The organism is Blattabacterium cuenoti BPAA (assembly GCF_000348805.1).
GTDB classification, from domain to species: domain Bacteria; phylum Bacteroidota; class Bacteroidia; order Flavobacteriales; family Blattabacteriaceae; genus Blattabacterium; species Blattabacterium cuenoti_B.
This window is the reverse complement of the sequence record NC_020510.1, coordinates 115,343-576,715: the sequence shown is the minus strand read 5'-3', so window position 1 is coordinate 576,715 and position 461,373 is coordinate 115,343. Positions and strand designations below refer to the sequence as shown.

General features: G+C 26.8%; 437 protein-coding genes, 25 tRNA genes, 3 rRNA genes, 2 other RNA genes and 4 pseudogenes (2 of these 471 only partly in view). 267 read left to right on the top strand and 204 right to left on the bottom strand.

Annotation, left to right across the window (positions count from 1 at the left end; all coding sequences use genetic code 11):
* Nucleotides 1-1,720, bottom strand: the 5' portion of a protein-coding gene (locus BPAA_RS02800) for a PD-(D/E)XK nuclease family protein (protein ID WP_015430148.1). 938 nt of this gene lie to the left of the window's left edge; only the first 1,720 of its 2,658 coding nucleotides appear in the window; its start codon is at nucleotides 1,718-1,720; the stop codon falls past the left edge of the window.
* The gene (locus BPAA_RS02795; protein ID WP_015430147.1) at nucleotides 1,701-2,642 is read right to left on the bottom strand and encodes a bifunctional riboflavin kinase/FAD synthetase; all 942 of its coding nucleotides are present in this window, start codon (nucleotides 2,640-2,642) and stop codon (nucleotides 1,701-1,703) included. The genes BPAA_RS02800 and BPAA_RS02795 overlap by 20 nt, the downstream gene beginning before the upstream one ends.
* A gap of 76 nt (nucleotides 2,643-2,718) precedes the next feature.
* Between BPAA_RS02795 and atpD the strand changes: the two genes are divergently transcribed.
* Entirely contained in the window at nucleotides 2,719-4,236 is a 1,518-nt protein-coding gene (atpD, locus tag BPAA_RS02790; RefSeq protein ID WP_023469967.1) for a F0F1 ATP synthase subunit beta, read from the top strand.
* The gene (locus BPAA_RS02785; protein WP_015430145.1) at nucleotides 4,233-4,463 is read left to right on the top strand and encodes a F0F1 ATP synthase subunit delta/epsilon; all 231 of its coding nucleotides are present in this window, start codon (nucleotides 4,233-4,235) and stop codon (nucleotides 4,461-4,463) included. The genes atpD and BPAA_RS02785 overlap by 4 nt, the downstream gene beginning before the upstream one ends.
* On the opposite strand, the gene pdxA is transcribed toward BPAA_RS02785, so the two are convergent.
* Nucleotides 4,458-5,498 (bottom strand): 4-hydroxythreonine-4-phosphate dehydrogenase PdxA, encoded by a 1,041-nt coding sequence (gene pdxA, locus BPAA_RS02780; RefSeq protein WP_015430144.1) that lies wholly within the window; start codon nucleotides 5,496-5,498, stop codon nucleotides 4,458-4,460. The two genes, BPAA_RS02785 and pdxA, sit on opposite strands and share 6 nt — an antisense overlap.
* Nucleotides 5,499-5,546: 48 nt before the next feature.
* Here pdxA and BPAA_RS02775 point away from each other — a divergent pair, with 48 nt between their 5' ends.
* Nucleotides 5,547-6,161 (top strand): riboflavin synthase, encoded by a 615-nt coding sequence (locus tag BPAA_RS02775; RefSeq protein ID WP_015430143.1) that lies wholly within the window; start codon nucleotides 5,547-5,549, stop codon nucleotides 6,159-6,161.
* Between the two features lie 15 nt (nucleotides 6,162-6,176).
* Here the strand turns inward: BPAA_RS02775 and BPAA_RS02770 are convergent, their stop codons facing one another.
* Nucleotides 6,177-7,766, bottom strand: a complete 1,590-nt coding sequence (locus BPAA_RS02770) for a phosphoenolpyruvate carboxykinase (ATP) (RefSeq protein WP_015430142.1) — start codon at nucleotides 7,764-7,766, stop codon at nucleotides 6,177-6,179.
* An 87-nt stretch (nucleotides 7,767-7,853) separates the two neighbouring features.
* On the opposite strand from BPAA_RS02770, the gene BPAA_RS02765 reads away from it, so the two are divergent.
* Genes BPAA_RS02765 through BPAA_RS02750 form a run of 4 tightly spaced genes read left to right on the top strand, consistent with a single transcriptional unit; the run spans nucleotide 7,854 to nucleotide 10,982 of the window.
* Nucleotides 7,854-8,117, top strand: a complete 264-nt coding sequence (locus tag BPAA_RS02765; protein WP_015430141.1) for an acyl carrier protein — start codon at nucleotides 7,854-7,856, stop codon at nucleotides 8,115-8,117.
* Between the two features lie 34 nt (nucleotides 8,118-8,151).
* Nucleotides 8,152-9,405, top strand: coding sequence for a beta-ketoacyl-ACP synthase II (gene fabF / locus BPAA_RS02760; RefSeq protein ID WP_015430140.1), 1,254 nt, complete (start codon nucleotides 8,152-8,154; stop codon nucleotides 9,403-9,405).
* Nucleotides 9,406-10,134, top strand: coding sequence for a ribonuclease III family protein (locus tag BPAA_RS02755; RefSeq protein WP_015430139.1), 729 nt, complete (start codon nucleotides 9,406-9,408; stop codon nucleotides 10,132-10,134).
* Nucleotides 10,135-10,187: 53 nt separating this feature from the next.
* Nucleotides 10,188-10,982, top strand: a complete 795-nt coding sequence (locus tag BPAA_RS02750) for an alpha/beta fold hydrolase (protein WP_015430138.1) — start codon at nucleotides 10,188-10,190, stop codon at nucleotides 10,980-10,982.
* 75 nt (nucleotides 10,983-11,057) lie between these two features.
* Here BPAA_RS02750 and aroQ read toward each other — a convergent pair whose 3' ends face one another.
* The 3 genes and pseudogenes from aroQ to BPAA_RS02735 all read right to left on the bottom strand — a co-directional run bounded on the left by aroQ (nucleotide 11,058) and on the right by BPAA_RS02735 (nucleotide 13,142).
* A complete protein-coding gene (gene aroQ / locus BPAA_RS02745) occupies nucleotides 11,058-11,480 on the bottom strand; it encodes a type II 3-dehydroquinate dehydratase (RefSeq protein WP_015430137.1) in 423 nt (140 codons plus the stop codon).
* Nucleotides 11,481-11,487: 7 nt separating this feature from the next.
* Nucleotides 11,488-12,204, bottom strand: coding sequence for a pseudouridine synthase (locus BPAA_RS02740; RefSeq protein ID WP_015430136.1), 717 nt, complete (start codon nucleotides 12,202-12,204; stop codon nucleotides 11,488-11,490).
* Nucleotides 12,205-12,216: 12 nt separating this feature from the next.
* A pseudogene (locus tag BPAA_RS02735) lies at nucleotides 12,217-13,142 on the bottom strand (mevalonate kinase family protein).
* Between the two features lie 136 nt (nucleotides 13,143-13,278).
* On the opposite strand from BPAA_RS02735, the gene BPAA_RS02730 reads away from it, so the two are divergent.
* From BPAA_RS02730 to BPAA_RS02715, 4 genes are all read left to right on the top strand, one after another.
* Entirely contained in the window at nucleotides 13,279-14,169 is an 891-nt protein-coding gene (locus BPAA_RS02730; RefSeq protein WP_015430135.1) for an NAD kinase, read from the top strand.
* A 49-nt stretch (nucleotides 14,170-14,218) separates the two neighbouring features.
* A complete protein-coding gene (uppS, locus tag BPAA_RS02725) occupies nucleotides 14,219-14,950 on the top strand; it encodes an undecaprenyl pyrophosphate synthase (protein WP_041178678.1) in 732 nt (243 codons plus the stop codon).
* Between the two features lie 78 nt (nucleotides 14,951-15,028).
* Nucleotides 15,029-17,470, top strand: coding sequence for an outer membrane protein assembly factor BamA (gene bamA, locus BPAA_RS02720; RefSeq protein ID WP_023469965.1), 2,442 nt, complete (start codon nucleotides 15,029-15,031; stop codon nucleotides 17,468-17,470).
* A gap of 30 nt (nucleotides 17,471-17,500) precedes the next feature.
* Nucleotides 17,501-18,022 (top strand): OmpH/Skp family outer membrane protein, encoded by a 522-nt coding sequence (locus tag BPAA_RS02715; RefSeq protein ID WP_023469964.1) that lies wholly within the window; start codon nucleotides 17,501-17,503, stop codon nucleotides 18,020-18,022.
* A 22-nt stretch (nucleotides 18,023-18,044) separates the two neighbouring features.
* Here BPAA_RS02715 and BPAA_RS02710 read toward each other — a convergent pair.
* Nucleotides 18,045-18,117: transfer RNA gene (locus tag BPAA_RS02710), tRNA-Phe, on the bottom strand.
* Nucleotides 18,118-18,210: 93 nt separating this feature from the next.
* On the opposite strand from BPAA_RS02710, the gene BPAA_RS02705 reads away from it, so the two are divergent.
* From BPAA_RS02705 to BPAA_RS02695, 3 genes are read left to right on the top strand one after another with little or no spacing between them, the layout of a single operon-like run.
* The gene (locus BPAA_RS02705) at nucleotides 18,211-18,684 is read left to right on the top strand and encodes a hypothetical protein (RefSeq protein WP_015430131.1); all 474 of its coding nucleotides are present in this window, start codon (nucleotides 18,211-18,213) and stop codon (nucleotides 18,682-18,684) included.
* Between the two features lies 1 nt (nucleotide 18,685).
* Complete coding sequence (locus tag BPAA_RS02700) at nucleotides 18,686-19,957, top strand: hemolysin family protein (RefSeq protein ID WP_041178724.1); 1,272 nt, start codon at nucleotides 18,686-18,688, stop codon at nucleotides 19,955-19,957.
* A 1-nt stretch (nucleotide 19,958) separates the two neighbouring features.
* Nucleotides 19,959-22,085 (top strand): peptidylprolyl isomerase, encoded by a 2,127-nt coding sequence (locus BPAA_RS02695; RefSeq protein ID WP_015430129.1) that lies wholly within the window; start codon nucleotides 19,959-19,961, stop codon nucleotides 22,083-22,085.
* Here the strand turns inward: BPAA_RS02695 and BPAA_RS02690 are convergent.
* Complete coding sequence (locus BPAA_RS02690) at nucleotides 22,082-22,348, bottom strand: Sec-independent protein translocase subunit TatA/TatB (protein WP_015430128.1); 267 nt, start codon at nucleotides 22,346-22,348, stop codon at nucleotides 22,082-22,084. The genes BPAA_RS02695 and BPAA_RS02690 overlap by 4 nt on opposite strands.
* Nucleotides 22,345-24,972: a protein translocase subunit SecD gene (secD, locus tag BPAA_RS02685; RefSeq protein ID WP_231840106.1), complete on the bottom strand. Its 2,628-nt coding sequence runs from the start codon at nucleotides 24,970-24,972 to the stop codon at nucleotides 22,345-22,347. Before secD ends, BPAA_RS02690 begins: the two co-directional genes overlap by 4 nt.
* Before the next feature lie 239 nt (nucleotides 24,973-25,211).
* Between secD and BPAA_RS02680 the strand changes: the two genes are divergently transcribed.
* Nucleotides 25,212-27,047 carry an ABC transporter ATP-binding protein gene (locus BPAA_RS02680; protein ID WP_015430126.1) on the top strand — a complete coding sequence of 612 codons (1,836 nt, stop codon included), beginning with the start codon at nucleotides 25,212-25,214 and terminating at the stop codon, nucleotides 27,045-27,047.
* A gap of 6 nt (nucleotides 27,048-27,053) precedes the next feature.
* Nucleotides 27,054-27,764 (top strand): DUF475 domain-containing protein, encoded by a 711-nt coding sequence (locus tag BPAA_RS02675; protein ID WP_015430125.1) that lies wholly within the window; start codon nucleotides 27,054-27,056, stop codon nucleotides 27,762-27,764.
* Here the strand turns inward: BPAA_RS02675 and BPAA_RS02670 are convergent.
* From BPAA_RS02670 to folP, 5 genes are all read right to left on the bottom strand, one after another.
* Nucleotides 27,756-28,925: a dihydrolipoamide acetyltransferase family protein gene (locus tag BPAA_RS02670; protein ID WP_015430124.1), complete on the bottom strand. Its 1,170-nt coding sequence runs from the start codon at nucleotides 28,923-28,925 to the stop codon at nucleotides 27,756-27,758. The genes BPAA_RS02675 and BPAA_RS02670 overlap by 9 nt on opposite strands.
* 15 nt (nucleotides 28,926-28,940) lie before the next feature.
* On the bottom strand, nucleotides 28,941-29,945 hold the full coding sequence (gene pdhA / locus BPAA_RS02665) for a pyruvate dehydrogenase (acetyl-transferring) E1 component subunit alpha (protein WP_015430123.1): 1,005 nt from the start codon (nucleotides 29,943-29,945) through the stop codon (nucleotides 28,941-28,943).
* A gap of 74 nt (nucleotides 29,946-30,019) precedes the next feature.
* On the bottom strand, nucleotides 30,020-31,321 hold the full coding sequence (locus BPAA_RS02660; RefSeq protein ID WP_015430122.1) for a UDP-N-acetylmuramoyl-tripeptide--D-alanyl-D-alanine ligase: 1,302 nt from the start codon (nucleotides 31,319-31,321) through the stop codon (nucleotides 30,020-30,022).
* Between the two features lie 32 nt (nucleotides 31,322-31,353).
* Nucleotides 31,354-32,112 (bottom strand): diadenylate cyclase, encoded by a 759-nt coding sequence (locus tag BPAA_RS02655; protein ID WP_015430121.1) that lies wholly within the window; start codon nucleotides 32,110-32,112, stop codon nucleotides 31,354-31,356.
* Nucleotides 32,113-32,174: 62 nt separating this feature from the next.
* On the bottom strand, nucleotides 32,175-33,008 hold the full coding sequence (gene folP / locus BPAA_RS02650; protein WP_015430120.1) for a dihydropteroate synthase: 834 nt from the start codon (nucleotides 33,006-33,008) through the stop codon (nucleotides 32,175-32,177).
* Nucleotides 33,009-33,052: 44 nt separating this feature from the next.
* Between folP and BPAA_RS02645 the strand changes: the two genes are divergently transcribed.
* The 3 genes from BPAA_RS02645 (at nucleotide 33,053) to BPAA_RS02635 (ending at nucleotide 34,465) form a co-directional block, all read left to right on the top strand.
* Nucleotides 33,053-33,556 (top strand): DUF1599 domain-containing protein, encoded by a 504-nt coding sequence (locus tag BPAA_RS02645; RefSeq protein ID WP_015430119.1) that lies wholly within the window; start codon nucleotides 33,053-33,055, stop codon nucleotides 33,554-33,556.
* 50 nt (nucleotides 33,557-33,606) lie between these two features.
* Nucleotides 33,607-34,365, top strand: a complete 759-nt coding sequence (gene tpiA / locus BPAA_RS02640) for a triose-phosphate isomerase (protein ID WP_015430118.1) — start codon at nucleotides 33,607-33,609, stop codon at nucleotides 34,363-34,365.
* A gap of 25 nt (nucleotides 34,366-34,390) precedes the next feature.
* Nucleotides 34,391-34,465: transfer RNA gene (locus tag BPAA_RS02635), tRNA-Arg, on the top strand.
* 9 nt (nucleotides 34,466-34,474) lie between these two features.
* Here the strand turns inward: BPAA_RS02635 and BPAA_RS02630 are convergent.
* The 5 genes from BPAA_RS02630 to ubiE are packed head-to-tail and all read right to left on the bottom strand — an operon-like array spanning nucleotide 34,475 to nucleotide 40,138.
* Nucleotides 34,475-35,338, bottom strand: a complete 864-nt coding sequence (locus BPAA_RS02630) for a sigma-70 family RNA polymerase sigma factor (protein WP_041178723.1) — start codon at nucleotides 35,336-35,338, stop codon at nucleotides 34,475-34,477.
* 13 nt (nucleotides 35,339-35,351) lie between these two features.
* Nucleotides 35,352-37,496: a polyribonucleotide nucleotidyltransferase gene (locus BPAA_RS02625; RefSeq protein ID WP_015430116.1), complete on the bottom strand. Its 2,145-nt coding sequence runs from the start codon at nucleotides 37,494-37,496 to the stop codon at nucleotides 35,352-35,354.
* Between the two features lie 46 nt (nucleotides 37,497-37,542).
* Nucleotides 37,543-37,806, bottom strand: coding sequence for a 30S ribosomal protein S15 (gene rpsO, locus BPAA_RS02620; protein WP_015430115.1), 264 nt, complete (start codon nucleotides 37,804-37,806; stop codon nucleotides 37,543-37,545).
* Between the two features lie 35 nt (nucleotides 37,807-37,841).
* Complete coding sequence (locus BPAA_RS02615; RefSeq protein WP_015430114.1) at nucleotides 37,842-39,362, bottom strand: GH3 auxin-responsive promoter family protein; 1,521 nt, start codon at nucleotides 39,360-39,362, stop codon at nucleotides 37,842-37,844.
* A 50-nt stretch (nucleotides 39,363-39,412) separates the two neighbouring features.
* The gene (gene ubiE, locus BPAA_RS02610; RefSeq protein ID WP_015430113.1) at nucleotides 39,413-40,138 is read right to left on the bottom strand and encodes a bifunctional demethylmenaquinone methyltransferase/2-methoxy-6-polyprenyl-1,4-benzoquinol methylase UbiE; all 726 of its coding nucleotides are present in this window, start codon (nucleotides 40,136-40,138) and stop codon (nucleotides 39,413-39,415) included.
* A 106-nt stretch (nucleotides 40,139-40,244) separates the two neighbouring features.
* Here ubiE and BPAA_RS02605 point away from each other — a divergent pair, with 106 nt between their 5' ends.
* The 6 genes from BPAA_RS02605 (at nucleotide 40,245) to BPAA_RS02580 (ending at nucleotide 47,058) form a co-directional block, all read left to right on the top strand.
* Nucleotides 40,245-41,351, top strand: coding sequence for a 3-oxoacyl-ACP synthase III family protein (locus tag BPAA_RS02605; protein WP_015430112.1), 1,107 nt, complete (start codon nucleotides 40,245-40,247; stop codon nucleotides 41,349-41,351).
* Nucleotides 41,352-41,353: 2 nt separating this feature from the next.
* On the top strand, nucleotides 41,354-41,608 hold the full coding sequence (locus BPAA_RS02600) for a type B 50S ribosomal protein L31 (protein ID WP_015430111.1): 255 nt from the start codon (nucleotides 41,354-41,356) through the stop codon (nucleotides 41,606-41,608).
* Nucleotides 41,609-41,620: 12 nt separating this feature from the next.
* Complete coding sequence (locus BPAA_RS02595; protein ID WP_015430110.1) at nucleotides 41,621-42,805, top strand: putative sugar nucleotidyl transferase; 1,185 nt, start codon at nucleotides 41,621-41,623, stop codon at nucleotides 42,803-42,805.
* Between the two features lie 94 nt (nucleotides 42,806-42,899).
* Nucleotides 42,900-45,194, top strand: a complete 2,295-nt coding sequence (gene metE, locus BPAA_RS02590) for a 5-methyltetrahydropteroyltriglutamate--homocysteine S-methyltransferase (protein ID WP_015430109.1) — start codon at nucleotides 42,900-42,902, stop codon at nucleotides 45,192-45,194.
* Between the two features lie 52 nt (nucleotides 45,195-45,246).
* Nucleotides 45,247-45,687, top strand: a complete 441-nt coding sequence (locus BPAA_RS02585; protein ID WP_015430108.1) for a SufE family protein — start codon at nucleotides 45,247-45,249, stop codon at nucleotides 45,685-45,687.
* Nucleotides 45,688-45,699: 12 nt separating this feature from the next.
* On the top strand, nucleotides 45,700-47,058 hold the full coding sequence (locus tag BPAA_RS02580; protein WP_015430107.1) for an aldehyde dehydrogenase family protein: 1,359 nt from the start codon (nucleotides 45,700-45,702) through the stop codon (nucleotides 47,056-47,058).
* On the opposite strand, the gene rpoN is transcribed toward BPAA_RS02580, so the two are convergent.
* The 6 genes from rpoN to leuS form a co-directional block, all read right to left on the bottom strand.
* The gene (gene rpoN / locus BPAA_RS02575; protein ID WP_015430106.1) at nucleotides 47,053-48,513 is read right to left on the bottom strand and encodes an RNA polymerase factor sigma-54; all 1,461 of its coding nucleotides are present in this window, start codon (nucleotides 48,511-48,513) and stop codon (nucleotides 47,053-47,055) included. The genes BPAA_RS02580 and rpoN overlap by 6 nt on opposite strands.
* A gap of 7 nt (nucleotides 48,514-48,520) precedes the next feature.
* Complete coding sequence (asnS, locus tag BPAA_RS02570) at nucleotides 48,521-49,939, bottom strand: asparagine--tRNA ligase (RefSeq protein WP_015430105.1); 1,419 nt, start codon at nucleotides 49,937-49,939, stop codon at nucleotides 48,521-48,523.
* A gap of 1 nt (nucleotide 49,940) precedes the next feature.
* The gene (locus BPAA_RS02565; RefSeq protein WP_015430104.1) at nucleotides 49,941-50,495 is read right to left on the bottom strand and encodes a ribosome-recycling factor; all 555 of its coding nucleotides are present in this window, start codon (nucleotides 50,493-50,495) and stop codon (nucleotides 49,941-49,943) included.
* Between the two features lie 4 nt (nucleotides 50,496-50,499).
* Nucleotides 50,500-51,216: a UMP kinase gene (pyrH, locus tag BPAA_RS02560; RefSeq protein WP_015430103.1), complete on the bottom strand. Its 717-nt coding sequence runs from the start codon at nucleotides 51,214-51,216 to the stop codon at nucleotides 50,500-50,502.
* A gap of 40 nt (nucleotides 51,217-51,256) precedes the next feature.
* Nucleotides 51,257-52,684 carry a Glu/Leu/Phe/Val family dehydrogenase gene (locus BPAA_RS02555; RefSeq protein ID WP_015430102.1) on the bottom strand — a complete coding sequence of 476 codons (1,428 nt, stop codon included), beginning with the start codon at nucleotides 52,682-52,684 and terminating at the stop codon, nucleotides 51,257-51,259.
* A gap of 147 nt (nucleotides 52,685-52,831) precedes the next feature.
* Complete coding sequence (gene leuS, locus BPAA_RS02550) at nucleotides 52,832-55,606, bottom strand: leucine--tRNA ligase (RefSeq protein ID WP_015430101.1); 2,775 nt, start codon at nucleotides 55,604-55,606, stop codon at nucleotides 52,832-52,834.
* An 89-nt stretch (nucleotides 55,607-55,695) separates the two neighbouring features.
* Here leuS and mgtE point away from each other — a divergent pair, with 89 nt between their 5' ends.
* Nucleotides 55,696-57,135, top strand: coding sequence for a magnesium transporter (mgtE, locus tag BPAA_RS02545; RefSeq protein WP_015430100.1), 1,440 nt, complete (start codon nucleotides 55,696-55,698; stop codon nucleotides 57,133-57,135).
* Here the strand turns inward: mgtE and BPAA_RS02540 are convergent.
* Together BPAA_RS02540 and BPAA_RS02535 are read right to left on the bottom strand one after the other, a co-directional pair.
* Nucleotides 57,130-58,137, bottom strand: a complete 1,008-nt coding sequence (locus tag BPAA_RS02540; protein ID WP_015430099.1) for an RluA family pseudouridine synthase — start codon at nucleotides 58,135-58,137, stop codon at nucleotides 57,130-57,132. The genes mgtE and BPAA_RS02540 overlap by 6 nt on opposite strands.
* Nucleotides 58,085-59,206 carry a PASTA domain-containing protein gene (locus BPAA_RS02535; RefSeq protein ID WP_023469961.1) on the bottom strand — a complete coding sequence of 374 codons (1,122 nt, stop codon included), beginning with the start codon at nucleotides 59,204-59,206 and terminating at the stop codon, nucleotides 58,085-58,087. Before BPAA_RS02535 ends, BPAA_RS02540 begins: the two co-directional genes overlap by 53 nt.
* A 61-nt stretch (nucleotides 59,207-59,267) precedes the next feature.
* On the opposite strand from BPAA_RS02535, the gene BPAA_RS02530 reads away from it, so the two are divergent.
* Nucleotides 59,268-60,251: a D-alanine--D-alanine ligase gene (locus tag BPAA_RS02530; protein WP_015430097.1), complete on the top strand. Its 984-nt coding sequence runs from the start codon at nucleotides 59,268-59,270 to the stop codon at nucleotides 60,249-60,251.
* 120 nt (nucleotides 60,252-60,371) lie between these two features.
* Here BPAA_RS02530 and feoB read toward each other — a convergent pair whose 3' ends face one another.
* Together feoB and BPAA_RS02520 are read right to left on the bottom strand one after the other, a co-directional pair.
* Entirely contained in the window at nucleotides 60,372-62,423 is a 2,052-nt protein-coding gene (gene feoB / locus BPAA_RS02525) for a ferrous iron transport protein B (protein WP_015430096.1), read from the bottom strand.
* A gap of 16 nt (nucleotides 62,424-62,439) precedes the next feature.
* Complete coding sequence (locus BPAA_RS02520; protein WP_015430095.1) at nucleotides 62,440-62,664, bottom strand: FeoA family protein; 225 nt, start codon at nucleotides 62,662-62,664, stop codon at nucleotides 62,440-62,442.
* 61 nt (nucleotides 62,665-62,725) lie between these two features.
* On the opposite strand from BPAA_RS02520, the gene rseP reads away from it, so the two are divergent.
* Nucleotides 62,726-64,063: an RIP metalloprotease RseP gene (gene rseP / locus BPAA_RS02515; RefSeq protein ID WP_015430094.1), complete on the top strand. Its 1,338-nt coding sequence runs from the start codon at nucleotides 62,726-62,728 to the stop codon at nucleotides 64,061-64,063.
* On the opposite strand, the gene BPAA_RS02510 is transcribed toward rseP, so the two are convergent.
* On the bottom strand, nucleotides 64,044-64,631 hold the full coding sequence (locus BPAA_RS02510; protein ID WP_041178717.1) for a 5-formyltetrahydrofolate cyclo-ligase: 588 nt from the start codon (nucleotides 64,629-64,631) through the stop codon (nucleotides 64,044-64,046). The two genes, rseP and BPAA_RS02510, sit on opposite strands and share 20 nt — an antisense overlap.
* A gap of 5 nt (nucleotides 64,632-64,636) precedes the next feature.
* Nucleotides 64,637-65,440: an alpha/beta fold hydrolase gene (locus BPAA_RS02505; RefSeq protein ID WP_015430092.1), complete on the bottom strand. Its 804-nt coding sequence runs from the start codon at nucleotides 65,438-65,440 to the stop codon at nucleotides 64,637-64,639.
* A gap of 126 nt (nucleotides 65,441-65,566) precedes the next feature.
* On the opposite strand from BPAA_RS02505, the gene BPAA_RS02500 reads away from it, so the two are divergent.
* Nucleotides 65,567-66,346 (top strand): type III pantothenate kinase, encoded by a 780-nt coding sequence (locus BPAA_RS02500; RefSeq protein ID WP_015430091.1) that lies wholly within the window; start codon nucleotides 65,567-65,569, stop codon nucleotides 66,344-66,346.
* Between the two features lie 39 nt (nucleotides 66,347-66,385).
* Here BPAA_RS02500 and BPAA_RS02495 read toward each other — a convergent pair whose 3' ends face one another.
* The 7 genes from BPAA_RS02495 to recG form a co-directional block, all read right to left on the bottom strand.
* On the bottom strand, nucleotides 66,386-66,787 hold the full coding sequence (locus BPAA_RS02495; protein ID WP_015430090.1) for an HIT family protein: 402 nt from the start codon (nucleotides 66,785-66,787) through the stop codon (nucleotides 66,386-66,388).
* Complete coding sequence (greA, locus tag BPAA_RS02490; protein WP_015430089.1) at nucleotides 66,780-67,262, bottom strand: transcription elongation factor GreA; 483 nt, start codon at nucleotides 67,260-67,262, stop codon at nucleotides 66,780-66,782. The genes BPAA_RS02495 and greA overlap by 8 nt, the downstream gene beginning before the upstream one ends.
* 337 nt (nucleotides 67,263-67,599) lie before the next feature.
* Nucleotides 67,600-68,916 (bottom strand): UDP-N-acetylglucosamine 1-carboxyvinyltransferase, encoded by a 1,317-nt coding sequence (gene murA / locus BPAA_RS02485; RefSeq protein ID WP_015430088.1) that lies wholly within the window; start codon nucleotides 68,914-68,916, stop codon nucleotides 67,600-67,602.
* A 35-nt stretch (nucleotides 68,917-68,951) separates the two neighbouring features.
* Complete coding sequence (locus BPAA_RS02480; RefSeq protein ID WP_015430087.1) at nucleotides 68,952-69,545, bottom strand: DUF4290 domain-containing protein; 594 nt, start codon at nucleotides 69,543-69,545, stop codon at nucleotides 68,952-68,954.
* A 21-nt stretch (nucleotides 69,546-69,566) separates the two neighbouring features.
* Entirely contained in the window at nucleotides 69,567-70,565 is a 999-nt protein-coding gene (locus BPAA_RS02475) for a cation diffusion facilitator family transporter (protein ID WP_015430086.1), read from the bottom strand.
* A gap of 9 nt (nucleotides 70,566-70,574) precedes the next feature.
* On the bottom strand, nucleotides 70,575-72,734 hold the full coding sequence (locus tag BPAA_RS02470) for an ATP-dependent helicase (protein ID WP_015430085.1): 2,160 nt from the start codon (nucleotides 72,732-72,734) through the stop codon (nucleotides 70,575-70,577).
* A 7-nt stretch (nucleotides 72,735-72,741) separates the two neighbouring features.
* Nucleotides 72,742-74,811 carry an ATP-dependent DNA helicase RecG gene (gene recG / locus BPAA_RS02465; protein WP_015430084.1) on the bottom strand — a complete coding sequence of 690 codons (2,070 nt, stop codon included), beginning with the start codon at nucleotides 74,809-74,811 and terminating at the stop codon, nucleotides 72,742-72,744.
* Between the two features lie 61 nt (nucleotides 74,812-74,872).
* On the opposite strand from recG, the gene BPAA_RS02460 reads away from it, so the two are divergent.
* The 4 genes from BPAA_RS02460 to ribD all read left to right on the top strand — a co-directional run bounded on the left by BPAA_RS02460 (nucleotide 74,873) and on the right by ribD (nucleotide 76,982).
* Nucleotides 74,873-74,947, top strand: a tRNA-Val gene (locus BPAA_RS02460).
* Between the two features lie 23 nt (nucleotides 74,948-74,970).
* Nucleotides 74,971-75,168 (top strand): 30S ribosomal protein S21, encoded by a 198-nt coding sequence (rpsU, locus tag BPAA_RS02455; protein ID WP_015430083.1) that lies wholly within the window; start codon nucleotides 74,971-74,973, stop codon nucleotides 75,166-75,168.
* A gap of 18 nt (nucleotides 75,169-75,186) precedes the next feature.
* Nucleotides 75,187-75,945, top strand: a complete 759-nt coding sequence (locus BPAA_RS02450) for a shikimate dehydrogenase family protein (protein WP_015430082.1) — start codon at nucleotides 75,187-75,189, stop codon at nucleotides 75,943-75,945.
* 5 nt (nucleotides 75,946-75,950) lie between these two features.
* Entirely contained in the window at nucleotides 75,951-76,982 is a 1,032-nt protein-coding gene (gene ribD, locus BPAA_RS02445; RefSeq protein WP_015430081.1) for a bifunctional diaminohydroxyphosphoribosylaminopyrimidine deaminase/5-amino-6-(5-phosphoribosylamino)uracil reductase RibD, read from the top strand.
* Here the strand turns inward: ribD and BPAA_RS02440 are convergent.
* Entirely contained in the window at nucleotides 76,971-78,014 is a 1,044-nt protein-coding gene (locus BPAA_RS02440; RefSeq protein ID WP_015430080.1) for an acyl-CoA reductase, read from the bottom strand. The two genes, ribD and BPAA_RS02440, sit on opposite strands and share 12 nt — an antisense overlap.
* 27 nt (nucleotides 78,015-78,041) lie before the next feature.
* On the opposite strand from BPAA_RS02440, the gene BPAA_RS02435 reads away from it, so the two are divergent.
* Together BPAA_RS02435 and BPAA_RS02430 are read left to right on the top strand one after the other, a co-directional pair.
* Nucleotides 78,042-78,377 carry a 4Fe-4S binding protein gene (locus BPAA_RS02435; RefSeq protein ID WP_015430079.1) on the top strand — a complete coding sequence of 112 codons (336 nt, stop codon included), beginning with the start codon at nucleotides 78,042-78,044 and terminating at the stop codon, nucleotides 78,375-78,377.
* A gap of 9 nt (nucleotides 78,378-78,386) precedes the next feature.
* The gene (locus tag BPAA_RS02430; RefSeq protein WP_015430078.1) at nucleotides 78,387-79,088 is read left to right on the top strand and encodes a uracil-DNA glycosylase; all 702 of its coding nucleotides are present in this window, start codon (nucleotides 78,387-78,389) and stop codon (nucleotides 79,086-79,088) included.
* Between the two features lie 6 nt (nucleotides 79,089-79,094).
* Here the strand turns inward: BPAA_RS02430 and lpdA (BPAA_RS02425) are convergent, their stop codons facing one another.
* From lpdA (BPAA_RS02425) to rny, 3 genes are read right to left on the bottom strand one after another with little or no spacing between them, the layout of a single operon-like run.
* On the bottom strand, nucleotides 79,095-80,519 hold the full coding sequence (gene lpdA, locus BPAA_RS02425; protein WP_015430077.1) for a dihydrolipoyl dehydrogenase: 1,425 nt from the start codon (nucleotides 80,517-80,519) through the stop codon (nucleotides 79,095-79,097).
* A 27-nt stretch (nucleotides 80,520-80,546) separates the two neighbouring features.
* On the bottom strand, nucleotides 80,547-81,521 hold the full coding sequence (locus BPAA_RS02420; RefSeq protein WP_015430076.1) for a deoxyhypusine synthase family protein: 975 nt from the start codon (nucleotides 81,519-81,521) through the stop codon (nucleotides 80,547-80,549).
* Between the two features lie 14 nt (nucleotides 81,522-81,535).
* Nucleotides 81,536-83,107: a ribonuclease Y gene (rny, locus tag BPAA_RS02415; protein ID WP_023469958.1), complete on the bottom strand. Its 1,572-nt coding sequence runs from the start codon at nucleotides 83,105-83,107 to the stop codon at nucleotides 81,536-81,538.
* Nucleotides 83,108-83,349: 242 nt separating this feature from the next.
* On the opposite strand from rny, the gene BPAA_RS02410 reads away from it, so the two are divergent.
* The 9 genes from BPAA_RS02410 (at nucleotide 83,350) to rplS (ending at nucleotide 93,736) form a co-directional block, all read left to right on the top strand.
* On the top strand, nucleotides 83,350-84,504 hold the full coding sequence (locus tag BPAA_RS02410) for a cysteine desulfurase family protein (RefSeq protein WP_015430074.1): 1,155 nt from the start codon (nucleotides 83,350-83,352) through the stop codon (nucleotides 84,502-84,504).
* A 74-nt stretch (nucleotides 84,505-84,578) separates the two neighbouring features.
* On the top strand, nucleotides 84,579-85,232 hold the full coding sequence (locus tag BPAA_RS02405) for a succinate dehydrogenase cytochrome b subunit (protein WP_015430073.1): 654 nt from the start codon (nucleotides 84,579-84,581) through the stop codon (nucleotides 85,230-85,232).
* An 11-nt stretch (nucleotides 85,233-85,243) separates the two neighbouring features.
* Entirely contained in the window at nucleotides 85,244-87,268 is a 2,025-nt protein-coding gene (locus BPAA_RS02400; RefSeq protein ID WP_015430072.1) for a fumarate reductase/succinate dehydrogenase flavoprotein subunit, read from the top strand.
* Between the two features lie 27 nt (nucleotides 87,269-87,295).
* The gene (locus BPAA_RS02395; RefSeq protein ID WP_015430071.1) at nucleotides 87,296-88,048 is read left to right on the top strand and encodes a succinate dehydrogenase/fumarate reductase iron-sulfur subunit; all 753 of its coding nucleotides are present in this window, start codon (nucleotides 87,296-87,298) and stop codon (nucleotides 88,046-88,048) included.
* A 6-nt stretch (nucleotides 88,049-88,054) separates the two neighbouring features.
* On the top strand, nucleotides 88,055-89,011 hold the full coding sequence (locus BPAA_RS02390) for an acetyl-CoA carboxylase carboxyltransferase subunit alpha (protein ID WP_015430070.1): 957 nt from the start codon (nucleotides 88,055-88,057) through the stop codon (nucleotides 89,009-89,011).
* A gap of 93 nt (nucleotides 89,012-89,104) precedes the next feature.
* On the top strand, nucleotides 89,105-90,676 hold the full coding sequence (dnaB, locus tag BPAA_RS02385) for a replicative DNA helicase (RefSeq protein WP_015430069.1): 1,572 nt from the start codon (nucleotides 89,105-89,107) through the stop codon (nucleotides 90,674-90,676).
* Nucleotides 90,677-90,692: 16 nt separating this feature from the next.
* On the top strand, nucleotides 90,693-91,919 hold the full coding sequence (locus tag BPAA_RS02380; RefSeq protein ID WP_015430068.1) for an ABC transporter permease: 1,227 nt from the start codon (nucleotides 90,693-90,695) through the stop codon (nucleotides 91,917-91,919).
* Between the two features lie 54 nt (nucleotides 91,920-91,973).
* Entirely contained in the window at nucleotides 91,974-93,377 is a 1,404-nt protein-coding gene (gene glmM, locus BPAA_RS02375) for a phosphoglucosamine mutase (protein WP_015430067.1), read from the top strand.
* Between the two features lie 14 nt (nucleotides 93,378-93,391).
* Nucleotides 93,392-93,736, top strand: a complete 345-nt coding sequence (gene rplS / locus BPAA_RS02370; RefSeq protein WP_015430066.1) for a 50S ribosomal protein L19 — start codon at nucleotides 93,392-93,394, stop codon at nucleotides 93,734-93,736.
* 66 nt (nucleotides 93,737-93,802) lie between these two features.
* Here the strand turns inward: rplS and BPAA_RS02365 are convergent, their stop codons facing one another.
* Nucleotides 93,803-94,078, bottom strand: a complete 276-nt coding sequence (locus tag BPAA_RS02365) for a hypothetical protein (RefSeq protein WP_015430065.1) — start codon at nucleotides 94,076-94,078, stop codon at nucleotides 93,803-93,805.
* A 191-nt stretch (nucleotides 94,079-94,269) separates the two neighbouring features.
* Between BPAA_RS02365 and guaB the strand changes: the two genes are divergently transcribed.
* Nucleotides 94,270-95,736 carry an IMP dehydrogenase gene (guaB, locus tag BPAA_RS02360; RefSeq protein ID WP_015430064.1) on the top strand — a complete coding sequence of 489 codons (1,467 nt, stop codon included), beginning with the start codon at nucleotides 94,270-94,272 and terminating at the stop codon, nucleotides 95,734-95,736.
* Nucleotides 95,737-95,740: 4 nt separating this feature from the next.
* Here the strand turns inward: guaB and BPAA_RS02355 are convergent.
* The 3 genes from BPAA_RS02355 to mutS form a co-directional block, all read right to left on the bottom strand.
* Nucleotides 95,741-95,825, bottom strand: a tRNA-Leu gene (locus BPAA_RS02355).
* Between the two features lie 14 nt (nucleotides 95,826-95,839).
* Nucleotides 95,840-95,912 (bottom strand) — tRNA-Gly (locus BPAA_RS02350).
* 50 nt (nucleotides 95,913-95,962) lie between these two features.
* Nucleotides 95,963-98,536: a DNA mismatch repair protein MutS gene (gene mutS / locus BPAA_RS02345; RefSeq protein ID WP_015430063.1), complete on the bottom strand. Its 2,574-nt coding sequence runs from the start codon at nucleotides 98,534-98,536 to the stop codon at nucleotides 95,963-95,965.
* 52 nt (nucleotides 98,537-98,588) lie between these two features.
* Between mutS and ileS the strand changes: the two genes are divergently transcribed.
* The 17 genes from ileS to rpoC all read left to right on the top strand — a co-directional run bounded on the left by ileS (nucleotide 98,589) and on the right by rpoC (nucleotide 115,918).
* The gene (gene ileS, locus BPAA_RS02340) at nucleotides 98,589-102,047 is read left to right on the top strand and encodes an isoleucine--tRNA ligase (protein WP_015430062.1); all 3,459 of its coding nucleotides are present in this window, start codon (nucleotides 98,589-98,591) and stop codon (nucleotides 102,045-102,047) included.
* Nucleotides 102,044-102,439 carry a TraR/DksA family transcriptional regulator gene (locus BPAA_RS02335; protein ID WP_015430061.1) on the top strand — a complete coding sequence of 132 codons (396 nt, stop codon included), beginning with the start codon at nucleotides 102,044-102,046 and terminating at the stop codon, nucleotides 102,437-102,439. Before ileS ends, BPAA_RS02335 begins: the two co-directional genes overlap by 4 nt.
* Before the next feature lie 11 nt (nucleotides 102,440-102,450).
* On the top strand, nucleotides 102,451-103,107 hold the full coding sequence (locus BPAA_RS02330; RefSeq protein WP_023469957.1) for a lipoprotein signal peptidase: 657 nt from the start codon (nucleotides 102,451-102,453) through the stop codon (nucleotides 103,105-103,107).
* An 84-nt stretch (nucleotides 103,108-103,191) separates the two neighbouring features.
* Nucleotides 103,192-103,265, top strand: a tRNA-Thr gene (locus tag BPAA_RS02325).
* Between the two features lie 8 nt (nucleotides 103,266-103,273).
* A tRNA-Tyr gene (locus BPAA_RS02320) sits at nucleotides 103,274-103,357 on the top strand.
* A gap of 16 nt (nucleotides 103,358-103,373) precedes the next feature.
* Nucleotides 103,374-103,446, top strand: a tRNA-Gly gene (locus tag BPAA_RS02315).
* Between the two features lie 39 nt (nucleotides 103,447-103,485).
* Nucleotides 103,486-103,557 (top strand) — tRNA-Thr (locus BPAA_RS02310).
* A gap of 38 nt (nucleotides 103,558-103,595) precedes the next feature.
* Nucleotides 103,596-104,783 (top strand): elongation factor Tu, encoded by a 1,188-nt coding sequence (gene tuf / locus BPAA_RS02305; protein ID WP_015430059.1) that lies wholly within the window; start codon nucleotides 103,596-103,598, stop codon nucleotides 104,781-104,783.
* A 14-nt stretch (nucleotides 104,784-104,797) separates the two neighbouring features.
* Nucleotides 104,798-104,870: transfer RNA gene (locus BPAA_RS02300), tRNA-Trp, on the top strand.
* Between the two features lie 24 nt (nucleotides 104,871-104,894).
* Nucleotides 104,895-105,080, top strand: a complete 186-nt coding sequence (gene secE / locus BPAA_RS02295) for a preprotein translocase subunit SecE (protein ID WP_015430058.1) — start codon at nucleotides 104,895-104,897, stop codon at nucleotides 105,078-105,080.
* Between the two features lie 12 nt (nucleotides 105,081-105,092).
* Nucleotides 105,093-105,647 (top strand): transcription termination/antitermination protein NusG, encoded by a 555-nt coding sequence (nusG, locus tag BPAA_RS02290; RefSeq protein WP_015430057.1) that lies wholly within the window; start codon nucleotides 105,093-105,095, stop codon nucleotides 105,645-105,647.
* 3 nt (nucleotides 105,648-105,650) lie between these two features.
* A complete protein-coding gene (gene rplK, locus BPAA_RS02285; protein ID WP_015430056.1) occupies nucleotides 105,651-106,088 on the top strand; it encodes a 50S ribosomal protein L11 in 438 nt (145 codons plus the stop codon).
* A gap of 25 nt (nucleotides 106,089-106,113) precedes the next feature.
* Entirely contained in the window at nucleotides 106,114-106,812 is a 699-nt protein-coding gene (rplA, locus tag BPAA_RS02280) for a 50S ribosomal protein L1 (protein WP_023469956.1), read from the top strand.
* Nucleotides 106,809-107,357 carry a 50S ribosomal protein L10 gene (gene rplJ, locus BPAA_RS02275; RefSeq protein ID WP_015430054.1) on the top strand — a complete coding sequence of 183 codons (549 nt, stop codon included), beginning with the start codon at nucleotides 106,809-106,811 and terminating at the stop codon, nucleotides 107,355-107,357. The genes rplA and rplJ overlap by 4 nt, the downstream gene beginning before the upstream one ends.
* 75 nt (nucleotides 107,358-107,432) lie before the next feature.
* The gene (gene rplL / locus BPAA_RS02270) at nucleotides 107,433-107,807 is read left to right on the top strand and encodes a 50S ribosomal protein L7/L12 (RefSeq protein ID WP_015430053.1); all 375 of its coding nucleotides are present in this window, start codon (nucleotides 107,433-107,435) and stop codon (nucleotides 107,805-107,807) included.
* A 29-nt stretch (nucleotides 107,808-107,836) separates the two neighbouring features.
* Nucleotides 107,837-111,646, top strand: coding sequence for a DNA-directed RNA polymerase subunit beta (gene rpoB / locus BPAA_RS02265; protein WP_015430052.1), 3,810 nt, complete (start codon nucleotides 107,837-107,839; stop codon nucleotides 111,644-111,646).
* A gap of 42 nt (nucleotides 111,647-111,688) precedes the next feature.
* Nucleotides 111,689-115,918 (top strand): DNA-directed RNA polymerase subunit beta', encoded by a 4,230-nt coding sequence (gene rpoC / locus BPAA_RS02260; RefSeq protein WP_015430051.1) that lies wholly within the window; start codon nucleotides 111,689-111,691, stop codon nucleotides 115,916-115,918.
* A gap of 17 nt (nucleotides 115,919-115,935) precedes the next feature.
* On the opposite strand, the gene glnS is transcribed toward rpoC, so the two are convergent.
* Nucleotides 115,936-117,639 carry a glutamine--tRNA ligase gene (glnS, locus tag BPAA_RS02255; protein WP_432762339.1) on the bottom strand — a complete coding sequence of 568 codons (1,704 nt, stop codon included), beginning with the start codon at nucleotides 117,637-117,639 and terminating at the stop codon, nucleotides 115,936-115,938.
* 75 nt (nucleotides 117,640-117,714) lie between these two features.
* Between glnS and BPAA_RS02250 the strand changes: the two genes are divergently transcribed.
* Nucleotides 117,715-118,989: a bifunctional folylpolyglutamate synthase/dihydrofolate synthase gene (locus tag BPAA_RS02250; RefSeq protein WP_015430049.1), complete on the top strand. Its 1,275-nt coding sequence runs from the start codon at nucleotides 117,715-117,717 to the stop codon at nucleotides 118,987-118,989.
* Nucleotides 118,989-119,064 (top strand) — tRNA-Val (locus BPAA_RS02245). Before BPAA_RS02250 ends, BPAA_RS02245 begins: the two co-directional genes overlap by 1 nt.
* On the opposite strand, the gene BPAA_RS03195 is transcribed toward BPAA_RS02245, so the two are convergent.
* The 8 genes from BPAA_RS03195 to BPAA_RS02210 form a co-directional block, all read right to left on the bottom strand.
* Complete coding sequence (locus tag BPAA_RS03195; RefSeq protein WP_490393079.1) at nucleotides 119,038-119,397, bottom strand: hypothetical protein; 360 nt, start codon at nucleotides 119,395-119,397, stop codon at nucleotides 119,038-119,040. The genes BPAA_RS02245 and BPAA_RS03195 overlap by 27 nt on opposite strands.
* Nucleotides 119,397-119,960, bottom strand: coding sequence for a tRNA (adenosine(37)-N6)-dimethylallyltransferase (locus BPAA_RS03190; protein ID WP_490393078.1), 564 nt, complete (start codon nucleotides 119,958-119,960; stop codon nucleotides 119,397-119,399). The genes BPAA_RS03195 and BPAA_RS03190 overlap by 1 nt, the downstream gene beginning before the upstream one ends.
* On the bottom strand, nucleotides 119,957-121,045 hold the full coding sequence (gene aroC, locus BPAA_RS02235) for a chorismate synthase (protein WP_015430048.1): 1,089 nt from the start codon (nucleotides 121,043-121,045) through the stop codon (nucleotides 119,957-119,959). Before aroC ends, BPAA_RS03190 begins: the two co-directional genes overlap by 4 nt.
* Nucleotides 121,046-121,052: 7 nt before the next feature.
* Nucleotides 121,053-122,660: a DEAD/DEAH box helicase gene (locus tag BPAA_RS02230; protein WP_015430047.1), complete on the bottom strand. Its 1,608-nt coding sequence runs from the start codon at nucleotides 122,658-122,660 to the stop codon at nucleotides 121,053-121,055.
* Nucleotides 122,661-122,783: 123 nt separating this feature from the next.
* On the bottom strand, nucleotides 122,784-124,019 hold the full coding sequence (locus BPAA_RS02225; protein WP_041178715.1) for an MATE family efflux transporter: 1,236 nt from the start codon (nucleotides 124,017-124,019) through the stop codon (nucleotides 122,784-122,786).
* A gap of 160 nt (nucleotides 124,020-124,179) precedes the next feature.
* Complete coding sequence (gene gcvT / locus BPAA_RS02220) at nucleotides 124,180-125,301, bottom strand: glycine cleavage system aminomethyltransferase GcvT (RefSeq protein ID WP_015430045.1); 1,122 nt, start codon at nucleotides 125,299-125,301, stop codon at nucleotides 124,180-124,182.
* Nucleotides 125,288-125,713 carry a 6-pyruvoyl trahydropterin synthase family protein gene (locus tag BPAA_RS02215; RefSeq protein ID WP_015430044.1) on the bottom strand — a complete coding sequence of 142 codons (426 nt, stop codon included), beginning with the start codon at nucleotides 125,711-125,713 and terminating at the stop codon, nucleotides 125,288-125,290. The genes gcvT and BPAA_RS02215 overlap by 14 nt, the downstream gene beginning before the upstream one ends.
* On the bottom strand, nucleotides 125,692-126,240 hold the full coding sequence (locus BPAA_RS02210; protein WP_023469953.1) for an isopentenyl-diphosphate Delta-isomerase: 549 nt from the start codon (nucleotides 126,238-126,240) through the stop codon (nucleotides 125,692-125,694). Before BPAA_RS02210 ends, BPAA_RS02215 begins: the two co-directional genes overlap by 22 nt.
* A 137-nt stretch (nucleotides 126,241-126,377) precedes the next feature.
* Between BPAA_RS02210 and BPAA_RS02205 the strand changes: the two genes are divergently transcribed.
* Nucleotides 126,378-126,821, top strand: coding sequence for a hotdog fold thioesterase (locus tag BPAA_RS02205; RefSeq protein ID WP_015430042.1), 444 nt, complete (start codon nucleotides 126,378-126,380; stop codon nucleotides 126,819-126,821).
* Between the two features lie 2 nt (nucleotides 126,822-126,823).
* Nucleotides 126,824-127,873, top strand: a complete 1,050-nt coding sequence (locus BPAA_RS02200) for a chorismate-binding protein (RefSeq protein WP_015430041.1) — start codon at nucleotides 126,824-126,826, stop codon at nucleotides 127,871-127,873.
* On the opposite strand, the gene BPAA_RS02195 is transcribed toward BPAA_RS02200, so the two are convergent.
* On the bottom strand, nucleotides 127,866-129,155 hold the full coding sequence (locus tag BPAA_RS02195; protein WP_015430040.1) for an NAD(P)/FAD-dependent oxidoreductase: 1,290 nt from the start codon (nucleotides 129,153-129,155) through the stop codon (nucleotides 127,866-127,868). The genes BPAA_RS02200 and BPAA_RS02195 overlap by 8 nt on opposite strands.
* An 85-nt stretch (nucleotides 129,156-129,240) precedes the next feature.
* On the opposite strand from BPAA_RS02195, the gene BPAA_RS02190 reads away from it, so the two are divergent.
* Nucleotides 129,241-129,954, top strand: coding sequence for a zinc metallopeptidase (locus tag BPAA_RS02190; protein WP_023469951.1), 714 nt, complete (start codon nucleotides 129,241-129,243; stop codon nucleotides 129,952-129,954).
* On the opposite strand, the gene BPAA_RS03120 is transcribed toward BPAA_RS02190, so the two are convergent.
* Genes BPAA_RS03120 through nusB form a run of 4 tightly spaced genes read right to left on the bottom strand, consistent with a single transcriptional unit; the run spans nucleotide 129,901 to nucleotide 131,990 of the window.
* Nucleotides 129,901-130,053 carry a 30S ribosomal protein THX gene (locus BPAA_RS03120; RefSeq protein ID WP_015430038.1) on the bottom strand — a complete coding sequence of 51 codons (153 nt, stop codon included), beginning with the start codon at nucleotides 130,051-130,053 and terminating at the stop codon, nucleotides 129,901-129,903. The two genes, BPAA_RS02190 and BPAA_RS03120, sit on opposite strands and share 54 nt — an antisense overlap.
* Nucleotides 130,054-130,055: 2 nt before the next feature.
* Entirely contained in the window at nucleotides 130,056-130,697 is a 642-nt protein-coding gene (gene coaE / locus BPAA_RS02185; RefSeq protein ID WP_015430037.1) for a dephospho-CoA kinase, read from the bottom strand.
* A 29-nt stretch (nucleotides 130,698-130,726) separates the two neighbouring features.
* Nucleotides 130,727-131,026 carry a preprotein translocase subunit YajC gene (yajC, locus tag BPAA_RS02180; protein ID WP_015430036.1) on the bottom strand — a complete coding sequence of 100 codons (300 nt, stop codon included), beginning with the start codon at nucleotides 131,024-131,026 and terminating at the stop codon, nucleotides 130,727-130,729.
* Between the two features lie 28 nt (nucleotides 131,027-131,054).
* Nucleotides 131,055-131,990 (bottom strand): transcription antitermination factor NusB, encoded by a 936-nt coding sequence (gene nusB, locus BPAA_RS02175; protein ID WP_015430035.1) that lies wholly within the window; start codon nucleotides 131,988-131,990, stop codon nucleotides 131,055-131,057.
* Between the two features lie 108 nt (nucleotides 131,991-132,098).
* Between nusB and BPAA_RS02170 the strand changes: the two genes are divergently transcribed.
* The 3 genes from BPAA_RS02170 to BPAA_RS02160 all read left to right on the top strand — a co-directional run bounded on the left by BPAA_RS02170 (nucleotide 132,099) and on the right by BPAA_RS02160 (nucleotide 134,970).
* On the top strand, nucleotides 132,099-133,847 hold the full coding sequence (locus BPAA_RS02170) for an ABC transporter ATP-binding protein (RefSeq protein ID WP_015430034.1): 1,749 nt from the start codon (nucleotides 132,099-132,101) through the stop codon (nucleotides 133,845-133,847).
* Nucleotides 133,848-133,942: 95 nt separating this feature from the next.
* Nucleotides 133,943-134,335: a DUF3276 family protein gene (locus BPAA_RS02165; RefSeq protein ID WP_015430033.1), complete on the top strand. Its 393-nt coding sequence runs from the start codon at nucleotides 133,943-133,945 to the stop codon at nucleotides 134,333-134,335.
* A gap of 155 nt (nucleotides 134,336-134,490) precedes the next feature.
* Nucleotides 134,491-134,970, top strand: a complete 480-nt coding sequence (locus BPAA_RS02160) for a KdsC family phosphatase (protein ID WP_432762338.1) — start codon at nucleotides 134,491-134,493, stop codon at nucleotides 134,968-134,970.
* A gap of 84 nt (nucleotides 134,971-135,054) precedes the next feature.
* Here BPAA_RS02160 and groL read toward each other — a convergent pair whose 3' ends face one another.
* From groL to pncB, 7 genes are all read right to left on the bottom strand, one after another.
* Nucleotides 135,055-136,698 carry a chaperonin GroEL gene (gene groL, locus BPAA_RS02155; RefSeq protein ID WP_015430031.1) on the bottom strand — a complete coding sequence of 548 codons (1,644 nt, stop codon included), beginning with the start codon at nucleotides 136,696-136,698 and terminating at the stop codon, nucleotides 135,055-135,057.
* Between the two features lie 56 nt (nucleotides 136,699-136,754).
* Complete coding sequence (locus tag BPAA_RS02150; protein ID WP_041178713.1) at nucleotides 136,755-137,033, bottom strand: co-chaperone GroES; 279 nt, start codon at nucleotides 137,031-137,033, stop codon at nucleotides 136,755-136,757.
* Between the two features lie 121 nt (nucleotides 137,034-137,154).
* On the bottom strand, nucleotides 137,155-137,340 hold the full coding sequence (gene secG / locus BPAA_RS02145) for a preprotein translocase subunit SecG (RefSeq protein ID WP_231840105.1): 186 nt from the start codon (nucleotides 137,338-137,340) through the stop codon (nucleotides 137,155-137,157).
* A gap of 70 nt (nucleotides 137,341-137,410) precedes the next feature.
* Entirely contained in the window at nucleotides 137,411-137,905 is a 495-nt protein-coding gene (locus BPAA_RS02140; protein ID WP_015430028.1) for a hypothetical protein, read from the bottom strand.
* Complete coding sequence (locus tag BPAA_RS02135; RefSeq protein WP_015430027.1) at nucleotides 137,895-139,148, bottom strand: sigma 54-interacting transcriptional regulator; 1,254 nt, start codon at nucleotides 139,146-139,148, stop codon at nucleotides 137,895-137,897. Before BPAA_RS02135 ends, BPAA_RS02140 begins: the two co-directional genes overlap by 11 nt.
* Nucleotides 139,149-139,166: 18 nt before the next feature.
* Nucleotides 139,167-140,495: a tRNA (N6-isopentenyl adenosine(37)-C2)-methylthiotransferase MiaB gene (gene miaB, locus BPAA_RS02130; protein WP_015430026.1), complete on the bottom strand. Its 1,329-nt coding sequence runs from the start codon at nucleotides 140,493-140,495 to the stop codon at nucleotides 139,167-139,169.
* 67 nt (nucleotides 140,496-140,562) lie between these two features.
* Entirely contained in the window at nucleotides 140,563-141,735 is a 1,173-nt protein-coding gene (gene pncB / locus BPAA_RS02125) for a nicotinate phosphoribosyltransferase (protein ID WP_015430025.1), read from the bottom strand.
* A 164-nt stretch (nucleotides 141,736-141,899) separates the two neighbouring features.
* Between pncB and rbp the strand changes: the two genes are divergently transcribed.
* The 4 genes from rbp (at nucleotide 141,900) to BPAA_RS02100 (ending at nucleotide 144,149) form a co-directional block, all read left to right on the top strand.
* Complete coding sequence (gene rbp / locus BPAA_RS02115; RefSeq protein ID WP_015430024.1) at nucleotides 141,900-142,172, top strand: RNA-binding regulator; 273 nt, start codon at nucleotides 141,900-141,902, stop codon at nucleotides 142,170-142,172.
* Nucleotides 142,173-142,269: 97 nt separating this feature from the next.
* Nucleotides 142,270-143,154, top strand: a complete 885-nt coding sequence (gene dapA, locus BPAA_RS02110; protein ID WP_015430023.1) for a 4-hydroxy-tetrahydrodipicolinate synthase — start codon at nucleotides 142,270-142,272, stop codon at nucleotides 143,152-143,154.
* A 13-nt stretch (nucleotides 143,155-143,167) separates the two neighbouring features.
* A complete protein-coding gene (locus tag BPAA_RS02105; protein WP_015430022.1) occupies nucleotides 143,168-143,677 on the top strand; it encodes a ferritin in 510 nt (169 codons plus the stop codon).
* Between the two features lie 157 nt (nucleotides 143,678-143,834).
* Nucleotides 143,835-144,149 (top strand): hypothetical protein, encoded by a 315-nt coding sequence (locus tag BPAA_RS02100; RefSeq protein WP_015430021.1) that lies wholly within the window; start codon nucleotides 143,835-143,837, stop codon nucleotides 144,147-144,149.
* Nucleotides 144,150-144,152: 3 nt separating this feature from the next.
* On the opposite strand, the gene fsa is transcribed toward BPAA_RS02100, so the two are convergent.
* The gene (gene fsa / locus BPAA_RS02095) at nucleotides 144,153-144,815 is read right to left on the bottom strand and encodes a fructose-6-phosphate aldolase (RefSeq protein WP_015430020.1); all 663 of its coding nucleotides are present in this window, start codon (nucleotides 144,813-144,815) and stop codon (nucleotides 144,153-144,155) included.
* A 156-nt stretch (nucleotides 144,816-144,971) separates the two neighbouring features.
* On the opposite strand from fsa, the gene lpdA (BPAA_RS02090) reads away from it, so the two are divergent.
* The 3 genes from lpdA (BPAA_RS02090) to obgE all read left to right on the top strand — a co-directional run bounded on the left by lpdA (BPAA_RS02090) (nucleotide 144,972) and on the right by obgE (nucleotide 148,090).
* Nucleotides 144,972-146,369, top strand: a complete 1,398-nt coding sequence (gene lpdA, locus BPAA_RS02090; protein ID WP_015430019.1) for a dihydrolipoyl dehydrogenase — start codon at nucleotides 144,972-144,974, stop codon at nucleotides 146,367-146,369.
* A 145-nt stretch (nucleotides 146,370-146,514) separates the two neighbouring features.
* Nucleotides 146,515-147,099, top strand: coding sequence for an adenylate kinase family protein (locus BPAA_RS02085; RefSeq protein ID WP_015430018.1), 585 nt, complete (start codon nucleotides 146,515-146,517; stop codon nucleotides 147,097-147,099).
* A 4-nt stretch (nucleotides 147,100-147,103) separates the two neighbouring features.
* On the top strand, nucleotides 147,104-148,090 hold the full coding sequence (gene obgE / locus BPAA_RS02080) for a GTPase ObgE (protein WP_015430017.1): 987 nt from the start codon (nucleotides 147,104-147,106) through the stop codon (nucleotides 148,088-148,090).
* A gap of 9 nt (nucleotides 148,091-148,099) precedes the next feature.
* Here the strand turns inward: obgE and clpX are convergent, their stop codons facing one another.
* On the bottom strand, nucleotides 148,100-149,311 hold the full coding sequence (clpX, locus tag BPAA_RS02075; RefSeq protein WP_015430016.1) for an ATP-dependent Clp protease ATP-binding subunit ClpX: 1,212 nt from the start codon (nucleotides 149,309-149,311) through the stop codon (nucleotides 148,100-148,102).
* Nucleotides 149,312-149,339: 28 nt separating this feature from the next.
* Nucleotides 149,340-149,440, bottom strand: an RNA gene (gene ffs / locus BPAA_RS03115) — signal recognition particle sRNA small type.
* 84 nt (nucleotides 149,441-149,524) lie between these two features.
* On the opposite strand from ffs, the gene pyrG reads away from it, so the two are divergent.
* Together pyrG and yidC are read left to right on the top strand one after the other, a co-directional pair.
* Nucleotides 149,525-151,153, top strand: a complete 1,629-nt coding sequence (pyrG, locus tag BPAA_RS02070; RefSeq protein WP_015430015.1) for a CTP synthase — start codon at nucleotides 149,525-149,527, stop codon at nucleotides 151,151-151,153.
* On the top strand, nucleotides 151,150-152,946 hold the full coding sequence (gene yidC / locus BPAA_RS02065) for a membrane protein insertase YidC (protein ID WP_015430014.1): 1,797 nt from the start codon (nucleotides 151,150-151,152) through the stop codon (nucleotides 152,944-152,946). The genes pyrG and yidC overlap by 4 nt, the downstream gene beginning before the upstream one ends.
* On the opposite strand, the gene BPAA_RS02060 is transcribed toward yidC, so the two are convergent.
* Nucleotides 152,933-153,706 (bottom strand): biotin--[acetyl-CoA-carboxylase] ligase, encoded by a 774-nt coding sequence (locus BPAA_RS02060; protein ID WP_015430013.1) that lies wholly within the window; start codon nucleotides 153,704-153,706, stop codon nucleotides 152,933-152,935. The two genes, yidC and BPAA_RS02060, sit on opposite strands and share 14 nt — an antisense overlap.
* 124 nt (nucleotides 153,707-153,830) lie before the next feature.
* Between BPAA_RS02060 and rsfS the strand changes: the two genes are divergently transcribed.
* Genes rsfS through BPAA_RS02040 form a run of 4 tightly spaced genes read left to right on the top strand, consistent with a single transcriptional unit; the run spans nucleotide 153,831 to nucleotide 157,715 of the window.
* Complete coding sequence (gene rsfS / locus BPAA_RS02055; RefSeq protein WP_015430012.1) at nucleotides 153,831-154,151, top strand: ribosome silencing factor; 321 nt, start codon at nucleotides 153,831-153,833, stop codon at nucleotides 154,149-154,151.
* 52 nt (nucleotides 154,152-154,203) lie between these two features.
* On the top strand, nucleotides 154,204-156,153 hold the full coding sequence (gene ftsH / locus BPAA_RS02050) for an ATP-dependent zinc metalloprotease FtsH (protein WP_015430011.1): 1,950 nt from the start codon (nucleotides 154,204-154,206) through the stop codon (nucleotides 156,151-156,153).
* Between the two features lie 20 nt (nucleotides 156,154-156,173).
* A complete protein-coding gene (locus tag BPAA_RS02045) occupies nucleotides 156,174-157,007 on the top strand; it encodes a phosphatidate cytidylyltransferase (protein ID WP_015430010.1) in 834 nt (277 codons plus the stop codon).
* 30 nt (nucleotides 157,008-157,037) lie between these two features.
* Nucleotides 157,038-157,715 carry a phosphatidylserine decarboxylase family protein gene (locus tag BPAA_RS02040; RefSeq protein WP_015430009.1) on the top strand — a complete coding sequence of 226 codons (678 nt, stop codon included), beginning with the start codon at nucleotides 157,038-157,040 and terminating at the stop codon, nucleotides 157,713-157,715.
* Between the two features lie 30 nt (nucleotides 157,716-157,745).
* Here the strand turns inward: BPAA_RS02040 and dnaK are convergent, their stop codons facing one another.
* Entirely contained in the window at nucleotides 157,746-159,656 is a 1,911-nt protein-coding gene (dnaK, locus tag BPAA_RS02035) for a molecular chaperone DnaK (RefSeq protein ID WP_023469944.1), read from the bottom strand.
* A gap of 191 nt (nucleotides 159,657-159,847) precedes the next feature.
* On the opposite strand from dnaK, the gene rplM reads away from it, so the two are divergent.
* From rplM to BPAA_RS01840, 39 genes are all read left to right on the top strand, one after another.
* Nucleotides 159,848-160,300 carry a 50S ribosomal protein L13 gene (gene rplM / locus BPAA_RS02030; RefSeq protein WP_015430007.1) on the top strand — a complete coding sequence of 151 codons (453 nt, stop codon included), beginning with the start codon at nucleotides 159,848-159,850 and terminating at the stop codon, nucleotides 160,298-160,300.
* The gene (gene rpsI / locus BPAA_RS02025; RefSeq protein ID WP_015430006.1) at nucleotides 160,297-160,674 is read left to right on the top strand and encodes a 30S ribosomal protein S9; all 378 of its coding nucleotides are present in this window, start codon (nucleotides 160,297-160,299) and stop codon (nucleotides 160,672-160,674) included. Before rplM ends, rpsI begins: the two co-directional genes overlap by 4 nt.
* 12 nt (nucleotides 160,675-160,686) lie before the next feature.
* Entirely contained in the window at nucleotides 160,687-161,412 is a 726-nt protein-coding gene (rpsB, locus tag BPAA_RS02020; RefSeq protein ID WP_015430005.1) for a 30S ribosomal protein S2, read from the top strand.
* Complete coding sequence (tsf, locus tag BPAA_RS02015; protein WP_015430004.1) at nucleotides 161,409-162,230, top strand: translation elongation factor Ts; 822 nt, start codon at nucleotides 161,409-161,411, stop codon at nucleotides 162,228-162,230. The genes rpsB and tsf overlap by 4 nt, the downstream gene beginning before the upstream one ends.
* Nucleotides 162,231-162,241: 11 nt before the next feature.
* The gene (gene gpmI, locus BPAA_RS02010; RefSeq protein ID WP_015430003.1) at nucleotides 162,242-163,792 is read left to right on the top strand and encodes a 2,3-bisphosphoglycerate-independent phosphoglycerate mutase; all 1,551 of its coding nucleotides are present in this window, start codon (nucleotides 162,242-162,244) and stop codon (nucleotides 163,790-163,792) included.
* A 7-nt stretch (nucleotides 163,793-163,799) separates the two neighbouring features.
* On the top strand, nucleotides 163,800-164,615 hold the full coding sequence (gene map, locus BPAA_RS02005) for a type I methionyl aminopeptidase (RefSeq protein ID WP_015430002.1): 816 nt from the start codon (nucleotides 163,800-163,802) through the stop codon (nucleotides 164,613-164,615).
* A gap of 81 nt (nucleotides 164,616-164,696) precedes the next feature.
* On the top strand, nucleotides 164,697-165,074 hold the full coding sequence (gene rpsL, locus BPAA_RS02000) for a 30S ribosomal protein S12 (RefSeq protein ID WP_015430001.1): 378 nt from the start codon (nucleotides 164,697-164,699) through the stop codon (nucleotides 165,072-165,074).
* Between the two features lie 7 nt (nucleotides 165,075-165,081).
* The gene (gene rpsG, locus BPAA_RS01995; RefSeq protein WP_015430000.1) at nucleotides 165,082-165,558 is read left to right on the top strand and encodes a 30S ribosomal protein S7; all 477 of its coding nucleotides are present in this window, start codon (nucleotides 165,082-165,084) and stop codon (nucleotides 165,556-165,558) included.
* Between the two features lie 6 nt (nucleotides 165,559-165,564).
* Nucleotides 165,565-167,691: an elongation factor G gene (fusA, locus tag BPAA_RS01990; protein WP_015429999.1), complete on the top strand. Its 2,127-nt coding sequence runs from the start codon at nucleotides 165,565-165,567 to the stop codon at nucleotides 167,689-167,691.
* 6 nt (nucleotides 167,692-167,697) lie between these two features.
* The gene (gene rpsJ, locus BPAA_RS03150) at nucleotides 167,698-168,003 is read left to right on the top strand and encodes a 30S ribosomal protein S10 (RefSeq protein WP_015429998.1); all 306 of its coding nucleotides are present in this window, start codon (nucleotides 167,698-167,700) and stop codon (nucleotides 168,001-168,003) included.
* Nucleotides 168,004-168,007: 4 nt separating this feature from the next.
* A complete protein-coding gene (gene rplC, locus BPAA_RS01980; RefSeq protein ID WP_015429997.1) occupies nucleotides 168,008-168,634 on the top strand; it encodes a 50S ribosomal protein L3 in 627 nt (208 codons plus the stop codon).
* Complete coding sequence (gene rplD / locus BPAA_RS01975) at nucleotides 168,631-169,263, top strand: 50S ribosomal protein L4 (RefSeq protein ID WP_015429996.1); 633 nt, start codon at nucleotides 168,631-168,633, stop codon at nucleotides 169,261-169,263. The genes rplC and rplD overlap by 4 nt, the downstream gene beginning before the upstream one ends.
* An 11-nt stretch (nucleotides 169,264-169,274) precedes the next feature.
* Entirely contained in the window at nucleotides 169,275-169,565 is a 291-nt protein-coding gene (locus tag BPAA_RS01970) for a 50S ribosomal protein L23 (protein ID WP_015429995.1), read from the top strand.
* Complete coding sequence (gene rplB, locus BPAA_RS01965; protein ID WP_015429994.1) at nucleotides 169,565-170,392, top strand: 50S ribosomal protein L2; 828 nt, start codon at nucleotides 169,565-169,567, stop codon at nucleotides 170,390-170,392. The genes BPAA_RS01970 and rplB overlap by 1 nt, the downstream gene beginning before the upstream one ends.
* A 12-nt stretch (nucleotides 170,393-170,404) precedes the next feature.
* Nucleotides 170,405-170,692 (top strand): 30S ribosomal protein S19, encoded by a 288-nt coding sequence (gene rpsS / locus BPAA_RS01960; RefSeq protein ID WP_015429993.1) that lies wholly within the window; start codon nucleotides 170,405-170,407, stop codon nucleotides 170,690-170,692.
* Between the two features lie 6 nt (nucleotides 170,693-170,698).
* Nucleotides 170,699-171,070: a large ribosomal subunit protein uL22 gene (locus BPAA_RS01955; RefSeq protein WP_015429992.1), complete on the top strand. Its 372-nt coding sequence runs from the start codon at nucleotides 170,699-170,701 to the stop codon at nucleotides 171,068-171,070.
* Nucleotides 171,071-171,076: 6 nt separating this feature from the next.
* On the top strand, nucleotides 171,077-171,781 hold the full coding sequence (gene rpsC / locus BPAA_RS01950) for a 30S ribosomal protein S3 (RefSeq protein WP_015429991.1): 705 nt from the start codon (nucleotides 171,077-171,079) through the stop codon (nucleotides 171,779-171,781).
* Nucleotides 171,782-171,823: 42 nt separating this feature from the next.
* Nucleotides 171,824-172,243 (top strand): 50S ribosomal protein L16, encoded by a 420-nt coding sequence (gene rplP, locus BPAA_RS01945; RefSeq protein ID WP_015429990.1) that lies wholly within the window; start codon nucleotides 171,824-171,826, stop codon nucleotides 172,241-172,243.
* Nucleotides 172,240-172,428: a 50S ribosomal protein L29 gene (gene rpmC, locus BPAA_RS01940; protein WP_015429989.1), complete on the top strand. Its 189-nt coding sequence runs from the start codon at nucleotides 172,240-172,242 to the stop codon at nucleotides 172,426-172,428. Before rplP ends, rpmC begins: the two co-directional genes overlap by 4 nt.
* On the top strand, nucleotides 172,425-172,700 hold the full coding sequence (rpsQ, locus tag BPAA_RS01935; RefSeq protein WP_015429988.1) for a 30S ribosomal protein S17: 276 nt from the start codon (nucleotides 172,425-172,427) through the stop codon (nucleotides 172,698-172,700). The genes rpmC and rpsQ overlap by 4 nt, the downstream gene beginning before the upstream one ends.
* A gap of 2 nt (nucleotides 172,701-172,702) precedes the next feature.
* A complete protein-coding gene (gene rplN / locus BPAA_RS01930; RefSeq protein ID WP_041178712.1) occupies nucleotides 172,703-173,074 on the top strand; it encodes a 50S ribosomal protein L14 in 372 nt (123 codons plus the stop codon).
* Nucleotides 173,075-173,086: 12 nt separating this feature from the next.
* Nucleotides 173,087-173,311, top strand: a complete 225-nt coding sequence (rplX, locus tag BPAA_RS01925; RefSeq protein ID WP_015429986.1) for a 50S ribosomal protein L24 — start codon at nucleotides 173,087-173,089, stop codon at nucleotides 173,309-173,311.
* Between the two features lie 8 nt (nucleotides 173,312-173,319).
* The gene (gene rplE, locus BPAA_RS01920) at nucleotides 173,320-173,880 is read left to right on the top strand and encodes a 50S ribosomal protein L5 (RefSeq protein ID WP_015429985.1); all 561 of its coding nucleotides are present in this window, start codon (nucleotides 173,320-173,322) and stop codon (nucleotides 173,878-173,880) included.
* A complete protein-coding gene (rpsN, locus tag BPAA_RS01915; RefSeq protein WP_015429984.1) occupies nucleotides 173,873-174,142 on the top strand; it encodes a 30S ribosomal protein S14 in 270 nt (89 codons plus the stop codon). Before rplE ends, rpsN begins: the two co-directional genes overlap by 8 nt.
* Nucleotides 174,143-174,157: 15 nt before the next feature.
* Entirely contained in the window at nucleotides 174,158-174,541 is a 384-nt protein-coding gene (gene rpsH, locus BPAA_RS01910) for a 30S ribosomal protein S8 (protein WP_015429983.1), read from the top strand.
* Nucleotides 174,542-174,561: 20 nt separating this feature from the next.
* Entirely contained in the window at nucleotides 174,562-175,107 is a 546-nt protein-coding gene (rplF, locus tag BPAA_RS01905; RefSeq protein ID WP_015429982.1) for a 50S ribosomal protein L6, read from the top strand.
* A 36-nt stretch (nucleotides 175,108-175,143) separates the two neighbouring features.
* On the top strand, nucleotides 175,144-175,443 hold the full coding sequence (rplR, locus tag BPAA_RS01900) for a 50S ribosomal protein L18 (RefSeq protein ID WP_041178673.1): 300 nt from the start codon (nucleotides 175,144-175,146) through the stop codon (nucleotides 175,441-175,443).
* A gap of 4 nt (nucleotides 175,444-175,447) precedes the next feature.
* Nucleotides 175,448-175,957, top strand: coding sequence for a 30S ribosomal protein S5 (gene rpsE / locus BPAA_RS01895; protein WP_015429981.1), 510 nt, complete (start codon nucleotides 175,448-175,450; stop codon nucleotides 175,955-175,957).
* Nucleotides 175,947-176,426 (top strand): 50S ribosomal protein L15, encoded by a 480-nt coding sequence (gene rplO, locus BPAA_RS01890; RefSeq protein ID WP_015429980.1) that lies wholly within the window; start codon nucleotides 175,947-175,949, stop codon nucleotides 176,424-176,426. Before rpsE ends, rplO begins: the two co-directional genes overlap by 11 nt.
* 5 nt (nucleotides 176,427-176,431) lie before the next feature.
* A complete protein-coding gene (secY, locus tag BPAA_RS01885; protein WP_015429979.1) occupies nucleotides 176,432-177,820 on the top strand; it encodes a preprotein translocase subunit SecY in 1,389 nt (462 codons plus the stop codon).
* Between the two features lie 42 nt (nucleotides 177,821-177,862).
* Nucleotides 177,863-178,078 carry a translation initiation factor IF-1 gene (gene infA, locus BPAA_RS01880; protein ID WP_015429978.1) on the top strand — a complete coding sequence of 72 codons (216 nt, stop codon included), beginning with the start codon at nucleotides 177,863-177,865 and terminating at the stop codon, nucleotides 178,076-178,078.
* Between the two features lie 24 nt (nucleotides 178,079-178,102).
* On the top strand, nucleotides 178,103-178,219 hold the full coding sequence (gene rpmJ / locus BPAA_RS01875) for a 50S ribosomal protein L36 (protein WP_015429977.1): 117 nt from the start codon (nucleotides 178,103-178,105) through the stop codon (nucleotides 178,217-178,219).
* A gap of 26 nt (nucleotides 178,220-178,245) precedes the next feature.
* Entirely contained in the window at nucleotides 178,246-178,626 is a 381-nt protein-coding gene (gene rpsM, locus BPAA_RS01870; RefSeq protein ID WP_015429976.1) for a 30S ribosomal protein S13, read from the top strand.
* A 2-nt stretch (nucleotides 178,627-178,628) separates the two neighbouring features.
* Complete coding sequence (gene rpsK / locus BPAA_RS01865; protein ID WP_015429975.1) at nucleotides 178,629-179,021, top strand: 30S ribosomal protein S11; 393 nt, start codon at nucleotides 178,629-178,631, stop codon at nucleotides 179,019-179,021.
* 29 nt (nucleotides 179,022-179,050) lie between these two features.
* Entirely contained in the window at nucleotides 179,051-179,662 is a 612-nt protein-coding gene (rpsD, locus tag BPAA_RS01860; RefSeq protein ID WP_015429974.1) for a 30S ribosomal protein S4, read from the top strand.
* Nucleotides 179,663-179,688: 26 nt separating this feature from the next.
* Complete coding sequence (locus BPAA_RS01855) at nucleotides 179,689-180,693, top strand: DNA-directed RNA polymerase subunit alpha (protein ID WP_015429973.1); 1,005 nt, start codon at nucleotides 179,689-179,691, stop codon at nucleotides 180,691-180,693.
* 20 nt (nucleotides 180,694-180,713) lie between these two features.
* A complete protein-coding gene (rplQ, locus tag BPAA_RS01850; RefSeq protein WP_015429972.1) occupies nucleotides 180,714-181,148 on the top strand; it encodes a 50S ribosomal protein L17 in 435 nt (144 codons plus the stop codon).
* Entirely contained in the window at nucleotides 181,141-182,442 is a 1,302-nt protein-coding gene (eno, locus tag BPAA_RS01845) for a phosphopyruvate hydratase (RefSeq protein ID WP_015429971.1), read from the top strand. Before rplQ ends, eno begins: the two co-directional genes overlap by 8 nt.
* Nucleotides 182,443-182,495: 53 nt before the next feature.
* On the top strand, nucleotides 182,496-183,773 hold the full coding sequence (locus BPAA_RS01840; RefSeq protein ID WP_015429970.1) for an SLC13 family permease: 1,278 nt from the start codon (nucleotides 182,496-182,498) through the stop codon (nucleotides 183,771-183,773).
* Here the strand turns inward: BPAA_RS01840 and BPAA_RS01835 are convergent.
* Nucleotides 183,747-184,157 carry a hypothetical protein gene (locus tag BPAA_RS01835; protein ID WP_015429969.1) on the bottom strand — a complete coding sequence of 137 codons (411 nt, stop codon included), beginning with the start codon at nucleotides 184,155-184,157 and terminating at the stop codon, nucleotides 183,747-183,749. The genes BPAA_RS01840 and BPAA_RS01835 overlap by 27 nt on opposite strands.
* Before the next feature lie 58 nt (nucleotides 184,158-184,215).
* Between BPAA_RS01835 and menB the strand changes: the two genes are divergently transcribed.
* From menB to BPAA_RS01810, 6 genes are read left to right on the top strand one after another with little or no spacing between them, the layout of a single operon-like run.
* The gene (menB, locus tag BPAA_RS01830; RefSeq protein WP_015429968.1) at nucleotides 184,216-185,040 is read left to right on the top strand and encodes a 1,4-dihydroxy-2-naphthoyl-CoA synthase; all 825 of its coding nucleotides are present in this window, start codon (nucleotides 184,216-184,218) and stop codon (nucleotides 185,038-185,040) included.
* The gene (gene menA / locus BPAA_RS01825; RefSeq protein WP_015429967.1) at nucleotides 185,037-185,942 is read left to right on the top strand and encodes a 1,4-dihydroxy-2-naphthoate octaprenyltransferase; all 906 of its coding nucleotides are present in this window, start codon (nucleotides 185,037-185,039) and stop codon (nucleotides 185,940-185,942) included. The genes menB and menA overlap by 4 nt, the downstream gene beginning before the upstream one ends.
* Nucleotides 185,943-185,954: 12 nt before the next feature.
* Nucleotides 185,955-186,644, top strand: coding sequence for a metal-dependent hydrolase (locus BPAA_RS01820; RefSeq protein WP_015429966.1), 690 nt, complete (start codon nucleotides 185,955-185,957; stop codon nucleotides 186,642-186,644).
* Nucleotides 186,645-186,665: 21 nt separating this feature from the next.
* Nucleotides 186,666-187,454 carry an enolase C-terminal domain-like protein gene (locus BPAA_RS01815; RefSeq protein WP_231840104.1) on the top strand — a complete coding sequence of 263 codons (789 nt, stop codon included), beginning with the start codon at nucleotides 186,666-186,668 and terminating at the stop codon, nucleotides 187,452-187,454.
* Nucleotides 187,421-187,744, top strand: a complete 324-nt coding sequence (locus BPAA_RS03170) for a hypothetical protein (RefSeq protein ID WP_231840103.1) — start codon at nucleotides 187,421-187,423, stop codon at nucleotides 187,742-187,744. The genes BPAA_RS01815 and BPAA_RS03170 overlap by 34 nt, the downstream gene beginning before the upstream one ends.
* A 5-nt stretch (nucleotides 187,745-187,749) precedes the next feature.
* The gene (locus tag BPAA_RS01810; RefSeq protein ID WP_015429965.1) at nucleotides 187,750-188,790 is read left to right on the top strand and encodes an AMP-binding protein; all 1,041 of its coding nucleotides are present in this window, start codon (nucleotides 187,750-187,752) and stop codon (nucleotides 188,788-188,790) included.
* Nucleotides 188,791-188,796: 6 nt separating this feature from the next.
* Here BPAA_RS01810 and BPAA_RS01805 read toward each other — a convergent pair whose 3' ends face one another.
* Nucleotides 188,797-190,032, bottom strand: a complete 1,236-nt coding sequence (locus BPAA_RS01805) for an NADP-dependent isocitrate dehydrogenase (protein ID WP_015429964.1) — start codon at nucleotides 190,030-190,032, stop codon at nucleotides 188,797-188,799.
* A 279-nt stretch (nucleotides 190,033-190,311) separates the two neighbouring features.
* Here BPAA_RS01805 and BPAA_RS01800 point away from each other — a divergent pair, with 279 nt between their 5' ends.
* From BPAA_RS01800 to BPAA_RS01790, 3 genes are all read left to right on the top strand, one after another.
* The gene (locus BPAA_RS01800; protein ID WP_015429963.1) at nucleotides 190,312-191,136 is read left to right on the top strand and encodes a serine O-acetyltransferase; all 825 of its coding nucleotides are present in this window, start codon (nucleotides 190,312-190,314) and stop codon (nucleotides 191,134-191,136) included.
* Between the two features lie 14 nt (nucleotides 191,137-191,150).
* On the top strand, nucleotides 191,151-192,074 hold the full coding sequence (gene cysK, locus BPAA_RS01795) for a cysteine synthase A (RefSeq protein ID WP_015429962.1): 924 nt from the start codon (nucleotides 191,151-191,153) through the stop codon (nucleotides 192,072-192,074).
* A 105-nt stretch (nucleotides 192,075-192,179) separates the two neighbouring features.
* On the top strand, nucleotides 192,180-193,853 hold the full coding sequence (locus BPAA_RS01790) for a diflavin oxidoreductase (protein WP_015429961.1): 1,674 nt from the start codon (nucleotides 192,180-192,182) through the stop codon (nucleotides 193,851-193,853).
* A gap of 57 nt (nucleotides 193,854-193,910) precedes the next feature.
* On the opposite strand, the gene BPAA_RS01785 is transcribed toward BPAA_RS01790, so the two are convergent.
* Genes BPAA_RS01785 through BPAA_RS01775 form a run of 3 tightly spaced genes read right to left on the bottom strand, consistent with a single transcriptional unit; the run spans nucleotide 193,911 to nucleotide 198,268 of the window.
* A complete protein-coding gene (locus tag BPAA_RS01785; protein WP_015429960.1) occupies nucleotides 193,911-194,864 on the bottom strand; it encodes a 2-hydroxyacid dehydrogenase in 954 nt (317 codons plus the stop codon).
* 25 nt (nucleotides 194,865-194,889) lie between these two features.
* Nucleotides 194,890-197,190, bottom strand: a complete 2,301-nt coding sequence (locus BPAA_RS01780) for a transglycosylase domain-containing protein (RefSeq protein WP_015429959.1) — start codon at nucleotides 197,188-197,190, stop codon at nucleotides 194,890-194,892.
* A 34-nt stretch (nucleotides 197,191-197,224) separates the two neighbouring features.
* A complete protein-coding gene (locus BPAA_RS01775) occupies nucleotides 197,225-198,268 on the bottom strand; it encodes a PSP1 domain-containing protein (RefSeq protein WP_015429958.1) in 1,044 nt (347 codons plus the stop codon).
* A gap of 88 nt (nucleotides 198,269-198,356) precedes the next feature.
* Between BPAA_RS01775 and coaD the strand changes: the two genes are divergently transcribed.
* Nucleotides 198,357-198,827, top strand: coding sequence for a pantetheine-phosphate adenylyltransferase (gene coaD, locus BPAA_RS01770; RefSeq protein WP_015429957.1), 471 nt, complete (start codon nucleotides 198,357-198,359; stop codon nucleotides 198,825-198,827).
* Between the two features lie 2 nt (nucleotides 198,828-198,829).
* Here the strand turns inward: coaD and rnr are convergent, their stop codons facing one another.
* Complete coding sequence (rnr, locus tag BPAA_RS01765; RefSeq protein WP_015429956.1) at nucleotides 198,830-200,779, bottom strand: ribonuclease R; 1,950 nt, start codon at nucleotides 200,777-200,779, stop codon at nucleotides 198,830-198,832.
* 165 nt (nucleotides 200,780-200,944) lie between these two features.
* On the opposite strand from rnr, the gene BPAA_RS01760 reads away from it, so the two are divergent.
* Complete coding sequence (locus tag BPAA_RS01760; protein ID WP_023469938.1) at nucleotides 200,945-201,763, top strand: glycogen/starch synthase; 819 nt, start codon at nucleotides 200,945-200,947, stop codon at nucleotides 201,761-201,763.
* 22 nt (nucleotides 201,764-201,785) lie between these two features.
* Nucleotides 201,786-203,636, top strand: a complete 1,851-nt coding sequence (gene glmS, locus BPAA_RS01755) for a glutamine--fructose-6-phosphate transaminase (isomerizing) (RefSeq protein WP_015429954.1) — start codon at nucleotides 201,786-201,788, stop codon at nucleotides 203,634-203,636.
* Between the two features lie 132 nt (nucleotides 203,637-203,768).
* Here glmS and BPAA_RS01750 read toward each other — a convergent pair whose 3' ends face one another.
* From BPAA_RS01750 to BPAA_RS01730, 5 genes are all read right to left on the bottom strand, one after another.
* Nucleotides 203,769-204,506, bottom strand: coding sequence for a uroporphyrinogen-III synthase (locus tag BPAA_RS01750; RefSeq protein WP_015429953.1), 738 nt, complete (start codon nucleotides 204,504-204,506; stop codon nucleotides 203,769-203,771).
* A gap of 71 nt (nucleotides 204,507-204,577) precedes the next feature.
* Nucleotides 204,578-204,648, bottom strand: a tRNA-Cys gene (locus BPAA_RS01745).
* 15 nt (nucleotides 204,649-204,663) lie between these two features.
* Nucleotides 204,664-205,017, bottom strand: a complete 354-nt coding sequence (gene folB / locus BPAA_RS01740) for a dihydroneopterin aldolase (protein WP_015429952.1) — start codon at nucleotides 205,015-205,017, stop codon at nucleotides 204,664-204,666.
* A gap of 64 nt (nucleotides 205,018-205,081) precedes the next feature.
* On the bottom strand, nucleotides 205,082-205,693 hold the full coding sequence (locus BPAA_RS01735) for a superoxide dismutase (protein WP_015429951.1): 612 nt from the start codon (nucleotides 205,691-205,693) through the stop codon (nucleotides 205,082-205,084).
* 59 nt (nucleotides 205,694-205,752) lie between these two features.
* Nucleotides 205,753-206,961 carry a phosphoglycerate kinase gene (locus BPAA_RS01730; RefSeq protein ID WP_081604576.1) on the bottom strand — a complete coding sequence of 403 codons (1,209 nt, stop codon included), beginning with the start codon at nucleotides 206,959-206,961 and terminating at the stop codon, nucleotides 205,753-205,755.
* Between the two features lie 128 nt (nucleotides 206,962-207,089).
* Between BPAA_RS01730 and BPAA_RS03110 the strand changes: the two genes are divergently transcribed.
* From BPAA_RS03110 to BPAA_RS01720, 3 genes are all read left to right on the top strand, one after another.
* On the top strand, nucleotides 207,090-207,530 hold the full coding sequence (locus BPAA_RS03110) for an RpiB/LacA/LacB family sugar-phosphate isomerase (protein ID WP_070097042.1): 441 nt from the start codon (nucleotides 207,090-207,092) through the stop codon (nucleotides 207,528-207,530).
* Nucleotides 207,521-207,594 (top strand) — tRNA-Asn (locus BPAA_RS01725). The genes BPAA_RS03110 and BPAA_RS01725 overlap by 10 nt, the downstream gene beginning before the upstream one ends.
* A 4-nt stretch (nucleotides 207,595-207,598) precedes the next feature.
* Nucleotides 207,599-207,672, top strand: a tRNA-Pro gene (locus BPAA_RS01720).
* 9 nt (nucleotides 207,673-207,681) lie between these two features.
* On the opposite strand, the gene gmk is transcribed toward BPAA_RS01720, so the two are convergent.
* Nucleotides 207,682-208,257: a guanylate kinase gene (gene gmk / locus BPAA_RS01715; protein WP_015429948.1), complete on the bottom strand. Its 576-nt coding sequence runs from the start codon at nucleotides 208,255-208,257 to the stop codon at nucleotides 207,682-207,684.
* A gap of 64 nt (nucleotides 208,258-208,321) precedes the next feature.
* Here gmk and BPAA_RS01710 point away from each other — a divergent pair, with 64 nt between their 5' ends.
* Complete coding sequence (locus BPAA_RS01710; protein WP_015429947.1) at nucleotides 208,322-209,311, top strand: aspartate-semialdehyde dehydrogenase; 990 nt, start codon at nucleotides 208,322-208,324, stop codon at nucleotides 209,309-209,311.
* Here BPAA_RS01710 and rsmI read toward each other — a convergent pair.
* Nucleotides 209,308-209,982 carry a 16S rRNA (cytidine(1402)-2'-O)-methyltransferase gene (gene rsmI, locus BPAA_RS01705; protein WP_023469936.1) on the bottom strand — a complete coding sequence of 225 codons (675 nt, stop codon included), beginning with the start codon at nucleotides 209,980-209,982 and terminating at the stop codon, nucleotides 209,308-209,310. The two genes, BPAA_RS01710 and rsmI, sit on opposite strands and share 4 nt — an antisense overlap.
* A 246-nt stretch (nucleotides 209,983-210,228) precedes the next feature.
* On the opposite strand from rsmI, the gene BPAA_RS01700 reads away from it, so the two are divergent.
* Nucleotides 210,229-210,666: an LvrA C-terminal domain-related protein gene (locus BPAA_RS01700; protein ID WP_231840102.1), complete on the top strand. Its 438-nt coding sequence runs from the start codon at nucleotides 210,229-210,231 to the stop codon at nucleotides 210,664-210,666.
* A 13-nt stretch (nucleotides 210,667-210,679) separates the two neighbouring features.
* Here BPAA_RS01700 and BPAA_RS03180 read toward each other — a convergent pair whose 3' ends face one another.
* Genes BPAA_RS03180 through queA form a run of 4 tightly spaced genes read right to left on the bottom strand, consistent with a single transcriptional unit; the run spans nucleotide 210,680 to nucleotide 214,856 of the window.
* Entirely contained in the window at nucleotides 210,680-211,771 is a 1,092-nt protein-coding gene (locus BPAA_RS03180; RefSeq protein ID WP_262483647.1) for a DNA topoisomerase, read from the bottom strand.
* The gene (locus BPAA_RS01695; protein WP_262483646.1) at nucleotides 211,747-212,784 is read right to left on the bottom strand and encodes a type IA DNA topoisomerase; all 1,038 of its coding nucleotides are present in this window, start codon (nucleotides 212,782-212,784) and stop codon (nucleotides 211,747-211,749) included. Before BPAA_RS01695 ends, BPAA_RS03180 begins: the two co-directional genes overlap by 25 nt.
* A gap of 21 nt (nucleotides 212,785-212,805) precedes the next feature.
* Entirely contained in the window at nucleotides 212,806-213,786 is a 981-nt protein-coding gene (locus tag BPAA_RS01690; protein WP_015429944.1) for a polyprenyl synthetase family protein, read from the bottom strand.
* A 26-nt stretch (nucleotides 213,787-213,812) separates the two neighbouring features.
* Entirely contained in the window at nucleotides 213,813-214,856 is a 1,044-nt protein-coding gene (queA, locus tag BPAA_RS01685) for a tRNA preQ1(34) S-adenosylmethionine ribosyltransferase-isomerase QueA (RefSeq protein ID WP_015429943.1), read from the bottom strand.
* A 244-nt stretch (nucleotides 214,857-215,100) separates the two neighbouring features.
* Here queA and BPAA_RS01680 point away from each other — a divergent pair.
* The 5 genes from BPAA_RS01680 (at nucleotide 215,101) to rrf (ending at nucleotide 220,024) form a co-directional block, all read left to right on the top strand.
* Nucleotides 215,101-216,639: ribosomal RNA gene (locus BPAA_RS01680) — 16S ribosomal RNA — on the top strand.
* A 97-nt stretch (nucleotides 216,640-216,736) separates the two neighbouring features.
* Nucleotides 216,737-216,810, top strand: a tRNA-Ile gene (locus tag BPAA_RS01675).
* A 15-nt stretch (nucleotides 216,811-216,825) separates the two neighbouring features.
* Nucleotides 216,826-216,899: transfer RNA gene (locus BPAA_RS01670), tRNA-Ala, on the top strand.
* 57 nt (nucleotides 216,900-216,956) lie between these two features.
* A 23S ribosomal RNA gene (locus tag BPAA_RS01665) occupies nucleotides 216,957-219,859 on the top strand.
* 54 nt (nucleotides 219,860-219,913) lie between these two features.
* Nucleotides 219,914-220,024: ribosomal RNA gene (rrf, locus tag BPAA_RS01660) — 5S ribosomal RNA — on the top strand.
* The 16S, 23S and 5S rRNA genes sit together here with 2 tRNA genes alongside, the layout of an rRNA operon.
* Before the next feature lie 6 nt (nucleotides 220,025-220,030).
* Here rrf and BPAA_RS01655 read toward each other — a convergent pair.
* Both BPAA_RS01655 and rpsA read right to left on the bottom strand, forming a co-directional pair.
* Nucleotides 220,031-221,740 (bottom strand): ribonucleoside-diphosphate reductase subunit alpha, encoded by a 1,710-nt coding sequence (locus tag BPAA_RS01655; RefSeq protein WP_015429942.1) that lies wholly within the window; start codon nucleotides 221,738-221,740, stop codon nucleotides 220,031-220,033.
* A 10-nt stretch (nucleotides 221,741-221,750) separates the two neighbouring features.
* Nucleotides 221,751-223,562 (bottom strand): 30S ribosomal protein S1, encoded by a 1,812-nt coding sequence (gene rpsA / locus BPAA_RS01650; protein WP_015429941.1) that lies wholly within the window; start codon nucleotides 223,560-223,562, stop codon nucleotides 221,751-221,753.
* Between the two features lie 178 nt (nucleotides 223,563-223,740).
* Here rpsA and dnaE point away from each other — a divergent pair, with 178 nt between their 5' ends.
* The 11 genes from dnaE (at nucleotide 223,741) to BPAA_RS01590 (ending at nucleotide 239,724) form a co-directional block, all read left to right on the top strand.
* Nucleotides 223,741-228,042 (top strand): DNA polymerase III subunit alpha, encoded by a 4,302-nt coding sequence (dnaE, locus tag BPAA_RS01645; protein ID WP_015429940.1) that lies wholly within the window; start codon nucleotides 223,741-223,743, stop codon nucleotides 228,040-228,042.
* Nucleotides 228,043-228,228: 186 nt separating this feature from the next.
* Entirely contained in the window at nucleotides 228,229-229,992 is a 1,764-nt protein-coding gene (locus tag BPAA_RS01635) for an argininosuccinate synthase domain-containing protein (RefSeq protein WP_015429939.1), read from the top strand.
* Nucleotides 229,985-230,965, top strand: a complete 981-nt coding sequence (gene argC, locus BPAA_RS01630) for an N-acetyl-gamma-glutamyl-phosphate reductase (protein ID WP_015429938.1) — start codon at nucleotides 229,985-229,987, stop codon at nucleotides 230,963-230,965. Before BPAA_RS01635 ends, argC begins: the two co-directional genes overlap by 8 nt.
* Nucleotides 230,966-230,967: 2 nt before the next feature.
* Nucleotides 230,968-232,110, top strand: a complete 1,143-nt coding sequence (locus BPAA_RS01625) for an aspartate aminotransferase family protein (RefSeq protein WP_015429937.1) — start codon at nucleotides 230,968-230,970, stop codon at nucleotides 232,108-232,110.
* Nucleotides 232,100-233,200: a glutamine-hydrolyzing carbamoyl-phosphate synthase small subunit gene (gene carA, locus BPAA_RS01620; protein ID WP_015429936.1), complete on the top strand. Its 1,101-nt coding sequence runs from the start codon at nucleotides 232,100-232,102 to the stop codon at nucleotides 233,198-233,200. Before BPAA_RS01625 ends, carA begins: the two co-directional genes overlap by 11 nt.
* Nucleotides 233,201-233,219: 19 nt before the next feature.
* Nucleotides 233,220-236,447, top strand: coding sequence for a carbamoyl-phosphate synthase (glutamine-hydrolyzing) large subunit (carB, locus tag BPAA_RS01615; protein ID WP_015429935.1), 3,228 nt, complete (start codon nucleotides 233,220-233,222; stop codon nucleotides 236,445-236,447).
* 14 nt (nucleotides 236,448-236,461) lie between these two features.
* On the top strand, nucleotides 236,462-237,421 hold the full coding sequence (locus BPAA_RS01610) for an N-acetylornithine carbamoyltransferase (protein WP_015429934.1): 960 nt from the start codon (nucleotides 236,462-236,464) through the stop codon (nucleotides 237,419-237,421).
* Nucleotides 237,418-238,194, top strand: a complete 777-nt coding sequence (gene argB, locus BPAA_RS01605) for an acetylglutamate kinase (protein WP_015429933.1) — start codon at nucleotides 237,418-237,420, stop codon at nucleotides 238,192-238,194. Before BPAA_RS01610 ends, argB begins: the two co-directional genes overlap by 4 nt.
* Nucleotides 238,185-239,264 (top strand): M20 family metallo-hydrolase, encoded by a 1,080-nt coding sequence (locus BPAA_RS01600; protein ID WP_015429932.1) that lies wholly within the window; start codon nucleotides 238,185-238,187, stop codon nucleotides 239,262-239,264. Before argB ends, BPAA_RS01600 begins: the two co-directional genes overlap by 10 nt.
* 57 nt (nucleotides 239,265-239,321) lie before the next feature.
* On the top strand, nucleotides 239,322-239,645 hold the full coding sequence (trxA, locus tag BPAA_RS01595; RefSeq protein ID WP_015429931.1) for a thioredoxin: 324 nt from the start codon (nucleotides 239,322-239,324) through the stop codon (nucleotides 239,643-239,645).
* A 5-nt stretch (nucleotides 239,646-239,650) separates the two neighbouring features.
* Nucleotides 239,651-239,724 (top strand) — tRNA-Asp (locus BPAA_RS01590).
* A 3-nt stretch (nucleotides 239,725-239,727) separates the two neighbouring features.
* Here BPAA_RS01590 and ribB read toward each other — a convergent pair.
* The 3 genes from ribB to BPAA_RS01575 are packed head-to-tail and all read right to left on the bottom strand — an operon-like array spanning nucleotide 239,728 to nucleotide 243,446.
* Nucleotides 239,728-240,351, bottom strand: coding sequence for a 3,4-dihydroxy-2-butanone-4-phosphate synthase (gene ribB / locus BPAA_RS01585; protein ID WP_015429930.1), 624 nt, complete (start codon nucleotides 240,349-240,351; stop codon nucleotides 239,728-239,730).
* A gap of 20 nt (nucleotides 240,352-240,371) precedes the next feature.
* Complete coding sequence (locus BPAA_RS01580; RefSeq protein WP_015429929.1) at nucleotides 240,372-241,547, bottom strand: LptF/LptG family permease; 1,176 nt, start codon at nucleotides 241,545-241,547, stop codon at nucleotides 240,372-240,374.
* Between the two features lie 18 nt (nucleotides 241,548-241,565).
* A complete protein-coding gene (locus BPAA_RS01575; protein ID WP_015429928.1) occupies nucleotides 241,566-243,446 on the bottom strand; it encodes a DNA translocase FtsK 4TM domain-containing protein in 1,881 nt (626 codons plus the stop codon).
* A 110-nt stretch (nucleotides 243,447-243,556) separates the two neighbouring features.
* Here BPAA_RS01575 and BPAA_RS01570 point away from each other — a divergent pair, with 110 nt between their 5' ends.
* Together BPAA_RS01570 and nadD are read left to right on the top strand one after the other, a co-directional pair.
* Nucleotides 243,557-244,687, top strand: coding sequence for a porin (locus BPAA_RS01570; RefSeq protein WP_015429927.1), 1,131 nt, complete (start codon nucleotides 243,557-243,559; stop codon nucleotides 244,685-244,687).
* 90 nt (nucleotides 244,688-244,777) lie between these two features.
* Nucleotides 244,778-245,354, top strand: a pseudogene (nadD, locus tag BPAA_RS01565) (nicotinate (nicotinamide) nucleotide adenylyltransferase).
* A gap of 2 nt (nucleotides 245,355-245,356) precedes the next feature.
* Here the strand turns inward: nadD and BPAA_RS01560 are convergent.
* Nucleotides 245,357-246,265: a 5'-3' exonuclease gene (locus BPAA_RS01560; RefSeq protein ID WP_015429926.1), complete on the bottom strand. Its 909-nt coding sequence runs from the start codon at nucleotides 246,263-246,265 to the stop codon at nucleotides 245,357-245,359.
* Between the two features lie 20 nt (nucleotides 246,266-246,285).
* Here BPAA_RS01560 and metG point away from each other — a divergent pair, with 20 nt between their 5' ends.
* On the top strand, nucleotides 246,286-247,965 hold the full coding sequence (gene metG, locus BPAA_RS01555; protein ID WP_041178711.1) for a methionine--tRNA ligase: 1,680 nt from the start codon (nucleotides 246,286-246,288) through the stop codon (nucleotides 247,963-247,965).
* An 11-nt stretch (nucleotides 247,966-247,976) separates the two neighbouring features.
* On the opposite strand, the gene BPAA_RS01550 is transcribed toward metG, so the two are convergent.
* From BPAA_RS01550 to BPAA_RS01530, 5 genes are all read right to left on the bottom strand, one after another.
* Nucleotides 247,977-248,062: transfer RNA gene (locus BPAA_RS01550), tRNA-Ser, on the bottom strand.
* A 7-nt stretch (nucleotides 248,063-248,069) separates the two neighbouring features.
* Entirely contained in the window at nucleotides 248,070-249,323 is a 1,254-nt protein-coding gene (lysA, locus tag BPAA_RS01545; RefSeq protein WP_015429924.1) for a diaminopimelate decarboxylase, read from the bottom strand.
* A 3-nt stretch (nucleotides 249,324-249,326) separates the two neighbouring features.
* Nucleotides 249,327-251,729, bottom strand: coding sequence for an endopeptidase La (lon, locus tag BPAA_RS01540; protein ID WP_015429923.1), 2,403 nt, complete (start codon nucleotides 251,727-251,729; stop codon nucleotides 249,327-249,329).
* A gap of 131 nt (nucleotides 251,730-251,860) precedes the next feature.
* The gene (gene ligA / locus BPAA_RS01535; RefSeq protein WP_015429922.1) at nucleotides 251,861-253,891 is read right to left on the bottom strand and encodes an NAD-dependent DNA ligase LigA; all 2,031 of its coding nucleotides are present in this window, start codon (nucleotides 253,889-253,891) and stop codon (nucleotides 251,861-251,863) included.
* Nucleotides 253,892-253,900: 9 nt separating this feature from the next.
* Nucleotides 253,901-254,812, bottom strand: coding sequence for a N5-glutamine methyltransferase family protein (locus BPAA_RS01530; protein WP_015429921.1), 912 nt, complete (start codon nucleotides 254,810-254,812; stop codon nucleotides 253,901-253,903).
* A gap of 76 nt (nucleotides 254,813-254,888) precedes the next feature.
* Here BPAA_RS01530 and mnmE point away from each other — a divergent pair, with 76 nt between their 5' ends.
* From mnmE to rplI, 5 genes are read left to right on the top strand one after another with little or no spacing between them, the layout of a single operon-like run.
* Complete coding sequence (gene mnmE, locus BPAA_RS01525; RefSeq protein ID WP_015429920.1) at nucleotides 254,889-256,286, top strand: tRNA uridine-5-carboxymethylaminomethyl(34) synthesis GTPase MnmE; 1,398 nt, start codon at nucleotides 254,889-254,891, stop codon at nucleotides 256,284-256,286.
* 12 nt (nucleotides 256,287-256,298) lie between these two features.
* Entirely contained in the window at nucleotides 256,299-257,807 is a 1,509-nt protein-coding gene (gltX, locus tag BPAA_RS01520) for a glutamate--tRNA ligase (RefSeq protein WP_015429919.1), read from the top strand.
* 59 nt (nucleotides 257,808-257,866) lie between these two features.
* Complete coding sequence (gene rpsF / locus BPAA_RS01515) at nucleotides 257,867-258,217, top strand: 30S ribosomal protein S6 (RefSeq protein ID WP_015429918.1); 351 nt, start codon at nucleotides 257,867-257,869, stop codon at nucleotides 258,215-258,217.
* Nucleotides 258,214-258,516, top strand: coding sequence for a 30S ribosomal protein S18 (rpsR, locus tag BPAA_RS01510; protein ID WP_015429917.1), 303 nt, complete (start codon nucleotides 258,214-258,216; stop codon nucleotides 258,514-258,516). Before rpsF ends, rpsR begins: the two co-directional genes overlap by 4 nt.
* Before the next feature lie 2 nt (nucleotides 258,517-258,518).
* The gene (rplI, locus tag BPAA_RS01505) at nucleotides 258,519-258,977 is read left to right on the top strand and encodes a 50S ribosomal protein L9 (RefSeq protein ID WP_015429916.1); all 459 of its coding nucleotides are present in this window, start codon (nucleotides 258,519-258,521) and stop codon (nucleotides 258,975-258,977) included.
* On the opposite strand, the gene BPAA_RS01500 is transcribed toward rplI, so the two are convergent.
* Nucleotides 258,957-260,300, bottom strand: coding sequence for an Nramp family divalent metal transporter (locus BPAA_RS01500; protein ID WP_015429915.1), 1,344 nt, complete (start codon nucleotides 260,298-260,300; stop codon nucleotides 258,957-258,959). The two genes, rplI and BPAA_RS01500, sit on opposite strands and share 21 nt — an antisense overlap.
* A gap of 166 nt (nucleotides 260,301-260,466) precedes the next feature.
* Here BPAA_RS01500 and BPAA_RS01495 point away from each other — a divergent pair, with 166 nt between their 5' ends.
* From BPAA_RS01495 to mtaB, 10 genes are all read left to right on the top strand, one after another.
* Nucleotides 260,467-261,303, top strand: coding sequence for a prephenate dehydratase (locus BPAA_RS01495; RefSeq protein ID WP_015429914.1), 837 nt, complete (start codon nucleotides 260,467-260,469; stop codon nucleotides 261,301-261,303).
* Nucleotides 261,303-262,442 carry a pyridoxal phosphate-dependent aminotransferase gene (locus tag BPAA_RS01490; protein ID WP_015429913.1) on the top strand — a complete coding sequence of 380 codons (1,140 nt, stop codon included), beginning with the start codon at nucleotides 261,303-261,305 and terminating at the stop codon, nucleotides 262,440-262,442. Before BPAA_RS01495 ends, BPAA_RS01490 begins: the two co-directional genes overlap by 1 nt.
* Complete coding sequence (locus BPAA_RS01485) at nucleotides 262,439-263,287, top strand: prephenate dehydrogenase (protein ID WP_015429912.1); 849 nt, start codon at nucleotides 262,439-262,441, stop codon at nucleotides 263,285-263,287. Before BPAA_RS01490 ends, BPAA_RS01485 begins: the two co-directional genes overlap by 4 nt.
* A gap of 15 nt (nucleotides 263,288-263,302) precedes the next feature.
* Entirely contained in the window at nucleotides 263,303-264,376 is a 1,074-nt protein-coding gene (locus BPAA_RS01480; RefSeq protein ID WP_015429911.1) for a bifunctional 3-deoxy-7-phosphoheptulonate synthase/chorismate mutase type II, read from the top strand.
* Between the two features lie 26 nt (nucleotides 264,377-264,402).
* Nucleotides 264,403-265,665 (top strand): methionine adenosyltransferase, encoded by a 1,263-nt coding sequence (gene metK / locus BPAA_RS01475; RefSeq protein ID WP_015429910.1) that lies wholly within the window; start codon nucleotides 264,403-264,405, stop codon nucleotides 265,663-265,665.
* Between the two features lie 15 nt (nucleotides 265,666-265,680).
* A complete protein-coding gene (locus BPAA_RS01470; protein WP_015429909.1) occupies nucleotides 265,681-266,481 on the top strand; it encodes an enoyl-ACP reductase FabI in 801 nt (266 codons plus the stop codon).
* Between the two features lie 51 nt (nucleotides 266,482-266,532).
* The gene (rpe, locus tag BPAA_RS01465) at nucleotides 266,533-267,186 is read left to right on the top strand and encodes a ribulose-phosphate 3-epimerase (protein WP_015429908.1); all 654 of its coding nucleotides are present in this window, start codon (nucleotides 266,533-266,535) and stop codon (nucleotides 267,184-267,186) included.
* A gap of 8 nt (nucleotides 267,187-267,194) precedes the next feature.
* On the top strand, nucleotides 267,195-269,039 hold the full coding sequence (gene dnaG / locus BPAA_RS01460) for a DNA primase (RefSeq protein WP_015429907.1): 1,845 nt from the start codon (nucleotides 267,195-267,197) through the stop codon (nucleotides 269,037-269,039).
* A gap of 83 nt (nucleotides 269,040-269,122) precedes the next feature.
* Nucleotides 269,123-269,761 (top strand): peroxiredoxin, encoded by a 639-nt coding sequence (locus BPAA_RS01455; protein WP_015429906.1) that lies wholly within the window; start codon nucleotides 269,123-269,125, stop codon nucleotides 269,759-269,761.
* Nucleotides 269,762-269,801: 40 nt separating this feature from the next.
* Nucleotides 269,802-271,124 carry a tRNA (N(6)-L-threonylcarbamoyladenosine(37)-C(2))-methylthiotransferase MtaB gene (gene mtaB / locus BPAA_RS01450; protein ID WP_015429905.1) on the top strand — a complete coding sequence of 441 codons (1,323 nt, stop codon included), beginning with the start codon at nucleotides 269,802-269,804 and terminating at the stop codon, nucleotides 271,122-271,124.
* A gap of 4 nt (nucleotides 271,125-271,128) precedes the next feature.
* Here mtaB and lipB read toward each other — a convergent pair whose 3' ends face one another.
* A complete protein-coding gene (gene lipB, locus BPAA_RS01445; protein ID WP_015429904.1) occupies nucleotides 271,129-271,851 on the bottom strand; it encodes a lipoyl(octanoyl) transferase LipB in 723 nt (240 codons plus the stop codon).
* A gap of 96 nt (nucleotides 271,852-271,947) precedes the next feature.
* Between lipB and lysS the strand changes: the two genes are divergently transcribed.
* Nucleotides 271,948-273,459, top strand: a complete 1,512-nt coding sequence (gene lysS, locus BPAA_RS01440) for a lysine--tRNA ligase (RefSeq protein WP_015429903.1) — start codon at nucleotides 271,948-271,950, stop codon at nucleotides 273,457-273,459.
* Nucleotide 273,460: 1 nt separating this feature from the next.
* Here lysS and BPAA_RS01435 read toward each other — a convergent pair whose 3' ends face one another.
* Nucleotides 273,461-274,426: an amidohydrolase family protein gene (locus BPAA_RS01435; RefSeq protein WP_015429902.1), complete on the bottom strand. Its 966-nt coding sequence runs from the start codon at nucleotides 274,424-274,426 to the stop codon at nucleotides 273,461-273,463.
* A 26-nt stretch (nucleotides 274,427-274,452) separates the two neighbouring features.
* Nucleotides 274,453-275,073, bottom strand: a complete 621-nt coding sequence (gene rsmG, locus BPAA_RS01430) for a 16S rRNA (guanine(527)-N(7))-methyltransferase RsmG (protein WP_015429901.1) — start codon at nucleotides 275,071-275,073, stop codon at nucleotides 274,453-274,455.
* Between the two features lie 76 nt (nucleotides 275,074-275,149).
* Between rsmG and BPAA_RS01425 the strand changes: the two genes are divergently transcribed.
* Nucleotides 275,150-276,337, top strand: coding sequence for a pyridoxal phosphate-dependent aminotransferase (locus BPAA_RS01425; RefSeq protein ID WP_015429900.1), 1,188 nt, complete (start codon nucleotides 275,150-275,152; stop codon nucleotides 276,335-276,337).
* Between the two features lie 19 nt (nucleotides 276,338-276,356).
* Here BPAA_RS01425 and BPAA_RS01420 read toward each other — a convergent pair.
* The 4 genes from BPAA_RS01420 to BPAA_RS01405 all read right to left on the bottom strand — a co-directional run bounded on the left by BPAA_RS01420 (nucleotide 276,357) and on the right by BPAA_RS01405 (nucleotide 279,067).
* Nucleotides 276,357-276,431: transfer RNA gene (locus BPAA_RS01420), tRNA-His, on the bottom strand.
* Between the two features lie 24 nt (nucleotides 276,432-276,455).
* A complete protein-coding gene (locus tag BPAA_RS01415) occupies nucleotides 276,456-277,538 on the bottom strand; it encodes a diphosphomevalonate decarboxylase (RefSeq protein WP_015429899.1) in 1,083 nt (360 codons plus the stop codon).
* Entirely contained in the window at nucleotides 277,539-278,948 is a 1,410-nt protein-coding gene (locus tag BPAA_RS01410; RefSeq protein WP_015429898.1) for a dicarboxylate/amino acid:cation symporter, read from the bottom strand.
* Nucleotides 278,949-278,996: 48 nt separating this feature from the next.
* A tRNA-Gln gene (locus BPAA_RS01405) sits at nucleotides 278,997-279,067 on the bottom strand.
* A 119-nt stretch (nucleotides 279,068-279,186) separates the two neighbouring features.
* Between BPAA_RS01405 and rpsP the strand changes: the two genes are divergently transcribed.
* A complete protein-coding gene (gene rpsP, locus BPAA_RS01400) occupies nucleotides 279,187-279,531 on the top strand; it encodes a 30S ribosomal protein S16 (protein ID WP_015429897.1) in 345 nt (114 codons plus the stop codon).
* Here rpsP and truB read toward each other — a convergent pair.
* From truB to gyrB, 3 genes are read right to left on the bottom strand one after another with little or no spacing between them, the layout of a single operon-like run.
* Nucleotides 279,528-280,247: a tRNA pseudouridine(55) synthase TruB gene (truB, locus tag BPAA_RS01395; RefSeq protein ID WP_015429896.1), complete on the bottom strand. Its 720-nt coding sequence runs from the start codon at nucleotides 280,245-280,247 to the stop codon at nucleotides 279,528-279,530. The two genes, rpsP and truB, sit on opposite strands and share 4 nt — an antisense overlap.
* Nucleotides 280,244-281,035 carry an undecaprenyl-diphosphate phosphatase gene (locus BPAA_RS01390; RefSeq protein WP_015429895.1) on the bottom strand — a complete coding sequence of 264 codons (792 nt, stop codon included), beginning with the start codon at nucleotides 281,033-281,035 and terminating at the stop codon, nucleotides 280,244-280,246. The genes truB and BPAA_RS01390 overlap by 4 nt, the downstream gene beginning before the upstream one ends.
* 54 nt (nucleotides 281,036-281,089) lie before the next feature.
* Nucleotides 281,090-283,006 carry a DNA topoisomerase (ATP-hydrolyzing) subunit B gene (gyrB, locus tag BPAA_RS01385; protein ID WP_015429894.1) on the bottom strand — a complete coding sequence of 639 codons (1,917 nt, stop codon included), beginning with the start codon at nucleotides 283,004-283,006 and terminating at the stop codon, nucleotides 281,090-281,092.
* 79 nt (nucleotides 283,007-283,085) lie between these two features.
* Between gyrB and argH the strand changes: the two genes are divergently transcribed.
* Nucleotides 283,086-284,474 carry an argininosuccinate lyase gene (gene argH, locus BPAA_RS01380; RefSeq protein WP_015429893.1) on the top strand — a complete coding sequence of 463 codons (1,389 nt, stop codon included), beginning with the start codon at nucleotides 283,086-283,088 and terminating at the stop codon, nucleotides 284,472-284,474.
* On the opposite strand, the gene trmD is transcribed toward argH, so the two are convergent.
* Nucleotides 284,452-285,120: a tRNA (guanosine(37)-N1)-methyltransferase TrmD gene (trmD, locus tag BPAA_RS01375; RefSeq protein ID WP_015429892.1), complete on the bottom strand. Its 669-nt coding sequence runs from the start codon at nucleotides 285,118-285,120 to the stop codon at nucleotides 284,452-284,454. The two genes, argH and trmD, sit on opposite strands and share 23 nt — an antisense overlap.
* Nucleotides 285,121-285,213: 93 nt before the next feature.
* On the opposite strand from trmD, the gene der reads away from it, so the two are divergent.
* From der to BPAA_RS01360, 3 genes are all read left to right on the top strand, one after another.
* Nucleotides 285,214-286,539: a ribosome biogenesis GTPase Der gene (der, locus tag BPAA_RS01370; RefSeq protein WP_041178669.1), complete on the top strand. Its 1,326-nt coding sequence runs from the start codon at nucleotides 285,214-285,216 to the stop codon at nucleotides 286,537-286,539.
* A 43-nt stretch (nucleotides 286,540-286,582) separates the two neighbouring features.
* Nucleotides 286,583-287,197 carry a Holliday junction branch migration protein RuvA gene (gene ruvA / locus BPAA_RS01365; RefSeq protein ID WP_015429890.1) on the top strand — a complete coding sequence of 205 codons (615 nt, stop codon included), beginning with the start codon at nucleotides 286,583-286,585 and terminating at the stop codon, nucleotides 287,195-287,197.
* Nucleotides 287,198-287,276: 79 nt separating this feature from the next.
* On the top strand, nucleotides 287,277-289,592 hold the full coding sequence (locus tag BPAA_RS01360) for an inorganic phosphate transporter (protein WP_015429889.1): 2,316 nt from the start codon (nucleotides 287,277-287,279) through the stop codon (nucleotides 289,590-289,592).
* On the opposite strand, the gene BPAA_RS01355 is transcribed toward BPAA_RS01360, so the two are convergent.
* Together BPAA_RS01355 and BPAA_RS01350 are read right to left on the bottom strand one after the other, a co-directional pair.
* A complete protein-coding gene (locus tag BPAA_RS01355; RefSeq protein WP_015429888.1) occupies nucleotides 289,589-290,581 on the bottom strand; it encodes a LuxE/PaaK family acyltransferase in 993 nt (330 codons plus the stop codon). The genes BPAA_RS01360 and BPAA_RS01355 overlap by 4 nt on opposite strands.
* Complete coding sequence (locus tag BPAA_RS01350; RefSeq protein WP_023469931.1) at nucleotides 290,571-291,080, bottom strand: CvpA family protein; 510 nt, start codon at nucleotides 291,078-291,080, stop codon at nucleotides 290,571-290,573. Before BPAA_RS01350 ends, BPAA_RS01355 begins: the two co-directional genes overlap by 11 nt.
* A gap of 31 nt (nucleotides 291,081-291,111) precedes the next feature.
* Here BPAA_RS01350 and BPAA_RS01345 point away from each other — a divergent pair, with 31 nt between their 5' ends.
* A complete protein-coding gene (locus tag BPAA_RS01345) occupies nucleotides 291,112-291,474 on the top strand; it encodes a hypothetical protein (RefSeq protein WP_023469930.1) in 363 nt (120 codons plus the stop codon).
* 6 nt (nucleotides 291,475-291,480) lie between these two features.
* Entirely contained in the window at nucleotides 291,481-292,470 is a 990-nt protein-coding gene (gene pheS / locus BPAA_RS01340) for a phenylalanine--tRNA ligase subunit alpha (RefSeq protein WP_015429885.1), read from the top strand.
* Here pheS and rlmB read toward each other — a convergent pair.
* The gene (rlmB, locus tag BPAA_RS01335) at nucleotides 292,454-293,215 is read right to left on the bottom strand and encodes a 23S rRNA (guanosine(2251)-2'-O)-methyltransferase RlmB (RefSeq protein WP_015429884.1); all 762 of its coding nucleotides are present in this window, start codon (nucleotides 293,213-293,215) and stop codon (nucleotides 292,454-292,456) included. The genes pheS and rlmB overlap by 17 nt on opposite strands.
* Before the next feature lie 364 nt (nucleotides 293,216-293,579).
* Entirely contained in the window at nucleotides 293,580-293,843 is a 264-nt protein-coding gene (locus BPAA_RS01325; RefSeq protein ID WP_015429882.1) for a YtxH domain-containing protein, read from the bottom strand.
* Nucleotides 293,844-293,946: 103 nt separating this feature from the next.
* Between BPAA_RS01325 and murB the strand changes: the two genes are divergently transcribed.
* Complete coding sequence (murB, locus tag BPAA_RS01320; protein ID WP_015429881.1) at nucleotides 293,947-294,969, top strand: UDP-N-acetylmuramate dehydrogenase; 1,023 nt, start codon at nucleotides 293,947-293,949, stop codon at nucleotides 294,967-294,969.
* Between the two features lie 107 nt (nucleotides 294,970-295,076).
* The gene (locus BPAA_RS01315; RefSeq protein ID WP_432762341.1) at nucleotides 295,077-295,889 is read left to right on the top strand and encodes a purine-nucleoside phosphorylase; all 813 of its coding nucleotides are present in this window, start codon (nucleotides 295,077-295,079) and stop codon (nucleotides 295,887-295,889) included.
* Here BPAA_RS01315 and BPAA_RS01310 read toward each other — a convergent pair.
* On the bottom strand, nucleotides 295,884-296,906 hold the full coding sequence (locus BPAA_RS01310) for an Mrp/NBP35 family ATP-binding protein (RefSeq protein WP_041178708.1): 1,023 nt from the start codon (nucleotides 296,904-296,906) through the stop codon (nucleotides 295,884-295,886). The genes BPAA_RS01315 and BPAA_RS01310 overlap by 6 nt on opposite strands.
* A 67-nt stretch (nucleotides 296,907-296,973) precedes the next feature.
* On the opposite strand from BPAA_RS01310, the gene BPAA_RS01305 reads away from it, so the two are divergent.
* Both BPAA_RS01305 and pnuC read left to right on the top strand, forming a co-directional pair.
* The gene (locus tag BPAA_RS01305; protein ID WP_015429878.1) at nucleotides 296,974-297,609 is read left to right on the top strand and encodes a 4'-phosphopantetheinyl transferase family protein; all 636 of its coding nucleotides are present in this window, start codon (nucleotides 296,974-296,976) and stop codon (nucleotides 297,607-297,609) included.
* Nucleotides 297,610-297,627: 18 nt separating this feature from the next.
* On the top strand, nucleotides 297,628-298,260 hold the full coding sequence (pnuC, locus tag BPAA_RS01300) for a nicotinamide riboside transporter PnuC (RefSeq protein WP_015429877.1): 633 nt from the start codon (nucleotides 297,628-297,630) through the stop codon (nucleotides 298,258-298,260).
* Here pnuC and hisS read toward each other — a convergent pair.
* The 13 genes and pseudogenes from hisS to rsmH all read right to left on the bottom strand — a co-directional run bounded on the left by hisS (nucleotide 298,255) and on the right by rsmH (nucleotide 314,061).
* Nucleotides 298,255-299,619 (bottom strand): histidine--tRNA ligase, encoded by a 1,365-nt coding sequence (gene hisS / locus BPAA_RS01295; RefSeq protein ID WP_051048856.1) that lies wholly within the window; start codon nucleotides 299,617-299,619, stop codon nucleotides 298,255-298,257. The two genes, pnuC and hisS, sit on opposite strands and share 6 nt — an antisense overlap.
* A gap of 41 nt (nucleotides 299,620-299,660) precedes the next feature.
* Nucleotides 299,661-301,019 (bottom strand): cell division protein FtsZ, encoded by a 1,359-nt coding sequence (gene ftsZ, locus BPAA_RS01290; protein WP_015429875.1) that lies wholly within the window; start codon nucleotides 301,017-301,019, stop codon nucleotides 299,661-299,663.
* A gap of 11 nt (nucleotides 301,020-301,030) precedes the next feature.
* A complete protein-coding gene (gene ftsA / locus BPAA_RS01285) occupies nucleotides 301,031-302,401 on the bottom strand; it encodes a cell division protein FtsA (RefSeq protein ID WP_015429874.1) in 1,371 nt (456 codons plus the stop codon).
* 4 nt (nucleotides 302,402-302,405) lie between these two features.
* Nucleotides 302,406-303,125, bottom strand: coding sequence for a cell division protein FtsQ/DivIB (locus BPAA_RS01280; RefSeq protein ID WP_041178707.1), 720 nt, complete (start codon nucleotides 303,123-303,125; stop codon nucleotides 302,406-302,408).
* Nucleotides 303,126-303,129: 4 nt separating this feature from the next.
* Entirely contained in the window at nucleotides 303,130-304,506 is a 1,377-nt protein-coding gene (gene murC, locus BPAA_RS01275; RefSeq protein WP_015429872.1) for a UDP-N-acetylmuramate--L-alanine ligase, read from the bottom strand.
* Nucleotides 304,503-305,612, bottom strand: a complete 1,110-nt coding sequence (gene murG, locus BPAA_RS01270; RefSeq protein ID WP_015429871.1) for an undecaprenyldiphospho-muramoylpentapeptide beta-N-acetylglucosaminyltransferase — start codon at nucleotides 305,610-305,612, stop codon at nucleotides 304,503-304,505. The genes murC and murG overlap by 4 nt, the downstream gene beginning before the upstream one ends.
* Entirely contained in the window at nucleotides 305,602-306,792 is a 1,191-nt protein-coding gene (locus tag BPAA_RS01265; RefSeq protein WP_015429870.1) for an FtsW/RodA/SpoVE family cell cycle protein, read from the bottom strand. Before BPAA_RS01265 ends, murG begins: the two co-directional genes overlap by 11 nt.
* A pseudogene (gene murD / locus BPAA_RS01260) lies at nucleotides 306,779-308,142 on the bottom strand (UDP-N-acetylmuramoyl-L-alanine--D-glutamate ligase). Before murD ends, BPAA_RS01265 begins: the two are co-directional and overlap by 14 nt.
* A 12-nt stretch (nucleotides 308,143-308,154) precedes the next feature.
* Complete coding sequence (gene mraY, locus BPAA_RS01255; RefSeq protein ID WP_015429869.1) at nucleotides 308,155-309,339, bottom strand: phospho-N-acetylmuramoyl-pentapeptide-transferase; 1,185 nt, start codon at nucleotides 309,337-309,339, stop codon at nucleotides 308,155-308,157.
* A 1-nt stretch (nucleotide 309,340) separates the two neighbouring features.
* Nucleotides 309,341-310,819, bottom strand: a complete 1,479-nt coding sequence (locus BPAA_RS01250) for a UDP-N-acetylmuramoyl-L-alanyl-D-glutamate--2,6-diaminopimelate ligase (RefSeq protein ID WP_015429868.1) — start codon at nucleotides 310,817-310,819, stop codon at nucleotides 309,341-309,343.
* The gene (locus tag BPAA_RS01245; protein WP_015429867.1) at nucleotides 310,816-312,789 is read right to left on the bottom strand and encodes a penicillin-binding protein; all 1,974 of its coding nucleotides are present in this window, start codon (nucleotides 312,787-312,789) and stop codon (nucleotides 310,816-310,818) included. The genes BPAA_RS01250 and BPAA_RS01245 overlap by 4 nt, the downstream gene beginning before the upstream one ends.
* Nucleotides 312,789-313,136 carry an FtsL-like putative cell division protein gene (locus tag BPAA_RS01240; RefSeq protein WP_015429866.1) on the bottom strand — a complete coding sequence of 116 codons (348 nt, stop codon included), beginning with the start codon at nucleotides 313,134-313,136 and terminating at the stop codon, nucleotides 312,789-312,791. Before BPAA_RS01240 ends, BPAA_RS01245 begins: the two co-directional genes overlap by 1 nt.
* A 25-nt stretch (nucleotides 313,137-313,161) precedes the next feature.
* A complete protein-coding gene (gene rsmH / locus BPAA_RS01235; protein ID WP_015429865.1) occupies nucleotides 313,162-314,061 on the bottom strand; it encodes a 16S rRNA (cytosine(1402)-N(4))-methyltransferase RsmH in 900 nt (299 codons plus the stop codon).
* 84 nt (nucleotides 314,062-314,145) lie between these two features.
* Between rsmH and tgt the strand changes: the two genes are divergently transcribed.
* The gene (gene tgt, locus BPAA_RS01230; protein ID WP_015429864.1) at nucleotides 314,146-315,270 is read left to right on the top strand and encodes a tRNA guanosine(34) transglycosylase Tgt; all 1,125 of its coding nucleotides are present in this window, start codon (nucleotides 314,146-314,148) and stop codon (nucleotides 315,268-315,270) included.
* A 7-nt stretch (nucleotides 315,271-315,277) separates the two neighbouring features.
* Nucleotides 315,278-316,366, top strand: a complete 1,089-nt coding sequence (locus tag BPAA_RS01225; RefSeq protein WP_015429863.1) for an LptF/LptG family permease — start codon at nucleotides 315,278-315,280, stop codon at nucleotides 316,364-316,366.
* Here the strand turns inward: BPAA_RS01225 and BPAA_RS01220 are convergent.
* Nucleotides 316,363-317,871, bottom strand: coding sequence for a trypsin-like peptidase domain-containing protein (locus tag BPAA_RS01220; protein ID WP_023469929.1), 1,509 nt, complete (start codon nucleotides 317,869-317,871; stop codon nucleotides 316,363-316,365). The two genes, BPAA_RS01225 and BPAA_RS01220, sit on opposite strands and share 4 nt — an antisense overlap.
* 63 nt (nucleotides 317,872-317,934) lie before the next feature.
* Between BPAA_RS01220 and dapF the strand changes: the two genes are divergently transcribed.
* Nucleotides 317,935-318,729 carry a diaminopimelate epimerase gene (dapF, locus tag BPAA_RS01215; RefSeq protein ID WP_015429861.1) on the top strand — a complete coding sequence of 265 codons (795 nt, stop codon included), beginning with the start codon at nucleotides 317,935-317,937 and terminating at the stop codon, nucleotides 318,727-318,729.
* A gap of 18 nt (nucleotides 318,730-318,747) precedes the next feature.
* Nucleotides 318,748-319,833, top strand: a complete 1,086-nt coding sequence (locus BPAA_RS01210; RefSeq protein WP_015429860.1) for a zinc-binding metallopeptidase family protein — start codon at nucleotides 318,748-318,750, stop codon at nucleotides 319,831-319,833.
* Here BPAA_RS01210 and BPAA_RS01205 read toward each other — a convergent pair.
* Complete coding sequence (locus tag BPAA_RS01205; RefSeq protein WP_015429859.1) at nucleotides 319,830-320,849, bottom strand: redox-regulated ATPase YchF; 1,020 nt, start codon at nucleotides 320,847-320,849, stop codon at nucleotides 319,830-319,832. The genes BPAA_RS01210 and BPAA_RS01205 overlap by 4 nt on opposite strands.
* An 81-nt stretch (nucleotides 320,850-320,930) precedes the next feature.
* On the opposite strand from BPAA_RS01205, the gene tatC reads away from it, so the two are divergent.
* Nucleotides 320,931-321,734, top strand: a complete 804-nt coding sequence (tatC, locus tag BPAA_RS01200) for a twin-arginine translocase subunit TatC (RefSeq protein ID WP_041178666.1) — start codon at nucleotides 320,931-320,933, stop codon at nucleotides 321,732-321,734.
* Between the two features lie 25 nt (nucleotides 321,735-321,759).
* Here tatC and BPAA_RS01195 read toward each other — a convergent pair whose 3' ends face one another.
* Nucleotides 321,760-322,977 (bottom strand): OmpA family protein, encoded by a 1,218-nt coding sequence (locus BPAA_RS01195; protein ID WP_015429857.1) that lies wholly within the window; start codon nucleotides 322,975-322,977, stop codon nucleotides 321,760-321,762.
* A gap of 62 nt (nucleotides 322,978-323,039) precedes the next feature.
* Nucleotides 323,040-323,489 (bottom strand): SsrA-binding protein SmpB, encoded by a 450-nt coding sequence (smpB, locus tag BPAA_RS01190; RefSeq protein WP_015429856.1) that lies wholly within the window; start codon nucleotides 323,487-323,489, stop codon nucleotides 323,040-323,042.
* A 62-nt stretch (nucleotides 323,490-323,551) separates the two neighbouring features.
* Between smpB and BPAA_RS01185 the strand changes: the two genes are divergently transcribed.
* The 4 genes from BPAA_RS01185 to BPAA_RS01170 are packed head-to-tail and all read left to right on the top strand — an operon-like array spanning nucleotide 323,552 to nucleotide 327,008.
* Nucleotides 323,552-324,409 (top strand): transketolase, encoded by an 858-nt coding sequence (locus tag BPAA_RS01185; RefSeq protein WP_015429855.1) that lies wholly within the window; start codon nucleotides 323,552-323,554, stop codon nucleotides 324,407-324,409.
* Nucleotides 324,410-324,431: 22 nt separating this feature from the next.
* Complete coding sequence (locus BPAA_RS01180; protein WP_041178706.1) at nucleotides 324,432-325,418, top strand: transketolase family protein; 987 nt, start codon at nucleotides 324,432-324,434, stop codon at nucleotides 325,416-325,418.
* Between the two features lie 3 nt (nucleotides 325,419-325,421).
* On the top strand, nucleotides 325,422-325,751 hold the full coding sequence (locus BPAA_RS01175) for a nucleotide pyrophosphohydrolase (RefSeq protein ID WP_015429853.1): 330 nt from the start codon (nucleotides 325,422-325,424) through the stop codon (nucleotides 325,749-325,751).
* 6 nt (nucleotides 325,752-325,757) lie between these two features.
* Nucleotides 325,758-327,008, top strand: a complete 1,251-nt coding sequence (locus tag BPAA_RS01170; RefSeq protein ID WP_015429852.1) for a 3-phosphoshikimate 1-carboxyvinyltransferase — start codon at nucleotides 325,758-325,760, stop codon at nucleotides 327,006-327,008.
* Here BPAA_RS01170 and BPAA_RS01165 read toward each other — a convergent pair.
* Complete coding sequence (locus tag BPAA_RS01165; protein WP_015429851.1) at nucleotides 326,996-327,448, bottom strand: C40 family peptidase; 453 nt, start codon at nucleotides 327,446-327,448, stop codon at nucleotides 326,996-326,998. The two genes, BPAA_RS01170 and BPAA_RS01165, sit on opposite strands and share 13 nt — an antisense overlap.
* Nucleotides 327,449-327,709: 261 nt before the next feature.
* Here BPAA_RS01165 and BPAA_RS01160 point away from each other — a divergent pair.
* The 3 genes from BPAA_RS01160 to murI all read left to right on the top strand — a co-directional run bounded on the left by BPAA_RS01160 (nucleotide 327,710) and on the right by murI (nucleotide 329,148).
* Nucleotides 327,710-327,781: transfer RNA gene (locus tag BPAA_RS01160), tRNA-Glu, on the top strand.
* A 12-nt stretch (nucleotides 327,782-327,793) separates the two neighbouring features.
* Nucleotides 327,794-328,033: a 30S ribosomal protein S20 gene (gene rpsT, locus BPAA_RS01155; RefSeq protein WP_015429850.1), complete on the top strand. Its 240-nt coding sequence runs from the start codon at nucleotides 327,794-327,796 to the stop codon at nucleotides 328,031-328,033.
* A 308-nt stretch (nucleotides 328,034-328,341) separates the two neighbouring features.
* Nucleotides 328,342-329,148 carry a glutamate racemase gene (gene murI, locus BPAA_RS01150; RefSeq protein WP_023469927.1) on the top strand — a complete coding sequence of 269 codons (807 nt, stop codon included), beginning with the start codon at nucleotides 328,342-328,344 and terminating at the stop codon, nucleotides 329,146-329,148.
* Here the strand turns inward: murI and BPAA_RS01145 are convergent.
* The 10 genes from BPAA_RS01145 to BPAA_RS01105 form a co-directional block, all read right to left on the bottom strand.
* A complete protein-coding gene (locus BPAA_RS01145) occupies nucleotides 329,140-331,419 on the bottom strand; it encodes an NADP-dependent malic enzyme (protein ID WP_015429848.1) in 2,280 nt (759 codons plus the stop codon). The two genes, murI and BPAA_RS01145, sit on opposite strands and share 9 nt — an antisense overlap.
* 129 nt (nucleotides 331,420-331,548) lie before the next feature.
* Nucleotides 331,549-331,995: a FixH family protein gene (locus BPAA_RS01140; protein WP_015429847.1), complete on the bottom strand. Its 447-nt coding sequence runs from the start codon at nucleotides 331,993-331,995 to the stop codon at nucleotides 331,549-331,551.
* A 66-nt stretch (nucleotides 331,996-332,061) separates the two neighbouring features.
* Nucleotides 332,062-332,949: a cbb3-type cytochrome c oxidase N-terminal domain-containing protein gene (locus BPAA_RS01135; protein ID WP_015429846.1), complete on the bottom strand. Its 888-nt coding sequence runs from the start codon at nucleotides 332,947-332,949 to the stop codon at nucleotides 332,062-332,064.
* Entirely contained in the window at nucleotides 332,939-333,139 is a 201-nt protein-coding gene (locus tag BPAA_RS01130) for a hypothetical protein (RefSeq protein WP_015429845.1), read from the bottom strand. The genes BPAA_RS01135 and BPAA_RS01130 overlap by 11 nt, the downstream gene beginning before the upstream one ends.
* A gap of 21 nt (nucleotides 333,140-333,160) precedes the next feature.
* Nucleotides 333,161-335,356, bottom strand: a complete 2,196-nt coding sequence (gene ccoN, locus BPAA_RS01125) for a cytochrome-c oxidase, cbb3-type subunit I (protein WP_015429844.1) — start codon at nucleotides 335,354-335,356, stop codon at nucleotides 333,161-333,163.
* A gap of 8 nt (nucleotides 335,357-335,364) precedes the next feature.
* Nucleotides 335,365-335,514 carry a cbb3-type cytochrome oxidase assembly protein CcoS gene (ccoS, locus tag BPAA_RS03140; RefSeq protein ID WP_015429843.1) on the bottom strand — a complete coding sequence of 50 codons (150 nt, stop codon included), beginning with the start codon at nucleotides 335,512-335,514 and terminating at the stop codon, nucleotides 335,365-335,367.
* 6 nt (nucleotides 335,515-335,520) lie between these two features.
* The gene (locus BPAA_RS01120) at nucleotides 335,521-337,758 is read right to left on the bottom strand and encodes a heavy metal translocating P-type ATPase (protein WP_015429842.1); all 2,238 of its coding nucleotides are present in this window, start codon (nucleotides 337,756-337,758) and stop codon (nucleotides 335,521-335,523) included.
* Between the two features lie 23 nt (nucleotides 337,759-337,781).
* On the bottom strand, nucleotides 337,782-338,177 hold the full coding sequence (gene gcvH / locus BPAA_RS01115) for a glycine cleavage system protein GcvH (protein WP_015429841.1): 396 nt from the start codon (nucleotides 338,175-338,177) through the stop codon (nucleotides 337,782-337,784).
* A gap of 63 nt (nucleotides 338,178-338,240) precedes the next feature.
* Nucleotides 338,241-338,903, bottom strand: a complete 663-nt coding sequence (locus tag BPAA_RS01110) for a glycoside hydrolase family 73 protein (RefSeq protein WP_023469925.1) — start codon at nucleotides 338,901-338,903, stop codon at nucleotides 338,241-338,243.
* Nucleotides 338,904-338,958: 55 nt separating this feature from the next.
* On the bottom strand, nucleotides 338,959-340,707 hold the full coding sequence (locus BPAA_RS01105) for a putative porin (protein ID WP_231840113.1): 1,749 nt from the start codon (nucleotides 340,705-340,707) through the stop codon (nucleotides 338,959-338,961).
* A gap of 246 nt (nucleotides 340,708-340,953) precedes the next feature.
* On the opposite strand from BPAA_RS01105, the gene BPAA_RS01100 reads away from it, so the two are divergent.
* The 7 genes from BPAA_RS01100 to trpA are packed head-to-tail and all read left to right on the top strand — an operon-like array spanning nucleotide 340,954 to nucleotide 347,365.
* Nucleotides 340,954-342,363 (top strand): anthranilate synthase component I family protein, encoded by a 1,410-nt coding sequence (locus tag BPAA_RS01100; protein WP_015429838.1) that lies wholly within the window; start codon nucleotides 340,954-340,956, stop codon nucleotides 342,361-342,363.
* A gap of 13 nt (nucleotides 342,364-342,376) precedes the next feature.
* Complete coding sequence (locus tag BPAA_RS01095) at nucleotides 342,377-342,961, top strand: anthranilate synthase component II (protein WP_015429837.1); 585 nt, start codon at nucleotides 342,377-342,379, stop codon at nucleotides 342,959-342,961.
* Complete coding sequence (trpD, locus tag BPAA_RS01090) at nucleotides 342,958-343,956, top strand: anthranilate phosphoribosyltransferase (RefSeq protein ID WP_041178705.1); 999 nt, start codon at nucleotides 342,958-342,960, stop codon at nucleotides 343,954-343,956. Before BPAA_RS01095 ends, trpD begins: the two co-directional genes overlap by 4 nt.
* The gene (gene trpC / locus BPAA_RS01085; RefSeq protein ID WP_041178704.1) at nucleotides 343,956-344,753 is read left to right on the top strand and encodes an indole-3-glycerol phosphate synthase TrpC; all 798 of its coding nucleotides are present in this window, start codon (nucleotides 343,956-343,958) and stop codon (nucleotides 344,751-344,753) included. The genes trpD and trpC overlap by 1 nt, the downstream gene beginning before the upstream one ends.
* 5 nt (nucleotides 344,754-344,758) lie before the next feature.
* A complete protein-coding gene (gene trpF / locus BPAA_RS01080; RefSeq protein ID WP_051048860.1) occupies nucleotides 344,759-345,409 on the top strand; it encodes a phosphoribosylanthranilate isomerase in 651 nt (216 codons plus the stop codon).
* Entirely contained in the window at nucleotides 345,406-346,608 is a 1,203-nt protein-coding gene (gene trpB / locus BPAA_RS01075; protein ID WP_015429833.1) for a tryptophan synthase subunit beta, read from the top strand. Before trpF ends, trpB begins: the two co-directional genes overlap by 4 nt.
* Nucleotides 346,592-347,365, top strand: a complete 774-nt coding sequence (trpA, locus tag BPAA_RS01070; protein WP_015429832.1) for a tryptophan synthase subunit alpha — start codon at nucleotides 346,592-346,594, stop codon at nucleotides 347,363-347,365. The genes trpB and trpA overlap by 17 nt, the downstream gene beginning before the upstream one ends.
* Here trpA and BPAA_RS01065 read toward each other — a convergent pair.
* The 4 genes from BPAA_RS01065 to BPAA_RS01050 form a co-directional block, all read right to left on the bottom strand.
* Nucleotides 347,358-348,020: a YggS family pyridoxal phosphate-dependent enzyme gene (locus tag BPAA_RS01065; RefSeq protein ID WP_015429831.1), complete on the bottom strand. Its 663-nt coding sequence runs from the start codon at nucleotides 348,018-348,020 to the stop codon at nucleotides 347,358-347,360. The two genes, trpA and BPAA_RS01065, sit on opposite strands and share 8 nt — an antisense overlap.
* The gene (gene serC / locus BPAA_RS01060; RefSeq protein ID WP_015429830.1) at nucleotides 348,020-349,084 is read right to left on the bottom strand and encodes a 3-phosphoserine/phosphohydroxythreonine transaminase; all 1,065 of its coding nucleotides are present in this window, start codon (nucleotides 349,082-349,084) and stop codon (nucleotides 348,020-348,022) included. The genes BPAA_RS01065 and serC overlap by 1 nt, the downstream gene beginning before the upstream one ends.
* 80 nt (nucleotides 349,085-349,164) lie before the next feature.
* Nucleotides 349,165-350,514 (bottom strand): tRNA lysidine(34) synthetase TilS, encoded by a 1,350-nt coding sequence (gene tilS, locus BPAA_RS01055; RefSeq protein WP_041178663.1) that lies wholly within the window; start codon nucleotides 350,512-350,514, stop codon nucleotides 349,165-349,167.
* A gap of 7 nt (nucleotides 350,515-350,521) precedes the next feature.
* Nucleotides 350,522-351,037, bottom strand: a complete 516-nt coding sequence (locus BPAA_RS01050; RefSeq protein ID WP_015429828.1) for a shikimate kinase — start codon at nucleotides 351,035-351,037, stop codon at nucleotides 350,522-350,524.
* A gap of 61 nt (nucleotides 351,038-351,098) precedes the next feature.
* On the opposite strand from BPAA_RS01050, the gene BPAA_RS01045 reads away from it, so the two are divergent.
* Nucleotides 351,099-351,171: transfer RNA gene (locus BPAA_RS01045), tRNA-Lys, on the top strand.
* 15 nt (nucleotides 351,172-351,186) lie between these two features.
* Here the strand turns inward: BPAA_RS01045 and BPAA_RS01040 are convergent.
* The gene (locus BPAA_RS01040; protein ID WP_015429827.1) at nucleotides 351,187-351,951 is read right to left on the bottom strand and encodes an exodeoxyribonuclease III; all 765 of its coding nucleotides are present in this window, start codon (nucleotides 351,949-351,951) and stop codon (nucleotides 351,187-351,189) included.
* Between the two features lie 180 nt (nucleotides 351,952-352,131).
* Here BPAA_RS01040 and hisG point away from each other — a divergent pair, with 180 nt between their 5' ends.
* The 8 genes from hisG to hisIE are packed head-to-tail and all read left to right on the top strand — an operon-like array spanning nucleotide 352,132 to nucleotide 359,304.
* A complete protein-coding gene (gene hisG / locus BPAA_RS01035) occupies nucleotides 352,132-352,989 on the top strand; it encodes an ATP phosphoribosyltransferase (RefSeq protein ID WP_015429826.1) in 858 nt (285 codons plus the stop codon).
* A gap of 23 nt (nucleotides 352,990-353,012) precedes the next feature.
* Nucleotides 353,013-354,314 carry a histidinol dehydrogenase gene (hisD, locus tag BPAA_RS01030; protein ID WP_015429825.1) on the top strand — a complete coding sequence of 434 codons (1,302 nt, stop codon included), beginning with the start codon at nucleotides 353,013-353,015 and terminating at the stop codon, nucleotides 354,312-354,314.
* Nucleotides 354,304-355,410 carry a histidinol-phosphate transaminase gene (gene hisC, locus BPAA_RS01025; protein WP_023469922.1) on the top strand — a complete coding sequence of 369 codons (1,107 nt, stop codon included), beginning with the start codon at nucleotides 354,304-354,306 and terminating at the stop codon, nucleotides 355,408-355,410. Before hisD ends, hisC begins: the two co-directional genes overlap by 11 nt.
* Entirely contained in the window at nucleotides 355,410-356,573 is a 1,164-nt protein-coding gene (gene hisB / locus BPAA_RS01020) for a bifunctional histidinol-phosphatase/imidazoleglycerol-phosphate dehydratase HisB (RefSeq protein ID WP_023469921.1), read from the top strand. The genes hisC and hisB overlap by 1 nt, the downstream gene beginning before the upstream one ends.
* Nucleotides 356,574-356,588: 15 nt before the next feature.
* Nucleotides 356,589-357,179, top strand: coding sequence for an imidazole glycerol phosphate synthase subunit HisH (gene hisH, locus BPAA_RS01015; protein ID WP_015429822.1), 591 nt, complete (start codon nucleotides 356,589-356,591; stop codon nucleotides 357,177-357,179).
* 15 nt (nucleotides 357,180-357,194) lie between these two features.
* The gene (hisA, locus tag BPAA_RS01010; RefSeq protein ID WP_041178662.1) at nucleotides 357,195-357,932 is read left to right on the top strand and encodes a 1-(5-phosphoribosyl)-5-[(5-phosphoribosylamino)methylideneamino]imidazole-4-carboxamide isomerase; all 738 of its coding nucleotides are present in this window, start codon (nucleotides 357,195-357,197) and stop codon (nucleotides 357,930-357,932) included.
* Nucleotides 357,933-357,935: 3 nt separating this feature from the next.
* Nucleotides 357,936-358,712, top strand: coding sequence for an imidazole glycerol phosphate synthase subunit HisF (gene hisF, locus BPAA_RS01005; protein WP_015429820.1), 777 nt, complete (start codon nucleotides 357,936-357,938; stop codon nucleotides 358,710-358,712).
* Nucleotides 358,713-358,719: 7 nt separating this feature from the next.
* Complete coding sequence (hisIE, locus tag BPAA_RS01000) at nucleotides 358,720-359,304, top strand: bifunctional phosphoribosyl-AMP cyclohydrolase/phosphoribosyl-ATP diphosphatase HisIE (protein ID WP_015429819.1); 585 nt, start codon at nucleotides 358,720-358,722, stop codon at nucleotides 359,302-359,304.
* Here hisIE and BPAA_RS00995 read toward each other — a convergent pair.
* Genes BPAA_RS00995 through rsmA form a run of 3 tightly spaced genes read right to left on the bottom strand, consistent with a single transcriptional unit; the run spans nucleotide 359,301 to nucleotide 361,574 of the window.
* On the bottom strand, nucleotides 359,301-359,921 hold the full coding sequence (locus BPAA_RS00995) for a 7-carboxy-7-deazaguanine synthase QueE (RefSeq protein ID WP_015429818.1): 621 nt from the start codon (nucleotides 359,919-359,921) through the stop codon (nucleotides 359,301-359,303). The genes hisIE and BPAA_RS00995 overlap by 4 nt on opposite strands.
* A 4-nt stretch (nucleotides 359,922-359,925) precedes the next feature.
* Nucleotides 359,926-360,786, bottom strand: coding sequence for a bifunctional 5,10-methylenetetrahydrofolate dehydrogenase/5,10-methenyltetrahydrofolate cyclohydrolase (locus BPAA_RS00990; RefSeq protein ID WP_041178700.1), 861 nt, complete (start codon nucleotides 360,784-360,786; stop codon nucleotides 359,926-359,928).
* Nucleotides 360,786-361,574 (bottom strand): 16S rRNA (adenine(1518)-N(6)/adenine(1519)-N(6))-dimethyltransferase RsmA, encoded by a 789-nt coding sequence (rsmA, locus tag BPAA_RS00985; RefSeq protein WP_015429816.1) that lies wholly within the window; start codon nucleotides 361,572-361,574, stop codon nucleotides 360,786-360,788. Before rsmA ends, BPAA_RS00990 begins: the two co-directional genes overlap by 1 nt.
* Before the next feature lie 73 nt (nucleotides 361,575-361,647).
* On the opposite strand from rsmA, the gene serS reads away from it, so the two are divergent.
* On the top strand, nucleotides 361,648-362,916 hold the full coding sequence (gene serS / locus BPAA_RS00980) for a serine--tRNA ligase (protein WP_015429815.1): 1,269 nt from the start codon (nucleotides 361,648-361,650) through the stop codon (nucleotides 362,914-362,916).
* A gap of 14 nt (nucleotides 362,917-362,930) precedes the next feature.
* On the top strand, nucleotides 362,931-363,893 hold the full coding sequence (metF, locus tag BPAA_RS00975) for a methylenetetrahydrofolate reductase [NAD(P)H] (protein WP_015429814.1): 963 nt from the start codon (nucleotides 362,931-362,933) through the stop codon (nucleotides 363,891-363,893).
* A 7-nt stretch (nucleotides 363,894-363,900) separates the two neighbouring features.
* Here the strand turns inward: metF and BPAA_RS00970 are convergent, their stop codons facing one another.
* The gene (locus BPAA_RS00970; protein ID WP_015429813.1) at nucleotides 363,901-364,884 is read right to left on the bottom strand and encodes a pyruvate dehydrogenase complex E1 component subunit beta; all 984 of its coding nucleotides are present in this window, start codon (nucleotides 364,882-364,884) and stop codon (nucleotides 363,901-363,903) included.
* A gap of 101 nt (nucleotides 364,885-364,985) precedes the next feature.
* Nucleotides 364,986-365,573 carry a hypothetical protein gene (locus BPAA_RS00965; RefSeq protein ID WP_015429812.1) on the bottom strand — a complete coding sequence of 196 codons (588 nt, stop codon included), beginning with the start codon at nucleotides 365,571-365,573 and terminating at the stop codon, nucleotides 364,986-364,988.
* Between the two features lie 162 nt (nucleotides 365,574-365,735).
* Between BPAA_RS00965 and BPAA_RS00960 the strand changes: the two genes are divergently transcribed.
* A complete protein-coding gene (locus BPAA_RS00960) occupies nucleotides 365,736-366,383 on the top strand; it encodes a bifunctional nuclease family protein (protein ID WP_015429811.1) in 648 nt (215 codons plus the stop codon).
* A 1-nt stretch (nucleotide 366,384) separates the two neighbouring features.
* Here BPAA_RS00960 and BPAA_RS00955 read toward each other — a convergent pair whose 3' ends face one another.
* Entirely contained in the window at nucleotides 366,385-366,882 is a 498-nt protein-coding gene (locus BPAA_RS00955; protein ID WP_015429810.1) for a dihydrofolate reductase, read from the bottom strand.
* Between the two features lie 33 nt (nucleotides 366,883-366,915).
* Between BPAA_RS00955 and BPAA_RS00950 the strand changes: the two genes are divergently transcribed.
* Complete coding sequence (locus BPAA_RS00950) at nucleotides 366,916-369,567, top strand: valine--tRNA ligase (protein WP_015429809.1); 2,652 nt, start codon at nucleotides 366,916-366,918, stop codon at nucleotides 369,565-369,567.
* Here BPAA_RS00950 and BPAA_RS00945 read toward each other — a convergent pair whose 3' ends face one another.
* The 3 genes from BPAA_RS00945 to ndk form a co-directional block, all read right to left on the bottom strand.
* Complete coding sequence (locus BPAA_RS00945; RefSeq protein WP_015429808.1) at nucleotides 369,568-370,311, bottom strand: TPM domain-containing protein; 744 nt, start codon at nucleotides 370,309-370,311, stop codon at nucleotides 369,568-369,570.
* Nucleotides 370,312-370,375: 64 nt separating this feature from the next.
* Nucleotides 370,376-370,978, bottom strand: a complete 603-nt coding sequence (locus tag BPAA_RS00940) for a LemA family protein (protein WP_015429807.1) — start codon at nucleotides 370,976-370,978, stop codon at nucleotides 370,376-370,378.
* A 10-nt stretch (nucleotides 370,979-370,988) separates the two neighbouring features.
* Nucleotides 370,989-371,423, bottom strand: a complete 435-nt coding sequence (gene ndk / locus BPAA_RS00935; protein WP_015429806.1) for a nucleoside-diphosphate kinase — start codon at nucleotides 371,421-371,423, stop codon at nucleotides 370,989-370,991.
* Between the two features lie 95 nt (nucleotides 371,424-371,518).
* Here ndk and BPAA_RS00930 point away from each other — a divergent pair, with 95 nt between their 5' ends.
* From BPAA_RS00930 to rplT, 11 genes are all read left to right on the top strand, one after another.
* Complete coding sequence (locus BPAA_RS00930) at nucleotides 371,519-373,978, top strand: alpha-ketoacid dehydrogenase subunit alpha/beta (protein WP_015429805.1); 2,460 nt, start codon at nucleotides 371,519-371,521, stop codon at nucleotides 373,976-373,978.
* An 87-nt stretch (nucleotides 373,979-374,065) separates the two neighbouring features.
* Nucleotides 374,066-375,127, top strand: coding sequence for a branched-chain amino acid aminotransferase (locus tag BPAA_RS00925; protein ID WP_015429804.1), 1,062 nt, complete (start codon nucleotides 374,066-374,068; stop codon nucleotides 375,125-375,127).
* 24 nt (nucleotides 375,128-375,151) lie between these two features.
* The gene (gene argS / locus BPAA_RS00920) at nucleotides 375,152-376,897 is read left to right on the top strand and encodes an arginine--tRNA ligase (RefSeq protein WP_041178698.1); all 1,746 of its coding nucleotides are present in this window, start codon (nucleotides 375,152-375,154) and stop codon (nucleotides 376,895-376,897) included.
* A gap of 20 nt (nucleotides 376,898-376,917) precedes the next feature.
* Complete coding sequence (gene ffh / locus BPAA_RS00915; RefSeq protein WP_015429802.1) at nucleotides 376,918-378,267, top strand: signal recognition particle protein; 1,350 nt, start codon at nucleotides 376,918-376,920, stop codon at nucleotides 378,265-378,267.
* A 111-nt stretch (nucleotides 378,268-378,378) separates the two neighbouring features.
* Nucleotides 378,379-379,977 carry a glycerol-3-phosphate dehydrogenase/oxidase gene (locus tag BPAA_RS00910; protein WP_015429801.1) on the top strand — a complete coding sequence of 533 codons (1,599 nt, stop codon included), beginning with the start codon at nucleotides 378,379-378,381 and terminating at the stop codon, nucleotides 379,975-379,977.
* 18 nt (nucleotides 379,978-379,995) lie between these two features.
* A complete protein-coding gene (gene glpK, locus BPAA_RS00905) occupies nucleotides 379,996-381,504 on the top strand; it encodes a glycerol kinase GlpK (protein ID WP_015429800.1) in 1,509 nt (502 codons plus the stop codon).
* A 1-nt stretch (nucleotide 381,505) separates the two neighbouring features.
* The gene (locus tag BPAA_RS00900; protein ID WP_015429799.1) at nucleotides 381,506-382,252 is read left to right on the top strand and encodes an MIP/aquaporin family protein; all 747 of its coding nucleotides are present in this window, start codon (nucleotides 381,506-381,508) and stop codon (nucleotides 382,250-382,252) included.
* Nucleotides 382,253-382,279: 27 nt separating this feature from the next.
* The gene (thrS, locus tag BPAA_RS00895) at nucleotides 382,280-383,554 is read left to right on the top strand and encodes a threonine--tRNA ligase (RefSeq protein ID WP_015429798.1); all 1,275 of its coding nucleotides are present in this window, start codon (nucleotides 382,280-382,282) and stop codon (nucleotides 383,552-383,554) included.
* A gap of 35 nt (nucleotides 383,555-383,589) precedes the next feature.
* On the top strand, nucleotides 383,590-384,123 hold the full coding sequence (infC, locus tag BPAA_RS00890) for a translation initiation factor IF-3 (RefSeq protein ID WP_015429797.1): 534 nt from the start codon (nucleotides 383,590-383,592) through the stop codon (nucleotides 384,121-384,123).
* A gap of 13 nt (nucleotides 384,124-384,136) precedes the next feature.
* Nucleotides 384,137-384,325, top strand: coding sequence for a 50S ribosomal protein L35 (rpmI, locus tag BPAA_RS00885; protein ID WP_015429796.1), 189 nt, complete (start codon nucleotides 384,137-384,139; stop codon nucleotides 384,323-384,325).
* Nucleotides 384,326-384,331: 6 nt separating this feature from the next.
* Complete coding sequence (gene rplT / locus BPAA_RS00880) at nucleotides 384,332-384,682, top strand: 50S ribosomal protein L20 (RefSeq protein ID WP_015429795.1); 351 nt, start codon at nucleotides 384,332-384,334, stop codon at nucleotides 384,680-384,682.
* On the opposite strand, the gene def is transcribed toward rplT, so the two are convergent.
* Both def and ruvX read right to left on the bottom strand, forming a co-directional pair.
* Nucleotides 384,674-385,207: a peptide deformylase gene (gene def / locus BPAA_RS00875; RefSeq protein ID WP_015429794.1), complete on the bottom strand. Its 534-nt coding sequence runs from the start codon at nucleotides 385,205-385,207 to the stop codon at nucleotides 384,674-384,676. The two genes, rplT and def, sit on opposite strands and share 9 nt — an antisense overlap.
* Nucleotides 385,208-385,212: 5 nt before the next feature.
* Nucleotides 385,213-385,644 (bottom strand): Holliday junction resolvase RuvX, encoded by a 432-nt coding sequence (gene ruvX / locus BPAA_RS00870; RefSeq protein WP_015429793.1) that lies wholly within the window; start codon nucleotides 385,642-385,644, stop codon nucleotides 385,213-385,215.
* A gap of 81 nt (nucleotides 385,645-385,725) precedes the next feature.
* Between ruvX and BPAA_RS00865 the strand changes: the two genes are divergently transcribed.
* From BPAA_RS00865 to BPAA_RS00850, 4 genes are read left to right on the top strand one after another with little or no spacing between them, the layout of a single operon-like run.
* The gene (locus tag BPAA_RS00865; RefSeq protein WP_015429792.1) at nucleotides 385,726-386,547 is read left to right on the top strand and encodes a 2,3,4,5-tetrahydropyridine-2,6-dicarboxylate N-succinyltransferase; all 822 of its coding nucleotides are present in this window, start codon (nucleotides 385,726-385,728) and stop codon (nucleotides 386,545-386,547) included.
* Complete coding sequence (locus BPAA_RS00860; protein WP_015429791.1) at nucleotides 386,548-387,129, top strand: L-threonylcarbamoyladenylate synthase; 582 nt, start codon at nucleotides 386,548-386,550, stop codon at nucleotides 387,127-387,129.
* 1 nt (nucleotide 387,130) lies between these two features.
* Nucleotides 387,131-388,549 (top strand): CCA tRNA nucleotidyltransferase, encoded by a 1,419-nt coding sequence (locus tag BPAA_RS00855; RefSeq protein WP_015429790.1) that lies wholly within the window; start codon nucleotides 387,131-387,133, stop codon nucleotides 388,547-388,549.
* A 1-nt stretch (nucleotide 388,550) separates the two neighbouring features.
* Entirely contained in the window at nucleotides 388,551-389,558 is a 1,008-nt protein-coding gene (locus BPAA_RS00850; protein WP_015429789.1) for a DHH family phosphoesterase, read from the top strand.
* Here the strand turns inward: BPAA_RS00850 and BPAA_RS00845 are convergent.
* From BPAA_RS00845 to BPAA_RS00835, 3 genes are read right to left on the bottom strand one after another with little or no spacing between them, the layout of a single operon-like run.
* Nucleotides 389,542-390,099 (bottom strand): thioredoxin family protein, encoded by a 558-nt coding sequence (locus BPAA_RS00845; RefSeq protein ID WP_015429788.1) that lies wholly within the window; start codon nucleotides 390,097-390,099, stop codon nucleotides 389,542-389,544. The two genes, BPAA_RS00850 and BPAA_RS00845, sit on opposite strands and share 17 nt — an antisense overlap.
* A gap of 3 nt (nucleotides 390,100-390,102) precedes the next feature.
* Nucleotides 390,103-390,900, bottom strand: a complete 798-nt coding sequence (locus BPAA_RS00840; RefSeq protein WP_015429787.1) for a zinc ribbon domain-containing protein — start codon at nucleotides 390,898-390,900, stop codon at nucleotides 390,103-390,105.
* Nucleotides 390,901-390,902: 2 nt separating this feature from the next.
* Nucleotides 390,903-392,006, bottom strand: a complete 1,104-nt coding sequence (locus BPAA_RS00835) for a Nif3-like dinuclear metal center hexameric protein (RefSeq protein WP_015429786.1) — start codon at nucleotides 392,004-392,006, stop codon at nucleotides 390,903-390,905.
* A gap of 100 nt (nucleotides 392,007-392,106) precedes the next feature.
* Between BPAA_RS00835 and lipA the strand changes: the two genes are divergently transcribed.
* Nucleotides 392,107-392,961, top strand: a complete 855-nt coding sequence (gene lipA, locus BPAA_RS00830; protein ID WP_015429785.1) for a lipoyl synthase — start codon at nucleotides 392,107-392,109, stop codon at nucleotides 392,959-392,961.
* 1 nt (nucleotide 392,962) lies between these two features.
* Here the strand turns inward: lipA and BPAA_RS00825 are convergent, their stop codons facing one another.
* On the bottom strand, nucleotides 392,963-395,548 hold the full coding sequence (locus BPAA_RS00825) for a UvrD-helicase domain-containing protein (protein WP_015429784.1): 2,586 nt from the start codon (nucleotides 395,546-395,548) through the stop codon (nucleotides 392,963-392,965).
* Nucleotides 395,549-395,666: 118 nt separating this feature from the next.
* On the opposite strand from BPAA_RS00825, the gene fbaA reads away from it, so the two are divergent.
* Together fbaA and accD are read left to right on the top strand one after the other, a co-directional pair.
* Nucleotides 395,667-396,737: a class II fructose-bisphosphate aldolase gene (fbaA, locus tag BPAA_RS00820; RefSeq protein ID WP_015429783.1), complete on the top strand. Its 1,071-nt coding sequence runs from the start codon at nucleotides 395,667-395,669 to the stop codon at nucleotides 396,735-396,737.
* A gap of 7 nt (nucleotides 396,738-396,744) precedes the next feature.
* On the top strand, nucleotides 396,745-397,584 hold the full coding sequence (gene accD / locus BPAA_RS00815; protein ID WP_015429782.1) for an acetyl-CoA carboxylase, carboxyltransferase subunit beta: 840 nt from the start codon (nucleotides 396,745-396,747) through the stop codon (nucleotides 397,582-397,584).
* A gap of 5 nt (nucleotides 397,585-397,589) precedes the next feature.
* On the opposite strand, the gene guaA is transcribed toward accD, so the two are convergent.
* The 13 genes from guaA to surE form a co-directional block, all read right to left on the bottom strand.
* The gene (guaA, locus tag BPAA_RS00810) at nucleotides 397,590-399,143 is read right to left on the bottom strand and encodes a glutamine-hydrolyzing GMP synthase (RefSeq protein WP_015429781.1); all 1,554 of its coding nucleotides are present in this window, start codon (nucleotides 399,141-399,143) and stop codon (nucleotides 397,590-397,592) included.
* Between the two features lie 10 nt (nucleotides 399,144-399,153).
* The gene (gene purD, locus BPAA_RS00805) at nucleotides 399,154-400,389 is read right to left on the bottom strand and encodes a phosphoribosylamine--glycine ligase (protein WP_015429780.1); all 1,236 of its coding nucleotides are present in this window, start codon (nucleotides 400,387-400,389) and stop codon (nucleotides 399,154-399,156) included.
* 5 nt (nucleotides 400,390-400,394) lie between these two features.
* Nucleotides 400,395-401,924 carry a bifunctional phosphoribosylaminoimidazolecarboxamide formyltransferase/IMP cyclohydrolase gene (purH, locus tag BPAA_RS00800; protein ID WP_015429779.1) on the bottom strand — a complete coding sequence of 510 codons (1,530 nt, stop codon included), beginning with the start codon at nucleotides 401,922-401,924 and terminating at the stop codon, nucleotides 400,395-400,397.
* A gap of 36 nt (nucleotides 401,925-401,960) precedes the next feature.
* Complete coding sequence (locus tag BPAA_RS00795) at nucleotides 401,961-402,527, bottom strand: formyltransferase family protein (RefSeq protein ID WP_015429778.1); 567 nt, start codon at nucleotides 402,525-402,527, stop codon at nucleotides 401,961-401,963.
* Nucleotides 402,528-402,537: 10 nt separating this feature from the next.
* On the bottom strand, nucleotides 402,538-403,524 hold the full coding sequence (gene purM / locus BPAA_RS00790; protein WP_015429777.1) for a phosphoribosylformylglycinamidine cyclo-ligase: 987 nt from the start codon (nucleotides 403,522-403,524) through the stop codon (nucleotides 402,538-402,540).
* Nucleotides 403,525-403,536: 12 nt separating this feature from the next.
* Nucleotides 403,537-404,973 (bottom strand): amidophosphoribosyltransferase, encoded by a 1,437-nt coding sequence (purF, locus tag BPAA_RS00785; RefSeq protein ID WP_015429776.1) that lies wholly within the window; start codon nucleotides 404,971-404,973, stop codon nucleotides 403,537-403,539.
* Between the two features lie 38 nt (nucleotides 404,974-405,011).
* The gene (gene purC / locus BPAA_RS00780; RefSeq protein WP_015429775.1) at nucleotides 405,012-405,743 is read right to left on the bottom strand and encodes a phosphoribosylaminoimidazolesuccinocarboxamide synthase; all 732 of its coding nucleotides are present in this window, start codon (nucleotides 405,741-405,743) and stop codon (nucleotides 405,012-405,014) included.
* Nucleotides 405,740-406,234: a 5-(carboxyamino)imidazole ribonucleotide mutase gene (gene purE, locus BPAA_RS00775; RefSeq protein ID WP_015429774.1), complete on the bottom strand. Its 495-nt coding sequence runs from the start codon at nucleotides 406,232-406,234 to the stop codon at nucleotides 405,740-405,742. The genes purC and purE overlap by 4 nt, the downstream gene beginning before the upstream one ends.
* 18 nt (nucleotides 406,235-406,252) lie before the next feature.
* Entirely contained in the window at nucleotides 406,253-409,936 is a 3,684-nt protein-coding gene (locus BPAA_RS00770) for a phosphoribosylformylglycinamidine synthase (RefSeq protein ID WP_015429773.1), read from the bottom strand.
* Between the two features lie 21 nt (nucleotides 409,937-409,957).
* The gene (purB, locus tag BPAA_RS00765; RefSeq protein ID WP_015429772.1) at nucleotides 409,958-411,397 is read right to left on the bottom strand and encodes an adenylosuccinate lyase; all 1,440 of its coding nucleotides are present in this window, start codon (nucleotides 411,395-411,397) and stop codon (nucleotides 409,958-409,960) included.
* A 27-nt stretch (nucleotides 411,398-411,424) separates the two neighbouring features.
* On the bottom strand, nucleotides 411,425-412,708 hold the full coding sequence (locus tag BPAA_RS00760; RefSeq protein WP_015429771.1) for an adenylosuccinate synthase: 1,284 nt from the start codon (nucleotides 412,706-412,708) through the stop codon (nucleotides 411,425-411,427).
* An 81-nt stretch (nucleotides 412,709-412,789) separates the two neighbouring features.
* On the bottom strand, nucleotides 412,790-413,752 hold the full coding sequence (gene ruvB, locus BPAA_RS00755; RefSeq protein WP_015429770.1) for a Holliday junction branch migration DNA helicase RuvB: 963 nt from the start codon (nucleotides 413,750-413,752) through the stop codon (nucleotides 412,790-412,792).
* 13 nt (nucleotides 413,753-413,765) lie between these two features.
* Complete coding sequence (gene surE / locus BPAA_RS00750) at nucleotides 413,766-414,602, bottom strand: 5'/3'-nucleotidase SurE (RefSeq protein ID WP_015429769.1); 837 nt, start codon at nucleotides 414,600-414,602, stop codon at nucleotides 413,766-413,768.
* A gap of 64 nt (nucleotides 414,603-414,666) precedes the next feature.
* Here surE and BPAA_RS00745 point away from each other — a divergent pair, with 64 nt between their 5' ends.
* A complete protein-coding gene (locus BPAA_RS00745) occupies nucleotides 414,667-416,766 on the top strand; it encodes a carboxy terminal-processing peptidase (protein WP_015429768.1) in 2,100 nt (699 codons plus the stop codon).
* Here BPAA_RS00745 and gyrA read toward each other — a convergent pair.
* Together gyrA and aroB are read right to left on the bottom strand one after the other, a co-directional pair.
* Nucleotides 416,747-419,206 carry a DNA gyrase subunit A gene (gyrA, locus tag BPAA_RS00740; RefSeq protein ID WP_015429767.1) on the bottom strand — a complete coding sequence of 820 codons (2,460 nt, stop codon included), beginning with the start codon at nucleotides 419,204-419,206 and terminating at the stop codon, nucleotides 416,747-416,749. The two genes, BPAA_RS00745 and gyrA, sit on opposite strands and share 20 nt — an antisense overlap.
* A gap of 43 nt (nucleotides 419,207-419,249) precedes the next feature.
* On the bottom strand, nucleotides 419,250-420,314 hold the full coding sequence (gene aroB, locus BPAA_RS00735; protein ID WP_041178660.1) for a 3-dehydroquinate synthase: 1,065 nt from the start codon (nucleotides 420,312-420,314) through the stop codon (nucleotides 419,250-419,252).
* A gap of 79 nt (nucleotides 420,315-420,393) precedes the next feature.
* On the opposite strand from aroB, the gene BPAA_RS03145 reads away from it, so the two are divergent.
* Nucleotides 420,394-420,567 carry a hypothetical protein gene (locus tag BPAA_RS03145; RefSeq protein ID WP_015429765.1) on the top strand — a complete coding sequence of 58 codons (174 nt, stop codon included), beginning with the start codon at nucleotides 420,394-420,396 and terminating at the stop codon, nucleotides 420,565-420,567.
* A 54-nt stretch (nucleotides 420,568-420,621) separates the two neighbouring features.
* Nucleotides 420,622-421,281 (top strand): DedA family protein, encoded by a 660-nt coding sequence (locus BPAA_RS00730; protein WP_041178695.1) that lies wholly within the window; start codon nucleotides 420,622-420,624, stop codon nucleotides 421,279-421,281.
* Here BPAA_RS00730 and BPAA_RS00725 read toward each other — a convergent pair.
* Genes BPAA_RS00725 through BPAA_RS00715 form a run of 3 tightly spaced genes read right to left on the bottom strand, consistent with a single transcriptional unit; the run spans nucleotide 421,274 to nucleotide 423,281 of the window.
* Complete coding sequence (locus BPAA_RS00725; protein WP_041178659.1) at nucleotides 421,274-421,714, bottom strand: nucleoside deaminase; 441 nt, start codon at nucleotides 421,712-421,714, stop codon at nucleotides 421,274-421,276. The genes BPAA_RS00730 and BPAA_RS00725 overlap by 8 nt on opposite strands.
* Nucleotides 421,715-421,743: 29 nt before the next feature.
* On the bottom strand, nucleotides 421,744-422,346 hold the full coding sequence (locus tag BPAA_RS00720; RefSeq protein WP_015429762.1) for a 50S ribosomal protein L25: 603 nt from the start codon (nucleotides 422,344-422,346) through the stop codon (nucleotides 421,744-421,746).
* A complete protein-coding gene (locus BPAA_RS00715) occupies nucleotides 422,343-423,281 on the bottom strand; it encodes a ribose-phosphate diphosphokinase (protein WP_015429761.1) in 939 nt (312 codons plus the stop codon). The genes BPAA_RS00720 and BPAA_RS00715 overlap by 4 nt, the downstream gene beginning before the upstream one ends.
* A 66-nt stretch (nucleotides 423,282-423,347) precedes the next feature.
* On the opposite strand from BPAA_RS00715, the gene BPAA_RS00710 reads away from it, so the two are divergent.
* Nucleotides 423,348-424,142: a thymidylate synthase gene (locus tag BPAA_RS00710; RefSeq protein WP_015429760.1), complete on the top strand. Its 795-nt coding sequence runs from the start codon at nucleotides 423,348-423,350 to the stop codon at nucleotides 424,140-424,142.
* 11 nt (nucleotides 424,143-424,153) lie between these two features.
* Here BPAA_RS00710 and thrC read toward each other — a convergent pair whose 3' ends face one another.
* The 3 genes from thrC to thrA are packed head-to-tail and all read right to left on the bottom strand — an operon-like array spanning nucleotide 424,154 to nucleotide 428,913.
* Complete coding sequence (thrC, locus tag BPAA_RS00705) at nucleotides 424,154-425,482, bottom strand: threonine synthase (RefSeq protein ID WP_015429759.1); 1,329 nt, start codon at nucleotides 425,480-425,482, stop codon at nucleotides 424,154-424,156.
* 21 nt (nucleotides 425,483-425,503) lie between these two features.
* Nucleotides 425,504-426,460 (bottom strand): homoserine kinase, encoded by a 957-nt coding sequence (locus tag BPAA_RS00700; RefSeq protein WP_015429758.1) that lies wholly within the window; start codon nucleotides 426,458-426,460, stop codon nucleotides 425,504-425,506.
* Nucleotides 426,461-426,465: 5 nt separating this feature from the next.
* Nucleotides 426,466-428,913 (bottom strand): bifunctional aspartate kinase/homoserine dehydrogenase I, encoded by a 2,448-nt coding sequence (gene thrA, locus BPAA_RS00695; protein WP_015429757.1) that lies wholly within the window; start codon nucleotides 428,911-428,913, stop codon nucleotides 426,466-426,468.
* Nucleotides 428,914-429,206: 293 nt separating this feature from the next.
* On the opposite strand from thrA, the gene BPAA_RS00690 reads away from it, so the two are divergent.
* The gene (locus tag BPAA_RS00690) at nucleotides 429,207-429,836 is read left to right on the top strand and encodes an urease subunit gamma (RefSeq protein ID WP_015429756.1); all 630 of its coding nucleotides are present in this window, start codon (nucleotides 429,207-429,209) and stop codon (nucleotides 429,834-429,836) included.
* A gap of 4 nt (nucleotides 429,837-429,840) precedes the next feature.
* Nucleotides 429,841-431,547, top strand: a complete 1,707-nt coding sequence (ureC, locus tag BPAA_RS00685) for an urease subunit alpha (RefSeq protein ID WP_015429755.1) — start codon at nucleotides 429,841-429,843, stop codon at nucleotides 431,545-431,547.
* Between the two features lie 5 nt (nucleotides 431,548-431,552).
* On the opposite strand, the gene BPAA_RS00680 is transcribed toward ureC, so the two are convergent.
* Nucleotides 431,553-431,635, bottom strand: a tRNA-Leu gene (locus tag BPAA_RS00680).
* A gap of 4 nt (nucleotides 431,636-431,639) precedes the next feature.
* Nucleotides 431,640-432,064 (bottom strand): annotated as a pseudogene (locus BPAA_RS00675) (deoxycytidylate deaminase).
* A 7-nt stretch (nucleotides 432,065-432,071) separates the two neighbouring features.
* Here BPAA_RS00675 and BPAA_RS00670 point away from each other — a divergent pair.
* A complete protein-coding gene (locus tag BPAA_RS00670; RefSeq protein WP_015429754.1) occupies nucleotides 432,072-432,875 on the top strand; it encodes a TrmH family RNA methyltransferase in 804 nt (267 codons plus the stop codon).
* 4 nt (nucleotides 432,876-432,879) lie between these two features.
* On the opposite strand, the gene BPAA_RS00665 is transcribed toward BPAA_RS00670, so the two are convergent.
* Together BPAA_RS00665 and BPAA_RS00660 are read right to left on the bottom strand one after the other, a co-directional pair.
* Nucleotides 432,880-433,356 carry a ribonuclease HI gene (locus BPAA_RS00665; protein WP_015429753.1) on the bottom strand — a complete coding sequence of 159 codons (477 nt, stop codon included), beginning with the start codon at nucleotides 433,354-433,356 and terminating at the stop codon, nucleotides 432,880-432,882.
* A gap of 12 nt (nucleotides 433,357-433,368) precedes the next feature.
* Nucleotides 433,369-434,130, bottom strand: a complete 762-nt coding sequence (locus BPAA_RS00660; protein WP_015429752.1) for a lysophospholipid acyltransferase family protein — start codon at nucleotides 434,128-434,130, stop codon at nucleotides 433,369-433,371.
* Between the two features lie 220 nt (nucleotides 434,131-434,350).
* Between BPAA_RS00660 and BPAA_RS00655 the strand changes: the two genes are divergently transcribed.
* From BPAA_RS00655 to BPAA_RS00645, 3 genes are read left to right on the top strand one after another with little or no spacing between them, the layout of a single operon-like run.
* On the top strand, nucleotides 434,351-435,439 hold the full coding sequence (locus BPAA_RS00655) for a ribonucleotide-diphosphate reductase subunit beta (RefSeq protein ID WP_015429751.1): 1,089 nt from the start codon (nucleotides 434,351-434,353) through the stop codon (nucleotides 435,437-435,439).
* Nucleotide 435,440: 1 nt separating this feature from the next.
* The gene (locus BPAA_RS00650) at nucleotides 435,441-435,806 is read left to right on the top strand and encodes a VRR-NUC domain-containing protein (protein WP_015429750.1); all 366 of its coding nucleotides are present in this window, start codon (nucleotides 435,441-435,443) and stop codon (nucleotides 435,804-435,806) included.
* On the top strand, nucleotides 435,806-436,321 hold the full coding sequence (locus BPAA_RS00645; protein WP_015429749.1) for a DUF1599 domain-containing protein: 516 nt from the start codon (nucleotides 435,806-435,808) through the stop codon (nucleotides 436,319-436,321). Before BPAA_RS00650 ends, BPAA_RS00645 begins: the two co-directional genes overlap by 1 nt.
* Nucleotides 436,322-436,335: 14 nt before the next feature.
* On the opposite strand, the gene dut is transcribed toward BPAA_RS00645, so the two are convergent.
* A complete protein-coding gene (gene dut, locus BPAA_RS00640; protein ID WP_015429748.1) occupies nucleotides 436,336-436,722 on the bottom strand; it encodes a dUTP diphosphatase in 387 nt (128 codons plus the stop codon).
* A gap of 56 nt (nucleotides 436,723-436,778) precedes the next feature.
* On the opposite strand from dut, the gene BPAA_RS00635 reads away from it, so the two are divergent.
* The 4 genes from BPAA_RS00635 (at nucleotide 436,779) to BPAA_RS03185 (ending at nucleotide 438,619) form a co-directional block, all read left to right on the top strand.
* Nucleotides 436,779-437,060, top strand: a complete 282-nt coding sequence (locus BPAA_RS00635) for a hypothetical protein (protein ID WP_015429747.1) — start codon at nucleotides 436,779-436,781, stop codon at nucleotides 437,058-437,060.
* Between the two features lie 185 nt (nucleotides 437,061-437,245).
* Nucleotides 437,246-438,256, top strand: a complete 1,011-nt coding sequence (fbp, locus tag BPAA_RS00630) for a class 1 fructose-bisphosphatase (RefSeq protein WP_041178693.1) — start codon at nucleotides 437,246-437,248, stop codon at nucleotides 438,254-438,256.
* A complete protein-coding gene (locus BPAA_RS00625) occupies nucleotides 438,249-438,443 on the top strand; it encodes a hypothetical protein (RefSeq protein WP_023469913.1) in 195 nt (64 codons plus the stop codon). Before fbp ends, BPAA_RS00625 begins: the two co-directional genes overlap by 8 nt.
* An 8-nt stretch (nucleotides 438,444-438,451) precedes the next feature.
* Entirely contained in the window at nucleotides 438,452-438,619 is a 168-nt protein-coding gene (locus BPAA_RS03185; RefSeq protein WP_023469912.1) for a hypothetical protein, read from the top strand.
* On the opposite strand, the gene BPAA_RS00620 is transcribed toward BPAA_RS03185, so the two are convergent.
* Entirely contained in the window at nucleotides 438,610-439,185 is a 576-nt protein-coding gene (locus tag BPAA_RS00620; protein WP_015429745.1) for a MarC family protein, read from the bottom strand. The two genes, BPAA_RS03185 and BPAA_RS00620, sit on opposite strands and share 10 nt — an antisense overlap.
* A gap of 170 nt (nucleotides 439,186-439,355) precedes the next feature.
* Nucleotides 439,356-440,720 carry an orotidine-5'-phosphate decarboxylase gene (pyrF, locus tag BPAA_RS00615; protein ID WP_015429744.1) on the bottom strand — a complete coding sequence of 455 codons (1,365 nt, stop codon included), beginning with the start codon at nucleotides 440,718-440,720 and terminating at the stop codon, nucleotides 439,356-439,358.
* A 62-nt stretch (nucleotides 440,721-440,782) separates the two neighbouring features.
* On the opposite strand from pyrF, the gene BPAA_RS00610 reads away from it, so the two are divergent.
* Nucleotides 440,783-441,727 (top strand): dihydroorotate oxidase, encoded by a 945-nt coding sequence (locus BPAA_RS00610; protein ID WP_015429743.1) that lies wholly within the window; start codon nucleotides 440,783-440,785, stop codon nucleotides 441,725-441,727.
* On the opposite strand, the gene proS is transcribed toward BPAA_RS00610, so the two are convergent.
* Complete coding sequence (gene proS / locus BPAA_RS00605; protein WP_015429742.1) at nucleotides 441,724-443,196, bottom strand: proline--tRNA ligase; 1,473 nt, start codon at nucleotides 443,194-443,196, stop codon at nucleotides 441,724-441,726. The genes BPAA_RS00610 and proS overlap by 4 nt on opposite strands.
* A gap of 98 nt (nucleotides 443,197-443,294) precedes the next feature.
* Between proS and rpmF the strand changes: the two genes are divergently transcribed.
* The 3 genes from rpmF to accC are packed head-to-tail and all read left to right on the top strand — an operon-like array spanning nucleotide 443,295 to nucleotide 445,353.
* Nucleotides 443,295-443,501 carry a 50S ribosomal protein L32 gene (gene rpmF, locus BPAA_RS00600; protein ID WP_015429741.1) on the top strand — a complete coding sequence of 69 codons (207 nt, stop codon included), beginning with the start codon at nucleotides 443,295-443,297 and terminating at the stop codon, nucleotides 443,499-443,501.
* Nucleotides 443,502-443,512: 11 nt separating this feature from the next.
* Nucleotides 443,513-443,998, top strand: coding sequence for an acetyl-CoA carboxylase biotin carboxyl carrier protein (accB, locus tag BPAA_RS00595; protein ID WP_015429740.1), 486 nt, complete (start codon nucleotides 443,513-443,515; stop codon nucleotides 443,996-443,998).
* A gap of 5 nt (nucleotides 443,999-444,003) precedes the next feature.
* On the top strand, nucleotides 444,004-445,353 hold the full coding sequence (accC, locus tag BPAA_RS00590) for an acetyl-CoA carboxylase biotin carboxylase subunit (protein ID WP_015429739.1): 1,350 nt from the start codon (nucleotides 444,004-444,006) through the stop codon (nucleotides 445,351-445,353).
* Nucleotides 445,354-445,375: 22 nt separating this feature from the next.
* On the opposite strand, the gene prfA is transcribed toward accC, so the two are convergent.
* Together prfA and BPAA_RS00580 are read right to left on the bottom strand one after the other, a co-directional pair.
* Complete coding sequence (prfA, locus tag BPAA_RS00585; protein ID WP_041178692.1) at nucleotides 445,376-446,458, bottom strand: peptide chain release factor 1; 1,083 nt, start codon at nucleotides 446,456-446,458, stop codon at nucleotides 445,376-445,378.
* A gap of 46 nt (nucleotides 446,459-446,504) precedes the next feature.
* The gene (locus BPAA_RS00580; protein WP_015429737.1) at nucleotides 446,505-446,906 is read right to left on the bottom strand and encodes a DUF4293 family protein; all 402 of its coding nucleotides are present in this window, start codon (nucleotides 446,904-446,906) and stop codon (nucleotides 446,505-446,507) included.
* Between the two features lie 148 nt (nucleotides 446,907-447,054).
* Between BPAA_RS00580 and rho the strand changes: the two genes are divergently transcribed.
* The 3 genes from rho to BPAA_RS00565 all read left to right on the top strand — a co-directional run bounded on the left by rho (nucleotide 447,055) and on the right by BPAA_RS00565 (nucleotide 449,929).
* A complete protein-coding gene (gene rho, locus BPAA_RS00575; protein WP_015429736.1) occupies nucleotides 447,055-448,614 on the top strand; it encodes a transcription termination factor Rho in 1,560 nt (519 codons plus the stop codon).
* Nucleotides 448,615-448,670: 56 nt separating this feature from the next.
* A tRNA-Met gene (locus BPAA_RS00570) sits at nucleotides 448,671-448,743 on the top strand.
* Between the two features lie 88 nt (nucleotides 448,744-448,831).
* Nucleotides 448,832-449,929 carry a DNA recombination protein RmuC gene (locus BPAA_RS00565; RefSeq protein ID WP_015429735.1) on the top strand — a complete coding sequence of 366 codons (1,098 nt, stop codon included), beginning with the start codon at nucleotides 448,832-448,834 and terminating at the stop codon, nucleotides 449,927-449,929.
* Between the two features lie 17 nt (nucleotides 449,930-449,946).
* On the opposite strand, the gene BPAA_RS00560 is transcribed toward BPAA_RS00565, so the two are convergent.
* The 3 genes from BPAA_RS00560 to BPAA_RS00555 form a co-directional block, all read right to left on the bottom strand.
* Nucleotides 449,947-450,032: transfer RNA gene (locus BPAA_RS00560), tRNA-Ser, on the bottom strand.
* A 6-nt stretch (nucleotides 450,033-450,038) separates the two neighbouring features.
* An RNA gene (gene rnpB / locus BPAA_RS03100) (RNase P RNA component class A) lies at nucleotides 450,039-450,342 on the bottom strand.
* Nucleotides 450,343-450,355: 13 nt separating this feature from the next.
* Nucleotides 450,356-451,060: a YebC/PmpR family DNA-binding transcriptional regulator gene (locus tag BPAA_RS00555; RefSeq protein WP_015429734.1), complete on the bottom strand. Its 705-nt coding sequence runs from the start codon at nucleotides 451,058-451,060 to the stop codon at nucleotides 450,356-450,358.
* Between the two features lie 88 nt (nucleotides 451,061-451,148).
* On the opposite strand from BPAA_RS00555, the gene rpmB reads away from it, so the two are divergent.
* From rpmB to htpG, 5 genes are all read left to right on the top strand, one after another.
* Nucleotides 451,149-451,376: a 50S ribosomal protein L28 gene (gene rpmB / locus BPAA_RS00550; protein WP_023469910.1), complete on the top strand. Its 228-nt coding sequence runs from the start codon at nucleotides 451,149-451,151 to the stop codon at nucleotides 451,374-451,376.
* Between the two features lie 2 nt (nucleotides 451,377-451,378).
* On the top strand, nucleotides 451,379-451,561 hold the full coding sequence (gene rpmG, locus BPAA_RS00545) for a 50S ribosomal protein L33 (protein WP_015429732.1): 183 nt from the start codon (nucleotides 451,379-451,381) through the stop codon (nucleotides 451,559-451,561).
* A 15-nt stretch (nucleotides 451,562-451,576) separates the two neighbouring features.
* Nucleotides 451,577-451,744 carry a DUF4295 family protein gene (locus tag BPAA_RS03130; RefSeq protein ID WP_015429731.1) on the top strand — a complete coding sequence of 56 codons (168 nt, stop codon included), beginning with the start codon at nucleotides 451,577-451,579 and terminating at the stop codon, nucleotides 451,742-451,744.
* Nucleotides 451,744-452,679 (top strand): signal recognition particle-docking protein FtsY, encoded by a 936-nt coding sequence (gene ftsY, locus BPAA_RS00540; protein WP_015429730.1) that lies wholly within the window; start codon nucleotides 451,744-451,746, stop codon nucleotides 452,677-452,679. The genes BPAA_RS03130 and ftsY overlap by 1 nt, the downstream gene beginning before the upstream one ends.
* Nucleotides 452,680-452,750: 71 nt before the next feature.
* Nucleotides 452,751-454,601 carry a molecular chaperone HtpG gene (gene htpG / locus BPAA_RS00535; RefSeq protein ID WP_041178658.1) on the top strand — a complete coding sequence of 617 codons (1,851 nt, stop codon included), beginning with the start codon at nucleotides 452,751-452,753 and terminating at the stop codon, nucleotides 454,599-454,601.
* 4 nt (nucleotides 454,602-454,605) lie between these two features.
* Here the strand turns inward: htpG and BPAA_RS00530 are convergent, their stop codons facing one another.
* Nucleotides 454,606-455,373 carry a 3'-5' exonuclease gene (locus BPAA_RS00530; RefSeq protein ID WP_015429728.1) on the bottom strand — a complete coding sequence of 256 codons (768 nt, stop codon included), beginning with the start codon at nucleotides 455,371-455,373 and terminating at the stop codon, nucleotides 454,606-454,608.
* Nucleotides 455,370-456,005 carry a CDP-alcohol phosphatidyltransferase family protein gene (locus tag BPAA_RS00525; RefSeq protein ID WP_231840114.1) on the bottom strand — a complete coding sequence of 212 codons (636 nt, stop codon included), beginning with the start codon at nucleotides 456,003-456,005 and terminating at the stop codon, nucleotides 455,370-455,372. The genes BPAA_RS00530 and BPAA_RS00525 overlap by 4 nt, the downstream gene beginning before the upstream one ends.
* A 126-nt stretch (nucleotides 456,006-456,131) precedes the next feature.
* Between BPAA_RS00525 and ybeY the strand changes: the two genes are divergently transcribed.
* Together ybeY and mnmG are read left to right on the top strand one after the other, a co-directional pair.
* Nucleotides 456,132-456,551: an rRNA maturation RNase YbeY gene (gene ybeY / locus BPAA_RS00520; RefSeq protein WP_015429726.1), complete on the top strand. Its 420-nt coding sequence runs from the start codon at nucleotides 456,132-456,134 to the stop codon at nucleotides 456,549-456,551.
* 6 nt (nucleotides 456,552-456,557) lie between these two features.
* Nucleotides 456,558-458,432, top strand: coding sequence for a tRNA uridine-5-carboxymethylaminomethyl(34) synthesis enzyme MnmG (gene mnmG / locus BPAA_RS00515; RefSeq protein WP_015429725.1), 1,875 nt, complete (start codon nucleotides 456,558-456,560; stop codon nucleotides 458,430-458,432).
* On the opposite strand, the gene BPAA_RS00510 is transcribed toward mnmG, so the two are convergent.
* Nucleotides 458,409-458,738: an FtsB family cell division protein gene (locus tag BPAA_RS00510; protein WP_023469908.1), complete on the bottom strand. Its 330-nt coding sequence runs from the start codon at nucleotides 458,736-458,738 to the stop codon at nucleotides 458,409-458,411. The two genes, mnmG and BPAA_RS00510, sit on opposite strands and share 24 nt — an antisense overlap.
* A 53-nt stretch (nucleotides 458,739-458,791) precedes the next feature.
* Here BPAA_RS00510 and BPAA_RS03175 point away from each other — a divergent pair, with 53 nt between their 5' ends.
* Nucleotides 458,792-458,917: a hypothetical protein gene (locus BPAA_RS03175; protein ID WP_023469907.1), complete on the top strand. Its 126-nt coding sequence runs from the start codon at nucleotides 458,792-458,794 to the stop codon at nucleotides 458,915-458,917.
* 20 nt (nucleotides 458,918-458,937) lie between these two features.
* Nucleotides 458,938-460,323, top strand: a complete 1,386-nt coding sequence (gene fumC / locus BPAA_RS00505) for a class II fumarate hydratase (protein WP_015429723.1) — start codon at nucleotides 458,938-458,940, stop codon at nucleotides 460,321-460,323.
* Here the strand turns inward: fumC and BPAA_RS00500 are convergent.
* Nucleotides 460,310-461,083: a TatD family hydrolase gene (locus BPAA_RS00500; RefSeq protein WP_015429722.1), complete on the bottom strand. Its 774-nt coding sequence runs from the start codon at nucleotides 461,081-461,083 to the stop codon at nucleotides 460,310-460,312. The two genes, fumC and BPAA_RS00500, sit on opposite strands and share 14 nt — an antisense overlap.
* 39 nt (nucleotides 461,084-461,122) lie before the next feature.
* Between BPAA_RS00500 and fabD the strand changes: the two genes are divergently transcribed.
* On the top strand, nucleotides 461,123-461,373 hold the start of the coding sequence (fabD, locus tag BPAA_RS00495) for an ACP S-malonyltransferase (RefSeq protein ID WP_041178691.1). It continues 610 nt past the right edge of the window; only the first 251 of its 861 coding nucleotides appear in the window; it begins with the start codon at nucleotides 461,123-461,125; its stop codon lies off the right edge, out of view.

The window sequence follows — 461,373 nt, the reverse complement described above, 5'->3', positions numbered from 1 at the left end:
TTTCTATTCTATGAATAAAACGACTTTTTTCTCCAGAATTAATTTCATCTGGTTGATCTTTATATATTAAATATGTTTGTTTTGAAAATTGAATAATTCTTGTTAAATGATGAAAATAAAAAATTTCATGAGTATTATTGATCTGTAATTTTTTTTCCATATCAAATGGAATAAAAGAACTGTTTTTATTATTATAATTCGGGGGAATCACTCCTTCATTAAAGGATGTAATGATCACAACATCAAAATTTTCTAAAAAAACATCTATAAAACCTGTTACATATAATCCTCTTCTTCTATGTTTACGTATATATCGTATATTTTCTGTATGAGCAAACTCTTCATATATGTTAAATACATCATTAATTTCTAAAGATAAATTTTTAGTTTTTCTAACTATGATTCTGAATTTTTGTATATAAATTTCTAGTTTAGAAATAAAAATCAATTCCAAAAAATGTTTTCTTCTATTCGTTAATAGCAATTTTTTTAATTTTCTAATAAAACTAATAAGACTTATAAGAATCATTTTGATATCATTAGTTTGAATTTTAAAAATAATCCACAAGTCATTTCTGTATAAATATTTTTTTATTTCGTCTTCGAAAAGAAAATCAGAATCATTTTCGATACTTAATTTTTTTAAGATTGAATTTTTTTTTAAAAAAAATTTTTGTATATATCCGTCGGATAATACTTTGATCACATCTTTTCTAGGAAATTTTTTGAATTTCTTTTTTTTTAACAGTAATTGGAATATGAAATAAAAAGTATAATAAATAGGAATATTATTTAATGAACAATCTATATTAAAAAATATATTAATTCCTAATTTTTTTATAGAATATGCTAATGGAATCGTCAAATTTTGATCTCCTGGAATTAGAAGTATTTTATTAGGTTTTTGATTTTTTTTGATCAATTTGCATATGATATTTTTTACAGTTTTCACTTGTTCTATTTCTTTTGAAACACCAATAATTTTTAAATTCTCATATTGTGAACATGTTCTTGAATTTAAAAGCCTTCTTTGATTCAAAGATTCTAAAGTGAAAATTGAAATATTTTTTCCACATAAATCATAAACTAATCCTTGTTGAATAATTTTTTTAGTAAAAATTTTTTCACATTGATTCAAAAATGCAATATTCTGAACGAGAAATAATACAATTTTTGTATCTAAATTTTTAGACAAGAAAGAATCTAAACAAGAGATTGCTGTTTTGAAAAGCATTCCATGATAAGCAATTCCTTTTTTGAAGAGTTGAGATTGTAAAATATAATAATACTCATGAATTTTTTCCCAAAAAAAAAATTTTTCTTGTTTCAAAAAATCAAGATTCCATTTATTTATTTTTTCTGTAGAAATAATAGAAGAAAAAAAATGTTCAACATTAACCATATTAAAATCTATATTCTGAAAATCATTTAATATTTTAGGTCCCCAATTAAAAAAATCGTGAAATTTTTTTTCTATAAAATCATCTTTTTTTAAAAAAGAAAAAAAGTAAAGCAGTATTGAATGATGATCTAAAATTTTTAGTCCAGAAATAGTTTCAAAAAATTTTTCTATCGTAAAAAATTTAGTTTCAGAACTAAATTTTGAACTGTATTTATTTTGAATATATTCTATAACAGTAGAAGTTTTTGAGATGAAAATAATCTTATGATTTAAGTTTTTAAATATATCCTTAATAATTCTATCTATTTTTTTTTTCATGATAAAAAAATTTCTGTACATTCATTTTATCTATATATATTTGTTTTTTCAATTCTTGGATAGAATTAAATTTTTTTTCTTCACGGATTATACGAATCATTAAAATATCTATTTTTTTTCCATATAGATTTTCAAAAAAATCGAATATATGCACTTCTATCTTTATTTTTCTATTTTTTTTCTCTAGAGTGGGATTTATTCCTATATTTAACATTCCTGAATACATGTTATTTAAGTAATTAATTTTTACAGCATAAACACCCTTTTTGGGAATCAATTTTTTGGAGTCTACTTGTAGATTTGCAGTGGGAAAATTAATCATTCTTCCTATACCTTTTCCTTCTATGACATTTCCAGACAATGTATAAAAATATCCCAAAGCTTGATTTGCCCATTGTATATTTCCTAATAAAAGAGATTTACGTATGTGAGTGGAACTCACTATTTTTTTTTTTAGTTTGTAAGGGCTTACTTTATAAACTTTTATTCCATAACTATGAGATAGTTTTTTTAATTCTTCGTAAGAATTATCTCTATTTGTTCCGATACGAGAATCGTATCCAGTAATGATTTTTCTAATTTTATATTTAGGATGTAATATTTTTTTTAAAAAATCTTTTGTTCTTAATCTTGAAAAATTGATAGTAAAAGGATGAATAATCAAGTGTTCTATTCCTGTTTTTTTTAAATTATATATTTTTTCAGAAAGAGTATTTAAATAAAAAAATTTTTTATCAGAATTTAATATTTCTTTTGGATGTGGATGAAAAGTGAGCAGAACGGAACAATATTTTTTTCTAGATCTAAAAATTAAATTTTTAATAATTTCTTGATGTCCTATATGAACGCCATCAAAAACTCCAAGTGTAAATACACATGGATCGAAAGAAGAAAATTCATCAATCAATGAATAAATTTTCAAAATTTTGTCTTTTTTTCTCTTACATTTACAATTGCAAATATAATTCTATCAATGTTTAAAAAAAAGGAATTTTATGATGCATAAAAAAAAATTTAGGGGAATAATTACTCAAATTATAGGACCAGTAATTGATGTTTCTTTTAGAGAAGAATCTTATCTTCCTAAAATTTATGATGCTTTGGAAGTCCACTCCTCTTCTAAAGAAAATAAAATTGTATTGGAAGTTCAACAACATATAGGAGACCGTCATGTTCGTTGTATATCTATGGAAATAACGGATGGATTGAAAAGAGGTCAAGAAGTTTATGCATTAGATCAACCGATTTGTGTTCCTGTAGGGGAATCTATTAATGGTAGGATATTCAATGTTATAGGAGATTGTATAGACGGATTAGAAGACTTAGATAGATCTAAAACTAAACCGATTCACAGTGAATCTCCTGCATTTGTAGATTTGTCTACTAATACAGAGATTTTGTATACAGGAATTAAAGTGATAGATTTAATAGGACCTTATCCTAAAGGAGGAAAAATTGGATTATTTGGTGGGGCAGGAGTTGGAAAAACTGTATTAATTCAAGAGTTGATTAACAATATAGCAAAAGAACATGGAGGAAAATCTGTTTTTGCAGGAGTTGGAGAACGATCTAGAGAAGGGAATGATTTGTTAAGAGAAATGTTAGAATCTGGAATTATAAAATATGGAAAGTCTTTCATGGAATCAATGAAAAGAGGGTATTGGGATCTTTCTAAAGTAGACAAAGAATCTTTAAAGGAATCTAAAGCTGTTTTTGTTTTTGGTCAAATGAACGAACCTCCTGGAGCCAGAGCAAGAGTAGCTTTATCCGGATTAACATTGGCTGAATATTATAGAGATCAATATGTAGAAGGAAAAAAAGGACAAGATGTCTTATTTTTTATAGATAATATATTTCGTTTTACTCAAGCTGGATCAGAAGTTTCAGCGTTATTAGGTCGAATTCCATCATCAGTAGGATATCAACCTACTTTATCATCTGAGATGGGTTCTATGCAGGAAAGAATAACTTCTACAAAAACAGGATCTATCACTTCAGTACAAGCCGTTTATGTTCCTGCAGATGATTTAACCGATCCGGCCCCTGCTATCACATTTTCGCATTTGGATGCAACTACCGTTCTTTCCAGAAAAATAGCATCTTTAGGAATTTATCCTTCAGTAGATCCTTTAGATTCCACTTCACGTATTTTATCTCCAGATATAATAAATGAAAATCATTATAATTGTGCAGAAAGAGTAAAGAAAATTTTGCAGAAATATAATTCTTTACAAGACATTATAGCTATTCTCGGAATAGAAGAATTAAGTGAAGAAGATCAATTAATAGTTTCTAGAGCTAGACGCGTTCAACGTTTTTTATCTCAACCGTTTCATGTGGCAAAACAATTTACGGGAATAGAAGGAGAATTTGTAAAAATTGAAGATACTATAAGAGGATTTAATATGATCATAGATGGAGAGTTAGATGATATTCCAGAGTCTGCTTTTAATTTAAAAGGAACCATTGAACAAGTTATAGAAAGTGGAAAAAAAATGTTGTCTATATATTCATGAAAATCAGAATTATTAGCTTTCATAAAATTTTGTATCAAGGAAATATAATTTCTATTATAGCTCCTGGAATCCAGGGATATTTTCAAATATTAAAAAATCATGCTCCATTTATTTCTATATTAAAAAATGGTTTTTTAAAATTGGAATCGAAAGATATAAAAAAAGAAATTAAAATAGAAGGAGGTATTTTACAAGTGAATAAAAATATGATTCTTGTAATTTTATGATAATCTTGATAAACTGAATTTCATATATTCTTTTCTATTTTTGAATATTTTTATAGCATTAAAAATCGCTTCTTCAAAGGAATTTTCATTGGCAATTCCTTTTTTAGCTATATCATAGGCTACTCCATGATCAGGAGATGTTCGTATATGGGAAAGTCCAGCTGTAAAATTGACTCCTTGATTAAAAGTTAGGGTTTTAAAAGGAATTAAACCTTGATCGTGATACATAGCTAGAACAGCATCAAAATTTCTATAGTTTTGATTTCCAAAAAAACTATCTGAAGGATAAGGTCCAAAAATTAACCATCCTTGTTTTTGAAATAAGTTATCAATAGCTGGTTTAATTTTTGTGTTTTCTTCATTCCCTATTAATCCATTATCACTTGAATGAGGATTACATCCCAAAACCGCAATTTTGGGTTTTTCTATAGAAAAATCAATGATAAGAGATTGATGTAAAATTTTAATTGATTTTATTATTTTTTTTATATTCAATTCTGAACTTACCTTTTTTAAAGGTAAATGATTGGTTACTAAGGCGATTTTTAAAATGTCATGAATCATAAACATTAAGGATTCTCCTTCTAGAACATTTTGTAGATATTCAGTATGACCGAAAAATGAAAAATTTTTGGAATTCATAGATTTTTTATTAACTGGAGCTGTTACAAGTACATCTATTTTCCCTTCTTTTAAAGCTTTTACAGCTTTTTTTAAAGATAAAATGGGATATTTTCCCGATTCAGGATGATTGATTTTTATAGATTCGAATTTAATGTCTTCTTTCCATATGTTAAATACATTGATTTTATAATCAACAACCTCTTTAAAATTTTTAATTTCTCGTATATTATTGATTTCCATATTTAAAATTTTTTTATAATAAAAACATAATTTTTGTGATCCAAATAATATTGGAGTGAAAAAATCTAAAATTTTTTTTTTGCAACATACTTTCAAAAAAATTTCGATTCCTATTCCGTTAATATCGCCCGTGGTAAAACCAACTTTAATTTTTTTTTTTCTATAATTCATACAAAATAGAATATTTAATTAATTTGATAACAATTATTATAAATTATTATGTTTACTGGAATTGTAGAATGTACTGCAAAAGTACATCAATTAAATCGTGAGAAAAACAATCTTTGTATCACTTTCAATAATCCATTTTTAAATAAAAAAATTCAAATCAATCAAAGTATTTGTCATAATGGAATATGCTTAAGTATTATGAATATTAATAAAAAAACTTATTCAGTCATAGCTTCTGAAGAAACTTTATTATGTACTAATTTAAATTTTTTAAAAATTCAAGATGAAGTCAATTTAGAAAGAGGGATGATGTTGCATGAAAGGTTAAATGGACATATAGTTCAAGGACATGTAGATACAATTGCTAGGATTATTAAAATAGAAAATAGAAATGGAAGCTGGCTCTTTTTTTTTAAATCTAAAATAAAATTGAATCATAGAATTGTAAAAAAAGGTTCTATTGCCATTAATGGAGTAAGTCTTACTATAATAACATGCAATCAATATATTTTTAACGTATCTATTCTTCCTTATACTTATGAAACCACCAATTTTCATCAAATGAAAATTGGTGATATGGTAAATGTAGAATTTGATATTTTAGGAAAATACATTCACCAATCTATCCAACGATATTGGAAAAATAATAGAAAAACATTCTAAATAAATAGACTTATTTTATTCTAAAACAGGTTCTCCATATGAGATAATACTTTTATCTATATCTTGTCTGTATCTATCAAAATGTTGAATAAATTTTTTTGCGAGTGTTCTGACTTGATTTTGATACATTTTTTCATTTTCCCATGAATTTTTTGGATTCAAAATAGTAGAAGAGACTCCTGGACAATATTTCGGAATTTGAAAATTAAAAATAGGATATTTTTCGTAAGGAACTTCTAATAAAAAACCATTTAAAACATTTTGAACGATTTTACGTGTATCATTTAATTTAATTCTAGATGATCCATATGACTCCCCTCCCGATATTAATCCGGTGTTGATCATCCAAACATTTATTTTAGTATTCTCTAATTTTTTCATGAACATTTTTGTATACTGAACGGGATGTAAAGGCATAAATGGTGCTCCAAAACAAAAAGAAAAAGTAGATTTTGGTTCTTGAATATTTAATTCAGTACCAGCTACTTTAGATGTATATCCTAATAAAAAATAATAAGAAGATTGAGCTCTATTCAGTTTAGCTATAGGTGGTAATACTCCAAAAGCATCATATGTTAGAAAAAAAATATTCTTTATATTAGAAGATAATAGTTTTTTTTCAATATTTTCTATAAAATAAATGGGATAGCTTATTCTTATATTTTGAGTAATGGAATCATTTAAAAAATCTACTTCTCTAGTTTTTGTTTTGAGAAAGACATTTTCCAACATGGCTCCTTTTTTTATAGCATGATAAATCATTGGTTCATTTTTTCTAGAAATACCCAATATTTTAGCATAACATCCTCCTTCAAAATTGAAGATAATATTATCATAAGTCCATCCATGTTCATCATCTCCAATCAAATTTCTATTAATATCATTAGAAATAGTAGTTTTTCCTGTTCCAGATAATCCAAAAAAAAGAGCTGTATCTTTTTTTTGCTTTCCTATATTTGCGGCACAATGCATAGGAAAAACATTTTTATACATAGGAAGTATAAAATTTAGAACAGAAAATATAGATTTTTTAATTTCTCCTGTATATCCGGATCCTCCAATCAGAATGATTTTTTTAGAAAAATTTAAAATAGAAAAATTTTTATTTCGTGTTCCATCTTTTATGGGGTTAGCCTGAAATCCTGGAGCACAGAATAATAACCAATCTGGTAAAATTCTTTTCAATTCTTGAAATCTTAAAAATAAATTATGAATAAATAAATCAGACCATGGATATTCACTAATAGAACGAACATTTAATTGATAACGTTTATCGGAACAAAGATATCCATCTCGGATATATAAAGTTTTTCCCGATAAGTATCGGGTTATTTTTTGATATAAACAATCAAATTTTTCTGAATCAAAAGATTGATTAAATTTTTCATCCCACCAAACTTTTTGTTCTGTTATTTTATCTTTTACAATAAATCTATCTTCGGGAGATCTTCCAGTGAAAGAACCTGTATTTATAGCTAAAACTCCTGATTTTGTTTCAACTCCCATTTTTTTTCGGATAATGATTTTTTGTAATTCATCAGGCGTCAATTGCCAATTGTATGAAGAATTCAAAATTCCATAATTTTCTATAGAAAAAGAGATCATATGTCATGTACTATTTATGCATAAAGCAAATTTATGCATGATTTACAAAAGTTTACTAATTTTGTACCATAAAAAAATTATGAATCTATGTCTGATATCGCATCTAAAGTCAATGCTCTTATTGTAGAAAAATTAAACGTAGAAGAAAGTGAAATCACTCCTACGGCAAGTTTTACCAATGATTTAGGAGCAGATTCCTTAGATATAGTAGAACTCATTATGGAGTTTGAAAAAGAGTTTAATATTAGTATTTCAGATGAAAAAGCTGAAAAAATCACAACAGTAGGGGAAGCCGTACAGGCTATAGAAAATATTTTGATAGAAAAAAAAATGCAGAATAAAAAAAACTGATTATACAGATATTTTATGTATGAATGGATAAAATATGGAGGAATTAATTAAAAAAAAAGTAGTGGTAACTGGTATCGGATCTATTACTCCTATAGGAAATACTGTAGAGGAATATTGGAAATCTCTTGTTCTCGGAAAAAATGGGTGTGCCCCCATTACTTATTTCGATACTAAGAAATATAAAACTAAATTTGCTTGTGAATTAAAAAATTATGATTCAAGTGTTTTTTTTAATAAAAAAGAAAGACGGAAATTAGATCCTTGTGCACAATATGGGATAGTCGCTTCTGAAGAAGCGATCAAAAATAGTGGAATCAATTTTTCAAAAGAAAAAAGAGAAAGAATAGGAGTGATTTGGGGATCTGGAATTGGAGGGCTTTTAAATTTAGAAGAATCTATTTCTGATTATGTATATGGAGGAAAATATCCTAAATTCAGTCCATTTTTCATACCAAAAATGCTTATAGATATTACTGCTGGGTTAATTTCTATGAATTATGGTCTTCATGGTCCAAATTATGCAACGGTATCTTCTTGTGCTTCATCCTCTAATGCAATTGTAGATGCTTATCATCTTATTTGTTTAGGAAAAGCGGATATCATCGTTACTGGAGGATCTGAAGCTGCAATTACACAAAGTGGAATAGGAGGTTTTAATGCATTACATGCATTATCTACCAGAAATGAAGATTATAAAACAGCATCACGTCCTTTTGATGAAAACAGAGATGGTTTTGTATTAGGAGAAGGAGCAGGATGTCTTATTCTTGAAGAATATCAACATGCTCAAGAAAGAGGAGCCAATATATATGCGGAAATAGGAGGAGTAGGTCTATCTGGAGATGCTTATCACATGACAGCTCCTCATCCAGAAGGAATAGGTATTATTTTTGCTATGAAATCAGCTATTCAAGATGCAGGTATTCAATGTAAAGAAGTTGATCATATTAATTCTCATGGGACATCTACTAGATTAGGAGATATTGCAGAAATAAAAGCGATTCAAGAAGTATTTCATGAAAATATACATAATATCAATATTAATTCTACAAAATCTATGACAGGACATTTATTAGGTGCAGCTGGAGCAATAGAAGCAATAGCTTCTATTCTTCCTTTAACAAAAGGAATTATTCCTCCAACTATCAATTTATTTCATATAGATAAAAATATAGATCCGAAAATTAATTTAACTCCAAATCAAGCAATAAAAAAAGAGGTAAAAATTAGTATATGCAATACGTTTGGCTTTGGAGGACATAATGTTTGTATTTTATTTAAAAAATAAATGTTATCTGAAAATAGGACTTTTTTTGAACAAAATGACTCTTCTATCTTAGTTGGTATTTTAATAAAAATATTAGGATTTTGTCCAAAAAATACAAAATTTTTAAAAGAAGTATTCATATATAGTTTTTATACAAAAAAAAAGAATTTCAATCAAAATTATTCTCTTAATTTTCAAAGATTAGAATTTTTAGGAGATGCTGTATTAAATTCTATAATATCACATTTTTTGTGTAAAAAATTTCCTGAAAAAAAAGAAGGAGAGTTAACTCAAATACGATCCAAAATCGTATGTAGAAGAAATTTAAATGAAATTTCTAAAAAATTAACTATTTCAGATATTTTTTTCGATAAATCTATTATGATATCTGAAAATATACTTGGAAATACACTTGAAGCTTTAATAGGCTTTATTTATTTGGAAGGAGGATATCAAGAATGTGAAAATTTTGTACATAAAAAAATATTACATCCTCATGTGAATATTGAAAAGTTACAAAATGAAATTTTCAGTTATAAAGTATGGATTCTAGAATGGTCTCAAAAAAATAAATTTTTTATAAATTTTAAAACTTTTAGAGAAGATCAAAATCAAAATAAAATTATTTATTTATCTGAATTTACAATATCAGAATGTGGAATTCAAACTAAAGGAATAGGTTCTTCAAAAAAAAAATCAGAAGAAATGGCAGCTAAAGAAGCTTACTTTATTGTTCAAAAACGAATGTAAAAAAAGACTTTAAAACAGACACAAAATAAAAAAAATAAAATCGTTATGATATTATGTTTCATATTATTGATAATAATAAAAACAAATTTCCTCATATAAAAAAAGGGGAAGGTCATCCTTTGATTTTGCTTCATGGATTAATGGGAGGATTAAGTAATTTCAAAGCTATTTTGGATTTTTTTCCAAAAAAAGGTTATCAAGTTATCATTCCTTCATTACCTTTTTATAATATGCCATTGTTTTTGACTAATATTTTTAACATTTCTCAGCATGTAATCCAATTTTTAATAGAAATAGGAGTTAAAAAAGCTACTTTAATAGGAAATTCTATTGGAGGACACATTGCTTTAATCATAGCAAAAAAAAAAATAGATTTAGTTCATTCTTTGGTTTTAACAGGAAGTTCTGGATTATTTGAAAAAGCTTTTGGAGATGCTTTTCCTAAAAGAGAAAATTATGAATATATCAGAAAAAAATCACAAGAAGTATTTTATAATCCTAATATAGCGACTAAAGAATTAGTAGATGAAGTTTTTCATATTGTAAATGATAAAAAAAAAGGAATTAAAACTTTATATATTGCAAAAAGCGCTATGAAATATAATATGTCCAAAGATTTATCTATGATTCATCAACCTATTTGTTTAATTTGGGGTAAACAAGATAATGTAACCCCCCCAGAAGTAGCAAAAGAATTTCACAGATTATTACCTCATTCAGAATTACATTGGATAGATAAATGTGGACATGTTCCTATGATGGAACATCCAAAAATATTTATAGAAATATTAGGAAAGTGGCTTTCTAAATTTGATTTTAATCATGAAAATTTTTTATGTAAAATTTAAAAGTAGTTTATCAATTAGTTTTTGATTGATTCTTTTCCTGAATAATAAATATGTTTTTTTTATTAGTGGCCTTCTTTATAAAAAAAAACTCATTATTCCTAATTCATAAGATTTTAATCCAAAACCAAAAATTGTTCCGTGACAAACAGGAGAAAGAAACGATTTTTTTCTAAAAGATTCTCTGGAATAAATATTAGAGATATGAACTTCTATAACAGGAGAAGAAATAGATTTGATGGCATCAGCAATGCCTATAGAAGTGTGAGTATAAGCTCCTGCGTTTAGAACAATTCCATCCGATTTGAATCCTACAGAATGTAGGATATCTATAATTTTTCCCTCACTATTATTTTGATAATAAATTATTTCTATATTAGAAGACAGTTTTTTTCTTAATTTTTTGATATAATCTAAAAAATTTTCATTTCCGTATAATTCAGGTTCCCTAGTTCCTAAAAGATTTAAATTAGGACCATTAATAATAATTATTTTTTTCATGAAAAAATTATGATTTAGTAACAATATTTTCTATTTCTTCTTTATTTAAAAAACACCAATTTCCTATTTTAAGATTTTTTTTGGAAAGTCCACCAAAATTAATTCGATCTAATCGAATAACTTTATAATTTAGTTTTTTAAATATTCGTTTAATGACTCGATTCCATCCTATGGATAATCCGATTTCTATTTGATTTTTAGCGTTTTTTTTGTTTTTTACAAAACAAACTTTTACTTTTCCTTCTTTTAGATAAATTTTCTCTTTTCTTATTTGATCTAAATCTTCACTTTTAATTTTTTTATTTAATGATACATGATATATTTTTTTTATATGATATTTAGGATGAGTCAATTTTTCAGCTATATACCCGTCATTTGTTAGAAGTAAAACTCCTGTAGTATAAAAATCTAATCTTCCTACAGGAAAAATTCTATATTCAGATAGACAGGGAATTAAATTCATGACTGTTTTTCTGTTAAATTGATCTTTTGTAGTAGTAATAAAACCTTTAGGTTTATTGAGTAGTATATAAATTTTATTTTTAGATTTAATTTTTGATCCATGAAATTTAACAATATCATCTGTATGAATTACAGTTCCTAATTTGAAAACCGGTTTTCCATTGACTTCTATTGCTCCAGATTGAATAAGTTTATCCGCTTTTCTTCTGGAAGAAATTCCTGCATTGGACAAGTAATGATTTAATCTAATTTTATGATGCATAAAAAAAATGAATTAAAAACGAAAAAGGACTTCCATGGTGTATTTTTTCAATTCTTTTCTGGATAAGTCATAATTTGGTGTAAAACCTAAAAGGAAACCTCCTCCTCCAGAACCACATAATTTTAAATAATAAATATTATTAAATATTCCATCCTCCCATATTTTCAAAAAGTTTTTAGAAATCATGGGACGAAAATGATTCAAAACCCAAATAGATAAAAATTTAACATTTTCTAACAAAATTTTAAAATCTTCTTTTAAAAAAGATTCAATACATTTTTCATTATATTTTATAAATTCTAAAAATAAAATTTTTTTGAAATTATCCTGTTTCAATTTTCTAAAAAAAAATTGAATCATAGAATCAGTTTTACTAGGAATTCCAGAATTTAATAAAAAAACAGCTCCTTTTCCTTGATGTTTTTTTGGTATACCGATTATAGAAATATCGGTTTCGGATCGAATGAGTAAAGGTTGGTTTAAATAACAAATCAAAGGATCTATTCCAGAACTTTTACCATGAAAAAAAGATTCCATTTGGCTGAATATTTTTTTTAATATTATAAGATTTGTTTTCAAACATCCTTTTAATTTATTTTTTGTGTATTTATCATAAATAGCAGCGACTAATGCTCCAGAGCTTCCCACTCCATATCCTTGAGGAATATTTGAATGAAAAAATATTCCATTTTGGATATCTTGATTTAATTTCTTTAAATTTAGTTTTGTTGAAATTTGTTTTTTTTTTCCAAAATAGATAAAAAATTATAAAATTTCTTAATTTCATAATTGGAACGTAAAATATTTTTATTGAAATTAGAATAAATTTTTAAAGTACCTTTGTAAATCTCATGAGGAATAGAAAGTCCACTTGAATTTTTCAAAATTCCATATTCTCCAAATAACAATACTTTTGCGGGAAACAAAGATTCTTTCATTTTATGTTTTTTTTTATTTTCTCAGAAACACAAATTTATAATAAAAACTATTTATTTTACTTGATTAAACATAATCATCATAATAAAACAACTAATTTCGTAAATCTTTCAATTTGTTGTTAAGAAAATATTTCAAATGAAAATAGCCGTATATGGACAAAAACTTTGCAAAAAAAATATACCATATTTTAATCAGTTCATGGGCTATGCATCTAGTCATTCCATAGAAATCCATATTGAAAAATCATTTTTTCATATATTGTCTTCCTTTGAAGAATTCAAAAATTTAGATTTTCCTGTTTTTTCTCATTATAAAGAATTAATAACTCAAGATTTTAGTTTAATGTTTACTTTTGGAGGAGATGGAACCATTTTATCCGCTATTACATTAATTAGGGATTCTGGGATTCCTATAGTTGGGGTTAATACGGGTAATTTAGGTTTTTTAGCGACTTTTAATAAAGAGGTTTTTGTCAAAAAAATAGATCAAATTTTTAATAAAAAACTTCATATAATGCCAAGAAGTTTATTATCGTTAGAAACCTCTATAATGGGTCATCATAATAAATTTTTTAATTTCGCATTAAACGAAATCGTTATTCTTAGAAAAGAAATGGTATCTATGATCACTATAGATGCTTATATAGATAATGAATTTTTAACTTCTTATTGGGCAGATGGATTGATTATTTCTACTCCAACTGGATCTACTGGATATTCTCTAAGTTGTGGAGGTCCTATTATTGGTCCTGAAAATAAAAATTTTGTTTTGACACCTATATCTCCACATAATTTGTTTTCACGTCCATTAATCATATCGGATCATCAAAAAGTTTATTTAAAAATACATAGTCGTGTAAAATCTTATTCTTTATCTATGGATACAAGACTAACTTCTTTAAATCAAGAAAATGAATTATACATACAAAAAGCTCCTTTTTATATATATCTCCTTCAAGAAGGAAAGAATACATATTATAAAACATTGAGAGAAAAACTTTTATGGGGAATAGACCAACGAAATTGAATGTGAAAAATCTATTCTATCTTTGTAAAAGATGTTTTCTTATTTTTGTATGAAAAAATTATTAGAGAAAATAAATTATAATAATATACCTAATCATGTAGCTATTATTATGGATGGAAATGGTCGTTGGGCTGAAAAGAGAGGAAAATTAAGAACATTTGGTCATGAAAAAGCAATACAATCTGTAAAAGATGTAATAAATGGATGTAAGGAATTAGGAATTCCTTATATAACTTTATATGTCTTTTCTTTAGAAAATTGGAATAGACCTAAACAGGAAATAGATAATTTAATGCGTTTGTTTCATACTAATTTGAAAATTTCTTTAGAAGAGATTCATGAAAAAAATGTGAAAATTATGACGATAGGAAAAATCGAAAGATTTTCTGAAAAAATTCAAAAAGAATTACTTTTTTTCATGAAAAAAACAAAACATAATACATCTGTTACGCTAATTTTAGCGTTAAGTTATAGTTCGAGAGAAGAGATTGTAAGAGCAACAAAAAATATTGCTGAAAAAGTATGCAATGGTTTGTTTTCATTACAAGATATAGATTGTTCTTTTTTTCAAAATCATTTGTATACTAAAGATTTTCCAGATGTAGATTTAATTATCAGAACAAGTGGAGAACAACGTATTAGTAATTTTTTACTTTGGCAATCTGCTTATGCAGAGTTATATTTTACAAATATTTTATGGCCTGATTTTAGAAAATCAGATTTTTTCGAAGCTATAATAAATTATCAAAAAAGAAAACGTCGTTTTGGAAACGTAAAATAATTTTTTGCATTCATGAAAAAAAACATCTTTATAAGCATCATTTTTTATTTATTGATAATAATAATGCAACTACAAAAAGTGTACTCATTTCCTGTTAACAATGAAATTTCTTCTATTACAAAGGATAAAAATATTTTTTTTATTGTAAAAAAAATACATGTTATAGGAAAAACAAAATATGATAGTCGTTTTATTTCTGAATTATCAGGAATTTCTCCTGGAGAATCAGTTGATAATTATGGAATCAAAACGGATCATGCTATAAGAAAATTGTGGAAGAGTAATCTTTTTAGAAAAATATCCATTTATAAAAAAAATCTGTATAAAAATGAAATTGATTTATTTTTTGAATTGGAAGATTTAGAAGAAATTCATGAAATAAAAGTAAAAGGAATTCAAAAAAATCAATTTTCTACTATAAAAAAAATAAAAATTGGAGATAAAATTTCTGGTGATCTGATTCAGACTGTCAAGAATGAGATCCAAGATCATTATATAAAAAAAGGATATCATGAAATTGATATAAAAAGTAAAATCAACAAGAATCATAACAATAAAAACGTACTCTGTTTAGATATAGATAAAGGAAAAAAAATTGAAATAGAAGAAATATTATTTGATGGAAATCAAACCATTCAAGATAAAGAATTACTTAACATAATGAGTAGTAAAACTCAAAAAGAATGGATTTCTATAATCAAAAAACCTCTTTTTGTTCAAGAAAATGTAAGAAACGATCTAAAAAATATTATGAATCAATATAAATCCATGGGTTTTATTGATGTTCAAGTCTATTTGGATTCTGTATGGAAAAAAAAATCCGGAAATTATGGAATAAAAATAAAAATCATAGAAGGAAAAAAGTATTATTTAGAAAACGTTCATATATTAGGAAATAAAAAGTTAAAAACAGATTTATTAAATCAAATTTTTTTTTATAAAAGGGGGGAGGTTTATAATCAAATTGGGATTAAAAGAAATATTTTAAATCCTTCTTTTCCTGATAGTATTCTATATGCTTATTTAAATTTAGGCTATTTATTTGTGGATATTACTTTTATAGAAAAAAAAATTTTTGATAATAAAATAGATTTGGAAATTCAAATAAAAGAAAATCAACCTGTATACATAAACAAAGTTGTCATATTAGGGAATTCGATAACTAAAGATCATGTTATTAGAAGAGAATTAAAAACATATCCGGGAGATCTTTTTTCTATTGATAAAATTAAATATAGTTTATTACATTTAGAGAATTTAAATCTTTTTGAAAAAATATATTATGAAATCAAACCAAACAAAAAAAATGGATTAATAGACATAGAATGGCATGTTTTAGAAAAAAATACTAATGAATTTCAGTTTCATGGAGGATTTGGAGGAAAAGATTTTAGAAAAATTATTGGAAATTTTAAGTTAAATTTTGGAAATTTTTCTATTCGAAATATTCTTAAGTGTAATTTAAGGAATCCTATTCCTCAAGGAGAGGGACAAAAATTAATTATTCAAAGTCAATTAGGAAAAGATTTTACATCTTATGGATTTTCTTTGACAGAACCTTGGATAGAAAAAAACCATCCTACTTCTCTTACTTTGAAAAGCAAATATTCTACAAAAAAAATAGAAAACAAAGAGGATTTAGATTTCTTATATCAAGTATTACATAATGATACTAAAATATCACATGAAGAAAAGTCATTTTTAAAAAAAATAGGTATTTCTGTTGATTTAAATAAGTCTTTAGTTTTTTTAGATCCGTATTCTAAAATTTTAACATCTATAGATTATGAAACATTTATTTATAAAAAGGAAAATTCTTCTGAATTAGATCAAAAACGGAAAATCAATAACCTCAGTTATTTAATTTCATTACAAAGATTTTCAACGAAGCCGGACATGATTTTTCCATTTCAAGGATCAAATATGGAATTGAATAGTGTATTTACTCTTCCATATTCCGTAATGATTAAAAATCATAAGGAATGGATAGAATATTTTAAATTAAAAATTATTTTCTTTTGGTATCGGAAAATTATGAATAATATGATATTGAAAACAGGAGGAGAATTAGGTTATTTAGGACAATATAATGATTCAAAAGAATTATTTTCGTTTCAAAAATTTTATATGGGTGGAGGATATAGTAATTTATTAGAATCAAAATTCTATGATCTTGATCATATTCCATTAAAAGGATACTCTTCAAAAGATTTCCTTTTTAACAATGGAGGTAAAATTTATAATAAACTTATTTTAGAGATTCGTTATTTAATTAAGAATTTATCAACTTTAAAAGTTTGGACAACTTGTTTTATGGAAGGAGGAAATATTAGTGATTCTTATCAAAAATTTAATCCATTAATTCTAAATAAATCTTTTGGATTTGGATTTCGTTTGTTTTTTCCTCCAATCGGTTTTTTAGGGATAGATTTTGGATATCCTATAGATCATGATATTGTTCATCATGGGTTAAGGACATCAAAATGGAAAACACATTTTATAATAGGAAAAGATTTGTAATTTAATACGAATAAAAACATAAAAAAACATATGAAAAAAAATACTATTTTTTATTTTCTATTATTTCTATTCTTATTCGGGGATCATTTTTTATATTCTAAGGAATGTTATAATCATAATAAAATAGTTTGTCTTAATAGCATGGCTTTGATAGAAAAAATGCCAGAATTTTCTACGGCTCAAAAAGAATTGAATAGAATTAGTAAAATTCATGAAAATATTTTAGATAAATTAGCAAAAGAATTTCATCTAAAAGTAGAAAAATTTCAAAAAAATAGAAATCCAATTCTTAAAAAAGAACTAGTAATTTTACAGGCAAGAGCTCATGCCTATCAAAAAACAGCGGCAGATGATTTAACGAAAATGCAAAATAAACTATTAAATCCTATATACGCAAAAATAGAGAAAGCCATTCATAAAGTAATAGATAAAGATAAAAATATTATGAGAGTTGATGATTGCAGTCCTGGAAAAGGAGTTCTAGTAAATAAAGGAGAGGATATTACTGAAGCCGTGAAAAGAGAATTAGGAATACTAATAACTAAGAAGTAAGTAACAAGTATGCGATGATAAGTGGTATCTCCCGGAATCGAACCGGGGACACAAGGATTTTCAGTCCTTTGCTCTACCTACTGAGCTAAGATACCCAAAAAATATAAAAACAAAAGTACAATAAAATAATCAGTAATAAATTTCATTATTATATTTTTTTATCATGTTTTGTTCTATTTTCTTGTGTTGTGAATAGAAAACCTATTATAATAAAAAAAAATAGAAAAGAGGTGCCTAAAAACATATTTTTTAAAACAAATCTTTTCTATAAAGAAAAAGGTTTCTTAAAATTTTTCATTTATTCTCCCGTTATTAAAGAATATGCTTTTTATACTTTATTTCCGAATGGGTTGAATTTATTTATTTATGATCAAAATACGAACCAATATACTTATATTAGTGCGGATTGGGTAAAATCAATCTATAAAATATTTTACCATATTAAAGGAAATATAAAAATTATGAATTATAAAGGAGATCTTTTGAAAACTGAGGAAATATTTTGGGATAGGAGAAAAAAAAAAATTTTTAATAAAAAATATACAACAATCATATCTCACTCAAATGAAATTATACTGCATGCAACGAATGGAATAGAAGCTTCTGAAGATTTAAAAAAAATTAGATTAAAAAACATTAGTGGGACTTTTCCTATTAAATAATATAATTTTTCATATTAGTATAGTTTTTATCACTATACTTTTGTCTGCTTTTTTTTCTGGAATGGAAATGGCTCTGATTTCTTCTAGTTTATTTCAAATAGAATTAGAAAAAGAAAATAGAAAAGGATCTTTTCATTCAAAACTTCTTGCAAAAAGTATTAATAATTCTAAAAAATTCATCACTACAATGCTAATTGGCAATACCATATCTTTAGTGATATATGGTATTTATATGGGAAAATTATTTTTGTATCTTTTTCCAAAAGAATTTTTTGACAATTCTTTATGGATGATTTTGTTAGAAACAGTTTTTTCTGCTACTATTATTTTGATTATTGGAGAATTTATTCCAAAAATAATATTTAGTATGTATTCAAATGAATTGTTGAGTTTATTGATCATCCCTGCATATGTAATATATAAAATATTTTCTCCTATTACAAACTTTATTATTTGTATTTCTAATGTTTTTTTAAAAATTTTAGGAGAAGAAGAAAATGATAAAAAAAAAATTTTTGATAAAGAAGATTTGATTTGTTTTTTGTCAGAAAATATAGAAAGAAATGTAAAAGAGAAAGAGATTGTAGAATCTGAAATAGAAATTTTTCATAAAGCTCTGGATTTTTATGAAAAAAAAGCACGAGAATGTATGGTTCCTAGAAAAGAAATAGTTTCTTATAATTTAGTGTTTTCTTCTATAGATAGTATTCGAAATATTTTTACTGAAAGTGGGTTATCTAAAATAGTAATTTATAAAAATAATATAGATAACATTATAGGGTATATTCATTATTTAGAATTATTGAAAAAACCAAAAAATATTGAATCTATAATTAGATCAGTAGAATTGGTTTATGTAACAACTCCCGTTAAAGAAATTATGGATCTTTTAATTAAAAAAAAAAGAAGTATTGCTATTGTTTTAGATGAGTATGGAGGAACTGCAGGAATGATAACTATAGAAGATATTTTAGAAGAATTTATTGGAGATATAAAGGATGAACATGATGAAAATTTATTACTGGATAATAAATTAAATGATCATGAATTTTTATTTTCTGCACGTTTAGAAATTGATTTTATTAATGCTAAATATAACTTAAATCTTCCTAAATCTGATAAATATGAAACTTTAGGCGGGTTGATTGTAACTTATACAGGAGATATTCCAAAAAATGGAGATAAAATTGTCATCAATAAAAATTTTTATATTGAAATTAAAAAAGTATCCAAAAATAAAATAGAAGAAATCTTTCTTAAAAGAAATTTTTAAAATGAGTTTTTTAGAAAAAATAAGGAAAAATACATGGTTAGTTTTATTTTTTATAAGCATATCTTTGTTGTTTTTTGTATTAGATCCCAATATTTTGATAAAATTTTTTACTGAAAATTCCACTATTATTGGAAAAGTAAATGAAGAAAACATTTTTTTAAAAGAATATTTTGACCATTTTCAATTTTTAAAACGATTTCGTGAAGACGATCCTGATCATTTTTTGAAAAATGATGCTTGGAAATTATTAGTTCATGAAAAAGTATTGAATCAACAAGCTAAAAAATTAGGAATACAAAGTACAAAAGAAGACTTTTGGAAAGCAATAGAAAAGCAATCAATATATAGTAAAATTATTGATTTTCAAAATGAAAAAGGAAAAATGAATATCAATAAATTTAGATTATATTTAAAAAATTTAGAAAAAATTCCTTCAAATTTAACTCCTCAAATAGAAGCAGAAAAAAATATTTGGGATTATGAAAAAAAGAGCATTCCAAAAAAAATTCTTTCCAAAAAATATGTGGAAATGTTGATGTATGGATTAAATACTTCTTTTATAGAAGCTCTATTAAATTATAGAGATAAAAATTCATTTTCTATAATTGATTATGTATTTATTCCTTATTCAGAAATAAAAAAAGAATATAATATTATAAAAAGTCATGAGATTTATGATTTTATTAAAAAAAATAAATTTCTTTATAAAAAAGAAAATTTAAGAAATCTGAGTTTTGTATTTTTCCGTTCTCATCCATCATTGGATGATGAGAAAAATATGAATTTTAAAATAAACAAATTATTTAATCAGTTTAAATTTTCCAATCATAATTCTATAATCGTTTCTAATCAATCTGAAAAACCTTTTGATTCAAATTTTTATTTGAAAAAAAATCTTCCTATTGTTTTGCAACATTTTGTAGAAAACAACAATCAAGTTGGAAGTATGTTTGGTCCTGTTAAAGAGAACAATACATACATTATGGCTAAACTAAGTGGAAAAAAAATGGTATATAATTCCGTTTTATGCAGTCATATATTGATTTCTCATAAGGAGTCTATCCGTTTCTTCAATAATAGAACTAAAAAGAAAGCTGAAAAAATAGCAAAAATGATATATGATCTTCTTGTAAAGAATCCTAAACAGTTCAATTCTTTGGTAATGGAAAAATCTGATGATGTCATCAATACAAAAAAAAATAAAGGAAATTTAGGATGGATTCAATATGAAGAACAAAGTGAAATCTTTAAGGGAAAAAAATCATTTGATTTTTTTTCTTTAAAAAATAAAAAAGGAACAATAGGTTTAACTGAAACTAAATTTGGATACCATATTATTAGAATTGACGATATAAAAGATATTAAACCTGCTTATCAGTTTTCTATAATAATCAAAAACCTGACTCCATCAAAAAAAACGGAAGATCTCCTTTATCAAAAAATTGTTCAATTTATGAAAGAAAATCAAAACTCAAGTCTGAATACGTTTATTAATAATGCAAGAAAAAAAAGATATGAAACTCTCTTTTTAAGAGAAATAAAAAATCATCAACGGAATATTCACGATTTGAATACCGAATTGGATAAAGAAATCATAAATTGGTCTTATGAAAAAAATAGAAAAGAAGGAGATATAAAAATTTTTCAAACTTTCAATAAAGATTATATCATGGTTTTTTTATCTAAAATTCAAAAAAAAGGATATCCCATTGAAAAAATAAAAAATCATATTATTCCTTTCCTCATTAATAAAAAAATAAATCGTTATTTATCGAATGTAATAAAAAATAAACACATGAATTTAGAAAAAATAGCGTATTTTTTCAGAAAAAAAATCAATAAATCTTATAAAATCAATTTTTATCAGTCTATGGTAGATAATTACGAAGAACCTAAAGTAGTAGGATATGCTTTTTCCTCAAAATTATATGAAACTTCTAAACCAATATTAGGAGAAAGGGGTATTTTTTTTATAAGACCATTAAAACGTTTTAATACATATAAAAAGCTTTCTTATTTTTCTTCCGAAATAGAATCTTTAAATGCTAACTTAAGAAAAAATATTTTAGAAAAAATAGGAGATGTGTTAGTTGAAAAATCTAACATCAAAGATTATAGAAAAAATTAATTATTTCGTTTGATAGAATAAGGAGGTATGTCTTTTTTTCCTTTTTTTTCATGATCAAAAATTTTTTTCTTTTTTAGAAAAGATTGATCAATATTATGTTGAATAATTTCATTTTTAATTTTTGTTTTTGCATTTTTTAAGTATCGGATTCCTTCTCCTAATCCACGAGCTATTTCTGGGATTTTTTTAGGACCGAAAACTAATATGGCTATAAAAATGATAAAAAAACTTTCTTCTATACTAATAAATAAAAAATTTTTCATTTTTTTATATTTTGTTTAAAACAATCATATATTATGGATGGGGCTATAAATATGGAGGAATAAGTTCCAACACTGATTCCAATAAATAAAGCTAACATGAAACTATGAAGAATTTTTCCTCCAAATAAAAAAATAATAGAAATTACTAATAAAGTGATCAAAGAAGTATTGATAGTTCTAGTAAGAGAATCGCAAATTCCTTGATTAATGGTTTCTTTCATTAGAAACGATGTTTTTTTTGAAATTTTTCGAATTTTATCATAAACTATTACGGTATCATTAATAGAATAACCTATAATTGTTAATAAAGCAGCTATAAAAGTTTGGTCTATTTCTAAAACAGGAAATTTTCCGTGAAAAAAAGAAAATATTCCAAGTACGATAATTGAATCATGAATTAAAGAGATTATTGCACCTAATCCAAATTGCCATTTTTTGAATCTTATAAAAATGTATGTAAAAATACCTATTAAAGAAACTATAATAGAAATAAAAGCTTTATGAATCATATCTTTAGCTACTATAGGTCCTACTTTTTCCATAGATAAAATACCTAATGATTTATTTTTTTTTATATTTTTAAAGTCCTCGAATTTTATAGGAAAATAAGTTTTTAAAGCAAAAAACATTTTTTTTAAAATTATTTCGTCTATTTGGTTATTTTCTTCCCATATTTTATATTTTGTGACAATTTTGAGTTGATTTTCATCTCCGAATGTTTGTATCCTAGGAAAGGAAGGTTTTCCATTTTCTATAAATGTTTTTGATAAAATTTCAGAAATTTTTTCAGGAATTATTTTACGATCAAAAAGAATGACATAAGAACGACCTCCAACAAAGTCTAATCCCATATTGAATCCTTTTAAGAAAAAAGAAAGTATACTAGCAATTATAAGAATACAAGAAATGATATAACTCCATTTTCTTTTGGATAAAAAATCATATTTTACATTTTGAATATTATCCAAAACAAAAATGAATATTTTCCTTCGAAAAGAAATTTTTTTATATTTCTTTAAATGCCATTCCAAAAATAATCTTCCTAAACAAATAGAGGTAAACATAGATACCATAATTCCAATAATTAAGGTTGTAGCAAATCCTCGTATTGGTCCTATTCCGAAATAAAATAAAATGATTCCACATAATAAAGTCGTGATTTGTCCATCTATAATAGAAGATAAAGCACCTTGTAATGTGTAACTATTATTAATAGATGTTGTTAATCTGTTCACTTTATTTTTGATATTTTCTTTTATTTGTTCATAAATAAGAATATTCGCATCCATGGACATTGCTAATGTTAGTATAATTCCTGCAATACCAGGAAAAGTCAGTACTGTATTCATAGAAATGAGAATACCAAAAATGAATATTATATTAAAAAATAAGACGACATCAGCATATAATCCCGGAATTGAATAATAAAAGAACATCCAAATAAATATAAAAAATAAAGCTATAAAAAAAGATAGAATTCCTCTTTGAATAGATTTATTTCCTAAATAAGGACCTATTATGTTAGTTTGAATAATTCTTACAGAGGTAGGCAATTTTCCTGTATTTAATACATTAATTAAATCATTAGATTCTTGTACTGAAAAATGTCCATATATTTGAGATATCCCATTTGGGATGACTGATTGTACTACAGGAACTGTATAAACCAAATTATCAAGTACGATTGCAATACTTTTTCCCATATTTTTTTCTGTAAATATTTTCCATTTTTTAGTTCCTTCTTGATTCATTTTTATATTTATAGACATTTCATTTAAAGGACCAAAAGATTTGTAAGCATGGGTTACCATATCTCCATTCAAAGAAGAAGATATTCCTTCATCATTTATTTTTATAGCGAATAATTGAAAAAAATTATCTAAATTTTTTGTACCCCACAAAAATTTTACATTATGTAAATGATACGGTAAAAAATTTATAGCTTCTGAAGAATTTAAAAAATCGGAAATGATTTTTTTATATTTGATATGAACTAATCCGACTGAATTTGAAGACTGAATAAGAGGAATATTCAACAAATCTATAAAAGATTTTTTTATTTCATAATGTTTCTTTTCATATAACTTATTTATTGCATTAAAATATGAAATAATTTCTTGAAAACTATAAGTTTCCAAAAAATGTAATTCCGCTTTTTTTTCTAAAATGTTTTTGATTCTATCTATATTTTTTATACCAGACAATTCTATTAAAATTCGATTAGAATTTTTTATTCGTTGAATATTGGGTTGTATGATTCCAAATCTATCTATTCTGGATCTTAAAATATTTTGAATAGAAATTATAGATGATTCTATTTTTTTTCTTAAAAACCTTTCTATTTCAGAATCAGAACTATTAGAATCAATATTTTCAATATTCGATTGGTTTCCAAATAAAATTGGAGAAGATAAACTGAGATTTAATTTTTGATTTTTGGTTTCTTGATTAAAGGAATGGATGAAAAAGGATAAATAATCTACATTTGGATCTTCTTTTTTTTTCTTATCTGCATTTTCTAATGCTTTTAAAAAAATAAAATTTTTTGAGTTTTCAGTAAATTTTTTTAATAAATCTTTTTCAGAAATATCTAAAATCATACTAATTCCTCCTTTCAAATCCAATCCTAGATTTAAAGTCTTTTTCTTATTTTTATATATATCATATGATATGTAATATAAACAAATTGTAGTTAGTATTATGGTTATAAAAATTATAAAAAAGTTTCTTACACGCATTTTATTTTCCTATCGATTTGCATAAAATAACATAAAAATTTATATGTGAAATTATTCTTTTCTTAACAGATTAAAAAATTTTTATAACTATCTTTATTGTATTAGATTGGGATTAAGAAAATTAGATGAATGCACTTGAAAAAATTTTAGCTTATTCAAAGCCATATAAATATCATTATATCATTAACATATCATGTAATTTTTTATATTCTTTATTTTCAGTTATATCCATAATATCTATTTCACCTGTATTAAGTATTTTATTTGAATCTTCTCAAGATAAAAATAAAACAACATTTTTTAATTCTTTTAATGTATCTTTTAATTTTATTTTCAAATATTTTCATGATTATATCAAAATATTATCATATAAGTATGGAAAAATCAATACTTTAGCTATATTTTGCATATTTATTATTTTCATTTTTTTAATTCGAAACATTTTTCGATATTTAGCAGAATATTTTTTAATAGGAATAAAAACTTCTATAGTTCGAAATATTCGAAACGATTTTCACAAAAAAATACTTTCATTACCTATAGTTTTCTTTTCAAATACAAGAAATGGAGATTTAATGTCTAGATTATCTAATGATGTGAATGAAATCGAGGTCTCTATTGTGAGTTCTTTGGCTAATTTGATTAGTTCTCCCATTATGGTTTTCTTTCATTTATTGACTTTATTTTTAATGAGTTATCAGTTGACTTTATTTGCTTTTCTATTACTTCCTTTAATGGGTATTTTTTTATCTATTATAGGAAATAGTTTAAAAAAAGATGCAAAAGGAGCTCAAAATCAATTAGGAAAATTATTTTCTGTTATAGAAGAAACTTTAAATTCTACTAAGATTATAAATATTTTCAATGCTGAAAATCAAATGCAAAAAAATTTTGAACGAATATCTGAATATCAAAAAATCCTTTCTGCTCGTGTTAATAGAAAAAAAGAATTAGCTTCTCCTATGAGCGAATTTTTCGGTTCTATTACCATGATTTTAATTATTTGGTACGGAGGAAAACTGTTTTTGGAAAACAAAGAAATGAAACCAGAAATACTTTTTTCTTTTATAGGACTATTTTTTCAAATTATTAATCCAGCGAAAAGTTTAGTTAATTCTATCTCCAATATTCAAAAAGGAAGAGCAGCTGCAGAACGTATTGTAGAAATATTAAATACAAAATGTGTTTCAAATGAAACAATGAGATATAAATCTATTTTTCATTTTGAAAATGAAATTTTATTTCGGGATGTATCATTTACTTACAACAAATTTATATTGATTCAAAATTTAAATTTTTCTTTAAAAAAAGGAAAAACTGTAGTTTTAGTGGGTAGATCTGGTAGTGGAAAATCTACCATAGCCAATTTATTGGCTAATTTTTATGATGTAACATCTGGAAAGATTACTGTAGATGGAACTAATATTAAATATTTAAAAATTCAAGATTATAGAAAGCTATTGGGAATTGTTACTCAAGAACCGGTTCTTTTTAATGATTCTGTTTTTAACAATATAACATTAGGAGTAGAAAAAAAAATATCTATAAATTCTGTCATAAAAGCGGCTAAAATTGCTAATGCACATTGTTTTATAGAAAACCTTCCAAAAGGATATGATACAATTATAGGGTATAACGGAAATAAATTATCTTTAGGTCAGAAACAAAGAATAAATATAGCTCGAGCTGTATTTAAAGATCCTCCAATTATGATTTTAGATGAAGCAACTTCTTCCTTAGATACCGAATCAGAAATTTTGGTTCAAAAAGCTTTAAATAAAATAATGAAAAATAGAACAACTCTTGTAATAGTACATAAATTATCTTCTTCCATTATACAAAATGCAGATCATATTATTGTGTTAGAAAAAGGAAAAATTATAGAACAAGGAAAACACGATACTTTAATTTCAAAAAAAGGAACTTATAGTAAGTTCATATCTCTGCAACAAAGCTTTTAAAAAAAAATGAATATAGAGAAAAGCATTGCAGAAATCATTCATCATCCTCTTTTATCTCTTTCTATTATAGGAAACTTGTTTTTAATAGAAAGTATTTTATCTATAGATAATGCAGCTATATTAGCTTCTATAATTCTAAATCTTAAAAAAAAAGATAGAAAAAGAGCTATAAAATATGGAATTATTGGTGCTTATTTTTTTAGAGGTTTGTGTCTATTATTTGCTTCCATATTAATAAAAATATGGTGGTTAAAACCATTAGGAGGAATATACTTGATTGTTGTAGGATTGAAACATTTTTTTATGAAAAAAAATTCTTTTCATTTAAAAAATGAAAAAAAACAAGACTCTTTTTGGAAAATCATTTTCATTATAGAAATAATGGATTTAGCTTTTTCCATTGATAATATTTTTGCTTCTGTTGCTTTATCAGAAAACTTGATATTAATTTTTTTAGGTGTATGTATAGGAATTCTTTCCATGAGATTGATTGCACAATTTTTTGTTCAATTAATGGATAAAATTCCAGAATTAAAACATTCTGCTTTTCTTGTAATCATTATTCTCGGAATCAAGCTTATTTTTTTTTCAAAAAAATATGTTCCTGATTTATTTTTATTTTTTTTTTCAGAAAAAATATTTTCTTTATTAACTTTTTCAATATTTATATTTCCCATTTTTTTATCATGGATAAAAAAAATAAATAAATTAAAATAAAATGGTAATAGGATCTTCTAAAAAATTTCTAAGGGAATAAATATATTCACTTCCTTTAGCTCCGTCTATAATTCTATGATCACAAGATAATGTAATTTTCATGACATTTCCTATTTCAATTTTATAATTTTTAACGATTGGACGTATCGTAATAGATCCTACAGATAATATGGATGTATTAGGAGTGTTAATAATAGAAGTAAAAGATTCGATTCCATACATTCCTAAATTTGAAACTGTGAAAGTACTATTTTCTATTTCTTCTGGTTGTATTTTTTTTGATTTTGAACGTGAAGCTTTATCTTTCATTTCTTTGGAAATTTCTAATAATGATTTTTGATCTGCATTTTTAATAACAGGAACTATCAATCCGTCTTTAATAGATACAGCTACTCCAATATGAATTCTGGAATGCATTATGACTTTTTCATCGTCCCATGATACATTCATATCAGGATGTTTTTTCAAAGATTGAGCCACTGCTTTTATAATAATATCATTAAATGATATTTTTTCTTCTGAAGAAAGTTTATTATTTAAATTTTTTCTAAATTCAATTAATTTATCCACATTAATTTCACTAAATAAATAATAATGTGGAGCAGAGAACTTGGAATAAGTTAAATGTTCCGCTATTTTTTTTCTTATAGAAGAATGAATAATTTTAACGGTTTTTTCATTTTTCCTTTCCTTTATTAGATTTAAATTGGTTTTTTTGTAAAATTCTATATCTCTTTTAATGATTCTTCCATTATCTCCACTCCCCTTGATCCCCTCTATAGGAATTCCTATTTTTTTAGCCATTTTTTTTGCTATAGGAGAAATAAAGATTTTTTCGTTTTTCTTTTTTACTTCTTGATTTTTTTGTTCTTGTTTTTTAGTTTTAGATTGTATTTCCGAGATAATATGACTGATATTTTCCCCTTCATTTCCTATAATAGCTAATACGTCATTGACACGTGCAGTTTCCCCTTCCGGGACTCCAATAAAAAGTAAGACACCATTAACATCTGTTTCAAAATCTTGAGTAGCTTTATCGGTTTCTATTTCAGCTAAAATATCACCTTCTGAAACTTTATCTCCTATTTTTTTATTCCATTTGATTACAGTCCCCTCTTTCATGGTATCACTTAACTGAGGCATGGATATTATTTCTGCCATTATTTTTATTTTATTTTATGAAGGTAAAACTTTATCTAGAAAAGGATAATTTTTTTCATGATAAACAACATTATACATTTCTTCTAAAGAAGGTAAACCTGATTTTTCTGCAAATTCAACACAGGATTCTACCTTTTTTTTTACTTCATTTTCTATTGTATTTAAATTTTCTATAGTTTCCCATTTATTCTGTATGATCGTATTTCTTAATTTTAAAATAGGATCTTTTTTTTTATACAAATTCACTTCCTCTTTATTACGATATAACTCAGAATCAGACATAGAATGTCCTCTATATCTATATGTTTTCATATCTAAAAAAGTTGACCCTTCTCCTTTTCTAGCTCTTTCTATAGCAGAATAAGCCGCTTTTGCTATTTTTTCTGGATCCATTCCATCCACAGGATAAGAAGGCATACCATATGCCTTTCCTATTTTATAAATTTCTTTTATAGAACTGCTTCTTTTTACAGAAGTTCCCATAGCATATTTATTATTCTCACATATAAAGACAACAGGAAGTTTCCATATCATAGACATATTAAATGTTTCATGCAAAGATCCTTGCCTTACAGCGCCATCTCCCATAATAGTTAAAGTAACCGCATCTCTATTAAAATACTTATCAGCAAAAGCAATTCCAGCCCCTAATGGAATTTGTCCCCCTACAATTCCATGTCCCCCATAAAAACGATATTTTCTGCTAAAAATATGCATAGACCCCCCCATTCCATGAGAAGTCCCTGTTTTTTTTCCTAAAAGTTCTGCCATTACTTTTTTTGGATCTACTCCCATAGAAATAGGAAAAATATGGCATCTGTAAGCGGTTATAATTTTGTCTTTAGACAAATCCATTGCATGGGTTAATCCAGCAGGAACCGCTTCTTGTCCATTATACAAATGCAAAAATCCTCTAATTTTTTGTTTTAAGTATAGGGAACGACATTTGTCCTCAAATTTTCTCCAAAAAGACATGTCTTTGAACCACTTGATATAGGTTTTTGTGGTAATTTCTTTCATTAATAAGAATTTTATGAAATCATCACATACAAATTTAATCTTTAAGATTCAATAAACAAAGAAAGAAAAAGAATTTAAATTAAATCAATAATGCTTTCTAATGCAATCCTTCTAGATCCTTTAATCAGAATATAATCCGTTTTTTGAATAGAGTATTTTTTAATCCATTCAACAAAAAATTCTTTTTCCATAAATTTTTTTATTTTATATGAAGTTTCTTGGGTATTAAAAAAAATATTTCCAATTAGAAAAGCAATGTGAATGCTGCTTTTTTTTATAAAATAAATAATTTTTTCATGTTCATTATGAGAAAATAATCCTAATTCTAACATATCTCCTAATATCACGATTTTTTTTCCTTGTATTTTGTTAAAAAAGGTAAGAGCTTCTATCATGCTAGTCGGATTTGCGTTATAACAATCTATAATAATTTTGACATTATTTTTCGTCAAAATTTGAGAACGATAATTATTAGGAACATATTCTTCTACTGCTTCTTTTATTTTTTTTAAAGAAATTTTGAAATATGTTCCAATAGAGATAGCAGAAGCGATATTATATAAATTGTAATCTCCTATTAAAGAAGAAACAATTTCTATATTTTGAATGGATAAAGAAGATTTTATACTATTTTTTTTCCATAAATATTGAACATTGATATCCGAATTTTTTTTTTTTATTCCTGAAAATATATATCGATTCATTTCCGTACTATTAGACAATTGAATAGGATCATCTCCATTAATAAATACTACTTTTTTATTTTTTTTTAAAAAATCATATAACTCTAATTTGCTTCGTATGATTCCTTCTATACTTTTAAATCCTTCTAAATGAGCTTTTCCAAAATTGGTTATATATCCATAATCTGGATTAATAATAGAACACATTTTTTCTATTTCTTTTTCATGATTTGCCCCAATTTCCATTACAGATATTTGTGTATCCATAGGCATGGAAAGTATAGTTAATGGAATTCCTATATGATTATTAAAATTATTTTTTGTGTAATGAACTTTTTTATATTTCTTAGAAAGAATAGCTACAGTAAGTTCTTTTGTCGTTGTTTTTCCATTACTTCCAGTGATAACTATAATAGGAATGTGATGTAATTCATATCTATGATACATTGCTAGTTCATGTAGAAAATATAATGTATTTTTCACAGAAATAATTTTTTTTTTGGAAAAAACAGATCTTTTGTTATCTACTATAGCTAGGATCGCTCCATTTGAAATGGCTTCATCTGCAAATTGATTTCCATCAAAATTTTTTCCTTTTAAAGCTATAAAAATAGATCCTTTTTTCACTTTTTTACTGTTTATTTCTATACCAGAAGAAATAGAATATAATTGATATAAATTTTGAATATTCATAAAAAATCATATTAATATATTTTAATAAATAATTAAAGTAAATCTTCTTCAAGTTTCATTTTTAAATTATTAATATTAGTGATGACAGTTCTTTTTTGATCTTTTATGTAAGAAATATAACCTGTTTCTTCGGATATTACAAGGCATATAGCATCCGTCTTTTCAGATAAACCAATGGCAGCTCTATGTCTTAATCCTAAACGAGATGGAATTTCTTTATTGTAGGAAACAGGAAGAATGGCTCTTGTTTTTATGATTTTATTTTCTATAATAACTACAGCTCCATCATGTAATGGACTATTTTTGTAGAAAATGCTTTCTAAGATAGAAATATTCACTTTCGCATCCATTTCGTCTCCATTTTGGATGAATTCTTTTAAATCTTGATGTAATTGAATAACAATTAGAACACCTGTTTTGTCTCCTGAAAAAATAGCACAAGCATTTACAATGCTATCTATTGTTTCAGTTTTAATTGATACTCCTGATTTTTTAAAGATAGAAAATATAAATTTTTTAAAAAAAATTTTACTTCCGACTATAAGTAGAAATTTTCTAATTTCTGGTTGAAATACAATGATTAAAGCTAAAAAACCTCCTTTAAAAAAAGCACTTATAACTATGCTAAGAAGTTTCATTTTATAAATTTCTACTACTTTCCAGAAAATAAAAGTAGCAATGATACCGTAAAAAATATTTAAAGCAGCAGTTTTGTAAACCAATCTATATACTTGAAATAGAATAATGGTTACTAAAAAAATATCTAAAATATCAACAAAAGAAATTTTCAATAAATGAAATAATGAAAAAAAAACCTAACAACAAACACAAAAATAATACAAGTATTAGTGAATTATAAAATTTTTCTATAATATTGTATTAATTTAATGCATTCTACAGCTTCTTTTACATCATGCACACGTAAAAATTTAGATCCATTTAAAAGTGCTATAGTATGAATAATAGAAGTTGCATTTAGTGATTCTTTATAAGAAGTTTTTAAAATAAATTTGATCATAGATTTTCTAGAAACGCCAACTAAAATTGGATAATCTTGAAACCCTAATAAAAATAAGTGTTTTAACAATTGAAAATTTTGTTCTAGTGTTTTTCCAAAACCAAATCCAGGATCTAAAATAATGTCATGAATTCTATGTTGTTTTAAATAGTAAATTTTTTCAGAAAAAAAATTATTTATTTCTGTTATTATATTTTCATGATAGTATGGATTTTTCTGCATATTTTCAGGGATTCCTTTCATATGATTTAGTATATATGGAATTTTAAGTTTTCCTAACAAAGGAAACATATTTTTATCCAATTTTCCTCCTGATATATCATTTATCATTACAGCCCCTTCTTCCACTGCTATTCTAGCTACTTCGCTTCGAAAAGTATCTATAGATATTCTAATATTTTTAAAATTTTTTATGATGGTACGAATAGGTTTTATGACTCTTTTTATTTCTTCTTTTTCCGTTATCAATTTTGATCCTGGTCGTGTGGAACAACCTCCAATATCTATAAAATCAGAACCTTCATTTAATAAAGTTTCTATATGTTGTAATATACTATATTCAGAACAAAATTTCCCTCCATCATAAAAAGAGTCAGGAGTTAAATTTACAATACCCATTATTTTTGGTTCTTTTAAATGTAATAAAGTGCCTGCACAATTAATTATCATTGAAAAAACTATTTATTTAGTAATTTGTTATAAAATTAAATAACATGAATTTTTCATCTACTGATGACTTGATTATTCATAAATGTAGAAAACTTTTTTTAGAAAAATTAAAAGATTATGGAATTTCATGGGTTTTTTTTCATAATTATTCTATAATAGATCAAATTTTGATGAAAATAGTCCGTATAAAAAATATTCAATCAAAAGGATATCAAAAAATTAAAGAGGAAAAAATAACAGATACATATATAGATATTGTAAATTATTTAATAATCATATTAATAAAATTGGAAATTTATTCTACATCGCATTTTCATAAAAAAGTATCAAACAATGATGTGATTTTGATTTATAATAAAAAATTGAAGAAAATAAAAAATTATATAGATTGTATGGATAAAACTTTTATCCAATTTTCTATAAAGAATGTTTTGGAAAATATTTTATTCTTAAAAAAAAAGAAAGAAAAAATTTTATTCAAAGAATTAGAAAAATTCTGTTTTAAAATACTAGTCCAAATCATTTTTTTATTAAGACAAAATTTTTAATTTAGAAAATACAATTTTTTATATTTACATTTAAAAATATTTTCAAAAAAATGAGAAAAAAGGTTGTTATTGCAAACTGGAAAATGAATTATGACTTTCACGAAACGACTTCTTTTATTAGAAATTTTTTAAAAATTGTTTTTGAGAAAAAAATCAATCATAATAAAGAAATTATTATAGCTCCCTCTTTTCCTTTTTTACATATTTCAAATCAAATTTCACAAGGAACAACTTTAAATATTGCAGCTCAAAATATTCATCAAAAGGAGAAAGGGCCTTATACAGGAGAAGTATCAGCTTCTATGTTAAAATCGATAGGAGTCCAAAAAGTGATACTAGGACATAGTGAACGTAGAGAATTTTTCTTTGAAAAGAATAATGTTTTATTAAAAAAGATAAAAATAGCATTAAAATATGGTTTAAATATTATTTTTTGTGTGGGAGAATCCTATTTGGAAAGATCCAATGATCAACAATTTGAAATTATTAAAGATCAATTAAAAAAAACTGTTTTTGATTGTTCATCAGATGAAATAAAATCTTTTTATATAGCATATGAACCAATATGGGCTATTGGAACAGGAAAAACAGCTACATTTGAACAAGCTCAGACAATGCATGAATTTATTCGTTCTTTACTTTTAGAAAAATATGGAGAAAGGATCTCTAATCGAATACCTATTTTATATGGAGGAAGTATCAATGATTTTAACGCAAAAGATCTTTTTTATCAAAAGGATATAGATGGAGGACTTGTAGGTTCTTCATCTATGGAACTGAAAAAATTCTTGAAAATTGTTCAATCATGATTTAGTTAGTATATTTAGTTATATTGGCCTCGTAGCTTAATTTGGATAGAGCATCTGACTACGGATCAGAAGGTTATGGGTTCGAATCCCTTCGAGGTCGCATTTTTTTTTATCCTAAATAAGGTTTTAATATTTTACTTCTAGAAGAATGTTTGAGTCTTTTTAAAGCTATACTTTCAATTTGTCTGACTCGTTCTCTTGTTAAATCACAAGATTGACCTACTTCTTCTAAAGTCATGGGAGGGGATCCATTTAATCCAAAATGTAAAATAATTACACGACGTTCTCTTTCACTTAAAGTTTCTAAAATTCTTTTTATATCTTTACGTAAAGATTCTTTTTCCAAATGTTCATCTGGACGAGGAGATTCATCAGATCGAACTAAGTCATATAAATTTGAATCTTCTCCTTCTACCAATGGAGCATCCATTGAAACATGTCTTCCTGAGTTTTTTATAGACTCTTCAACATCTTTTTCATTCATATTTAAATATTCTGCTATTTCTCTCGCAGAAGGAGTTCTTTGCAATTCTTGTTCTAATTGAGCAAGAGTTTTTAGTATTTTGTTTAAAAGAGCTAATTTATTTGTAGGTTGTCTAATAGAACGTGATTGTTCAGCAATAGCTTGTAAAATTGCTTGTCTAATCCACCATACAACATAAGAAATACATTTAAAACCTCTTGTTTCATCAAAACGTAATATTCCTTTTATTAAACCTAAATTTCCTTCATTAATTAAATCACATAAACTTAATCCTTGATTTTGATATTGTTTAGCAACAGAAACAACAAAACGTAAATTTGCATTGATAAGTTTATCTATAGCAGTAGCATCCCCTTTTCTTGCTCTACGAGCGTATTCTACTTCTTCTTCTGGAGTTAATAATGGAATTTTCCCTATTTCATGAAGATATTTATCCAACGATTCAGATTCACGATTTGTGACTTGTTTAGTAATTTTAAGTTGTCTCATATTTTTTTTCTTTTTATTCATTTTTTTTTCCAGGACGGGGTAAAAGGACTTTTCTAGAGAGTTTCATTTTTTTATTTTTTTCATCTATTCCCATAAATTTAACGTCAATAATATCTCCCACATGAAACTCTTCTTCTATCTTATTCAATCTTTTCCATCCGATTTCCGAAATATGCAGCAACCCTTCAACTCCTTTAGATATTTCAACAAAAGCCCCAAAATCTTTTATAGATTTAACTTTTGCTTGATAAACTTTTCCTAATTCAGGAACAAAAGCAATTTGTTGAATCCTATTGATTGCTTTTTTTATTTTTTCATCATCTTTTCCTAAAATTTCAATGTATCCCAAATTTCCTTTTTCTTCAATTAAAATATTTGTATTGGTACATGATTGGATTTCTTGAATAACTTTTCCACCTGGACCTATAACTGAACCTATAAAATCTTTTGGAATATTAAGAGTATATATTTTGGGAGCATGAGGTTTCATTTTTTTCCTATATCTAGGCAAAGTTTCCAACATTTTTTTTAAAATAAAAATACGCCCTTCTAGAGCTTGTATTAAAATTTGATTCAAAAGATCGTATGTGACTCCTATCATGGTTTTTACATCCATTTGACAAGCTGTCATTCCACATTTAGTTCCTGTTATTTTGAAATCTAAATCTCCAAAATGATCTTCTTCTCCTATTATATCTGATATAATAACTTTTTTTTCATTTTCCATAAATAATCCCATAGCAATTCCGGAAACAGGATTTTCTATAGGAATTCCTGCATCCATTAATGCTAAACTAGCAGCACAAACTGTAGCCATAGAAGACGAACCATTTGATTCCAGGATATCCGAAACAACACGAATTGTATATGGATTATTGGGTATAATATTTTTTAATGCACGTTGAGCTAAATTTCCATGACCTACTTCACGTCGAGAAACTCCTCTTATAGAACGTATTTCTCCTGTAGAAAAAGGGGGAAAATTGTAATGTAAATAGAATTTTTCTTGATTTTCCATAATAACATTATCAATTTTGTTAGCATCTAAGGATGAACCTAATGTAACTGTAGTTAAAGATTGAGTTTCTCCTCTTGAAAATAAAGCAGAACCGTGTACTCCAGGTAAATAATTTACAAAACTAGATATTGAACGGATTTGTTTATTCGTTCTACCATCCAATCGGACTCCTTTTTTTAGAACTAAATTTCTAGTTATTTTTTTTTTAATTTCTTCAAAGAACTGATCAATAATCGCTTCTTTTTTCTCTATTTTTTCTTCTGTTAAAAAATTTTTTTTAAACTCGTTTAGTACAATTTTTTCTTGAATAGATCTAGTTTTTTTATTTATAAAGTTTTGATAAATTTTTTCAATTTTTTCATATGAAAATAAAAAAAGTTCTTTTTTTAATATTTTATTTTCTTGATACGAATTTATAGATCCTTGATCATCAAAGAAAAAAATCCGTTGTTTATTTGACAATTTATCGATTAAACGGATTTGAGCTTCTATTTGTGTTTTTATAGCTTTATGAGCTGTAATCACAGTTTCCAAAAATTCATTTTCTTTGATTTCCTTCATTTCTCCTTCTATCATAATAATAGAATGATTTGAAGCTCCGACTATTAAATCTATATCCGATTTTTTTAACTGATCTAAACTAGGATTAATAATGAATTTTCCATTTAAACGGATAATACGTATTTCTGATATAGGACCATTAAAAGGAATTCCTGCTACTGATAAAGCTGTTGAAGCCGCTAATCCAGCTAACCCATCTGGCAATACCGTTTTATCATATGAAAGTAACGAAATCATAACTTGTATTTCTTTTTTAAAAGAATCTGGAAATGTTGGTCTTAAAACACGATCAACTAATCTCATTGTTAAAATTTCTTCATCAGAAGGTCTTCCTTCTCTTTTTATAAACCCTCCAGGAATTTTTCCTCCAGCAGAATATTTTTCTCTATAATCTACTGTTAAAGGTAAAAAAGGGGACTCATTTTTTGTTTCTTTGGAAACGACTACAGTTGCCAAAAGCATCGTATTTTTTTCACGTACTATAACGGCTCCATCTGCTTGTTTTGCCAATCTTCCTGTTTCTATAATGATAGTACGCCCGTCTTTCATAGATATGGTTTCTTTTACTATATCTGGCATATTTTTATCTTTTCTAGATCTAGAACTATAGATAGAAATAGTTTATTTATTTTCTTAACCCTAAATGTTTAATGATATTTTTGTAATTATTGAGATCACGTTTTTCTATATATTTCAACAATTTTTTTCTTTTTCCCACCATTTTTACTAAAGCTCTTTCTGTGTTAAAATCCTTTTTATTATTTTTGAGATGATTGTTTAAATGATTGATACGATAAGTAAATAAAGCAACCTGAGCATTGGAAGAACCTGTATCGTAAACAGATGTTCCATAATTTTGAAATATTTCTTTTTTTTTTTCTACTGTCATAATAAAACTATAAAGTTAAAAATATTTTTTTGAAACTATTCTCTTTTTTTTTCCATTTTAAGAATGGAATCAATATATCTTCTATCATTGGATAAACGAGGGACTTTGTTTTGTCCCCCTAATTTTTTATGTTTTTTTAGCCAATCATAGAATAAACCATTTCTGGCTATAGATATAATAGGAGGGCCTAGAACGATATTTTTGTATCGTTTAATCTCGTAATCTGAATTCAGAGATTTTAATTCATCATCCAAAATATTTCTAAATTTACATAAGTTTATCGGTTGTTTTTCAAATTCTATAATCCATTCATGAGCTCCAGAATGTTTTTGATTCATATAGACGGGCCCTGCCGTATATTCATGAATAACGGAATTTGTTTTTATACAAGCATTATGTAATGCTTTTTCTGCATTTTCAACAATTAATTCTTCCCCAAAAGAATTTATATAATGAGTTGTTCTTCCTGAAATGGAAATTCTATAAGGAGATAAACTAGTAAACCTAACAGTATCTCCAACTATATATCTCCATAATCCTGCATTAGTAGAAATAACAAGCGCATAATTTTTGTTTAATTCTACTTTATCAATAGAAAATATTTTAGGATTTTCATTATTTATTTCTTCTGTGGGAATAAATTCGTAAAATATACCATGATTTAATAATAATAAAAGATCTTCAACATTTTTTTGATCTTGTATCGCAAAAAAACCTTCTGATGCACTGTATATATTATAAAAATTTATAGATTTATCAAATAATTTTTGATATTGATGAATATAAGGTTTTAAATTGACCCCTCCATGAAATATAACTTCTATATCAGGCCATATTTCGTTTATTTTTTTTTTGTCAAATTCTTTTAATAACTTTTTCAAAAAAATCAACAGCCAAGAACAAACACCTAATAAAATTCTAACGTCTTTATTTCCCGTTTCTTTGACTATGTTTTCTAATTTTTTTTCCCATTCACTCATTAAGGCTATTTTTTTTCTAGGAACACAAATATTTTCAACCCAAAAAGGCATATTTTTGATTAAGATAGAAGATAAATCACCATAAAATGTGTTATATTTTTTATGTAATTCATAACTTCCACCCAAACGAACAGCTTTTCCAAAAAAAATTTTTGTTTTGGGATGATTATGAATATATATGGATAACATATCTTTTCCTGCTTTATAATGACATGTATTCATAGACGATTTTGTAACAGGAATGTATTTGCTTTTTGTATTAGTAGTTCCAGAAGATCTGGCAAACCATTTTACTTCTCCTGGCCATAATATGTTTTTTTCTCCTTTACGAATCCTTCGAATAGAAGATTGTAAATCAGAATATTTACATATAGGAATTCTTTCAGAAAATTGATGATATTTTTTGATGTCACGAAATCCATATTTTTTTCCAAATTCTGTATTTTTTGCATATGAAACCATATGATTGATTAATCCATTTTGTATTTCTATTGGATAACGTATAAAAAATTCTATACTCTTAATTCTTTTTTTAAGAAAAGCAGATGTAAAATATCCAGATAAATACTTTATCATTATGAAAAAATATTTTAATTAATAATTAAAGGGTTTCAAATTTTTTTTATTTATTTTTTCTTGACTAAGTAAATGGAAACGATTCCAAAAGTTAGTGTTTGTATATGAATTGGATCAAATTTATGATATTTTAATAATTTATTCATTTTTTGGTTGTAATAGGGAAAAGAGAATATAGATTCTTTTAAATAATTATAAGCAAAATGATTTTTTGAAATAAAATTTCCGATTTTTTTTACAAGATGTAAATAAAAATAATAAATTTTTTTTATCCAATAATTGGAAGGGGTGGAAAATTCTAAAATCATTAAAATTCCTGAGGTTTTTAAAATTCTATATATTTCTTTCATAGAGGAATGAATGTATTGAAAGTTTCTTATTCCGAAAGCAATAGTTACTATATCAAAAGTATCATTTTGAAACGGAATATATTGCGAATATCCTTGAATAGTTTTAATTTTCTCTTCTAAAAAAATCTTTTTTATTTTTTTTTCTGCTATTTTCAGCATTTTCTCAGATGGATCTACCCCCGTAATAGAAGCATGTTTGAATTTATGAGCTAGTAATATAGCTAAATCTCCAGTACCAGTAGCTAAATCTAATATTTTAAGATTTTTTTTTTCACTAAATTTGTATACTAAATGAGTAGCTTTTCTTCTCCATATAAAATCTATTCCAAAAGATAGTATATGATTGATTAAATCGTATTTTTGAGCAATATGATCAAACATGTTGTTCAATTTTTTTTCTTTTAAAGAAGGATAAACTTTGTTCATTTCTTGGAATTTATTAAAAAATATGAAGACCAAATAATGGTTTTTGAATTTGTTTCAAGAATTTTATTTTTTTACTTTATTACTAAATTTTGATTTATTCTTTAAAATGATTCGATCAATCATTACAGGAACGGGGCATTATTTACCAAATAAGATTATAAAAAGAGATCATTTTATGAAACATAAATTTTATGATCAAAAAGGATTCAAAATTAAAAAATCTAATGAAGAAATCATTAATAAATTTCAAAAAATTACAGAAATAGAGGAAAGAAGATATATAAATGAAGGATTATTTAATTCTGATATTGCGACTATTGCGGCCGAAAAAGCCTTAAAAAATTCTAAAATTTGTAAAGAAAAAATAGATTATATCATATCGGCTCATAACTATGGAGATATTCATCCTATTTCTTATCAATCTGATTTTGTCCCTTCTATCTCTGCTAAAATCAAAAATAAACTTCAAATAAAAAACAAAAGATGTAGACCATATGATATGATTTTTGGTTGCACAGGTTGGATAGAAGGAATGATTTTAGCAGATCAACTTTTACGATCTAAATATGCTAAAAACATATTAATTACTAGTTCTGAAACCTTATCTCAAGTCATAGATCCACATGATAGAAATGCAATGATTTTTTCCGATGGTGCAGGAGCGGCTGTTTTATCTGCTATGGAATATTTAGAAGAAAACGAAAGATATGGAATTATCCATTATGATACTCAATGTGACAATAATGAAAAATTATATTATTTAACGAATGGGCCTTCTTTAAATCCTAATTATAAGAAATCTTTAGTTAATATTAGAATGAATGGAAGAAGAATTTATGAATATGCATTAACAGAAGTCCCAAACATGTTAAAAAATATGCTTGATCATGCTAATTTACATCTTCATGATATTCAGAAAATTCTTCTTCATCAAGCTAATGCTAAAATGGATTATGAAATTTTAAAAAGATTATTGAAATTGTATGATTATACATCCTTAAAAAAGGATTGTTTATCGAAAATGATGCCTATGACAATCCAAAAATTTGGAAATTCTTCTGTATCTACTGTTCCCACTTTATTGGATTTGATTCTTAAAGGAAAAATGCCTCCTCATGAAATAAAACCTGGAGATACAATTCTTATGGCTTCCTTAGGTGCTGGAATGAATATTAATGGAATGATTTACCGTTTTCCAAACAAAAAAAAATAAATATGAATAAAAAAATACATCCCAAAAACTATAGACCTGTTGTTTTTAAAGATATTAATAATGAAAAAATAATTATTTGTAAATCTACAGTAACAACAAAAGATTCTATCCACATAAATGGAAGTGATTATCCATTATATAAAATGGAAATATCCAGTTATTCACATCCATTTTTTACTGGAGAAAAAAGATTTTTAGGAAAAACAGGTCCAGCCGAAAAATTTAAGAAAAAGTATGAAAAATATAAAAAATTCTAGAAATAGATTCATATGAATTTTATATTATATGATGGTATAGAATGGGAAACATTATTTCCTATAACATTGACTAGACCTGTATCAGAAATTCGATTGGGTTTCTTTACGATAAAAGAAAGATGGGAAAAGTACATTGGAAAAGCAGCGTATGATATTATTACACAACCATTTCTTTCAAAAAAATATTCCAAAAAAGAATATTCATATTTTGAAAATATGTTGTTCATTAATTCTTCATTCCTTCCTAATGAAGAATTAATTCAAATTCTTTTTTCTTTAAAAGAAAACGAAACCATTTTTTTTAAAGAAAAAATGATTGCTATCAAAAAAAAATTTTTAGTCAAAAAAGACATTTTTTCTTTGTACAAAAAGTGTACAAAAACATTTTATGTAAAACAAATTATTCATATTCAGTATCCATGGGAGATATTTACAAATAATGAAACTATACTAAAAAAAGATTTTATATTTTTTACAAAAGGAAAACAATCATATTCTTTGTTGGGAAAGAATCATGTTCTTTGTAAGAATAAAATTTTTTTAGAAGAAGATATCAAAGCAAATAATGTTGTATTAAATGCTCAATTTGGTCCTATATATATTGAAAAAGGAGTTGAAATTATGGAAGGATCTGTCATCAGAGGTCCAGTATCAATTGGAAAAAACACTATATTGAATATAGGATCAAAAATATATGGAGGGACAACTATTTCCCCTTTTTGTAAAGTAGGAGGAGAAATTTTTAATTCTGTAATTTTTTCTTATTCTAATAAAGTTCATGATGGTTTTTTAGGAAATTCTATTTTGGGAGAGTGGTGTAATTTAGGAGCAGGGACCAATATTTCTAATTTAAGAAATGATTATAAAAAGGTGACAGTTTGGAATTATGAAAAAAAAGATTTTTTTCCTACCAATTTGCAATTTTTTGGTGTAATAATGGGGGATCATTCTAAATCAGCAATAAATACTCAATTTAATACAGCGACAATTGTAGGTGTTAGTGATAGTATTTTTGGATATGGATTTCCTCCTAGATATATTCCTTCTTTTTATTTGGGAGGAATTCAAAGTAAGAAAAGAATATCTTTCCATCAAGTTTGTGAAACTGCTGAAATTATGATGAACAGAAGAAATAGAAATTTTTCTGTTTTAGACAAAAAAATATTAAAATATTTATATCAATTATTGGATATTTAATTTAGTTGATTTTTTATTTATATCTATGTGTATATGGATATATATTACCAATATGAATGAAAGTAAAATTTAAATAATAAAAGTAAGTTATTTTATGCTGAAACATAATTTGGGTTATCCTCGTATAGGGATACAAAGAGAGTTAAAAAAAGCTTGTGAAGCTTATTGGTCAAAAAAAATTGATTCTAGTGCGTTGTTTGAAGTAGGAAAAAGGATAAGAGAAGAAAATTGGAAAATTCAAGAAGAATCTGATTTAGATTTGATTCCATGCAATGATTTCAGTTTTTATGATCATGTTCTAGATATGTCCTTATTATTAGGAGTGATTTCGGAATCTTATTTTTCTATTCCAATGATTCATAATAATATTGATCTATATTTTTCTATGGCTAGAGGTTTTCAAAAAAATGGATGGGATATCAAAGCGATGGAAATGACAAAATGGTTTAATACTAATTATCATTATATTGTTCCAGAATTTGATAAGAATCAAAAATTTTCTATTTTTTCGAATAAAATTTTTGATGAATTAGAGGAATCTAAAAATATATTAAAATCGATCAAAAAAATTAAACCAGTATTAATTGGACCTATATCTTATTTATTTTTAGGAAAAGAAAAAGAAAAATCCTTTCATAGAATGGATTTAGTCGAAAACCTTGTTCCCGTTTATATAAACATTATACAAAAATTAAAAGATGAAGGGGTTCATTGGATTCAATTAGATGAACCTATTTTAGTTTTAGATATGTCTGAAAAAGAAAAAAAAGTTTTTAAATATGCTTATGGGGAAATATCTAAATTTTGTTATGGAATCAATATTCTGTTAACTTCTTATTTTGATGGCATGTCAGAAAATATATCTCTTTTTCAAGAGATATCTGTTCAAGCTTTACATATAGATCTCGTGGAAGATCCAAGTCAGTTGGAAAAAATACTTTCTTTTTTTTCAAAAGAGTCCAAAATGATTTTATCTCTGGGACTGATTAATGGAAGGAATATATGGAAAAACAATTATGAAAATTCTATTCAAAAAATAGAAAAATCGATTAAATTGATAGGAGAAGATAGAATAATGATTGCTCCTAATTGTTCTCTTTTACATGTTCCTCTAGATATAGAATCTGAGAATTCCATTCATATAGATATCAAAAATAGAATGGCTTTTGCCAAACAAAAAATTGATGAATTAAATGATTTAGAAAAAATTATAAAAGGAAATAAAAATATTTTACTCAATAATTCTTCTTTATTAAAAAAGTCATCCTCTATTTTTTATGATAAAAAAATTCAAGAAAAAGCAACAAAGATAACAGAACAAGATATACAAAGAAATAATCATTTTCATATTAGACAAAAAAAGCAGAATAGAAAATTTCATCTTCCTTTGTTTCCTACTACTACTATAGGATCTTTTCCTCAGACGAAAGAAATACGTAGTTTTCGAAATAAATTTCGAAATAAAGAATTGAGTCAAGAAAAATATGATGAAAAAATTAAACATTTTATTGTAGATGTTATTAAAAAACAAGAAGAAATAGATTTAGATGTACTAGTTCATGGAGAATTTGAAAGAACTGATATGGTGGAATATTTTTCTGATAAATTAAAAGGAATACTTTCTACCGAAAATGGATGGGTTCAAAGTTATGGAAGCCGATGTGTTAAACCTCCTATTATTTATGGAGATGTTAGTCGTATTGGAGATATGACCGTTGAATGGATATGTTTTGCCCAATCTCAAACAAAAAAATTAATGAAAGGGATGCTGACTGGACCTGTGACAATTTTACAATGGTCTTTTGTAAGAGATGACCAACCTATTTCTCATACTGCTTATCAAATAGCTTGGGCTATACGAGAAGAAGTTTTGTCCTTAGAAAAATCTGGAATTCAAATTATTCAAATTGATGAACCTGCTCTTAGAGAAGGATTACCTTTGAAAAAAAAATATTGGAAGTCTTATTTTGATTGGTCTATTAAGGCTTTTCGTCTTTCTTCAAGTGGAGTCAAAGATGAAACCCAAATTCATACACATATGTGTTACAGTGAATTTAATGATATATTTGAACATATAGCAGATATGGATGCAGATGTCATTACGATGGAAAGTTCTAGATCTAAAATGGAATTGTTGGAAGCCTTTTCTGTTTTTTCTTATCCTAATGAAATAGGTCCAGGAGTATATGATATTCATTCTCCAAGAATTCCTACCGTAGAAGAAATATTAGACTTAATAGAAAAAGCTTCAAAAAAAATATCTATAAAAAATATTTGGGTAAATCCAGATTGTGGATTAAAAACAAGAAAATGGAAGGAAGTATTGATATCGCTTCATAATATGACAAAAGCAGCGAAAATGGCTAGATTAAAATTAATCAATCCATAATATTAAAAAAAAGAAAAGTGTATATTTTCATGGTTGATCTAAAAATTGAGGAATGACTTTGCGTCAAAAAGAAGAAATCATAAAAAAGGAATTTCAAATTCTTAAAGATTGGGAGGAAAAATATGAATATTTGATAGATTTAGGAAAAAAATTGTCTACAAAATCAACCAATTTTAGGTCTGAAGATAAATTAATTCATGGTTGTCAATCTAAAGTTTGGTTAAAGGCAAAATTGAATGGAACACGAATTTTTTTTGAAGCGGATAGTGATGCTTTATTACCTAGAGGAATGGCTGCTCTTATGATTCAAGTATATTCCGGTCTCTTTCCTTTTGAAATTATTTATTCTAATGCTAATTTTATTTATGAAATAGGATTTCAAACTTTTTTATCTCCTATTAGAGCTAATGGAATGCTTTTATTTTTGAAAAAAATAAAATTTTATGCCATAGCTTTGAATTCCAAAATTTCTGTTAGCTTGGGACGAAATTAAAAAAACAATGAAATGTTTCAAACCATTAATCCTGTAGATAATAATGTATTAAATACTTATTATTATTTATCTAATAAAAATATTAATCTTAAATTATCTGAAGCTAATAAGGCATATCAAAAATGGAAAAATTATTCCTTTGAATCTAAAATTCAATGTTTAATGAAATTTTGTTCTTGCATACAAAAAGCTAAAGATATTATAGCCTACTCCATTACTCAAGAAATGGGAAAACCTATTACTCAATCTTATACTGAAGTAAACAAAAGCATTAATTTATGTAAACATTATTGTGAATTAAAAGAATCTATTTTTTTAGAAAAAATTGATACTGAATATCATAATTCTTATGTAAAATTTGAATCTATCGGTTCTATATTAGGAATTATGCCATGGAATTATCCCATATGGCAAACGATTAGATCTACTATTCCCAATTTATTATTAGGAAATGTTATCCTTATCAAACCAGCTATTAATACAACAGGATGTTCTCTTATTTTAGAAAAGATATTTTTAGAATCCGATTTTCCTAAAGGAATTTTTCAGGTTTTATTAATAGATCTGAATCAAATAGAATCGGTGATAGCTCATCCTACAATACAAGGAGTCACTTTTACAGGAAGTACTTTAGCGGGTAGTGTAATAGGATCATTATCGGGAAAATATATTAAAAAATCTATTTTAGAATTAGGAGGAAATGATGCTTTTGTAGTTTTAAAAGATGTAAAAAATATAGAAAAAATAGCAAAAATAGCTACAGAATCTAGATTAAATAACACAGGACAAACATGTATTTCTGCAAAAAGATTTATTGTAGATAAAATTATCATGAATGATTTTATAGATGCAGTAATACAAGAAATGAAAACATATCGTAGAGGAAATTTATACGATGAGTCCACTAAAATAGGTTATATTTCTCGTCATGATTTATCTGAAAAATTATATCAACAATATAAGAATATTATTCTAAATGGAGGAGAAATCTGTTTAGAAATTACTAAAGATGGTAATTTTTGTTCTCCTTCTCTATTAAAGGTAGAAAATGAAAACTGTGTAGTAAAGAAAGAAGAAATATTTGGTCCAATAGGAATTATTTCTTCTTTTTATAAAGAAGAAATAATTCCTGACATTGTCAATAATACACCATATGGACTTGGAGCCTCTATTTGGACAAAAGATTTAGAAAAAGCGGAAAAAATATCAAGAAAAATAGATACGGGGATGATTTTCATTAATGAAGTAGTAAAATCAGATCCACGTTTTCCTTTTGGAGGAGTGAAACAATCCGGATATGGTAGAGAATTATCACCATTATCTATAAAAGAATTTTCTAATTGGAAAACTGTAATGATAAAAGAATTATAAATCTTTTCGCATTCTTGCAACAGGAAAATGCATTTGATCTCTATATTTTGCGATAGTTCTTCTGGCTACCAAATAACCTTTTTTTCTAAGTATTTTGGATAATTTTTCATCAGTGAAAGGTTTTTTTTTATTTTCTTTATCTATGAATTCTTTTAAAAGTTTTTTGATTTCAATAGAGGAAATTTCTTTTCCTTCTTGATTCATCATTTTTTCAGAAAAAAAACTTTTGATTAAAAAAGTTCCATATGGGGTATTAACATATTTACTATTAGCTACACGAGAAACAGTAGAAATTCCTACTCCAATTTTTTGAGAAATATTTTTTAAAATCATAGGTTTTATTTTAACGGGATCTCCCGTTAAAAAATATTCTTTTTGATAATCCATAATAGCATTCATTGTTAGCATAAGTGTATTTTTACGTTGTTTAATTGCATCTACAAACCATTTTGCTGAATTTATTTTTTTTTTTAAAAATACAATGGTTCCTTCATTTTCCTTTATATTTTTTTCTGATTGATAAGATTTCAACATATCTAAATATAAAGAGGATATTTTCAATTTTGGTATGTTTTTTTGATTTAAAGTCAGTTCTAATTTTTCATCTGAAACAGAAATATTAAAATCCGGAATAATATGATTCAAATTTTTAGTATTATCAGAATAAATTTTTCCTGGTTTAGGATTTAATTTTCTTATTTGATCAAGAATTTTTCGTAAACTTTTTTTTGTTATTCCCAACTTGTTTTGCAATTTTTGATAATGTTTTTTTATAAAAAATTCAAAATGATCTTGTATAATTTTTTTTGATAAAATAACTTCTTGATTAATTTTTTTTTTCTCTAATTGAATGAGTAAACATTCTTGTAGATTTCTGGATCCTACACCTATAGGATCTAATTTTTGAATGTAATTTACAAGCAATTTTTCTACTTTTTCTGTAGATACAGATTTTCCAAGTATTAAAAAAATGTCATCCGCTATAGATGTAATTTTTCTTCTAATATAACCATCATCATCTATGTTTCCTAATATAAAATCAGCAATTAATAAATCTTTTTCATTTAAACGAAATGTATGTAATTGATTTTTTAAATATTCTTGAAAAGAAATTCCAGATATAATTGGAATGTGTTTTTTCATACTATAATTTTTTTGGTTATTGATTTGGAAATCTTCTATTTCGTCATCACTGAAATATTCATCTATGATATTATCTAAAGATTGATTTTTTTGATCTTCTGTTACATCTATCTTGTTTTCTTCTTCTAATACCTCTGAATATTCTTCTAAATCTGAACAATTTTCCTCTTCCAAAGCTGGATTTTCTTCTAATTCTTGTTGAACTCTTTGTTCAAAATCTAAAGTAGATAATTGAACTAATTTCATTAACCTAATTTGTTGTGGAGAAAGTTTATGTTGCCCTTTTTGCAATAACTGTTGTTTTATTAACATGTTTTATTTAAAATTCTGCATTGTTTGGAGTTCTTGGAAATGGGATTACATCACGAATGTTATTCATTCCTGTGATAAATTGAACCAAACGATCAAAACCTAAACCAAATCCACTATGAGGAACAGAACCAAAACGACGTGTATCTAAATACCACCAAAGTTTATTGATATCAATATTTGTATCTTTCATCCGTTGTAATAACATATCATAACGTTCTTCTCTTTGAGAGCCTCCAATAATTTCTCCTATTTCAGGAAATAAGACATCCATAGCTCTAACAGTTTTACCATCATTATTCATACGCATATAAAAGGCTTTAATACTACAAGGATAATCAAATATAATAACAGGAATTTTTTTAAAATATTTATCAACTAAATATTGTTCATGTTCAGATTGTAAATCCATTCCCCACATGATCGGATGTGAAAATTTTATATTTTTTTTCTTTTCTTCTTGATCAAGAATTTTGATAGTTTCTGTATAACTAATTTTCTTAAATGGAAATTTTAAGATCAGTTCTAATTTTTCTAAAAGGTAGTTCTTTTTCTTTTTTTTCCATTTTTCCAAACATTGATTTAAAAAGATTAAATCTTCCATATTATTCTCAACAATATATTTAATAATAAACTTGAGAAATTTTTCTGCTAGATTTATGTTCTCTTCAAGATGATAAAAGGCAATTTCCGGTTCAATCATCCAAAATTCAGATAAATGTCGTGAAGTATTGGAATTTTCAGCCCGAAATACAGGACCAAAAGTGTACACTTTTCCTAATCCTAAAGAAGCGGTTTCCGCTTCTAATTGTCCGGATACACTGAGATAAGTTTTACATTTAAAAAAATCTTTTGCATAATCTATTAGTTGATTTTTTTTGAAATCCATAGTTGTAATTTGAAACATCTTTCCGGTTCCTTCACAATTTGAAGTCGTAATAATTGGAGTATGAAGATAGAAAAACCCATGTTCATGAAAATACTTGTGTATACAAAAAGCTATATGATGACGAATTCGCATAATGCAACTAAAAATATTTGTTTGAAAACGTAAATGAGCTTGTTCACGAAGTTTTTCAAAACTATGCCTTTTAGGTTGTAAAATAGATTTTTGAAGAATTTTTGGATTTACTAATTCATATATGGTTATATCCAAAGATTGGAGTTCGATATATTGTTTTTTTCCAATACTTTTTTTTACTATACCTATAACTCTAATTGAACTTCCAATTGTTATTTTTTTCATGATTATTTTATCCAATTTATTGGTGGATAAAATAATTTGTAGATTTTGAATGGTCGATCCATCATTCAAAGTGATAAAAATAGAATAACGAAAAGAACGGATCCATCCTTCAACTAATACTTTTTTATTTAGTAAAAATTTTCCTTGATTTAATAATTCTTTAACTGAATATTTTTTTATCATTTTATATTCTCAATATTTCTTTTTCTTTATGAAGAAAGAAATTTTCTATTTTTTGTATATATTCATTTGTCATTTTCTGTATACGAATTTCCCCTGTTTTAGAAACATCTTCTGATATTTTTAATTTTCTTATATATTGGTTATTTTTACTTCGAATTTTTCTCACAAGAACTTTTGCATGTTCTGTTTGTATTTTTATTTTTTTCATCAAATTTTTTCTACTTTCTTCTGTAATGATAGGTAAATGTATATGAATCGAATCTCCTTTATTAGTTGGCATAAAACCTAAATTAGCATTAATAATCGCCTTATCTATATCTGAAATAATAGAGCGATCCCAAGGATGAATAGAAATATTCATATTATCTATAATAGAAATGTTGGCGACTTCTATAAGTGGAAAAAAGGTTCCATAACATTTTATTTTTATTTTACCTAAAAAAGAAGAGACAGATTTACTGCCTAATCGAACACGATGAATTTCTTTTTTCAGTTTTTCCAGAATTTCTTCCATATCTCTTTTACAAGAGGAAAAAATGTCGTTTAACTCATCCATAATTTTATTTTTTTTTAGAAACCATAGTTCCTATTTTTTCTCCTGAAATTACTTTTTTAAAATTTCCTCTTTTATTGATATCAAAAATAATAATTGGTAGATCATTTTCATTTCCTAAAATAAAGGCAGTTTGATCCATGACTTTGATTCCCATTTGATATGCCATATCAAAAGATATATTTTTAAGTTTTTTAGCATATTTATTTTTTTCTGGATCTGTTGTGTAAATTCCATCCACTTTAGTTCCTTTTAATAATACATCAGCTTTGATTTCAATAGCACGCAAAACAGCGGCTGTATCTGTAGTGAAATAAGGATTTCCTAACCCTGCGACAAATATGACAACTTTTCCTCTTTCAAGATGATGTATGGCTCTATCTATACCAAAAGGTTCTGCAATTTCATCCATTCTGATAGCTGTTTGAATACAAGTACATATTCCTACATTTTCTAAATATGATTGAAAGGCTATACCGTTAATAACGGTAGCTAACATTCCCATATAATCTCCTTCTATACGATTTATAGTTTTTTCCTTTATTCTAGGAAATCCTCTAAATATATTCCCACCTCCAATAACTATAGCCACTTGGGCCCCCATATCTACTACTTTTTTTACTTCTTCAGCATATTGTTGAAAACGAGTAGAATGAAGTCCAAATTTGTTCTCTCCCATAAGAGCTTCTCCACTTAATTTCAATAATGATCTTTTGTATTTCATGAAAAATGTATTTTTTCTGTTTTTTTCAGAATCAAAGATATTATGGAAAAATACCTAGTTTTTCATAAGAATCTATAATTTTATTGATAGATAGGACAAATGCTGCAGTACGCATGTTTTCTATTTTTAATGATTTTTTTAGATCACAAATTTTGTGAAAACCATTGATCATGGTATCTTCTAATCCGCTACGGACCAAATCTATTTCTCTTGGTCCTCTTAAAATCATTTTTTTTTCTTCTATTGAAATTTTTTTTTTGCAAACTGTTTCTATAACTTGTAAAAATTCTGCATTTACATTTTCTCTAAATTTTTTTTCCATACGTCCATAACGTACATGACTTAAATTTTTTAGCCATTCAAAATAAGAAACAGTAACACCACCTGCATTTAAATAAATATCAGGAACAATAATCACTCCTTTTTTATCCAATATTTCATCAGCTTCAGGAGTAATCGGTCCATTTGCCGCTTCTCCAATTATTTTAGCCTTAATACGATTTGCATTATTTTTATGGATCACATTTTCTAATGCTGCTGGAATTAAAATATCGCATTCTAATTCTAAAGCCTTTTCCGTTTTTTCTATATTTTTTGCTTCTGGAAAATTTAATATGGATCCATTGTTTTTTAAATGTAAAAAAACTTTGGAAACATTTAATCCTTTTTCGTTATAAATCGCTCCCTCTCTTTCTGCCAAAGCGATTATAATAGCCCCAGACTCATGAAAAAAACTGGCAGCATGATATCCAACATTTCCTAATCCTTGTATAATAATTCTTTTTCCAACTAATCCTACATCAAGACCAACAGAATCCATATCTTCTTTTACATGGCACAACTCTCTTACCCCATAAAAAACGCCCAACCCTGTTGCTTCTTTTCTTCCTCTGACTCCTCCTTGAGAAACGGGTTTTCCTGTAACACAAGCTAATGCATCTACGTCTCCAGAACGAAGAGATAGAAAAGTATCAAAAATCCAACTCATCTCTCTTTCTCCAGTTCCATAATCAGGAGCGGGGACATCTATTCCTGGACCGATGAAATTTTTTTTAATCAATTCAGAGGTATAACGGCGTGTTATTTTTTCTATGTTTTCTGATGATATAGTTTGTGGGTCTATTTTTATACCACCTTTAGCTCCTCCAAAAGGGACATCAACTATGGCACATTTGTAGGTCATTAAAGCGGCTAAAGTCATAATTTCATCTTGATTAACTTTCATACTATATCGAATCCCTCCTTTACAAGGAAGTTTATGATGGGAGTGTTGAACTCTATATGCTTCTACCACTTTGATTTCTTTTCCTATTTTAACGGGAAAATGCATCCGATATACAGAATTACAAGCTTTAATTTGTTCTAAAAGACCTTTTTCAATAGAAATAAATCGTGCAGCTTTATCAAAATTTTTTTCTATACAATTAAAAAAACTATATGAACCAGTTTTATTTTGGTTTTTTGACATAAAACAAAGTTTTTATCTATAGAATGAAAAAAAATATAAAAGTGAATGCTACATTATAGAGTACAAATCTACGTTTTATAGACAAATTTCAATTTGTGTTAAAATGGATTGAAATATTAGAATATCAAGAAAGTCATTTTAAAAAATTTATTTAATTAAAATATTTATTATTTTTTTAGGAATTAAAATTAACTTTTGTAAAGTTTTTTCTTTCAAAAAAAATTTTGTTTTAGGATGATTTAAGATTTTATTTTTTATTTTTTCTATGGGAGTGTTAGAATCAAACTTTTCTAAAAATTTTAATTTTCCATTAAACATAATCGGATATGTTATTTCCTTTTTTACTATATATTTTGGATTAAAAACTGGAAAATCGTAAAATAAAACAGATTTTTTTTTCCCCAGTTTATACCATAATTCTTCGGATATATGAGGAGCAAATGGAGCAATCAATTGAACTAAAGGCTCTAGTATTTTTCTTTTATTACATTTTAATAGAGTCAATTGATTCGTCATAATCATTAACAAACTAATAGAAGTATTCCAAGAAAAAGATTTTATTTTATTTTGTATTTTTTTTATGGAACTATGCAAAAATTCCAATTCTTGGAATGTTGGATTTGTTTCACTGACTTGAAAAGTTTTATTTTTATGAAATAAACACCAAAATTTAATTAAAAAATTTTTTATTCCATTTATTTTTTTTTCATCCCAAGGTTTAGATTGATTAATAGGACCCAAAAACATTTCATACAAACGAAATGTATCTGATCCATATTTATCATAAATATCATCAGGATTTATTACATTATATTTTGATTTTGACATTTTTTCCAATTTTCTTTTACAAAAAAAGGCCCCTCTTTCTAAAATAAAAACAGATGAATAAAATTCAGGTCTACATTTTTTAAACTTATGAATATTTAATTCATTGTTTTCTTTAATTAAAGAAAGATCCACATATATTTCTTGAAAAGAAAAATATGCGTGTTTTTTATTTTTTAATCCATAAGATAAAAAAATGTTTTCTCCTATCACTTTGATTATGATTGCAGAATAACTCAAGATCATTCCTTGATTCAATATTTTTTTGAAAGGTTCTTCAGTTGTTATCCATCCTCTATCTAACAAAAATTTATGCCAAAATCTAGCATAAATCAAATGACCTGTACTATGTTCAGATCCACCAATATATAAGTCTACATTTTTCCAATAATTTTCTTTTTTTTTATCTATAAAAAATTGATTGTTATGTACATCCATATATCTAAGAAAATACCAACTTGAACCGGCCCAACTCGGCATAGTACTAGTTTCTATTGGAAATACATTTTTATGATCAATCAAAATATTAGGAACAATCTTCATATCTTTTTCATCCCAAGCCCAGTTTTTGGCTCTAACTAATGGAGGTTTTCCATCTTTAGGATGAAAATTGTCTATTTCTGGAAGAATGAGAGGCAATTTATCGACTGGAATTGTTTTTGGAATTTTATTTTTAAAATAAATAGGAATGGGTTCGCCCCAATATCTTTGTCTGGAAAAAATAGCATCACGAATTTTATAACTTGTTTTAAGTGAACCTATTTTATTCTTGACTAAAATTTTAATGATTTTTTCTTTTGCTTGTTTACGGGTTAATCCATTTAAAAAATTAGAATTAATACACTTTTTATTAAAATCTAAAATTTTAATGATTTCTATACCAAATTTTTTGGCAAATTTTTTACTTTTTTCTTCATGTCCAGGTATTCCGATAACAGATTGGGTTTTTTGATTTACAGAAATAAAATTACTGATATAAATGGGAATCCTTTTTTTAGGAAAAAAAGGATGAAAAACATAATTTCCTGTAAAAATTCCATATATATTTTTTGTATTTTCATTTATAGAAAATTCTTTGGAAAAAGATGTTAATCCATTTTTATGGGGTAATGATATTTTAACTGAAAGTGGATGATTTGGAGATAATATGATGAAAGTCATTCCAAATATCATTTCTGGATGAGAAGTAAACAATTCAATTTGATGAATCTCCTCAACAGGAGTAATTACTTTTAATAAAACAGAAATCCCTGTTGATTTTCCTATCCAATTATATTGTAATTTTTTTAAAGATTGAGAACACTTAATAAAGTTTAATCCTTTAATGAGTCTTTCTGCATATGCACTAATTCTTATATGCCATTGTAACATTTTTTTTTGGTAAACTGGATATCCTCCTCTTTCACTTTTTCCATTTTTTATTTCATCATTAGCTAACACTGTTCCTAAATCTGGACACCAATTTACTGTATTTTTACATAAAAAAGCTAATCTATAATCTAAAAGAACAGATTCTTTTTTGTAGAAACTAAATTGTTTCCATGTTTTTGAATCAAATTTATAATTTGATGTAGTGTTTGCGTTAACGAATTTATTTCCATTTTTATTAAATTCTTTAATTAAAATACTTATAGGTTTAGCTTTTTCACTGTTTTTATCGTACCAAGAATTAAAAATTTGAATAAACATCCATTGAGTCCAACGATAATAATTAGGATTGCTAGTATATAGTTCTCTATCCCAATCAAAAGAAAGTCCTATTTTATTTATTTGTTTTTTATATATACGTGAATTTTCGAGAGTTGTATCGTAAGGATGTTTTCCAGTTTGAATCGCATATTGTTCTGCAGGAAGTCCAAAAGAATCAAATCCTATGGGATTTAAAACATTGTATTTTTTTGCTCGTTTGTACCTTGCATAAACATCTGATGCTATATAACCTAAACAATGTCCTACATGAAGACCTGTTCCAGAAGGATAAGGAAACATATTTAAGATGTAGTATTTTCTTTTTTTGTTTTCTTTTGTATGAAAAATGTTATGTTTTTTCCAGTATATTTGCCAACGTTTTTCTATTTCACGAAAATTATATTCCATTTTTCTTTTTTTTTAGACTATGTATGATGATATTACAATAATTATTTTATTACGTAATTTTAATTTATTTCTGCAGAACAATATAGAAATTGTTTTTCTTTCCTGTAAGAGAAAATCCAATCACTATAATTATTAATAATACTAAAAAAATTTTCACAAAAAAGAAAGAAGAAATGTTTAATGAAGATCAAGATTATTTAAATAACGATAAATTTATAAATAATCAAACTATAAGTAGATTAATAGAAATTCTTAATCAGAATCCTAATGATGTTGTAAAAATATTTAGTTTGTTAAAATTATGTAAAGCAATTTCTATTTTTAAAATATTGGATTCTTCTACAAAAAAAAAAATTATAAAAGACTTGTCTTCTATTAAGAAAATGGAATTATTAAATAATTTATCTGTAGATGATCGTATTTCTTTTTTAGAAAGTCTTCCAAAAAATATTTTAAAAGACTTAATAAAATATTTAAATAAAGAAGAAAAATGTAAAATTTTAGTATCTCTAGGATATCCTAAAAACAGTATAGGTTGTTTAATCATTCCATATTATCTTGCAATTCAAGAAACGTGGAGTGTACAAGAAGTTTTGGATTATATTCGTAAGGAAGTTAAAAATAGTGATGTTATAGAAATTGTCTATATAATCAACGAAAAAGGAAAATTAATAGATGATATAAAAATACGAGAATTTTTACTGGTAGATCCTAATACAAAAGTATATGATTTAATAAATGGTAAATATACTACTACTGAAATTTTAAATATTACGGATACCGAGAAAGAAGCTACTAAAATGTTTACTATGAGTAATAGAATTTCGCTTCCAGTTATAGACGATCATAATTTTTTATTGGGAATTGTAACTTTAGATGATATTTTATGGGTCTTAAATGAAAATTATAGAGGGGATTTTCAAAAAATAGGAGGAATGGAAGCTTTAAATCAATCTTATTTAAACGTTCCTTTATATAAACTTATTAAAAAAAGAGCTGGATGGCTAATTTTATTATTCATAGGAGAAATGTTAACAACAACAGTTATGCAAAAATTTTCAAGTGTCATAGAAAGAGCTGTAGTTCTTGCTTTATTCATTCCTTTAGTTATTTCAAGTGGTGGAAATAGTGGTTCTCAAGCTGCAAGTTTAATTATACAAGCAATGGCTTTAGGAGAGGTTAAGATAAAAGATTGGTGGATTGTGATGCAAAGAGAAATTATTTGCGGTTTTTTTTTAGGGAGTATCTTAGGATTAACAGGTTTTATACGTGTAATAGCTTGGCATAAAATCCATTTATTTAATTATGGTTCTCATTGGATATTAGTAGGACTTACGGTGTTTTTATCCTTAATTGGAGTTGTATTATGGGGAACATTAAGTGGTTCAATGTTGCCTTTTATAATTAAAAAATTAAGAGGAAATCCAGCCAGTTCTTCAGCTCCTTTTGTTGCTACATTAGTGGATGTTGTTGGATTAATGATATATTTTTCTATCTCTTATTTTCTTTTGAATGGTACTTTATTATAAGAATATCTTTCTACATTGTTGTAGAACAATTTTAAAATCTTCAGGAATTGGACAATAAAAATAACATTTTTCATGTTTTGGATGAATAAAAGAAAGAGATATAGCATGTAAAGCTTGTCTCGGTAAGATCTTGAAACAAGTTTTCAAAAATTCTATATTTCGATTCGAACATTTTTTTTTCATAAAAATTTTATGTCCTCCATAAATAGAATCGTGAAACAATGGATGTCCCAAATATTTGAAATGAGCTCTGATTTGATGTGTTTTTCCTGTTTCTATATTGCAAGAAATATATGTCAAATATTTAAATCGTTCTAACACTTGATAATGTGTTACAGAATACTTTCCTTTGTGAGATTCATTTGTTCTAAAAACGGTCATTCTTTTTCTATTTTTAGGATCTCTTCCAATAAACCCAGTTATAATTCCTTTTTGTTCAAGCAAATCCCCCCATATCAAAGCCCTATATTCTCTTTGAATTGTTTTAGAAGAGTGAAATTGTTGAAATAAATATTTTTTAGAATACTCATTTTTAGCTACAACTAATAAACCTGATGTATCTTTATCTAATCTATGAACTAATCCACTTCTATATAAATTAAAATTCTTCAAATTTGAGTTTTGAAAATGATATTTGATTCCATGAATTAATGTCCCTTTATTATGACCAAATCCAGGATGTACTACCATTCCTGCAGGTTTGTTAACTACAATGATATCTTCATCTTCATGAAGAATATCAAGGGTTATTTTTTCTGCAACAATATTTTTATACTCTAAATGATCTAATATAGGAGGAATATTAGAAAATTGAATTTCTATCAAATCCAAAGGTTGGATTCTATAATTTTTTTTTACAATATGTTGATTCACGATAATTTTTTCTGAAAACATCAATTTTTGAATTTGATTTCTGCTAATATTTTCTATATTCTTTTTCAAGAACTTATCAATGCGAATTTCTTTTTGATTTTTTTTTACAACAATTTGTATTTTTTTCATTTTTCAAATCTTTTTTTTCATTTTTCAAATCTTTTTTTTCATTTTTCAAATCTTTTTTTTCATTTTTCAAATCTTTTTTTTCATTTTTCAAATCTTTTTTTTCATTTTTCAAATCTTTTTTTTCATTTTTCAAATCTTTTTTTTCATTTTTCAAATCTTTTTTTTCATTTTTCAAATCTTTTTTTTCATTTTTCAAATCTTTTTTTTCATTTTTCAAATCTTTTTTTTCATTTTTCAAATCTTTTTTTTCATTTTTCAAATCTTTTTCTTCATTTTTTAAATCTTTTTCTTTTATTTGAATGAATTGATCTAACAATTCTTTGGAAGTTAACCAAAGTTCAACAGGTTTATTTTTATCATAAATTATTCCAGGATCAGGTTTTTGACGATATACTTTTGCATTTTTATCAGGATTTGTTATTGCATGATCATAGTAAAAATTAATCACATGAAATAATTGATTTTTTAACGTATAAATAGCTGAATATAAACTCATTCCAATGACATTGGGAACTAAAAAATTATCTTTTTTATATCCTTTTCCAAGGATTAAAATAATTCCATCTTGATTAAAGGGAAATCTATATCCAAATTGGATAGATTTATTTTGATATAAAGCTTTTAAAACGAGATCTTTTCTCCTATCATTAATATATCTGATTTCTTTAACGGATATATGGTTAGCATGAAGCAATTTTATTGCTATTCTTTTTTCTTTATTGAAAATATCAGGTAAAATAGATTGGGATGATTTAGAGTTAACTTGTATATATACATGTCTTCCTTCTTTAACATAATCTCCAGCTTCTGGAGAAGAGGAAATGATTTGATTAATTTTAAAATTAGGATCATAACGTGATGTGTCTATATCGTATTTTAGACCTAATTTTTTCAAAATAGATATAGATTTAGGTAAATTGAATCCTATCAAATCAGGAACAACAACATAAGACCCATGTTTTGTATAAACATCTACCCATTTTAATGTCAATTGAGTAATTTTATATAAAATCAATATAGAGACTAAAAAATTTATGATGAATATTACAAAATATTTTGAATAATTCATGAAAAAAATAAATTAGAAATATTCTTAATAAAGAAAAAACCAATAAAATTAAAAATAATTCATGAAAAAAATAGCTGTTGTCATGGGAGGATTTTCAAAAGAATCTATGATTTCACTAAAAAGTGGAAAAGTTGTTTATGAAAATTTATGTAGAAAAAAATTTGATCCTTATCGAATCTATCTTTTCAAAGATAAATGGTTCATGAAAGATGAAAAAAATCAAGAATATTTTATCAATAAACAAGATTTTACTGTTTCCGGAATGAATCACCTCAAGTTTGATTGTGTATTTAATGCCATACATGGAACTCCAGGAGAAGACGGAATATTACAAGCTTATTTTGAATTATTAAAAATTCCTTATACAGGATGTAATTTTCATCATGCAAATGTTACTTTTAATAAAAAGTATTGTTTAACTTTATTGAAATATTTTGGAATTAATACAGCAAAATCTTATTTCCTAAATAAGAATCAAGTTTTTTGTAAAAAAAAAATTTTAAACAAAGTAGGACTTCCTTGTTTTGTGAAACCTAATAGATCTGGATCTAGTTTAGGAATAAGTAAAGTTTATGAAGAAAAAGATTTGTTTAACGCAGTACAAAAAGCTTTTTTAGAAGATGAAGAAATTCTTATCGAATCTTTTCTTGAAGGAAAGGAGGTATCAGTAGGTGTTTTTTCATTTAAAAATGAAATTATTGTTTTACCAATAACAGAAATAATTAGTCAAAATGATTTTTTTGATTTTGAATCAAAATATTCTGGTAAATCTCAAGAAATCACTCCGGCAAAATTGTTTCCGAGTATTGAAAATAAAATACGGGAAACAGCAAAAAAAGTATATAATTTTCTAAATTTATCTGGAATCACGAGAGCGGAATATATTATTGTAAATGAAAAACCTTTTTTTTTGGAAATAAATACAATTCCAGGTCTTTCAGAAGAAAGCATTTTTCCAAAACAATTGAAAATAGCTGGAATATCTTTATCCGATGTATTGACAAATTCCATATATACTTCTATTGATAAAATAAAAATTTTATAGTTTACAATTGCATTTTTTTCTACAAAAAAATTTTTTTGTAGAAAAAAAATTCAATAGTTTTATCAATAAACAAAAAATTGAATATAAAAAAAACAAACCTATTATGATGTATTGACACATTTATTTTTTTAATATTTGATATGTTAATAATGAAACTATATAAGCTAACAAAGTCATAAAAACAAATTGTAGAATTGGCCATTTCCAAGATTTCGTTTCTTTTCTTATTATGGATAAAGTACTCATACATTGCATAGAAAATGCATAAAAAAATAATAAAGAAAATCCTGTTGCTAAATTATAAATAGGTTTTTTAGTTTCAGGATATATTTCTCCTTTCATTTTTTCCTTTAAAAGATTTTCCTTTTCTTCTATGCTATATACAGAAGCCATAGTGCTAACAAAAACTTCTCTTGCTACAAAAGATGATAGAAGCCCTATCCCGATTTTCCAATCGTATCCTAATGGATGAATTATAGGTTCCATTTTCTTCCCTAATAAGCCTAAATAAGAATGAGGCAATTCTTTTTTTTGTATTATAAAGATTGAATTTTTATTTGATGAATTTTCTGAAGGACCAAAAGAACCCAAAACCCAAATCAGTATATTAATTAATAAAATTATTTTTCCTGCATTAATAATAAATGATTTAAGATTGATCCATAGAGTAATTAATACATTTTTCAATATAGGGATTTTATAAGTAGGCATTTCCATTATAAGATGACTTTGATAATTTTTTTTTAGTAATTGATGTAAAATGATGGATACACTAAAAGCAAATATAATTCCTAAAATATACATAGATAATAGCACTATTCCTCTTAATTGAATGAAATGCCATTTTTTGTCCGGTATAATTATAGATATAATTAAAGTATAAACAGGTAATCTTGCAGAACAGGTTATAAAAGGAGTTGCTAAAATAGTAATTAATCGATCTCTTGGATTCTCTATATGTCTAGCTGATATGATTGCGGGAATAGCGCAAGCTATGCTAGAAATAAGAGGAACAACACTTTTTCCATTTAATCCAAAAGGTCGCATGATTCGATCCATTAAAAATATAACTCTGCTTATGTATCCACTTTCTTCCATAAGAAGAAGAAAAAATATCAAAATCGAAATTTGCGGAATAAAAGAGAGAATAGTACTGATTGCAGGTAATATTCCTTGCAAAAAAAAATTACTTAAGGGACCAGGATAAACGTGGTCTAATTTATTTTGAAGAAAAGAAAAAAAAAATTCTACAAATTGTTTAGGAATTTCTGCCCAAAAAAAAATACATTGAAAAATGGAAAACAAAATAAATAAAAAAAAAAAATAACCCCAAAAAGGATGTAAAACTAAATAATTATCTATTTTTTTTGAAAATTCTAAACAGTTTTTTTCCTTATCCAAAATTAATTCGGAAACTGTTATTGAAAATATTTTTCCTATTTCTTCATATCTATCCAATGTTTCCTTGATTTGTAATCTTTTTGGGATAATGTTATATTTCTTTTTGATTTTATTCAATAAACAGTCTTTTTTTAAAAATTTTGCGTTATAAGCTAGATAGTACCAAGCTTGATAAGTACTTACTTTGTAATTGTTTTTGACGTCATTAATAGCAAGAGAATAATATATACCTGGATTGAAAAAAAAATAGTTTTTTTTTGTTTTTTGATTTAATTTTTTTATTTTTCTTTTCATTTCATTCAGTCCTATTCCTTTTCTTGCGTTAATCAATACAATATCTGTGATAAGAAATTTTTTTAATTTTTCTATGTTAATGGATATGCCTTTTTTTTTTGCTTCATCAAGCATATTTAATGCAAAAAGGACTGGAAATCCTAAATCTTGCACTTGTCTGAGTAATAGAATGCTTTTTTTTAGATTCGAGGAATTTGCTACTACTATAATTTTATCTGGATAATCTAAATCATTTAGATTACTTAGCAATAATCTGCAAACTACTTCTTCATCTTCAGATGAAGGATATATGCTATAAGTTCCAGGAAGATCTACAATTTGATAATACGTGTTCTCATAATGAAAATATCCTATTTTTTTGTCTACTGTAACTCCTATATAATTTCCAACTTTTTGATTAAGTCCAGTCAATTGATTGAACAAAGAAGTTTTACCTACATTTGGGTTTCCAACTAACGCTAGTTTAATTTTTTTCATTATTTATTTTCAAATTCTAAATAAGAGGTTCTATGATGATGTTTTCAGCTTCTTTTTTTCGTAAAGTTAAACAAGATTGATCATAACTTATACATAATGGATCGCAAAAAATAGAAACAAAAAGTATTTCGAATTTTACACCAGGTAAAATTCCTAATTCTAGTAATTTTATGGGAAAGTTATCATTTTTATATCCTTTAATAATTCCTTTTTCTCCTTTTTTAAGATTAGATAAATTCAAAATGTATTTTATTTTGGAATAAAGGTTTAAATTTATCTTTTTTATTTTTTAAATCTGAAAAATGTCATCAATTTTAATTAGATCTATACAATTACTACTTAGCATTTCTATATTGGTTGTTGTTCATGAACTAGGTCATTTTATTGTAGCTCAAGTATTTAAAGTCAGAGTTGAAAGATTTTTTTTATTTTTTGATCCTTGGTTTTCTCTATTAAAAAAAAAGATAGGGAATACTATTTATGGAATAGGTTGGTTACCTTTAGGAGGATATGTTAAGATATCTGGAATGATGATGGATGATAAAGAGAATAATAATCAACTAGAGAATCAACCTAAAGATTGGGAATTTCGTTCTAAATCAGCAATAAAAAGATTATTGATTATTTCTGGAGGAATTTTTTTCAATATATTGTTATCCTTTTTAATTTTTACTCTTTTATTGTTTAAGTATGGAGAAACTTATCTTCCTACAAAAAATGTGAAATACGGAATAGAAGTTGATTCTTTGGGAGAGAAAATAGGATTGAAAAATGGAGACAAAATTTTATTTGTAAATGAAAAATATGTTCCCTACTTCAATGATATTCCTAAAGCCATTATTTTGGGAAATTCTATCACTATAGATCGAATGGGGAACATTGTAAAATTATCATTAAATAATAACAAAAAAAAATTTCTTTTTGATAGAAAAGAATTAAATTTTTTTATTCAACCTCGTGTACCTCCTATAATTAATTATGTGGTAAAAAACTCTGAAGCTGAAAAATATGGATTAAGAAATAATGATGAAATCTTAGCTATTAATTCTGAATTTGTTCTTTTTTCTGATCAGTTGAAAGATTTATTGTCAAAACATAAAAATGAAAATATATTAATGTCCATCAACAGAAATGGAAAACTTATTCAAAAAGAAATTTTTTTAGATCCAAAAGGAATTTTGGGAATTTATTTAAAAAAATTTATGGATTTAGATCAAATTTTTTTATTTGAAAAAAAGAGTTATTCTTTTTTTGAGAGTATCCCTCATGGAATAGAAAAAGCTTGGGATGTTTTAAAAAATCAAATCTTTTTTTTGAAGAATGTTTTTCATATAGAAACCAAAGCTTATAAACAGATAGGTAGTTTTTTTTCTATAGCTAGAGAATTTCCATCTAAATGGAATTGGGATATTTTTTGGACTTTAACTGCTACTTTATCCATTTGGTTAGCTTTTTTAAATTTATTTCCTATTCCATCATTAGATGGTGGATATCTATTATTTATCATGATAGAAATGATAACAAGAAAAAAAATAAATGAGGAAATTGTTGAGCGTTGTACTGTTTACGGTTTTTTCGTAATGAGTTTTATTATGATGTTGATCATTATTTGGGATATACTCAAAGTTTTTTTTTATTAAATAAAAAAATCTGGTTAGGAGTTATTCCTATATCGATTGACAAATCGTTTTTATGTATGTTTTGAATTTTTTTTATGGGATAAAAAAAACTTAACCCTATTTTAATAATATTTTTTTTGCATAAAGGAATAAATCTATCATAAAAACCTTTTCCATAACCAATTCGATAGCCTTTAAAATCAAATATTAATAAAGGAATAAATATTACTTCAATAAGAGAAATTGAAACAATAAATTTATGCCTAGGAATAGGTTCTAAAATTCCATATTTTTTTTTTGTTAATATAGTATTTTCATGAAATAAACAATTTTCTATAGATAATTTCTGAAAATTAGAACAGGGCACCGTGACATATTTCCCTATTCTTAGTAAAAAATTGATTATGATAAATGTATCTATTTCTTTATGTTTCCGTATGGGCAAAAAAATGTGATAATAAGTTTTTTTCCATAAAAAAAACATTTTTTTTAGCTGAAAAAAAATTTCATAACTCATTTTTCTAATTTCCTTTCTAGAAATAGACTTTCTCATATGTAAATATTTTTTACGTAATTTTTTTTTATTCATTCCACTCATGTTTCATGAATAGAAAAATCTATAAAATTCTCTAATATATTTATTATTTCTTTAGGTTTTTCTATGTGGCCCATATGACCCGTAGGAATTGCAAAAAAATATATTTGATTTCCATTTTTAGTTTCTTCATAAATTCTTTTTATATCAAGAATTCGATCGTATAAACCAGCTATATATAGTTTTGGAAACTTAGTTTTTTTTAGTAAAAATGTTCTATTTTTTCGAATTGACATTCCTTTTAAAAAAGAAATAATACTATGAATATGAGTATTTGAAGCGATGTTCTTTACAAAACCAATTTGGTTTTGTAAAGAACATAATTTTTCATAATGAAATAATTTTTTTATACTTGTGGTTATAAATAATGGATGATGATGGATTGCTAATTGAATAGACTGAATGCGATTTTTCTTTTTTTCAAGTGTATCTGATTCCGTTGTAGAATGAAGTAAACACAATCCTAAAAACATTTCTGGATATTTTTCTGCCATAGCTAAAGCCACATATCCACCCATAGAATGTCCTACAAAAACAGCTTTTTGTATATTTTCTTTTTTTACAATTTTTTTTACAATTTCTGCAGCTTCTTCCATCGTAAAAACTGTATTTTTTTTTTCTAATGTGAAAACACTTTTTCCATGACCTGGAAAGTCTATTGAAAGAACTTTATATTTTTTAGTAGAAATATTACTGTATATATCATTCCATATTTCTAAATTTTCCATAAATCCATGCAATAATACTATAGGTATTCCTTGTCCTTTTATTTTTGAATTTATTTTTTTACAAATATTAGTCATTACTTATGAAATAAAATATATTTTTATGAGATTATATAAAAACATGTCATGAATATGTTCTGAAATAAAACAATTGTCTGACTTAAAAGACGTTTTTATTTAAAAATTATGAAAATATTGTGAATCATGTTATTAATAATAAATATTGGAAATTCCAGTCTTCGTTTTGGAATATTTGATAATAATTATAATTTAAAATGTAATTATTCTTGGATCATAAGTAGTACCCCACATAGATCACTAGATGAATATATTTTTATATTTAGAAAAACATATCACCAATATGGTATTTTTTCCAAATTTATACAAAATATTGTCATTGGATCAGTAGTTCCTTCTCTCACAAATGTTGTGAAACAATCTTTATATGAAATACATAAAATAAAACCTATCATCGTAGATAGAAATTCCGATTCTCCTATAAAACATGATTCTCATCAATTAGGTACCGATTTATATGCTAATGCTATAGCCGCATATACATTGTACAAAAATCAAAACACCACTTATTTTCTAGTAGTAGATTTTGGAACGGCATTAAGTTTTACCTGTATAGATAAATGTGGTCGCCTTCAAGGTGTTATTATAGCCCCTGGAGTCAATAGTTCTTTAAATGCATTGATTGGAAATACAGCTCAATTATCAAAAGACATAAAATTAAAAAAACCTTCTAGTATATTAGGACAGTACACAGAAACATGTATTCAAAGTGGAATCATATATGGATATTTAAGCATGGTGGAAGGATTGATACATAGGGTTAATCAAGAATTGAAAACAAATTGTTTTGTTATTGCTACCGGAGGTTTTGCTCATATATATACCCCTTTAACAAAGAAAATTCATATAACAGATAAACTTCATACTATGAAAGGATTAAAAATTCTATTTCATTGGAATCATTAAATTGAATATCAGTATAATGTAAACGAAGATTTATATATTTTAAATAGATCTTTTTATTTTTTCTGATAAGATTTGAAAATTTTTTGAAGACAAATCCATTCTTTTTCTGTAAAAATTTCCATCACTTTCTTTGTCCATAGGAATTAAATGAATATGAACATGAGGAATTTCAAAACCCATAACAAATATACCTACACGATTGCAAGGAATGATTTTTTCTATACCTATAGCTACTTTTCTTGTAAAAGACATAATAGAGATAAATTCTTTTTCCGATAGAGAAAAAATTTTATCTCTATTACTTTTTTTTGGTATAACCAAAGTATGTCCTATTTTTATAGGATAAATATCTAAAAAAGCTAAATGATCAGAATCTTCTGCTACTTTATAAGCTAAAACTTCATTATGAATTATTTTTTGAAATATATTCTTATTATTCATTAAATGCTATTTCTAAAATTTCATAATCGAGTATCATTTTATTAGGTAACTTAATATGGGCTATTTCTCCCACTTGTTTTCCAAGTAATCCTGTTGATATAGGAGTATTTATAGATATTTTTCCTGATTTCAAATCTGCTTCTCCCTCTGGGACTAAGGTATAAATTTGTTCTCCTCCGTAGGTTAAATTCTTGACTCTTACTGTGGAAAGAATAGAAACTCTAGTTCTATTAATTTGTGATCCATCTATGATCCGTGAGTTGGATAGTTTTTTTTTTAACTTAGCTATATTCATTTCTAAAAAACCTTGAGCTTCTTTTATTGCATCATATTCTGCATTTTCTGATAAATCCCCTTTATCTCTAGCTTCCGCTATTTGCATGGAAATTTTCGGCCTTTCTATGTTTTCCAATCTTTCGATTTCTTTTTGTAATTTTTCTAATCCTTCTTTAGTTATATATTCAAATTTTTCCATAGTTCTTCAATTTTTTTTCTGATCTTTTTCATTCAATTTATCTATTTAGATGAGATCATAAAGTTATATGATTTTGAAATAAACACAACATATGTTTCATACATGACAAAAAATGAGATATTTTTTGTTTGCAAACATTCAATAAAAGATATTACATTTTGATTTAATTAAAATTACGAATTTTTGTGTTGATTTGATAAATAGAATATACTTAAAAAATGGTAGGTTTTTTTTATAAAAAATGTAAAAAAAATAAAGTAAAAATTGTGTATATACTTTTTTTTGAATAGAAGTAAAGTATATATCCTTATGATTATTGTGATTAATTAAAAAATTATCATGTTATTCTTAGAATATCCGCCCCTAAAATCCGTAATCTTTCGTCTATATTTTCATATCCTCTATCTATTTGTTCTATATTTTTAATAATACTGGTTCCTTTAGCAGAAAGAGCTGCTATAAGAAGAGATATACCTGCTCTTATATCTGGAGAATTTAATATAGATCCTCTAAGAGGAGATTTATGATTTAATCCTATAACAGTAGCTCTATGAGGATCACATAATATGATTTGAGCTCCCATTTCAATAAGTTTATCTACAAAAAATAGTCTACTTTCAAACATTTTCTGATGAATTAAAACACTACCTTTAGCTTGAGTAGCTACTACAGTTAAAATACTTAATAGATCTGGAGTTAATCCAGGCCATGGAGCATCAGATATTGTTAATATTGCATTATTTAATGATTTTTTAATTTGATAAGATTTTTGGGATGGAATATAAATGTTATCTTTGTCCTTTTCTAACTTTATACCCATTTTCTGAAATGTGTAAGGAACAATTCCTAAATTTTTCCAACTAACATTTTTAATTTTTATTTCAGAACAAGTAATAGCAGCCAACCCTATCCAACTACCTATTTCTACCATATCAGGTAATATGGTATGATGTTCACATCCTCCTAATTCTTTGACTCCAATTATATTAATTAAATTAGATCCTATTCCTTTAATCTTGGCTCCCATTTTATTTAATAATTTGCATAACTGTTGAATATAAGGTTCACAAGCGGCATTAAAAATTGTAGTTTTTCCTTTAGCTAAAGTGGCAGCCATAATGATATTAGCCGTTCCTGTAATAGAAGCTTCTTCCATTAAAATATATTCTCCAGTCAAACTGTTTTTATGAATTTGTAAGTCAAAATATTTATATTCATTATGATAATGGATCCTACTTCCTAACAATTTTAATCCTGTTAAATGAGCATCTAAACGTCGTCTACCTATCCTATCTCCTCCAGGTATTGGAATACAAACTTTTCCAAATCTGGAAAGTAAAGGGCCTGCAATCATAATTGATCCTCTGATAGATTTTCCATACTCCCGGAATTTTTTTGTATTTAAATATTCAGTATTTATATTTTTTGCTTGAAAAGTATAATCTCCAATTCCATTTTTTGTTATTAAAACTCCTAAATCTTTAAGAATTTGCATTAAACATTTAACATCTCCTATTTCTGGAATATTTTTAATTCTCAATTTTTCTGAAGTTAATAATACGGCACATAATACCTGTAGAGATTCATTTTTAGCACCTTGTGGTTGAATTTCTCCTTTTAAAGGAAATCCTCCTTTTATTTGAAAAATACTCATTCCATTATAATGATTGAAAAATTATGTTTTATTATTTAGTATTTTTCTTTTTTTTTATATTTCAAAATATGAGAACATTGTAATAATGAATCTGTATTTTTCATTAAACATATTTTTCCTTTTGAAAGTTTTTTTAAATCTTTAAATATGACGTCATCTTCCACCATACTCTTATTCCATCTTAGATAGTTTTTTTTCATTGTATTAGCAATAGCATAAAATAATCCTTCTTTCTTTTGCGTATCTTTACAACGTATTGCTGCATGAATCATATTTCTTATGATTTTACCATAATATCTAAAATTAGTTAAATATTTAGGATATACTACTTTTTTATTACAAGAACTCATTTTATAGGTTTCTTTCGTATTTGGTTTAGGAAAAGGAGTATCAATATCTAATTGATATTTAGACATGATAAATAGTTGATTCCATAATTTATGTTGAAAATAAGAAATAGACTTTTGAAATTTAGGATGAATATATCCCGTCATTAATTTAATAATCCCCCATGCACAACGATTTCTTTTTTTTCTGTTTTTTATTTGTATGGCGTAGTCTATCATTTTATGAATATTTCTACCATATTCTGGTATCACCAATTTGAAACGATTAGTGTTGTATTCCATAATATCTATCTATTTTAAAGTTTAAGTATTGTTATTATAATAAGATGTTTTATCTAAAGTCCAAAGAATTTTTTTTTGAAAAAGGTTTTTTCTTACTTTACAAGAATGATTAAAACAAAATATACAATGATTATTAGAACAAGCTTCAACGTGAACCGATAATTCTACTTTAAATCCAAATTTATTTTTAGTTAGTTGAGTTAATTTTTTCACTTCTTGATTTGCTTCTTTTATATTAAAAAACCATGGAACAGTTAAATGACAATCGATATGCAATGCACTCCCATATTTAATAATTTTTAAATGATGAAGATCAATCCAATGATCATCTCTATTTTTATTGAGATAAAAAGACAATTTTCTTAAAAGTTTTTTATCAGATTCATCCATAATTCCAGCTGTAGCATTTCTTAATAATTTAAATCCTGTATATAAGATTAAAGATGAAAAAATAATAGAAATAATAGGATCAATCCATATACATTTAGTAATATTCAATAAAATAAGCCCTACAACTATACCAAAAGTAGAATAAGTATCGATTTGAAGATGTTTTCCACTAGCTATTAATGTTAAAGCTCCATTTTTATGCCCTATTTTGCAGGCTAAAAATCCTAAAAAATAATTAATAATTCCAGTAAAGGACATTAAAAAAATTCCATAATCTAATCTTGATAAAAGAATTCCATGCATATTATATTTAATACGTATAAAAGTATTTATAAAAACAGTAGCTCCTACTATAGAAATTAAAACACCTTCTATGGCTGTTGAAATAAATTCTATTTTACCGTGTCCATATGGATGATTTTGATCTTTAGGCAAAGATGATATATAAAGGCTACATAAACCGATAAAACCACTAATGATATTAATCAAACTTTCCATAGCATCACTAAATATAGAAAGTGAAGAAGTAATATGCCAAGTAATTAATTTTATGAAAAATAAAATAATCGCTACAAAACAAATTATTTTCTGAAAATAGAAATTTAATTTAATTTTTTTTGAATCATTCATAAATTGTTGTTATGAGTAAATAACAAGTTTATCCAATTTTAGAAAAATTCTTTTTTCTCCTGATTGTTGAAATTTTATTAAAGCTATTTGATTTTGATTTTGCAATTCTACAATGATTCCTAATCCAAAATTTTTATGAAAAACTTTGATTCCTTTTTTCATTTTTAAATATTTAGAATTTTCATAATTTTTATTATGATTCACATGATGAAAATGATTCAAAGAATGAATTTTTTTTTTTTCTAATATATCTTTATGATGATTTTCTATATCAATGAAATTTCTATTCATTTCGTGAATAAAACGACTAGGGGTATTTTCTTTTTTTTTACCCCATATAAATCTATGTTTTGCATAAGTGAGTACTGCTTTTTTTTGAGCTCGAGTTAAAGCAACATAAAATAAACGACGTTCTTCTTCTATTTTGAACGAGGTTGAAAGACTTGATTTTGATGGAAACAAATTTTCTTCTAATCCTGCAATAAAAACAATGGAAAATTCTAATCCTTTGGATAAATGAATTGTCATCAATGAAACTTTATTTTCTTTATGATGATTAATATCTTCATGTATTTCCAAATAAAAACATTGTAAAAAACCAAATAAACTTGTATCTCCATGATTTTTTAATTCTTTTTGTTTTTTAACATATTGAAATACATAATCAAGTATAGATTGAAAATCTTCATTTTTATAATTATAATAGTTTTTTTTTGTCAAGAAATTTATCACATTTTTTGCTATGACATATGCATTGTCTTGTTCTGCGTTAACACGTAACTTTTCGATTGTAAAAATTAAACTTATAAATTTATTTTTTGTTTTATTATTTATTCTTAATAAAGATTTATAATCTTCTATATTTTGTATTATGTTATAAACTGTAATTCCTTTTTTTTTAGATAAACTTAATATATTTTTTACTGTTTTTTGATTTCTTTTTTTTAGAATACGTAATAAAGACTCTTCATCATCTGGATTTACAATCACTCTAAGATAAGCTAAAAAATCTCGAATTTCTTTTCGATTTTCAAACGAAATAGATCCATATATATGATATGGTATATTTTTTTTTTTGAGTGAGTATTCTATAATATGTGATTGAATCTTTGCTCTGTAAAGAATAGCAAAATTTTCAAATTGTAAATTTGTTTTTCTTTTTATTGAAAGAATCGAACAAGCAATATATTGTGCTTCTTTTTCTTCAGAAGAAGCACAATATATTTTTATTTTTTCTCCTTCTTCATTATTTGTCCATATTTTTTTTAAAATTTGATTTTTATTAAAAGAAATAATATTGTTAGAAGCTTGCACAATATAGTTAGTAGAACGATAGTTTTGTTCAAGACGAAAGATTTTAGCATTCTTATAATCAAGATGAAAATTTAAAATATTTGAAAGATGAGCTCCACGAAATCCATAAATACTTTGAGCGTCATCTCCTACTACAAAAAGATTTTTATGTTGAGAAACTAAATTTTTTATAACAGTATTTTGAGATAAATTAGTATCCTGGTATTCGTCAATTAATATGTATTTAAATTTTTTTTGATATTTTTTCAACACATTTGGAAAATAAAAAAATAAATAATTAGTATGAAGTAATATATCATCAAAATCTAATGCATTTGCTTGAAAACAACGTTTTGTATAAAATTTATAAATTTTAGTAATAGATTCTTCCACTTTCTGATTTATTAATTTTTTTTTATAGAATAAACCATACAAATTATTTTTGTATTCAGAAATTTTTCTTTTGATCTCTTTATAATTCAAAGATCTATCAAGATTTAGATCTTGTAATATTTGTTTGATAACATTTTCTGAATCTTTATGATCATAAATAGTATAATTAGATTTAAATCCCAACCAATGAGATTCTTCTCTTAGAATATTTGAAAATATAGAATGAAAAGTCCCCAGTGTGATTTGATCAAAATCTGTTTGATTCATCATCATGTCAGAAATACGATTTTTCATTTCTTTAGCAGCTTTTTTGGTAAAAGTTAAAGCCAATATATTAGAAGGAGATATTCCTATATTTTGAATCATATGAACAATGCGGTGTGTAATAACACGAGTTTTTCCTGATCCTGCTCCAGCAAGAACTAATATGGGCCCATTAATCGTTTCGATAATTTTTCGTTGAGAGCTATTTAGAGAATTCATTATTTATTTATTTACAAACTTTCCATTTATTTTTTTTATAGTATTCATAAAAAATATTTTTTGTATTATTTAAAAAATTAGGATTTTTTTGAAAAAAAATTTTAGCAATTGGAAAAACTTCTTTTATTAATTTATAATCTTCTATCAGATTTACTATACGAAAATAATTTTTTCCACTTTGTTTAGTTCCTATTAAGTCTCCACCACCACGTAATTTCAGATCTTCTTTAGCTATTTCTAATCCTTTATTTGTTTCACACATTTTTTTGATTCTAAAAAAACCTTCTACACTGATTTTATGATCCGTAATAAGAATGCAATAACTTTGGTGTATCCCTCTTCCTACTCTTCCTCTTAATTGATGCAATTGAGATAATCCAAAAAGATCTGCATTTTCTATTAAAATCACTGAAGCGTTAGGAACGTCTACTCCTACTTCTATAACCGTAGTTGCTATTAGAATTTTGGTTTCTCCACGTAAAAATCGATTCATTTGTATATTTTTTTCTTGAAAATTCATTTCACCATGTAAAATTCCAATTTGATTTTTCAAATTTTGAAATTTTTCTCTAATTTCCTGGTATCCTATCATTAAATTTTTGTATTTCAAAGAAGTATTTATAGTGGGGTATATAATATAAATTTGTCTTCCTATTGAAATTTGATCTTTCACAATTTTAAAAGCTTGATCTCTATTTTTATTCCAAAAATGAATAGTTTTAATAGGTATTCTTCCTAAAGGCAATTGTTTTATGATAGAAATATTTAAATCATGATAAATAATCTTTGCTAATGTCCTAGGAATAGGAGTGGCTGTCATAATTAAAATGTGAGGAGTTTTCTCATTTTTTTTCCAAATTTTTTCCCTCTGTTCTACTCCAAAACGTTGTTCTTCATCTATTATTGCTAATCCCAAATTTTGAAATTGAACTTTATCCTGAATTAAAGAATGTGTTCCTATTAAAATAGAGATTTTTCCTGTTAATATTTCATGATAGAGAGATTTTCGTATAGAATCAGAAATAGAACTTGTTAATAAGGCTATTTTAATTCCAATTTTAGAAAACATTTTTTTTATAGAATAATAATGTTGTATGGCTAGAACTTCAGTAGGGGCCATCAAACATGATTGAAACCCATTATCTAAAGCAACAAGCATTGATAACATAGCTATGATGGTTTTTCCACATCCTACTTCTCCTTGTAATAATCGATTCATTTGAGTGGGTTTTTTCAAATCATTCCATATTTCCTTAAATACTTTTTTTTGTTCTTCTGTTAAAGTAAAAGGTAGAAAATTTTTGTAAAAATTATGAAAATTCTTTCCTAATTTTGTAAAAGGATAACTATGTGCTAATCCTTTTTTAGATAGGAAAAATAGTTTTAATAGGAATAACTCTTCAAATTTTAAAGAATGTTTCGCTTTTAATAAGGAATCTAAAGATTCTGGAAAATGAATTTGAATTAAAGCTTTTTTTCTCGACATTAATTTTTTATTCATCAAATCTTGAAAAAAAAATTCATTTATATCATTTTTTAACTCTTCTATAAGATTTTGTAATAAATTAATCATGAAAAAATTATTCACCCCTTTTTCTTTTAAATTTTTAGGAATAGGATATACAGGAAATATAGAATAATTTTTTACTGAAGAATAGAATTTTTTAATGTTTGGATGAATAATTTGAATTTTATTTTGAAAATATTTAACTTTTCCAAAAACTATGACTGTAATATTTTTTGTTATATTTTTTAATATATTCTTTTTTTGAAACCAAACTAACTCAATAGAACCTGTTTCATCTTCAAGATCTGCTATTAACATTTTTCCTTTTTTATTTTTATAGTTTATTTCTTCAATCTTAGTGATTTTACCTAATATTTTTACAAAATCATTCTCATGATTTGACAATTCTGATATATTTTTTATTGCGGATAAACGCATATATCCTTTAGGATAAAAAAAAAGTAAATCCTCGTATGTATAAAGGTTTAATTCAGTATTGAATAAATAAGCTTTTTTTAAACTCAATCCTTTTAAATACTTTATAGATTTTTTTAGAATATTGCAGGACATAATAAAAGTAAATTATAAATCCATTATATATCAAAAAATACTTAATTTTGTTGATTTTAAAGGACATTTAGCTCAGTAGGTTTAGAGCGCTACTTTGACAGAGTAGAGGTCATCGGTTCAAATCCGATAGTGTCCACAAAAATTATTTATTAAGTTTTTATGATCTTAATTACTACTGTTAGAGAAGGAGAATCTATTGATAAAGCTTTAAAAAAATGTAAAAAAAAATTTGATAAAACTCGTATTTTAAAAGAGTTTAGAGAAAGACAACAATATATAAAACCTTCTGAAGGAAGAAGAAATGAAATATTGAGAGCAAAATATAGAGAACGTATGAAATCGAAAAGAGAAGAATAGACTTCATATTTTTTTATTATGAAACATGAAAAGACAAGAATTTATGGTCTGATAGGAAAGGATATTAAATATTCTTTTTCTAGAAAATTTTTTATTGAAAAATTCAAACAGGAATCTATTTTCAATGTAGATTACGAAATTTTCGATATTCCAAAAATAGAAGATGTCTCGTTTATATTTCAAAATCCTTATTTGAAAGGATGTAATGTGACTATTCCTTATAAAACAAGTATCATTCCTTTTCTTACTCAAATTATGCCTGAAGCAAAATCTATAGGATCTGTGAATGTAGTAAAAATTACGAATAAATGTAGAATTGGGTTTAATACAGATGTTTTAGGTTTTGAGTGTTCTTTTAAAAAACAATTTAAAAGAATTAAAAATAAAAAAGATTTTAAAGCATTAATTTTAGGAACTGGAGGGGTTTCTAAAACCATTTCATTTGTTTTAGACAAATTAAAAATTCCATATCAATATATTTCTAGAAAAAAAAATAGAGGAGTTCTGGTTTATGAAGATATAAATCAAAATTTATTGAAAAAATACAAAATGATCATTAATTGCACTCCTATAGGAACATATCCCAATATAAATTCATGTCCATCTTTACCTTATCAATATGTTTCCTCCGAACATTATTTTTATGACCTAGTTTACAATCCCAATAAAACTTTGTTTCTAAAAAAGGCAGAAGAAAAGGGGGCTTTGATCCAAAATGGGTTAGAAATGTTCTATCTTCAAGCTGAGGAATCCTGGAAAATATGGAAAGAAATATAAAATTCATGAGATATAAAGAAATTTTTATGAAAAGAGCTATACAATTAGCTAAAAACGGATTAGGATTTACATCTCCCAATCCTATGGTTGGATGTGTAATAGAGAGAAATGGAATTGTTTTATCAGAAGGATATCATTATAAAAATGAAATGTATCATGCCGAGTTTATGGCTATTAATAATGTCAAAAATAAATACTTATTTTTTGATTGCACTCTATATGTTACATTGGAACCATGTGTTCATTTTGGAGAAACCCCTCCTTGTGTTGATTTGATAATTAAAAAAAATATTCCAAGAGTAGTAGTGGGAATACAAGATCCTTGTGAAAAAGTGAAAGGATTAGGAATAAAAAAATTAAAAAAATATGGAGTTGAAGTTATAGAAAATGTATTAATAGATCAATGTAGAATTTTAAATAAACGTTTCTTTACTTTTCATGAAAAAAAACGTCCTTATATTATATTAAAATGGGCACAAAGTGATGATGGTTTTATATATTCAGAAAAAAAAAAATACAATTGGATTAGTGGAATACATGCTAAACAACTAAATCATAAATGGAGGTCTGAAGAAGATGGGATTTTGGTAGGAAGAAAAACTGTATTAAATGACAATCCAAAGCTAAATGTTAGAAAATGGTTTGGTAAAAATCCTATTAGGATTTTTGTTGATCAAAAATTGAGTATTTCTGATTCTTATTTTATTTTAGATGGATCTCAACATACTATTGTGTTTACAGATAAAAATAAAGAAAATCAAGAAAATATAGAATATGTTCAAATTTCTTTTAAGAAAAAAATAATATATCAAATATTGGATTGTTTGCATAAAAAAAAATTTTTATCCTTAATAGTGGAAGGAGGAAAAGAAACTTTAGAAAATTTTATCAAAGAAGATCTTTGGGATGAATGCCGGATTTTTATATGTAAAATTATATTAAAAAGTGGATTAGAAGCGCCTAAAATAGGAGGAACGATCTATCAAAAAATGAATCTTGATAACAAAGATCAGCTGATTATTAAATCACCCATTTAAAAATTGAATTGTATCGATTTCATCTGCATAGTTTTCTAATTTTGGATACTGTGTTTTTCCGAAAAGTGTTTCTTTTTCTAAGAAATTTTTAGAAACAATACATTGTATCTCGTTACTGTTTTCTAAAATTACTTTTTTTAACTGATTTAAATTATTATAAAATTCATAATAAACTACAGATATTGGACTATGATAATTCTTTTCTTCTTTCAAAAGAACGAAATGATTTTTTTGAAAAGAAACTTTGTTTATAGTATAAATAGATAGATAATATTTATAATTATCTGTATACTTGTAATTTTTTGTAATATATTCGGATATAAATGATTTTTTTAAAATCCAATGAACATTATAATCATGAGGAATAAATATTTTTCCTACATTTCTACATCCCCTTCCCGAATAAGTTAACATATCTTTATTTAAAAGAATTAATTCCTCTTCTGTTTCCCTTCCTTGTAACACAGCCACAGAAGTTCTACTTTTTCTAAGTAAAACAGGATATTTTCTAAAATAATATTCAAAATAACGGAATGTATTATTATTTCCAGTGGCTATTACATAATCAAATTTTTCATAAAAAATGTTATTTGTAAATTTGATTTTATTTTTTAACATGGGGTTTTCATGTATTATTATTTTACATAAAAATGGAAGTAATAAATTATCTTCTTCAGATAATTTAATTATGATTTTATGTCCTGATAAAATCACACACAAAAAATCATGAAATCCAACCATTGGAACATTTCCAGGCATAATAACAAGAACTTTTTTAGATTTTTTTTTTGTGAAAGAATATTTACTCATCCAAAATTCTAACTTTTCCTTTTTAAGAGTTTTTCCCCATTGATCAAAAGTTATTAATAAATCCTCTATTCTAAACCAATTATTTTCAATAGTTATTCTTTGAATAATTTTTAGAAAAGAAGAAAAAAATTTTTTATAATGTTTGGATAAATACTTGTCATATGAATAAAAATTTTTAACTTCCCTTAAAAAAGATCCTAATTTATCAAAAGTTTTAATCATTATTTATTTTAATTTTTTCAAAATTCAATGTCCATAAAAATTACAGAAAAATGCATAAATTGTGGAGCTTGTGAACCTGAATGTCCTAATCGAGCAATTTATGAAGGAGGAAAAAAATGGAGAATGTCAGATGGAACTTCTTTGAAAAAAAACAAAATACTAGATCCAACTAGATTTCAAGAACCCAAAAAAAAGGATATATATTTTATTGTTCCGGAAAAATGTACAGAATGCGTGGGTTTTTATGATCAACCTCAATGTATTATAATTTGTCCAGTTCAATGTTGTATTCCAGATAAAAAAAATTATGAAAATAAAAAGAAACTTATTCAAAAAAAGAATTTTTTACATGGAAATCTTTAGTTCATTTTTATGATGATACTAAAAGAAAAATCAGAGATTAATTTCGATTGGATTTCCTTATTAAAGGATGAATTTCATAAACCTTATTTTATAAAATTATTGAAGATTCTTAGAATTGAATATAATCGTTTTATTTGTTTTCCTAAACAAAAAAATGTATTTCTTTGTTTAAAATATTGTTCTTTTCAAAGATTAAAAGTAGTTATCCTAGGACAAGATCCTTATCATAAAGATAATCAAGCGGATGGTCTTTGTTTTTCTGTTCCTGATGGAATACCCATTCCCGCTTCATTAAAAAATATATTTACAGAAGTGAATAATTGTTTGAATTTAAAAACAAGTTATTATCCTATTAGTGGATCTTTAATTCATTGGGCAAAGCAAGGAGTGTTATTATTAAATTCAATATTAACAGTCAGAAAAGGTTTTCCTTTGTCTCATAAAAATATAGGATGGGAACTTTTTACTGATCAAATTATACAAACTATTTCCGATCAAAAAAAAAATATTGTTTTTCTTTTATGGGGAAAGTATGCTCAAAGGAAAATACCTTTAATCAATTCTTTTCATGATCATTACGTTTTAAAAACCTCACATCCATCTCCTTTTTCTGCTCATATGGGTTTTTTCGGATCTAAACATTTTGAAAAAACTAATAATTTTCTGAAAAAAATAGGAAGAAAAACCATTTTTTGGAATTTTTGGCACTAAAAGTATTTACATATGTATAGAACGATTTTCAAAGTTTAATAAAGCGGCTTCTTTAAATGATTCACTGAAAGTAGGATGAGGATGACATATTCTATATATATCCTCTGAAGAGGATCGAAATTCCATAGCGACAGATGCTTCCATAATCATATCTGAAGCATGATCTCCAATGATATGGACTCCTAATATTTCATCTGTTTTTTTGTGAGAAATCATTTTTAAAAAACCATCAGTACAGCCACTCGTACGAGCCCTCGCTAATATTTTCATAGGAAAAATCCCTATATTATATTCTATTTTATCTTTCTTAATTTCATTTTCTGAGCGTCCAACACTGGCTACTTCAGGGTAAGTATAAATTATTGATGGAATTAAATTATAATTTAAATTATTTGGTTTTTGTCCCACTATATGTTCCACTACATATAATCCTTCTTCTTCAGCCTTATGTGCTAACATTTTTCCTCCTATAACATCTCCTATTGCATAAATATTCTTTACAGAAGTTTGTAAATCATCATTTACATGTATAAATCCTTTTTTATTTTTTTGAATCTTTATATTTTCTAACCCTAAATTTTTTGTATATGGTTTTCTTCCTATTGATAACAGACAATAATCTCCTATGAATTTCACTTCTTTTCCATTATGATTTTTTTTTGCAAAAACAGATATTTGTTCATGATTTTCTTTAAAAATATTGGAAACAGATAAAGAGGTTTCTATTTGAATAGAAGATTTTTCTAATATTTTTTTCATTTCATGACTTAAAGAATCATCCATATTTGATATGATTTTTTCCATAGGTTCTATGATGATAATTTTACTTCCTAATCTATTAAAAATAGAACCTAATTCTAATCCAATGATTCCTCCTCCAATTATGATTAATTTTTTTGGAATCTCTTTTAAATGAAGAGCTTCTGTAGAAGAAAGAATTCTATTTTCTAGATGAAAATTTAAGTGGGGGAAGCATGAAGGTTTAGATCCTGTAGATATGATGCAATATTGAAATTGTATTTCTTCTTTTTCTTTCAAGGATTTTATATCTTTTAGAAACAGAATATTTTTGGTTTTAAATGAACCTATTCCTTGATATACATCAATTTTATTTTTCTTCATTAGATATTTTACTCCATTATTTATATTTTTTACTACCTCATTTTTTCTATCCATCATTTTTTTGAAATCAAAAAATAATTTTTCAAAAAAAATTCCATGTGAAGAATAATTATTTTTAGCTAATGAAAAATATTTAGAAGAATCTAAAAGAGATTTAGAAGGAATACAACCTACATTTAAACATGTTCCGCCTAATTCCTGATACTTCTCTATAATAGCAGTCCGAAGTCCCAATTGACTTGCTCTGATTGCGGAAACATATCCTCCTGGTCCAGAACCAATAACGACAAGATCATATAAATTTTTCATCAATTTTTATATTTTATAATCAATAAATTACATATTTAATATATATGCAAAAATAAGCGGAGCAACTATAGTAGCATCTGATTCAATGATAAATTTTGGAGTATCTTTATCGAGTTTTCCCCAAGTGATTTTTTCGTTAGGAATAGCTCCAGAATAAGATCCATAACTGGTTGTGGAATCAGAAATTTGACAAAAATAAGACCAAAACGGAGTAGAATGAAATCCTATATCTTGAGATAACATGGGGACCACACAAATAGGAAAATCTCCTGAAATACCTCCTCCAATTTGAAAAAAACCTATTTTGTGTTTTATAGATTCTTTTTGATACCATTTTGCTAAAAATATCATATATTCTATCCCGCTCTTTACAAGAAAAGGATGAAATAGTTTTTTCATACAATATGAGGCAAAAATATTTCCAATTGTGCTATCTTCCCATCCTGGAACTATTAGGGGTATATTTTTTTTTGCTGCAGCTAAGACCCAACTGTTTTCTGAATCTATATCGTAATAGGGTTTTAAAATGTTTTCTAATAATAATTGATAAATGTATTCATGAGGAAAATAACGTTCTGATTTTTCTTTAGCTCTTGTCCATATTTTTAACATATGTTTTTGTAATTTTTTAAAAGCTTGTTCTTCTGGAATACAAGTATCAGTTACTCTGTAATAACCTTTTTTTAAGAAATCTTTTTCTTCATCAGGAGTTAAATCTCTATAGTTGGGTATCTTTTTATAATGAGAATGAGCTATCAAATTCAATAGATCTTCTTCCAAATTAGCCCCCGTACAAGAAATAATATGAATTTGATCTTCTCGTATCATTTCAGATAATATTTTTCCTAATTCGGCAGTACTCATTGCACCGGCTAGTGTTACCATCATTTTTCCATCATTTTGAATATGATATTTATATGCTTTAGCGGCTTCTGATAAAGTTAAAGCATTAAAATGAAGGAAGTATTTTTTAATAAAAGAAGTTATAGGAGAGTCTTTCATAATTTTTATTAATTTTATCTAGCTATTTGTACAGCTCGAGTTTCTCTAATCACTGTCACTTTAATTTGACCAGGATAAGTCATTTCGTTTTTTATTTTTTCTGTTATATCACAAGATAATTGAAAAGCTTTTTTATCATTGATTTTATCACTTTCAACTAATACACGTAATTCTCTTCCTGCTTGTATGGCAAAAGCTTTATTAACTCCATCAAAACTCAACGCTATATCCTCTAAATTCTTTAGCCTTTTTGAATAAGATTCAAAAGAATTTCTTCTTACTCCAGGACGAGCTCCACTAATAGAATCTGAAATTTGTATTATGGGAGAGAGTAGTACTTTCATTTCTATTTCATCATGATGTGAACCGATGGCATTACAAACTTCCATGTTCTCTCCATATTTTTCTGCCCACTGCATTCCTAAAATAGCATGAGAAAGTTCTGATTCGTTTTCAGGAACTTTTCCTATATCATGTAATAATCCAGCACGTTTTGCCAATTTTGAATTTAACCCCAATTCAGAAGCTAATATTCCTGATAAACGAGCCACTTCCCGAGAATGCTGTAAAAGATTTTGTCCATAAGAAGAACGATATTTCATTCTTCCTATCATTCTGATTAATTCTGGATGAATTCTATGAATTCCTAAATCTATAATGTTTTTTTTTCCTACTTCTATAATTTCCTCTTCAATTTGCCTTTCTGTTTTTGCTACTATTTCTTCGATTCTAGCTGGATGTATACGTCCATCTATAACTAATTTATGAAGAGCTAATCGAGCTATTTCTCTTCTTATAGGATTAAAGCAAGATAAAAGAATGGCTTCTGGAGTATCATCTACAATAATTTCTACTCCCGTTGCTTTTTCTAGAGCTCTTATATTTCTTCCTTCTCTTCCGATTATACGACCTTTAACATCATCTGATTCTATGTTAAAAACGGATACAGCATTTTCTACGGCTTGTTCGGTTCCAATTCTTTGAATCGCTTGAATAACAATTTTTTTTGCCTCCATTTTTGCAGTTAATTGTGATTCTTCTATAATGTTTTGTATGTGAGTTTGTGCTTTTGCTTTGGCCTCTTCTTTAAGAATTTCAATTAATTCATTTTTAGCTTCTTCAGAAGAAAAATTAGATATTTTTTCAAGTAATTCTACTTGTTGAATATGCATATTTTTAAATTCTTCTTGTTTTTTTTTAAGAATTTTATATTTTTTCTCGTAATCATGTATTTGTAATTCTAAACGATTATTTTTTTTAAAATAGATTTCTATTTCTTTAGACAATCTATTTTTTTTTTCTTTTGTTTTGTTTTCTATATCAATTATTTTTTTTTCTCTCAAATAAACGTTTTTTTCATGTTTAGATTTAAGTTCTATAAATTTTTCTTTTGCTTGAATCATTTTCTTTTTTTTTATGGATTCTCCTTCTTTTTCTGCATTGTTTATGATTTTTTTTGCTTGAAAATTAGCTTTTTCCAATAATTGAATATATTTTTTTAATATAGTTTTTTTTCCAAAAAAATAACATGTAATAATTCCAATCAAAAACCCCATTAGAACCAAAAATCCAACATTTATTTCCATATTCACTCAATTTAAATAAAAATAAAATAGACATTTTAATCACATTATTAAAACAACAAATATTTATTTAACAAAAGCTATAAAGTTTCTTTTTAATGAAGACTTTAAAATATATTTTCCAATATAATGTATGATAAATATACAAAATTAAAAATGAGATTTTTTATTAAAATATATTTTTAACAAACGGAATTTGAATACATTATATATTTGTATGTATATGTAAAAATTTTTATTTTATAATGAAACGAGTATATTTGGATAACGCAGCTTCCACTCCTATAAGAAATGAAGTTTTGAAAGTAATAATGAACACATTAAAATACTCATTAGGAAATCCTTCTTCTGTACAGCACAGTTATGGAAGAGAAGCTCGTTCAATTTTAGAGGAATCTAGAATTTGTATCGCAAAAAATATTAAAGCATCTCCTTCTGAGATCATTTTTACTTCAGGAGGAACTGAAGCAAATAATCTCGTATTGAGATCTTCAGTATTAGATTTAGGTATCCAACATATTCTAACCTCACAGTTAGAACATACATCCGTATTACAAACAATTTTAGATCTATCTATTAAATATAAAATATCTGTAGATTTTATTTCAATTAATAAAAAAGGAATACTAGATTTCAATAATATGGAAGAAAATTTGAAAAAAAACATATATAAAAAAACACTTGTTAGTTTAATGTATGCTAATAATGAAATTGGAAATTTGTTAGAAGTGGATCAAGTCGTTTTTTTATGTAAAAAATATAATGCTTATTTTCATTCAGATACCATACAAGGTATAGGAAATCTTCCTATTAATATGGAACAATTATCCTGTGATTTTGCTACTGCCAGTGCACACAAATTTTATGGACCAAAAGGAATTGGGTTTGCTTTTATAAGACATCATCTTTTAAAAAAAATGAAACCTTTTATAACTGGTGGAGTTCAGGAATATGGAATCCGTTCAGGTACGGAAAACATACATGGAATTGCTGGATTATCAGAAGCTTTACGATTATTTTATTGTAATTTTACAAATCATATAAAAAAAATACAAGATTTAAAATCTTATTGTATTTTAGAATTAAAAAAAATAATTCCCAATATCATTTTTAATGGATTATCATCTCATCCTGAGAAAAGCACTCCCTCAATATTAAATTTTTTATATCCCATAAAACCGGATCATTTGTTTTATTTTCATTTAGATATAATGGGAGTGGCTGTCTCTAAAGGAAGTTCTTGTAATAGCAAGAATCAGAAAAAATCTCATGTAATTCAATCTATAACAGATGAATATTTATTAAAACGAACAATGCCTATTAGAATTTCTTTTGGAATTTTTAATGAAAAAAAAGATATAGATTTACTTGTGAATATTCTTCAAAAAATTAGAAAATAGTGATGACTTTCATATAAAAAAATATTTCATATATCTTAATTTATATTTACTTTTAAATAAACATGTGAATTACAGTGAATCATTGCAATTTTGTTCAATCTTCTATTGGAAAGAAAGTGGTCATGGCGACTACAGGAGTTTTTTTAATGATTTTTTTGCTATTGCATTTGAGTGTGAATTTATTTCTTTTTTCAGGAGAACAAGCTTTTAACAAAGCTGTTTTTTTTATGAGGAAAAATATATTTATCCGAATAATGGAATATGTTCTTGCCATAGGTTTTATAATTCATATTTTATTAGGAATTAAGCTACATTTAGAAAATAGAAAAAGAAAAGGAGAAGTAGATTATGCTGTGAATTCTTATTCTACTAGTTCATTTAGTAGTCGTACAATGGTATATACAGGAACTTTAATTTTATGTTTTTTAATTTTACATCTTATCAATTTCATGATTCCCATGAAATATTCAAATGATATTCGTTCAATTTCTGATTATAATATAGTTGTTTCTTTATTCAAAAATCCTTTTTATACATTGATATATGTATTTTCGTTTTTTATTTTAGGCATTCATTTAAATCATGGATTTCAATCTTCTTTTCAATCTTTGGGTTTATCCAATGAAAAAAGATGGGCTTGGATTCAAAGATTTGGATTTTTATATTTTTGGTTCATTTGTTCTGGATTTTCTCTTATTGCTATCTGGTTTTTTTTTAATGATAACTAATATTTTTTTTGATGAAAAATTCCTTTAAATTTCATTCTGAAATTCCAGTCACTTCGTTAACTCATAAATGGATCGATCATAAATCGACTTTAAAATTAGTATCTCCTAACAACAGATCTAATATAGAAATTATTGTTGTTGGAACAGGTCTTGCTGGAGGATCAGCTGCCGCTTCTTTATCAGAATTAGGATATAGAGTAAAAGCTTTTTGTTACCAAGATTCTCCAAGAAGAGCGCATTCTGTAGCTGCACAAGGTGGAATTAATGCATCTAAAAATTATAAAGGAGATAACGATTCAATTTATCAACTATTTTATGATACAATTAAAGGTGGAGATTATAGATCTAGGGAGGCTAATGTTTATCGTTTAGCAGAAATCTCTTCTAACATTATAGATCAATGTGTCGCCCAAGGTGTTCCATTTGCTCGTGATTATGCAGGATACTTGGAAACCAGATCTTTTGGAGGAACAAAAGTTTCTAGAACCTTTTATGCAAAGGGTCAAACAGGACAACAGCTTTTATTAGCATGCTATTCTTCTATGGCTAGACAAATAGGAAAAGGAAGAATAAAAATGTATAATCGTCATGAAATGTTAGATTTAGTAACGGTGGATGGGGTAGCTAAAGGAATTATTGCAAGAAATCTGATTTCCGGAAAAATAGAAAAACATGCAGCACATGCTATAGTTATAGCTTCAGGAGGGTACGGAAATATATTTTTTTTATCTACCAATGCAATGGGATCTAACGCAAGTGCTATATGGAAAGTTCATAAAAAAGGAGGATTTTTTGCTAATCCTTGTTACACTCAAATACATCCCACTTGTATTCCTATACATGGAAATTATCAATCTAAATTAACATTAATGTCTGAATCATTAAGAAATGATGGAAGAATATGGGTCCCCAATAAATTAGAAGATGCCGTTTTCTTACGAAATGGTTCTAAAAAACCTGAGGATATAAGTGAAGAAAATAGAGATTATTATCTTGAAAGACGCTATCCTTCGTTTGGAAATCTTGTTCCGAGAGATGTTGCTTCTAGAGCGGCTAAAGAACGTTGTGATAAAGGATTTGGAATAGAAAATAATGAGAACAAAGAAGGCGTATTTTTAGATTTTAGTTTTTCTATAGAAAAATATGGAAAAGAAAAAGCAAATGAACTTGGAATTCAACAACCCAGTTCATTGGATAAAAAAAAATTAGGAAAAAAAATAATGGAATCTAAATATGGAAATTTATTTCATATGTATGAAAAAATAACCAATGAAGATCCTTACAAGACTCCTATGAAAATTTATCCAGCAGTCCATTATACAATGGGAGGATTGTGGGTCGATTATAATTTAATGACATCTATTCCTGGATGTTATGTTATAGGAGAAGCTAATTTTTCTGATCATGGATCAAATCGACTTGGAGCTTCTGCATTAATGCAGGGATTAGCTGATGGTTATTTTATTCTTCCATATACCATAGCGGATTACTTATCTAAATGTATCACAGAAAAGATATCTACCAAACATATAGCTTTTCAACAAGCAGAAAAAAATGTAAAAGATAGAATTCAAAAACTTATTCAAAATAATGGAAATATGCCTGTTGATTTTTTTCATAAAAAACTTGGAAATATTATGTGGAAATATGTAGGAATGAGTAGAAACCATATAGGTTTATGTAAAGCTATAAAAAATATACAAGAACTTCGATATGAATTTTGGAAAAATGTTTTCGTTCCCGGATATGTTGATGATGGATTAAACTCTGAATTAGAAAAAGCTGGACGTGTTGCAGATTTTTTAGAATTAGGAGAATTAATGGCTATGGATGCTTTAAATAGAAAAGAATCTTGTGGAAGTCATTTTCGTGAAGAATACCAAACAAAAGAAGGAGAAGCTCTTCGTGATGATGTTCATTATAAATATGTTTCTGTATGGGAATACAGAAAAAATTATCCTATAAGTGATGAAATTATGCATAAAGAAGATTTAAATTTTACTTTTGCAAAAGTTCAGTCACGTTCTTATAAATAAAAAAAACATAATTAAAGAAAAGAACTTATGAATTTTAAGTTAAAAATATGGAGACAAAAAAATAGTAAGGAAAAGGGATATTTTAAAACTTATCAAATCTATAATATATCTTCTAATAGTTCATTTTTAGAAATGTTAGATATTCTAAACAATCAGATTATCTTATGCAAGAAAAAAGATTCTTCTCCTATATCATTCGATCATGATTGTCGTGAAGGAATTTGTGGAATGTGTTCTCTATATATTAATGGAAGAGCACATGGTCCAGATAGTTTAACTACTACTTGTCAACTTCATATGCGTCATTTTCATGATGGAGAAACTATATATGTAGAGCCTTGGAGGGCTAAACCTTTTCCTATAATTAAAGATCTTATTGTAGATAGATCATCTTTTGATAGGATTATTATATCAGGAGGATATATTTCTGTAAATACATTTGGAAAAACAATAGATGGAAATATGATTCCAATTTCAAAGCATCAAGCAGATAAAGCTTTTGATGCGTCAACGTGTATTGGTTGCGGGGCATGTGTCGCTGTATGTAAAAATAGATCGGCAATGTTATTTGTTTCAGCAAAAGTTTCACAATTTGCTTTATTACCTCAAGGAAAAATAGAGAGAAAAAAAAGAGTTCTGAATATGATAAAAAAAATGGATGAAGAAGGATTTGGAAGTTGTACTAATACCAGAACATGTGAAGTTGAATGTCCAAAAGGAATCTCCACAGAATATATTTCTTTTATGAATCGTGAATATATTCAATCATTTACTATTTAATTTAATATGGAGTATTTAGATTTTGAGAAACCGATCCAAGAAATTCAGGATCAATATGTGAATTGTGTACTAATAGAAAAAAAGAGTGGGATAAATATGAAAGAAATTTGCAATCAATTGCAATTGAAATTGGAAAAAACTATTAAAAAATTACACAGTAATCTTACACCTTGGCAAAGAGTACAATTATCTAGACATCCAAATAGGCCTTATACTTTAGATTATATATATTCCATAACAAAAGAAGATTCTTTTATCGAATTACATGGAGATCGTCATTTTGGTGACGATAAGGCTATAGTAGGAGGGTTTGGAAAAATAGAGGATTATACTTTTATGCTAATTGGAACTCAAAAAGGAAAGAATACTAAGGATAGACAGTATAGAAGATTTGGTATGCCTAATCCAGAAGGATATAGAAAAGCTTTGCGTCTTATGAAATTAGCAGAAAAATTTGAAAAACCTATTATTACTTTCATTGATACACCAGGAGCTTTTCCTGGAATTGAAGCAGAAGAAAGGGGACAAGGAGAAGCCATAGGTAAAAATATTTATGAGATGATGTGTTTAAAAGTTCCCATTATTGTTTTAATTATAGGAGAGGGGGCTAGTGGAGGAGCTTTGGGAATTGGAATAGGAGATAAGGTTTCCATGATGGAGAATTCTTGGTTTTCTGTAATTTCTCCTGAAAGTTGTTCTACCATACTATGGGGAAGTCGCGATCATAAAGAAAAATCAGCAGAAGCATTGAAATTGACAGCAGGAAATATGCATCAATTAAATCTTATAGATGAGGTCATCAAAGAACCTTTAGGAGGAGCTCATTTTTGTCCTAAAAAAGCTTATAAACTTGTCAAAAAACAAATTATTAAACATTATAAGCAATTATCTGAAATTAATATAGAATTTCTTATTAAGAAAAGAAAAAATAAGTATATTTCTATTGGTTTTTTCGATGAATAACTTTCTATATTATGATTTATTATTTATGATACCGATTATCTATCTTTTATTTAGTTCATTCTTTATTTATGTTTATTTTTTTAAAATGATTTTATGAGTAATATTATACAGGAAGAAACCAATCGATTTCGTTTCAAAAACTTAAAAGGGGGAAAAATTCCTCCTCAAGCATTAGATTTAGAAGAAGCCATAATAGGAGCTATTATGATTGATAAAAAAGGATTAGATGAAGTTATTGATATACTTTTTCCTGAAATTTTTTATAAGAAAGAACATCAAGAAATATTTTTTGCGATACAAAAATTATATCATAATTCTAAACCTATAGATATATACACTGTTTTAAATGAACTTCGAAGAATCGGAAAATTGGAATCAATAGGAGGAGAATTATATTTAATTGAATTAACACAAAAAGTTATTTCTTCTGCACATATAGAGTATCATAGCCGTATAGTAGTACAAAAATTTATTCTAAGAAAATTAATCAGTATATCTTCTCATATTATCCAAAAATGTTATGAGGAAAGTACAGATGTTTTTGATCTTTTAGATCATGCAGAATCAAAACTTTTTGAGATTCATCAGAAATATTTAATAGAAAAACAATATGAAACCACTCAATGTCTTATACAAAAAGCTATTGAAAAAATTAAAAAAACAGAAAAAGAAGGATTAAGTGGAATTCCTTCTGGATTTCATAGACTGGATTATATTACTTCTGGATGGCAGAATTCTGACTTAATCATATTAGCTTCCAGACCTGGAATGGGAAAAACCACTTTTATGTTATCTATGGTTAAAAATATAGTTGTAGACCAAAAAATTCCAATTATAATTTTTTCATTAGAAATGTCTTCTATTCAATTAATTACAAGGTTGATTTCTTCAGAAACTGGCATTTCTTCAGAAAAGATTAAAAGAGCAAATTTATCTCAATCAGATTGGAAGCACTTGTTCCATAAAACAGAAAATTTAAAAAATGTTCCTTTATTTATAGATGATACTCCTTCTTTATCTATATTTAGTTTGCGTGCAAAATGCCGTCGTTTGATATCTCAACATGGAATTAAATTAATATTTATAGATTATATGCAATTAATGGGGATTCATGATCATGGTTCTAAATTACAAAATAGAGAGCAAGAAATATCGGTTATTTCTAGGAGTCTAAAATCTATAGCAAAAGAACTAGATATTCCAATAATAGCTTTATCTCAACTCTCTAGAGCTGTAGAAACAAGAGGAGGAAACAAACGTCCTGTATTATCTGATTTACGGGAATCAGGAGCAATCGAACAAGATGCAGATATAGTTTTGTTTATTTACAGACCTGAATATTATGGATTTAAAATTTGGGATTCGGATGAAGATAATGATTCCTGTATAGGTCAAGCAGAAATTATAATTTCTAAACATAGAAATGGAGGATTAGATAAATTTCGTTTAAAATTTATAAGTGATCAAGCTAAATTTGTAAACTTAGAAGAAAAAAAACATGTTTCATTAGTTTGGGAAGAAGATTACAAAAAAAATGTTCTTGATCAAGAAGATCTTTTTATATCTTCTCCTTATGAGGATTTTGAAGATCATACGTTATCAGAATCTAATTCTAATAATGAAATAGACTTCAATGATGAAAATTCTTTGAAAAAAGAAATTTAGAATTAAAAAAATAAAATTGAATTTTGAATGGTTTTTTTCCAAAAAGACAGTTTGGGAGGATTGTAGAAAAAATCAAACTCTTAAAACAATAGTTATCATAACACAAACAACAATAATTTTTGGTTTGATTATAGCCTTTTTAACTTTTTCTATAGGATTTGGATTTAAAGAAATTATAAAAGATAAACTATTAAATGTTAGAGGACAGATTCTAATTCAGAAAGAAAATTCAAAAACAATTTCTCCTTTTTTTTCTAGAATAAAAAAGAAATTTTTATTGAAAAAGTTTTTAAAATCTGATTTAGTTAAACAAATTCATGGAATTTCTGAAAACAATGTGATTATTTCTACAAATAAAAAAATAGACAGATATATATTTAAAGGATTATATGAAGATTATAATCCCGCTTTTTTTCAATATTTTTTAATAACGAAAAATGTTTCTCCAAAAAAATTCTTATGTAATCAAAATGTTCTTTTATCTAAAAAAATATCCTTATCATTAGGATTAAATGTTGGATCAAACATAAGAATAGATTTTTTATCTTTTGATAAAAAAGGAAATCCTATCTTTTTTTCAAAAAAATTTATAATTTCTGGTTTATATGAAACTGGAATACCGGAATTTGATGATGTATATATTATTGGAAATATAAAATCTATTCAAAAAATTTACGGACAGAAAAAAGATTTAGTAGAAAAATTTGAGATTTTTGTTTCTTATGAAAATATAAAAAAAGAAATTTTTAAGAAAAACCCTAAAGAATTTTTAGTTCAAAATATTAAAAGTAATCATGATCTCATAAAATGGATAAATATTTTTGATATAAATATTATTGTTATTAGTCTGATTATATTTGCATCTGTGACCATTAACATGGTAGTATTTATTCTGATTCTTCTTTTAGAAAGAATTAGAACTATAGGTATTTTAAAAACTTTAGGAGCTAAAAATAAAGTTATACATAAAATATTTTTGTTTTATATTGTGCAAATATTGACCCCTTCATTAATTATAGGAAATAGCATTGGAATCACTTTATTAGTACTGCAAAAAAAATTTCATTTAATCTCATTAAACAAAACACAATATTTTGTTGATTTTGTTCCTATTCGCATCAATATTTTCCATTTTATCATTATCAATTTATCTATTGTTTTTATTTGTTTTATAACAATATTTTTTCCTTCTTCATTTTTTATTAAAAAAACCCATCCCATAAAAGTGATAGAATTTGAATAAATTAAACAATTTAATTTTTGTATTTTTGTTTGTAATAAAAAAATTCAATCATTTTTGACACTTGTAAAATCTTCATCTGGAATAAGAGGAACATTGGGAGGAAAAATTGGAAAAAGTTTTTCTCCCATAGATATTATTCAATTTGCTGCAGGATATGTTTTTTGGATGAAAAAAAAACATAAAAATAAAAAAAAATTTGTTTTAATATTGGGTAGGGATGGAAGAGTTTCTTCTGTTTTATTTCAAAAATTTTTAATAATTACTTTTCAAAGTCTTGGAGTAGATGTTATAAACATAGGTTTATCTACAACTCCTACTGTTGGTATTGCTGTGATGAATGAAAAAGCTGATGGAGGAGTCATGTTAACGGCAAGTCATAATCCTAAAAATTGGAATGGATTAAAAATGTTTAATTCTTATGGAGAATTTTTATCTGAAAAAGATTTTGAAAAATTGTTATATATAGCAGAAAAAAAATATTTTAATTTTTCTTCATATAAAAAATTAGGTCATCTTTTTTATAAAGAAAATTATATTCAAAAACATATAGAAAAGATTCTTTCATTATCTATTATAGATAAAAATATTATTCAAAAAGCTAAATTAAAAATTGTGATAGATGGAATTAATTCTACAGGAGGGATAGCCGTCCCTATTTTGTTAAAATATTTAGGGGTACATGTTGTTAAAATGTATTGTGATCCTCATGGAGATTTTGTTCATAATCCTGAGCCTATTGAAAAAAACTTAAGAGAAATCTGTAAAAAAGTACCGGATTTAAAAGCAAATCTAGGAATATCTGTAGATCCTGATGTAGACCGTGTCGTGTTTATTTGCGAAAACGGAGATTTCTTTGGAGAAGAATATACTTTAGTATCCATAGCAGATTATATATTGGAAAATCAATTAGGACCTATCGTTTCTACTTTATCATCTTCTCATGCATTGAAAGATCTTTCTATCAAAAAAGGAGTTCCTTATTATTCAACTCCTGTTGGAGAAATCCATGTTGTAAAAAAAATGAAAGAAGTTCATGCTGTTGTTGGAGGGGAAGGAAATGGGGGTGTTATTTATCCTAAATTTCGTTATGGAAGAGATGCATTGATTGGAATAGCGTTATTTTTAACTCAAATATCTAAATTAGATAATATTCCGTTATCTAAATTAAAAAAAAGATATTCCAATTATTTTATGTCTAAAAAAAAAATTCGATTTTTTTCTCATTCTCATGAACGACATCAACGGATGAAAATATTATTAAAAACAATAAAAAAAAGATATAAAGGAAAAAAAATGGATTTTAGTGATGGAATTAAAATTTATTTTAAATCCGATGAATGGATACATATCAGGAAATCAAATACTGAAAATATTATTAGAATACATACAGAAAGTCCTTCAAAAAAAAGAGCTGATTTTCTATCTGAAAAAATTAGATATGAAATAAAAGAATTATAATAAATAATCAAATCATGTTTCGAAATATTATAAAATACACGGAAGATCAATTTTTATCTAAAAATCATTTCCCATTATTTCATTCAGGAGATACAATTACTGTTTTTTTCGAAATTAAAGAAGGAGAAAAAAACAGAATTCAATCTTTTAAAGGAGTGGTGATAAAAAAACAAGGAAAAGGATTAACAAAATCATTCACCATTCGTAAAATAAGTGCAGGAATAGGAATAGAACGCATATTTATTTTTCATCAACCTAATATACGGAAAATAGAGGTGAACAAGAAAGGAAAAGTGAGAAGATCAAAGATTTATTATTTTAGGACTCTAAAAGGAAAAAAGGCAAGAGTTAAAAGCTGAGAAGAGAAAAAAGTGTGGATCCACACTTTTTTCTCTTTATCACTTCTACTTTTTTAATTCTACTTATTATTTTTTATCGTTTTCCTCAGGTGTCACTTTCTCTTTTTCAGATGTATTGTTATTATTTTCCTCATTAGTATTAGTATTTTTTGAGGAATCCTCACTAGTTGTAGGAGGTGTATTGGTGTTAGTGTTATCTGTTTGATTTTCATTATTATTAGCTGTCTTTTCCTCTTCTGTTGTAGGGGAGGTACTTTCATTTTTTTTGTTGTTACAACTAATAGTAAACAAAAATATTGCTAACAAGATTGTGGTGACTGTAATTCTTAATTTTTTCATCATAATCGATAGTATTTCAGTTATTACATATTCTGGACAAATTTATATAAAAATTTGGAATGAAAAAATAGATCATTATCTGTATTTTTTTTAAAAAAGAAAATATAACTAGATTTTATTTTTTTTTAGTTTGAAAATAAGAATATTATGTATTCGTAAAAAAAAATAACAAATAAAATTATATATTTTTAATTATGTCTTTAAATAAAAAGATTTTAAAAGAGGCTCTTACTTTTGATGATGTTTTACTTGTCCCTTCTTATTCTTCAATTCTTCCATCAGAAGTTTCTCTTAAAACATCTCTGACACTTGATATTACTATGAACATTCCTATATTAAGTGCGGCTATGGATACAGTAACAGAATCTTCTTTAGCTATATCCATAGCTAGAGAAGGAGGAATAGGAATTATTCATAAAAATATGAATATAAAAAACCAATCAGAAGAGGTTTACAGAGTCAAAAGAAGTGAAAGTGGAATGATAGATGATCCTATTACTCTTTCTAGAAATTCAACATTAAGGTATGCACAATATCTTATGAAAAAATTTAAAATTTCTGGATTACCTGTTATAGAAAAAGATTATTCATTAGTAGGAATTATTACTAGGAGAGATATAAAATATCGTACAGATTTAGATTCTTTAGTTGAAGAAGTAATGACAAAAGAAAAGTTAATTACATCCAAGAAAGATATAACTTTAGAAAAAGCTAAAGATATTTTATTGAAAGAAAGAATAGAAAAATTACCTATAGTAGATGATTTTCATAAATTAGTAGGATTAATCACGATTAGAGATATTGATAATTTAATTGAATATCCTAATGCTTGCAAAGATTCTAGAGGTCGTTTACGTGTAGGGGCTGCTGTTGGAATAGATAACAAAACTATAGAAAGAGTAGAATCATTGGTGAAAATAGGAGTAGATATAATAGCTATAGATTCAGCACATGGTCATTCATCTAGAGTATTAAAAATCATAAAATTAATCAGAAATTCTTTTCCAAAAATAACATTATTAACAGGAAATGTAGTGACTATGGAAGGGGCTAAAGATTTGATAAATGCTGGTTCTTCCGTTTTAAAAGTAGGAATTGGATCTGGATCGATCTGTACAACAAGAGTCATAGCTGGAGTAGGAATGCCACAAATTACAGCTATTAATGATGTATATGAATATGCTAAAAAAAGAAATATTAGCGTTATTTCTGATGGAGGAATCAGATATTCAGGAGATGTGGTTAAAGCTCTCGCTTCTGGAGCTAGTTCTGTTATGATTGGAAGTTTATTTGCTGGAACAGATGAAGCTCCAGGAGAAGAAGTAATTTTTCAAGGGAGAAAGTTTAAAACTTATGTAGGAATGGGGTCATTAATAGCTATGAAAAGAGGAAGTAAAGATCGCTATTTTCAATTTAATGAAAAATCTGTTCCAGAAGGAATAGAAGCTATAGTTCCCTACAAAGGGAAAATAAAAGATGTAATTTATCAAATTTGTGGAGGGGTTCGTTCTGGTATGGGTTATTGTGGGGTTTCCACTATTCCAGAGCTAATGAAAACAAGTAAATTTGTAAGAATTACCAATTCAGGATTAAAAGAGAACCATCCACACAGTGTAAATATTACTAAAGAATCACCTAATTATTTTAATTATAATCAATAAAAAATACCCGGAACGGGATTTGAACCCGTACGATCACAATGATCACAGGATTTTAAGTCCTGTGTGTCTACCTATTCCACCATCCGGGCGTTTAAAAATGAAAAGCGAGAAACGGGATTTGAACCCGCGGCCTCAACCTTGGCAAGGTCGCGCTCTCCCAACTGAGCTATTCTCGCGTTGATTTTGAATGACTAATTTAAATACACTTTTGTATATGTAGCAAATTTTAATATTCTAATAAATTTTTAATTTCGTGAATTTTAAGAAATATATCCTTCAAAGATAAAGAATCAACATTTTTGATTCTTTTTAAAGAACAAATTATTTTTTTTAATAAATAAAAAACTTTTTTTTTATTTATTTTTGTTTGATTTTCTTTTGATTTTAATGTGTTTAATGTTTTTTTTGCTCTTTCAATGATTTCTATGGGCATTCCCGAGATTTTAGCTACATAAATTCCAAAACTATGTTTACTTCCTCCAGATATTAGTTTCCGCATAAAAATGATATTATCATTTGTTTTTTTTACAGATACGTGATAGTTTTTTATTCTTTGAAAAAGAAAACTCATTTCATTTAATTCATGATAATGTGTGGCAAATAAGGTTAGAGGACGTAAGTTTTTTTCATGTAAAAATTCTATGATAGATTTTGCTATTGAAATTCCATCATAAGTACTTGTTCCTCTTCCTATTTCGTCTAAAATGAGAAAACTTCTTTTGGAAAGATTATTTAGTATATTTGCTGTTTCATTCATTTCTACCATAAAGGTAGATTCTCCTAAAGAAATGTTATCGGAAGCTCCAACTCTACTAAATATTTTGTCTATTAATCCTATTTCCGCATATTTAGCAGGAACGAAACTTCCAATATGAGCCATCAATATAATAATAGCTGTTTGACGCAAAATGGCAGATTTTCCTGACATGTTGGGTCCTGTTATGATTAATATTTGTTGATTCAGTTTATTTAAAATAATATCATTAGGAATGTATGAAGTTTTATCAATGAATTGTCTTTCAATAACTGGATGTCTTCCTTTTATTATTGATATTTTTAAGGAATCATTGACTTTCGGTTTTACGTAATTATTTTCTAATGCTAAATTAGAAAAAGAGCATAGAACATCTAATTTAGCAATTATTTTTGCATTTTTTTGTAAGGGTTTTATTTTTTCTAATATTTGATTGGTAAGATTACTAAATATCTCTTTTTCAATAAGAAATATTTTTTGTTCTGCATTAAAAATCTTTAATTCATAATTTTTTAACTCATCAGTAATATATCGAATAGAATTTTTTAATGTTTGTTTTTGTATCCAATGGGATGGTACCTTTTTTTTTTTAGAAATTTTAACTTCAAAAAAATATCCAAACATGTTATTATGTCCAATTTTTAAATTATTAATTCCTGTTTTTGACTGCTCTATGGAACATAGTTTTTCTAAATATTCTTTTTGAGAAAAATACATTATACGAATTTCATCTAACGTTTTAGAAAAACCTTTAATTATAACATTTCCTTTTCCTTTTTCAATTTGATGTGGAGGATTTTTTTGTATTGTACTAGCAATTTTTTTACATATAAAATTACAATTTTGAAAAGAGTTTCCAATATTTATAAAAATTTTAGATTTTTGAGATAAAAAATTTTTTTGTATTTCTTCTATGGAAATTAATGATTTATATAACGTATCCATTTCACGTGGAGTAATCTTTCCAATGGCTATTTTAGATATTATTCTTTCTATATCATAAACATTTTTTAGTTTTGTTTTTATAAAAGTACGCATTACATTATGATTACATAATTCTTGTACTATTTGATGACGTGTTTTTATATGAAATAAATTTTTTAAAGGAAAAAGAATCCAATTTTTTAATAACCTTCCCCCCATGGGGGTCATGGTATAATCTAGTATGTTTATTAAAGAAACTCCTTCTTTATTCAAAGGATGAAATATTTCTAAATTACGAAAAGTAAAATCGTCTATCCACATAGATTCTTCCTTTTTGATTCTTCGTATGTTAGAAATATGTTTTATGTTAAAATGTAATGTATTGTGTAAATAAGATAAAACAACCCCACAAGAAATAATTCCTAATTTTAAATCATTAATTCCAAATCCTTTTAAAGAATTAATTTTAAAATGAGATGTTAATTTTTCATATGCAAATGAATAATCAAACATCCAATCTTCCATCAAAAAAGTATAGTATTTTCCTTTTAACAATTGATCAAAGAATTTTTTTTCCTTTTTTTGAAAAAGAATTTCGCTAGGATGAAAATATTTTATATATTGAAAAATATAATCTTTTGTTCCTTCTGTTACAAAAAATTCACCAGTAGAAATATCTAAAAAACTTAACCCAAAATTTTTATTTTTTCCTATATGAATAGAAGCTAAAAAATTATTGGATTTTGGTGTGATGATATTTTCATCTATGGCTATTCCTGGAGTTACAAGTTCTGTGACACCTCTTTTGACTATACTTTTTCCTTTTTTTGGTTCTTCTAATTGATTACAAATCGCAACACGAAATCCTGAACGTATCAATTTTGGCAAATATGTATTCAAAGAATGGTAAGGAAAACCTGCTAAATGTATATGAGATCGTTTGGTTAAGACTATATTTAATGTTTTAGAACATTTAATGGCATCTTCTCCAAAAGTTTCATAAAAATCTCCAACTTGAAATAATAAAATTGTATCTGGATATTTAGTTTTTATATCATTATATTGCTTAATTAGTGGGGTTTCTTCTTTTTTTTTGCAATCAAAGGTTTCATTTTTATTCATATCAAAATATAATTATTAAAATAGAAGATTATTAATTTATTATAGCCTTATTATGTCAAGAATATTCAGAGAATATAAAAAATTGAATCTTAATCAGATAACTATGGAAATATCTCAATATTGGAAAAAACATAAGATTTTTCAAAATAGTTTTTCTTTTTCTAATAAGAAAAAAACAATTTCATATATTTTATACGAAGGGCCTCCATCTTTAAATGGAAACCCTGGAATTCATCATATTTTAACTAGAACCATAAAGGATATTTTTTGTAGGTATCACGCTCTTAAAGGAAAAAAAATATTTAGAAAGGCAGGTTGGGATGCCCATGGCCTTCCAGTAGAATTAAATGTTGAAAAAGAAATGGGTATTACTAAAAATGATATAGGAAAAAAAATTAGTATAGAAAAATATAATAATTTTTGTAAAAATTTTGTCAGTGAATCATTGAAAAAATGGAAATTATTTACAAAAAAAATAGGATATTTCATAGATTTAGATAATTCGTTTATTACCTATAATGCAAAGTATATAGAAAGTGTTTGGTGGTTAATCAAAAAATTATATAATCAGAATTTGATTTATAAAGGTTTTACAATTCAACCTTATTCTCCTGCTGCAGGAACAGGACTAAGTTATCATGAATTGAATATGCCGGGGACTTATAAGAAAGTGAAACAATTATCTCCATTTTTAAAATTTAAAGCCATTAAAAGTACTTTACCTGAAAAATTTAAAAATATTTTAGGTGATATATATTTCATATCATGGACGACTTCTCCTTGGACAATCCCTTCAAATACTGCATTAGCTTTTGGTTATAATATAGATTATATATTAGTTAAAACTTATAATCCGTATACTTTTTTAAAAGAAAATATTGTTTTTTCTGAAAAATCAATTCATAAAGTATTATTATATCATCAGTTTTATCCTGTTTCAAGTTCTATTGAGTTTGATATTTATGATAAAAAAAATCATAAAATTCCTTATGTAATAATAGAAAAATTTAAAGGAAAAGAATTGATATTCAGTAAATATGAACAATTATTACCTTGGTTTAAACCTTACTATAACGAAAAAAATGCATTTCAAATTATAGAAGGAGAATTTGTTAATATTAATGAAGGAACAGGAATTGTTCATATTTCTCCTACATTTGGAATGGATGATTTTATAATAGCTAAAAAATATAATATCCCTCCAATGTTAGTTTTAAATAAAGAAAATAGACCTGTTCCTTTAGTTGATTTCCAAGGAAAATTTTTAGAAAATTTTCCTCACGGGTTTTCTGGAAAATATGTGAAAGATGAATTTAATACAAATCAAGAAAATTTTTTTTCAGTAGATCAAGAGATCATTCTTTTTTTAGAAAAAGAACAAAAAATATTTAGAACAGAAAAACATATTCATTTTTATCCACATTGTTGGAGAACAGAAAAACCAATACTTTATTATCTATTAAATTCATGGTTTATAAAAACTACAGAGATGAAGGATAAAATGATTAGTTTGAATCAAAAAATTCAATGGTATCCTGGTTTTACAGGTAAGAAACGTTTTGATTCTTGGTTAAGAAATACAAAAGATTGGAATTTTTCACGTTCTAGATATTGGGGGACCCCTCTTCCTATTTGGAGAACGGAAACAGGAGATGAGGAAATTGTGGTAGGATCAATGAAAGAATTGTTTTTAGAAATTCAAAAATCTATAAAATATGGTTTTATGTCTCAAAATGTATTTAAAGATTTTATATTAGATGATATGAGTGATAATAATTATGATAAAATAGATTTACATAAACATATTTTGGATAAAATCATATTGGTATCTCCAAAAGGATCTCCTATGAAAAGAGAATCTGATTTAATTGATGTATGGTTCGATTCTGGAGCAATGCCATATGCTCAATTTCATTATCCATTTGAAAATAAAGAATATATAGATCAAGATCTATTATTTCCCGCTGACTTTATTTCGGAAGGAATAGATCAAACAAGAGGATGGTTTTTTACTTTACATACTATTAGTAGTTTGTTGTTTAATTCAATAGCATATAAGAATGTTGTATCAACAGGATTAATTTTGGATCAAAATGGTCGTAAGATGTCGAAAAGTAAAGGAAATACTATTAATCCTTTTGATTTAATAGATAATTATGGACCTGATGCTATTCGTTGGTATATTATATTCAATTCTGAACCTTGGGATAATTTAAAATTTAATATTAATGAGGTTCATACTGTGATGAAAAAATTTTTTGGAACATTATATAATGTTTATTCTTTTTTTGTTTTATATGCTAATATTGATGGATTTTCTTATAAAGAAGAAGAATATTTTGATTATTATACAGGATTAGACTTTTGGATTCTTTCTGAATTAAATACTCTTATTCAAAAAACAGATGATTATTATTCTAATTATAATCCAACTAAAGCAGCACGTTTGATTTCTTCTTTTGTTTTAGATAAATTAAGCAATTGGTATATCAGATTATGTAGAAGAAGGTTTTGGAAAGAAAAATATACAAAAAACAAAATATCTGCATATCAAATTCTTTATAAATGTTTAATTGTCGTATCCAAGTTAATTTCTCCTATAACTCCATTTTTTTCTGAAAAATTATATGTGGATTTAAATTCTGTTACTGAAAAAGAAGATTCCAAAAGTATTCATTTTACAAGTTTTCCTAGTTGTGATTCTAATTTAATTAATAAAAAATTAGAAAGTAGGATGCTTTGGATTCAGAAAATCATTACAATGGTTTTTTCTATAAGAAAGAAAAATAAAATTAAAATTCGTCAACCTTTGCAAAAATTACTTATTCTTGTTTCTAATAAAAATATGCGTTTTCAATTGGAACAATCATCTGAAATTCTGTTTCAAGAAGCTAATGTTAAGGAAATAGAATTTCCTTCCTCTTATAAAAACCTTGAATTTATTAAACATATCAAACCTAATTATAAATCTTTAGGACCTAAATTTGGAAATAAAATTCATCGAATTTCTGAAGCTATAAAAAAATTTAGTCAAGAAAAAATTAAAGAAATAGAAAAAAACAAAACATGTGTTCTTTTTATGGAAAAAGAAAAAATTCTTCTTTCTTTAGAAGATGTTCAAATTAGTACTGAATATATAAAAGGATGGTCTGTTTTGTTTGATCCAAAATTTACAATTGCATTAGATTTACGAATCACAGATTTTCTTTGGGAGGAGGGTTTTATCAGAGAATTAATTAGACATATACAAAAATTCAGAAAACATCGTAAATATGATGTAACTGAAAAAATACTTGTATACATAAGTTTCAAAGGAAACTACGATTTCAAAAATAAAGTACAAGTTATTTTACAGAAAAAAAAAGATTTTCTTTGTAAAGAAACTCTTGCTTTAGATGTTTTCTTACAAGAAAATGTAACAAAATATGAAGGAGAGATAGAAAAAATCTATTTTGAAGAAAAATTCATATTATATATGCAGATACGAAAAGTAGAAAATATAAAAATATGAAAGGAGAAGTAAAAAAGAGATATTCTATGGAAGAGAGAAAAGAGTTTCGTAGACTTATACTTGAGAAATTGAAAAAAGCGAAAAAAGATTTATCAATTTTTAAGGATTTTTTTTATAATGATCAAAATAATGGAACAGATGACACTTGTCCTACTTTTAAAGCTTTTGAAGAAGGATCAGAAACTTTGAGTAAAGAACAAAATACTCAAATTGTAGAACAATTACAAAAATTTATAAAAAGTTTAAATTCTGCTTTAATTAGGGTAGAAAATAAAGATTATGGAATTTGTCGTATAACTAAAAAATTAATTCCAAAAGAACGTCTCATGGCAGTTCCTCACACGACTTTGAGTATTGAAGGAAAAAAATTGATAGAAAAAATAAACAAATAAATTTTATTCTTTTGAAAAAATTTTTTCTGATCATTTTTTCTATTTTATTAATGGATCAAATTTTAAAAATTTATATTAAAACTCATTTTGAATTAGGAGGGGGTTTTTTCATATTTCCTTTTTTTCGGATTTGTTTTGTAGAAAATCCAGGAATGGCTTATGGTGTTAATTTTGGATTAGGATATCATGGAAAAATACTGTTGAGTATTTTCCGGTTTATTTTGGTTTGTTTCATTTTTATTTTTTTTTGCATAAATATAAAAAAAGGAACTTCTAAATATTTGACTATTCCTATCAGTTTAATTTTTTCGGGAGCTATGGGGAATTTTTTGGATAGTGCTCTATATGGATTATTATTTAATACAGGAACAATTTATAGTCAAGAATCTAAAAAATGGATTCCTTATTTTGGAATATCGAAAGCAAATTTCGATTTTTTTCAAAAAAATTATCCAGTAGGATATGCTTCTTTTATGGAAGGGTGTGTTGTAGATATGTTTTATTTTCCTATAATAAATACTTATTTTCCTCATTGGATTCCATTTTTTGGAGGATACAATTTTCAATTTTTTAAACCCGTTTTTAATTTATCTGATGTTGTGATATTTATTGGTGTATTTTCATTATTTGTATTTCATCGTAAAATTAAAAATGTAAAAATTTTATAACATTTATTATTTTTTTGAGAATTATAAAAATCTCTATAGATTTGTATTGAACTGATTTTCATTATTACGAATAAAATTGGAATTGCCGGTGTAGCTCAGTTGGTCAGAGCACGTGATTTGTAATCTCGGGGTCGTGGGTTCGAATCCCTCCATCGGCTTTTTTTTAGGGGAGGTACTCAAGTATGGTTAACGAGGACAGACTGTAAATCTGTTGGCTTTGCCTTCGCAGGTTCGAATCCTGCTCTCCCCACAACAACACACATATAGCGGAAGTAGCTCAGTTGGTAGAGCATCAGCCTTCCAAGTTGAATGTCGCGGGTTCGAATCCCGTCTTCCGCTCTAAGAAATAAACTAAGAATAAATAATATGATAGATATGGCCAATGTAGCTCAGTGGTAGAGCACTTCCTTGGTAAGGAAGAGGGCACGGGTTCAATTCCCGCCGTTGGCTTTTTTTTTGAATCAGTATTTTTTAATAATTTTATCATCATGGCAAAAGAAAAATTTAAACGAGACAAACCACATGTAAATATAGGTACCACAGGTCATGTAGACCATGGAAAAACGACTCTAACTGCTGCGATTACAAAAGTTTTATCAGAAGTTGGATTGGCAGAAGAAAAAAGTTTTGATGCGATAGATAATGCTCCTGAAGAAAAGGAAAGAGGAATTACTATTAATACATCTCATGTAGAATATGAAACAGAGAAAAGACATTATGCACATGTTGATTGTCCTGGACATGCAGATTATGTAAAAAATATGATAACAGGAGCCGCTCAAATGGATGGGGCAATTTTAGTTGTAGCTGCTACAGATGGACCCATGCCTCAAACTAGAGAACATATCTTATTATCTCGTCAAGTAGGAGTTCCAAAAATTGTGGTATTTATGAATAAAGTAGATCAAGTAGATGATCCAGAATTATTAGAGTTAGTAGAAATGGAAATTAGAGAGTTACTTTCTAAGTATGAATATGATGGAGGAAATATTCCTATTATACAAGGATCCGCTTTAGGCGCTTTGAATGGAGAAAAAAAATGGGTAGAAAGAATAAAAGATTTGATGAAAGTGTTGGATGATTATATTCCTGAACCAATTCGTGAAATGGAAAAACCTTTTTTGATGCCTATAGAAGATGTTTTTACTATAACAGGAAGAGGGACCGTAGCCACAGGTCGTATTGAAAGTGGAGTTATTAATACAGGAGATTTAGTAGATATCATTGGAATGGGAGAAAATAAATTATCATCTACCGTTACAGGAGTTGAAATGTTTAGAAAAATTTTAGATAAAGGTCAAGCAGGAGATAATGTAGGGTTATTGTTACGTGGAATAGAAAAAAAAGATATCAAAAGAGGAATGGTAGTTGGAAAACCAGGATCTGTACAACCTCATAAAAAATTTAAGGCAGAAGTGTATATTCTTACAAAAGAAGAAGGGGGAAGACATACTCCTTTTCATAATAAATATCGTCCTCAGTTTTATTTAAGAACGACGGATGTTACAGGAGAAATTCATCTTCCAGATGGAACAGAAATGGTTATGCCTGGAGATAATGTCTCTATGGAGGTTGAATTACATCAACCTATAGCATTAAGTGAAAATTTACGTTTTGCTATTCGTGAAGGAGGAAAAACAGTAGGAGCGGGACAAGTGATTCATATAATGGATTGAATAAAAATTAGAAAACGGATGTAGCTCAATTGGGAGAGCATCGGTCTCCAAAACCGAAGGTCGTAAGTTCGATTCTTACCATCCGTGCATTAATTAATTATTCGTATATACATGAAAAAAAATAATTTTTTTTTAGAAATTTATCACGAATTTTTTCATTGTATTACATGGCCTAAATGGAATGATTTGCAATATAAAACAATGATTGTGTTTTTATTCTCCATATTTTTATCCATATTTTTATATGGAATAGATGGTTTTTTTATCTTTTTAATTAAAAAATTATTTTCTTTATAAAATTATATATTAATGAATGATTTGGAAAGAAAATGGTATGTAATAAAAACCATGAGTGGACAAGAGAACAAGGTAAAATCATATATTGAAAATGAAGTTAGAGATAATGGGTTTCAAGAACATATAGGAAAAGTATTAGTTCCTGTTGAGAAAGTTATACAAATGAGAAAAGGGAAAAAAATTCATAGAGATAAAGTTCATTATCCTGGGTATGTCATGATAGAAGCAAATTTAGAAGGAGAAGCTGTTCATGCGATAAAAAATGTTCCGGGTGTTATCAATTTTTTAAGTGAAGGAAAAGGAGCTTCCGCTGTTCCTATTCCTATGAGAAAAGAAGAAGTAAATAAGATGTTAGGAAAAATAGATCAACTTTCTGAAACTTATGAAAGTATTAGTATTCCTTTTGCAGTAGGAGAAACAATAAAAGTTATAGATGGACCTTTTACAGGATTTAATGGAACAATTGAAAAAATCAATGAAGAAAAAAGGAAATTAGAATTAGCCGTTTTAATTTTTGGAAGAAAAACTCCATTAGAATTGAATTTTACACAGATAGAAAAGATTTAAATCATGGTTGAAATCAGAAAAAAAGCGATAAAAAAAATTAAAATACAGAAAATATATGGAGGAAAAGCAAGTCCAGCTCCTCCTATTGGTCCTATTTTGGGAAGTGCTGGAGTTAATATAATGGAATTTTGTAAACAATACAATTCTATTACTCAAAATAAAATAGGAGAAGTATGTCCAGTCGTAATCACTGTATATGAAGATAAATCATTTTCTTTTTTGATCAAAAGTACTCCGGTTTCTATTCAGTTGTTAAATGTAGTAAAAAAAGAGAAAGGCTCTAAAGAATCTAATCGTTCTAAAATAGGAAAAATAAGTTTCAATGAAATTAAAATCATTGCAAAGAATAAAATGGAAGATTTAAATTGTTTTTCGATTGAATCTGCTATATCTATGGTTTCCGGAACTGCTAGATCTATGGGAATAGAAATTGATAGATAAAAAATTCATTCGTTTCACAATAAATATGTCAAAAAAATTAACTAAAAATAAAAAGAAAATTTTAGAAAAAATTTCTACTGAAAAGAAGTATTCTTTAGAAGAAGCAATAATTCTTGTGAAAGAAATTAATTTTGTAAAATTTGATGCATCTATTGATATTTCTATACATCTTGGTATAGATGTTCGTGTACCTAATCAAATGGTAAGAGGTTCCGTTCTGTTACCTCATGGTACGGGTAAAGATATTTGTATTTTAGCTTTAGTTTCTAAAGATAAAGAAACAGGAGCTAAAAAAGCAGGGGCTAATTATGTTGGATTAAATTATATTGAAAAAATTCAATCTGGTTGGACAGAGTTCGATATTATAGTCGCCACTCCTTCTGTTATGAATCAATTGGGAAGTATAGGTAAAATATTGGGGCCTAAAGGATTAATGCCTAATCCTAAAATGGGAACTGTTTCCGTAAATCCAGAAGAATCTATAAAAGAAATTAAATCTGGGAGAATTACTTTTAAAGCAGATCGTTATGGAATTGTTCATGCTTCGATAGGAAGAGTTTCATTTTTAAATAAATATTTATTAGAAAATATCGTAGAATTTATGAAAATAATTATCCGAAATAAACCTTCTTCATCTAAAGGATCTTATATAAAGAGTATTTATTTATCTAGCACCATGAGTTATGGTCTATCATTAGATTTAAAAAGTTTTGTGAACAAATGAAGAATAAAACAAGCAAAAAAAAAGAACTATCGGAATTAGTTTCTATATTATCTAATAATATCACAATATATTTGATTGATATATCCAATTTAAATTCTAATCAAATATCTATTCTTAGAAAAAACTTTTATGAACATAGTATTAAAATGAGAATGGTGAAAAATACTTTGTTGAAAAAAGCGATAAATAAAATAAATGATCAAAAATGGAATTCTTTTTTTTCTATTTTAAATGGAAATACAACTGTGTTATTTTCAAATTTGAATGTAACAAATATAACTTCAAAAATTATAAAAAATTTTCATGTTCAAGAAAAGACTGATAAACCCTATTTAAAAGGAGCTTATGCTCAAGAATCTTTTTATTTTGATGGGGGAAACAAAGATTTAAATATTTTGCTCCATCTTAAATCTAAGGAAGATCTCATAATTGAAATTTTCAATATACTTCAATTTTCTATGAAAGAGATTATTTTATCTTTTTTAAATTCGACAAAATTTAAAATAGGTGAAATTTTAGAAACCCTATCTAAAAAAGAAGGATGAAAAAATATCAGATTCCTAATTTCTTTAAACAAAGAAAAAGAAAAATACTACTAATAAAAAATATTAATAAATAAAATGATAGAAAAGCTAGCAGAACAATTAGTTAATTTAACCGTAAAACAAGTTAATGAATTAGCTACTCTTTTAAAAAAAAAATATGGAATAGAACCACCATCTACTTCAGTCCAAGTGGAAAATGCTTCACTTCAAAAAGAAAAAACATCTGAAAAAGAGGAAAAAAGTATTTTTAACATAATTTTGAAATCCCCCGGAAATTCTAAGTTATCTGTAGTAAAATTGGTTAAAGAAATTACTGGAAAAGGCCTTAAAGAATCTAAAGATATAGTAGATAATATTCCCAGTATTCTTAAAGAATCTATAAATAAAAAAGAAGCAGAAGGTTTGAAAAATAAGTTTGAAGAAATAGGTGCTGAAGTGGAATTAAAATAAAAATTTTCATTTTTTTAAATTGTCCAAAATTGGTGAATACAGAAAAAAAAAGAATCACTTTTGCCTCAGTAGCAAAACAAGTGAAATATCCGGATTTTTTGGATATTCAGATTAAATCATTTAAAGAATTTTTTCAATTAGATGCAAAACCGGAAAATAGAAAAAACGAAGGATTATTCAAAGCTTTTACAGAAAATTTTCCTATTTCTGATGCTAGAAATTCTTTTGTTTTAGAATTTAAAGGTTATTCTATAGATTCTCCTAGATATCCAATAGAAGAGTGTATAGAAAGAGGGTTGACTTATAGTGTTCCTTTAAAAGCTAAATTAAAATTATATTGCACTGATCCAGATCATGAAGATTTTGAAACGGTGTATCAAGATGTTTATTTAGGAACATATCCTTATATGACTCCATCCGGTTCTTTTATTTTTAATGGATCGGAAAGAGTTATTGTATCTCAATTACATCGTTCTCCCGGTGTTTTTTTTGGTCAGTCTCATCATGCTAATGGAACTAAACTTTATTCCGCTAGAATCATTCCATTTAAAGGATCATGGATTGAGTTTGCTACAGATATTAACAATGTAATGTATGCCTATATTGATAGGAAGAAAAAATTACCTATGACAACTTTATTACGTGCAATAGGATATGAAAGAGATAAAGAAATATTGGAAATATTTGATTTAGCCGAAGAAATGGAAATTAAAGGAAACGAAAAAAATATCTTAAATAGAACTTTAGCAGCTAGAGTATTAAAAATTTGGCATGAGGATTTTGTTGATGAAGATACAGGAGAAGTTTTATCTGTAGAAAAAAATGAGATTCTGATAGATAGAAATATTCTTTTGAAAGAAGAACATATTGATCTTATGATTCATCATGAAATAAAAACTATTTTGTTGCATAAAGAAGGAGAAAGAAAAAAAGATTATTCTATTATTTATAATACTTTACATAAGGATCCAACTAATTCTGAAAAAGAAGCAGTAGAATATATTTACAGACAACTCAGAAATACTGAACCTCCAGATGAAGAAACGGCTAGAGGAGTTATAGATAAACTTTTTTTTTCTGATACTAGATATAGTTTAGGACCTGTAGGAAGATATCGTTTAAATAAACGTCTTGGTTTAAATATAGATTCTAATTATTTAGTTTTAACTAAAAAAGATATTATTGCAATAGTAGAACATTTGAATGCATTATTTAACTCTAAAAGAGAAGTAGATGATATTGATCATTTATCCAATAGACGAGTAAGAACAGTAGGAGAACAACTTTATACCCAATTTAGTATTGGTTTAGCTAGGATGGCTAGAACTATAAGAGAAAGAATGAATGTTCGTGATAATGAAGTTTTTATGCCTGTAGATCTTATTAATGCTAAGACTTTATCTTCCGTTATAAATACTTTCTTTGGAACAAATCAATTATCTCAATTTATGGATCAAACAAATCCTTTGTCTGAAATCACTCATAAAAGAAGACTTTCAGCATTAGGTCCTGGTGGATTATCTAGAGAAAGAGCAGGATTTGAAGTTAGAGATGTAAATTATTCTCATTATGGAAGATTATGTCCAATAGAAACTCCAGAAGGCCCTAATATAGGATTAATATCTTCTCTTTCTGTTTTTGCGAAAATAAATCATATGGGATTTGTTGAAACTCCTTATCGAGTTGTTTCTAATCAAAAAGTAAATTTAAAATATGAAGTCAAATATTTAAGCGCAGAAGAAGAAGAAGGAAAAATTATAGCACAAGCCAATGCTATTGATCAACATGGTAATTTTTTATCTGATAGAATTATATCTCGTGAAGATGGAGATTTTCCTATAGTAAAACCAAATCAAGTAGATTATATAGACGTAGCTCCAAATCAAATAGCTTCTATATCCGCTTCTCTAATTCCTTTTTTAGAACATGATGATGCAAATAGAGCTTTGATGGGGTCTAACATGATGCGTCAAGCGGTTCCATTATTGAAGCCTGACGCTCCTATTGTAGGAACTGGATTAGAGGAACAAGTAGCGATAGATTCTCGTATATTAATTAATGCAAAAAAGAACGGATTTGTAGAATATGTTGATGCAAGAAAAATAGTTATTCGTTATGATCAAACAGAAAAAGAAAATTTAGTGAGTTTTGATTCTGAAATTCAGGTTTATAATTTGATAAAATTTAGAAAGACGAATCAAAATACATGTATAACTTTGAAACCTATTGTAAGAAAAGGAATGAGAGTGGCTCAAGGACAAATTTTATGTGAAGGGTATGCCACAGAATATGGAGAATTGGCTTTAGGAAAAAATTTAAAAGCAGCTTTTATTCCGTGTAATGGGTATAATTTTGAAGATGCTGTTTTAATTTCCGAAAAAGTGGTAAGTGAAGATTGGTTTACTTCTATACATATAGATGAATATTCTTTAGATGTTCGTGATACAAAATTAGGTATGGAAGAATTTACTAATGATATTCCTAACGTAAGTGAAGAGGCAACTAAAGATTTAGATGAAAATGGAATTATAAGAGTAGGAGCTGAAGTAAAACCTGGTGATATTCTTATTGGAAAAATAACTCCGAAAGGAGAATCTGATCCTACACCAGAAGAAAAATTATTAAGAGCTATTTTTGGAGATAAAGCAGGAAATGTTAAAGATGCTTCTTTAAGAGCTGAACCATCATTATTCGGAGTAGTTATAGATACAAAACTATTTACTAGAAGTATAAAAGATAAAACATCTAGAATTCAGGATAAAATTAAAATATCACGTTTAGAAAAAGAATATGAAAAAAAGTTTTTAGCTCTCAGAAATTTATTGATTAAAAAATTGCAATTTATTTTAGATGATAAATTATGTCATAATTCTGTTTTGAATGAAAAGAAACAGGAAATTATCAAGAAAGGGAAAAAGTTCACTATAAAAATATTGAATAATATACAGAATTATATAGAAATTTATTCTAGTAATTGGACTGATGATATTCAAGTTAATAATTTGATATCAGAAATTTTACATAATTATAAAATATCGGTAAATGATTTAAATGGTGTTTTTAAACATCAAAAATTTTCTATTACTGTTGGAGATGAATTACCTTCAGGGATTATTAAAATGGCGAAAGTATATATTGCTAAAAAAAGAAAATTAAAAGTAGGAGATAAAATGGCAGGAAGACATGGAAATAAAGGAGTAGTCGCTAGAATTTTAAGAGAAGAAGATATGCCTTTTTTAGAAGACGGAAGTCCTGTAGATATTGTTCTAAATCCTTTGGGAGTTCCCTCTAGGATGAATATAGGACAAATATATGAAACTGTATTAGGATGGGCAGGACAGAAATTAAAGATGAAATTTTCAACTCCTATATTTGATGGAGCGACTATCAAAGAAATTTGTAAATACACAGATAAAGCGAAAATTCCTCGTTTCGGAACTACTTATTTATTTGATGGAGGTACGGGAGAAAGGTTTGATCAACCTGCTACTGTAGGGATAATATATATGTTAAAGTTAGGTCATATGGTAGATGATAAAATGCATGCCCGTTCTATAGGCCCCTATTCTTTAATAACTCAACAACCTTTAGGAGGGAAAGCTCAATTTGGAGGACAACGTTTTGGAGAAATGGAAGTATGGGCTTTGGAAGCTTTTGGAGCTTCCAATATTTTACGTGAAATTTTAACTGTTAAATCAGATGATGTTTCTGGAAGAGCTAAAACTTATGAATCTATAGTAAAAGGAGAACCAATGCCTGAACCTAACAATCCAGAATCTTTTAATGTTCTTTGTTATGAATTGAAAGGATTAGGATTAGATATCCGTTTAGAAGAATAAATTTTTTCGTTCTATATTTTTATATTATGATAAAATCCAAAAATGAATAGAAAAAAAAGAAATAGATTCAATAAAATCACTATTCGATTAGCTTCTCCAGAAATTATATTGAAGGAATCTCATGGAGAAGTATTAAAGCCAGAAACCATTAATTATAGGACTCATAAACCAGAAAGAGATGGTCTTTTTTGTGAACGAATTTTTGGTCCAGTAAAAGATTATGAATGTGCTTGTGGAAAATATAAAAGAATTCGTTATAAAAGTATTGTTTGTGATCGATGTGGAGTTGAAGTCACTGAAAAAAAAGTAAGAAGAGAACGTATGGGACATATAAGTCTTGTCGTTCCCGTTGTTCATATTTGGTGTTTTAGATCTTCTCCTAATAAAATTGGATATTTACTAGGGTTACCTTCTAAAAAACTTGAAATGATTATTTATTATGAACGATATGTCGTAGTTCAAGGAGGGGATGGGGTCCATTTAGATGGTTCTTCTTTTCAAAAAGGAGATTTTCTGACTGAAGAAGAATATTTACAAGTTTTAAACAAGCTTCCAAAAGGAAATCAACAATTAGAAGATTCTGATCCAAATAAATTTATTGCTAAAATGGGAGCGGAATGTATAGAGGATCTTTTAAATCGAGTAGATTTAAATATTTTGTCTATGGAATTAAGAAATCAAGTATATAATGAAACTTCTAAACAAAGACGAACTGAAGCATTAAAACGTTTACAAGTTGTTGAATCTTTTAGAGAAGGAAATAAAAATGGAGGAAATCCATCTTGGATGATCATTCATGTATTATCTGTTATTCCTCCAGAATTACGCCCTTTAGTCCCTTTGGATGGAGGACGTTATGCTGCTTCTGATATGACTGATTTATATCGTCGTGTACTTATCAGAAATAATCGTTTAAAAAGACTTATAGAAATTAAAGCCCCTGAAGTCATTTTAAGAAATGAAAAGAGAATGCTTCAAGAAGCAGTAGATTCCCTTTTTGATAATTCAAGAAAAGTTTCTGCTGTAAAATCAGAAGCTAATCGTCCTTTAAAATCTTTATCTGATGCATTGAAAGGAAAGCAAGGTCGTTTTAGACAGAATCTTCTTGGAAAAAGAGTAGATTATTCAGCAAGATCTGTTATTGTGGTAGGCCCTCATTTGAAATTGCATGAGTGTGGTTTACCTAAAGATATGGCAGCAGAACTTTATAAACCTTTTGTTATACGAAAATTAATTGAAAGAGGAATAGTAAAAACAGTAAAATCTTCAAAAAGAATTATTGACAAAAGAAATCCCATGATATGGGATATTTTAGAAAATGTTTTAAAAGGACATCCCGTATTGTTAAATCGGGCTCCTACATTACACAGATTAGGAATTCAAGCTTTTCAACCTAAATTGATAGAAGGAAAAGCTATTCAATTACATCCTTTAGTTTGTGCTGCCTTTAATGCAGATTTTGATGGAGATCAAATGGCTGTTCACTTGCCTTTATCTCATGGAGCTATATTGGAAGCTCAACTTTTGATGTTAGCTTCTCAAAATATATTAAACCCAGCTAATGGATCTCCTATTACAGTCCCTTCTCAAGATATGGTGTTAGGTTTATATTATATGACTAAACCTTTAATTTCAGATCTCAAAAAAAAAGTAAAAGGAGAAGGACTCGTCTTTTATTCTCCGGAAGAAGTTGAAATAGCATATAACCAAGGTGTAGTAGATTTACATGCTTTAATTAAAGTGAAAGTTTTTCTTCGTGAAAAAGAAAGATTTGTGAATAAAATCATAGAAACTACTGTAGGTAGAGTGTTATTTAATCAAGTAGTACCTAAAAAAGTAGGATTTATTAATGAATCTCTTACAAAAAAGTCTTTGAGAGAAATTATAGGTAAAATATTACATATTACAGATGTACCTACTACTGCTCATTTTCTAGATGAGATTAAAGAATTAGGTTTTTATAATGCATTTAAAGGGGGGTTATCTTTTGGATTGGGTGATATTATTATTCCTGATAATAAGAAAAAAATGGTACATAATGCTATTAAACAAGTAGATAATGTAAAAATGAATTATAACATGGGATTGATCACAAATAATGAACGTTATAACCAAGTAATTGATATATGGACAAATACTAATGCAATGCTGACGGAAAAAGTCATGAAATATATGCGTGAAGATAGAAAAGGATTTAATCCCGTATACATGATGTTAGATTCTGGAGCAAGAGGTTCTAAAGAGCAAATCCGTCAACTTTCAGGAATGCGTGGGTTAATGGCTAAGCCTCAAAAAGCAGGATCTTCTGGAGGAGAAATTATTGAAAATCCAATTTTATCCAATTTTAGAGAAGGACTTTCTATCTTAGAATATTTTATATCAACTCATGGAGCTAGAAAAGGATTAGCAGATACTGCATTAAAAACAGCAGATGCTGGATATCTTACAAGACGTTTAGTTGATGCAGCTCAAGATGTTATTATCAAAATGGAAGACTGCAAAACTTTACGAGGATTAGAAATTTCTGCATTAAAGAAAAATGAAGAAATCGTAGAAACTTTATTTGACAGAATTTTAGGACGTATCTCTTTAAATGAGATTTATCAAAATAATAGATTGATAATTTCTTCAGGAGAGATGATTGATGAAAAAATAGCAGAAATTATTGATAAATCTGGAATTGAAATCGTAGAAGTTAGATCTCCTTTGACTTGCGAAGCAAAAATGGGGATTTGTTCTAAATGTTATGGTCGTAATCTATCTACAGGAAAAATTGTTCAAAAAGGAGAAGCAGTTGGAGTTATTGCGGCGCAATCTATTGGAGAACCTGGAACTCAGTTGACTTTACGTACTTTTCATGTTGGAGGGACAGCAGGAAATATTACAGAATCTTCACAAATAAAAGCAAAATATAATGGAATTATAGAGTTTGAAGATTTAAAATTCGTAAAAACAAAACAAGATTTTCATAGAATAGGAATTGTAGTTTCTAGAACTACAGAAATGAAACTATTTGATTTAAAAAAATCATCTATTTTAATGGTTAATAATATTCCTTATGGTGCTTCTTTATATGTAAAACATGGAGATATATTAAAATCTGGAGATATGATTTGCAAATGGGATCTTTATAATGCAGTGATTGTTGCAGAATTTTCTGGTATAATATCTTATCAACATCTAGAACAAGGTGTTACTTTCCAAGTAGAAATCGATGAACAAACTGGATTTCAAGAAAAAGTAATAACGGAGGTTAGAAACAAAAATTTTATCCCAACATTAAAAATTCTTAATGAAAAAAATGAAGAATTAAAAATATATAATCTCCCGGTAGGTGCTCATTTAATGGTAGAGGATGAAGAAAAAATAGACATAGGAAAAATATTAGTAAAGGTTCCAAGAAAAACAGCTAAATCAGGAGACATCACAGGAGGGTTACCTCGTTTATCTGAATTGTTTGAAGCACGTAATCCATCTAATCCAGCTGTAGTATCAGAGATGGATGGAATAGTAAGTCATGGAAAAATAAAAAGAGGAAGTAGAGAAATTATAGTGGAATCCAAAACAGGGGAAGTTAGAAAATATCTTGTAAAATTATCCAATCAAATTCTTGTTCAGGAAAATGATTATGTAAAAGCAGGAATGCCTTTATCAGATGGTGCTGTTACTCCTAATGATATTTTAAATATAAGAGGAACTAGAGCTGTACAAGAATATTTAGTAAAAGAAATACAAGAGGTATATCGTTTACAAGGTGTGAAAATTAATGATAAACATTTTGAAGTTATTGTTTTACAAATGATGAGGAAGGTAGAAGTTATAGATATAGGAGATACAAAATTTTTGGAAGGAAATATAGAATATAAAGACGATTTTATAGAGGAAAATGATAGAATCTCTCAAATGAGAGTAGTTGAAGATTCCGGAGATTCTGAAATCATTAAAAATGGAGAGATTATTAGTTATAGGGATTTAAGAAATGAAAACGCAGTTTTGAAATATAAGAATCAAAAATTAATAAAAACAAGAAATGCAATTCCTGCTACAGCAAGACCTATATTACAAGGAATAACAAGAGCAGCGTTACAAACTAAATCTTTTATATCTGCGGCTTCATTTCAAGAAACAACAAAAGTTTTAAGTGAAGCGGCTATAAGTAGTAAAATAGATTATTTACATGGATTAAAGGAAAATGTAATCGTAGGACATAAAATTCCTGCAGGAACTGGATTAAGAGAATATGAAAACATATTTCCAGATATCTTGGAATGAAATGAATTGACGAAAAATTACTTTTCATTTTTTTTCCACTGGTTTTTTATAGATACTGTTTTATTGAAAATGATTTGATCATTTTTAATTTTACTATCCACATAAAAATATCCAATTCTTTGAAATTGAAAATGCTCTCCTTTTTTTGCTTTTTTTAAGGAAGGTTCTGCATAACCTATAATTTTATCTTGTGATTTAGGATTGATATGTTTATAAAAATCTATATCTGGATTTTTCTTTAAAAATAGGGGTTTATATAAATTTATCTTTATAGGAAAAGAATGTTTTATAGAGACCCAGTGCAAAGTGCTTTTTACTCTTCTTTTTTCTTCAATTTTATTTTTTTTTCCAGATTTACTTTTAGGATCATAAGTACAGTGTATTTCTTTTATTTCTCCTTCATCATTTTTTATTACAGAATTTGCTTTGATGATGTAAGCATTTTTAAGTCTTACTTCTTTTCCAATACAAAGACGAAAAAAATTTTCTTTTTCTTTTTCTAAAAAATCATCTTTTTCTATGTATAGGAATTTGGAAAAAGGAATTTTTCTATTTCCAAAATTAGAATTTTCTGGATTATTTTCTCCTTCAACCCATTCAGTAGTATCTGATGCATAATTGTCAATAATTAATTGAATTGGATGTAATACTACCATAGTTCTAAAAGCTATTTTATTTAAATGTTTTCTTACCCAAAATTCAAGAGAAGATATATCTATGATATTATTTCTTTTAGTGATTCCTATTTGATGAATAAAATTTTTTAAAGCAACAGAAGTATATCCTTTTTTTCGTAATCCAGATATTGTTAAAATACGTGGATCATCCCAAGATTGAATAACTTTTTTTTCAATTAAATATTGAATTTTTCTTTTACTGGTTATAGTATGACTTAAATTTAATCTTGAAAATTCTATTTGTTTAGGTCTGATTGTTTCTTTATTATTATCATCAATATAAATTTGATCTAAATACCAGTTATATAATGGGCGTCTATTTTCAAATTCCAAGGAACATAAAGAATGAGATATTTGTTCTATATAATCACATAATCCATGTGTCCAATCATAAGTAGGATAAATACACCATTTATATCTAGTTCTATGATGTTTTTTCCGTAAAATTCTATACATAATTGGATCTCGCATATTCATGTTTGAAGAACTCATATTAATTTTAGCTCTTAAAACACAAGTTCCTTCCCCAAAAAATCCGTTTTTCATTTTTTCGAAAAGAAAGAGATTTTCTTCTATAGATCTACTTCTATAATTGCTATTAATCCCTATTTCAAAAGGATTTTTTCTTTGAACTTGAATTATATTTTGAGATTGATCATCTACATAAGCTTTGTTTTCTTTAATTAATTTTATTGCCCATTTATAAAGTTTAGAAAAATAATCTGAAGCATAACTTTCATGATCCCAATGAAATCCTAAAAAAAGAATATCTTTTTTTATAGAATTTATAAAGTTTTTATTTTCTCCTATAGGATTAGTATCATCAAATCTTAAATTAATTGGAGATTTATATTTTTGACTTAACTCAAAATTTAAACATATGGCTTTTATATGTCCAATATGAAGAAAACCATTAGGTTCAGGAGGGAAACGGAATTTTATTTTCTTTATAGGAAATCCGTTTTTAATATCTTCCTCTATAATTTTTTCAATAAAATGTAGATGTGTCTTTATTTTAAAAAAAGAATTAAAAACCAATTTCAAAACGAATATAATCAATTTTTGTCTTGAAAAAAAATATATTTTTGTACTATGTTATTTTAATAAGGTTGATATTTTTTGAATTATACAGAAACAGTTCAATGGATTTTTAAACGTCTTCCAATCTATCAGAATACAGGATTAAAATCATATAAACCTGGTTTAAAAAGAATACAAAATTTTTGTTCTCATTTAGGAGATCCCCAAAATTACTTTCAAAGTATACATGTGGGAGGAACAAATGGGAAAGGATCTACAGTACATATGTTATCTTCTATTTTACAAGAAGAAAAATATAAAATAGGAATATTTACTTCTCCTCATTTAATAGATTTTAGAGAAAGAATAACCTGTAACGGTGTATTAATAGAAGAAGATTATCTTGTAAATTTTGTAAATGAAAATAAGAAATTTATAGAAAAAGAAAAAGTTTCATTTTTTGAAATGAACACAGCTTTAGCTTTTCAATATTTTAAAGAAAAAAAAGTAGATCTAGCAATTATTGAAGTAGGGATGGGAGGAAGATTAGATTCTACTAATTTGATAATTCCAAAAATATCTATAATTACAAATATTAGTCTAGATCATACAGAGACTCTTGGAAAGAATCAATTAAAAATTGCTTTGGAAAAAGCTGGAATTATAAAAAAAAACGTATCAGTAATAATAGGAAGAAAAATCTCGAAAGAGGTTCGATCTCTTTTTCTTCAAGAAGCTTTCAAAAAAAATGCCCCAATTTATTTTTCCGTAAAAACTAAAGAAGATTCTCAATATAAAATGCCTTTTAAAGCAGATTATCAAAATTTTAATCGAAGTGTTGTATTAAAAACTATAAGTATTTTAAATTACAGAAAAAATATCATAGTATCTAATCAATCAATACAAAAAGGATTAGAAAATGTAATAAAAAATACTAATTTCAAAGGTAGATGGCATATTTTACAAGAAAAAAATCCAAAAATAATTTGTGATATAGCTCATAATGAAGAAGGTATATATATGATTAGTAATCAATTAAAAAAAGAATCATATGAAAAATTACATTTAATTTTGGGTTTTGTAAAAGAAAAAAAAGTAGATCAATTGTTAAAGTATTTTCCTGTTGAATCTTTTTATTATTTTTGCCAACCTTCTATAGATAGAAAATATTCTATACATGATTTGTCAATATTAGTTAGTAAAATATTTAAAAATCATGAAAGAATAAATTTTTTTCCTTCTGTAAAGAAGGCTTTTTTATGTGCTAAAAATCAAGCTAATAAAAATGATTTGATTTTAATAAGTGGAAGTACGTTTGTTGTATCTGAAATCTTGTTATATTATAAAAATTTTTTCTTACATTTGAATAAATAGGGCAATTAGCTCAGTTTGGTTTAGAGCATCTGTTTTACAAGCAGAGGGTCACTGGTTCGAATCCAGTATTGCCCACTGTTTTTTTAGAATATATTCTAAGATTTTGTTTTTTTCCTTCGGATCAAACCATATAATTGATGAGTCTTTTCTATACCAGGTCAATTGTCTTTTTGCATATCTTCTAGTGTTTCTTTTTATTTTTTCTATACTTTGATTCAAATCATTTTTTTTTTCTGAAAAAAATTCAAAAATCTCTTGATAACCTATAGTTTGTAAACTATTTAAATTTTTATAATTATAATAGAGTTTAGCTTCATCTAATAGACCTATTTTCATCATATGATCTACTCTATTATTGATTCTAGAATAAATCTTATCTCTTGGCATTGTTAATCCTAATTTTAAAATTACAAAATTTCTTTTTTTTTTGTATTGTAAAAAAAAGAAGGATTTTTTCCTGTAGACTGAACTATTTCTAAATATCGAATTAAACGTGTAGGGTTATAAATATCTATTGATTCTCCTGGTTTTTTGAATTTAAAAAATTCTTTTTGTAAAAAGGAAATTCCTTTTTTTTTAAAATGATAAATCAAATGATTTCTAATATTCAAATTGACTTTAGGAAATTCTGATAACCCTTCTGTTATTGCTTTTTCATATAAACTAGATCCTCCTACCATAATTAATACAGAATGTTTAGTAAATAATTTTGAAATTTTTTTTAAAAAATCTATTTCAAACAATTTTGCATTGTAGATATGATGAATACTTAAATGTCCAATAAAATGATGAGGAACACGAGATAGTTCTTCTGTAGTAGGCATAGAAGTTCCTATTTTTAATTCCTTATAAAATTGTCTAGAATCACAAGATAAAATTTCAGTCTTTAATTTTTCAGCTAAAAACAAGGAGAGAAAAGTTTTTCCTACACAGGTAGGTCCTAAAATAAAAATGAGAAGTTTTTGATTCAATTTTTTTTTATTGAAGATAATTTAGATAATTTAGTATACATCCAATAATCTGCTAAAACTAAAGCGGTCATAGATTCAACAATAGGAATAGCACGAGGTAAAACACAAGGATCATGTCTTCCTTTTCCTTTCATAAGGACAAAATTACCATGTTTATCTATAGTTTTTTGTTCTTTCATTATCGTAGCTATAGGTTTAAAGGCAATTCTAAAATAAATATCCATTCCATTTGAAATTCCTCCTTGTATTCCTCCGGATAAATTTGTTTTGGTTGTTCCATCTTGTTGAAATAAATCATTATGTTGAGAACCAGTTATTTTAGTTCCATCAAATCCACTTCCATATTCAAATCCTTTTACAGCATTAATTGATAGCATCGCTTTTCCTAGTTCAGCATGTAATTTTTCAAAAACAGGTTCTCCAATTCCTATTGGAATGTTTTTAATCACACAAGTAATAATGCCCCCTATAGTATCTCCTTGATTTTTTATTTCTTGAATTTTGGATATCATTTTTTCCGCAACATCTGGATCTGGACATCTTATAGGATTTTTTTCTATTGATTCTCTAGACAAATCTAGCTCTTGATAAGATTTATTGATAGATATATCACCTACAGAAGAAACATAAGATGTAATTGTAATCTCTTTAATTAATTGTTTAGCAATAGCACCAGCTACAACTCTACATGTTGTCTCTCTTGCAGAAGAACGTCCTCCTCCTCTGTAATCTCTTATTCCATATTTTTTTTCATATGTAAAATCCGAATGTGACGGACGATAAACTTCTCGAATATGATGGTAATCATATGATTTATGATCTTGGTTAAAAATGATAAACCCAATGGGTGTTCCTGTAGTTTTATTATCAAAAATTCCAGATAAAAAATTTACTTCATCGGGTTCATTTCTTTGAGTGACTATAGATGATTGTCCAGGTTTTCTTCTATTTAATTCATATTGAATTTCTTTAAAATTTAATTCTATTCCTGCTGGACATCCATCAATAATTCCACCTAATGCTATTCCATGACTTTCTCCAAAAGTACTAACTCTGAACAAATTTCCAAAAATATTTCCTGCCATTACGAAACTAGTTTTTTATTTCTATTGAAATGGGTCTTCCTAAATGATTAATTCTGCTCATTCCTATTAATATTTTGTTTCTATAACGTTTTTCTACTTCAAATAATGAAAAATTTGATAAAATTCTTATGTGACCAATATTAATATGTGAATTATCAACTGCTTGGTTGATTAAGTTTATCAATCCTAATTTTGTTAGATTATCTTTAGATCCTATATTTAAAAACAGTTTTGAAAAAGTTTTTTTTTTTTTGTACGAGGAACTATAATTTTTTTTATAAAAAACAGGATTTAGATCTTTAGAATTTTCATAATAATTTATGAAATGATTAAATCCAATCCATGAAAAACGTTTTATTAATTCTTCTTTGTCAAGAAATTTTAAATTTTTTTGTATTTCAGGAAGAAATTTTTTCATCAATTTATCGTTTACGACTACTTTTTTAATTTTTTCTATAAAATAGAATAGTTGTTTTTCACATATTTCTTCTCCAGTAGGAACCATAACACGGTAAAAATTTTTTCCAATCTTTTTTTCAAAATCTCTTAAATTTCTAATTTCTTTGGTTTGAATAATACAAGCAGAAATCCCCGTATTTCCAGCTCTTCCAGTCCGTCCACTTCTATGGACATAAGTTTCACTTTCTTTTGGAAGATTGTAATTAATAACATGAGTTATATTATTTACATCTAATCCACGAGCGGCTACATCTGTAGCTACAAGAAATTGTAAGTTTTTATTTCTGAATCTGTTCATAACGGATTCACGTTGTGCTTGTGAAAGATCTCCATATAAAGCATCAGCATTATAACCATCTTTGATTAGGAATTCGGATATTTCTTTAGTTTCTTTTTTAGTTCCACAAAATATAATGCTATAAATATCAGGATTTATATCTAAAATTCTTTTCAAAGCTAAATATTTTTTATTCAATTTTTCTATTATATAATAGACGTGTTTAACATCATCGGAACCTATGTTTTTTTTCCCCATCACAATTTCTACAGGATCTATTAGATATTTGTGAGCTATAACATTCATATATCTAGACATTGTTGCCGAAAACAATAAACTTTGTCTTTTTTTCGGTAATTTTTCTATTATAGAATCTAATTCTTCTTTAAATCCCATATTTAACATTTCATCAGCTTCATCAAGTACTAAATATTGAATTTCACCAAAATATAATTTTTTTCTTTTGATTAAATCAAGAATTCTTCCTGGAGTTCCTACTATAATATGAGTTTTCCTTTTCAAGGATTGAATTTGTGAATTAATGTTTGCTCCTCCATATAAAGAAACAATTTTTATAAATGATGAAAATTTTGAAAATTGACAAAGATCACGTGTTATTTGTATACATAATTCTCTTGTAGGACATAAAATTAAAGCTTGAGGAGAAGTGTTTCTTAAATTCATTTTTTGAATGATTGGAAGTCCAAAAGCCGCTGTTTTTCCTGTTCCTGTTTGAGCTAATGCTATAATATCTTTTTCTGAAGACAACAAAAAAGGAATAACTTTTTCTTGTATTGGTGTTGGATATTTAAATCCAATATTTTCTATGGCTTGAATGATGTTATCGTCAAAAAAATTATATTCTTGAAATGTTTTCATGAAAAAATGATAAAAATGCTATTAAAATTTTAATTTTATACATATGTTTAACAACAAATATATATATTTAACACGAACTATAATATTATATGATGAATTATTTGTTTGAATATGAAATGTTTATTATTTCATTTCTCTTATTTTTTTAAGTATAGTTTTATATCTTATAAAAAGTAACATAGCTGATATTGTTAAACCAAAACCCAATCCAATCCACACTCCTATTCCTCCCATTTTAATAGACAAAAACCATGCTGTAGGTATGGCAATAATCCAATAAGAAAAAAAACTAATCCACATGGGAATATGAACATCTTGTAAACCTCTTAATGCTCCAAGAATAATTCCTTGTAATCCATCAGATAATTGAAAAAAACTAGCAATAACTATCATTTTTTCTGCAATTTTAACAACTTCTTCATCATTTTTGATATAGATATAAGGAATGGTACTTCGAAAGAAAAAAAAGAAAAAACTACAGATTAACATAAAAATAGTTCCCATAAAAAAAATAGATATTCCTGTTCTTTTTAATTCTAAATAATTTTTTAGAGCTAGTTGATTCCCTATTCTTATTGTAGCAGCTACAGAGAATCCTGTGCTAAGAAGAAAAGTGGAAGAAACTAAACTCATAACTATTTGATGAGCTGCTAATACTTTGATTCCACATCTTCCTGATATAAAAGAAGAAATGGCAAAAGCACTCATTTCAAATAACATATGTAATCCAGAAGGAATTCCAATTTTCAATATTTTTTTGATATATTTCTTTTCTAAAAAAAGATATTTTAATTGGTTATAATAATTATGTACTTTTTTGTATTGAGACAACAAAATCAAAATTCCGATCAACATCGTTATTCTAGATATTAGAGTAGCATAAGCAACACCAACAATCCCTAATTTCGGAAAACCATATTTTCCGTGAAGAAATATATAATTTAATATGATATTAATAAAAGCGGAAATCCAAGTTACAATCAAACCAGGAAATACCAAAGATAATCCTTCTGAAAATTTTCTAAAAACTTCAAATATCATCCAAGGGATAAAAGAGATGGATACTACTTTCAAAAAAGAAATAGTTTCATTCAATATTTCTTTAGGTTGTCCTAAATAAGGAAAAATATAGCAAAACACTTGTATTAATCCATATATTAATACAGATAAAAAAAAATTTAAAACTAATCCATGATAGAAAATAATAGCCCCATTTTTATACTCTTGTTTCGCATCTGTAGATGCGATTAAAACAGAAATAGCTGTAGATATTCCAAAACCAAAAATGATCATAATAAAAAAAACAGCATTAGATAATGAAACTGAAGCTAAAGCTTTTTTTCCTAAAAGACCAACCATTATATTATCAGATAACCCTATACATATTATACCTAACTGGGTAAAAAATACAGGAATAGCTAACAAAAAATTTTGTTGAAAATGCTTTAAATATATGATTCTGTTTTCCTTTTTGATAGAACTATGATTTTTTTCTAATTTGATAGAATCAACTATTTATTTAATTTTTAATTTTTATAAAAGGTAATTTAACCATTTTCACGGGTATCTTTTTTTCTTTTATCAGAACAAATACAGAGTTTTCTTTTTTTTGATTTGTTGTTAAATATCCTATTCCAATACCTTTTTTTAGAACTGGAGAGTAAACACCAGAAGTTACATAACCAATAGGTCTTTCATTTTCATCTATTAATAAGTGTCCTTGTCTTGGAATTTTTTTTTCTTCTTTAACAAGAAAAGATATAAACCTTTTGTATTTTCCTTCTTTTTTTTGTTTTTGTAATATTTTTTTGGCTATAAATTTTTTTTCAAATTTAATTATCCAAGACAAATTGGCTTCTATAGGAGTTATTTTTTCAGAAATATCTTGTCCATATAATCGATATCCCATTTCTAATCTCAATGAATTTCTGCTTGCTATTCCACAAGGAATTATTTTGTTTCTTTCTATTTTTAGAATCTCATTCCATATTTTTTGTGCATTTTCATTGGAAACATAAACTTCTATTCCTTTAGATCCTGTATATCCTGTTCTAGAAATTAATACATTTTTTATTCCTGAAAATTCTCCTATTTTAAAATGATAAAAAGAAATTTTATTTAATAAAATATTTGTTAATCTTTGAGTATAAAATAAAGATAATGGACCTTGAATAGCTAAAAGAGAATATTCTAAAGAATTATCTATCAATTCTATATCACTATATTCATATTTTTTGATATAATCATTAATCCATTTTTTATTTTTTTCAATATTAGCAGCATTTACTATAAGTAAAAATTTTTGTTCTGAAATTTTATAAATGACTAAATCATCTATGATTCCTCCTTTATCATTAATTAAACAAGTATATTGAGCTTGTCCAATTTTTATTTTAGAGATATCATTTGTGGTTAAATATTGAATGATATCTTCAGAATGCTTTCCTTTTAAGATAAATTTTCCCATATGACTGACATCAAAAATTCCAGCATAATTTCTTACATGCATATGTTCCGTTAAAGAAGAAGTATATTGAAGTGGCATGTAAAATCCGGAATAATTAACCATTTTAGCTCCTAAACAGATGTGATTATCATATAAAATTGTCTTTTTAATAATATTTTTTTTATTTTCCGTCATATTCAACAAAATTATTTTTTGTTTCGTACAAAGTTATTTTTAATTTTAAATCAGGGGATATTTTTTTATTTATTCTATTCCACATGAAAATGACAATGTTTTCTATAGTGGGATTTATAGATGAAAATTCTATAATATCTAAATTAATATTTTTATGATCAAACAGTTTTTCTATTTCATCAGAAAGAATACTTTTCAATTTTTGTAAATTGAAAACAAAACCCGTTTCAGGATCTATCTTTCCTGTAATGCTTACGATATATTCATAATTATGCCCATGATAGTTGAGATGAGCACATTTTCCAAATATTTCAATATTTTTTTTATAATTCCAATGATTATTATAGAGCCTATGTGCTGCACTAAAATAGCCTTTTCTATTTATAGTAGCTATCGTATTTTTTTTATACATTTTAATTGATTTAAATGATTTTTCATAATAATTTTTAACCAAATGGTATAAGAATCTGGATAAGTATGAATATTTTCAATTAATTCATTTAATGAAATCCATTTCCAATTATCTACTTCTTTAAAATTTATAATTGGGGATTTTTCATAAAATCCGACAAAAACATGATCTAATTCATTTTCTATTAACCCATTACTAAAAAATTCATGATAATTAAAGCTAAATCTTTGTTCCAAAAAACAATCGAAACCCATTTCTTCTATCAAACAACGATGTGCTGCTTTTAAAATAGATTCGTTTTTTTTAGGATGACTGCAACAAGTATTTGTCCAAAGTGAAGAAGAATGATATTTTTTTGAAGATCTTTTTTGCAACATTAAATCGTTTTCTAGATTAAAAATAAAAACAGAAACAGCACTATGTCGTAATCCTTTTATATGAATTTTTTCTTTCTCTTCAAATCCTACAATTTGATTCTCCATTCCTATTAAAGGAATCAGATCTTCTGAATCTTGTTTTTTTTTCATATTCACTAATTTTTTTTTGATTTGATATGTTGTTTTTTTTATAAAATAATATAATGTAAAAATGTAAATTGGTTGGTATATAATTTGTATATAAATAAGAATAATAAATCTTGTTTTGTATTTTTTTTTCTATTGATATGAGAAAAAGAACTCAAGAATTATTAAATCAGTTAAATGATTTGAAAAAAAATACATTGATAAACATAATGCAAATTCAATTTATTTTTTTGTCAAACCAATTAGATACACTGATAGCAAAAATGCCTATAAATTCTAAAATATTTCAACCTTTTGGTTTTTTACATGGAGGAGCAACTATAATTTTAGCTGAAAGTGTTGGAAGTTCTATTTCTTTTATAAATATTATAAATGAAAAAAAAAACAATTTTAATGTTTTTAGCATTGAAATTTCTACAAATCATATTCGATCCATAAAAATAAAAAAAGGAATTCTGTTTGCCAAAGCAAAAATTTTTCATAAGGGAAATATTTTACATTTTATTCAAGTTCATATTTATGATGAAAAAGAAAATATTATTAGTTTTTGTAAATTAACTAATATCATAATTCCGAAAAAATAAACATGTCAACAGAAATTAGTGTTTTCTCTTTATATAAAAAAATTATAAAAAATTATTATAACCATAATAATTTTGTTGTTTTTAAAAAACCTTATGATAAAAAAATATTTTTTTATTCCCACTATGATTATTCTTTGGGCGTAAAATTTTTTTTAATTCAAAATTTTAAACACGATCATACCATAAAAATATATCCAAAAAATATCTACACAGTAGATATCCAAAAATTTTATAAAAAAACAAATATTTTCCCTTCTTTTTGGGAAAAAAATTCTTCTTTTTTAACAGATTCTTGCAAATATAAAAAATTAATAAAAGATGCTATTGAAAATATAAAAAAAGGATTTCTAAAAAAAGTTGTTTTATCCAGATTTATAAAAATTCCTTTTCGAAACTTTTATTTCAAAAATACATTTATAAAATTAATTCATGCTTATCCCAATGCTTTAATTAGTCTTTGGTATAATTTTCATTATGGATTTTGGATGGGATGTTCTCCTGAATTATTAATAGAATGTCATAATAAAAAATTAAAAATTTCAGCTTTAGCAGGTACCATTTGGGGATCTAAAAAATGGACAAAAAAAGAAACAGAAGAACATAAAATTGTAATAAAATATATTCTTCATTTATTAAAATCTTATAAAGGTTCTATTCACATAGAAAATACAAAAATTATAAAAATAGGTCATTTAAAACATTTAGAAACTCTAATTCATTTTTCATTTTATGAAGAACCTAATTACTATGAAATATTAAATTGTTTACATCCTACACCTTCTATATGTGGATATCCCAAAAAAAAATCTTTAGATTTTATTTATAAAAATGAAGGATACGAAAGACAATTTTATACAGGATATATTGGAATAGTCCATCAAAATGACATGGAATTATATCTGAATTTAAGATGTGTAAAAATAAAAGAAGATAAAAAAGAAATGATTTTATATGCCGGTAGCGGAATTACTGTGGATAGCAATATCTATCAAGAATATATGGAAACAGAAAATAAAATAAAAAATATTCTTTCTCAACTTGTTTTTAAATGATTTTTTTTTTTCTATGAAATGGTCTTATAATTAGACGTACGCTTTTATGATAATGAAAATATTGAATAATCCAATTTGTTAGAGCTATTACTCTATTTCTAAAACCTACTAAACTGACTAAATGAACAAACATCCAAACAATCCATGCTAAAAAGCCTTTTAATTTTAAATAGGGAAAATCACATACGGCTTTATTTCTTCCAATAGTAGCCATAGAACCTAAATTTTTGTAAATAAAAGGTTTCATTTTAATATTATCATCTAAAAAACAATTCAAATTTTTAGCTAAACAATTTCCTTGCTGTATAGCAGGTTGAGCTGTCATAGGATGACCATTAGGATAATGTTGATTTGTATTCATAAAAGCAACATCTCCAATAGCAAAAATATTTTTATATCTTATGGTTTTAAGATTATTGTCAACTAAAATTCTATTTCCTTTTATATCTTCTTTTAAAAATCCATTAATAATAGCACCTTTTACTCCTGCAGCCCATATCACGTTAGAAGATTCTATTTTTTGATTTTTTTCCATAAAAACTATTTCTCCGTTATAATCTTTCACTAAAGAATTTAACCAAATAATAACACCTAATTCTTTCAAATTTTTATAAGCTTGTTTAGCTGATTTCTTAGACATTCCATCTAATAATCTAGAAGTAGCTTGTAATAAATGAATATTCATATGTTGAATATCTAAATCAGGATAATCATGTGGTAATACGTATTTTTTCATTTCGGCTAAAGCTCCAGCTAGTTCAACCCCAGTAGGCCCTCCTCCTACAATGACAAAAGTCATAAGTCTCACTTTCTTTTTTTCATCTTTTGTTAATAAAGCTGATTCAAAATCTTGTAAAATAAGACTTCTTAAATTTAAAGCTTCTGGAATAGATTTCATGGGTAAGGCAAAAGATTCTATATTTTTATTTCCAAAATAATTGGTCACAGATCCTGTTGCCATAATTAAATAGTCGTAAGATAAATTTCCTACACTCGTATATATTTTTTGTTTTTTTGTGTTGATATAATGAACAATAGTCAATCTAAAGAAAAAATTTTTTGTTTTTTTTATAATATTTCTAATAGAATGTGCAATAGAATCTGGTTCTAACCCTGCTGTAGCTACTTGATACAATAGGGGTTGAAAAGTATGATAATTGTTCTTATCTATAAGAACCACTTGAAATTTATCTCTTCTTAATTTTTTTGCTACTTGTAACCCTGCAAATCCAGCACCAATAATAACGACTCTTTTTAGGTTGTTGACTCTTGGTATATTCATAGTCAAAAATTTGACATCAAGCTAATTTATATATATTTTTATTTTATTCAATAAATTAATAATTTTGTTCAAAAAAAAGATTTTTATGACTTACTATTTTATTGTAGGGGGTACTGTTTTGTTAAGTATTATTGTCAATTTCATATTGAAAAATAAATTTAGGAATTATTCTAAACTATATTTGCATTCATGTATGAGTGGAAAGGAAATTGCAGAAAAGATGTTAGCAGATCATGGGATCTACGATGTGAATGTTCTTTCTGTAGAAGGGGAATTAACTGATCATTATAATCCCATAAATAAAACAATTAATTTGAGTGAAAAAGTTTATAATGATAGTACTGCAGCTTCAGTGGCAGTGGCAGCTCATGAATGTGGTCATGCTTTGCAACATCGATTAGGTTATAATTTATTAAAATTACGAAATCATTTAATTCCTATTTTGAATTTAAGTTCTAAATTTATTAATATAGCGATAATATCTGGATTAACTATTTTTTATAATTCAGGAGGAAATAATTCTTTGATTTTAAAACTAGGAATAGGATTATTTTTTTTAGTTGTGATTTTTTCTTTTATCACATTACCTATAGAATTTGACGCAAGTAATAGAGCTTTAACATGGTTAAGAAATAAAAATGTGGTGAATTATCAAGAATATCATAAAGCAAAAGAATCGTTAAATTTGGCTGCCATGACTTACGTTATTTCAGCTTTTGGTTGTTTAGCTCAATTGATCTATTTTTTATCGGTTTTCAACGGTAGTAGTAGCAGTACTAGAAAAGATGAGCATTTTTAATTTTTTTTTTCTTGCATTTCTTCTTGGATTTGGACGAAGATTTCCATAGGTTTTATTTCTTATTTTTCCTCTTCTAGTTTTTTTATCTCCTTTTCCCATATTTATTTTTTTTGTGTAATGAATTTTTCTAATAGTTTATGTATTCTATCTGCTTTTTTTTGTAAATGGTATGTAGATAAATAATTTTCAATTACAAAATTGGATTTTTTTTCTCTTTTTTTATTGGATATTTGATTTTTAAATCGATCTATGATTTGGTGTTCATTTAGATTATCTCTTTTTATTATTCTTTCGATCATATTTTTTTTAGGTGAAGTTATAGTTATAATGAAATCACATTCCTTATAACTTTTACTTTCAAATAAAATAGCAGATTCCTTTATAACATATAAAGTTTTTTTTTGTATTCTAATAATAGATGACATCCACTGTTTAAAATCTAATGATATCCATGGATGTACAATCGTACATAGTAATTTTAATGCTATAGGATTTTTGAATACAATTTCAGATAAATAAGTTCTATTTATTTTATCTTTTCTATAAGAATCTGTACCAAAATATTTTATAACATTTTGTTTTATAATTTTGACTTGATTCATTAATATTTTTCCTCTTTGATCTGAAGAATAAACAGGAATTCCTTTTTTTTTCAAAAAGAAAGAAAATAAACTTTTTCCAGATCCCATTTTTCCCGTTATTCCTATCAATTTTATTTTTTGATTCTTTGTATTTTCGATCATTGTTTATTTATTATGATTTCTGGTTGTTGTTATTTATTACTACTATAACGTAATTGGGTTAATTCTTTTGAAATTGTATTTTTTTCAAGTTTTACTTTTCCCATGATAGTTTCTAGTATACAAAAATGATCTGTTATATCTATAATTTTACCATGTATTCCTGAATTTGTCACAATATAATTTCCTATTTTTAAATCTTCCTGAAATTTTTTTTCAATTTTTTGTCTTTTGATTTGAGGACGTATCATAAAAAAGTAAAATATGATAAATATCAATACAAACATCAGAATGGTGTTTGCAATAGAATTTTGTTGTAATGAAAAAAACATAATATAATATTTTAAGTAAACTTACTATTTATATGAGTCCTTTTCCTATTTTAAATATTCTATTTTTTTTATATAAAAATTTGAATATTTGATCTAATATACCATTAATAAAAATTTTGCTTTTTTCCATACAAAATATTTTCGTAATTTCTATATACTCATTCATAGTTGCTTTAGGAGGAATATTTGGAAAATATAAAAATTCGCAAGTAGCCATTTGCAATATAATCAAATCTATAATTGCTATTCTTTTTATATCCCAATTACATGATATATCGTTAATTAAACGATTAAATTCTTCTTTGTGAAAAATTGTGTTCCTATATAAATTAATAACAAATTTCTTATTTTCATTATTTTTGTAAATATTATACAATTTAAAATTTTGAGGAGTGGAATAATTGATAAATTGTAAGGTTTTACACACCATAGTATGAGCAAGGGATAAATCCTCTTTTCCATGAAAATAATATAAATCTTCTATATATTCTATTAATTTTGTATTTGAAATAACAAAGTCTTTATAATATTTTATTAAAAATCTTTTTTCTTCTTCAAAAGAAGAACAGGTTTTTATAGAATATTTTTTGCAAAAATTTGATTCTGGCATTTTTTGCAATAATATAAAAATATATTCGTATTGTTGGTTCCACCAAATTTTTTCGGAATTTTTTGTAGAACGATATTCCTCTATTAAATATTTATTTTTGGATAGTATTTTTATTACTGAATTATATGCAATTTTTTGTATAAAATTTGTTTTATAATTTTTATTACAGAAATTTTTTTTCATAGCATTTTCTCTAATTTTTAAAATTAAATAGAGAAGAAAAATATAAAGATGATGTAATGATTCAATACTTTGAAGCATATTTTCTTCAACTTTTTTGGAATCCATTTTTGATAAATGTTGAGCATATAAAAACTGTAAACTTCTTATTCTAAAGTGTCGTCTTACTGACATTTTTTATTATAATAATGTTGATTTTTTATGCAAAACAAAATTTTTGTACAATAATTTATATAAATATAAAAAATCAAAACTTAAAAAAGTTGTATTTTTGTATGTTATATGAGTGGTTTATTTGCTTTTAGCAAAAGATATTGTCGAAAGTACAAATTTCGTTTGTGTATAGGGTTTTTATTAATTTTAGTATCTAATATTTTAACTTTATTTCCTATTCCTTATATAGGAAAATCTGTTAATACCATCAAAAATCTGTTTATAAATTTTTCAAATTCATCAACCTCTTTCTCTGTTTTTTTGAAAAAAGACATTTGTATTTATGCCAGTATTATATTAATAGTTCCAATTATAGGTGGAGTTGTTAAATATCATATGCGACAATGTATAATTACTACGTCTAGAATGATAGAATTTGATATAAAAAATGAAATTTTTTCACATTATCAAAAATTGAGTTTGTCTTTTTATAAAAAAAATTCTACAGGTGATTTAATGAACCGTCTCACAGAAGACGTTTCTTTTATAAGACAATATATAGGTCCTGGAATAATGTATTTTTTAAATCTTATCATTCTTTTTTTGATGGTTTTTATGCAAATGTTACGGATTAATAAGATACTGACTTTTTATGTTATTTTACCCATTCCTATTCTTTTTATTTTGATCTATTGTATCAGTATTTATATTAACAATAAAAGCGAAGAAGTTCAAAAATTTCAATCTATTATCTGTTCTTTTATACAAGAAACCTTTTCAGGAATTCATATTATAAAATCATTTGTATCAGAATCTTTTTTTCAAGAAAAACATAGAAAAATTATATTAGGATATAAAAAAAAAAATATAGAATTAGCTAAAATTGACACTATATTATCTTCTGTTATTATATTTTTCATAGGAATTTGTCATTTATTAATTCTGTTTTTTGGAGGAAAAAAATATTTCGAAGGAGAAATTAAAGAAATTGGAACTATTGCTGAATTCTTTACATATATAAATGTTTTAATTTTTCCTTTCATTATATTAGGATGGGTTGTTTCTATCTCAGAAAGAGCTAAAGTATCACTAATTCGTATTAGTGAATTTTTGAAAGTAAAACCTGAAATTTTGAATAAAAATTTCATAAAAACAAAAATTTTTGGAAAAATTCAATTTAAAAATGTAAGTTTTTTTTATTGTAATCAAAAAAATCAATATAATTCAATACAATACAGTAAAAATCATACAGTTAGTAAAGTATCCTTTACTTTAATGAAAGGAAAGACGTTAGTTTTAACGGGAGAAACAGGTTCAGGAAAAACAACTATAGGAAGATTAATATCCCGTTTATATGATCCTCATAAAGGAGAAATTTTAATAGATAATTTATCTTTAAAAGATCACAATTTGTATAATTTTAGAAAAAACATTGGTTATGTTCCTCAAGAATCTTTTCTTTTTTCAGATTCTATTTACAATAATATAGCTTTAGGAAGTGTAAAACAAATAACTCCATATAAAGTATATGATGCAGCTAGAATAGCTATGATAGAAAATGATATTTTAAATTTTAAAAAAGGATATGAAACCATCATAGGAGAAAGAGGTATAACTTTATCTGGAGGACAAAAACAAAGAATATGTATAGCTAGAGCTATCATTAGATACCCAAAGATTCTTATATTTGATGATAGTTTTTCTGCTATAGATCAAAAAACCAGAAAACAAATTATTCGTTCTGTTAAAAAAACAATGAAATATAGTACTGTTATTATTATAACTCATGATATTTCTTATATTTCCGATTTTGATTTATTCATTGTTTTAAAAAACGGAAAAATATCAAAAATAGAAAATCATAATATTTTTTTATGAAAAATTCATTTTATTTAAATAATTATAATAAAAAAGTAGGATGGCCCATTTTTTTTGTTTAGATTTGCTGAGTTAGGATTATAATATTTTTTGAAATGGACGAAAAAGAAAATATCAAAGAAAGAAATGAAATTTGTTCACGAACTCTAAAAACTGGTAGTAGAACTTATTTTTTTGATGCAAGAGAAACAAGAGCTGGTGATTATTATTTGACAATAACCGAAAGCAAGAAAAATTTTTCTGAAACAGGAGAAGTAACTTACAAAAAACATAAAATTTATTTGTATAAAGAAGATTTTTCAAAATTTCAAAGTATACTTGATGATATGATTCGATTTATTATTAATGAAAAAGGAAGAGAGGTCATTTCAGAACGTCATCAGAAAGATTTTAAAAATCATACTACATACAATCAAGAAATTAAAGAAGTTCAAAAAAAAACATCAGAAGTAAAAAATTTTACAAATATTAATTTCGAAGATATTTAAAGAAAATATGTATTTATTTTGAATTTTTTTACATTTTCTTTCTTTTTATTCCTTTAGACTGTAGTAAAAAGAAAAGGGGAGGTTTTTTTTTAAAAAAAACAGTCCTAATAAATGATGTTTACATGTTTGAATATATGGAAAATTATATAAGTATAATGAATCATATTAATACTTTCATATTTGATGTAGATGGAGTATTGACGGATTGCACTTTAAATTTATTTCCAGATGGAAATCTTGGAAGAAAAATGTTTGCTAAAGATGGATATGCAATACAATTAGCAAGAAAAAAAGGATATAATTTATGTATTATAACAAGAGGTTCGGATTTAATGGTTTTCAGACGTTTGAGAGAATTGAATATATCTTACATCTATCAAGGAGTAGATAATAAAAAAAAATATTTAGATGAATATTGCAAGATTTTAAATCTTACTAAAAAAGAAATTCTCTATATGGGAGATGATATACCTGATATTGAGATTATGAAATCTGTAGCGTTACCTTGTTCTCCGATAGATGCAGTTCAAGAAGTCAAAGACATATCTAAATATATTTCTCCCAAAAAAGGAGGAAAAGGATGTGTAAGAGATGTGATCGAACGAACTTTAAAAATTCAAAAAAACTGGTTCTAATCATTTATTTTAGTAATGTGTAGTAAGTAACTCAAAAAAAATAGTGCCTTTTTAAAGACACTATTTTTTTTGAGTTACAGACTTTTACATCATTCCTCCCATTCCTCCTCCTCCAGCTCCAGGCATTGGAGGTGTAGCATTTGATTCGTCTTTCTTAATTTCTGTAACAACACATTCAGTAGTTAACAACATTCCTGATACAGAAGAAGCATTTTCTAATGCAACTCTAGCTACTTTAGTAGGATCTATAATTCCTTCTACTATCATATTTTTATATTCTCCAATTTTGGCGTCGTATCCGAAATCTCCTTTTCCTTCTGCTACTTTGGCTACAACAACAGATCCTTCTCCTCCTGCATTAGCTACAATTTGACGTAAAGGTTCTTCAAGAGATCTTCTTACAATTTGTATTCCCGTATCTTGATCCACATTGTCTCCTGTTGTTTTTTCTAAAGACTTAATAGCACGAACTAAAGCCACTCCTCCTCCAGCTACTATTCCTTCTTCTACCGCAGCTCTAGTAGCATTTAAAGCATCATCTACACGATCTTTTTTTTCTTTCATTTCAACTTCAGAAGCCGCTCCAACATAAAGAACAGCAACCCCTCCAGCCAATTTTGCAAGACGTTCTTGCAATTTTTCCTTATCATAATCGGATGTTGTAGATTCTATTTGAGCTTTAATTTGATCTACACGTGCTCTTATATCTTTTTTACTTCCTCCTCCATTGACTATAGTAGTATTATCTTTATCTATGATAACTCTTTCTGCTTTTCCTAACATATGTAATTTCACATCTTCTAATTTACTTCCTGTTTCCTCAGAAATTACAGTTCCCCCTGTTAAAATAGCTATATCTTCCAACATTGCTTTTCTTCTATCTCCAAAACCAGGAGCTTTAATAGCTGCCACTTTCAAAGTTCCTCGTATTTTATTGACCACTAATGTGGCTAATGCTTCTCCTTCTACTTCTTCAGATATAATTAATAAAGGTTTTCCAGATTGAGCTACAGGTTCCAATATAGGCAACAAATCTTTCATTGCTGCTATTTTTTTGTCAGATAATAAAATTTGAGGTTGGTCAAATTCTGTTATCATTTTTTCAGTATTTGTTACAAAGTAAGGAGATTGATATCCTCTATCAAACTGCATTCCTTCAACAACATCTACAGATGTATCTGTCCCCTTTGCTTCTTCAACGGTAATGACTCCTTCTTTTCCTACTTTTTCAAAAGCATCAGCTATCAAAGCTCCAGTTTTTTCATCATTATTTGCAGAAATAGAAGCTACTTGTTTTATTTTTTCTGTATTTCCTCCAACTTCTCTAGATTGTTTTTTTAAGTCTAAAACAACTACTTCTAATGCTTTATCTATTCCTCTTTTTAAATCCATAGGATTAGCTCCAGCTGCTACATTTTTTAATCCTTCTCTAACAATAGCTTGAGCTAATACAGTAGCGGTTGTTGTTCCATCTCCAGCCACATCATTAGTTTTAGATGCTACCTCTTTAACCATTTGAGCACCAAGATTTTCTATAGAATCTTCTAATTCAATTTCTTTAGCCACAGTTACTCCATCTTTAGTTACTTGAGGTCCTCCAAAGGATTTTTGTAATACAACATTTCGTCCTTTTGGTCCTAAAGTAACCTTTACGGCATTTGCTAATGCATCTACCCCTTTTTTTAATTTATCTCTTGCTTCAATATCAAATTTAATATCTTTTGCCATAATTTTTTAAATTTTAATAAATTTTTCTGATTTTATTCTTTCTAATTAGTTATGAATCATATGATAGCTATAACATCAGATTCTCGCATAATGAGATATTCTTCTCCTTCCCATTTCAGTTCCGTACCAGAATATTTACCATACAAAATTCTATCCCCTTTTTTTAGATTCATAGGTTCATCTTTTTTTCCTTTCCCTACGGCAATTATTGTTCCTTTTTGTGGTTTTTCTTTTGCTGTATCAGGAATAATAATACCTGAAGCTGTTTTGTTTTCAGCAGGATCAGGTTGCACAAGAACGCGATCTGCTAAAGGTTTAATCTTTACTTCCACCATATAATAATTAATTTTTAAAGTTAACGGTTCTAATTGTCCAAAAAGCCAAAAACATGCCAAATGAAAAAACTTTCAAGTTTTTTCATTAAATCAGAGTTAAATGTCATTATGACATATTTATTCAATGTTTTGATTTTAGTAAAAAATTGAAGAATAGAATCAAAAAAAATATAATGATGGATAAAATCCAAGTAATATTTTCTAAAAATGTATTGGTTCTTTTAATTCCAAAAAATCTAAAATTTCTTTCCATAAAAGATTGATGAATACTTTCTTTTTTAGGATTTTGTATTAATATAACCAACATAAGTAAAATACATGTTAAAATGATAAAAAAACCAAATATAATTATAAATGACCTGTTTTCCATCTGTCTATTATTGATTTACAAAATCATGATAGGAATCATAAAATATTTTATGATATACTTGAATTGTTAATTTCTCTATAATTTTATCAATAATTTCTTTTGAAAAAAGATTTTTTTTATTTTTGGAAAACACCTCAGATACAACAAAAGTTTTTTCCCAATTGTTTTTTGGTTCAGAATTATCTATACAAGAAATTTTTACTGTCACTTTAATTTTTTTCAAAGGATAATTTTCTAATGGAATAATTGCGTAATTCAGAAATACACCTTCTAAAACAACATCTCCATTTTTTAATACTAAATTGGAAGGATTATGTTTCATTATATAATCTTCAAGACTTTTTTTAAAATCAAAAGAAATAGATCTTCTAGGTATATTAACTTGTTCTGAAATTTTTCCTATCTCTATTGTCTTATTTTCATCAAAAAATGATGAATGATAACAACTAATTATCATGATCAATATAAAAATAAAAACAAAAAAAAATTTTTTATAAGCCATACTGTTTAATTTTTCTGTATAATGTTCTTTCTGAAATTCCTAATTCTTTTGCAGCTTTTTTTCTTTTTCCATTATTTTTTTTTAAAGCTTTTTGAATAAATTCTATTTCTTTTTTTTGTAAAGAAAAAGAAGAAAATTCATTTTTGGTTAAATCTTCTTCTACTTCTTCATAATCTAAATCTGAAGAAGATTTAGATGAATCTTCTAATTGAAAAATAGAATCATCTCTGTTATCAATCATTTTTCCGAAAACTTTTTCCATAAGATGTTGATTTTTTTCAATAAATCTAGTACTGGAATTATTTTTAATCAGTTGAAGAGTAATATCTTTTAAATCATTCAAATTTTTTTTCATATCAAATAAAATTTTGTAAAGAAAATCTTTTTCTCTCTCATGAAAAGACCTTGTTTCTATTACATTATTATTATGATTAGAAAAGGATATCGATGGAATATTTTCTGGTATATATTCTTTTAATTTTTCTATAGAAATTTCACGTTTAGTTTCTACTACAGAAATTTGTTCTATCAAATTTTTTAATTGTCTAATATTACCAGGCCAAGGATAATTTTCCAAATATTTTAAAGATTCTTCAGTCAATGTTATCGAAGGCATATGATATTTTTCTGCAAAATCATTAGAAAATTTTTTGAATAAAAATTTAACATCGTTTTTCCGAAAACGTAAAGGAGGGACATTAATTTGTACTGTATTTAAACGATAATACAAATCTTCTCTAAATTTTCCTTTTTGAATAGACTCTACTATATTCAAATTAGTAGCAGCAACAATACGGATATTAGTCTTTTGAATTTTAGAAGATCCTACTTTAATAAATTCTCCTGATTCTAATATCCTAAGAAGACGAACTTGCGTGGTTAAGGGGAGTTCTCCTACTTCATCTAAAAAAATGGTTCCCCCATTTGCTCCTTCAAAATAACCTTTTCGCATGCTTGTTGCTCCTGTAAAAGACCCCTTTTCATGTCCAAAAAGTTCACTATCAATAGTTCCTTCTGGGATAGCCCCACAATTTACGGCAATATAAGTATAATGTTTTCTAGAAGAATATTGATGAATAATTTTTGGGATAAATTCTTTTCCTACTCCACTTTCTCCAAGAACTAATACTGAAATATCAGTAGGTGCTACTTGTATCGACTTTTCTAAAGCTCTATGTAAAGCATAATCATATCCAATGATTCCAAATTTTTGTTTTATATTTTGGATAGAAATGGATTCCATGTTTTTATTTTTTTTATATCATATGCAAAGTTCCCCTATTAAAGTGGCAGATGTTGTGTCTTTTATTTTTACATGAGCGTAATCTCCTATATTTAGGAATTTTTTAGGAAAAACTACGATCAAATTTTGTGTGTTTCTTCCATACCAATATTGATTATTTTTTTTTGATTCTCCTTCTATTAAAACTTCCTCTACTCTACCTAAATGCTCTTGCATTCTATAAAATGAATGTTTTCTTTGTAAATCGATGATCTCTTGTAATCGTTTTTTTTTTATATGTAGAGGAACATTGTCCTTTAATTTTCTGTAAGCATAAGTTCCAGGTCTAGGAGAATAAGAAAACATGTAACCATAATTATATTTGATTTCATTCATTAAATTTATGGTATCCTGATGATCTTGTTCATTTTCATTACAAAATCCAGTCATAATATCATGAGAAATAGAACATTCAGGGATAATATTTTGAATTTTTTTTACTAAAAAAAGATATTCTTCTCGTGTATATTTTCTATTCATTAACTTTAATATTTTATTACTCCCAGATTGTACAGGTAGATGAATATGTTTACAGATATTTTTATGTTTAGAAATAACTTCTAGTACTTTATTAGACATATCATGAGGATTAGATGTAGAAAATCTAATTCTCATCATCGGGATTTCCTTTGCTAAAAGATCCAAAAGTTTTGAAAAATCTACAATGTTTTTTTCTTCTATCCATAAATAAGAATCTACATTTTGTCCTAAAAGAGTTACTTCTTTATATCCATTTTGATATAAATGTTTACATTCCTTAATAATGGAATCTGGATCACTACTTCTTTCTCTACCTCTGGTAAAAGGAACGATACAAAATGTACACATATTATTGCAACCTCTTGTTATACTTAAAAAGGATGTTATTTTTTTGTTATTTTTTTTTGTTTTTACAAAACTTATATCCGCATAAGTTTCATTTCTTTTCTTAGTATAAGAAAGGTACTGTATTCCCATTATAGAATAATAAATAAAATTAGGAATTTCTCTATAAGAATCTGGGGAAATAAAAAAATCAACCATTTTTTTGGAACAAAAAAATTTTGTAATTTCTTTTGAAAAACATCCTACAACTCCAATCCAGATCTTTTTCTTTTTTTTTAAAAATTTTAATTGTTCTAATCTTTTTTTTAGGGTTAATTCTGCTTTTTCTCGAATAGAACAAGCATTTAATAATATTATATTTGCTTTATCTAAGTTTTCAGATAGAATAAACCCATGATTCATCAAAATAGAAGTGATAATATCACTATCTGAAATGTTCATTTGACAACCATAATTTTCTATATAAAAATTTTTATATTTCATTTTTTAAATATATATAATAAAAATACATAATGTCATTATGTCATACATAATAAAAAAACCATTTTTATTATATATGAAGAATTTTTTTTGCTAAAGAAATCATATTTTTATTTCCTGTAGATTTTTCCTGAACATTGGAAAGTTTTACCACGGATGTCCATTTTTTTTCTGGAATTGCTTTTATCATTTTTATGACGATGTTCATAGAAGGAACTCCTACATCATTAGTAAAATCTGTTCCTATTCCAAAATAAGTATTTATTTGGTTTTTACAAAAAGAAGAAATATAAGCAACTTTACTGGGATCAAGATTATCTGAAAACAGAATTTTTTTTTTGATCGGATTTATTTTAAATTTTTTATAATGTTTGATAGTCTCTTTTGCAAAAGAGAGGGGGTCTCCACTATCATGTCTTACTCCTTGAAAAATACTGGATAGTTTTTTATTAAAGTTTTTGAAAAAAATTGGAGAAGTATATGTATCAGATAAAGCAATTCCTAAATTACTTTGATAAATATTTATCCAATTTTCCATAGCTATGCGGTCTGCTATATTAAATCCATATTTTGCAGCATGAAACATAATCCATTCGTGTCCTTGAGTTCCTATTGGTTTGATTGAAAAAATATGAGAAAGATGAACATTACTACTTCCTATGAAAAAAGGTTCTCCTTCTTCTTTTAATGTTTCTAAAACTAATTTATGCACTTTATAAGAATATCTTCTTCTTGTTCCGAATTCTCCAATTTTAACTTGTAATTTTTTATATTTTTTTAATTTTTCTTTTGTCATATCCGTAATTTTTTTTTCTGATATACTTTGAGATCCTGTTAACTTATAATATAATTCAGATATAATGGACATTATAGGAACTTCCCATAATATAGTTCTACTCCATAATCCTTCTATATGCATTTTTATGTTTTCTCCTTTTTGAAAAATATTTACTTCTTTTGGATTATATTGATATTTGTTTAAAAAATCTAAGTAAGAAGAATCTAGATAAGGACAATATTTTTCTAAATAAACTCTTTCTTCATTCGAAAGTTTTAAATAAGCCATTTTATTTAGATTTTCCCTTAGAATTTTGTCAAAATTTTTAGGAAAAGAGTGTTGTCCTCTATTGATAAATTCATATTTTGCCTTTACTAATGGAAATAGTTTAATTACAGCATTTTGCATTGTAAATTTATAAAAATCATTGTCCAATAATGATGATACAATAGAAAAATTATTCATTAAATATATTCTTTGATTTATGATTTTTGATTAAAATCTTTATATAACTTATTTTGTAAATAAAATCAATCATTATTAAAGTTGCATTTAAGTCAAGTAATATATTTTTCTTTTTTAGAAAAAATATTTCTCTAAATTTGCTTTTAAAACAATTTATTTTTAATATGGACAATACGAAACTATACGTAGGCAATTTATCTTATGACATGACAGAACAAGAATTGAAAAAATATTTTGAATCTGTAGGAGAAGTTACTCATGCTAAGATAATTTTTGATGAGTCTACGTCAAATAAAAGAAGTAAAGGATTTGGATTTATAGAAATGTCCAATGAAGAAGATGCCAAACAAGCTATAGAAAAATTGAATGGGACAGAATTTATGGGTAGAAATATTATTGTATCTGCAGCTAGGCCAAGAGCAAAAAAAGACTATTAGTCTTTAATTTCATATTTATGTTGTACGCTTACATCTGTTTTTATTTTACAATAAATTATAATTACATAAAATAATATAAAATGTAGTAAATTAATCTATGAAAAAATTAAATGGAACAGGTGTAGCGTTAGTTACTCCTTTTAAAAAAAATGGAAAGATTGACTTTAATGGACTTGAAAAGTTGGTCAAATATGTTTTGGATAATTATGTTGATTATCTGGTTGCATTGGGAACTACAGCAGAAACAAGTACCTTAAAACAGGAAGAAAAATGGGATGTCATAAAATGTATTCAAAGTGCTAATTATAAAAAACTTCCTTTAATATTAGGACTAGGAGGAAATAACACGGAAGATCTTGTAAATAAAATTAATAGCATAAAAAACTTATCGGATTTTTATGCTATTCTTTCAGTTTCTCCTTATTATAATAATCCTTCTCAAGAAGGAATATATCAACATTTCAAGTCGATTGTAAATCATACAGGAGCAAATATTATTCTCTATAATGTTCCTAAAAGAACAGGATCTAATATTATACCGGATACTGTTTTACGTTTAGCTTTTGATTTCGATAAGATAATAGGAATAAAAGAAGCATCTGGAAATGTTTTACAGTCTTATAGAATTTTGGATCGTAAACCAGAAAATTTTAGTGTAATATCAGGAGATGATTTTATTACTTTACCTATTATATTAGGTGGAGGAGGTGGAGTTATTTCCGTAATTGCTCAAGGTTTTCCTGATAAAATTTCTAATATGATATCCTTGGCAAAAAAGAATGATGTGAAAAAAGCATTTTCTATTTTTTACAAAATTATGAAAATAATAGATCTTCTTTATGAAGAAGGAAACCCTACAGGGATCAAAACTTTTTTAGATGTTATAGGAATATGTAATCCATATGTAAGATTACCATTATTAGTTGGAACTCCATCTTTGAGAAAAAAAATGTTACATTCATTAAATGAAATAAATCAATAATTGAAAAGTAAGTATGCTTAGTGAAAAAATACAAAAAGGATTAACAAAACAACTAAATAGAGAATCAGAATCCTCTCAATTATATTTATATATGGCTTCTTGGATAGAGAGAAAAGGTTATGAAGGAATATGTGAATTTTTATACGATCATTCAAATGAAGAGAGAAACCATATGTTAAAGTTGATCAGATATATTAATAAAAGAGGAGGAAATGTAATTTTAGTAGATGGAGGGGGGTCTATTCTAAATATTACAAATGTATCTCTAAAAGAATTATTTATGAAATTATTTGAGCATGAACAAAAAATTTCTAGGGAAATCAATTTTTTAGTAGAAATTTCTTTACAAGAAAAAGATTATTTTACATATAATTTTTTGCAATGGTATGTTGAAGAACAAATTGAAGAAGAAGCTTTAATTAAAATGATTTTAGATAAAATAGAATTAATAGGAGCAGATAAAGGGGGGTTGTATTTGTTTGATAAAGACATGAAAAGTTTTCATAAAAATAAAAAATGGTAATTCAAAAATTATTTTTATAATATCTATAGAGTTTTTTTTGAAGGATTTTTTCCGATGATACTTGGAAAATTTTCCATATTAATACTGGAAATAAATTGAAGGTTGGTTATACTTAAATAAAAAAAAATTAAAACGATTATAATTTCACTTATTTATTATGAATTTTTTAAGAAATATTAATAAAACTAAGACAAATACGGAAACTATGGATCGTATTTATCTGGAAAAAAAATCTGGAAAAAATATATATGAAACTATATGTATTTTAGAAAAAATAAGTCAAAAAATAAATAATCAAATTAAAGAAGATTTATATACTAAATTAGAAGAATTTAATTTGGTAAATAAAAATAATCTAGAAGAAATTTTTGAGAATAAAGAACAAATTGAATTATCAAAATTATATGAAAAATTTCCAAAACCTACCTCTATTTCTATTCATTATTTATTAGACGGAAAAATTAAAATCTAATTTTTATTTTATTTTACTTTGAAAATCTTGTATAAATTTATTTAATCCTATATCAGTTAATGGGTGATTGAATAGGGAATAAATAACATTTAAAGGAGAAGTAACAGCATGTATTCCAATCTTAGAACATTCTGTAATATGCAAAGAATGACGTATAGAAGCGGCTAATATTTTAGTTCCGAAATGATAGTTTTCATATACACTTTTTATTTTTCGGATTAAATTTAATCCGTTATAAGATATATCATCTAATCTTCCCAAAAATGGAGAAACATAACTAGCTCCAGCTTTAGCGGCAAGGAGAGCTTGTCCTATAGAAAAAACAAGAGTACAATTAGTTTTAATTTTTTTGTTATAAAAATATTTAATAGTTTTGATTCCATTCTTTGTCATGGGGATTTTTACCACAATTCTAGGATGTAAAGAAGCAAGTTTCTCTCCTTCTTGGATCATATTAGTATAACTCGTACTGATAACTTCCGCACTCAAATTTTCGTCGTTTTTTAAACATTCACATATAGATATATAATGTTTATGAATTTCTTTCTGATTGAATACAGATTCTTTTGATATCAAAGATGGATTTGTTGTTACTCCATCTAAAAAACCTAATTTTCTCGCCTCATTAATTTCTTTTAAATTAGCTGTATCTATAAAAAACTTCATAATTACTTACTCTATTACACTACTATCACATAGTATCAATCCGACAAATTTATAATTATTTCACAAATAAAAAGAACTCTTATCGTTTTTTTTTAAAAAACTTTTATTAAATAGAAAAATCTGTAAATTTATTGATGTTTTATTTATATTTTGATTATGCATTTTGATGTTATTATTTTAGGGAGTGGCCCTGGAGGTTATGTAGCTTCCATACGTGCAGCACAACTTGGAATGAAAACAGCTATAGTGGAAAAAGAATCTATGGGAGGTGTTTGCTTAAATTGGGGATGTATTCCTACAAAATCACTTTTGAATAGTGCTAAATTTTTACAATCCATAAAAAAAAATGGAGAATTATTTGGGATAAATAATGAAAATCTAGAAATAGATTATTCTAAAGTTCTTTCTAAAAGTATAAAAATAGTTGATCAAATTAAAAAAGGAGTCTTATTTTTAATGAAAAAAAATGGAATTCATGTTGTTTATGGAAATGCAAAGTTAAAAAAAAGAAAAAAAATAGAAATTATTCAAAAAGAGAAAAGCATAGGAGAGTATTCTGCTTCACATATCATTATTGCTACTGGTGCAATTCCTAAAATTGATATAAAATTTCAATATGATGGAAAAAAAATTATAACATATAGGGAAGCTCTGTCATTATCTTCACTTCCAAAAAGAATCATTATTGTCGGTTCTGGTTCTATAGGATTAGAATTTGCTTATTTTTATCATTCTATGGGTGCAAAAGTAACTATCATAGAAATATGTTCTAGGTTATTTCCTAATGGAGATGATGATATATCTGATTATTTAAAATCTTCTTTTGATAAAATGGGGATTGAAAACTATGTATCTTCTAACATCAATAAAATCACTTATAATCATAAAAGTAATGAAGTCATCGTTGATGTTAAAACATCATTAAAAAATATTGTATTAAAAGCAGATACAATTTTATACGCTATAGGAGTTGTTCCTAATATTCAATGTATTGGATTAAAAGAAGTAGGAATTCAAACAGAAAAAGGCTTTATCGTTGTAGATGAGAATTATCGTACAAACATAGATGGATATTATGCAATTGGAGACGTAATTCCAACTCCTTCTCTAGCTCATGTTGCTTCGCATGAGGCAATCAATTGCATCGAAAAAATAAAAGCTTTGAGTTGTCAAGAGATAGATTATAATAATGTTCCAAAATGTGTTTATTCACTTCCTGAAATAGCTTCAGTTGGTTATACAGAAAAAGAATCTAAGGAAAAAGGATTTCAAATAAAAGTAGGAAAATTTCCTTTTAGTGCTCTAGGTCGGGCTATTTCTGATGAGAATACTGGTGGGTTTGTAAAAGTTATTTTTGATGATAAATATGACGAATGGTTAGGATGTCATATGATAGGAAATCATGTTACAGATTTAATTTCAGAAGTAGTGGTTGCTAGAAAATTGGAAGCAACTAGTTATGAAATTTTGGGAAGTATACATCCTCATCCTTCATTAAGTGAGTCGATTATAGAATCTATAGCCGATGCTTATGGTAAAGCTATTCATTTATAAGACAAAAAAATAAGGAAAATAACACTTCTTCTATATTTCCATATATATAATACTTTTATTGTGTACTTATATAATAATAGTACCCTCACTTTTTTATTATTTTTTGTGTTTTTCTTCGCATGAAATTCATAATTTTTATTGTTTTATGATACATATTATATTGTTTGGACCACCAGGTTGTGGAAAAGGAACTCAAGCTAAAATTATATCAAATAAATTTGGGTTTATACACCTATCTACTGGAATGATATTTAGAGATCATATAACAAAAAAGACTAATCTAGGAAAACTAGCGAGTTGTTATATAAATAAAGGAATATTAGTTCCTGATGAAATTACCACAAACATGTTAAATATAGAAATTCAAAAACATTTTAAAGCTAAAGGAATTATTTATGATGGATATCCTAGAACTAAAAATCAAATTTATTCTTTAGAAGAAGTATTAAACAAATTTTGTTTGGGAAAAATTAATATAATTTTTTATTTTTTTATTCAAAAAAATTTGATAATAAACAGATTATTAAAAAGAGGAAAAATAAGTCATCGTAATGATGATATAGATATTATTACAGTTCAAAGAAGAATAAAAGAATATCATAAAAAAACTTCTTTAATATGGGAGAATTATAAATTGAAAAATAGCATAATAAAATTAAATGCTTCTTTGTCTATAGACAAAATTTCTATTTTCATAGAAAAAAAGATTCTGAATTTGTTATATTCATAAAAATATGAAAAATTGTTTTGTCGATTTTATAAAAATTTACTGCAAAAGTGGAGATGGAGGAATTGGATGTCTTCATTTTTATAGGGATAGACATATAGCCAAAGGGGGGCCTGATGGAGGAACAGGGGGAAAAGGAGGAGATATTATCCTTAAAGGAAATTCTCATATTCATACTTTTTTACATTTAAGATATCATAAACATTGGATAGCTAAGTCTGGTTTTCCGGGAAAAAAAAATAACATAACTGGAAAAAATGGAAAAGATTTATTAATAGAAGTTCCTGTAGGAACTGTAGTAAAAGATGAAAAAAAAAATATTATAATGGAAATTACCAAAAATTCTCAAAAAAAAATTTTATTTGAAGGAGGAAAAGGAGGGAAAGGAAATGCTTTTTTTAAAAATTCTAGAAATCAATCTCCTCATTATGCACAATCTGGAATTAAAACAAAAGGAAATTGGATCTTTTTAGAATTAAAAATTTTAGCAGATGTAGGATTTATAGGGTTTCCTAATACTGGAAAATCTACTTTACTTTCTACAATTACAAAAGCAAAACCTAAAATAGGAAATTTTGCTTTTACGACCAAAACTCCACATATAGGAGTGGTAAAAGTAGATTTTAATTCTTTTTTAGTAGCTGATATTCCTGGAATTATAGAGAAAGCATCTGAAGGGAAAGGATTGGGGCATCATTTTCTAAGACATGTAGAACGAAATTCCGTTTTATTATTTTTAGTTTCTTCAAATACAAAAAATAAAAAAAAAGAATATTTCATTTTGTTAAATGAATTAACAAAGTTTAATTCAAATCTTTTAAAAAAAGAACGTTTATTAGCGATATCTAAATCGGATTTAATAAATAATGAAGAAAAAAAGAAGATAGAAAAAATTTTTTTCAAACTGAAAGAAAACATTATTTTCATTTCTTCTTTTACAAAAGAAGGTCTATCAGAATTGATAAAAAGATTGTGGAAATTAGTCAGAAAATAATTAAGAAAATTAAGAATAAGATAGTTTTTGTTTTACAACATTTTGATCTATATTTAATGTACGGTTAATATTTTCTATATCGTACATATAATCTAAAAATATTTTTTCGCAAAATGTTCGTAACCCTCTAGCTCCTAATCCCAATTGAAAAGTTTTATCTACTATAATATTCAACGCTTCGTCTGTAACGTTTAAGGAAATATGATCCATATCAAATAATTTTTGATATTGTTTGATTAAAGCATTTTTTGGTTCAACTAAAATTTTTTTCAACGTATTTTTGTTTAATGGATTTAAGTAAGTAACAACAGGAAATCTTCCTATAATTTCTGGAATTAATCCAAATTTATTTAAATCTTCGGCAAGAATGTTTTTTAGATAATTTTTTTTTTCTGTATTTTTTGTTTTTTTAGAAATAAAACCTATGGGGGTTGTTTCTATTCTATCAGAGATAATTTTTTCTATTCCATCAAAAGTTCCTCCAGCTATAAATAATATGTTTTCAGTATTGATTCGTATCATTTTTTGATCTGGATGTTTTCTTCCTCCCTGTGGAGGAACATTGATTACGGATCCTTCCAGTATTTTGAGTAACGCTTGTTGTACACCCTCACCAGATACATCTCTAGTAATAGAAGGATTATTACTTTTTCTAGAAATTTTATCTATTTCATCCAAAAAAATGATTCCTTTTTCAGCAGAATCTATATCATAATTTACAGATTGTAATAGTTTAGTTAAAATAGATTCAACGTCTTCTCCTACATATCCTGCTTCAGTTAGAGTCGTAGCATCGGCTATAGCAAAGGGTATTTTTAAAAGTCTTGATATGCTTTTTGCTAGCAAAGTTTTTCCTGTTCCTGTTTTTCCAATCAATAATACATTGGATTTTTCTATTTCTATATTTGTAGAACTTTTATTATTTTTATGTCGTTTTTGAATGCGTTTATAATGATTATAAACAGCTACGGATATGATTTTTTTTGCTTCATTTTGTCCTACAACATATTTATCTAGAAAAGATTTTATTTCTCTTGGTTTTTTTATATCTATAAATTCATTATGATTTTCAGGAGGATTTTTTACTAGAAATTTTTTTTGAATAATGGAATAAATTTTTTCTATACAAAGATTACAAATCTGTCCATTAATTCCCGATATAAGAAAAGTGATATTATTTTGATTTTTTCCACAAAAATTACATTTTATCGAATCTTCCATAAAAATCCATTCTTTTGTTATGATAAGAAAGGAGCAAGCTTGACTACATCACATCGCTACAAACCTAATACCTTTGCTGTGTTCCCACCCTGGAGGATTTATAGGGAGCTGATTGTGTAGGACTTGCTCCGAATTTGGTAAATATAAAAAAAAAATCATAAATTCTCGTTTTTTGAATGAGAATTTTCTAATTCTATTTGTATTTTTATTTTAATGAAGACAAAATATATTTTCGTTACAGGAGGAGTTACCTCTTCTTTGGGAAAAGGAATTGTTTCGGCTTCGTTGGGAATGTTATTAAAAGCTAGAGGATATAAAGTTTCTATATTAAAATTGGATCCTTATTTTAATATAGATCCGGGAACTTTAAATCCTTATGAACATGGTGAATGTTTTGTAACAAAAGATGGAGCAGAAACAGATTTAGATTTAGGGCATTATGAACGATTCTTAAGTCAATCCACAAGCAAAGAAAATAATGTAACATCGGGATTGATATATAAAACAGTGATAGATAATGAAAGAAAAGGAAACTATTTAGGAAAAACTGTTCAAGTTATTCCTCATATTACTAATGAGATTAAAAGACGAATCAAAATTCTTGGAGAGTCAGAAAAAAATTATGATATTATCATTACGGAGATAGGAGGGACTGTAGGAGATATAGAAAGTTTACCTTATGTTGAATCAGTACGTCAGTTAAAATGGGAATTAGGAAAATTTAATGGATTGGTCATTCATTTGACATTGCTTCCTCATATTACGGTTACTGGAGAAATTAAAACGAAACCAACACAACATTCTGTTCGAAATTTAATGGAAAATGGAATACAAGCAGATATTCTAGTGTGTAGAACAGAAAAACATATATCCGATAATATTAGAAAAAAATTAGCCTTATTTTGTAACGTAAAACCAAAACATGTTATTGAATCAATAGATACTAAAATTATATATGAAATACCTTATTTATTACATTTACAAAATTTTGATGAAGTAGTACTGAATCATTTGAATTTATCTACTCACACTATTCCAGATTTAAAAAAATGGAAAACTTTTATTAAAAAATATAAAAATCCAAAACATGAAACGAAAATTGCATTGGTTGGAAAATATGTTTCATTACATGATTCTTACAAATCAATTACTGAAGCTTTAATTCATGCAGGAACGGAAAATGAAACTTATGTTAATATAAAATGGATTTATTCAGAAATGATCAAAGAAAAAAATATAAAAAAATATTTTAAAGGAATTTCAGGAATTTTAGTAGCTCCAGGATTTGGAAATAGAGGAATAGAAGGTAAAATACTTGCAGCAAAGTATGCAAGAGAAAATAAAATTCCATTTTTTGGAATATGTTTGGGTATGCAAATAGCCGTAATAGAATTTGCTAGAAATGTATTAGGATTAAAAGAAGCAGAAAGTTATGAAACAAACCCAAAAACATCTCATCCTGTAATAAGTTTAATGGAAAAACAAAAAAAACGGACTCATACAGGAGGAACAATGCGTTTAGGAAATTGGAAATGTACTCTTGTTGAAGGATCTAAAATATATTCTATTTATGGAAAAAAAAAAGAAATTTTTGAAAGACATCGTCATAGATATGAATTTAATAATAATTATTTAGAATTTTTTTCTAATGCTGGAATGAAAGCAGTTGGAGTAAATCTAGAAACAGGTTTAGTAGAAGCATTAGAATTAGAAAATCATATTTTTTTCTTGGGAGTTCAATATCATCCAGAATATCAAAGTACAGTAACTCATCCACATCCTTTATTTACTAATTTTATACAGGTTTCTATAATAGTTTCTCAGAATTCTTCTTATATATGAAGGATAAAAATTTAGATTATAGTTCCATAATAGGATTAGTTCTTATATTGTCTGTTTTAATGATTTTTACTTATTTTAACAAAAATCATACTAATACTAATAAACATAATAAGTTTAAAAAACTTGATTTAAATTATCAGGAATTTTCTATTACGGATCAAAGAAAAAAGAATCATTTTTTTTTATTAGAAAATGATGTTTTGAAACTGAAAATATCTAGTTTGGGAGGAGGAATTCATGATGTTCTTTTGAAAAAATATAAGGCATATGATCCTTTGTTATCATATCATGCTAAAAATCTTTATTTAATTAAAAATTCTAATTTTTTATACAAATTATCTTTTTTAAATCAAAAAGGGTTAAATATTGATACAAATACTTTATACTTTCAACCTATTTTACTAGAGAAAAATAAAATATCTGGAATTAGAACTCTTACTATGAGAGCTAAAAATCCTTATGGAAAAGGATTTTTGGATTATATATATACAATAGGAGAAAAAAATCAGTATGATATTGGCTTTTCTATTCGAACTAAAAACTTTTCTTTTTTTCAAAAGAAAGGATTGATCTTAAATTTAGAACATAAAATTTTATCTTTAGAAAAGGATAGAGATTGGGAAAATTCATATACTCAAGTATGTTATTCTGTTTATTCTAATAATGGAAATTCGAATTATTCCGATTCTGTAAAATATTTATCTGAAAAAAAAACGGAAGATAAAAATATATATGGAGTGAAATGGATTGCTCATAAGCAACAATTTTTTTCTTTTATATTCATTCCAGAAAAAATATTAAAAAATGTTTTTGTTCAATCTGAAAATTTGTCTTCAGGATTTTTTCTAAAGAAGATTCAATTGAAAACATTTATAAATCCAGTAAAAAATGAGGATATTTCTTTTCGTTTTTATTTTGGTCCTTTGGATTTAAAAGTATTAAAAAAATATCAAAATGGATTCGAAAATATTATTCCATTTGGTTGGGTTTTTCTCAAGTGGATCAATAAATATTTCTTTTTAATAGTTTTTCAATTTTTGGAAAAAACAAATTTAAATTATGGTGTTATTATTATTTTGATGACTATAGTTGTGAAACTTATATTATATCCAATTACTTATAAACAATATAAATTAAGTGCCATAATGAAATCAATTCGTCCAGAGATAGAAAAATTAAATCACAAATATAGGAAAGATGTTTTTAAAAAACAAAGAGCTATAATGGAGTTATATCATAATGTTGGAATTAATCCAATGTCTGGATGTATTTCTACATTATTTCAGATTCCTATTTTTTATTCTTTATTTAAATTTTTTCCAACTCTTATTAATTTGAGAGGAAAATCTTTTTTATGGGTAGAAGATCTTACTTCATATGATTCAATATTTAAATTACCTTTTTTTATTCCTTTTTATGGAAATCATGTAAGTTTACTCACTTTATTGTATTCTTTAGCTTCATTAGTTTATACAAAACTTAGTAATAATGGAAGAAAGAATGTTTCTAAAAATGGAGATGATTCTTCTATTCCTGATATGAATTTTTTATTATATTTAATGCCCATCGTAATGTTATTATTTATAAATAGTTACGCTTCTGCTTTATCTTTATATTATTTTACATCTAACATAATTAACATTGTATTTTTCTTTTTTATCAAAGAGTTTATGTTAGATGAAAAAAAAATCCTCATAAAAATTCAAGAAAAAAAAGAAATAAAACGCAATTATTGGAATAATATAATCAAAAAAATAAAAAATAAAAGGGATGAGAATCCTACTTCGGAATAAGGAATTCTATTTCTTTATGATAGAAAAAATATAATTTTTTATTGGATTCTATCACTAAAAATCCTTGATCTGTTATAGTTCGTATTGTTCCAGAAATGTAATGATTTGTTTTATAAATATAAAAAATAGAAGTTTTATCTTTTAAATATAGATGATTGATATAGTAATCTCGTATGAATTTTTCTCCATAAATTGTAAAAAAAAGATATTCTTTTTGGAAGGAATATATAATTTTGTGAAATAGAAGATCTAAATCCAAATTTAGATTGAATATTTCTTTCAGAGAAGAAGCATTCCATTTTTTTTTGAATTGTTTTTGAAAAACATTTAAACCTATTCCAACGATAATAGTATGAATTGTTTTTGACAAAATACTATTTTCTATTAAAATACCACCTATTTTTTTATTATTAATAATAATATCATTAGGCCATTTAATCCAAATTCTTTCTTTATTGTTTTGATTATAACATTTCGATAAAGTTTTATGTATTGCATTGCTTATAACAAGATTTATAATATGTATTTTTTTTACATGTAAAGTTTTAATAGGTTTAAAAACAATGCTGAAAGTTAAGTTTTTCCTTTCTTCTGTATGCCATAAGTTTTTATTCATTCCTATTCCTTTGGTTTGATTCATTGTCCAAATGACCATCCAATTATATTTATTGTTATTATAAATATATTTTTTAGCATATTGATTTGTAGAATTAATTTTTTTTAATACAATTAGATTTATAGGCCAAATCAATTTTTTCAAAATGTTTTATATTAAAAAATTTAACTTCTTTAAAACGAAAACCTTATTTTTGTTTTTTTGAAATAAAATTAATATAAAGAAATACTGGATGATTCATTTAACAATATGAAAAATAATTTTTGTTTTGCTATTACACAAAATCATAGAAGGAATTCAAATAGTTAAAGGAGAAGATATATCTATTATAAATTTAAAAAATAGAGAAAATTTTATTTGTGATTATTTTGTTATTTGTAATGGAATTACTCACAATCAAGTGTATGCTATTTCTCAATCTATAGAAAAAATGACGATAGAGAAACTACAGAAAAAACCTTGGCATGTAGAAGGATTAAAAAATAGAGAATGGATTTTGGTTGATTATATTTCTATTGTTGTTCATATTTTTCAAAAACAGTTAAGATTATATTATGATATAGAAAATATTTGGAATAAAAATTCATAAAAAAAACTAAGGTTTTTATTTATTAAAATTATTAAGTAATGAAGAAACCTATATGATAAATAAAAAAATAAAAAGTAAAAACAACTTTTTTTGGGTATATGCAGTCATTTTTGCCATATTTTTGGGGATATTTTTTTTCAAATCTTCATTTTCTAATCCCAGAAAAATAGATCAGGATACTTTCTTTGATATTCTGTCGAAAGGAGAAGTACAGAAAATTATAGTAAAACATAGAGAAATGGTATATGTTTATTTAAAAAAAGAATTTTTATCATTTAATAATTCCACTCAAAGCATTATTAGAAATAATGAAAAAAAGTCCATCACACAACAACCATTGCAATATGAATTTGAAATAGGAGACTTGCAATTTTTTCAAAAAAAATTTGAGGAATATAAAAAAAAATACAATCTAAATACTCTTATTGATTTTAAAAATCAACAAGAATATACTATTACCAAATTTCTTTTCGATTATGGAATATTTTTTATATTATTAATCGTTTTTTGGATTTTTTTATTTAGGAGAATAGGATCTACTAGTGGAGGTCCCGGAAGTCAGATATTTAATATAGGAAAATCCAGAGCTAAACTATTTGATGAACATGATAATGTAAAAATAACGTTTAAAGACGTAGCTGGTTTAGAAGAAGCTAAAGAAGAAGTTCAAGAAATAGTAGAATTTTTAAAAAGTCCTAAAAAATATACTAAACTTGGAGGAAAAATTCCTAAAGGAGCTTTGTTGATAGGACAACCAGGAACAGGAAAAACTTTATTAGCAAAAGCAGTAGCAGGAGAAGCAAAGGTTCCATTTTTTTCTTTATCAGGATCAGATTTTGTGGAAATGTTTGTAGGAGTAGGGGCTTCTAGAGTGAGAGATCTATTTGAAAAAGCTAAGGAAAAGTCACCATGTATCATATTTATTGATGAAATAGATGCTATAGGAAGAGCTCGTGGAAAAAGTAATATAGCTGGATCAAATGATGAAAGAGAAAATACTTTAAATCAACTTTTGACAGAAATGGATGGATTTGGTACTCATACAAATGTTATTGTGTTAGCTGCTACCAATAGATCCGATATTTTGGATAAAGCTTTACTTCGTCCCGGTCGTTTTGACCGTACCATATTAGTAGATCCACCTGAATTAAATGAAAGAAAAGAAATATTTCGTGTACATCTTAAAAGATTAGTATTATCTGATAACGTAGATATCGATTTTTTATCAAGACAAACTCCAGGATTTAGTGGAGCGGATATAGCCAATGTTTGTAACGAATCAGCTCTGATAGCAGCAAGAAGAGATAGATCTCAAATAGAAAATCAAGATTTTCTTGATGCAATAGACCGTATTATTGGAGGGTTAGAAAAAAAGAACAAAATTATAAAACCAAATGAAAAAAAACGGATTGCTTATCATGAGGCTGGACATGCTACAATAAGTTGGTTGCTAGAACATGCCGCACCTTTAGTAAAAGTTACTATAGTTCCAAGAGGAAGATCCTTAGGATCAGCTTGGTATCTTCCAGAAGAAAGACAATTAACGACTCCAGAACAAATGAAAGATGAAATATGTGCATTATTAGCAGGAAGATCTGCAGAAGAAATTGTTTTCAGTAGCATATCTACTGGAGCTTTAAATGATTTAGAAAGAGTAACTAAACAAGCTCAGTCTATGGTGGCTATTTTTGGATTAAATGAAAAAATTGGAAATATTTCTTACTATGATTCAACAGGACAAAATGATTTTTCTTTTTCAAAACCTTATAGTGAAAAAACAGCTCAAATTATAGATGAAGAAATATCTAAAATTATAACAGAACAATATCAAAGAGCTAAAAATATATTGAAAAATAATGAAAAAAAATTATCTATGTTGGCTAATAAACTATTAGAAAAAGAAGTTATTTTTAGAGAAGATTTGAAAACGATTTTTGGAGAAAGGCCTTATCCTGATGATATTGGAGATATGCTAACTATTAGTAATACATCTTCTTATTAAATGTTTTGATTTCTGGATAAGTGTGTAATAAAAAAAAAAAAGATTCAAACTTTCTAATCAGGATTTTTACCGGATTGGTTTATGTTATTTTAATTCTTTTTTCTATTGAAAAAGGAGAACAAACTTTTAGAATAATGATGATGTTGTTGTCTTTTTTTTGTTTATTCGAATTTTTATTGATTTTAAGAACAAACACAACTTTAATTAAAATTACTTCTTTGTTTTTTTTATTTTCCATTTTTATGGATCTTTTTATCAACAAAAAAGAAAAGGGGTTAATATTATATGTAATTTGTTTTATTCCTTATTCCATAATTTTTTTTGTTATTCAATTATTTTCTACAAAATCTTCTTCCAAAGAAAAAATAGTACAAATAAGTCATCTAATTTTTGGATTGGTATATATTATTATGCCATTTTATTTAGCATCTTATATATATGCTATGATCCATCATGGAAAACAATTAATTTTAGGTGTATTTATTTTAATATGGACAAATGATTCTTTATCCTATTTAATAGGAAAAAAATGGGGAAAAAGAAAAATAGCTATATCTATTTCTCCAAAAAAATCAATAGAAGGAGTTATTGGTGGATTATTTTCTTGCCTAATATTAGGTTTTTTTTTGTCCAAAATATGGAAAGAAAAATATTGGTTTATTTTATCTATTACTGTTCCTATTTTTTCTACGATTGGTGATCTTGTAGAATCTACCATTAAAAGATCTTGTAGTGTAAAAGATTCTGGAATTTTATTTCCTGGTCATGGTGGTTTTTTAGATAGATTAGATAGTTTTATTTTTGTTATTCCTATTATAGCTACTGTAGTAGCTAGTATGATTTATATTTTTTGAATAAAATTATGATACAAAATTTTTATAATCATGATTCATAGAGAAGGAATTCCATTTCTAGGATATACATTAGTAGTAATATTATTATTAATTATTTTTTCTTTTTTTCTATTATCTAGATTAATTTTTGTTTTTACCTCAGTTTTTTTTATCATTCTTTATTTCTTTTTTATTTTCTTTTTTAGAAATCCGAAAAGAAATTTTTATGAAGTTCATGAAAAAAATTATTATAACAGCAAAGAAATCATAATATCTCCTGCTGATGGAAAAATTTTGAGTATACAAAAAATTTTTGAAAATGAATTTTTGAAAAAAAATTGTATATGTCTCTCCATTTTTATGTCTCCTTTTAATGTGCACGTTAATAGATTTCCTGTTTCTGGAAAAGTTATTTATGTAAAATACCATCCAGGAAGCTATATGATAGCTTGGACAACTAAATCTTCATCACATAATGAACATACAACAACAGTAGTCGAAACCAATAAAGGCAAAAAAATATTATTCCGACAAATAGCTGGTTTTTTAGCCAGACGTATTAGCATTTATGCAAAAAAAAATTCTATGGTCAAAAAAGGAGATGAATTTGGTTTTATTAAATTTGGATCTAGAGTTGATATTTTTTTACCATTAAACTCTATAATTTTGGTGAAAAAGGGAGAAAAAGTTACTGGAGGAGAAACTAAAATTTCTATAATTCCATTATAATAATAGACTCCCTTTATCAATTTTTATTTATTATTTTACTTCTTCATAATCTACATCTTGTATATTTTCATTTCCTTTGCTATTTCTTTCTTCTTCATCTTCTTTTTTATTATTATTTGATTGATTGCTTTTATTCGTATTTTTTATGTTATAAATTTCTTGAGAAGCATTAGTCCAAGCTTCGTTTAGTTTTTTCATATAATTATCAATAGAAACAAAATCTTTTTTAGAATGAGCTTCTTTCAATTTTTCTAAAGAATCTTCTATATTTTTCTTATTATTTTCAGATAATTTATTTCCATAATCTTTCAATTGTTTTTCAGATTGAAAAATCTGATTATCTGCTGCATTTAATTTTTCGATTTCTCTTTTGATTTTTTCATCTTTTTTAGCATTTTCTTTTGCCTCTCTTTTCATTTTTTCTATTTCTTCTTGATTTAATCCTGATGAGGTTTCAATACGTATTGATTGTTCTTTTCCTGTTCCTTTATTTTTTGCGGAAACATTAAGTATACCATTTGCATCTATATCAAAAGTAACCTCAATTTGAGGAATACCTCTAGGTGCTGGAGGAATATCGACTAAATCAAATCTACCTATTTCTTTATTATCATTGAACATTGGTCTTTCACCTTGTCCTACCCGTATAGTTACTGCTGATTGGTTATCAGATGCTGTAGAAAAAATTTCTGATTTTTTAGTAGGTATTGTTGTATTAGATTCAATAAGTTTTGTAAAAACTCCTCCTAAAGTTTCAATTCCTAAAGATAAAGGAGTTACATCTAATAATAATACATCTTGCACATCTCCCGTTAATACTCCTCCTTGTATAGCCGCTCCAATAGCTACTACTTCATCTGGATTAACCCCTTTAGATGGTTTTTTTCCAAAAAATTTTTCCACTTCCTCTTGTACTTTTGGAATCCGTGTTGATCCTCCAACTAAAATGACTTCGTCTATATTTTGAGTTGTTAAATTAGCATCTTTTAATGCTTTAGAACAAGGATTAATGGAACGCTGTATTAACTTTTCTGATAATTGTTCAAATTTTGAACGAATTAAGGTTAAAACTAAATGTTTAGGTCCTGATTCTGTTGCTGTGATATAAGGAAGATTTATTTCTGTTTGATTTGAAGAAGATAATTCTATTTTAGCTTTTTCAGATGCTTCTTTTAAACGTTGTAAGGCCATAGGATCCTTTCTAAGATCTAATCCTTCTTTAGACTTAAATTCATTTGCCAAATAGTTAATGATAACTTGATCAAAATCATCTCCCCCTAAGTGAGTATCTCCATTAGTAGATAAAACTTCAAAAACTCCATCTCCTAATTCTAGAATAGAGACATCAAAAGTTCCTCCTCCTAAATCGTATACAACTATTTTTTTATTTTGATTGCTTTTATCTAAACCATAAGCTAAAGCAGCTGCAGTTGGTTCATTTATAATTCTTTCTACTTTTAATCCCGCTATCTCTCCAGATTCTTTAGTAGCTTGTCTTTGTGCATCATTGAAATAAGCAGGAACCGTAATTACGGCTCTGTTAACTTCTTCTCCCAAATAATCTTCAGCTGTTTTTTTCATTTTTTGTAAAATCATTGCAGATATTTCTTGGGGAGCGTATAATCTTTTTTCTATATCAACACGTGGAGTATTGTTTCCTCCTTTTATAACTTTATAAGGAATATGTTTCAATTCTTCAGTAACTTCTGAGTACATTCTTCCCATAAATCTTTTGATAGAGAAAATAGTTTTTTGTGGATTAGTGACAGCTTGCCTTTTTGCAGGATCTCCTATTTTCCTTTCACCTCCTTCTACGAAAGCTACTATAGATGGAGTTGTCCTTTTACCTTCTGAATTAGGGATCACAACAGGATCATTAATTTCCATAACAGCGACACAAGAATTTGTTGTTCCTAAATCTATGCCTATAATTTTACTCATTTTATTACGTTTTTTCATATGTTAATTTCATTCAATAGCACTCCAATCATTATGCCATAATGAAAATAAAACCTTTATAAATAAAGGGAATAGAAAGTATGACAATAAAAGGCTTTCATAAAAAAAAATTTTTATGACAAAAAGTCATTTGTTAAAATTTCTTATATTGATATCGATAAAATCAAATAAATATGAATTTTTTGAGTTTTAAAACGATTTCAGCTAAAAAAAGTTCTTTCGTAAAATCTTGGATAATAATAGATGCAGAAAATCAAATTTTAGGAAGATTATCTACTGAAATTTCTCGTATTATAATGGGAAAACATAAACCTTTTTTTTCTCCTAATATAAATTGTGGAGATCATGTTATTGTTATTAATTCTAATAAAATAAAACTTACTGGAAAAAAATGGAATAACAAAAAATATATTCATTATACTGGTTATCCAGGTGGACAAAAAGTGATTTCTATTCAAAATTTATTGAATAAAGATTCAAGATTTATAATATATAAATCAGTAAAAGGAATGTTACCTAAAAATCGTTTAGGACGATTGATTTTCAAAAATTTACATGTGTATCCAACATCAGAACATAAACATAAAGCTCAAAAACCTATTTTATTGAAATTAAAAAAATTATGATACATACCATAGGAAGAAGAAAAAGATCTCTTGCGCGCATTTATTTAAAAATAGGAAACGGATTAATAATTATCAATTCTATAAAATTATCCCAATATTTTCCAAAATACCTTCATTCGAAAATACTATATCCTATTGAAATAGTGAATAAAATAGGAGAATTTGATATCAATGCAAAAGTTTTTGGAGGGGGCTTCAATGGGCAATCAGAAGCAATTCGTCTTGCTATATCTCGTGCACTTTGTCTATTTGATATAAAAAATAGAAAAAAACTAAAATCTGAAGGATTATTGACACGTGATTCTAGGGAAGTAGAAAGGAAAAAGTTTGGACAGAAAAAAGCAAGAAAAAAATATCAATTTTCAAAACGTTAAAATCAAATTAGTATGGAAATAAATACTCAAGATTTATTAAAAGCTGGGGTTCATTTTGGACATATTGCACGAAAATGGAATCCTAACATGCGTCCTTTCATTTTTATGAAAAAAGGAGGAATTCATATTATAGATTTAGCAAAAACAATTTCAAAGTTAGAGGAAGCTTGTCATGAGTTAAAAAAAATAGCAAAAAACGGAAAAAAAATATTATTAGTAGGAACAAAAGCTCAAGCTAGAGAAAAAATTTCTTTTTATGCAAAAAGGATCAATATGCCTTGTATAACAGAAAGATGGTTAGGGGGGTTGCTTACAAATTTTACAACGATTCGTAAATCTGTAAAAAAAATGAATAACATAGAAAAAATGAAAAAAAACGGAACTTTCTATACTTTATCCAAAAAAGAGAGATTATTAATTGACCGATTATATGATAAATTATATAAAAATTTAGGGAGTATTTCGAGTATGACCCATATACCAGGTGGCATTTTTTTGGTAGATCCAAATAAAGAAAAAATAGCTTTAACTGAAGCTAAAAAATTAAGAATACCTGTTTTTGCTATGGTAGATACGAATACAAATCCTCATGATATTCAATTTCCTATTCCTTCTAATGACGATTCTTCTAAATCCATAGATATTATTTTAAAATTTGTGTCAAAAGCTATTCAACATGGAATTTCTATCAATAAGAATGAACGTGAAAATAAAAATCTTGTAAATAAAAAATTATGAAAATTTCCATAAAAGAAATTAATAAACTTAGAAAAATCACAGGAATTGGAATTATGGATTGCAAAAAAGCATTGATTCATTCTAATGGAAATATAGATAAAGCTATCCGTGTTTTACGAAAAAAAGGAGAGAAGATAGCAATTAATCGTTCATTCTCTAAAATGAAAGATGGTGCTATCATTTCTTCTGTAAATTTTAATTATTCTTGTGGAACAATCATAGGAATTAGTTGCGAAACTGATTTTTTATCTAAAAATTCTGAATTTTTGAGTCTTTTGTCCATACTTTCAAAACAATCATTATTATTTAATAATAAAACTGATTTTTTATCTAGTTCGTATAATGAGTACGGAAGTATACAGGAAATGATTGTAAATTACATGGGAGTTGTAGGGGAGAAATTAGAATTAAAAATTTTTGAGAAAATAGATTCTCCATTTGTAATGAACTATACTCATAATACTAATAATAAAATAGCAACATTAGTTGGTTTTTCTAAAAAAGTAAACAATATATCTATGGCTAAGGATATAGCAATGCATATAACTGCTATGAATCCTATAGCTATTCATGAAAAAGAAATCCCACATTCATTAATGAATGAAGAAATTGAAATTATTGAAGATCAAGTTCAAAAAAAAAATAAATCTGATTCTATAAAAAAAAATATAATTCAGGGAAAAATTAAAAAATTTATACTAGAAAATACTCTTCTTAATCAAAAATTTATAAAAGAGGATAAAATAACTGTTCAAGAATATTTAGATAAACATGATAAAAACTTAAAAATAAATCTTTTTAAAAGAATTAGTATTTAAATAAAAATTAAATGAAGAAATTAATATTAATAATTTTGGATGGTTGGGGTTTATCTTCTTATCAAAATCATTATTCTTCTGCAATAGAACAAGCTTTTACTCCATTCATTGATTATTGTTCTAAAAATTTTCCTTGTAGTAAACTAAAAGCATCAGGAAGTGATGTTGGATTACCTGAGGGACAAGTGGGAAATTCAGAGGTGGGACATATAAATTTGGGAGCTGGACGAAAAGTTATTCAAAGTTTGGAGAAAATTAATGCTTCTATTAAAAACGAATCGTTTTTAAAAAAAATAAATATTTTTTTTGATGAGATTGTTACTTCTAAAAAAAGAATTCATTTTATTGGATTATTATCTGATGGAGGGGTTCATTCACATATGAATCATCTTTTTTATTTGCTTAAAATAGCTCATAAAAAAAAAATGAAAGATGTTTTTATACATGTTTTTACAGATGGAAGAGATTCTTCTCCAAAAGGGAGTATTTTTTATATAAGAAAACTTTTGAATATGACTGAACAATATGTTGGAAAATTGTCTTCTGTTATCGGAAGATATTATTCAATGGACCGTAATCATAAGTGGGAAAGAACTAAAAAAGCATATGATGCCATGGTTAATTCAAAAGGAATTTTTACTAAAAATATTATTTCATCGATAGAAAAATTTTATACTAATGGAGTCACAGATGAATTTCTATTTCCTTTAATCATTGTTGATGAAAATGAAATTCCTATTTCCAGAATTGAAAATGGAGATGTTGTTTTTTGTTTCAATTTTCGTCCTGATCGTTCCAGACAAATTACAGAACTTTTGACAAGAAACAATACTTTTTTTCCAAAAATGAAAAAATTAAATTTATCTTATTATATAACTATGACTTGTTTTAATCCTAAATATAAAGGGGTTCATGTTCTTTTTGAGAAAGAATATTTGTCAGAAACTTTGGGAGAAATTTTAGAAAATGAAGGGAAACAACAAATACGTATAGCTGAAACAGAAAAATATCCACATGTTACTTTTTTTTTCTCAGGAGGGAGAGAAATTCCTTTTCATAGAGAAATAAGAATTTTATGTGAATCTCCTAAAGTTTCTACTTATGATTTAAAACCTGAAATGAGTGCAGAAAATATTGTAAAAAAAATTATTCCTGAATTGAAAAGAAAACAGTCAGATTTTATTTGTCTAAATTTTGCAAATCCAGATATGGTGGGACATAGTGGTAAAATGAAAGAAACAATAAAAGCATGTGAATTTGTTGATAAATGTGTAAAAGATTGCTCTGAAGAAGCTATAAAAAATTCATATACAGTTATTATAGTAGGAGATCATGGAAATGCAGATTATATGATTAATTTAGATGGAACACCTCATACAGCTCATACTACATCTCAAGTTCCTTTTATTCTTTTAGATCAAAATATAAAAAAAAAAGATTTTTTTCTAAAAAAGGAAGGAATATTATCAGATGTAGCTCCTACTATTTTACAATTAATGGGTCTTCCTATTCCTAAAATTATGAATGGAACTTCTATGATCATAAAAAATTATAAAAAATAATTTTGTTTTGATACAATTGAAAACTATTGAAGAAATAATTTTAATTAAAAAAAGTGCTTTTTTAGCTTCTAAAACATTAGGAATGTTAGCTAAAGAAGTAAAACCAGGGATTCATACTCTTTATTTAGATAAACTTGCAGAAATTTTTATTCGTGATCATGGTGGAAAACCCGCTTTTTTAGGATTATATAATTTTCCGAATACTTTGTGTGTTTCTCCAAATAATCAAGTAGTACATGGAATTCCTAATCGGACCCCTTTATGTGAAGGAGATATATTATCTATAGATTGTGGAGTTTATATGAATGGATTTTATGGAGAACATGCTTATACTTTTGAAGTTGGAAAAGTATCTTGTGATACAAAAGAATTTTTAGAATGTTCTAAAAAATCTCTTTACATTGGAATATCCAATTGTAAATATGGAAATAGTATTGGAGATATAGGTTATTCAATACAATCTTATGTTGAAAAACATGGTTATAATGTAGTGAAAGATCTTGTAGGTCATGGATTGGGGAAAAATATGCATGAAGATCCAAAAATTCCAAATTTTGGAAAAAAAGGAAAAGGTTTTAAATTAAAAGAAGGATTAGTTCTTTCTATAGAACCAATGGTAACCATTGGTTCATCTGAAATAGTTTTTCATAAGGATGGATGGACAATTACTACTCTAGATAACAAAAATTCAGCTCATTATGAACATAATGTAGCGATTGTAGATGGATTACCTTGTTTACTTTCAACTTTTCGTTATATTTATAAAGAACTTAATATAAAATCATTAGAAGAAGATTCTTTTCAAAATCAAAAAATTCATTAATATTAAATATTATATTAACATGAATTTTGAAGTTTTGTAATTTATTATTAAATAACATAATTTGCATTTTAAATATAGGATATGCCTACTATACAGCAATTAATAAGAAAAGGAAGAAATTCTGTTTCTAAAAAGAGGAAATCTGTAGCTCTAGAATTTTGTCCTCAAAAAAGAGGAGTCTGTACTAGAGTTTATACTACTACACCAAAGAAACCAAACTCCGCTATGCGAAAAGTCGCTCGTGTTCGTTTTACAAACGGAAGAGAAGTCATTAGTTATATTACAGGAGAAGGACATAATCTTCAAGAACATTCTATTGTATTAGTTAAAGGAGGAAGAGTAAAGGATTTACCAGGGGTAAAATATAAAATAGTACGGGGGGCTAGAGATACAGCTGGAGTCAATGGAAGAAAAAAAAGTAGAAGTAAATATGGAGCTAAAATAGCTAAAAAAGATTAAACTATTAATGAGAAAAGTTAAAAAAAAAGAAAAAGTATATTTTCCTGATCCTAAATTTCATGATCCTCTAGTAACACGTTTTGTGAATCATTTAATGAAAAATGGTAAAAAAAATATAGCTTATAATATATTTTACAATGCTATGGAAAAAATAGACATGATCAAGGAAAAAGAAGAAAAGCCTGCGTTGGAAATATGGAAGGAAGGATTAAAAAATGTCATGCCTCATGTAGAAGTGAGAAGTCGTCGTATAGGAGGATCTAATATCCAAGTGCCTGTTCCTATTTCTTCTAATAGTAAAATAACAAAAGCAATGAAATTGTTAATATCTAGTGCTTCTACTAGAAATGAAAAAACAATGGCTAATAAATTGGCATATGAAACATGGGACGCTTTTCATGAACAAGGTGAAGCTGTGAAAAGAAAAGAAAATATTCATAAGATGGCCGAAGCAAATAAAGCCTTTTCGCATTTTAGATTTTAGTTATGTATGGAAAAAGATTTAAAATATACAAGAAATATAGGAATCGCAGCGCATATTGATGCGGGAAAAACTACTACTACAGAAAGAATTTTATTTTATACAGGAATAAATCACAAAATAGGAGAAGTTCATGATGGAGCGGCTACTATGGATTGGATGCAACAAGAGCAAGAACGTGGAATAACGATTACTTCTGCAGCTACATGTTGTGAATGGATGTATAATAGAAAGAAATATCAAATTAATATTATAGATACTCCAGGTCATGTAGATTTTACTGTAGAAGTAGAAAGATCTATGAGAGTTTTAGATGGAATGGTCGTTTTATTTAGTGCAGTAGATGGGGTAGAACCTCAATCTGAAACTATATGGAGACAAGCAGATAAATATGAGATTCCTAGAATAGCTTTTGTAAACAAAATGGATCGTCAAGGTGCTGATTTTTTTAATGTATGTTCTCAAATACGGAAAATTTTAGGAGCAAATTCAATTCCTCTACAAATTCCTATTGGAATTGGAGATAATTTTAAAGGAGTCATAGATTTAATTGAAAATAAATCTATTATATGGGATGAAAAAAATTATGGAATGACATATTATCAGATTCCTATTCCAGAAAATATGAAAAATATGGTTTGTGATTATCAAAATCAACTTCTTGAAACGTTATCTGAACATGATGATGTAATCATGGAAAAGTTTTTATATGGAAAGGAAAATTATTCTTCTATTTCAAAAGAGGAAATTCTTTTTTCTTTACGAGAAAATACCATAAAAATGAATGTTATTCCTATTTTATGTGGTTCTTCTTTCAAAAATAAAGGAGTTCAAGCTATATTGGATGCTATATGTAGATATTTACCTTCTCCTCTTGAAGTAAAAGATATAGTGGGAGTAAATCCTATAAATCAAAAGAAAGAAACAAGAAAACCTAGTGAAAATGAACCTTTTTCTGCCTTGGCTTTTAAAATTGCAAGTGATCCTTTTGTTGGTAGATTAGCCTTCTTTAGAGTTTATTCTGGAAAGATAGGATCAGGTTCTTATAGTTTTAATGCTAGATCAGGAAATAAAGAACGAATATCTAGGATATATCAAATGCATGCAAATAAACAAAATCCAGTAGATAAAATTGGAGCTGGAGATATAGCTGCGGTGGTAGGGTTCAAAGACATAAAAACAGGTGATACTTTGTGTGATGAAAAATATCCAATTTTGTTGGAAACAATATTATTCCCCGAACCAGTAATTGGGTTAGCTATTGAGCCTAAATATAAATCGGATATAGATAAAATGAGTTTTGCTTTATCAAAATTAATGGAAGAAGATCCTACTTTTCAAGTGAGAACAGATAATTATACAGGTCAAACTATTATTTCCGGTATGGGTGAACTTCATTTGGAAATTATTGTGGATAGGATGAAGAGAGAATTTAAAGTAGAAGTTAATCAGGGAAAACCTCAAGTAGAATATAAAGAAGCTCTAACGAATTTAGTAGAACATAGAGAAATTTATAAAAAACAAACAGGAGGTAGAGGAAAATATGCGGATATATTATTTAGATTGGAACCCGGAAATATAGGTCAAACTGGATTAGTTTTTATTAATAAAATAAAAGGAGGAAATATCCCAAAAGAATATGTTCCTTCTATAGAAAAGGGATTTAGAGAAATGATGAAAAATGGTCCTTTATCTGGATATGAAATAGATAGTGCTAAAGTTACTGTTTTAGATGGATCTTATCATTCTGTTGATTCTGATCAACTATCTTTTGAATTAGCAGGAAAATTAGGTTTTAGAAAAGCGGCAAAGAAAGCTAACCCTATTTTATTAGAACCAATTATGAAATTGGAAGTTCTCATTCCAGAAGAAAATATGGGAGATATAATAGGAGATTTAAATCGTAGAAGAGGAATTCTGCAAAATATGAATAGTAAAAATAATATAAAAGCAATTCAAGCTTTAGTTCCATTATCAGAAATGTTTGGATATGTTACTGTATTACGAACACTTTCTTCTGGTAGAGGGACTTCTGTTATGGAGTTTTCCCATTATGATACAGTCCCTGTAACTATAATAGAAAATATAATTATAGAAAATAAAAATCAAAAAAAAAATAATAGAAGAAAAAATTGATATACTATGGGTCATGATATAAAAATTAAATTAAAATCTTATGATTATAATTTATTAGACAAATCAGCCGAGAAAATTGTAAATTCTGTCCTTCCCACAGGAGTTGTACTGAACGGACCAGTTCCTTTGCCTACTGAAAAAAAAATATTTACAGTATTACGTTCTCCTCATGTAAATAAAAAATCAAGAGAACAATTTTTTCTTCCTACTCATAAGAGACTTTTACAAATTCATAACGCTTCGTCTAAAACAGTAGATGCTTTAATGAAATTGGAATTACCCAGTGGAGTAGAAGCAGAAATAAAAGTATAAAAATATGAATGGATTAATAGGAAAAAATATAGGAATGACTAGGATTTTTCTGGAAAATGGAGAACATGTTTCATGTACCCTTATTCAAGTAGGGCCTTGTTATATTGTTCAAATAAAAACAATAAAAAATGATGGTTATTCTTCTATTCAATTGGGAATAGATGATCTAAAAGTTATAAAAACTAATAAACCTTTATTTAGTCATTTTAAAAAAGCAGGATTATCTCCGAAAAAAAAATTGTTTGAATTTAAAATGAATAAAGTATCTAATTTGGTTTTGGGGACTTTGATCAAAGTTGATATTTTCAAAGAAGGGGAATTAGTAAATGTAAAAGGAATTTCTAAAGGAAAAGGGTTTCAAGGTGTAATTAAAAGACATAATTTTTCAGGAGTGGGAGAAAGTACTCATGGACAACATAATCGTTTGAGAGCTCCAGGATCAATAGGAGCTGGCTCTGATCCATCACGTGTTTTTAAAGGAAAAAAAATGGCTGGAAAAATGGGAAAAAAAAACGTAACTATTAAAAATTTAAAAATATTGAAAATAGAAACCAATCACAATCTCATGATTCTAAAAGGATCAGTTCCAGGAAATAAAAATTCATATTTAATGATTCAAAAAAAAGAATGAAATTAAAAATTTTAGATATTCAAGGGAATGATACTGATAAAAGAATAGAGTTTCACGAAACTATTTTTTTTAAAAAATCTTATAATCATTCTCTGTATTTAGAGATCAAAAGATATTTATTAGCTCAACGTCAAGGAACACATAAATCTAAAGAAAGAGGAGAATTATCTGGAAGTACTAAAAAATTACATAGACAGAAAGGAACTGGAGGTTCTAGAAAAGGGAACATAAAAAATCCTATTTTTAGAGGAGGGGGAAGAGTTTTTGGTCCTAAACCAAGAAAGTATTTAATAAAATTAAACAAACGTACTAAAAATATAGTCAGAAAATTTCTTATAGAACAAAAATTAGTACGTAATAAAATTTTAATTATAGAAAACTTAAAATTAAATGCTCCAAAAACTAAATTTTTTTTAAAATTACTAAAATCTTTACAATTAGAAAATAAAAAATCATTAATGATCATTGGAGAAACAAACAAAAACTTATATTTATCTTCTAGAAACTTAACTAATTTTAAATTGTTAAGTGTAAACGAATTAGATTGTTTTTCATTGATAAAATTTCCATATATTATTTTTTCTGAAGATTCCGTAAAAAAAATTTATCAATTTTTATCTATGCATTAATAAAAACAAATATGATTTTAATAAAACCTTTTATCACAGAAAAATCTTATAAAGGAAATAAATATAATTGTTATACTTTTTCTGTAGATATAAATTGTAATAAAATTCAAATTCAAAAAAAAATAAATAAATTGTTTGGTTTTTCTGTAAAAAGTATTAGAACAATGATTTATCCTAGAAAAAACAAATCTAAGTATACTAAAAAAGGGTTTCTTTATGGAAAAACCAATAAAATAAAAAAAGCTATTGTTCAATTTTTTGAAAATCAAAAAATTGATTTTTTAAACAAAGAAGAATTTTAATGTCAATAAAAAAGTTAAAACCTATAACACCTGGTCAACGTTTTAGAATTGTAAATTGTTTTGATCAACTTACTACAAAATTTAATTCCGAAAAAACTTTAGTAAAAGGAAAGTGTAAATCTGGAGGTAGAAACAATGTAGGTCGTATGACCATGCGTTATGTTGGTGGTGGACATAAAAAAAAATATAGAAAAATAGATTTTAAAAGAAAAAAATTTGGGATTTCTGCTATTATAAAATCTATAGAATATGATCCCAATCGGTCTTGTTTTATATCTTTACTTCATTATAAGGATGGAGAAAAAAGGTATATTGTATCAATGGAAGGATTCAAAATAGGAGAAAAAGTAATTTCCGGAAAAAATATATCTTTTAACATAGGAAATTCTACTTTTTTAAGTGAAATCCCTTTAGGGACCAATATATCTTGTATAGAACTTAAACCAGGACAAGGTGCTAAAATAGCAAGAAGTGCTGGATCTTTTGCTCAATTATTTGCAAAAGATGAAAAATATGCGACAATTAAACTTCCTTCTGGAGAAGTTAGAATGATCATGGTTACTTGTATGGCTACAATTGGAATTGTTTCTAATCCTGATCATCAGTTAGAAACATTTGGAAAAGCTGGAAGAAAAAGACACATAGGAAGGAGACCTAGAACAAGGGGTGTTGCTATGAATCCTGTAGATCATCCAATGGGAGGAGGAGAAGGAAAGGCTTCTGGAGGAATACCTAGAAATAGAAAAGGAAAACCCGCTAAAGGATTTAGAACTCGTTCTAAAAAACGATATTCTAATAAATATATTTTACAAAAAAGAAGGAAATAAACATTTACAATCATGGCAAGATCTTTGAAAAAAGGCCCATTTGTTTCTCACAAATTACATAAAAAAGTATTGAACAATCTAAAATTAGATAAAAAAACAATAATAAAAACTTGGTCTAGGCCTTCCACAATTTTACCCGATTTTGTCGGACAAACTTTTTCTGTTCATAATGGAAAACAATTTATCAATGTATATATTACGGAAAATATGATTGGTCATAAGCTTGGAGAATTTGCTCCTACCCGTGTTTTTAGAGGACATGCAGGATCCAAAAATAAGTTGAAAACAACAAAAAATTAGGAAAATATGAAACAGGAAACAAACATAGTTTCAGCTTCTTTGAATGGAATAAGAAACTCTCCTAGGAAAATGAGATTGATAGCAAATTTAATTAAAAATAAAGAAATTTATCTAGCTTTGGATCTTTTAACTTATAGTAAAAAAAGAAAAATTTCTTTAATTTTCAAAAAATTACTTTTTTCTTTGTTATCTAACTGGAAAATAAAGCATCATCAATATAATTCTGATCATAGAGAATTTTTATATATAAAAGAAATTAGAGTAAATCAAGGTAAAACCCTAAAAAGACTACGTCCTATTCCTCAAGGAAGAGGACATAGAATAAGAAAAAGATCAAGTAATATCATAGTTTTTTTAGACAAAAAAAAAGAAATATAATTTTTTATGGGACAAAAAACAAATCCAATTGTTAATCGTTTGGGAATTATAACAGGATGGCAATCTAGTTGGTGTAATAATTACAAAGACAGAATACAGGAAGATTTTAAAGTAAGAAGATATATAGAAGCTAGATTTCCAAAAGGAATAGTATCCCGTATTTTTATAGAAAGAACTTTAAAATTTATAACAATAACGATTAGAACATCAAGACCAGCTCTTGTAATAGGAAAAAGAGGAGATGAAGTAGATACAGTAAGAAAAGAATTAAAAAAACTCACTAAAAAAGAAATACAAATCAATATTTCTGAAGTAAAACGTCCTGAATTAGATGCTCCATTAATTGCGAAAGGTTTGGTTAGACAACTTGAAAATCGTATTTCTTATAAGAAAGCAATTAAATTATTTGTTCTTTCTGCTATAAGAATGAATGCTCAAGGTATAAAAATTCAAATTTCTGGAAGACTTAATGGTTCAGAAATGGCAAGATGTGAAACTTACAAAGAAGGAAGAATTTCTCTTGGAACTTTTCGTGCTGATGTAGATTATCATATGGCAGTAGCTCATACTGTTTATGGAAGTATAGGGATTAAAGTATGGATAATGAAAGGAGAAATATATGGAAAAAGAGAATTGACTCCATTATTAGAAACTCAAAAAAGACAAAGAAGTCATAGATTTTCTTACATGAACAGAAAAAAAAATAAATAAGTCTTCATACCTTAACATATGTAAGTATTAAGTATTTGATATATGTTACAACCAAAAAAAACAAAATATAAAAAGAAACAAAAAGGAAGAATTCGTGGGAATGCTAAAAAAGGTTTTCTTCTTTCTAGAGGTTTATATGGGGTTAAAGCTTTAGAAGGATCTTGGATTACTTCTAGACAATTAGAGGCATCAAGAGTCGCTGCTACAAGATATATGAAAAGAGAAGGAAAATTATGGATTAACATTTTTCCTGATAAACCTGCTACAAAAAAACCACAGGAAGTACGTATGGGAAAAGGAAAAGGGCCTGTTGAATTTTGGGTAGCTGTAGTTAAACCTGGTAGAATATTATTTGAAATAGATGGAGTAGAAATGAATATAGCTAAAGAAGCATTAAGGTTAGCTGCTCAGAAACTTCCTATAAAAGTAAAATTTGTTTTTTCTCATGAAATAAAATTATGAATAATTTAAATACAAATAAAATTCCAATTCATGATTTGATGAAAAAAATTAAACAATATCAAAAAGATTATCAAAATATGAAATTTTACCATCATATCAAAACATTAAAAAATCCTATGAAAATTAGATTTCTTAGAAGAAACATTGCTAAATTAAAAACAGAATATAATAAAATAAACCAATGATATCTCAATCTGAGAAAAAAATTAGAAATACTCGAAAACAAAGACAAGGAATAGTTATAAGTGATAAAATGAATAAAACTGTTGTTGTATATGAAATTAAGAAAGTAAAACATAGATACTATGGAAAAAGTGTTACAAAGAAAAAAAAATATATGGTTCATGATGAAAAAAATATATCTAAAAATGGAGATAAAGTAAATATTATGGAAATACGTCCTGTGAGTAAAAGAAAGTCTTGGAGATTAGTTTCTATATTGAAAAAATCTGATTGATGATGTTGCAACAAGAATCTAGATGTAAAGTATCGGATAATACAGGAGCTAAGGAAGTTTTAATTATTAGGGTGTTAGGTGGAACTAGAAGAAGATATGCTTCATTGGGTGATACTGTTGTAGTTACTGTAAAAGTTGCTGTTTCTGGAGGAAGTATAGTAAAAAAAGGACAAGTTTGTAAAGCTGTATTGATCAGGACAAAAAATAGAACTAGAAGGAAAGATGGATCTTATATAAGTTTTGATGATAATGCTTGTGTGTTAATTAATGCTTCTGGAGAAATAATGGGAACAAGAGTGTTTGGTCCAGTAGCAAGAGAACTTAGAGAAAAAGAATATATGAAAATTGTTTCTTTAGCACAAGAAGTTTTATAAAAATGTTTTTACATGAAAAGAAAAATAAAAAGAGAAGACAAAATATTGGTTCTATCAGGAAATTATAAGGGAACTGAAGGTATAATTGTTAAAATTTTTTCAAAAAAAAACAAGGCTATTATACGTGGAATAAATATGATTAAAAGACATACTAAACCCTCTCCAAAAAAACCTAAAGGTGGAATTATAGAAAAAGAAGCTCCCATACATTTATCTAATTTGAAAAAAATTAATTAGAATCGAAGATGATTTATCAATCTAAATTGCAAAAACTTTACAAAGAAAAAATAGTTCCTATTTTGATAAAGAAGTTTGAATATCGTTCTGTTATGGAAGTTCCTAGATTAGAAAAAATAGTTATTCATCAAGGAGTTGGTTCGTCTGTTTTTGATAAAAAAATTATAGATCATTCTATGAATGAAATAACAAGTATTACAGGACAAAAAGCTATTTTTTGTTATTCTAAACATGATGAATCAGGATTCAAACTTAGAAAAGGGATGCCGATAGGAGTCAAAGTAACTTTGAGAAGAATAAAAATGTATGAATTTTTGGAGAGACTTATTGTTGTTTCTTTACCTAGGGTGAGGGATTTTAATGGAATGAAAAAAAGTAGTTTTGATAATTATGGAAATTATAATATGGGAATTATAGAACAAGTGATTTATCCTGAAATAAATATTGATAAAATTAAAAAAAATATGGGTATGAATATAACATTTGTTACTTCTACAAAAAAAAATGAAGAAGCTAAAAGTCTTTTATCTTTGTTTGGAATTCCTTTTAAAAAAAATAAAAATGGCTAAAGAATCTGTTAAAGCAAGACAAAGGAAAAGAGAAAAAATGGTTTTAAAATATGCAAATAAAAGAAAAGCCTTGAAAAAGGCTGGAAATTATGAATTATTGCAAAAATTGCCTAGAGATGCTTCTCCTGTTCGATTAAGAAACAGATGTTCTATTACTGGTAGATGTAGAGGATATATGCGTCAGTTTGGAATATCTCGTATTGTTTTTAGAAATTTGGTTTCTCAAGGACTTATTCCTGGAGTCAAAAAAGCAAGTTGGTAACGAAAAATATGTATTATGGATGTAATAGCTGATTTTTTAACTAGGGTTCGAAATGCTAGTTTTGTAAAACATAAACTTCTTGAAGTTCCGTTTTCTAACATAAAAAAAGAAATTGTTCGTGTATTATTAGAAAATGGATATATTCTAGATTATAAAATAGAAGAAGATAAAAAAACAATTAAAATAGCTTTAAAATATTATAAAGAAAATGTTTCTGTTATTCAGGAGATTATTAGAATTAGTAAACCAGGATTAAGAAAATATTGTAAATATAAGAATATACCTAGAGTGTTGAATGGGTTAGGGATTGCTATTATTTCCACTTCTAGTGGAATTATTACAGATAAACAAGCAAAAAAGAAAAAAATAGGAGGAGAAATATTATGTTATGTATATTGATTGGTAAACAAAATTAAGAAATGTCTAGAATTGGAAAAAAACCTATTTTTATTCCTAAAAATGTAAATTTAAAAATAATTGATCACGAAATATTCGTAACAGGATTTTTGGGGAAATTAAGTCAGAAAATTTCAAAAGAATTTCAATTGAATTTAGATCAAGATCAATTATTAATTATTAGGAATCAAGAAGATAAAAGATCTAAATCTTTGCATGGATTATACCATGTGTTAATTAAAAATATGATTACAGGAGTTTCAAAAGGGTTTCAAAAAAAACTGGAATTAGTAGGAATTGGATATAGAGCTTATTATAATGGAGGAATTTTAGATTTAAATTTAGGTTTTTCTCATAATATTATGATGCAACTTCCTAAAGAAATAAATGTAGAAATTCAAACTGAAAAAGGAAAAAATTCCATTATTATTTTAAAATCTTATGACAAACAATTGTTAGGTATAATAGCGGCAAAAATTAGATCTTTCAGAGAACCGGAACCCTATAAAGGAAAAGGAATCAGATATTTTGGAGAAGAAGTTAGAAGAAAAACAGGAAAATCCGCTTAAAAATAATTTTAAAATGAAAAAAAAAAATTAAAAAAAATTTTTGGAAATTCGAATAGACCGAGAATTTCCGTTTTTAGAAGTAATAAAGAAATATATGTACAAATTATAGATGATTTATGTGGAACTACTTTAGTTTCATCTTCTTCAAGAGAAGGGATATTTCATAAATATAAAAAAAATAAAACCGAATTAGCTCATGAAGTTGGAAAATTATTGGGAAATAGAGCAAAAAAATTGAAAATCCAAAAATTAGTATTTGACAAAGGAAAGTATTTATATCATGGTCGGATTAAATCTTTAGCTGAGGGAATCAGAGAAATGGGTTTAGAATTTTAAAATTATGTATGAAAAAAGAATAAAATATACGGGATTAGAATTAAAAGAAAAGCTAGTTGGAGTAACAAGGGTTTGTAAAGTTACTAAAGGAAGAAGATATTTTAGTTTTAGTGCTATTGTTATTAAAGGAAATGAAAATGGAATAGTAGGTTATGGTTTTGGAAAATCTAAAGAAGCTCCTGATGCTATTCATAAGGCTGGGGAACAAGCAAAAAGAAATCTTTGTAAGGTATATCTTTCTAATGGAACTGTTCCTCATGAACAGGAGTCTAAATATGGAGGAGCACGTATTCTTATTAAACCAGCTTCTGATGGGACAGGAATAATAGCTGGAGGTCCTATAAGAGCGGTTCTTGAAGCGGCAGGATTAAGAAATGTTTTATCCAAATCTAAAGGGTCTTCTAATCATCATAATGTTATAAAAGCGACAATTAAAGCATTAAGCTATATGAGAGATGTTTATATTATAGCAAAACAAAGAGGAATTACTACAAAACAAGTGTATGATGGATGAATTTTATTTCAAAATCAATCATTTACATCCAAATAAGGGATCTAAAAAAGGAAAATTAAGATTGGGAAGGGGACAAGGTTCAGGAAAGGGAGGTACTTGTGGTAGAGGTCATAAAGGAGCAAAATCTAGATCCGGTTTTTCTAAAAAAAAAGGATTTGAAGGGGGACAGATGCCTATTCAAAGAAGAATACCAAAATTTGGATTTAAAAGAAATATTAAAAAAAAAATTGTTGGAATTAATTTAGATACAATTCAAAATTGTATTAATAAAATTTCTCAAGAACAAGAAAAAAACATTATCAATAAAGAATTTTATTTAAAAAATAATTTAGTTAGAAAAAACGATTTTGTTAAAATTTTAGGAAGAGGGAAACTTCTTACTTCATTAAGTATACATGCAAATCAGTTTAGCAAAAAAGCTTTATTTTCCATAAAAAAAATAGGAGGAAAAGCCATATTTATGAAATAATTACTATGGATAATTTTATTATAGCTTTTTTCAATATTTGGAATGTCAAAGAATTGCGAAAAAAAATAGGAATAACTTTAGGTTTATTACTAGTATATCGTTTTGGAGCCTATATTCCTATTCCAGGAGTTAATCCTTTAGGGATTAGCGATTTCATAGAAAAATTCCATTCAGGTTCTAAAGGATTAATGCAAATTTTGTCCTCTTTTACAGGAGGAGCTTTCAATCGCGCATCTGTTTTTGCTTTAGGTATCATGCCTTATATATCTGCTTCTATTATAATACAATTAATGTGCATAATTATTCCTTATTTACAAAAATTGCAAAGGGATGGAGAAAGCGGAAGAAAACAAATTAGTTTTATTACTAGATGGATAACTGTAGGTATATGCTTCATTCAAGCACCTGTATATCTTATTTCTTTCACTCAGCAATTTATTCCTTTTTCTTCTTCTAGAACTACTTATTTAATCGATTTAAATACTTTTTATGGAAAAAGTATGTTTTGGATTATAGGGGTAATGATTTTAACTTCAGGAACTTTATTTACTATGTGGTTGGGAGATAAAATTACAGACAAAGGAATAGGAAATGGAATATCCTTAATTATTATGTCTGGAATCATAGCACGTTTTCCAGATGCTATAAGTAAAGAAGTTTTTAGAAAATTAGAAATTGGAAATGGAGGATTAATCGTTTTATTTTTTGAATTTCTATTATGGTTATTGGTCATTTTATTTTCTGTCATAATTATTCAAGCAATTAGAAAAATACCAGTACAATACGTTTCTCATTATAAATCTTTGGGATTAGATTTAGATTCTCAGTTTTTTCATAAAAAACATCAATATATACCACTCAAAATGACATCGGCTGGTGTTATGCCTATCATATTTTCTCAAGCTATTATGTTATTTCCATTAACCTTTTCTGACCATGTGAAAAACATAAATATTAAGAATTTTTTTCATCTTTTTCAAGATATTTATGGTTTATGGTATAATTTAACTATTTTCATATTAGTTATAATTTTTACTTTTTTTTATACAGCAATTGCTATTCCAGTAAATCAAATGGCTGATGATTTAAAAAGAAATGGAGGTCATATTCCTAGGATTAAACCTGGAAAAGAAACTGCTGAATATATAGATCGTATTTTATCAATAATAACATTACCTGGTGCTGTTTTATTGGCAATAATCGCGATATTACCATCCATAGTTTTTCGTATAGGATTTACTCAAAGTTTTGCATTATTTTATGGAGGGACATCATTATTAATTGTAGTAGGAGTGATTTTAGATATATCACAACAAGTGAATATATATCTTTTAAATTATCATTATGATGGATTAATGATGATGAAATATCGTAGTAATAAATATACCAAATAATAATTTTTTTGTGTATATTATTATAAACAAATTGTTGGTATTATGGCTAAACAAAAGCATATTGAAGTTGATGGTACTATTATCGATTCATCTCCAAATGCAATGTTTCGTGTGGAATTAGAAAATGGATGTATTGTTAAGGCTCATATTTCAGGAAAAATGAGGATGCATTACATAAAAATCCTACCAGGAGATAAAGTGAGATTAGAAATGTCCTCTTATGATTTAGAGAGAGGAAGAATAACTTATAGATATTGATTGATACAAATTAAATTTTATTTTATGAAAACAAGAGCGTCTTTAAAAAAAAGAACTGATAATTGTAAAATAGTTCGTAGAAAAAGACATTTACGTATTATTAACAAAAAAAATCCTAGATTTAAACAAAGACAAGGGTGAATAAAATTAAGTAAGTAGTACGTTATATGTCTGTAAGAATTTCAGGAGTAGATCTTCCAAGATCTAAAAGAGGAGTTGTTGGTCTTACTTATTTGTATGGAATAGGGAAAAGTCTATCAAAAAAAATACTTTATTCTATTGGAATAGACGAAAATAAAAAAGTGGAAAATTGGTCTGATGATGAAATCAGTAAAATTAGAAAGTATATATCTGATTATATAAAAATTGAAGGAGAATTAAGATCTGAGACACAACTTAACATCAAACGACTTATGGATATAGGATGCTATATAGGAACTAGACACAGAAAGAGTTTGCCATTAAGAGGTCAGAAAACAAAAAATAATTGTAGAACTAGAAAAGGAAAAAAGAAAACTGTAGCGAATAAGAAAAAAGTCACAAAATAAATATGGTAAAATCATCATTGAGAAATAATAAAAAAAGATCAGTAGTGGTAGATCCATTGGGAGAAGCTCATATTCAAGCTACTTTTAATAATATTATTATAACCTTAACAAATAAAAAAGGTGATGTAGTTGCATGGTCTTCTGCTGGAAAAATGAATTTTAGAGGATCTAAGAAAAATACTCCATATGCGGCTCAAATGGTAGCAGAAAATGTAGCAAAAGAAGGATTAAATGCTGGGATCAAAAAAGTGGAAGTAAAAATTAAAGGCCCTGGAGCTGGAAGAGATGCTGCTATACGAGCTTTGAGTAATTCTGGAATTACAGTCACAATAATCAAAGATATAACCCCCTTACCACATAATGGTTGTCGTCCCCCTAAAAGAAGAAGAGTTTAATATTCTTTTTTTTTAAAGATCAAAGAATTATGGCAAAATATATAGGACCTAAAACTAAAATTTCTAGAAGATTTGGAGAATGTATTTATGGGGAAGATAAATATTTTGGAAGAAAAAAAAATACATCTGGTCAACATGGGAATAATCGTCGTAGAGGAAAACGTTCAGAATATTTTATTCAATTAATAGAAAAACAAAAAGCAAGATATACTTATGGAATATTGGAACGACAATTTGAAAGTTTATTTCTTGAGGCTTCAAAAAAAAAAGGAATAACCGGGGAATTATTACTGCAAGCATGTGAAAGTCGTTTAGATAACATAGTTTTTAGATTAAAGTTTGCTCCATCTCGATCTTCTGCCCGTCAGATTGTTTCTCATAGACATGTTCTTGTGAACAAAAAAATAGTTAATATTCCATCTTTTAGATTAAAACCAGGTGATAAAATAGAAATTAAAGAAAAATCTAAAAAACATCCTGTCATATTAAATTCTATGTATAATAAAAAAACAGGACCATTGGTAGAATGGTTAATTTTAGATGAAAAAAATATGTTGGGCATATTCAGAATGATGCCCAAAAGGATCCAAATTCCTGAAAATATTAAAGAACAATTAATTGTTGAATTATATTCAAAATAAACAAAGTAAAATAGTAAGTAAATCAAATGGCTTTTCTAGATTTTGTAAAACCTGATAGAATTACAATATCTGAGTTTTCAGATAATAAAGGTATTTTTCATTTAAACCCTTTAGAACCTGGATATGGAATTACTTTAGGAAATGCGTTAAGAAGAGTTTTATTGGGTTCTTTGAAAGGATTTGCAGTTACTTCTATTAAAATAAAAGGAGTTAAATATGAATTTTCTACTATAGAAGGAGTAATTGAAGATGTTACTGAAATTGTTTTAAATTTCAAAAAAATTCGTTTTAAACAAGAAATACCAGGCACTTGTAAGGAGACTGTAAATGCTTATATAAATCATGGAAAACAAGTAACAGGGAAAATTTTAAATAAGTTTATTTCTGGATTTCAAATTTTAAATGAAGATTTAATCATTTGTAATAAAGACGAATTAGTTCCTTTAGAAATAAGTTTTACGATTGAAGAAGGAAGAGGTTATGTTCCTGCAGAAGAAAATAAAAAAAATAGTGAAGTTTCGATTGAAACTATTCCCATAGATTCTATTTTCACTCCTATAAAAAATGTAAAATATACGATAGAAAATTGTCGTGTAGGACAAAAAACAGACTTTGAAAATCTTTCATTGGAAATTAAAACAGATGGATCTATTTGTCCAAAATTAGCTTTAATGGAAGCTTCAAAAATATTAATTCAGTATTTTTCTATTTTTTCTTATGAAAAAATAGGCGAAAAAAAACAAGAGGAAATTAACAAAGATAAAAAATATGATGAAGAATTTGTTAGAATGAGAACTTTGTTAAAATCCAAATTAAGTGAAATGGATCTATCTGTTCGTACAAAAAACTGTTTAAAGTCAGCATCTATAACAACTATAGAAGATTTAGTCAGTTGCAGTAGAAATAACATATTAAAAATGAGAAATTTTGGTAAAAAGTCTTTAGATGAATTAGAAAGTAAAATGAAGGAAAAAGGTTTATATTTTGGAATGAAAATAGAAGAATATCAATTAAAATTGAAAGAAATATAGAATAGATTATTTATTAATTAATGAATCATAGAAATAAGAATAATCATTTAGGAAGAAAACGTGGACATCGTAAATCTCTTCTTTCTAATATGGCTTCTTCTCTTATCAAAAAGAAAAGAATTTTTACCACTTTAGCTAAAGCTAAAGCTTTAAGAAAATATATAGAACCTATTATCACAAAATCAAAAATTCATACCACTCACTCCAAAAGAAATATTTTTTCATATTTAAAAGATAAAACAGCAGTATCAGAATTATTTAAGGATATTTTTCAAAAAGTACGTGAACGTCCTGGAGGATATACGAGAATAATAAAAACTGGATTTCGTTTTGGAGATCAAGCTTCTTTTTCTCTTATAGAATTAGTAGATTTCAATGAAATTTATACTTCTAAAAAAATAAAAAAATCTATAAGACGAAGCAGAAAAAAAATAAAAAAAGTGAATAATGAGTAAAATTAAAAATATTCAAGCCAGACAAATATTGGATTCTAGAGGTAATCCTACTGTAGAAGTGGATGTTATAACAGAAAACAACATACTAGGACGTGCTTCTGTTCCATCTGGAACATCAAAAGGAAAATATGAAACTTTTGAATTACGTGATAACAAAGAAAATATTTTTTTTGGAAAAGGAGTTTTGAAAGCGGTTCAAAATGTTAATGATATTATTACTCCTGAATTAATTGGAAAACCCGTTTTAGATCAAATTTACATTGATCAATTAATGCTAGAATTAGATGGAACAATTAATAAAAAAAGATTGGGATCTAATGCTATTTTGGCTGTGTCTTTGGCAACAGCAAAAGCTGCATCAAATGAATTGAATCTTCCTCTTTATAAATATATAGGAGGAATTTATACCTGTTTACTTCCTATTCCTTTGATAAATATTGTAAATGGAGGAAAACATTCAAATGCTTCTTCTATAGTTTTTCAAGAATTTATGATAGTTCCTATCAAAGCAAATTCTTTTGTAGAAGCTATTCAAATGGGACATAAAGTATTTTATCATCTAAAAGATATTTTAGATAAAAAAGGTTTTTCTACCAGTGTAGGAGATGAAGGAGGATTTTCTCCAAATTTTAATGGAATTGAAGATGCTTTAGATCATATATTAGAAGCTATACATATGGCAAATTATGAACCTTATGATCAAATAGCAATAGCTATAGATTGTGCTGCTTCTGAATTTTATAAAAATCATAAATATGATTATTCTCATTTTGAAAAATTTGAAAAATCAGAAAATAAAACAAAGAATTTGATAAAATCAAGAGAAGAACATATTCGTTATTTATCTTATTTAGTTAGAAAATATCCAATTATATCTATTGAAGATGGAATGGATCAAAATGATTGGGAAGGATGGAAACTCCTAACTCATGAAATAGGAGATAAAATTCAATTAGTTGGAGATGATCTTTTTGTTACACAAGCAAAAAAACTAAATGAAGGAATAGAAAAAAAAGTAGCAAATTCTATTTTAATTAAAGTCAATCAAGTAGGAACTCTAACAGAAACAATTGAAACAATTAATATCGCTAAAAAAAATAAATATAAAAATATTATTTCCCATCGTTCTGGAGATACTGAAGATTCTTTTATAGCTGATCTTTCTGTGGCATTTAATATTGAACAAATCAAAACAGGTTCATTATGTCGTTCTGAACGAATTTCAAAATATAATCAATTATTACGTATTGAAAATGCACTTGGAAAATATTCATCTTATTCAAAATGGAATTAAACATTCATTCATTAACAGTAATAATAAAAATAGAATAGAGAAATACAAAATCAATGGTAATCTTAATTTTTATCTTTGGATATTTGTTAATTACTCTTGAGAATTTTTTTTCTGTGAATAAAGTTATTCCATCTATTTTGATGGCTGTTATTTGTTGGTCTTTAATTATATTTTTAAATATTCCTGTATATGAATATGAATTAGATCAACATTTTATTCTGAAAAAAAATCCTAAACACCTATTATTATTTCATCTAGGAAAAGCATCTGAAATTGTTTTTTTTATCATTGGAGCCATGTCTATTATCGCTGTTATTGAAAAATATTATGGATTTGAGGCTATCAGAGATTTATTTTGCACAAATAATACAAAACGTAAATTTTTATGGATTATAAGTATAGTTTCTTTCTTTTTATCTGCTATAATAGATAATCTTACAGCTACTATGGTTTTAATTTCTATTTTGAAAAAAACAATTCTCGATTACAAAGATCGTTTATATTATTTAGGATTAGTTATTATATCTGCTAATGCAGGAGGAGTTTGGTCTCCAATTGGAGATATAACTACAACGATGTTATGGATTTCTAATAAAGTCACTACAATTTCTCTTATTAAAAAAATATTTATACCATCTGTATTATGTATGATTATTTCCACTTTAATAGCATCTTATATGCCTATTTTTAATGGATACATTCAAATAAAAAAAAACGATTTATCAAAATGTTGTAGAAATAGAGGTTTTTTTATGTTAAAACTAGGTTTATCTCTCATGTTGCTTGTTCCAGTTTTTAAAACTATAATCGGAATCCCTCCGTATATGGGAATGATGTTTTCTTTAGGAATTATGCTTGTTGTAGCATCCAAAAAATATAAATCTATATCTATTTTAGATGATGCATTTAAAAAAGTAGACATATCTAGCATTTTATTTTTCTTGGGAATTTTACTTTCTGTTTCTTCTTTAGAATCTATAGGAAGTTTATATTATTTATCTCATTGGATAAATGAAACAGTTTCTACATGGAAAATTACAACTTTTTTATTTGGATTCATTTCTTCTGTTATAGATAATGTTCCTTTAGTAGCTGCTACTATAACTATGTTTTCTTATTATCCTTTAAATCATGATTTATGGCATTTTATTGCTTATGTTTCTGGAACAGGAGGTAGTATTTTTCTTATAGGATCTGCTGCAGGCGTATCAGCTATGAGCATGGAAAAAATAGATTTTTTTTGGTATTTAAAAAAGATTAGTTGGATTGCTTTAATAGGATATGTATCTGGATTTATTTATCTATTAATTTATCCATTTTTTTCTTTGTAAAAATTCTATAAAATTTCCTCCTATATATGAAAAAGGAAAAAAAACAGATGGTATTATAATTTTAAACCATAATGGGAATGGATAAAAATACATATAAAATAATGTGATGATAAATAAAATAAAACCTGTTAATATAGCATAAGCTTTTTTTGCATTTCGTGCGAAAAAAGCAGTTATCATACTTCCTAATAATGCGCTAGAAGCATAAAAAAAAATTAAAACTATAAAAAATTCAGTAGGAGCTTCAGTTAAAATATACTTGAATTTTTTCAATGGAATAAATTGTATTTTCGTAAACCATTTTTTTACAATTTTCATGGAAAAAAATATTTCCACAATACTTATTAAAACTCCTATAGATATAGACAACATATTTCGGTACATAACATAAAAAATCTATTTTTTTTGTTATTTTGTAAAAATAAACATCAATTTTCAATTTATGAATTCTACTATAAATTGGGTTTCCATAAAAAAATATGAAGATATCTTGTTTTTTTTTGGAGAAGGTATCTCTAAAATAGAGATTAATAGACCATGGTGTCATAACGCATTTCGTGTAGAAACAGTTAATGAAATGATAGATGCTATAAATATATGTAGTATCAGAAGTGATATAGATGTATTAATTATAACTGGATCTGGAGAAAAATCTTTTTGTTCTGGAGGAGATCAAACTACAAGAGGCATGGGAGGGTATTTAGATAAAGATGGAATTCCAAGATTGAATATTTTAGATTTTTACAAAAAAATAAGAGAAATCCCTAAACCAGTTATAGCCATGGTTAATGGATATGCAGTGGGAGGAGGACATGTTCTGCATGTTGTTTGTGATTTAACTATAGCATCTGAAGATGCTGTTTTTAGTCAAGTAGGTCCAAAAGTAGGTTCTTTTGATGGAGGATTTGGATGTTCATATTTAGCCCGTCATATTGGACAAAAAAAAACACGAGAAATGTGGTTTTTATGTAAAAAATACACAGCTAAAGAAGCTTTAGAAATGGGGTTGATTAATAAAGTTGTAAAGAAAAAAGAATTGGAAAAAAAAACTATAGAATGGTGTAGAATTATACAAAAGAGAAGTCCAATGTCTTTAAGAATGATAAAACGTAGTTTAAATGCTGAATTGGATGGTCAACATGGATTGATGCAATTAACAGGAGATGCTACTTTAATGTTTTATTTGATGGAAGAATCTCAAGAAGGGAAAAAAGCTTTTTTAGAAAAAAGATCTCCAAATTTTAAAAAATTTACGAAATTTTTATGAAATTAAAGTATTGGATTACTGCAGCTCGTATTCATACTTTACCTTTATCTTTTTCTGGAATAACTTTGAGTTTTTTTATATCTCAATCTAGGAAAAATGTAAGTTTAATTTCTTATATTTTATGTGTGATTACCGCTTTATTATTGCAAATCTTAGCCAATTTTTCAAATGATTATGGAGACAGCATAACAGGAGTAGATAATTATAAAAGAATAGGTCCTAAAAGAACAATTCAATGTGGTCTAATTTCTTTATCAGAAATGAAAAAAGCTATTTTTATATTTTCTGTATTATCTTTTTTTTCAGGTTTTTTCTTATTTTGTGAAACTCTTTTATGGAAAAATATTTTTATTTTTTTCATCTATTTCATAGGAATTTTTATATGTATATATAGTTCAATAAGATATTCTATTGGATCTCGTCCATATGGATATATAACAGGGATGGGTGATTTATTGGTTATGATTTTTTTTGGTATTTTTTCAGTAGAAGGAAGTTATTTTTTATATACACATACTTTATGTATGGATATATTTCTTCTTTCTTTGTCTATAGGATTTTTGAATGTAGGAGTTTTGAATATAAATAATATGAGAGATTTGGATAATGATTATGAAAATGGAAAATATACTATGTCTGTATGGTTAGGTATAAAATATGCTAAATTATATCATACATTTGTTATATTAATATCAATATTTTTAGGAGGTTTTTTTATTTTTTTAAACCAAAATTCTGTTTATCAATGGATTTTTTTTATTTTTATTGCTATTTTTTTAATATTGCACATTCAAAAAATAATTCTTATAAAGGAAAAAAAATTATTCAATCTAGAATTGAAAAAATTAGTAATACTTACTTTTTTACATGAATTTAGTATAGGAATTGGTTTTATAAATTAAACTATCATACATATGAAAGTTACTTTTCTTTCTCATAGCACATGTATACTAGAAATACATGAAAAAAATATATTAGTAGATCCTTTTTTTTCTGGAAATCCTTCTTTTGATAAAAAGATCAATTTTTTAAAACTTATTCCAAAAATAGATTATATTCTATTGACTCATGCACATTATGATCATGTTTGTGATGTAGAATTATTATCACGTAATTTTCATAATATTTTAGTTATTTCTAATTATGAAATATCTAATTATTTTTATAAAAAAGGAATAAAAACATATGGAATAAATTATGGTTCTTTTATATCATTTCCTTTTGGAAAATTAAAATATACTTGGGCTGCTCATTCCAGTGTTTTTGACGATGGTACTTATGGAGGGAATCCAGGTGGTTTTCTTTTACAGACAGATGAAGGAAATATATATATATCAGGAGATACATCTTTAATATATGAAATGAATCTTATTCCTAATTTTGGGAATTTAAAACTTTCTATTTTACCAATAGGAGGAAGATATACTATGGATATAGAAGAAGCAATTATTGCTTCAGATTTTTTGAAATCTGAAAAGATATTAGGTGTTCATTATAATACTTTTGAAGATATTCGAATTGATCGAGAACAAGCAAAAAAAAGATTTTTTGAAAAAGGAAAAGAATTAATTTTATTGGAAAAAGGAAAGACTATATATGTTTAATGTATGAATAATTTCAAAAAAATGAATTGTTTTTTGAAAAAAAGAATGTTTTTTTTTCAAAAAAAAGTATTTAATTCTAATAGAACATTTCGAAAAAACATTATATGGTTTATTATTTTAACACAAGATAATAAGATAGGAATAGGAGAATGCAATCCAATATTGGATCAATTTGCTTTAAAAAATTTAAAAAAATTTGAAATAGAACTCAAAAATCTTTCTAAGATGATTCTTTTTTTCAAAAGAACAGAAATATGTTTTTATTATAAATATATTTCCTATTCATCTATTCTATTTGGATTAGAACAAGCTTTTTTAAGCTTAAAAAATAAATTTCCTATATTATATCATTCTAAATTTACTTCTGGTATAGAAGGAATTCCTATAAATAGTTTAATGTGGTTGAATTCTTTTAATAAAGATAAAAAATATGCAATGAAAAAAATGGAAAATCAAATTATTGAAGGGTTTTCATTGATAAAAATGAAGGTAAATATGAAATTTATTAATGATCAATATTTTATTTTAAAAGAAATAAAAAGGAAATATCCATTTTTAAAAATACGTATAGATGCAAATGGGTGCTTTGAAAATATTCAAAAAGCTTTCTATTATTTAAATAAATTTTATGACTTGGGTATAATTGATTCCATGGAGCAACCAATATCATCTGGAAATTGGAAGGATATATCAGAAATATGTAAAAAATCAAAATTACCTATAGCATTAGATGAAGAATTAGCAAATATTCATGAATTAAAAAAAAAACGAAATTATTGGATGTTATTAACCCTCATTCTATTATACTAAAACCCAGTATAAATGGTGGTTTTTTTGGATCTGAAGAATGGATACTGGAAGCGACTAAAAGAAAAATAAAATGGTCTATTAGTTCTTCTTTGGAAAGTAACATTGGAATTAATGCTATTGCTCAATGGGCCTTTATAATGCAGAAAAAATATAAGGAATTTAATGTACATGGATTAAGTACAGGATTTTTATATGTAAACAATTGGATTTCTCCTTTAGAAATTAAAGGAGGTTTTATTTGGTATAATCCATCTATAAAATGGAAAATAAAAATGTTATTCAATAAATAAAAAAAATGTGGATTGATTTTTCTTCAAAAGAAAGATTCATCTCTTCTTTTTCTAAAGAAGAAGAAGAAAAAAAAGAAAATGATTGGAAAAAATCTATTTTTTCTTTTTGGAAAAATTGGCACGATAATAAACCTATTATATTATCTATAACTTCCGGAACAACAGGTTTTTCTAAAGTTATCTCTTTACGTAAAAAACATATGTACGAAAGAGCTATAAAAACTGTAGAATTTTTAAAGCTTGAAAAAAAAGGAATTAAAGGATTATTATGTTTATCTCCAGATTCTATAGCTGCTAAAATGTTTTTAGTACGTGCTATTATTTTTAAATGGAAAATATATTGTGTTCCTCCATCATCTAATCCTTTAAAAAATATTAAAGAATATTATTTTGACATTACATCAATGGTTCCTATACAAGTTTTTTTTAGTTTAGAATACTTGAAAAATATTAAAATAATTTTAATAGGAGGATGTTCTATTTCAAGTTTTTTGGAAAAAAAATTGCAAAATATTTCAACAATTTGTTATTCTACTTATGGAATGACAGAAACTTCAGGTCATATAGCTATAAAAAAAATTAATGGTCCCAATAAATCTATTTTTTATGAATCATTTCAAGATGTTATTTTGAGTGTAGACAATAGAAATTGTTTGAGGGTTTATTATATGGATTCATATTTTCAAACCAATGATATTGTTCATATGATATCTAAAAATACATTTATTTGGATAGGTAGATATGATAATGTCATTAACAGTGGAGGAATTAAAATGAGTCCTGAATTAATAGAAAAAGAAATTGGTTCTTTTATTCCTTATGAAAAGCGATTTTTTATAACCTCAATTCCAGATAAAATTTTGGGAGAAAAAGTAATATTAATTATTGAAGGGCCCCCTTTTTCATTACATATTCCAAATTCTATTTTTAATGGTAAAAGAAAATTTTATAAACCAAAAAGTATTTTTTTCATTTCTCATTTTACGGATAATTTATTAGATAAATTTAGAAGAAAAGAAATTATAAGAAGAATAATAAAAACATAAAATATATTATGTTTTCTTATTAATTCTTTGATCAAAAAATATTTTAAGTTCTTTAAAAAAAGTTTGGGTATTCAAATAGTTATTTTTTTGTTCATTTTTTTTAGATAATTGAAATAAATCTTTAGTCATTTTTCCAGATTCTATAAAATCTATACATGCTTTTTCCATGTTATCTGAAAATTCCTTTAAATCTGCATTTTTATCTAAAATAGCACGGTGTTTAAGAGCACGAGTCCAAGAAAAAATAGAAGCGATAGGATTGGTAGATGTTTCTTTTCCTTTCTGATGCAATCTATAATGTCTAGTAATAGTTCCATGAATGGCTTCAGATTCTAAAGTTTTTCCATCTGGAGTAAGCAAAACAGAAGTCATCATTCCTAGTGAACCAAATCCTTGGGCTACACAATCCGATAATACATCTCCATCATAATTTTTGCAAGCCCATATAAATTTTCCATTTGATTTAATTGTTTTTGCTATCATATCATCAATCAAACGATGTTCATAAGTGATCTGTAAGTTTTCAAATTTTGATTTAAATTCATTTTCATATATTTCTTGAAATATTTTCTTAAATTTTTCATCATATGCTTTTAATATAGTATTTTTGGTAGATAAGAATAAAGGCCATTTTTTATATACAGAATAATTAAAACAAGAACGAGCAAATCCATAAATAGACTGATCTGTGTTATACATACCCATAGCAATACCAGGTCCCATAAAATGATGAATTTCATATTTTACTGATTGGTTTTTTTTATCATCCGGAAGAAAAGAAATGTATAATTTTCCTTTTTCTTTAATCATAAAATCTATAGCTTTATATTGATCCGCATAAGCATGTCTAGCAATACATATAGGATGGATCCAATTTGGAATCAAACGAGGAATATTTTTTACTATGATAGGTTCTCTAAAAACAGTTCCGTTAATAATATTTCTAATAGTTCCATTTGGAGATTTCCACATTTTTTTTAAATGAAATTCTTTCATTCTATCTTTATCTGGTGTAATTGTAGCACATTTAATTCCTACATTATATTTTTTTATAGCATAAGCGGCTTCTATAGTAATTTGATCATCTGTCAAATTTCTATTTTCGATTCCTAAATCGAAATAAATAATATTTATATCTAAGTATGGAAAAATAAAATATGTTTTTATATATTTCCATATAATTTTTGCCATTTCATCTCCGTCTATTTCTACTACAGGATTGTGGACTTTGATTTTTTTCATAATGTTTTGAAAAATTTTTATAATAATATAACATGTTTTTTGAAAAAAAAGAAATTCTTATATTTGCGTAACTATTTGTTGGATTTCATTGATATAATACCATACACATCCCTTTGAATTACTCGAAGGGTTTTTATTTTTTGAAAATGGATATAAAAAAATATAAAATACGAATTTGTAATTCATTGTATATCAAGATATAATTTAATATACAGGAAAATTAATTTTCCTTCTTTTACGGAATCTGCTCGTATGATCCAATAAAATCAAAAAAAATAAATGTTAGATTTTTTAACAACTATACTTGAAAATAATAGAAATAAAGGAATTTATCCTAATAAAAAAAAATCTGAAATTTTTGTAAAAAAATTATTTCATACTTTATTTACTCCTAATCAGGATGTTTTGAATGATGTAATTTTTTTAAAAAAAGAATACGAAAAATTAAAAATACTTTTATATGAAATTTTTATTGAATTGAATATAAACAAAAAAAATTCTGACACTCTTACTCGAGTTTTTTTTCAAGAAGTTCCTAATATTTATCAAACGTTGATAATAGATGCTAATGCAATATTAAAATCTGATCCTGCCGCAACAATTATAGAAGAAATTTTTCTTTCTTACCCCGGTTTTTTTGCGACTGCATTATACAGGATTGCACATCAATTATGGATTCAAAAAATTCCAATTATTCCAAGATTGATTACAGAATATGCACACAGTAAAACGGGTGTAGATATTCATGCATCTGCAACAATAGGGGAGGCTTTTGCTATCGATCATGGAACAGGAATCGTTATAGGTTCTAGTACGGAAATAGGAGATAAAGTTAAAATCTATCAAGGTGTAACTTTAGGAGCTATTTATGTAGATAAAAAATTAGCCAATACGAAACGTCATCCTACAATAGAAGATAAAGTTACAATTTATGCTGGAGCGACTGTTTTAGGAGGAGAAACTATAATAGGTCATGATAGTGTACTTGGAGGTAATGTTTGGGTTACAAAAAGTATACCTCCTTTTTCTATAGTATATCAGAAGAACGAAATCAAAATGAGAAATAACAGTCCTTTTCCTGATCCCATTAATTATATGATATAAAAAAAATAAAAAAAATGAAAGTTGATAGCATATTAAAAACTATCGGAAATACGCCTCATATACGTCTTAAAAGATTATTTCCTAATCATCAGATATGGATAAAATTGGAAAAAAATAATCCTGGAGGAAGCATAAAAGATAGAATAGCTTTATCTATGATAGAAGATGCAGAAAAAAAAGGAAAAATTCACAAAGGTGATATTATTATAGAACCAACTTCTGGAAATACAGGAATAGGATTAGCTATGGTTTGTTCTGTAAAGGATTATCGTCTGATTTTAGTGATGCCAGAATCTATGAGTATTGAAAGGAGAAAATTATTTTCTATTTTTGGAGCAAAATTTGTTCTAACTTCAAAAGAACATGGAATGAAAGGAGCAATTCAGAAAGCGGAAGAATTAATCAACACTATTCCAAATTCCTGGATGCCTAAACAATTTGATAATATCTCAAACCCAAATATACATAAAAATACAACGGCAAAAGAAATAATAAACGCTTTTCCTAAAGGAATAGATTATTTCATTACAGGAGTGGGAACTGGAGGTCATATTACCGGAATAGGAGAAATATTAAAAAATCAGTTTCCGAATATAAAAATCTTTTCTGTGGAACCTATAGAATCACCAGTTATATTTGGAGGAACTCCTAATTCTCATTCTTTACAAGGATTAGGTGCAGGTTTTATTCCGTCTATTTTGAATGTAAAAATATTAGATGGTACTTTTTTAGTCTCTAAAGAAGAAGCCTTTCATTATGTTAGAAAAATGGCAAAAAAAGAAGGAATTCTTGTTGGAATATCTACTGGAGCTTCATTGTCTGCTATAGAAAAACAATTATCTAATTTTTCAAAAAAATCCACGATTTTAACAGTAAATTATGATACTGGAGAAAGATATTTATCAGTAGATGATCTTTTTCTAGAAAAAGAAATATGATCAAAAAGTATGAAAAAAAGGAAATTTTTGCAATTCAAGGCTATTAAAAATTTGAAATAGTGTCAATTATTTTATTACATACAAAACTCTAACAAAAAAATTAAAATGTTATCTGAATCAAATAATAAAACATTTTTTAAATTAATACAAGAATCCTCTCCAGAAGAAATGATATGGATGTGTGGTTATATATCTGGATTGTTATTTTCTAAAAAAAAAGATTATAAAGAAATCAAAAAAGAGGAAAAAAAAATTACGTTGGTTTATGGTACAGAAACAGGTAATGCTAAAAACTTAGCTTTTGACCTTTATGAAAAAGCTAAAAAGGAAAAAATTAAAATACAATTGATTAGTTTAGATCAATATTGTTTAAAAAATTTAGAAAAAGAAGATTATTTTTTTATTGTAATGAGTACCCATGGAGAAGGAGAACCTCCTTTTTCTGCAAAATCTTTTTTTGATTTTATTCATCATAACAAGAATCTGTTTTTAAATAACATGAAATACAGTGTACTAGCATTGGGAGACAAATCCTATACTTATTTTTGTAAAGCAGGAGAAGATGTAGATAAACGTTTGCATAATATAGGAGCGACAAGAATTATTCCATTATATAAATGTGACGTAGATTATGAAAATCAAGCATATAAATGGTTTTCAGAAATTTTAAATTTTTTAAAAAAAAAAAATGAAATTTATACAAAAAAAAAAAATCATAAAATATGTGGAAAGATTTTAAAAAACATAATTTTAAATAATCAAGAAAAAGGTTCGAATAAAGAAATTCATCATATTGAAATTTTCGTTTCGAATCAAATAGAATATTCTCCTGGGGACTCTATAGGCGTTTTTCCTGAAAATCCTTCTAAAGAAAGAGATCATATTATAGAATATGTAAAAAAAAATAGAAAAAAAGAATTTGAAAAATATGAATATGAAGAAAAAAATAAAATATCTTATCTTTTGAAAAAAAAATTCAATATTCTTTTTTTATCGGAAAATTTTTTAAAGAAATATTCTTTTTTATCGGAAAAAAAAAATATTTCTTTAAATAAAGAATGGAAACTTATTGATCTTTTAATAAAATTTCCTATGAAAAATGAATATTCTTTAAAAGATTTAATAAAAATTATAGAGCCTATAAAACCTAGACTATATTCTATTTCTTCATCTCCTAAAGCTCATGGAAATGTAATTCATATTACTGTATCTCGTCATCGTTTTCAATTAAATGGAGAAACAGTATATGGTCATTGTTCTGATTTTTTATCTAAACTTAAAATAGGAGATCAATTATCTTTTTTTATTTATAAAAATAAAATATTTAAATTACCTAGTACTGATAAGAATATAATTCTTATTGGACCTGGAACTGGAATTGCTCCTTTTCGTTCTTTTTTATATGAAAGAGAAGTAACAAAAGCTACGGGTAAAAACTGGTTATTTTTTGGAGATCAACATTTTGATACGGATTTTTTATACAAAACAGAAATTTTAAATTGGAAAAAAAAAGGAATTCTTTATCGTGTCATTTGGTCTTTTTCTAGAGATCAAAAAGAAAAAATTTATGTGCAAGATAAAATATGGAGAAATAGAATAGAATTTTTTTCATGGATAAAAAATGGAGCCTATGTTTATGTTTGTGGAAATAAAATTCCTATGAGTGTAGATGTAGAAAAAATGATATCTCGTGTCATAGAAGAAGTAGGAAAATGTGAATCTAAACTTTTTATAAGAAAAATGAAAAAGGAAGGAAGATACTTAAAAGATGTATATTAATTTTTGAGAGTTAAAGAAACAAAAAAAAATTAACTTTTATTTTTATAATGATTACAATCATGTTTTATGAAATTTTTGGTTTAAAAAAATAATTTTTTCCACAATTTTTTTATCCATTTTAAATTTTGATTCTTTAGTCCATCCTGCAATATGTGGTGTAAATATGACTTTATTAGAATGAATAAGATAGAGAAAACTTTTATGAAATTTTTGATTTAAAAAAATATGATTAAAAGAAAAATTTTCATATTCTAATACATCTAAACATGCTCCATATATTTTTCCATTTTTTAATGCTTTTGCTAAATGACTTGTAATTAAACATCCTCCACGAGAAGTATTTATCAAATAAAAAGGTTTGTAAAATCTTTTTATAAAATCATAGTTGATCATTCCTTTTGTTCTTTTTGTATAAGGAACGTGTAAACTTATTACATCTGATTTTTTAAAAATCGTACTCATGTTGACTTGTTTTGCGTAAATATCTCCCACTTTAGGCAATATGTCATAACATAATATTTTAGCATCAAAACCTGAGAGTTTTTTCGCGAAAGATTTTCCTGTATTTCCATATCCAATGATTCCTATTGTTTTTCCCATAATTTCTATTCCTCTATTGGTCTCTCTACTCCATTTTCCTGTAATGATTTGTTGATGTGAATGAATTATATGATTCATCATGCATAAAAGCATTCCTATAGCATGTTCTGCTACCGCATCTTTATTTCCTTCTGGAGAAGAAATTAAAGTGATTCCTTTTTTGATAGCATGATCTTTATCTATATTTTCTGTTCCAGATCCAATACGAGCTATAAATTTTAAGTTTTTAGCTTTTTCAATAAATTCTTTATCTATTTTTAATCTACTTCTCAAAATGACACCATCATATGTAGATAGATTAATTTGATTTGTTGGATCGTTGTAATTTTCATCGCAAATAAATCCTTTTTTTTTTAATTTATATATAATAAAAGGATGATTTTTATCTAAAATTAATATTTTTTTGATCATATCTTACTTATTTATCATTATCTTTTCAATTTTCTAAATTGAAATTTTCATCAACATCTATAATTTCTTTTAAAGAATTTTTTTCCTCTTCTTTTTTTTCTTCACTAATAACGTTTTCTTTTTCTTCTTTAAGATGATGATGGTTTTCATCATTGCAATGATCCCAATGAGATTGATAATTCTTAGGTTTTTGAAACAATAATTTATCATGATAAATCAAATTCATATCTTTATATAAATTTTTCATATAATAAGCCCATATAGGTAAAGCCATATTTGCTCCTTGTCCTAATTTAATGCTATCAAAATGGGAAAATCGATCTTCCCAACCAACCCAAATTCCGGTAGTTAAATTAGGAATCATCCCTATAAACCATCCATCTGAGTTTTCATTTGTTGTTCCTGTTTTTCCAGCTATATCTCCTGTAAGATTGTAAGATTGTAATCTTTTTGCTGTTCCATATTTAACTACTCCTTGCATTAATTTTAACATAATATATCCTACTTCTTCGCTAAAAACTTGTCTTCTACTAAGATCTACATGCTCTTTAATTAAATTTCCATTTTCATTCTCTATTTTTACTAAAATAGAGGGTTTTACATAAGTTCCATAATTTGTAAATGTATTAAATGCTCCTGTCATTTCATATAAAGTCAAATCAGCAGAACCAAGTGCAATAGATGGATGTTCAGGAATTATAGATTCGATTCCCATTTTTTTTGCTAAGCTAATTACTGGACCTGGAGTAATCTTTGAGATTAAACGAGCTGAAATAGTATTCACAGAAAAAGCTAACCCATCTTTTAAAGTAAGAGTCCCTCCGTATTTTCCATTAGAATTTCTAGGACTCCATTTTCCAAAATGGAATTTCTCATTTGAAATTTTTGTACAAGGATTATAATGTAATTCATTAATAGCTGTAGCATATAAAATAGGTTTAAAAACAGAACCAACTTGACGTTGTGTTTGTGCTACATGATCATATTGAAAATAATTAAAATCTATTCCTCCTACCCATGCTTTAATAAATCCAGTAGATGATTCTACTGATAACATTCCTGCTTGTATAATACTTTTTTGATAACGAATAAAATTCCATGGAGATATAAATACTTTTTTGGATCCTTTCCAAGTAAATAATTTGATTAATTGTGGTTTTTTAAATATTTCTATAATTTCTTCTTCTTTGAATCCTTTTTGTTTTAAATCTTGATAAAGAGAGGTCCTGTGCATGGCAGATATGAGTATTTGTTTTGTTTTTTTTTGAGAAATTTTTAAAAATGGAGCATTTTTATTTTTTTTTTGAAAACGATTAAACAAAACTTGTAATTGACTAAGATGTTTTTTTACGGCTTTTTCTGCATAATTTTGCATTTTAGCATCAATTGATGTATATATTTTTAATCCACTAGAATAAAGATTAAGTTTTTTTCCAGTCTTTTCTTCATATTCATCTAAAGCTTCTTGAATTTCTTTTTTTAAAAATTCTCCATAATAAGTAAGTAATTCGAAATCTTTTTTTTGTATTTTAAAATTTATTTTCACAGGTTTTTCCAATTCTTTTTTATATTTATGTATATTCAAAAAATTGTATTTTTTCATTTGATGTAAAACCAAATTTCTTTGTTTTTTTGTTCTATCAGGATAATTTCTAGGATTGTATAAAGAAGGATTTTCTAGCATACCCACTAGGATAGCACATTCTCCTAAATTGAGTTCAGAAACCTTTTTATTGAAATAAGTATGAGCTGCTGTTTCGATTCCTTTTGCATTATACAAGAAATCAAATTTATTATAATACATAGTAATAATTTCTTCTTTTGTATAACGTTTTTCCAATTCAATAGCCATTACCCATTCTAAAAGTTTTTGATGAATTCTTTGAAATTTATTTTTTGCAGATGGTCCTGTAAAAAGAAGTTTAGCCAATTGTTGTGATATAGTACTTCCTCCTCCTTTTTTTCCTAAAGAAAGAATGGCTCTCAGAAAAGATTTAATATCAATACCAGAATGGTATTTAAAACGAATATCTTCTTTTGCAAGAAGTGCATTTACGAGATCTTTTGGAAGTTGTTTATAAGTAACTAAAGTTCTATTTTCGGAAAAAAATTTTCCTAATAATATTCCATTAGAGTCATATACCTCTGATCCTACTTTCATTGCAGGATTTTCTATATCCTGAGTGCTAGGTAAGTTTCCTAAATAACCTTTAAAAGCTGCATAAAAAATAATAATAATGATACTTATTCCTATAATAAATAAAAACCAAAAATAAAAAATAAGTTTATAAAAGAAAGAATTTATTTTTGTACTTTTTTTATACACGAAAAAATTATTTTATTTATGAAAAATGTTTTTGTTATATAGATAGATCTTTAAATGTTAATTCTGTTTTTTGAATAGTATTGATAGTTGATAATTCTTCTAAAGGAGGTGCTATTTTATTTTTTTCTAAAATTTCTTTAATTTTTTTTACTTCTATTCTAAACCAAGTATTGGGGTTTTTAATATAAGAAAACCACATTTTTCGTTTAAAAACATCAATTTTCATACACTGAGCTGCTCCTTTTTCTGTATAAATTTTTCTATTAAAATCTGGAAAATCTTTTATAGCATCTAAGTAAGCATCTAATTCATAATTCAGACAGCATTTTAATTTACCACATTGTCCGGTTAGTTTTTGAATATTTATAGAGAGTTGTTGATATCTTGCTGAATTGGTTGTTACACTTTTAAATTTTTTTAACCAAGTGGAACAACAAAGCTCACGACCACAAGAACCGATTCCACCAATTTTTGCAGCCTCTTGTCTATATCCTATTTGACGCATTTCTATACGTGTATGAAAATAAAAAGCGAATTCTTTAATTAATTTTCTAAAGTCAATTCTATTTTCAGCTGTATAATAAAAGATAGCTTTTCTTCCATCTCCTTGATATTCTACATCACAAATTTTCATAATAAGATTTAGATTTTTTGCAATTTTTTTAGCTTTGAAAAGAGTTGTATTTTCTTTTTTTTTAAAATATTTCCAAATATTTACTTCTTTATATGTTGATTTTCTGTATACCTTTCTAAAAGTTTTTGAATTAATAGTTTGATTTCTTATTTGTAATCTTGCCAATTCTCCAGTTAAATAAACTACTCCTACATCATGTCCTATACCGGATTTAGTTTCTACAGTTACAATATCTCCCTGATCAAGAAATATTTTTTCTTGATTAAGAAAAAATTCTTTTCTATTATTTTTAAATTGTATTTCTACAATATTATATTTTTGGCCTTCAAAAGGAGATTGAATATTAGATAACCAATCCAATACATTAAGTTCGTAACATTTTTTTTTTAAAATACTTTCTTTTTTTTCACATTTATTTAAACAATCAGAGCATGATTTGTTCATTATTTATTATAATAATATTCTAATTTAGAAGAAAAAATAAATGATATTTTTTCCAAAAAAAATTTATATATAAATATATTTCTAAAAAATGAATAAAAAAATTGCAGTATTTCCTGGATCTTTTGATCCCATTACTTTAGGACATTATGATATTATTATTAGGGCTTTAAATTTATTTGATAAAATTGTTATAGCTATAGGGAAAAATTTTGAAAAGAAAAATATGTTTTCTCTTAAAAAGAGAAAAAAGTGGATACAAAAAACTTTTTTAAGTTTATCACATAAAATAGAAATCGATTCATTCAACGGATTAACAATTTCTTTTTGCATAAAAAGAAAAGCTAAATTCTTATTAAGAGGAGTCCGAAATCAATTGGATTTTGAATTTGAAAAAAATATATTTTTGATAAATAAAGAATTATATAAAAAACATATTATTGAAACAGTTTATCTTTTTTCTTCTTATGATAAATCTCATATAAGTTCTTATATTGTGAGAGATGTGATAAAAAATGGAGGAGATTATACGACATTTGTCCCTTCTTCTGTTAGGATATAAATTCATGTATGATCAACCCAATCAAGAATTATTTGTTTTTTTTCTATATTGACATCCATAAGTTTTACTTTTACTTTATCTCCTAAATAATAAGTCTTTCTTTTTTTTTTTCCAATTATACTATAATTATTTGAATTTAAAATATAAGAATCTTCTTTAATATCACGTAATTTTACCATTCCTTCAGTTTGAAACAATAATAAATCAATATAAACACTCCAATCAGTAAATCCTGTAATAATACCATAAAATTCTTTTCCTATAAATTTTTTTATATATTTTACTTGTATGAATTTTAGAAATTCTCTCTCTATATCTATAGCTAAACGTTCTTTATAACTACAATGTTGGGTTTGTTTTTCATAACATTCTATCGTTTTAAGTTTGTATTTATTCCTTTTTTTATTATTATTTAAATAATAATATAACAAACGATGAGCAATTATATCTGAATATCTTCTTATGGGAGAAGTAAAATGAGTATAGTATATGAAAGACAATCCATAATGTCCTATATTTTTTGTAGAATATTTAGCTTTACTCATGGAACGAAGAATTAAATTCTCAATCATATTTTGTTCTGGTTTTCCTTTGATTTGTTTTAATAAATGATTTATAGAAGTTTTTAAATTTTTTAAATCTAAAAAATAACCTAAAGGTTCTATAATTTTTTTAAGAGATAAAATCTTCTGAAAATCAGGTTTATCATGTATCCTGTAAATATATAGTTTATTAGAAGGTATTCCATTCAAATTTAAGCTAACAAATTCTGAAATTTTTCGATTAGTTAATAACATAAATTCTTCAATTAAACGATGAGCATCATTGTTTTTTTCCAAATGTAAAGATGTTGGATTGTTTTTTTCATCTAGATGAAACTTTACCTCCACTTTTTCCAGATAAATTCCTCCATTTTTTAATCGATTTTGAATTAATATTTTAGAAAATGAAAATAATGTGTAAATATCTTCATAATAATCTCCTTTTTTTTGATCTATAATACACTGAACTTCTTCATACGTAAACTTTCGATCAGATCGTATTATGGTTTTTCCAAACCAACTTTTCAATATTTCTCCTTGACTATTTATATTAAAAATATAGGAAAAACTTAATTTATCTTTTTTTGGTTGTAAAGAACAAAGATTATTAGACAATATTTTTGGAAGCATAGGAATAACTTTTCCTACAAAATAAATTGATGTAGCACGTGAATATGCTTCTTTATCTAATAAACTTCCTTCTTTTATATAATGAGAAACATCAGAGATATGTACCCCTATTTCCCAAATATCAGTATTCAATTTTCTAATAGAAAGGGCGTCATCAAAATCTTTTGCATTTAAAGGATCTATAGTAAAAGTATTTACGTTTCGCATATCTTTTCTAAAGCTTAAATCTATAATTTGTTCGGAAAAAATTTTTTCAGCTTCATTTTCCATTTTTTTGGAAAATTTGTAGGACATTTTATATTCTTCTAATAAAGAATAAATTTCTGTTTTGTATTCTCCAGAAGATCCGAATACTTTTATGATTTTTCCCAAAGGATTTCTCAATTTTTGAGGCCATGATATAATTTGAACCAATACCTTATCATTGTGATGATACTTATCCAATTTTTTCATGGAAACTAAAATATCTACATGAATACTATTATTATGTACGATTCCATATTTATCATTAGATTGGATATTCGATTTTTTTAATATTCCAATAAATTGTTTAGTTTTTCTCTTTATGATTTTTAAAACTTCTCCTTCTATTTTCACTCCTTTATAATAAAATCTAATTTTGACTAAATCTCCTTCTAATGCTTGATGGATTTTATTTTTTGGAATAAAAATATCTTTTTGAAATTCCTTTATATGAACAAATGCATACCCATGATTAGTAATATTAATAAATCCTGTAGATAAATTATTGTAATATTTTTTTTTTCTTTCTTTTTTCATGACAAAAACATATTTATCTATTAAAAAGTTAAAAATCTATAATCTAAAAATTTTTAATAAAAAAATCACTGTTTAATTTTTGTTATTAAACTTAGGATATTATTTATTATATTTGCAATGATCCGTTTTTTTACTATATATAAAAAAATAAAAATAACTCTTAAGATGACAGGTAAACGTATATTATATGTTTCTTCGGATTTATTTCCTTTTTCTTCAGAGAATCCGATATCCTTATCTGTGTTAAAAGCCACTAAGTTTATGCAATCAATAGGAAACGATGTACGTATATTTATGCCTCGTTTTGGAGTCATCAATGAAAGAAGACATCAATTACATGAAGTCATTCGTTTATCAGGCATGAATTTAGTGATCAATGATATTGATCAACCTTTATTAATAAAAGTAGCATCCATTCCTGATGCTAGATTACAAGTCTATTTTATAGACAACGAAGAATATTTCAAAAGAAAAGCAATAGATCAAGATGAAAATGAAGTTTTTTTTCTAGATAATGATGAAAGAGCTTTATTTTTTACAAAAGGAGTTTTAGAAACTGTAAAAAGACTAAATTGGAAACCTGATATTATACACATATATGGATGGATAAGTTCTTTGATTCCTTTATATATTAAGAATTTTTATAAAAATGATCCTGTGTATCAAAATGTAAAGATTGTCGTATCTATTTATAATAAACCTTTTAAGGGTTTTTTGAATAAAGATATTATTCGAAAAATAAAATTTGATGGTATCAAATCTAAACAATTAAAATTGTTAGAAAATCCAAATTATTTTAATTTAATCAAATTATGTATGTATTTCTCAGATGCGATTATAAAAGGAGATCTTTTTTTTCCAGAAGAAATAGAAAATTATATAAAAGTGAATAAACTATTAGTATTAAAATATTATCCTGTAGAAGAAATAGAAACCGTTTATCAACAATTTTATAAAGAAACTATTTTAGAACAAATAAATTAAATAGATATTATTTTTATCTAAAATGTGTGGTATAATTGGTTATTTGGGTTATAGAGAAGCTTATCCTATTCTTATTAGTGGATTAAAAAAATTGGAATATAGAGGATATGATAGTTCTGGAATTGCTGTCTTTTTTAAAAATGGATATAATTTATATAAGACAAAGGGTAGAGTTCATGAATTGGAAAAAAAAATTTCTTCATATAGAATTCAAATAAAAGGAACAATGGGAATTGGTCATACAAGATGGGCTACTCATGGTATTCCAGATAACATTAATGCTCATCCTCATGTTTCTAATTCTAATGAATTGATTATGATTCATAATGGAATTATAGAAAATTACTATGCTATTAAAATTATTCTGTTGAAAAATGGATTTACTTTTAAGAGTAAAACGGACACAGAGGTTCTCGTTAATTTGATTGAGTATCTTAAAAAAGAAAATAAATTATCTTTAAAAGAAGCTGTAAGAATTTCATTAAATGAAATTGTAGGTGCATATTCTATTGCTATAGTAGAAAAATCTCATCCCGAAACAATTATTATTGCAAAATTGGGAAGTCCTTTGTCTTTGGGTATTAATGAAAAAGAATTTTTTGTTTCATCTGATCCCATTTCTTTTATGGATTATACAAAAAATGTTCTTTATTTAAAAGATGGAGAAATGGCAATCCTTAAAAAAGGAAAGGATTTAGACCTTAGAAAGATTGTAGATAACCATCGATTAAATCCAATTATTAAACAACTTAAAATCAATTTAAAAGAAATTGAGAAAGGAAAATATAAATATTTCATGTTGAAAGAAATATATGAACAACCTAAAACAATTTTAGATACTTTACGAGGTCGATTATTAATTCCAGAAAAAATTATTTGTATTGACGGAATTGAATCTAACAAAAATATTTTTATAAATGCTAAATGTATAACTATAGTAGCATGTGGGACCTCGTGGCACGCCAGTTTAATAGGAGAATATTTATTAGAAGAGTTAACACGTATTCGTGTAGAAGTAGAGTACGCTTCTGAATTCAGGTATAGAAATCCTATTATAGGAAAAAAAGATATTGTTATTGTAATTTCTCAATCAGGAGAAACAGCTGATACTTTAGCCGCTTTGAAATTAGCAAAAAAAAAAGGAGCTTTTGTATTTGGAATTTGCAATGTAGTAGGATCATCTATAGCACGAAATGTAGATGCAGGAGCTTATACACATGCCGGTCCTGAAATCAGTGTGGCTTCTACAAAAGCTTTTACGGCACAAATTACAGTTCTTGTTTTATTGGCTTTAATTATAGGAAAATATAGATCTACCATTAATGACCGTTGTTATGAATTTTTATGTAAAGAACTTGGATCTATTCCAGAAAAAGTTGATTATACATTAAAAATGGATGACACTATAAGAAAGATATCTCAAGTATATCATAATGTAAATCATTTTCTTTATTTAGGTAGAGGGATTAATTTTCCGGTAGCTTTAGAAGGGGCTTTAAAATTAAAGGAAATCTCCTATATTCATGCAGAAGGATATCCTGCAGCAGAAATGAAACATGGTCCTATAGCTTTAGTTGATGAAAATATGCCAGTATTTGTTATTGCGACAAAGAAAGGATATTACAACAAAATTATTGGAAATATTCAAGAAATTAAAGCTAGAAAAGGAAAAATTATAGCGATTGTTAACGAAGGGGATATTCAAGTTAATATGTTAGCAGATCATGTGATAAAAATACCGAATATTTCTGAAATACTTAGTCCGTTAATAACTGTTATACCTCTTCAATTATTTGCTTATCAAATAGCCTATATCCGTGGAAAAAATGTGGATAAACCAAGAAATTTAGCAAAATCAGTAACAGTAGAATAGAATAACGATTCTTACATTACGAGTGTAATATTCTTGAATTCAAGTTCTTATTTTAAAATAATTAATTATTTAATTAATTATTAAATTTATTATATAACCGAAACAACGTATAGGTCGTTTTTTATTAAACTTTTAGTTTTTTATAATATATTTTTCTAAAGCCATAGCCATAGAAGGAAATTCCGGTGTGGGGACTTTTATATCAATTTTTAATCCTGCTTTATAAGCAGCATCTAATGTATTTTTACCAAAGGTAGCAATTTTAATATTGTTCTGATCAAAATTAGGAAAATTATCAAATAAAGATTTGATTTCTGCTGGACTAAAAAAAACTAAAATATCATAGTATATATGTTTTAAATCAGATAAATCACTAGAAGTTGTTTTATATAAAATAGCTCTTTTCCAAAAAATGTTTTGTTTATTTAACATATCAGGAATTTCTGGTTTCAGTATATCCGAAGAAGGTAAAAGGAATTTCTCTTGGAAATGTTTTTGAATATAAGGGAGTATATCTTTGAATGATTTATTTCCAATATGAATTTTTCTTTTTCGAAAAACAATATATTTTTGCAAATAGTAAGCTATAGTTTCTGTTTGACAAATATATCTCATAGAAACAGGAACTTTAAAACGCATTGATTCTGCTAGTCTGAAATAGTGATCTACAGATTTTTTACTAATAAAAAGAACCACGGTAAAATCAGAAAAGTTTATTTTCTGTTTTCTTACATCACTGGATGATGCTCCTTTTACTTCTATAAAAGACCTAAAATCAATATTTATATTTTTATTTTTACTAAGTTTTATATATGGGGCATTAGATCCACCACTAAGAGGTTGTGAAATCAGAATATTATTTATCTTCATCCTTTTTTATACAATAGAGTTAATTTTTTGATTTTTAAAAAAATTGCAAATGTGTACGAAAAAGTTTAAAAAGGCACAGAGCGGAATCGAACCGCTATAAAAGGTTTTGCAGACCCATGCCTTTCCATTCGGCCACAGTGCCATAAATAAACGAGAATCAATCATCTAAAATAATGCATACTCTATCTACATTTCCTTGTAACGGAGGATTTTCCTTACAAATTTTTATTTTTGTATTTTTTATTAAAGGTTTTTTATATTCTTTTATCCTTTGAATTATTCTTTGTGCTAAATGTTCAATTAATTTAGAATTAATATTCATTTCTTTTTTGACAATAGAATACAAATCTACATAATTAATAGTTTTGGATAAATCATCATTAGTAGATGCTTGATGAAAATCAAATTCAACTTCTAAATAAATCGTATAATGAGATCCAACATATTCCTCTTCTGGCATGCATCCATGAAATCCAAATAGTTTAATATTTTCTAATACAATTTTTCCCAAAAAAAAATATTATTTATTTAGTTTAATATTTTCTAATACAATTTTTCCCAAAAAAAAATATTATTTATTTTTTTGCTTTTTTGTAATTTTCTTCTACTTTTATCCAATTCACTATTTTCCAAAAAGAAGAAATGTAATCTAAACGACGATTTTGATATTGTAAATAATAAGCATGTTCCCAAATATCCAATCCTAATATTGGAATTCCTTCACAACCCATTCTATACATAAGAGGATTATCTTGATTTTTTGTAGAACAAATTGTTAATTTATCATCTTTTATACATAACCAAGTCCATCCAGAACCAAAATGGTTAGCTGATACCTTAGAAAAATCGTCTTTAAAAGAATCAAAAGAATCAAAGTTTTTTTGAATAATTTCATTGAAATTTCTACTTGGATGAGTATATTTTGTATGAGGAATTAATATTTCCCAAAAAAGATTATGATTATAAAAACCTCCTCCATTATTCCGTATTATTGGAGATTCAATATGAGCTCTTTTTAAGATTTCTATTATGGATAAATTTATCATGCTTGTATTTGAAATAGCCTTATTTAAGTTATTTGTATAAGTAGCATGATGTTTATTGTAATGAATATCCATTGTTTTTCTATCTATATAAGGTTCAAAATCTTTATATGAATAAGGTAATTTTGGAAGTTTAAATGACATAGTTATTTTTTTTAAATATGTTTTATTAAGAAAACAAATATAATCAAAAACCTTGGTTTTTATATTATTATTGCATTTATTCCGGGAAGTGTTTTATTTTTTAAACAATCTAACATTGCTCCTCCTCCAGTAGATAAATAACTTATTTTTTTATCACAATTTTCCATTTTTAGTGAAGCAATAGAATCTCCTCCTCCTACTAAAGAGAACGCACCTTTTTCAGTTGCATTTGCAATTGCTCTTGCTATGGATTTAGTTCCTAAAGAAAAATTTGAAAATTCGAAAACACCTACAGGGCCATTCCATAAAATAGTTTTTGATTTTTCTATAATGTTGCAAAAATTTTTTATAGAAAGAGGGCCTATATCTAATCCCATCCATCCATTTGGAATAGAATGAATAGGTACAATTTTAGTATTGGCTTCATTTTTAAATGAATCAGCTATTACCACATCTTTTGGAAGATGGATGATACTAATTTTATTTTTATATTTTTGAAAAAAATTTTTTAATGTTTTTTCAATCGTTTGATCCTTTTCAATCGTAGAATTTCCTATTCTTCCTCCTTTTATTTTTATAAAAGGATAAGACATTCCACCACCTATTAGAATAGAATCTGCGAAATCAACGAAACTTTCAACAAGTTTTATTTTAGAAGAAATTTTTGCTCCTCCTAATAAAACAGTAATAGGTCTTTTTCCTTTTCCATATAAAAACTGATCTAAATATTGAATTTCTTTTTTCATAAGAAGACCAATACATTTTTTATTTCCAAAAAACCTTGGAAGAATAGTTATGGAAGTATGAAACCGATGAACTACTCCAAAAGCATCGTTAACATAGATATCTCCTAATTTTGATAATTCATAAGCGAAATTTATGTCTTCTTTCTCTTCTTCTTTATAAAAACGTAGATTTTCCAATAACAAAATTTCACCATGTTTTAATTCATGAACTTTATTTATTACAGCTTCTCCTATACAATCTTCGAAAAAAAAAACATTGATTTTTAGTTGTTGATATAAATAATCAGCTAAAAATTTTAAAGAATAAGTTTTAGTAGGGATTCCTTTTGGCCTTCCAAAATGAGAAATAAGAACGATTTTTCCTTTCTCAGAAATAATTTTTTGAATAGTAGGAATACTATATTGAATACGTGTATCATCTATTATTTTTTGAAATTTGTTTACAGGAACATTAAAATCTACCCTTATTAGAGCTGTTTGATTTTCGAAATTGAAATCGTCAACAGTTTTTATTTTTTTCATCATTTAAGAAAGACATTTTTTATAAAGCATTAAATGATATGATCAACATGCCACAATATATTAAAAATAATAAAAATTTTCAAATTTTTGATGTATATTTATTTTTGTTTTTTTTGCGAAAAAATGGAATGTTAATAGCAATAGGATCTGATCATACGGGTGTACATTATAAATATGCAATCAACAATTTTTTGATGAAACAAGGTCACAAAATCAAAGATTTTGGATTTTCCGAATATGGAAAACAAGTTGATTATCCTGACTTTGTTCATCCTACAGCGGAATTTGTCAATCAAGGAAAAGCTAATTTCGGAATCATTATATGTGGAAGCGGAAATGGAGCAGCTATGACGGCTAATAAATATAAAAAAATTCGTGCCGCTTTAGTATGGAAAAAAGAAATAGCTGTTTTAGCAAGAAAACATAATAATGCTAATATCATTAGTTTTCCAGCACGTTTTATAAATCAAAATGAAATTATAGAAATTGTAGAAATATTTTTGAAAACAAATTTTGAAGGTGGAAGGCATAAAATAAGGATAAAAAAAATACCTATAAATCCTCAGTAGCTCAGTTGGTTAGAGCACCTGACTGTTAATCAGGGTGTCGCTGGTTCGAATCCAGCCTGAGGAGTCATCGGGGTGTAGCTCAGTCGGTTAGAGTACACGTCTGGGGGGCGTGTGTTTGCTGGTTCAAATCCAGTCACCCCGATTTTTTTTTTCATAAAATAAAATTGGAAACAATCTGGATTGCTTTTTTTTTTGTTTGATATAAATCAAAATTGAATAAAACAAAATCAAATAATTTTGCATAACTATTTTCTTTTCTTGCCTTATTTAAACGGATATTTATGTTCGTTTTATTGTTTTTTTCATCATAAGATCTTGTAAACAATCTTTTTTTTAAAATTTTTATAGAATTTACCATTATAAATATGGATAAGGAATTGTTGGGATATTGTTTTTTTAAATTTAATCCTCCTTTTACATCTATATCGAATAAAACATGTCGATTTGATTTCAAAATTTTTGAAATTTCGTTTTTTAAAGTTCCATAAAATAATTGAGGATAAACCTCTTCCCATTCTGCGAATTGATGTGTTTTGATTTTGGAAATAAAAGAGTTCACAGATAAAAAATAATAATCTTTTCCATGTTTTTCATTGTTTCGAATAGATCGTGTAGTACATGAAACAGAAAATTTTAATTCCGGAAATCTTGAAAGTAAACAATGCGAAATAGTGGTTTTTCCAGATCCAGAAGGACCTGATAAAATAATCATTTTTCCTTTTTTCATTATATTTTATCTAACTTTGTTCCATTATGGAAAATTAAGCTTTTGTAAAAAAAATTCGTATAAAATGAAATTAGGAATAATTGGAGTAACAGGTATGGTAGGTCGTGTAATGATTCATCTTTTAGAAAAAAGAAATTTTCCATTAAAAAAGCTGTATTTGTCCGCTTCTAATAAATCTGTTGGTAAAGAATTTTTGTTTAAAAAAAAGATATATAAAGTCATTAGTATATATGATTTATTTTTGAAAAGACCTGATATTGTTTTATTTTCAGCAGGATCTGATATATCAAAAAAATGGGCCCCAAAATTTTCAGGTATAGGATCTATTGTTATTGATAATTCTTCTGCATGGAGAATGGATTCAGAAAAAAAGTTAATTGTTCCTGAAATTAATGCTTCTTGTTTGTGTAAAAAAGATAAAATTATTGCAAACCCAAATTGTTCTACAATACAATTAGTTATGGTTTTATTTCCTTTACACATGAAATATGAAATTAGTAGAATTATTATTTCAACTTATCAATCAGTCACAGGAACTGGAAAACAGGCTTTAGATCAGCTATGTAAAGAACAAAAAGGACATTCTTCTCTCAAAGTGTATCCATATCCTATTTATCAAAATGTTTTACCTCATTGTGATCAATTTACAGAAAATAAATACACAATAGAAGAGATGAAACTGATAAATGAAACCAAAAAAATAATGAATGATTATAATATAGGAATAACAGCAACATCCGTTCGTGTTCCTGTTATAGGAGGACATTCAGAGAGTGTTAATATTACATTTAGAAAAAAACCTAATATAGATTGTATCTATAAAATTTTATTAAAAACAAAAGGAATAATAGTTCAGGATAATCCAAAAAAAAATATTTATCCAATGCCATTATATGCTCATAAAAAAGATGAAGTTTTTGTAGGTAGAATTCGAAAAGATTTTTCATTTCAAAATTCTATCAATCTTTGGATAGTGGCAGACAATCTTCATAAAGGAGCAGCTACCAATGCAATTCAAATTGCAGAATTTTTAATAAAAAAAAAACATATTTAATTTTTTTTCAAAACTTTTTCAATAATAATAGTATATTCTCCTAATATTTTTTTTATATTTTTATAATATAGAATCATTTTTTCTATGTTCCCTCTTGAGATATTTTGAAAATATTTGGATATTTCTTTACATATAGCAATATTTCTTTTTGATCCAAAAAAATATTTTATGTCATTTAATGTTTGTAATAATCTATGAGGAGATTCATATAATATAACAGTTCTATTTTCTTTAGATAAATTTTCTAGTTTAATTTTTCTTTTTTTTTTTGGTAAAAATCCTATAAAAGTAAATTCATTAGTAGATATACCTGAACAAACTAATGCTGGAACAAAAGCTGTAGGTCCAGGTAAACATTCTATATAGATAGAAGCTTTAATACAAGATCTAATGAGTAAAAAACCTGGATCAGATATACTTGGAGTTCCTGCATTAGATATTAACGCTAATTTTTTTCCTTCTTTTATTTTTGTTATAAGATAAGGAACTATTTTATGTTCATTGTAAATATGATATTTATTTATATTGTTCTTGATATGATAAAAATCTAATAGTTTTTTGGAAACTTTATAATTTTCTACTAAAATCAAATCTACCTCTTTTAAGATTCGTAAGCTCCTGAAAGTGAAATCCTCTAGATTTCCTATAGGAGTGGGCACAATATATAACATATATAAGATATCAAACATTTTTGATGTAAAAAAAAAGATATAATAAATCTATTATTTTAAAAATAAAAAACCATAACTTCTGTCATGGAGTTTTTGAAATTATGTTGGAATAATTCTTATTAATTTTTGTCAATTTATAAGAATTGTTTGATTTAAAATAATTAAACTAGATTATGTTAAATACTTTTTGAAACTGAAAATTTCTTCATAATAAATAATTTTGAGTTTATGCATTAATTGATGTTGATGAAATCAATAATAATGATAGGAAAACAATATATATTTAAAAGTCGTTTAGTATCTGGAGATATAATATTTAAATATGATTTAAATGGTTTTTTAAGAGAAGTTATTTTTCCTGAAAAACTTTCTTTACCGCATTATGTATGGATAGGAAAGTATTTACCTTATAATGAATCTATTATAACTAAAATGAAAAAATCTAGAGCCGCTTTTTCAATAGAAGAAATTCCTGCTGATTTATCTTTTGATCGTTTTTGGACAGATTACAGATATAAAGTAGGAAAAAAAAAAATGGCTGAAAATATATGGAATCGAATGTCTTTATCTGATAGAGTTAAAGCCTTATCTTATATTCCTAAATATTTAGATCATATCAAGCGTACAGGACATGATCAAGCTTATCCAACAACTTATTTAAATCAAAGGTATTTTGATACTTAGTTTAACTAATTTTTTAGTTTATTTGATCTTCATTTTTCATTATAATGTTAATAGCTTTTTCTAAATTTAATGAATTATTAAAAAAAATTTTTTCATCAATTGGAATTGATTTATTATTATATTTAATATAAATATTAAATTTATTAATCTTTAATAAAACTTCTTTTTTATCAAGTATGCCCAATGATTTGGGTAATTCAATAATTTTCAAAGCTTCTGTTAAAGAAATTTCTTCTATTTTTTGCTTATTTAATAAAGGATAAAATTTTGGTTTATCTTCATTATTAAATTCACCCATTTGAACAACAGGTCCATATTTTGCTATTCTTACAAAAATTTTTTTATTAGATTTCGGATCCTTTCCAAGAAAACGTTTTTTATGAATTTTATTTACATTATTTTTAACAGATTGTATTTCTTTATCAAATTCATTATAAAAATCTTCAAGGATCTTGATCCAAGATTGTTTACCTTTGGCTATATCATCAAAATTTTTTTCTAAACTTGCAGTAAAACTGTAATTTATTATTCTATAAAAATTTTTTTTCAAGAAATCAGTAGTTAAAATTCCTATTTCTGTAGGAAAGAATTTATTTTTTTCTATTTCAGTAAATTCATCATTTTTTTTAGTAATTAAATTTCCTTTTAAAAGAAAGATTTCACGTATTTCTATTTTTTTTGAAATCTTTTGTACACTGACATAATTTCTTTTTTGAATGGTGTAAATTGTGGGAACATAAGTAGAAGGTCTTCCAATACCTAATTGTTCCAGTTTCTTTACTAAACTAGCTTCAGTATATCTACGTAAATGATTTTGAAAAACTTGCTGAGCGGTAATTTCTTTTCTTTCTAGAAAAGAACCTTTTTTGATTGTATCGAAATGAAATTTTTTTTCTTTTTTGAAAATTTTCATAAATCCATCAAATAAAACAGTTTTTTTTGTACAAATAAAAAAACATTCTAAATGAGAAGATTGAATGTAAATATCTTTTTTTTCAAAAATAGCATCTGTCATTTGTCCTATGATCGTTCGTTCCCATATTAGTTTATAAAGACGTTTTTGAAATACATCTAAAGGATTTAGATAATTTTCTTCAAAATTAATAATAGTAGGATGAATCGCACTGTGAGCTTCTTGAGAGAATTTTTTTTTTTTATATATTTTTTTTTTATAGATAAATATTTTGTTCCATATAAAGAAAGTATATAATTTTTAATATCTAATAATATAGTTTTTGATAAACTTGTACTATCTGTTCGAATATATGTAATAAATCCTTTTTCATATAATTTTTGAGCTAATAGCATTGTTTTGGATATAGAATAATTTAGCTTGTGACAAGCTTCCTGTTGTAAAGAAGAAGTAGTAAATGGAAGTGGTGGACTTTTTTTTTCTTGTTTTATAGTAGTTTTTTTTACTGTAAAAGTGCTATTGATACATGATGACAAAATATTTTTCATTTCCTTTTTATTTTCTATCTTTTTTTCCAATTTAGCATTGAGAATAATTTTTTGTTCAGAATTAGTGAAAATTCCATTTATTTGATAAACTGGATAAGGAATAAAATCTTGAATTTTTTTTTCTTGTTCTACTATTAATCTTACAGCAACAGATTGAACTCTACCTGCAGAAAGACCTGTCTTTATTTTTTTCCATAAAATAGGAGATAATTGAAATCCTACTAATCGATCTATAATTCTTCTAGTTTGTTGAGCATAAACTAAGTTATAATCAATTAATCTTGGGTTTTTTATAGCATGTAAAATTGCTTTTTTTGTAATTTCGTGAAAAACTATTCTTCTGTATTTTTTATCAGGAATATTAAAGATTTTATAAATTTGATAGGCAATAGCCTCTCCTTCACGGTCTTCATCAGAAGCCAACCAAATAATTTCGTAATTTTTTATTAATTTTTTAAGATTTTGAACAATTTGTTTTTTTTTAGGTAATATTACATAATTTGGTTTAAAATTTTCTTGAATTTTAACTCCTATTTCTTTTTCTGGTAAATCTATAATATGTCCATAACTAGATACTACACAATAATTTTTTCCTAAAAACGTTTGTATTGTATGAGCTTTAGTTGGAGATTCTACAATCACCAAATTTTTTTTCATATAATTTTTTGAATTTTGAATTTATTGATTTCTTTCTATAATAAAATTTACCATTATTTTTAATGCCTCTTTCATTACTCCTTCTGGATAAAGTTCTAAAATTTTTAATGCATTATCACGAAATTTAATCATTTTTTGAGTGGCATATTCTAATCCTCCATATTTTTTTACATAACTGATAATTTGATGTCTTTTTTTTTCATCATAATGTTTTATGTAATTTAATATATGTTTTTGATCTTTTTTAGAAGCTTTTTGAATAGTATGAATAAGTGGAAGTGTTATTTTTTTTTCTCTTAAATCTATTCCAACAGGTTTCCCCGTAATTTTTACATTTTTTTCTTCGTAATCAAATAAATCATCTTTGATTTGAAAGGCTATACCTGTAAAAATTCCAAATTTTCTCATTTTTAGAGCTGTTTCCTCATCTGTATTAACTGAACGAGCTCCTGCTTCACAAGAAGTAGCAATTAAACTTGCTGTTTTATGATAAATAATTTGATTATAAATTTTTTCAGTAATGTTTAATTTTTTGGATTTCTCTATTTGTAATAACTCTCCTTTACTCATATCTCTTATAGTTTTACATATAATTTTAAGTAAATCATAGTAATTATTATTTGTTGCAATTAAGAGACTTTTAGAAAGTAAGTAATCTCCAATTAAAACAGCTATTTTATTTTTCCATATAGCATTTATGGAAAAAGATCCACGACGTAAAAAACTATTATCAATAACATCATCATGTACAAGCGTAGCTGTATGGATGAGCTCGATTAAACAAGCAGTGTGATATGTTTTTTTTTCTATTTTCCCCAACATTTTAGCTATTAAGAAAACAAATATAGGACGAATTAATTTTCCCTTTCTGTGAAGAATATAATGAGTTATTTTATCTATAACGGAAATATTGTTACTTTGAATGATATTTTGAAATTGTTTTTCAAATTCTTCTATTTCTTTTTTTATAGTAGTTTTTATTTTTTCTAAAATAATATTCATAATATTATTTAGTTAGTATATGATTTTTATAATATTAACATAGCATCTCCATAAGAATAAAATCTGTATTCTTTTTCTATTGCAATTTGATACGCTTTCATTATTAAATCAAAACCAGTAAAAGCTGTTGTCATCATAAGTAAAGTGGATTTTGGCATATGAAAATTTGTAATCATAGAATTGGCTATATTAAAATTATAAGGAGGAAAAATAAATTTATTGGTCCATCCATAAAATGGATTTAATTTTTTGCTGGAAGAAACAGAGCTTTCAATAGCTCTCATAGAAGAGGTACCTACTGCACAAATTCTTTTTTTTCTTTGTATAGCAAAATTTACTATTTTACATGTGTTTTCATTTATAAAACATTTCTCAGAATCCATTTTATGTTTTGATATATCTTCTACATCTACTGGTAAAAAACTTCCTAGTCCCAAGTGTAAAGTAACTTCCACTAAGTGAATTCCTTTTATTTCCAATTTTTTGAGCAAATGTTTTGAAAAATGTAATCCTGCTGTAGGTGCAGCTACAGATCCTTCTTTTTTTGCGTATACAGTTTGATAACGTTTCTCATCATTTTTTTCCGGTTGTCTATTAATATATTTGGGTAAAGGAGTTTTTCCTAATTCTTTTATTTTATTTATAAGTCCCTCATGAGATCCATTAAAATTAAGTTGTAAAATTCTTCCTCTAGAAGTAGTGTTATCTATAACTTCTCCTGTCAATTCAGATCCAAAACTTAATTTATTTCCTACTCTTACTTTTCTTGCAGGATCAACTAATACATCCCATGTTCTATCTTTTGGATCTAACTCTCTAAGTAAAAAAACTTCTATTTTAGCTTCTGTTTTTTCTTTATTGCCAAATAATCTTGCTGGAAAAACTTTAGTATTATTAAGAATTAAAATATCTCCTTCTTCAAAATATTCATGTAAGTTTTTAAAAATTTTGTGTTCTATTTTTTGATTTTTTCTATGAATAACCATTAATTTGGATTCATCTCTTTCTTGTGAAGGAAATTTAGCGAGGAGATTTGTAGGAGATTCAAAATCAAAATCTGAAGTTTTCATGTTAATGGATTGGAAAATTTATACATTTTATTATTATATTATATATAAAATTAGATTATTTTTTTTCTAACAGAAAAATATATATACATTTGTTTTTGTTTAAAACTTTTTTTTTGGTGAAAAAAAATGTATACTTGCTATAATAATGTTTATTGTTCTTTGCATAGCATAACAGCATAAAGAAGCTTCTAGACCTGATATTTCAGGATTTTTTAATAAAACGTATTTGGTATTAATTTTTTTTACAACGGAGAGTTTGATCCTGGCTCAGGATGAACGCTAGCGGCGGGCTTAACACATGCAAGTCGAGGGGCAGCATAAAATCTATATTTATATAGGTTTTGATGGCGACCGGCGTACGGGTGCGTAACACGTACGTAACCTACCTTTTGCTAGAAAATAGCCTGAGGAAACTTAGATTAATATTCTATAGCATAATAAAATCGCATGGTTTTGTTATTAAAGCAGAAATGTGGCAAAAGATGGGCGTGCGTCCGATTAGTTAGTTGGTAAGGTAAAAGCTTACCAAGGCAATGATCGGTAGGGGGCCTGAGAGGGCGATCCCCCACACTGGTACTGAGACACGGACCAGACTCCTACGGGAGGCAGCAGTGAGGAATATTGGTCAATGGAGGAAACTCTGAACCAGCCACGCCGCGTGCAGGAAGAATGCCTTACGGGTTGTAAACTGCTTTTGTTTAGGAATAAAAATTCTTACGTGATAAGAATTGTGAATGTACTATACGAATAAGTGTCGGCAAACTCCGTGCCAGCAGCCGCGGTAATACGGAGGACACAAGCGTTATCCGGATTTATTGGGTTTAAAGGGTGCGTAGGCGGTTTATTAAGTCAGTAGTGAAATATTGCAGCTTAACTGTTAAAATGGCTATTGATACTGATAGACTTGAGTGAGATTGGAGTAGCTGGAATGTGTGGTGTAGCGGTGAAATGCATAGATATCACACAGAACACCGATCGCGAAAGCAGGTTACTAAGTCTATACTGACGCTGAGGCACGAAAGCGTGGGGAGCAAACAGGATTAGATACCCTGGTAGTCCACGCTGTAAACGATGATCACTAGTTGTTGGATTTATTTTTCAGTGACTAAGCGAAAGTGATAAGTGATCCACCTGGGGAGTACGGTCGCAAGGCTGAAACTCAAAGGAATTGACGGGGGCCCGCACAAGCGGTGGAGCATGTGGTTTAATTCGATGATACGCGAGGAACCTTACCAAGGTTTAAATGTACTACGAATAAGCTAGAAATAGTTTAGTCTTCGGACGGAGTACAAGATGCTGCATGGTTGTCGTCAGCTCGTGCCGTGAGGTGTTGGGTTAAGTCCCTCAACGAGCGCAACCCTCATTGTTAGTTGCCAGCGAATAATGTCGGGGACTCTAACAAGACTGCCGACGTAAGTCGAGAGGAAGGTGGGGATGACGTCAAATCATCACGGCTCTTATACCTTGGGCTACACACGTGCTACAATGGTCGGTACAAAGGGTTGCTACTGGGCAATCAGATGCTAATCTCTAAAAGCCGATCTCAGTTCGGATTGGAGTCTGCAACTCGACTCTATGAAGTTGGAATCGCTAGTAATCGCATATCAGCCATGATGCGGTGAATACGTTCCCGGGCCTTGTACACACCGCCCGTCAAGCCATGGAAGTCGGGGGGACCTGAAATCGGTGACCATAAAAGGAGCTGCTTAAGGTAAAATCGATAACTGGGGCTAAGTCGTAACAAGGTAGCCGTACCGGAAGGTGCGGCTGGAACATCTCTTTTTTTAGAGTTTTTTTTATTAAAAGTCTAGAAAAAATTAGGCTAGAAGTTTTCTAATATAAAAACAAGGAGATTGATTATTAATTTTTTTTATATAATCAGTCTCGTAGCTCAGATGGTTAGAGCGCTACACTGATAATGTAGAGGTCCGCGGTTCAATTCCGCGCGAGACTATTTTTGTTTGAGCTTGGGGAATTAGCTCAGTTGGCTAGAGCGCTTGCTTTGCACGCAGGAGGTCATCGGTTCGACCCCGATATTCTCCATTTTTTTTAAGAAAGTTCTTTGACATACATAATATACAATACAATTAATAGAGAAATAAAAAAGCGAATAAAGAGCGTATGGTGGATGCCTTGGCTCTGAGAGGCGAAGAAGGACGTGATAAGCTGCGATAAGCTGCGGGAATTGGCACATACAAATTGATCCGCAGATTTCCGAATGGGGGAACCTATCATATTTAATATGATATTACTTTTATGTAAGGCGAACCTAGAGAACTGAAACATCTAAGTATCTAGAGGAAGAGAAAACAATAGTGATTCTGTTAGTAGTGGCGAGCGAAAGCGGAATAGCCCAAACCATTATGGTCTAGGCTATAGTGGGGTTGTAGGTTCTACAATAAAAAAATTATTTTTTTATAGCAGAATGATTTGGAAAAATCAATCATAGAAGGTGATAATCCTGTATGCAAAATGGAAAAATTTTATAAGTAGGGACCTGAATAGGACGGGACACGGGAAATCTTGTCTGAATCTGCCGGGACCATCCGGTAAGGCTAAATACTACTCAGAGACCGATAGTGAACTAGTACCGTGAGGGAAAGGTGAAAAGTACTTCGAATAGAAGGGTGAAATAGATCCTGAAACCATACGCTTACAAACTGTCGGAGCTTTTTTTATAGAGTGACGACGTGCCTTTTGCATAATGAACCTACGAGTTAATTTTTCCGGCAAGGTTAAGTAGTTTAGCTATGGAGCCGTAGCGAAAGCAAGTCTGAATAGGGCGTATAGTCGGAGGAATTAGACGCGAAACCGAGTGATCTATCCATGGGCAGGTTGAAGCTGTGGTAACACATAGTGGAGGACCGAACCGGTTGACGTTGAAAAGTCTTCGGATGACCTGTGGATAGGGGTGAAAGGCCAATCAAACTCGGAGATAGCTCGTACTCCCCGAAATGCATTTAGGTGCAGCATCGTGTTAAGTAATACAGAGGTAGAGCTACTGATTGGATGAAGGGGTTTCATCACCTACTAATTCCTGACAAACTCCGAATGCTGTTATTATGTTTCACGGTAGTGAGGGCATGGGTGCTAAGGTCCATGTCCAAGAGGGAAACAACCCAGACCATCAGTTAAGGCCCCTAAGTATATATTAAGTTGATAAAACGAGGTTTAGTTACTCAGACAGCTAGGATGTTAGCTTGGAAGCAGCTATTCATTTAAAGAGTGCGTAACAGCTCACTAGTCGAGTGACTGAGCATGGATAATAATCGGGCATAAAATATATCGCCGAAACTATGGGATTGATTCATGAATTTAATCAATCGGTAGGGGAGCATTGTAATAGCACAGAAGCTACATCGTAAGATATAGTGGAGCTTTTACAAAAGAAAATGTAGGTATAAGTAACGATAATGCGGATGAGAAAACCGCACACCGAAAAACTAAGGATTCCTCAGCCATGTTAATCAGCTGAGGGTTAGTCGGTCCCTAAGATGAAATCGAAAGGTGTAGTCGATGGAAAACCGGTTAATATTCCGGTACTTGCTTTTATTGCGATAGGGGGGACGAAGAAATGAAACTGTCGCGTACGGACGGATGTGTACGTTAAAGTAGCTAGGTATAGAATATATTGGAAAATCCGTATGTTTTGCTAATCTACGATAGTACCACAAACCTTCGGGTAAGTGGATAGTGCAGGTAAGAGCTTCCAAGAAAAGCCTCTAAGCTTCAGATAAAAGTAACCCGTACCAAAACCGACACAGGTAGTTGAGGAGAGAATCCTAAGGTGCTCGAGTGATTCACGGCTAAGGAACTAGGCAAAATGAACCTGTAACTTCGGGAGAAAGGTAGCCTTCTTTTGTAAGAAGGTCGCAGCGAAGAGATCCAGGCGACTGTTTATCAAAAACATAGGACTCTGCTAAATTGAAAAATGATGTATAGGGTCTGACACCTGCCCAGTACTGGAAGGTTAAAGAAAAAGGTTAGCTTCGGCAAAGCTTTTGACTGAAGCCCCAGTAAACGGCGGCCGTAACTATAACGGTCCTAAGGTAGCGAAATTCCTTGTCGGGTAAGTTCCGACCTGCACGAATGGTGTAACGATCTGGAAACTGTCTCAGCCGTGAGCTCGGTGAAATTGTAATATCGGTGAAGATGCCGATTACTCGCAATGGGACGAAAAGACCCCGTGAACCTTTACTATAGCTTCGTATTGGTTTCGATTAGAAAATGTGTAGGATAGGTGGGAAACTTTGAAGCGTTGTCGCTAGACAACGTGGAGTTGTCCTTGAAATACCACCCTTTTTTTAGTTGAAATCTAACTCAATTTCAAAAAAAATTTAGGACATTGCGTGGTGGGTAGTTTGACTGGGGTGGTCGCCTCCAAAAAGGTAACGGAGGCTCCCAAAGGTACCCTCAACACGTTTGGTAATCGTGTGTAGAGTGTAATGGCATAAGGGTGCTTGACTGTGAGACTTACAAGTCGATCAGGTACGAAAGTAGGGCATAGTGATCCGGTGGTTCCGTATGGAAGGGCCATCGCTCAAAGGATAAAAGGTACTCCGGGGATAACAGGCTAGTCTCCCCCAAGAGCTCACATCGACGGGGAGGTTCGGCACCTCGATGTCGGCTCGTCACATCCTGGGGCTGTAGAAGGTCCCAAGGGTTGGGCTGTTCGCCCATTAAAGTGGCACGCGAGCTGGGTTCAGAACGTCGTGAGACAGTTCGGTCTCTATCTATTGCGAGCGTTAGAAGCTTGAGTGGACCTGATTCTAGTACGAGAGGACCGAATTGGACGAACCTCTGGTGTATCAGTTGTATCGCCAGGTGCATTGCTGAGTAGCTATGTTCGGAAGAGATAAGCACTGAAAGCATATAAGTGCGAAACTCTCCACAAGATTAGGCTTCTTTTAAGGGTCGTTGAAGATGACAACGTTGATAGGCTACAAGTGTAAAGATAGTAATATCATAGCTGAGTAGTACTAATTACCCGTAAGCTTTTAATTTCTCTTTATGATGGATGTATATTATGTTATGTCTTATATATATATAATTTTTTTTTGGGTGGTTATAGCAATGTGGCTCCACCTCTTCCCATACCGAACAGAGAAGTGAAACACATTAGCGCTGATGGTACTAGTTAATTCTGGGAGAGTAAGTCGCTGCCCTTTTTTAAATTATAACAAACTTTCCAAATATAAATCACGTTTAGTATCTGCACGAAGAATACTTTCACTCCTATAATAATAAAGGCTTTTCAATCCTATTTTCCAAGCTTCAAGATGGACCCTATTTATATATTTTGCTGGAGCATTCTGATGAAAAGAAAGATTAATGCTTTGTCCTTGATCAATATATTTTTGTCGTATGCTAGCTTGTTTAATTAATTCTAATTGATTAATTTCTTTGAAACATCTGAAAACATTTTTTTGTTCTTCACTAAGAGCAGTTAATCCAAGACAGGATCCTTTTTCATTAGCTATTTGTTCCCAAACTTCCGGGAGATTATGTCCATTCTTTATAAGAATTTTTTCCAAATAAGGATTTTTACGAATATGCATTCCTTTTGAATCATCATCTACATATATGTTTGCAGCCAAAGGTTCCACACCTTGAGAAAGACCTCCCGCTAATTTAGCAGAGCTTCTATTAGGGGCCATTGCCATTAAAGTTAAATTTCTTCTCCCAGTTCCTATGTTCCATTCAGATTCTCCGTATTCTTTAGCCAAATATTTAGTAGCTTTTTTAGATTCTAGTTGTATATACCTAAATATATTATGTGTTAATATTTTAGATTTAACAGATATAAAAGGAATCATATTAGATTGTAAATACGAATGCCAGCCTAGAGTTCCCAAACCTAAAGCTCTACTTTTTTCTGCAAAACGAACAGCGTCCTCTATTCCCCGTATATGTTTTCCTTTGTCAATGAATTCTTGCATAACCGCATCAAGAAATAAAATGGCATAAAAAACAACATTTGTATTTTTCCATTCTATATATCTATATAAATTCAGAGAAGATAGACAACATACAAGAGTATGATTTTCATCTGTTGGCAACATAATTTCGGAACAAAGATTACTGTGATGGATTTTTAATCCATGTTTCTTCCAATTTTCTGGTATATTTTTATTAGCATTTTCTTGAAAAAAAAGATATGGTTCTCCAGTTTGAACACGTTCTTTGAGAGTATCAATCCACAAAGCTCGTTCTTTTCCATTTTTTTCTAATACTTTTTTCATAAAAGAATTAGAAATTATTACTCCTTGATGAACATTATGACATTGACGATTAATATCTCCTTTAGGTTCTCTGATTTTTAAGAATTCTGGATATTCTTTATGTTCTATGTCTAAATAAATAGCTACAGCACCTCTACGTGTTTTTCCTTGTTTGCTAGCTACTATAGTACTATCATATGATTTAATAAAAGGAATAATTCCATCGGAAGTTCCTAATGTTCCATTTTTTATGGAATTTCCTATAGGTCTGACTAAACTAAAGTCATATGATGTTCCTCCACCATGTTTGCTTAATATAGACATTTCTAAATTTTTTCTATATATTTCGTACATACTATCCCCAATTCTTCCAGAAAAACAACTAATGGGTAACCCTTTTTTTGTTCCAAGATTTACCATAACTGGAGTAGAAGGAATAAGCCATCCTCTCCAAAAAATATTAAAGAATTCTTCTTCTATTTTCGGTTTTTTTAAAATTCTTGCTGCATTTTGTGACAATCTCTTATATGCCTCAAAAGGAGATTCTCTATCTAACAAATATCCACCTTTAATTGTAGTTAAATATAATTCATTATTAGCCCAAACGGGAAAATCTTTTCCTACTTTCCATCCTTCTTTTTCTGCAATAGGGTGTGTTTCCATTATTTTAGAACTATTTATTTTTTTCTTTTTCTATTTGTTCTTTTAGTTTAGCTAATCCAGCTATATCACCTAGAGTGGATCTTTCAAATTTTCTATTTCTCACACGTTGTTCTTTTTTTTGATCTTTATCACGATAAACAGACGTATGAGAAATCACAATTTTTTTAGTTTCTTTATTAAATTCAATTATTTTAAAATCAGCCTTTTCTCCTTTTTTTAGAGTAGATCTATTTTTTTTCTCTAAAAAACGTAGTGGAGCAAAAGCTTCTATTTTTTGATCTTCTGTAAATTTCACAGAAGCTCCCTTTTCAAATAAGTTTGATATGATTCCATTGTGAATGCTTCCAACAGAATAAATTTTTTCATATTTTTCCCATGGATTTTCTGATAATTGTTTATGTCCTAAATTGAATCGTCTTGCTTGAGTATCTATAGAAAGTACAATAACTTTCAATTTATCACTGATACTGCAAAATTCAGAAGGATGTTTTATTTTTTTAATCCATGAAAGATCATTAGTATAAATAACTCCAGAGATTCCTTGTTCCAATTCAATGAAAACACCAAAATTTGTAAATTTTTTTACAGTTCCAATATGTTCTGATCCTATAAAATATTTCTCTTGGATGTTAATCCAAGGATCTGGTGTTAATTGTTTGACGCTTAAAGACATTTTTCTTTCCTGACGATCTATGGTTAATATTACCGCCTCCAATTCATCCCCTATTTGTACAAAATCTTGAGTAGAAGATAAATCTGTAGACCAAGACATTTCACTAATATGCAATAATGCTTCTACACCTGGAATAATTTCAATAAATGCTCCATAATCAGCTAAAACACTTACTTTTCCTTTTATTTTACTTCCTACTTTTAAATTTTTATCTAAAGAATTCCAAGGATGAGGTTGCAATTGTTTTAATCCCAATTGTACACGATTTTTTTCTTTATCTACACCTAATACAACAAATTTTAATTCTTGTTCTAATTGAACTATCTCTGTAGGATGGTTAATATGTGGCCAACTCATATCGGTAATATGAAGCAAAGCATCTACCCCTCCTAAATCTACAAAGGCTCCATAAGGGAGAATGTTCTTGATTTTTCCTTCTAATACTTGACCTTTATCTAATTTTGAGATCATTTCTTTTCTTTGTTCTTCAATATCTCTTTCTATTAATACTTTATGAGAAACAACAACATTTTTCGTTTTTTGATTGATTTTAACTACTTTTATTTCCATAGTTTTTCCTACATAAGTATCATAATCCCGAACAGGTTTCACATTAATATGTGATCCAGGCAAAAAACATTCTATATCAAATATTTCAACAATTAACCCTCCTTTTGTTCTGGCTGCAACATAACCTAATATTACCTCTGATTTTTCATATGCTTGATTAATACGTTGCCAATTCCTTAACATTTTTGCTTTTTGATACGAAAGGATACATTGTCCTTTATAATCAATCTTTACAACCATAACTTCTATTTCACTGCCAACTTGAATGTTCAAGTTTTCTCTAAATTCACTTATAGGAATGGCTCCTTCTGCTTTAAATCCAATATCTACAATAATCATTGTATCCGAAATATGTGTTACAATTCCTTGATATATTTCTAATTCTTGAATATCTGGTAAAGTTTTTGTATATATTTCTTCCAATTTTTTTCTTTTTTCTTGTATCTCATTACTGAAATGGGTTTCGTATTTCGTCCAATCGAAACTTATTTTTATATTTTTCTGATCGTTCTGTTTTTCATTTTTGATTTCATATGAAGGGGGTGTTTTTCTTTTTATTTCTCCGGTTTGATTAGACATAATTTTTATTATTTTTTCACTTATTTTCTATCCATAATAAAACACAATATATGGACAGAGAAACTAGAGTAGTTTGAGTGTTCTCGTTTATTTATTTTATTTAATTAATAAAAAAACAGGTAATACAAAACTAATAATTTTTCAGTAACTTTTTCTACTATCTACTAATTAAAATAAAATGTACCTTATTGTTGATACTGAAACAACAGGATTGCCTAGATCTTATAATTTTCCAATTACTCATATAGATAATTGGCCAAGAATTGTACAAATCTCATGGCAAAGTCATAATGTTGTAGGAGATTTAATAGAATTTAAAAATTTTATTATAAAGCCAGATAATTATGATATTCCTTTTAATGCTTTTAAGATTCATGGAATAACTAATGAAAAAGCAGAAAAATATGGATTTGATTTAAATTTTGTTTTACATGAATTTCAAAAATCTATTGATCAATCTCAATGTTTAATTGGACACAATTTAAAATTTGATATAAAAGTTATTGAATGTGAATTTTTTCGAAAAAAAATCTCTATTTCTTTTAAAAAGAAAAAAATATTAGATACTAAAGAAATTTCTGTTTCTTATTGCAAATTATTAGGAAGTGGAAAAAAATTTAAATGGCCTACATTATCTGAATTATATCAAAAACTTTTTGGAGAGAAAATCCAAAATTTGCATAATGCAGCCAATGATGTAAAAGCTACAGCACGTTCTTTTTTGGAATTATTACGAATTGGAATAATCTCACATCAAGAGATAGGGGTTAAAGAAGATATTCTATTGAGTTTTAGAAAAAAACATATAAAAAAAATTTCTTCTTCTATGGTTTTTCTTCAAGAAGATTGTTCTCCTTGCTTAGAGAAGAAAGAAAAAAATTTTTTTAAAAATGATAATACATTAGATGATTCATTAAATGAAAAATTGAAAAAAAAAAAATATTCTCACATTCATAATCATACTTATTTTTCTATTCTTCATTCAACTATAGACATTCAATCCTTAGTAAGAAGAGCTTTGCATTTGAATATGCCAGCTGTAGGAATAACAGATTATGGAAATATGATGGGATCTTTTCATTTTTTAAATGCTATTCATTCTATAAATAAAAAATATTATCCAGAAAAATCAATTAAAGGAATCGTAGGTTGTGAAGTGTTTATTTCAGATAATTATTTACAAAAAAAATTTACGAAAGAAGAACCGGATCAACGATATCAACAAGTTCTCTTATCTAAAAATAAAAAAGGTTATCATAATTTAACAAAACTTTGTTCATTGGGTTTTACAGAAGGTTTTTATGCTGGATTTCCTAGAATTGGAAAAAAGTTGATAGAAAAATACAAGGAAAATTTAATTGCTCTTACTGGAGACTTGAATGCAGAAATTCCATATACTATTCTGAATTATGGTGAAAGAAAAGCAGAAAGAGTTTTTTTGTGGTGGAAGGATCTTTTTGGTGATGATTTCTACATAGAATTATTTCGTCATGGATTAGAAGCAGAAGATTATGTCAATAATATTTTACTGAAATTTTCAAAAAAATATCATGTAAAATATATTATACAAAATAATACTTTTTATTTAGATAAAAAAGAAGCAAATGCTCATGATATTTTACTTTGTGTAAAAAACGGAGAAAAACAATTAACTCCTATAGGAAAAGGAAGAGGTTATAGATTTGGTTTTCCAAATCATGAATTTTATTTTAAGAGCACAGAAGAAATGAAAAAAATATTTTTCGATCTTCCAGAATCTTTTGATTTTCTGGAGGAATTGATTAATAAAATTGAATCCTATCATCTTTTTCACAAAACGTTACTCCCAAAATTTCAGATTCCAAAATTTTTTGAAGATCCTATAGACAAAATAGATGGGGGAAATAGAGGGGAGAATCGTTTTTTACGAAAAATAACTTTTGACGGAGCCAAAAATCGTTATAAAAATATTACAAAAAAAATTCAAGAAAGAATTCTTTTTGAATTAAAAACAATAGAAAAAATAGGCTATCCTGGTTATTTTCTCATTGTTCATAATTTCATATCTCAAGCTAGAAAAATGAATATTTCAGTGGGTCCTGGAAGAGGATCTGTCGCAGGATCTATTGTTGCTTATTGCATAGGAATAACCAATATAGATCCCATGATTTATAATCTTCTTTTCGAAAGATTTTTAAATCCAGACAGAATCTCTTTGCCAGATATTGATATTGATTTTGATGACAGAGGACGTGAAAAAATTATTGAATGGGTTGTTCAAAAATATGGAAAAAATCAAGTAGCACAAATTATAACATATGCTACTATGGGGGCTAAATCATCCATAAGAGATACTGGACGTGTATTGAATTTGTCTCTAAAAAAAACAGATTGTATGGCAAAAATGGTTCCTAATATGTTCTCATTAAAAACAATTTTATATGATAATAAAAATATACCAGAAAAAATCATAAATAAAGAAGAAATGAGTAATGTACAAAAATTGAGAAAAATGGCGAAAGATCAATCCACATTGGAGGGAAAAGTTTTGCGACAAGCAGAAATTTTAGAAGGAACTATAAGAAGTACAGGAGTACATGCTTGTGGAATCATAATTAGTCCAGATAAGATTCAGGAACATATTCCAGTATCTGTGTCAAAAGAATCTGATTTATTGCTTACGCAATTTGATAATCATGTGGTAGAACATGCTGGATTATTAAAAATGGATTTTTTGGGATTAAAAACTCTTACTATTATTAAAGATGCTATAAATCTTATTGAGAAAAGAGGTAAAAAAATGAATTTTACAGAAAATTCATTTCCTTTAAAAGATGAGAAAACTTATCATCTTTTTCAAAAAGGAGAAACTGTAGCCGTTTTTCAATATGAATCTCCAGGAATGCAAAAATATTTACGTAGACTAAAACCTGATAAATTCGATGATTTAATCGCAATGACAGCATTGTATAGACCAGGTCCTTTACAATACATTCCTAATTTTATATCAAGAAAACATGGAAAAGAAGCTATCACCTATGATTTACCGGAAATGGAGGAATTTTTAAAAGAAACTTATGGAATAACAATATATCAAGAACAAGTCATGTTGATAGCCCAAAAAATCGCAGATTTTACCAAAGGAGAAGCGGATATATTGAGAATATCTATGGGGAAAAAAAAAAAAGAAAAACTCAATACAATGAGAAATTTGTTTCTTAATCAAGCTATGAAAAAAGGTTATCCTAAAAATATATTAGAAAAAATATGGAAAGATTGGGAATATTTCTCTTGTTATGCTTTTAATAAATCTCATGCTACATGTTATGCCTATATCGCCTTTCAAACTGCTTATTTAAAAGCACATTTTCCGTGTGAATATATGGCTTCTGTATTAAGTAATAATATGCATCATATTAAACAGCTTACTTTTTTGATAGAAGAGTGTAAAAAAATGAATATATCTGTAATTACTCCAGATATAAATGAAAGTAATTCTTCTTTTAAAGTCACTGGTTCTAATTGTATTAGATTTGGTCTTGCAGGAATCAAAGGAGTTGGAAAAAATGCTGTAAAAATTCTTTTTCAAGAAAGAAAAAAAAACGGTCCCTATACTTCTATTTTTAATTTGGTTAAAAGAGTAGATTTACGTGTAGTGAATAAAAAAACTTTAGAAAGTTTAATTTTATCCGGATCTTTAGATAGTTTTCATATTGATAGAGAACAATATTTTCAGATTGAATCTGATGATCAATTAAACACTTTAGAAAAAATTATTAGATTTGGATCCAAACTACGAAAAACAAAGAATAAGATAGAGGAACCTATTATTATGAAATGTGATTTATGGAGTAATACATACAAGTTATCCAAAGAGAAAGAAGTGTTGGGTGTTTATGCTTCTGCACATCCTTTGGATGATTTTTGTTATGAAATGAAATATTTTACGAATATTTCTTTAGAAAAATTAAATAATAATGAATCTTTTTTTATAGGAAAAAAAATGTATGTATGTGGAATTTTATCCCAAATAGAAAAAAAAATATATATAAAAAATGGAATCAAATATGGAATTTTTTTATTAGAAGATTATAATTCTTCTAAAGAATTCAGAATTTACGGACAACAATATTTGAAATATGAACCCCTTTTGATTCAGAATAATCCGTTGCATTTATGTTTTTCTATTGATTCATCAAAATATAAAAAATATAAAATCAATATTTTACATATAGAAAACTTACAAAATGTTTTAAAAAAATTAGTACATAAACTGATTATAAAAATCAATATAAACAATTTAAATAGTGTATTTATAAATAGTATAGAAAAACTTTTTTCTCAACAACAAATAGGAAATAAAAAATTGAATATAATTCTTTATGATAAAGTAGATCAAGTTTTTTTAAATTTCGAATCTATCAAGTATGAAATTAACATTAATTCAAGTTTTTTAAAAAAATTGGAAGAAATAAAAGGGGTAGATTTTTTTTTAAACTAAGACTCAAAAAGATAAATATAAAATAAAGACTAAAATTAATTAAAAAGACTTTCCAAAATTTGTATTTTGGATACAGATAAAGTAAAATATATTTATTATATGAAGCATTATTCATACTACAACCAGTCGGGACAATGCATTTATTTTTTTTCTTAGTTTTTATTTGAGGGCTTCTTATAAACAAAGATGAAAATAAAAGTTAGAGTATCTCATGAAGAGGATACAAAATATGCATTCTTAATTTGTAAAAAAATTGAAGAATCAGCAAAAATTAGGGGGACTGGAATTGCAAAAAAAGATCCAGAGTATATTAAATTAATAATCATTCATGGAAATGCGGTAATTGCTTTTTGTGACGGAAAATTAGCAGGGTTTAGTTACCTTGAAACTTTTCAGAATGAAGAATTTGTTGTAAATTCCGGTTTAATTGTTTTTCCTGAATTTAGAAAACAAGGATTGGCAAAAATTATTAAATTTGAAATTTTTAAACTTTCCAGAAAAAAATTTCCAAATTCTAAAATTTTTAGTATCACAACAAGTAATCCAGTTATTAAAATCAATACAAAATTGGGGTTTAAACCTGTTTCTTTTAGTGAATTAACTCATTCAGAAGAATTTTGGAAAGGATGTCAAAGTTGTGCAAATTTTGATATATTAGCCAGAAATCAAAAAAAAATGTGTTTATGTACAGGTCTTTTATACAATCCGAATACGGATAATAATAAAAAAAAAGATAAAAATTATTTATCTACTGGAGATAAAATTGTTTTAGCTTATAGTGGCGGATTAGACACCTCTTATTGTTTAAAATATTTGATACAGGAAAAATATGAAGTTCATACAGTTATTATTAATACGGGAGGTTTTAAAAAGGATGAATTAGATCAAATTGAAAAAAGAGCTTTAAGCATTGGATCTCAATCTCACAAAACTATTGACGCCATAGAAGAATATTATCAGAATTGTATCAAGTATCTTATATTTGGAAATATTCTTAAGAATAATACTTATCCACTTTCAGCAAGTTCCGAAAGAATTTTTCAGGCTATTAAAATAGCACAATATGCTACTTATATTCAAGCGAAAGCAATTGCACATGGAAGCACAGGAGCAGGAAACGATCAAATCAGATTTGATATAGCTTTTCAAATTATTTGTCCAGAAAAAATAACTCTTTCTCCTATAAGAGAGATGAAAGTCTCTAGAAAAGAAGAAATTGAATATTTGAAAAATAAAGGAGTTTTTATTTGTTGGGATCAAGCTAAATATTCTATCAACAAAGGAATTTGGGGAACTAGTATAGGAGGAAAGGAAACTCTTACTTCTGATCACGACTTCCCGGAAGAGGCTTATCCGACAAAATTAAAAAGAAAAAAAAGTGAAAACTTAGAATTAGAATTTGAAAAGGGGGAATTGGTCAGTGTGAATCAAGAAAAAGGAAAAGCTACAAAAAACATAATAAAAATTGAAGAAATAGCTTCAGAATTTGCTATAGGAAGAGGAATCCATATAGGAGACACTATTTTGGGGATTAAAGGAAGAATAGCATTCGAAGCTCCAGCTGCTATTATTATTATCAAAGCTCATCATTTGTTGGAAAAACATATTCTTACGAAATGGCAACTTTATTGGAAAGAACAATTATCCAATTGGTATGGAATGTTACTTCATGAAGCTCAATATTTAGATCCTGTCATGCGTGATATAGAAAAATTTTTAAAAAGTACACAAGAAAGATTAACCGGAACTGTAGATATCATTCTTTATCCTTATAGATTTCATTTAGTAGGAATCAAATCTAAATTTGATTTAATGACATCTTCTAACATGGCTGCTCAATATGGAGAAATGAATTATGCTTGGACAGCAGAAGATGTGAAGGGTTTTACTAAAATTTTTGGCAATCAAATGAAAATGTATCATAATTTAAAAAAAAAGAAGAATGATTGAAATAGGTATTATAGGAGGAGCTGGATACACTGCTGGAGAATTGATTCGATTGATGATTCATCATCCAAAAATTAGGATTAAGAATATAGTTAGTAAAAGTCATACAGGAGAATTGATTCATTTAATTCATCAAGATTTATTAGGAGAAATAGAAATCAAAAATAGAAGGTTTATCCATGATTTAAGCAAAGAAATAGATATTGTATTTCTTTGTTCTGGACATGGAGAATCTAGAAAAGAATTGCATCATATATCAGAAAATATAAAAGTGATTGATTTGAGTCAAGATTTTAGAATCAAAATTCAATCCATTTTTAACAATAGAAATTTTGTTTATGGATTACCAGAATTACAAAAAGAAACAATCAAAAAATCAAACAATATAGCCAATCCTGGATGTTTTGCCACAGCCATTTTATTAGCTATTTTACCATTAGCTAAAAATCAATTATTAAAAAAAGATATTCATATTAGTGCCATTACAGGTTCTACAGGATCCGGAAGAAAATTAAGTGACACCAATCATTTTAGTTGGAGAACTAATAATATTTCTGCTTATAAAATTTTTAAACATCAACATTTGCAGGAAATTGAACAAACCATTCATCAAGTACAAAACAATTTTGTTTCTAAAATTTATTTTGTTCCTTACAGAGGAAATTTCTCTAGAGGAATTATAACTACTTTATATACTTATTCTATTCTTTCTTTGAAAGAAAATCAAGAAATCTATAAAGAATATTATACAAATCATCCATTTGTAATGATTTCTGATATTAACATTGATATTAAACAAGTGATCAATACCAATAAATGTATTTTATATCTTATTCAGGATAAAAATCAACTGATTGTTATAAGCATCATTGATAATCTCATAAAAGGAGCTTCTGGTCAAGCCATACAAAATATGAATCTTATGTTTGGGTTTGATGAAACTTGTGGTTTAAGATTAAAATCCGTTCGTTTTTAAAAATGAAATTATTTGACGTTTATCCTATTTTAGATATAGAATTGAGTAAGAGTAAAGGATCTTATGTTTTTGATGTACAAGGGAATATGTATTTAGATTTTTATGGAGGACATGCTGTGATTTCCATTGGACATTCGCATCCACATTATGTGGAAGCTTTAATTGAACAAATTCATAAAATATCCTATTATTCTAATAGCGTTTATATTTCTCAAAAAAATAAATTAGCTTCTCTACTTGGAAATATTTCAGGATATAAAGATTATTCATTGTTTATATGTAATTCTGGCACAGAATCTAATGAAAATGCATTGAAAATAGCTTCTTTTTATACAGGAAAAAAAAAAGTGATTGCTTTTAAAGGTTCTTTTCATGGAAGAACAAGTGGAAGTCTATCTGTAACGGATAACTACAAATTGATATCCCCTTTTAATGCTCAACATGAAACGATATTTATCAATTATCAAGATTTTGATTCTTTAGAAGAAAAATTAAGAAATCAAGATATTTGTGCTGTAATTACTGAAGGAATACAAGGTGTATCTGGAATTATAGATCCCGGTTTAGATTTTTTTTATCAAGTAGAAAGTTTTTGCAAAAAATACAATACAATATTGATTCTAGATGAGGTACAAAGTGGATATGGAAGAACAGGTACTTTTTTTTCTCACCAATTGTATCCTATAAAACCAGATTTGATTACTGTAGCTAAAGGAATGGGAAATGGATTTCCTATAGGAGGAGTACTCATACATCCTAAATTTCAACCATATTATGGAATGTTAGGAACAACTTTCGGAGGAAATCATTTAGCTTGTACAGCTGGTATTGCTGTATTGGAAATTCTTAAAAAAGAAAAATTAATTGAAAATGCAAAAAAAATGGGAAAAATATTCTTAAAAGAATTACGGATCATTTCTGAAATTAAAGAAATTAGGGGAAGAGGACTGATGATCGGGTTAGAATTTGATTTTCCCATTCTGGATTTGAAAAATGTTTTAGTTTATAAAGAAAAAGTCTTTGTGGGAACATCTAATAATCCATATGTTTTGCGATTACTTCCTCCATTAAATATTAATGAAAATCATATAAAATTATTCCTGAAAAAGTTAAAGAACGCCTTAGCGTATCTATATGGAAAATAGTAAAAAAAAAATAAAAAAAGCGATACTTGTATTAGAAGACGGAACTCGGTATGAAGCTGATCATTTTGGAGCACCAGTATCTTCTTCTGGAGAAGTTGTATTTAATACGGCTATGACCGGTTATCCAGAAAGTATAACAGATCCCTCTTACAAGGGGCAAATATTGACTTATACTTATCCCATAATAGGAAATTATGGAATTCCATCTTCTTCTAGTAAAGAATCTATTTCTGAATTTTATGAATCTGATAGGATTCAAGTATCCGGACTTATTATTTCTTATTATTCTAATCGTCCGTATCATTGGAATATGAATCAATCTCTATCGAATTGGTTGTATAAAAATGGGATTCCTGGAATCTATGGGATAGATACTAGATTCATTGCAAAAAAACTTAGAAAAAGTGGAGGATCCATGTTAGGTAAAATTTTAATGAAAAATGAAGATCTTCCTTTTTATGATCCGAATCAGGATAATCTTTCTGAAAAAGTATCGATACATGAAAAAATTGTGTATGGAAATGGAAAATACAAAATATTACTTGTAGATTTTGGGTTAAAGAATAATATTTTACGTTGTCTTTTACGAAGAGATTGTTCTATTATCAGAGTTCCATGGGATTATGATTTTACAAAAGAAGAATATGATGGATTGGTTCTTTCTAATGGACCTGGAAATCCTAAAGTTTATAAAAAACCGATACATTATATTCGTAGAGCTTTGAAGAAAGAACAACCTATATTTGGAATATGTTTGGGAAATCAACTTTTAGGGATAGCAGCAGGAGGAGATACTTATAAATTAAAATATGCACATAGAAGTCATAATCAACCAGTTTTTTCATTAAAAACAGGAAAAAGTTTTATTACATCACAAAATCATGGATATGTTTTGGATGCAAGAAATCTTTCTATAGAATGGAAAATATTTTTTAAAAATTTAAATGATGAAACTTGCGAAGGGATCATTCATAATGATAAACCTTTTTTTTCGGTCCAGTTTCATCCAGAAGCTTCAAGTGGGCCTCAAGATACCGAATTTTTATTCGATGTTTTTATAGATTCAATTAAAAAAAGTAAATATAATTAACGAATCTTTCAAAATTAGTATGAAAATAGATAAAGTACTCATCCTGGGATCAGGTGCATTAAAAATAGGAGAAGCTGGTGAATTTGATTATTCTGGAACACAAGCATTAAAAGCCCTTAAAGAGGAGGGTATTTATACTATATTGATGAATCCAAATATTGCCACAGTTCAAACTTCGAAAGAAATTGCTGATAAAGTTTATTTTCTTCCTTTGACTTTATTTTTTATTAAACGTGTAATAGACAAGGAAAGACCACAAGGAATTTTACTATCTTTTGGTGGACAGACTGCATTGAATTGTGGAATTCAGCTTTTTCAAGAAGGGATTATAGAAAAATATAAAATTCAAGTTTTAGGAACATCTATTGAATCTATTATTCACAGTGAAGATAGAAACTTATTTAGAAATAGGTTAACTCATATTAACATCAAGACGGCAAAAAGTTTTGTGGTCTATTCTATGGATGATGCCGTTTCCTATTCTTTAGAAATAGGATTTCCTATTATCATTAGATCCGCTTATACCCTTGGAGGGTTAGGGAGTGGTTTTGCTAAAAATGTTCATGATTTAAAAAAGATAGTAAGTAAGGCTTTTTCTTACTCTTCTCAAATTGTTGTAGAAGAATATTTAGAAGGATGGAAAGAGATTGAATATGAAATAGTTAGAGATCAATATGATAATTGTATTTCTGTATGCAATATGGAAAATTTTGATCCCATAGGAATTCACACAGGAGAAAGTATTGTTGTAGCACCGTCACAAACCTTAACAAATTCTGAATATTATAATTTAAGAAAATTAGCAATACATATAGCTAGAGATTTTCATATAGTAGGAGAATGTAATGTTCAGTTTGCGTTAGATCCTAGTTCAGAAGATTATCGTGTTATTGAAGTGAATGCACGTCTTTCTCGCTCTAGTGCTCTTGCTTCTAAAGCAACAGGTTATCCTTTAGCTTTTATTGCCGCTAAATTATCTTTAGGATACGGATTGCACGAATTAAAAAATTCTGTAACTAAAAATACTTCTGCTTTTTTTGAACCTGCGTTGGATTATGTAGTATGTAAAATTCCTAGATGGGATCTAAAGAAATTTTATGGTGTTTCCAATAGGATTGGAAGTAGTATGAAAAGTGTAGGAGAAGTTATGGCAATTGGTGGTTCTTTTGAAGAAGCCTTACAAAAAGGAATTCGGATGTTAGATATAGAGATGCAAGGTTTCATTAATATTATGAATAAAAAAAAATTGAAATCTGCTAAATTTCTGAAAGAATCTCTAAAAAAACCTACAGATCAAAGAATTTTCTTTTTAGAAGAAGCTTTAGAAGAAGGTCTTTCTATAAAAGAAATACATCATTTGACAAAGATCGACCCATGGTTTTTATACCAACTTGATAATATTTTTCAAACAAAAAAAAATATAGATCGTTTTGAGAATTTTATGGATCTTCCGGAAGAATTGTTACGAAAAGCCAAAAAAGAAGGGTTCTCTGATATACAAATAGCTAGTATTTTTTATAAAAAAAATAGAAATCACAATATTTCTAATTTAGAAAAAAAAATCAGAGAACATAGAAAAGCGAAAAACATAGTTCCACATGTAAGACAAATTGATACTTTAGCTTCTGAATATCCAGCACATACAAATTATTTATATTTAACATATCATGCCATTCAACATGATATTCTTTATGAAAAAGATGAAAAATCTGTTATTACATTAGGATCTGGTGTTTATAGAATTGGAAGTAGTGTAGAATTCGATTGGTGTTGTGTCAATGCATTAAATACGATTCATAAAGAATCTTACAGATCTATAATGATAAATTATAATCCAGAAACTGTCAGCACTGATTTTGATCTATGTGATAGATTATATTTTGAAGAACTGACTTTAGAACGTGTATTAGATATTATTGAATTAGAAAAACCTAAAGGAACAATTGTATCTATGGGAGGACAAATTCCTAATAATTTAGTTTTAAAACTTTATGAAAAAAAGGTGAAAATTTTAGGGACCTCTCCTGTTTCCATAGACAAAGTGGAGAATAGATATAAATTTTCTAATGCGATGGATCATTTAAAAATTAAACAACCAAAATGGAAAGAATTATCCGATTTTGATGCCATTCATCAATTTATAAAAGAAGTAGATTTTCCTATATTGGTTAGACCTTCTTACGTTCTTTCTGGAGCGGATATGAATGTGATTTCTAATCTAGAGGAACTGCAGCATTATCTTCGTGAAAAAGTATCTATATCTTCTGAATATCCATTAATTATTACAGAATTTATTAAAAATGCTAAAGAGATTGAATTAGATGCCGTTTCTCAAAACGGAGAAATTTTGTATTATGCTATATCAGAACACGTAGAATTTGCAGGAGTACATTCAGGAGATGCAACACTGGTATATCCTCCACATAATCTATATTTATCTACATTGAAAGAAATCATTCGTATATCTGAAAAAATATCCAAATATTTTAACATATCTGGTCCTTTCAATATTCAATTTTTATCTAAAGATAATGAAATAAAAGTAATTGAATGCAATTTGAGAGCTTCCAGAAGTTTTCCTTTTGTATCAAAAGTCTCTCATTTTAATATGATTGAATTAGCAACTCAAGTTCTCCTTGGAAAGAAGAGAAAGAAATTAGAACCTAATTTTTTTATTACCAATTACTTGGGTGTAAAAGCTTCTCAATTTTCTTTTTCCCGTTTGCAAGATGCCGATCCTATTTTGGGTGTAGATATGGCTTCCACAGGAGAAGTGGGATGTTTAGGGGATACTTTTGATGAGGCGCTTTTAAAATCTATGCTTTCTGTTGGTTTCACCGTTCCCAAAAAAAATATATTGATATCTGGAGGACCTATTGAATCTAAATTAGATCTTTTAGAAGTAACAAAACTTTTGTATCAAAAAGGATATATATTGTTTGCGACAGAAGGGACTAATAGTTTTTTATCTCATAATGGAATTCCTTCAATCAAAGTTTATTGGCCTAACGTAAAAAAATATTCAAATGTTATTGAGTTAATAAAAAATAGAAAATTGGATCTTATTATTAATATTCCAAAGAATTTAAGTAAATCAGAATTGAATAATGATTACGCTATTAGACGTTATGCCGTAGATTTTAATATTCCTCTACTCACTAATGCGCGTTTAGCAAAAGCTTTTATACAAGCATTTTGTAATTTATCTATAGATCAATTATTAATTAAAGCTTGGGATGAATATTGAATATAAATAAGTTTATGAAAAGATTTTTTAGCGTAGAAGATGTTATAGATGTACATGATCTCATTAAAGATGCTCTACTTTTGAAAAAAAATCCATATGATTTTCATCATATTGGAAGAAATAAAACAATCGGATTGGTTTTTTTTAATCCTAGTTTGCGTACAAGAATTAGTTGTCAAAAAGCGGCTTTTAACTTAGGATGTCATACTTGGGTATTAGATGTTCATAAAGATTCTTGGACAATTGAAATGAATGATGGGAATGTTATGAATTTTACACAAGAACATCTTAAAGAAGCTATTTCTGTAATGAGTATGTATTGTGATATTCTTGCAGTAAGAACTTTTCCGAATCTTTTCGATAGAGATTATGATGATCAAGAAATTATTTTTAATAAAATATTAAATTATTCCAGAGTTCCAGTAGTAAATATGGAAAGTGCAACCTTGCATCCTTTACAATCTTTGGCAGATGTGATGACTATTGCAGAATTTACATCCTTTTTTAGAAAAAGATGTAAAGTAGTATTAAGTTGGGCTCCTCATGTAAAATCATTACCTCATTCCGTTGCGAATTCTTTTTCTCAATGGGTATCAAAAATAAAACAGATAGATTTTACGATTACATGTCCAGAAAGATACAATTTACATAAAAGATTTTCTAATGGAGCTTATACTACACATCATCAAAATGAAGCATTTATAAATGCAGATTTTATTTATGCTAAAAATTGGAGTAGTTATTTAGATTATGGAAAAATTCTTTGTAAAAATTCCGATTGGATGATTACTGAAAAGAAAATGAAACTAACCAATCAAGCTAAATTTATGCACTGTTTACCTGTAAGAAGAAATGTGGTAGTGGAAGATGCGGTTTTAGATAGTAGTAAATATTCTATTGTGTTGCAACAAGCAAAAAATAGAATTTACGCTTCGCAAATAATTTTTTTAAGAATGTTACAATCTTTATCATGAAAATCCATATAGTCAAAATTGGAGGTCATTTGATTAATGATCCTAAATCTCTTCATGATTCTTTGGAAGCTTTTTGTAAACTACAAGGATATAAAGTACTGATTCATGGAGGAGGAAGAAAAGCAGATTTGATTTCAAACAAAATGGGTCTTTTTCCAAAAATGATAAAAGGGAGAAGAGTAACAGATAAAGAAACTTTGGATATAGTCGTTATGACTTATGCAGGAATAATCAATAAAAATATTGTGGCGAGATTACAGTCTTATCATTGTAATGCTTTAGGATTGTGTGGAGCAGATGGGAATTGTATCCAATCATATTTACGTAAAATGGTAAATATTGATTATGGATATGTGGGAGATATAAATGTAAAAAGTGTGAATACACATTTAATAAAATTTTTGTTAAAAAATAATATCACTCCTGTATTATGTTCCATCACACATAATGGAACAGGAAATTTACTCAACACGAATGCAGATACAATAGCTGCCTATATAGCGATGTCCTTAGCTCAAGAATGTGAAGTAGAGTTACATTTTTGTTTTGAAAGAAAAGGAGTTTTACGAAATGTACAGGATTCGGAGTCTTATTTAAAAAAAATAAATTTTCATTTATTTCAAAAAATGAAACAAAGTCATACCATAACAAATGGGATGATTCCTAAATTGGAAAATGCTTTTTTTGCATTCCAAAATGGAGTCTCTAAGGTTAGTATAGGCCTACCGATCCATTTATTAAATGATCTTAATAAGACGATCTTATGTCTGTAGTTGATTTACAAGTTTTAAAGGAAGAAGCCATTCAACTTCTAATTCAGATCATCAATACACCTTCCATATCTGAACAAGAAAATAAGGTCTCTTTTCTGATAGAGGATTATCTTCATAAATATGGATTTCATGTGAAAAGAAAATTTAACAATATATGGACAGAAAATCATAATTTTTATAAAAAAAATATGCAAAAAACCATATTATTAAATTCTCATCATGATACGGTAAACCCAGGAAAAAGTTGGATCACAGATCCTTTTACTGCTATTCAACAAGAAGATAAATTAATCGGATTAGGAAGTAATGATGCTGGAGCTTCTGTTGTTTCATTGATATCTACTTTTATATATTTAAGTACTTTATCAAAGTTGTCTTATAAATTAGTACTTTCTATTACTGCAGAAGAAGAAATATCTGGTTCTTCAGGTATTCGATCAATTTTACCTGAATTGGGATCTATAGATTTAGGAATTGTGGGAGAACCAACACAAATGCAAGTAGCTATTGCTGAAAAAGGGCTTATTGTATTAGATTGTATAGCTGAAGGAAAAACAGGACACTCTGCGAGAAATACGGGAATCAATGCTATTTATGTAGCCACAAAAGATATAGAACACTTGAGAAATTTCTCTTTCGATAGAAAATCGGATTTATTAGGTTTTACTACTTTAAATGTAACTCAAATACAAGGAGGAATACAACATAATGTTATCCCTGATATTTGTTCTTTTGTTATAGATATCAGAACTAATGAATTATATAAAAACGAGGAATTGATTGATATAATACGAAAAAAAATTCATTCTAAAATGAAACCGCGTTCTTCACATTTAAATTCATCTTTCATAAATCCTATGCATCCTATTGTTTTAAAAGCTAAATTAATAGGGAGAAATACTTATGGATCTCCTACTCTTTCAGATCAAAGTATCATGCCTTTTTCTACTATTAAAATGGGAGTAGGAGATAGTGTACGTTCTCATACGCCTAATGAATACGTTTTGATTTCAGAAATCATGGAGGGAATAGATATTTATATCTCTTTGTTGAAAGATTTTGACTTTTGAATTTGAAACAAAAAAGGTAAATTTGTTTGTTATATTTTTTTTTAAAATGGAAAAAGTATGTTACAAGAAATAAACGATGAAAATTTTGAACAGTTGATTTCTGAATCAGAAAAACCTATTCTGGTAGATTTTTGGGCACCATGGTGTTCCCCATGTAGAGCTTTATCTGTTCTATTAGAAGAAATTTTTTCTGAATATCATACCAAAGTATTAGTTTTTAAGTTGAATGTAGATAACAACCCAAAAGCTTCTTCTAAATATGGGATCCGTAGCATTCCTACTATGATTTTTTTTAAAAATGGAGAAAAAAAAGATATTCATATTGGAATTCTTTCTAAAGAAGATATAAGAAAAAAATTAGATGCTTTAATCAATTCATAATTTTTGGTCTGGTAGTTCAGTTGGTTAGAATACATGCCTGTCACGCATGGGGTCGCGGGTTCAAATCCCGTCCAGACCGCATTCATGATTTTTTATGTTTTATTTTATATTTAATAAAATCTTCTATGGATATGATTTTCATATGAAATTTTTTTGCGATCTGAATCAGTTGTGGTAAACGGGCCATAGATCCATCTTTATTCAGAATTTCTACCAATACTCCTCCAGGAATGCATTTTGCTATTCTAGTTATATCGATAGCAGCCTCTGTATGTCCAGGCCTTTCTAAGACTCCTCCTTTTTTTGCGCGTAGAGGAAATATATGTCCTGGTTTGTTGAATGCTTCTGGTTTGATTTCATGAACTAGGGCAAGAATAGTCTTGGCTCTATCTGAAGCAGAAATGCCAGTGCTAACGCCATATCCTCGTAAATCTACGGATACGGTGAAAGCCGTATTTCTAGGATCTGTATTATTTTTTACCATCATTTGAAGTTCTAATTGATCACATTTTTCTTCCGTTAAGGAAACACAAACTAATCCTCTACCATGGGTAATGAGAAAATTTACAATTTCAGGAGTAATTTTTTCAGCAGCTACTATAAAATCTCCTTCATTTTCACGATTTTTATCATCAACCACGATAATAATTTTTCCATTTTGGATATCCTGTATGGCCTCTTCAATTTCATTTAAATCAAAAACCATATCTATTTACTATTTATTTATTATATAATATAAAAATCATCCATTACAGTTTTATAAGTCATCCATATACTTACTGGAAAAAAAATAAAATTTGGGATCCAAGCTCCTATCCATGGACATATTTCAGTTTTTTCTACTTTATTTTGAGTGATGGTTAGTAAAGTATAATAAATGATAAATATAATCAGTGCTATCATAGTTGGATAACCAATCCCTCCTTTTCTAATAAGAGCACCTAATGGTGCTCCAGTAAGAAACATTATAATGCATGTTACTGGAAATGTAAATTTTTTTTGTAATTCTAATTGCAGCTTAGCTAAGTATATTTTCCTTTCGGATGGATTGATTTTTTTATAATTTTTTTTCTTGAAAAAATTAATTTTTTGAATAAGATTTTTTGTATTTAGAGTTTGATAAAAATCATAGTCCTCATCATCTAAGTTTTTTATTTTGGATTCTAAAGGAATTTTAAAATTTTGAATTAAAGTATCAAATTCTACAATTTGATAAGAGGATTGTTCTTTTTTGGATCCATTCAAATTTTCACTATATAAAACTCCATTCATTAATTTCAATTGAATAGATCCATCCTCTTGATTGGGGATTAAAACTCCTCTTTGAGAAAGAATTGTATTGACAAGTGAATTTTTACCATAAAAAAAAATAAATATATTATGTAAATAATTACTATTTATTGATTTTCTATCTATTTTTATGAAAAAATTGGGATATAGATTTACGAAAATTCCTTCCTTTAATTTTAAAGATGGATGAGCTAACGATATTTCATATCCTAATTTTTTTGCTTTCATTTTTGCTTTTGGAATAACAAAATCTGAAAATAAATATAATCCAATGGATAAAACAAAGGTTATTCCTAAAAGAGGAATCATAACACGGAAAAGAGAGATTCCAGAAGATTTGATAGCGATCAATTCTTGATTTTCTGAAAAATCACCAAATATTATAATAGAAGTTAATAATAGGGCAATGGGAGTTACTAATGGTAGAATAGATATGCCAAAATATAATATAAATTTTAATAGTATGAAAATACTAATATTTTTTCCTGTTAGTTCATCTATTTGACTCCAAAAAAACTGAATCATAAAAATGATAAATATTGTAGAATAAATCATTAAAAAAGGAGCCATAAATAAACGAATCATGTATAAATCAAGTTTTTTTATTATCATGATAAATTTGAATTTGATTCATTCATTTTCATTGATTATACCCGGTTCTGGCAAAAAAAAGTACTCATGTTTTTTATTATTATTTCCATAGAAATCAACAATTTTTTGAATGTCTGATAATTCCATAAATGGACATTGTAATCGTATCAATTCATTTCTATTCGAAAAGAGCATATCTCCTTTTCCTATTAATTGTTCAGCACCTGTGCAATCTAATATCGTTCTAGAATCTATTTTAGAACTCACTCTAAATGCTATTCTTGCAGTAAAATTGGATTTTATTAATCCCGTAATTACATCTACTGATGGACGTTGTGTTGCTATAATCAAATGAATTCCTACAGCGCGAGCGAGCTGTGCTAACCGGGTTATGTATATTTCTATTTGTTTTTTTTGATGATTCATATTTAAATCTGCAAATTCATCAACAATTAATATAATATAAGGTAAATGATATTTATTGTATTTTTTTATGACATTATTATATTCTTTAATATTTCTAACCTTATATTTTTCGAAAAGAGCATATCTTTGATCCATTTCTTTACATAAAGAATTTAATATATTCTTTACTTGATGTAAATCTGTAATGATGGGTTCTATAGAATTCGGAAGTGTAGCAAAATAAGATTTTGAAATCTTTTTATATATTGATAATTCTACTTTTTTTGGATCAATCAAAATAAACTTGATATCTTTTGGATGTTTTTGATATAATAGAAAAACAATCATGACATTTAATCCTACGGATTTTCCTTGTCCTGTTGATCCTGCTATAAGTAAATGGGGCATTTTTGCTAAATCTACAATCAAAATCTCATTAAATACTGTTTTTCCTAAAGAAATGGGAAGTTCCATGTTATGACTTTTTTTTTGACTTTCTTCTGAAAACAGAATGTCTTTCATATAAACAGGATAACGCTTATAATTGGGTATTTCTATTCCAATAGATCCTTTTCCAGGTATGGGGGCTATAATTCTGATGGATAAAGCGGATAAATTTAAGGCAATCTCATTTTTTAAGTTCTTGATTTTAGAAATACGTGTTCCCACTTTAGGATAGATTTCATACAAAGTGATCGTAGGTCCTATATTCGCTTTTATTTCACATATTTCTATATGATAATGGTTCAGGATTTGAATTATTTTTTTTTTATTAGATTCCAAATCTATTTTCAAATCAATGGATGAAAAATCTTCCTTTTTTTTATAAAGGATAGAATAAAGCATCTTTTTTCCTTTACGGAAAGAAGAATCCATCTCTGGATTATTATCAAAATAACTACACAATTGTAATGTTGTATCTATTTTTTTGTTAATATTTTGGATTTTTTTTTTCATTCCATTTTTTATGGTTGAAGCATTGATACGAAAAATGATGATCCAGTAAAAAATGATACTCGTCAAAAGAAGCATATATAATCCTACTTTTCCAAATAAATGAATCAAGTAGTTTCCTATTTCAAATCCAAAAATTCCACTGAATATTCCTTGATGAGGAACAATAACAGAAAAAAAAATGGGAAACCAGACAATAAAAAATAGGAATTTATATATTGTGGATTGATAAAAATCATTAAAAAATTCTTTTTTTGAAAAAAGAATTTTTAATCCTTTTAGAAATAATAATATAGGAATAAAAAAAGCGCTAACTCCTATTCCACAGTGAATAAAACAGTGAGAGATGATCGCTCCCATTTTTCCAAGTAAATTTTCTGCTATAATTTCTTTATCGAAAAGTTTTTCGAGTTGACTTTGATCATGTTTCCAATGGAAAAGAAAAGAAAAAAAACTTAAAAACAAAAAAATACTATTTCCTAATAAAAAAAATCCAAAAATAGTTTTAAGAGTTTTTTTTTCTTTTTTTCTTTCTTTTTTTTTTATTTTATTTCTGTACATTTTTTTTATAGTTATGAAAAAAAATTTAATCTTTTTTAAACTATTTGTTTTGGTTTAAAAAAGATTTTATATATTATGTTATATTATGATTGAATAATAAAATTAAAAAAATGAAAAAAACAAAAATTATTTTCCTTATTCTTTTTTTAGGATTTTTTTATCCTTTTCATAGTTTTTCAGAAATAAAAACAACAGATGAAAATCCTCATTTTAACGTATTTTTAGATTATTCTAGTGGTCTTCATTCTGAAATAAAAAAAGAATATTCTGAAGGAACTCGTTTTTATGAAAACGATTTAAATTTGGAAGTGATAGGAAAGGCAAATGATAAAATCAGTTATCGTTTTACAAAACAGTTTCTTAAAAAAACAAATGCAGAAAATTATGACATGCTAGATTTCGCTTATTTAAAATATAAGTGGAACGATAAACTTGATTTTTTGCTTGGAAAACAACCTTTTTCTTTTGGTAGTATGGAATATGCTAGTGGACCCTATGAACACGCATACCGTTATCCACGTATATACAAAAACGAGGAGAATTTTGTTGGATTCAGTTTTATTTATCATCCCATAAAAGATCATGAGTTACAATTTCAAGTTGTCAATAAGATGAAAGAACATCAGGATCTGATTCAAGACATCAATTATCCTATGGGATATTCTGTAAGTTGGAATTGGAGTATGAAACCAGATAAGAATGATAATGATAAAATTATAAAAAATAGATGGTCCTATTCTATTTTTCAAGAACAAGATAAAAAAAAATATTGGCAATTATTAGCTTTAGGTAGTCAATTAAATTGGAAACCTGTCACCATAGAAGCAGACTATATATTGAGCAGTGAAGACATAGAAAAAAATAGGCAAGAAGTAACACAAATTTTACGATCATTGAATGATCATTATTATGATGTTCCCTCTGTAAAATTTGGAACCTATTTAGTAAAATTAAAATATAATTTTATTCCAAAATGGAATTTAATTGCTAAAGGAGTATATGAAATAGGGACCTCTAAAAAAGGAAATAATGATTTTTTGGGAGAAAATAAATTGTTTCAAAAAACATATACTTATTATGGAGGTGTAGAATTTCTTCCTATCATAAAAAATGATGATCTTAGTTTTTTTCTTGCATATCAAAACTATATAAAAGATTACAGTTTAGATCAAATGAAAAAAGAAAATAAGAATGAACATTTGTTTGTTTTAGGATTGAATTATCGTGTGAAAATGATTTAACAAAAAAAAAGAATCATAAAAAAAAAATATCGAGATACGATATGTTGTTGTATGTATGTCTACTCGGTATTTTTGATTTGATGGATCAGTATGAAAATCGGACTTTATTTTGGATCATTTAATCCTATTCATTTAGGACATACAATTATTGCTAATTATATAACAGAATTTATAGATATAGATTCTGTTTGGTTCGTGGTTTCTCCACAAAATCCATTAAAAAAAAAAGAATCTTTTAGATTATGAACATAGAATTGAAATGGTTAGAAGAGCTATTTCTAATTATGAAAAAATGAGTGCTTTAGATATTGAATCTGGATATTTTCCTTCTTATACAATTCATACACTTTCGAAAATAGAAAAAAAATATCCTAGAAATCAATTTTTTCTTATTTTGGGAAAAGATTCATTTTATTTTTTTAGAAAATGGAAAAATTATAAAATCATTTTAAATAAATATAATATTTTGGTTTATCCTAGAATTGGATATTTTTCCCATCCTTTTTTTAAATATTATAAGAACATAATTTTTTTAAAAGCTCCAATTATTGAAATATCTTCTTCTTTTATTCGAAAATCTATTCAAGAAGGAAAAAATATGAAACCTATGCTTCATGCAGAAGTTTGGGATTATATGGAAAAATATAATTTTTATATAAAAAAGTAAAATTATTCTTTTGTTTTAAATTTATAATATTCATGAGCTTTTTTTAACAATTTTATAAACTCGAGTTCACAGAATATTTTTTTTATAGAATGCCAATTTGGTTTTTTTACATAAAATTTTTCTTCATGAAAAGAAAAAAATGGGATATTAGTAACAATAGTAATCAATTTCTTTGATAAAAGACCTAAATTTTTATTTTTTTCAATATTTTTTTGAATTTTTCCGTTAAGATCATGAGTTGAATCCAATAATTTTTCAATACTTCCATATTTTTGAATAAATTTTATGGCATTTATTTTTCCAACTCCTGGTAATCCTGGGATGTTATCAGAAGGATCACCCATCATACTCCATAAATCTATAACTTGTTTTGGATGATTCACCCCATATTTTTTTTGGATTTCTTCTATTCCCAATATTTTTTTTGGATTTCCTTTAAAAGGTGGGATATAAACTTTAATATTTTCTGTTATCAGTTGAAAAAAATCTTTATCCAAAGTAATTATATAAATAACATATCCTTTATTTTCTGCTTTCTTAGCTATCGTTCCGATAAAATCATCTGCCTCATATCCGTTGGTAGCATAAAAAAAAGAAATTTGAAAAGTTTTTAAAATCTTTATAATATAAGGAATCGCCTCAAAAATAGCTTCCGGTGTTTTGTTTCTATGCGCTTTATATTTTTCATATTCTTTTTTCCTAAAAGAAGGACCTTGACTTGTATCAAAAATAGTAGCCATATAGGATGGTTTTTCATTATTTAATGTGTTCATTAAAAAATATGTGAAATTTATGATAGGTGAAGTATTGAGTCCTTTAGAAGTGAAAAGTGGATGATGTTTATAAGCATAATAACTCTGATAAATAAGGGGATATGCGTCAATTAAAAATAATTTTTTATTATTATTCATATATCAATTTTTATACTATTATGAAAAAATCAAATAAATATACAGTCACGGCTGCTTTACCTTATGCAAATGGACCAATTCATATAGGACATTTGGCTGGAGTTTATTTCCCTGCAGATGTTTTCGTTCGTTATCTGAGACGAAAAAAAATAGATGTTATTTTTATATGTGGATCGGATGAACATGGTGTTCCGATTGCTATGCAAGCTAAAAAAGAAAAAAAAACTCCTCAAGAAATCGTAAATAAGTATCATTACATGATTAAAGATTGTTTTAATAATTTTGGAATACAGTTTGATCACTATTCCAGAACCTCTGCAAAAATTCATCACGAAATTTCTACTTCTTTTTTTAAAAAACTTCATGAAAAAAAAAAGATTTTTGAAAAAGTATCTGAACAATATTATGATCAAGAAGCTCAACAATTTTTAGCGGATAGGTATATCTCTGGTACATGTCCCCATTGCAAAAATGAAGAAGCTTATGGAGATCAATGCGAAAATTGTGGAAGTTCGTTAACCCCTGAAGATTTAATGTCTCCAAAATCGACTATAAGTGGAAGTTTTCCCATTTTGAAAAAAACTAAACATTGGTACTTTCCTTTAAATCAATATCAAGAATTTTTGGAGAAATGGATTTTAATGAATCATAAGAAAGATTGGAAAGTGAATGTATATGGACAAGCAAAATCTTGGTTAAATCAAGGATTAAAATCTCGTGCTATTACAAGAGATTTGAATTGGGGAGTTCCTATTCCGCAAAATAAAGGGAAAGTTCTGTATGTATGGTTTGAAGCTCCTATAGGATATATTTCTTCTACCATAGAGTGGGCTAAACAAACAAAAATAGATTGGAAACCTTATTGGAAAGATGAAACAACAAAATTGATTCAATTTATAGGAAAAGATAATATTGTTTTTCACTGCATTATTTTTCCAGTTACACTGAAAGCATATAATAGTGGATATATTCTTCCAGATCAAATATTGGCTAATGAATTTCTTCATCTAGAAAATAAAAAAATATCTACTTCTAAAAATTGGGCAGTATGGGGTCATGAATATTTAAAAGATTTTCCAAATCAACAGGATACACTTCGTTATATTCTCATATCTAATATGCCTGAAAAAAAAGATAATAATTTTAATTGGAAAGATTTTCAAAGAAAAAATAATACGGAATTGGTTGCTATATTAGGAAATTTTGTAAATAGAAGTCTAACTTTAATCCAAAAGTACAATAAAGGAATTGTTCCTAATCCTGAAATGTTATCTATAAAGGATAAATACATTTTAAAAAAAATTAAAAATTATCCAAAACATATAGGAGATTTAATTGAATCCTATCAATTTAGAGAATCCTTAACATGTTTTATGAATTTAGCTAGACTAGGAAACAAATATTTAACAGAGGAAGAACCTTGGAATAAAAAAACAGAAAAACGTGCCAATACCATACTTTATGTATCACTGCAAATTGTTGGAGTATTGGCTCAATTAGCAGAACCTTTTCTTCCATATACGGCAAAAAAATTGTTAGAGATGCTTCGTTTGAAAACTTTTTTTTGGAATCAAATAAAAAACATAGAAGAAATTTTATGTCCAGGACATGTATTAGGGAACACCACATTCTTATTTAAAAAAATAAATAACGAAAGTATTGAAAAACAGATGAAAAAATTAGAAAAAATTCATAAATAGTTATTTATGTGCGGAGAGAGAGGGATTCGAACCCCCGGAGGTGTTTCTCCTCAACGGTTTTCAAGACCGCCGCAATTAACCACTCTGCCATCTCTCCAAACTAACTATATAATGTGTTGTTGTATGTCTACTATGTTTCTCAGAAGATCTTGCATTGTTTCTCTTTTTCTTATAAGAAAATCTTTTTCCTTAAAAATCATCACTTCAGAAGGTCGATAACGAGAATTATAGTTAGAAGACATAGAAAAACAATAAGCTCCCGCATTCTTAATGCATAAAATATCTCCTTCACGAATTTCTTTAACTTTTCTATTAAAACCAAAGGTATCCGATTCGCAAATATATCCAACCACTGTGTAAAAACGAAAACGACCATTAGGATTAGAAAGATTTTCAATACAGTGATAAGCATCGTAAAACATAGGACGAAGAAAATGATTAAATCCTGAATTTACTCCAGCAAATACAGTAGAAGTAGTATGTTTAATGACATTGACACTAACTAAAAAATATCCAGATTCACTAACTATAAATTTACCTGGTTCAAAAATCAAGGTAATTTGACTTCCATAATTTTTACAAAAAATTTCAAATTCTTTTGTAAGATAGAAACTTAAAGAATTAAGATCTGTTTGGATATCATCTTTTTTGTATGGGACTTTAAACCCACTTCCAAAATCAATATAATCAAGATTTGGAAAATCTATAGCTGTTTGAAACAATACTTTTGCTCCTGATAAAAAGGCTTTGATATCGGATATATCAGATCCTGTATGCATATGAAATCCTTCTATTTTAAGTCCGGTATTCTTTAATATTCTTTTCATATGAGGAATTTGATAGTAAGAAATCCCAAATTTAGAATCAATATGTCCTACTGAAATTTTAGAATTTCCTCCTGCCATAATATGCGGATTAATTCTGATACCTATAGCATAATCAGGGTAATATTCTCCAAATTGTTCTAAAATGGACAGATTGTCTAGATTGATTCTAACTCCGAAACCAACAGCTTCTTTTATTTCTTGAATAGAAACACAATTAGGTGTAAATATAATTCTTTTAGGATGAAACCCTGCTTTTAATCCTAGTTCTACTTCCTGAATAGACACGGTATCTAATCCACTTCCCAATTTTTGCAAAAGTTTTAATATATTTAGATTAGTATTAGCTTTACAGGCATAATTAATGATTAAATTTTTGATCCCACTAAAAGCCTTTTTCATTTTGATATATTGTTTCTTTATTTTGTAAGAATCGTATACGTAAAGTGGAGTGCCATATTTTTTTGCGAGTCGAATTAAGGATTCTCTATGAACTTGAACTGGATCACTTTTATTTTCTAATTCATGCATCATAATTTACAATAAAGCTAAATGAATCACATCATTCATATTTTTAACATAATCAAAGGTTAATCCTTTTAAGTGTTCCGTTTTGATTTCTTCTATATCTTTTTTATTCTCCTGTGATAGAATAATTTCTTTAATATTAGCACGTTTAGCCGCTAGAATCTTTTCTTTAATTCCACCAACAGGAAGAACCTTCCCTCTTAGAGTGATTTCTCCTGTCATAGCTAAATGAGGTCTTAACTTTCTTTTCGTAAAACTTGAGACTAGAGATGTTAACATTGTTATTCCTGCAGATGGCCCATCTTTAGGAACGGCTCCTTCAGGAACATGAACATGTACATTTTTTTCTTCAAACATTATAGGATCTATGTGAAATTCTTTATAATGAGCTTTGATATACTGTAAAGCTATTGTAGCAGATTCTTTCATGACCTCTCCTAAATTGCCAGTAAGACTTAAATGACCTTTACCTTTAGATAAACTGGATTCAATATATAAAATATCTCCCCCAAAATGAGTCCAAGCTAACCCAGTTACTACACCTGGAACATTATTGTCTTCATAACGATCTGGATCATTAGGAATACCAAGAATTTTTTCTATTTTTTCAATACTCAAAAGCTTCACATATTTCTTGTTCATTGCAATATGTTTAGCTACATAACGTGCTAATTTAGCAATCTGTTTTTCCAAAGTTCTCAATCCAGATTCTCTTGTATAACTTTCAATGACTTTTTCTATTTCTTTCGTTCCAAGTATTAAATCTGATTTTCTTAATCCATTGTCTTTTAACTGTTTAGGTAAAATATGTTTTTTTACAATTTGTGTTTTTTCTTCTACCGTATATCCATTCATTTCTATGACCTCCATTCTATCTATTAAAGCAGGTTGAATATGGGAAAGTGAATTTGCTGTAGCAATAAATAATACTTTTGATAAATCGTACCCCATTTCTAAAAAATTATCGTAAAACGAAGTATTTTGTTCTGGATCTAAAACTTCCAACATGGCAGAAGAAGGATCCCCATTTGTCCCTATTCCCATTTTATCTATTTCGTCTATCACAAAAACAGGATTCGAAGTTCCTACTTTTCGAATAGATTGTAATAGTCTACCAGGCATAGCTCCTATATAAGTTCTTCTGTGTCCCCGTATTTCTGATTCATCATGCAATCCTCCCAAAGAAATACGAACGTATTTTCTTTTCAGTGCGGTAGCTATAGATCTTCCTAAAGAAGTTTTTCCGACTCCAGGTGGACCGTAAAAGCATAGAATAGGAGAACGCATATCTCCTCTTAATTTTAAGACAGCTAAATATTCTATAATCCGCTCTTTTACTTTTTCCAGTCCATAGTGATCTCTATCTAGTATTTTTTGTGCATATTCTAAATCAAAATTATCTTTTGAATATCTTCCCCAAGGAAGATCAATCATTAATTCCAGATAATTCCTTTGTACCGTATATTCTGGCATTTGAGGATTGGTTCTTTGCATTTTTAGCAATTCCCTATCAAACTGTTTTTTTGCTTCCTTTGGCCATTTTTTTCTGGAAGCTTTAACACGCATTTCATCTATCTCTTTCTCATAAGAAATATCTCCTAGTTCTTCTTGTATGGCTTTAATTTGCTGATGCAAAAAATATTCTCTCTGTTGCTGATCCATATCACTACGAACACGGGATTGAATATCGTTTTTTAATTTAATTTGTTGATGTTCTACGTTTAGAAAACGCAACGTTTCCATTGCTCTTTTTTTCAAATCATCGTATTCTAACAATTTTTGTTTATCTCTAGTAGCTAAATTCATATTAGCTGCTACAAAATTTATTAAAAAAGAAGGACTTTCAATATTACGAATTGCGATGCTTGCTTCTGATGGTAGATTTGGGTTATCTTGAATAATTTTTATAGCTATCTCCTTTATAGATTCTACTAAAGCAAGGTATTCTTTATCCTGGCAGGAAGGTTTATTTTCTTCTAACGCTATAATTTCCGCTTTAAAATATGGATCATTTTGAATAAAACGATTGACTTTAAATCTTCTTTTTCCCTGCAAAATAACGGTAGTATTTCCATCAGGCATTTTTAATAATTTCAATATTTTAGCAACCGTTCCAATAGAATACAAATCTTTTTCACTAAGATTTTCTATCCCAGAATTTTTTTGTGTTAATACTCCAACTGTTTTATCTAATCCATAAGCATCTTGTAACAATTGTATGGATCCACTTTTTCCTGCTATAATTGGAAAAACAATTCCAGAATACAAAACCATATTTCTTACTGTTAAGATACATAATTGTTCGGGAATATCGTCTTTAAGTAACTGATCTTCTTCATCTTGACTCATTAAGGGTATAAACTCAGCTTCAGATTCGAATCCAGATTCTGTAAATATATTTTTTAAGAACATAAAAAAAATAGATTTCTGACTTAATGGATTAACTCATCTAAGAATCAATCCCCACTTGTAAATTAAATATACTGTTTTCTATATGAAAAACAAAACCATATATACGGACTTTAATGAATTACTGCCCATTGTTAAAAAATTGATCTATTTTGATTTTTTTCTTTTTGAAGCAGATCCAAAAAGATCTGTTCTGTCAAAATTTTTACGTGATTTTTTTTCATACTTTTTTTTAATTTGGAACCAAAATTTTTTCCAACTACTATAAAATTAATTTTATTATTGACCGTATTATATACTATTCCACCTAAAAATTCTACTATATTTTTAGCCTCATTCCGGGTCATACAAGATAATTTACCTGTAAATACAAAAGATTTTCCTTGAATCAAAGAATATTTTTTTATCATAGTACATTTCGTAATATGTAATTTTAATCCATATTTTACAAGCATTTTAATTATATGTATATGTTCCGTAATTGAAAAATAAGTAATGATACTTTTTGCAATGTTTTTTCCTATCCCAGAAATAGAAATTAAATGATTATAATTTGCATGCATCAAAGAATTAATATTCAAAAAATTTTCTGTCAATTTTTTGGAAAAATATTCTCCAACATAACGAATCCCTAAGGCAAATAATACTCTACAATAGGGGTTTTTTTTCGATGTTTCTATATTATTCAAAATGCCACATGCCAATTTTTCTTTGACTCCATCTATTTGAAATAGTTCTTTTTTTTTCAATTCATATAAATCATAAAAATTATATAAAAAACCTTTTTTGTATAGTTTATGAATCATTTTCACTCCAATTTTTTTTATATTCATCACATTTACAAAGTGTATTATTTTTCCTATTCTTTTAGAAAAACAGTTTTGATGAGTACAGTAAAATAATTCATTTTTTTTCGTTAAAACGCTATTACATGATGGGCATTTTTTTAAAAAAAAGACAGGAAAAGTTTGATTCGATCTTTTTCCTATGTTGATTTTTGTGACTTTTGGAATGATATTCCCTCCCTTTTCTAATAAAAGGGTATCTTCATAATGAATTCCCATTTTTTGTATGAAACGATCATTATAAAGTGCAACTCTTTTGATTGTGGTTCCAGTAATTAAAATAGGAACAACATTGGCAACAGGAGTAATGATCCCCGTCCGTCCCACTTGATACGTAATACTTAATAATTTGGTTTCATACAATTTTTGTCTAAACTTATAGGCGATAGCCCAACGTGGGTATTTATTGGTAAATCCTAAAAAGGATTGTTTTTGATATTCATTCACTTTAATGACTATTCCGTCTGTATGATACGGAAGTTGGTTTTGACAGATTTTCCAAAAGTCTATAAAATGGAATACTTCTTTCATATTTCTGCAAAAACGTGCTGTAGGAGCTTGAAAACCCCAATTTTTTATGTATTTTATAGCTTCATATTGTGTACTAAAAGGTAAATAATTTCCTACAACATGAAATGCTATACAAAATAAATCTCTTTTACGTACTTCTTGAGGATCATGAATTTTCAGTAGAGTTCCACTCGCCGTATTTCTTGGATTGGTATAAGGGGGTAGTCCATTATTGATCCGTTGTTGATTTATTTCTATAAAGTTCTTTATAGGAAGAAAAATTTCTCCACGTATCTCAAGATACGTAGGATAATAGTTATTTCCTCTTAATTTGAAAGGAATATATTTTATCATTTTTATATTTCTTGTGACATCTTCTCCTTTTTCTCCATCACCACGAGTTACTGCATTGGTTAAAAATCCGTTTTTATAAATCAAATTAATAGAGACTCCATCATATTTGGGTTCACAGACAAAAGATAAAGAATGAACTGATTTACTTATTTTTGTTTTCCAAATCATTAATTCTTTTTTAGAATAGGTATTTTGAATAGAATACATTTTGTATTTATGATGATAAACAGGAGAGATAGAAGAGTCGGTTGGATGAACTTTTGCTCCTACTTTGATTGTAGGAGAAGTAGGATTCTGTAATTCAGGATATAGATTTTCTAAAAAAGATAATTCTTTTAATTTTTTATCAAAATGATAGTCTGATATTTCTGAAATTCCAAAATTATAATATTGATCATTATATTTTAACAACTCTTTTCTGAGTTGAAATATTTTTTTTTCTATTTTTTTATCCATTTTTGATTATTATTTATTTGCGTAATAAATTGCACGAACCATTCTGAAAAAACCTTGAAAGTCTCTTCTGATTTCTATATTTAAAAATCCCATTTTTTTCAAAAGATCAATGATATCCAAATAAATAAATTGGTTGATTTCAAAATAAATATAAACGATTCCAGTCAGTCTTTTTTTGATCCAAAAAGAAATTTTTTGATAAAAAATCAAAGGGGTCTTATCAGGAACAAATAAAGCTTGATAAGGTTCGTATTGAACAATGTTTGGGTGTAAAAGTTTTTTTTCAGATAGTCTGATATAGGGAGGATTACTTACGATAATGTGAACAGAATTTTTGTTTATTTTTGTAGGGATGGCCATTCCCCCTTTCAAAATATCCACATTTTTTAATGAAATTTTTACATTATGTAATTTCGCGTTTTTCTTAGCTATGTCAAGAGCTTCTTGATCAGAGTCCATGGCATAAATATGTAAAAATTCAGGTTTTTTCTTTTTTAAAGTAATACTAATACATCCACTTCCTGTTCCAATATCAAATACTTGAATGGTGGGGGTATTATGATGTCCATCTTTTTTATTATTATGATCTTGTAGTATCCATGATACCAATTCTTCTGTTTCTGGTCTAGGAATGAATACTTTTTCATTAACAATGAATTTCATTCCAAAAAAGTAGGCATGCCCAATTACATATTGTATGGGTCTATTTTTTTTCAATTCCCACAATTTTTTGATTAATTTATCGTAAGTAACAAAATGAATTTTTTCTTTTCTACTTATTCGTAATAAAATAGTTGTTTTATCACATTGAAAAATGTGGGTAGTGAGTAAGAAAAAGATACTTTCTAATTCCTTAGGTTCTGGATATAAGTCTTGAAGAGTGTTTTGAAAAACACGGTAAAATTTGTCAAAAGATCCCATATGATGAAATTAAAATGATGAGAATTTCAAAAAAATACTTATTTTCAATCACAACACATAATTTGTTCGTTTTTTTATGTTAGATTTAGATGATGATACCATTGTTGCTTTAGCAACTCCTATTGGATCTAGTGCGATTTCTGTTATTCGTATTTCTGGAAAAAATTCCATATCTACTGTTGAAAATGTTTTTACTTCTATGAAACCTGGAAAAAAACTGGAAAATCAATCTACACATACGATTCATTTAGGATATATTGTCTCAGAAAATCAGAATTTATTAGATCAAGTCTTAGTTTCTATTTTTAGATCCCCTCTTTCTTATACAGGAGAGAATATGATAGAGATTTCTTGTCATGGATCTTATTATATTCAACAGCAGATTTTGCAATTGCTTATTAGAAAAGGAATCCGTTTGGCTCGTCCTGGAGAATTTACATTTCGTGCTTTTATGAATCAAAAATTGGATTTATCACAAGCTGAAGCAATCGCTGATTTGATTGTATCTGAAAATAAAATCTGTCATGAAATCTCTTTACAACAAATCAAAGGAACATTGTCTAACACTATTAAGAGTTTAAGAAAAAAGTTATTGGATTTTGCCTCTTTACTAGAATTGGAATTGGATTTTGGCGAAGAAAATGTGATTTTTGCTAAAAGATCAGAACTTTTTTCTTTTTTACAAGAATTAGAAGAAATTTTAAAAGATTTAATTGAATCTTTTTCGTTAGGAAATGCTATCAAAAAAGGAATAGATGTGGTCATTATTGGAGAACCCAATGTGGGAAAATCTACTTTTTTTAATCAGGTAATTCAGGAAGACCGTTCCATTATATCCCATATACAAGGAACAACTAGAGATTGTGTGGAAGGAAAAATTATTTTAAATGGAATTCTTTTTCATTTTTGGGATACAGCAGGAATTAGAAAAACCCAAGATTCTATAGAAATTATGGGAGTGGAAAGAACCATGAAAAAAATAGAAGAGTCTCAAGTCATATTCTATATTTTTGATTCTTCAAATAAGGAAAAACAAAAAATGATTAGTAATATTCAAGAAATTCACAAAAAATATCCATTAAAAAATATTTTTGTTATAGCGAATAAATCAGATCTATCTCCTTTTTATTTTCATGATTTTGAAAATTTTAAGTCAAAGATTCCTTATTTTTTTGAAATTTCTTCAAAAAATTATCCTGAAGTCAAAAGGGTGCTCCATGCTTTGAGTTCTTTATTTTTGGATAAATTAAAAGAAAAAAAAATAGTAGTGACACAAAACAGACATTATGAAGCTTTGAAACTATCATTAAAAGAACTCTCATTGGCACATAATACTTTCCATCAAGGATTTTCAATAGATTTAGTTTCAATATATCTTAAAGAAGCATTACGGTATTTAGGAGAGATTACGGGAGAAATCACAAGTGAAGATATACTCAAAAATATTTTTTCAAAATTTTGCATCGGAAAATAAGATTGATAAATTATGTTACAACATTCTGTAAGAGTTCGTTTTGCTCCTAGTCCTACAGGCCCACTTCATTTAGGGGGAATTAGAACCGCATTATATAATTATCTTTTTGCTAAAAAACATGGCGGAAGATTCATCCTTAGAATAGAAGATACTGATCGAAAAAGATTTGTTGAGAATTCTGAATCATATATTTTGGAAACATTGAAATGGTGTCACATAGAACCTGACGAAGGAGTCGGATATGGAGGAGCTTATTATCCTTATTATCAATCTAAAAGGATAAATATTTATCGTATGTATATCAATAAATTGTTAAAGAAAGGGGATGCTTATTATGCTTTTGACACAGATCAAGATCTTGATAAAAAAAGAAAAGAATATCATCATCGTGGGTTAACTTTTTCTTATAATTCTAGAATTAGAATGAAACTGAATAATTCTTTAACTCTGACGAAAGAACAATTACATGATAAATTACGATCTTGTTCTTATGTCGTTCGATTTAAAATAGAACCTGGAGAAACATTGAAAATGCATGATATCATACGTGGAAATATAATAGTTGAGACAGATCACTTAGACGATAAAATTTTGTTAAAATCGGATGGAGGAGCTACTTATCATTTAGCTAATACCATAGACGATTCTTTAATGAAAATTACTCATGTAATCAGAGGAGAAGAATGGCTTCCATCTATGTCTTTACATGTATTGTTATATAGGTCTTTGGGGTGGACCCCTCCTCATTTTGCACATTTGCCTTTAATTTTAAGAAATGATGGAAAAGGGAAAATTAGTAAAAGAAATGCAGATAGTTTCAATTTTCCTATATATCCTATACAATGGAAAATTCCAAAAACAAAAATTATCATACCAGGATATAGGGAATTAGGTTATTTTTCAGAAGCATTTGTGAATATGTTAGCTTTATTAGGATGGAATCCTGGAGTTGAAAGAGAAATCTTCTCTTTACAAGAATTAATCAATTTCTTTTCTTTAGAAAGAATAAAGAAATCTGGTGTTTATTTTGATATCAAAAAAGCAAATTGGTTCAATAAAAAATATTTAAATAAAAAAAAAGAAAAAATATTTGCATTTCTTTTCGAAGAAATCAAAACACGTTCTATTTTATGCAAAAAAGATTATTTATGGAAAGTCATCCATTTAACAATGGATAGGATTCATTTTATTCATGAAATATGGGAACATTCTTTTTATTTTTTTATTTCTCCTAATTCTTATGAAGTTAATTTTTTCAATAAAATTTGTCATGAAAATACTATTTCTCAATTAGAGAATGCTAAAATATTGTTATATAACATCAATCAATTTACGTCTTTCAATTTGAGATGCTTGTTTCAAAAAACAAAAAATAAAAATCAAACGATGCAATTATTTCGTTTAGCTTTAGTGGGTGTTCTAAAAGGAATTGATATTTTCATCATTTTTGAAATGATTGGAAAAAAAGAAAGTATACGACGCATCGAAAAACTAATCAATCAAATTAAAGAAAAAATTTAGAATGTTTTTGAAAAAAGAACATAAAAATATAGATTTATATTTTCGTAAAAAAAAATTCAATGTTTCAACATTATGAAAATATTATAATAATCACTCCTATATTATCTGATGAACAAGCAAAAGAAACAGCAAAAGAATATGAAAATTATATCATACAAAAAAAAGGAAAAATCGTTCATCAGGAACATTGGGGGTTAAAAAAACTAGCTTATTCCATTCAAAAAAAACAAAGCGGTTGTTTTCACTTATTTGAATTTTTGTTAAATTCTGATTTAGTTTCTGATTTAGAATTGAAATTAAGACAAGATGAACGTATTTTACGTTTTTTAACTGTAAAATTAAATAAATATGGAATAGAATATGCTGAAAAAAGAAGAAAAAAATTGTTAAAAAAAAATGAAGAATTATGATATTGGAGGAAAACCATAAACATGAAAAACAAGTAGTAGATAATGAATTAAGATATTTATCTCCTATAAAAATAGAAACCAAAGTAAAAAAAAAATATTGTTTTTTTGAACGAAAAAATATTAAATATATAGATTATAAAGATCCTACATTTTTAATCAAATTTCTGAATGCGCAAGGAAAAATTTTACCACGTCGTATCACAGGGACTTTACAAAAACATCAAAATAAATTAAATTCGGCTATTAAAAGATGTAGGCAAATTGGACTTTTACCTTTTGTTACAGATGATTTAAGATAAACATGAAAATTCTTCTTAAAAAAGATATAGAAAATTTAGGGTTTCAATACGATGAATTAGATGTAAAACCTGGTTATGCTAGAAACTATCTCATTCCCAAAGGATATGCTGTTTTAGCATTGCCTGGTACTATAAAAAATACTCGTGAAATATTGAACCAACGTTCGAAAAAAGAAAGTTTTTTAATTGAACAATCGAAAGAAATAGAAAATAAATTAAGAAAATTAATTATTAAAATACCAGTAAAGGTAGGTAAAGGAGGAAAAATTTTCGGTTCTATTAATAATCAATATCTTATGAAAGTTTTGAATAAAGAAGAAATTTTTATAGATAAAAAATTTATTAGAATACCTGGAAATAAAGTGATTAAAACAATAGGGAAACATCAGGCAAGGATCCGATTACATCGAAACCTCGAAATTACGTTAAATTTTGAAGTATTATCTTCTTCCCAAGAATAAAGTATTATATAATAAAAATAAATTTAGCAATACAATGATGATTGTAATCAACCAAGCTGATATCTTTAAAATCGGTCCATTGACAAAGGGTCCCATTTTTTCAGAATCTCCTGTAAAATTAACTAATGGAACAATAGCAAAACTTAGTTGAATTGATAAAATAATTTGACTGATTATTAATAATTCCGTTGTTCCTTTTTCTCCATAAACAATAGAGGCAATCATAGCAGGAACAATAGCTATAAGTCTTGTGATTAATCTTCGAATCCAAGGTTTAAATTTTATATTAAGGAACCCTTCCATGACTATTTGTCCAGCTAGAGTTCCAGTTAGTGTTGAATTTTGTCCTGATGCTAGTAAAGCTAAGGCAAAAAAAACTCCAGATAGGCTAGATCCTAGTATAGGAGTTAAAAGTTTGTGTGCATCCATAATGTCTGCAACTTCTGTATATCCAGCTTTATGAAAAGTAGCTGCCGATATAATTAATATAGCAGCATTGATGAAAAATGCTAAAGATAAAGATAAGGTACTGTCTATGGTCGCATATTTTATAGCCATTTTTTTACCTTCAGTAGTACGTGGATAATCTCTGGTTTGTATGATACTGGAGTGAAGATAAAGATTGTGAGGCATGACCGTTGCTCCTAATATTCCTATAGATATATAAAAAGAATGCGAATTTTTTATAATTTCAGAGTTCGGAATAATTCCTTTTAATATAGGAAAAATTTCAGGTTTTGAACTAATAATTTCAAAACTAAAACAAACTAAAATTGTAAAAATTAAAGCGGCTACTACACTTTCAATATATCTAAATCCTTTATATTGGAAAAATAAAATAATTAAAACATCTATAGCTGTAATCAATACTCCCCATGTCATAGGAATTCCAAAAAGCAATTTTAAGGCTAAAACAGAACCAATGATTTCAGCTAAATCACAAGCTGCAATAGAAATTTCACATAATATCCATAGGATAAAACTAATCCAGGCTGGATAATGATCTCTACAAGCTTGTGCTAAATCTCTTTCACAAACAATTCCTAATTTTAAAGCTAAATGTTGCAAAATGATGGCAAAAAAATTGGATATAAAAATGACGGATAAAAGCATATAACCAAATTGAGCTCCACCAGCAATATCTGTGGCCCAATTTCCTGGATCCATATATCCTACAGCAATTAATAATCCTGGACCAGTAAAAGCAAAAAGTTTTTTCCATATTCCTTTCTGTTTAGGAACAGAAACGGAAGAAAAAACTTCCGAAAGAGAAGGGTGCTTGTTTTCATTCCTCCATCCTATAAAAGATTTTTTTTTTTGCATAATGAAATAGTAGAATACAAAAATATAAAGTTAACCGTTTTCATTTTTTTGTTGTCCATTTATGGATCATTTTCATTGTAATTGTGAAAAAATTGGATGAAATAGAATAATTTTTTATCTTTGCTTCAAATTTTTTCGCTTGATTGATGATAATTCAATCTGTTTCATGAAAAAAATAGCGATACAAGGGGTTAAGGGGTGTTTTCATCATGCAGCTGTTTCCAAATATTTTGAGGGATGTAATTATAAGTTAATGGAATGTTCTTCTTTTAGGGAATTGGCAATTGCTGTTGCAAAATCTAATGTGGATATTGGGGTTATGGCTATAGAAAATAGCATAGCGGGAACAATTTTGACGAATTACAGTCTTTTATCTGAATATAATTTAAAAATAGTGGGAGAGGTGTATATGCCGATCCAACATTATCTTATGGCTTATCCCGGACAAAATATAGAAGATATTAAAGAGATATATTCTCATCCTATGGCTATTTTACAATGTGAATTATTCATAGATGCACATCCTTATATAAAGATATCCGAATATTCAGATACAGCTGCGGCTGCTAAATACATTTCTGTATGCAAAAAAAAAGGGTTAGCTGCGATTGCGTCTGAAAATGCGGCTCAAGAATATGGTCTGGAAATCATTTTTAAGAATATACAAACTATCACAAATAATTTTACAAGATTTTTCATTATTAAAAATTGTTATAAACAAAAAAATGATTATTTCAATAAAGCTTCATTGATACTCAAAATCTTGCATACTACTGGTAGTTTATCTAAGATCTTGAGTCTGATATCGAGTCTTGGAATTAACATGACGAAAATACAATCCATTCCTATCATACAAAGACCTTGGGAATATTCATTTTATGTGGATATTATATTCAACAATATAAGAGATTATGAAAAAATGAAAAAACGAATACAAAAAATTCCTTGTCTTCATCAATTGTCTATTATGGGAGAATATAAAAATGGTAGAATTAGATCCTGATGATTGTAGCAGCAAAAAGAATGCATCAAATATCGGAATATTTTTTTTCAAAAAAGATGAAGGAAATTCAAAATCTTGAAAAAAACGGGTTGAAAATTATCAATTTAGGAATTGGAAATCCTGATCTTCTTCCTCCATCTGGAGTTATCCAGAAAATGAAACAAGCGTCGGAATTAAAAAATGCTAATACTTATCAAAGCTATATTGGAATAGAAACATTACGAAATGCTATTTCTAATTGGTATAAAAAAATATATCAAGTTGATGTTGATCCTAAAAATGAAATTTTACCATTAATGGGTTCTAAAGAAGGGATTATGCATATAAGTATGTCTTATTTAGATCAAGGGGATGAGGTTTTAATTCCCGATCCTGGATATCCTACTTATTCCTCCATATCAAAACTTTTGAAAGCAAAAATTATTTATTATGATCTTTATGAAGATGAAAATTGGCTTCCTAGATTGAAAAATATACCCAAGGCAAAGATCATGTGGATAAATTATCCTCACATGCCTACGGGGGCAACGATTTCTTTTGAAGAATTAGAAAAAATTGTTCTTTTTGCGAAAAAAAATCATGTATTACTGGTTCATGACAATCCTTATAGTTTGATATTGAATAAAAAACGTTCTTTCAGTATTTTTAATGTGAAAGGAGCTAAAGATATAGCTTTGGAATTAAATTCTTTAAGTAAAAGTTACAATATGCCTGGATGGCGTGTTGGAATGATTATAGGAAAAAAAAAATTCATTCAGAATATATTGAAAATAAAAAGTCAAATGGATTCTGGAATGTATTATCCCATACAAATTGGAGCCATAGAAGCCATGAATCATGATTCAAGATGGGTTGAAAAACTTAATATAGAATATCTTAAACGAAGAAAAATTATATGGGATATATGTGATTTTTTCAATTTAAAATATTCCAGAAATAGTTCTGGAATATTTGTTTGGGCAAAAATCACTGATTCAGAGAACAATGATCGTATATGGTCAGACAAGGTCCTCAAAACTTATCACATCTTTGTGACACCTGGGAGAGTGTTTGGTCATAATGGAAAAGGATATGTGAGGTTTTCTATGTGTTGTCCAGTAAAAATTTTGGAACAGGCAAAAAATAGGATTTTTTCATGAATATTGGAATAATAGGATTAGGATTGATTGGGGGATCCATTGGTTTAGGATTGAGAAAATCAAATTTTGGAGATAAATTTATAGGAACAGATTCTAATCAAAAAAATGCTTTATATGCTGTAAAACTTGGAATTGTAGATGAGATAATTCCTTTACAGGATCTTATCCTGCAATCTTCAGTCATTGTTTTATCTATTCCTGTAGATGGAATAGAAAAAATACTTCCAAGTATTTTAAATCAAATCAGTACGGATACAGTCATTTTAGATACTGGATCTACAAAATATGATATTTGTAATAGGATTTCTTCTCATCCTAAAAGGAATCGCTTTGTAGCTACACATCCGATTGCAGGAATTGAAAATTCTGGACCGATTTCAGCTGATTCTGATTTGTTTTATCAAAAAAAATGCATCATTTGTGATTCTGAACTAAGTGCTCCAGATGCGATATCTGTTGCTACAAAAATATATTCTATGATGAAAATGCGTATGATTTATATGACCTCTCAAGAACATGATTTATATATTGCTTACATCTCTCATTTACCTCATGTGGTTTCCTTTGCTTTAGCTAGTACCGTTTTAAACAAATTTAAAAATAAAGAAAAAATTTTTCATAATCTGATGGGAAGTGGATTAGATTCAACTACACGTTTAGCGAAAAGTAAGCCTGAAACATGGTTACCTATTTTTATTTCGAATAGAGAAAATATGATTCAATCAATAGATTTCTATATTGATCATTTAAATAAATTTCGTAATCATTTAATAGACAAAAAACTTCATAAAATAGAACAATATATGAAAAAAGCAAACGATATAAAAGATAAAAAATATGTGTAAATTAGATGTATTGTGATGGAAAAATTGAATAATAGTATAGACAGATCTTGGATTGATAAGTGGAATCATCCTTTCATTATATCTGGTCCTTGTAGTGCAGAAAGTGAACAACAAATATTAGAAACAGCCAAAAGATTGAATTCTTCCTATGTTCAAGGATTTAGAGCTGGAATATGGAAACCTAGAACAAAACCCAATAATTTTGAGGGAATTGGAAAAAAAGGACTAGAATGGCTTCATAAAGTTAAAAAGAGTACGGGATTAATGGTCGCTACAGAAATAGCGAATGCGGAACATGTGAAATTAGCCATTTCTTTTGGAATAGATATTCTTTGGATAGGAGCTAGAAGCACGGCGAGTCCTTTTGCAATTCAAGAAATAGCGGATGCTCTGGAAAAAGAAAATAATAAAATTATTTTGGTGAAAAATCCGATTCATCCTGATATAGAATTATGGATAGGAGCTTTAGAACGTTTATCGGGGAAGGGAATTAGAAAATTAGGAGTCATACACCGTGGTTTCTATACCTACCAAAACTCAAGATATCGTAATCAACCTAATTGGAATCTTGTGTTAAATTTTAGGACCCTTCTTCCTAGAATTCCTATTCTATGTGATCCTTCACATATTTGTGGAAAAACAGAAGGAATTTTGGATATCGCAAAAAAAGCTTATCATTTTCAATATGAAGGATTAATGATAGAAAGTCATTGTGATCCTGATCAGGCTTGGAGCGATGCTCAACAACAAATTACTCCAGAAAATCTTTTGAAAATGTTAAAAACATTAACACATCTCGAAAAATCTGATCAAAAAAGTCAAAGATCTTTAGATTCTTTCAGAATTTTAATAGATGAACTAGATGAAAATATTATTTCTCTTTTAGCAGAAAGAATGGATATTTCCAAAAAATTAGGAACTTTGAAAAAATCTTCAGATATTGCGATTTTTCAACCCAGTAGATGGAAAGATATTATGAAAAAATCTATAACTTTTGGGAAAAGTTTAGAAATTTCTGAAAAATTTCTTGAAGAAGTTTTTCAACTCTTGCATCAAGAATCTATTAAAGTTCAGAATCAAATCCGATAAATTAAAAATACTTCTTAGTCCTTCCTATGGCTTATTTATTTACCAGCGAATCTGTTTCAGAAGGTCATCCTGATAAGATTTCAGATCAAATATCTGACTCTATATTAGATCATTTTTTAGCGTTTGATCCAGATGCAAAAGTCGCTATAGAAACTTTAGTAACCACGGGACAAATTATATTAGCTGGAGAAGCTAATTCTAAGACTTGGGTAAATGTTCAAAAAATAGCTCGTGCTATCCTTAGAAAAATAGGATACACTAAAAATGAATATAGATTCAATGCAGATTCTTGTGGAGTTCTTTCTTCTATTCAAGGACAATCTTTGGATCTATTAGAGGGAATTCAAAAATCAAAAAAAGAAGAACAAGGTTCTGGAGATCAATGTTCTGTTTTTGGATATGCTGTAAAGGAAACAGAGAATTATATGCCATTGTCATTAAACATTTCACATCATATATTAAGGGAACTTTCATATCTTAGAAATGAAGGAGAAAAAATGACTTATTTACGTCCAGATGCAAAATCTCAAGTAACTTTAGAATATTCTGATGCCAATGTTCCGGTGCATATTCATGCTATTGTCATTTCAACTCAACATGATGAATTTGATACGAAAAAAAGAATGCATCAACGTATAGTTGATGATGTTAAAAAGATTCTTATTCCAAGAGTAATGAATAATATAAAAAATGTAAAAAAATTATTTACGGATAGAACAAAATATTACATTAATTCAACAGGAAAATTCGTTACGGGAGGACCTCATGGGGATACTGGTATTACCGGAAGAAAAATTATAGTAGATACTTATGGAGGAAGGGGATCTCATGGAGGAGGAGCTTTTTCTGGAAAAGATCCATCTAAAATGGATAGATCTGGAGCTTATGCCGCTAGACATATAGCCAAAAACTTGGTGGCAGCAGGGATTTCAGATGAATTGCTGATTCAAATCTCTTATGCGGCAGGGATTGCAGAACCCATAGAAATTTTCGTCAATACCTATGGTAAATCAAAAATAGATAATGAAAACATTGCGTTGAATGTAAAAAAAATTTTTGATTTACGTCCTTATGCTATAGAAAAAAGATTAAAATTGCGTCAACCAATGTATGAAGAAACATCTGTATATGGACATATGGGAAGAACTCCACAAAAAGTAGAGAAGTCTTTTTTAGATATAAAAGGGAATCAAAAAAAACAAGAAGTAGAACTTTTCACATGGGAAAAATTGGACTACTTATCCGTGATAAAGGATATATTTCATATTTCAAAAAATAGGTATTTTTAGTTAAATATTTTAACTATGTCTTACAATCTATTGAAAGGAAAAAAAGGAATTATATTTGGAGCCTTAGATGAAAATTCTATTGCTTGGAAAGTAGCAGAACGTGCTTATGAAGAAAAAGCATCTTTTGTATTAACCAATACCCCAGCCTCTCTAAGAATAGGTAAAATTTATGAATTATCTCATAAAACAAAATCTATGGTGATTCCAGCAGATGCCACTTCCATACAAGATCTCAATATTTTATTTGAAAAAACATTAGATCATTTTGGAGGAAAAATAGATTTTTTATTGCATTCCATAGCTATGTCTATAAATATACGAAAGGGGTTAACTTATCCCTCTTTAAATTATGAATTTTTAAGAAAAGGATGGGAAATATCTGCTGTATCTTATCATAAAATTATGCAGACAGCTTGGAATAAAAAAGCAATGAATAAATGGGGTTCTATTGTAGCTATAACATATATTGCTTCTCAGCGAAGTTTTCCACATTATGGAGATATGTCAGATTATAAATCCTATTTAGAAAGTATCACACGTAATTTTGGTTATCATTGGGGAATCAAAGAAAAAGTCAGGGTCAATACTGTCTCACAATCTCCTAGTATCACACGAGCAGCAAAAGCGGTTAAAGGATTTAATCAACTTTTAATATTATCTGAAAAAATATCTCCGTTAGGAAACGCTTCCGCACAAGATTGCGCTAATTATATAATTACACTATTTTCAGATTTAACAAGAAAAGTTACCATGCAAAACTTATATCATGATGGAGGTTTTTCTCATACTGGAATTAGTGAAGCTTTGATTTCATAAAAAATCAAATAAAATATATATACCTATTAGTTTACTCTTAATTATAAGAATATGAAAAAAATTATAGCTCCATCCTTACTTTCAGCCAATTTAGCTTTTTTATATCGTGATATAGAAATGCTGAATAAAAGTGAGGCCGATTGGTTTCATATTGATATAATGGACTCCTCTTTTGTTTCCAATATTTCTTTTGGATTTTTATTTATTAAATATGTTAAAAAATATGCACATAAGCCTATGGATGTACATTTAATGATATTGCAACCAGAACGCTATATAGAACAGTTGAAAGCTTGTGGAGCCGATCATTTACATATTCATTATGAAGCTTGTATTCATTTAAACAGAACAATTTTTTCTATTAAAGAAAATGGAATGAAGGTAGGTGTAGCTGTGAATCCACATACTCCAGTTTCTCTTTTACAAGACATTATTAATGATATAGATTTTGTTTTATTGATGAGTGTGAATCCTGGTTATAGTGGACAGAAATTCATTCATCAAACATATCAAAAATTAGAGGATATTAAAAATTTAATCTTGAAAAAAGATTCTTCCGCTCTCATAGAAGTAGATGGAGGAATCAATTTAGAAAATTCTTCTTTATTATTTCAAAATGGAGCAGATATATTAGTGGCAGGAACTACTATTTTTTCTGATTCTAACCCAAAAAAAATTATTCATAGAATGAAATTAGGAAATTAAATATTATTATGATATCTAAAGAAACTATAAAAAAAATACTTTCTGCTTCTTGTATAGAAGATGTGATTGGAGATTTTGTAAAATTAAAAAAAAGTGGTTTTAATTATAGAGGACTAAGTCCTTTTTCTAATGAAAAAACACCTTCTCTTATAGTTTCTCCTACAAAAAAAATATGGAAAGATTTTAGTTCTGGAAAAGGAGGAAATATTATCACTTTTCTTATGGAACATGAACATTTTACTTATGAGGAATCATTACGTTTTCTTGCCAAAAAGTATGAGATCAAAATGGATCACATAGACAACAACAATCATCAAGAGAAAGAAGAATATGAAAAATCATACTTAATACAAGATTATGCAAAACGTTTTTTTATTTATCAATTACATTTTACCAAAGAAGGACAGAACAATGGATTAAATTATTTCATTCAAAAAAGGGGATTTGATATAAATATCATTCATAAATTCGAATTAGGCTATGCACCTATTTCTTGGAATTTGCTTACAATCAACGCATTAAAAAAAGGATTTAAAATACGGGATATAAAAGAATCAGGGGTCACGGTTTTCAGAAAATCCAATCATTTTTTTGATTGTTTCCGTAAACGTGTGATGTTTCCAATTCATAGTTTATCAGGAAGAGTTATAGGTTTTGGAGGTAGAAGTCTTGATTCTAGATCTTTCACTACGACTAAGTATATAAATTCATCAGAAAGTAAGATCTTTCAAAAAAGTAAAATTTTATATGGCTTGTTTCAAGCTAAAAAAAACATTCTCAAAGAAAATTTTTGTTATTTGGTGGAAGGATATACAGATGTTATTTCTTTACATCAATCTGGGATAAAAAATGTAGTTTCTTCTTCTGGAATTTCACTCACCGTGGCCCAAATACTATTGATCAAAAAATTTACAAAAAATATTGTTCTTTTTTATGATGGAGATCGTTCTGGAATTAAAGCCTCTTTAAGAGGAATTAATATGATGCTAGAACAGGAAATGAATTTACGCATATTATTTATTTCTAATGGAGAAGATCCAGATTTGATATCCAAAAAATATTCTTTTTCTCAATTCAGAGATTTTGTAGCAAAAAATAGTTACAATTTTGTTTCTTTTAAACAAAAAATATATGAAAAAATCCATAAAGATGATCCCATCAAAAAATCATTTTTAGTAAAAAATATTTTGAATAGCATTTCAAAAATATCTAATGTTATTCAAAAGGAATTATACTTGCAAGAAGCTTCCAAAGTGCTAAATATTCGTCAAAAAGTTCTGATTTCTGAATTGAAAAAAATCAATAAAAAAAATGTACAGAAACCTAGTACAGTTCAGGTTAAGGGAAATTCAAGGTTTTTTTTAAAAAAAAATACTCTTCTTCTTCTTGAAGAAAAATTGATTCAATTGATTTTAAATCATGGAAATCAAATCATAAAAAAAAAAGAACACAACACAACGATTTTAGAAGAAGTATTGCACGTTTTTAAATGCTGGAATCTCCGTTTTTCTTTGAATAAGAACCAAGAGATTTTTGATCAAATTTGTTTACAAAAGAAAAGAATAGACTTATCCCAATTTTTGGATAAAAAAAATCCAAAATTTTATTCATTATCCAAATGGGATAGAAAAGGAATACAAGTTTCCTATCAAAAAGAGAGAATAAATCAATATATTAGTGATATTTTATTGAGATATAAATCTTTATGTATTTCCAAATTGATTCAAAAAGAAATCATACATTATCAGAATGATCTGAAAAAAAATAAGGATAGAAAAGCTTTTCTAAAAAAAATTATGCATTTAACAGATATAAAAAATGAACTTCATAAAAAGTTACATAGATATGTATGACTCCTTTTGTTGCATAAAAAATTATTTTTTTCTTGTTTTAAGTTTTGGTAAATTCGTGCATATAAACACGAAAAACAAAAAAAATGAATACGTTAATATCAAAAAAAGCGCCAAATTTCACGGCTAGTGCGGTATTAAATGGAAAAGAGATTGTCTCCAATTTTACTTTAGAACAATTTAATGGAAAGAAGTATGTTTTACTTTTCTTTTATCCTAAAGATTTTACTTTTGTTTGTCCTACAGAAATATATGCATTTCAAGAAAGAATTCAGGATTTTGAAATGAGAAATGTACAAATTATTGCGGTTTCTACGGATACAGAACAATCTCATTGGGCTTGGCTACAGATGCCAAAAGAAAAAGGAGGCATCCATGGGGTCACTTATCCGATCGTTTCTGATATCAATAAGACCATATCTCATAACTATGGAGTATTATCTGGAAATTGGATTTGCAATAATAATAATAATCATGAAGAATGGAAAGCTACGGGAGAACTGATTGCTTATAGAGGATTATTTTTAATAGATCAAGAAGGGGTTATAAGACATTTTCTAATTAATGATTTTCCTTTAGGTAGAAATGTACATGAAGCGATTCGTATGATAGATGCTCTTCAATATTACGAAAAAAGTGGAGAAGTCTGTCCCGCAAATTGGACAAAAGGAAAAAAAGCGATAAAAGCTAGCCATAGTGGAATTGAAAATTATTTTTCATCTTAGGCAGCTATAAAAACGGAATCTATCAGATAGACGAAAAAAAATGTTGAAAAAAAAAGTAGCATTTTATACCATGGGTTGTAAACTCAATTACGCAGAGACTTCTACCATAGCAAGAAAATTTTCTAATTTATATTATCAACATGTTCCTTTCAAGAGTTATGCGGATATTTATGTGATCAATAGTTGTTTTGTTACAAAAAATGCAGAAATTGAATTTAGGCATATTGTACGTTATGCTATAAAGAACAATTCCAAAGCTTTTATTGTAGCAATAGGATGTTATGCTCAATTCAATCCTAAAGAAGTCTCTTCTATTATTGGAGTAGATCTTGTTTTAGGCTATGAAGAAAAATTTAAAATCATAGATTATGTTCATCGAGAATGGTTTTTGAAAAAAAAATATTATGCAAAAATTATTTCTAGAAAAGCTTATTTTCCATCGTTTTCCGTTGGAGATAGAACTCGTTCCTTTTTAAAAATTCAGGATGGATGTGATTATAAGTGCAGTTATTGCATCATTCCTATGTCAAGAGGCCCCTCTCGTTCTGAGAGTATAGAAAATATATTGAAAAATATTAGATTTCTTTTTAATCAAGGGGTAAAAGAGATTGTGTTAACAGGTGTCAATATAGGCGACTATGGTGGAAAAAATATATACGGAAAAAATCTCCGATTTTTTGATTTAATACAATCCATAGATCAAATAGAAGAAAAAGGAAGAATCCGTTTATCCTCTATAGAGCCTAATTTGCTTCAAAATGAATGTATTGAATTTTTGTCTAAAAGTAAACATTTTGTTCCTCATTTTCATCTTCCTTTACAGTCTGGAAGCAATGATATTTTGTTAAAAATGCATCGACGTTACAGACGAGAACTTTATCAAGAAAAAGTAAATAAAATTCGATCTTTAATGCCATATGCTTATATCGGTTCAGATCTTATTGTTGGTTTTCCTGGAGAAACACACAAACATTTTTTGGAAACTTATCATTTTTTGAATAAATTAGAAATTTCATCTCTACATATATTTCCCTATTCTACTAGACCCAATACAAAATCCAGTACGATACAGGAAAATGTATCTAAAAAAATACAATGGAAACGGAATCAAGTTTTGAGACTTCTTTCAAAGAAAAAATATCGTTTTTTTTGTAAAAAGCAAATGAACACTAAAAAAACCGTTTTATTCGAAAGAAATTCGAACCATCAAGAATATTTGTATGGATATACAGAAAATTATATTCGAACTAAGATGCCATTACATTCATACAATTCTTCTTCTAGATATGAAAACACATTACAAAATGTATTAATCACAAAAGTAGATAAGGATGGAATTATGATCGCAGAACCAATTAATTAATTCATTACAAAAATGAAATCTTTTTCGGCATGTTTACAAATTCTACATCAAAAATTTCTTGAAAGGATTTTTTCACCATACGTTTTACCTCTTGAAAAGAGATATCATTCTTTTTCAATTCTTTTTTTAAAGAAGTCACTTCTTGATTATAAATTCCACAAGGAATAATATGATTGAAATACTGTAAATCTGTATTTACATTTAAAGCAAATCCATGCATGGTTACCCAACGACTCATTCTAATTCCTATTGCACATATTTTTCTTGATTTTCCGTTTTTTACATTAAACCAAATTCCTGTTTTTCCTTTTTTTCGTTCTCCTTTTATTTCATAATTTTTCCATAAAAAATGGATAATCACTTCTTCTAAAAGACGAAGATATTTATGAATATCCGTAAAAAAATAATCCATATTTAAAATGGGATATCCTATCAACTGTCCAGGACCATGGTAAGTGATCTTCCCTCCTCTATCTGTTTGATAAAAAGAAACATCTATTTTTTTTAAAAAATCTAATGAAACCAACAAATGGTTGTCTTTTTTTACATTTTTCCCTATAGTATATACATGAGGGTGTTCTACAAAGAGAAAATATCCTGCTTTTTGATCAGGTATATTCTTGATTTTTTTTCGTATGATGTCATCAAATAATCTTTTCTGATATTTCCAAGTTTCTTGATATTCTTTTTTTCCTAAATCTTCGAAAAAAAGTATTTTTTTTTTCATAGGTTTTGAAAAATTTATATAATAAAAAAAACAAATGTACCTTCGTTTTATTCAATTCGTTCGTTTTGTATGGAGGACATCCACAAAAATCACTCTATGATCTATTTATCAGAACAACAAATTCTACGAAGAAAAAAATTAGATCAACTAAAATTATTGGGAATCAATCCTTATCCATCAGAAGAATATGTTGTAACAAATACTATTTGTAATATACAAAAAAATTTTACGGAAAAAGAAACTATAAGCATAGCTGGACGGTTAATGCGTTTGCGGATTTTAGGCAAAGCTTCTTTTGGAGAAATAAAAGATCATACGGGTAGAATGCAAATATACTTTACTCAGGATCATTTGTTTTCATCTTCGGATCAAATGAAACAAGAGGAGGTTTACAATATTTTTTTAAAAAAACTTATAGATATAGGAGATATTATTGGAGTAAAAGGGTTTTTATTTAAGACAAAAATGAATGAAATGACCATACATGTTCATCAATTCACTCTATTATCCAAATCTATCCGACCTTTACCACAAGTAAAAATGGATAGAAAAAATCAAAAAATATATGATGCTTTTTCCAATACGGAACAACGTTATCGTATGCGTTATGTAGATCTCATTGTTAATGATCATGTAAAAGAAATTTTTTTAAAACGGACTCTTCTCATCCAAAAAATAAGGTGTTTTTTGAATAAAAAAGGTTACATAGAAGTCGATACTCCTATTCTACACCCCATCCCTGGAGGGGCTATAGCTCGTCCTTTTGAAACGTATCATAATACACTGGGAATTCCATTGTATTTACGGATAGCTAATGAACTTTACTTGAAAAAATTGATTGTTGGTGGATTTCACGGGGTATATGAATTTTCTAGAAATTTCAGAAATGAGGGAATGGATCGTTTTCATAATCCAGAATTTACTGTATTAGAACTTTATGTCGCTTATAAAGATTATTACTGGATGATGAATTTTACAGAAAAATTGATGAAATACATCTTTAATAAATTTCAAAAAAAAGAAAATCATCATATTAGTTTTAAAACTCCTTTTCCTCGTATCCCCATATTGGATTCTATTAAAAAATATACCGGATTTGATCTTAAAGAAATGAAAAAGGAAGAATTAAGAAAAGTTTGTCAAAAATTGCATATAGAAGAAAATATAAAAATGAGTAAAGCTAAACTGATTGAGAACATTTTTGAAGACAGATGCGAAAAAAATTACATCGATCCTACTTTTATTATTGATTATCCTATAGAAATGAGTCCTTTAACCAAAAGACACCGTTATCAAGAAAATCTATCAGAACGTTTTGAGCTCATTATAAATGGGAAAGAAATTGCTAATGCTTATTCAGAGCTTAATGATCCCATCGATCAACTTGATCGTTTACGAGAACAAATGAAGTTATCCGAAAAAAACACAAAAAACGAATCTATATCTCTTGATCTAGATTTTATACGTGCTTTAGAATTCGGGATGCCTCCTACTGCAGGAATTGGAATTGGAATAGATCGTTTAGTAATGTTACTGACTCAAAAAAAATCGATTCAAGAAGTTTTACTTTTTCCACAAATGCGTCCAGAAAAAAAAGGAAAAAAATAAATTATTTCTCTGACAATCCTAATACTTTTAATCCATTTATTGTAGCAATTTTTACCAAATGATCTATATCATAATAATGACATGCTTCCAACATCACTCGTAGTTCTATCCATAGATTTCCATCAGAAAAAGGTTTATATATGTCACAGATGTTATCTGTACCAAAAGCCACTGTGATTCCTTCAGGAACCATCTCATCTACTGGAGTGATGGAATTATGACTAGGAGTTAAACGTTCACTTCTAGTATGATCAATCCAAGCAATGGGACAAGATATGACCATTATATCCGCTTTTTTCATCAATTGATATATTTTATAGCGATAATCTCTAGCATGTGCGGCTAAAGAAATACTATGTATAGCGACGACCTGTCCTTGCATTCCATGTTCAATTGTTTTTTTTGCTAGTTTTTCAGTTTCTTTTTCTTCGCTTGTATTCAATTGATCTACATGTACATGCATAATTTTTCCTTTTTTTTTAGCTGTTTGGAATAAAATATCTAAATGTTCATCTTCTTTTTCATAATCTGTAGCGGGTAATCCACCAATAATATCCACAAATTCTATGGATTGATCAAACCAATATTTTGACTTTTTATCCAATACGCCTTTAAGAACTTGATTAGCAAAACAAATACGAATAGAATTTCCATAATTATTTTTCAATTTTTTAGCGGCTTTCAAGGCACGATCTTCAATAATTTCATCCACATCAATAAAAGAACACAAAGCTTGTGTCCCTTGCATTAAAAAATATTCTAAAGCTTTTTCCATACGGATATAAATTTCCTCTTCTGTAGCTAAACGTTTCATTTCATCAACCAGATACCATTTTTTTTGAAGGGGAAAATAAGAATATTTGAAATTTTTTTTTGTGAGAGTATAAGCCCTATCTAAATGAGAATGAGCATTGACCCATCCTCCTTTTTGTTTCACTTTTTCTAAAAAAATTTTTTTGGGATTCATTTTTTAATTTTAATCAGTTTTTATTATTAAATGTTGGAAATCCAAATAACTTTTTTTTTTCTAAAAAATGGTTCTTCAAAATAATGATTTAAAGGATATTCTATTGCATGAGGAAATTTTTTTAATTCATCATAAAGATTACCTCCTTTTAGATATAAAGCTCCATTTTGGATTCTAGAATTGGATTTATATTTAAATTTATCTTTTATCCAATTATGGATGATATTTATTTTGTTTACAGCTCTAGTAACTACAAAATCAAATTTATTTTCTAATTTTTCTGCACGTATCCAAATAGGATACGCATTTTTTAAATGAAGATGATCTATGATTTTTTCTATAATTTTAATTTTTTTTCTAATAGAATCCACTAATATAAATTTTGTATGAGGAAAAACTATGGATAAAGGAATTCCAGGAAATCCTCCTCCTGTACCTAAATCCATAACACATGATCCAGGATAAAAATAAAATACTTTAGCGATTCCTAAACAAAACAGGACGTGTTGTTGATAAAAATCGTGAAATGTTTTTCTAGAAACTAAATTCACGTATACATTCCAATACGCATATAAATTTTTTAAAGAAGACAATCTATAGATTTGTTGATTCAATAGATTTGGAAAATATTTTTTAATTAATTCCATATTAATGGATCCATAAACTTATAACCAAATTTATTTAGATTTGTAATCATTTCAAATAATTCCAATAAAAATTTCTATGAAAAATAGATTATCCCATCGTTTACAGAATATATCTTATTCACAAACCATAGCTATGTCATCTAAAGCCAGAAAATTAAAAAATGAAGGTTATGACGTTATCAACTTGAGTTTAGGAGAACCCGATTTTTCCCCTCCTAATTTTGTTTTATCCGCTGCAAAAAAAGCTATAGATGAAGGATATCATTATTATACTCCCGTATCCGGATATTTCGAACTTAAAAAAGTAATATGCGAAAAATTCTACCGTGATAATCTATTACAATACACTCCTTCTCAAATTGTAGTTTCTACCGGAGCCAAACAAGCTATTATGAATGTTCTGTTATCTTTGTTGAATAAAGATGATGAAGTTATTATTCCCGCTCCTTATTGGGTTAGTTATTTACAGATGGTAAAGTTTTGTGAATCTGATCCTGTTATAATTCCAACAGTTATGGAGAAAAATTTTAAGATTGATCCAGATCAATTAGAAAAAGCGATTACATCTAAAACAAAATTATTTCTTTTCAGTAGTCCTTGTAATCCTACCGGAAGCGTTTATTCTTATAAAGAATTAAAAGATTTATCAGAAGTTTTTAAAAAATATCCACAAATTATGATTCTTTCTGATGAAATCTATGAACATATTTGTTACTCAGAAAAACATGCCAGTATTGCTATATTTCCTGATATTTATCATCAAGTTATCACAGTAAATGGATTATCTAAGGCTTTTTCCATGACAGGTTGGAGAATTGGATATCTTGGAGCTCCAGAATGGATTGCTCAATCTTGCGATAAAATACAGGGACAGATGACATCTTGTGCTAATTCTATTGCACAGAGAGCTGCTATTACTGCATTGTCAGCTCATCCCAATAAAATAGAATATATGATCAAAGAGTTTGAAAAAAGAAAAAATTTAGTTTTGGATATGATAAAAGAAATTGATGGATTTCAATTTTATCAACCGAATGGAGCTTTTTATATTTTTCCAAAAGTTTCAAGTTTTTTTGGAAAAAAATTACATGGAAAAATGATTCAAAATTCATATGAATTTTCTGAATTTTTACTTGAAAAAGCTCAAGTAGCTACCGTTAGTGGCAGTGCTTTTGGGGATAATGAATGTTTACGAATTTCTTATGCTTCATCAGAAGATAAAATCATAGAAGCCTTTACAAGAATCAAAAAGGTATTAAATTAATTATTAAAAAAATTTTTTGGGTGGGCGACCGGATTCGAACCGGCGACCCTCAGAACCACAATCTGATGCTCTAAACCAACTGAGCTACGTCCACCAAAATACGAAAAAACAAAGATAACTAATAATTATACAAACAAAAACTTTCTATAATTTTCTTACAATAAGAAAATAAATCACTATATATCCATTTTAAGATAAATGTTTTTTCTTGAATAGGATATAAAAGATGAACATTGGCACCTGCATCTAGTGTAAAATAAATATTTTTATTGTTCTGTTTTCTAAAATCCCATACCGTCTGAATGACGTTCAGAGTATTTGGTCTCATCCATAAAAAATAGGGACGAGAAGTCATGATCATGGCATGAAGAGTCAAGGCTTCATGTTCTATTAATTCTCCAAATTCTTGAAAATCTCCTATTTTTAATATAGATATCAGTCGATTCATATTTGAATTAGCACATTTCAATCTATCTCTAGCATAAGGATGCTTATTCATTAATTGATGACCTTTTGAACTCAATATTTTTTTAGGTTGATCATCTACGATTAAAATCGTATTTTCTATTTTTGTAAAAATGGAATGGACTTCATATGGATATGGTATAGCATAAAGATTATTACTTCCTTTTATGGATTTATGACATCCCCAAACAACAAGTCCAGGATAAATAGATCTGCAAGCACTTCCAGAACCTAATCTGGCTAAAAAAGAAGCTTTTTTGAAAAAAAAATCTTCTTTTAAAGAGGAAACTAATTTCTTTTCTATTTTCATGATACATAATGCTAAAGCACTCATGGAAGAAGCAGAAGAAGCTATTCCACTACTATGTGGAAAAGTATTATAGGTTTCTATAATAAAATTCAAATCTCGTAAATAGGAACAATAAAGTGAAATCCTATGAAAAAATTCTAAAATTTTTGGAAGAAAATTAGTTTTTTCTTTTCCTGAAAAAAATATTCTTATAGAGAAATTCTTCTTTTTTTTCTCTTGATAAATTAATCGTGTAACTGTGTATACTTTTCCTAAAGAATAACTAATAGACGAATTCAACGGAATTTGAATTTTATTATTCTGTTTTCCCCAGTATTTAATTAAAGCAAGATTGGAATGACTCTTGCTTGTGACTACTCCATTTGGAGGGGGTACTATAGTATATTTTTTTTTTCTATAAAAAAACAATTTTTTTTCAAAATTCAATTACGAATCATTTTTACTTTTTTTTTTAATATAATCTAACATTTTTTTTTCATCAAATTCTCCTTCAGAACGAGCTATGACACAACTTGCTAAGCCATTTCCTATGACATTTACGGTAGTTCTAGCCATATCCATTAATTCATCTATTCCTATAATCGCTAATATAGGCCAAGTTGGTAATCCAAAAGAAGACACAGTAGCTAAAAGAATGACTAAAGATGCTCTAGGAACTCCAGCAACTCCTTTACTAGTTAAAATTAACGTTAGTCCTATCAATATTTGTTGACTAAAACTCAAAGGAATCCCAGAAGCTTGTGCTACAAAAACAGTTGCTAAAGATAAATAAAGAGTGGTTCCATCTAAGTTAAAGCTATAACCTGTAGGAATCACAAAAGCTATGATTTTTCTGGGAACACCTAATTTTTCTAAATTTTCCATAAGTAAAGGTAAGGCGGATTCGGAACTCGTAGTCGCAAACGCGAGTGATACAGGTTCAGTTAATGCTTTTACAAAACCTTTTAAAGGAACTTTAATCCACAAAAGAATAGGAAGCAAAACAACTATCAAAAAAATCAGTAAAGCAATATAAAGGGTCAATAACAATTGAAATAAATTATATAAAATATCCAAACCCATATGTCCTACTGTATAAGCAATAGCGGACCCTACTCCTATAGGAGCAAAATACATAATAATTTTAGTAAATTTGAACATGATTTCTGAAAGACTTTCTGCAAACAATAATATCGGACTTCTTTTTTTATCTTCTAAAAAAACCATGGATATCCCAAATATAACGGAAAATACCACTATTGGCAATACATCTCCATGATAGATGGATTTTATAAAATTTTCCGGAAAAACATGAATAATTGTGTCTTGCCAAGTTTTACTTTCTACTTTTGGTAATTGTTGTTCCGTCATTCCTGAAGGCATAACAATGCCTACTCCAGCCTGAGATATATTAATTGCAATAAGACCAATAAACAAAGCTAAAGTTGTCACCACTTCAAAATATAGTAAGGATTTCCATCCCATGCTCCCTAATTGTTTAATATTAGAATGACTTGCTATTCCAACTACCAAAGTGGAAAACAATATTGGAGCAATGATAGTCTTAATCAATCTCAGAAATATTTGAGATAAAAATCTGAGTTCCACAGCAATTCTTGGCAAATCTAATCCCATTTCTATTCCTATGATAATGGATAATAAAATCCAAGTAGTTAAGTCTTTTTTCATAAAAGAATACAATATGAAAATAGATATCACGAAACATCTTAATATACAAAGATTAAATTTATCTAATCCTAATAAGGATTTTGATAAATGAATAAAGACATATGCTAAAACACTTAAAAAAGCTATTAATAAAACTTTTTCTTTTTTTATTTTCATTCCAATACTCATTTTTTTCTCTGACAAGAAACCAATCAATCCAATAATAATGGGAACAGACAGACCCGTAGGGACTCGAACCCCAACTAACAGAACCAAAATCTGCTGTGCTACCGTTACACAACGGGTCTATGGAAAAATGTAAATATATACCATTTTTTTTCAAAAACATGATAATTATATCTAAATTTGGGCTACTTTTCTATAAAAATCTTAAAAGGTTTTATATATAATATAAATTAATAAAATTATGTCCGTAAAAATTCGTTTAAAAAGAATTGGAAAAAAACATAAACCTATTTATCATATAGTTGTAGCTGATTCTCGTGCTCCAAGAGATGGAAAATTTATTGAAAAATTAGGAACTTACAATCCTCATACGGATCCTCCTTCAACTGTATTAAAAATGCAACATGCTCTATCCTGGCTAATGAAAGGAGCACAACCTACCAATACGGTAAAATCCATTTTTTATAAAACTGGTGTTTTATTGAAAAAACATTTATTAGAAGGAGTCAAAAAGGGCGGATTAACTAATGAAGAACACCAAAAAAAATTTCATGCATGGTACAACCAAAAATATAAAAAAATTTAATCCAATAAGTAACATGGAAATTTTTTTGAAATTTTTAATTCTATAGAAGAACAACTCATAGAAAAATTTCCTATCCGTTCTCTTCTTAAAGAGAGGATATAAGCTCCGCTTCGAAGCGCTTTACCAAAATCTTGAGCTATAGATCGAATATAAGTTCCTTTTCCACATTCTATAAAAAATTTGATGTAAGGAATTCCTATTTTTAGGATATGAAATTTATAAATTTTTACACGTCTAGATTGTCGAACTATTTTTATCCCTTTTCTAGCATATTCATAGAATCTTTTTCCTTTTGTTTTTAAGGCAGAAAAATATGGGGGATATTGATCTATTTCTCCCAAAAATTTTTTAGATATTTTTTTAATCAATTGAGGAGTAATATGCGAAATGGCAGAAAAATTATACTCTTCTGTTTCTGAATCAAAAGATAAGGTTTCGCAGCCTAATTTTATAATACCTGTATAAACTTTTTTATAATTTTGAATTTCATTTACTTTTTTCGTATATTTTCCTGTTAGGACAATTAATAAACCTGTAGCAAAAGGATCTAAAGTTCCTGCATGTCCGATTTTTAATTTTTCTTTTTTTATATTTATAGTGGTAGCATTAAGAATAAAACTTCTGATTTTTTTAACAATGTTGAAAGAAGTCCACCCCCATGGTTTATCTACTAACAATATTTTTCCATTTTTAAATTCTGATAAATTTGGAATCAAAATTTTCCAATCGGTTTGATGAAATAATGTACAATAAGAAAACAAATTCCTAAAACAATTCTATAGTATCCGAATAATTTAAAATTCTTTAAATATTTTATGAAACATTTGATAGCTATTATTCCAGTAACAAAAGATACTATATTTCCTAATAACAATAATTCTAAATCTTTCAATGTGAAAGAATTTAATTGAAAATAATAGTCGAATAATTTTTTACATGTAGCAATTCCAATAACAGGTACAGATAAAAAAAAAGAAAATTCAATAGCTTTTATTTTATTCACATTTTGTAGCATACAGGCAACAATGGTTGTTGCACTTCTAGACACTCCTGGAATTAAAGCCATACATTGAAATAATCCAATAATAAAAGCTTTTGAGTAAGTAATATGATTTTTTCTATTATAAAAATTTTTTTCATAAAACATTTCTACTTTCACAATCACTAATCCTCCTATCAAAAGAGATAAAGCGACTATTAGTGGTTGATCTAAAAAAAAATTGATAATTTTGTTCAATAACAAACCAAAAATCCCTACAGGAAAACTAGCTAAAAAAATTTTGAGATAAAAATCCAATTTTTGAAAAAAGAACTTGTTTCTATACAAAAAAATTACAGATAAAATGGCTCCAAACTGAACAGAAATAAGAAATAAATTCGTTATTTTATTTTCGAGTATTCCCATTATAGAAGCGGCAAGAATCATGTGTCCTGTAGAAGAAATCGGAAAAAATTCTGTCATTCCCTCAATGATTCCTAATAGGATTGATTGAATATAATTCATAACAACGATATGATCGATTATATTTTACTCACTTAATTCAACAAAACAAACAAACTAAACATCAATTTTTGCATGTATCGCATTTTTTTCTATAAAATTTCTTCGTGGGGGGACTTCGTCTCCCATAAGAATAGAGAAAATGTTGTTTGCTTCCGAATCATCATCTATATTTACTTTACGTAAAGTTCTTTTTTTTGGATTCATAGTGGTTTCCCAAAGTTGTTCTGCATTCATTTCTCCTAATCCTTTATATCGTTGTATATTGACAGATTTTCTTCCTCCTAATTGATGAATAATGTTTTCTCTTTCTTGATCATTCCAAGCATATTGATAATGATTTCCTTTTCGAATAAAATAAAGTGGAGGTGTAGCAATATAAACGTATCCTTTTTCTATTAAGGGTTTCATATAACGAAAAAATAATGTTAAAATTAAAGTAGAAATATGACTTCCATCTATATCTGCATCTGTCATAATAATAATTTTATTATATCTAAGTTTTTGTATATTTAATATTTTTTGGTCTTCTTCTGGTCCAATAGAAACTCCTAAAGAAGTAAATATATTTTTTATTTCCTCATTTTCAAATATTTTGTACTGCATAGCTTTTTCCACATTTAGAATTTTCCCTCGCAAAGGTAAAATAGCTTGAAATTTTCTATCTCTTCCTTGTTTAGCTGTCCCTCCGGCAGAATCTCCTTCTACTAAATAAATTTCACAGTTTTCTGGATTATTGAAAGAACAATCTGCAAGTTTTCCAGGTAAAATACTACTTATAGGAGTTTTTTTCTGTATTAACTCACGAGCCTTTTTAGCTGCTTGACGCGCTTTAGCTGCTAATATAATTTTATCAAAAATTTTTTTTCTATCACTAGGGTGTTCTTCTAGATAACTATATAATGCATCTCCCACAATTTTGTCCACAATGCCTCCTACTTCGTGATTACTTAATTTTGTTTTAGTTTGTCCTTCAAATTGAGGGTCCATTATTCTCACAGATATAATAGCTGTAATCCCTTCTCTAAAATCATCTCCAGTGAATTCTATTTTATGAGATAAAAAACCTTCTGCATATTTTTTAAACGTTCTTGTTAATGCTCTTCGAAAACCAGAAAGATGAGTTCCTCCTTCATTAGTATTTATGTTGTTAACATAAGAATAAATTTTTTCTTTAAAAGAAGTATTGTATTGCATTGCGACTTCTACAATTGTATTATCTTTCTCTCCTTCAATAAAAAGAATATTTTTGGTTAAAGACTCCTGATTTTTATCTAAAATTGGTAGGTATTCTCTTAATCCATTTTTAGAAAAAAAATGTTCTTTTATATTTTTTCTTTCATCTTTTAAAAATAAATACAAACCTTTATTTAAAAAAGACAACTCGTTTAATCGATTAGCTAAAATTTCATAATGATATATAATGGAACTAAAAATAGAATGATCAGCAAGATAATCAATTTTTGTTCCTTGCATATGAGTTTTTCCTAAACATTTGACAGGATATAGGGCTTTTCCTTTAAAATACTCTTGTTGATAAATTTTTTCGTTACGATAAATTGTAACTATAAGTTTTTCAGACAGAGCATTGACACAAGAAATTCCTACTCCGTGTAATCCTCCAGAAACTTTATAAGAATTTTTATCAAATTTACCACCTGCTCCAATTTTAGTCATAACGACTTCTAGAGCCGATTTTCCTTCTTTTTTATGAACGTCTATTGGAATTCCGCGTCCATTGTCAAGTACAGTGATAAATCCATTTTTATGAATTGTTACCCATATTTTATTGCAAAAACCTGCTAAGGCTTCATCTACAGAATTATCTATAACTTCGTAAACTAAATGGTGTAAACCTCTAATTCCCACGTCTCCAATATACATAGAGGGTCTGAGTCTAATATGTTCGATTCCTTCAAGAGATTGAATACTATCTGCTGTATAATCTTTGATTGTATTATGTTTTTTATTCATATATCCATGAATTTTATTTTTTACATAAAATTTATAGTTTTATCTTATAATTTATCAAAGATAGAAAAAATATTATTTCGTGAAAATTTGGGAAAAAAAAACGAATTTTCGTTTCAATAAAGAAATCGAAAGTTTTACTTCAAGTCAGGATTCAAAAATAGATTTATTTTTAGCCCCACATGATGTTATGGGGACCATAGCTCATGTTATTATGTTGAAGAGTATAGGATTATTAAATCAAAAAGATTTCAGAATTTTAATTCAGGAATTGCGTAACATTTATGTTTACGAAATTTTAAAAAATAATTTTAAGATAGATGAAGGAATAGAAGATATTCATTCTCAGATCGAATTTTTGTTAAGCAATCGTTTAGGAGAAGTCGGAAAAAAAATCCATAGTGGAAGATCCAGAAATGATCAAATTTTGGTGGATTTAAAACTTTTTGTTCGTACAGAAATCAAGGAAATCGTAGACATGACTTATTCTTTTTTCGATTTATTATTAAAATTAAGTGAAAAACATAAAAACATATTAATGCCTGGTTATACTCATTATCAAATAGCGATGCCTTCTTCTTTTGGTCTTTGGTTTGCCGCATATGCAGAAAGTTTAATCGATGATTTACTATTAATGCAAACCGCATATTGTATCGTAAACAAAAATCCTTTAGGGTCCGCAGCAGGTTATGGATCTTCTTTGCCTTTAAATCGAAAAATGACTACCGATTTACTGGGTTTCGAAAATTTAAATTATAATGTAATATATGCTCAAATGGGACGTGGAAAAATGGAAAGAATTGTTTCAGAATCTATTTCTTCTTTGGCAAGAACTTTAAGTAAAATGTCACAAGATATTTGTTTATATTTAAGCCAAAATTTTAATTTCATTAGTTTTCCTGATCATCTTACTACCGGATCTAGCATTATGCCTCATAAGAAAAATCCAGATGTTTTTGAGATTATACGAGCTAAATGTAATAGAATTACATCGTTACCTAACGAAATCTCTTTGATTTCTTCTAATTTATGTTCCGGATATCATAGAGATTTTCAAATCATTAAAGAAAGGTTTCTTCCTATTTTTGAAGAAATAAAAAAATGTTTTTTCATGTTTCAATATATGTTGAATCATATCACAGTAAAAAAGGATATTATTCAGGATGAAAAGTATCAATACTTGTTTAGTGTAGAAGTCGTAAACAAGCTGGTTGTTGAAAAAGGATATTCTTTTAGGGAAGCTTATCAAAAAGTAGGTTTAGATATTCAAAATGGATGTTTCAAGCCCTTTACTAATAGTTGTTATTCTCATGAAGGAAGTATAGGAAATTTATGTAACACACAAATTAGAAATTTGATGCAAGATGTTCTCAAAAAATTTAATTTTGATCAAATCGATCAAGTTATAAAACGATTAATCTATAGCAAAATCTATTTTGACGAATCCTCTAAAAATCCGATTTTTGTTTAATTTTCATGGATTTTTGATCCAACCAATCTTTTATTTTCTTATGATGTCCAGATAAAAGTATTTTTGGAACAGACCATCCTTTATAAATCACTGGACGAGTATAAATGGGAGGAGCTATGAAAGATTCTCTTTGATGAAAAGAATCTGTAAGAATGGAATCTTGATTTTGGATTACTCCAGGTAATAATCTAACTATAGATTCTACAACAACAGCAGCAGCAAGTTCTCCTCCAGATAAAATATAATTTCCAATAGATATTTCTTTAGATATTAAGTGATCTCTAATTCTTTGATCAATTCCTTTATAACGACCACAAAGAATCAGAATATTTTTCTTATCAATTAAATATTGAGCATATTTTTGTGAAAATAATTTTCCATCAGGAGTCATAAAAATTTTTTCGTCATAATTTCTTTCTGATAAAAGTGTTGAAAAACATTGATATACAGGCTCTATTCTAATGACCATTCCTGATCCACCTCCATAAGGATAATCATCTACATTTTTTCGTTTTCCTAAACCATATTTACGTAAATCATGAACGTGAAGATCAATTACCCCTTTATGAATTGCCCTTTTAATAATAGAATTAGAAAAAGGACTATGAAGAATTTCAGGCACTATACTAACAATATCTATACGCAACGCATTATTTTTTTTTGTGAATATACACTTTGACTAATAATCTAAGAATGAAACTAATGAAAAAATTCTACCTTTGTGAATAATTTATTAAAAATGAATTATATCGTATCTATAGTAGGACGTCCTAATGTCGGAAAATCAACTTTGTTTAATCGTCTTGTAGGAAGACGAAAAGCAATTGTTCATGTTACAAGTGGAGTGACAAGAGATCGTATTTATGGAAGTTCAGAATGGAATGGAGTACAATTTTCTATCATAGACACAGGAGGTTTTTCTGTTTTAACAAATGATGTACTTGAAAAAGAAATCAAAAACCAAATTTTCATAGCTATCAAAGAATCTGATGTTATTTTATTTTTAATAGATATCAAAATAGGAATCTTAGATGCAGATATAGAAATTTCTAAAATATTAAGAAAATGTAAAAAAATCATTTTATTAGTTGTGAATAAAGTAGATAATGGAAAATCTATATATTCCGATACAGATTTTTTCCGTTTAGGATTTGAAAGATATTACTATATATCAGCTATAAATGGAAGTGGTACGGGAGAATTACTAGATAAATTAATAGAAATATTCAAACAGGAATTATTGAAAAAAAAAGAAAACATATTATTGGAAAACAAATCGTTTCCTCGTTTTTCAATAATAGGACGTCCTAATGTCGGAAAATCAACTTTGATTAACTCTTTTCTAAATAAAAACCATCACATTGTGACAAATATTTCGGGGACAACCAGAGATAGTCTAGATGTATTTTACAAAAAATATGAGTGTATTTTAGTAGATACACCTGGCGTCAGAAAAAAATCAAAAATCAGAGATAACATTGAATTTTATTCTACTATGAGAACGTTTAAAACAATAGAATATGCGGATGTTTGTTTTTTAATGATAGATGCAGATCGTGGATGGGAAAAACAGGATATGAATATTTTTAGATTAGTGAAAAAAAATCATAAAGGAATTATAATTCTTGTTAACAAATGGGATTTATTTCATAAAAAAAATGTTTATACACAAAAAGATTACGAATGTTTGATCCGAAAAAAAATTTATCCATTTTACAATGTTCCCATTTTTTTTATATCCGCCAAAAATAAAGATGGAATACACAAGATTCTTCCCATGGCTTATCATGTTTTAAAATCCCGTAATCACAGATTAAAAACAAATATTTTAAATAAAATTATGTTACCAATTTTGAAAAAAAAACCTCCTACTCCTAAGAAAAAAAATAAATTCATAACTATAAAATATTGTACTCAGTTGCCTTCATGCACGCCAAAATTTATTTTTTTTTCTAATTTTCCTCAATACATAAAAGAATCTTATAAAAGATTTGTTGAAAATAAAATTCGTTCTCACTTTGATTTTATAGGAGTTCCCATACAAATTTTTTTTAGAAAAAAATAACTTGTTTAGGGTTTATTATCTATTGAATTGATCAGATAATATTGTGATAACACACTTAAGAGGAAAGTTAGTAGAAAAAGAGAAATCTTATTTAATCATAGATTGTCATGGAGTCGGATATCATATTCATATATCCTCATATACCTATTCTTCTTTATTAGTAGAAAAAGAAGGAAAAGATATTTGTATACATACTTATCTGTTTATCAAAGAAAATCAACATGTTTTGTACGGTTTTTTTGATAAAAAAGAAAGAAAAATATTTTCTTATTTGATCTCCGTGAATGGAATAGGCCCCAGTTCTGCTATCATGTTATTATCTTCTATGACTCCATATGAAATAGAAAAATCTATATCTAAAGAAGATATAAAAGTCCTAAACAAAGTTAAAGGAATTGGAACAAAAACAGCTCAAAAAATTATTATCGAACTAAAAGATAAAATTATTAAAGGAATTATTCCTAAAAAAGAAAAAAACGTGAAACTATTGGAAAATACTCCTTATTTAATAAAAAAAGAAGCTTTAAGTGCTTTGAGTATACTTGGATTTTCTCCTCAAAAGTCTAAAAAAGTTTTGGATGATATTTTGGATAAAAATCCAGAATTTTCTGTAGAAAATCTCATTAAAGAATCTTTAAAAAAAATTGTAAAATCATAAAAATGATTTCCTTTTTTTTTATAAAAAACCTGAAAAATATACTTTTGTTTTTTGTGTGAATTCAATAATACCTCTGATTATGAAACTTTTTTATTCCTCAATTATAGTGGTTCTTTTTTTCTTATCTATATTTGATCTTATTGTTGGTTTAATTAATGATGCCGTTAATTTTCTCAATTCTGCTATTGGATCTCAAGTTGCTTCTCGTAGAACAATTATGGTTTTTGCTAGTTTAGGTATTTTGTTAGGGGCTTTTTTGTCTAGCGGAATGATGGAAGTAGCAAGAAAAGGGGTTTTTGATCCTTCTTATTTTTATTTTTCAGATATTATTTTTATTTTTTTAGCGGTTATGATCTCAGATATTATTTTACTGGATGTTTTTAACACTTTAGGATTTCCCACTTCTACTACAGTATCTATGGTTTTTTGTTTATTAGGCGCTGCTTTCAGCATAGCCATGATAAAAATCACTTCTCCATTTAATAATGAACCCTTTCATCATTTAACTCTATATATTAAGGCGGAAAAAACATTCACCATTAGTATAGGAATTTTTTTATCTATTCTCATTTCTTTTACTTCTGGTGCTTTTATTCACTATTTTATTCGTTTTTTATTTAGTTTTGAATATGAAAGTAGATTAAAATATATAGGGGTCATATGGAGTGCCATTTCATTGAGCAGTATGACTTATTTTCTCATAGTAAGAGGATTGCATAGTACTTTACAGGGTTTTATGGTTGAAGATTTAACAGGATTTTCCTTATTTATTCAACATTTCATAAAATGGATTCACCATAATTTTTTGATCTTTTTGCTGATATTATTTTCAACTTGGACTGTTATCGCAAAAATATTTGTTTCTTTAGGATATAACATATTAAAATTTGTCGTATTATATGGCACTTTTTCTTTAGCTATGGCTTTTGCAGGAAATGATTTAGTCAATTTTATCGGGATTCCTATAGCTGGAATACAATCTTATAATATATGGAAAGAATCGGGAAGTCCTCCTGCTGAAAAATTCAATATGAAAGGTTTATCTGGAAATGTACAAGTCCCATCTTCTGGGTTAATTTTTGCAGGAATGATTATGATTCTCACTCTTTGGTTTTCAAAAAAAACCAAAAATATCACAAGTACAGAAATTAATTTAAGTAGACAAAATGAAGGACCAGAAAAATTTTTATCCAATTCTTTTTCTAGAGGAATTGTTCGATTTTTTTTATATTTAGGAAATCATTTCTTTAGATTGTTTCCTAAAAGACTTCTAGTTAAAATAGAAAAAAACTTTAAGCAAAAAAAAATACAAAAAGAAGAAAACGTCGCTTTTGACCTGGTTAGGGCTTCTGCTAATTTAACTATATCCAGTATATTGATATCTATAGCCACAGTTCAAAAACTTCCATTATCTACTACTTTTGTTACTTTTATGGTATCTATGGGTACTTCTCTTTCAGATAGAGCATGGGACAGAGAAAGTGCTGTTTATAGAGTTTCAGGCGTATTAAAAGTCATAAGAGGATGGTTTTTAACAGGGGTAATGGCCTTTACTATGGCAGGGATAACGGCTACTTTTCTATACTTTTTGAAAGCATGGGCTCTATTCTTTCTTATTTGTTTGATTTTGTTTGTGTTTTACCGAATTTATAAAACTTATTATTATAATAATAAGATGAAAGATCAAAAAATAAAAGAAAAACCGTTTTTTGTTGGAATAGTGAATCTAACTTTAGAGGGCACTTTAAGTAAAACCTTCGAGATTCTAAAACCGATTCTTGAATATGTTGAAAATATTTACAAAAATAGTATAGAAGGAATTACTCAAGAAAATTTAAAAACTCTTCAAAAAAGTCGAAATCATTTTTTAAAAGTAAAAGAAAATTTTACGAATATACATAACTCTTTAATTAAAGTGATTAGGAAAACAGAGAATCGAGAACCGGTTGCTGGAATCCTTTATCTACATATATATAACAAAACTAAAGAAATCATTGAATCTTCAGATATTATTACGAATCATACATTGTTTCATGTAATCAATAGCCATAAACCTTTAAAATATCAACAAAAGAAGAATTTGCGAATACTTGAACATCTTATGATTGAACATTTTAACATCATAAAAAGAATAACAACAGATAGAAATTGTAAAGAAATTCAATTTCCTTGTACAATACAAAATCAAATTTTGAAAAAAATAGAGGAGCAAATGAATCAACAAGTTATGGGTATTATCCATAATAAATATGGAACAAAAAACACTTTCTTGATGTTGGATCTTCTTTTACAATCAAAAAAAATAACGGAAAGCATAGAAGATATCATTCTATTGTATCACAATGCATTATCCAATATTTCATCCAAAAAAGACGCATCCTTTTTAGCTTTCTAACAAAAGGGGTTCATTAAATTACATCCTCGCATGTCTGAAAAATCCATCCTTCCTAATACTTCGAATTCACGATCATTAATTTTTTTTCCCAAATCTTCGGTAGAAAGAAAAGGACAAGATAAATAATTCGATAAATCAATAATATCAATTCCTCCTATTTTATTGTTATCTACATGTATCAAAGGATCTTCAGGATCTCTTATGTAGATTCTCATCCAAGGAGGACATTGAAATATACCGTTTTTTTTTGCATATGCTTGAGAAAGCATTTCTGTCATTCCATATTCCGAATGAATTTCCTTTACAAAAAAGGAATTTTTTAAAATATCGTGCAATTCTTCTCTAATGATTTCTTTTCTTTTTCCTTTCATCCCTCCTGTTTCCATAATGATGACTTTTTTTTGATTTTTATTTTGTTTCAAATGATTATTTTCTTCTATAAAATCCAATAAAGAAGAACTTAGTCCAAAAATGAAAATATTTTTATCATTTTGATTGGAAATTAGGTGTATATCTTTATAAGAAGTATAAGGAACAAAATGACTTCCATTTTGATGGGTTTTTTGTATCAAATATTTGACCATGTAAATTAAAGAAGAATCTTTTCGAAAAAGAGGAAAAAATCCTAAAAACTTAAATTTTTCTATTGGCCCATAAAATAATTCAAAACCATTTTTAATACTATCAATATAAACACTCAATTTTTTTACATAATGTTTACTTTTGATCCCAGTAGTTCCACTGCTGGTAAAAACACTATCGTAACAATCCGTTCTCCTACCACTCAAAATACGATGCGTTTTAAAAAAAGAAATAGGTAAAAAAGGAATTTCAGAAATATTTTTGATTTTCAATGGGTTTATCTCTAAGGATTGAAGATAAATTTTATAAATTTTGTTATATTTTATTTGATAATGGAATATATTCCATGTCAAATTCTCGAATTCTTTTTCTTCTAATATAGAAAAAATATTTTTTTTAAAGTTCATAAAATTTAAAATATAATTCTTTCAATTTTTTAAAAAAAGATTCTTTTTGATAGAAAAGGAATTGAAATTCTTTTTCAAAGGAATTTTGTAAAAAATGATAAGGAAAAAGATCTATTCTTTTATTTGCTTCTTTTAAAAAAAGAATACATATTGAAAGAAAAAAAAAATATTTAATCATGCCTAATATTCCACCCCCCAATCTATCGATAGGTTTCATCCATGTGATAATCATTATGAATTCTATAATTTTTTTAGTTATAAAAGCTACAAAAATAATAGAAAAAAAAGAAATTATGATAGAATCAATTATAAAAATATAGGATTTTTTGCTTACTATATTGACTTCTGTTAAGATTTTTTTTACAACATCAAAGACATAAAAACCTTTGAAAATCAACATAAAAAATATCATAAACATGAAAAATTGAGAAATTAATCCTTTTTGATATCCATGATATCCACCATATAAAATTATAATTATAATAATTATATCTAACATCACTATTTTTTTAATATACTAACTAAATAAAATGAAAAGAAAATGTATGCAACAATTTCATATCAATTGGAATAAAGTCATGTCATATATACAAAATAATTTTTCTATAGAAGGAAAAATTGATATAATTGGAATTATTTATATAATAGGAATTCAAGAATTAGGAAAAGGAAAGAATAGATTTTTCAATCAAGAAGATAAAATCAATATTCTACATATTGCAATATGTAGAATATTAGAACCTTTTGGATATTATTTTTTTCTTGGAAAAGATAAGGAAGGATGGCCTCATTATATGTTGAAAAATAAGATTCCTTTTAATCCAGAAGAACAATTATTTGTAATAAAAAAAGCTATTATTCGTTATATGAATGACGAAAATATTCTTGAATAAAAAAATATGGATCAAAAAAAAATAGAAAAAGTTAAAGAAGAGATCCAATGTTTTCATATGAAAACATCTAATGATTTAGAAATATTTAGAATTAAATTTTTAGGTAAAAAAAAGGGAATTATAACAATTCTATTTAAAGAATTAAAAAAAATTTCTATTCAGAAAAGAAAGATTTATGGAAAAATTATTAATGAGTTAAAAAAAGAAGCTCAAAATAAAATAAAGATTTTTCACTCTAAAAATGAGATCCAAAAAAATGAGAAAGGACTCAAATTCGATCCTACTATACCTGGAACATCGATTGAAATAGGATCTAGACATCCCCTATCTATTTTAAAAAATAAAATAATAGATTTATTGACAAAAATTGGATTTACTTATGTAGATGGTCCTGAAATAGAAGATGATTGGCATAATTTTACAGCTTTAAATATTCCTATTTTTCATCCATCCAGAGAAATGCAAGATACATTTTTTTTGTGCAAAAATCCAGATTTTTTGTTGCGTACACACACTTCTTCTGTACAAATACGGTATATGAAGAAACATAGCCCGCCTTTTCGTGTGTTGTCTATCGGAAAAGTATATAGAAATGAAACCATTTCATCACGTTCCAATTTCATGTTTCATCAAGCGGAAGGATTTTATATAGATAAAAAAGTTTCTTTTTCTGATTTAAAACAAACGATTCATTATTTAATCACTTCTCTTTTTGGAGAAGCAAAAATGAGATTTCGTCCTTCTTATTTTCCATTTACAGAGCCTAGTGCTGAAGTAGATCTCTATTGCAATAATGAATGGATAGAAATTATGGGTTGTGGAATGATAGACCCCCAAGTTTTGAAAAACGTAAATATTGATTCAGAAATTTATTCTGGATTTGCTTTTGGATTGGGAATTGAACGTTTAGCTCTAATAATTTATAAAATAAAAGATATTAGAATTTATTTTGATAATGATATTCGTTTTTTAAACCAATTTAAAAGTGAGTTTTAGATTTATATTTTCTTTGTCTGAAAATTTCATATAAAATAACACCACAAGCTACAGATACGTTTAAAGATGAAATTCCTTTTATAGCTGGAATTTTTGCTTTTTCGTAGGAAATTTTTAAATATTGGGAAGAAATTCCTTTTTCTTCATTTCCTAGTATTAAAGCTGTTGGCCCTGAAAAATCAATATTATACCAATATATATTGGATTTTTCTGTAGCAGAGACAATTTTCAATCCAGAGTTCTTCAAAAATTCTATTGTGTTCAATAGATTTTTTTCTTGACATATTGGAACTTTAAATAAAGCACCTGAAGAAGTTTTAATAGCATCAGATCCAATCATGGCTGTATCTTTTTTTGGAATAATGATAGCATCTGCTCCTGCGCATGCAGCAGTTCGTATGATAGCCCCGAAATTTCTTACATCTGTAATTCGATCTAGAATAATCAAAAGGGGATTTTTTCCTTTTTCATAAAATATCGGAAGTAAATCCTCTATGTGATAAGTTTCTATAGGAGAAAGAATAGCAAAAACTCCTTGATGATTTTTATTTTTCAATTGATAAAATTTTTGTTTTGAAACGGATTGAATTGGAATATGTTCTTTTTTGGAAAGATTTATTAATTTTTTGTAAGCATTTGATGCTTGTTTCAATCCTCTTTGAAAGAAGAGCTTTCTAATATTTTTTTTAGCTATAATCGCTTCTATCAATGGATGTATTCCATAAACGATTTCTAATTTTTTCATAAAATATTATTTTTTATTATCAAAAAGTTTAATAAAAAATTTATTAAATAAATTTTTTATTAAAAATCGTGTAATATTTTTACCAAAAAAAAATGTAACAATAAAAATTAAAAAATATGAAAAAGTTAGAATTCCAAATCCGATAACATAATTTCCAACATAAAAAGAAAGAAAAAAACATAAAGAAAGACTTACTAAAAAAAAAATAAGAATGCAAAGGATCAATAATAAAAAATTTAAAAAAATTTCTGTCATGATGGAAATCAATATTTGAATGACTTCATTTCTAAAAATACACCATTTTTTATGGATAAAATTTTTAATAAAAATGAACATTTTAAAACAATAAAAAACTTATTCAGTTTTAAGTTCCTAATTCATCTTCTACTTGATCCATTTTTTCTATTTTATTTTTTTTCCACTTAGATTCAAAGTCTGATTTGATTTTATGTACTTTTTTTCCAATTCTATTCCCAATTTCCTGTAAGTTATCTCTTAATTCTTCTGTTTTTTTTTCTAATATATTTTTGATTTTTTCCTCTTTTTTTGTAGAGAATATCATTCCCACTATTAACCCGGCTATAGTTCCTAAAAAAACTCCCCAAAAAAAACTTCCTCCTTTTTTCATAAAAAAACAATTTTATATTTTACTTTTATTTACTACGGATAAATTTAATCATACAATATTTACGTACAAAATTGTATTTATGTATTTATGAAATATTTTTCACATGTTCATTAAAAAAAACTTTTCTCTAAAAAAATTTAATACATTTGGAATAAATGTTTATGCTCGTTATTTTGTAGAAGTAAGAAGTATAGAAGAAATTCTAAAAATTTTTGATATATATCCATCCATTTCAAAACTTTTTTTAGGAAATGGAAGTAATATTCTTTTTTTAAAAAATTATTATCCGGGATTAGTCATGAAAATGGGAATCAAAGGAAAGAAAGTGATCAAAGAAAATCATTCTCAAGTCATTGTTCAAGCTTTTGCTGGAGAAAATTGGAATGAATTTGTAAACTGGACGATCAAAAAAGGATTTAGTGGTTTAGAAAACTTATCATTTATTCCTGGTACAGTTGGAGCTGCTCCCATTCAAAACATTGGAGCATATGGATCAGAAGTAAAAGATACTTTAATAAAAGTACAAGCATATGAAATCTATCATAGAAAAATAAGAGAATTTACACGTGAAGAATGTCAATTAAAATATCGTTATTCTTTCTTTAAACATCCTCATTATAGAAATAAATTTCTGATTTTATCTGTTTTTTTTCTTTTAAGAAAGAAATATAAACAATTAAATACATCTTATGTGGAAATTCAAAAAGAATTAGAAAATATGAATATTAAAATGCCTACTCTCAACGATTTAAGTCAGGCCATTTTTAATGTTAGACAGAAAAAACTTCCAAATCCAAAAAAAATTGGAAATGCGGGAAGTTTTTTTATCAATCCTACAGTAGAGGTTTTGATTTTTAAAAAACTACAACATCAACATCCTACTATTACAGGTTATAATATTTCTAATCATAAAGTCAAACTATCTGCTAATTCATTAATTGAAAATATAGGATGGAAAGAAAAAAAAATTGGAAATGTAGGAATATATGAAAAAAAACCTATTATTTTAGTAAACTATGGAAAAGCTACTGGAATGGAGATATATTCTTTTTCAGAAAAAATAACAAAAAACATAAAAAAAAAGTTTGGGATTCCTTTATCCAGGGAAGTAAATATCATACAATAAGTAAGTCAAAATTCATCAAATGATTAAATCAATCAAACAATTTACCTTTGTTTTATTTTTCCCTTTTTCGGGGGATTCTATTCGTAGAATATAATTTGATAAAAACTTTGAATTTTATTATGTTAATGACTATGACTTTAGAAAAATCAAAACAATACATCCAAAACAAAATCAAAGAAAAACCTGATTTTGGAATTTTATTATTAGGAAATCAATTTGATCGATTGATAGAAGAGATCAAAAATCCTATATGCATTTCTTATGAAGAAATACCCCTTTTCTCAAAAAAAAATTTATATGGAAAATTTATTTTCGGAAAAATAGAAGATAAAAATGTGGTTCTTTTAATAGAACCTTTTTCTGAAGAAAATAGAACAAACAATTTCTCAATTGTATTGTGTAAAAATATAGGAATAGACAAATTCATATTGATTAATATTTCTGGTGGGGTCAATCCCAATTACAAAATGGGAGATGTGATGTTGGTTAAGGATCATATTAATTTTTTTCCGGAAAGTTCTAATATAAAAGAATTTATAAAAAATAGATTTTTCGAAATTACAGAACCATATGATAAAAAAATGATAGAAATTGCAGAAAATATTGCAATGAATCATAATATCATTATTCAGAAAGGAGTATATGTCGCTTATCCTTATTCTAATTATAAAACCTATGCAGAATATGCAATGATACGATCTATGGGGGGAGATAGTGTAGGCATAGATATAGTATCAGATGTCATAAAAGCTAGATGTATGAATTTACGAGTATTTGCTATATCCATTATAATGGGATTATATAAAAAATCTGATGAACATCGAAATTCCAATTTTAAGCCATTTTTTTATAAAGAAATAGAAAAATCTATATCTCTTCTAATATTAATAGTAAAAGAATTTATCAAACTTTGTTTATAATTTTATTTGTTTTATAATATTTTTCGTTATGTTGATAAATAGATTTCTAATCTCCTTGTTTTCTAAGACAATAGGAATTCCCAAATCTGAATATTCTCGTATTGTTTGTAACATAGGAATTTCTCCAAGAAAAAAAAGATTCATTTCTTTTGAAAAATCTTTTACTCCATTTTTTCCAAAAAAATAGTATTTTTCTTTAGTTTTTTTTGAAAGAACATAAGACATATTTTCTATAATTCCAAGTATGGGAACATAAATAGATTGAATACGAAACATTCCTACAGACCGATTAACGTCCGACAAGGCTATTTTTTGAGATGTACTTACTATAACAATTCCTTTTAATTTAAATAATGAAATCTCCTGCAAAAGAGATAAATGAATATCTCCTGTTCCTGGAGGTAAATCTACAATTAAAAAATCTAATTCCCCCCAATTGGTTTCATACATAAATTGTCTCAAAACTTTAGTTACCATGGGGCCCCTCCAAACAATAGCCTGTCCATATTTTGAAAAAAAACCTATAGATATAATTTTAACTCCATAACTAGTAATAGGATTCAGAATTCCATTTTTATGTTGTTGTAAATTCACCGATTCTTCTTTAAGATTAAACATTAATGGAATAGATGGACCATAAATATCCGCATCTAATAATCCAACATAAAAACCCATTTTAACTAAAGAAACTGCTATATTTGTTGCTACTGTGGATTTTCCGACCCCTCCTTTTCCAGAAGCTACAGCTATTATATTTTTTATTCCAGGTTTTATTTTCGTCTCTGATTTTATTTCTATTTTGATGCGGATTGTATCTAAAATATTTTGATTTTTTATAGAACGGTTTATCTCTTTGATGAGTTTGTTTTTTATATGCATAGTAGGATTGGATAAACTTAAATAGATTCTGATTTCATTATTTAATAAATCTATTTTTTTTACCCAACCAGATTCTACAATATTTTTATTATCAATAATAATAACATTTTTTAACGCTTTTTCAATTTCTTTATACAACATAATTAAATAATATTCACAATAGTACAAAAAAAATGGCTAGATTTAAAGAATTTCTAAAATAGCAATGAATTTTTATACCTATAAATTTCATACTCTTCATACTATGATCATAGTTTTTAAATGGAAACATTTTTTAGAAACTATGTTTTTAAGAAAACTTTATCTTTCAGATAAAGAAAAAATGTTTTTTTTATCATTATCAGAAAAACGAAAAAGAGAATTTTTAGGAATACGTTCTGCTTTGAGATATATAGGTATAAAAATGAATATTTTTTATAATGAAAAAAGAAAACCTTTTCTTTTTTCTGAAGGAAAACATATTTCTTTGAGTCATTCTTTTGAAAAAATAGCCATAGCTATAAGTTCTTATCATATAGGAATAGACATAGAAAAATTACGAAAAGATAAAAAGATAGTAAGAATAAAGAAAAAATTTATTAGGGATGATGAATCTATCTTTATTCATCCAAATTATGAAGAAGATTATTTACATATTATATGGGGAATTAAAGAAAGTTTATATAAACTAGAAGGAGGTATTTTTTATAGTTTTTTAGATCATTATAAAGTTTCTCCTTTTTGCCTTCAAAAAAATTCTCGTGTATCATGCTGGATTATAAAAAATTCCTATAGTCAACGATTTTCTGCTTTCTATCGAAAAATAGAAGAACATTACTTAGTTTACATTATAGACAAATAAATATTATAATATTATTATATGAATAATGATTGGATAGATATCCTTTTATCCCCCTATTATCATAATAGTTTTTTTCACATAATTTTAGAATTAACAGCTGTAGCATTTACAATATTTAGTGTATTCTATGCTCAAAAAAATAATGTATGGGTATATCCAATAGGAATAGTTAGTACGATTATATATAGTTATTTAACTTTTGATACCTCTCTTTATGGAAATTTTATTATTAACTTGTATTACACGTTGATGAGTTTTTATGGATGGTATGCATGGATGTATAAGAAGGATAAAAATAAAAAAATTCCTATTACTTTTTGCAATAAAAAAGATTATTTTTATACCTTTATTTTGTTTTTATCCACTTGTATTTTCAGTATGATAGTTTATGTTTTTTATGGAAAACTTCAGTCTCATTTTGATTGGATGGATATTCTGACAACAGGTATTTATTTTTCTGGTATGTATCAAATGTCCATGAAAAAAGTAGAAAATTGGATATTTTGGATGGTGGGAAACGGAATTTCCGTTCCTATTTATTTTTTGAAAGGTTTTATATTAACAGGAATTTTATTTATTATTCTTCTTCTATTGGCTATAGTCGGTTTTTTTCTTTGGAAGAAAAAAGCACTCAATCCAATTTTATCATAATTTTTTCGTTAATTGATTCACAACATTGTTAATGTTATCGTATTCTTTTTCTGTTCTTTTTTGAAGATCTTTCATTCTGATTTTATTTTTATTAATTTCGTTTTTTCCGATACTAATAACAAATGGAATATTGTTATCATTAGCATATCTAAATTGTTTTCCTATTTTCTCCGCATTAGGATATAATTGAGTAGAAATTCCTTTTTTTCTCAAAAATTTGATTATTTTGTATGCATATAAAACCTCTTCATTTCCGAAATTAATAAATAAAACTTTTGAAGGATAATTAGAAACAGTTTGAAATAGATTTTCATGCTCCATGGCTAAATAAATTCGATCCAAACCTAAAGAAATTCCTACTCCATAAATATTGTTTAACCCAAATGAATGAGCTAATTGATCATATCTCCCTCCTCCTCCAATAGAAATAAAACTCTTATTGTAGAATGGAACAATTTCTAATATTGTCCCTGTATAATAATTCATTCCTCTAGCTAAAGAAATATTCCATTCCAATTTTGTATTTTGTAAAGAAATATTATTTATATTTCTATAAATAAAACTCAGATCTCGTAATCCTTTTTTTCCTATTTCAGAATTTTGTAAAGCTATAGTTAAATGTTTTTCTTTATGATAGAAATTTTCTTTCATATCAAAAAAAAATGCCACTTTATCAAAAGATAAAGATGTAATTCCTTTGGAAAGCATTTCTTTTTTTACTAAATCTCGTCCAATTTTATTCCATTTATCTAAAGATGTAGTAAAATCTTTCCATAAATTATTTTTTATGCCAGCTATTTCAACTAGTCCTCTTAATATATCTCTATGATTAATATAGATAATGATAGGAAAATTTAATTTAGTAAAAATTTCGTCACAAAGTTGAATTAATTCTATTTCTTCCCATAAAGACCAAGAATATGATATCATATCTGCATCACATTGGTAAAATTCTCTCAATCTTCCTTTTTGAGGTTTATCTGCACGCCAGACAGGTTGTATTTGGTATCTTTTAAAAGGAAAAATGATTTCATTTTTATGCATAACTACATAACGAACAAAAGGAACCGTTAAATCATATCTAAGAGCTTTATTCGACATATGTTCAATGAAACACTTTTCCACAACATTATTAACAACTATTTCTCGATTATTTTTGATTTTTTTTAAAAAATCTAAAATTCTTTTTTTTAAAAAATTACCTGAATGGAGCAATTTAAACATTAAGGAATCTCCTTCTTCTCCATATTTACCAACAAGAGTAGAAATATTTTCTATGGAAGGAGTTTCTATAGAATCAAAACCAAAAAGTTCAAATTGTGTTCGAATCGTTTGAATTAAATAATTTCGTTTACTCATATCAATAGATGAGTAATCTCTGGTTCCTTTGGGAAGATTGATCAATTTAACTCTTGATTTGGTTTATTTTCTTTTTTACGTTTTAAGATTTTTTTTTCATTTTCATTGTATGAAATCGGAAGATCAAAACTATCTTCTAACATGTATTTTTTATGTTTCTTTTCTTTATAAAAATTTGAATTTATAGACAGATCAAAAATGTTTTGTTTTTGATTCGATAAAAAATCATCTTTTTTATTTTTATAATAAAATTTTTCTAAATGACTGGATTTTGAATAAGTTTTTGAAAAATTAGGATCAATCCGTTTAGAATAAGAATGGATTTCTTCTATTTTGTTTAATCTTTGTTCATAAGGTTCTTCTAATCTATGAAATATTTTTTTTTCTTCATGATTAATAGCTCTCTGTATTTCCGTAGGAAATCCCGTGGCCACTATAGTAACTGAAATACTTTCTTCCAAACCTTCGTCTTCCCCTAGACCCATTATAATATTAGCATTATTTCCTGCTTCAGCTTGTATATAATCACTGATAATTCCTATTTCATCTATAGTAATTTCTATTTTTCCTGAAACAATAAGAAGAAGGACATTTTTGGCTCCCGTAATTTTATTATCATTCAATAATGGGGAATCTAAAGCTTGTACAACAGCTTCTTTTGCTCTATTTTCTCCAACAGCAATAGAAGAACCCATAACAGCCGTACCACTTTCTTTGAGAACGGTTCTTGTATCTCTTAAATCTATATTTTGTTTATAATGATGAGTGATGACTTCTGCAATCCCCTTAGCTGCCGTCGTTAAAACTTCATCAGCTTTTGAAAAACCCGCTTTAAATCCTAGATTTCCATATAATTCTCTCAATTTATCATTATTAATCACAATGAGAGAATCCACATTTTTTCTTAATGCTTCTATTCCTTTTTGAGCTTGTTGTAATCTCATTTTTCCTTCAAAATGAAATGGAATTGTAACGATCCCTACAGTTAGAATTCCTTTTTCTTTAGAAATTCCTGCAATAATTGGAGCAGCACCAGTTCCCGTTCCTCCACCCATTCCTGCTGTAATGAAGGTCATTTTAGTATTAGAATCTAAAATACTTTTTATTTCCTCCAAACTTTCTAATGCAGCCTTTTCTCCTACTTCTGGATCTGCTCCAGCACCAAGTCCTTCTGTAATAGAAGCCCCTAATTGAATTTTTATAGGAACTGGATTATTATTTAACGCTTGTGCATCTGTATTACACGCAATAAAATCTACCCCAGTTATTCCTTGTTCAAACATATGACTTAAAGCATTACTTCCTCCTCCTCCTACTCCAATTACTTTGATGGAAGCTGAACGATTTTTTGGAAATTCCAATTGATCGTTTTCTTTCTTTATAAAATCTTCTTTTTTCATTTCATAGTTTATTATTCTGTATCATTCAATATTTGACGGAACTTATCTGCCCAAATTTCAAGAAAAGATTTTGTTTTATTTTTTTTCTTTTTATGATTCTGATCCTCTTCAAAATTTAATCTACGATTTTTATTATAAAACTTCGTAGAAATCAACTCAGGATTTCCATCATATCTATTATATCTATGTTCCATCTCTGCGTTTGTACAAAGATATTTTTTTTTATCATCAAGTCCTTTAATTACTAACCCTATAGATGTTGCATATTCTGGATTACTTATAATCCCGTTTTCCCCTCCTGCTATATGTTCGTTAGAATAACCTATACGAACGTCCATTCCAGTAATATATTCTGTTAATGGACGAATATGTTTAAGTTGAGAACCTCCACCTGTCATAACTAATCCTGCAATCAGTCTTTTCTTTTGTTCTTCATTTCCATAATTTTTTATTTCTACATTTACTTGTTCCAAAATTTCACATACTCGTATATGAATAATTTGGGAAAGGTATTTTAAAGAAATTTCTTTAGGATCACGACCTCTTAATCCAGGAATACAAACAATTTCTGTTTCCTTATTTTCTCCTGGCCATGCAGATCCAAATTTTATTTTTAGTAATTCGGCTTGTCGTTCAATAACCAAACAATCTGTTTTTATATTTTCAGTAATGACATTTCCTCCAAAAGGGATCACGGCAGTATGACGGATAATGTTATCTTTAAATATAGCAATATCCGTAGTCCCTCCTCCTATATCCACTAAAGCAACACCTGCTTCTCTTTCTTCTGTACTTAATACAGCTTCAGCAGAAGCTAAAGGTTCTAAGGTCATTCCAGATAAATTCAAGCCTGCAGCTTTTACACATCTTCCAATATTTCGTATCGAAGAAATTTGTCCTACAACTACATGAAAATTTGCTTCTAAACGACTTCCATACATTCCTATTGGTTCTCCTATTTCTGCTTGACTGTCGACTTTATATTCTTGTGGAAGAACATGAATAATTTCTTCTCCCGGTTGCATAATCAGTTTATGAACTTGATCTATTAATTTTTGTATATCTTTTTGACTGATAACATTTTCAAAATCTAATCTAGTAATATAATCATTATGTTGTAGACTTCTAATATGTTGTCCTGCTATTCCAACAATAACTTCTTTTATTTTTAAACCCGAACTATGCTCTGCTTCAGATACCGCTTCACGAATAGCTTCAATTGTTTGAGTTATATTATTTACGACCCCTCTATGTACACCTACACTTTTAGATTTTCCTATGCCTAAGATCTCAATCTTATTATATTCATTTCTCCTTCCTACCATAGCTACAATCTTTGTGGTTCCCACATCAAGACCTATAGCTATATCTTGATATTCCATAGACTTATCTTTTTTTTGCGACTACTTGGTCTTTATACTGTAAATCAATACTTTTGTATTGATTAATATCTATTTTATTTAGGTACTGATTATAAAATGCTTTTAATTTATTCAATTTATTTTTAAAATCCTTTATATTTCCTAATATAATATGATGATTCCCTATTTTTGGAATTAAAACAAATGAATTTTTATTTTTTTTTATACTAATAATTTGGTTTTTTAATAATTCATCGGAGTTTATGAATTTTATTAAATTCGTTAAATATTTTTTTTCTTCTTTTGAAAAATGTCCTTTTGCTAAGACAACTTTTGATGAAAAAAAAGAGGAAAGTTCTAAATTTTCCGCATCTTTAGTAAGATAAGATTCTTTATTTCCATTTTTGATTCTTAATATAGGTTCTTTTTGCAAAATTTTAATATTTAAAGTTCCATCTACACTAAGAAACACTTCAGATTTTTTGATAAAAGGGTAATGATTTAATTTTTTTTCCATTTTTAATATACATAATTGACCGATTTTTTTTTCAATTTTTTTTGTTTTATAAAATAGAATATTTTTAATAATTTCTTCATTTACAAAATGATTTTGAGATAAGGGATCAATGACAATATTAAATTTTTTTAAAGTTCTGTTTTGATGTGTTTTTTTAGAAAAATAAAAAAGCGAGATCATACAAATCATATATAAAATAATGATAAAGGATGTTTTACTATTTTTCATTGATTTATCCATATCGTTTATACAACCATTCTTTGATAGGAAGAATTAAGGCCTCTATATTTCCAGCTCCCATTGTTAGAATAATATCAAAATGTTTCTTTTCAATTTTTTCTAAGACTTTGGAAAGAGTAGATATTTCTTTAGAACTCATTTTGATTTTTTCTAATAAACTATTAGAATTCGTTCCATTTGTGGGAAATTCTCTAGCTGGATAAATATCTAGTAAAATTAGAATATCAAGATGTTCTAAACTTTTAGCAAAATATGTTTCAAAAAATTTAGTTCTACTAAATAAATGAGGTTGAAAAATTCCCAATATCTTTTTATTTGGAAAACATTCTCTTACAGTAGAGATCAAAGCATTGATTTCTGTAGGATGATGTGCGTAATCATCTATATATATTTTATTTGAAGATTGATAATGAATGGAATATCTTCTTTTGATCCCTTTAAATAAAAATAAAGCTTTCCTGATTTCTTTTTTAGAAATTTTTAGATAATCAGAAATAGCTAATGCTGCAGTAACGTTTTTTAAATTATGTTGACCTGGAATAGGTAAAGGTAAAGATTTCCATGTTTCTGTAGGAGTATGAAAATCAAAATACCATTTATTTTCTTTTATATAAAGATGATCGGAATAATAATTTTCTCCTTGTAGGACAGAATAATATATTGCGTTCTTGAATCGACAAGATTCTTCTCGGCAAAGAAATATTTTTTTATATGGTTTTTTGATTCTATTTGAAAAAGCTATATAAGCCTTTTTCAGAGTTTCTTTTCTTGGATAAGTATCTACATGATCTTGGTCAAAAGACGTTATACATGCTATATTAGGAGATAAATATAAAAAAGAATGGTCAAATTCGTCTGCTTCTACCAAAAAAATTTTTCTTCCATTCAATACATGATTCAATATTAAATTTGATTTATAATTTTCAGATATTCCTCCTAAAAAAGCAGTGACATTCATTCCAGAACTATATAAAATATGTCCTAATAAGGTACAAGTAGTTGTTTTTCCATGTGTTCCTCCTATGGCTATACAAATCTCATTTTCTGTAATGAAAGCTAATACTTGAGAACGTTTTTTTACATTTTTACCATATTTTTTTAAATACATCCATTGTTTATGATGACTAGGAATGGCTGGGGTATACACAATCAAACATTGTTTGGATAATACCCATTTTGGTAATATTTCTATACTATCATGATAGTTGATAGATATTCCTTCTTTTTCTAATTCTTTTGTCAAAAAGGTTTTATTTTGATCATGTCCACAAACAGTTTTACCCATAGTATGAAAATATCTAGCTAGGGAACTCATCCCCATTCCTCCTATTCCTATAAAATAAAAAAAATCAATTTTTTTGAAGTTCATAAAATAATTTGTAAAATCTCGTTTACAATATCGTTTGTTGCTTTAGGTTTTCCTAATTTTAATATGTTGCTACTCATTTTTTTTTTCATGCTGGAATCATTCACTAATTTTATAACAGAATTCACTAATTTTTTCTCTATTTCCTCATTTTTTATAATTAAAGCCGCTTTTTTTTCTTCTAATATTTTAGCATTTTGATTTTGATGATCATTGGAAGACCAAGGAAAAGGAATCAATATATATGGTTTTCCTATTAAACATATTTCTGATATAGTCAAAGCTCCAGCTCTAGATACAATGATGTCTGCTGCAGCATAACATGCCGGTATATTTTCAATAAATTCCATGAAAAGAATATTCGAATGATGAGACATTTTATTTTTTTTAATTTTATAAAGATCAAGTTTTCCTACTTGCCAAATCAGTTGCATATCCAATTCTATTATCCGTTTTAATCCTTTTATCCAAGCATTATTCATACTATTGGATCCTTGACTCCCTCCTATAGATAAAATAATAGGTTTTGTTATGTTTAATCCTAAATGAATACAAGCTTTTTCTTTACTAGGCAAGTGTAAAATTTCAGATCTGACTGGATTTCCAGTTATAATCGTTTTTTTTTGGGGAAAAAATTTTTTTGCTTGCTCATAAGCAATACATATTTTATTCGCATAACGAGAAAATATTCTATTAGTCAGTCCAGGAAAAGAATTCTGTTCTTGAATCAAAATAGGTATTTTATTTTTTTTTGCAGCATATAAGGTAGGAAAACTGACAAAACCACCTGTTCCGATAACTATATCTGGAGAAAATTTTTTCATAATTTTATTTGCCAAAAACAAGCTATATATTAGTTGGATAGATAAAATAAAACCTGATAAAGAAAAAAATTTCTCTTTTCCACCTGAAATCCAAATTTTTTCAATGGAATATCCCCATTTTGGGATTTCTCGCATTTCCATATGATTTTTAGATCCAATAAACAAAATCTCAATTTTTGGAATTTTTTTTTTAAGTTCGTTAGCAATAGCTATTCCAGGATAGATGTGCCCTCCTGTTCCTCCACTTCCAATAATTATTTTAGGTGGTGAAATATTATGATTCATGATGAATTATAATTTTTGAGTGAGAATATATCAGTCGACTTACGCTTAATATGATCCCAAAACTTAAAAAAGTAACCCATATAGAAGTCCCTCCAGCACTAATCAGAGGCAAAGTTTGTCCTGTGACTGGAAATAAACCAACAGCAATTCCCATATTAATAAGTGCTTGATTAATAATAGGAAACCCTACAGAAAGGACCAATAAAGAACAAGAATAATTTTGGACTTTCGTCGCTATTATCATAATTCTTATGAGAATTAGTATATAAATGAATAAAAGAATTACGCCTCCAACAGATCCATATTCTTCTATGATAATAGCATAGATAAAATCTGAAGAAGATTGTGGAAGAAAGGCTTTTAAAACACTTTTTCCAGGACCACGACCAAATTTATTTCCTAAAACAATAGCCGTTTTAGATTGTTTCATTTGATAACTTTCTTCAGATTCATGATCCAAAAATTTTTCTATACGACTTTTCCATGTATAAACCCTATTCATAGGTTTTTTATCTCCCCATTTTATAACAGAATAAATATATATTCCTGAAAATAAAAAACCCATGAAAAGAAACCCTATAACACTTGTTAATGGGATTCCTCCTATAAAAAGTAAAATTAAAACGGATATAAAAATCATAGCAGCAGTAGATCCATCCGATGGAAAAATAAGTCCAATGATCAAAAATATTGGAAACCACAAGGGAAAAAAAGAATTTTTCAAGTTGATTCGTTCTTTCTTTTTTTGAGACAAATATCTAGCACAATAAATGAAAAGAACCAATCCAGCGATACTGGAAGTTTGAAAAGATATATTGAGAATAGGAAGATGTAACCAACGAGAAGCATTTACTCCATCTAATTCTTTTCTTTGACTCATTGTAAAAATTAATAAAATGAATATGATAGGCATGAAAAGGATAGACATTTTATAAAAATATTTATAGTCTATAAATTGAGTGAAAAAAAGGAGAAAAAACCCAACTAACAAAAAAATAGCATGTTTAAATAAATAACGAAATACTGTATTCGTCCCTCCATATGTAGTCACTAAGTTTGTGCTAGCAGAATAAACTGGTAAAAATGAAAATATAGCCAGTAAAGAGATAAAAGCCCATAAATATCTATCTCCTTTTATATATTTTTTTAAAAAAAGATTTATTTTTTCATAAACTTTCATAAATTAGTTTTCTTACTTCTTGCTTAAATTTATTTCCTCTTTCTTTATAATCTTTAAAAAGATCAAAGCTAGAACAAGCAGGAGAGAATAAAACATGATCTCCATGAGAAGATAATATATAAGCCATATAAACAGCTTTTTTAATGGATTTTGTTTCCAAAATGATATCAATGATATTTTTAAAAAAATTTATAATTTTTTTATTATTTTTTCCTAAACAAATTATGGCTTTTACTTTTTTTTTAACCAAAGGAATTAATTCTACATAATTATTTCCTTTATCTTCTCCTCCTACTATCCATATAATAGGCGCATTCATACTTTTTAATGCATAAAAAACGGCATTTACATTAGTGGCTTTAGAATCATTAATAAATTGTACTCCATTTATATTTGATATTTTTTCCATACGATGTTCTATGGATTTCAATTTTAATAGTATGGAAATTATTAATTCTTTTTTTACGTTTAATATTTCGGATATAATTAATGAAGCCATAATATTATAGAGATTATGATCTCCTATTAAAGGAATATCTTTTACATTTAAAAAATATATTTCTTTATTTTTTTGATTTCGAATAAATATTTTGTTAGATTTTATATAAGCGCCTACATGTAATTCTTCCTTTATAGAAAAAGGAATACAATGAGATACAATGGGATATTTTTTTATCCCCTCTCTTATAATAGGGTCATCATAATTATAAATGAAAATATCTTCTTTTTTTTGAAAAGTGGCTATTCTAAATTTGGAATCAATATAATTCTCAATATTATTATCATATCTATTTAAATGATCTCTTGTTATGTTTAATAATACGGCAATATTTGAACGAAAATTCAAACAATCATCTAATTGAAAACTACTCATTTCTAATATATAAATATCTTTTTTTTTATGATTTTTTTAGAAAAACTATGTCCAATATTTCCTGCTATTTCTACATTCATTCCTTCTTTTTTAAGAATTTTATAAATAATGGAACAAGTCGTTGTTTTTCCATTACTTCCTGTAATCCCGATAACATAAGAATTTTCGATATAACTTTTTCCGAATTCTAATTCGGATTGTATAGGAATCCCCAAATAATTGATTTTTTTTATCAAAGGATTATTTCTAGAAATTCCAGGACTTTTTATCACTTTAATAGCATTTTGAATGATAATATTCTCTGTATGTCCTTTTTCTTCAAAAGGAATTTTATTCTTTGTTAAAATTTTTTTGTATTTATTTAGAATAATTCCAGAATCCGATAAAAATGTTTTTAATCCATTTTTTTTAGCTAATAAAGCTGCTCCTACTCCACTTTCTCCTCCACCCAATACAACTATAAATTTGTTTTTCATTGCTATATTTTTTTATATAATTAATAAAAGAAATACTAACATAGAAAGCATCATTTGTATGATAATAAAACGATTGGAAATCTTATTTTCATGATATCCTAATTTTTGAAAATGATGATGTAAAGGAGCCATTAGAAAAACTCTTTTTCCTATACCATATTTTTTTTTAGAATATCTAAAATACAATACTTGCATGATTACAGAAATATTTTCTATAAAAAAAATTCCACACAAGATAGGCAATATTAATTCTTTTCTATTGATAATAGCTAGTGTTGCGATGACTCCTCCTATAGTTAGGCTTCCTGTATCTCCCATGAAAATTTGAGCTGGATAAGTATTATACCAAAGAAAACTTATTAAAGATCCTAAAAAAGAAAAAGAAAATATAATGATTTCTTCTAAATGAGGAATATATATAAAATGAAAATAGAAGGAATATATTTTATTACTGGAAATTATAGATAATAAAGAAAAGAGAGCAAAAATAATAGAAGAAATTCCAGCTGTTAATCCATCTATTCCATCCGTTAAATTAGCTCCATTGGATAAAAACGTAATAATTCCAACAACAATAGGAATATAAACAATCCATGCATATTTTTTCCATTTTTGATTATACCAACTCAAAAGATAAGCATAGTTAAATTCATGATTATGATATATAGAAGAAAAAATGGGAATAGTGGTATTGAACCCATATTCTTTTTTTTTAAAAAAGTGTGAATCTTTTGATTCTATTTTTTGTTTTTGAATAGAAATGTTTGTGTTAAAGTACATAGTGATTCCAATAAAAATTCCTAATAAAATTTGACTAAATATTTTTCCCATTACACTAAGTCCTTTTTTATTATGTTTTATTTTAATATAATCATCTATTAATCCAATACAACCCATATACAATGTGGTCATTATCAACATTAATACATACACATTATTTAAAGTAGAAAACAATACTGTAGAAATTAACGTGGAAAATATCATAACAACCCCTCCCATAGTTGGGGTTCCTTCTTTTTCTTTTTGACCAAAAAGTCCAAGATCTCGTATTTTTTCTCCTATCACACTATTTTTTTGATTCCAACATATAATTTTTTGATACAAAATCAAAGCTATACAAAATGATAAAAAAAAAGCTATAATAGCTCTATAAAAAACAGAATTTATAATTAAGTATTTATTAAAAAAATAAATCATCTTACTTATTGTAAGTTTTTAACAAATTTTTAGCAATTTTCATATCATTAAAAAAATAACGTATTCCTTTGATTTCTTGAAAAGTTTCATGTCCTTTTCCAGCTATTAGAATAATATCTTTTTTTTTTGCAATTTGAATTGCAGTTTGAATAGCTTCTTCTCGTCTTACAAAAGTTAAAATAGATTTTTTGTTTAGATATGACTTAAAATTTTTCATATCATTGAATATCTTATTGATATCTTCCTCTCTAGGATTATCGGATGTAAAAATAGATATATCACATGTTTCATAGACAATTTTCCCCATTAAAGAACGTTTTTTTATATCTCTATTTCCCCCACAACCTATGACACAAATTAATTTTTCATTATTTTTTTTTATGATTTTAAGAGTATTTAAAATAGATTTTAATCCATCTGGATTGTGGGCATAATCCACAATAATATGAATACCTGAGTTGGATAAAAATTGCTCACAACGTCCTTTGATGGGTTTTACATATTTAATTTTTTTCAGGATGTTCTCTTTTTTTTTTCCTAATAAAATAGCTGTTGCATAACTAGCTAATAGATTATAAATATTAAATCTTCCTATCAAATAGGTAAGAATTTGATGACCATCAATTAGTAATTGATTTCCATTCATGTTTTCTTTCAAAATTGAAATTTTGAAATTAGAATTTTTTTTTATACCATAAAAATAGGTTTTAGCTAAAGTTTTTTTTATGATTTGATGCGAATTTTCATCATCGGAATTGATTAATGCAAAAGCTTTTTTAGATAAATTTTCAAAAAAAAGCCTTTTAGTAGATAAATAATGATCAAAAGACTTATGATAATCTAAGTGATCATGTGTAATATTCGTAAAAACTCCTCCTTGAAATAATAATCCTGAAATTCTTTTTTGATGGATTCCATGTGAACTTACTTCCATAAAAGCGTATTTGCACCCTTTTTGGATTGAAATATTTAAATATTTATTAATTTCAATAATATTCGGAGTTGTATGTGTAGTAGGATATTTTATAGATAATATTTTTATTCCCATAGTAGAAATAAGAATATTTTTTTCTCCCATTTTAGAAAATAACTGATGAAGGATCGTAGCTACAGAGGTTTTTCCATTTGTTCCGGTTATTCCTATTAATTTTATTTTTTTTGTAGGATGATCATAAAAATTAGATGATATAACTCCTAAAGCTTCCATAGAATCTGAAACAAATACATAAGTGATATGTTTATGAATAGGGATGAAGGAAAAATAACTTTTTTCACAAATTATAGTATTAGCACCTTTTTGGATTGCATCTATAATAAATTTGTGTCCATCTGTTCTTTTTCCTTTTATAGCTACAAAAATCATATTGTCTTTCACTATTTTAGAACTCATAGAAATTCCTTCTATAAATTTAAAAGGATTTTTTCCTATTATTTTTAACACATAGACTTTTTTTAAAACATCTTTTAATAGTTTTTTCATTCTTCTAGTTTTAAAAATATAATCTGATTTTTTTTCAATTTTGTTCCTGGTTGAATAGATTGAGTCAATACTTTTCCTATTCCTTCATATTGAATGTGAAAACCCCTGTTTTCTAATATAGGTATAATTTCTTTTCCAGGAACAGAGACTACATTAGGCATTATCCATTTATCAATAAAAAAATTTTTTGATTCTATAATTTGATTGAATAAATTCTTTTGATTTTCTTTCTTTTTAAAAAGTACTTTTCTTTCTATTATAGGATAAATAGATTTAGCAATTTTGTCAAATACAGGAACGGCTACCTCTATCCCGTAGTACCCTTTTTCTGGTTTTGAAATGACTACAATACAAGAATATTTTGGATTTTTAGCAGGAAAGTATCCTACAAAAGAACTGTTGTAAGATAAGGGTTTTCCTTTCATCCAATAATTTAACTGTGTTGTTCCTGTTTTTCCCGCATAAGGATATTCTGGATTATAATATTTTTTAGCGGTCCCATTTTTGACTACTCCTTCTAACATATTTTGAATTTTAATTAAAGAAGATTTTCTAGCTATAGAAGGATTCATAATGATAGGTTTTGTATATTCCTTGATACTTTTTCCATGATATTTGATTTCTCTAATAAATAGAGGTTTAATCATTTTTCCATGGTTTGCAATAGCATTGTAAAAAGTGAGTATTTGTAAAGGAGTTAGTTTAATATTATATCCAAAAGTCATCCATGGCAAGGTAATGCTACTCCAATTTTTTTTTCCAGGTTTTGGAATAAAAGGCATGCTTTCTCCAGGGATGTCAATCCCTATTTTTCTATCCAATTTCCATTTACGGAAATGTTCTATGAATTTTTCCGGATTTTCTTTATAATTTTCATAAATAATTTTTGCTATTCCTACGTTTGAAGATAATTCTAAAATTTGTTTTGGATTCATTTCAACATTTCCATTATAATGACTATCTCGTATTTCTTCTCCTCTCAATTTCATGACTCCGCCTTTGGTATTGACAATCATATCTACATCTATTTTTTTATCTTCTAAAGCGGCAAGAATAGCCATTGTTTTAAAAGTAGATCCAGGTTCGCTTCCTTCCCATACTGAAAAATTTCTTAAATCTTCGTAAGTCCTTTTTTTTGTTTTTTCCAGGTTGATCATAGCAGGAATTTCTCCACTTTTTACATCCATCAAAATAACACATCCATGATCTGCCTGAGAAATGGATAATTCTTGAAGTAATGCATGATAGGCTATATCTTGTAAATATATATCTATAGTGGAATAAACGTCTTTTCCATCTTCTGGATGAATTTCGTTTCCTGATTTCAATGGTTTCCATATTTTAAAGCTAATACGTTGTTCTAATCTTTTTCCATCTTTTCCTTTCAAATATTTGCTAAAAGCCCCTTCTAATCCTACCTTTCCTCTATGATCATCATATCCTAATGTTCTTTTTCCAATATTTTCTAATGTGTGAATTCTACATATTTTTTTTTCTACAATGAACCCCCCTCGTATTTGTCCTTTATTGAAAATGGGAAAATTTCGTAATATTTTAAAATGTGGATAATCTAAATTCTTTGCTAATAAAAAATATCTATTTCCTTTTTTTTTTTCGTATTGAAATTTTTTATAGAAAAAAAATTTTGGTTTTTTAAATAAAAATTCCAAAGAATTACATAAAGAATAAATATTTTCTTGAAATAATTTTTCAGATATGGATCTAAAATCGATGTGAATTTCATATCTTATAACAGACATTGCTAAAATACTATTATCTGACGCATAAATATTTCCACGTTTTGCTTTAATTAAATTGGTTCTAATCGTTTTTCTTATAACAGATTTTTTGTATCCTTCTGAATAATTTTGAATATAGAATAAATTGAAAATAATTAATGCGGCAATAAATATGAATAAAAAACCAACTAAATAAGATTTATATAATAAAATATATCTTTTCCGTTTCATTATTGATTTGATTGTGGTTCATCCATATTTTTATGATTTTTTTCTATTATGACTAATTCGTATGGAGGAGATTCTAAATGTTTTAATCCATTAACTAATTTTTTTCTTATAAAAGAGGCTAATTGCATTTTCATACATTTACTATGTAAATCTGCATATTCAGATTTTAATTCCTTGATTTCTTCACTAATTTTAGTGATTTTTCGAATTTTTCGGTCCATCATATGTGAACTGGTTATGCTAATTAAAGATAGTACAGTAATAAAAACAATAAAATTCCAACTACGATAAGCATCTTTTTTTACTAAAAATTTTCCTTTCAGGATATCTGGTATATTCGTTTTCATTTTATGATATTATTTTTGTTATGATTTAAATCTTTTCTGCAATTCTTAATCTTGCACTTCTAGATCGTGGATTATTTATGATTTCCTGAAAACTCGGTCTAATTACTTTTTTATGGATCATTCTGAATGGAAGAGTTTTAAAATTGATTTTATCTATTATAATTCCTTTTTTAAAAAAATATTTAATGATTCTATCTTCTATAGAATGATATGAAATCACGACGATTCTACCTCCTGTTAAGAGGATTTTAGAAGATTCTAATAAAAAATCCTTTAAAACATTTATTTCATTATTAACTTCTATTCGTATAGACTGAAAAAGTCTAGCGAAAAATCTTTTTCTTTTTTTAAAAGATCCTTTGATAAAAAAAATATGAACTAAATCCAAAGCCGTTTTTATATTTTTTTTTAAACGTGTTTTCAATATTTTTTCTGCAATTTTTCTTGCATTTTTAAATTCTCCATATTCATAAAATATATGAAATAATTCTTGTTTTGAACATTCATTTAGAACATGCTGAGCAGAATACAAAGATTTCTGATTCATTCTCATATCTAAAATACAATTGGATTGATTCGAAAAACCTCTTGTAGGATTGTCTATTTGTAAAGATGAAATTCCTAAATCCACTAATATTCCTGATACTTTATCAATTCGGTTTTGATTCAAAATATCACGGATATGAATAAAATTATTGTGAAATAGATGAAAACGTTTATCTATAATCCAATTTCTTTTAATAGATTCCTGATCCTGATCCAAAGCTATTAGAGTTCCTTTTTGATTTAATTTTTTTAGAATTGCATCAGAATGGCCTCCTCCACCAAATGTAGTGTCTACATAAATCCCGTTTGGATTTGTAATCAAATTTTCTATACTCTCTTCGAGAAGAACTGGTTCATGGTGATTATATTTAAAATTCATTTTTTATCAATAAATAGTACGAAATTATGTTTTATAACTACTATATGTTACATATATCGTTTAATTTTTTAAAATCTTTTTCAAATGAAATTTAACTTAATTAAAACAGATAATTATTCCAAAGCAAGAATAGGAATTTTAGAAACAGATCATGGTAAAATAGAAACTCCGATTTTTATGCCAGTCGCTTCAAAAGGTTATGTAAAGTCTGTTCCAACACATGAACTTTATAAAATGTATAAAATAATTCTTGGAAATACTTATCATTTACATTTTCAACCCGGTGTTGAAGTATTACATAAAGCCGGAGGAATTCATTCTTTTCTAAATTGGAAGGGTTCTATATTAACAGATAGTGGAGGATTTCAAATTTTTTCATTGAAAAAATCAAATAAAATTACTGAAGACGGAGTTCTATTTAAGTCTATGATAAATGGATCTTTTCATTTTTTTTCTCCTGAAAAATCTATGAAAATTCAACGTTTTATAGGTGGAGATATTATTATGGCTTTCGATGATTGCCCCCCTTTTCCCTGTAGTCATACAGAAGCTAAAAAATCCTTAAAAAAAACACATCGTTGGTTAAAAAAATGTTCTTCTTATTTAGAAAAGAATCCAGAAATATATAATTATAAGCAAAGTTTTTTTCCAATTATACAAGGAAGTATTTATCCGGATTTAAGGAAATCTTTTACAGAAAAAATTGCATTGTTAGAAGCGGAAGGGTATGCAATAGGTGGATTAAGTTTAGGAGAAGAAAAAGAACAAACACATAGCATTACTGATTTATTAACAGATATTTTACCTAAAAAAAAACCTAGATATTTAATGGGAGTAGGGAGTCCTATAGATATTTTAGAAGGAATTTCTCTTGGAATAGATATGTTCGATTGTGTTCTTCCTACAAGAAATGGACGTCATGGAATGTTATTTACATGGAAAGGAATTATGAATATCAAAAACAAAAAATGGGAAAAAGACTACTCCTGCTTAGATGAATTTGGGAATTCTTTTGTAGATCAATTGTATAGTAAGTCTTATGTTAGACATCTTTTTTTATCTAGAGATCATTTAGCAAAAGAAATTGCTTCTATCCATAATCTTTCTTTTTATTTTCATCTTATTCAAGAAGCGAAAATTCGTATCATGCACAATGAATTTTTTTATTGGAAAAAATCTATGATTCCTTTGTTACAAGAACGTTTATAATAATATTATGAAAATTATTGATCGTTATATAATTCGTAATTTCATTATGACTTTCATATTTATTACCCTCTCTCTACAATTGTTATCTCTGGTTATAGATATATCTCAACGGATGCATCGTTTAGAAAATAATCAAGGATCTATTAAAGAGGCTTTAATTTTTTATTATCCTTTTTGGTCCATATGGTTAATGAATACGTTTTCTCCTATTTCTGTTTTTTTATCTGTTATTTTTTTCACATCTAAATTAACCCATCATTCAGAAATTACAGCGATTCTATCAAACGGAATTAGTTTTAGAAGATTGACACTTCCTTACTTGGGTACAGCTATTGTGATAGGAATTATAGCTTTAATAATCAATTATTATTTTTTACCTATAGCTAACAAAAAAAAAAATCAATTTTATTATAAATATCTTTTAAGTCCAAGACATAAAAATAAATATGAAAAAAATCAAACGATCAGTACTCAAATTTCAAAAAATGAATATATTTTTATTCAAAATTTTTCAAAAAAAAAATATATAGGAAAAAAATGTGTATATCAAAAATTTAATGGAAAAAAACTAACATATATTTTAAAATCTAGAACCATTTTTTGGGATAAAAAATATAAAATATATATTTTATTTGATTACAGAGAAACTACAATCAATAAAAATCGTGATTTTTTTGTTATAGGGAATTATAAAATTATAAAATTACCCATTACCCCAGAACAATTTTTACCGGATGAATATATAGCAGAAACTATGAATATTCATGAGTTAAAAAAATTTATTAATATGGAAGGAGACAAAAAAAATATGAATATGCATTTAAATGAATATTATCAAAGAACAAGTTCCCCCTTTTCTACTTTAATCTTCACAATTTTGGGGTTATCTATATCTACGAAAAAAAAAAAAGGAGAAATTGCTTATAACATGATTATAGGAATTACATTAGCTTTTTTTTATATTTTTTTTATAGAAATCACAAAAATATATTCGAACAAAGATTATATTCCTTCTTATTTATCTGTTTGGCTACCCAATGTTATTTATGGAATCATTACATTGTTTTTTTATTGGAATAGAAATATGAATAATTAATTCATTTCAAATCCTGCTATATATACTTGTCCATTTTGTTTAATCGATTTTATGGTCACATCTCCTGAGTATTTTTTTAAAACACTATCTACATCATTAGGTTTTTTCATCCTGACTCCATTAATAGATAAAATAATATCTCCTTCTTCCAAACCGATAGCACTTAAACGACCTGTTCTGATCTCTTTGATTTTAATTCCATAACCAATTCCAAAATCTTTTTTAGACTCTTGACTAAGTGGCTCAAATACTGCTCCTAATAATTCAGATGGAGTCATTTCCTCCTTGGTTCTTATTTTTGTTCTTCCTTGTAAATCTTTTAAAATAACATGAAAAATTTTTTTTTGTTTGCTACGTATAATATTTACTTTTACTTCATCTCCTGGATGTTTTGTTCCTACGATAAATGAAAGATCTGCAACATTTTGTATAGGTTTTCCATCTATGCTTTTTATGATATCTCCTTTTTTAAGTCCTGCATCTGACGCTCCACTTTTTTCAAAAACTTCTCCTATTAAAAAACCTTGTTGTGATTTTATATTTTGATGTGTTTCTTTATTATAAGCTTTTAAATATTCTGTTTTAGAAAGATCTATTCCTCTCACTCCTAAATATGCACGTTGTACGATTCCGTATTTTTTTATGTCTTGGATCACTTTTGCTACCAAATTAGAAGGAGCCGCAAAACTATATCCTATAAAATTTCCTGAAGCTGAAGAAATAGCTGTGTTAATTCCAATTAATTCTCCATTCGTGTTAATTAAAGCCCCTCCACTATTTCCAGGATTGACCGCTGCATCTGTTTGGAAAAAAGATTCAATAGAAGAGGTTTGTGTTTCTCCTCTTAATATCCCCAAACTTCTATTTTTTGCACTTATGATCCCGGCTGTAACAGTAGAGTTTAAATCAAAAGGATTTCCTATCGCTAGAACCCATTCTCCTACTTGTACTTTATTAGAATCCGAAAAATAAATAAAGGGTAAATTTGTTTCATTGATTTTTAATAAAGCGATATCGGTACTAGGATCTGTTCCTATTAATTTAGCTTTATAAGTTCTTTGATCACTAAGAGTAATTTCTATTTTTTCTGCATCTTTTATGACATGATTATTAGTCACAATATATCCATCAGGAGATAGAATGACTCCAGATCCATGAAGTCCAGGAAGATCATTTCTTTGAGGTTTTCTTTCTCTATTGTTTCCACCAAAATCATCAGGAAAACCAAAAAAGAAATCAAATGGATCAAATTGATTGTTATATTTTTTTGAATAATTTTTGACATTGACTACTGCATGTATGGTTTTTGATACGACTCTAGTAAAATCAGGAAATCCAGCAGAACTAACTAATGAGGAAGAATCTGATGAGGTAAACCTTGTTTTTGAGGATGATGTATATGGAAAGAGTAAAGGTTTTTCTTTAGAGTATTGTTTATATGCAGCAATTGTGATTATTGAACTCATAATACTGCTCAGTACAATATAAAAAACTATTTTCTTCATCTATATTTTATTAGTGATTACACACAAACAAATATATCAAAAAATAATATTAAATTCGTTGTGATGAAATTGAATTTTTATAAATATCAAGGAACTGGAAATGATTTCATACTCCTAGATTCTAGACAAAAAAAAATAGAAAATCCTTTTTTATTCAAAAAATTGTGTGATAGACATTTTGGAGTTGGAGCCGATGGAATTATTTTGATTCAAAATGATGATGAATATAAAAGTGATTTTTATATGAAATATTGTAATTCTGATGGAAAAGAAAGCACAATGTGTGGAAATGGGGGAAGATGTGCAATTTATTTTGCTAATCAATTAGGAATTCCAAAAAAAAATAAAATTCATTTTCGAGCTATAGATGGATATCATGATGGATTCATAAGGGATAATTTGGTTTCTATAAATCTTATTAATATAGATAAAAATACAATAGAAATTCATAAGAAATACGTTTTTCTAAATACAGGATCTCCACATCATATTTTATTTGTAGAAAATATCAAGGAAAAAAACGTATTCCAAGAAGGAAAAAAAATTAGATTTCAAAGTCCTTATTTGGAAAAAGGAGTCAATGTGAATTTTGTAAAAATACTTAAAAATAATATGCTACAAGTCCGTACTTATGAAAGAGGAGTAGAAAACGAAACTTTATCTTGTGGAACAGGAGTTGTGGCTTCTGTCATCGCCGCATGTGAAACAAATAAAATAAAAAATGATGTGGAAAAAATTTTAGTCCAAACTCTTGGAGGAAAATTATGGGTTTCATTAAAAAAAACAAAAAATGAATATTTTGATATTCATTTAACCGGAAATGTTAAATTTATATTTAAAGGTTCCATCCTTATTTAGAAAAATCGAAAAAAAACAATGAGTAATTATTCATATTCAATTAATAGTGATTCTATTCAATTTCTTGAAAAATATTTGAATAAATTTTCCCCAACAGGAAATGAAAATGAAGGACAAAAAATATGGATGAACCATATTAGTTCTTATATAGAAAAAATCCAAACTGATTTATATGGTACAGCAGTAGGAATTATTAATCCTAATTCTCCATACAAATTGATTCTTGAAGCTCATGTTGATGAAATATCATGGTACGTTAATTATATCACAGAAGAAGGAATAATATATGTATCTCGTAATGGAGGGGCCGATCCCCAAATTTCTCCATCTAAAAGAGTAATCATTCATACGGAAAAAGGATTGGTACATGGAGTATTTGGATGGCCTGCCATTCATACAAGAAAACCTTCATCAGAAAAATATCCTAATGTAGAGAATCTATTTGTAGATATTGGTGTTTCCAGTAAGACTGAAGTAATTAATATGGGGGTTCATGTAGGTTGTATGATTACTTATCCTGATAAGTTTTTTATTATGAATCAAAATTATTTTGTATCTAGAGCATTAGATAACAAAATAGGAGGGTTTATTATAGCAGAAGTAGCAAAAATTATAATTGAAAGTGGGATAAATCTAAAATTTGGATTATATATAGTAAATTCAGTTCAAGAAGAAGTGGGATTAAAAGGTGCAAAAATGATTTCTCAAACTATACAACCCAATGTGTCAATTGTTACCGATGTAACACATGATACTTATAGTCCTATGATTGATAAAAAAATACAAGGGGATATTAAATGTGGATTAGGCCCTGTCATTGGATATGCTCCTTCAATCCATAAAAGTATTAGAGAGTTGATGATTCATACTGCTAATAGGAAAAAAATACATTTTCAACGTTTGGTCTCATCTAGCACAGGAACAGATGCAGATGCTTTCGCTTATTCCAATAAGGGAGTATTGTCTGCTTTAATTTCCATTCCTCTTAAATATATGCATACCACAGTAGAAATGGTTCATAAAAAAGATGTAGAACTAACTGTATTACTCATTTTTGAAACCTTACAAGAAATTAATAATAATATAAATCAGTTCTTTTATTAATGGAATCGAAAGTGAATAATATCTCCATCTTGAATGAGATAATTTTTTCCTGCTAAAAATATTTTTCCTGCTTTTTTCACATTTTCTTCAGATCTATATTTGATAAAATCATTATAATGAATAACTTTTGCCCGAATAAATCCTTTTTTAAAATCTGTATGAATCACTGAAGATGCTTCATAAGCTGTACATGGATTAGGAATAGACCAAGATCGAATTTCTTTTTTTCCTATTGTAAAAAAACTTTGTAGATTTAGTAACTTATAGGTTTTTTTCAACACTTGATCAAGTTCTATACAATTTTTTTTTAATGATAAAATTACTAAAGTAGAATTTTCCATTTCTACCATTTTTTTCATATTTTCTATATGTAAATTAGTTTTTTGATCTAATTCATCATCTATATCTAGATTACAGATATAAAGAACAGGTTTAACAGTGAGTAATTGTAAATCTTTTATAGATTCTTTTTCAGATTCTTGAAATGGATACATTCTAATATTTTTTCCTTCTTTTAAGAAAGAAGAAATTTTTTTCAGTATATGTGTAGATTTGTTGATTTGATTTTTTTTAGTAGTTTTTTCTAATTTTTTTTCTATCGTTTCTAGATCTTTAAACTGTAATTCCATATCAATAATTTCTTTATCTCTAATAGGATTGACAGATCCTTCCACATGAAGGATACTTTTATCACGAAAGAAACGAATCATGTGTATCATGACATTTGTCTCACGAACATGAGATAAAAATTTATTTCCTAGCCCTTCTCCTTTATGCGATCCTTTAATTAATCCAGCTATATCTACTATTTTTATTTCAGATGGAGTTATTTTTGTAGTAGTAGAATTAATGATTTTTTTTAGTTCGTATAATCTTTCATCTGGGACTTTTGTGATTCCATAATTAGGTTCTATGGTACAAAAAGGAAAATTTCCTGATAAAGCTTTTGAGTTGGAAATCAGATTAAAAAATGTTGATTTTCCTGTATTTGGAAGTCCTATAATTCCACATTTCATTTATATGAAATTTAACATAAAAATTACAATTTTTATTGAAAAAAAATGTATTATTTTTTTTATATATAATAAAATTTCATTTTGATGAATGAAAATAAAATGCCGTTTTGGAAACATATAGAGGAATTAAGAAAACATATAATTCATTGTCTTTGTGCAATAATCATTGCAATGATTATTTTAATGAACAATAAAAATATTATATTTGATTACATTATTTTTGGTCCAGCAAAAACAGATTTCATTACTTACCGTGTATTTTATAAACTAGCGAATTCCTTTCTAGGTGTACATTTAAACTCCATTTCTTTTTTATATAAAAATTTAGAAATACAAAATAGACAAATATTTGGTCAGTTCAATATTTATGTATGGACTTGCTTCATAGGAGGAGTCATTTTATCATTTCCTTATGTTGTTTATGAATTTTGGAAATTCATAAAACCGGCTCTTTCGGATGAAGAAAAGAAATATTCTCTATGGATACTGATCATGGTTACTTTTCTGTTTTTGTTAGGAATTTTTTTCGGTTATTTTATATTATGTCCATTTTTAATTCATTTTGGATATTCTTTTAGAATAAGTTATATTCCGAAAAATATATTTGATTTATCAGATTATATTTCTTTAATCGTCCATTCCGTGTTTTCTATGGGGATTATTTTTTTATTTCCATTTCTTATATTTTTTCTAACTAAAATGGAATTAATATCTTATTCATTTTTAAAAAAATACAGAAAACATGCTTTTCTGATTCTATTAGTTATAGCTTCTGCTATAACACCTGGAGATATTTTAAGTACAATCATCGTATTAATTCCTCTTCTAATACTTTATCAAGTCAGTGTATATATTTCTTTTCAGACAAATAAAAAAGCCTCTTGAAAATCAAGAGACTTTTTTTATGATTTTATGACTTTCGGATTATGATTTCAACACGTCTTCCTTTTTTCTTTTCGATTCCTAATCCTCTAACTTCTATTCTAGAAGCATCTACCCCTTTAGATACTAAAGCTTCAAATACGGAATGAGCTCTTTTTACAGATAAAGTTTGATTCAAATATAAATTTCCATTCGAATCTGTATATCCATTGATGTAAAATTTAGAATTAGGAAGAGTATTAATCATGATCTCAGAAATTTTATTAATTCTTGTTAAAGAATGAGGAGATAATGAAGATTTACCAGAACTGAATAAAATAGGACTAAAAACGATATTAGGACATCCTTGATTTTCTTTTTTTCCAAATTTGTTTGGGCATTTATCTTCATGATCCGGGATATTATCTAAATCTGTATCCGGACAACCCTGAAATTTTTTTAATCCAAATTGATTTGGACAGAAATCTTCTTGATCTAAAACACCATCATGATCTGAGTCTTCTTGATTATTACAACAAATTTTTTTTTCTTCTTCTTCTTTTTCTTTAATAACGGGAACAACGGAAGAAGAATAATTATCTTGATTTGTTTCTCCAACAGTTTTATTATGATCATGTTTATGATCTTGATGAATTTGGAGATTTCCAAAACGGAAAATCAATCCTACATTATGTTTCCAAAAATTCAAATAATCATCTGATTGTTTTGCAAATACTTGATTATAAGTGCTTTGAATATTAAATCCAAAGTTAGAAACCAGCCATAAATTTAACCCTAATCCACTATCTAATAGAAGAAAATTTTTTTTATTTGTTTTAAAATATTTTGTTTCGGAAATTCTCAACTCTCTATTGAGATAATTATTGAACTTATGATAACCTACTCCAAATCTTAAATAAGGATCAAACTTCTTATGAGGTAAAATATATAAATTCACTCCAGGACTTAACTTCATAAAAAAGTTATTTTCTATTTTCCATCTCGGATTATCTACCATTCCTAATGAAGCATCTAGATACAAACCTATATGTTTCTTTATATTATGTTCTAATTCTATGCTAGAAATAATGGGAATGAAACTATTATTTTTTTTTAGAAAAAAACCTTTAAAAGGAGACGTTATAGGATAATAATTTATGTCATGTGCTCCTACTCGGATAAACCATTTTTCTTTCGAATCTTCTTGGGAAAAAACAGACGAAAAAAAAGTAAATAAAGCAATAATAAAAAAATTGACGTTTTTCATAAAACTATAATTTCTTTTTCTTTAAATCTAAACAAATATAAAGATTTGATTTCAAAAATAAATTAAATACGATTTTTTAATTTAAAAGATTGCTGGATTTCCCTACAAAAATCTCTTTTACGCAAAGATTCACGTTTATCATATGTTTTTTTTCCTTTAGCTAAAACGATTTTCATTTTTATATATCCTTTATCATTAAAAAATAATTCTATGGGAATTAAAGTTAAACCTGGATTTTTTAATTTTTTATTGATTTTTATTAATTCTTGTTTTTTCAATAATAATTTTCTTTCTCTTCTACTTGAATGATTCCAGTTTGTTCCAAATTTATATTCAGCTATATACATGTTTATAGAATACAACTCTCCATGTCTCATTTGACAGAAACTTTCCATTATATTGGCCTTATTTTGTCTTATTGATTTTACTTCTGTACCAAATAATTGTATTCCAGATACGTAATGTTCCAGAAAATGATATTTAAATCTTGCTTTTCTATTGAGAATACTCATAATGAAATTAATTGTTACTTTTGTGAAATAGTCAAAAAAATATACAAACAAAAATTGAAAAAATGAATGTACGTTATTTAAAAGATTTGTGTATTCAAGTGAGGAGAGATGTTTTACGTATGGTAAATGACGCAAAATCTGGACATCCTGGTGGATCTTTAGGGTGTACAGAGTATTTTGTTTCTTTATATCAAAAGATTATGCATTATAATTCAAATAAATTTTCTATAGATGGAAAAGGAGAAGACCTTTTTTTCTTATCCAATGGACATATATCTCCTGTTTATTATAGCATATTAGCTCGTTCTGGTTTTTTTTCGATTAAAGAATTATCTACTTTTAGAAAGTTAAATTCTCGTTTGCAAGGACATCCATCTGTACATGGAGGACTCCCTGGAATACGAATTTCTTCTGGTTCTTTAGGGCAAGGAATGTCTATATCTATTGGTGCTGCTTTATCAAAAAAACTCAATAAAGAATTGAGTAGTATAATTTATAGTTTGCATGGAGATGGAGAATTAAATGAAGGACAAATTTGGGAAGCAGTTTTATATGCAGGTTCTAGAAAAATAGATAATTATATAGCCACTGTAGATTATAATGGTCAACAAATAGATGGAACGACAGATGAAGTATTACCTTTAGGGGATTTAAAAAAAAAATTTGAATCCTTTGATTGGAAAGTTCTAGAAGAATTAGAAGGGAACAATATTGAAAAAGTAATTAACATTTTAAAAAAAGGAAAAAATGAAACTGGAAGAGGAAAACCTATTTTAATCATATTATATACCCAAATGGGATATGGTGTAGATTTTATGGTGGGAGATAATGCATGGCATGGAAAAGCCCCCAATAAAGAAGAATTGAGGAAAGCTTTATATCAACTTCCTGAAACTTCTTTAGGAGACTATCCATTATAAAAATATATTTTGTATGAATTTTATGAGACAATATGAAAATCAAGGACTAAAAGAAACAAGAGCCGGTTTTGGAAAAGCTTTAACTTTTTTGGGGAGAACAAATCATAAAGTGGTCGCATTATGTGCAGATCTTACGACTTCTTTATTTATGGATCAGTTTTCCAAAGAATTTCCTGAAAGATTTTTTCAAATAGGAATAGCAGAAGCTAATATGATAGGAATTGCAGCTGGACTTAGTATTGGGGAATATATTCCATTTGCTGGAACATTTGCTAATTTTGCTACGTCTCGTGTTTATGATCAAATACGACAATCCATCGCTTATTCTTACAAAAATGTAAAAATATGTGCTTCTCATTCTGGATTAACTCTAGGAGAAGATGGAGCTACACATCAAAGTTTAGAAGATATAGGGATGATGAAAATGCTACCTGGTATGACCGTGATTAATACTTGTGATTATAATCAGACTTATGCCGCAACGATATCCATATCAAATTATTTTGGTCCAGTATATTTACGTTTCGGTCGTCCTGCTGTAGCTAATTTTACAGATGAAGATCAAATATTTGAAATCGGAAAAGCGGTAGTATTAACAGAGGGAAAAGATATTACTATTGTTAGTACAGGACATTTAGTTTGGGAATCTTTAGAAGCATCTAAGATTTTATACGAAAAAAAAGGGATAGAATGTGAAGTTATTAATGTTCATACAATTAAACCATTAGATGAAAATACAATTTTGAAATCGATTAATAAAACAAAATGTATTGTTACTGCAGAAGAACACAATTATTGGGGTGGATTAGGAGAAAGTATTGCCAGAGTATTGACCACTGTTCATAATAAAAAAAATAAAAAATGGTCTGTTATTCAAAGTTTAGTAGCTGTTAACGATACTTTTGGAGAAAGTGGAAAGCCTATGGAACTTTTAAAAAAATATGATATTGATCGTGAATCTATTATAAATCATGTGGAATTTGTTTTAAAAAATAAAAACAAACAATAAGTTTTGGAAATTAAAAGTTTACAAAAATTAGTTCATAATTGGATCTTAAATCATGGAATTCGTTATTTTGATATATTAACGAACACAATTCTTTTATCTGAAGAAGTGGGTGAAGTTTCTAGAATTATTGCTAGAAATTATGGAGAACAATCAAAAAAACAAAACTGCCAAAAAAATGAAGATCTTGGAGAAGAATTATCAGATGTCTTATTTATTATAATTTGTTTAGCAAATCAGACTGGAATAAATTTGGAAAAATCATTTCATAGAAAATTAGAAAAAAAGAAAATTAGAGATCATACCAGACATCATAAAAATCAAAAATTGAAATAAAAAAATATGTCTTCTTATATTAAGATTTACAAAAATAGGAGGGGCTTATATGGTTCTATATCTATAACGGGATCTAAAAGTATATCTAATCGTCTTTTAATTTTAAAAGCTATTTATAAAGATGACATTCATATTGAAAATCTTTCTAACTGTGAAGATACAAAAATATTAAAAAAAAGTTTAATTAGTTCTTCTAATATATTAGATATTCATCATGCGGGAACTGCTATGCGTTTTTTAACTTCTTATTTCTCCATACAAGAAGGAAAAACAGTAATATTAACAGGATCAGATAGAATGAAAGAGAGGCCTATTTTTGTACTCGTAGAAGCTTTAAAAAAGCTAGGATCCGAAATTCATTATTTGGAAAAAGAAGGCTTTCCTCCAATACAAATTTTTGGAAAAAAAATTTTAGGAGGAGAAATAGATATGAATGCAAAAATTAGTAGTCAGTATATAAGTTCTTTGATGTTAATAGCTAGTCAATTTCAAATGGGATTAAAAATTTATTTAAAAGGAAATATTACATCTATTCCCTACATAAAAATGACTTTTAATTTACTGACTCTAGCCGGAATAAAAGCGGATTGGAAAGAAAAAATGATCCATATTTATCCAGTAAAAAATCAGGGAAAAAAATGTTTTTCTGTAGAATCCGATTGGAGTTCTGCTTCTTACTATTATTCTATGTCTGCTATTGCAAAAAAAAGCCATATTATTTTACGTTCATATAGCAATAAGAGTTTGCAAGGAGATAAAAAAGTTTGTGATATATATAATCAATATTTTGGGATTTCTACTGTTTTTGATCAAAATGTAATAACATTAAAGAAAAAATTGAATTTTTTATTACCAAGATTTATCGAATTAGATTTGAATAATACACCAGATCTTGCTCAAACTATTGTTGTTACTTGTGCGGCAATTGGCATAAAATGCAGTTTAAAAGGATTAGAAACATTGAAAATTAAAGAAACAGATAGATTAAAAGCATTGAAAGAAGAGCTTTTAAAATTTGGAGTGATAACAAAAATTACGAAATCTTGTTTAAAAATAACAGATTTTTATAGAAAAAAAATTGATTCTTTTATCAGAATTCGAACTTATCAGGATCACAGAATGGCAATGTCTTTTTCCACATTTGGATTATGCTCTGATTTTATCAAGATAGAAAACCCAAATGTTGTAGAAAAATCATATCCTAATTTTTGGAAAGACTTAGAATCTTTAGGTTTTTTAATTGATTATGAAGAATAAAGAATTCTTCTTGCCATAATGAATTTATGATTCCAGTATTCTTGATATAATTGAGAAATTATTACTCCATTGGATGTGGATGCATGAATAAAAGATATATTTTTATTGCTCGTATGGATCACCATTCCTACATGATTGATTTTTTTAGATATTCCTGTTGAAAAAAATAATAAGTCTCCTTTTTTTATTTCCTTTCTTGGAACAAAGGAACCTTTTTTGGCTTGATTGTAAGAAATACGTGGTAAGAATATATGATAAGAGGCAAAAACATTTTTGATTAAAGCGGAACAATCTATTCCCGTTTTTGTATTATTTCCTCCATATCTATATGGAGTATACATGTAATTTTTAGCTTTTTCTATAATGCATTCTATCTCTTCTTTAAAAAACAGTTTGTGATTCAAAAATTGAAAATAATTTTTTGAATTATTTCTATACATGTTTTGCTTTTTTTTCCTGAAAGAAATTCTTTCAGATTTTTTAGATTTTTTATTGTATTCCACATTTCCATATAATGAAATAGAAATAAGATGATAATAAAAAATTATAAGTAGAAGAATTTTAGAATTTATAATAAACTTTTTTTATTGTTTAAAACAAAAACCGATCAAGAAAAGAGATTACCAAATATAAACAAAATACTTGTATTAAAGATAAAAAAAATTTAATTTGTATCATTAATTATTATTTGATCAATCAAAGGCCCATTCGTCTATTGGTTAGGACGTCAGGTTTTCATCCTGGAAAGAGGGGTTCAATTCCCCTATGGGCTATAATTATTTTTTATGGCAAATCATTTATCTTCTTTAAAAAGAATTAGACAGAATCATACTAGACGCTTACGTAATAAATATGCATATAAAAGTACTAAGACGGCTATTAAAAAATTGTTAATAGATAAAAACAAAAAACAATATTCTATTGTCATTTCCATGATAGATAAATTAGCCAAGAAAAATATTATACATGTGAATAAAGCTGCTAGATTGAAAAAAAAATTGAGTAAAAAAATTTTAATTAGTTAATAAATAATGAGTTTTTATAATAAAATATCATCATTTTTTTTTGTATGATTGTTTTCATCAGGAAAATGATATTTATCAGGATTCATTATCCTTGTTCAAAATTTTTTAGATTGTTAATCTTTTCAAACAAAAAAAAATTCGTTTCAAGCTGATTGAACATCCAATCACGATGATTCTGTTTTTTTATATTTCTTCTTTTTTATAAAAAAATTATATCAAAATCAATATAAAAGAAAATTACTCATCCGGTTTTATTTTTTTTCTGTATTAGATTTTATAATTCGTTTTCCATTAAATTTAATGTGAATATGAAAATCACTCCATTATCTCCAATAGGAATATTTGATTCTGGAATTGGCGGACTTTTGATAGCTAAAGAAATGAAAATTCAAATGCCTAATGAAGATTTTATTTATTTTGGAGACACAAAAAATATGCCTTATGGAGAAAAATCTAAAGAATTTATTAGAAAAAATTCTATGAAAATCGCTTCTTTTCTTTATGAAAAAAAATGTAAAGCTTTAGTTATCGCATGCAATTCCATTGCATCTAATGCTTTAGATCTGATTCAAAAACAATTTCATAAAAAAATATTAATATTTAATGTTATAGATCCCGTTGTAAAAAATACAATTTTTCTTTCCTATAAAAAAATAGGGATCATTGCTACGCCTGCTACTATACATTCAAATTTTTATACAAAAAAAATCAAAAGGTACTATCATCATTTAGATGTCGTTCAAATGTCTACTCCTTTATTAGCCCCTATTATAGAAAATGGTTGGGAAATGACAAAAATAAATCCTATTATAAAAAATTATTTAAATCACTTAAAATCAATAGATGCAATATTATTGGCTTGTACTCATTATTTATTTTTGAAACAAGAAATAGAAAATTTTTATCATGGAAAAGTTCATTTAATTGATATCCAAAAAATAGTAGTACAAGAAATAAAAAAAAAATTAAGTGAAAAAAAATTATTATGTTTTCATCCTATCTATAATAGATTTCCTATTTTTTATACGTCCAGCTCTATTCCCATTTTTTTTGAAAAAAAAGTAAGAATTCTTTTTGGAAAAAATGTGTTTTTAAAACACATTTTTTTAATTTGATCTCATTTGTGCATCTATTACAGCCAAAGTAGCTAGATTAACTATTTCTTCTATGCTAGATTGCATTTGCATAATATGTGCAGGCTTCCGCATTCCTAACATGACAGGACCAATAGTTTGAACATCTCCTAATCCTCTAATAAATTTATAAGTCAAATTTCCTGATTCTAAATTTGGAAAAATAAAAATATTTGCTCTTTTTTTAACAAGTTTAGAAAAAGGGAATTTTCTAGATAATAAAAATTCATTCAAGGCAAAATCAGGTTGAACTTCTCCATCTACTATCAAATCTGGATATTTTTTATGTAAAAAGGCAACTGTTTGAGAAACTTTAGAAGATATTTTAGAATTAGATGAAAAATTTTGAAAAGATAACATAGCTATACGTGGTTCTATATCAAAACCTTTAACCACATTAGAAGCCATGAGAGCTATTCTAGCTAATTCTTCAGATGTTGGATCTGGAATCACAGCTGTATCTGCTAAAAATAGAGGGCCACGTTTTGTTAATAAAATCATCATTCCTGCAGTTTTGTGTACGAAATCAGCTTTTCCTATCACTTCTAACAGAGGATGTAAACTTAATGAAAAACTTCTAGAATACCCTGTAAGAACAGCATCTGCCTTTTCTTGATCGACCATCATAGCTCCAAAATGATCATTCGTACGCATACGAATTTTTGAATCATATAAAGTTAATCCTTTTCTATTTCTTCTTTTCCAAAGGATTTTGGCAAATTTTTCTACTTTTTTTATATTTTCTTCTTTTTCTGGATCTATAATTTTTAATTCAACATCTAAATTATTTTCATGAATTAAACGTTTGATACGATTTTCATTTCCTAAAACTATGGGAATAGAAACAATCCCTTCTTCGTGAAGAATTTGAACAGATTTAAGAATATCATATTCTTCTCCATTACAAAAAACAACTTTTTTAGGATTTGTCCGGGCTCGATTTTGAATCATTCGAAGTATTTTACTTTCATAACCCATTCTGTCAAGCAATTTTTCTTGATAAATTTTCCAATCTGAAATAGGATTTCTTGCGACTCCAGAATCCATAGCGGCTTTTGCAACAGCAGGAGCAACACGAGTTATTAACCGATTATCAAAAGGTTTTGGAATGATATATTCTTTTCCAAAAGAAATATTTTTTTTATTATAAACAATATTGACCTGTTCTGGAACTGGTTCTTTTGCTAAAGAAGCTATCGCATGTACTGCCGCAAGTTTCATTTCATCATTAATTACATTAGCATGAACATCTAATGCTCCTCTGAATATATAAGGAAATCCTAAAACGTTATTCACCTGATTGGGATAATCACTTCTCCCTGTAGCCATAATAACATCTGGACGGACTTTAATAGCTAAGTTATAATCTATTTCTGGATCAGGATTAGCCATAGCAAATACAATGGGGTCTTTAGCCATACTTTTTAACATATGAGGTGTTAAGATCCCTCCTATAGATAACCCTATGAAAACGTCTGTATTGTGAATAGCCTGTTCTAATTTTTTAATGGAAGAAGTATTTACGGAAAATTCTTTTTTTTCTTTATTTAAATCTTTTCTGGAAACATGTAATAACCCTTTACTATCAAACATTAAAATATTTTCAGGTTTCACTCCAAGTTGTTTATATGTTCTTGCACAAGAAATAGCTGCCGCACCGGCTCCATTGACTACCATTTTAATTTCATGAATTTTTTTACCTACATAAGTAATAGCATTCAGTAATGCTGCTCCTGAAATAATAGCTGTTCCATGTTGATCATCATGCATGACAGGAATATTAAGTTCTTTTTTCAGTCTTCTTTCTATTTCAAAAGCTTCTGGAGCTTTGATGTCTTCTAAATTAATTCCTCCAAAAGTAGGAGCAATAGCTTTTACTGTTTCTATAAATTTTTCTGGATCAGATTCATCTATTTCTATATCAAAAACATCAATTCCGGAAAATATTTTAAATAAAAGAGCTTTTCCTTCCATAACTGGTTTAGAGGCTAATGCTCCAATATTCCCCAGCCCTAATACAGCAGACCCATTAGTAATCACTGCTACAAGATTTCCTTTAGATGTGTATTTATATACTTCTATAGAAGAACGAGCAATTTCCTTGCAAGGTTCAGCAACTCCTGGAGAATAAGCAAGAGATAAATCTCTTTGACTGCTATATTTTTTTGTAGGGGTTATTTGTATTTTTCCAGAAGGAAACTGGCTATGGTAATTTAAAGATTCTTCACGAAGATTACTTATCTTTTTTCTCATTATGTTTTTAAAATATTAAAATGTTAAAACAGATAAAAATATCTTTTTCAAAAAAGAATTTTTTATCTGTTTCCCATCTAATTATTAGTTTATAATATCCTTTTTTCAAAAATCTTTTAGGAATCAATGTTAATTCCAAAAAATATCTTTTTCAAAAAAGAATTTTTTATCCGTTTCCCATCTAATTATCAGTTTATAATATCCTTTTTTCAAAAATCTTTTAGGAATCAATAATATTTTTTTGGAATCTTTCAAAAGATTGAAAGATTGCGTAAAATCTAAATCTTTAGAAGAAGATCTAAATAAAGTAAAAAAACCATGAATATCATTCTTAACAGGAGGAAATATTATTTTAATTCCAGAATATAAAATGGAAACCTTGATTTTTATAGGAAGTTTTGACACATTTTTTTTTTCATTTATAATTTCTTGATATTTTATTTCTTCTTCATAATATTTATCTGATACAAGTTGACTTCCTACATGTGGAAAAAAGAAAGCAATGTAAGTGATAAAGATTATAAAAAAAACTAAAGATAACACGATTCCAGTATCCCAATTGAATTTTATTTTCATAATTCAAACTTTTAGTTTTTTATCAAAAAAAAAGAAAATTTACTGATGTTAAAATCAAAACTTGACTTATATCTTATTCCATTCTTTTATTTTTATTCCTTGAGGAACTTTTCCTGTTAAAGGTTTTTTATATTTTTTATTTATAAAATAAACATAACTGGATATTTTTTCAATATCATTTCCTTTAATTTCTCCTAATTGACCAAAAGCACGCATAGTCGGATTATTCTCGCTACCATTCCATATAACATAAAATATGTTTTTAAATAAATCTTTTTCTTTTACATTGATCCAATAATCATCTGTTAAATTAGGACCTATATTTCCACTTCCATCCGATTGATGACAAGTTGCACAATTTTCCTCGAAAAGAATTTTACCATTATTGATTAATTTTTCCTGAAAACATGCATTTTCTATAGTTACTTGTGGGGTGTTTTTTTCAAAAATTTCAATTTCTTTTAATTGATTTTTATAAGCTATATCATATTCCTTATAAGGGTTAGAAAAATCTATTAATAGATAAGAAAAAAAATAAATTGCGGAAAAAACAATTGTTAGATAAAAAAGATGAACCCACCACATAGGTAATTTGTTATCTAATTCTATAATTCCGTCAAATCCATGATCTATTTTTTTTACTCCATCAGGAGTTATTTTTTTAGAATCGTAAAATATAAATCTGTAAAGTCTATAAAAATAATTTCCTTCATTTTCTTCAAAAATCTTTTTTCTTTTTTCTTTTGAAAGAGATTGCAATTTTATTCTAAAAATCAAATGATTAATAGATTCCAAAATATACAATAATACCGTAATTATAATAAAACAAAATATAGTAATAGGATGTACTAAATAAGATATATGATTATAGCTTATAAAAAACACATAAAACATGAATATGATAACAGATAAAAGAGAAGGAATTAGAATAAAAGAAGGAATTTTAGATCTCATAATCTTTCCTTTTTTTTTCTTTTTCTAATTCTAAAGGAATTAAACTGATTTGATGATAATATTTTTTAGATTTTGAAAACACAAAAAATATTAAAAAAACAAATGACAATAAAAACAAAATTAACATAACAGATTGAAAGATCCCTATATTTTTTTCTCCTGTAAAATATTGCTTAAAAAAACTTATCATGAACTTTTTGTTTATTTCCGTCTAGGATTTTATATCTTTACCTAATCGTTGTAAATAAGCAATAAGAGCTATAATTTCTCTTTTTTCCAATGGAATAAATTTTTCTTTTTCTCTTTTTTTTTGTTGATCTATTTTCGTTCTCAAACTTGGATGTTCTTGATAAATTTCATACACAATTTGACTCGCTTGATGATTCATATCTTGATTGACATTTTTTATGTATTCTAAAGTATATGGAACTCCTAATTTTACCATGGCTTGCATTTTTTTTTCCGTATTGGATCTATCCAATTCATTATAAATTAACCAAGGATATCTTGGCATGATAGATCCAGGAGAAGTAGAACGAGGGTTATACATGTGATTAAAATGCCAAGAATTAGGATTTTTTCCTCCTTCTCTAGCTAAATCAGGTCCTGTTCGTTTAGACCCCCATAGAAATGGATGATCGTATACAAATTCTCCAGCTTTAGAATATTCTCCATAACGAACGACTTCATCTCTAAATGGACGAACTTGTGCACTGTGACAAGCATTACATCCTTCTCTCACAAACAAATCTCTTCCTTCTAATTCTAAAGCTTTATAAGGTTTAACATTATGAATTGTAGGAACATTCGATTTAATCACTAAAGTAGGTATAATTTCTATAAAACCTCCAATAGCTACTGCTATAAAAGAAAGAATAGTCAATTGTATTGGTTTCTTTTCTAACCATCCGTGAAATGTTTCTCCTGGATCTTCTTTTACAGAACTTCCATAAAAAGGATCGCATTGAAATTCTTCATTAGATAATAAAGAACCTTGTCTTATTGTTTTAAAAATATTATAAATCATTAAAACAAAACCTAAAAAATAAATCATTCCACCTACAAATCTCATTTTATAAAATGGAATAATAGCTAAAACAGAATCTAAGAAATTTTTATAAGCTAAAGTTCCATCAGGATTAAATTTTTTCCACATGATAGATTGTAAAATAGATCCAAAATACATGGGAAAAATGTATAAAATAAGACCAGAAACCCCTAGCCAAAAATGAATATTAGCCAATAAAATAGAATACAATTTTGTATTCCACATTTTTTGTGTTAACCAATATATAATTCCAAAAGCCATAAAGCCATTCCATCCCAAAGTTCCTAAATGAACATGAGCAATCACCCAATCTGTAAAATGTCCTATGGAATTCAGAGTTTTAGTAGCTAACATTGGCCCCTCAAAAGTTGCCATTCCATAACATGTAATTCCAACTACAAAAAACTTCAAAATAGGATTTTTTTTCACTTGATTCCAAGCTCCTCTTAAAGTAAGTAATCCATTCAACATACCTCCCCAAGAAGGAGCGATTAACATAATTGAAAAAATAGTCCCCAACATTTGAGCCCAATTAGGAAGAGATGTATACATTAAATGATGAGGGCCTGCCCAAATATATATAAATATTAATGACCAAAAATGTATAATAGAAAGTTTATAAGAAAAAATTGGTTGATTGGACGCTTTTGGAACAAAATAATACATCAACCCCAGTATAGGAGTAGTTAAAATAAATGCCACAGCATTGTGCCCATACCACCATTGCATTAAAGCATCTTGTACTCCAGCATATATAGAATAACTTTTAAAAGATAAAAGAGATATAGGTAATTCAAGATTGTTAAAAACATGTAACATTCCCACCGCTACCCATGTTCCTAACAAAAACCAAATGCTAACATATAAATGTTTAATTTTTCTTTTCAGAATACTTCCAATCATATTGATTCCATAAATGATCCAAATAAAAAATACTCCTATATCTATAGGCCATTCATGTTCAGCGTATTCTTTACTTGTATTAATTCCTAATAAAAAAGTAATCCAAGTAGAAATAATAAATATTTGCCATCCCCAAAAATGAATCCAACTCAGGATATCACTGTAAATTCTCGTTTTTAATAAACGTTGTAAAGCATAATAATAACCGGTAAAAATTACATTTCCTACAAAAGCAAAAACAGCAGTACTTGTATGTAACATTCTCCATCTACCAAAACCCATAATACCTTTAGAATCTTTCAGATTTTTACCAAAAATAAGTTCAGGAATTTCAGGATAAAATAATAATAGGGCGACAAATAATCCAGCTAAAAATCCAATTGTTGCCCAAAACATCGTAGCATATAAAAAAGCTTTTACAATACTGTTATTATAATAATATGTTTTTAATTTCATCAGAAAATTTAATTTTTTTCAAAATCATCAATGAAAATTCTAATGCTATGAGATTCATAATCATCAAATTGTCCAGAATAAAGACCAATTAAAAAAAATATGAGAAAGAATGCTCCTAAAGAAATACTAGATAATATCATAATAATTATTATATCCATAATAAACTAAAATATTAATTTTCGTGAAACGATCCAAGTCGATGTAATCGAAAAGAAAATAACAGAAAAAGAACTTAAAGGCATTAAAATAGCGGCTATAAAAGGATTTAAATTCCCGGTGACTGCAAAAAAAATTCCTATACTATTATAAAGTAAACTAATCATCAAATTGATGAATACTAATTTTGTAGATACTTTGGATATTTTCAAAAATAAAAAAATATGATTCATACAATTGGATTGCATAAAAGCATCACAACTTGGAAAAAAGCTCGTTGGATTTTCGGATACAGAAATTCCTACTTCACTTTGATTTAAAGCAGCACAATCATTAATTCCATCTCCAAACATTATAATTTTTTCTCCTTTCTCTTGTAATTTTTTCACATAATTTAGTTTATCTTCTGGACTTTGACTAAAAAAAATCTGACTTGATTTTGGTAAAATAGATTTTAAATATTTCTTTTCTAAATCATTATGATCTCCAGAAAGAATAACTATTTTATATTTTTTTAAATCTTGAAACATTTTTTCTATTCCCTCACGATAATAATTTCTAAATAGAAAATAACCTACAAATTTATGATTTATCGAAATAAAAACTGTAGTTTGATTAATTTCATTTTCATTAATGATTTTATTTGTAATCCCTAAATATTTTGAAGATCCGATTTTAACCGGTACATCTTTTATGATTCCTTCTAATCCTTTCCCTATAATTTCTCTAAAATTTTTTATAAAATAAAAATCTTTTATAGATAATTCTGATAATATTTTTTGACTTAAAGGATGACTTGAATTTTTTAATAAAGAAGCTATCATTTTTTTTTCTTCCCCTTTCATATTTCCTACAAAATATATCTTTTCTTTATTGGGATCAGTTATCGTTCCAGTTTTATCAAAAATTAAAGTTTTAGATGACGAAATTCTTTCCATTGTGAAAATATCTTTTACATAAAACCCATTTTTAGAAAAAACACGGATCATATTTCCAAAAATTAATGGACTAGAAAGAACCAAAGCACAAGGACAAGTAATAATCAAAACGGAAAAAACTGTATGAAAAATTTTTGAAACATCATGACTAAAAGACCAGTATATTCCAGTTAAAATCGTAATTATCAAAATAATAGGAGTAAAATATTGACTGAATTTAGTAGAGATTGAATTTAAATCAAATAACTTTTTATGACGAATATGATTCGATTTATTCTTATTCCATAATAAACTCAAATAACTATGATCTATATTTTTGATCACTTTTATCAAAATTGCTTCTCCTTTCTGTTTAGAACCAGCATAAATTCGTTCTCCCATTTTTTTACTGATCAAATCAGATTCTCCTGTAATGAAACTATTATCTAATATAGCATTCCCTTTCATTAATATAGAATCAGCAGGAACAATTTCTTCATTTCTGATTAAAATCAAATCTCCTTTTTTCAAAGAAGAAAGCAAAATTTTTTCTTCTTTTTTATGACTATGTATTTTTGTTATTAAAGCGGGATAAAAAGATTTATAATTTTTATCAAAAGATAGAATTTTATTATGAGTATGTATTTGAAATATTTTACTTATAAGTAGAAATAAGGAAAAACTAGAAAGGCTATCAAAGTAACCAGAACCTAAATCAAAAAACACCTCATAACAACTCCATAAAAAAAGAACTAATATTCCAATAGAAATTGGAACATTCATATTCAAAACATGTTTTTTTAATCCCAATACAGCATATTTGATATGATCAGTAAAAGAAAACACAACGACAGGTAAAGATAAAATAACCATGAGATAGCGAAAAAAATTACGATGGGTCATAAACCATATATCTTCTTTAAGAGCTCCGACATATTCTGGAATAGCTAAAAGCATAATATTTCCAAAACAAAAAAAAGAAATAGCTAGTTTTCCTATTAATTCTCTATCCAATGATTTTTTGTTTTCTATAGATTCAAAATTAATAGAGGGTTTATATCCCATATTATCAAGTAATTGAGCTATATCACTCAATTTAAATTCAATATTATTATATGTAATCCAAATTTTTTTACTTGAAAAATCAACAGTAGAATTCAAAATATTTTGATATAGTTTCGGTAAACTTTCCAAAATAAAAACACAAGAACCACAGTGAATAGAAGGAATGAAAAAACGAACTGTAGTAATGTTTTTATGATTAAAATCAATGATTTTTTCTGAAATTTTTTCATCATCAAGAAAATCAAAAATGTTCTGTTTTTTCATATTTTATTTCCTGATTTAGTTAATTAATTGGATCCCTGTATGTAGTTTTGATATTCTTTCGAAGACATTAATTGATCATATTCTTTGAATTCTAGAATTTTTATTTGAATAATCCATCCTTCGTTATAAGAACTTTTATTAATGAGTTCTGGTTTTGAGAATAATTTATTATTAATTTTAAGAATACAACCCGAAACAGGCATAAACAAATCTGAAACAGTTTTTACCGCTTCTATTGTTCCAAATGAATTCTCTACTTTTATTGTTTTTCCTATTATAGAATTTTCTACATCTAAATAAACAATATCTCCTAACTCATTTTGAGCGAAATGAGTTATGCCTACATAAGCTTGATTTTTTTCATTTGGTATACCTATCCATTCATGATTTTTACTATACCTTAAATTATTAGGGTTCATAATAATATATATTCAATAAATTTTAATTCTATTCTCAACAAAAATGATTGTTTTTCACACAATTCAATTTTTTTTGGATTGAAAAAAAAATTCTATAAAAAAACGTAATTTTTTACTAAATCTTCTGAAAAAAGAATCTTTATTTTTTTTTATTATATAATTTTTTAAATATTGATTGATTCTTTTTTCTATCTTGCAAGAAGTACTTTGATCAAATTTCCATAAATCATATTTTTTTATTTGATCAATTAACAAATTTTCATAATTTAAGGATGTAGCATAACCTGCTTTCTTAAGTTCCGAAGCCCAAGCTTGATAATCATCTTTTTTCAGAAGAAACAATTTAGAATAACGTGGTTGTTGTAAAAATTTGGAATGATCATGAAAAGATTCTTTCACAGAATTATATTTTCGAAAACATTCTTTTGGAAGATCGTCATCATGGTAATAAACATCTCCCATCCAATTTTTTCCACATTTAATTCCAAAATGGTTATTCGTTGCTTTGGATAAAGAACTTTTTCCAATAGAAGATTCTAAAATTCCTTGACCCAACTTAATACTAGCTGGAATCCCAAATTTTTCCATTTCTTCAATAGCAAAAACAGCATATTTTTTAACATATTCAATTACATTTTCTATTTCTTTCTTTTTTTCTTGTGAATTTTGTGAAAAAGAAAACAATGACATCAAAAAGAATAATACAAAATAAAAAAACTTTTCCATTTTTATTAACTTTTGACAAATAAAATTACATTTTTTTACAAAAAAATTTTTTTCATCAAGTAAAAAGATTCCACAATAAACCAGTTTTAATAACTAATTTATTATCATGAGGATTATAAATATCATAAAATCCTATATTTTGGATTTTGAAATAAAACATAGTTCTATAGATTTTAAAATTGAAAAAATAATCCACAAAAGGAATTCCTCCAATTTGATTGGGAGAAATACACTCCTTTTCAAAAAAAAAGGACTTAGAATCAAAAGGATAATTTTCTTCTTGATAAAAAAATTTGCTGAAATAATGAAAAGAAAAACCTGTTTGTATAAATAAAGCTTTATGAAAGTAACTGTTTTGATAAAGAATTGTACTTCTCGATAAAAAATTGGGAATAGAAAAAATTAATGAATCAGAATTATATTTTTGATATAATAAAATATTATTTAATTGAAATTTCCATATATCATGTGTTGTTTTCATATTAAATCCATATAAAAAAAACTTTTCCATTTTTTTTTCTTGATGTTTAAAAAAATGATTTAATCTAGAAACATAAAAGGAAATATAATATTTTTCTTCGTCAAAATTTAAAGAAAAATTTATTGTTTTTTTTCGTTCATAATTATAATAATTATTATAACAATCTTTATTTTCTTTTAAAACATAAATAGGAATAAAATTATTGTAAATTCCATTATCATTTTCATCAATACTCAATTGAGTGAGCATTTCAAATTTTGGAAATAAAAATGCATGTAACATAACATTAGTCTGAAAATATGACTCTTTAAAATTATTATTTTTTACAATCCATTTTCCGTTTGAATAAAATTCGAAAATATTATTAATAGGATAATGAATTTTAGTTTGTATTGACAAACCATTGATATCTTTATTTTTACTATAGTTTTTATTATTAAATAATTGATAATGGATTCTATCAAAAATAGATCCGATTTCTATATGGGTTTTTTTTTGATTGAATATTAAAAATAAACCATTTCTTAAGTAAAAATGATTTATTTTTTTTTGAAAATTTTGAAATGAATGATTTTTGAAATATTTTTCGTATTCCATATAAGTTTTCAAAAAGAATGATCTGTTTTTTTCTTTGAAATCAAAAATTTTTTGAATAAAACTTATATAAAATCGACTATGAATTAATTTCTTATGAGATAAAAAATCGTTTTTATAATTTCTAATATTCCATTTTGGAATTTCTTCTTTTTCTTCTGTATCAAATGTTTGAAAAAGATAATGTCCCCAAGATTTATAATTATAATCACTATGATTATCTTGAAAATTGAAAGTAGTTAGGATTAAATCTTTATTTTCTTTTAAGTCAGGTTCATTGTGTAAATGAAAATTTCTATAATCTATAGAATAATTAATTTTATCATTAAAACTTTGAGAAAAAAAAACACCTAATGTTTTTTCTTTTTTCAAAAAGTCATTTATATAAAGAATTTCCGAAGTAGGAGTTTTAACATCAAAATATTGAATTTTTTCACGGTAGAAAAAAGGATCCTTAAAAAAAAACATTTTTTTAGGCATTTTTTCGTTAAAATTTTCTATAATGAGTTTTTCATTATTAGGAATAAAAAAATCTTTTCCATTATTATGGAATAATCCGATTTCATCAGATTTCAAAAAATTATGAGAATGATATTTTTTTATGGAAAAAGATTTTTCTAAAAAACATTTTTTTAGGTCTTTTTCTTCCGTCCAAAATTTATAATCTTGATAAGTAGGATGATAAAACTCCATATTTTCTGTTTTTTTTTCATCAATATGGATTTTCATCATTTTTTCTTCCATGTTATTATAAGATATAAAAAGAAAAACAAAAAAAATGAATATTTTCATGTAGATTGAATTATAAATTGAACGATTGATAATTAAAATCAAAAAAAAATAGGAAAAATTTATTTATATTTGCATAATGTAAATGTCATTTAAATGGTGTATTCTTTCAGTATTGTTTATGCAATATTTTTGTTAGGATTGTTTTTATGACGATTTTTTTATCATATCAAAATCCCATAAGCCATGTTAAAATTTAATTTTAGAACTATTCATAAAAAAATTTTGGCTGATCGTACTACACCAATAGAATTATATTTCAAATTAAGAGATATTTTTCCTAATACATTATTATTAGAATCTTCTGATTATCAGATTACAAAAAATAATTCTTCTATTCTTTGTATTAACCCTATTTCTGAACTGATTTTAGATCAAGATGTATTACGAATATCATATCCTAATTGTGTTCAGAAACATATTTTTATAAACGAAAAATTAGACATACAAATTTTCATTGAGGATTTTTTTCAAAAGTTTGAAAATGAAAATACAACTTTTTCTTATTCCGGTTTATATGGATATCTATCTTATGATAGTATTCAATATTTTGAAAATATTCAATTTCATGCTCCAATTCAAGAAATATACAATCTTCCAAAAATACGATTGGGTTTTTATAAAAACTTGATAGTGTTCCATCATTTTCATCATGAAATATATGTTATTGAACATCAATTTTCTGATTTTAAAAAAAAAACTTACATAAATCAATTGATAGAATTGATCCAAAAAAAAAATTTTCTATCTTTTCCATTTAAATCTGTTGGAAATCGTCATTCAAATGTAACAGATGTAGAATACAAAAAAATGGTGTCTCTAGGAATCAAAGCTTGTTTACGTGGAGATGTTTTCCAAATAGTATTATCTCGTCAATTTCAACAGAAATTTAAAGGAGATGAGTTTAATGTGTATCGCGCTTTGCGTTTTATAAATCCTTCTCCATATCTTTTTTATTTCGATTATGGAAATTATAAATTATTTGGATCTTCTCCAGAATCACAACTCATCATTAATAAACAAATAGCCTATATCAATCCAATTGCAGGAACAATCAAAAGATCAGGAAATGAAGAAATGGATAAACAACTTTCAGAAAATCTTGCAAATAATCCAAAAGAAAATGCAGAACATATCATGTTAGTAGATTTAGCGAGAAACGATCTGAGTAAAAATTCTTCTAACGTAAAAGTCGAAGAATTTAAAGACATTCAAGTTTTTTCTCATGTATTTCATATGGTATCTAAAGTATCCGGAAAATTAGAAAAAAATCTATCAATTATAAAAGTATTTGGAGACACTTTTCCTGCAGGAACTCTATCTGGAGCTCCTAAATATAAAGCGATGGAATTGATTGATAAAATTGAAAATCAACATAGAGGTGTATATGGTGGAGCAATTGGTTTTTTTGGATTAAATAATTCTTGTATTAACACGGCTATAGTCATTCGTTCTTTTGTGAGTAAAAATAATACTTTATTTTTTCAAGCTGGTGCAGGGATTGTTTCTGATTCTAAAGAAGAAAAAGAATTGGAAGAAGTGAATAATAAACTGATGGCCTTATTTAAAGCTATAGAACTAGCTAAAAATATATGAAGTATTATTTATTATGATGAATAAAATACTAATTTTGGATAATTATGATTCTTTTACTTATAATCTTGTACATACTGTAAAAAAATTAACAAAAAATCCTGTACAAGTATCTAGAAATAATGAAATTAAACTTTCTGATATAGAAAAATATCATAAAATTATTCTTTCCCCAGGACCTGGAGTCCCTGATGAAGCGCATATTTTAAAACCTTTAGTGAAAACTTTTTCTTCTACTAAAAGTATTTTTGGAGTTTGTTTAGGTCAACAAGCGATAGGAGAAGTATTTGGAGCTTGTCTTCTAAATACAAAAAAGGTTTGTCATGGAATATCTAGTTTAATCAAAATTGTAGATCCACAAGAAATTTTGTTTCAACAATTACCTAGAGAGATTAAAGTTGGCCGTTATCATTCTTGGATTATATCTCCACATAACTTTCCTGAAGAACTCAAAATTACAGCTATTGGAAATAAGGGAGAAATTATGGCTTTACGTCATAAATTTTATGATGTATGTGGAGTCCAATTTCATCCAGAATCTATTTTAACTCCATATGGAGAAAAAATTATAGATAATTGGTTGAATTTAAAGATATTATGAATAAAATATTAGAAAGTCTTTTTTTAGAAAAAACATTGACAAAACAGGAAGCTAAGAATCTTTTGATAGAATTATCAAATGGAAAAATTAATCAAACGCAAGCTGTAGCTATAGCTACTATATATAATATGAGATCTCCTACTCTAGAAGAAATACTAGGATTTAAACAAGCCATGATGGAACTATCTATAAAAATTAATCTTACAGAGTTTAATGCTATTGACATTGTAGGAACGGGTGGGGATGGAAAAAATACTTTTAATATTTCAACGTTAGCATGTTTTATAGTAGCAGGAACAGGAGAAAAAGTGATTAAACATGGAAGTTTTAATTCTACCTCTATCACTGGATCTTCAAATATATTAAAAGGATTAGGATATCATTTTACTAATAAAGAAGAAAATCTGAAAAATCAATTAGACAAAGTAGGAATTTGTTATTTACATGCTCCTATATTTCATCCCGTATTAAACATTATATCTGGAATAAGAAAAGAATTAGGAGTAAAAACAATTTTTAACACACTTGGTCCATTATTAAATCCAGGAAAACCAAAAAATCAACTGTTAGGAGTCAATAATTTAGAATTGGCAAGAATATATTATTATATGTATCAAAATACGAAAAATAATTATGCGATTATTCACAGTTTAGATGGGTACGATGAAATCACGCTTACTAGTGATATAAAATGTTATTCAACAAAAGGTGAACGATTTTATTCTATAGAAGAATTAAAAATAGGAAAAAAAAAGGTTAAAGTAAATCCAGATGAATTAAAAGGAGGAAAAAATACAGAAGAAAATATTCGTATATTTATTAGCGTTTTGTCTGGAGAAGGAACTTTAGCTCAAAATGAAGTAGTTTTAACAAATGCCACATTTGCATTATGTTTATTAAATCAAGATAGTCTTGAAAATAATTATGATAAAGCAAGACGTTCGTTAAAAAGTGGAAAAGCAAAGAATATTCTAAAAAAATTATTAAGCTTATGATGAATATTCTTGAAAAAATTGTATCTGTAAAACAAAAAGAGGTATCCAATAAAAAAATTATACACCCTATAAAAAAATTGGAAAAAAGCTTTCTTTTTCAAAGAAAAACCTTTTCTCTTGTAAAAAATATAAGAAGTAGCCATACGGGTATCATTGCAGAATTTAAGTGCAAATCTCCATCTAAAGGTATTATTAATAATACAGCATTCATAGAAAAAGTAGTTAAAGATTATGAATCTGCAGGAGTAAGTGGGATATCTATTCTTACAGATCAACATTTTTTTTCTGGAAAAAATGAAAATTTAAAGAAATCACGCTCTATAGTTTCTATTCCTATATTAAGAAAAGATTTTATTATTGATGAATATCAAATCATAGAATCTAAATCAATAGGAGCTGATGTGATTTTGTTAATTGCCGGAATTCTTTCTAAAAACCAAATAACAAATTTCTCCAAATTATCAAAAAGTATTGATTTAGAAGTTATTATTGAAATTCATAATGAATTTGAAATAGATAAAATAACAGATAATTTGGATATTGATATTGTAGGAATTAATAATAGAAATTTACAAACTTTTATTGTAGATTATAATCGGTGTTTGAGTTTATCTTCAAAAATTTCTAATAGTTATGTAAAAATTGCAGAAAGTGGAATTCATGATATTAATCACATATTGAAATTAAAAAAACAAGGATTTGAAGGTTTTTTAATTGGAGAATATTTTATGAAAAAAAAAGATCCAGGAAAAATTTGTAAGTATTTTATAGAATCTTTATCAAAAAAATTGAATTGAATGAAATGAAATCGGTTGATCAAATCAATATAAAATCCCAGTTATTAAAAGTAAAAATATGCGGAATGAAATTTAACATACAAAAAATATCTGATTTATTTCCTGATTTTATGGGTTTTATATTTTATCCTAATTCTCCTAGATTTGTAGGTTTTGATTTTGTGATTCCAAAACTCAAAAAAGAAATTTTGAAAATAGGTGTTTTTGTAAACGAATCAGAAGAAAACATATTGAAAATAAAAAAAAAAAATCAACTAGATTTTATTCAGTTACATGGAACAGAAAGTCCTTTTTATTGTGAAAGCCTATTCAAAAAAGGATTGAAATTAATTAAAGTTTTTAGAGTAAATGATTTTTTTTATTTTAAAAAAGTTGTGAATTATATTCCTTTCTGTGCATATTTCTTATTTGATAGTAATACAATTTATTATGGAGGAAGTGGAAAAAAATTCTGTTGGAAAAAACTTCATGAATATACTTTTCAAGTTCCATTTTTCTTAAGTGGAGGAATTGGAATGCAAGATTTTGATACAATCAAAAACTTTTCTCATCCAAAAATATTTGGAATCGATGTTAATAGTAAATTTGAAATTTTTCCAGGAAAAAAAGATGATATTAAGTTAAATGTCTTTATAAAAAAAATAAGAAATTTATGAAATATTTTGTTGATAAAAATGGATATTACGGAGAGTTTGGGGGAGCTTTTATCCCTGAAATGTTACATGATAATATAACAGAACTACAGTGTAAATATAAAAAACTTATTACAAGTTATACATATCAAAAATTATATAGAGAATTGCTAACAAACTATGTTGGAAGACCGACTCCTTTATTTTTTTGCAAAAAATATTCCAATCAATATAATGCTAAAATTTATCTTAAACGAGAAGATCTCAATCATACAGGATCCCATAAAATCAATAATGCGATCGGTCAAACTTTACTGGCAAAAGAGTTAGGAAAAAGAAAAATTGTTGCAGAAACAGGTGCTGGACAACATGGAGTAGCAACAGCTACGATTTGTGCATTAATGCATTTAGAATGTATAATTTTTATGGGAGAAACAGATATGAAACGTCAATATAGTAATGTCATTCGAATGAAATCTCTTGGTGCTGAAGTAGTTCCAGTTTTGAGTGGAGATAAAACACTCAAAGATGCTGTTAATGAATCCATTCGTTATTGGATTAATCATCCTGAAAGTTATTATTTAATAGGTTCTACAGTGGGACCCCATCCTTATCCTCAAATGGTTGCAGATATTCAATCCATTATCAGTGAAGAAATTAAAATGCAATTAGAAAAAATAGAAGGATTTTCTTCTCCTAATTATGTAGTAGCTTGCATAGGAGGAGGAAGCAATGCTGCAGGATCTTTTTATCATTTTTTGGATAATGATTCTGTTAAGCTGATAGCTGTAGAAGCTTCAGGTTTAGGTATTAAGACAAAAAAAACAGCTTCGGCTATTCAATGTGGATCAAAAGGGGTATTACATGGTAGTATGACATTGATTTTACAAGATCAAGATGGACAAATTCTTCCCGCTTATTCTATATCTCCGGGATTAGACTATCCAGGTATTGGCCCTATGTTTGCTCATCTTTTTGTAAAAAAACGTGTTAATTTTTTACATTCCACAGATGAAGAAGCTTTACAAGCAGGATATGAATTAACTCGATCAGAAGGAATAATTCCTGCTCTAGAAAGTGCCCATGCATTAGCTGCATTAAAAAAAATACCACTTCATAAAAAGGATATAGTAATTGTGACTTTATCTGGAAGAGGGGATAAAGATATTAATGTTTACGATAAATTTTTTTTTAATTTTTCAAATAATGAATCAAATACATAATTTATTTAGAAATAAAAATAAAAACATATTATGTATTTATTTTACAGCAGGATTTCCTTGTATAAATAGTACAGAAAAAATAATAAAAATTTTGCAAAATCTTTCTGTAGATTTAATTGAAATAGGAATTCCCTATTCTGATCCTTTGGCAGATGGAATAATTATTCAAAAAAGTAATCAAATTTCGTTGAGTAATGGAATGAATCTCTATTTATTATTTAATCAAATTGAAAAAATTAAGGAAAAAATAAAAGTTCCTATTATTCTTATGGGGTATTATAATCAATTTTATAAGTTTGGAGAAGATAAATTTTTAAAAAGATGCAAAGAATCAGGTATTTCCGGGTTAATTTTACCGGATCTTCCGGTTGATGTTTTTTTACATAAGTATCAAAATATATTTGAAAAATATTTGTTATCTATGATATTTTTAATTACTCCGAAAACCAATTCAGACAGAATATTCATGTTAAGTCAAATCAGTGATGGATTTTTATATATAGCCTCTTCTAGTTCTACTACAGGTACAGTAAATATAAATCCTTTTGGAAAAGAACAAATATCGTTTTTCAAACGTATCAAAAAATTGTATTTCAATATTCCAAAATTGATAGGGTTTGGGATAAAAGATAAAAAGACTTTTGATTTATCATGTCAATACGCTAATGGAGGAATCATTGGTAGTTCTTTTATTCAATCATTGGATAAAAATAAATTGGAAGAAAGTATTAAAAAATATATAAAATCTATTAGATAATTTTTTTTCGATTACCAAAAATTAAAGTACCTAGCCGAACAATTGTACTTCCATATTTTATAGCTATATTATAATCTCTGCTCATTCCCATAGAAAGAATGTTATGTCCGTATTGATTTTGATATTCATGATATAATTTACGTAAATATGAAAATTCATTATGTACTTTTTTTAATTCTTGAAAAGAAGCCATCCCCATTATTCCTATTATTTTTATATTTTTCATCTCTTTAAAAGTTTTGTCTTCCAATATTTTGGAAGCTTCTTTAGAAGTGATTCCTGATTTATTTTTTTCATTACAAATTTTAATTTGTAAAAGACAATTGATAATTTTTTTATGTTTGAACGCTATTTTATTTATTATATTAATTTGTTTTATATTTTGTACGCTATGAATTAAATGAATAAAAGGTATTATATATTTTAATTTATTACTTTGTATTCTTCCAATCATATGCCATCGAATATCTTTGGGTAATTTTTTATATTTTTTCACTATTTCTTGAATATAATTTTCTCCAAAATCTCTATGTCCTATTCTGTATAATTTTTCTATGGAAGAGATTTCTTGATTTTTAGAAACGGCTAAAATTTTCACATTTTTTGGAATCATTTTTTTTATGCTAAAAAATCTATTTTCTATTATGTGATTCATTATGAAAATTTTCTTTCAAATTCTTTCATGATTTCAATGAGAAATTGAACACTTTCTAATGGAAGTGCATTATATATACTAGCACGATATCCACCTAAATATCTATGACCATCTAATCCTACAATATTTTCTTTTTTCCACATTTTATTGAATTCTTTTTCTAAATTTTTTTCTTTTAAAAAAAAGGTAACATTCATATTAGAACGATTTTCTTGATGTATTTTATTTTCAAATAAATTATTTTGATCTATTTCATCATATAATAATTTAGCTTTTTTCTGATTGTTTTTTTCCAAAAAAGAAAGACCACCTTGATTTTCTATCCATTTCAAAGTCAACATAGAAGTATAAATAGAAAAAACATTTGGAGTATTTAAAATGCTATTATTTTGTATATGAATTTTATAATCCATATAAGAAGGAATGTTTTTTCTGATTGTTCCTAAAATATTTTTTTTCACAATTACAATAGTCATTCCTGCAGAACTTACATTTTTTTGTGCCGAAGCATAGATTAAACCGAATTGACAAAAATCTAATTTTCTACTAAAAATATCAGAAGACATATCACAAACTATTGGAATAGATGTTCTAGGAAAGATTTTCATTTGTGTTCCAACTATTGTATTATTAGATGTACAATGAAAATAATCCATATCACATGGAATATGATAATTTGTTGATATATATGTATAGTTTTTATTTTTACCGGAAAATAAAACTCTTACTTTTCCAAATTTTTTAGCTTCTTTAATAGCGTTATGAGCCCAAAATCCTGTATCTAAATAAGAAGCTTCTTGATTCATTAAATTGTATGGGACCATTGAAAATTGTAATGTAGCTCCTCCTTGAAGAAATAAAATAGCATAATCGTCATTTAAATTCATAATACGTTTTATTAAAAAAGTAGCTTTTTCGATGATTTCTAAAAAATCCATACTTCTATGAGAAATTTCAAGTAAAGATAATCCAGAACCATTAAAATTAATTATAGATTGAGCTGATTTTTTTACAACTTCTTTCGGTAGAACAGAAGGGCCTGCATTGAAATTGTGTATTTTCATAAATAAATAGAACAACTAATTCTTTTCAAAATTAAAAAAAATACTAATTGAAATTGTAAAATGGACAGACAATAACTCAATTATATTTTTGTTATACCTAATATTTTTTTTGTGTTTTCTGTAACCTTAAATCTATCATCTAAACGATTTCCTAGAATTAAAATTATAGATCCATTTCCGTTAATTAATAACCATGTGTGTTCTTTTTTCAAAAGAGAAAATTTTTTTTCTTTATAATATTTACTTAATTTTTTTTTTCCTTTCATTTTTAAAGGATAAAAGAAATCTCCTGTTCTCCATGTTCTTAATAATAATGGAAATTGAATTTTATCAAAATCTATCAAACACATGTTTTGTTTACTTTCTTTTTTTGGATTCAAAAAAAATTTGATATTAACAGGTAAAAACATTTTTTTAACAATTTTTAGATTCTGGATTATATAAATCTTATTTAGATTTTCTAATAAGAATTTATGAGAAACTAAAACCCAATGATTTCTGCTTTTAATAATTCTATAGATTTTGGATATAAGTTGTTTTCCAGATTGTGCATCAATAAGATGTTTCATACTATGAATATCATTAAATCCATATGGAGAAAATAATTTAAATAAATAAAAAGACAAAGGATTCAATTTTTTTATCTTTTTACATTCTATTTTCCAAAAAAATGGATCATTTTTTTTTTCTATTGTAATTTCTTTACGAACTTCTTCTATTTTGTTTTCGATTAAAAAGTTTTCATCATAAAGATGATTTATAGTTCTTTTTAATCCATTCTGAAAAGAAAAAGAATAAAATCTAGATAAAACCAAACGAATTTTATTTCTTAAATATTTAATATTTTGATTACTACGATCTAATCTCCATTTTATATTTTTTATTTTTGCATAATGTAAAATTTCTTTTTTATTGAAATTAGAAAGAGGACGAATAAATTTTTTATTTTTTTCAGGAATACCCAATAACCCTTTAATTCCAGTTCCCCTAAAAGCATTTATAAAAAAAGTTTCTATAGAATCATCAAAATGATGTCCTAATACCATGTATTCATATGAATTTGTTTTTAACAGTTTTGAAAACCAATCATATCTAAGTTTTCTCGCGGCCATTTGTATAGATAACTTATATTTTTTAGAAAAATTTAAAGTATCAAATTTTTTTACATGACATATTATATTTTGTTTATCACAAAAATTTCTTATGAAAAATTCATCTTCATTAGATTCTTGATTTCTTAATGAAAAATTACAATGTGCTACTTCTGATTCGATTTCAGGAATATCAAGTAACAAATTGATAAGGACCATGCTGTCTAATCCTCCACTCACAGCCACACAGACTTTTTTTTTCATTTTATTCAAAGAATTCAAAAAAAAATATTTTTTAATTTTATCTATAAAAAAATGATTATATGATATTTTTTCCATGACTATTTCAACTAACAGATTTAACAATTTCTTGAACTATATCGTATTTAGATTTTCCGTATACATTTATCTTTTCCAAAGATTTTTCATAAAAATATGATCTTTTCGATAAATGTTTGATAATAAATATAAATAATTCATTTTTAGATAAATGAGAAATTAAAGGTCTTGTATCCTTTTCTAGGAATAATCTTTTAAATAAAGTATAACTATCCGTTTTCAAATAAAATGTATTTGAATATTTGTTTAACAAATAGATATTGTTATAAAAACAAGGAGTTCCTCCTCCAACCGATAAAACGTATTTATTTTTTTGTTTCAAAATTGTTTTTAATAGAGAATGTTCTCTATTTCTAAAAAAAAGTTCTCCTTTCTTCTTAAAAAGATTAAGAATAGAATCATTTTTATTTTCTTCAACAAGAAGAGCATCCAAATCATAAAAATTCAAATTTAACTTTTGAGATAACATTTTTCCTATAGTAGTTTTTCCACTTCCCATATATCCAATTAAAGTGATTTTCATAAAAACATAAAAATTATAGTATATTTGCTTTTAATTAATCACTATTTAAGAAAATATTAAAGACCTGATAGCTCAGCTGGTAGAGCATTACACTTTTAATGTAAGGGTCCTGGGTTCGAATCCCAGTCAGGTCATTCATTCTTTTATTATTAAAAAATATCTAGCACAACAGGACAATGGTCTGAAAATTTAACCTCCGGCAGGAGATAAGCATTTTTCATTTCTTTTTTTAAGGAATTACTAACCATAGCATAATCAATTCTCCACCCTTTATTATTTCTTCTAGCGTCATAACGATAACTCCACCAACTGTAATGATGCGCTTGTTGAACAAAACTTCTAAAACTATCTATAAATCCTAAATTCATAAAATGAGTCATCCACTTTCTTTCTTTCGGTAAAAAACCGGAAATTTTTTGATTCCGAATAGGATCATAAATATCAATTTCATGATGACAAATATTATAATCTCCACAAATAATAAGATTATTCAATTTATTTTTTATTTTTTTTATATGTAAAAAAAAATTTTTCATAAAAAAAAATTTAAAATTCAATCTTTTCATCATATCATTTCCTGAAGGAAGATAAAGACTAATTATTGATATATTTTTTAGATCTATACGCAATACTCTTCCTTCTTCATCTATAGAATTCAATCCTATTCCGTATTCTACATGAATAGGTTTTTTTTTACATAAAATTCCTACTCCACTATATCCTTTCCTTTTTTTTGAAGGAGCCCAATAATGATTATAACCTAATTTTTTAAAAATATTTGTATCAATTTGTTCTGGAGAAGCTTTTATTTCCTGTAAACATAAAACATCTGGTTGATTCGTTTCAATCCAATTCAATAATCCTTTATTAATTCCAGATCGAATTCCATTTATATTATAACTGATAATTTTCATTTTTTTTTAATTTGTATTGAAAAAAAATAGACTAAGTAATTCCAAAGGTTAATTATATTAATTATAAAATATTCAAAATAGTTTTTATATTTGTTGTGATGCATTAAAAAAAATGCATGAATCTACTAAAATCAAAAGCTTACTCTTGTAAGCTTTTATTATTTTTTCCTGTATTGGATTATGAATAAACTTAAAATAGCAATTCAAAAATCAGGCCGTCTTTATGAAGATTCTATCAAATTACTGAAAGATTGCAGTATTGAAATTAATATTGGGATAGATAAGTTAAAAACAACGGCTCTTAATTTTCCACTAGAAATCCTTTTTCTTAGAGATGATGATATCCCTCAATATTTAGAAGATGGAGTAGCTGATATAGGAATTGTGGGAAAAAATCTTCTTTTAGAAAAAAGAAAAAGGATCAAAATAAAAGAAACTTTGGGATTTGGAAAATGCAGACTTTCTATAGCTGTTCCTAAATCTTTATCTTACAATAAAATCCAAGATTTGGATGGAAAACGAATTGCTACAAGTTATCCTTTTTTGGTTAGGGAATTTTTTAAAAAAAGATATATAAATGCAGAGATTCACGAAATCTCTGGAGCAGTAGAAATTGCTCCTGGAATAGGTTTAGCAGATTGTATTTGTGATTTAGTAAGTAGCGGATCTACACTTTTTATGAACGGATTAAAAGAAGTAGAAACGGTTCTTCAATCTGAAGCGGTATTAGCTTCACATCTCCATTTAGATTCTACACAAAACATCATAATGGAAAAATTTTTATTCCGAATTAGAGCTGTAAAAAAAGCTAAAAATAATAAATATATTCTATTAAACGTTTCTAATGAAAAATTAGAAAAAATAATATCTTATCTTCCAGGAATTAAAAGTCCCGTTATTCTACCTTTAGCAAATTCAGAATGTAGTTCTGTGCATTCTGTCGTAAATGAAAATGATTTTTGGGGAATAATAGAAAACTTAAAAGCACTTGGAGCTCAAGATATATTAGTACTCCCTATAGAAAAAATTATACTATAATAAAAAAATAATAAAATAGAAATATGGATATGATTCAAGTATATATTCATCCCACATGCGAAATATGGAATTCTATTTCAAATAGAACTTTACAAAATATTTCCCATTTAAAGAATTTAGTTACTCCTATCATTGATAATGTTAAAAATTACGGAGATGTCGCTTTAAAAACTTATACAAGAAAATATGATCATACAGATATAAAACATATTCAAGTAACAGAAGAAGAATTCAATAAAGCGGATATGCAAATCTCAAATTGTTTCAAAAAATCTATTGAAATTGCCTATCAAAATATAAAATATTTTCATGAAAAACAAATACATGAAGAGACTCCCATAGAGATTTCAAAAGGAGTTTTTTGTTGGAGAAAAATTATTCCCATAGAAAAAGTCGGTTTTTATATCCCAGGAGGCTCTTCTCCTTTGTTTTCCACTGTGTTAATGTTAGGAATTCCTGGAAATTTATCAGGATGTAAAAACATTATATTATGTACCCCCCCAAATAAAAATGGGGAAATTCATCCATCTATTCTCTATACAGCTAGATATGTAGGAATTACACGTATATACAAGGTAGGAGGAGCTCAAGCTATTGCAGCTATGGCCTATGGTACAGAAAGCATTTCTTCTGTATATAAAATATTTGGTCCAGGAAATTCTTATGTGACAATAGCTAAACAAATTGTATCCCAAAGAGGGATTGTCTCTATAGATATACCTGCTGGACCTTCAGAAATAGCAATTATGGCTGATGAAACAGCAAATCCAGAATTTGTTGCGTCTGATTTATTGTCTCAATCAGAACATGATCCAGATAGTTATATTCTATTAGTCACTCCAAACAATCAATTTTGGATCGAAAAAGTGAAAAAAGAATTAAAAAAACAATTTTTAGATATTGATAAAAAACAAGATATTGTTGAAAAATCTTTGAAAAAAAGCAAAATAATTGTTCTTACTTCTTTAGATGAATGCTTGACTCTAATCAATCAAATTGCTCCAGAACATTTAATCATAAATTGTAAAAATGCTTCTTATTGGGGGGAAAAAGTTACTAACGCTGGATCTGTTTTTTTAGGAAATTATTCTCCAGTTAGTGCAGGAGATTATGCTTCTGGAACCAATCATGTGCTTCCTACCTATGGTTATGCTAAATTTTATAGTGGAGTATCTATAGATAGTTTTATAAAAAAAATCACTTTTCAAAAAATATCTAAGAAAGGATTGAAAAATTTATCAGAATGTATCAATATTTTATCTTCTGAAGAAGGATTACTAGCACATAAAAAATCTATTAATATTCGATTAAAAAATGAGTTTTAAATGTCAATGCATGAATAAATTTAATTTGAATTCTCTAATCAGAGAAAATATTTTAAGTCTGGATCCTTATGTGTCTGCTAGAACAGAACACCATAAAGAAAAAAATTCTATTTTTTTGGATGCTAATGAAAATTCTTTTGGTTCTCCTTTATCTTTTTTAAATTCTTATAACAGATATCCGGATCCTTTACAAAAAGAATTGAAAGAAAAAATATCAGATTTTAAAAATGTTTCTCCATCTCAGATATTTTTGGGAAACGGAAGTGACGAAATTATTGATTTGGTGTATCGTATTTTTTCTCGTCCAAAAGTAGATCATGCCATTATATTTCCTCCTACTTACGGCATGTATGAAGTCACTGGAAAGATTCATGAAGTGGATGTTATAAAAATTTTTCTTACAGAAGAATATTATCAATTAAATTTAGATAAAATAGAAAAAGTTTTGAATCCAAATAGCAAAATTATTTTTATTTGTTCTCCCAATAATCCTACTGGAAATGATATAAAAAGAGAAGATATAGAAGAAATAACAAAAAAATTTACAGGAATTGTTGTTTTAGATGAAGCATACATAGATTTTTCAAATCAAAAATCTTTATCAATGGAAATTGATAAATATCCAAATTTAATCATTTTACAAACGCTTTCTAAATCTTGGGGTTTAGCAGGATTACGAATAGGAATAGCTATTGCTTCTGAATCCATCATTCGGTGGATGAATAAAGTAAAATATCCATACAATATCAGTTTTCTTTCTCAAGAAATAGCTCTAAAAGCATTAGAAAATAAAGATTTATTTTTTTTTCATTTAAAAAACATTCTTTCAGAAAGAGAATATATGCAAAAATCCTTAATAAAAATTCCTATCATACAAAAAGTATATCCTAGTTCTGCTAATTTTTTATTAGCAAAAATAAATTTTTCTTCAAAAAATCTTTATCAATATCTCATGAGAAAAAAAATTTTTGTTAGAGATCGTTCAAAAATCATTTTATGTAAAAATTGTTTAAGAATTACAGTAGGAACTCATGAAGAAAATGAGTATTTAATAGATCAGATTCGAAAATATTCGATTCAAAAAAGAGAAATATGATGAAAAAAATATTGTTTATTGATAGAGATGGAACTCTAATACAAGAAAATCCTCCTACTTATCAAATTGATTCTATTGATAAAATTCGTTTTTATCCCAAAGTAATATTTTTTTTGTCAAAAATCGTGCAAGAATTGAATTACGATTTAGTTATGATAACTAATCAAGATGGTTTAGGAACAGATCAATTTCCTGATAAAATTTTTTGGCCTATACATAATCATATATTAAATATTTTAAAAACTGAAGGTATTCATTTTACTTCTGTTCATATAGATAGAACTTTTCCAGAAGAAAAATCACCAAACAGAAAACCTGGTATCGGAATGCTTACAAATTATTTAAAATCTGATTGTTACAATATTCCCAAATCTTTTGTAATTGGAGATAGATTAACAGATGTTTTGTTAGCTAAAAATTTAGGATGTCAGTCTATATGGATTAAAAATAATCATCATTATCAGAATTTAACAAAAGAAGAAAAAGATTACTATTCTAGTATAGAAGAAAGAGATCTTAAAAAAACAATATTGTTAAAAACGGACAGTTGGAAAGAAATTTATGAATATTTATCATCTATCACAACTAAAAAATTTATTCATCAACGAACAACATTAGAAACAAATGTTAAAATTACTATTTCTATTTATGGAAAGGGAAAATCTCATATTCAAACAGGACTGGGTTTTTTTGATCATCTTCTACAACAAATAGCATTTCATAGTTCTATAGATTTGAATATTCAAACAAAAGGAGACCTTCATGTAGATGATCATCATACTATAGAGGACATCGGAATTACTTTAGGAGAAAGTTTTTATCAAGCTTTGGAAAATAAAATAGGAATAGAACGTTATGGATTTTATTCTCTTCCTATGGACGAAAGTTTATCTACCATTGCATTAGATCTTGGAGGGAGAAGTCAGTTGATCTGGAAGGTCAATTTTTTCAGAGAAAAAATAGGAAACATTTCCACTGAAATGTTTTTTCATTTTTTTCAATCCTTTTCTTTATCGGCCAAATGTAATTTACATATTCATGCTATAGGAAAAAATGATCATCATAAAATAGAATCTATTTTTAAATGTTTTGGAAGAGCTATGAAAATGGCAATACAAAAAAACTTTTCTACTGAAATACCTAGTACGAAAGGAATATTGTAAAAATTTTAAAATATTATGAAAACGATTATCATAAAATATCCTGCAGGAAATGTACAATCGGTTCTTTTTTCTCTAGAGAGAATAGGAATACAAGCTAAGGTAACAGATTCTAAAGAATCGATTCAAAATGCAGAAAAAATTATTTTGCCTGGTGTTGGAGAAGCAAATTGTGCTATGAAATATTTAAAAGAAAAAAAATTGGATTTACTTTTATCTGAATTAAAACAACCTGTGTTAGGGATATGTTTAGGCATGCAATTACTTTGTAAGTTTTCAGAAGAAAGCAGTACTCCATGCATAGGAATCTTTGATTTGTTTGTCAAAAAATTTCAATCTATCGATAGAAATGAAAAAATTCCTCAAATAGGTTGGAACACAATACAAAAACTGAAAGGACCTTTATTTGAAAATATACCAAATGGGAGTTATCAATATTTTGTTCATAGTTATTATGTTCCTTTAGGAAAATACACAACAGCAAAAACGGAATATATAGTTCCTTACAGTGCTGCACTACAAAAAAATAATTTTTATGCTGTACAATTTCATCCCGAAAAATCTTCTTATGTAGGACATAAAATATTAGAAAATTTCATTCGATTATAATAAAATTTTATGACAATGGATATTATAGTAGCTATAGATTTAATTGACGGTAAATGTGTCCGATTAATACAAGGTGATTTTAAAAGAAAAAAAATTTATAATAAAGACCCATTAGAAGTCGCTCTTTTATTGGAAAATCATGGAATATCTAGACTTCATTTAGTAGATCTAGATGGAGCAAAAAAAAGAAAAGTAGTTCATTGGAAAATTTTAGAAAAAATAGCGAGAAATACACGTTTAATTATAGATTTTGGAGGAGGTATTCATTCTGAAGAAGATATTCATACTGTGTTTGAAAACGGGGGTCATATGGTTACTGTGGGAAGTATTGCTGTTCAAAAGCCTTTTCTTTTCAAAAAATGGATTGATACTTATGGGGGTGATAAGATCTTATTAGGAGTAGACGTTAAAAACAATAAAATAGCATCCCATGGATGGACTAAATTTAGTGATTATCCATTTTTTGATTTTTTACAAGAAAAAAGTAATCATGGAGTTAAAAAAATTTTTTGTACAGATATATCTAAAGATGGAGTTTTATCAGGCCCTTCTTTTCTTTTGTATGAAAAAATTCTTGAAAAGTTTCCAAATATTGAATTCATAGCAAGTGGAGGAATTAGGAATATGGATGATGTATACAAATTATTTAATTTAGGTTGTAGTGGAGTCATTATTGGAAAAGCTATATATGAAAATAAAATATCATTATCCAATCTTAAAAATTGGAAAAAAAAAAGGAATAATAACAATTAAAATATGTTAGCTAAACGTATCATACCTTGTTTAGATATTAAAAATGGAAGAACAGTAAAAGGAATAAATTTTAAACATTTAAAAGATGCTGGAGATCCAATACAATTAGTTTGTTGGTATACAAAACAAGGAGCAGATGAATTAGTATTTTTGGATATTACAGCGACAAATGAAAAACGTAAAACATTAATTAGCTTAGTTAAAGAAATTTCCCGTCATATTAATATCCCTTTTACGGTTGGTGGAGGAATTAGGGAGGAAAGAGATGTTGACCTATTGTTAAATGCAGGAGCAGATAAAATATCGATCAACACGGCTGCTTTTAAAAATCCGAATCTTTTAGAAAATTTTTCTAAACGATTTGGAAGTCAATGTATTGTTTTAGCTATTGATACTAAATATGAATTGAATGAATGGTGGGTATATTTAAATGGAGGAAGAATTTCAACTCAAACTAAAACCCTAGATTGGGCTAAGGAAGGAACTAATAGAGGAGCAGGAGAGATATTATTAACTTCAATGAATCATGATGGAACAAAAAATGGATTTGCATTAGATATCACTAGAAAAATATCCCAAAATATTTCTACACCGGTTATTGCTTCAGGTGGAGCTGGAAAATTAGAAGATTTTTATAAAATTTTTGAAAAAGGAAAAGCTGACGCCGCTTTAGCCGCAAGTATATTCCATTATAAAGAAATAGAGATTCCAAAATTAAAATATTATTTAAATCAACTTCACATACCTGTAAGAATTACAGTAAAAAATACAAACGGATAAAAAAAACATGATAAATTTTAAAAAAGGGTTGATTCCCGTGATTGTTCAAGATTCAAAAACAGATAAGGTATTAATGCTGGGTTATATGAATCAAGAAGCTTATAAAAAGAGCATTGATGAAAAAAAAGTTACTTTTTATAGCAGATCTAAAAAAAGATTATGGACTAAAGGAGAAATTAGTAAAAATTATCTTTTTATCAAAGATATATTAGTAGATTGTGACGAAGATACATTATTAATTAAAGCAGAACCAGCAGGGCCTACTTGTCATAAAGGATCGGATACGTGTTGGAAAGAAATAAACAATAAAAATTTTCTATTTCATTTGGAAAATATAATATCGGATAAAATTAAAAAAAAACAAGAAAATTCTTATATATATCAATTATTAAAAAAAGGAGTCAATAGAATCTCACAAAAATTAGGAGAAGAAGCAGTGGAACTAATCATTGAATCTAAAGATAATAATAAAAATTTATTTTTAAATGAATCTGCAGATTTACTTTTTCATTATCTTATTCTTTTGAAAGAAAAAGGATTCAAAATACAAGACGTTATTAATATTCTGGAGAATAGACATTCAAAATCTTAAGGGATATTTAACATTTTATGAATTTGAAGAGAAATTCTCCATTTAGGATTTTTTTTAATGTAAGAAATTATTTTTGGAAGAATATTGAAAGTGTTATTCCATTCTGGTTGCAGAAACAAAAAACAATTAGTAGTTTCAATATAAGCAGCTTGTTCTTCCGCAAAGGAAAAGTCATTTTCATCCGAAATCACAATTTTTAATTCATTAATTTTTTTATAATTTTCTCGTATAGGAAGTTTTATTTTTTTAGGAGAAATTGTAATCCAATCCACATATTTTTCTTTTATAGGATAAGATCCCGAAGTTTCAATATGAATCCGATATCCTTTCTTTTTAAGTTTTTTAATTAAAGGAGATAAATTCCACATTGTAGGTTCCCCTCCAGTAATTACAACAGTTTTGATTTGATGATTGTTGTTAACAACATTAGCAATAATTTTATGAATTGGAAGGAAATCTTTTTGTTTTATATTCCAACTTTCTTTTGTATCACACCAATCACATTTTATATTACATCCCCCGAAACGAATGAAATATGCAGCTATTCCATAATAATGACCTTCTCCTTGAATAGAATAAAATGATTCTTTTATAGGATAACTGATTTTTTCATTCATTTATTTATCTGTTATTTAATGCTGCTATTAAAGTATTTTTGAGTAACATAACACGAGTCATAGGGCCTATGCCTCCTGGAACAGGGGTCAGATAAGAAGCCTTTCCATAAACACTATAGAAATCAACATCTCCTAGTATTTTTTTTTCATGATTATGGATTCCTACATCTATAACTATGGATCCTTTTTTAATCATTTTTCCTTTAAGAAATCCTGGAATTCCTACTGCGACTATAATAATATCAGCTTGTTTAGTATAAAATTCTATATTTGGAGTTTTACTATGAGTAAGTGTTACCGTACTATTTCCAGGATTATTTTTTCTACTCATGAGTATGCTAATTGGTCTTCCTACTATTCTACTTCTTCCAATTATCACAGTATATTTTCCAGATATCTGAATTTTATATTTTTCCAAAAGAGTTAATATTCCTAATGCAGTAGCAGGAAAAAAAGCTTTTATATCTAAAGCCATTTTTCCAAAATTTTCAGGATGAAATCCATCCACATCTTTTTTAGGGTTGATAGATAAAATTATTTTATCTTGATCCAAGTGTTTTTCTAGAGGTAATTGCACAATAAAACCATCAATATATGGATTTTGATTCATTCCTTTTATTTTTTCTAATAATTCTTTTTCTGAAGTATTTATAGGTAAATGAATCAAAGAAGATTTGATTCCAATATTTTTGCACTCTTTAATTTTGTTATTAACATATGTTATGCTAGAACTATTATTTCCTGTTAAAATAATACCAAGATGAGGAACACGTTTGTTTTTGTTTAATATTTTTTTCTCTATAATCTTGCATATTTCATTCTTTATTTCTTTAGCCAATAAATTTCCATCTAATAATTGAGTAATCATTTCCTAATTTCTATTTCTTTTGTTAATTGAAGAAACTCTTTTACAGATAATTCTTCTGCTCTTTTGTTTAAAAATGGGATTTTTTGAAAATTTGGAATATGTTTAAATAACTGTAAAGAATTTTTTAATTTTTTTCTTCTTTGATTAAAAGCAATTTTAACGCATTGAAACAACATACTTTTATTGAAGTTGGTGTTTTCATTTTTTCTTTTTAAAGAAATTACTGCAGATTGTACATTGGGAATAGGAAAAAATACCTTTTCTCTTACAGTAAAAAGGTATTTTACATCATAAAATGTTTGAACTAAAACGGATAAAATTCCATAAGTTCTTTTACCCTGATGCGATGTGATCCGTTTTGCTACTTCTTTTTGAAACATTCCAATACATTCTGGAATGTATTGATTATATCTCAATATATGAAATAAGATTTGAGAAGAAATATTATAAGGAAAATTACCAATAATTGCAAAATTTTGTAAATTGATTTCCTCAGGGTTCCATTTTAAAAAATCTCTGTGAATAATTTGATTTTTAGAAATTGGAAAATTTTTTTTTAAAAAAGAAATTAATTCTTCATCAATTTCTATTAAAAAAATATGATGATATGGATTATGAGTCAATAAATATTGAGTCAGAATCCCCAAACCTGGACCAATTTCTACAACTGTATTGTAACTTTCAAAAGAAAGAGAATTTACAATTTTTTTGGCTATATTATGGTCTTTTAAAAAATATTGATCAAATTTTTTTTTCAAAAAAAGTTTATGATTTGCATCATGCAAATATAGAAAATATTATTTGTATCTTGTGTGCATAGTCAGTAGTAAATTATACGATTTTAGTTTTTCATATAATATGCTTCAAATTTCTTTTATACGAAAAAATCAAGAAAAAGTTTTATTGGGATTAAAAAAACGGAATTTTAAAAAATTACATCTTATAAATGAAATATTAATTTTAGACGAAAAAAAAAAAACAGCTCAGAACATTCTCAATAAAATATTGGAAAAAGAAAATTTGATATCCAAAAAAATAGGTAAAATTTTCAATTCATATAATGATGATTCTCAAATCAAATCTTTGAGAGAAAAATCTCTTCTTCTCAAAAAAGAAAGAAAAAGTATCAATATTCAATTAGAAAAAATTTCTAAAATTTTAGAAAAAAAATTAAATCAGATACCTAATATTCCTGATGAAAAAATAAATAAAAATTATGAAAAAAATGAGATTCTTTTTCAGGAAGGAGAAATTCATTGTCCCATCATAAATCCTTTACCTCATTGGGAATTATCCAAAAAATTTTGTTTATTTGATTCAAATTTAGGTACAAAAATATGTGGTTCTGGTTTTACCGTTTATATGGGAAAAGGAGCAAAATTACAAAGAAGTTTAATTCAATATTTTTTAGATCAAAATATACAAGCTTCATACAAAGAATATAGTTTACCTTATCTTATTAATGAAAAATCTGGATATGCTACAGGACAAATTCCGGATAAAGAAAATCAAATGTATTTCATAGAAAAAAATAACTTCTATTTGATTCCAACTGGAGAAATTCCTATAATGAATTGTTATAGAGATAGAATCCTTACAGATTTAGATCTTCCTATTAAAGCCACAACTTATACTTCTTGTTTTAGAAGAGAAGCAGGTTCTTATGGATCAAAAGTTAGAGGATTGAATAGATTGCATCAATTTGAAAAAGTGGAAATTATTCAAATTACTACACCAGATTCTTCTTCTTATTTCTTGAAAGAAATGATTTTACATGTAAAAAATATTTTAAAATCTTTAAACTTACCCTTTCGTCTTGTTCGTTTAAGTGCTCCAGATCTTGGATTTTCTTCTTCTATAACTTATGATTTTGAAGTTTATTCTATAGCACAAAAAAAATGGTTAGAAGTCAGTTCTATATCAAATTGTACTAATTTTCAATCTCATAGATTACATCTTAGATATAAAACTATTACAGGAAACATAGAATTTTGTCATACTCTAAATGGTAGTGCTTTAGCTTTACCAAGAATTATGGCTGCTTTACTAGAAAATAATCAAACTGAAAATAAAATTACTATTCCCAAAGTTTTGGTTCCTTATACAGAATTTGATCATATTAAGTAAAAATTTTTTATGTTATGAAAGTGATAGAGCATATAGCTAAAGCAAAAAAAAGTTTATTTTCTTTTGAAATACTTCCTCCTTTGAGAGGACGTGATATTCAAGATATTTTTTCTACTTTAGATCCATTAATGGAATTTTGTCCTCCTTTTATTGATGTGACTTACCATCGTGAAGAATTTTTTTATGTAAAAAAAGAAAATGGACTCTTACAGAGAAAAAAAATTTCAAGACGTCCAGGAACCGTAGGTATTTGTGCTGCTATTATGAATAAATATGGAGTTGATGCAGTTCCTCATCTCATTTGTGGAGGGTTTAGTAAACAAATGACGGAAAATGCTTTGATAGATCTCAATTTTTTGGGAATAGATAACGTTTTAGTTTTGAGAGGAGATCCTCTAAAATCTGAAAAAAGTTTTATTGCGCCAGAAAATGGACATAAATATGCCGTAGAACTCGTAAAACAAGTTAAAAATTTAAACCTAGGAAAATATCTTGATACAACTTTTGTGGAAAAAAAAGAATTTCCATTATTTGATTTTTGTATTGGAGTCGCAGGATATCCAGAAAAGCATTTAGAAGCTCCAAATATGGAAAGTGATTTATTTTTTTTGAAAAAAAAAGTAGAAGCAGGAGCGAATTATATTGTCACTCAAATGTTTTTTGATAATAAAAAATTTTTTTCCTTTGTAGAAAAATGTAGATCAGAAGGAATTTCTGTTCCTATCATACCTGGAATAAAACCTATTTCTTCTCAAAAGCAATTAAACAGTCTTCCATCTCGTTTTTATTTAAATATTCCAAATGAATTAGTAAAAGAAGTAGAAAAAGCAAAAAATAAAAAAAATGTATCTCATATTGGAATTGAATGGGCGATTCATCAATCGAAAGAATTAAAAAATTCTGGAGCAGAAGTAATTCATTATTATACCATGGATAGACCAGAAAATATTTACAAAATTGTTCAAGCTATTTATTGATATTTTTTTAAATTTTTAAATAAAGAGTTTTTTTTATAGCATTGATTATTTTATTTTCATCAGGAAACCAAGTTTTTACTAAATTAGAAGCATAAGGAGCAGGTGTATCTAATAAAGTGATTCTATTAATAGGAGCATCAAGATAATCAAATGCTTTTTTTTGTATAAAAAAAGAAACTTCAGAAGCGATAGATGAAAAAGGCCATGATTCTTCTAAAATTACTAAACGATTAGTTTTTTTTACAGAAAATAGGATAGATTCATAATCTAATGGACGTATAGTCCGAATATCTATGACCTCTACACTAATATTTTCTTTATCTAGTTTAAAAGCCACATTTAAAGCTGTTTTCATGATTTTTCCAAAAGAGACTAAACTAATGTCAGTTCCTTCTTTTTTTATATCTGCTTTTCCAATAGGTAGAATATATTCTTCATCTGGAATCATCATTGTATCTCCATACATTTGTTCAGATTCCATAAAAATTACGGGATTGTTATCTCTAATCGCAGATTTTAAGAGACCTTTTGCATCGTAAGGATTACATGGAATAACGACTTTTAATCCAGGACAACTTGCGTACCAACTTTCGAAAGATTGAGAATGTGTAGCTCCTAATTGTCCAGCAGAACCAGTGGGCCCTCTGAAAACAATAGGGATATTCCATTGTCCTCCACTCATATAACATATTTTTGCTGCATTATTAATAATTTGATCCATGGCAACTAAAGAAAAATTAAAAGTCATGAACTCAATAATAGGTCTACATCCATTCATGGCAGACCCGACTCCGATTCCAGAAAATCCTAATTCTGATATAGGAGTATCAATAACTCTTTTTGGACCAAATTCCTTTAGCATCCCTTTAGAAGCTTTGTAAGCTCCATCATATTGAGCAACTTCTTCGCCCATAAGATAAACAGTCTCATCTTTTCTCATTTCTTCACTCATAGCTTCTGTTATAACTTCACGAAAACTCTTTTCTTTCATAAGAATAGGATGTATCAGTTTTTCATAAAATATAAAAAAAAACAACGGAAAAGAAAGACTCCTTTCTTTTCCGTTAGAATAAAAGTATTGAATCAGTTAATTTAATTTTTTTTTGTCTTTTTGTTTTCTTTCTCTTGTTTTTCTTGTTTTTCTTTTTGTCTTTTCAAGAAGTAATCTTGTTTTTTTTGTAACTCCATTTGTTCCTTTTTTGCTTCTGTTATTGATCTTGTTAATTTATGCAAAAGGATATTTTTTTCTTTGAGTATTTGTAATTTTTCTTTTCCATATTTCTTTTCATCTTCAAAATCTTTTTGAGCTTTTTTTTGCTCTTCTGAACCTACAGGTTTAGATCTCATAATCATTTTTTTTCTTCTAATCTCTCCCAAAATTTTCTTTTGGAACTCTGCCATTTGAGTATATTCATCAAATTGTCTCGTACTTTCTTTTTCTAATTTTTCTATTTTTTCTCCTATTTCTTTGATTTGTCTAGATAATTCTTCGGGATTTATCTTATCAATTTCATCATCATCATAAGGAGGAGGTTCCGTCGGGGTTGAAGTAACGTTGATGGTGTCATTCACGCTAGATTTTTCTTCCTCTGCAGGAGTTATCTCATCATCATTACAAGAAGTAATAAATCCTAACGATATGAAAATTGTTAAAATCAAAAATCTAAAAGAAGTATTCATAATAAAAATTTTTAATATTATTATTAAATATATAAAAAAAATTATTACATATAACTAAGAATTTTATTATATTATTGGTAGAACAATAAATCAAAAAAATATCCTCCCGAATTTAGTATATTTGGAGATAGTGGTTAGATTGATTATAATAAATATATTCCTATGGATCAACTCATTAGATTAACTATACGGGGAATATCCTTAAGTCAAATACAATCTGGTATATATGTTTTATTGCTTGAAGAAGAATCTGGAAGAATAAAACTTCCGATTATTATAGAGAGTTTGCAAGCCCAGTCTATTGCTTCTGCTTTAGGAAAAAAAGATCCATCCAGATCCTTTACACATGATTTATTTCTTTCTTTTGCAAAAAAATTTCATATTAGATTAAAAGCGGTCGTTATATATAAATTGGTAAATGGAATATTTTTTTCTTATCTTTTGTTAGAAGAAGGAAGCGATGATATAAAAGAAGGAAAAAAAAAAGAGAAAATAGAACAAAAAATAGATTCTAAAACATCGGATGCTGTTGCTTTGGCTGTCCGTTTTCAGGCTCCCATTTATACAACAAAAGAAATTTTTGATAAGGCTGGAATTTATTTTGAAAATGGATTTCCTCTTAATAAAGAAAATGAAACTTCTGAGACAGGAATAGAAAAGAATAATCTTATTTTTTTTAAAGGTAAAAGTCAACAAGATTTAGAAAAAATGACAGAAAAGGATTTGAATGCTTTATTAAATCATGCGGTTGTTAATGAATGTTATGAGCTGGCGGCACAAATAAAGAAGGAATTGGATAGAAGAGAATAGATTATTTTTTTCTTTCAAATCTAACAAAACTGTAGTCGAATAAATGATTATTATCTTTTTCACAAAAAAATTCATATATTTTTTTCCACTTTTTTGGATCTATTTTTGGGAATTTAGCATCTCCATGAAATTTTTTATGAACTAGTGTTAATTCTATAATATTTGCTTTTTCAATTGTGTATGCATATGTTTTTTCTCCTCCTATGACAAATATTTTTTTGTATATTTTTTCTATTTCTTTGATAGAAGAAATAATTCTAATATTTTTCTGATTTTTTTTTAAGTATAAAAAGTTTTCTTTATTTTTTGTAAGGATAATATTTCTTCTTTCTGGAAGGATTTTTCCAATAGATTCGAAAGTTTTTCTTCCCATTAAAACTGTTTTTCCTATAGTTAAATTTTTAAAACGTTTTAAATCATTAGGTAAATGCCACATTAACTGGTTATTTTTTCCTATAAATCCATTTTTTGAAACAGCAGCAATCAAAATAATTTTCATGATTATTTCAATTTTTTTTATATTTTTAAATTTATGAAAATTCCAATTAAATATGATCCCAAACATGCGGAAAAAAAAAGATATCATTATTGGATGAAAGGAAATTACTTTTCTTCATATCCAGATGATAGAATACCTTATGCTATAGTGATGCCTCCTCCAAATGTGACTGGTGTTCTTCATATAGGACATATGCTTAATAATACTATACAGGATGTTTTGATTAGATATGCAAGAATGAAAGGATATAATACTTGTTGGATTCCGGGAACAGATCATGCATCTATTGCTACAGAAGCTAAAGTAGTTCATCAGTTAAAACAGAAAGGATTATCTAAGATTTTTTTAGGAAGAAAAAAATTTTTGTATCATGTAACAAAATGGGCAAAAAAGCATAAAAATATTATTTTTGATCAACTTAAAAAATTGGGATGTTCATGTGATTGGAATCGTACTCAATTTACGATGAGTCCTAAATTATCTCAATCTGTAACGAAAGTTTTTATTGATTTGTATGATAAGGGATACATCTATAGAGGACATCATGTTGTTAATTGGGATCCGGAAGCTCAAACTACTCTTTCTGATGAGGAAGTTCTTTATAAGGAACATATTGGAAAACTATATTATTTGAAATATAAAATCAAAGGAGAAGAAAATTATGTAACTGTAGCTACAACTCGTCCTGAAACGATATTTGGTGATACAGCAATTTGTTTTCATCCAGACGATAGTCGTTATTATCATTTGAAAGGAAAATATGCTAAAATTCCAATTCTCAATAGAGATATTCCAATTATACAAGATTCATATGTAGATCCAAAATTCGGAACTGGATGTTTAAAGATTACTCCGGCTCATGATATACATGATAAAAATATAGCAGATAAACATAAATTAGATATAATCAATATTTTCAATAAAAATGCCACTCTCAATGAAAAAGGAATTCATTATAAAGGAATGGATCGGTTTCAAGTAAGAGAAAAAATAATAGAAGAACTCCATAAATTAAAAATGGTAAAAAATATAGAAAAGTTCAATCATAAAATAGGTTTTTCGGAACGAACTTTATCAGTCGTTGAACAACGACTATCTCTTCAATGGTTTGTAAGGATGAAAAACATGTCGATTCCTGCTATAGAAGCGGTAAAAAATGGAGATATTCAATTTTATCCCAAAAAATTTCATAAAATTTATTTTAAATGGATGAATCAAATTCGTGATTGGAATATATCTAGACAATTATGGTGGGGACATCGTATTCCTGTCTATTATTATGGTAAGGAACTTAATGATTTTGTAGTTGCAGAAAATTTAGAACAAGCATTAGAAAAAGCAAAATGTAAAAGTAAAAATCCATTTTTAAATTATAATGAAATATGGCAGGATCCGGATGTTTTAGATACCTGGTTTTCTTCTTGGTTATTACCTATATCTGTGTTTAATGGAATTTCTCATCCTGAGAATCATGAAATTTTTTATTATTATCCTACTGAGGAGATTGTGACAGGTTCAGATATCTTATTTTTTTGGGTTGCACGTATGATTATGTCTGGTTTTTTATTCCAAAATCATAAACCCTTCAAAAGGGTTTATTTTACTGGAATTATTAGAGATTATAAAAATAAAAAAATATCAAAATCATTAAGTAATTCTCCAAATCCTATAGATTTAATTAATAAATATGGAGCGGATGCTGTTCGTATGGGGCTTATGCTTAAAAATAGTGCAGGAAAAGATTTTCATTTTGAAGAAAAAATATGTTTCCAAGGAAGGAATTTTTCTCATAAAATATGGAATGCTTTTCGTTTGATTCAAAGTTGGGAAGTCACCAAAAATAAATCTATTCCTGATTCTTCTTTACTTGCTATTAAGTGGTTAAGAAATCGTTTTTATTATGTTTTGGATATTTTTGAAAAATATTTTAGAGAATATAGATTGGATGAATCATTAATGATTTTATATAAATTTATTTGGAATGATTTTTGCTCATATTTTTTAGAAATTATTAAACCTATTTATGGAAGTAAATGTGTACCAGAAATGGTATACTTCAATACTGTGAAGTTGTTTGAAAATATATTGAAATTATTACATCCATATATGCCTTTCATTTCAGAAGAGATTTGGAATCTTCTTAGAAAAAGAGAGCCTAAGGATGCTTTAATTATTTCTTCTTGGCCTAAAAAAAAATTTTATGACTATGAGGTTTTAGTCTATTTCGAAAAAGCGACCAAAATTATATCTAAAATACGCTATATTCGAAATCAGAATCATATTTCTCATCAAAAAAGTCTTGTTTTATTTTCTATCAGAAAAAAAGAAAAAATAGAAAAGAAATATGATTCCATTATATTAAAACTTGCTAAGTTAGATAAAATCATTCCTGTTTCAAAAAAACCAGAAAATATACCGTTTTTTTCTTTTTTTTTAGAAACAGATCAATTTTTTTTATCCTTAGACCAAAAGGAATTTTTTCATATGGAAATTGTTAAAATTGAAAATAAGATTCAATATTTTTATAATTTATTGTCTATGATTAGAAAAAACTTATATAACAATAAATATGTGACTTCTGTTTCAAGAAATATACTTTTGAAAGAAAGAAAAAAAGAGAATGATACATTAAATAAAATTACTAGACTCAAGGAATATTTAGATCATTTAAAAAAAAATAATTAATTACCAATTTCCACTTCCTCCTCCTCCTCCAAAATTTCCTCCACCTCCAAATCCATCAAAATTTTCATCATGATCATGATCATATTTTTTATTTCTAAATAAAAAATTGGTGATAAATAATGTATCAAACAACGAAGCGTATGTTGTTTTTTTCATAAAAAAAAGATAAAATAATAAAAAAATCAAAAAAATACTACTAATATGAGTGAATAAATTCCATATGGAAAAAATTTTATTACTCTGTTTTTTTTTATATTTATTTTTTAAAATTTGAAATATTTCTTGAGTCCCAGAATCTATAGCTTTATAATAAAGATGATTTTTTAATATAGGTTTTATTTTTTTTATAATTTTCATAGTTAAAAAATCGGTAATATAAGGTTCTATCCCATACCCGTTTTGAATAGATATTTTTTTATCATGAATGGATAATAATATAACTATACCATTATTTTTATGAATTCTTCCAATTTTCCATTTTTCTCCCCATTTAGAAGCTAATAAATTCGGATCTTCTCCCTGAAGATCCTGAATAATGGGAACTAAAATCTCTGTTGATGTAATTTTAGAATACGAAATCAGTTTTTGGTTTAACTTTTCTATTTGTTTTTTGGATAAAACTCCTGCATAATCCTGTACAGGATATATTTTTTTTGGAGCTTCAGGGATATAAAATTGTCCTTTTAATAAATTTGAACAAAAAAAAATTAAAATAATTAAAATAGATCGAATAACTTTTCTCATATTCGTAATTTTTTGAATTGATTCTCTTTCAATTCCATATTGTAATCTAACATGAATGACATTCTTATTTTGAGAAATCTATAATTGGAGACTTTTTGGATCCTATTTGAGATTGAAAATATCCTTTTTCTTGAAATTGAGAAAACAAATTTGCAATTATAATTTTTGGAAATTGGTTTCTATAAATATTGAAATTATTTACTTTTTCATTGAAACGATTTCTTTCTACATTAATCCTATTTTCTGTTCCTTCTAATTGATTTTGTAATTCATAAAAATTTTGCGTAGACCTAAGATTAGGATAATTTTCTACAATTAATAGTAATCGACTGACAGAATGATTGAGGTGATCTTGTACTTTTTGATATTTATTGATTTGGTTTTGATTTAAATCATTTGTATTTATAGAAAGTGAAGTAGCTTTTGCTCTAGCTTCTATGATTTGATTTAATGTATCTTTTTCAAAATTGGCAGATCCTTTTACTGTATTTACCAAATTTGGAATTAAATCAGCTCTACGTTGATAAACATTTTCTACTTGACCCCATTGTGTTTTAATATTTTCGTTCAGTTTGATTAGATGATTATATGTGTTAGCTATCCACAATATTATTACAAACATCAAAATAAAAATGATAGAAAAACCCATCAAAAAACTTTTTTTCATATTTTCATATTTAAAAAAAAATTTCTCTATTAGAAAAATAAAACAAACACTCTTTTATAGCATTTTGATTACTATCAGATCCATGTATCGCGTTTTTTTCTAAAGAAGTTGCATATAAATTTCGTATAGTACCTGTTTTTGCGTGCACTGGATTCGTCTCTCCTATTAAAATTCTAAAATCTTTTACGGCATTTTCTTTTTCTAATATTACAGATACAATTGGACCAGAAGACATAAATTTTACTAAAGATTCGAAAAATAATTTTTTTTTATGTTCTGCATAAAATTTTGTAGCTGATTTTTTGGAAAGTTCCGTTATTTTTAGCGCTATAATGTGAAATCCTGCGTGTACTATTTTATATAAAATAGGAAAAACATATCCTTTTTGTACCGCGTCTGGCTTTATAATAGAAAGAGTGATTTTTCCGAACATATGATCAATCATAGTTTCTATTTTTCATTGAAATATATTTATTAAAATTAAATAAAGAAATTCAGAAATGAAAATTCCTGTATTTTCATAAAAAAAAATGATAGTTTATGAATTACAACAATAAAAAATTTATTGATGATGAGGAACCTTATTTTGATTTTGATTCATTTAAAAAAATAGTTATAAATGATTATAAATTAGCAAGAATTAGTCGTGAAACTAGCATTTTAGGTCGTAAAGAAGTTTTAAATGGAAGAGCTAAATTTGGAATATTTGGAGATGGAAAAGAAATTCCTCAACTAGCCATGGCAAAAGTTTTTAAGAATGGAGATTATAGATCTGGATATTATCGGGATCAAACGTTTATGATGGCTATTGGAGTTTTAACGGTAAAAAGTTTTTTTTCGCAATTATACGCTCATTCAGATCTAGAAGAAGAGCCTGTTTCGTCTGGTAGAATGATGACGTCTCATTTTGGAACACGTTTTTTGAATAAAGATGGAAATTGGAAAAATCTTATTAAACAAAAAAATTCTAGTGCAGACATATCTTCTACTGCTGCTCAAATGCCTAGATTATTAGGATTAGCTCAGGCTTCTAAAATTTATAAAAAATTAAAAAATTTAAAGGAAACACATAAAATGTTTTCTCATAATGGAAATGAAGTGGCATTCGGAACAATAGGAAATGCTAGTATTTCTGAAGGATTATTTTGGGAAACATTGAATGCCGCTTCAGTATTACAGATTCCGATTATACTTTCCATTTGGGATGATGAATATGGAATATCTGTCCCAAATAAATACCAATTTTCAAAACAAAATATTAGCGATCTTTTATATGGGTTTCATAGAAGTAAAAAAGAAAAAGGAATAGAAATTATTCGTGTCCATGGATATAATTACATAGATCTCACAAAAACATATCTTAAAGCAGATCAAATTGCTCGTAAGGAACATGTTCCCGTAATCATACATGTTACAAATTTAACCCAACCTCAAGGACATTCTACTTCTTCTTCACATGAAAGATACAAATCAAAAGAACGTTTAGAATGGGAAATGAATAATGACGGAATCAAAAAATTTAGAGATTGGATTTTGAATTTTAGGTTTGAAATTAATCAAAAAAATTATTGTAAAATAGCTAATGTTGATTTTTTAGATCAAATAGATATAGAAGCTAAAGAATATGTTAAAAATGAAAAAGAAAAAGCTTGGAAAGCATTTCAAAGACCTATTTATAAAATTAAAAATGAAGTTCTAAGCATTTTAGATCAAATTCAAAATAATCATTCAGAAGAAAAATGGATCAAAAAATATGTCAAAAAATATATAAAAGAATTACAACATAATACGACTAAAAATTCTCCTACAAAAAAATCAGTATTTCGCATTGCAAGAAAAGTATTGTATCTTTTATCAGAAGGGAAATCTGATCCAAAAAATTGTTTGATAGAATGGGTGAGAAAAAAATATCATGAAGAACAAGAAAATTATTCTTCACATTTGTATAGTATTTCTGAAAAAGCTTCTGCAAAAATAACAGAAGTTTTTCCTGTATATAATAATAATGACTCTAATAAAGTAGATGGTAGAATTGTCCTAAGAGAAAATTTTGATAAACTATTGGAGTTACATCCTGATCTTTTAATTTTTGGAGAAGATGTAGGAAAGATAGGGGATGTAAATCAAGGATTAGAAGGATTACAAAAAAAATATGGGAAAATTCGTGTTTTTGATACAGGAATACGTGAATCCACGATTCTTGGTCAAGGAATCGGTCTTGCAATGCGAGGTCTTCGTCCTATAGTTGAAATTCAATACATTGATTATATTCTTTATGCTTTACAAATCATGAGTGATGATCTAGCTTCTTTACAATATAGAACAAAAGGAGGACAAAAAGCTCCTGTTATTATTAGAACGAGAGGACATCGTTTAGAAGGAATATGGCATTCTGGTTCTCCAATGGGAGGAATTATTAATTATTTAAGAGGAATTTTAGTGCTTGTTCCAAGAAATATGGTAAAAGCTGCTGGATTTTATAATACTTTATTATCTGGAGATGATCCTGCTTTGGTTGTAGAATGTCTTAATGGATACAGAATTAAAGAAAAATTACCTAAAAATTTAGGGTTATTCAGAACTCCTATTGGAATAGTAGAAAAAACAAGAACAGGAGAAGATATCACTATGATTACTTACGGATCTACATGGAGAATTGTCAGTGAGGCAGCAGAAGAATTATCTAAGATTAATATAGATTCTGAAATCATTGATATTCAATCTTTACTACCTTTTGATTTACAAAAAGATATTGTTAAAAGTTTACAAAAAACCAATAGATTATTGATTATAGATGAAGATGTTCCAGGAGGAGCTTCTGCTTATATTCTACAAAAAATATTAGAAGAACAAAATGGATATTATTATTTAGATAGTCCACCTGTTACGATTACAGCTCAAGAACATCGTCCTCCTTATGGATCTGATGGAGATTATTTTTCAAAACCTTCAGTTGAAAATATTGTAGAAAAAGTATTAAGAATTATGAATGATAGTTAGAAAATAAAGGATTTTATTAAATTTTTTCAAAATAAAAAAAATATTTATTATTACATTTGTTTCAATGTACTAATATTTTTTCATTTTATGAAAATAGAAAAAACCTTACATTCTAGAATTAAAAAAATGGATTTTAACAATATTGACTTTGGAAATCAATATTCGGATCATATGTTTTGTTCTGAATTCAAGAATGGAAAATGGAAAAATTCTATCATTAAACCTTTTGGAAATATAATGTTTTCTCCTACATCTCTTGTTTTTCATTATGGTCAAGCTGTTTTTGAAGGGATGAAAGCTTACAAAGACCAAAACGAAGAAGTTTTTTTATTTCGTCCAGAAGAAAACTTCAAGAGAATAAATAGATCTGCGGTACGTTTGGAAATGCCGTCTATACCAGAAAATATTTTTATGAATGGATTAAAACAATTAATAAATATAGATAGAGATTGGATTCCGAAAAATTATGGACAATCTTTGTATATTCGTCCTTTTCTAATTGCAACTAATGGAGTTTTGTCAGCAAACCCTTCTAAAGATTATATGTTTATGATTATATCTACTCCTACAGATACCTATTATAAATATCCATTAAAAATTAAAATAGAAGAAAAATATAGCCGTTCTGCACCAGGAGGAGTTGGATTTACTAAAGCTGCTGGAAATTATGCCTCTTCTTTTTATCCTACTCGATTAGCTAATGAAAAAGGATTTGATCAAATATTGTGGACAGATTCTTCTACTCATACCATGATAGAAGAATCTGGGACTATGAATGTATTTTTCTATTTAAAAAATAAACTTATCACTCCAAAATTTAATGATAATATATTAAGTGGAATTACCTGCAAAAGTATCCTTTCTTTAGCTGAAAAAGAAGGTTTTTTTGTAGAAAGACGAAATGTAAGCGTTTCGGAAATTATAGAAGGATTACAAACCGGAAAATTGAAAGAAGCTTTTGGTTGTGGTACGGCAGCCGTTATAAATTATTTTAAAACAATTAGCTATAAAGGAAACGATTTTGATTTACCGAATCTTGCAGAAAAAAAAAGAATATCTCTTTATTTCAAAAAAAGATTATTAGATATACAACACAATCGATCCGAAGATCCTTTTGGATGGAGAGTTCCATTAAAAAGATATTTTTAAAAAATTATTCTATGTATGTTATCTATGAATGATCATTTTCAATCTATAGAAGAAATAGTAAGAAAATCCATATCTGTTTTATATAAACTAGAATCTTGTCCTGAATTGGATTTTCAATATACTAAAAAGGAATATCCAGGGGATATGACTTTAATTTTATTTCCTTTATCTAAAAAATTCAAAAAACCTGTAGAAAAAATAGGAAAAGACATAGGAGATTATGTGCAATATCAATTAAAAGGACTAATTCAGTTTTCTATTATTAAAGGTTTTTTAAACTTTATTTTTAAAGATGATTATTATATTCATCTTCTGAAAAAAATGTTAAATACGAGTTTTTATGATTTGAAATATCCTTCTAAAAAAATCATGATCGAATATTCCTCTCCTAACACCAATAAACCCCTCCATTTAGGACATATTAGAAATAGTCTCATTGGAGCATCTATAGCTGAAATATTAAAAATGATTGGTCATGAAATAATAAGAATTCAAATGATTAATGATAGAGGAATACATATATGTAAATCTATGATAGCTTGGAAAAGGTTTGGAAAAGGAGAAACTCCTGATAGGGTTAAAATCAAAGGAGATCATTTTGTAGGAAAATATTATAGTTTATTTGATAAGATTTATAGAAAAGAAACTCAAGAATTATCTGAAAAAAATGATAGATCTATTAGAGATTCAATTCTGAATCAAGCTAGAGTATTATTGAAAAAATGGGAATTAGGAGATCCTGTTATTCGAAATACTTGGAAAAAAATGAATCAATGGGTTTATAATGGATTTGAAGAAACTTATAAAAAATTGGGAATTAGTTTCGATAAAATAGAGTATGAGAGTGATATTTATGAAATTGGAAAAAAAATTGTAAAAAAAGGTCTTAAAAAAGGTATTTTTTTTCAAAAAAAAGATGGATCCATTTGGATTGATTTAATCAAAGAAGGTTTTGATCAAAAACTTTTATTACGATCGGATCAAACTTCTGTATACATTACTCAGGATATTGGAACAGCCGTAAAACGTTTTAAAAAATATAATGTTGATCAAATCATATACATTGTAGGAAAAGAACAAGATTATCATTTTCAAGTTCTTTTTAATGTATTAAAACGGTTAGGATATATATGGGTAAATAAATTATCCCATTTATCTTATGAAATGGTATATTTACCAAGTGGAAGGATGAAATCTAGAGAGGGAAATGTTATAGACGCTGATAGCATTATCTTAAAAATGTCATCTCTTGCAAAGAAAAAATTAAAAAAAAAAAAAGAAAGAAAACAATCTTCTGAAATAATAGGATTAGGAGCTTTGAAATATTATTTTCTTAAAATAGATCCAAGAAAAAAAATAATTTTTCATCCTGAAAAATCTATAGATTTTAAAGGAAAAACAGGAACATATATTCAATATACTTATTCTAGAATTCGTTCTTTGGAACAAAATTTTTTTAATTTATGTTCATTACTTAATTATTATTGGTCAAATATAAAATTTGATACACATGAAAAAAATATGATCAAAATTCTTCAAAAATATCCATTGATTTTAAAGAAATCAGCAAAACATTTAAATCCTTCTTTAATAGCTAATTATATGTACGAAGTATCTAAAACTTTTAATCACCTTTATCAAAATAAAAAATTAATAGATCCTATAAACATAATTCACAGTAATATTTGCATGAATATTATTCATGTCACAGGAAATGTTTTAAAATCTGGTATGAATTTATTGGGCATTAAGATGCTTGATCGTATGTAAAAAAAATGTATACTTAACTTATGTTTGAACATTTACAAAATAAAATTTCTAAAGCTCTTCATATTTTGAAGGGACACAATACAATTACAGAAATTAATATAGCATCTTCTCTAAAAGAAATTGGACGAGCATTAATTGATGCAGATGTGAATCATAAAATAGTTAGGAACTTTATTCAAAAAGTTCAAGAAACATCTATTGGAAAAAAAGTATTGACTTCTTTAAATCCAAAGCAATTAATTACAAAAATAGTATATGATGAATTAGTTTTTCTTATGGGAGAAAAAAATATAGAAATAAATCTTTCTAAAAATCCTTCTATTATTTTAATCTGTGGATTACAGGGAAGTGGAAAAACTTCTTTTTCCTCTAAACTTGCTTTTTTTTTGATGAAAAAAAATAAATCTCCTTTACTGGTTTCTGTAGACATTCATCGTCCTGCAGCTGTAGATCAACTGAAATTGATTGCAAAAAAAGTAAATATTCCTGTTTTTTCTTTAGAAAAAAGTAAAAATGTTATAGAAATTGTAGATCAATCCATTCTTTATGCTTTCAAAAAAAAGAAAAATGTAATCATTATTGATACAGCTGGTAGATTAGCTATCGATCGAATCATGATGAAAGAAATTCAAAAAATAAATCAATATTCTAATCCAGATGAAGTTTTATTCGTTGTTGATGCCATGACAGGACAAGATGCTATAAATACGGCTCAATCTTTTTCAAAAGTATTGAATTTTGATGGTATTGTGATAACAAAATTAGATGGAGATTGTCGAGGTGGGGTTGCAATAACCATATCTAGTGTAATCAAAAAACCCATAAAATTTATTAGTAATGGAGAAAAAATAGAAGATTTGGAAGTTTTTTATCCAGAAAGAATAGCTAATAGAATATTAGGTATGGGTGATATAGTTTCCTTAGTTGAAAAAGTACAAGAACAATTTGATGAAACAAAAACTAAAAAAATTTATCAAAAAATTTCAAAAAATCGTTTTAATTTTAATGATTTATTAGATCAAATTCAACAAATAAAAAAAATAGGAAATATCAAAAATATTATTTCAATGATTCCTGGAATCAATAAGTATTTTTCTTTTGATGGAAATCAAAAAAATTCTTTTAAAAAAATAGAAGCCATTATTCATTCTATGACTCCTTATGAAAGAAATAATCCTAAAATACTTCTTGATGTGAGAAGAAAGAAAAGAATCTCTAAAGGATCAGGTATCACATTGAGTCATATAGATCTTTTTATGAAACAATTTTATGATATGAATCAAATTATGAAAAAAATTCATGCTCATTCAGGAAAAGAGACTATAAAAAATTTTATCTATCAAATGATTAAAAAAGAAAATAATGCATAATTCTAATTATCATTTTCTGTTATTGAAAATATTTTTAATTTTGTTCATTTAATATTTAAAAAAAACCCAATAATGTAGGATTTTTCGTTGAAAATTTTATATGAGTAAAAAATGATGAAAAATTTTTTAAATAGAGATAGGTTTTTGACTATTTTAGAAAATGTAAATATTTGGGATGTTATCATAATTGGAGGAGGAGCTACAGGATTAGGAATCGCTTTAGATTCTTCTTCCAGAGGATATAAGACTCTTCTATTAGAACAATCTGATTTTTCTAAAGCCACTTCTAGTCGAAGTACGAAATTAGTTCATGGAGGAGTACGATATTTAGCTCAAGGAAATATAAGATTAGTTTATGAGGCATTGCAAGAAAGAGGTTTTTTATTAAAAAATGCTCCTCATTTAGTAAAAAAACAAAAATTTATCATTCCAGTTTTCAATTGGAAAATGGGGATTTTGTACTGGACTGGATTAAAATTGTACGAATGGCTTTCTGGTTCTTTAAGTTTTGGAAAATCCAGATTTTTATCCAAGGATGAAATTGTTAGAAATTTTCCAGAAATTAAAAGTAAAGAGTTAAAAGGAGGTATTTTATATTATGATGGGCAGTTTGATGACGCACGTTTAGCTATAAATTTAGCACAAACTTGTGTTCAAAAGGGTGGAATATTATTAAATTATTTTCAAGTCGAAAATTTACTAAAAAAAGTAGGGAATAAAATTTCTGGAGTTGTAGCCTGTGATCTTGAAACTCAAAAAAAATATTCTATTTCTTCAAAAATAGTTATCAACGCTACTGGAGTATTTTCTGATTCTATTTCAAAAATGGATGAATCTGCATGTCCAATTTTTATCAAACCAAGTCAAGGTACACATATTGTATTAGATAAATCTTTTTTCAGTAGTTCAAATGCTATAGTTATTCCAAAAACTCAGGATGGAAGAATTTTATTTTGTGTTCCATGGCACGATCATGTTTTAGTAGGAACTACAGATACTTTTTTAGAAAAAAGTGTTCTTGAACCGATTCCTTTAGAGGAAGAGATTGATTTTATATTACAAACTTTTAACAAATATTTTGTATTTCATACAAAAAAAAGTGATATATTAAGTGCATTCTCTGGATTACGTCCTCTTTTTGTTTCTAATAATTCTTATTTTTCTACTAAAACTAAGGATATTTCTAGATCTCATAAACTTATGATAAGCTCTTCTGGACTAATTAGTATTATAGGAGGAAAATGGACTACATATAGAAAAATGGCAGAAGATACTGTTAATAAAGCTATTGAAATAGGTAAATTTAATAAAATACCTTCTGTAACAAAAAATCTTAAAATTTATGGATCTGATTTTTCATATAAAAGTCAGAATTCTCATTGGAATAAATATGGAGAAGATGAATATCATATAAAAAAATTAATTGATAAAGATCCATTATTGGGGGCATCCTTAGTTTCCAAAAATTCTTCTTCTTATACCGAAGCAGAAGTCATTTGGATGGTTCGTTATGAAATGGCGAGAACCATTGAAGATGTTTTAGCAAGAAGGTTCCGTTTATTATTTTTAAATGCTAAAAAAGCAATAGATATAGCACCTAAAGTAGCATCATTAATGGCTCAAGAACTTTCTAGAGATGAAAAATGGGAAAAATCACAAGTAGAGTCTTTCAAGGAGCTAGCTATGCGATACTATTATCCATCAGTTTGATAGTAGAAAAGTTATTATATGTTTATGAAAAAATATGTACTATCATTAGATCAGGGAACAACGAGTTCTAGAGCTATTATTTTTGATCAAGTTGGAAATATTATTTCTGTAGCTCAAAGAGAATTTACACAAATATATCCTCATCCTGGATGGGTGGAACACAATGCAGAAGAAATATGGTCAACACAAGCTTCAGTAGCTTTAGAAGCTATTTTAAAGGCAAATTTAGAAGGAGAAAATATAATATCAATTGGAATTACTAATCAAAGAGAAACCACTGTAGTATGGGATAAAAAGACGGGCGAACCTATTTTTAATGCTATAGTATGGCAAGATAGACGAACATTTAAATATTGTGATCAAATTAAAAAAGAAGGATTAACTGAAATGATTCGAAAAAAAACAGGATTGATTATTGATCCTTATTTTTCTGCTACGAAAATTAAGTGGATATTGGAAAATGTTCCTGGAGCGAAAAAGAAAGCTCATTCTGGATCTTTAGCATTTGGAACTATAGATTCATGGTTAATATGGAACTTAACCGGAAAAAGAATTCATGTCACAGATGTCACTAATGCTTCTCGTACCATGTTATTTAATATTCATACCCTAAATTGGGATCAAGAATTAGTAGATTTATTTAATATTCCAAACACCATGCTTCCAGAAGTAAAATCATCTAGTGAAATTTTTGGTTATACAACAGGACATATTCTATCACATAAGATTCCTATATCTGGAATTGCAGGAGATCAACAAGCCGCTCTTTTTGGTCAAATGTGTACAAAAATTGGTATGGTAAAAAATACTTATGGAACGGGATGTTTTATGTTAATGAATGTAGGAGATAATCCGGTTTTTTCTCAAAACAATTTAATTACTACTGTAGCTTGGAAAATCCAAAATCAAGTTCAATATGCATTGGAAGGAAGTGTTTTTATTGCAGGAGCTGTGGTTCAATGGCTTAGAGATGGGTTAGGTCTACTGATGTCTTCCAGTGAAGCGGAAATATTAGCTTCTTCTGTGGAAAATACAGAAGGTTTGTATATGGTTCCAGCTTTTTCTGGTTTAGGGGCTCCTTATTGGGATCAAAAAGCAAGAGGAACCATTGTGGGAATCACAAGAGGAACTTCTTCCGCCCATTTTGTTCGAGCTGCATTAGAAAGTATTGCTTTTCAGAATATGGACGTATTGAAAGCTATGGAAGCGGATTCTGGTATTTCTATAAAAGAACTTCGTGTAGATGGAGGTGCTACAGTAAATAAATTATTAATGCAATTTCAATCTGATATTTTAAATGTAAAAGTTGTTAAATCTAAAATTTCTGAGCTTACAGCAGCTGGAGCTGCTTATTTAGCGGGATTAGCTGTAAATTATTGGAGTAGTCTTGAAGAGATTCAAGATAAATGGAAATTGGAACAAATTTTTGAACCAAAAGGAATGTCTAGTAGATTGGAAAGAATTCAAGGTTGGAAAAGAGCGATCAAAACAACTCGTTCTTGGTCCAGTCAAATAAAATATAAATAAAATGACAAAAATATATGCAGAAATCATAGGAACAATGATTTTAATATTTTTAGGAAATGGGGTAGTGGCAAATGTTATTTTATCAAAAACTAAAGGTCATAGCAAAAATGGAGAATGGTTAACTATTACTATAGGATGGGCATTGGCTGTTTTTATGGGAATAATAGTTTCTGCACCTTATAGTGGAGCCCATTTAAATCCATGTGTGACAATAAGTTTTGCCATTATTGGAAAATTTAGTTGGAAAATGGTTCCCTTTTATATCTTTTCTCAATTCATTGGAGCTATGTTAGGATCTCTATTTGTATGGTTTTTATACAAAGATCATTTTTTTGAAACTCAAGAAAAACAAGAAAAATTATCTGTTTTTGTGACTTTTCCTGCTATAAAAAATTTATTTTCAAATTTTTTAAGTGAAGTATTAGCTACTTTTGTTTTCATATTTATTTCTTTATATCTTTCTACAGAAGGAACTCTTTTTTTTAAAGAAAATAAATATCCTATAGGTTTGGGATCGTTAGGGGCTCTTCCTTCTGCTTTAATTGTCTTAGGAATTGTTTTATCCTTAGGAGGAGCTACAGGTGCGGCTTTAAATCCTGCTCGTGACTTAGGACCAAGAATCATATATTCTATCATTCCTATTCCGGGAAAGGAGAAAAATCATTGGAATTATGCTTTGATTCCAATACTTGGACCTATAGTTGGATGTATCATGGCATCAGTCTTTTACTTATTTTTATCATCATAAAAATAAAAAAACTTGTAACTTATTTTTATGAATAAAAATAAGTCAGTTTCTTTTTCAAAAAAAGATTTTAATAGAGATCATAGAAAGATAGGAAAAAAACTAAAATTTTTTGTTTTTTCTGATCGAGTAGGAACGGGATTACCTTTATGGTTACCTAGAGGAACAATTTTTAGAAAAAATTTAGAAAATTTTTTAACTGAAGTTCAAGAGAAATCTGGATATGAAATGGTTATAACACCACATATTGGACATAAAAAATTGTATGTTAGAAGTGGGCATTGGGATAAATATGGAAAAAATCATTTTAATCCCATTTACACACCTCGTAAAGAAGAGGAGTTTCTTTTAAAACCTATGAATTGTCCTCATCATTGTGAAATTTATCGTTCTCAAGAATGGTCCTACCGTGATCTTCCTAAACGATTTGCGGAGTTTGGAACAGTATATCGTTATGAACAAAGCGGAGAACTTCATGGATTAACTAGAGTTAGATGTTTTACTCAAGATGATGCGCATATTTTTTGTACTTACGATCAATTGTTAGAAGAATTGAAAAAAGTCATTAACTTAGTTTTTTATGTTTTTCGTACTTTAGGTTTTCTGACGTATACAGTTAGAATCTCTCTGAGAGACCCTAAAAAAATAGATGATTATATAGGATCAAAAACAAATTGGGAAAAAGCTGAAAGAGATATATTAAAAGTGGTACAAGAGGAAAAGATAGAAGCATCTATTAATTATGGAGATGCAGCTTTTTATGGACCGAAATTAGATTTTCTTATTCAAGATTCTTTAGGAAGAAATTGGCAACTTGGAACGATTCAAGTAGATTATAATTTACCCGAAAGATTCAATTTATATTATAAAGGAAAAAATAACGAAAAATGTCGTCCAGTAATGATACATAGAGCACCTTTCGGTTCATTAGAACGGATTATTGCTATTATGATAGAACATACAGAAGGAAATCTCCCATTGTGGTTAGTCCCGAATCAAGTCGTTATACTTCCTATAAGTGATAAATATGTAGTTTATGCAAAAAAAATTTTAAATTTAATGTCAAGTTACAATATTCGTGTATTTCTTGATAACAGAAATGAAAAAATTAATAAAAAAATTAGGGATTCTGAAGAAAAAAAGATTCCTTATATGATAATTTTGGGAAATAAAGAGGAAAAAAATGAAATGATGTCATTACGACGTCATGGGGTAGGACATATAGGAATATTTTCTATATCTAATGGAATAGAATCTATTTTGAATGAAATAAATTTAAAAACTAAAACTATAAAACTATTATAAAAAAAAAATTTTCAAGAGGGCATAAAAGAAATAGAATGTACCGACCATTACCGCAAAAAAAAGAGAAACATCGAGTTAATGAAAAGATTGATGCACAAAAAGTTCGTTTAGTCGGGGATTCTTCCATAGAAAATGGGATTTATTCTATACAAGAAGCTCTTCAATTTTCTAGAAATAGAGAGTTAGATTTGGTTGAAATTAATCCTAAATTAAATCCTCCCGTATGTAAAATATTGGATTACAAGAAATTTCTATATGAACAAAAAAAAAGAAAAAAACAATTTAAGGCGAAACAAATTAAAGTAAATACTAAAGAAATTAGATTTGGCCCCCAGATTGGAGATCATGATGGAAAAGTTAAGATTAAAAGTGCAGAGAAATTTTTAATGCGCGGAGATAAAGTGAAAGTATTTGTTTTTTTTAAAGGACGTTCTATAGTATACAAAGATCAAGGTAAAATCAAATTATTAAAATTTGCGGAAGAAATTGAGGAATATGGAAAAGTAGAGCAAATGCCGGTAATGGAAGGAAAAAGAATGTATATGATATTAGCTCCCAAAAAATTTTAACGTTTTATTTATTATGCCTAAACTAAAAACAAAATCAGGATCGAAAAAAAGATTTAAAAAAACAGCTAATGGATATTTTAAAAGAAAACGTGCATTCAAGAATCATTTATTAACTAAAAAATCTAAAAAAAGGAAACGTTATCTTTCTTTATTTACTTTGTTGAATAGATCCGATCAAAAAAACATAAAAACACAAATTTAGAAAATTATGCCTAGATCTACAAATGCGGTTTCTTCTAGAAGAAAACGTAAAAAAATACTGAAATCATCCAGAGGTTTTTATGGTTCCAGAAGTAAAGTTTATACAGTTGCTAAAAATGCTGTAGAAAAGTCCTTTGTTTATGCTTTTTCAGGAAGAAAAATAAAAAAAAGAAATTTTAGATCTCTTTGGATTCAACGTATCAATGCGGGTATACGTCAGTATGGAAAATCTTATTCTGAATTTTTGAATCAATTATCCGAAAAAAAAATTAAAATCAATAGAAAAATTCTTTCACATATATCGATGAATGACCCTGATCTTTTCAAAAAAATGGTAGAGAATGTTTATTCAAAATAAATTTTTTTCGGATAATTGACTCAATTTTTCTTTTATTGTTTTCTTTTTTTTATAAGAGAAATAGTCTATGAAAAGTTTTCCTTCAATGTGATCATATTCGTGCAAAATAACCCTTGCACATATGCCTGTTAATGTTTTTTTTTGTTTTTTCCAATTTTGATCATAATATTCAATTTTAACATGAGTTTTTCTTTTAATGTATCCCATAATTCCAGGAATACTCAGGCACCCTTCATTAAATTTACATTCTTTTCCATGAATTTTTAATATTTTCGCATTAATAAAAACTTCCTTATAATTTCTTATATTTTCTCCCTTTAAGTAAGGAGTCTTGACTATAAAAAGTCTAATATTTTTTCCAACCTGGGGTGCAGCCAATCCTATCCCTTTTGCTTTGTGTATTGTTTCAAACATATTTTGAATCAATTGATTGATTTCTTCTTTTCTATCACAAGAAGATAAATCTATGTTCAAACATTTTTTTCTTAAAATAGGATTTCCATAAAAAATTATAGGTAATACCATATAAATTAATTAATGAATTTTTTTTCTTTTTTTGTAAGATAAGACTGTAAAATTATAGTGGCACTAATTTGATTTAAAATTACTTTTTTTTTCCTTTTTTTCCTTTTTAAACCCAATTTTATCATAGTATCAAAAGCCATTTTAGATGTAAAACGTTCATCTAATCTTTTTATCCTGATCTCAGGATATTTTATGTGAAATTTTTTTAGAAATTTCTGAATTTCTGTTTCTATTAAAACTTCTTTTTGATTATTCAATTTTTTTGGCAATCCTACAACAATTTTTTCTATTTTTTCATAAACTAAAAAAGATTCTAAAAAATTCATTAGATTTTTAGTAGGAACAGAATTTAGTCCAAACGCAAATATTTTTTTATCATCTGTTATAGATAATCCAGTCATAATTTTTCCATAATCTATCCCTAATATTTTTGACATTATCAAATATAAAATATATACTTGTGATCTTATTTTATTTTTGCTACTTTTGTTTTATTTTTTTATCAACCAATATAAAAAATGAATAGACTAAAATTAGAAATAGAAAAAGCTTGGAATAATAAAAATGGAGAATGGGCTACTGATAAACACATAAAAAATGTAGTTTTTCAGGTTATTGAACATTTAGAAACAGGTTCAATTAGAGTATCGAATTATTTAAATGGAAAATGGATAGTTAATGAATGGATTAAAAAAGCTATTATTATGTATTTTTCTGTTCAAAAAATGAATACAATAAAATTAGGCCCATTAGAGTTTTATGATAAAATTCCTATTAAGAATAAATTTAAGGAAAAAGGAGTTCGTGTCGTTCCTCATGCTATAACACGTTATGGTTCATATATATCTCCGGGAGTCATTCTTATGCCTTCTTATGTAAATATAGGGGCATATATAGGAAGAGATACGATGATAGATACATGGGCAACAGTGGGAAGTTGCGCTCAAATAGGAGAACGTGTTCATGTAAGTGGAGGAGTAGGAATAGGAGGAGTTTTAGAACCTTTACAGTCCCATCCAGTTATTATTGAGGATAATGTTTTTATTGGATCTAGATGTATTTTAGTAGAAGGAGTTTTAATAAAAGAAGGGGCTGTTTTAGGAGCAAATGTAGTTTTGACAGCCTCTACTAAAATATTTGATGTAACTAATGAAACCCCTATTGAAATTAAGGGTATAGTTCCGAAATATTCTGTTGTCATACCAGGAACTTATCCAAAAGAATTCCCTTCAGGAAGATATCATGTTCCATGTGCTATGATTATAGGAAAAAGAAAAGAAAGCACAGACAAAAAAATCTCTTTAAATGATGCATTGAGAACCCATAATTTATCAATTTAAATGTCTTTTTACGTAGAAGAAATAGAAAGAAGTGTAAATATATTAAGAAAAGGAAAAAATCTATTGTATCCTACAGATACTGTATGGGGATTGGGATGTGATGCTTTTAACTTACAAGCTATAAAAAGAATATGTGAAATCAAGAATAGAAATTTTTATAAGTCTATGATTGTTTTAGTAGAAAGTATGGATCGTTTGCATCAATTAGTAGGAAAAATTCCTCATTTTACTAAAAAAATAATTTTAGATAATTTTGTTAAAAAAGAAAAACCTATTACTATAGTATATGAAAATACTAAAAAAATAGCATCTAATTTTTTTAGACAAGATAAAACTTTAGCTGTTCGTTTAACACATGATCCATTTTGTATTTGCTTGATTCAAAATTTGGATAGACCCATAATTTCTACTTCTGCTAATTTTTCTGGATTTATTACTCCAAAATCTTTTTCAGAAATTCATCCTTTTATTTTAAATAAAACAGATTATGTTGTAAATTTCCGTAGAGAAGAAAAAATGAACAATAGGAGTTCTTCTATTATAAAAATAGAATCTGATCAGGTCAAAATATTACGAGAGTGATATGAATTTATCATCTGTTCTTCATCAAAAAATATTTCGCATTATAAGTATTTCTTCTCAAAGAATAGAACAAAAAAGTTATGTAGTGGGAGGTTATGTTCGAGATATTTTGATAGGAGAAATAGAATCAAAGGATTTAGATATTTTAACTATCGGAGAAGGAGTAAGATTAGCTGAAGAAGTTTCTAAATATCTTATTCCTTCTCCGATAATCAGAATATTTAAACGTTTTGGAACAGCTATGTTAGAATACGATAATCAAAAAATCGAATTTGTAGGATCAAGAAAAGAATCTTACTCTTTTTCTAGTAGAAACCCAATTATTCAGTTTGGATCTTTACAAGATGATCAAAATAGAAGAGATTTTACAATCAATACTTTAGCTATTAGTTTAAACCGTAATAATTATGGAAAATTGATAGATCCATTTGGAGGGGTATCAGATTTAAAAAAAAAAATATTAAGAACACCATTAGATGCCAATCTTACTTATTCGGATGATCCACTCCGAATGATGCGAGCTATACGATTTGCTACTCAACTACAGTTTAAAATTGAAAAACATTCATTCCAATCAATTCAAAAGAATAAAAATAGAATCAATATTGTTTCTACAGAAAGAATTGTAGAAGAATTTCACAAAATTTTACTATCTAAAAAGCCTTCTATAGGATTGCTTTTATTATATAAATCTGGATTATTATCAATTATATTACCTGAATTAGTTTCGTTAAAAGGAATAGAAGAAAAAAATGGATATAAACACAAAGATAATTTCTATCATACTTTGCAAGTAGTAGATAATATTAGTAAAGAAAAAAATAATTCTATTTGGTTAAGATGGGTCGCATTACTTCATGATATAGGGAAGACTTATACCAAAAAATTTTTTCCTAAAATAGGATGGTCTTTCCATTCTCACGAATTTGTAGGATCTAAGATGGTTCCAAATATATTCCAACGTTTAAAGCTTCCAAAAGGTTCTTCTATGAAATATGTTCAAAAAATGATTCAGCATAGTTATAAACCTATTGCGTTAATAGGAAATAATACTAGTGATTCTGCTATACGCAGATTATTATTTGAGATAGGAAACGATTTAGAAGATTTAATGAAATTATGTATCGCTGATATTACTACTAATAATATAGAAAAAAAAAATCAATATCAAAAAAATATTTATATTTTAATGGAAAGAATTAGAAAATTAGAAGAAAAAGATAGGATTCAAAATTGGAAATCTCCCATATCAGGAAATGATATAATGAAGGCTTTTCAAATTGATCCATGTAAAGAAATAGGAATCATAAAAAATTTTGTTAAAGATTCTATTTTGGAAGGAAAAATATCTAATAATTTTCATTCTGCTTATTTTATTATGTTGAAAAAAGGAAAAGAATTGGGATTGAAAAAAAAATAATATGTTGCTTTCTAACATCAATGGAATAAATAAAAAAAAAATTGTATTATTTCCTCACAATAATCCAGATGGAGATGCTTTAGGATCTTCTTTAGCTCTTTTGTTTTATTTTAGAAAATTAAAACATGATGTAGATTTAATCTCTCCAACAGAATATCCTGAATCTTTTCAATGGCTTCCTGGAACTGAGGATATCCTTGTATTTTCTAAACATACAGAATCTTTAGTAAAAAAAAAGATTGTAAATTCTGATTATATTTTTTTTATAGATTTTAATAATTTTTCAAGAATTAATAAGATAAAAAATCTTTTTTTGTGTTCGAAAGCAAAAAAAATATTAATTGATCATCATCCTTATCCATTTTGTTTTGATTTTATGTTTTCAGACCCTACAGTAGCAGCTACCAGTATTTTAGTTTTTCGATTCATATCTGATATGAATAATTTAGACAAAATAGACAAAAAAATAGCTACGTGTTTATATGTAGGATTAATGACTGATACAGGTTTTTTTCGCTTTCCTTCTGTTACTTCAGAAACTCATTTTATTGCAGGAAAATTAATAGAGAAGGGAATTGATATCAATTCTATTTATGATCATTTACAAGAAAAATACAATGAAAACAGATTAAAACTATTATCTAAAGCCTTAAAAAAATTGAAAATTATTAAAAAATATAGAACAGCTTATACAAGCATAAAAGCTTCGGATATCAATTCTGATTCCTATAAACCAGAAGATAAAGAAGGAATTATTACCTATGGATTAGGTATTAAAAACATTGTTTTTTCAGTCTTATTTTTTGAAGAAAAAGAAAAATTCCCTATCAAAATTTCCTTTCGTTCGAAAGGAAATTTTGACGTAAATATGTTTGCGAGAAAACATTTTAGAGGAGGAGGACACAGAAATGCGGCAGGAGGAACATCAGAAAAAAATTTATCTGAATCTATAAAATATTTTTTAAATATTATTCCCTATTATTATAAACCTCTTATGTTTTCCATTTGATATTACATCCGTAACTCAATTTTACTATCGGAGATATTATTTTTTTCCCTTTTAAAATATTTTTCAACACATTTCTCACATCACTACCTGTAACAGGAACATCATTTCCAGGTCTAGAATCATCTAATTGTCCGTGATAACATAAATTCCCCTCTCCGGAAAATATAAAAAATTCAGGAGTACATTTTGCACAATAATATTTAGCCACTTCCTGTGTTTCATCAAAAAAATAAGGAAAAGGATAACCTAATTGATAATATACTTTTTTCATATTTTCTGTAGAATCTTCTGGATACTTTTTTGCGTCATTAGAATTGATAGCTAAAAATGAAATCCTTTTTGGAATAAAATCATTAGCTAAACGAATTAATTCTGCATTGATGTGTTTAACATACGGACAGTGATTACAAATAAACATGATTACAGTTGCTTGATTCGAAAAAAAAGTTTTCAAAAACTTCTTTTCTCCTGAAGAAACTTCTAATAATTCAAAATCTTTAATTCGAATTTTAATTTCACTAGAAGAATAAGTTCGTACCATAATCTATATTTTTTTTTTATAACAAAAAACAAAAGATTTTTTCTTTTCTTCCTCAGCCAATTCCGCATCTATTAATATTCTTCCACTATGCTCATCTATTAAGAGTTTATTACGTTGTATTAGTTCAGAATATTTTTGAGGTGTTATTGCTAGATAAGAACCCAAAGGAGCTCCTCTTTGTACTGGGGCAATAGCTATTCCATTTTTTACTCCGTTTCTGATTTTTTGATAAGTTTTTAATAAATCATTATCTATTTTTTTGGAAAAACATGAAGATTTTTCTAATAGAATTTGTTCTTCTTTCTCATTTTCTACGAGAATATTATTCAATTCTTTTTTTTTATGAAAAAGATGTTCTTTTTTATTTTCTAATATCTCTTCTTTTTTCTTTAGATTTTCTTCCTTTTTATGAATTTGAAGATTCAATTCCTTAATTTTTTTTTTAGCTAATTGGATTTCTAACTTTTGATAATCAATTTCTTTATCTAGAGAATATAATTCTTTATGATTTTTGATATGATCTTTTTGTTTTTCATATTTATTGATCAATATTTCTGATGATTTAATATTTTTATTTTGTTTATTTATATTTTCTTTTATAGAAAAAATATCTTCATAAAAATGTTCTAATTTTTTTTTCATTTTTTCTAGTTCTTCTTCTAAACTTTTTATCTCCATAGGAATATTTATACGAAACTTTCGTATTTCATCCATACGAGAATCTATTAATTGAAGATGATATAATACTCTCAATTTATCTACTACAGTAACGGCGGATTCTTGTTTTTTATTATGGCTCATAATTAATAAAAATATTTAACTGGATTAGTATGAACTTCTGATTTAAAAACAGAAATAGAAGTAAAATTTTGATCTAAAAAAGATTTCAGTAAATTTTTAATAAATTTTTCAGATTCATAATGCCCTATATCCACAATTAATATTTTTTTTTCATATTTAAAAAAATCATGATATTTCAAATCAGAGGATATAAAAACATCAGCTTTTTCTTTTACAGCAGATTCGATTCCAAATCGTCCTGAACCTGGAATCATAGCAACTTTTTGAATTTCTTTTTCTATCAAATTAGAATGTCGAATACAAAGAAGATTCATTTTTTCTTTTAGAAAAAAAAGAAAATCATGTTCATTCATGTTTTCTATAAGATTTCCTATAAAACCTATTCCTATATAAGGATTAATATTTTCCAGGTTATAAATTTCGTAAGCTATTTCTTCATAAGGATGATTTTGAAATAGTGTCTTTTTTATGATATCTAATTTATAATCAGGAAAAATAACACCAATACAAGTTTCTTTTTCTATATGAAAAATTTCTTTTTTTCCAAGAAAAGGTTTGGTTTTTTTATTTCCCATATAACTTCCATATCCGTCAAAATTATAACTACAATGACTGTAATTAGAAATATTTCCAGCTCCTGCTTCAAATAAAGCATTTCTTACTTTTTCAGCATAATTAATTGGAACATAAGTTATTAATTTTTTTATGGTTTCTTTTTTTGAAACAAGAACTTTTTCTCTGTTAATTCGTAATAATTTGGAGAGATAAGAAGAAGTTCCTTCCCATACCACATCTAAATTTGTGTGAATTACATAAATAGATATATCATTTTTTAACGCATGAATTATGACTCTTTCTGAAAATGTTTTTCCAGTTATATTCTTAATAGATTTAAAAATGATAGGATGAAAAGAAATTATCAAATCGCATTTTTTTTTGAGAGATTCATAAAAAACCTCTTCAGTGAGATCTAAAGTAATCAATACCTTTTTTACTTCTTTATGAAATGATCCTACTATTAATCCAACGTTATCATAAGATTCTGCATATTCTAGAGGAGCTAGATTTTCCAATCTATAAGCAATGTCTCTAACAAACACTTTCATATAAATAATAAAAAACACATATTTTGACAAATTTATCAAAAAAAATTGATTTTTATATTTTTATATAAAGTGTTATATATAATAAAAATTGAAGAAAAATATGAATGTTATTCAAAAAAAACCAAAGTGGATAAAAGTAAAATTACCAATGAGTAAAAATTATCATGAATTGCAAAAATTAGTTTCTTTGCATAAACTGAACACAATTTGTCAGAGTGGTAGTTGTCCCAACATAGGAGAATGCTGGGATAAAGGGGTGGCTACTTTCATGATATTAGGAAATATTTGTACAAGATCTTGTAGATTTTGTGGAGTGAAAACAGGACGTCCTAATAAAATAGATTGGAAAGAACCAGAAAAAGTAGCAAAATCTATAAAAATACTAAAAATAAAACATGCTGTATTAACTTCTGTTAATCGAGATGATTTACAGGATATGGGTTCTTCTATATGGATTCATACTATACAAAAAGTACGATATTTTAATCCGAATATTACAATAGAAGCTTTAATTCCCGATTTTAAAGGAGAAAAAAAAATAATAGATAAAATAATTGATATCAAGCCAGAAGTGATTTCTCATAATGTAGAAACAGTTTCCAGATTAACAAAAAAAGTTCGTATTCAAGCTCAATATAATCGTAGTCTTGAAGTTTTACAATATATAAAAGAAAGAAATCAAGATATACGTACAAAAACAGGAATCATGTTAGGATTAGGAGAAACAGAAGAAGAAATAATAGAAACCATGAAAGACATCATAAAATCTAAAGTAGATATTCTGACAATGGGACAATATTTACAACCTTCCTTAAAACATTACCCTGTTCGTTTTTTCGTTTTTCCAGAACAATTTCAAAAATTGAAAACAATTGGATTAAAAATGGGATTTAAATATGTAGAAAGTGGACCATTAGTTAGATCTTCTTATCATGCAGAAAAACATGTAAAATAAACTAAGAATTTTTTTTTTCTTTTCCAAAAATATACTGACATTTTTTCTCATTCCACATTTTTTTTTCACACAAAAAATTTTTGATGTAAAATGATACGGATTTATCATTTCCAAGTTTTGAAAATAAAATGAGTTGTTCAATGGAACGGGTAGTCGCTACATATAATAAATTAATGTTGTCAAATTTAATGTTTGATAAATAATCTTCATAAAAATTTCGGATATTATTATCATGTTTTATATGTTTAAAATAGGGGTCTATTTTTCCTAAAAAAATAGGGTTTAATCCATTATATAAATGAGGATTAACATTAATCCAAACTTTTTCTTTTTCTTTAGAAAAAAGATTCCAATCAGTGAAAGGAATAAGGACCACAGGAAATTGCAATCCTTTAGATTTATGAATAGTCATAATACGAATAGCATTAATGTGATCAGAAATCACAATACTTTCCTTTTCTTTTTGAAATTCCCAATAATCCAAAAAATCTAGAACAGAATTTCCTACCCTTTTTATAGACCTATAAACAAAATCTAAAAAAGAATAAATGTATGTAGAATTTCGTTTATTTAATAATCCAAAAGATTCAATAATTTTTTCTGATATGTTGTATATAGATTGATTATATAATTTTTTTAATGTTAATGAACTTTTTTTAAACAGAATCTTTTTTAAGAATAGATCTAAAGGTAAAAAAAGTATTTTTATAATGAAATCATGATGATTCCTTTTAGTACGAATGAATTTATTTTTTAATAATAAAAAAATTAAAAAAACTCTTTTTTGGTAACAATGAGGATAAGCAATAATGTAAAAAAAATTTATGATGATTTGGATTTCCAAATGATTTTTTATTAGTAAAGAAACAGAAGTATTTACAACAATACCATCTGTCACTAATTTTTCAGACAAAAAATGAGCTTCTTCATTGTTTCTGACTAAAATCGCAATATCTGATAATACATATTTTTGTTTCAATAATTTTTCTATTTTATTTTTTATGTTTGAATAAATATGTTCCTTGTAATTTTTAGAATCATGAATAAAATTTATTTCTACATATCCACCATATTTTTTGTCTATTTTTTGTTTGTAATTTGTATATATATCTTGGTAAATAGTAGAATGAAATATTTTAGATATAGATTGATAAAGTAAATTATTAAATTTTACAATTTCTTCATAACTACGAAAATTTCTTTCTATAGTTTTTATGTCTTTTTTATAATGATTTGATTTAGAATAAATTAAATTAATAAATTGTTTAGAATCACCGCCTCTCCATCTATATATAGATTGTTTGGGGTCTCCTACTATCATAGCTGATCCATTTTCAGATAATGCATTTTCAACTAAAAATTTAATATTTTGCCATTGTAAAAATGAAATATCTTGAAATTCATCTATGAAATAATGTTTATATTGTGTGCCTATTTTTTCATATATTTTTGGAAATGTTCCTTCAAGAATTCTCTCGTAAAGAATTTTATTTAATTCTGCATTTAAAATAATTTTTTTTTCATTTTTTATAGAATGAAATTCTTTTTCGAATTCATGTATTATTGATAATATGCTTATGTTTTTTAAAAAAAGTTTATCCAAAAGATAATTGGATATATTTTTTTTATATATAGATTTTGTTTCCTCATATAATAGGAATATTTTTTTTCTATTTTTTTCTATGAGTATTTTCTGGCTCAGATCAGAAAAAGATTTAGAATAAAATATTTCTTTTTGAATATTTTTTTCAATACGTTCATGAAAAGGATTAAAAAATATATTTCCATTTTTCAGTTTTCGAAAAAATCTTGGTAAATCTAAATGAATGAATGAATGTTCTTGAATAGAAGCTTTTTCTAAAAGTTGAAAAAATTTTTTTCCTTTTCTTTCACATTGTTTTTCGAATTCTTTAGTTCTTTTAATTAGAGTATTTTTTAACTTCAAAAAATTTTCTAAAGAAATTTTTTTCATTTTTTTTATAGGAAAAAAATTATTTTCTTCAACCATTACATGAGCTATTTTAAATAACTCTTTTCTCAAATCCCAATTTTTTCCTTTTTTTAGTTTTTCTAAAGAAGATTGAATTAAAACATTGGACCATTCTTCAGTATTTTTTAATTTGTATAATATATTTTCTACAATTTTCAATAAAAATCGATCTGTATCCATTTCTAAATGGATTTCTCTTTCTGGAAAAAGAGATCTTATAATGTTATAAGTAAACTTATCTATTGTACTTATATTCCTAGAAAAAGAATAAAAATCGTGTAATATGTGAGATAATATTTTTTCAGAACGTTGATACAATTGATGTTTTGTTAAACTTAAATTTTTTGTCATATAATTAAACAAAAAACAATATTCTTTTTTAACTTTTTTATTTGAAAATTCTTTTATGCATTGTAAAATGCGATTTTTCATTTCTTCAGAAGCTTTTTTAGTAAAAGTTAAGGCTAGAACTCTTTTATATTCGTCAGGATAAGGACTTTTTAATAAAATATAAAGATAATTGATAACTAAAAAAGTAGTTTTTCCAGAACCAGCTGAAGCATTGTATATTTTTAATGTAGATGGTAGAACTAGCATATTGAATTTTATTAATTTAATAAAAATTTTTTCATATCTTTTAAAAGATAAATTCTCTATACTAAAAAAATACTTTTTTTTACATTTGTGAATCCTTGTTAAAATAAATTTTAAACACATGTCTAAAAAATTTCCTACTGGAGTAGCTACTGGTAATCTTGTTAAAGAAATATTCGAATACGCTAAGGAGAACGTTTTTTCTATACCTGCTGTAAACGTTATTGGATCTAATACTATGAATGCAGTTATGGAAACAGCTGCAGAAGTAAATTCTCCTGTTATTATTCAATTATCTAATGGAGGGGCGATTTTTAATGCTGGAAAAGGATTAAATAATGAAAAAGAAAAAGCCGCAATTCAAGGTTCGATTGTTTGTGCTATGCATATTCATGAATTAGCATCATATTATCAAACAACGGTTATTCTTCATACAGATCATTGTTCTAAATCTATTCTTCCATGGATAGATGGATTGATAGAAGTCAATGAAAAATATTATAAACGTTTTGGAAAAACGTTATTCAGCTCACATATGTTAGATCTTTCTCAAGAATCTTTAAAAGAAAATATTAACATTTGTGAACAGTATTTTGATAGAATGAATAAAAGTAAAATGACCCTTGAAATAGAACTTGGTGTAACGGGAGGAGAAGAGGATGGAATAGACAATTCCAATATTGAAAATAATAAACTTTATACTCAACCCAAAGAGGTTTCTTATGCCTATGAAAAATTAATGAAAATCAGTGATAATTTTATTATAGCTGCTTCTTTTGGAAACGTTCATGGAGTTTATAAACCTGGAAATGTTATGCTTCGTCCTGAAATTTTAAAAAATACACAAGAATATATACAAAAAAAATTTCATACTAAGACAAAAAAACCAGTCTCTTTAGTTTTTCACGGAGGATCAGGATCTACTAAAAAGGAAATACAAGAAGCTATTAATTACGGAGTTGTGAAAATGAATGTAGATACTGATTTACAATATGCTTTTACTTGTGGAGTTCGAGATTATATGAATCAAAATAAGGAATACTTAAAAAAACAAATAGGAAATCCAAAAGGAAAACATATTCCTAATAAAAAATATTATGACCCTAGAATATGGTTAAGAGAAGGAGAGAAATCTTTTAAAATGATTTTAAAAAAATATTTTGAATTTATGAATAATATTAATACTTTATAAAACAACCATGGCTTGGTTTTTAAGAAAAAAAAAGAATATTATAACATCTATAAACGAGAGAAAGGATTTACCAAAAGGAATTTGGTATAGAACTTCTAGCGGAAAAATTATAGATACAGAAGAGTTAAAAAAAAACGCTTATGTTAGTCCAGAAGATGGATATCATGTAAGAATTCATAGTAAAGAATATTTTGAAATTCTTTTTGATCATGGAAAATTTTTAGAAATGAATGTAAAAATGATGAGCAAAGATCCTATGAAATGGGAAGATTATAAAAAATATACAGATAGAATTCAAGAAACACGAAAAAAAACAAATTTGTATGATGCTATTAGAACAGGGGTTGGAAAAATTCAAACTATAAATGTAGTGATATCTTGTATGGATTTTTCATTTATAGGAGGATCCATGGGATCCGTAGTAGGAGAAAAAATATCTAGAGCTATCAAATATTGTATTGAAAAAAAATATCCATATATATTAATTTCTAAATCGGGAGGAGCAAGAATAATGGAGTCCTCTTTTTCATTAATGCAAATGGCTAAAACGATAGCTAGACTGACTCAATTACGTGATGCTAAAATTCCTTATATTTCTGTTTTGACGGATCCAACAACGGGAGGGGTGACGGCTTCTTATTCTTTACTTGGAGATATCAATATAGCTGAACCAGGAGCTATGATTGGATTTGCTGGACCTAGAGTAATTAGAGAAACAATCGGAAAAGATCTTCCAGAAGGATTTCAAACCGCAGAATTTTTAATGGATCATGGTTTTATCGATTTAATTTCTCCTAGAACAGAATTAAAAAAAAATATATATAAATTAGTTTCTATGATGATATGAAAAAATCATTCCCATTCAATAGTAGATGGAGGTTTAGAGGTAATATCGTATGCAATTCTATTAATTCCATCAACTTCATTAGTAATTCTATTTGAAACTTTTTCTAAAAAATCGTAAGATAAATGTGAAAAAGTAGCAGTCATAAAATCTTCGGTGTTTATGACACGTAATATAGCTGCATACTCATACGCTCGTTTATCCCCTTTGATCCCTACAGATTTTACAGGCAATAAAACAATAAAAGCCTGAGTTACAGAGTTGTAAATATTAAATTTTTTTAATTCTTGTAAAAGAATATTTTCTGCTTGTTTTAAAATAGAAATTTTTTTTTCATTGATTTCTCCAATAATACGAATTCCTAATCCAGGTCCAGGAAATGGATGACGATATAAAATTTCTTTTGGAAGACCCAATTTTTCTCCTATTTTTCTGACTTCATCTTTAAATAATTGTTTTAATGGCTCAATGAGTTTTAATTTCATGAATGTTTTTGGTAATCCTCCTACATTATGATGGGATTTGATAGACTCACTTGAATGTTTCGAAAAAACAGAAGATTCAATCACATCGGAATAAATAGTACCTTGTGCTAAAAATTCAACATTTTTAATTTTTTTTGATTCTTCTTGAAAAATAGAAAGAAATTCCCTTCCTATAACTTTTCTTTTTATTTCAGGATCTACAATTCCAATTAATTTAGATAAAAACTGATTTTTAGCATCTATTATTTTTATAGAAAAAGGCATTTTTTTGCATAAAGAATATATTTTTTCTTTCTCAGTTTCTAATAGTAATCCTGTATCTACGAAAATACAATTCAAAGAATTACCAATCGCTTTATAAATAATGTAAGCAGTAATAAAAGAATCTACTCCTCCAGAAAAACCTAGTATAACTTTTTTTTTATTTACACGTTGTTTAATATTTTCTATCGTATTTTTAACAAAATTATTGAATTTCCAATTCAAATTACATTTACAAATGTGAAAAACAAAATTTTTCAACATAGAGATTCCATATTCTGTGTTTTTTACTTCTGGATGAAATTGAACGGCATAAATATCTTTATTAAGATGACTAAAAGCTGCAACATCACAAGATGATGTATGTCCGATTACTTGAAATTCTTTTGGAATATTTTTTACTTCATCAAAATGACTCATCCAAACAACAGATTTATTGGGAATTCCATAAAATAGATTATTATTAGGATGATCTATGATCAAATAGGATTTTCCATATTCTTTAAATTTTGATTTTTTTATTTTTCCTCCAAAAAGAAAAGAAATAAGTTGCATTCCATAACAAATTCCGAATATAGGAATATTTAGATGAAAAATATTTTTGGATACTAATGGAGAACCTTTTTCATAAACAGAAAAAGGACCTCCTGACAGAATAATCCCTTTAGGTTTTTGTTTAGAAATTACATGAGATATAGAAATATCTTGATAATGATATACTAATAAAGTATATACTCCTATATCTCGAATTTTTCTAGCAATTATATGACTATATTGAGATCCAAAATCTAATATGAGTATAAAATCTTTTTTCATGTTTGTTTAATTATAAACCAATATCTTTTCTGAAATACAAATTTTCAAATTGAATTGTTTTGACCTTTTCATAAGCTTTCTTTCTGGCCTCCTGAATAGTATTTCCTATTCCTACTATATTGAGAACTCGTCCACTTGATGTTATCCATTTTTTTTGTTTTATTTCTGCTCCAGCAATATAAAAAGGTTCTTTTAAAGAATTTACCCCTTCTATAATTTTTCCACTTTCATATTTTTCAGGATATCCTCTAGATGATAAAACAACACAACAAGAACATAATTTTTTCCAATCAATAGATATTTCTTGATGTTGAAAAGAAGATTGAATGAGATTTAAAAAATTACTTTTCATTAATGGAAACAAAGTTTGAGCTTCAGGATCTCCGATCCGAGTATTGTATTCTAATAAATAAACTTTATTATAAGTAATCATTAATCCAAAATATAGAAATCCAAAAAAAGTTAATTTTTCCATAATTAATCCTTTTAAAGTAGGTTCTAAAATATTTTTTTTAAAATCTATCCAAATAGAATTGGTTATATATGGATTGGGAACAATGGCCCCCATTCCTCCTGTATTCAATCCTGTTTCATTTTCTCCTATTTTTTTATAATCTTTAGCCGATAAGAAAGGAATAATGTTTTTTCCATTGAAAATAGATATGATAGAAGCTTCTTTTCCTTGCAAAAATTCTTCTATGATAATTTGATTTCCAGATTTTCCAAATTTTTTTTCGATCATAATATTTTTTAAAGCTCTTATAGCGTCATTTTGATTATGGGATAAAATGACTCCTTTTCCTGCAGCTATTCCATTAGTTTTAATTGCTATAGAATTTGTATTTTTTTTCAAAAAATTTATAGCTTTTTCATAGCAAGAAAAAATATTATATTTAGGAGTACGAATTCCATATTTTTCCATAAAGGATTTAGCAAAAATTCTATTCCCCTCAAGTTTAGCAGCTAAATAATGGGGGCCAACTATTTTTAATCCCAAATTTTGAAAAATGTCTACAACTCCTTCTAATAAAAAAAATTCGGATCCTACAATAGTTATATCTATTGCATTTTTTTTAGCAAAAAAACCTAAATCCAATACCGTATAATGATTTTCAATATTTCTTCCTATTATACTTGTTCCTCCATTCCCAGGATAAAAATAAAGATGAATAGAATGATCATCTTCCAATAATTTTTTTCCCATGGCATGTTCACGTCCTCCGCCTCCAAGAATTAAAATTTTCATTTTTTTTAATGTTTAAAGTGTCTTCTTCCAGTAAAAGCCATTGCAATTCCATGATCATTACAAGCTTTCACCGATTCTTCATCACGGATGGATCCTCCTGGTTGAAGAATCGCACGGATCCCACCAGAACGAGCCGATTCATCTACAACATCTCGAAAAGGAAAAAAAGCATCGGATACGAGAACTAATCCCTCTTTACTTTTTTCTAAAGCTCTTTCTATAGCTTGACGAGCAGCCCAAATTCTATTAGTTTGCCCCCCCGAAATGCCTAAAGTTTGTGTACCTTTAGCTACAACAATTGCATTAGACTTTACGTATTTTACTACTTTTTGAGCAAAAAATAAAGATTGAAGTTCTTGATTACTAAATTTTTTTTTAGTAACTATTTTGTAATTTCCTTCATAAGGAAAAAAAGAATCTGATTCTTGTACTAAAATACCTCCGTCTATTTGCACATATTCTAGTTGATTTGAAATAGGTTCACTAATACTAATAATTCTAATATTTTTCTTGATTTTTAAAATGTTCAAAACATCTGTTTCATAACTTGGAGAAAGAACTGCTTCTAAAAAAATATGATTAATTTCTTTTGCTAATTCTTTTGTAATTGGGACATTTACCGCCAGTATTCCTCCAAAAGACGAAATAGTGTCTGCATAATAAGTTTTTTGAAATGCTTCAATAATATTTTTTCCTAATGCGACTCCACAAGGAGTGGAATGTTTCACGGTACAACAAGCAGGTTCAGAAAATTGAGAAACCACCTTCCATGCTATATCCATATCTCTTAAATTATTCAATGATAGTCTCCTTCCATGTAATTGAATAAAATTTCGCATTGATCCTTTTTTATGGATTGTATTAACATAATAAGCGGCTTTTTGATGAGGATTTTCTCCATAACGGAGATTCATTTTTTTTTTATAAGAAGAATGTAAATACATGGGAAATTGATCATCTAAAAGATATTGAGAAATAGCAGAATCATAAGCAGAAGTAAAATTAAATACTTTTCCTGCTAATTTTTTTCTCAATTTTAATGAAGGAGATCCATAATGTTCAATTTCAGATTGAACAAATTGATAATCATTATGATCTATAATAGCGGTGACATGTAAAAAATTCTTAGCAGCTGCTCTAAGCATAGATGGCCCCCCAATATCAATAAATTCTATTATGGAATTAATATCTATAGAATTTTTATCCATTTTTTCAAAAAATGGATAAAAATTCACTAATACCATATCAATAAGATGAATATTTTGAGAATGAATCAATTTCATATGTTGTTCAACGGAACGATTGGCTAAAATTCCTGCATATATATTAGGATGAATGGTTTTGACTTTTCCATCTAAAATTTCAGGAAAAGAAGTCAAATCATAAACTTTTCTGAGATTTGATACTCCTTTTTTTACAAAAAATTGATAGGTACCTCCAGTAGAAACTATTTGATATCCTTTTTTATCTAAAAAACTGACGAAATTCAATAATTTATCATTTTTTTCATAAACACTGACCAAAGCTCTTTTCATAAAGACATTGTTACTTTTTAAGTATATAATAAATAATTATAAAAGTTTGTTAATAGATTGAATTAATATTTTTTTTTCTATTATAGAAACTTTCTTTGATAAAGATACTGGAGTCTCCCCTGAATCAATTATACATGTCTTTTTCAAAATAATATCCCCTAAATCCACGTTTTTTGTGACATAATGAACGGTAGCTCCTGATATTTTTTCTTTATTTTTTATAACTTCTTGATGTATTTTTATTCCATACATTCCTTTTCCACCATATTTAGGCAACAGAGAAGGATGAATATTTATAACTTTATTAACCCATTTTTCACAAAACTCTGCATCAAGTATAGAAAGAAATCCTGAAAGAACTATAATATCCGGAATGTATCTTACAAGTAGATTATCTATTTCTTTAGAAAGAAATTTTTTTTTAGTTTTTATTAAAGAAAATACTGAAACATTTTCTTTTAATGCATATTGAATTGCTTTACACCATCTATCAGAAATCACTAAATTTACCATTACATGAGAAAGCTTTCCGTTTTTAATTGCTTGAAAAATATGCTGCATATTGGTCCCCTTTCCAGAAACAAAAATCGCTATTTTTTTCATGAAAATATTTTTATTTCAAAAATACTTTTTTATTTCCTTTTACAATATGACCCAAAATAAAGGGTTTTTCTCTTAAAAAATGAAGTTGATTTAAAATCGAATCTTTCTCTTGAAAAGAACATACAATAATCATTCCTACTCCCATATTAAAAGTACTCCACATTTTATATTCTGATAGATTTCCTTTCTTTTGAATATAATTGAAAACAGGTTGAATCGGAATTTTTTCTTTTTCCACTATAGCTGATAAATTTTCTGGAAGAATTCTAGATAGATTATCTGATATTCCTCCTCCAGTAATATGAGCTAATCCATGTATCAAAAATTCTTTTAATAAAGCATGAATAGGAGAATGATAAATTCTAGTTGGAATTAAAAGCGTTTCATAAAACGGTTTTTTTTGAAAAGAATTCATAAAATCTTCTTTAGAAAAAATATTTCTAATTATAGAAAAGCCATTACTATGTACACCTGATGAAGGAAGTCCTATCAAAATATCTTTTTCTTGAATTAATTTTTTTCCATCTACTATATGATTCTTTTCTACAATTCCAACACAAAATCCAGCTATATCATAATCATATTCTTTATAAATTCCAGACATTTCTGCAGTTTCTCCTCCAATCAAACAGGTGTTGGTTTTTTTACAAGAAATAGCTATTCCTTGTAAAATTTTTTCTACAATAGTAAAATCTAGTTTTCCACAAGCTAAATAATCTAAAAAAAATAAAGGACGAGCTCCATGACATAAAACATCATTGGCACACATCGCAAAACAATCTTCTCCAATCACGCTGTATTTTTTACAGTCAATTGCTAAACGTAATTTTGTTCCTACTCCATCAACTCCAGATACTAAAATAGGTTCCTTATATCCACATTCATATATTTTATAAAAACTAGAAAAATGATCTAGCGTACTCATTACTCTATTGTTATAAGTATTTTCTATAATCTTATTAATTTTTTTGCATATAGTCTTGTTGCTCTTTTTCACTTTTATATAAAATTAGTTTTTTTGAACTGGATAATTTCCGGTAAAACAACCAAAACAATAATGAACACTTCCAAGAATATCTATCAAGTTATTCATGCTTAAAAATTCTAAACTATCTACATTTAGAATTCTTTCTATATCTTTTTTATCAATATGATTATATGAGATGAGATCTTTTTTACTAGGAGTATTTACTCCTAAATAACATGGGCCTATAATAGGAGGAGAGGCACTTCTAAAATGAATCTCTTTAGCTCCTGCTTTTCTTAATATGTAAACTAATCTCCGACTAGTAGTTCCACGAACTATAGAATCATCAATAATCACAATCCGTTTTCCTTTTATTTCATCTAATATAGGATTTAATTTTAAGTTTACCATTTTTTCACGCATTTCCTGTTTAGGGATAATAAAAGATCTTCCAATATATTTATTTTTTACTAAAATTGGTTTGAAAGGGATTCCAGAAGCTTTAGAATACCCAATAGAAGCTGGAACTCCAGAATCTGGAACTCCAATAACAACATCCGCTTCTACTGGATGTTGTTCATAAAGTTTTTCTCCACTTTTTTCACGAATTTCATAAACATTTATATTTTCAATTAAAGAATCAGGACGAGAAAAATAAATATATTCAAAAGAACATATTCTTTTTTTTGTATTTTTTTTTTCTGTAATTAGAGAGAATTGAATTGATTTTTTTTGATCTACAATGATTATTTCTCCTGGTAATAAATCTCTAACGTAAAAACCTCCAACAGAATCTATTCCACAAGTTTCAGAACTAAATATATAAGTGGATTCATTCAACATTCCATAACATAAAGGACGTATTCCATTTGGATCTCTGAATGCAGCCATTTTATTATCCATAAGTACAATCACAGAATAAGCTCCTTTAATATCAATAGTTGTTTTTTGAATAGCTTTTTCTAAACTGTTATCAGATTCTGATAAATATTTTTGTATTAAACGTAAAATGACTTCAGAATCTGAATATTCGGATATAAAATTTATTCCTTTGGACTCCAGTTTTTTACGAATATTTTTAGCATTGACCAAATTTCCATTATGGACTATAGATATAATACTCTTTCCATAGGAATCTTCTCCAAAAAAAGGTTGAATATTTTTTTTACTTTGTCCTCCTTCTGTAGAATAACGAGTATGTCCAATCACAGCATTTCCATGATAACATTCAGAATTTGAAATTTTTCTAAAAAAATCTAAAACAAGTCCTTCGCTTTTATGTGATATAATAAATCCATCTTGTAAAACAGAAAAACCACAAGCTTCTTGTCCTCTATGTTGTAATGCAAATAATCCAAATTGAATTAAAGAAAAGGTGTCTACTTTATAAGGAGAAAAAATCCCAAAAATACCACATTCATCATGAAACTTATCAAAAGAATTATTTTTCAGAATATAAGGATATAATTTATATATCATCTTTTTGAAAAAAGAAAATCTTTGGACCATTATTTATTTTAAATGGATGAACTTAGATTCAATCTTTTTAAGATCTCCATATAAATGTCAAATACTTTTTCTTTGAAACCCATTCTAAATAAATCTTTATCTAATTTTTTCATTGTTTTTTTATCCCAAAAACGACAAGTATCTGGACTAATTTCATCGGAAAGCATTATCTCGTTTCTATGATTTTTCCCAAATTCTATTTTAAAATCAACCAATAGAATATTTTTATCTAAAAAATATTTTTTTAAAAAATAGTTGATTTTTGATGTCATACTATAAATGATATTTAATTCTTCATAAGAAAGAATTTTTAGAAATACTGCATGATGATCATTAATTAAGGGATCTTTTAATTGATCATTTTTATAAAAAATTTCAAAAATAGGATTTGATATAAAAATTCCTTCTTTGATTCCCAAACGTTTAGATATACTTCCCGAAGTAATATTACGAACAACAAATTCTAAAGGAATTGGATCTACTTTATGACATAATTGCTCTCTGTTGTTTACTTTTCGTATAAAATGAGTTTTAATTTCACAAGAAATTAAAAATTTAAAAATTAATGTAGTTATTTCATTGTTTAAGATTCCTTTATCTTGTAAAAAATTTTTTTTTAATCCATTCAAAGCCGTAATATTATCTTTATGATGAATTAATACTTCAAATGGATTATTAGTTGTATATATTTTTTTTGTTTTTCCTTCTGATAAAAGATTTTTTTTAATGATGCCGATCATGATAATAAATGTTGCTTGATTTCAGTTATCAATTTTTCCTTTTTTTTCATTTTGAATTCTAGCAATAATTTTTTTATATTTTGATATTTTGTAGCTAAAATATAAATGGCAAACAAAGCTGCATTATAAGAATTATTTATTCCTACTGTAGCAACGGGGACATCTTTTGGCATTTGTACCATAGAAAGAAGGGCATCGATCCCTCCTAAGGATCCATAATTATTATGGCAATGAATTGGAACCCCTATAACAGGTAGGATCGTTTTAGAGGAAATAAAACCAGGTAAATGAGCGGATAATCCAGCTCCTGCAATAATTACATCTGTTCCTTCAGATTCTATTTTTTTTATAGTGTTTGATAAAATATCTGGTAATCGGTGTGCGGAAATCACATAAGATTTATAACTTATGTTAAATTGATGGAGTACTTTTTCTGTTATTTTCATAATTGATTGATCAGAAATACTTCCAAAAAATATAGCCACTTTCATAATTTATTGAAATTTTTATTATAAAAAATATTGTACTGCATTTTTAAAAATAGAATGCTTATGAATATTAGGAATATTTTTTAATAATCCATAATCATAACGTTCTGGATGAGTCATTCTTCCATATATTTTACCATTTTCACTTAATAAACCCTCAATGGCACCAACAGATCCATTGGGATTATATAATCTATCTAAACTAGGGTTTCCTTCTAAATCTACATATTGTGTGGCTATTTGGTTTTTATTCAATAAAGTATTTATTGTTTCTTTGTTGGCATAAAATCTTCCTTCACTATGAGAAATGGGAAGAGTATATATTTTATTTTTCATTCCATTTAACCAGGGAGAGTGATCAGAAATCACTCTAATATGAACACATTGGGATATATGTTTTTCTATTTTATTATAGGTCAGTGTAGGAGAGTTATGATTTCTCAAACAAATTTTACCATAAGGTAACAATCCAGATTTGATCAACCCTTGAAAACCATTACAAATTCCTAAAATCAATCCATCTTGATCAAGAAAAGATTGAACAGCTTCTCGAATATATGGGTTATGTAATATGGATACAATAAATTTAGCAGATCCATCTGGTTCATCTCCCGCACTAAATCCTCCACATATCATAAATATTTGTGCAGATTCTATATGTTTTTTAAAATAAAATATGGATTCCATAATATCTTTATCATTTCTATTTTTAAAGATTAAAGTATTTACTATGGATCCCTCTTTTTCAAATGCACGAATAGATTCATATTCACTATTTGTACCCGGAAATATAGGAATAAATACACGAGGTTTTTCTTTTTTTTTCAATTTTTTACATTTCCATATGATAGGATTAGATTTTTTTATTTTTATTTCTCCTATTTTTTCTTCATTTTCGTTAGATTCGTTATAAGAAAAAATAGGAGAAAAAGTTTTTAACCAATTTTTCATAGATTCATCTATATCAATAGATATTCCATTAAAATTTAAATATTTGTGAGAAATAACTTCTCCTATTGGAATAAAATTATTATTTGAAATAGAAGAGGAAGATTCTATAATTAAGGAACCTATATTTGTTTCAAGCAAATGATCTTTATAATCAATGACTGCTCCTAAACGATTACCAAAAGACATTTTGGCAATAGCAACGGAAATACCTCCATCTTTTATTGTTTTGACTGAAACAATTTTTCCGGAACAAATTCCTTCATAAATCTGGTCATAGGCTTTTTTGATGGAGTCATAATCTGGCATTTCATTTTTTAATGGATGGTGATAATACAAATAAATTTTATTTCCTACTTTTTTAAATTCAGGAGATATAATATTATAACATAAACCTGTAGCTACACCAAAAGCGATAAATGTTGGTGGAACATGCAATTTTTTATATGTCCCAGACATAGAATCTTTTCCTCCTATAGAAGCTAATTCAAACGACATTTGAGCGTGATAAGCTCCTAATAAAGCAGAAAAAGGTTTTCCCCAATTTTTTGGGTCATCTCCTAATTTCTGATAGTATTCTTGAAAACTAAAATAAGTATTTCTGTAATTTCCTCCCATAGAAACTATTTTAGAAATACATTCTACAATTGCATAAGCTCCTCCATGAAAAGGACTCCAAACAGAAACTTCAGGATGAAAACCCCAAGAAACTAAACTCACTGTATTTGTATTTCCTCTAAAAACAGGAATTTTTTGAACACTTCCTTCAGATGGAGTCATTTGATATTTCCCTCCAAAAGGCATTAAAACTGTAGTAGAACCTACTGTACTATCAAACATTTCCACTAAACTTTTTTGAGAAGCTATATTTAATTCAGAAAGAATATTTAAGAATGTTTTTTTACTGAAAGTAATTTTTTTTGATTTATTAAAAGGAGAAATTGAAATAGGAGAATTTACAAAAACCGATTTTTCTTTATGAGATCCTTTTGTGTTCAAAAAAGAACTTTCTACATTAAAAATTTCTTTTTTTTTATAATAAAAAATGATACGTTTATTGTCAGTAATTTTACCAATAGGTACAGACATGATATTTTCTTCAAGAGAAAAATGAATAAATTTTTCTACATCTCTGGGATCTAATATGACGGCCATTCTTTCTTGAGATTCTGAAAGTGCAATTTCTATGGGTTCTATATTTTTTCCATTTTTTTTTACTGGAATTTTGTCTAAATAAAGCACTAAACTATCACTTAATTCACTGATAGCTACAGAAGCTCCTCCTGCTCCAAAATCATTGGATTTTTTAATCAAAGAAACAACTTTTTTTTTTCTAAAAAATCTTTGAATTTTTCTTTCCATTATTGGATCTCCTTTTTGTTGTACAGAATTTCTGAAATCAGAATCCTGTTTTTTAGAAGAATCTGTTGCTCCTCCAATTCCTTCTTTTCCCGTCATACCACCAATTAACAAAATGATATCCCCTTTTTTTGGTTTATCTTGTTTTACAAAATCAACAGGGACCGCACCAACAACCATGCCTATTTCCATTCTTTTCGCTCTATATCCTTCATGATAAATTTCGTGTACATGAGTAGTGGCTAATCCTACTTGATTTCCATAAGAACTATAACCACGAGCTGATTCGAGACAAATTTGATGTTGTGGTAATTTTCCATCAATAGTTTTAGAAATGGTAGGATCAGCCGCTCCACTTAACCTGATTCCTTGATAAACAAAAGCTCTTCCCGATAAAGGATCACGAATAGCCCCCCCTACACAAGTAGAAGCTCCTATAAAAGGATCGATTTCAGTAGGATGGTTATGAGTTTCATTTTTAAATAATAAATACCATTTTTCTTTTTTTTTATTTTCTTTAAAATCTACATTAACCATTATCATACACGCATTATGTTCATCATTTGATGAAACATAATTATTCGTTAATTTCCCCTTTTTATAAAGAATTTTAGCAGGAAGATTGGATAAATCCATAAGATTTATAGGATATTTTGATCTTCCTATTAAATCTCTATCTTTTAAATATTTAATAAAAACACTTTGATATGTTTTTTTTAATGATCCACCAAAAGATATATCTTTTAGTGTGGTAAAAAATGTTGTATGACGACAGTGATCAGACCAATAAACATCGAATATACGTAATTCTTCTTGTGTTGGATTTCGCTTTTCTTTATATAAAAAATATTTTTGTATAAAGAATAAATCATTAACGTCCATAGAAAGATTCCACTTATTATGAATACTTTTTATTTTTTCAACAGAAAAATTAATGAAATTATCTATAATTTTTGTGTCATTTTTTTTGTTTTCTGCATTCAAATATGACTTGATATAATATTTTTTAATTTTGTAAAAATCCTGTTTTTTTTTTATTCCAATGAATTCGATTAATCGTCCAGTTTTTACAGAAACAGTGTTCGATTTTGGATCGATAACTTTGATACATTGCATAGCTGCATGAGCTCTATCATCATATTTTTCTGGGAAATCTTCTATTAGATATGAAGAAGTGTTTAAATGTATTTTTTTATGAAAAATATCTGTTACAGGATCTACAAAAACCTTTGATAAACTTTCTAAAAAAAGTTTTTCATTGATATTATATATATCATATATATAATAAATAATGATATTATTATACAATGAAATATTCATATTCTTTAATTCATTGTGTAATTTTCTAGAATCAATATCAAAAGGAATTTTTTTTTGTATATAAATTCTGAAATTCATTATATTTATTTATCCATGTATTTAAATTTGTCTGTCTATTATGTTAGATAGATCAAAATCAATTAAATGATGAAAACGATTTAATATGGGATTAACTTTTGTATCAAGAAATTCTAAAGTTTGATCTGAAGAAAAACCTGTTAATTTTTTAGGATTTAAAATTTGATTTATTTTTTTTTCATGAATTGGTATTTTTTTATCATGTAAAATACGTTGAATAAAATCATTTTCTATTCCTTCTAGTTTAATTTTATCATTTGCTTCCATAGAATGAATTCGTATTCTTTCATGGATATCCTGTCTGTCTGCTCCTTTTTTTACACATTCTATAATAATATATTCAGTAACTAAAAAAGGAAGTTCTTCTTTTATATGTTTATCAATCATCTTGGGATATACGACAAGATTTTCTAATATGTTATTCCAAATCATTAAAATAGAATCTACAGCTAAGAATGATTGTCCTATAACCAATCTTCTGTTTGCAGAATCGTCTAAAGTACGTTCCAGCCATTGAGTTGCTGCAACTAAAGCTGAACTATTAGATAAAGAAATAACATATTTAGCTAAAGCGGCCATACGTTCACTCCGTATCGGATTCCGTTTATAAGCCATAGCACTAGATCCAATTTGTTCTTTTTCAAAAGGTTCTTCCATTTCTTTTAAATTTTGTAATAAACGTAAATCGTTACTAAATTTATGAGAAGATTGAGAGATATTGGATAACAAATTTAATATCTGAGCATCGACTTTTCTATCGTAAGTTTGTCCTGTTATAGGAAATACATTTTTAAATTTGAATTTATTAGATAATTTTTTTTCTAAATCTTTTAATTTTTGTAAATCTCCATTAAATAATTCTTTAAAACTATCTGCTGAACCTACAGTTCCTTTTACTCCTCTAAAACGAATATTTTTCAATCTAAATTCTAATTCTTCTAAATCTAAAAGAAGGCTTTGTAACCATAAAGCAGAACGTTTTCCTACAGTGGTTAGTTGAGCGGGTTGATAGTGAGTAAAAGCTAAAGTAGGAATATTATGATATTCTAGAGTAAAATTTCTAAGGCGAAAAATTACATTAATTAATTTTTTTAATAAAATTTCCAATCCATCACGAATTAAAATAATATCCGTATTGTCTCCTAAAAACGCACTTGTAGCACCCAAATGAATAATAGGTCTAGCTATAGTTGCTTTTTCTCCAAAAGCATATAGATGTGCCATGACATCATGTCTAAATTTTTTTTCATAAAAAGAAACTCTATTCCAGTCAATGTCATGTAAATTATTTTTTAAATCAAAAATTTGCTCTTCGCTAATGTTTAATCCTAATTCTTTTTGAATTTCTGCTAAATACAACCATAATTTTCTCCAAGTCAAAAACTTTTTTTTTGGAGAAAAATTATATAACATTTCTTGGCTACTGTATCGTTCTACTAAAGGATTTTTATATTTTTCCACGACAAAAAATATTTTCTAAGTAAGAATTTAAAAAAATAAAGACTTATTTTTAATGATGTTTTGATTTCTTTCAGATCCTACAGAAATCAATAGAATTTCTAAATTTAGATAATTTTCAATAAAACTAATATATTTTTTACAATTTTTTGGTAAATTCTTGTATTCATGAATATGAGAGATGTCTTGTTTCCATCCAGGTAAATCTATATAGATTCCTTTTATATTTTGTTTTAGATTTGCTGGAAAATATTGAATAATTTTTTCATTACATTTATATTTTATACATATTTTAATGATTTCCAATTCACTTAAAACATCTAATTTAGTAATAACTAAATAATTAATTCCATTAATCATACAAGAATATTTAAGAGCTATTAGATCCAACCATCCGCATCGTCTTGGACGTTTTGTTGTTGCTCCATATTCATTCCCTTTTTGACGGATCACCTCTCCAATTTCATTTTTTATTTCTGAAGGAAAAGGGCCAAAACCCACACGAGTACAATATGCTTTTGTTATTCCTATAAAATTTTTTAAAAAGTGGGGAGGAATTCCAGATCCTGTACAAACGCCTCCTGTAGAAGTAGAAGAAGTGGTAACATATGGATATGTTCCATAATTGATATCTAATAACATAGCTTGAGCTCCTTCAAACAGAATCTTTTTTTTGTTACGAAAAGCATCATGAATCTCATAAACGGAATCTAAAAACCGATTAGATAAAATTTTGGCATATTCTATATATTCTTCATAAATTGTCTGAAAAGAAAGAGGTTTTTTTTTGAAAATTCTTGTAAAAATTTGATTTTTAAGATCAATGTTATATTTTAATTTTTGATAAAAAACTTTTAAATTCAATAAATCCAAAGCACGAATTCCTATTCTTGCGATTTTATCTTCATAAGTGGGTCCTATTCCTCGATGGGTTGTTCCAATTGATTTATCTCCTAAAGCTTCTTCTTGATATCGGTCTAACAAACGATGATAAGGCATCGTTATATGTGCTCTTTTTGCTAAAAAAACTTGAGAGGTATCGATTCCCATTAATTCTAAATTCTGTATTTCTTGTATCAAAGATTTAGGATCAATTACTACTCCAGGCCCAATAATACATTTTACTTCAGGATAAATCACTCCAGAAGGAATTAAATGAAGGACAAAATGACGATTTCTAATATGAATAGAATGACCTGAATTATTTCCTCCTTGATAACGGACTACATAATCTGAATTTTTAGCAAATAAATCTGTAATTTTTCCTTTTCCCTCGTCACCCCATTGGAGACCAACAATAACATTTGAAGGCATAATTTACATTTTAATCTTGATTCTTTCAACAAAGTTAATTTTTATAAACATATAAACATAATAATAAAAAAACATTTTAGTTTACTTTTTAAAATTTCGTTTTATATGTTTGTAAGCTAATTTTGTAGCCTTTCTTCCCCTAGGAGTTCTAATTAAATATCCTTCCTGAATCAGAAAAGGTTCATAAACTTCTTCTATGGTGTCCGAATTTTCACTAACAGCTGTTGCTATGGTATTGATTCCCACAGGTCCTCCTTTAAAATGATCTATGATATATGACAAAATTCTATTATCCATTTCATCTAATCCATGTTGATCAACATTCAAAGATTGTAAACCTAAATTGCATATGTGAAGATCAATGATTCCATTTCCTTTAATTTGCGCAAAATCACGGATTCTACGTAATAAGGCATTAGCTATACGTGGAGTTCCACGACTTCTGTTAGAAATTTCATGAGATGCTTCTTTCGTTATTGGAATATTTAGTAATTTTGCACTACGATTTACAATATTGTTTAATAATTCTTTTTCATAATAACTAAGACGAAAATTAATACCAAATCTAGAACGCATAGGATCTGTAAGTAAGCCTGATCTCGTAGTAGATCCTATTAAAGTAAAAGGGGATAAATCTATTTGTACTGATCGAGCATTAGATCCAGAATCTATGATAATGTCTATTTTATAATTTTCCATAGCTGAATATAAATATTCTTCAACTATTGGAGAAAGACGATGAATTTCATCAATAAAAATTACATCATTTATTTTTAAGTGAATCAATAATCCGGCTAGATCTCCTGGCTTATCTAAAACAGATCCTGAAGTAACAGTGAGATCCACACGTAATTCATTAGCCACAATATGTGCCAATGTTGTTTTTCCCAATCCTGGAGGTCCATGAAATAAAATATGATCTAGGGCTTCTTTTCTTTTTTTAGCAGCCTGAATAAAAATTTTCAAATTTTCCAATATATGATGTTGTCCAACAAAATCTTGAATTGTTTTAGGATTTAAAGATCTTTCTAAAAAATATGACACTATATATAGATTTTTAACATTTCAATTCAGAATTAACTAAACTATGTATCCAAAAAAAAAAAAAAACAAATAGTACAAAAAAGTTCCAAGATTTTAAAAGGTTTAATATAGTATAATTGGTTAAATCAGATTGAATAGGAACAATAGATATATATCCATTCTTTAACGCCCATTCATCTGTATCAACTTTTTCATCTAAATTCAAAAACTCTCCTACTAACCAATAATAAGTTTTTCCTTTAGGATTATAACGTTTATCAAAACTTTCCTTCCATTTAGAGTCTGCTTGTCTACATATTTTAATTCCTTTGATTTGTTCTTTTTTTAATTTAGGAATATTTACATTCAAAGTGATTATTTTTTCTGGAATAGGATTGTAAAGAATTTTTTTGACAATCTGACATACATATTTTTTAGATGGTTCAAAATCAGCATTCCAATCAAAATCCAAGAGAGAAAATCCTACAGATGGAATTCCCTCTATACTTGCTTCAATAATAGCAGAAACCGTACCAGAATACATAATATTTATAGAAGAATTGGATCCATGATTAATTCCTGATACACAAATATCAGGTTTTCTTGGAAGAATATCACTGATTGCTAATTTAACACAATCTACCGGAGTTCCAGAACATTCCCATTCTTTTTGAATTCCATTATCTATTTTTACCGAATCACAATATAAAATTGTATTCATTGTTATTGCATGTCCTACTCCAGATTGGGGTTTATTTGGAGCTACTACATATACATCTCCTAAAAGATTCATAGAATGGACAAGGGCTCTAATACCTGGAGCGACGATTCCATCATCATTTGTAACTAAAATAATTGGTTTTTTATTCATTTTATATTATATAAAAAACTATTTATGTATAATTTTACTAATATTTTTCAATCAAAACATTATTGTGAATTTTAAAATAAAAAAACTGAATGATATTAAATATATAATCATTGGTTTCTTTTTCATTTTTTCATTAAGTTTTTGTTCTCCATTAGGAGAACAAGAGAAACATCGTATAATCCTTAAATCAATATATAAAACACTTTACTTTTTACATCCTACTCCTATTTCTATAAATAATAATTTTTCACAAAAAGTATATGATAAATTTTTTGAAAAATTAGATAATCAAAAACGTTTTTTTCTACAACAAGATTTAGAAGATCTTTCTTTATATAGAGAAAAAATAGACGAATTTTGGATTCATGGAGATCCTACTTTCTTTAATATTATTATGAAACGTTTTTTTCGAAGAGTAAAAGAAGCAGAATTTATATGTTTTCAAATATTAAAAAAATCTTTTGATTTTAATCAAAAAGAAATATACATACTTGAAGAACAAAAATTCTCTTATCCAAAAAATCAAAAAGAATGGATTGAAAGATGGAGAAAATACTTAAAATATATGACTTTATTAGAAACAATCACTTCTACAAAAGAAAAAAAATTTTTGAAAAATGCATTTTTCAACGAAGAAAAAAGGTCCAGAAAAAAAGTAGAAGAATATATTCAGGAATATTTTAGGAAAATAAAAATAAAAAAAGAATCCGACTGGTTTTCCAGATATGTTAATGTTATAACTTCTCAATATGATCCTCATACAAATTATTTTTCTCCTAAAGAAAAAGAAATTTTCGATTTAAACATATCTGGACAAACAGAAGGAATTGGGGTGGAATTACAAGATGATAAAGGATTTCCCACTGTTGTTAAACTTATTATTGGTGGACCTGCGTGGAAAAATAAAAAAATAGAAATAGGAGATAGAATTATACGAGTAGCAAAAAACGTAAACTCAGAATCAAAAAATATTGTAGGAATGTTATTAGAAAATTCGATTCGTTTAATAAGGGGAAAAAAAGGAAGTAAAGTGAAATTAACTATTCAGAAAAAAAATGGATCTATAGAAGAAGTAATTCTCACTAGAGATAGAATTGAAACGAAAGAAATTTTTGCAAAAAGTGTTATAATTTTGGATAAAAATAAAGATAAATATGGATTGATTTGTTTACCAGAATTTTATTTTAATCCTGAAAATAAAAATGGTAGAAATGCAGCTCAAGATATGAAAAAAATCATTCAAGAACTAAAAAAAGAAAATATAAAAGGAATTCTGATAGATATTAGAAATAACGGAGGAGGATCTTTAGATGCCGTGATAGAAATTTCTGGTTTCTTTTTAGGAAAAGTTCCTATTTTACAAATAGGAAAACCTCACAAAAAGAAAAATATACTTAAAAGTCATGAAAATAAGGTTTTATGGACAGGTCCCCTTGTTATTCTTGTAAATGAATTTTCTGCCTCTGCTTCTGAAATCCTCGCTGCTGCTATCAAAGATTATAAAAGAGGAATTATTGTTGGAGTGGGAAGCGATCAAACATATGGAAAGGGGACTATACAAACTATTTATCCATTAAATCGTTTTTTACATTTTAATGAAGAGTTAGGAACCTTAAAATTTACCATTAATAAATTTTATCGTGTGAATGGAAGTTCTACTCAATTAAAGGGAGTGACCCCAGATATAGTTCTTCCAAGGAAAAATACAAAAAATACATTTTTAAAATTTATGGAAAAAAATCAAACCAATCCCATGAAATGGGATTGTACGAATCCTATTCCTTCTCTTCGTTATTATTATAAAAATTTATATATAGAAAATATTAAACATAAAAGCATAAAACGTTTAAAAGGAAATAAGGATTTTATCACTATTTTCAAAACTATGCAATCATTAGAAAACAAATCTTATAATAAAAAACAATTTTCCTTAAATTGGAAAGAATTTTATTATGAAAATTTAAAAATAAAAAAAAGAAATGAGAATTTAAAAAAATTAAGAAACAATTTGAATACATTTGGGACAAAAACCTTTCCTGTCTATTATAAAATTCTATCAAAAGAATCAGAAAAACAAAAAGAATGGAAAAAAAATCTTTCTTTAGATTTTTATGTATCGGAATGTATTAATATATTGCGAGATTTCAATGAAATACCACAATAGGTTTGTAAACTTTTGCCACATCAGCTATAGCATCGTTTTCTTTCAAATGAATTAATCGAACTCCTTGAGTCGTTCTTCCCATCACTCTTATATCCGATATAGGTATACGTATCATAATTCCTGACTTTTTAATAATCATCAAATCATCTCGATCCGTGACATATTTTATGGAAATTAAACTTCCTGTTTTTTGAGTAATATTTATTGTTTTAATTCCTTTTCCACCACGATTAGTGATCCGATAATCTTTAATACTGGATCTTTTTCCAAACCCTTTTTCAGAAACAACTAACAAATGTCCTTTTTCTTTTCCTTCCACACAGATCATTCCAATGACCATATCTTTATTTTTTATATTTATTCCTATCACTCCCGAAGAAGCTCTTCCAGTTGAACGAATTTTTTTTTCTGAAAAACGAATAATCCTTCCACTTTTTACAGCAACAAAAACATGGCTATCTCCCTTAGTTAGAATAGCTTCCACCAAAGAATCTCCTTTACGAATCACAATAGCATTAATCCCATCTTTTCTAGGACGAGAATAATTTTCTAAAGGTGTTTTTTTTATAATACCTTTTTTCGTAATCATCATGACATAATAATCTTTTACATATTTTTTGTTAGAAAGATCTCCTGTTAATATATAAGCATTGACTTTATCATCTGTTTGAAGACGAATAATGTTTTGTATCGCTCTACCTTTAGAAATTTTAGATCCTTCTGGAATTTCATATACTTTGAGCCAAAAACATTTTCCTTTTTCTGTAAAAAAAAGTAGATATTGATGATTTCTTGCTACAAGTAAATGTTTAAAGAAATCTGATTCTCTAGCAATGGCTCCTCTATTTCCTACTCCACCCCTTCCTTGACGTTTATATTCTGATAAAGATGTTCTCTTAATGTACCCAGCATGGGAAATAGTAAGAACGACCTGTTCGTTCTCAATTAGATCTTCTATATTTACCTTATATCCGGAATAATCGATTTGTGTACGACGTTTGTCTTTGTACTTCTTTTGAATCTCTAAAAGTTCTTTTTTAATAATTTTTGTTCTTATAGAATGCTCTTTTAAAACATTTCTAAAAAACTCTATTTTTTGAACAAGTTCGTCATATTCTTTTCTAAGTTTTTTGACTTCCAAAGAAGTAAGACTTTGTAATTTCATATCTAAAATAGATTGAGATTGATGTTTTGATATGTGAAATTTTTGAATCAGTTTATTACAAGCATCAGAACGATGATGAGACTTTTGAATTAATTGAATCATGATATCTAAATGATCTAATATTTTCAAAAAACCTAATAAAATATGAATACGATTTTGACACTTTTTGTGTTCGTATTTTGTACGTCGAATAATAACATTATGTCTATGATCAACAAAATGTTGAATAATACTTTTTATATTTAATTGAACAGGTTTTCCATTAACTAATGCTATATTATTGACATTAAAATAAGTTTGTAAAGAAGTATATTGAAACAATTGATTCAATAATATATTAGAATTTGTATTTTGTTTCAAAATGTAAACAATACGTAATCCATTTCTATCCGACTCATCACGAATTTGATAAATTCCTTCCATTTTTCCTTCTTTCATCAATTCCACAGTTCTAGCAATCATATCCGCTTTATTCACTTGATAAGGAATTTCATCTACAATTATACATGGTCTTCCATGAAGATCTTCAAAATGGACTTTTGCACGTAAAACAATACGTCCTTTACCGGTGTAAAAAGAATTTTTAACTCCGTCATATCCGTAAATAATTCCACCTGTAGGAAAATCAGGCCCTTTTATATATTTCATGATCTGTTCTATAGAAATATCATTATGATCTATATAGGCACAAATAGCATTTATAGTTTCTGTTAAATTGTGAGGAGGAATATTGGTTGCCATTCCAACTGCAATTCCAGAAGATCCATTAATTAGAAGATTGGGAATTCTGGTAGGTAAAACCGTTGGTTCCTCCAAAGAATCATCGAAATTTAATTGCATATCTACGGTCTCTTTTTTTAGATCCAACAACATTTCTTCAGAAATTTTTTTCATTTTTACTTCTGTATAACGCATAGCTGCCGGAGGATCTGCATCCAATGATCCAAAATTTCCCTGTCCATCTATTAATGGATAACGTAATGTCCATTTTTGAGTCATACGAACCATAGTATCATAAACAGAAATGTCTCCATGAGGATGATATTTTCCCAATACTTCTCCAACAATACGAGCAGATTTTTTATAAGAACTCTTGGAAATAATTCCTAATTGATACATTCCATAAAGAACTCTTCTATGCACAGGTTTTAACCCATCTCTAACATCTGGAAGAGCTCTGGATACAATCACAGACATAGAATAATCTATGTAAGATGATTTCATTTCATCTTCAATATTAATAGAAATCAATTTTTCTCCTTCACTTTCATTCATTTTTTTGAAAAGATTAATGTAATAAATTAATAAATAAAAATATTTAGATCAAAAAACTTTCCTTAATCAAGGAATATGGAACTTGACAATTGTATGAACATTTTCCTATTTTTTTTAATAAAGAAAATTGAATTTGATTTTTTTCATTTTTTTTATCATGTTCCATAATCAGAAATAATTTTTGAATTTCAAAATCAGAAATTTTATTTTGTATTGGATATAATGCAGAAAGTGTAGATTTGATTTCTTTATAATCAGATATGGATAACCCATTAATTTTGCAAGAAATCCATGATTCATAAATCATACCCATAGTTATAGCAATTCCATGCAGAATTTTTTTATTTATATTCATAAAATAGCTCTCTAAAGCATGTCCAATAGTGTGTCCAAAATTAAGAATTTTTCTTAATCCTTTTTCTTTAGGATCTTGATCTACAATTTTTTGTTTAATTAATATAGATTTATGAATTAACTCTCCCCATTCATGTTTATGAATGATATTTTTTTGTATTTGATTCATTTGTTTCCAAAAACTTTTATCGGCTATCAAACCATGTTTGAACATTTCTGCCATTCCAGAAAAAATTTCTGAATTTGGAAGTGTTTTTAAAAAATGAGTATCTATGATTAAAAATTCTGGAACCGAAAAAGATCCTATTTCATTTTTTATAGAATCTAAATTTACTCCTGTTTTATATCCTATAGAAGCATCAACCATTCCTAATAAAGTTGTAGGAATATTAACAAAACGAATGCCTCGTTTAAATATAGTAGCTACAAATCCTCCAATATCTGTTATTACTCCTCCTCCTAAATTTAGGATTAAACTTTTTCTAGTTGCTTTAAATTTTTCTAAATGTTTGCATATTTGAATACACGTATAAATATTTTTTTCTTTTTCTCCTGATTTGATTTCAATAATATTAGATTTTTCTAAAAAATCTATGTAATGAAAAAGAATGGGAAGACAGTGTCTGTAGGTTTTTTCATCTACGAGAATAAATATATTTTGAATGGAATCAACTTGATGAAGTAAGTAATTTTTGAGCATATCATAAGCTTCTTCATTAAAGTATATGAGTCTTTCCCTTTTTTTCATTTTCATGAATTTAGCCTCGTTTAACAAACAAAATTAACCAATTTTTCATTAATTAATGAAATAAAATATTTTACACAACCAAAAAATGACAAAAAACCAACCTATTGTAAAGAAAAATATATTAGGAATCCATCCTAAAAGATTAATAAATTTAAATAAATACTCCATAAAAAATATATTAGTTTTTTTTCATACTGATTTTTTTCATACTGATTTTTTTCATACTGAAAATATGAAAATAAATATTTTTATTTTTTAATTTTTATAAAAAATGGAAATTTTTAACTTTGACTTTCATTATCATATTTGTAAAATGTCAGATTTTTGGGATGTTTTTCAACATTTGTTTAATCCTAGATGGATATTTTTATATTTCGGAAATACAGCTTTATTCATTCTTTTAGCTATTGTATTTGCGGAAACAGGATTTTTTATCGGTTTTTTTTTACCTGGAGATTCTTTATTATTTACTGCCGGAATTTTTGGAGAAGATTTATGCAAAAATTTTTATAATGTACCTTTTTTTGTAATCATTTTAATCGTATCATGTGTGGCTATTCTTGGAAATATGCAAGGATATTGGCTAGGGTATAAATCCGGAAAACTGTTATATCACAGAAAAGACTCCTTTTTTTTTAAGAGAAAACATTTAATTTTAGCAAAATTGTTTTATAATAAATATAAAACAACGGCTCTTATTATGAGTCGTTTTCTTCCCATTTTTCGATCTTTTGCTCCTATTGTAGCAGGAGCAATTCGTGTAGATTTCAAAAAGTTTATGATATATAATATTATTGGAGCGTTTGCTTGGACTTTTTCTATCATGTTATCTGGACATTATTTAGATAAAAATTTTCCGGAATTAAAAAATCATCTTGAATGGATTATTTTATTAATTGTATTAATGACAACTTTACCAATTTTTTTTAAAATGAGAATCAGTAAAAATAAAAAGAAAAAAATACTTATATAAACTTTTTTTTCTTTTTATGGATTCTTTTATAAAAAAAAAATTTTTGTATCAGAGCTTGACATTGATTTTTCATAATTCCAGATACAAATTTTGTTTGGGGATGTAATTTAGTTCCAGAATATATGAATCCTCTTTTTGAGGGATTAGAAGCCCCACAAACAACTCGTCCTATTTGAGACCAAAATAGAGCTCCTGCACACATGACACATGGTTCTAGGGTCACATATAAAGTACATTTTTTGATATATTTATTTTTTAAATAATTAGAGGCTAAGTTTAGCACTAACATTTCTGCATGTGCGGTAATATCACATAAAGTTTCAGTTAAATTATGAGCTTTTGCTATAACTATATTTTTATATGTAATTGCAGCACCTATAGGAATTTCATTTTTATAAAAAGCAATAAAAGCCTCTTTTAAAGCTATTTTCATAAAATAAAAATCTATACACATTATTCATTTTATTTTTTATTTTCTTTTTCTTCTTGATTTTCTTCTTCTTGAGAACCTTTAATAATTGTACGGGAACTTTTTACCCGTGCGATCAGAGTATGAGAAGGATGTAAAATCGTATATTGATCATTATATAAATCTTCGGCTATGATTCTATCTCCTATGTCTAAAGAATGAATATTGAGTTCAATGGATTCTGGCATATTATACGGAATTGCTTTTACTTTTAATTTTCTAATAAAAGAATAATATTCTCCACCTTTTTCAACTCCAATAGGTCTACCAACAGTTCTTACAGGAACTTCTAATATAATAGGTTTAGATTGATCAATTTTGTAAAAATCTACATGTAATATTTTATTATTAACCGGATCAAATTGTATTTCCTTTTGAATGGCATTGATACTTTGATCATATCCCTCTATTTTAAGAGTAACACCATATATTTCTGTAGTATATACTATTTTCTTTAAACTTTCTAATGGAATAGAAAACGGAATATTTATATTTTTTCCATACAAAATACATGGAATTTTTCCAGAAATTCGAATGAAACGAACTGCTTTTTTTCCAATGTTTCTTTTATTTCCGTATATATTTACATATTTCATATTATAAATTTATTACTAATGGACTCGTCTTTATGTACTGATTGCATCACTTCCGCAAAAAGTGGAGCACAAGATAAAACTTGAATTTTATCATTTTGTTTCATTTGATTTATAGGAATCGTATCTGTCACCACCAATTCTTCAATTGCGGATTGATGGATTTTTTCATAAGAATTTCCTGATAGAACTGGATGAGTAGCTATAGCACGTACACTTTTAGCTCCTTGTTTTTTGATTAAATTAGCAGCTTCTGTTAAAGTTCCAGCTGTATCTACCATGTCATCTATAAGTATAATATTTTTATTTCTTACATTTCCTATCAAATTCATGAATTCTATTTCATTTGCTTTTTTTCTTTCTTTATAACAGATGACTACATCTGTTCCTAAATAACCTGCATAACTTCTGGCTCTTTTAGCCCCTCCCATATCTGGAGAAGCAATGGTTAATTGATCTAGGTTTAATTTCTTAATATAATTAATAAATATTCTAGATGCATATAAATGATCTACAGGAATATCAAAAAATCCTTGAATTTGATCTGCATGTAAATCCATGGTCATGACTCTAGTAGCTCCTGAAGCGACTATAAGATTCGCTATTAGTTTCGCGGCAATAGGAGTTCTAGGTTTATCTTTATGATCTTGTCTAGCCCATCCAAAATACGGAATTACAAGTGTTATGTTATAAGCTGAAGCTCTGCAAGCTGCATCACACATTAATAATAATTCCATCAAATTATCTACTGGAGGAAAAGTAGAACCAATCAAAAATACTTGAGATCCACGAACAGATTGTTCAAAACAAGGAGTATATTCTCCATCACTAAATTCTAAAAATCGTACTTTACCAAGAAAATTTCCATAATAATAAGCTATATTTTTTGATAATTTTAAACCGCTTCTTGTAGAGAAGAAGAGTACCTTTTGATTCATAGTTGAATTTTTTATTATGCAAAAATACTTTTAAAATTAAAACATAAATACATCTTGATTAAGATCATGAAACAATATTTAAATTTATTAAAAAACGTATTAAAAAAGGGAATCAAAAGAAAAGATCGTACTGGCGTAGGAACAATAAGCCTATTTGGATATCAAATGAGATTTGATTTAGAAGAAGGATTTCCTATTTTAACCACTAAAAAATTAAACATACGATCTATTATTTATGAACTATTATGGTTTTTAAAAGGAGAAACAAACATTCAATTTTTAATAAACCATCAAGTTAATATTTGGAATAAGTGGGCGGATAATAATGGAGAACTAGGTCCTATATATGGATTTCAATGGAGAAAATGGCCTACCTATGATGGACATTTCATCGATCAAATCGTTAATATCATAAAAGAAATAAAGTTTAATCCTAATTCTAGACGTTTAATTGTTTCTTCTTGGAATGTAGGGATGATTCAAAATATGGCATTACCTCCTTGTCATTTGTTATTCCAATTTTACGTACATCAAAAAAAATTATCGTTACTTTTATATCAAAGAAGTGCAGATATTTTTATTGGATTACCATTTAATATAGCATCTTATGCTTTGTTACTCATTATGTTAGCTAAAGTTTTGAATTTAAAAGAAAAAGAACTCATTCATACTATAGGAGATGCTCATATCTATAACAATCATATTCAACAAGTTAAACTTCAAATGCAAAGAACTCCAAGACCACTTCCTAAAATGATTCTCAATCCTTCTGTGAAAAATATTTTTCAATTTTGTTTTGAAGACTTTGAGTTAAAAAACTATAATCCTTTTCCTCATATTAAGGGAGATGTAGCTATTTAAAAAAATTCATCTCATTTTCTTTCTAATAACCAACTTTTAAAAATATTAAAATCATTGGGTAAAGATGTTGTTTTTATTTTTCTTTTTTCTTTCAAAAAGACTTCAAGTTCCTGATTTGGAACAATTTTTTTTTTCAAAAAAAGAGGCATATGATCTAAAAATTTAATAGGATGAGCTGTTTCTAAAAAAATAGCGGGTTCTGAACCAGAATGAATTTTTTCTTTTTGTTGTTGTAAATATTGTATAAGTCCTAAATAACCAATAGCTCCATGTGGATCTAGCATATATTTATATTTTTTCCATATCATCTTTATAATTTCTAAGGTTTCTTCATCCGTAAATTTATAGGAAAAAAGTTTTTTTCTTAACTGAAAGATATTCTTTTGATATAAATGCCATATTCTAGAAAAATTGCTGGGGTCAGATATATCCATAGCATTCGATATAGTTTTTTTGACTGGAAGAGGATGGTATTTTTTAGATTTTAAAAATCTAGGTATAGTGTCATTGACATTTGTAGATGCAATAAAAGATTTTATAGGTAAACCCATCTTTTCTGCCATCATTCCTGCGCAAAGATTTCCAAAATTTCCACTAGGAACTGAAAAAATTAATTTTGTTGGATTTTCAACAATGATTTGTTTGTAAGCTACAAAATAATAAAACATTTGAGGTAGCCATCTTCCTACATTGATAGAATTCGCAGAAGTTAACATATATTTTTTTTTCACTTCTTGATCTAAAAAAGCTTTTTTAACCATATTTTGACAATCATCAAAACTTCCATATATTTCTAAAGCAGAAATATTATCTCCCAATGAAGTGATTTGTTTTTTTTGTATGGAACTGATTCTATTATATGGATATAAAATAATAACTTCTATTCCAGTTTTTTTATGAAACCCTTTAGCAACAGCACCTCCTGTATCTCCTGAAGTAGCTACTAAAACCGTCACATTTTTTCCTAGTTTTTCAGAAAAATAACTTAAACATCCTGCCATAAACCTAGCTCCCACATCTTTAAAAGCTAAAGTAGGTCCATGGAATAGTTCTAATACGTGAATATTATCATGTATGTTTTTCAATGGAAAAGAAAAATTTAAAGTATCATGAATGATATGATCAATAAATTTTTCTGGGATATATTTTCCAATATAAGGTTTGATAACAAACATGGCAATCGTATAAATATCATAAATCGGAAGGTTATGAATAAATTTTGGTTCTAATTTAGGAATACATTGAGGCATATATAATCCGCCATCAGACGATAATCCTGTTAAAACCGCATCTTCAAAAGAGACTAAATTTTTACAATTTTTCAAACTGTAATACAACATACTATATTTTTTTCTATTATTTTACAATATTTGAGTCCACTTGATTCCTTGTGAATTGATAGGAGAAGTATAAGTTTTATAATCAACTTGTAACGGAGAATAGACTCGATTCATGACTTCAGTCACTTTTTTTGCCGTATAATTTCCTTTGCTAAGCATGAAAACAGAAGGCCCTGAACCAGAGATTCCCCCTCCCAAAGCTCCTATTTCTTTACATCTTACTTGTAATTCATAAAAAGCTGGAATTAACATTGCTCGTATAGGTTCTACAATTACATCTTCTAAGGATCTACTGATTAACTCATAATCTTCTCGATATAAACCCGCGACTAATGCCCCTACATTCCCCCACTGTCTAATGGCATCTGTCATCAATATTTTTTGTTTTAGAATTTCTCTAGCATCTGATGTTTTGACTTCTATTTGTGGATGTATAATACTGACCCATAATTTATTGGGAGTATGTAATTTAGTAATATCCAATGGTTGATAACTTCTGATTAATGTAACACCCCCCATAATAGCAGGAGCAACATTATCAGCATGAGCTGTTCCACTTGCTATACGTTCTCCTTCCATAGCGAAACGGATTAATTGTATAGCACTAAAAGGATTTCCTAATAAAATATTAGCTCCATAAACAACACCAGCTGCACTAGCCGCACTAGACCCTATTCCACTTCCAGGAAGAATATTTTTAATTAATTCAATTTCAAATCCTATTTTTTCTTTTTCATCAAATTTTTGTCTTTGTTTATATTTTTTCAACAAAGATTGCAAAGCGACAAAAGCTGAATTTTTCATTGGATCATTAGGTAATGATGAAGACCTATGAACTCGGTGGATACGTATTCCTGGATTATTGGATTTATATAAAAAAATTTCATCTTTAGGAAAATCTAAAGCTAATCCAATAACATCAAATCCACAAGCCAAATTAGCAACAGTAGCTGGTGAAAATATTTTAATTCCCTTCATGACTTTTATTTAGTAGCTTTAATAATATCTGAAAAAACTCCAGATGCAGTAACTTCTGCTCCAGCACCTGCTCCTTTGATAATAAGAGGTTGTTCAGCATAACGATATGTATTATACAATACCATATTATCTTTTCCTTCTAGTTGAAAAAATGGATGAATCTGTAAAACAGATTCTAATCCAACATAAGCCCCCCCATTTTCGTAACGTGCAATAAAACGCAATCGTTTTTTATCTTTTTCCGCTTCACTTCTAATTTTAAAGAAGTAATCTTTATATCTATGTAATTTTTGATAAAAATCTTCTATAGAACTTGAACTTGAACAAGTTTCTGGAAGAAAAGATTTTTGATGAATGTCACTCAGTTCTAATGGAGAACCACATTCTCTTGCTAAAATTAGTATTTTTCTCATGACATCTAATCCACTTAAATCAATTCTAGGATCAGGTTCTGTATATCCTTTTAATTGAGCTTCTTGAACAACTTCTAAAAAAGATTTTTTTCCTAAAAAATGATTAAATATAAAATTTAAACTTCCTGATAAAACCGCTTCTATTTTATTAATTTTATCTCCACTGTTAATTAGATCGTTAAGTGTACTAATGACAGGAAGACTCGCTCCTACATTAGTTTCAAATAAAAATGGAGCTTTGAAATGTCTAGAAAGTGTTTTTAATTTTTTATAATGATCATAATCTGATGAACAAGCTATTTTATTACAAGTGATCACCCCTATCCCATTCTTTAAAAATTTATCATAAGTCATAGCCATTTCTTCACTAGCTGTGTTATCAACAAATAAACTATTCCTAAGATTAAATTTCCATACTTTTTCCATAAAGGAATATATATTCATCCTAATGCCTTTTTGGCTTAGATTTTCTTTCCAATCACTTAAATTGATCCCGTGATCATTAAAATACATTTTTTTACTATTTGCTAATCCAATGACCCTTACTTGAAGCTTTAATACTTTTAATAAGTAATTTTGTTGCTGATCAATTTGTTCCATCAATTTGCTTCCTACTTTTCCCACCCCACAAATGAAAAGATTAATTTGTTTTGGTGGACTTTCAAAAAAAGATTCATGTAAAGTGTTTAATGCCTTTTTAAAATCGGTTTTTCTAATAACAGCTGATATATTTTTTTCAGTAGAACCTTGCGCTATCGCTCGAACATTAATACTATTTCTTCCCAAAGCCGAAAACATTTTTCCACTGGTTCCATGAAGATTTTTCATGTTATCCCCTACTACGGCAATAATGCAAAGATCTTTCTCTATTCTTAATGGATCAAGACGTCTTTGATGGATTTCTTTAGAAAATTCGCTATCTATTACAGTTTTTGCTTTGATGATATCCGTTTCATGAATTCCTGTAGTAATGGAATGTTCTGAAGAACTTTGAGTGATAAATATAACATTTATTTTTTCACGTGATAATGCTTCAAATAAACGTTTGGAATATCCAGGAATTCCTACCATACCACTTCCTTCTAAGGTAAGTAATGCCATATTTTGAATTCCAGATATTCCGGTTACAGGTTGACTAATATTTGTATTTTTATTAATATAAATCAAAGTACCCGGATCTATAGGAGAAAAAGTATTTTTAATTTGTATCGGAATATGTTTTTTCATAGCAGGATGAATCGTAGGAGGATAAATGACTTTTGCTCCAAAATGGGATAATTCCATTGCTTCTTCATAAGAAATTTCTTTGATAGGAAAAGCCTGATTCACTATTTTCGGATTTGCTGTCATCATTCCACTGACATCCGTCCATATTTCCAGTAAACTAGCAGATATAGCCGCAGCTAAAATAGCAGCCGTGTAATCAGATCCTCCTCTTCCGAGAGTTGTAGTTTCTTTTTCTAACGTAGAACCTATAAATCCTGGTAAAACGATATATTCTGATGTTTTTTCACGAAAAAACTGAATAATGTGATGATTACTTGTAATAAAATCTACTTGTGCACATCCAAACTGAGAATCCGTAATAATTAGATCTCTGCTGTCTTTACAAATAGCGTCTAATCCAGATTGTTTCAATTTCTCTGCAATGAGAAAAGAGGAACTCAATTCTCCAAAACTCATTATTTTATCTAAAGAACGTTTTGAAAGTTCTTCCACTTGAAAAATTCCATCACATAAACTTTCTAAATCATTTATATTTTTTTTAATCCAACTGATTAAATGGCTTTGGTAGGTGATAGGAAACAATTCTCTTATAATGTTAAGATGACGAATTTCGATCTTTTCTAAGATACTTTTATAAATATTTTTTCTTTCAGAAGCTAATTCCCCACATTGTATTAATTGGTCCGTAATATTTCCTAATGCAGAGACAACAATTGCATATCTTCCTCTTGGTTTCTTTTCTAATAAAGAACAAATACGTTTTATAGCATCAGAATGAGCTACGGAACTACCTCCAAATTTTAAAACTTGCATTTTTTAATTATTTGTTTAAAACAATTTTCTCATTGTTAATAATGTTCACAAAAATAATGATAATTTATGGAGGCGTATTCTTTTAATTTTTTGATGAAAAAAGTTTTTTTGTATGTATTTATTTTAAAATAAATCTTACAAATCCAAATACTTTTTTTGGAAATTTAAGAAGGATGAAAAACGATTCTATTTCTCTTTCATTATTATAATATTTCATAACTTTGATCCCCATATAACTGTTGTTTGTTAATAACGAATATTATGTTTGTTTATGAATTAAATTAAAGTATTATATGCATTTAACTTCTTATGAAAAGGAAAAAATTCTTCTGCATATGGCTGGAGAATTGGCAAAAAAACGTTTAAAAAGAGGATTAAAATTGAATTATCCTGAGTCTTTAGCTTTAATTACTCATTATGTAATGGAAGGAGCTCGTGATGGAAAAACAGTAAAAGATCTCATGTATGAAGCAGGAAATATTCTGAATGATGAACAAGTTATGGATGGAGTGTATGAATTACTGAATAGTGTTCAAGTAGAAGCGACATTTCCTGATGGAACAAAATTAGTTACCATACATCATCCTATAAAAAAAAATAGAAAAAAAAATTCTAATCTGATTCCAGGACAATATGATCTATTAAAAGAGGAAATTGTATTATTACCTGGAAGATCTCGTATGAAAAGAATTGTATCCAATACAGGAACACGTCCGATCCAAGTAGGATCTCATTTTCATTTTTATGAAACCAATTCGGCTCTTCTTTTTGATAGAAAAGGAACTAAAGGATATAAACTAGATATACCTTCCGGTAGATCTGTTCGTTTTGAACCAGGAGAAACAAAAGAAGTTATTTTAGTTGAAATTGGAGGAAGTAAAAAAATTTATGGATTTTCAGGAAGAGAAAATACAACTATATGAATTTATGAAAAAAATAAATAGAGAATCTTATGCAAGGATGTATGGGCCCACTCAAGGAGATAAAATTCGTTTAGGGGATACTTCTTTGTGGATTGAAATAGAGAAAGACTATACTGTTTATGGAGACGAATGTGTTTTTGGAGGAGGAAAAGTTATTAGGGATGGAATGGGGCAACATCCATTTGCTACAAGAAATGAAGGAGTTTTAGATTTAGTATTAGTTAATGCTATTATTATAGATTATTGGGGAATCGTAAAAGCAGATATAGGAATTAAAAACGGAATCATTGTTGGGATAGGAAAATCTGGAAATCCATATTTTATGGACGGAATTACTCCTAATATGTATATTGGAGCGGGAACTGAAGTCATTTCTTCAGAAAATATGATAGTAACAGCTGGAAGTGTAGACAGTCATGTTCATTATATATGTCCACAATTGTTTGAAGTTGCATTGGAAAGTGGAACAACAACTATTGTTGGTGGAGGATCAGGACCGGCCACTGGAACTATAGCTACAAATTGTACTTCAGGTGTATGGAATATTCAGAGAATGTTAAAAACAACAGATCATGTTCCTATTAATTTTATTTTTCTTGCTAGTGGCAATAGCTCTCATCCTGTTGCTTTAATTGAACAAATAAAAGCTGGAGCTGGTGGATTAAAAATACATGAAGATTGGGGGAGTACTTTCCATGTTATAGATCAATGTTTGACCGTTGCAGAAAAATTGGATGTTCAAGTTAATATACATACAGATTCCTTAAATGAATCAGGTTATGTAGAAGATACTTTAAGAACATTCAAAAATAGAACAATTCATATGTATCATACGGAAGGAGCCGGTGGTGGACATGCTCCTGATTTATTAAAAGTGATATCGTTTTCCAATATTTTACCTTCATCAACAAGTCCGACTATGCCATATACTTGTAACACTATAGATGAACATTTAGATATGTTAATGATTTGTCATCATTTGGATTCTAATTTACCAGAAGATATTGCTTTTGCTAAATCAAGGATCCGATCTGAAACTATTAGTGCAGAAGGAGTTTTACATGATATAGGTGCTATTAGTATGACTAGTTCAGATTCTCAAGCTATGGGACGGATAGGTGAAATAGTGAAAAGAACATGGCAAACAGCTGATAAAATGAAAAAACAAAGAGGATCTCTGAATGAAGATCATACAAAAAATGATAACTTTAGAGTGAAAAGATACATTTCAAAATATACTATAAATCCAGCTATCACCCATGGTATTTCTGAATATGTCGGATCCATTCACATCGGAAAAATGGCAGATTTAGTACTATGGAAACCTTCTTTTTTTGGAGTCAAACCGGAATTAGTTATAAAAAGTGGAATGATTGTTTATGCTAGTATGGGGGATCCTAATGCTACGATTCCTACACCTCAACCATTTATGTATCGGAAAATGTTTGGCTATTTTGAACCAAAATTAAGCAGTGTTTTTGTTTCAATAAATGCCATCAATAATGGTTTTTTTGAAAAAAATGAAATAAAAAAACAAATAAAAATTGTAAAAGGATGTCGCACATTATCCAAAAAAAACATGATATTAAATGGAGAAGTTCCAAATTTAGAAGTCGATCCCAAAACTTATAATGTTTACATAAATGGAGAGAAAATAGCTTCTCATCCTTCTGATGTTTTACCACTTTCTCAAAGATATTTTTTATTCTGAAAAAATACCCAGGGCGGGATTCGAACCCGCATGATGTAAAATCACTGGATTTTGAGTCCAGCGCGTCTACCTATTTCGCCACCTGGGTTTTCTTATAAGTTAGTTGAAATTAGTTTTTCTATTTTAATTTTCAGTTTTCTTAAAAAAGAAAATTCTTCATCATTTTTTTCATACAATAAGTAAATAACTCTTTTTATATTAGATAAATAAATTAGTTTACAACATTCTTTACATGGAAAATGAGTGATATATATGGAACCCCCTTCACAAGATAAAAAAGAAGAAGACATTTTTAATATGGCATTTGCTTCTGCATGAAGAACATACCATTTAGTATTTCCGTTATGATCTTCACAGGTATCATCAAAACCATTTGGAGTACGGTTATATCCATCAGATATGATTTGGCTATTTTTCACTATCACAGCTCCTACTTTTTTTTTTTACAAAAAGAAAGTTTTGAATGTTCAACCGCCATATTCATATATACGATATCATCGTATTTTTTATAAATCATAATCAATATGAAAAAAATATGCAGTATACAAAATACAAAAATTAAAGATCTGATAAAAATTTATCAAAAAAAAAATTATATGAATATTTTTTTTGTGGAAGGGATCAAAGAATTCGAAATGGCTATAAAGGGTAATTTTTTACCAAAAAGAATATTTATATGCGAAAAAATATTTCATAAATATAATATGATTCAGTCATTTTATTCCATAACTTTTATTATTAGTATGAAAATTTTTAAAAAATTAGCATACAGAGAAAATTCAGGTGGAATTATTGCTTTATTTAAAGAAAAAAAATATGTGAATCAATTGAAAAATATTAAAATTTCTAATAAAAATTCTTCTTTAATACTTATTTTGGACGGAATAGAAAAACCTGGGAATATAGGAGCTATGTTAAGAATAGCTGACGCTGCAAATATTCATATGATAATACTATGTAACATGAAAACTTATGTGTATAACTCTAATATTATTAGATGTAGTTTAGGTAGTCTTTTTACGAGAGAGATCTTTGTGGACAAAATAGAATCAATTATGTATTGGTTACAAAAAAATAAAATAAAAATTATTGCAACAGGATTTAATAAACATAAAAAAGCTATAAATTTATACCATACTCAATTCCCCCATAATAATATAGCTATTGTTTTTGGTTCTGAAAGCAAGGGAATATCCAATATTTGGTTAAAAAAAGCTAATAAAATTATAACTATTCCTATGTTTGGAAATATAGATTCATTAAATGTTAGTAATGCAATGTCTATCATCATATATGAAATTATTAGACAAAGAAATTATGCCATATAATTAATTATCTATGTTTTTCATAAATGTAATCAATTTTTAATCTTTTACTTTTAGAAGAAGCTTCCACAGACAATCGGTCGCAATAATCATTTACATAATGATGATTATGGCTTTTTATCCAATGAAATATTACAGAATGTTTATAAAATAAATCTAAAAATCTTTTCCACAAATCTATATTTTTTTTATTTTTAAAATTATTTTTTTTCCATTTATTAATCCATTTATTTTGTACAGTATTTATTATATATTTAGAATCAGTAAAAACAACAATATTTTGTTTTTTATTTTCTATTTTCTCTAATCCTACTATTACTGATAATAGTTCCATTCTGTTATTCGTTGTATAACGAAATCCTTCAGAAATTATTTTTCTGTTATAAAAATATCCCAAAAATGTTTCTATAAAAATACCATATCCTCCTGGTCCAGGATTTCCTTTTGAAGAACCGTCAGTATAAATATGAATTTTTTTATTCACGAATAATTCATATTAATTATTTTCTTTTTCACGTTCAAATTTTTCTAGTTGATATTTGATTAAATTAAAACATTTTTCTTTCAAAAAATTTTTATCTTTCAAAGATAAATTCTTGGTTGAGATGGAATGATGTTGTTTAATCCTTATTTTACCTGGGCCTCCTTTTATAATCGAAGAACTAGGAAATTTTGTTTTTATATCAGCTATTGTAAAAGGAATAATAGGGATTTTTTTTATAATAGCGATAAAAAAAGCTCCACTTTTAAAATGGTCTAAAAAAATATAAGGTTTAGGAACACCACCTTCTGGAAAAATACAAACACTTTTTCCAGAATCTACTTTATCTTCTATTTTTTTAAATACTTGTATACAACTTGATAAATTTTTTCTATCAATTAAAATATTACTTTTTTTATAAACAAACCCAAAAAAAGGAAGTTTGGCTAATTCTGCCTTTCCCACAAAAACCAAAGGATGATTTTTCATTAAAGAGTAAATTAACATAATATCCATAATGGAACTGTGATTGCTGATAATTACGTATTGTTGATTTTTATCTAATATTTCTTTATCTTTTTCTAATACATACCAAAATCCCATGAAAAAAAGATTACTTTTAGCCCACATTTGGTGAAACCAATATGCAATGGGATAGTGTTTTTCTTTAAATAAAAACGGAATAGAGGCTCCTGCCCATAAGGGAATCAGAAATATATTGATAAGGAAAAACCATGTACGCCATAACAATATCAATGATATTTTTATAATTTTCATTAATAATAAAATTTAATCGAAATATATAAAATTCATAATATTTTAAACAAAAATTTTTTCCAAGAAAAAAAGTTTAATTTATTTGACGTAATAGTTATAATACACAACATATGACATAATCAATCACTTTTATTTAGGTGAGTGATGATAATGAAAAAAATTTGTTTGTTTTTATATTTTATATTTTAGTACATTTATTTAGGTGAAAAAATGAATAAAAATGAGTATAACGAAAGATCGTTTAAATTTTAAACCTTTTGAATATCAGTGGGCTTATGATTATTGGTTTAAACAGCAAAATGCGCATTGGTTACATACAGAGATTAATATGCAATCGGATATTCATGATTGGAATGAAAATCTTTCTTTTCAGGAAAAAAATGTAATTGGAGATATTTTAAAAGGATTTACTCAAACAGAAACAGAAGTTGGAAATTATTGGTCAGAGATGATTCCTAAGTGGTTTCCTATTCCTGAAATCAAAATGATGGGACAAACTTTTGGATCATTTGAAACAATTCATGCTGTAGCTTATTCTTATTTGAATGATATCTTGGGGTTAGATGATTTTCATGCTTTTTTGAAAGATGAAGCAACAATGAATAAGTTGAAAATTTTAATGGATATTAGAAAAAGTCCGCATGGACAATACGATCAAAAAGAAATAGCGAGAAGCATCGCTTTATTTTCTGCAGCAGCAGAAGGAATACAATTATTTTCTTCTTTTGCAGTTTTACTTTCTTTTAGAAAATCGAATCGTTTAAAAGGAATAGGTCAGCAAATTATTTTTTCTGTTAGAGATGAATCTTTACATTCGGAAGCGGGATGTAAAATATTTCGTACTTTTTGTGATGAAAATGAGGGATTAAAAAAATCGGTTGAAAAATCTGTTTATCAAGGAATAGATTTAGCGTTGAGAAATGAATTTATTTTTATTGATCAAATATTTGGAAAAGGAGATCTTTCTACTATTAAAAAAGAAGATCTTAAAAATTTTATGAAAGATAGAGCAAATTTGAAATTGAGGGAATTAGGGTTGAATGATTCATATCATATCAATAAGGATCTGTTATCTAATATGGATTGGTTTTATATTACAATATCTGGAGAGCAACAAACTGATTTTTTTGATAATCGTGAAACGGGATATAGTAAACCTAATGAAGATTGGAATGATGATCTTTTTATTTCTTCTAATTTAGAAGATGTGTATAATAAAAAAAAATCAGAAAATAAAATCTTAAAAATTTTATTAGAGAATAAAAAAGAAAATTTGGGAGGATCTGAATGTATTTCTTGCGAATCTTAACATGAAAAATTGGTATAAAAATTTTCTTGGAAAAGAACAATTATTGCATAGTTCTGTTTGTGATTATTTAGATTATAAGTATCCTCATATATTTTATTTTCATCCACATAATGAATCCAAGAGGAGTTCTTATGAAAGATTTCTTATAAAGGTAATGAGATTAAGACCTGGTATGCCTGACTTATTGGTACCTATACCTAAAAAAGGAATAACAGGTATGGCTTTAGAATTTAAAATTAAACCGAATAAATTAACGAGAAATCAAATCAAAATTATAAATATATTAAATTCATACAATTGGAATGTAAATATTTGTTATTCTTTTGACCAAGCAAAAATTTATATAGATCAATATTTAAAAAATTAATGAATAATAATAAAAATATTGAGACTTCTGTTCAATATGATGTGATATTAAAAAAATGTAAATTTTTTTTTAAAAAAAAATTAATTGAAAATTCTAAAATAAATAAGGAAGAAGATTTTCAAAAAAAAGATATAAATAATATTATTTTTTCGAAAATTAAAAAAAATCAATGGATAGATGTCATAAATTTATCTATAATCGCTATTATATTTTATAAAAAAAATATTATAAATATGAAAATGTTGATTTTAATAAAAGAAAAAATCTATAATTATTATGATCTTTATACAAAAAAAGCAAAATTTTTAATGATCAAAAAAAATTTTGATTATGAGGAAGCATGGAAAATTATGGAACTTTCTTCTATGAAAGATATAATTTTACAAAAATTATTTAGAATTCAAAACATGGAAAAAAATTTTTTATGTATAAAAAATTTTTATGAAAAAATTTATGATAATTATATAGATATATTAAATTATAGTATTTTCATTTTAATGAAAATAGAAAAATAAAATTTATTTTCTAATTAATTCGTAGGATCCCATTCTATTTTTTCATATTTATAAAATATAATTTGGGCTATTCTATTCCCGTTTTCTATAATAAAAGGATGATTGGATAAATTTAATAATAATATTTTTATTTCTCCTCTGTAATCAGAATCTATGGTTCCTGGATCATTTAATACAGTAACTCCATGAGTTAAAGCTAATCCACTTCTTGGACGAATTTGGCCTTCGTATCCTTTAGGAATTTCAATAAATAAACCTGTTTTTATAATTTTTCTCTCCATAGAATGAATTGTTATATTATTTTTCAAATAAGCTCTTAAGTCCATACCAGAGGAGCCTTTTGTTCCATAATTAGGTAAAGGATTAGGTGAAGTATTAAATATTTTTATAGTAATACACATATTTATTGTAAAATTTTAAAAAAAGATTTATATTACGAAATAAAAATCGATAAAGAATGAAAAAAATATTTATTTTTATCTTTTTGTTGTTTTCGATCATATTTTTTTCATCATGTCATGATGATGGTTTATCTGGAATTATTGATAAATCAGATCTCCAAACTGAAACTGGTGATCAAACTACAAAAATAGCATCGAATGCTTCTACTCCTAAAAGTAATGAAGAAGAACCTCCAAAATCTCGTTTAGAAGAATTGATGCGTAGCAATCCTAATATTAGAAAAGTTATTGAAATTTTAAATAGTACAGCAGAAAGAAAAATTCCTAAGTCTTATTAAGAAAAAAACTAAATTAAATAGCATGATGGAGATTGATTCATGCTATTTTTGTTTGTATACTAAAAAGTGAATTACAGACAGCTTTGTTCGTACGAAATTTTCTATTGTTCATGTCCGTCTTTTTATAATTTTATGTTTTTTAGTAAAAAAAATCTGATCTTAAAATATTTTTTGAGAGAGACATGGTGTACACATTAGGAGAATTTATTATAGAAAAAAATAGAGATTGTTTTTCATCTTCAACCGAAGCATTATTGCGATTATTTAGCTCTATAAAATTAGCTTCTAAAGCAATTCATAAAGAAGTGAACAAAGCAGGGTTGACAGAAAAAATTATAGGAAGTTCTGGCATTACTAATGTTCAAGGAGAAACCCAGCAAAAATTGGATGATTTTGCTCATAGAGCTTTCATTGAATCTTTTAAAAGTAGAAATGTTGTTTGTGGAATAGCTTCTGAAGAAAGTAAAGATTTTATAGTTATAAAAGGAAAAAAAGAAAAAATTTTTCAAAATCAATATATTGTTTTAATAGATCCACTTGATGGTTCTTCTAATATAGATGTGAATATATCTATTGGAACTATATTTTCTGTATACATGAGAAAATCTCCTATTCAAACGAATTTAACAATAGAAGATTTCTTGCAAAGAGGAAATCAACAAATTCTTGCAGGATATATTATTTATGGATCTTCTACTATATTGGTATATAGTACTGGAAATGGAGTGTATGGATTTACTTTAGATCCTTCAGTCGGAACATTTTACTTATCTCATTCTAATCTTTCCTTTCCCAAAACAGAAAAAATTTATTCCATTAATGAAGGCAATTCCGATAAATTTCCTAATGGAATTAGAAAATTTATTAGATATTGTAAAGAAAAAAAAGATAATAGACCCTACACTGCAAGATATATCGGATCTTTAGTGGGTGATTTTCACAGAAATCTGATACAAGGAGGGATATATATTTATCCCAAAACAGCTTCTTCTCCAGAAGGAAAATTAAGATTGCTTTATGAATGCAATCCTATCGCTTTTTTAACTGAACAAGCTGGAGGGAAAGCTTCTGATGGAAAACAACGTATTCTAGATATAGAACCGATTAAATTACATCAAAGAACTCCATTTGTTTGTGGTCCTATAGGAATGGTTTCCAAGTTAGAAGAATTTATGTTAAATTGTGAACATGATTGAAAATACAATTCAAAGAAAAAAAATTTTTGAAGAAATAATAAAAAACGGAAAATATTTGTTTGTTTATCCTATTTTATCTGTTTTTTTATCAAAAAAAACAAATAATGAAAAAGATTTATCAATCAACCTAATTGGAACTTTAGTAAAAAAAAATTTTTTAAAAAATCAGTTCACAGAAATAGAATAAAACGTTTATTGAAAGCTTCTTTTTTGTTAAACAAATCAATGATTGAAAAATATGTTATAAATCAAAATTATTATCACATAATTTTGATTTATAAAGCTTTTTATTTACCTGAATTTAGAAATGTAAATGAATCTGTTATAAAAATTTTCAATAAAATAATAAAAAATCATTGTTGAAATAACTGACGAGCATTGGCTCCAAAAATTTTTACCGCAAAAGCTAATAAAACAATTCCAAATATTTTCTTTAAAACATCCAATCCATTATTTCCTATTTTTTCGGCTATAAAATCACATTTATCTATTACAAAATAAACAACTATCATATTCAAAATAAGAGATAAAAGAATAATATTTACGTCATAAGTTGATCTTAATGAAATTAAAGTGGTTAAAGATCCAGGACCAGCTATAAGAGGAAAGGCAATTGGGACAATAGAAGTTTGAGCATTTTCCGTAACCTTATGGAGATCTATCCCTAATATCATTTCTAATCCAATAAAAAACAACACTATAGATCCCGCTACAGAAAAAGAATGGATATCCACTCCAATGATTTTAAGCATAGGTTGTCCTAAAAAAAGAAATGATAAAAATATTACAAGAGAAGTAATTATAACTTTTTTGGTGTCTATAATGTTTCCCTTTGATTTAAATCCCATAATGATAGGAGCATTACCTAATATATCTATAATGCTAAAAAGTATCATAAAACAACTAATTAATGAATTGACCCATTCCATATTAAAAATTTATTTAAAAAATTTTTTAACCTTGTTTCAAATTTTTTATGATTACAAAACAATTTTTTTTAAATATGACTACCTTTGTACAAATTAAATAAAAATATCATCAGTATCATTAATTTTTGAAAAAAAAACTCATCTCATGTCCATGAAATAAAATGAATTATTTAAAGTCCATTTTCATAAGCTTTCCATCCTGCATTTCTATATTCTTCTGCTGTTATTTTTGGATTTTCAGATTGAAAAATAGCTTTTCCTACAATAATAAAATCACTTCCATTTTTTTCAAAAGCTTGAACAGGGTGAATGTATCTATTTCCTAGATTATTTTCATTTTCATAAAAATGAATACCAGGTGTAAATAATAGTAATCTATCATCCACTTTTCTTTGTGCTACAGTTCCAATAACTTTTGGATTTTTTAAAGAAATATTTAGTGCTTTTCTTATGTAATTATCATCATACAATCCTCCATAAGAAGACATTTCAGATATTGTAATCAATCCCATATTAGAAGGAAGGTTCAAGTTTTGAATACTCATACTTCCAGCAAGTACATGAGCCGTAACAATATCTGCCCAAGAAGAAATTTTGTGTATTCCGTAATGCAATTGAAGACAATTAGTAGGACTAACATCACATAATTTTCTATCTTCTAATAATAAGAATTTTTTTTCTATAGAAATTTTTTTAAGATAATTTATAAATGAATATGAAAAATCATTTATAATATCTACATGAAGTTTTAATCCACAAATTATATCTCCAATTAAACTGATCAATTTTAAAATCTTTTTAGTATCTATTAGATCAGCAGAAACTATTAAGTTTGTTTTTTTTTTTAACGTAATATCTATAAGTTTTTTTCCTATAGGATGAAAAATTTTTTCTTTTTTTTCTTCATAAGAAATCCGTTTATTTTGAATATTTTTTATATTATTTTTTCTTAAAAAGAATTGAATCAGATGTCTTTCTTTTTCCTTTAAAAAAATTTTTTTTTTTAATATTTTGAAAACTTCTCTTATTCGAAATAAAGTTCGGATTTTATATCCTTTTTTTTTTATATTTTCGATTCCTCCTTGTTCTCTATCGAGAATGGACATAATATTTTTAATTATTAATCCTTCTTTCTCAAGGTCTATTATAGTTTTTAATAAACTATCTCCACTTGTAATAACATCTTCTATAATCAGGCAATTTTGTCCTATTTTATATATCCCTTCAATCATTCGTTCTGTTCCATATCCTTTATTTTCTTTTCTTTTAATAATTAGCGGAATTTTGGATCTTAAAGATAAAGTAGTAGCTATAGGCAAAGCCGCATATGGTACTCCACAAATTAGTTCGAAATCATAAGATGGAACCTCATGAATAAGTAAATCCGATAACTTGATTAATAAATCTGGTCTAGAAGCTATTGGACGAAAATCTATATATATAGGAGAATTCATTCCACTTTTCAGTGTAAAATTTCCAAATTTTATGATTCCTAAATTATAAATTTCTAAAAAAAATTGTTCTTTTTCTTCCATAAAAAACTGTTTTAGTAAAGTTAAAAAAATTTTATACTTGGATATTATTACAATTGGTTCATATGATTATGAAAAAAATAGATACTACTGCTAGTATAAATGGAATTCAACTTCCATTATGCATCATGAATGCTTCAGGAGTTCTTTGTTCTACAGATCAAGAACTATCCAATTTATTAAATAGTTCTTCTGGTGGAGTTGTTACAAAAAGTTGTACCTCTCAACCAAGAAAAGGAAATGTTTTACCTAGATATTTTGAATGGAATATAGGAAGCATAAATTCTATGGGATTACCTAATCTTGGAATTCATTTTTATTTAGATTTTTTAGAGAAAAAAAAAATCAATAAACCTATTTTTCTTTCTATATCCGGATTATCCACAGAAGAAAATTATTTTCTCATTCAAGAAGCAAATCGATCATCAAAAGTAACTGCTATAGAATTAAACTTATCTTGTCCGAATCTTCTTGGAAAAGAAGAGATGTTCGGATATAATTTTGATAAAATATCAAATTTCATAGAAAACATATTTAAATTTAATAAAAAACCTTTAGGAATTAAACTTCCTCCTTATTTTCAAGATGTACATATTAAAAATATAGCTTTGATTTTAAATCAATTTCCTATTTTTTTTATTACTTGTATTAATAGTTTACCTAATGGTCTCTTTATTGATGCAAATAAAGAGTCAGTCGTAATACGACCCAAAAAAGGATTTGGAGGAATAGGTGGGGCTATAATCAAGCCATTTGCATTAGCCAATGTTCATAAATTTTATACTTATCTTCGAAAAGATATTTCTATAATAGGATGTGGAGGAATTTCTTCTGGAAAAGACATTTTTGAACACATATTATGTGGAGCTTCTGCTGTTCAAATTGGAACACAATTTCTAAAAGAGGGAATTTCAGTGTTTGAAAGATTGAAAAAGGAATTAACTTTGATTTTAGAAAAAAAAAATTATTCGTCTTTAAATAGTTTCAAAGGAAAACTAAAAAACATTTAATAAGATTTAGAAAAAATAACCCTTTGTAAAGAAGGTTTTCCAGAATAAATGCATTTTCCTTTTTCTTTCTCATTAGAGATAGGAATACAACGGATGGTTGCTTCTGTTTCTTCTTGAATTTTTTTACCTGTATTTTTTGTTCCATCCCAATGAGCAAAAATAAAACCTCCTGAATGATTTATTTTATGTTTAAAATCATTGTAATGATCTGATTTTAGGATTAATTTTTGAGTTCTTTGAACTGCTTTTTTATAAATATTTTTTTGTATTTCATCTAGCAATTTTGGAATTGAATTTTTTAAATTTATCCAAGAGATATATATTTTTTCACATGTATCTCTTCTAAAAATTTCTACTTTTTCATTTTGGATTTCATTTTTTCCGATACTGATTCGAATAGGAATCCCTTTCATTTCATATTCATGAAATTTCCATCCAGGAGTCCATATCGTTTTATCATCATATTTGACTCTTATTCCTTTTTTTTCTAAAGAATTTAGAATTTTTATGGATATTTCATGAATACTAGTAGGAGGATGTTGTTTTTTATAACATATTGGAATTATAACAACTTGGATAGGAGCTATTTTTGGAGGTAAAATGAGTCCTTTATCATCAGAATGAGACATGATTAGTCCCCCGATTAGTCTGGTAGATACACCCCAAGAAGTAGACCATACATATTCTTTTTCTCCGTTAAAATTAGTAAATGTCACATCAAAAGCTTTCGAAAAATTTTGTCCTAAAAAATGTGAAGTCCCCATTTGCAAAGCTTTTCCATCTTGCATGAGCGCTTCAATGCAATATGTTTTTTCTGAACCAGAAAATTTATCCATATATGGTTTGATTCCTTGTAATACAGGTATTGCCATAAATTTTTCGGAAAAATTTGTATAAATATTCAATATTTTGATAGTTTCTTCTATTGCTTCTTTTTCTGTAGAATGAGCCGTATGTCCCTCTTGCCATAAAAATTCAGTAGTTCTAAGAAATAAACGAGTTCGCATTTCCCATCTTAATGCATTTCCCCATTGATTAAATAAAATGGGTAAATCTCTATAAGATTGAATCCAACGTTTATAAGTTTTCCATATTATACTTTCTGAAGTGGGTCTAATTACTAGTTCTTCTTGTAACTTAGAATCAGGATCAACGATAAGCTCTTCTTGATTTTTTTTTATTAATCTAGAATGTGTAATAACGGCACATCCTTCAGAAAAAATTTTAGTATGTTCTTTTTCTTTTGAAAAAAGAGATTTTGGAATAAGTAAAGGAAAATAAACATTTTGATGTCCAGTCAATTTTAACATTTTATCTAATATTGTTTTCATTCTATCCCATAAGGAGTAACCATATGGTTTTAGAATCATAAATCCACGTACTCCGGAAAATTCTGCTAAACCAGATCTAACAACTATTTCATTGTACCATTTTGAGTAATTTTCACTACGTTTAGTTAATGGATTCATAAAAAAACATACATAAATGAATAATCTATATGAAAGATATAAAAATTATTCAACACATTTAATTTTATTTCTAAATTAGTAATTTAATAAATATTTTTATGGCGCATCCTAAAAGAAGACAATCTAAATCTAGAAGAGATAAGAGAAGAAGTCATTTGAAAATCAAACAACCTTTATTAGCAAAATGTACTTTAACAAATCAAAAACATTTATATCATCATGCATATTGGTATGAAAACAAACTTTATTATAGAGGAAAAATTGTTCTATATCGTCGTAGTAAAAATGAAAAAGAAACCTCATAAACATCAAGATTATGGATTTCAAAAAAATAAAATACCTGATTCAATTCATTTCTGATTCAAACATTGATGAAATCAGGATAAAAATAGAAAATACTGAGATTTACATAAAAAATAGAACATTGATAAAAAATGAAAAAGATTCATGGAATCCTGATTCTCCTACTACTAAAATGTCTTCATCATCATCTTCTTCTTCTACTTCTTTTGATTTTCCTGATAGATTTTATAAAATAGAAAAAGAAAACAAAAATCAATATTTAACCATAAAATCTCCTATGATAGGAACATTTTATAGAAGGCCTCATCCAGATCAAAAACCTTTTGTAAAAGTAGGAGATCAAATAAAAATAGGAACGAAAGTTTGTGTGATAGAAGCGATGAAATTATTTAATGATATTGAATCTGAAGTAAATGGTAAATTGATTAAAATTTTAGTAGAAGACGCTTCTCCTGTAGATTATGACCAGGCTTTATTTATTTTAGATCCTAACTATTAAATTTTATGTTTAAGAAAATATTAATAGCTAATCGTGGAGAAATTGCTTTACGAATTATACGAACGTCTAGAGAATTGGGAATTAAAACTGTAGCTGTTTATTCTACAGTAGACAAACATAGTCTTCATGTTTATTTTGCGGATGAAGCTGTATGCATAGGCCCTCCTCCTCCATATCAATCTTATTTAAATATTCCAAATTTGATTTCTGCAGCAGAAATTACAAACGCAGACGCAATTCATCCTGGATATGGATTCCTATCTGAAAATGCATATTTTTCTTCTATGTGTCAAAAACATGGAATAAAATTTATTGGAGCTAAGCCAAATCATATGCTTCAGATAGGAAATAAAATTCTAGCTAAGAAAACCATGAAAAAAATTGGCATCTCTTGTTTACCTGGATCTGACTGTTTTTTTGAATCATCTTATCAAAAGATAGAAAAAATAGCAGATGAAATAGGATACCCCATTATTATTAAAGCTGTTTCTGGAGGTGGAGGAAAAGGAATCCGATCGGTTTTAGATAAAAAGAATTTAAAAAATTCTTGGGAAGAAGCTAAAAAGGAAGCTTGGTCTTGTTTTAGAAATAAAAATATGTATATAGAAAAATTAATCTTGAATCCAAGACACATAGAAATCCAAATAATCGGAGATAAATATGGAAAAATATGTCATTTGTCAGAAAGAGATTGTTCCATTCAAAGAAAAAATCAAAAATTGGTAGAAGAGGCTCCTTCTCCATTTTTAACTCCATTTCTTAGAAAAAAAATGGGAAATGAAGCGGTAAAAGCCGCTGAATATATTCATTATGAAGGAGTAGGAACTATAGAATTTTTGGTAGATCAGAATGAAAATTTTTATTTCATGGAAATGAATCCCAGAATACAAGTGGAACATACGATAACCGAAGAAATAACCGGGTTAGATTTAATTCAAGAACAGATATTTTTGGCTTATGGAAAAAAACTTTCTAGAAAAAAAAATTTTTATCCCAAAAAAATGTATTCTATAGAATGTAGAATTAATGCAGAAGAACCGTATCAAAATTTTCGTCCAGTTCCTGGAAAAATAACTCAAATGCATTTACCTGGAGGAAAAGGCGTACGTATTGATACACATATTTATGCAGGATATTTTGTTACACATTATTATGATTCTATGATTGCTAAAATTATTACCACAGCAAAAAGTAGAAAAGAAACCATTGAAAAGATGCGTCGTTCTTTAGATGAATTTGTTATAGAAGGAATTCATACGACTCTTCCTTTACTCAGAAAACTTATGAAAAATAATGATTTTTTAAAAGGAAATTATAATACGAATTTTTTAGATAATCTAAATTTAGATGTTTGATTATAAAGTATTTAATAAAATGTTATTTATTTTCAAATAATTTTAATAGATTAATCATTTCTTGAATGTCTCCATTCATAAATCCTGCAAGATTATAAATAGATTTATGAATTCTGTGATCCGTAACTCTATTTTTAGGATAATTATAGGTTCTAATTTTTATAGAACGATCTCCTGTAGAAACTAAAGATTTTCTTTTTATGGATATTTTTCTTAATCTTTTTTCTTTTTCATTTTGATAAATTTTTGATCGTAAAACACTGATCGCTTTTTCAAAATTCTTATGTTGAGAGCGTTCTTCTTGACATTCTACTGTAATTTTACTTGGAATATGAGTTAATCGTACAGCAGATTCTGTTTTGTTAACATGTTGACCTCCGGATCCACTAGATCTAAAAGTATCTTTTTTTATATCAGATAAATTAATGTTTACTTCTATATCTTGGACTTTAGGAAGGACTGCTACGGTTATAGCAGATGTGTGTACTCTTCCTTGAGATTCCGTTTTTGGAATCCTTTGCACTCTGTGTACTCCAGATTCGAATTTTAAGTTACCATAAACTCCTTCTTCTCCATTGAGATCTAAAATAATTTCTTTATACCCTTTGATTCCTCCTTTTTGAGCGTGTATAATTTTATATTTCCAACCTGATTTTTTGAAATACATTGTATACATTCTTAATATATCTTCAACGAAAATGCATGCTTCATCCCCTCCTGTTCCAGAACGGAGTTCTACGATGACAGCTTTTCTGTCATCTTCTGTTTCAGATTCTTCTTTTGTTGAAGAAAATAGAAGATTATAAGATTTTTTTTCAATAGAAGATAAATTTTCTAAAATTTTGTATTTTTCTGTTGTAGCTAATTCTTTCATTTCCATATCTGAATCGTTTTCTAATATGAAATCCACTTCTTTAAGTGAAGCCAATCTTTTTTTGTACTCCTCATAAAGAAAGACTATTTTCTCTAATTTCATATATTTTTTTAATAGTATTCTGTATTTTTTTTGATCAGATATAATATTGGGTTGTATAATTGATTTAGAAATTTCTAAAAATTCCTTTTTAGAAACTTCTAACTTTTGAAGTAATGAAGTTTTTTTCATTTTTTGAATCTTTTTAAAAAATTTTTTTTGAATCAAAAATATTTATTTATCGGATTCTATTGATAGAATTGATTAATTCTATATCTTTTTTGATAGCTTTATTTGTTAGATATAAAAGACATATACATAATATAAAAAAAAGAAACATAATTAATGTGTATTTATTCCATTGAGAACATGAAAAAAAAAGAAATCCTTCATGAATTGTATTAATAAGTATATTAATTTTATTAAAGAATATTTGCAACTTTTTTTGATGAAAAAGGAAAAAACTTAAAATGGATAGAAATAAACATATAATTAGAAAAATCAAAATTGTTTTTTTGAAAGAAAAATTCCATTCAAAAAAATCCATTATATTTTTGTTTAAAGCACATAAAAAGTATATGAGAATAGAATAAATAAAAATAGAAATAAGTAAGTATAATGTTTGTATCCTATATAACATAATAATATAAATATTAAATTATTTTATAATTTTTTATTTTGTTACTTAAGTTCAAATTAATTTTTTGTATAATTGCATTTATCGTTTCTAAGTTATTATACTAAAAAGTATATTACTTACCAAGCATATATAAAAACCCAATTACTTTATGTTTGATATTACTGAATTAAAAAGTAAAAAACTTTTTGAATTACAGGAGATTGCTCGTTTATCAGGATTGAAAAAATGTACACAATTACGAAAAAACGAACTCCTAGAAAAAATCATTTCCATTTTTAATAATAAAAAGACTACTGAACATTCAAAAAGGGAGAATCCTTTAAAAAAAGGATTTAAAATGCGGAAAAATACTGAGTCTAGAAATTCATTTGCAGAAAACAGAAATATAAATGGTAGAAAAAAATCAATATCTCAAGAACATTTAAAAATTTCTAACTCTAAATTTTCAGAAGACCCCATAAAAATTCAAAAAAAACATCAAAATTTTTATAATTGGAAAAAAAATGAAACTCAAAATATATCATCATCTCACGGAATAGAAGCAGGATCACAAAAAATTTCTTCTAATAAATACCGTACTCCTGAATACGAATTCGAAGGAATAATAATCAGTGAAGGAGTATTGGAAATTATGCCAGAAAATTATGGATTTTTGAGATCTTCCGATTTTAATTATTTATCATCTCCTGATGATATTTACGTTTCCCAATCTCAAATCAGACTTTTTGGAATGAAAACAGGAGATACAATAAGAGGAGAAGTTCGTCCACCTAAAGATGGTGAAAAATATTTTCCTCTCATTAAAATTCTTGAGATTAATGGAAGATCTCCCTCTTTTGTTAGGGATAGAGATTCTTTTGAACATCTGACTCCATTATTTCCGAATGAAAAATTTAAATTAGCTGAAAAAAATGCGACTCTTTCTACAAGAATTGTAGACCTTTTCACTCCTATAGGAAAAGGGCAAAGAGGAATGATTGTTGCTCCTCCTAAAACAGGAAAAACTACTCTGTTAAAAGAAATAGCCAATGCTATTGCGGCTAATCATCCTGAAGTATATTTAATTATATTATTAATTGATGAACGTCCAGAAGAAGTAACGGATATGCAGAGAAACGTAAGAGGAGAAGTAATTGCATCTACTTTTGATGAACCAGCAGATAGACATGTTAAAGTAGCTAATATTGTTTTGCAAAAAGCGAAAAGAATGGTAGAATGTTCACATGACGTTGTTATATTGTTAGATTCTATTACACGTTTAGCTCGTGCCTATAATACTGTTGCTCCTGCATCTGGAAAGGTATTATCAGGAGGAGTAGATGCAAACGCATTACACAGACCTAAAAGATTTTTTGGAGCGGCTAGAAACATAGAAAATGGAGGATCTTTATCAATCATTGCCACAGCTATGATTGATACAGGATCAAAAATGGATGAAGTAATTTTCGAAGAATTTAAAGGTACAGGAAATAAAGAACTTCAATTAGATAGAAAAATAGCTAATAAACGAATTTATCCAGCTATTGATCTTGTTTTTTCTAGTACAAGAAAAGATGATCTTTTACTTGATCCAAACACATTACAGAGAATGTGGATTTTGAGAAAACATCTTTCTGATATGAATCCAGTAGAAGCTATGGAATTTTTAAGATCTAGAATGTCTAGAACTCAAAATAATGAAGAATTTTTGATATCTATGAATGGATAAATAATTTAATATTTGATTTTGTAAATGAAAAACATTATATTCACACAATTATATATCGCGGGATGGAGCAGTTGGTAGCTCGTCGGGCTCATAACCCGAAGGTCATAGGTTCGAGTCCTATTCCCGCTATTTTTCCTTCATAATTTTTTGAATGTATTATTCATTTATACTTTTAAATTTTTTTATTTTCTTTATATGCATATATTTTTTTAGAAAATTGGAATTTTTCTTTAGAAAAGAATTTAAAGATCAACAAGATGAAATTCAAAAATTGTCTAAATGTAATAGAAGTGAAATCGGGGATTCTTTCATTGACATGAAAAATGGTATAATACAAACTGTGAAAATTTTTCAGGATTCTATTGATAAAAAATTTCAATTTTATATTGAAAATCAAGATAGAAAATTCAATGCTATTTATACTTCACAGGAGAAATTTATTCAAATTCTTGAAAAGAAATTGGAAGAAATCAGAGAAAATGTCAATAATAAACTTCAAACTTCTTTAAATGTACATTTGGGAAAATCATTTGAAATTATTGGAAATCAATTATTCTTTTTACAAGAAGAGTTAGGCGAAATGAAGATTTTAGCAAAAGATGTGAGTTCTTTAAAAAGAACCTTAAATCATGTCAAAATATGTGGAAGTTTTAGTGAAATGCAGCTTTCAATGCTTTTACAACAAATTTTATCTCCAGAACAATATGCTTCAAATGTCGTAACAAAATCTAGTACAAATTTTGTAGTAGAATTTGCAATTAAACTTCCAGGACTTGGAAACGGAAATATGATATGGTTACCTATTGATGTTAAGTTTCCAAAAGAAACTTATGAAAAAGTGCAAGAAGCTTATCGTAATGGGGGGAAAAAAAATATAGAAATAGCTGTAAAAAATATGGAATCTGTGCTAAAAAAAATGTCAAAAGATATTCAATGTAAATATATTGATCCACCATATACAACTGATTTTGCTATTCTTTTCTTACCCTTTGAAGGAATATATGCTGAAATTATAAAAAATTCTAGTTTATTAGAAGAATTGTTAAGAAAATACAAAACAGTGATAGCCGGACCATCTACATTAGCTGCTGTATTAAATAGTTTACAAATTGGATTTCGAACTTTAGCTATTCAAAAAAGAAGTTCTGAAGTGTGGAAGATTTTAGAAATAGTCAAACAAGAATTTAAAAAATTTGGATTGTTACTTCATCAAGCTCAAGATAAATTACAAGGAGCTTCTAAGGATATAGATCGATTGTTAGGTGTTAGAAATAATTTGATAGATAAAAAGTTAAAAGATATAGAAAATTTATAGAAAATAATAAATAAAAGCGGAGAGAAAGGGATTCGAACCCTTGACACTTTTTTTGTGAACACGCTTTCCAGACGTGCGCCTTAATCCTCTCGGCCATCTCTCCCTCCACATGAAAAGTAAAATCGTAAGCCGGATTCTGTTTTTATACCTATCATTTATCTAGGATCTAGGTTACCCATGATCTCAATCTGCCTACCCCCCGGTTTCAACCGAGCTAGTTTTCCGGTATACATGGCATTTCACCACACAGAGTTTACATGATTTCACTACAGCAATGTTATTATCTGTACATTCTTTCTGTTGCACTATTCCTCATCTTACGATGGATGGGAGTTACCCATTGTGCTGCTCTACGGTGTCCGGACTTTCCTCATTTTTTTTTGTTCAAGAAATGCGATAGGACATTTTACTTTTTATTTTTTATTATCATAATAAATTGGAGTAAATATTTTTTACATCTTCATCCAGATAAAGTTTATCAATTAAGTTTAAAACTTTCTTCCTTTTTTCTTCTGAAATGGATTTAATTTGTTTGGGAATATGTTCCACTTTATATTCATGAAGTATTTTTAATTTTTCCAAATTATTTTTCATAGATTTAAAGGATTCAAAATCTATATACAAATGAATCATACCGTGATTTATTTTAAAATCTTGAGCTCCAAAATCTATTATCATGAGTTCGAAATCTTCTATTGAAGAATGAATGTCTTTTTTTTTTATATAAAAAACACCCATTTTTTTAAAAAAATGAGTTAATTCCCCATTATGACATAATCTTCCTCCATTTTTATTCAATAGTGTTCTAATATTGGAAATCGTTCTAATATTTTTATTCGTCATACATTCTATAATTATACTGATTCCATGAATTAGTCCTTCTAAATTTAAATCTTTAAAATTATCTGTTTTGATTTGTAAAGCTTTTTTTATAGCTTTTTCTATGGTATTTTTAGGGATATTTACTGATCTTGCATTTAAAATTGCATTTCTAAAACGAGAATTATTTGTTCCTGATTTTTTTACAGCTATAGAAATTTCTTTAATAATTTTAGAAAATTTTTTGGATTTTTTGAAATCTTGATTTGATTTTCGATGTTGTATATTTGACCATTTGCTGTGTCCTGACATGAAATGTTTTTATATTATTTTTTTATATAAATTTATTATATTGTCATTCTATCTATCAATGTTAAACAATTTAAAGAAAAAAATTATTATGTCCAAGATTTGTGAATTGACAGGAAAAAAATCAATGATAGGAAATAGAGTTTCTCATGCAAATAACAAAAAAAAACGTCGATTTAACATTAATTTATGTAAAAAACGTTTTTTTTTAACACAAGAAAAAAAGTGGATTACTTTAAGAATTTGCGTTTCTACTGTGAAACTTATCAATAAAATAGGGATAGAAAAAGTTTTAAAACGTTTTAAATATAAATATTAAAAATGGGAAAAAGGGGAAACAGGATACAAGTTATATTAGAATGTACTGAACAAAGAAAAATTGGAATTTCTGGTTGTTCTAGATATGTAACAACAAAAAATAAAAAAAATACTCCGAACAGAATTGAACTAAAAAAATATAATCCAATATTAAGGAAATATACAATTCATAAGGAAATTAAATAATAAAATTCACAATCAATGTCTAAAAAGGGTGGAAATAATCAAAAAAAAAAGATTTCAAAAAAAATGACTTTAGCCATAAGAATAGTTAAATCTAAAAAAACAGGGTGTTATACTTTTGAGAATAAAATGATTTATTCTGATGAAAGAATCAATATTTTTTTTAAGAAAAGTAATGAATTATAATGTTTTTTAAGAAAGAAACAAATAAAATATTCAATTTTGAATTAAAAAAAACTAGAGGATCTTTTTTCGAAAAAATCAAAAATCTTTTTTCGAAAAAATCAAAAATAGATATTGACATTCTTGATCATATAGAAGAGATATTATTATCTGCAGATATAGGAACACAAACTACTATAAAAATTATTAACAATTTAGAAAAAAGAATTCAAAAAGAAAAATATAAAAATTCGCAGGATATTTATAATCTTCTTAAAGAAGAAATTGAAAATCTTATAGAAATTGAAAATGTTTGTTTAGAAACAAAAATCAAGAATAAGAACAAAAAACCATATGTAATCTTGATAGTAGGAGTGAATGGAGTAGGAAAAACAACTACAATTGGAAAGTTAGCTTTTTTTCTAAAAAAAAAAGGGTTTCATGTCATCATAGGTGCTGCAGATACATTTAGAGCTGCTGCTATCGATCAGATTGAAATTTGGGCAAATAAAGCTGGAGTTCCTTTAATCAAACAACATATGAATGCGGATCCAGCTTCTGTAGTATATGATACTTTGCAATCTGCAAAATCCAAAAAAAAAGATGTGGTTCTAATTGATACGGCTGGTCGATTACAAAATCGAATTAATCTTATGGAAGAGCTATCTAAAATAAGTAGAGTCATCAAAAAAATAACATCTGAACCTCCTCATGATATTATGCTGATTTTAGATGCAACAACTGGTCAAAATGCTCTTGAACAGGTTCGAAAATTTACCTATTTTGTTCAAATTTCTTCTATTATTTTAACGAAAATAGAAGGAACAGCCAAAGGAGGAGTAGTAATAGGAATTATGGATCAATTTAAAATTCCTATTCAATATTTGGGAATAGGAGAGAAAATACAAGATTTAAAAGTATTTGATGGAAAAAAATTTGTAAATTGTTTTTTTGAATAATGAGGATAAAACTGACATAGTCTCTTATTTATATTTAGAGAGAAATGTATGGGATGATAATTTTTATATGTATGAATAAAATTAGTGTTACTTCAGATAATATTTTTCCTATTATTAAAAAATTTCTTTATTCAAATCAAGAAATTTTCTTACGTGAATTAGTTTCTAATGCAATAGATGCTATTGTAAAATTAAAAACTTTAATAAAATTAGAAAATTTGTATGATATTATTGATGATTTTAAAGTTAAAATTATCATAGATAAAATAAATAAGACTCTTCATATTCTAGATAATGGAATCGGAATGACTCAAGAGGAAGTGAATAAATATATTAATCAAATCGCTTTTTCTGGAGCTGAAGAGTTTATTAAAAAATATAAAAATATATCTACAACGGATTCCTCTAATATTATTGGACATTTTGGATTAGGTTTTTATTCTTCTTTTATGGTGGCAAAGAAAGTTATGATATTAACTCAATCTTATAAAAAAAACGCCTCTTCTATATTTTGGTCTTGCGAAGGAGATCCAAATTTCATCATGAAAGAGATTGAAAAAAGAGATAGAGGAACAGAAATTATTCTGTATTTGAATGATGAAGAGAGTAAAGAATTTTTAGAATATGATCGTATTTTAAAGTTATTACAGAAATACTGTAAATTTATGCCTATAACAATTTCTTTATCCTCGAAATCAAAAGAGGAAAAAGAAATTGTTATCAATAATATTAATCCTGCTTGGAAAAAAAATCCACTTCAGTTGGACGATAAAAATTATTTAGATTTTTATCATGAATTATATCCAAATCAATTAGAAGAACCTTTATTTTGGATTCATTTAAATATAGATCATCCTTTTCATTTAACAGGAATTTTATATTTTCCTAGAATAGGAAAAAGAATAGACATACAAAAAGATAAAATCCATTTGTATCAAAATCAGATTTATATTACGGATAACTTAGAGGGAATTGTTCCAGATTTTCTTAGTTTATTAAGAGGCGTTATAGATTCTAAAGATATACCTCTTAACGTGTCACGTTCTCATTTACAATTTGATACATCTGTTAAAAATATATCTAAATATATAACAAGAAAAGTAGCTGATAAGCTAGATTTTATGTTTAGAAAAAACAGAGAAGATTTTCAAAAAAAATGGAATAATTTCAAAATTATAGTAGAATATGGAATGGTTAGCACACAAAATTTCTTTGATAAAGTTATCAAATTTTTTCTTTTTTCTACTCTAGACAAGAATTATTTTACATTGGAAGAATTTAGGGAAAAAATAAAAGAAACTCAAAAAAATAAAGAAGGAAAAATTGTTTTCCTTTATTCTTCAGACCCAGATAAACAATATGGTTCTATCAAAGAAGTTATAGATAGATGCTACGAAGTTTTGATTTTTGATAGTCCACTTTCAGTTCATTTAATACAGAAATTAGAATTGTCTTATCAAGATCTCTGTTTTGTCCGAGTAGATTCGGATCATATTGATAAATTAATTAATTTTGAAAAAAAGGAAAAACCTCATTCAGAGCTTTCTGAACAAGAAAAACAAAATTTAAAAAATTCGATTCAGCATTATATCATGGAAAAATACAAATTTTCCATACAATTAGAAGATTTGTCCAAAAAAGATTCTCCTTTTTTAATTATCATTCCAGAATATTTAAGAAGAATCAAAGAAATGAATTTTACTATGGGAAAAGACATAGTAGAAAAAGATCAATATTATCAATTGATAGTCAATACAAATCATATTTTTATGAAAAAAATATTAAAAGAAACTTCGGAAGAAGAAAGAAAAAAAATGATCCAAGAAGCTTTAAACTTAACTCTTTTATCCAAAGATTTATTACATGGAAAAAATTTGATGGATTTTATATCAAAAAAATTGAAGGATCTTACTCAAGAATAGGTTTTTATTTATTAAATTTTTTTAATTTGATTTCTGTTAATATTTTTTTTGTATATAATGGAAAATCTGAATTTTGTATCCATCCATAATAATTTGGAAATCTTTCAAAGATTTCTAAAACTTTCTCTCCTTTATATTTTCCAAAATTGAATATTTCATCTCCTTGTTCATCTATTTTTACAAATCCAGCAAGATCTGCTATATTTTTTTGATGAGAAAATTGATTTAGACTTTTTACATCTTTTTTTAAGTTTTTATATTTTTCTAATTGTGCTAACAATATTTCGTATGTGGCCAATGTATCAGCTTTAGAACTATGAGCTTTCATAAGATCTTTACTACAATAGTATTTATAAGCAGCAGAAAGGGTTCTGGGTTCCATTTTATGAAATATAACTTGAACATCTATAGTTTGATGTTTTTTAATATCAAAAGACATTCCTGCGCGAAGCATCTCTTCTGCTAAAATTGGGATATCAAATCTATTAGAATTATATCCTGCTAAATCTGTATTTTCAATCATTTTAAAAATGGAAGAAGCTACATCTTTAAATTTCAGTTTTCCTGCCACATCTTCATCTTTAATACCATGAATAGCTGTTGATTGTGGAGGAATAGGAATTTCAGGATAAATTAACCAAGTTTTCTCTTCTTGACTTCCATGGGGAAATATTTTTAATATAGATATTTCTATAATTCTGTCTTTTCCTATATTGATTCCTGTTGCTTCTATATCAAAAAAACAAATAGGACGATGAAGTTTTAATTTCATGTTTTTATATGAATTTTTTTCAATCTATGAAAATAGATTGAGGTTATGATATAAAAAATAATAATACATGGCAAAGCGATTATTTGTAAAGTTAATAAAAGAAATGTACTAATCAATAAAAAAATATAACGTATTTTATTCTTTTTCCAAGAGAAATTTTTAAAATGAAAAGAAAACATTGTTATCTGAGATACTAAAAGATAACAGGATAAGAATATCATAAAAAGCATAACAATAAGATATATGATTTTTTTTTTGTTGATCAAAGAAACAATATCATTTGTAATTATAAGAGAGAGAGAAGAAAAAAATAAGGTATTTACGGGTGTTGTTAGTCCTATAATGTGATTTTTATAAGGGGTAATATTGAATTTAGCTAAACGACATGCAGAAAATATGGAAATCAAAAAAGATAAATATTCAATAAATGGAATCGGTGTTTTGTTTTCCAATAAAAAAAAAACTGTTATAGATGGAACCATTCCAAAAGAAATCATATCTGCTAGAGAATCTAATTCTTTTCCAAAAAGATTTTCTATTTTTATCAATCTAGAACAAAAACCATCCAAAAAATCAAAAATTATTGAAAATAAAGTATAAATAGCAGAATCATTAAAATTTTTTGATTGCAAAAATATAATAGATATGCATCCACAAAATAAATTTAATAAAGTGAATATATTAGGAATTATTTTTTTCGTTATCAAAATGTGTAATATGTAAAAAAATTATTCTAAAATAGAAAATATTATTTTATAATGATTAAATTATTTTATGAAATTTCTGATTTTCCTATTATTAAAACAGGATCTTTTTTTATTAAAGAAATCTGTATATTATTAAATAATGAAGGAAGATATATTGGAAATATAAACTATATTTTTTGTAATGATGATTATCTTTTCGATTTGAATCAAAAGTATTTGAAAAAAAATTTTTATACAGATGTACTTGCATTTAATTATTCTATCAATGAATGCATTTCTGGAGACGTATTTATTAGTGTAGATCGGATTTATGATAATTCTAAACGATGGAATCAATTTTTCATGTTTGAATTGAAACGTGTTATGATCCATGCTGTGTTACATCTTTTAGGATATGATGACCAGAATCATACAGATAAAAGAATAATGAAAAAAAAAGAAGAGTTTTATTTAAATTTATTTCAATTTTAAAAAATCATGTTTTTAGATATATATGATGTGATTGTGGTTGGGGGAGGACATGCTGGCATTGAAGCGGCTTCTGCATCTTCTAATATGGGATCTAAAACTTTACTTATTACCACTAACTTGCAAACTATAGGTAAAATGTCATGTAATCCGGCTGTAGGAGGAATTGCAAAAGGTCAAATAATTAGAGAAATAGATGCTTTAGGTGGATTTTCTGGAATGGTTGCAGATTCTAGCACAATTCAATTTAGAATGTTAAACAAATCTAAAGGCCCTGCTATGTGGAGTCCTAGAGCTCAATGTGATAGAAAATTATTTTCCTATTATTGGAAATATTTTTTAGAAAAAAATTATAAATTAGATCTATACCAAGATACAGTAACATCTTTAATAATAGAAGGAGGTAAGGTGAAAGGGGTCCAAACTATTTTTGGATTAAAAATTAAAGGAAAGTCAGTAATACTTACAAATGGAACTTTTCTAAATGGAAAAATCCATATTGGAAAAAAAGAAATTAATGGAGGTAGAATAGCAGAACAAGAAGTAAGAGGGATCACGGAACAGTTAACTAAAAATTTTGGATTTAAATTTGGAAGAATGAAAACAGGAACATCGCCAAGAGTAGATGGACGTTCTTTAATTTATGAAAAGATGAAATCTCAAAATGGAGATAAAGATCCGAAAAAATTTTCTTTTTTTTATAATCCGAAAAAATTGAAACAACAAAAAAAATGTTATATTACTTATACCAATCAAAAAGTACATGATTTAATACGAGATAATTTTAGTCATTCACCAATTTATACAGGATCTATTCAAGGGATCAGTCCTAGATATTGCCCTTCTATAGAAGAAAAAGTTTTCCGATTTTCAGATAAAAAAGAACATACGATTTTTGTTGAACCAGAAGGATGGAATACTGTAGAAGTATATGTAAATGGTTTTTCTACCTCTTTCCCAGAAAAAATACAATATCAATCTTTGAAACTAGTTCCAGGGTTTGAAAAAGTAAAAATATTAAAACCTGGATATGCTATCGAATATGATTATTTTCCACCAGAACAATTAAAGGTAACTTTAGAAAGTAAAATTATAGAAAATCTTTTTTTTGCTGGACAAATTAATGGAACAACTGGATATGAAGAAGCGGCGGCACAAGGATTAATGGCAGGAATTAATGTTCATTTAAAAATTCATGAAAAAGAACCATTCCTTCTCAAAAGAAATCAGGCTTATATTGGAGTTTTAATAGATGATTTGGTAACAAAAGGAACAAAAGAACCTTATAGAATGTTCACTTCAAGAGCAGAATATAGGATGTTATTGCGACAAGATAATGCTGATGAAAGATTGACCCATATGGGATACAATATAGGTTTAATTTCAGAAAAAAAAATGAGAATGTTAGATCAAAAAAAATCTAAAATAGAAAAATGTATGTCTTTATTTCAAAATATAAATTTTGATCCGAAGACTATAAATCCTATTTTAAATGCTAAAAAGTCTACTCCAATATGTCATGATAAAAAAATAGGAACTATTTTATCTCGTTCTGAAATTGATATTCAAGATATTATATCTCTTCCACTTTTAATGGAAGAAATTAAAAAAAATGATTTTTCCCAGGAAATATTGGAACAAGTTTCTATTAGAATCAAATATAAAGGATATATAGATAGAGAAAAAGAAAATGCAAAAAAACTATTGAAATTGGAAAATCTTAAAATTCCAAATAATTTTGATTACAAATCAATTAAATCTCTTTCTTCAGAAGCAAAAGAAAAATTAGATTATTATCGTCCAATATCATTAGCTCAAGCTTCAAGAATTAGTGGAATTTCTCCTTCAGATTTAAGTGTTTTACTCATTCATATGGGACGTTAGTTTGTTTTTTCGATTTTTTTTAGATACAATAAACAAATCTTCATTTTCTTTTTTCATGTAAAATTTTTCTCTTGCTAATTTCTCAAGATACAGAGGATCTGTTTTCAATTTTTTGAATTTATTCGCTTCTAATAAAATTTTTTTTTTCAAAAAATCTCTATTGGATGTCATTTCCCGAATACTATTTCTAAATTTATAGTGTAAGATGAAAGAATTAGAATCAAAAAAAGACATCCATATAAAGAAAAAAATACTAATCCAAAAATATTTATTTTTTAGGATTTTGTATTTTGTCTCTTTCATCATGCTTATTAAAATAGGTTGTAAACATTAATAATAATAAACTTATCATCCAATAAATGCTAAAAAAAGATAGAAAAAATATACACCAAAAACCAGATATAGTTATAAGTAAAAAAAATAAAAATCCTAAAAATTTAATAATCATAGAAGAGATCAGTTCTAATTTTATTATATTATTATAATTTCGGAAAAAAATAGGAAAATGACATATAGAATAGAAAAAGATACTTTGGGGGTCGTTAAAGTTCCTTTCGATAAATATTGGGGAGCACAAACAGAAAGATCTAGAAATAATTTTAAAATCGGCCCAGAAGGTTCTATGCCTATAGAAATTATTCATGCATTTGGTTTTTTAAAAAAAGCGGCTGCTCATGTTAATTTTGAGTTTGGGATTTTATCTAAAAAAAAAAAAGATATGATATCCTTAGTTTGTGATGAAATTATAAACGAAAAATTAAATGATCAATTTCCTTTAGTAATATGGCAAACTGGTTCAGGAACTCATACTAATATGAATATCAATGAGGTAATTTCTAATAGAGCTCATGTTTTGATGGGGAAAAAATTAGGAAAAAACCAATCTTTTATTCATCCCAATGATGATGTAAATATGTCTCAATCATCTAATGATACTTTTTCTACAGCAATGCATATTGCCTCTTATCAAAAACTAGTAAAAAAAACGATTCCTTCAATTCAAAAATTAAGAAAAACTTTGGAAGAAAAATCTAAGTTGTTTCATGATGTTATTAAAATAGGGAGAACTCATCTTATGGATGCAATTCCTATTACTTTAGGACAAGAATTTTCAGGATATGTTTCTCAAATAGATCATGGATTAAATGCTATAAAAAAAACTTTAGATCATCTTTCTGAATTGGCGATAGGAGGTACAGCTGTAGGAACAGGATTGAATGCTCCTAAAGGATATGATAAAAAAATAACCGAGTATATATGTAAGTTAACTGGTTCCCCTTTTAAAGTAGCACAAAATAAGTTTGAAGCAATATCATCTCATGATGCTATAGTGGAATCTCATAATGCTATTAAACAAATAGCTGTTTCTTTAATTAAAATATCAAATGATATTCGTTTTTTAGCTTCTGGTCCACGTTCAGGAATTGGAGAAATACATATTCCTGAAAATGAACCTGGATCTTCGATAATGCCTGGAAAAGTAAATCCGACTCAATGCGAGTCTATTATTATGGTTTGTACTCAAATTATAGGAAATGATATGACTATTTCTATGGCTGGATCTTCAGGAAATTATGAATTAAATGTATCTAAACCATTAATGGCATATAATTTTTTACAATCCTCTCAACTTCTTTCAGATGCTTGTACTTCTTTTTCTTCTTTTTGCGTGATGGGAATAAAACCAAATTATAAAAGAATTAAAGAATTTTTGGATAAGTCTTTGATGCTAGTTACAGCACTAAATACTCATATTGGATATGAAAAATCAGCAAAAATTGCAAAATATGCTTATGAAAATAATAGTACATTAAAAGAAGAAGCGATTCGATTAGGATATTTAACTGTTGACGAATTTGAAAAATTTGTAAATCCATCTAAAATGGTGTGAAAAATAATTTTTCTACATTCCAATAGATGATCTCGGATATTTTTTCTTCTGACATAGAATAAATTTGTGATAGTTTTTTTAAAATTATTCTTAAATTTTTGGGCTCATTTCTTTTTCCTCTCAAAGGATGTGGAGAAAGATAAGGGGAATCGGTTTCTAATACTAGATGGTTCAAACTTATTTTATGTAAAAATTGACTAATATGATTATTTTTAAAAGTGATCATTCCACCAATACCTAGTTTGATTCCAAAATCAATAATTTTTTGAGCTTGTTCTAAAGTACCTGAAAAACAATGAAACACTCCTTGAAGAGAAGAGTTTTTTTCTTTTGATAAAATATGAAAAACTTGATCAAAAGCTTTTCTACAGTGTATAACTATAGGAATTTTTTTTTGTTTAGCCCATTGTATTTGAGTTTGAAAAGCGTATTCCTGTTCATAAACGAATTTTTTTTCTAGTAAATCCATTCCGATTTCTCCTATAGAAATAAAGGAATGTTTATATAACCATGTTTTTATATTTTTCAATTCTTTTTCTAAACTATATGGATCTACTTTATTAGGATGCAATCCTATCATGGAAAAACATATATTAGGATATTTTTTTTCTAATTTTAATATATTAGGAACAATAGAACTATCTATAGAAGGAAGTAAAAATCTATTTATTCCTTTATGAAAGGCTTTTTGTATTACAAAATTAATATCTTCATCAAATTCTTTCATGTATAAATGAGTATGAGTATCAGTAATTTTCATGTAAATAATGAATTTTTAATTTTTAAATCAAAATATTTTATGAAAGCTTATTTATTTCCTGGTCAAGGGTCCCAATTTCTAGGAATGGGAAAAGATTTATACAAAAATTCTCATTCGGCAAAAAAATTATTTCAATTATCTGACGAAATTTTAGGGTTTAAAATGACATCTGTCATGTTTGAAGGAACCATGGAAACTTTAAAAAATACAAAGTATACACAATTAGCAATTTATATATATTCAGTTATAAAAGCAAAAATATCAAATTATTTTGAACCTGATATGGTAGC

Coding starts and splice junctions, on each gene's coding strand:
- atpD (WP_023469967.1), top strand. CDS start 2,719: ATGCATAAAAAAAAATTTAGGGGAATAATTACTCAAATTATAGGACCA.
- BPAA_RS02785 (WP_015430145.1), top strand. CDS start 4,233: ATGAAAATCAGAATTATTAGCTTTCATAAAATTTTGTATCAAGGAAAT.
- pdxA (WP_015430144.1), bottom strand. CDS start 5,498: ATGAATTATAGAAAAAAAAAAATTAAAGTTGGTTTTACCACGGGCGAT.
- BPAA_RS02775 (WP_015430143.1), top strand. CDS start 5,547: ATGTTTACTGGAATTGTAGAATGTACTGCAAAAGTACATCAATTAAAT.
- BPAA_RS02770 (WP_015430142.1), bottom strand. CDS start 7,766: ATGATCTCTTTTTCTATAGAAAATTATGGAATTTTGAATTCTTCATAC.
- BPAA_RS02765 (WP_015430141.1), top strand. CDS start 7,854: ATGTCTGATATCGCATCTAAAGTCAATGCTCTTATTGTAGAAAAATTA.
- fabF (WP_015430140.1), top strand. CDS start 8,152: ATGGAGGAATTAATTAAAAAAAAAGTAGTGGTAACTGGTATCGGATCT.
- BPAA_RS02755 (WP_015430139.1), top strand. CDS start 9,406: ATGTTATCTGAAAATAGGACTTTTTTTGAACAAAATGACTCTTCTATC.
- BPAA_RS02750 (WP_015430138.1), top strand. CDS start 10,188: ATGTTTCATATTATTGATAATAATAAAAACAAATTTCCTCATATAAAA.
- aroQ (WP_015430137.1), bottom strand. CDS start 11,480: ATGAAAAAAATAATTATTATTAATGGTCCTAATTTAAATCTTTTAGGA.
- BPAA_RS02740 (WP_015430136.1), bottom strand. CDS start 12,204: ATGCATCATAAAATTAGATTAAATCATTACTTGTCCAATGCAGGAATT.
- BPAA_RS02730 (WP_015430135.1), top strand. CDS start 13,279: ATGAAAATAGCCGTATATGGACAAAAACTTTGCAAAAAAAATATACCA.
- uppS (WP_041178678.1), top strand. CDS start 14,219: ATGAAAAAATTATTAGAGAAAATAAATTATAATAATATACCTAATCAT.
- BPAA_RS02715 (WP_023469964.1), top strand. CDS start 17,501: ATGAAAAAAAATACTATTTTTTATTTTCTATTATTTCTATTCTTATTC.
- BPAA_RS02695 (WP_015430129.1), top strand. CDS start 19,959: ATGAGTTTTTTAGAAAAAATAAGGAAAAATACATGGTTAGTTTTATTT.
- BPAA_RS02690 (WP_015430128.1), bottom strand. CDS start 22,348: ATGAAAAATTTTTTATTTATTAGTATAGAAGAAAGTTTTTTTATCATT.
- BPAA_RS02680 (WP_015430126.1), top strand. CDS start 25,212: ATGAATGCACTTGAAAAAATTTTAGCTTATTCAAAGCCATATAAATAT.
- BPAA_RS02675 (WP_015430125.1), top strand. CDS start 27,054: ATGAATATAGAGAAAAGCATTGCAGAAATCATTCATCATCCTCTTTTA.
- BPAA_RS02670 (WP_015430124.1), bottom strand. CDS start 28,925: ATGGCAGAAATAATATCCATGCCTCAGTTAAGTGATACCATGAAAGAG.
- pdhA (WP_015430123.1), bottom strand. CDS start 29,945: ATGAAAGAAATTACCACAAAAACCTATATCAAGTGGTTCAAAGACATG.
- BPAA_RS02660 (WP_015430122.1), bottom strand. CDS start 31,321: ATGAATATTCAAAATTTATATCAATTATATTCTATTTCTTCTGGTATA.
- folP (WP_015430120.1), bottom strand. CDS start 33,008: ATGATAATTAATTGTGCAGGCACTTTATTACATTTAAAAGAACCAAAA.
- BPAA_RS02645 (WP_015430119.1), top strand. CDS start 33,053: ATGAATTTTTCATCTACTGATGACTTGATTATTCATAAATGTAGAAAA.
- tpiA (WP_015430118.1), top strand. CDS start 33,607: ATGAGAAAAAAGGTTGTTATTGCAAACTGGAAAATGAATTATGACTTT.
- BPAA_RS02630 (WP_041178723.1), bottom strand. CDS start 35,338: ATGAGACAACTTAAAATTACTAAACAAGTCACAAATCGTGAATCTGAA.
- BPAA_RS02625 (WP_015430116.1), bottom strand. CDS start 37,496: ATGCCAGATATAGTAAAAGAAACCATATCTATGAAAGACGGGCGTACT.
- rpsO (WP_015430115.1), bottom strand. CDS start 37,806: ATGACAGTAGAAAAAAAAAAAGAAATATTTCAAAATTATGGAACATCT.
- BPAA_RS02615 (WP_015430114.1), bottom strand. CDS start 39,362: ATGATAAAGTATTTATCTGGATATTTTACATCTGCTTTTCTTAAAAAA.
- ubiE (WP_015430113.1), bottom strand. CDS start 40,138: ATGAACAAAGTTTATCCTTCTTTAAAAGAAAAAAAATTGAACAACATG.
- BPAA_RS02605 (WP_015430112.1), top strand. CDS start 40,245: ATGATTCGATCAATCATTACAGGAACGGGGCATTATTTACCAAATAAG.
- BPAA_RS02600 (WP_015430111.1), top strand. CDS start 41,354: ATGAATAAAAAAATACATCCCAAAAACTATAGACCTGTTGTTTTTAAA.
- BPAA_RS02595 (WP_015430110.1), top strand. CDS start 41,621: ATGAATTTTATATTATATGATGGTATAGAATGGGAAACATTATTTCCT.
- metE (WP_015430109.1), top strand. CDS start 42,900: ATGCTGAAACATAATTTGGGTTATCCTCGTATAGGGATACAAAGAGAG.
- BPAA_RS02585 (WP_015430108.1), top strand. CDS start 45,247: ATGACTTTGCGTCAAAAAGAAGAAATCATAAAAAAGGAATTTCAAATT.
- BPAA_RS02580 (WP_015430107.1), top strand. CDS start 45,700: ATGTTTCAAACCATTAATCCTGTAGATAATAATGTATTAAATACTTAT.
- rpoN (WP_015430106.1), bottom strand. CDS start 48,513: ATGTTAATAAAACAACAGTTATTGCAAAAAGGGCAACATAAACTTTCT.
- asnS (WP_015430105.1), bottom strand. CDS start 49,939: ATGATAAAAAAATATTCAGTTAAAGAATTATTAAATCAAGGAAAATTT.
- BPAA_RS02565 (WP_015430104.1), bottom strand. CDS start 50,495: ATGGATGAGTTAAACGACATTTTTTCCTCTTGTAAAAGAGATATGGAA.
- pyrH (WP_015430103.1), bottom strand. CDS start 51,216: ATGAAATACAAAAGATCATTATTGAAATTAAGTGGAGAAGCTCTTATG.
- BPAA_RS02555 (WP_015430102.1), bottom strand. CDS start 52,684: ATGTCAAAAAACCAAAATAAAACTGGTTCATATAGTTTTTTTAATTGT.
- leuS (WP_015430101.1), bottom strand. CDS start 55,606: ATGGAATATAATTTTCGTGAAATAGAAAAACGTTGGCAAATATACTGG.
- BPAA_RS02540 (WP_015430099.1), bottom strand. CDS start 58,137: ATGAAAAAAATACAAATTGTTGTAAAAAAAAATCAAAAAGAAATTCGC.
- BPAA_RS02535 (WP_023469961.1), bottom strand. CDS start 59,206: ATGAATTATTCAAAATATTTTGTAATATTCATCATAAATTTTTTAGTC.
- BPAA_RS02530 (WP_015430097.1), top strand. CDS start 59,268: ATGAAAAAAATAGCTGTTGTCATGGGAGGATTTTCAAAAGAATCTATG.
- feoB (WP_015430096.1), bottom strand. CDS start 62,423: ATGAAAAAAATTAAACTAGCGTTAGTTGGAAACCCAAATGTAGGTAAA.
- rseP (WP_015430094.1), top strand. CDS start 62,726: ATGTCATCAATTTTAATTAGATCTATACAATTACTACTTAGCATTTCT.
- BPAA_RS02510 (WP_041178717.1), bottom strand. CDS start 64,631: ATGAATAAAAAAAAATTACGTAAAAAATATTTACATATGAGAAAGTCT.
- BPAA_RS02505 (WP_015430092.1), bottom strand. CDS start 65,440: ATGACTAATATTTGTAAAAAAATAAATTCAAAAATAAAAGGACAAGGA.
- BPAA_RS02500 (WP_015430091.1), top strand. CDS start 65,567: ATGTTATTAATAATAAATATTGGAAATTCCAGTCTTCGTTTTGGAATA.
- BPAA_RS02495 (WP_015430090.1), bottom strand. CDS start 66,787: ATGAATAATAAGAATATATTTCAAAAAATAATTCATAATGAAGTTTTA.
- greA (WP_015430089.1), bottom strand. CDS start 67,262: ATGGAAAAATTTGAATATATAACTAAAGAAGGATTAGAAAAATTACAA.
- murA (WP_015430088.1), bottom strand. CDS start 68,916: ATGAGTATTTTTCAAATAAAAGGAGGATTTCCTTTAAAAGGAGAAATT.
- BPAA_RS02480 (WP_015430087.1), bottom strand. CDS start 69,545: ATGGAATACAACACTAATCGTTTCAAATTGGTGATACCAGAATATGGT.
- BPAA_RS02475 (WP_015430086.1), bottom strand. CDS start 70,565: ATGAATGATTCAAAAAAAATTAAATTAAATTTCTATTTTCAGAAAATA.
- BPAA_RS02470 (WP_015430085.1), bottom strand. CDS start 72,734: ATGAATTCTCTAAATAGCTCTCAACGAAAAATTATCGAAACGATTAAT.
- recG (WP_015430084.1), bottom strand. CDS start 74,811: ATGTCCTGCAATATTCTAAAAAAATCTATAAAGTATTTAAAAGGATTG.
- rpsU (WP_015430083.1), top strand. CDS start 74,971: ATGATCTTAATTACTACTGTTAGAGAAGGAGAATCTATTGATAAAGCT.
- BPAA_RS02450 (WP_015430082.1), top strand. CDS start 75,187: ATGAAACATGAAAAGACAAGAATTTATGGTCTGATAGGAAAGGATATT.
- ribD (WP_015430081.1), top strand. CDS start 75,951: ATGAGATATAAAGAAATTTTTATGAAAAGAGCTATACAATTAGCTAAA.
- BPAA_RS02440 (WP_015430080.1), bottom strand. CDS start 78,014: ATGATTAAAACTTTTGATAAATTAGGATCTTTTTTAAGGGAAGTTAAA.
- BPAA_RS02435 (WP_015430079.1), top strand. CDS start 78,042: ATGTCCATAAAAATTACAGAAAAATGCATAAATTGTGGAGCTTGTGAA.
- BPAA_RS02430 (WP_015430078.1), top strand. CDS start 78,387: ATGATGATACTAAAAGAAAAATCAGAGATTAATTTCGATTGGATTTCC.
- lpdA (WP_015430077.1), bottom strand. CDS start 80,519: ATGAAAAATTTATATGATCTTGTCGTTATTGGTTCTGGACCAGGAGGA.
- BPAA_RS02420 (WP_015430076.1), bottom strand. CDS start 81,521: ATGAAAGACTCTCCTATAACTTCTTTTATTAAAAAATACTTCCTTCAT.
- rny (WP_023469958.1), bottom strand. CDS start 83,107: ATGGAAATAAATGTTGGATTTTTGGTTCTAATGGGGTTTTTGATTGGA.
- BPAA_RS02410 (WP_015430074.1), top strand. CDS start 83,350: ATGAAACGAGTATATTTGGATAACGCAGCTTCCACTCCTATAAGAAAT.
- BPAA_RS02400 (WP_015430072.1), top strand. CDS start 85,244: ATGAAAAATTCCTTTAAATTTCATTCTGAAATTCCAGTCACTTCGTTA.
- BPAA_RS02395 (WP_015430071.1), top strand. CDS start 87,296: ATGAATTTTAAGTTAAAAATATGGAGACAAAAAAATAGTAAGGAAAAG.
- BPAA_RS02390 (WP_015430070.1), top strand. CDS start 88,055: ATGGAGTATTTAGATTTTGAGAAACCGATCCAAGAAATTCAGGATCAA.
- dnaB (WP_015430069.1), top strand. CDS start 89,105: ATGAGTAATATTATACAGGAAGAAACCAATCGATTTCGTTTCAAAAAC.
- rplS (WP_015430066.1), top strand. CDS start 93,392: ATGTTTCGAAATATTATAAAATACACGGAAGATCAATTTTTATCTAAA.
- BPAA_RS02365 (WP_015430065.1), bottom strand. CDS start 94,078: ATGATGAAAAAATTAAGAATTACAGTCACCACAATCTTGTTAGCAATA.
- guaB (WP_015430064.1), top strand. CDS start 94,270: ATGTCTTTAAATAAAAAGATTTTAAAAGAGGCTCTTACTTTTGATGAT.
- mutS (WP_015430063.1), bottom strand. CDS start 98,536: ATGAATAAAAATGAAACCTTTGATTGCAAAAAAAAAGAAGAAACCCCA.
- ileS (WP_015430062.1), top strand. CDS start 98,589: ATGTCAAGAATATTCAGAGAATATAAAAAATTGAATCTTAATCAGATA.
- BPAA_RS02335 (WP_015430061.1), top strand. CDS start 102,044: ATGAAAGGAGAAGTAAAAAAGAGATATTCTATGGAAGAGAGAAAAGAG.
- tuf (WP_015430059.1), top strand. CDS start 103,596: ATGGCAAAAGAAAAATTTAAACGAGACAAACCACATGTAAATATAGGT.
- secE (WP_015430058.1), top strand. CDS start 104,895: ATGAAAAAAAATAATTTTTTTTTAGAAATTTATCACGAATTTTTTCAT.
- nusG (WP_015430057.1), top strand. CDS start 105,093: ATGAATGATTTGGAAAGAAAATGGTATGTAATAAAAACCATGAGTGGA.
- rplK (WP_015430056.1), top strand. CDS start 105,651: ATGGTTGAAATCAGAAAAAAAGCGATAAAAAAAATTAAAATACAGAAA.
- rplA (WP_023469956.1), top strand. CDS start 106,114: ATGTCAAAAAAATTAACTAAAAATAAAAAGAAAATTTTAGAAAAAATT.
- rplJ (WP_015430054.1), top strand. CDS start 106,809: ATGAAGAATAAAACAAGCAAAAAAAAAGAACTATCGGAATTAGTTTCT.
- rplL (WP_015430053.1), top strand. CDS start 107,433: ATGATAGAAAAGCTAGCAGAACAATTAGTTAATTTAACCGTAAAACAA.
- rpoC (WP_015430051.1), top strand. CDS start 111,689: ATGAATAGAAAAAAAAGAAATAGATTCAATAAAATCACTATTCGATTA.
- aroC (WP_015430048.1), bottom strand. CDS start 121,045: ATGGCAGGAAATATTTTTGGAAATTTGTTCAGAGTTAGTACTTTTGGA.
- BPAA_RS02230 (WP_015430047.1), bottom strand. CDS start 122,660: ATGAAAACATTTCAAGAATATAATTTTTTTGACGATAACATCATTCAA.
- BPAA_RS02225 (WP_041178715.1), bottom strand. CDS start 124,019: ATGGTTGGTCTTTTAGGAAAAAAAGCTTTAGCTTCAGTTTCATTATCT.
- gcvT (WP_015430045.1), bottom strand. CDS start 125,301: ATGACGGAAAATAAAAAAAATATTATTAAAAAGACAATTTTATATGAT.
- BPAA_RS02215 (WP_015430044.1), bottom strand. CDS start 125,713: ATGTATAAAAAAAATACGATAGCTACTATAAATAGAAAAGGCTATTTT.
- BPAA_RS02210 (WP_023469953.1), bottom strand. CDS start 126,240: ATGAAAAAAAAACAAGATTCAGAAGATCTGATTCCTTTAATAGGAATG.
- BPAA_RS02205 (WP_015430042.1), top strand. CDS start 126,378: ATGAGAAAAAGAACTCAAGAATTATTAAATCAGTTAAATGATTTGAAA.
- BPAA_RS02200 (WP_015430041.1), top strand. CDS start 126,824: ATGTCAACAGAAATTAGTGTTTTCTCTTTATATAAAAAAATTATAAAA.
- BPAA_RS02195 (WP_015430040.1), bottom strand. CDS start 129,155: ATGAATATACCAAGAGTCAACAACCTAAAAAGAGTCGTTATTATTGGT.
- BPAA_RS02190 (WP_023469951.1), top strand. CDS start 129,241: ATGACTTACTATTTTATTGTAGGGGGTACTGTTTTGTTAAGTATTATT.
- BPAA_RS03120 (WP_015430038.1), bottom strand. CDS start 130,053: ATGGGAAAAGGAGATAAAAAAACTAGAAGAGGAAAAATAAGAAATAAA.
- coaE (WP_015430037.1), bottom strand. CDS start 130,697: ATGATCGAAAATACAAAGAATCAAAAAATAAAATTGATAGGAATAACG.
- yajC (WP_015430036.1), bottom strand. CDS start 131,026: ATGTTTTTTTCATTACAACAAAATTCTATTGCAAACACCATTCTGATG.
- nusB (WP_015430035.1), bottom strand. CDS start 131,990: ATGTCAGTAAGACGACACTTTAGAATAAGAAGTTTACAGTTTTTATAT.
- BPAA_RS02170 (WP_015430034.1), top strand. CDS start 132,099: ATGAGTGGTTTATTTGCTTTTAGCAAAAGATATTGTCGAAAGTACAAA.
- BPAA_RS02165 (WP_015430033.1), top strand. CDS start 133,943: ATGGACGAAAAAGAAAATATCAAAGAAAGAAATGAAATTTGTTCACGA.
- BPAA_RS02160 (WP_432762338.1), top strand. CDS start 134,491: ATGAATCATATTAATACTTTCATATTTGATGTAGATGGAGTATTGACG.
- groL (WP_015430031.1), bottom strand. CDS start 136,698: ATGGCAAAAGATATTAAATTTGATATTGAAGCAAGAGATAAATTAAAA.
- BPAA_RS02150 (WP_041178713.1), bottom strand. CDS start 137,033: ATGGTGGAAGTAAAGATTAAACCTTTAGCAGATCGCGTTCTTGTGCAA.
- secG (WP_231840105.1), bottom strand. CDS start 137,340: ATGTTGGTTATATTAATACAAAATCCTAAAAAAGAAAGTATTCATCAA.
- BPAA_RS02140 (WP_015430028.1), bottom strand. CDS start 137,905: ATGGCTTATAAAAAATTTTTTTTTGTTTTTATTTTTATATTGATCATG.
- BPAA_RS02135 (WP_015430027.1), bottom strand. CDS start 139,148: ATGGAATCCATTTCTATCCAAAATATAAAACAAAAATTTGGAATCATT.
- miaB (WP_015430026.1), bottom strand. CDS start 140,495: ATGAAATATAAAAATTTTTATATAGAAAATTATGGTTGTCAAATGAAC.
- pncB (WP_015430025.1), bottom strand. CDS start 141,735: ATGAATAATTTTTCTATTGTATCATCATTATTGGACAATGATTTTTAT.
- rbp (WP_015430024.1), top strand. CDS start 141,900: ATGGACAATACGAAACTATACGTAGGCAATTTATCTTATGACATGACA.
- dapA (WP_015430023.1), top strand. CDS start 142,270: ATGAAAAAATTAAATGGAACAGGTGTAGCGTTAGTTACTCCTTTTAAA.
- BPAA_RS02105 (WP_015430022.1), top strand. CDS start 143,168: ATGCTTAGTGAAAAAATACAAAAAGGATTAACAAAACAACTAAATAGA.
- BPAA_RS02100 (WP_015430021.1), top strand. CDS start 143,835: ATGAATTTTTTAAGAAATATTAATAAAACTAAGACAAATACGGAAACT.
- fsa (WP_015430020.1), bottom strand. CDS start 144,815: ATGAAGTTTTTTATAGATACAGCTAATTTAAAAGAAATTAATGAGGCG.
- lpdA (WP_015430019.1), top strand. CDS start 144,972: ATGCATTTTGATGTTATTATTTTAGGGAGTGGCCCTGGAGGTTATGTA.
- BPAA_RS02085 (WP_015430018.1), top strand. CDS start 146,515: ATGATACATATTATATTGTTTGGACCACCAGGTTGTGGAAAAGGAACT.
- obgE (WP_015430017.1), top strand. CDS start 147,104: ATGAAAAATTGTTTTGTCGATTTTATAAAAATTTACTGCAAAAGTGGA.
- clpX (WP_015430016.1), bottom strand. CDS start 149,311: ATGGAAGATTCGATAAAATGTAATTTTTGTGGAAAAAATCAAAATAAT.
- pyrG (WP_015430015.1), top strand. CDS start 149,525: ATGAAGACAAAATATATTTTCGTTACAGGAGGAGTTACCTCTTCTTTG.
- yidC (WP_015430014.1), top strand. CDS start 151,150: ATGAAGGATAAAAATTTAGATTATAGTTCCATAATAGGATTAGTTCTT.
- ftsH (WP_015430011.1), top strand. CDS start 154,204: ATGATAAATAAAAAAATAAAAAGTAAAAACAACTTTTTTTGGGTATAT.
- BPAA_RS02040 (WP_015430009.1), top strand. CDS start 157,038: ATGATTCATAGAGAAGGAATTCCATTTCTAGGATATACATTAGTAGTA.
- dnaK (WP_023469944.1), bottom strand. CDS start 159,656: ATGAGTAAAATTATAGGCATAGATTTAGGAACAACAAATTCTTGTGTC.
- rplM (WP_015430007.1), top strand. CDS start 159,848: ATGAATTTTTTGAGTTTTAAAACGATTTCAGCTAAAAAAAGTTCTTTC.
- rpsI (WP_015430006.1), top strand. CDS start 160,297: ATGATACATACCATAGGAAGAAGAAAAAGATCTCTTGCGCGCATTTAT.
- rpsB (WP_015430005.1), top strand. CDS start 160,687: ATGGAAATAAATACTCAAGATTTATTAAAAGCTGGGGTTCATTTTGGA.
- tsf (WP_015430004.1), top strand. CDS start 161,409: ATGAAAATTTCCATAAAAGAAATTAATAAACTTAGAAAAATCACAGGA.
- gpmI (WP_015430003.1), top strand. CDS start 162,242: ATGAAGAAATTAATATTAATAATTTTGGATGGTTGGGGTTTATCTTCT.
- rpsL (WP_015430001.1), top strand. CDS start 164,697: ATGCCTACTATACAGCAATTAATAAGAAAAGGAAGAAATTCTGTTTCT.
- rpsG (WP_015430000.1), top strand. CDS start 165,082: ATGAGAAAAGTTAAAAAAAAAGAAAAAGTATATTTTCCTGATCCTAAA.
- fusA (WP_015429999.1), top strand. CDS start 165,565: ATGGAAAAAGATTTAAAATATACAAGAAATATAGGAATCGCAGCGCAT.
- rpsJ (WP_015429998.1), top strand. CDS start 167,698: ATGGGTCATGATATAAAAATTAAATTAAAATCTTATGATTATAATTTA.
- rplC (WP_015429997.1), top strand. CDS start 168,008: ATGAATGGATTAATAGGAAAAAATATAGGAATGACTAGGATTTTTCTG.
- rplD (WP_015429996.1), top strand. CDS start 168,631: ATGAAATTAAAAATTTTAGATATTCAAGGGAATGATACTGATAAAAGA.
- BPAA_RS01970 (WP_015429995.1), top strand. CDS start 169,275: ATGATTTTAATAAAACCTTTTATCACAGAAAAATCTTATAAAGGAAAT.
- rplB (WP_015429994.1), top strand. CDS start 169,565: ATGTCAATAAAAAAGTTAAAACCTATAACACCTGGTCAACGTTTTAGA.
- rpsS (WP_015429993.1), top strand. CDS start 170,405: ATGGCAAGATCTTTGAAAAAAGGCCCATTTGTTTCTCACAAATTACAT.
- BPAA_RS01955 (WP_015429992.1), top strand. CDS start 170,699: ATGAAACAGGAAACAAACATAGTTTCAGCTTCTTTGAATGGAATAAGA.
- rpsC (WP_015429991.1), top strand. CDS start 171,077: ATGGGACAAAAAACAAATCCAATTGTTAATCGTTTGGGAATTATAACA.
- rplP (WP_015429990.1), top strand. CDS start 171,824: ATGTTACAACCAAAAAAAACAAAATATAAAAAGAAACAAAAAGGAAGA.
- rpmC (WP_015429989.1), top strand. CDS start 172,240: ATGAATAATTTAAATACAAATAAAATTCCAATTCATGATTTGATGAAA.
- rpsQ (WP_015429988.1), top strand. CDS start 172,425: ATGATATCTCAATCTGAGAAAAAAATTAGAAATACTCGAAAACAAAGA.
- rplN (WP_041178712.1), top strand. CDS start 172,703: ATGTTGCAACAAGAATCTAGATGTAAAGTATCGGATAATACAGGAGCT.
- rplX (WP_015429986.1), top strand. CDS start 173,087: ATGAAAAGAAAAATAAAAAGAGAAGACAAAATATTGGTTCTATCAGGA.
- rplE (WP_015429985.1), top strand. CDS start 173,320: ATGATTTATCAATCTAAATTGCAAAAACTTTACAAAGAAAAAATAGTT.
- rpsN (WP_015429984.1), top strand. CDS start 173,873: ATGGCTAAAGAATCTGTTAAAGCAAGACAAAGGAAAAGAGAAAAAATG.
- rpsH (WP_015429983.1), top strand. CDS start 174,158: ATGGATGTAATAGCTGATTTTTTAACTAGGGTTCGAAATGCTAGTTTT.
- rplF (WP_015429982.1), top strand. CDS start 174,562: ATGTCTAGAATTGGAAAAAAACCTATTTTTATTCCTAAAAATGTAAAT.
- rpsE (WP_015429981.1), top strand. CDS start 175,448: ATGTATGAAAAAAGAATAAAATATACGGGATTAGAATTAAAAGAAAAG.
- rplO (WP_015429980.1), top strand. CDS start 175,947: ATGATGGATGAATTTTATTTCAAAATCAATCATTTACATCCAAATAAG.
- secY (WP_015429979.1), top strand. CDS start 176,432: ATGGATAATTTTATTATAGCTTTTTTCAATATTTGGAATGTCAAAGAA.
- infA (WP_015429978.1), top strand. CDS start 177,863: ATGGCTAAACAAAAGCATATTGAAGTTGATGGTACTATTATCGATTCA.
- rpmJ (WP_015429977.1), top strand. CDS start 178,103: ATGAAAACAAGAGCGTCTTTAAAAAAAAGAACTGATAATTGTAAAATA.
- rpsM (WP_015429976.1), top strand. CDS start 178,246: ATGTCTGTAAGAATTTCAGGAGTAGATCTTCCAAGATCTAAAAGAGGA.
- rpsK (WP_015429975.1), top strand. CDS start 178,629: ATGGTAAAATCATCATTGAGAAATAATAAAAAAAGATCAGTAGTGGTA.
- rpsD (WP_015429974.1), top strand. CDS start 179,051: ATGGCAAAATATATAGGACCTAAAACTAAAATTTCTAGAAGATTTGGA.
- BPAA_RS01855 (WP_015429973.1), top strand. CDS start 179,689: ATGGCTTTTCTAGATTTTGTAAAACCTGATAGAATTACAATATCTGAG.
- rplQ (WP_015429972.1), top strand. CDS start 180,714: ATGAATCATAGAAATAAGAATAATCATTTAGGAAGAAAACGTGGACAT.
- eno (WP_015429971.1), top strand. CDS start 181,141: ATGAGTAAAATTAAAAATATTCAAGCCAGACAAATATTGGATTCTAGA.
- BPAA_RS01840 (WP_015429970.1), top strand. CDS start 182,496: ATGGTAATCTTAATTTTTATCTTTGGATATTTGTTAATTACTCTTGAG.
- BPAA_RS01835 (WP_015429969.1), bottom strand. CDS start 184,157: ATGTACCGAAATATGTTGTCTATATCTATAGGAGTTTTAATAAGTATT.
- menB (WP_015429968.1), top strand. CDS start 184,216: ATGAATTCTACTATAAATTGGGTTTCCATAAAAAAATATGAAGATATC.
- menA (WP_015429967.1), top strand. CDS start 185,037: ATGAAATTAAAGTATTGGATTACTGCAGCTCGTATTCATACTTTACCT.
- BPAA_RS01820 (WP_015429966.1), top strand. CDS start 185,955: ATGAAAGTTACTTTTCTTTCTCATAGCACATGTATACTAGAAATACAT.
- BPAA_RS01815 (WP_231840104.1), top strand. CDS start 186,666: ATGAATTGTTTTTTGAAAAAAAGAATGTTTTTTTTTCAAAAAAAAGTA.
- BPAA_RS01810 (WP_015429965.1), top strand. CDS start 187,750: ATGTGGATTGATTTTTCTTCAAAAGAAAGATTCATCTCTTCTTTTTCT.
- BPAA_RS01805 (WP_015429964.1), bottom strand. CDS start 190,032: ATGAAAAAAATCAAAGTCCACAATCCTGTAGTAGAAATAGACGGAGAT.
- BPAA_RS01800 (WP_015429963.1), top strand. CDS start 190,312: ATGTTAGATTTTTTAACAACTATACTTGAAAATAATAGAAATAAAGGA.
- cysK (WP_015429962.1), top strand. CDS start 191,151: ATGAAAGTTGATAGCATATTAAAAACTATCGGAAATACGCCTCATATA.
- BPAA_RS01790 (WP_015429961.1), top strand. CDS start 192,180: ATGTTATCTGAATCAAATAATAAAACATTTTTTAAATTAATACAAGAA.
- BPAA_RS01785 (WP_015429960.1), bottom strand. CDS start 194,864: ATGATCAAAAAAATATTAATTTTAGATAAAAATCATCCTTTTATTATA.
- BPAA_RS01775 (WP_015429958.1), bottom strand. CDS start 198,268: ATGAACAAATCATGCTCTGATTGTTTAAATAAATGTGAAAAAAAAGAA.
- coaD (WP_015429957.1), top strand. CDS start 198,357: ATGAATAAAAAAATTGCAGTATTTCCTGGATCTTTTGATCCCATTACT.
- rnr (WP_015429956.1), bottom strand. CDS start 200,779: ATGAAAAAAGAAAGAAAAAAAAAATATTACAATAATTTATCTACAGGA.
- BPAA_RS01760 (WP_023469938.1), top strand. CDS start 200,945: ATGACAGGTAAACGTATATTATATGTTTCTTCGGATTTATTTCCTTTT.
- glmS (WP_015429954.1), top strand. CDS start 201,786: ATGTGTGGTATAATTGGTTATTTGGGTTATAGAGAAGCTTATCCTATT.
- BPAA_RS01750 (WP_015429953.1), bottom strand. CDS start 204,506: ATGAAGATAAATAATATTCTGATTTCACAACCTCTTAGTGGTGGATCT.
- BPAA_RS01735 (WP_015429951.1), bottom strand. CDS start 205,693: ATGTCATTTAAACTTCCAAAATTACCTTATTCATATAAAGATTTTGAA.
- BPAA_RS01730 (WP_081604576.1), bottom strand. CDS start 206,961: ATGAAAAAAATAAAAACTGTTGACGATTTCAATTTCGAAAATCAAACA.
- BPAA_RS03110 (WP_070097042.1), top strand. CDS start 207,090: ATGTTAATAGCAATAGGATCTGATCATACGGGTGTACATTATAAATAT.
- gmk (WP_015429948.1), bottom strand. CDS start 208,257: ATGAAAAAAGGAAAAATGATTATTTTATCAGGTCCTTCTGGATCTGGA.
- BPAA_RS01710 (WP_015429947.1), top strand. CDS start 208,322: ATGAAATTAGGAATAATTGGAGTAACAGGTATGGTAGGTCGTGTAATG.
- rsmI (WP_023469936.1), bottom strand. CDS start 209,982: ATGTTATATATTGTGCCCACTCCTATAGGAAATCTAGAGGATTTCACT.
- BPAA_RS01700 (WP_231840102.1), top strand. CDS start 210,229: ATGAAATCAATAATAATGATAGGAAAACAATATATATTTAAAAGTCGT.
- BPAA_RS01695 (WP_262483646.1), bottom strand. CDS start 212,784: ATGAAAAAAAATTTGGTGATTGTAGAATCTCCAACTAAAGCTCATACA.
- BPAA_RS01690 (WP_015429944.1), bottom strand. CDS start 213,786: ATGAATATTATTTTAGAAAAAATAAAAACTACTATAAAAAAAGAAATA.
- queA (WP_015429943.1), bottom strand. CDS start 214,856: ATGAAAACTTCAGATTTTGATTTTGAATCTCCTACAAATCTCCTCGCT.
- BPAA_RS01655 (WP_015429942.1), bottom strand. CDS start 221,740: ATGGAAACACACCCTATTGCAGAAAAAGAAGGATGGAAAGTAGGAAAA.
- rpsA (WP_015429941.1), bottom strand. CDS start 223,562: ATGTCTAATCAAACCGGAGAAATAAAAAGAAAAACACCCCCTTCATAT.
- dnaE (WP_015429940.1), top strand. CDS start 223,741: ATGTACCTTATTGTTGATACTGAAACAACAGGATTGCCTAGATCTTAT.
- BPAA_RS01635 (WP_015429939.1), top strand. CDS start 228,229: ATGAAAATAAAAGTTAGAGTATCTCATGAAGAGGATACAAAATATGCA.
- argC (WP_015429938.1), top strand. CDS start 229,985: ATGATTGAAATAGGTATTATAGGAGGAGCTGGATACACTGCTGGAGAA.
- BPAA_RS01625 (WP_015429937.1), top strand. CDS start 230,968: ATGAAATTATTTGACGTTTATCCTATTTTAGATATAGAATTGAGTAAG.
- carA (WP_015429936.1), top strand. CDS start 232,100: ATGGAAAATAGTAAAAAAAAAATAAAAAAAGCGATACTTGTATTAGAA.
- carB (WP_015429935.1), top strand. CDS start 233,220: ATGAAAATAGATAAAGTACTCATCCTGGGATCAGGTGCATTAAAAATA.
- BPAA_RS01610 (WP_015429934.1), top strand. CDS start 236,462: ATGAAAAGATTTTTTAGCGTAGAAGATGTTATAGATGTACATGATCTC.
- argB (WP_015429933.1), top strand. CDS start 237,418: ATGAAAATCCATATAGTCAAAATTGGAGGTCATTTGATTAATGATCCT.
- BPAA_RS01600 (WP_015429932.1), top strand. CDS start 238,185: ATGTCTGTAGTTGATTTACAAGTTTTAAAGGAAGAAGCCATTCAACTT.
- trxA (WP_015429931.1), top strand. CDS start 239,322: ATGTTACAAGAAATAAACGATGAAAATTTTGAACAGTTGATTTCTGAA.
- ribB (WP_015429930.1), bottom strand. CDS start 240,351: ATGGTTTTTGATTTAAATGAAATTGAAGAGGCCATACAGGATATCCAA.
- BPAA_RS01580 (WP_015429929.1), bottom strand. CDS start 241,547: ATGATAATAAAAAAACTTGATTTATACATGATTCGTTTATTTATGGCT.
- BPAA_RS01575 (WP_015429928.1), bottom strand. CDS start 243,446: ATGTACAGAAATAAAATAAAAAAAAAAGAAAGAAAAAAAGAAAAAAAA.
- BPAA_RS01570 (WP_015429927.1), top strand. CDS start 243,557: ATGAAAAAAACAAAAATTATTTTCCTTATTCTTTTTTTAGGATTTTTT.
- BPAA_RS01560 (WP_015429926.1), bottom strand. CDS start 246,265: ATGAATAATAATAAAAAATTATTTTTAATTGACGCATATCCCCTTATT.
- metG (WP_041178711.1), top strand. CDS start 246,286: ATGAAAAAATCAAATAAATATACAGTCACGGCTGCTTTACCTTATGCA.
- lysA (WP_015429924.1), bottom strand. CDS start 249,323: ATGATGCATGAATTAGAAAATAAAAGTGATCCAGTTCAAGTTCATAGA.
- lon (WP_015429923.1), bottom strand. CDS start 251,729: ATGTTCTTAAAAAATATATTTACAGAATCTGGATTCGAATCTGAAGCT.
- ligA (WP_015429922.1), bottom strand. CDS start 253,891: ATGGATAAAAAAATAGAAAAAAAAATATTTCAACTCAGAAAAGAGTTG.
- BPAA_RS01530 (WP_015429921.1), bottom strand. CDS start 254,812: ATGGGATCTTTTGACAAATTTTACCGTGTTTTTCAAAACACTCTTCAA.
- mnmE (WP_015429920.1), top strand. CDS start 254,889: ATGTTAGATTTAGATGATGATACCATTGTTGCTTTAGCAACTCCTATT.
- gltX (WP_015429919.1), top strand. CDS start 256,299: ATGTTACAACATTCTGTAAGAGTTCGTTTTGCTCCTAGTCCTACAGGC.
- rpsF (WP_015429918.1), top strand. CDS start 257,867: ATGTTTCAACATTATGAAAATATTATAATAATCACTCCTATATTATCT.
- rpsR (WP_015429917.1), top strand. CDS start 258,214: ATGATATTGGAGGAAAACCATAAACATGAAAAACAAGTAGTAGATAAT.
- rplI (WP_015429916.1), top strand. CDS start 258,519: ATGAAAATTCTTCTTAAAAAAGATATAGAAAATTTAGGGTTTCAATAC.
- BPAA_RS01500 (WP_015429915.1), bottom strand. CDS start 260,300: ATGCAAAAAAAAAAATCTTTTATAGGATGGAGGAATGAAAACAAGCAC.
- BPAA_RS01495 (WP_015429914.1), top strand. CDS start 260,467: ATGAAAAAAATAGCGATACAAGGGGTTAAGGGGTGTTTTCATCATGCA.
- BPAA_RS01490 (WP_015429913.1), top strand. CDS start 261,303: ATGATTGTAGCAGCAAAAAGAATGCATCAAATATCGGAATATTTTTTT.
- BPAA_RS01485 (WP_015429912.1), top strand. CDS start 262,439: ATGAATATTGGAATAATAGGATTAGGATTGATTGGGGGATCCATTGGT.
- BPAA_RS01480 (WP_015429911.1), top strand. CDS start 263,303: ATGGAAAAATTGAATAATAGTATAGACAGATCTTGGATTGATAAGTGG.
- metK (WP_015429910.1), top strand. CDS start 264,403: ATGGCTTATTTATTTACCAGCGAATCTGTTTCAGAAGGTCATCCTGAT.
- BPAA_RS01470 (WP_015429909.1), top strand. CDS start 265,681: ATGTCTTACAATCTATTGAAAGGAAAAAAAGGAATTATATTTGGAGCC.
- rpe (WP_015429908.1), top strand. CDS start 266,533: ATGAAAAAAATTATAGCTCCATCCTTACTTTCAGCCAATTTAGCTTTT.
- dnaG (WP_015429907.1), top strand. CDS start 267,195: ATGATATCTAAAGAAACTATAAAAAAAATACTTTCTGCTTCTTGTATA.
- BPAA_RS01455 (WP_015429906.1), top strand. CDS start 269,123: ATGAATACGTTAATATCAAAAAAAGCGCCAAATTTCACGGCTAGTGCG.
- mtaB (WP_015429905.1), top strand. CDS start 269,802: ATGTTGAAAAAAAAAGTAGCATTTTATACCATGGGTTGTAAACTCAAT.
- lipB (WP_015429904.1), bottom strand. CDS start 271,851: ATGAAAAAAAAAATACTTTTTTTCGAAGATTTAGGAAAAAAAGAATAT.
- lysS (WP_015429903.1), top strand. CDS start 271,948: ATGATCTATTTATCAGAACAACAAATTCTACGAAGAAAAAAATTAGAT.
- BPAA_RS01435 (WP_015429902.1), bottom strand. CDS start 274,426: ATGAATCCCAAAAAAATTTTTTTAGAAAAAGTGAAACAAAAAGGAGGA.
- rsmG (WP_015429901.1), bottom strand. CDS start 275,073: ATGGAATTAATTAAAAAATATTTTCCAAATCTATTGAATCAACAAATC.
- BPAA_RS01425 (WP_015429900.1), top strand. CDS start 275,150: ATGAAAAATAGATTATCCCATCGTTTACAGAATATATCTTATTCACAA.
- BPAA_RS01410 (WP_015429898.1), bottom strand. CDS start 278,948: ATGAGTATTGGAATGAAAATAAAAAAAGAAAAAGTTTTATTAATAGCT.
- rpsP (WP_015429897.1), top strand. CDS start 279,187: ATGTCCGTAAAAATTCGTTTAAAAAGAATTGGAAAAAAACATAAACCT.
- BPAA_RS01390 (WP_015429895.1), bottom strand. CDS start 281,035: ATGAATTATATTCAATCAATCCTATTAGGAATCATTGAGGGAATGACA.
- gyrB (WP_015429894.1), bottom strand. CDS start 283,006: ATGAATAAAAAACATAATACAATCAAAGATTATACAGCAGATAGTATT.
- der (WP_041178669.1), top strand. CDS start 285,214: ATGAATTATATCGTATCTATAGTAGGACGTCCTAATGTCGGAAAATCA.
- BPAA_RS01360 (WP_015429889.1), top strand. CDS start 287,277: ATGAAACTTTTTTATTCCTCAATTATAGTGGTTCTTTTTTTCTTATCT.
- BPAA_RS01355 (WP_015429888.1), bottom strand. CDS start 290,581: ATGAACTTTAAAAAAAATATTTTTTCTATATTAGAAGAAAAAGAATTC.
- BPAA_RS01350 (WP_023469931.1), bottom strand. CDS start 291,080: ATGTTAGATATAATTATTATAATTATAATTTTATATGGTGGATATCAT.
- BPAA_RS01345 (WP_023469930.1), top strand. CDS start 291,112: ATGAAAAGAAAATGTATGCAACAATTTCATATCAATTGGAATAAAGTC.
- pheS (WP_015429885.1), top strand. CDS start 291,481: ATGGATCAAAAAAAAATAGAAAAAGTTAAAGAAGAGATCCAATGTTTT.
- rlmB (WP_015429884.1), bottom strand. CDS start 293,215: ATGAAAAAATTAGAAATCGTTTATGGAATACATCCATTGATAGAAGCG.
- BPAA_RS01325 (WP_015429882.1), bottom strand. CDS start 293,843: ATGAAAAAAGGAGGAAGTTTTTTTTGGGGAGTTTTTTTAGGAACTATA.
- murB (WP_015429881.1), top strand. CDS start 293,947: ATGTTCATTAAAAAAAACTTTTCTCTAAAAAAATTTAATACATTTGGA.
- BPAA_RS01305 (WP_015429878.1), top strand. CDS start 296,974: ATGAATTTTTATACCTATAAATTTCATACTCTTCATACTATGATCATA.
- pnuC (WP_015429877.1), top strand. CDS start 297,628: ATGAATAATGATTGGATAGATATCCTTTTATCCCCCTATTATCATAAT.
- hisS (WP_051048856.1), bottom strand. CDS start 299,619: ATGAGTAAACGAAATTATTTAATTCAAACGATTCGAACACAATTTGAA.
- ftsZ (WP_015429875.1), bottom strand. CDS start 301,019: ATGAAAAAAGAAGATTTTATAAAGAAAGAAAACGATCAATTGGAATTT.
- ftsA (WP_015429874.1), bottom strand. CDS start 302,401: ATGGAATATCAAGATATAGCTATAGGTCTTGATGTGGGAACCACAAAG.
- BPAA_RS01280 (WP_041178707.1), bottom strand. CDS start 303,125: ATGAAAAATAGTAAAACATCCTTTATCATTATTTTATATATGATTTGT.
- murC (WP_015429872.1), bottom strand. CDS start 304,506: ATGAACTTCAAAAAAATTGATTTTTTTTATTTTATAGGAATAGGAGGA.
- murG (WP_015429871.1), bottom strand. CDS start 305,612: ATGAATCATAATATTTCACCACCTAAAATAATTATTGGAAGTGGAGGA.
- BPAA_RS01265 (WP_015429870.1), bottom strand. CDS start 306,792: ATGAAAGTTTATGAAAAAATAAATCTTTTTTTAAAAAAATATATAAAA.
- mraY (WP_015429869.1), bottom strand. CDS start 309,339: ATGATTTATTTTTTTAATAAATACTTAATTATAAATTCTGTTTTTTAT.
- BPAA_RS01250 (WP_015429868.1), bottom strand. CDS start 310,819: ATGAAAAAACTATTAAAAGATGTTTTAAAAAAAGTCTATGTGTTAAAA.
- BPAA_RS01245 (WP_015429867.1), bottom strand. CDS start 312,789: ATGAAACGGAAAAGATATATTTTATTATATAAATCTTATTTAGTTGGT.
- BPAA_RS01240 (WP_015429866.1), bottom strand. CDS start 313,136: ATGAAAACGAATATACCAGATATCCTGAAAGGAAAATTTTTAGTAAAA.
- rsmH (WP_015429865.1), bottom strand. CDS start 314,061: ATGAATTTTAAATATAATCACCATGAACCAGTTCTTCTCGAAGAGAGT.
- tgt (WP_015429864.1), top strand. CDS start 314,146: ATGAAATTTAACTTAATTAAAACAGATAATTATTCCAAAGCAAGAATA.
- BPAA_RS01225 (WP_015429863.1), top strand. CDS start 315,278: ATGAAAATTATTGATCGTTATATAATTCGTAATTTCATTATGACTTTC.
- BPAA_RS01220 (WP_023469929.1), bottom strand. CDS start 317,871: ATGAAGAAAATAGTTTTTTATATTGTACTGAGCAGTATTATGAGTTCA.
- dapF (WP_015429861.1), top strand. CDS start 317,935: ATGAAATTGAATTTTTATAAATATCAAGGAACTGGAAATGATTTCATA.
- BPAA_RS01210 (WP_015429860.1), top strand. CDS start 318,748: ATGAGTAATTATTCATATTCAATTAATAGTGATTCTATTCAATTTCTT.
- BPAA_RS01205 (WP_015429859.1), bottom strand. CDS start 320,849: ATGAAATGTGGAATTATAGGACTTCCAAATACAGGAAAATCAACATTT.
- BPAA_RS01195 (WP_015429857.1), bottom strand. CDS start 322,977: ATGAAAAACGTCAATTTTTTTATTATTGCTTTATTTACTTTTTTTTCG.
- smpB (WP_015429856.1), bottom strand. CDS start 323,489: ATGAGTATTCTCAATAGAAAAGCAAGATTTAAATATCATTTTCTGGAA.
- BPAA_RS01185 (WP_015429855.1), top strand. CDS start 323,552: ATGAATGTACGTTATTTAAAAGATTTGTGTATTCAAGTGAGGAGAGAT.
- BPAA_RS01180 (WP_041178706.1), top strand. CDS start 324,432: ATGAGACAATATGAAAATCAAGGACTAAAAGAAACAAGAGCCGGTTTT.
- BPAA_RS01170 (WP_015429852.1), top strand. CDS start 325,758: ATGTCTTCTTATATTAAGATTTACAAAAATAGGAGGGGCTTATATGGT.
- BPAA_RS01165 (WP_015429851.1), bottom strand. CDS start 327,448: ATGTATAGAAATAATTCAAAAAATTATTTTCAATTTTTGAATCACAAA.
- rpsT (WP_015429850.1), top strand. CDS start 327,794: ATGGCAAATCATTTATCTTCTTTAAAAAGAATTAGACAGAATCATACT.
- murI (WP_023469927.1), top strand. CDS start 328,342: ATGAAAATCACTCCATTATCTCCAATAGGAATATTTGATTCTGGAATT.
- BPAA_RS01145 (WP_015429848.1), bottom strand. CDS start 331,419: ATGAGAAAAAAGATAAGTAATCTTCGTGAAGAATCTTTAAATTACCAT.
- BPAA_RS01140 (WP_015429847.1), bottom strand. CDS start 331,995: ATGAAAATAAAATTCAATTGGGATACTGGAATCGTGTTATCTTTAGTT.
- BPAA_RS01135 (WP_015429846.1), bottom strand. CDS start 332,949: ATGAGATCTAAAATTCCTTCTTTTATTCTAATTCCTTCTCTTTTATCT.
- BPAA_RS01130 (WP_015429845.1), bottom strand. CDS start 333,139: ATGATAAGTTTTTTTAAGCAATATTTTACAGGAGAAAAAAATATAGGG.
- ccoN (WP_015429844.1), bottom strand. CDS start 335,356: ATGAAATTAAAAACATATTATTATAATAACAGTATTGTAAAAGCTTTT.
- ccoS (WP_015429843.1), bottom strand. CDS start 335,514: ATGGATATAATAATTATTATGATATTATCTAGTATTTCTTTAGGAGCA.
- BPAA_RS01120 (WP_015429842.1), bottom strand. CDS start 337,758: ATGAAAAAACAGAACATTTTTGATTTTCTTGATGATGAAAAAATTTCA.
- gcvH (WP_015429841.1), bottom strand. CDS start 338,177: ATGAACCCTAATAATTTAAGGTATAGTAAAAATCATGAATGGATAGGT.
- BPAA_RS01110 (WP_023469925.1), bottom strand. CDS start 338,903: ATGGAAAAGTTTTTTTATTTTGTATTATTCTTTTTGATGTCATTGTTT.
- BPAA_RS01105 (WP_231840113.1), bottom strand. CDS start 340,707: ATGAAAATCCATATTGATGAAAAAAAAACAGAAAATATGGAGTTTTAT.
- BPAA_RS01100 (WP_015429838.1), top strand. CDS start 340,954: ATGTTAAAATTTAATTTTAGAACTATTCATAAAAAAATTTTGGCTGAT.
- BPAA_RS01095 (WP_015429837.1), top strand. CDS start 342,377: ATGATGAATAAAATACTAATTTTGGATAATTATGATTCTTTTACTTAT.
- trpD (WP_041178705.1), top strand. CDS start 342,958: ATGAATAAAATATTAGAAAGTCTTTTTTTAGAAAAAACATTGACAAAA.
- trpC (WP_041178704.1), top strand. CDS start 343,956: ATGAATATTCTTGAAAAAATTGTATCTGTAAAACAAAAAGAGGTATCC.
- trpF (WP_051048860.1), top strand. CDS start 344,759: ATGAAATCGGTTGATCAAATCAATATAAAATCCCAGTTATTAAAAGTA.
- trpB (WP_015429833.1), top strand. CDS start 345,406: ATGAAATATTTTGTTGATAAAAATGGATATTACGGAGAGTTTGGGGGA.
- trpA (WP_015429832.1), top strand. CDS start 346,592: ATGAATCAAATACATAATTTATTTAGAAATAAAAATAAAAACATATTA.
- BPAA_RS01065 (WP_015429831.1), bottom strand. CDS start 348,020: ATGAATCACATAATAGAAAATAGATTTTTTAGCATAAAAAAAATGATT.
- serC (WP_015429830.1), bottom strand. CDS start 349,084: ATGAAAATACACAATTTCAATGCAGGCCCTTCTGTTCTACCGAAAGAA.
- tilS (WP_041178663.1), bottom strand. CDS start 350,514: ATGGAAAAAATATCATATAATCATTTTTTTATAGATAAAATTAAAAAA.
- BPAA_RS01050 (WP_015429828.1), bottom strand. CDS start 351,037: ATGAAAATCACTTTAATTGGATATATGGGAAGTGGAAAAACTACTATA.
- BPAA_RS01040 (WP_015429827.1), bottom strand. CDS start 351,951: ATGAAAATTATCAGTTATAATATAAATGGAATTCGATCTGGAATTAAT.
- hisG (WP_015429826.1), top strand. CDS start 352,132: ATGAATAAACTTAAAATAGCAATTCAAAAATCAGGCCGTCTTTATGAA.
- hisD (WP_015429825.1), top strand. CDS start 353,013: ATGGATATGATTCAAGTATATATTCATCCCACATGCGAAATATGGAAT.
- hisC (WP_023469922.1), top strand. CDS start 354,304: ATGAGTTTTAAATGTCAATGCATGAATAAATTTAATTTGAATTCTCTA.
- hisB (WP_023469921.1), top strand. CDS start 355,410: ATGAAAAAAATATTGTTTATTGATAGAGATGGAACTCTAATACAAGAA.
- hisH (WP_015429822.1), top strand. CDS start 356,589: ATGAAAACGATTATCATAAAATATCCTGCAGGAAATGTACAATCGGTT.
- hisA (WP_041178662.1), top strand. CDS start 357,195: ATGGATATTATAGTAGCTATAGATTTAATTGACGGTAAATGTGTCCGA.
- hisF (WP_015429820.1), top strand. CDS start 357,936: ATGTTAGCTAAACGTATCATACCTTGTTTAGATATTAAAAATGGAAGA.
- hisIE (WP_015429819.1), top strand. CDS start 358,720: ATGATAAATTTTAAAAAAGGGTTGATTCCCGTGATTGTTCAAGATTCA.
- BPAA_RS00995 (WP_015429818.1), bottom strand. CDS start 359,921: ATGAATGAAAAAATCAGTTATCCTATAAAAGAATCATTTTATTCTATT.
- serS (WP_015429815.1), top strand. CDS start 361,648: ATGCTTCAAATTTCTTTTATACGAAAAAATCAAGAAAAAGTTTTATTG.
- metF (WP_015429814.1), top strand. CDS start 362,931: ATGAAAGTGATAGAGCATATAGCTAAAGCAAAAAAAAGTTTATTTTCT.
- BPAA_RS00970 (WP_015429813.1), bottom strand. CDS start 364,884: ATGAAAGAAAAGAGTTTTCGTGAAGTTATAACAGAAGCTATGAGTGAA.
- BPAA_RS00965 (WP_015429812.1), bottom strand. CDS start 365,573: ATGAATACTTCTTTTAGATTTTTGATTTTAACAATTTTCATATCGTTA.
- BPAA_RS00960 (WP_015429811.1), top strand. CDS start 365,736: ATGGATCAACTCATTAGATTAACTATACGGGGAATATCCTTAAGTCAA.
- BPAA_RS00955 (WP_015429810.1), bottom strand. CDS start 366,882: ATGAAAATTATTTTGATTGCTGCTGTTTCAAAAAATGGATTTATAGGA.
- BPAA_RS00950 (WP_015429809.1), top strand. CDS start 366,916: ATGAAAATTCCAATTAAATATGATCCCAAACATGCGGAAAAAAAAAGA.
- BPAA_RS00945 (WP_015429808.1), bottom strand. CDS start 370,311: ATGAGAAAAGTTATTCGATCTATTTTAATTATTTTAATTTTTTTTTGT.
- BPAA_RS00940 (WP_015429807.1), bottom strand. CDS start 370,978: ATGAAAAAAAGTTTTTTGATGGGTTTTTCTATCATTTTTATTTTGATG.
- ndk (WP_015429806.1), bottom strand. CDS start 371,423: ATGATTGATCATATGTTCGGAAAAATCACTCTTTCTATTATAAAGCCA.
- BPAA_RS00930 (WP_015429805.1), top strand. CDS start 371,519: ATGAATTACAACAATAAAAAATTTATTGATGATGAGGAACCTTATTTT.
- BPAA_RS00925 (WP_015429804.1), top strand. CDS start 374,066: ATGAAAATAGAAAAAACCTTACATTCTAGAATTAAAAAAATGGATTTT.
- argS (WP_041178698.1), top strand. CDS start 375,152: ATGAATGATCATTTTCAATCTATAGAAGAAATAGTAAGAAAATCCATA.
- ffh (WP_015429802.1), top strand. CDS start 376,918: ATGTTTGAACATTTACAAAATAAAATTTCTAAAGCTCTTCATATTTTG.
- BPAA_RS00910 (WP_015429801.1), top strand. CDS start 378,379: ATGATGAAAAATTTTTTAAATAGAGATAGGTTTTTGACTATTTTAGAA.
- glpK (WP_015429800.1), top strand. CDS start 379,996: ATGTTTATGAAAAAATATGTACTATCATTAGATCAGGGAACAACGAGT.
- BPAA_RS00900 (WP_015429799.1), top strand. CDS start 381,506: ATGACAAAAATATATGCAGAAATCATAGGAACAATGATTTTAATATTT.
- thrS (WP_015429798.1), top strand. CDS start 382,280: ATGAATAAAAATAAGTCAGTTTCTTTTTCAAAAAAAGATTTTAATAGA.
- infC (WP_015429797.1), top strand. CDS start 383,590: ATGTACCGACCATTACCGCAAAAAAAAGAGAAACATCGAGTTAATGAA.
- rpmI (WP_015429796.1), top strand. CDS start 384,137: ATGCCTAAACTAAAAACAAAATCAGGATCGAAAAAAAGATTTAAAAAA.
- rplT (WP_015429795.1), top strand. CDS start 384,332: ATGCCTAGATCTACAAATGCGGTTTCTTCTAGAAGAAAACGTAAAAAA.
- def (WP_015429794.1), bottom strand. CDS start 385,207: ATGGTATTACCTATAATTTTTTATGGAAATCCTATTTTAAGAAAAAAA.
- ruvX (WP_015429793.1), bottom strand. CDS start 385,644: ATGTCAAAAATATTAGGGATAGATTATGGAAAAATTATGACTGGATTA.
- BPAA_RS00865 (WP_015429792.1), top strand. CDS start 385,726: ATGAATAGACTAAAATTAGAAATAGAAAAAGCTTGGAATAATAAAAAT.
- BPAA_RS00860 (WP_015429791.1), top strand. CDS start 386,548: ATGTCTTTTTACGTAGAAGAAATAGAAAGAAGTGTAAATATATTAAGA.
- BPAA_RS00855 (WP_015429790.1), top strand. CDS start 387,131: ATGAATTTATCATCTGTTCTTCATCAAAAAATATTTCGCATTATAAGT.
- BPAA_RS00850 (WP_015429789.1), top strand. CDS start 388,551: ATGTTGCTTTCTAACATCAATGGAATAAATAAAAAAAAAATTGTATTA.
- BPAA_RS00845 (WP_015429788.1), bottom strand. CDS start 390,099: ATGGTACGAACTTATTCTTCTAGTGAAATTAAAATTCGAATTAAAGAT.
- BPAA_RS00840 (WP_015429787.1), bottom strand. CDS start 390,900: ATGAGCCATAATAAAAAACAAGAATCCGCCGTTACTGTAGTAGATAAA.
- BPAA_RS00835 (WP_015429786.1), bottom strand. CDS start 392,006: ATGAAAGTGTTTGTTAGAGACATTGCTTATAGATTGGAAAATCTAGCT.
- lipA (WP_015429785.1), top strand. CDS start 392,107: ATGAATGTTATTCAAAAAAAACCAAAGTGGATAAAAGTAAAATTACCA.
- BPAA_RS00825 (WP_015429784.1), bottom strand. CDS start 395,548: ATGCTAGTTCTACCATCTACATTAAAAATATACAATGCTTCAGCTGGT.
- fbaA (WP_015429783.1), top strand. CDS start 395,667: ATGTCTAAAAAATTTCCTACTGGAGTAGCTACTGGTAATCTTGTTAAA.
- accD (WP_015429782.1), top strand. CDS start 396,745: ATGGCTTGGTTTTTAAGAAAAAAAAAGAATATTATAACATCTATAAAC.
- guaA (WP_015429781.1), bottom strand. CDS start 399,143: ATGAAAAAAGATTTTATACTCATATTAGATTTTGGATCTCAATATAGT.
- purD (WP_015429780.1), bottom strand. CDS start 400,389: ATGAAAATTTTAATTCTTGGAGGCGGAGGACGTGAACATGCCATGGGA.
- purH (WP_015429779.1), bottom strand. CDS start 401,924: ATGAAAAGAGCTTTGGTCAGTGTTTATGAAAAAAATGATAAATTATTG.
- BPAA_RS00795 (WP_015429778.1), bottom strand. CDS start 402,527: ATGAAAAAAATAGCGATTTTTGTTTCTGGAAAGGGGACCAATATGCAG.
- purF (WP_015429776.1), bottom strand. CDS start 404,973: ATGATATATAAATTATATCCTTATATTCTGAAAAATAATTCTTTTGAT.
- purC (WP_015429775.1), bottom strand. CDS start 405,743: ATGATCGGCATCATTAAAAAAAATCTTTTATCAGAAGGAAAAACAAAA.
- purE (WP_015429774.1), bottom strand. CDS start 406,234: ATGAAAGTGGCTATATTTTTTGGAAGTATTTCTGATCAATCAATTATG.
- BPAA_RS00770 (WP_015429773.1), bottom strand. CDS start 409,936: ATGAATTTCAGAATTTATATACAAAAAAAAATTCCTTTTGATATTGAT.
- BPAA_RS00760 (WP_015429771.1), bottom strand. CDS start 412,708: ATGCCTTCAAATGTTATTGTTGGTCTCCAATGGGGTGACGAGGGAAAA.
- surE (WP_015429769.1), bottom strand. CDS start 414,602: ATGAATAAAAAACCAATTATTTTAGTTACAAATGATGATGGAATCGTC.
- gyrA (WP_015429767.1), bottom strand. CDS start 419,206: ATGAATGAAAGTGAAGGAGAAAAATTGATTTCTATTAATATTGAAGAT.
- aroB (WP_041178660.1), bottom strand. CDS start 420,314: ATGAAAATGAAAAAAAGGGAAAGACTCATATACTTTAATGAAGAAGCT.
- BPAA_RS03145 (WP_015429765.1), top strand. CDS start 420,394: ATGACAAAAAACCAACCTATTGTAAAGAAAAATATATTAGGAATCCAT.
- BPAA_RS00730 (WP_041178695.1), top strand. CDS start 420,622: ATGTCAGATTTTTGGGATGTTTTTCAACATTTGTTTAATCCTAGATGG.
- BPAA_RS00725 (WP_041178659.1), bottom strand. CDS start 421,714: ATGAAAATAGCTTTAAAAGAGGCTTTTATTGCTTTTTATAAAAATGAA.
- BPAA_RS00720 (WP_015429762.1), bottom strand. CDS start 422,346: ATGAAATATGTAAATATATACGGAAATAAAAGAAACATTGGAAAAAAA.
- BPAA_RS00715 (WP_015429761.1), bottom strand. CDS start 423,281: ATGAATCAAAAGGTACTCTTCTTCTCTACAAGAAGCGGTTTAAAATTA.
- BPAA_RS00710 (WP_015429760.1), top strand. CDS start 423,348: ATGAAACAATATTTAAATTTATTAAAAAACGTATTAAAAAAGGGAATC.
- thrC (WP_015429759.1), bottom strand. CDS start 425,482: ATGTTGTATTACAGTTTGAAAAATTGTAAAAATTTAGTCTCTTTTGAA.
- BPAA_RS00700 (WP_015429758.1), bottom strand. CDS start 426,460: ATGAAGGGAATTAAAATATTTTCACCAGCTACTGTTGCTAATTTGGCT.
- thrA (WP_015429757.1), bottom strand. CDS start 428,913: ATGCAAGTTTTAAAATTTGGAGGTAGTTCCGTAGCTCATTCTGATGCT.
- BPAA_RS00690 (WP_015429756.1), top strand. CDS start 429,207: ATGCATTTAACTTCTTATGAAAAGGAAAAAATTCTTCTGCATATGGCT.
- ureC (WP_015429755.1), top strand. CDS start 429,841: ATGAAAAAAATAAATAGAGAATCTTATGCAAGGATGTATGGGCCCACT.
- BPAA_RS00670 (WP_015429754.1), top strand. CDS start 432,072: ATGAAAAAAATATGCAGTATACAAAATACAAAAATTAAAGATCTGATA.
- BPAA_RS00660 (WP_015429752.1), bottom strand. CDS start 434,130: ATGAAAATTATAAAAATATCATTGATATTGTTATGGCGTACATGGTTT.
- BPAA_RS00655 (WP_015429751.1), top strand. CDS start 434,351: ATGAGTATAACGAAAGATCGTTTAAATTTTAAACCTTTTGAATATCAG.
- BPAA_RS00650 (WP_015429750.1), top strand. CDS start 435,441: ATGAAAAATTGGTATAAAAATTTTCTTGGAAAAGAACAATTATTGCAT.
- BPAA_RS00645 (WP_015429749.1), top strand. CDS start 435,806: ATGAATAATAATAAAAATATTGAGACTTCTGTTCAATATGATGTGATA.
- dut (WP_015429748.1), bottom strand. CDS start 436,722: ATGTGTATTACTATAAAAATATTTAATACTTCACCTAATCCTTTACCT.
- BPAA_RS00635 (WP_015429747.1), top strand. CDS start 436,779: ATGAAAAAAATATTTATTTTTATCTTTTTGTTGTTTTCGATCATATTT.
- BPAA_RS00625 (WP_023469913.1), top strand. CDS start 438,249: ATGATTGAAAATACAATTCAAAGAAAAAAAATTTTTGAAGAAATAATA.
- BPAA_RS00620 (WP_015429745.1), bottom strand. CDS start 439,185: ATGGAATGGGTCAATTCATTAATTAGTTGTTTTATGATACTTTTTAGC.
- pyrF (WP_015429744.1), bottom strand. CDS start 440,720: ATGGAAGAAAAAGAACAATTTTTTTTAGAAATTTATAATTTAGGAATC.
- BPAA_RS00610 (WP_015429743.1), top strand. CDS start 440,783: ATGATTATGAAAAAAATAGATACTACTGCTAGTATAAATGGAATTCAA.
- proS (WP_015429742.1), bottom strand. CDS start 443,196: ATGAATCCATTAACTAAACGTAGTGAAAATTACTCAAAATGGTACAAT.
- rpmF (WP_015429741.1), top strand. CDS start 443,295: ATGGCGCATCCTAAAAGAAGACAATCTAAATCTAGAAGAGATAAGAGA.
- accB (WP_015429740.1), top strand. CDS start 443,513: ATGGATTTCAAAAAAATAAAATACCTGATTCAATTCATTTCTGATTCA.
- accC (WP_015429739.1), top strand. CDS start 444,004: ATGTTTAAGAAAATATTAATAGCTAATCGTGGAGAAATTGCTTTACGA.
- prfA (WP_041178692.1), bottom strand. CDS start 446,458: ATGAAAAAAACTTCATTACTTCAAAAGTTAGAAGTTTCTAAAAAGGAA.
- BPAA_RS00580 (WP_015429737.1), bottom strand. CDS start 446,906: ATGTTATATAGGATACAAACATTATACTTACTTATTTCTATTTTTATT.
- rho (WP_015429736.1), top strand. CDS start 447,055: ATGTTTGATATTACTGAATTAAAAAGTAAAAAACTTTTTGAATTACAG.
- BPAA_RS00555 (WP_015429734.1), bottom strand. CDS start 451,060: ATGTCAGGACACAGCAAATGGTCAAATATACAACATCGAAAATCAAAT.
- rpmB (WP_023469910.1), top strand. CDS start 451,149: ATGTCCAAGATTTGTGAATTGACAGGAAAAAAATCAATGATAGGAAAT.
- rpmG (WP_015429732.1), top strand. CDS start 451,379: ATGGGAAAAAGGGGAAACAGGATACAAGTTATATTAGAATGTACTGAA.
- BPAA_RS03130 (WP_015429731.1), top strand. CDS start 451,577: ATGTCTAAAAAGGGTGGAAATAATCAAAAAAAAAAGATTTCAAAAAAA.
- ftsY (WP_015429730.1), top strand. CDS start 451,744: ATGTTTTTTAAGAAAGAAACAAATAAAATATTCAATTTTGAATTAAAA.
- htpG (WP_041178658.1), top strand. CDS start 452,751: ATGAATAAAATTAGTGTTACTTCAGATAATATTTTTCCTATTATTAAA.
- BPAA_RS00530 (WP_015429728.1), bottom strand. CDS start 455,373: ATGAAATTAAAACTTCATCGTCCTATTTGTTTTTTTGATATAGAAGCA.
- ybeY (WP_015429726.1), top strand. CDS start 456,132: ATGATTAAATTATTTTATGAAATTTCTGATTTTCCTATTATTAAAACA.
- mnmG (WP_015429725.1), top strand. CDS start 456,558: ATGTTTTTAGATATATATGATGTGATTGTGGTTGGGGGAGGACATGCT.
- BPAA_RS00510 (WP_023469908.1), bottom strand. CDS start 458,738: ATGATGAAAGAGACAAAATACAAAATCCTAAAAAATAAATATTTTTGG.
- BPAA_RS03175 (WP_023469907.1), top strand. CDS start 458,792: ATGCTAAAAAAAGATAGAAAAAATATACACCAAAAACCAGATATAGTT.
- fumC (WP_015429723.1), top strand. CDS start 458,938: ATGACATATAGAATAGAAAAAGATACTTTGGGGGTCGTTAAAGTTCCT.
- BPAA_RS00500 (WP_015429722.1), bottom strand. CDS start 461,083: ATGAAAATTACTGATACTCATACTCATTTATACATGAAAGAATTTGAT.